Annotated in this window: 296 protein-coding genes, 2 tRNA genes, 8 pseudogenes and 2 riboswitches; of the genes and pseudogenes, 194 read left to right on the forward strand and 112 right to left on the reverse strand. The window is 72.7% G+C overall.

The window, feature by feature from the left end:
• From ACZ4V6_RS16250 to ACZ4V6_RS16260, 3 genes are all read right to left on the reverse strand, one after another.
• On the reverse strand, nucleotides 1-514 hold a 514-nt coding region (locus ACZ4V6_RS16250; RefSeq protein WP_467827410.1), incomplete at its 3' end, for a biotin/lipoyl-containing protein.
• Between the two features lie 64 nt (nucleotides 515-578).
• Nucleotides 579-1,967 carry a dihydrolipoyl dehydrogenase gene (gene lpdA, locus ACZ4V6_RS16255; protein WP_467827413.1) on the reverse strand — a complete coding sequence of 463 codons (1,389 nt, stop codon included), beginning with the start codon at nucleotides 1,965-1,967 and terminating at the stop codon, nucleotides 579-581.
• 304 nt (nucleotides 1,968-2,271) lie between these two features.
• Nucleotides 2,272-3,810: a leucyl aminopeptidase gene (locus tag ACZ4V6_RS16260; protein ID WP_467827415.1), complete on the reverse strand. Its 1,539-nt coding sequence runs from the start codon at nucleotides 3,808-3,810 to the stop codon at nucleotides 2,272-2,274.
• A gap of 241 nt (nucleotides 3,811-4,051) precedes the next feature.
• Here ACZ4V6_RS16260 and ACZ4V6_RS16265 point away from each other — a divergent pair, with 241 nt between their 5' ends.
• Nucleotides 4,052-4,837 carry an endo alpha-1,4 polygalactosaminidase gene (locus ACZ4V6_RS16265; protein WP_467827418.1) on the forward strand — a complete coding sequence of 262 codons (786 nt, stop codon included), beginning with the start codon at nucleotides 4,052-4,054 and terminating at the stop codon, nucleotides 4,835-4,837.
• Between the two features lie 3 nt (nucleotides 4,838-4,840).
• On the opposite strand, the gene ACZ4V6_RS16270 is transcribed toward ACZ4V6_RS16265, so the two are convergent.
• Nucleotides 4,841-5,623, reverse strand: a complete 783-nt coding sequence (locus ACZ4V6_RS16270) for an adenosylcobinamide-GDP ribazoletransferase (RefSeq protein ID WP_467827421.1) — start codon at nucleotides 5,621-5,623, stop codon at nucleotides 4,841-4,843.
• A gap of 60 nt (nucleotides 5,624-5,683) precedes the next feature.
• Here ACZ4V6_RS16270 and ACZ4V6_RS16275 point away from each other — a divergent pair, with 60 nt between their 5' ends.
• Entirely contained in the window at nucleotides 5,684-6,430 is a 747-nt protein-coding gene (locus ACZ4V6_RS16275) for a hypothetical protein (protein ID WP_467827424.1), read from the forward strand.
• A gap of 602 nt (nucleotides 6,431-7,032) precedes the next feature.
• Here the strand turns inward: ACZ4V6_RS16275 and cobT are convergent.
• Entirely contained in the window at nucleotides 7,033-8,091 is a 1,059-nt protein-coding gene (cobT, locus tag ACZ4V6_RS16280; RefSeq protein WP_467827427.1) for a nicotinate-nucleotide--dimethylbenzimidazole phosphoribosyltransferase, read from the reverse strand.
• 150 nt (nucleotides 8,092-8,241) lie between these two features.
• On the opposite strand from cobT, the gene ACZ4V6_RS16285 reads away from it, so the two are divergent.
• Complete coding sequence (locus tag ACZ4V6_RS16285; protein WP_467827429.1) at nucleotides 8,242-8,997, forward strand: class I SAM-dependent methyltransferase; 756 nt, start codon at nucleotides 8,242-8,244, stop codon at nucleotides 8,995-8,997.
• On the opposite strand, the gene ACZ4V6_RS16290 is transcribed toward ACZ4V6_RS16285, so the two are convergent.
• A complete protein-coding gene (locus tag ACZ4V6_RS16290) occupies nucleotides 8,986-10,185 on the reverse strand; it encodes a bifunctional adenosylcobinamide kinase/adenosylcobinamide-phosphate guanylyltransferase (protein ID WP_467827432.1) in 1,200 nt (399 codons plus the stop codon). The two genes, ACZ4V6_RS16285 and ACZ4V6_RS16290, sit on opposite strands and share 12 nt — an antisense overlap.
• 181 nt (nucleotides 10,186-10,366) lie before the next feature.
• Here ACZ4V6_RS16290 and ACZ4V6_RS16295 point away from each other — a divergent pair, with 181 nt between their 5' ends.
• Entirely contained in the window at nucleotides 10,367-10,579 is a 213-nt protein-coding gene (locus ACZ4V6_RS16295) for a hypothetical protein (protein WP_467827434.1), read from the forward strand.
• 49 nt (nucleotides 10,580-10,628) lie between these two features.
• On the opposite strand, the gene ACZ4V6_RS16300 is transcribed toward ACZ4V6_RS16295, so the two are convergent.
• The 3 genes from ACZ4V6_RS16300 to ACZ4V6_RS16310 form a co-directional block, all read right to left on the reverse strand.
• Nucleotides 10,629-11,723, reverse strand: coding sequence for a S1C family serine protease (locus ACZ4V6_RS16300; RefSeq protein WP_467827436.1), 1,095 nt, complete (start codon nucleotides 11,721-11,723; stop codon nucleotides 10,629-10,631).
• A gap of 69 nt (nucleotides 11,724-11,792) precedes the next feature.
• Nucleotides 11,793-12,494 carry a class I SAM-dependent methyltransferase gene (locus tag ACZ4V6_RS16305; protein ID WP_467827439.1) on the reverse strand — a complete coding sequence of 234 codons (702 nt, stop codon included), beginning with the start codon at nucleotides 12,492-12,494 and terminating at the stop codon, nucleotides 11,793-11,795.
• Between the two features lie 83 nt (nucleotides 12,495-12,577).
• Nucleotides 12,578-13,252, reverse strand: coding sequence for a DUF3043 domain-containing protein (locus tag ACZ4V6_RS16310; RefSeq protein ID WP_467828238.1), 675 nt, complete (start codon nucleotides 13,250-13,252; stop codon nucleotides 12,578-12,580).
• Between the two features lie 235 nt (nucleotides 13,253-13,487).
• On the opposite strand from ACZ4V6_RS16310, the gene ACZ4V6_RS16315 reads away from it, so the two are divergent.
• The 5 genes from ACZ4V6_RS16315 to ACZ4V6_RS16335 all read left to right on the forward strand — a co-directional run bounded on the left by ACZ4V6_RS16315 (nucleotide 13,488) and on the right by ACZ4V6_RS16335 (nucleotide 19,950).
• Nucleotides 13,488-14,273: a PspA/IM30 family protein gene (locus ACZ4V6_RS16315; protein ID WP_467827441.1), complete on the forward strand. Its 786-nt coding sequence runs from the start codon at nucleotides 13,488-13,490 to the stop codon at nucleotides 14,271-14,273.
• Between the two features lie 20 nt (nucleotides 14,274-14,293).
• On the forward strand, nucleotides 14,294-14,578 hold the full coding sequence (gene pspAA, locus ACZ4V6_RS16320) for a PspA-associated protein PspAA (RefSeq protein WP_467827444.1): 285 nt from the start codon (nucleotides 14,294-14,296) through the stop codon (nucleotides 14,576-14,578).
• 196 nt (nucleotides 14,579-14,774) lie between these two features.
• Complete coding sequence (locus tag ACZ4V6_RS16325; RefSeq protein WP_467827446.1) at nucleotides 14,775-15,995, forward strand: sensor histidine kinase; 1,221 nt, start codon at nucleotides 14,775-14,777, stop codon at nucleotides 15,993-15,995.
• The gene (locus ACZ4V6_RS16330) at nucleotides 15,992-16,678 is read left to right on the forward strand and encodes a response regulator (RefSeq protein WP_467827449.1); all 687 of its coding nucleotides are present in this window, start codon (nucleotides 15,992-15,994) and stop codon (nucleotides 16,676-16,678) included. The genes ACZ4V6_RS16325 and ACZ4V6_RS16330 overlap by 4 nt, the downstream gene beginning before the upstream one ends.
• A gap of 152 nt (nucleotides 16,679-16,830) precedes the next feature.
• Nucleotides 16,831-19,950 carry an efflux RND transporter permease subunit gene (locus ACZ4V6_RS16335; RefSeq protein WP_467827452.1) on the forward strand — a complete coding sequence of 1,040 codons (3,120 nt, stop codon included), beginning with the start codon at nucleotides 16,831-16,833 and terminating at the stop codon, nucleotides 19,948-19,950.
• A 95-nt stretch (nucleotides 19,951-20,045) separates the two neighbouring features.
• On the opposite strand, the gene nadA is transcribed toward ACZ4V6_RS16335, so the two are convergent.
• On the reverse strand, nucleotides 20,046-21,230 hold the full coding sequence (gene nadA / locus ACZ4V6_RS16340) for a quinolinate synthase NadA (RefSeq protein WP_467827454.1): 1,185 nt from the start codon (nucleotides 21,228-21,230) through the stop codon (nucleotides 20,046-20,048).
• Between the two features lie 252 nt (nucleotides 21,231-21,482).
• On the opposite strand from nadA, the gene ACZ4V6_RS16345 reads away from it, so the two are divergent.
• Nucleotides 21,483-21,839, forward strand: coding sequence for an iron-sulfur cluster assembly accessory protein (locus ACZ4V6_RS16345; protein WP_030405042.1), 357 nt, complete (start codon nucleotides 21,483-21,485; stop codon nucleotides 21,837-21,839).
• Nucleotides 21,840-21,969: 130 nt separating this feature from the next.
• Here ACZ4V6_RS16345 and ACZ4V6_RS16350 read toward each other — a convergent pair whose 3' ends face one another.
• Together ACZ4V6_RS16350 and ACZ4V6_RS16355 are read right to left on the reverse strand one after the other, a co-directional pair.
• Nucleotides 21,970-23,502: a hypothetical protein gene (locus ACZ4V6_RS16350; protein ID WP_467827457.1), complete on the reverse strand. Its 1,533-nt coding sequence runs from the start codon at nucleotides 23,500-23,502 to the stop codon at nucleotides 21,970-21,972.
• Between the two features lie 117 nt (nucleotides 23,503-23,619).
• Nucleotides 23,620-23,829 (reverse strand): hypothetical protein, encoded by a 210-nt coding sequence (locus ACZ4V6_RS16355; RefSeq protein ID WP_467827460.1) that lies wholly within the window; start codon nucleotides 23,827-23,829, stop codon nucleotides 23,620-23,622.
• A 133-nt stretch (nucleotides 23,830-23,962) separates the two neighbouring features.
• On the opposite strand from ACZ4V6_RS16355, the gene ACZ4V6_RS16360 reads away from it, so the two are divergent.
• Nucleotides 23,963-24,937: a carbohydrate kinase family protein gene (locus tag ACZ4V6_RS16360; RefSeq protein ID WP_467827461.1), complete on the forward strand. Its 975-nt coding sequence runs from the start codon at nucleotides 23,963-23,965 to the stop codon at nucleotides 24,935-24,937.
• Between the two features lie 28 nt (nucleotides 24,938-24,965).
• Here ACZ4V6_RS16360 and ACZ4V6_RS16365 read toward each other — a convergent pair whose 3' ends face one another.
• On the reverse strand, nucleotides 24,966-26,348 hold the full coding sequence (locus ACZ4V6_RS16365; RefSeq protein ID WP_467827463.1) for an aminotransferase class V-fold PLP-dependent enzyme: 1,383 nt from the start codon (nucleotides 26,346-26,348) through the stop codon (nucleotides 24,966-24,968).
• A gap of 314 nt (nucleotides 26,349-26,662) precedes the next feature.
• Between ACZ4V6_RS16365 and ctaC the strand changes: the two genes are divergently transcribed.
• From ctaC to ACZ4V6_RS16385, 4 genes are all read left to right on the forward strand, one after another.
• Nucleotides 26,663-27,622 (forward strand): aa3-type cytochrome oxidase subunit II, encoded by a 960-nt coding sequence (gene ctaC, locus ACZ4V6_RS16370; RefSeq protein WP_467827466.1) that lies wholly within the window; start codon nucleotides 26,663-26,665, stop codon nucleotides 27,620-27,622.
• Nucleotides 27,619-29,352 carry an aa3-type cytochrome oxidase subunit I gene (ctaD, locus tag ACZ4V6_RS16375; protein WP_467827468.1) on the forward strand — a complete coding sequence of 578 codons (1,734 nt, stop codon included), beginning with the start codon at nucleotides 27,619-27,621 and terminating at the stop codon, nucleotides 29,350-29,352. Before ctaC ends, ctaD begins: the two co-directional genes overlap by 4 nt.
• Nucleotides 29,349-29,747, forward strand: a complete 399-nt coding sequence (locus ACZ4V6_RS16380) for a cytochrome c oxidase subunit 4 (RefSeq protein WP_359243718.1) — start codon at nucleotides 29,349-29,351, stop codon at nucleotides 29,745-29,747. Before ctaD ends, ACZ4V6_RS16380 begins: the two co-directional genes overlap by 4 nt.
• A gap of 131 nt (nucleotides 29,748-29,878) precedes the next feature.
• Nucleotides 29,879-31,153 (forward strand): L,D-transpeptidase, encoded by a 1,275-nt coding sequence (locus tag ACZ4V6_RS16385; protein ID WP_467827471.1) that lies wholly within the window; start codon nucleotides 29,879-29,881, stop codon nucleotides 31,151-31,153.
• 46 nt (nucleotides 31,154-31,199) lie between these two features.
• On the opposite strand, the gene ACZ4V6_RS16390 is transcribed toward ACZ4V6_RS16385, so the two are convergent.
• A complete protein-coding gene (locus ACZ4V6_RS16390; protein WP_467827473.1) occupies nucleotides 31,200-31,601 on the reverse strand; it encodes a response regulator in 402 nt (133 codons plus the stop codon).
• Nucleotides 31,602-31,789: 188 nt separating this feature from the next.
• Here ACZ4V6_RS16390 and ctaE point away from each other — a divergent pair, with 188 nt between their 5' ends.
• The 6 genes from ctaE to ACZ4V6_RS16420 all read left to right on the forward strand — a co-directional run bounded on the left by ctaE (nucleotide 31,790) and on the right by ACZ4V6_RS16420 (nucleotide 38,913).
• On the forward strand, nucleotides 31,790-32,410 hold the full coding sequence (gene ctaE, locus ACZ4V6_RS16395; protein WP_029393865.1) for an aa3-type cytochrome oxidase subunit III: 621 nt from the start codon (nucleotides 31,790-31,792) through the stop codon (nucleotides 32,408-32,410).
• A 65-nt stretch (nucleotides 32,411-32,475) separates the two neighbouring features.
• Nucleotides 32,476-33,285 carry a cytochrome bc1 complex diheme cytochrome c subunit gene (gene qcrC, locus ACZ4V6_RS16400; protein ID WP_467827475.1) on the forward strand — a complete coding sequence of 270 codons (810 nt, stop codon included), beginning with the start codon at nucleotides 32,476-32,478 and terminating at the stop codon, nucleotides 33,283-33,285.
• A complete protein-coding gene (gene qcrA / locus ACZ4V6_RS16405; RefSeq protein WP_467827478.1) occupies nucleotides 33,282-34,340 on the forward strand; it encodes a cytochrome bc1 complex Rieske iron-sulfur subunit in 1,059 nt (352 codons plus the stop codon). Before qcrC ends, qcrA begins: the two co-directional genes overlap by 4 nt.
• Nucleotides 34,337-35,974 carry a cytochrome bc1 complex cytochrome b subunit gene (gene qcrB, locus ACZ4V6_RS16410; RefSeq protein ID WP_467827480.1) on the forward strand — a complete coding sequence of 546 codons (1,638 nt, stop codon included), beginning with the start codon at nucleotides 34,337-34,339 and terminating at the stop codon, nucleotides 35,972-35,974. The genes qcrA and qcrB overlap by 4 nt, the downstream gene beginning before the upstream one ends.
• A gap of 131 nt (nucleotides 35,975-36,105) precedes the next feature.
• Nucleotides 36,106-37,170 (forward strand): anthranilate phosphoribosyltransferase, encoded by a 1,065-nt coding sequence (gene trpD, locus ACZ4V6_RS16415; RefSeq protein ID WP_467827482.1) that lies wholly within the window; start codon nucleotides 36,106-36,108, stop codon nucleotides 37,168-37,170.
• Between the two features lie 84 nt (nucleotides 37,171-37,254).
• A riboswitch (SAM riboswitch) is annotated at nucleotides 37,255-37,371 on the forward strand.
• Between the two features lie 165 nt (nucleotides 37,372-37,536).
• Nucleotides 37,537-38,913 carry an aminotransferase class V-fold PLP-dependent enzyme gene (locus tag ACZ4V6_RS16420; protein ID WP_467827484.1) on the forward strand — a complete coding sequence of 459 codons (1,377 nt, stop codon included), beginning with the start codon at nucleotides 37,537-37,539 and terminating at the stop codon, nucleotides 38,911-38,913.
• 70 nt (nucleotides 38,914-38,983) lie between these two features.
• On the opposite strand, the gene ACZ4V6_RS16425 is transcribed toward ACZ4V6_RS16420, so the two are convergent.
• Nucleotides 38,984-39,265 (reverse strand): Lrp/AsnC family transcriptional regulator, encoded by a 282-nt coding sequence (locus ACZ4V6_RS16425; protein WP_077797603.1) that lies wholly within the window; start codon nucleotides 39,263-39,265, stop codon nucleotides 38,984-38,986.
• The gene (locus tag ACZ4V6_RS16430) at nucleotides 39,262-40,023 is read right to left on the reverse strand and encodes a rhomboid family intramembrane serine protease (RefSeq protein ID WP_467827486.1); all 762 of its coding nucleotides are present in this window, start codon (nucleotides 40,021-40,023) and stop codon (nucleotides 39,262-39,264) included. Before ACZ4V6_RS16430 ends, ACZ4V6_RS16425 begins: the two co-directional genes overlap by 4 nt.
• 157 nt (nucleotides 40,024-40,180) lie before the next feature.
• Here ACZ4V6_RS16430 and ACZ4V6_RS16435 point away from each other — a divergent pair, with 157 nt between their 5' ends.
• The 5 genes from ACZ4V6_RS16435 to ACZ4V6_RS16455 all read left to right on the forward strand — a co-directional run bounded on the left by ACZ4V6_RS16435 (nucleotide 40,181) and on the right by ACZ4V6_RS16455 (nucleotide 45,637).
• Nucleotides 40,181-40,420: a hypothetical protein gene (locus ACZ4V6_RS16435; protein WP_077797604.1), complete on the forward strand. Its 240-nt coding sequence runs from the start codon at nucleotides 40,181-40,183 to the stop codon at nucleotides 40,418-40,420.
• A gap of 82 nt (nucleotides 40,421-40,502) precedes the next feature.
• The gene (locus ACZ4V6_RS16440) at nucleotides 40,503-41,852 is read left to right on the forward strand and encodes an NYN domain-containing protein (RefSeq protein WP_467827489.1); all 1,350 of its coding nucleotides are present in this window, start codon (nucleotides 40,503-40,505) and stop codon (nucleotides 41,850-41,852) included.
• 266 nt (nucleotides 41,853-42,118) lie between these two features.
• A complete protein-coding gene (locus ACZ4V6_RS16445) occupies nucleotides 42,119-43,159 on the forward strand; it encodes a C40 family peptidase (RefSeq protein WP_467827491.1) in 1,041 nt (346 codons plus the stop codon).
• A 212-nt stretch (nucleotides 43,160-43,371) separates the two neighbouring features.
• Nucleotides 43,372-44,388: a C40 family peptidase gene (locus tag ACZ4V6_RS16450; protein ID WP_467827493.1), complete on the forward strand. Its 1,017-nt coding sequence runs from the start codon at nucleotides 43,372-43,374 to the stop codon at nucleotides 44,386-44,388.
• Between the two features lie 49 nt (nucleotides 44,389-44,437).
• Nucleotides 44,438-45,637: a hypothetical protein gene (locus tag ACZ4V6_RS16455; RefSeq protein ID WP_467827495.1), complete on the forward strand. Its 1,200-nt coding sequence runs from the start codon at nucleotides 44,438-44,440 to the stop codon at nucleotides 45,635-45,637.
• On the opposite strand, the gene ACZ4V6_RS16460 is transcribed toward ACZ4V6_RS16455, so the two are convergent.
• Entirely contained in the window at nucleotides 45,594-46,844 is a 1,251-nt protein-coding gene (locus ACZ4V6_RS16460) for a glycosyltransferase 87 family protein (protein WP_467827497.1), read from the reverse strand. The genes ACZ4V6_RS16455 and ACZ4V6_RS16460 overlap by 44 nt on opposite strands.
• 121 nt (nucleotides 46,845-46,965) lie before the next feature.
• On the opposite strand from ACZ4V6_RS16460, the gene ACZ4V6_RS16465 reads away from it, so the two are divergent.
• Nucleotides 46,966-48,108 (forward strand): glycosyltransferase family 4 protein, encoded by a 1,143-nt coding sequence (locus tag ACZ4V6_RS16465; protein ID WP_467827498.1) that lies wholly within the window; start codon nucleotides 46,966-46,968, stop codon nucleotides 48,106-48,108.
• 121 nt (nucleotides 48,109-48,229) lie between these two features.
• Here ACZ4V6_RS16465 and ACZ4V6_RS16470 read toward each other — a convergent pair whose 3' ends face one another.
• On the reverse strand, nucleotides 48,230-50,065 hold the full coding sequence (locus ACZ4V6_RS16470) for an AMP-dependent synthetase/ligase (RefSeq protein WP_467827499.1): 1,836 nt from the start codon (nucleotides 50,063-50,065) through the stop codon (nucleotides 48,230-48,232).
• Between the two features lie 310 nt (nucleotides 50,066-50,375).
• Here ACZ4V6_RS16470 and ACZ4V6_RS16475 point away from each other — a divergent pair, with 310 nt between their 5' ends.
• The 6 genes from ACZ4V6_RS16475 to ACZ4V6_RS16500 all read left to right on the forward strand — a co-directional run bounded on the left by ACZ4V6_RS16475 (nucleotide 50,376) and on the right by ACZ4V6_RS16500 (nucleotide 55,643).
• Nucleotides 50,376-51,173 carry a metallophosphoesterase family protein gene (locus ACZ4V6_RS16475; RefSeq protein WP_467827502.1) on the forward strand — a complete coding sequence of 266 codons (798 nt, stop codon included), beginning with the start codon at nucleotides 50,376-50,378 and terminating at the stop codon, nucleotides 51,171-51,173.
• Between the two features lie 138 nt (nucleotides 51,174-51,311).
• A complete protein-coding gene (locus ACZ4V6_RS16480; RefSeq protein ID WP_467827504.1) occupies nucleotides 51,312-51,752 on the forward strand; it encodes an SRPBCC family protein in 441 nt (146 codons plus the stop codon).
• 231 nt (nucleotides 51,753-51,983) lie between these two features.
• Nucleotides 51,984-53,165 (forward strand): ArsA family ATPase, encoded by a 1,182-nt coding sequence (locus ACZ4V6_RS16485; protein ID WP_467827506.1) that lies wholly within the window; start codon nucleotides 51,984-51,986, stop codon nucleotides 53,163-53,165.
• A gap of 57 nt (nucleotides 53,166-53,222) precedes the next feature.
• The gene (locus tag ACZ4V6_RS16490) at nucleotides 53,223-53,756 is read left to right on the forward strand and encodes a DUF5304 domain-containing protein (RefSeq protein WP_467827509.1); all 534 of its coding nucleotides are present in this window, start codon (nucleotides 53,223-53,225) and stop codon (nucleotides 53,754-53,756) included.
• 55 nt (nucleotides 53,757-53,811) lie between these two features.
• Complete coding sequence (locus ACZ4V6_RS16495) at nucleotides 53,812-54,765, forward strand: ROK family glucokinase (RefSeq protein WP_467827511.1); 954 nt, start codon at nucleotides 53,812-53,814, stop codon at nucleotides 54,763-54,765.
• Between the two features lie 131 nt (nucleotides 54,766-54,896).
• A complete protein-coding gene (locus ACZ4V6_RS16500; RefSeq protein ID WP_467827513.1) occupies nucleotides 54,897-55,643 on the forward strand; it encodes an endonuclease/exonuclease/phosphatase family protein in 747 nt (248 codons plus the stop codon).
• A gap of 29 nt (nucleotides 55,644-55,672) precedes the next feature.
• Here the strand turns inward: ACZ4V6_RS16500 and ACZ4V6_RS16505 are convergent, their stop codons facing one another.
• Nucleotides 55,673-56,335 carry a hypothetical protein gene (locus tag ACZ4V6_RS16505; RefSeq protein WP_467827515.1) on the reverse strand — a complete coding sequence of 221 codons (663 nt, stop codon included), beginning with the start codon at nucleotides 56,333-56,335 and terminating at the stop codon, nucleotides 55,673-55,675.
• Nucleotides 56,328-57,131 (reverse strand): alpha/beta hydrolase, encoded by an 804-nt coding sequence (locus ACZ4V6_RS16510; protein ID WP_467827517.1) that lies wholly within the window; start codon nucleotides 57,129-57,131, stop codon nucleotides 56,328-56,330. Before ACZ4V6_RS16510 ends, ACZ4V6_RS16505 begins: the two co-directional genes overlap by 8 nt.
• Nucleotides 57,132-57,309: 178 nt before the next feature.
• Here ACZ4V6_RS16510 and ACZ4V6_RS16515 point away from each other — a divergent pair, with 178 nt between their 5' ends.
• The 4 genes from ACZ4V6_RS16515 to ACZ4V6_RS16530 all read left to right on the forward strand — a co-directional run bounded on the left by ACZ4V6_RS16515 (nucleotide 57,310) and on the right by ACZ4V6_RS16530 (nucleotide 61,138).
• Nucleotides 57,310-58,104, forward strand: a complete 795-nt coding sequence (locus tag ACZ4V6_RS16515; RefSeq protein WP_467828241.1) for a lysophospholipid acyltransferase family protein — start codon at nucleotides 57,310-57,312, stop codon at nucleotides 58,102-58,104.
• Nucleotides 58,105-58,129: 25 nt separating this feature from the next.
• Nucleotides 58,130-59,380 carry a MacS family sensor histidine kinase gene (gene macS, locus ACZ4V6_RS16520; RefSeq protein ID WP_467827519.1) on the forward strand — a complete coding sequence of 417 codons (1,251 nt, stop codon included), beginning with the start codon at nucleotides 58,130-58,132 and terminating at the stop codon, nucleotides 59,378-59,380.
• Complete coding sequence (locus ACZ4V6_RS16525) at nucleotides 59,377-60,054, forward strand: response regulator (RefSeq protein WP_467827522.1); 678 nt, start codon at nucleotides 59,377-59,379, stop codon at nucleotides 60,052-60,054. The genes macS and ACZ4V6_RS16525 overlap by 4 nt, the downstream gene beginning before the upstream one ends.
• Nucleotides 60,055-60,142: 88 nt before the next feature.
• Nucleotides 60,143-61,138 (forward strand): 2-hydroxyacid dehydrogenase, encoded by a 996-nt coding sequence (locus ACZ4V6_RS16530; protein ID WP_467827525.1) that lies wholly within the window; start codon nucleotides 60,143-60,145, stop codon nucleotides 61,136-61,138.
• On the opposite strand, the gene ACZ4V6_RS16535 is transcribed toward ACZ4V6_RS16530, so the two are convergent.
• Nucleotides 61,090-63,072 (reverse strand): anthranilate synthase family protein, encoded by a 1,983-nt coding sequence (locus tag ACZ4V6_RS16535; RefSeq protein WP_467827527.1) that lies wholly within the window; start codon nucleotides 63,070-63,072, stop codon nucleotides 61,090-61,092. The genes ACZ4V6_RS16530 and ACZ4V6_RS16535 overlap by 49 nt on opposite strands.
• Before the next feature lie 105 nt (nucleotides 63,073-63,177).
• Nucleotides 63,178-63,234: a trp operon leader peptide gene (locus ACZ4V6_RS16540; RefSeq protein WP_215167924.1), complete on the reverse strand. Its 57-nt coding sequence runs from the start codon at nucleotides 63,232-63,234 to the stop codon at nucleotides 63,178-63,180.
• Between the two features lie 104 nt (nucleotides 63,235-63,338).
• Here ACZ4V6_RS16540 and ACZ4V6_RS16545 point away from each other — a divergent pair, with 104 nt between their 5' ends.
• Both ACZ4V6_RS16545 and ACZ4V6_RS16550 read left to right on the forward strand, forming a co-directional pair.
• Entirely contained in the window at nucleotides 63,339-64,691 is a 1,353-nt protein-coding gene (locus ACZ4V6_RS16545; protein WP_467827529.1) for a class II 3-deoxy-7-phosphoheptulonate synthase, read from the forward strand.
• Nucleotides 64,692-64,864: 173 nt separating this feature from the next.
• Nucleotides 64,865-65,098, forward strand: a complete 234-nt coding sequence (locus ACZ4V6_RS16550; RefSeq protein WP_171990815.1) for a (2Fe-2S)-binding protein — start codon at nucleotides 64,865-64,867, stop codon at nucleotides 65,096-65,098.
• 2 nt (nucleotides 65,099-65,100) lie between these two features.
• Here ACZ4V6_RS16550 and bfr read toward each other — a convergent pair whose 3' ends face one another.
• Nucleotides 65,101-65,604: a bacterioferritin gene (gene bfr / locus ACZ4V6_RS16555; RefSeq protein WP_467827531.1), complete on the reverse strand. Its 504-nt coding sequence runs from the start codon at nucleotides 65,602-65,604 to the stop codon at nucleotides 65,101-65,103.
• 182 nt (nucleotides 65,605-65,786) lie between these two features.
• Between bfr and ACZ4V6_RS16560 the strand changes: the two genes are divergently transcribed.
• A complete protein-coding gene (locus tag ACZ4V6_RS16560) occupies nucleotides 65,787-66,434 on the forward strand; it encodes a sulfite oxidase-like oxidoreductase (RefSeq protein ID WP_467827534.1) in 648 nt (215 codons plus the stop codon).
• 22 nt (nucleotides 66,435-66,456) lie between these two features.
• Here the strand turns inward: ACZ4V6_RS16560 and ACZ4V6_RS16565 are convergent, their stop codons facing one another.
• The 5 genes and pseudogenes from ACZ4V6_RS16565 to thiO all read right to left on the reverse strand — a co-directional run bounded on the left by ACZ4V6_RS16565 (nucleotide 66,457) and on the right by thiO (nucleotide 71,689).
• Nucleotides 66,457-67,335, reverse strand: a complete 879-nt coding sequence (locus ACZ4V6_RS16565; protein WP_467827535.1) for a deoxyribonuclease IV — start codon at nucleotides 67,333-67,335, stop codon at nucleotides 66,457-66,459.
• Between the two features lie 47 nt (nucleotides 67,336-67,382).
• Entirely contained in the window at nucleotides 67,383-69,335 is a 1,953-nt protein-coding gene (gene pknB, locus ACZ4V6_RS16570) for a Stk1 family PASTA domain-containing Ser/Thr kinase (protein WP_467827537.1), read from the reverse strand.
• 138 nt (nucleotides 69,336-69,473) lie between these two features.
• Nucleotides 69,474-70,265 (reverse strand): annotated as a pseudogene (locus ACZ4V6_RS16575) (thiazole synthase); the annotation flags it as partial.
• Between the two features lie 3 nt (nucleotides 70,266-70,268).
• Entirely contained in the window at nucleotides 70,269-70,469 is a 201-nt protein-coding gene (gene thiS, locus ACZ4V6_RS16580) for a sulfur carrier protein ThiS (RefSeq protein WP_030402143.1), read from the reverse strand.
• Nucleotides 70,466-71,689 (reverse strand): glycine oxidase ThiO, encoded by a 1,224-nt coding sequence (gene thiO / locus ACZ4V6_RS16585; RefSeq protein WP_467827539.1) that lies wholly within the window; start codon nucleotides 71,687-71,689, stop codon nucleotides 70,466-70,468. The genes thiS and thiO overlap by 4 nt, the downstream gene beginning before the upstream one ends.
• Nucleotides 71,687-71,798: riboswitch (TPP riboswitch) on the reverse strand. (Overlaps the previous gene by 3 nt.)
• Before the next feature lie 52 nt (nucleotides 71,799-71,850).
• Between thiO and ACZ4V6_RS16590 the strand changes: the two genes are divergently transcribed.
• The 6 genes from ACZ4V6_RS16590 to ACZ4V6_RS16615 all read left to right on the forward strand — a co-directional run bounded on the left by ACZ4V6_RS16590 (nucleotide 71,851) and on the right by ACZ4V6_RS16615 (nucleotide 76,708).
• Nucleotides 71,851-72,201 (forward strand): avidin-fold protein, encoded by a 351-nt coding sequence (locus ACZ4V6_RS16590; RefSeq protein ID WP_467827542.1) that lies wholly within the window; start codon nucleotides 71,851-71,853, stop codon nucleotides 72,199-72,201.
• A 32-nt stretch (nucleotides 72,202-72,233) separates the two neighbouring features.
• Nucleotides 72,234-73,484: an NAD(P)/FAD-dependent oxidoreductase gene (locus ACZ4V6_RS16595; protein WP_467827545.1), complete on the forward strand. Its 1,251-nt coding sequence runs from the start codon at nucleotides 72,234-72,236 to the stop codon at nucleotides 73,482-73,484.
• Nucleotides 73,485-73,550: 66 nt separating this feature from the next.
• Nucleotides 73,551-73,916, forward strand: coding sequence for an Rv2175c family DNA-binding protein (locus ACZ4V6_RS16600; RefSeq protein ID WP_077797631.1), 366 nt, complete (start codon nucleotides 73,551-73,553; stop codon nucleotides 73,914-73,916).
• Nucleotides 73,917-74,002: 86 nt separating this feature from the next.
• Nucleotides 74,003-74,659 (forward strand): thiamine phosphate synthase, encoded by a 657-nt coding sequence (thiE, locus tag ACZ4V6_RS16605; RefSeq protein ID WP_467827547.1) that lies wholly within the window; start codon nucleotides 74,003-74,005, stop codon nucleotides 74,657-74,659.
• Between the two features lie 124 nt (nucleotides 74,660-74,783).
• Nucleotides 74,784-75,707 (forward strand): methylenetetrahydrofolate reductase [NAD(P)H], encoded by a 924-nt coding sequence (metF, locus tag ACZ4V6_RS16610; protein ID WP_467827549.1) that lies wholly within the window; start codon nucleotides 74,784-74,786, stop codon nucleotides 75,705-75,707.
• A gap of 56 nt (nucleotides 75,708-75,763) precedes the next feature.
• Complete coding sequence (locus ACZ4V6_RS16615; protein ID WP_467827552.1) at nucleotides 75,764-76,708, forward strand: SCO2102 family sporulation regulator; 945 nt, start codon at nucleotides 75,764-75,766, stop codon at nucleotides 76,706-76,708.
• Between the two features lie 31 nt (nucleotides 76,709-76,739).
• On the opposite strand, the gene ACZ4V6_RS16620 is transcribed toward ACZ4V6_RS16615, so the two are convergent.
• Together ACZ4V6_RS16620 and ACZ4V6_RS16625 are read right to left on the reverse strand one after the other, a co-directional pair.
• Entirely contained in the window at nucleotides 76,740-78,230 is a 1,491-nt protein-coding gene (locus tag ACZ4V6_RS16620; RefSeq protein WP_467827554.1) for a phytoene desaturase family protein, read from the reverse strand.
• A gap of 474 nt (nucleotides 78,231-78,704) precedes the next feature.
• A complete protein-coding gene (locus ACZ4V6_RS16625; RefSeq protein ID WP_467827557.1) occupies nucleotides 78,705-79,334 on the reverse strand; it encodes a TetR/AcrR family transcriptional regulator in 630 nt (209 codons plus the stop codon).
• Between the two features lie 186 nt (nucleotides 79,335-79,520).
• On the opposite strand from ACZ4V6_RS16625, the gene ACZ4V6_RS16630 reads away from it, so the two are divergent.
• The 3 genes from ACZ4V6_RS16630 (at nucleotide 79,521) to ACZ4V6_RS16640 (ending at nucleotide 81,839) form a co-directional block, all read left to right on the forward strand.
• Complete coding sequence (locus tag ACZ4V6_RS16630) at nucleotides 79,521-80,150, forward strand: SAV_6107 family HEPN domain-containing protein (protein ID WP_467827560.1); 630 nt, start codon at nucleotides 79,521-79,523, stop codon at nucleotides 80,148-80,150.
• Between the two features lie 171 nt (nucleotides 80,151-80,321).
• Nucleotides 80,322-81,149, forward strand: a complete 828-nt coding sequence (locus tag ACZ4V6_RS16635; protein WP_467827562.1) for a class I SAM-dependent methyltransferase — start codon at nucleotides 80,322-80,324, stop codon at nucleotides 81,147-81,149.
• Nucleotides 81,150-81,428: 279 nt separating this feature from the next.
• Nucleotides 81,429-81,839 (forward strand): DUF3040 domain-containing protein, encoded by a 411-nt coding sequence (locus tag ACZ4V6_RS16640; RefSeq protein ID WP_467827565.1) that lies wholly within the window; start codon nucleotides 81,429-81,431, stop codon nucleotides 81,837-81,839.
• A gap of 220 nt (nucleotides 81,840-82,059) precedes the next feature.
• Here the strand turns inward: ACZ4V6_RS16640 and ACZ4V6_RS16645 are convergent, their stop codons facing one another.
• The 4 genes from ACZ4V6_RS16645 to ACZ4V6_RS16660 form a co-directional block, all read right to left on the reverse strand.
• The gene (locus ACZ4V6_RS16645; RefSeq protein ID WP_467828244.1) at nucleotides 82,060-84,402 is read right to left on the reverse strand and encodes a transglutaminase TgpA family protein; all 2,343 of its coding nucleotides are present in this window, start codon (nucleotides 84,400-84,402) and stop codon (nucleotides 82,060-82,062) included.
• 139 nt (nucleotides 84,403-84,541) lie between these two features.
• On the reverse strand, nucleotides 84,542-85,906 hold the full coding sequence (locus tag ACZ4V6_RS16650; protein WP_467827567.1) for a DUF58 domain-containing protein: 1,365 nt from the start codon (nucleotides 85,904-85,906) through the stop codon (nucleotides 84,542-84,544).
• A complete protein-coding gene (locus ACZ4V6_RS16655) occupies nucleotides 85,906-86,979 on the reverse strand; it encodes an AAA family ATPase (RefSeq protein ID WP_467827570.1) in 1,074 nt (357 codons plus the stop codon). The genes ACZ4V6_RS16650 and ACZ4V6_RS16655 overlap by 1 nt, the downstream gene beginning before the upstream one ends.
• A gap of 272 nt (nucleotides 86,980-87,251) precedes the next feature.
• Nucleotides 87,252-87,800 (reverse strand): beta-class carbonic anhydrase, encoded by a 549-nt coding sequence (locus tag ACZ4V6_RS16660; RefSeq protein ID WP_467827572.1) that lies wholly within the window; start codon nucleotides 87,798-87,800, stop codon nucleotides 87,252-87,254.
• Nucleotides 87,801-88,228: 428 nt separating this feature from the next.
• On the opposite strand from ACZ4V6_RS16660, the gene rsmH reads away from it, so the two are divergent.
• From rsmH to divIVA, 16 genes are all read left to right on the forward strand, one after another.
• The gene (gene rsmH, locus ACZ4V6_RS16665) at nucleotides 88,229-89,185 is read left to right on the forward strand and encodes a 16S rRNA (cytosine(1402)-N(4))-methyltransferase RsmH (protein WP_467827575.1); all 957 of its coding nucleotides are present in this window, start codon (nucleotides 88,229-88,231) and stop codon (nucleotides 89,183-89,185) included.
• 58 nt (nucleotides 89,186-89,243) lie between these two features.
• Nucleotides 89,244-89,699, forward strand: a complete 456-nt coding sequence (gene ftsL, locus ACZ4V6_RS16670) for a cell division protein FtsL (protein ID WP_467827577.1) — start codon at nucleotides 89,244-89,246, stop codon at nucleotides 89,697-89,699.
• Entirely contained in the window at nucleotides 89,696-91,663 is a 1,968-nt protein-coding gene (locus ACZ4V6_RS16675) for a peptidoglycan D,D-transpeptidase FtsI family protein (RefSeq protein ID WP_467827579.1), read from the forward strand. The genes ftsL and ACZ4V6_RS16675 overlap by 4 nt, the downstream gene beginning before the upstream one ends.
• A 187-nt stretch (nucleotides 91,664-91,850) precedes the next feature.
• Entirely contained in the window at nucleotides 91,851-93,371 is a 1,521-nt protein-coding gene (locus ACZ4V6_RS16680; RefSeq protein ID WP_467827582.1) for a UDP-N-acetylmuramoyl-L-alanyl-D-glutamate--2,6-diaminopimelate ligase, read from the forward strand.
• Between the two features lie 28 nt (nucleotides 93,372-93,399).
• On the forward strand, nucleotides 93,400-94,830 hold the full coding sequence (locus tag ACZ4V6_RS16685; protein ID WP_467827584.1) for a UDP-N-acetylmuramoyl-tripeptide--D-alanyl-D-alanine ligase: 1,431 nt from the start codon (nucleotides 93,400-93,402) through the stop codon (nucleotides 94,828-94,830).
• Nucleotides 94,830-95,921 carry a phospho-N-acetylmuramoyl-pentapeptide-transferase gene (gene mraY, locus ACZ4V6_RS16690; RefSeq protein WP_189228554.1) on the forward strand — a complete coding sequence of 364 codons (1,092 nt, stop codon included), beginning with the start codon at nucleotides 94,830-94,832 and terminating at the stop codon, nucleotides 95,919-95,921. Before ACZ4V6_RS16685 ends, mraY begins: the two co-directional genes overlap by 1 nt.
• An 8-nt stretch (nucleotides 95,922-95,929) precedes the next feature.
• A complete protein-coding gene (murD, locus tag ACZ4V6_RS16695; RefSeq protein ID WP_467827587.1) occupies nucleotides 95,930-97,336 on the forward strand; it encodes a UDP-N-acetylmuramoyl-L-alanine--D-glutamate ligase in 1,407 nt (468 codons plus the stop codon).
• Between the two features lie 75 nt (nucleotides 97,337-97,411).
• Nucleotides 97,412-98,782, forward strand: coding sequence for a putative lipid II flippase FtsW (gene ftsW / locus ACZ4V6_RS16700; protein ID WP_467827589.1), 1,371 nt, complete (start codon nucleotides 97,412-97,414; stop codon nucleotides 98,780-98,782).
• Nucleotides 98,783-98,788: 6 nt separating this feature from the next.
• Complete coding sequence (gene murG, locus ACZ4V6_RS16705; RefSeq protein WP_403520360.1) at nucleotides 98,789-99,883, forward strand: undecaprenyldiphospho-muramoylpentapeptide beta-N-acetylglucosaminyltransferase; 1,095 nt, start codon at nucleotides 98,789-98,791, stop codon at nucleotides 99,881-99,883.
• A gap of 142 nt (nucleotides 99,884-100,025) precedes the next feature.
• Nucleotides 100,026-100,820, forward strand: coding sequence for a cell division protein FtsQ (gene ftsQ, locus ACZ4V6_RS16710; RefSeq protein WP_467827592.1), 795 nt, complete (start codon nucleotides 100,026-100,028; stop codon nucleotides 100,818-100,820).
• A 287-nt stretch (nucleotides 100,821-101,107) separates the two neighbouring features.
• Nucleotides 101,108-102,316: a cell division protein FtsZ gene (gene ftsZ, locus ACZ4V6_RS16715; protein WP_467827595.1), complete on the forward strand. Its 1,209-nt coding sequence runs from the start codon at nucleotides 101,108-101,110 to the stop codon at nucleotides 102,314-102,316.
• Nucleotides 102,313-103,041: a peptidoglycan editing factor PgeF gene (gene pgeF / locus ACZ4V6_RS16720; RefSeq protein WP_467827598.1), complete on the forward strand. Its 729-nt coding sequence runs from the start codon at nucleotides 102,313-102,315 to the stop codon at nucleotides 103,039-103,041. Before ftsZ ends, pgeF begins: the two co-directional genes overlap by 4 nt.
• 6 nt (nucleotides 103,042-103,047) lie before the next feature.
• Nucleotides 103,048-103,767: a YggS family pyridoxal phosphate-dependent enzyme gene (locus ACZ4V6_RS16725; RefSeq protein WP_467827600.1), complete on the forward strand. Its 720-nt coding sequence runs from the start codon at nucleotides 103,048-103,050 to the stop codon at nucleotides 103,765-103,767.
• Nucleotides 103,768-103,896: 129 nt separating this feature from the next.
• Nucleotides 103,897-104,538 carry a cell division protein SepF gene (locus tag ACZ4V6_RS16730; protein WP_467827603.1) on the forward strand — a complete coding sequence of 214 codons (642 nt, stop codon included), beginning with the start codon at nucleotides 103,897-103,899 and terminating at the stop codon, nucleotides 104,536-104,538.
• An 80-nt stretch (nucleotides 104,539-104,618) separates the two neighbouring features.
• Nucleotides 104,619-104,903 (forward strand): YggT family protein, encoded by a 285-nt coding sequence (locus ACZ4V6_RS16735; protein WP_007448661.1) that lies wholly within the window; start codon nucleotides 104,619-104,621, stop codon nucleotides 104,901-104,903.
• A gap of 55 nt (nucleotides 104,904-104,958) precedes the next feature.
• Nucleotides 104,959-106,128, forward strand: coding sequence for an apical growth/hyphal branching protein DivIVA (gene divIVA, locus ACZ4V6_RS16740; protein WP_467827605.1), 1,170 nt, complete (start codon nucleotides 104,959-104,961; stop codon nucleotides 106,126-106,128).
• A 284-nt stretch (nucleotides 106,129-106,412) separates the two neighbouring features.
• Here the strand turns inward: divIVA and ileS are convergent, their stop codons facing one another.
• A complete protein-coding gene (gene ileS / locus ACZ4V6_RS16745; RefSeq protein WP_467827608.1) occupies nucleotides 106,413-109,562 on the reverse strand; it encodes an isoleucine--tRNA ligase in 3,150 nt (1,049 codons plus the stop codon).
• 611 nt (nucleotides 109,563-110,173) lie between these two features.
• On the opposite strand from ileS, the gene ACZ4V6_RS16750 reads away from it, so the two are divergent.
• The 5 genes from ACZ4V6_RS16750 (at nucleotide 110,174) to ACZ4V6_RS16770 (ending at nucleotide 114,757) form a co-directional block, all read left to right on the forward strand.
• Complete coding sequence (locus ACZ4V6_RS16750) at nucleotides 110,174-110,896, forward strand: TraR/DksA family transcriptional regulator (protein ID WP_467827610.1); 723 nt, start codon at nucleotides 110,174-110,176, stop codon at nucleotides 110,894-110,896.
• Between the two features lie 120 nt (nucleotides 110,897-111,016).
• Nucleotides 111,017-111,610, forward strand: a complete 594-nt coding sequence (gene lspA, locus ACZ4V6_RS16755; RefSeq protein ID WP_467827613.1) for a signal peptidase II — start codon at nucleotides 111,017-111,019, stop codon at nucleotides 111,608-111,610.
• 56 nt (nucleotides 111,611-111,666) lie between these two features.
• Nucleotides 111,667-112,611 (forward strand): RluA family pseudouridine synthase, encoded by a 945-nt coding sequence (locus tag ACZ4V6_RS16760; RefSeq protein WP_467827615.1) that lies wholly within the window; start codon nucleotides 111,667-111,669, stop codon nucleotides 112,609-112,611.
• Nucleotides 112,608-113,081 (forward strand): GNAT family N-acetyltransferase, encoded by a 474-nt coding sequence (locus ACZ4V6_RS16765; RefSeq protein WP_467827617.1) that lies wholly within the window; start codon nucleotides 112,608-112,610, stop codon nucleotides 113,079-113,081. Before ACZ4V6_RS16760 ends, ACZ4V6_RS16765 begins: the two co-directional genes overlap by 4 nt.
• A gap of 89 nt (nucleotides 113,082-113,170) precedes the next feature.
• A complete protein-coding gene (locus ACZ4V6_RS16770) occupies nucleotides 113,171-114,757 on the forward strand; it encodes a Na+/H+ antiporter (protein WP_467827620.1) in 1,587 nt (528 codons plus the stop codon).
• 27 nt (nucleotides 114,758-114,784) lie between these two features.
• Here the strand turns inward: ACZ4V6_RS16770 and ACZ4V6_RS16775 are convergent, their stop codons facing one another.
• The gene (locus ACZ4V6_RS16775) at nucleotides 114,785-115,918 is read right to left on the reverse strand and encodes a mechanosensitive ion channel family protein (RefSeq protein ID WP_467827622.1); all 1,134 of its coding nucleotides are present in this window, start codon (nucleotides 115,916-115,918) and stop codon (nucleotides 114,785-114,787) included.
• Between the two features lie 104 nt (nucleotides 115,919-116,022).
• Here ACZ4V6_RS16775 and ACZ4V6_RS16780 point away from each other — a divergent pair, with 104 nt between their 5' ends.
• Nucleotides 116,023-116,613, forward strand: a complete 591-nt coding sequence (locus ACZ4V6_RS16780) for a dienelactone hydrolase family protein (protein ID WP_467827625.1) — start codon at nucleotides 116,023-116,025, stop codon at nucleotides 116,611-116,613.
• Here the strand turns inward: ACZ4V6_RS16780 and ACZ4V6_RS16785 are convergent.
• The 5 genes from ACZ4V6_RS16785 to ACZ4V6_RS16805 form a co-directional block, all read right to left on the reverse strand.
• On the reverse strand, nucleotides 116,598-117,578 hold the full coding sequence (locus ACZ4V6_RS16785; protein ID WP_467827628.1) for a zinc metalloprotease: 981 nt from the start codon (nucleotides 117,576-117,578) through the stop codon (nucleotides 116,598-116,600). The genes ACZ4V6_RS16780 and ACZ4V6_RS16785 overlap by 16 nt on opposite strands.
• Nucleotides 117,579-117,910: 332 nt before the next feature.
• A complete protein-coding gene (locus ACZ4V6_RS16790; RefSeq protein ID WP_467827631.1) occupies nucleotides 117,911-119,596 on the reverse strand; it encodes an alkaline phosphatase D family protein in 1,686 nt (561 codons plus the stop codon).
• Nucleotides 119,597-119,681: 85 nt separating this feature from the next.
• Nucleotides 119,682-120,482, reverse strand: coding sequence for a DsbA family protein (locus ACZ4V6_RS16795; protein WP_467827633.1), 801 nt, complete (start codon nucleotides 120,480-120,482; stop codon nucleotides 119,682-119,684).
• 84 nt (nucleotides 120,483-120,566) lie between these two features.
• The gene (locus tag ACZ4V6_RS16800) at nucleotides 120,567-121,274 is read right to left on the reverse strand and encodes a hypothetical protein (protein ID WP_467827635.1); all 708 of its coding nucleotides are present in this window, start codon (nucleotides 121,272-121,274) and stop codon (nucleotides 120,567-120,569) included.
• A 69-nt stretch (nucleotides 121,275-121,343) separates the two neighbouring features.
• Nucleotides 121,344-122,705 (reverse strand): DUF2252 domain-containing protein, encoded by a 1,362-nt coding sequence (locus ACZ4V6_RS16805; protein ID WP_467827637.1) that lies wholly within the window; start codon nucleotides 122,703-122,705, stop codon nucleotides 121,344-121,346.
• Between the two features lie 234 nt (nucleotides 122,706-122,939).
• Here ACZ4V6_RS16805 and dnaE point away from each other — a divergent pair, with 234 nt between their 5' ends.
• Complete coding sequence (gene dnaE / locus ACZ4V6_RS16810) at nucleotides 122,940-126,479, forward strand: DNA polymerase III subunit alpha (protein ID WP_467827639.1); 3,540 nt, start codon at nucleotides 122,940-122,942, stop codon at nucleotides 126,477-126,479.
• An 84-nt stretch (nucleotides 126,480-126,563) separates the two neighbouring features.
• Here the strand turns inward: dnaE and ACZ4V6_RS16815 are convergent, their stop codons facing one another.
• A complete protein-coding gene (locus tag ACZ4V6_RS16815) occupies nucleotides 126,564-126,728 on the reverse strand; it encodes a hypothetical protein (RefSeq protein ID WP_225633780.1) in 165 nt (54 codons plus the stop codon).
• A 225-nt stretch (nucleotides 126,729-126,953) separates the two neighbouring features.
• On the opposite strand from ACZ4V6_RS16815, the gene ACZ4V6_RS16820 reads away from it, so the two are divergent.
• The 4 genes from ACZ4V6_RS16820 to ACZ4V6_RS16835 all read left to right on the forward strand — a co-directional run bounded on the left by ACZ4V6_RS16820 (nucleotide 126,954) and on the right by ACZ4V6_RS16835 (nucleotide 130,937).
• A complete protein-coding gene (locus ACZ4V6_RS16820) occupies nucleotides 126,954-128,168 on the forward strand; it encodes an NYN domain-containing protein (protein ID WP_467827642.1) in 1,215 nt (404 codons plus the stop codon).
• Between the two features lie 120 nt (nucleotides 128,169-128,288).
• On the forward strand, nucleotides 128,289-129,263 hold the full coding sequence (locus ACZ4V6_RS16825; protein WP_467827644.1) for an ABC transporter ATP-binding protein: 975 nt from the start codon (nucleotides 128,289-128,291) through the stop codon (nucleotides 129,261-129,263).
• A gap of 119 nt (nucleotides 129,264-129,382) precedes the next feature.
• Nucleotides 129,383-130,198, forward strand: coding sequence for an ABC transporter permease (locus ACZ4V6_RS16830; RefSeq protein WP_467827647.1), 816 nt, complete (start codon nucleotides 129,383-129,385; stop codon nucleotides 130,196-130,198).
• 34 nt (nucleotides 130,199-130,232) lie between these two features.
• Nucleotides 130,233-130,937, forward strand: coding sequence for an AAA family ATPase (locus ACZ4V6_RS16835; RefSeq protein ID WP_467827649.1), 705 nt, complete (start codon nucleotides 130,233-130,235; stop codon nucleotides 130,935-130,937).
• 1 nt (nucleotide 130,938) lies between these two features.
• Here ACZ4V6_RS16835 and ybaK read toward each other — a convergent pair whose 3' ends face one another.
• From ybaK to ACZ4V6_RS16855, 4 genes and pseudogenes are all read right to left on the reverse strand, one after another.
• Nucleotides 130,939-131,442 carry a Cys-tRNA(Pro) deacylase gene (gene ybaK / locus ACZ4V6_RS16840; RefSeq protein WP_467827652.1) on the reverse strand — a complete coding sequence of 168 codons (504 nt, stop codon included), beginning with the start codon at nucleotides 131,440-131,442 and terminating at the stop codon, nucleotides 130,939-130,941.
• A gap of 13 nt (nucleotides 131,443-131,455) precedes the next feature.
• Nucleotides 131,456-132,196 (reverse strand): LON peptidase substrate-binding domain-containing protein, encoded by a 741-nt coding sequence (locus tag ACZ4V6_RS16845; RefSeq protein ID WP_467827654.1) that lies wholly within the window; start codon nucleotides 132,194-132,196, stop codon nucleotides 131,456-131,458.
• 11 nt (nucleotides 132,197-132,207) lie between these two features.
• Nucleotides 132,208-133,220: pseudogene (locus ACZ4V6_RS16850) on the reverse strand (hypothetical protein).
• A 120-nt stretch (nucleotides 133,221-133,340) separates the two neighbouring features.
• Nucleotides 133,341-134,918 (reverse strand): oxidoreductase, encoded by a 1,578-nt coding sequence (locus tag ACZ4V6_RS16855; protein WP_467827656.1) that lies wholly within the window; start codon nucleotides 134,916-134,918, stop codon nucleotides 133,341-133,343.
• A gap of 200 nt (nucleotides 134,919-135,118) precedes the next feature.
• Between ACZ4V6_RS16855 and hisD the strand changes: the two genes are divergently transcribed.
• From hisD to ACZ4V6_RS16900, 9 genes are all read left to right on the forward strand, one after another.
• Entirely contained in the window at nucleotides 135,119-136,444 is a 1,326-nt protein-coding gene (gene hisD / locus ACZ4V6_RS16860) for a histidinol dehydrogenase (protein WP_467827659.1), read from the forward strand.
• The gene (locus ACZ4V6_RS16865; RefSeq protein ID WP_467827662.1) at nucleotides 136,441-137,556 is read left to right on the forward strand and encodes a histidinol-phosphate transaminase; all 1,116 of its coding nucleotides are present in this window, start codon (nucleotides 136,441-136,443) and stop codon (nucleotides 137,554-137,556) included. Before hisD ends, ACZ4V6_RS16865 begins: the two co-directional genes overlap by 4 nt.
• Nucleotides 137,553-138,146 (forward strand): imidazoleglycerol-phosphate dehydratase HisB, encoded by a 594-nt coding sequence (gene hisB / locus ACZ4V6_RS16870; RefSeq protein ID WP_189228283.1) that lies wholly within the window; start codon nucleotides 137,553-137,555, stop codon nucleotides 138,144-138,146. Before ACZ4V6_RS16865 ends, hisB begins: the two co-directional genes overlap by 4 nt.
• Nucleotides 138,143-138,307, forward strand: coding sequence for a hypothetical protein (locus ACZ4V6_RS16875; RefSeq protein ID WP_467827665.1), 165 nt, complete (start codon nucleotides 138,143-138,145; stop codon nucleotides 138,305-138,307). Before hisB ends, ACZ4V6_RS16875 begins: the two co-directional genes overlap by 4 nt.
• Complete coding sequence (gene hisH, locus ACZ4V6_RS16880) at nucleotides 138,298-138,948, forward strand: imidazole glycerol phosphate synthase subunit HisH (protein ID WP_467827668.1); 651 nt, start codon at nucleotides 138,298-138,300, stop codon at nucleotides 138,946-138,948. Before ACZ4V6_RS16875 ends, hisH begins: the two co-directional genes overlap by 10 nt.
• Nucleotides 138,949-138,950: 2 nt before the next feature.
• Nucleotides 138,951-139,676, forward strand: a complete 726-nt coding sequence (gene priA / locus ACZ4V6_RS16885) for a bifunctional 1-(5-phosphoribosyl)-5-((5-phosphoribosylamino)methylideneamino)imidazole-4-carboxamide isomerase/phosphoribosylanthranilate isomerase PriA (RefSeq protein ID WP_467827670.1) — start codon at nucleotides 138,951-138,953, stop codon at nucleotides 139,674-139,676.
• Nucleotides 139,673-140,095 (forward strand): RidA family protein, encoded by a 423-nt coding sequence (locus tag ACZ4V6_RS16890; RefSeq protein WP_467827673.1) that lies wholly within the window; start codon nucleotides 139,673-139,675, stop codon nucleotides 140,093-140,095. The genes priA and ACZ4V6_RS16890 overlap by 4 nt, the downstream gene beginning before the upstream one ends.
• Nucleotides 140,092-140,847: an imidazole glycerol phosphate synthase subunit HisF gene (hisF, locus tag ACZ4V6_RS16895; protein WP_467827675.1), complete on the forward strand. Its 756-nt coding sequence runs from the start codon at nucleotides 140,092-140,094 to the stop codon at nucleotides 140,845-140,847. Before ACZ4V6_RS16890 ends, hisF begins: the two co-directional genes overlap by 4 nt.
• 97 nt (nucleotides 140,848-140,944) lie before the next feature.
• Complete coding sequence (locus tag ACZ4V6_RS16900) at nucleotides 140,945-142,189, forward strand: MFS transporter (RefSeq protein ID WP_467827677.1); 1,245 nt, start codon at nucleotides 140,945-140,947, stop codon at nucleotides 142,187-142,189.
• Nucleotides 142,190-142,252: 63 nt separating this feature from the next.
• On the opposite strand, the gene ACZ4V6_RS16905 is transcribed toward ACZ4V6_RS16900, so the two are convergent.
• Complete coding sequence (locus tag ACZ4V6_RS16905; protein WP_467827679.1) at nucleotides 142,253-142,888, reverse strand: TIGR03085 family metal-binding protein; 636 nt, start codon at nucleotides 142,886-142,888, stop codon at nucleotides 142,253-142,255.
• Between the two features lie 83 nt (nucleotides 142,889-142,971).
• Between ACZ4V6_RS16905 and hisI the strand changes: the two genes are divergently transcribed.
• The 11 genes from hisI (at nucleotide 142,972) to lgt (ending at nucleotide 151,879) form a co-directional block, all read left to right on the forward strand.
• Nucleotides 142,972-143,373 (forward strand): phosphoribosyl-AMP cyclohydrolase, encoded by a 402-nt coding sequence (gene hisI, locus ACZ4V6_RS16910; RefSeq protein ID WP_467827682.1) that lies wholly within the window; start codon nucleotides 142,972-142,974, stop codon nucleotides 143,371-143,373.
• Nucleotides 143,374-143,402: 29 nt separating this feature from the next.
• Nucleotides 143,403-144,893, forward strand: coding sequence for an anthranilate synthase component I (locus ACZ4V6_RS16915; RefSeq protein ID WP_467828247.1), 1,491 nt, complete (start codon nucleotides 143,403-143,405; stop codon nucleotides 144,891-144,893).
• A gap of 62 nt (nucleotides 144,894-144,955) precedes the next feature.
• Nucleotides 144,956-145,597 (forward strand): TIGR02234 family membrane protein, encoded by a 642-nt coding sequence (locus tag ACZ4V6_RS16920; RefSeq protein ID WP_467827684.1) that lies wholly within the window; start codon nucleotides 144,956-144,958, stop codon nucleotides 145,595-145,597.
• A gap of 197 nt (nucleotides 145,598-145,794) precedes the next feature.
• Nucleotides 145,795-146,046 (forward strand): HGxxPAAW family protein, encoded by a 252-nt coding sequence (locus tag ACZ4V6_RS16925; protein WP_467827686.1) that lies wholly within the window; start codon nucleotides 145,795-145,797, stop codon nucleotides 146,044-146,046.
• Between the two features lie 95 nt (nucleotides 146,047-146,141).
• A complete protein-coding gene (locus ACZ4V6_RS16930; RefSeq protein WP_467828250.1) occupies nucleotides 146,142-146,606 on the forward strand; it encodes a DUF2752 domain-containing protein in 465 nt (154 codons plus the stop codon).
• A gap of 125 nt (nucleotides 146,607-146,731) precedes the next feature.
• Nucleotides 146,732-147,541, forward strand: a complete 810-nt coding sequence (gene trpC, locus ACZ4V6_RS16935; protein ID WP_467827688.1) for an indole-3-glycerol phosphate synthase TrpC — start codon at nucleotides 146,732-146,734, stop codon at nucleotides 147,539-147,541.
• Between the two features lie 21 nt (nucleotides 147,542-147,562).
• Nucleotides 147,563-147,751 carry a tryptophan biosynthesis modulator TrpM gene (gene trpM / locus ACZ4V6_RS16940; RefSeq protein WP_467827691.1) on the forward strand — a complete coding sequence of 63 codons (189 nt, stop codon included), beginning with the start codon at nucleotides 147,563-147,565 and terminating at the stop codon, nucleotides 147,749-147,751.
• 114 nt (nucleotides 147,752-147,865) lie between these two features.
• The gene (gene trpB / locus ACZ4V6_RS16945; protein WP_467827693.1) at nucleotides 147,866-149,149 is read left to right on the forward strand and encodes a tryptophan synthase subunit beta; all 1,284 of its coding nucleotides are present in this window, start codon (nucleotides 147,866-147,868) and stop codon (nucleotides 149,147-149,149) included.
• Nucleotides 149,146-149,961, forward strand: a complete 816-nt coding sequence (gene trpA, locus ACZ4V6_RS16950) for a tryptophan synthase subunit alpha (protein ID WP_467827695.1) — start codon at nucleotides 149,146-149,148, stop codon at nucleotides 149,959-149,961. The genes trpB and trpA overlap by 4 nt, the downstream gene beginning before the upstream one ends.
• A gap of 87 nt (nucleotides 149,962-150,048) precedes the next feature.
• A complete protein-coding gene (locus ACZ4V6_RS16955; protein WP_467827697.1) occupies nucleotides 150,049-150,822 on the forward strand; it encodes a DsbA family protein in 774 nt (257 codons plus the stop codon).
• Between the two features lie 82 nt (nucleotides 150,823-150,904).
• Nucleotides 150,905-151,879, forward strand: coding sequence for a prolipoprotein diacylglyceryl transferase (lgt, locus tag ACZ4V6_RS16960; RefSeq protein WP_467827699.1), 975 nt, complete (start codon nucleotides 150,905-150,907; stop codon nucleotides 151,877-151,879).
• Between the two features lie 58 nt (nucleotides 151,880-151,937).
• Here lgt and ACZ4V6_RS16965 read toward each other — a convergent pair whose 3' ends face one another.
• Genes ACZ4V6_RS16965 through ACZ4V6_RS16990 form a run of 6 tightly spaced genes read right to left on the reverse strand, consistent with a single transcriptional unit; the run spans nucleotide 151,938 to nucleotide 158,967 of the window.
• Nucleotides 151,938-152,762, reverse strand: coding sequence for an HpcH/HpaI aldolase/citrate lyase family protein (locus ACZ4V6_RS16965; RefSeq protein ID WP_467827702.1), 825 nt, complete (start codon nucleotides 152,760-152,762; stop codon nucleotides 151,938-151,940).
• Complete coding sequence (locus ACZ4V6_RS16970) at nucleotides 152,759-153,985, reverse strand: CaiB/BaiF CoA transferase family protein (protein ID WP_467827705.1); 1,227 nt, start codon at nucleotides 153,983-153,985, stop codon at nucleotides 152,759-152,761. Before ACZ4V6_RS16970 ends, ACZ4V6_RS16965 begins: the two co-directional genes overlap by 4 nt.
• A complete protein-coding gene (locus ACZ4V6_RS16975) occupies nucleotides 153,967-155,349 on the reverse strand; it encodes an ADP-ribosylglycohydrolase family protein (protein WP_467827706.1) in 1,383 nt (460 codons plus the stop codon). Before ACZ4V6_RS16975 ends, ACZ4V6_RS16970 begins: the two co-directional genes overlap by 19 nt.
• Nucleotides 155,337-156,512 (reverse strand): ADP-ribosylglycohydrolase family protein, encoded by a 1,176-nt coding sequence (locus ACZ4V6_RS16980; RefSeq protein WP_467827709.1) that lies wholly within the window; start codon nucleotides 156,510-156,512, stop codon nucleotides 155,337-155,339. Before ACZ4V6_RS16980 ends, ACZ4V6_RS16975 begins: the two co-directional genes overlap by 13 nt.
• Nucleotides 156,509-157,849: an ADP-ribosylglycohydrolase family protein gene (locus ACZ4V6_RS16985; protein WP_467827711.1), complete on the reverse strand. Its 1,341-nt coding sequence runs from the start codon at nucleotides 157,847-157,849 to the stop codon at nucleotides 156,509-156,511. The genes ACZ4V6_RS16980 and ACZ4V6_RS16985 overlap by 4 nt, the downstream gene beginning before the upstream one ends.
• Nucleotides 157,846-158,967 carry an ADP-ribosylglycohydrolase family protein gene (locus ACZ4V6_RS16990; RefSeq protein WP_467827714.1) on the reverse strand — a complete coding sequence of 374 codons (1,122 nt, stop codon included), beginning with the start codon at nucleotides 158,965-158,967 and terminating at the stop codon, nucleotides 157,846-157,848. Before ACZ4V6_RS16990 ends, ACZ4V6_RS16985 begins: the two co-directional genes overlap by 4 nt.
• Nucleotides 158,968-159,224: 257 nt before the next feature.
• On the opposite strand from ACZ4V6_RS16990, the gene ACZ4V6_RS16995 reads away from it, so the two are divergent.
• From ACZ4V6_RS16995 to ACZ4V6_RS17005, 3 genes are all read left to right on the forward strand, one after another.
• A complete protein-coding gene (locus ACZ4V6_RS16995; protein WP_467827716.1) occupies nucleotides 159,225-159,956 on the forward strand; it encodes a VIT1/CCC1 transporter family protein in 732 nt (243 codons plus the stop codon).
• A gap of 430 nt (nucleotides 159,957-160,386) precedes the next feature.
• Nucleotides 160,387-164,925: a glutamate synthase large subunit gene (gltB, locus tag ACZ4V6_RS17000; RefSeq protein ID WP_467828253.1), complete on the forward strand. Its 4,539-nt coding sequence runs from the start codon at nucleotides 160,387-160,389 to the stop codon at nucleotides 164,923-164,925.
• Nucleotides 164,918-166,381: a glutamate synthase subunit beta gene (locus tag ACZ4V6_RS17005; RefSeq protein WP_467827718.1), complete on the forward strand. Its 1,464-nt coding sequence runs from the start codon at nucleotides 164,918-164,920 to the stop codon at nucleotides 166,379-166,381. The genes gltB and ACZ4V6_RS17005 overlap by 8 nt, the downstream gene beginning before the upstream one ends.
• Nucleotides 166,382-166,483: 102 nt before the next feature.
• Here ACZ4V6_RS17005 and ACZ4V6_RS17010 read toward each other — a convergent pair whose 3' ends face one another.
• The gene (locus tag ACZ4V6_RS17010) at nucleotides 166,484-167,386 is read right to left on the reverse strand and encodes a chitosanase (protein WP_467827721.1); all 903 of its coding nucleotides are present in this window, start codon (nucleotides 167,384-167,386) and stop codon (nucleotides 166,484-166,486) included.
• Nucleotides 167,383-168,312, reverse strand: coding sequence for a rhomboid family intramembrane serine protease (locus ACZ4V6_RS17015; RefSeq protein WP_467827723.1), 930 nt, complete (start codon nucleotides 168,310-168,312; stop codon nucleotides 167,383-167,385). The genes ACZ4V6_RS17010 and ACZ4V6_RS17015 overlap by 4 nt, the downstream gene beginning before the upstream one ends.
• Before the next feature lie 143 nt (nucleotides 168,313-168,455).
• Here ACZ4V6_RS17015 and ACZ4V6_RS17020 point away from each other — a divergent pair, with 143 nt between their 5' ends.
• Nucleotides 168,456-169,184, forward strand: a complete 729-nt coding sequence (locus ACZ4V6_RS17020; RefSeq protein WP_467827726.1) for a vWA domain-containing protein — start codon at nucleotides 168,456-168,458, stop codon at nucleotides 169,182-169,184.
• A gap of 132 nt (nucleotides 169,185-169,316) precedes the next feature.
• On the opposite strand, the gene ACZ4V6_RS17025 is transcribed toward ACZ4V6_RS17020, so the two are convergent.
• Nucleotides 169,317-170,210: a hypothetical protein gene (locus tag ACZ4V6_RS17025; RefSeq protein ID WP_467827728.1), complete on the reverse strand. Its 894-nt coding sequence runs from the start codon at nucleotides 170,208-170,210 to the stop codon at nucleotides 169,317-169,319.
• A gap of 120 nt (nucleotides 170,211-170,330) precedes the next feature.
• On the opposite strand from ACZ4V6_RS17025, the gene ACZ4V6_RS17030 reads away from it, so the two are divergent.
• The 4 genes from ACZ4V6_RS17030 (at nucleotide 170,331) to ACZ4V6_RS17045 (ending at nucleotide 176,341) form a co-directional block, all read left to right on the forward strand.
• Nucleotides 170,331-170,669, forward strand: coding sequence for a chorismate mutase (locus ACZ4V6_RS17030; RefSeq protein ID WP_467827730.1), 339 nt, complete (start codon nucleotides 170,331-170,333; stop codon nucleotides 170,667-170,669).
• A gap of 231 nt (nucleotides 170,670-170,900) precedes the next feature.
• The gene (pepN, locus tag ACZ4V6_RS17035) at nucleotides 170,901-173,399 is read left to right on the forward strand and encodes an aminopeptidase N (protein WP_467827732.1); all 2,499 of its coding nucleotides are present in this window, start codon (nucleotides 170,901-170,903) and stop codon (nucleotides 173,397-173,399) included.
• Nucleotides 173,400-173,582: 183 nt separating this feature from the next.
• Nucleotides 173,583-174,941 (forward strand): pyridoxal phosphate-dependent decarboxylase family protein, encoded by a 1,359-nt coding sequence (locus ACZ4V6_RS17040; RefSeq protein ID WP_467827735.1) that lies wholly within the window; start codon nucleotides 173,583-173,585, stop codon nucleotides 174,939-174,941.
• Nucleotides 174,938-176,341, forward strand: coding sequence for a lysine N(6)-hydroxylase/L-ornithine N(5)-oxygenase family protein (locus ACZ4V6_RS17045; RefSeq protein WP_467827737.1), 1,404 nt, complete (start codon nucleotides 174,938-174,940; stop codon nucleotides 176,339-176,341). Before ACZ4V6_RS17040 ends, ACZ4V6_RS17045 begins: the two co-directional genes overlap by 4 nt.
• A gap of 22 nt (nucleotides 176,342-176,363) precedes the next feature.
• On the opposite strand, the gene ACZ4V6_RS17050 is transcribed toward ACZ4V6_RS17045, so the two are convergent.
• Nucleotides 176,364-178,169: a bifunctional metallophosphatase/5'-nucleotidase gene (locus ACZ4V6_RS17050; RefSeq protein WP_467827740.1), complete on the reverse strand. Its 1,806-nt coding sequence runs from the start codon at nucleotides 178,167-178,169 to the stop codon at nucleotides 176,364-176,366.
• 260 nt (nucleotides 178,170-178,429) lie between these two features.
• Here ACZ4V6_RS17050 and pyk point away from each other — a divergent pair, with 260 nt between their 5' ends.
• The gene (gene pyk, locus ACZ4V6_RS17055) at nucleotides 178,430-179,866 is read left to right on the forward strand and encodes a pyruvate kinase (RefSeq protein ID WP_467827743.1); all 1,437 of its coding nucleotides are present in this window, start codon (nucleotides 178,430-178,432) and stop codon (nucleotides 179,864-179,866) included.
• Nucleotides 179,867-179,874: 8 nt separating this feature from the next.
• Here pyk and ACZ4V6_RS17060 read toward each other — a convergent pair whose 3' ends face one another.
• Nucleotides 179,875-180,630: a helix-turn-helix domain-containing protein gene (locus ACZ4V6_RS17060; protein WP_467827745.1), complete on the reverse strand. Its 756-nt coding sequence runs from the start codon at nucleotides 180,628-180,630 to the stop codon at nucleotides 179,875-179,877.
• 106 nt (nucleotides 180,631-180,736) lie between these two features.
• Nucleotides 180,737-180,811 (reverse strand) — tRNA-Leu (locus ACZ4V6_RS17065).
• Between the two features lie 104 nt (nucleotides 180,812-180,915).
• Between ACZ4V6_RS17065 and ACZ4V6_RS17070 the strand changes: the two genes are divergently transcribed.
• The gene (locus ACZ4V6_RS17070) at nucleotides 180,916-181,572 is read left to right on the forward strand and encodes an ANTAR domain-containing response regulator (RefSeq protein ID WP_467827748.1); all 657 of its coding nucleotides are present in this window, start codon (nucleotides 180,916-180,918) and stop codon (nucleotides 181,570-181,572) included.
• A 176-nt stretch (nucleotides 181,573-181,748) separates the two neighbouring features.
• Here the strand turns inward: ACZ4V6_RS17070 and ACZ4V6_RS17075 are convergent, their stop codons facing one another.
• From ACZ4V6_RS17075 to ACZ4V6_RS17105, 7 genes are all read right to left on the reverse strand, one after another.
• Complete coding sequence (locus ACZ4V6_RS17075) at nucleotides 181,749-182,465, reverse strand: ABC transporter ATP-binding protein (RefSeq protein ID WP_077798741.1); 717 nt, start codon at nucleotides 182,463-182,465, stop codon at nucleotides 181,749-181,751.
• Complete coding sequence (locus ACZ4V6_RS17080) at nucleotides 182,462-183,334, reverse strand: ABC transporter ATP-binding protein (RefSeq protein WP_467827750.1); 873 nt, start codon at nucleotides 183,332-183,334, stop codon at nucleotides 182,462-182,464. Before ACZ4V6_RS17080 ends, ACZ4V6_RS17075 begins: the two co-directional genes overlap by 4 nt.
• Nucleotides 183,331-185,157, reverse strand: coding sequence for a branched-chain amino acid ABC transporter permease (locus ACZ4V6_RS17085; protein ID WP_467827752.1), 1,827 nt, complete (start codon nucleotides 185,155-185,157; stop codon nucleotides 183,331-183,333). The genes ACZ4V6_RS17080 and ACZ4V6_RS17085 overlap by 4 nt, the downstream gene beginning before the upstream one ends.
• Before the next feature lie 5 nt (nucleotides 185,158-185,162).
• The gene (locus tag ACZ4V6_RS17090) at nucleotides 185,163-186,092 is read right to left on the reverse strand and encodes a branched-chain amino acid ABC transporter permease (RefSeq protein ID WP_467827755.1); all 930 of its coding nucleotides are present in this window, start codon (nucleotides 186,090-186,092) and stop codon (nucleotides 185,163-185,165) included.
• A 112-nt stretch (nucleotides 186,093-186,204) separates the two neighbouring features.
• Complete coding sequence (locus ACZ4V6_RS17095) at nucleotides 186,205-187,440, reverse strand: branched-chain amino acid ABC transporter substrate-binding protein (RefSeq protein ID WP_467827758.1); 1,236 nt, start codon at nucleotides 187,438-187,440, stop codon at nucleotides 186,205-186,207.
• 859 nt (nucleotides 187,441-188,299) lie between these two features.
• Nucleotides 188,300-188,788 carry a PaaI family thioesterase gene (locus ACZ4V6_RS17100; protein ID WP_467827761.1) on the reverse strand — a complete coding sequence of 163 codons (489 nt, stop codon included), beginning with the start codon at nucleotides 188,786-188,788 and terminating at the stop codon, nucleotides 188,300-188,302.
• Between the two features lie 101 nt (nucleotides 188,789-188,889).
• On the reverse strand, nucleotides 188,890-191,169 hold the full coding sequence (locus ACZ4V6_RS17105) for an FdhF/YdeP family oxidoreductase (RefSeq protein WP_467827763.1): 2,280 nt from the start codon (nucleotides 191,167-191,169) through the stop codon (nucleotides 188,890-188,892).
• Nucleotides 191,170-191,431: 262 nt separating this feature from the next.
• Between ACZ4V6_RS17105 and polA the strand changes: the two genes are divergently transcribed.
• Nucleotides 191,432-194,158: a DNA polymerase I gene (gene polA, locus ACZ4V6_RS17110; protein ID WP_467827766.1), complete on the forward strand. Its 2,727-nt coding sequence runs from the start codon at nucleotides 191,432-191,434 to the stop codon at nucleotides 194,156-194,158.
• A gap of 555 nt (nucleotides 194,159-194,713) precedes the next feature.
• On the forward strand, nucleotides 194,714-195,127 hold the full coding sequence (locus tag ACZ4V6_RS17115) for a hypothetical protein (protein WP_467827768.1): 414 nt from the start codon (nucleotides 194,714-194,716) through the stop codon (nucleotides 195,125-195,127).
• Here the strand turns inward: ACZ4V6_RS17115 and ACZ4V6_RS17120 are convergent.
• Entirely contained in the window at nucleotides 195,048-195,902 is an 855-nt protein-coding gene (locus ACZ4V6_RS17120) for a DUF4184 family protein (protein WP_467827771.1), read from the reverse strand. The genes ACZ4V6_RS17115 and ACZ4V6_RS17120 overlap by 80 nt on opposite strands.
• A gap of 265 nt (nucleotides 195,903-196,167) precedes the next feature.
• Here ACZ4V6_RS17120 and ACZ4V6_RS17125 point away from each other — a divergent pair, with 265 nt between their 5' ends.
• Complete coding sequence (locus ACZ4V6_RS17125; RefSeq protein WP_467827774.1) at nucleotides 196,168-198,003, forward strand: lytic transglycosylase domain-containing protein; 1,836 nt, start codon at nucleotides 196,168-196,170, stop codon at nucleotides 198,001-198,003.
• A gap of 88 nt (nucleotides 198,004-198,091) precedes the next feature.
• Here ACZ4V6_RS17125 and hrpB read toward each other — a convergent pair whose 3' ends face one another.
• Both hrpB and ACZ4V6_RS17135 read right to left on the reverse strand, forming a co-directional pair.
• Nucleotides 198,092-200,647 (reverse strand): ATP-dependent helicase HrpB, encoded by a 2,556-nt coding sequence (hrpB, locus tag ACZ4V6_RS17130; protein ID WP_467827776.1) that lies wholly within the window; start codon nucleotides 200,645-200,647, stop codon nucleotides 198,092-198,094.
• 61 nt (nucleotides 200,648-200,708) lie between these two features.
• Nucleotides 200,709-201,518 carry a class I SAM-dependent methyltransferase gene (locus ACZ4V6_RS17135; protein WP_467827779.1) on the reverse strand — a complete coding sequence of 270 codons (810 nt, stop codon included), beginning with the start codon at nucleotides 201,516-201,518 and terminating at the stop codon, nucleotides 200,709-200,711.
• Between the two features lie 390 nt (nucleotides 201,519-201,908).
• Between ACZ4V6_RS17135 and rpsA the strand changes: the two genes are divergently transcribed.
• From rpsA to ACZ4V6_RS17155, 4 genes are all read left to right on the forward strand, one after another.
• Nucleotides 201,909-203,408 carry a 30S ribosomal protein S1 gene (rpsA, locus tag ACZ4V6_RS17140; RefSeq protein ID WP_077798730.1) on the forward strand — a complete coding sequence of 500 codons (1,500 nt, stop codon included), beginning with the start codon at nucleotides 201,909-201,911 and terminating at the stop codon, nucleotides 203,406-203,408.
• 176 nt (nucleotides 203,409-203,584) lie between these two features.
• Nucleotides 203,585-204,523 (forward strand): PAC2 family protein, encoded by a 939-nt coding sequence (locus ACZ4V6_RS17145; protein WP_467827782.1) that lies wholly within the window; start codon nucleotides 203,585-203,587, stop codon nucleotides 204,521-204,523.
• A gap of 56 nt (nucleotides 204,524-204,579) precedes the next feature.
• Nucleotides 204,580-205,230, forward strand: coding sequence for a dephospho-CoA kinase (gene coaE, locus ACZ4V6_RS17150; protein ID WP_467827785.1), 651 nt, complete (start codon nucleotides 204,580-204,582; stop codon nucleotides 205,228-205,230).
• Between the two features lie 49 nt (nucleotides 205,231-205,279).
• Nucleotides 205,280-205,660 (forward strand): tetratricopeptide repeat protein, encoded by a 381-nt coding sequence (locus ACZ4V6_RS17155; RefSeq protein WP_403520212.1) that lies wholly within the window; start codon nucleotides 205,280-205,282, stop codon nucleotides 205,658-205,660.
• Between the two features lie 52 nt (nucleotides 205,661-205,712).
• Here the strand turns inward: ACZ4V6_RS17155 and ACZ4V6_RS17160 are convergent, their stop codons facing one another.
• Entirely contained in the window at nucleotides 205,713-206,039 is a 327-nt protein-coding gene (locus ACZ4V6_RS17160; RefSeq protein WP_467827788.1) for a DUF6343 family protein, read from the reverse strand.
• 136 nt (nucleotides 206,040-206,175) lie between these two features.
• On the opposite strand from ACZ4V6_RS17160, the gene ACZ4V6_RS17165 reads away from it, so the two are divergent.
• Nucleotides 206,176-206,868, forward strand: coding sequence for a class I SAM-dependent methyltransferase (locus ACZ4V6_RS17165; RefSeq protein ID WP_467827791.1), 693 nt, complete (start codon nucleotides 206,176-206,178; stop codon nucleotides 206,866-206,868).
• A 125-nt stretch (nucleotides 206,869-206,993) separates the two neighbouring features.
• The gene (locus ACZ4V6_RS17170; protein WP_467827793.1) at nucleotides 206,994-207,431 is read left to right on the forward strand and encodes a DoxX family protein; all 438 of its coding nucleotides are present in this window, start codon (nucleotides 206,994-206,996) and stop codon (nucleotides 207,429-207,431) included.
• A 65-nt stretch (nucleotides 207,432-207,496) separates the two neighbouring features.
• Here the strand turns inward: ACZ4V6_RS17170 and ACZ4V6_RS17175 are convergent, their stop codons facing one another.
• Complete coding sequence (locus ACZ4V6_RS17175) at nucleotides 207,497-208,027, reverse strand: RNA-binding S4 domain-containing protein (RefSeq protein ID WP_467827795.1); 531 nt, start codon at nucleotides 208,025-208,027, stop codon at nucleotides 207,497-207,499.
• 118 nt (nucleotides 208,028-208,145) lie between these two features.
• On the opposite strand from ACZ4V6_RS17175, the gene ACZ4V6_RS17180 reads away from it, so the two are divergent.
• Both ACZ4V6_RS17180 and pip read left to right on the forward strand, forming a co-directional pair.
• Nucleotides 208,146-208,868, forward strand: coding sequence for a uracil-DNA glycosylase (locus ACZ4V6_RS17180; RefSeq protein WP_467827797.1), 723 nt, complete (start codon nucleotides 208,146-208,148; stop codon nucleotides 208,866-208,868).
• Between the two features lie 32 nt (nucleotides 208,869-208,900).
• Nucleotides 208,901-209,866, forward strand: a complete 966-nt coding sequence (pip, locus tag ACZ4V6_RS17185) for a prolyl aminopeptidase (protein ID WP_467827800.1) — start codon at nucleotides 208,901-208,903, stop codon at nucleotides 209,864-209,866.
• A 255-nt stretch (nucleotides 209,867-210,121) separates the two neighbouring features.
• On the opposite strand, the gene ACZ4V6_RS17190 is transcribed toward pip, so the two are convergent.
• Nucleotides 210,122-210,535, reverse strand: coding sequence for a RidA family protein (locus tag ACZ4V6_RS17190; protein ID WP_467827803.1), 414 nt, complete (start codon nucleotides 210,533-210,535; stop codon nucleotides 210,122-210,124).
• 140 nt (nucleotides 210,536-210,675) lie between these two features.
• Between ACZ4V6_RS17190 and ACZ4V6_RS17195 the strand changes: the two are divergent.
• The 4 genes and pseudogenes from ACZ4V6_RS17195 (at nucleotide 210,676) to ACZ4V6_RS17210 (ending at nucleotide 214,778) form a co-directional block, all read left to right on the forward strand.
• Nucleotides 210,676-211,454: pseudogene (locus tag ACZ4V6_RS17195) on the forward strand (nucleotidyltransferase domain-containing protein).
• A gap of 238 nt (nucleotides 211,455-211,692) precedes the next feature.
• The gene (locus ACZ4V6_RS17200; protein WP_467827806.1) at nucleotides 211,693-213,570 is read left to right on the forward strand and encodes an FUSC family protein; all 1,878 of its coding nucleotides are present in this window, start codon (nucleotides 211,693-211,695) and stop codon (nucleotides 213,568-213,570) included.
• Between the two features lie 177 nt (nucleotides 213,571-213,747).
• The gene (locus tag ACZ4V6_RS17205; RefSeq protein WP_467827809.1) at nucleotides 213,748-214,437 is read left to right on the forward strand and encodes a DUF899 domain-containing protein; all 690 of its coding nucleotides are present in this window, start codon (nucleotides 213,748-213,750) and stop codon (nucleotides 214,435-214,437) included.
• Between the two features lie 155 nt (nucleotides 214,438-214,592).
• The gene (locus ACZ4V6_RS17210; protein ID WP_467827812.1) at nucleotides 214,593-214,778 is read left to right on the forward strand and encodes a hypothetical protein; all 186 of its coding nucleotides are present in this window, start codon (nucleotides 214,593-214,595) and stop codon (nucleotides 214,776-214,778) included.
• Nucleotides 214,779-214,835: 57 nt separating this feature from the next.
• On the opposite strand, the gene ACZ4V6_RS17215 is transcribed toward ACZ4V6_RS17210, so the two are convergent.
• Nucleotides 214,836-215,270 carry a hypothetical protein gene (locus ACZ4V6_RS17215; RefSeq protein WP_467827815.1) on the reverse strand — a complete coding sequence of 145 codons (435 nt, stop codon included), beginning with the start codon at nucleotides 215,268-215,270 and terminating at the stop codon, nucleotides 214,836-214,838.
• Nucleotides 215,267-215,908 carry an ATP-binding protein gene (locus tag ACZ4V6_RS17220; protein ID WP_467827818.1) on the reverse strand — a complete coding sequence of 214 codons (642 nt, stop codon included), beginning with the start codon at nucleotides 215,906-215,908 and terminating at the stop codon, nucleotides 215,267-215,269. Before ACZ4V6_RS17220 ends, ACZ4V6_RS17215 begins: the two co-directional genes overlap by 4 nt.
• A 276-nt stretch (nucleotides 215,909-216,184) precedes the next feature.
• Here ACZ4V6_RS17220 and ACZ4V6_RS17225 point away from each other — a divergent pair, with 276 nt between their 5' ends.
• The 3 genes from ACZ4V6_RS17225 (at nucleotide 216,185) to ACZ4V6_RS17235 (ending at nucleotide 218,216) form a co-directional block, all read left to right on the forward strand.
• Nucleotides 216,185-217,045 (forward strand): helix-turn-helix domain-containing protein, encoded by an 861-nt coding sequence (locus ACZ4V6_RS17225; RefSeq protein WP_467827820.1) that lies wholly within the window; start codon nucleotides 216,185-216,187, stop codon nucleotides 217,043-217,045.
• Complete coding sequence (locus tag ACZ4V6_RS17230; protein ID WP_467827823.1) at nucleotides 217,046-217,321, forward strand: DUF397 domain-containing protein; 276 nt, start codon at nucleotides 217,046-217,048, stop codon at nucleotides 217,319-217,321.
• A gap of 91 nt (nucleotides 217,322-217,412) precedes the next feature.
• Nucleotides 217,413-218,216, forward strand: a complete 804-nt coding sequence (locus ACZ4V6_RS17235) for an SAM-dependent methyltransferase (protein ID WP_467827825.1) — start codon at nucleotides 217,413-217,415, stop codon at nucleotides 218,214-218,216.
• 44 nt (nucleotides 218,217-218,260) lie between these two features.
• Here the strand turns inward: ACZ4V6_RS17235 and ACZ4V6_RS17240 are convergent, their stop codons facing one another.
• The gene (locus tag ACZ4V6_RS17240; protein WP_467827828.1) at nucleotides 218,261-219,751 is read right to left on the reverse strand and encodes a glutamate synthase subunit beta; all 1,491 of its coding nucleotides are present in this window, start codon (nucleotides 219,749-219,751) and stop codon (nucleotides 218,261-218,263) included.
• A 99-nt stretch (nucleotides 219,752-219,850) separates the two neighbouring features.
• On the reverse strand, nucleotides 219,851-220,330 hold the full coding sequence (locus ACZ4V6_RS17245; protein ID WP_467827831.1) for an anthrone oxygenase family protein: 480 nt from the start codon (nucleotides 220,328-220,330) through the stop codon (nucleotides 219,851-219,853).
• Between the two features lie 175 nt (nucleotides 220,331-220,505).
• On the opposite strand from ACZ4V6_RS17245, the gene ACZ4V6_RS17250 reads away from it, so the two are divergent.
• Nucleotides 220,506-221,138 carry a nucleoside/nucleotide kinase family protein gene (locus ACZ4V6_RS17250; RefSeq protein WP_467827834.1) on the forward strand — a complete coding sequence of 211 codons (633 nt, stop codon included), beginning with the start codon at nucleotides 220,506-220,508 and terminating at the stop codon, nucleotides 221,136-221,138.
• A gap of 16 nt (nucleotides 221,139-221,154) precedes the next feature.
• Here the strand turns inward: ACZ4V6_RS17250 and ACZ4V6_RS17255 are convergent.
• Nucleotides 221,155-221,481: pseudogene (locus tag ACZ4V6_RS17255) on the reverse strand (CorA family divalent cation transporter); the annotation flags it as partial.
• Between ACZ4V6_RS17255 and ACZ4V6_RS17260 the strand changes: the two are divergent.
• Nucleotides 221,464-221,736 (forward strand): annotated as a pseudogene (locus ACZ4V6_RS17260) (SAM-dependent methyltransferase); the annotation flags it as partial. The pseudogenes ACZ4V6_RS17255 and ACZ4V6_RS17260 sit on opposite strands and share 18 nt — an antisense overlap.
• 141 nt (nucleotides 221,737-221,877) lie before the next feature.
• On the opposite strand, the gene ACZ4V6_RS17265 reads toward ACZ4V6_RS17260, so the two are convergent.
• The 4 genes from ACZ4V6_RS17265 to ACZ4V6_RS17280 all read right to left on the reverse strand — a co-directional run bounded on the left by ACZ4V6_RS17265 (nucleotide 221,878) and on the right by ACZ4V6_RS17280 (nucleotide 225,306).
• Complete coding sequence (locus tag ACZ4V6_RS17265; RefSeq protein ID WP_467827836.1) at nucleotides 221,878-222,801, reverse strand: carbohydrate kinase family protein; 924 nt, start codon at nucleotides 222,799-222,801, stop codon at nucleotides 221,878-221,880.
• Nucleotides 222,798-223,706 carry a pseudouridine-5'-phosphate glycosidase gene (locus ACZ4V6_RS17270; protein WP_467827838.1) on the reverse strand — a complete coding sequence of 303 codons (909 nt, stop codon included), beginning with the start codon at nucleotides 223,704-223,706 and terminating at the stop codon, nucleotides 222,798-222,800. The genes ACZ4V6_RS17265 and ACZ4V6_RS17270 overlap by 4 nt, the downstream gene beginning before the upstream one ends.
• A gap of 82 nt (nucleotides 223,707-223,788) precedes the next feature.
• The gene (locus ACZ4V6_RS17275) at nucleotides 223,789-224,343 is read right to left on the reverse strand and encodes a methylated-DNA--[protein]-cysteine S-methyltransferase (RefSeq protein ID WP_467827841.1); all 555 of its coding nucleotides are present in this window, start codon (nucleotides 224,341-224,343) and stop codon (nucleotides 223,789-223,791) included.
• A gap of 78 nt (nucleotides 224,344-224,421) precedes the next feature.
• A complete protein-coding gene (locus ACZ4V6_RS17280) occupies nucleotides 224,422-225,306 on the reverse strand; it encodes a glycerophosphodiester phosphodiesterase (RefSeq protein WP_467827843.1) in 885 nt (294 codons plus the stop codon).
• A 277-nt stretch (nucleotides 225,307-225,583) separates the two neighbouring features.
• Between ACZ4V6_RS17280 and ACZ4V6_RS17285 the strand changes: the two genes are divergently transcribed.
• The 6 genes from ACZ4V6_RS17285 (at nucleotide 225,584) to ACZ4V6_RS17310 (ending at nucleotide 234,032) form a co-directional block, all read left to right on the forward strand.
• On the forward strand, nucleotides 225,584-226,462 hold the full coding sequence (locus ACZ4V6_RS17285; protein ID WP_467827845.1) for an MHYT domain-containing protein: 879 nt from the start codon (nucleotides 225,584-225,586) through the stop codon (nucleotides 226,460-226,462).
• A 40-nt stretch (nucleotides 226,463-226,502) separates the two neighbouring features.
• Nucleotides 226,503-228,641, forward strand: coding sequence for an excinuclease ABC subunit UvrB (gene uvrB / locus ACZ4V6_RS17290; RefSeq protein ID WP_467827847.1), 2,139 nt, complete (start codon nucleotides 226,503-226,505; stop codon nucleotides 228,639-228,641).
• 142 nt (nucleotides 228,642-228,783) lie between these two features.
• Nucleotides 228,784-229,362 carry a TerD family protein gene (locus ACZ4V6_RS17295; protein ID WP_077798703.1) on the forward strand — a complete coding sequence of 193 codons (579 nt, stop codon included), beginning with the start codon at nucleotides 228,784-228,786 and terminating at the stop codon, nucleotides 229,360-229,362.
• A gap of 98 nt (nucleotides 229,363-229,460) precedes the next feature.
• Nucleotides 229,461-231,461, forward strand: coding sequence for a TerD family protein (locus ACZ4V6_RS17300; RefSeq protein ID WP_467827850.1), 2,001 nt, complete (start codon nucleotides 229,461-229,463; stop codon nucleotides 231,459-231,461).
• A 284-nt stretch (nucleotides 231,462-231,745) separates the two neighbouring features.
• Nucleotides 231,746-232,735 (forward strand): TerC family protein, encoded by a 990-nt coding sequence (locus ACZ4V6_RS17305; RefSeq protein WP_467827852.1) that lies wholly within the window; start codon nucleotides 231,746-231,748, stop codon nucleotides 232,733-232,735.
• Between the two features lie 196 nt (nucleotides 232,736-232,931).
• On the forward strand, nucleotides 232,932-234,032 hold the full coding sequence (locus ACZ4V6_RS17310) for a calcium:cation antiporter (RefSeq protein ID WP_467827854.1): 1,101 nt from the start codon (nucleotides 232,932-232,934) through the stop codon (nucleotides 234,030-234,032).
• Nucleotides 234,033-234,057: 25 nt separating this feature from the next.
• Here the strand turns inward: ACZ4V6_RS17310 and ACZ4V6_RS17315 are convergent, their stop codons facing one another.
• On the reverse strand, nucleotides 234,058-235,104 hold the full coding sequence (locus ACZ4V6_RS17315; protein WP_467827857.1) for a S66 family peptidase: 1,047 nt from the start codon (nucleotides 235,102-235,104) through the stop codon (nucleotides 234,058-234,060).
• Nucleotides 235,105-235,207: 103 nt separating this feature from the next.
• Here ACZ4V6_RS17315 and aroQ point away from each other — a divergent pair, with 103 nt between their 5' ends.
• Nucleotides 235,208-235,681 (forward strand): type II 3-dehydroquinate dehydratase, encoded by a 474-nt coding sequence (gene aroQ / locus ACZ4V6_RS17320; protein ID WP_467827860.1) that lies wholly within the window; start codon nucleotides 235,208-235,210, stop codon nucleotides 235,679-235,681.
• A gap of 188 nt (nucleotides 235,682-235,869) precedes the next feature.
• Here the strand turns inward: aroQ and ACZ4V6_RS17325 are convergent, their stop codons facing one another.
• Nucleotides 235,870-236,526, reverse strand: a complete 657-nt coding sequence (locus ACZ4V6_RS17325) for an MBL fold metallo-hydrolase (protein WP_467827861.1) — start codon at nucleotides 236,524-236,526, stop codon at nucleotides 235,870-235,872.
• A gap of 66 nt (nucleotides 236,527-236,592) precedes the next feature.
• Complete coding sequence (locus ACZ4V6_RS17330) at nucleotides 236,593-237,279, reverse strand: maleylpyruvate isomerase family mycothiol-dependent enzyme (RefSeq protein ID WP_467827864.1); 687 nt, start codon at nucleotides 237,277-237,279, stop codon at nucleotides 236,593-236,595.
• Nucleotides 237,280-237,502: 223 nt separating this feature from the next.
• On the opposite strand from ACZ4V6_RS17330, the gene uvrA reads away from it, so the two are divergent.
• Nucleotides 237,503-240,514 carry an excinuclease ABC subunit UvrA gene (uvrA, locus tag ACZ4V6_RS17335; RefSeq protein WP_467827867.1) on the forward strand — a complete coding sequence of 1,004 codons (3,012 nt, stop codon included), beginning with the start codon at nucleotides 237,503-237,505 and terminating at the stop codon, nucleotides 240,512-240,514.
• A gap of 194 nt (nucleotides 240,515-240,708) precedes the next feature.
• Here uvrA and ACZ4V6_RS17340 read toward each other — a convergent pair whose 3' ends face one another.
• Together ACZ4V6_RS17340 and ACZ4V6_RS17345 are read right to left on the reverse strand one after the other, a co-directional pair.
• Nucleotides 240,709-241,617 carry a carbohydrate kinase family protein gene (locus tag ACZ4V6_RS17340; protein ID WP_467827869.1) on the reverse strand — a complete coding sequence of 303 codons (909 nt, stop codon included), beginning with the start codon at nucleotides 241,615-241,617 and terminating at the stop codon, nucleotides 240,709-240,711.
• Complete coding sequence (locus ACZ4V6_RS17345) at nucleotides 241,614-242,693, reverse strand: LacI family DNA-binding transcriptional regulator (RefSeq protein WP_467827872.1); 1,080 nt, start codon at nucleotides 242,691-242,693, stop codon at nucleotides 241,614-241,616. Before ACZ4V6_RS17345 ends, ACZ4V6_RS17340 begins: the two co-directional genes overlap by 4 nt.
• Nucleotides 242,694-242,923: 230 nt before the next feature.
• Here ACZ4V6_RS17345 and ACZ4V6_RS17350 point away from each other — a divergent pair, with 230 nt between their 5' ends.
• Entirely contained in the window at nucleotides 242,924-243,346 is a 423-nt protein-coding gene (locus tag ACZ4V6_RS17350; protein ID WP_467827874.1) for a Rieske (2Fe-2S) protein, read from the forward strand.
• Nucleotides 243,347-243,371: 25 nt separating this feature from the next.
• On the opposite strand, the gene ACZ4V6_RS17355 is transcribed toward ACZ4V6_RS17350, so the two are convergent.
• A complete protein-coding gene (locus ACZ4V6_RS17355) occupies nucleotides 243,372-244,337 on the reverse strand; it encodes a hypothetical protein (protein WP_467827876.1) in 966 nt (321 codons plus the stop codon).
• Nucleotides 244,338-244,700: 363 nt separating this feature from the next.
• Between ACZ4V6_RS17355 and uvrC the strand changes: the two genes are divergently transcribed.
• The 12 genes from uvrC (at nucleotide 244,701) to ACZ4V6_RS17415 (ending at nucleotide 260,172) form a co-directional block, all read left to right on the forward strand.
• A complete protein-coding gene (gene uvrC / locus ACZ4V6_RS17360) occupies nucleotides 244,701-246,767 on the forward strand; it encodes an excinuclease ABC subunit UvrC (protein ID WP_467827879.1) in 2,067 nt (688 codons plus the stop codon).
• Nucleotides 246,764-247,780 carry an RNase adapter RapZ gene (gene rapZ / locus ACZ4V6_RS17365; protein WP_467827881.1) on the forward strand — a complete coding sequence of 339 codons (1,017 nt, stop codon included), beginning with the start codon at nucleotides 246,764-246,766 and terminating at the stop codon, nucleotides 247,778-247,780. Before uvrC ends, rapZ begins: the two co-directional genes overlap by 4 nt.
• Nucleotides 247,777-248,868 (forward strand): gluconeogenesis factor YvcK family protein, encoded by a 1,092-nt coding sequence (locus ACZ4V6_RS17370; protein ID WP_467827883.1) that lies wholly within the window; start codon nucleotides 247,777-247,779, stop codon nucleotides 248,866-248,868. The genes rapZ and ACZ4V6_RS17370 overlap by 4 nt, the downstream gene beginning before the upstream one ends.
• Nucleotides 248,859-249,848, forward strand: coding sequence for a DNA-binding protein WhiA (gene whiA, locus ACZ4V6_RS17375; RefSeq protein WP_467827885.1), 990 nt, complete (start codon nucleotides 248,859-248,861; stop codon nucleotides 249,846-249,848). The genes ACZ4V6_RS17370 and whiA overlap by 10 nt, the downstream gene beginning before the upstream one ends.
• Before the next feature lie 211 nt (nucleotides 249,849-250,059).
• Nucleotides 250,060-253,014, forward strand: coding sequence for a M14 family metallopeptidase (locus ACZ4V6_RS17380; protein ID WP_467827887.1), 2,955 nt, complete (start codon nucleotides 250,060-250,062; stop codon nucleotides 253,012-253,014).
• 225 nt (nucleotides 253,015-253,239) lie between these two features.
• Entirely contained in the window at nucleotides 253,240-254,247 is a 1,008-nt protein-coding gene (gene gap / locus ACZ4V6_RS17385; protein WP_467827890.1) for a type I glyceraldehyde-3-phosphate dehydrogenase, read from the forward strand.
• 144 nt (nucleotides 254,248-254,391) lie between these two features.
• Nucleotides 254,392-255,603, forward strand: a complete 1,212-nt coding sequence (locus tag ACZ4V6_RS17390) for a phosphoglycerate kinase (RefSeq protein WP_467827893.1) — start codon at nucleotides 254,392-254,394, stop codon at nucleotides 255,601-255,603.
• Between the two features lie 5 nt (nucleotides 255,604-255,608).
• Complete coding sequence (tpiA, locus tag ACZ4V6_RS17395; RefSeq protein WP_467827896.1) at nucleotides 255,609-256,385, forward strand: triose-phosphate isomerase; 777 nt, start codon at nucleotides 255,609-255,611, stop codon at nucleotides 256,383-256,385.
• A gap of 113 nt (nucleotides 256,386-256,498) precedes the next feature.
• Entirely contained in the window at nucleotides 256,499-256,735 is a 237-nt protein-coding gene (gene secG / locus ACZ4V6_RS17400) for a preprotein translocase subunit SecG (RefSeq protein ID WP_361565570.1), read from the forward strand.
• Between the two features lie 199 nt (nucleotides 256,736-256,934).
• Nucleotides 256,935-257,270, forward strand: a complete 336-nt coding sequence (locus tag ACZ4V6_RS17405) for an RNA polymerase-binding protein RbpA (RefSeq protein WP_003976875.1) — start codon at nucleotides 256,935-256,937, stop codon at nucleotides 257,268-257,270.
• Nucleotides 257,271-257,444: 174 nt separating this feature from the next.
• Nucleotides 257,445-259,100 (forward strand): glucose-6-phosphate isomerase, encoded by a 1,656-nt coding sequence (pgi, locus tag ACZ4V6_RS17410; RefSeq protein WP_467827899.1) that lies wholly within the window; start codon nucleotides 257,445-257,447, stop codon nucleotides 259,098-259,100.
• An 88-nt stretch (nucleotides 259,101-259,188) separates the two neighbouring features.
• A complete protein-coding gene (locus tag ACZ4V6_RS17415) occupies nucleotides 259,189-260,172 on the forward strand; it encodes a hypothetical protein (protein ID WP_467827902.1) in 984 nt (327 codons plus the stop codon).
• 109 nt (nucleotides 260,173-260,281) lie between these two features.
• Here the strand turns inward: ACZ4V6_RS17415 and pgl are convergent, their stop codons facing one another.
• From pgl to tkt, 5 genes are read right to left on the reverse strand one after another with little or no spacing between them, the layout of a single operon-like run.
• Nucleotides 260,282-261,067, reverse strand: a complete 786-nt coding sequence (gene pgl, locus ACZ4V6_RS17420; RefSeq protein ID WP_467827904.1) for a 6-phosphogluconolactonase — start codon at nucleotides 261,065-261,067, stop codon at nucleotides 260,282-260,284.
• A complete protein-coding gene (gene opcA / locus ACZ4V6_RS17425; RefSeq protein WP_467827906.1) occupies nucleotides 261,064-262,119 on the reverse strand; it encodes a glucose-6-phosphate dehydrogenase assembly protein OpcA in 1,056 nt (351 codons plus the stop codon). The genes pgl and opcA overlap by 4 nt, the downstream gene beginning before the upstream one ends.
• Nucleotides 262,116-263,639, reverse strand: a complete 1,524-nt coding sequence (zwf, locus tag ACZ4V6_RS17430; protein WP_467827908.1) for a glucose-6-phosphate dehydrogenase — start codon at nucleotides 263,637-263,639, stop codon at nucleotides 262,116-262,118. Before zwf ends, opcA begins: the two co-directional genes overlap by 4 nt.
• A gap of 3 nt (nucleotides 263,640-263,642) precedes the next feature.
• Nucleotides 263,643-264,761: a transaldolase gene (tal, locus tag ACZ4V6_RS17435; RefSeq protein ID WP_467827911.1), complete on the reverse strand. Its 1,119-nt coding sequence runs from the start codon at nucleotides 264,759-264,761 to the stop codon at nucleotides 263,643-263,645.
• A gap of 34 nt (nucleotides 264,762-264,795) precedes the next feature.
• Nucleotides 264,796-266,883 (reverse strand): transketolase, encoded by a 2,088-nt coding sequence (gene tkt, locus ACZ4V6_RS17440; protein ID WP_467827913.1) that lies wholly within the window; start codon nucleotides 266,881-266,883, stop codon nucleotides 264,796-264,798.
• Nucleotides 266,884-267,256: 373 nt separating this feature from the next.
• Between tkt and ACZ4V6_RS17445 the strand changes: the two genes are divergently transcribed.
• From ACZ4V6_RS17445 to ACZ4V6_RS17460, 4 genes are all read left to right on the forward strand, one after another.
• Nucleotides 267,257-268,210 carry a heme o synthase gene (locus ACZ4V6_RS17445; RefSeq protein WP_467827915.1) on the forward strand — a complete coding sequence of 318 codons (954 nt, stop codon included), beginning with the start codon at nucleotides 267,257-267,259 and terminating at the stop codon, nucleotides 268,208-268,210.
• Between the two features lie 94 nt (nucleotides 268,211-268,304).
• Nucleotides 268,305-268,637 carry a hypothetical protein gene (locus tag ACZ4V6_RS17450; RefSeq protein WP_467827917.1) on the forward strand — a complete coding sequence of 111 codons (333 nt, stop codon included), beginning with the start codon at nucleotides 268,305-268,307 and terminating at the stop codon, nucleotides 268,635-268,637.
• A gap of 66 nt (nucleotides 268,638-268,703) precedes the next feature.
• Nucleotides 268,704-269,810, forward strand: a complete 1,107-nt coding sequence (locus ACZ4V6_RS17455) for an amidohydrolase family protein (RefSeq protein WP_467827920.1) — start codon at nucleotides 268,704-268,706, stop codon at nucleotides 269,808-269,810.
• A gap of 18 nt (nucleotides 269,811-269,828) precedes the next feature.
• On the forward strand, nucleotides 269,829-270,566 hold the full coding sequence (locus ACZ4V6_RS17460; RefSeq protein ID WP_467827923.1) for a nucleotidyltransferase: 738 nt from the start codon (nucleotides 269,829-269,831) through the stop codon (nucleotides 270,564-270,566).
• Here the strand turns inward: ACZ4V6_RS17460 and ACZ4V6_RS17465 are convergent.
• The 4 genes from ACZ4V6_RS17465 to ACZ4V6_RS17480 form a co-directional block, all read right to left on the reverse strand.
• The gene (locus tag ACZ4V6_RS17465) at nucleotides 270,521-271,543 is read right to left on the reverse strand and encodes a COX15/CtaA family protein (protein ID WP_467827926.1); all 1,023 of its coding nucleotides are present in this window, start codon (nucleotides 271,541-271,543) and stop codon (nucleotides 270,521-270,523) included. The two genes, ACZ4V6_RS17460 and ACZ4V6_RS17465, sit on opposite strands and share 46 nt — an antisense overlap.
• A gap of 63 nt (nucleotides 271,544-271,606) precedes the next feature.
• Nucleotides 271,607-272,386, reverse strand: coding sequence for an ABC transporter permease (locus ACZ4V6_RS17470; protein WP_467827928.1), 780 nt, complete (start codon nucleotides 272,384-272,386; stop codon nucleotides 271,607-271,609).
• Between the two features lie 88 nt (nucleotides 272,387-272,474).
• Nucleotides 272,475-273,398, reverse strand: a complete 924-nt coding sequence (locus tag ACZ4V6_RS17475; protein WP_467827931.1) for an ABC transporter ATP-binding protein — start codon at nucleotides 273,396-273,398, stop codon at nucleotides 272,475-272,477.
• A gap of 31 nt (nucleotides 273,399-273,429) precedes the next feature.
• Nucleotides 273,430-274,242, reverse strand: a complete 813-nt coding sequence (locus ACZ4V6_RS17480; protein WP_467827934.1) for an AAC(3) family N-acetyltransferase — start codon at nucleotides 274,240-274,242, stop codon at nucleotides 273,430-273,432.
• A 160-nt stretch (nucleotides 274,243-274,402) separates the two neighbouring features.
• Between ACZ4V6_RS17480 and ACZ4V6_RS17485 the strand changes: the two genes are divergently transcribed.
• From ACZ4V6_RS17485 to dapD, 10 genes are all read left to right on the forward strand, one after another.
• Entirely contained in the window at nucleotides 274,403-275,134 is a 732-nt protein-coding gene (locus tag ACZ4V6_RS17485) for a helix-turn-helix transcriptional regulator (RefSeq protein ID WP_467827937.1), read from the forward strand.
• Entirely contained in the window at nucleotides 275,131-276,552 is a 1,422-nt protein-coding gene (gene sufB / locus ACZ4V6_RS17490) for a Fe-S cluster assembly protein SufB (RefSeq protein WP_467827940.1), read from the forward strand. Before ACZ4V6_RS17485 ends, sufB begins: the two co-directional genes overlap by 4 nt.
• 56 nt (nucleotides 276,553-276,608) lie before the next feature.
• Complete coding sequence (gene sufD, locus ACZ4V6_RS17495) at nucleotides 276,609-277,799, forward strand: Fe-S cluster assembly protein SufD (protein ID WP_467827943.1); 1,191 nt, start codon at nucleotides 276,609-276,611, stop codon at nucleotides 277,797-277,799.
• A complete protein-coding gene (locus ACZ4V6_RS17500; protein ID WP_351140629.1) occupies nucleotides 277,796-278,113 on the forward strand; it encodes a non-heme iron oxygenase ferredoxin subunit in 318 nt (105 codons plus the stop codon). Before sufD ends, ACZ4V6_RS17500 begins: the two co-directional genes overlap by 4 nt.
• A gap of 7 nt (nucleotides 278,114-278,120) precedes the next feature.
• Nucleotides 278,121-278,885 carry a Fe-S cluster assembly ATPase SufC gene (gene sufC, locus ACZ4V6_RS17505; protein ID WP_403189474.1) on the forward strand — a complete coding sequence of 255 codons (765 nt, stop codon included), beginning with the start codon at nucleotides 278,121-278,123 and terminating at the stop codon, nucleotides 278,883-278,885.
• Nucleotides 278,882-280,138: a cysteine desulfurase gene (locus ACZ4V6_RS17510; RefSeq protein ID WP_467827947.1), complete on the forward strand. Its 1,257-nt coding sequence runs from the start codon at nucleotides 278,882-278,884 to the stop codon at nucleotides 280,136-280,138. Before sufC ends, ACZ4V6_RS17510 begins: the two co-directional genes overlap by 4 nt.
• A gap of 17 nt (nucleotides 280,139-280,155) precedes the next feature.
• A complete protein-coding gene (gene sufU / locus ACZ4V6_RS17515) occupies nucleotides 280,156-280,626 on the forward strand; it encodes a Fe-S cluster assembly sulfur transfer protein SufU (protein WP_467827950.1) in 471 nt (156 codons plus the stop codon).
• Nucleotides 280,623-280,955, forward strand: a complete 333-nt coding sequence (locus ACZ4V6_RS17520) for a metal-sulfur cluster assembly factor (RefSeq protein ID WP_030403776.1) — start codon at nucleotides 280,623-280,625, stop codon at nucleotides 280,953-280,955. Before sufU ends, ACZ4V6_RS17520 begins: the two co-directional genes overlap by 4 nt.
• Before the next feature lie 85 nt (nucleotides 280,956-281,040).
• Complete coding sequence (locus ACZ4V6_RS17525; protein ID WP_225636000.1) at nucleotides 281,041-281,361, forward strand: DMT family transporter; 321 nt, start codon at nucleotides 281,041-281,043, stop codon at nucleotides 281,359-281,361.
• A gap of 154 nt (nucleotides 281,362-281,515) precedes the next feature.
• On the forward strand, nucleotides 281,516-282,505 hold the full coding sequence (dapD, locus tag ACZ4V6_RS17530) for a 2,3,4,5-tetrahydropyridine-2,6-dicarboxylate N-succinyltransferase (RefSeq protein ID WP_467827954.1): 990 nt from the start codon (nucleotides 281,516-281,518) through the stop codon (nucleotides 282,503-282,505).
• Between the two features lie 127 nt (nucleotides 282,506-282,632).
• Here dapD and dapA read toward each other — a convergent pair whose 3' ends face one another.
• The gene (gene dapA / locus ACZ4V6_RS17535) at nucleotides 282,633-283,565 is read right to left on the reverse strand and encodes a 4-hydroxy-tetrahydrodipicolinate synthase (protein WP_467827957.1); all 933 of its coding nucleotides are present in this window, start codon (nucleotides 283,563-283,565) and stop codon (nucleotides 282,633-282,635) included.
• Between the two features lie 155 nt (nucleotides 283,566-283,720).
• On the opposite strand from dapA, the gene ACZ4V6_RS17540 reads away from it, so the two are divergent.
• From ACZ4V6_RS17540 to ACZ4V6_RS17550, 3 genes and pseudogenes are all read left to right on the forward strand, one after another.
• The gene (locus ACZ4V6_RS17540) at nucleotides 283,721-284,128 is read left to right on the forward strand and encodes a phage holin family protein (RefSeq protein ID WP_467828256.1); all 408 of its coding nucleotides are present in this window, start codon (nucleotides 283,721-283,723) and stop codon (nucleotides 284,126-284,128) included.
• Nucleotides 284,125-284,565 carry a DUF3618 domain-containing protein gene (locus tag ACZ4V6_RS17545; RefSeq protein ID WP_467827960.1) on the forward strand — a complete coding sequence of 147 codons (441 nt, stop codon included), beginning with the start codon at nucleotides 284,125-284,127 and terminating at the stop codon, nucleotides 284,563-284,565. Before ACZ4V6_RS17540 ends, ACZ4V6_RS17545 begins: the two co-directional genes overlap by 4 nt.
• Nucleotides 284,566-284,708: 143 nt before the next feature.
• A pseudogene (locus ACZ4V6_RS17550) lies at nucleotides 284,709-285,413 on the forward strand (antibiotic biosynthesis monooxygenase).
• Nucleotides 285,414-285,424: 11 nt separating this feature from the next.
• Here the strand turns inward: ACZ4V6_RS17550 and ACZ4V6_RS17555 are convergent.
• The gene (locus ACZ4V6_RS17555) at nucleotides 285,425-287,251 is read right to left on the reverse strand and encodes an endonuclease/exonuclease/phosphatase family protein (RefSeq protein ID WP_467827963.1); all 1,827 of its coding nucleotides are present in this window, start codon (nucleotides 287,249-287,251) and stop codon (nucleotides 285,425-285,427) included.
• 278 nt (nucleotides 287,252-287,529) lie between these two features.
• On the opposite strand from ACZ4V6_RS17555, the gene ACZ4V6_RS17560 reads away from it, so the two are divergent.
• The 7 genes from ACZ4V6_RS17560 to ACZ4V6_RS17590 all read left to right on the forward strand — a co-directional run bounded on the left by ACZ4V6_RS17560 (nucleotide 287,530) and on the right by ACZ4V6_RS17590 (nucleotide 295,265).
• Nucleotides 287,530-288,957: a hypothetical protein gene (locus ACZ4V6_RS17560; protein ID WP_467827966.1), complete on the forward strand. Its 1,428-nt coding sequence runs from the start codon at nucleotides 287,530-287,532 to the stop codon at nucleotides 288,955-288,957.
• A 346-nt stretch (nucleotides 288,958-289,303) separates the two neighbouring features.
• Nucleotides 289,304-290,758, forward strand: coding sequence for an alkaline phosphatase PhoX (locus ACZ4V6_RS17565; protein ID WP_467827968.1), 1,455 nt, complete (start codon nucleotides 289,304-289,306; stop codon nucleotides 290,756-290,758).
• A gap of 31 nt (nucleotides 290,759-290,789) precedes the next feature.
• A tRNA-Met gene (locus ACZ4V6_RS17570) sits at nucleotides 290,790-290,869 on the forward strand.
• Nucleotides 290,870-291,228: 359 nt separating this feature from the next.
• Nucleotides 291,229-292,815, forward strand: coding sequence for a TROVE domain-containing protein (locus tag ACZ4V6_RS17575; RefSeq protein ID WP_467827971.1), 1,587 nt, complete (start codon nucleotides 291,229-291,231; stop codon nucleotides 292,813-292,815).
• Between the two features lie 67 nt (nucleotides 292,816-292,882).
• A complete protein-coding gene (locus ACZ4V6_RS17580; protein ID WP_467827973.1) occupies nucleotides 292,883-293,530 on the forward strand; it encodes a GntR family transcriptional regulator in 648 nt (215 codons plus the stop codon).
• Nucleotides 293,531-293,543: 13 nt separating this feature from the next.
• The gene (locus ACZ4V6_RS17585) at nucleotides 293,544-294,560 is read left to right on the forward strand and encodes a 1-aminocyclopropane-1-carboxylate deaminase (protein WP_467827975.1); all 1,017 of its coding nucleotides are present in this window, start codon (nucleotides 293,544-293,546) and stop codon (nucleotides 294,558-294,560) included.
• 81 nt (nucleotides 294,561-294,641) lie between these two features.
• Nucleotides 294,642-295,265 carry a TetR/AcrR family transcriptional regulator gene (locus tag ACZ4V6_RS17590; RefSeq protein ID WP_467827977.1) on the forward strand — a complete coding sequence of 208 codons (624 nt, stop codon included), beginning with the start codon at nucleotides 294,642-294,644 and terminating at the stop codon, nucleotides 295,263-295,265.
• On the opposite strand, the gene ACZ4V6_RS17595 is transcribed toward ACZ4V6_RS17590, so the two are convergent.
• The 7 genes from ACZ4V6_RS17595 to ACZ4V6_RS17625 form a co-directional block, all read right to left on the reverse strand.
• Nucleotides 295,253-296,467, reverse strand: a complete 1,215-nt coding sequence (locus tag ACZ4V6_RS17595) for a TerD family protein (RefSeq protein ID WP_467828258.1) — start codon at nucleotides 296,465-296,467, stop codon at nucleotides 295,253-295,255. The genes ACZ4V6_RS17590 and ACZ4V6_RS17595 overlap by 13 nt on opposite strands.
• Before the next feature lie 161 nt (nucleotides 296,468-296,628).
• A complete protein-coding gene (locus tag ACZ4V6_RS17600; protein ID WP_467827979.1) occupies nucleotides 296,629-297,618 on the reverse strand; it encodes a zinc-dependent alcohol dehydrogenase family protein in 990 nt (329 codons plus the stop codon).
• Nucleotides 297,615-298,463, reverse strand: coding sequence for a carbohydrate ABC transporter permease (locus ACZ4V6_RS17605; protein ID WP_467827981.1), 849 nt, complete (start codon nucleotides 298,461-298,463; stop codon nucleotides 297,615-297,617). Before ACZ4V6_RS17605 ends, ACZ4V6_RS17600 begins: the two co-directional genes overlap by 4 nt.
• On the reverse strand, nucleotides 298,460-299,404 hold the full coding sequence (locus ACZ4V6_RS17610) for a carbohydrate ABC transporter permease (protein ID WP_467827984.1): 945 nt from the start codon (nucleotides 299,402-299,404) through the stop codon (nucleotides 298,460-298,462). Before ACZ4V6_RS17610 ends, ACZ4V6_RS17605 begins: the two co-directional genes overlap by 4 nt.
• Nucleotides 299,401-300,771, reverse strand: coding sequence for an ABC transporter substrate-binding protein (locus tag ACZ4V6_RS17615; RefSeq protein WP_467827986.1), 1,371 nt, complete (start codon nucleotides 300,769-300,771; stop codon nucleotides 299,401-299,403). The genes ACZ4V6_RS17610 and ACZ4V6_RS17615 overlap by 4 nt, the downstream gene beginning before the upstream one ends.
• A gap of 78 nt (nucleotides 300,772-300,849) precedes the next feature.
• Nucleotides 300,850-301,620 carry a DeoR/GlpR family DNA-binding transcription regulator gene (locus ACZ4V6_RS17620; RefSeq protein WP_467827988.1) on the reverse strand — a complete coding sequence of 257 codons (771 nt, stop codon included), beginning with the start codon at nucleotides 301,618-301,620 and terminating at the stop codon, nucleotides 300,850-300,852.
• 273 nt (nucleotides 301,621-301,893) lie between these two features.
• On the reverse strand, nucleotides 301,894-302,703 hold the full coding sequence (locus tag ACZ4V6_RS17625) for an NAD-dependent epimerase/dehydratase family protein (protein WP_467827990.1): 810 nt from the start codon (nucleotides 302,701-302,703) through the stop codon (nucleotides 301,894-301,896).
• A gap of 246 nt (nucleotides 302,704-302,949) precedes the next feature.
• Here ACZ4V6_RS17625 and ACZ4V6_RS17630 point away from each other — a divergent pair, with 246 nt between their 5' ends.
• Nucleotides 302,950-303,921, forward strand: a complete 972-nt coding sequence (locus ACZ4V6_RS17630; RefSeq protein WP_467827992.1) for a 5-dehydro-4-deoxyglucarate dehydratase — start codon at nucleotides 302,950-302,952, stop codon at nucleotides 303,919-303,921.
• On the forward strand, nucleotides 303,918-305,087 hold the full coding sequence (locus ACZ4V6_RS17635; protein WP_467827995.1) for a hypothetical protein: 1,170 nt from the start codon (nucleotides 303,918-303,920) through the stop codon (nucleotides 305,085-305,087). Before ACZ4V6_RS17630 ends, ACZ4V6_RS17635 begins: the two co-directional genes overlap by 4 nt.
• Before the next feature lie 55 nt (nucleotides 305,088-305,142).
• Here ACZ4V6_RS17635 and ACZ4V6_RS17640 read toward each other — a convergent pair whose 3' ends face one another.
• Nucleotides 305,143-306,402 carry an MFS transporter gene (locus ACZ4V6_RS17640; protein ID WP_467827997.1) on the reverse strand — a complete coding sequence of 420 codons (1,260 nt, stop codon included), beginning with the start codon at nucleotides 306,400-306,402 and terminating at the stop codon, nucleotides 305,143-305,145.
• A gap of 138 nt (nucleotides 306,403-306,540) precedes the next feature.
• Between ACZ4V6_RS17640 and ACZ4V6_RS17645 the strand changes: the two genes are divergently transcribed.
• From ACZ4V6_RS17645 to ACZ4V6_RS17720, 16 genes and pseudogenes are all read left to right on the forward strand, one after another.
• The gene (locus ACZ4V6_RS17645; RefSeq protein WP_467828000.1) at nucleotides 306,541-307,167 is read left to right on the forward strand and encodes a TIGR03086 family metal-binding protein; all 627 of its coding nucleotides are present in this window, start codon (nucleotides 306,541-306,543) and stop codon (nucleotides 307,165-307,167) included.
• Between the two features lie 47 nt (nucleotides 307,168-307,214).
• Nucleotides 307,215-308,004, forward strand: a pseudogene (locus tag ACZ4V6_RS17650) (MBL fold metallo-hydrolase); the annotation flags it as partial.
• A 138-nt stretch (nucleotides 308,005-308,142) separates the two neighbouring features.
• On the forward strand, nucleotides 308,143-308,811 hold the full coding sequence (locus ACZ4V6_RS17655) for a GntR family transcriptional regulator (protein WP_467828002.1): 669 nt from the start codon (nucleotides 308,143-308,145) through the stop codon (nucleotides 308,809-308,811).
• Nucleotides 308,808-309,716, forward strand: a complete 909-nt coding sequence (locus ACZ4V6_RS17660) for a dihydrodipicolinate synthase family protein (protein ID WP_467828005.1) — start codon at nucleotides 308,808-308,810, stop codon at nucleotides 309,714-309,716. Before ACZ4V6_RS17655 ends, ACZ4V6_RS17660 begins: the two co-directional genes overlap by 4 nt.
• Entirely contained in the window at nucleotides 309,713-311,452 is a 1,740-nt protein-coding gene (gene araD / locus ACZ4V6_RS17665; protein ID WP_467828008.1) for an L-arabinonate dehydratase, read from the forward strand. Before ACZ4V6_RS17660 ends, araD begins: the two co-directional genes overlap by 4 nt.
• Nucleotides 311,453-311,573: 121 nt before the next feature.
• On the forward strand, nucleotides 311,574-312,509 hold the full coding sequence (locus ACZ4V6_RS17670; protein ID WP_467828010.1) for a carbohydrate ABC transporter permease: 936 nt from the start codon (nucleotides 311,574-311,576) through the stop codon (nucleotides 312,507-312,509).
• Complete coding sequence (locus ACZ4V6_RS17675; RefSeq protein ID WP_467828013.1) at nucleotides 312,506-313,402, forward strand: carbohydrate ABC transporter permease; 897 nt, start codon at nucleotides 312,506-312,508, stop codon at nucleotides 313,400-313,402. The genes ACZ4V6_RS17670 and ACZ4V6_RS17675 overlap by 4 nt, the downstream gene beginning before the upstream one ends.
• On the forward strand, nucleotides 313,399-314,556 hold the full coding sequence (locus ACZ4V6_RS17680; protein ID WP_467828016.1) for a Gfo/Idh/MocA family protein: 1,158 nt from the start codon (nucleotides 313,399-313,401) through the stop codon (nucleotides 314,554-314,556). Before ACZ4V6_RS17675 ends, ACZ4V6_RS17680 begins: the two co-directional genes overlap by 4 nt.
• On the forward strand, nucleotides 314,553-315,398 hold the full coding sequence (locus ACZ4V6_RS17685) for a DUF6807 domain-containing protein (RefSeq protein ID WP_467828019.1): 846 nt from the start codon (nucleotides 314,553-314,555) through the stop codon (nucleotides 315,396-315,398). Before ACZ4V6_RS17680 ends, ACZ4V6_RS17685 begins: the two co-directional genes overlap by 4 nt.
• Nucleotides 315,395-316,948, forward strand: coding sequence for a glycoside hydrolase family 43 protein (locus ACZ4V6_RS17690; RefSeq protein ID WP_467828022.1), 1,554 nt, complete (start codon nucleotides 315,395-315,397; stop codon nucleotides 316,946-316,948). Before ACZ4V6_RS17685 ends, ACZ4V6_RS17690 begins: the two co-directional genes overlap by 4 nt.
• A 33-nt stretch (nucleotides 316,949-316,981) precedes the next feature.
• A pseudogene (locus ACZ4V6_RS17695) lies at nucleotides 316,982-318,034 on the forward strand (pectate lyase family protein); the annotation flags it as partial.
• A gap of 83 nt (nucleotides 318,035-318,117) precedes the next feature.
• Nucleotides 318,118-319,482, forward strand: coding sequence for an ABC transporter substrate-binding protein (locus tag ACZ4V6_RS17700; RefSeq protein WP_467828025.1), 1,365 nt, complete (start codon nucleotides 318,118-318,120; stop codon nucleotides 319,480-319,482).
• 153 nt (nucleotides 319,483-319,635) lie between these two features.
• On the forward strand, nucleotides 319,636-320,433 hold the full coding sequence (locus ACZ4V6_RS17705) for a rhamnogalacturonan acetylesterase (protein ID WP_467828028.1): 798 nt from the start codon (nucleotides 319,636-319,638) through the stop codon (nucleotides 320,431-320,433).
• Between the two features lie 33 nt (nucleotides 320,434-320,466).
• Nucleotides 320,467-321,801, forward strand: coding sequence for a pectate lyase family protein (locus ACZ4V6_RS17710; protein WP_467828031.1), 1,335 nt, complete (start codon nucleotides 320,467-320,469; stop codon nucleotides 321,799-321,801).
• A gap of 78 nt (nucleotides 321,802-321,879) precedes the next feature.
• The gene (locus tag ACZ4V6_RS17715) at nucleotides 321,880-323,001 is read left to right on the forward strand and encodes a pectinesterase family protein (RefSeq protein ID WP_467828033.1); all 1,122 of its coding nucleotides are present in this window, start codon (nucleotides 321,880-321,882) and stop codon (nucleotides 322,999-323,001) included.
• A complete protein-coding gene (locus tag ACZ4V6_RS17720) occupies nucleotides 322,985-324,055 on the forward strand; it encodes a dienelactone hydrolase family protein (RefSeq protein WP_467828035.1) in 1,071 nt (356 codons plus the stop codon). Before ACZ4V6_RS17715 ends, ACZ4V6_RS17720 begins: the two co-directional genes overlap by 17 nt.
• A 215-nt stretch (nucleotides 324,056-324,270) precedes the next feature.
• On the opposite strand, the gene ACZ4V6_RS17725 is transcribed toward ACZ4V6_RS17720, so the two are convergent.
• From ACZ4V6_RS17725 to ACZ4V6_RS17750, 6 genes are all read right to left on the reverse strand, one after another.
• Nucleotides 324,271-325,104: a pectate lyase gene (locus tag ACZ4V6_RS17725; RefSeq protein WP_467828037.1), complete on the reverse strand. Its 834-nt coding sequence runs from the start codon at nucleotides 325,102-325,104 to the stop codon at nucleotides 324,271-324,273.
• A gap of 85 nt (nucleotides 325,105-325,189) precedes the next feature.
• Nucleotides 325,190-326,053, reverse strand: coding sequence for a hypothetical protein (locus tag ACZ4V6_RS17730; protein WP_467828039.1), 864 nt, complete (start codon nucleotides 326,051-326,053; stop codon nucleotides 325,190-325,192).
• The gene (locus tag ACZ4V6_RS17735; RefSeq protein ID WP_467828041.1) at nucleotides 326,050-326,616 is read right to left on the reverse strand and encodes a SigE family RNA polymerase sigma factor; all 567 of its coding nucleotides are present in this window, start codon (nucleotides 326,614-326,616) and stop codon (nucleotides 326,050-326,052) included. Before ACZ4V6_RS17735 ends, ACZ4V6_RS17730 begins: the two co-directional genes overlap by 4 nt.
• Nucleotides 326,617-326,780: 164 nt before the next feature.
• Nucleotides 326,781-328,238 (reverse strand): peptidoglycan D,D-transpeptidase FtsI family protein, encoded by a 1,458-nt coding sequence (locus ACZ4V6_RS17740; protein WP_467828043.1) that lies wholly within the window; start codon nucleotides 328,236-328,238, stop codon nucleotides 326,781-326,783.
• A gap of 373 nt (nucleotides 328,239-328,611) precedes the next feature.
• Nucleotides 328,612-329,082: a GNAT family N-acetyltransferase gene (locus ACZ4V6_RS17745; RefSeq protein ID WP_467828045.1), complete on the reverse strand. Its 471-nt coding sequence runs from the start codon at nucleotides 329,080-329,082 to the stop codon at nucleotides 328,612-328,614.
• Between the two features lie 3 nt (nucleotides 329,083-329,085).
• Complete coding sequence (locus ACZ4V6_RS17750; RefSeq protein WP_077798530.1) at nucleotides 329,086-329,859, reverse strand: IclR family transcriptional regulator; 774 nt, start codon at nucleotides 329,857-329,859, stop codon at nucleotides 329,086-329,088.
• Nucleotides 329,860-329,978: 119 nt separating this feature from the next.
• On the opposite strand from ACZ4V6_RS17750, the gene ACZ4V6_RS17755 reads away from it, so the two are divergent.
• From ACZ4V6_RS17755 to ACZ4V6_RS17775, 5 genes are all read left to right on the forward strand, one after another.
• On the forward strand, nucleotides 329,979-331,508 hold the full coding sequence (locus ACZ4V6_RS17755; RefSeq protein ID WP_467828048.1) for an aldehyde dehydrogenase (NADP(+)): 1,530 nt from the start codon (nucleotides 329,979-329,981) through the stop codon (nucleotides 331,506-331,508).
• Between the two features lie 139 nt (nucleotides 331,509-331,647).
• On the forward strand, nucleotides 331,648-332,256 hold the full coding sequence (locus ACZ4V6_RS17760; protein ID WP_467828051.1) for a DUF1349 domain-containing protein: 609 nt from the start codon (nucleotides 331,648-331,650) through the stop codon (nucleotides 332,254-332,256).
• A 46-nt stretch (nucleotides 332,257-332,302) separates the two neighbouring features.
• Nucleotides 332,303-332,806: a GNAT family N-acetyltransferase gene (locus ACZ4V6_RS17765; protein ID WP_467828053.1), complete on the forward strand. Its 504-nt coding sequence runs from the start codon at nucleotides 332,303-332,305 to the stop codon at nucleotides 332,804-332,806.
• Between the two features lie 77 nt (nucleotides 332,807-332,883).
• Nucleotides 332,884-333,603 (forward strand): DsbA family oxidoreductase, encoded by a 720-nt coding sequence (locus tag ACZ4V6_RS17770; protein WP_467828056.1) that lies wholly within the window; start codon nucleotides 332,884-332,886, stop codon nucleotides 333,601-333,603.
• 60 nt (nucleotides 333,604-333,663) lie between these two features.
• Nucleotides 333,664-334,758, forward strand: a complete 1,095-nt coding sequence (locus tag ACZ4V6_RS17775) for an aminotransferase class V-fold PLP-dependent enzyme (RefSeq protein ID WP_467828058.1) — start codon at nucleotides 333,664-333,666, stop codon at nucleotides 334,756-334,758.
• Nucleotides 334,759-334,930: the final 172 nt, after the last annotated feature.

Genomic DNA, 334,930 nt, shown 5'->3' on the forward strand with positions numbered 1-334,930 from the left:
CGAGCAGCGGCTCGTCGGCCTCGACGCTGTCGCCGACCGACTTCAGCCAGCGGGTGACGGTGCCCTCGGTGACGGACTCGCCGAGCGCGGGCAGGACCACGTCGGTGCCCTCGGCGGAGCCGCCGCCCGAGGTGGCCTCGGCCGTCGGAGCCGGGGCCGGGGCGGCCTGCTCGGTGGAGGGGGCGGCCGGCGCGGGCTCGGGGGCCGGCTCGGCGACCTGCTGGGCCTGCGGGGCGGCCTCGGCGGCCGGGGCGGCCTCGGCGGCCGGGGCGCCGGAGCCGTCGTCGATCAGGGCCAGCTCGGCACCGACCTCGACCGTCTCGTCCTCGGCGACCTTGATGGAGGACAGCACGCCGGAGGCGGGGGCCGGGATCTCGGTGTCGACCTTGTCGGTCGAGACCTCGAGCAGCGGCTCGTCGGCCTCGACGCGCTCACCCTCGGCCTTGAGCCAACGGGTGACGGTGCCCTCGGTGACGCTCTCGCCGAGCGCCGGAAGGGTTACGGAAACCGCCATGGTTTCGGTTGCTCCTTACGAATTGCGGAAGTCTGTGTCGTCGCGCCCAGTGACCGAGGGAAGGTCAGTCGTGGGAGTGCAGCGGCTTGCCGGCCAGCGCCAGGTGGGCCTCGCCGAGCGCCTCGTTCTGCGTCGGGTGGGCGTGGATGAGCTGGGCCACCTCGGCGGGCAGAGCCTCCCAGTTGTAGATCAGCTGGGCCTCGCCGACCTGCTCGCCCATACGGTCGCCGACCATGTGGACGCCGACCACGGCACCGTCCTTGACCTGGACGAGCTTGATCTCGCCCGCGGTCTTCAGGATCTTGCTCCTGCCGTTGCCGGCCAGGTTGTACTTCAGGGCGACGACCTTGTCCGCGCCGTAGATCTCCTTGGCCTTGGCCTCGGTGATGCCGACGGAGGCGACCTCGGGGTGGCAGTACGTCACCCGCGGGACACCGTCGTAGTCGATCGGGACGGTCTTCAGACCGGCCAGCCGCTCCGCCACCAGGATGCCCTCGGCGAAGCCGACGTGCGCGAGCTGGAGGGTCGGGACCAGGTCACCGACGGCCGAGATGGTCGGCACGTTGGTGCGCATGTACTCGTCGACCAGGACGTAGCCGCGGTCCATGGCGACCCCGGCCTCCTCGTAGCCCAGGCCCTGCGAGACCGGGCCGCGGCCGATGGCGACGAGCAGGATCTCGGCCTCGAACTCCTTGCCGTCGGCGAGGGTGACCTTCACGCCGTCCTGGGTGTACTCGGCCTTCTCGAAGAAGGTGCCCAGGTTGAACTTGATGCCCCGCTTGCGGAAGGCGCGCTCCAGCAGCTTGGAGCTGTTCTCGTCCTCGACCGGCACGAGGTGCTTGAGGCCCTCGATGATCGTGACGTCGGTGCCGAAGGACTTCCACGCCGAGGCGAACTCGACGCCGATGACGCCGCCGCCCAGGATGATCGCGGACTTCGGCACGCGGTCCAGGACGAGGGCGTGGTCGGAGGAGATGATCCGGTTGCCGTCGATGTCCAGGCCCGGCAGCGACTTCGGCACGGAGCCGGTCGCCAGCAGGACGTGACGGCCCTGGATGCGCTGACCGTTGACGTCCACCGAGGTCGGGGAGGACAGCCGGCCCTCACCCTCGATGTAGGTCACCTTGCGCGAGGCGATCAGACCCTGCAGGCCCTTGTACAGCCCCGAGATCACCTCGTCCTTGTACTTCTGGACGGCCGGTACGTCGATGCCCTCGAAGGTGGCCTTCACGCCGAACTGCTCGCTCTCGCGGGCCTGGTCGGCGATCTCGCCCGCGTGCAGCAGGGCCTTGGTGGGGATGCAACCCTTGTGCAGGCAGGTGCCGCCGACCTTGTCCTTCTCGATCAGGGCGACGTCCAGACCCAGCTGCGCCCCGCGCAGGGCCGCGGCGTAACCACCGCTGCCACCGCCGAGGATCACTAGGTCGAAAACGGTGCTGGCGTCGTTCGCCACGTCACGTCCTCCATGCATGTGCGCCACCGGTCGTCGGTGACCGGCTGGCGGCTGGTGTCCGGCCGCTCGTTCTTCGGCCCTTGGTCGGGGCCCTGTCCTGCCGAGCCCCATCTTCGCACCTGTGCGGGGCGAACGAGACGTGGGGCCGGGGTGTGAGACGCCCCACGTTCCTTCGAGGGGGACGGCGGGCCGACGCCGTCGGGGCGCGGGGCCGTGCCGATCCGCGGCTTCGCCGCGTGGGCGCGACGGGCCACGACGGACCCGCGCGCGCACGGTCACCCGCGCCCCGGACTCGTGGGCGCCCCTAGCCCAGGTCGCCCGCGGCCGCCAGCTCGGCGACCCGCACCAGCGTCCGCACCGCCGTACCCGTGCCGCCCTTCGGCGTGTACCCGAACGGACCGCCCTCGTTGAAGGCCGGACCCGCGATGTCCAGGTGCGCCCAGGTGATGCCCTCGCCGACGAACTCGCGCAGGAACAGGCCGGCCACCAGCCCGCCGCCCATCCGCTCGCCCATGTTGGCGATGTCGGCGGTCGCCGAGTCCATGCCCTTGCGCAGGTGCTCCGGCAGCGGCATCGGCCACGCCGGCTCGCCGACCTCCTCCGCCGCCTCGTGCACCGCGGCCCGGAACGCGTCGTCGTTCGCCATGATCCCGTACGTACGGCTGCCCAGCGCGAGCATCATCGCGCCGGTCAGGGTCGCCACGTCGATGATCGCGTCGGGCTTCTCCTGCGAGGCCGCCCACAGGGCGTCGGCGAGGACGAGACGGCCCTCGGCGTCGGTGTTGAGGACCTCCACCGTCTTGCCGCTGTACATGCGCAGCACGTCACCCGGGCGGGTGGCGGAGCCGGACGGCATGTTCTCGGCCAGCGCCAGCCAGCCGGTGACGTTGACGTCGAGGCCGAGACGCGCGGCGGCGACGACCGCGGCGAACACGGCGGCGGCACCGGCCATGTCGCACTTCATCGTCTCGTTGTGCCCGGCCGGCTTCAGCGAGATGCCGCCCGAGTCGTAGGTGATGCCCTTGCCGACGAAGGCGAGGGACTTCGTCGCCTTGGACGAGGTGTACGACAGCTTCACCAGCCGGGGCCCCGACGCCGAGCCGGCGCCGACGCCGAGGATGCCGCCGTAGCCGCCCTTGGCCAGCGCCTTCTCGTCGAGCACCTGCACCTTGATGCCGTGCTCCTTGGCGGCTGCCTGCGCGATCGCCGCGAACGCCTCAGGGTTCAGGTCGTTCGGCGGGGTGTTGACCAGGTCGCGGGCGCGGTTCAGCTCCTCGGCGACGGCGGCGGCGCGCTCGATCGCCGCCTTGTACGCCTTGTCGCGGGGCTTGCCGCCGAGCAGCGCGGCCTCGGCGAGCGGCGCCTTGCCGTTCTTCGCCTTCGCGGAGCCCTGCGCCTGACGGCCGTTCTCCTTGTACGCGTCGAAGGAGTACGCGCCGAGCAGCACGCCCTCACCGACGACGCCGGCGTCGGCGGCCTCGGTCAGCGGCAGCGCGAAGACGGCCTTCTTGGCGCCGGCGAGCGCGCGGGCGGCCGCACCGGCGGCACGGCGCAGCGCCTCGGCGTCGAAACCGGCGTCCTTCTCGGGCTCGGCGCCCAGGCCCACCGCCACCACGACGGGGGTCTTGAAGCCGGACGGCGCGGGCAGCTTCGTCACCTCGCCCTCGGCACCGGAGGCACCGAGGGTCTCCAGCACGTCGGCGAGCCTGCCGTCGTACGCGTTGTCCACGGCCTCGGCGCCCGGTGCGACGACGGGGCCGCGGGCGCCCTTGGCGACACCGATCACGATGGCGTCGGCCCGCAGGCCGGGCACCGCTGCGGTGGAGAGAGTGAGAGCAGTCACGGTGGTGAAATCTCGCTTCCGTACGAATTCCTGTATGGCCGAATGCGGGTGGGTCGACCGGGCCCGACAACCGACCCTAGATCCCTCCTGCGATGCGGTCTTCACCCGGGCAGGCAAACACCCGGCACGAGCCTACGCTCGCGTACCCGTCCGCTTCCTCCCGTGCCCCGCGTTTCCCCCACCTCCGGGGGCGCACGAGATCATTGCGGGGCACATCGTCCCCACCCCTGGAGCACGCCCCATGAGACGCCCCGCCCTGCTGACCGCCCTGCTCCTGCTGCTCGCGGGCTGCTCGTCGTCGTCCCCCGACAACGGGCGGGGCGCCGCGGAACCCTGGCGGCCGCGCCCCGGCACCGCCTGGCAGTGGCAGCTCAGCGGCAGGCTCGACACCACCGTCGACGTGCCGGTCTACGACATCGACGGCTTCGACCACACCGCGGCCACGGTGGCCTCCCTGCACGACGACGGCCGCAAGGTCGTCTGCTACGTGTCCACCGGCGCCTGGGAGGACTTCCGCCCCGACGCGGCGGACTTCCCCGAGTCGGTGCTGGGCGAGGGCAACGGCTGGGAGGGCGAACGCTGGCTGGACATCCGGGCGACGGACGTCCTGGAGCCCCTGATGGCGGAACGACTCGACATGTGCCGCGACAAGGGCTTCGACGCCGTCGAGCCGGACAACATGGACGGCTACGAGAACGAGACCGGTTTCCCGCTCACCGCCGGCGACCAGCTCCGCTACAACCGGCTGATCGCGAAGCTCGCCCACGACCGGGGCATGGCCGTCGGCCTGAAGAACGACCTCGACCAGATCCCGGAGCTGGTGGACGACTTCGACTTCGCGGTCAACGAGCAGTGCGCCCAGTACGGCGAGTGCGCCGACAACGAGCCGTTCATCGACGCGGACAAGGCCGTCTTCCACGTCGAGTACGAGCTGCCGACCGACCGTTTCTGCGCCGACTCCCGTGAGCTGCGGCTGAGTTCGATGCTGAAGAGGTACGAACTGGGGGCGTGGCGCGAGGCCTGCTGAGCGTCAGCCCAGCGCCGAGACGACCAGCGCGGCCGTGGCCGCCGCCTCCGCGACCCCGCCGAAGACGTCACCGGTGACCCCGCCGAAGCGGCGGAGGCAGTGCCGCAGCAGCAGTTCGGCGACGGCGACGGCGCACAGCACGGCGAGCGCCGTCCGGAGCGCGTCGTGCGTCCCGAGGGCCGCGCCCACCGCCGCCCCGGCCGCCGTGACGGCGACGGCCGCGCCCAGTGCCCCGCCCACCGGGACCACCCCGGCGACCGCGGCGCCCAGCCCCTCCGGGCGCGCGGCAGGGACCCCGGCCCGGGCGGCCAGGGTGAGCGCCAGCCGGGCGGCGGTCGCCGAGACCACGGCGGCGAGCGCGCCCCGCGCCCAGGAGCCGTCGTACGCCTGCGCCAGCGCGGCCACCTGGGCCAGCAGCACGAGGACGAGGGTGATCACGCCGAACGGACCGATGTCCGACTGCTTCATGATGCGCAGCGCGTCCTCGGCGGGCTTCCCGCTGCCCAGCCCGTCCGCGGTGTCGGCCAGCCCGTCCAGGTGCAGCCCCCGGGTGAGGACGGCGGGCACGGCGACGGTGGCGACCGCGGCGAGCAGGCCGCCGGCGCCGAGGAACAGCAGCACGAGTCCGGTGGCGGCGGCAGCGGCCCCTACGACCAGACCGGCCAGCGGGGCGCACAGCATGCCGCCGCGCGCCGCCCCGCGGTCCCAGCGGGTCACCCGGACCGGGAGCACGGTGAGGGTGCCGAACGCGAACCGGAGGCCGTGGAGGGAGGGGGTCCTGAGCACCGGCGCAGACTACCCGGCGGTCACCGGGGCGCTTCCGGGGCTCGGGGATAAAGTTCACATATGGGAGATTGGTGGCAGCGGAACATCGTCGAACCGGGCAAGCTGCCGCTGCTCCTCGCCCTCGGCGCCTTCGTGCTGACGTTCGTGATCACCCGGATCGTGACCCGCCTGATCCGGGCGGGCAAGGGTCCGTTCGGGAACGTCGAGGCGGGCGGGGTCCACATCCACCACGTGGTTCCCGGGATCGTCCTCACCGTCGTCGGCGGCTTCGGCGCGGTCGCCGGCGGCGGGCACGGGTTCGGATCCGCCCTCGCGGCGGTGCTCTTCGGCGTCGGGGCGGGGCTCGTCCTGGACGAGTTCGCGCTGATCCTGCACCTCGACGACGTCTACTGGACCGAGGCCGGCCGCAAGAGCGTGGAGGTCGTGGTGATCACCGCGGCCCTGGTCGGCCTGGTCCTCGCCGGGTTCACGCCGTTCGGCGTCGACAACCTGTCCCAGGACGAGCTGCAGGACCGCGCCAACGTCATCGCGACCGTGGCGGGCAACTTCCTCTTCTCCCTCCTCGCCCTGGCCAAGGGCAAGACCCGCCTCGCGGTCTTCGGCGTGATCGTCCCGCTCGTCGCCCTGGTCGGCGCCGTCCGCCTGGCCCGTCCCGGCTCCTTCTGGGCCCGCCGCTTCTACGGCCGCCGCCCGCGCGCCCGCGCCAAGTCCCGCCTGCGCGCCTACCACCACGACCGCCGCTGGTCCGGCCCGCGCCGCACCCTCCAGGACTGGATCGGCGGCCGCCCGGACCCGCCGCGGCCCTGAGCGGGCGCGGGGTGCCTGCGGCGGCCTGTGCGGGTGTGGTGGGGGTGCGGGGTGCCTGCGGCGCCTGTGCGGCTCCGGTGGTGGTGCGGGGTGCCTGCGGCGGCCCGTGCGGCTTTGGTGGGGGTGCGCGTAGCGCGGTGCGTGGTCTGTGGGTCGGGGCCGCGTCGGGGGGTGTCCGTCCTCGGAACGGCGCGGAATCGGGTACTGACCAGCAGGCGGGGCGTTGACGCGCCAACCGCTGCGGGCGGACACCCCCCGACACGTCCCCTTCCCGCCGTACGCGACTGACCCGCCGTCGCACCACGCCGCCCGGCTGCGGGCAGCCGCCATACGCTGCCGTCCTAGCTGGGGGCAGTCGCCGTGCCGCCGCCGCTGCGGGCAGTCGTGCCTCCCCCGCCGCCCCGGCTGCGGGCAGTCGCCGTGCCGTCGTAGCTGCGGGCAGTCGTGCCGCTGGGGCGGCACGGGTGGGCGCAGCGGCACCCCGGCAGCGCCGGGCCGCGCGACCCACCCCGCATCCACCCCCACGCCGGGCACCCCGGCAGCGCCGGGCCACGCGACCCACCCCGCTCCACACCCCGCAGCGCCGGACCGCACCGGCCCGTTCACTCGCCCCCGTCGGAGACCTCCGGCAGCTCCGCCGCCAGCGCCGCCGCGGCCTGCACCAGTGGCAGCGCCAGCAGACCCCCCGCGCCCTCGCCCACCGTCACGCCCTGCGCGAGCAGCGGCTCCAGCGCCATCCGGTCCAGCGCCTTCGCCTGCCCCGGCTCCCCGCTGTCGTGCGCCGCCAGCCACCAGTCCGGCGCCCGGAACGCCACCCGCTGGCCCACCAGCGCGCACGCCGCGGCCACCACGCCGTCCAGGATCACCGGCACCTTCCGCACCGCACTCTGCAGCAGGAAGCCCGTCATCGCGGTGAGGTCGGCGCCGCCCACCGTCGCCAGCAGCTGCAACTGGTCCCCGAGCACCGGCCGCGCCCGCCGCAGCGCGTCCCGGATCGCCGCGCACTTGCGCATCCACGCCAGGTCGTCGATGGCCAGCCCGCCCCGGCCGGTGACGACCGACGCGTCCGTCCCGCACAGCGCCGCGACCAGTACGCCCGCCGCCGTCGTCCCGCCCACGCTCACATCGCCGAGCACCACCAGGTCCGTACCGGAGTCGGCCTCCTCGTCGGCCACCGCCACCCCGGCCCGGAAGGCGGCCTCGGCCTCCTCCGGGGTCAGCGCGTCCTCGATGTCGATGCGTCCGCCGCCGCGCCGCACCCGGTGCTTCACGACCTCCGCCGGCAGCGTCTCCGGGTCGCAGTCCAGCGCCATGTCGACGATGCGCACGGGCACGCCCAGGCGCCGCGCGAGCACGGACACGGGCCGCCCGCCCTCCAGCACCTCGCGCACCAGGTCGGCCGCGCCGCCCGCGGGCCGTGCCGACACGCCCAGCTCGGCGACCTTGTGGTCACCGGCGAAGAGCACCACCCGGGGCCGTTCGACCGGCCGCACCGGCACGGCGGACTGCGCCGCGGCCAGCCACTCACCCAGGTCGTCCAGCCGGCCCAGCGCCCCGGGCGGCACGACCTGACGCTCCCGGCGTGCCTCGGCGTCGCGGCGCACCCCGCCGTCGGGGCGCTCGATCAGATCGGTGAAGTCGTCGAGATTCAGCGAGCTCATTCGCCGAACAGTACCGGCCCCGGCCGAACGCCACGGAGGTCACATCCGCACCGCGCCGGACCGGCGGCGTTGCCCTCCGGATCGCCATCCCCTACGTAACGTTTTGCGATGGATTGTCGTACGTCCTCCTCCACCTGTCGGGAGCCGCCCATGTCCGCGCACTCCGCCTCCTCGGTGCCGTCTCCCGTACCGCCGGTGCCTCCCGTCCCCCTCTACGGCCCGCACCGCGCGGACTGTCCCTGGTGCGGCTCCCGGCGGCTGCGCTCCCGGCCCGGCCGTGGGAACCCGCGGCAGGGCGCGCCCGCCCGCTCCGTCCTCGACCGGTGCCGGGACTGCCGGCACACCTTCCGCAACCCCCTGCTCGCGCCCCGGCCCGGCCACCCGGCCGTCCGGGCCGGGGTCCGCCTCAGACACGCCCTGGCCGCCCGCGCGGTGCTCCGCCACTGCCCCGAACCCGAGAGCTGGCTGGACGTGGGCACCGGCGACGCCGGCTTCCCCCGGGCGGCGCGGAAGTACTTCCCGTACACCTCGTTCGACGGCGTGGACCCCACGCACCGCGTCCTGCGGGCCCGCGCGGCCGACCGCGTCGAGGAGGCGTACGTCGGCCGGCTGACGGACCGGCACATCGCCGCCCGCCTCCGTGCCCGCTACGACGTCGTCAGCCTCTTCCAGCACCTGGAACGCGTCCCCGACCCGCGCGCCGAACTGCGCGCCGCCCTCCACGTGCTGCGCCCCGGCGGCCATCTGCTCCTCGACGTCGCCGACCCGCGCCGCCTGTTCGCCCTGCCGCCGGGCACGTCGCAGCCGGTGGGCCTGCGCGCCGAGCTGGAGGCCCGCGGCTGCACGGTCCTCACCGGCGAGCGCGCCCCCCGTCTCGTCGCCCGCAAAGGGCCGTCAGCCCCGTAGCACCAGCGCCTGGCCCGCCACCACCAGCAGCACCTGTTCGCACTCGTCGGCGAACGCCGCGTTCAGCCGCCCGAGTTCGTCCCGGTAGCGGCGGCCCGACGCGGTGGCCGGCACGATGCCCGACCCCACCTCGTTCGACACGGCGACGACGGTGCGCCGGGTGGCGCGCACCGCCTCCGTCAGCTGCCGCACCCGGTCCCTCAGAGCCCGTTCCCCGCCGTCGGCCCACTCCGCGTCGTCCCACGCGCCGACGGCGTCCATCGCGTCCGTCAGCCACAGCGACAGGCAGTCGACGAGCAGCGGCGGTCCGTCGTCCTTGAGCAGCGGGACCAGGTCGCAGGTCTCGACGGTGCGCCACGAGCCCGGCCGCCGCTCGCGGTGCGCCGAGACCCGCGCCGCCCACTCGGTGTCCCCGCCCCGGGAGCCGCCGGTGGCCACGTACAGCACGTCCGGGAAGGACGCCAGCCGGCGCTCGGCCTCCACCGACTTCCCCGACCGGGCCCCGCCCAGCACCAGCGTGCGCCGCGGCACGTCGGGCACGTCCTCGTACACCCCCGCCACCAGCGTCGTCCCGTCCGGCACCGCCCGCGCCCCCGCCGCCGACAGCCGCCGCGCCAGCTCCCGGCCCGGCGGCACGTCGTGGCCGAGGTGGACGGCGACGACATCGGTCGTCGGCCCCGCCGCGCCCACCGCCCGCAGTCTCGCCAGCGCGTCCGGGCGCCCCATGACGTCCGCGAGGACCAGGTCGTAGGGCTCGGCGGGCTCCTCCAGTCCGGCCGGGGCCCCGCCCGGCGGCAGGTACAGCAGCCGCTGTCCGTCCGGCCCGGTCACGGCGTACCCGGTGCCCGGCGCGTCCATCGCCACCGCCCGCACCCGGTGCCCCGTCAGCAACGCCAGTTCCCGCCCGTCCGGCACCCGCCCCGGCTGCGGCAGCCCGGCCGGCACCTCCACGGCGGGGCCGTCGTGCGGGTGGGACAGCAGCACCTGCCGCACACCGCCCAGGGAGTGCCCGGCGCGCGCGGCGGCGAACGCGGCACCGGGCGTCAGGTCGAGGAGCAGCGCCCCGTCCACCAGCAGCGCGGTCGCCGCGCGCGCGTTCTCGCCCTGCGCCGCGGCACACGCCGCGCAGGGACAGTCGGGGCGGGGGAGTCCCGCGGGGGCACCGGTGCCGAGCAGAGTCACGTCCACGCCCCGATTTTCGCCGGTCACCCCCCGGCGTGCGCGCCCGAGGCCCCCGAGGGGCGCGGCCGGCCCCCGGAGACCTCCCCGGGCCTTCTACGACACGCCCGGTTCACCGCATAGGCTGCCACCGGGCGCCGGACCAAGATCCGGCTTCCGCTCTGCATGTGCTCACATCTTGGAGGCGTACATGGCGGCATGGACGTGGCGGTTCGAGACGACCGGCGGGACGGAGGTCCAGCCCGCGGTGCAGCCCGAGGAGTTCACCACGCAAGGGGACGCCGAGTCCTGGATCGGGGAGCACTGGAAGGACCTCAAGGAGGGCGGCACGGACCAGGTCCGGCTGTTCGAGGACTCCACGGAGATCTACGGGCCGATGAGCCTGCACGCCGAGGACGCCTGACCGGGCGCCGGGGGAGGGGGCGGCCACGACGGGGCCGCCCCCTCCCGCGTCACTGCTCGCCCAGCGTCACCTCGACGGTGCGCTCGTCGCCGTCGCGGGTGTACGTCACCTTCGTGCGGTCGCCCGGCCGCATCGACGCCAGGGCCTCGGAGAGCGAGGTGATCGTGGTGATCCCCGAGTCGCCCAGCCCGGTGATGACGTCCCCGACGCGCAGGCCCGCCCGGTCCGCGGCGCCCCCCTCGACGACGCTGACGACCGCCGCACCGGCGGGACGGTAGGAGTCGTCGACGACCGTGCGCGCGGTGATGCCGAGCGCGGCCCGTCCCGAGTCGGTGACCTTGCCGTCCCGGACGATCTGGCCGGCGATCGTCTTCACCGTCGACGACGGGATCGCGAACCCGATGCCGGGCGCCGCGCTGTCGCCGAGGCCGGGGTCGGTCGCGGCGAGCGTCGGGATGCCGATGACCCGGCCGTCGAGGTTGACCAGGGCGCCGCCGCTGTTGCCGGGGTTGATGGCCGCCGAGGTCTGCACCATGCCGGCGATGGTCGCACCCGTGCCGCCTCCGCCGCGGCCCTCGGTGACGGTCCGTCCGGTCGCCGACACGATGCCCTGCGTCACGCTGGACGACAGCCCGAGCGGCGAGCCCATCGCCAGCACGATCTGTCCGACCTGGACCTTCGAGGAGTCCTCGAACCCGGCCGCCTTCACCCCGGCGGGCACCTCGTCCAGCTTGACGACCGCGAGGTCCTGCTCGGGGTAGGAGGAGACGAGCCGCGCGGTCAGCGGGTCCTCGCTGTGGGCGGTGGTGACCCGGAAGGCCGTCCGGTCCCCGACGACGTGGGCGTTGGTGACGACGTGGCCCCGGTCGTCGTACACGACCCCCGAGCCCAGGTCGTCCCCCGCCTGGATCTGCACGACCGAGGGCAGGACGTCCTTGATCACCCGCTGGTAGTCGGCCTGCAGGTCGTCGAGCGCGGCCGGTGCGACGGCCCGGGCCGTGGCGGCCTTTCGCCCGCTGCCGGCACCGGTCTCCGACCCGGCGTCCGGACCGGCAGCGGAACAGCCGGTGACGAGCAGCAGGGAAGACGCCAGCGCGGCGACGGGGGCACGGGACCGGGGCGCACGGGCAGGGGAGACGTCCATGCCCCGAGTCTCACGGCGGCTTCGACGTCCTGCTTCCGCACCGCACCCGAACGAGCGCCGCCGGAGGGACTACCCCCGCACCCCGCACAGGTGCAGCAGTGCCGCGACCCCGCGGTACGGGTCCGTCCGTCCGGCCCGTTCCTCGACGGCCAGCAGCGTCTCGGGGTCGTCCGGGGGCGCCGCCCCGTCGGCCGCCGTGTCCGTGAAGACCCGGACGCCGTACCAGGCGTGCAGCGGGGCGCCGATGCCCGCGAGCCTGGCCGTCAGCGTCGCCAGCCGGTCCGCGCGGACGTCCAGGCCGAGACGGTTCCTGTAGGCCGTGGTGTCGAACGCCGCGAGCGCGCCGGCCCAGTCGCCGTGCAGGCCCGGGCGCATGGCGAGCGCGTCCCCGTTGCGCACGAGCAGCGACAGCAGGCCGCCCGGGGCGAGCATGCGGGCCAGCCCGGCCAGGAGCGGGTCGGGCTCCTCGACGTACATCAGCACGCCGTGGCACAGCACCACGTCGAAGCTGCCCGGCAGGAAGTGCACGCCGGTGTCCCGGCCGTCGCCCTCGATGATCCGCATCCGCTCCCGGATGCCCTCCGGCTGGCCCGCCAGGGCCTCACGCGCCGCCGCGATCATCGTGGCGTCCCGCTCCAGGCCGGTCACCTGGTGCCCGGCCCGTGCCAGCCGCAGCGCCTGGGTGCCCTGCCCCATGCCGACGTCGAGCACCCGCAGCCGCCTGCCGACCGGGAAGCGGCCGACTATCTGCTCGTCGAGCTGCCGGGCCACCAGCTCCTGCCGTACGACGTCCCGCAGACCGCCCAGCCCGTCCAGCCAGGCATCGGCCGCGCCCCCGGTGAACGGCGTGGTGCTCAGGGCCGCTCCCCGCGCTTGACCTGCGGCTTGGGCAGCCGGAGCCGGCGCATCTGCAGGGAGCGCATCAGCGCGTAGGCGACCGCGCCGCGCCGGCGGTCGTCGGGGAAGCGCTCGGCGAGGCGCTTCTTCAGCCGGAAGCCGGTGACGAGCGAGTCGAGCACGATCAGCACGATCACGATCAGCCACAGCAGCAGCGCGATGTTCTGCAGCGACGCCACGCGGACCATGCTCAGCACGAGGATGACCACGGCCATGGGCAGGAAGTACTCGGCGATGTTGAACCGCGAGTCGATGAAGTCGCGCGCGAACTTGCGGACCGGGCCCTTGTCGCGGGCCGGCAGGTACCGCTCGTCACCGCTCGCCAGCGCCTGGCGCTGCCGCTCCAGCGCGGAGCGGCGCTCCTCGCGCTGACGCTTGGCGGCCTCCTTGCGCGTCATCTGGGTGTTGGCGACGCTGCGGCGCTGGGACTGGGCCTGGCTGCGCTTGGGCGTGGGCCTGCCCTTCGGGGCCTGGGGGTCGCGGGGCTGCTTGGAGACGGTCACCGGCGCCTTGACGGCGTTCGGGGCCTTCTCTTCCTTGGCACGGCTACGGAACACAAAACCCAAGGGTACGGGGTGGGGGAGTGTGGACCCAGGCCCGGTGGGGAACGATCCGGCAACGCCAGTCGTCAGTAAGGGGACAGAGGGGACGTCGCGTACGGCCCGGGGCCCGGGCGCCGGGACGTCCCCCCGGGGGAGCACCTACTCCCTACGCCGGACCGGGGGAGCGGGCAGTCGTCCTTGGGGATGAGCGCATCCGCCCCCGGACAGTGCGGTAATGGATGCAGGGCCCGTACTGTGGGTTCTGTTGCAGTCGCTGGAGCTGGAGTCGGCCAGAAGGGGGCGCGCGAAGCCCATGAGCGGTGTCATGAAGCGTATGGGGATGATCTTCCGCGCGAAGGCCAACAAGGCCCTTGACCGGGCCGAGGACCCGCGCGAGACCCTCGATTACTCGTACCAGAAACAGCTTGAGCTGCTGCAGAAGGTGCGCCGCGGCGTCGCCGACGTGGCGACCAGCCGCAAGCGCCTGGAGCTCCAGCTCAACCAGCTCCAGTCCCAGTCGTCCAAGCTGGAGGACCAGGGCCGCAAGGCGCTCGCGCTGGGCCGCGAGGACCTGGCCCGCGAGGCGCTGTCCCGCCGCGCCGCGCTCCAGCAGCAGGTGACGGACCTGGAGACGCAGCACGCCACCCTCCAGGGCGAGGAGGAGAAGCTCACCCTCGCGGCCCAGCGCCTCCAGGCCAAGGTGGACGCCTTCCGCACGAAGAAGGAGACCATCAAGGCCACCTACACGGCGGCCCAGGCGCAGACCCGCATCGGGGAGGCGTTCTCCGGCATCTCCGAGGAGATGGGCGACGTGGGCCTGGCGATCCAGCGGGCCGAGGACAAGACCGCCCAGCTCCAGGCGCGGGCCGGTGCCATCGACGAGCTGCTCGCCTCCGGCGCCCTGGACGACCAGTCCGGCATGCACAAGGACGACATCCAGGCCGAGCTGGACCGGCTCTCCGGTGGTACGGATGTGGAGCTGGAACTGCAGCGCATGAAGGCCGAGCTGGCCGGCGGCAGCGCCGCCGACCGCCAGGCCATCGAGGGCGGCCAGGGCCAGTCGCAGCCGCAGCAGCAGCCGCAGGACACCCCGCGTTTCGACAAGCAGTAGCCCACGCCGAGGAGGGCGTCATGATCGTGAGGATCATGGGGGAGGGGCAGGTGACGCTGGCCGACGGCCGCCTCGCCGAGCTGAACAAGCTGGACGACGAACTCCTCGCCGAGATGGAGAACGGCGACGGCCCCGGTTTCCGCGCGACCCTCCAGGCCCTGCTGGCCAGGGTCCGCGAGCTGGGCGAGCCGCTGCCGGACGACTCCCTGGAGCCGTCGGACCTGATCCTCCCCTCCCCGGACGCCACCCTGGAGGAGGTCCGCGGACTCCTGAGCGACGACGGCCTGATCCCGGACGGTTCCTGACGGCACCCGCGCGGAACGCCGGGCACCGTCACGCCGTCCGGCACCCTGGCGAGGCCGGGCACCGTCAGCCCGTCCGGCGTTCGAGGACGAGGCCCGTCCAGGGCCGGAGCGGGGTCCGGGGGCGCAGCCCCCGCGTCGCCCGGCGGATCGCCGGGTGCCGCACGCGCCGGCGCCCGCCCCGCTACCGTGAACACGCGTGAGCACCCTCGCCCGCGCCCGCTGCCGCCTGGGCGCACACCCCTCGGCCCTGGACGCGGCCCTCGCGGCGGCCGTCCTCGTGTGCATGGTGGCCGGCTCCTTCGCCGACCCGCACGGCCCCGACGGCGTCACCTGGGGCGTACGCGCCCCCGACCCGTTCAGCCTGCTGCTCATGGTCCTCGGCGCCGCCGCGCTCGTCCTGCGCCGCCGTGCCCCGCTGGCGGTCCTCGCGTTCACCGGCTGCCTCTCGGTCGTCGAGTGCGTCACCGGCGACCCCCGCGCCCCCGTCGTCATGTCCGCCGTCGTCGCCCTCTACACCGTCGCCGCCACCACCGACCGCACCACCACCTGGCGGGTCGGCCTGCTCACCACGACCGTGCTGACCGGCGCCGCCATGCTGGCCGGCCCCCTGCCCTGGTACGCGCAGGACAACCTCGCCGTCTTCGCCTGGACCGGCATCGGCGCCACCGCCGGGGACGCCGTCCGCAGCCGCCGCGCCTTCGTCCGGGCCATCCGGGAGCGCGCCGAGAAGGCCGAGCGGACCCGCGAGGAGGAGGCCCGCCGCCGCGTCGCCGAGGAACGGCTGCGCATCGCCCGCGACCTGCACGACGTCGTCGCCCACCACATCGCCCTCGTCAACGTCCAGGCCGGCGTCGCCGCCCACGTCATGGACAAGCGGCCCGACCAGGCCAAGGAGGCCCTCGCCCACGTACGGGAGGCCAGCCGGTCCGCGCTGGACGAACTGCGCGCCACCGTCGGCCTGCTCCGCCAGTCCGACGACCCCAGGGCCCCCACCGAACCCGCCCCAGGCCTGGACCGCCTCGACGAACTCGTCGCCACCTTCCGCCACGCGGGCCTGCGCGTCGAGGTGGCCCGCGCCGACCAGGGCACCACCCTGCCCACCGCCGTCGGCCTGGCCGCCTACCGGATCATCCAGGAGGCCCTGACCAACGTGCAGAAGCACGCCGGGCCGCGGGCGAAGGCCGAGGTCAGCATCGTCCGGGTGGGACCCGACATCGAGATCACCGTCCTCGACGACGGCGCCGGCGAGACGGCGGCCCCCGCCGCCGGAGGCGGACACGGGCTGCTCGGCATGCGCGAGCGCGTCACCGCCGTACGCGGCGCCCTCACCACCGGCCCCCGCTACGGAGGCGGCTTCCGGGTGCATGCGATCCTTCCCGTCAAAAGCCGTGACGACGCCGCGAAGGATGCCGTATGACGATCCGTGTCCTGCTCGCCGACGACCAGGCGCTGCTGCGCAGCGCCTTCCGGGTGCTCGTCGACTCCGAGCCCGACATGGAGGTGGTGGGGGAGGCGTCCGACGGCGCCGAGGCGGCCCGGCTGGCCGCCGAGCACCGGCCCGACGTGGTGCTGATGGACATCCGGATGCCCGGCACGGACGGTCTCGCCGCCACCCGCGCGATCAGCGCCGACCCCGCCCTCGCCCATGTCCGCGTGGTCATACTGACCACCTTCGAGGTCGACGACTACGTGGTGCAGTCGCTGCGCGCCGGCGCCTCCGGCTTCCTCGGCAAGGGCTCGGAGCCGGAGGAGCTGCTGAGCGCGATCCGCGTCGCGGCCGGCGGCGAGGCACTGCTGTCCCCGACCGCCACCAAGGGGCTCATCGCCCGCTTCCTCGCCCAGGAGGGCAGCGCGGACGACGCGGTCCGCGACCCCGCCCGCGCCCGGAAGCTGGACTCGCTGACCGTGCGGGAGCGCGAGGTGCTGGTGCAGGTGGCCGGCGGGCACTCCAACGACGAGATCGCCGAGCGGCTGGAGGTCAGCCCGCTCACGGTGAAGACGCACGTCAACCGGGCGATGGCCAAGCTGGGCGCCCGCGACCGGGCTCAGCTGGTGGTCATCGCGTACGAGTCCGGGCTGGTACGTCCGAGGGTGGAGTGATCCCCGCCCGGCCGTACTGCGGCGGGAGTATGCGCCGGATAAGGAAATGGACCTGGGGCCTAGGGAACCGGGGCCGTCCATGGCCCAGGGTGTGAGGTGGGCGCTCAGGTGTGCCCTTCCTCCGCTCGGCCACAGAAGAGAGACCCTGATCCATGTCCTGGCTGTCGAGATTCAGCCTCGCGCAACGGGCCCTGATAGGCCTGATGTCGATCGTCGCGCTCGTCTTCGGCGCGATCGCCGTCCCCCAGCTCAAGCAGCAGCTGCTGCCCACCATCGAACTGCCCATGGTGTCCGTGCTGGCGCCGTACCAGGGCGCTTCGCCCGACGTGGTCGAGAAGCAGGTCGTCGAACCGATCGAGGACAGCCTCGAAGCGGTCGACGGCGTCTCGGGCATCACCTCCACGGCCAGCGAGGGCAACGCCGTGATCATGGCGTCCTTCGACTACGGCAACGGCACGCAGCAGCTCGTCGCCGACGTGCAGCAGGCCGTCAACCGGGCCCGCGCCCAGCTCCCGGACGGCGTGGACCCGCAGGTCATCTCCGGCTCGACGGACGACATCCCCACCGTCGTCCTCGCCGTCACCTCGGACAAGGACCAGCAGGCCCTGGCCGACCAGCTCGACAAGACGGTCGTGACGGAGCTGAAGGACATCGACGGGGTCGCCCAGGTCGTGGTCGACGGCGTGCGGGACCTCCAGGTCACCGTCACCCCCGACCGGGCGAGGCTCGCCGAGGCCGGCGTGAGCCCGATGGCGCTCACCCAGTCCCTCCAGGCGGGCGGCGCGACCGTCCCGGCCGGCTCGTTCGACGAGGGCGGCGCCAACCGCACCGTCCAGGTCGGCGGCGGCTTCACCTCGCTGGAGCAGATCCAGGACCTGATGGTCACCGGTGAGGGCGTGAAGAAGCCGGTGCGCCTCGGTGACGTGGCCACCGTCGAGGAGGAGGAGGCCAGGGCCGACTCCCTCACCCGCACCAACGGCAGGCCGAGCCTCGCCGTCGCCGTCACCATGGACCACGACGGCAGCGCGGTCGCCATCTCCGACGCGGTCGAGGACAAGCTGCCCGAACTGCGCGAGCAGCTCGGCTCCGGCGCGACCCTGACCGTCGTCAGCGACCAGGGCCCGGCGGTCTCCAAGGCCATCTCGGGCCTCACCACGGAGGGCGGGCTCGGTCTGCTCTTCGCCGTCCTCGTCATCCTGGTGTTCCTGGCGTCGATCCGCTCCACCCTGGTCACCGCGGTCTCCATCCCGCTGTCGGTGGTGCTGGCGCTGATCGTGCTGTGGACGCGCGACCTGTCGCTGAACATGCTCACGCTGGGCGCGCTCACCATCGCCATCGGCCGCGTCGTCGACGACTCGATCGTGGTCCTGGAGAACATCAAGCGGCACCTCGGCTACGGCGAGGAGCGCCAGGAGGCCATCCTCCGGGCCGTCCGCGAGGTCGCCGGAGCGGTCACCTCCTCCACCCTCACCACCGTCGCCGTGTTCCTGCCGATCGGTCTGGTCGGCGGCATGGTCGGCGAGCTGTTCGGCTCCTTCAGCCTGACCGTCACCGCCGCGCTGCTGGCGTCCCTGCTGGTGTCGCTGACGGTCGTGCCGGTGCTGTCGTACTGGTTCCTGCGCCCGCCGAAGGACACCCCCGAGGACCCCGAGGAGGCCCGCCGCCTGGCCGAGGAGAAGGAGGCGAAGAGCCGCCTCCAGCGTTTCTACGTCCCGGTCCTGCGCTTCGCCACCCGCCGCCGCCTGACCAGCGTGGCCATCGCGGTCGTCGTGCTGATCGGCACGTTCGGCATGGCGCCCCTGCTGAAGACGAACTTCTTCGACCAGGGCGAGCAGAAGGTCCTCAGCATCAAGCAGGAGCTGAAGCCGGGCACCAGCCTCGGCGCGACCGACGCCCAGGCCCGGAAGGTCGAGAAGCTGCTCGGCGGGACCGAGGGCGTCAAGGACTTCCAGGTCACCGTCGGCTCGTCCGGCTTCATGGCGGCCTTCGGCGGCGGCACGGACACCAACCAGGCCTCGTACCAGCTGATGCTGGAGGACTCGGCGGACGCCGAGGACGTCCGGGACCGCATCGAGGAGGGGCTCGCGAAGCTCGACGGCATCGGCACCACCACGGTCGCCGCCGGCGACGGTTTCGGCAGCCAGGACCTGAGCGTCGTCGTGAAGGCGGCCGACGCGCAGGTGCTGCGCGAGGCCGCGGAGGAGGTCCGCAAGGCGGTCGCCGGGCTCGACGACGTCACCGACGTCACCAGCGACCTGGCGCAGAGCGTGCCGCGCATCTCGGTCAAGGCGAACGCGAAGGCCGCCGAGGCCGGGTTCACCGACCAGACGCTCGGCGCGGCCGTCGCCCAGGCGGTGCGCGGCACCCCGGTCGCCAAGGCGGTCCTCGGCGACACCGAGCGCGACGTCGTCGTCAGGTCGGCCCAGCCGGCCGCGACGATGGCCCAGCTGAGGGCCCTGGACCTCGGCGCGGTCGAGCTGGGCGACATCGCGACCGTGCGGCTGGTGGACGGCCCGGTGTCGATGACCCGGATCGACGGTCAGCGGGCGGCGACCATCACCGCCAAGCCGACCGGCGACAACACCGGCGCGGTGGGCACGGCGCTCCAGTCGAAGATCGACGGTCTCGACCTGCCGGCCGGCGCCACGGCCGAGATCGGCGGCGTCACCGCCGACCAGGACGACGCGTTCAAGAACCTGGGCCTGGCCATGCTCGCGGCGATCGCGATCGTGTTCATGCTGCTGGTCGGCACCTTCCGGTCGCTGGCCCAGCCGCTGATCCTGCTGGTGTCGATCCCGTTCGCGGCGACCGGCGCGATCGGCCTGCTGATCGCCACGGGCACCCCGATGGGCGTCCCGGCGATGATCGGCATGCTGATGCTGATCGGCATCGTGGTCACCAACGCGATCGTGCTGATCGACCTGATCAACCAGTACCGCAGGCAGGGGCACGGCGTCGTCGAAGCGGTGATCGAGGGTGGCCGGCACCGTCTGCGGCCCATCCTGATGACGGCCCTGGCGACGATCTTCGCCCTGCTGCCGATGGCGCTGGGCGTCACCGGTGAGGGCGGCTTCATCGCCCAGCCGCTGGCGGTGGTCGTGATCGGCGGTCTGATCACCTCGACGCTGCTGACCCTGCTGCTGGTCCCGACGCTCTACGCGATGCTGGAGCTGCGCAAGGAACGGCGCGCGAAGAAGCGGGCGGCGAAGAAGGGCGGCGGCGTGCCGCCGGAGGCGGCGGCCTCGGACGAGCCGGAGCCGGCGAAGGTCTGAGGCGTCCGGAAACGGCTGGGGCCCTGCCCGACACCGAAGGTGGTCGGGCAGGGCCCCAGCCGTGGGAGGCGGCGCGGGCGGGTGGGAGACGCCCTTTACGGCAGCGCCAGCATCCGCTCCAGCGCCAGCTTCGCGAACGCCTCGGTCTCCTTGTCGACCTCGATCCGGTTGACCAGGGTGCCCTCGGCGAGGGACTCCAGCGCCCACACCAGGTGCGGCAGGTCGATGCGGTTCATCGTCGAGCAGAAGCAGACCGTCTTGTCGAGGAAGACGATCTCCTTGCCCTCGGGAGCGAAACGGTTCGCCAGCCGCCGGACCAGGTTCAGCTCGGTGCCGATCGCCCACTTGGAGCCGGCCGGGGCCGCCTCCAGGGTCTTGATGATGTACTCGGTCGAGCCGACGTAGTCCGCCGCGGCCACGACCTCGTGCCGGCACTCGGGGTGGACCAGGACGTTCACGCCCGGGATGCGCTCGCGCACGTCGTTCACCGAGTCGAGGCTGAAGCGGCCGTGCACCGAGCAGTGCCCGCGCCACAGGATCATCTTCGCGGCGCGCAGCTCCTCGGCGGTCAGCCCGCCGTTCGGCCGGTGCGGGTTGTAGACGACGCAGTCCTCCAGGGACATGCCCATGTCGCGCACCGCCGTGTTGCGGCCCAGGTGCTGGTCGGGCAGGAACAGCACCTTCTCGCCCTGCTCGAAGGCCCAGTCCAGGGCCCGCTCGGCGTTGGAGGACGTGCAGATGGTGCCGCCGTGCTTGCCGGTGAACGCCTTGATGTCCGCGGAGGAGTTCATGTACGAGACGGGCACGACCTGCTCGGCGATCCCGGCCTCGGTCAGCACGTCCCAGCACTCGGCGACCTGCTCGGCGGTGGCCATGTCCGCCATGGAGCAGCCGGCCGCGAGGTCGGGCAGGACCACCTTCTGGTCGTCGGAGGTCAGGATGTCCGCCGACTCCGCCATGAAGTGCACGCCGCAGAAGACGATGTACTCGGCCTCGGGGCGCGCGGCCGCGTCCCGGGCCAGCTTGAAGGAGTCGCCCGTGACGTCCGCGAACTGGATGACCTCGTCGCGCTGGTAGTGGTGCCCGAGGACGAAGACCTTGTCGCCGAGCTTCTCCTTGGCCGCACGGGCGCGCGCGACCAGGTCCGGGTCGGAGGGCGAGGGCAGGTCGCCGGGGCACTCCACGCCGCGCTCGCTCCTCGGGTCGGCCTCGCGGCCGAGCAGCAGCAGGGCGAGGGGCGTCGGCTGCACGTCGAGCTCCTGGGGTTGGGCGGTGGTCACGACACGCACCCTTTCTACTTTTCGTCGAACTGACGCTATATATCATAACCGCTTCACGTCACTTTGACGATGCCCATCGTGTCGATGTGACGTGAATCCCGGTCCCCGGGCCGCTGTCCGCGCCGACGGGCATGTGCGAGCATGAGGAGAAGGCCGAGGAACACACCCGGGGATCCGTCCCGGAATGAATCCGCGGCCCCGCCGGTTGGAACCGTCGGCAAGCAGTCTCCGTACAACCCGGGAGAGATGTAGATGTCCGTATCGGACGAGACCACCACCGTCACCGACGGCATCATCCTGACCGACGCCGCCGCGGCCAAGGTCAAGGCCCTGCTCGACCAGGAAGGCCGTGACGACCTGGCGCTGCGCGTCGCCGTCCAGCCCGGCGGCTGCTCCGGCCTGCGCTACCAGCTCTTCTTCGACGAGCGTTCGCTCGACGGCGACGTCGTGAAGGACTTCGGCGGGGTCAAGGTCACCACCGACCGCATGAGCGCCCCGTACCTGGGCGGCGCCACCATCGACTTCGTGGACACGATCGAGAAGCAGGGCTTCACGATCGACAACCCGAACGCGACGGGCTCCTGCGCCTGCGGCGACTCCTTCAGCTGAGCCGCGGATCATCGTGCGAAGGGCGGCGGCCCGGGGTTCCTCCCCGGGCCGCCGCCCTTTTCCGCCGTTCTTCTCCGTCTTCCCCGCCCCTCCGTCTTCTCCGTCCTTCCGCCGTCCGCGCCGGTGGGCGTCAGCGGCCGCCGGACGGCGCCGGGAGCCGCGCGCCCGGCCTGAACGCCGGGATCTCCTTGCCGTCCGTCCCCACGACCTCACGGTCGCCGAGCGGCTTGCCGAGCGTCACCGTCCGCTCGTACTCCTCGGCGATCAGGATGCAGACCCGGTCCGGATGCGGGGTCTCGGTCACCGCGACCGTCACCCGCCCCGCGTCCTCCCTCGCCGTCGCGTCGTAGTCGGAGCACACCCCGCCGGTGAAGTGCACGGTCAGCTCGGTGCCCTCGGCCGTCCAGCCGCTCACCCGCACGTCGCGGGGCGACGCCGGGGCCGAGGCCGACGCGCCGGACGGGGACGGGGCGGTGGGGGCCAGGTACTTCGGGTCGACCGCCGGATACGTCACCGTGAAGGTGTCCTCGGCGCCCGGCGCGCGCACCTCGAACAGCCAGGACGGCACCAGCGCCTGCCGCCCCCGCACCGGGTGCGCGGCCAGTCCGAACACCGCTTCGCGGACCGTGAGCGTCTGCCGGTCCGACGACCGCGGCCCGTCCGGCTTCCCGGGCGCGCCCGTCGCCGTCGAGGGCTCGCAGGGCCCCTGCTCCGTGCCCTCCTCCAGCGGTACCGGACCCGTGCAGCCGCCGATGCCGGCCCGGGGGCCGCCGCCCGGCGAGTTCAGCAGCGCCAGCGTCTCCTTCGCGTCCAGGACCGGGTACGTGTCCCCCTTGACCGGCTCCTTCAGCTGTCCGCTGCCGCCGACCACCTCGCCCCGCGCGCCGACGACCACGCCGGTCGTCCAGCCGTAGGTCGGCAGCCCGCCGACCTCGGGTTCGGCGTTCACGGCCCGCCGGGCCCCCATGACCTGGCTCGCGTCCAGCTCGGCGTCGTCCTGGCCCAGCGCCTTCAGCACCGGCGCCGCCGCCTTCTTCGCGGTCGCCTCGTCCACCGGTGCCCCGTCGGCGGACGGGGCCTCGCACACGGCGCCCTTCCGGCAGTTGTCGGTGCCGGGCGTGTAGCGCTGGAACGTCCAGGTCCCCGGCGCCTGCCGGCCCACCGTGAGCAGCGGGCCCGCGCCGTCCCCGGCGTTGCCGGCCTTCCAGGCCCCGCCCTGGAGCCGCGGTGCCCCGTCGATGCCGAGGGCCTTCGCCAGGCGGGCCACCTCCGCCTCGCCGACCTCGCCCTCCGCCCGGTACACGGGCGCCGAGCCGGGTCCTCCGGGGAGCGGGCCGTCGGCGCGGTAGACGACCCCGTACGGGTCGGGCTCGCCGGGCGCGATGCCGTTCGTGCCGCCGCCGTCCGGGCCGCCCGGGGACGGTGTCCCGTGGTCGTCGAGGGCGAGCGGCGGGGGAGTGCCGCCGCCCGGCGCCCCCGACGACGTACCGCCGTCCGAGCCGCCGGAGGCGGACGCGGCCAGGTACGCCCCGCCGGCCCCCATGAGCAGCACGGCGGTGACGGAGGCGACGACGGCCGCCCGGGGACGTCGCCGCGCGGAACGCCCGGTGCCCGCCTCGCCGGCGGCGGGGGCGTCGTCGTTGTCGGGTCGCTCGGTGTTCACCGCATCGCTCCTTCGGCTGTTGCTGGGGACAGCGATGGGACGCGGTGGGGGAGGATCCGGTTCCCGTCGGCGGCACGGGTCACCCGAACGGCCGCGGGAGCACCGGACGGGTGGGTCCTAGTCGCCGTAGTCCGACATCGCCTCCAGCAACCGGGCCGACGTCCCCGGCACCCGTACGCCGTGGATCAGCGACAGGGGGACGGGACGGGCCGGGTCCCGTGCGGGCGGCGACCAGCGCGGAACCATCCGGGCGCAGTCGCCGCGCAGCGACGCCAGATCGCCCTCCAGGTCGGCCGGGGCGGGTGCGACGGTCCTCGGGTTCGTCATAACGGAACCGTAGGCACGTTCCGGACGGCGTAGGAAGTTCTACTATCGGGTAGTTTTGCCCGCTTCGGAGTCGGGGTGCCGCCGGGTAGCGTGAACTGTCAACCCCGCCTCCCCTCAGGAGAGAGTCCACGCCGTGCGCATCGCAGTCACCGGCTCCATCGCCACCGACCACCTCATGACCTTCCCCGGCCGCTTCTCCGACCAGCTCGTCGCGGACCAGCTGCACACGGTCTCGCTCTCCTTCCTGGTCGACCAGCTCGACGTGCGCCGGGGCGGCGTCGCGGCGAACATCGCCTTCGGCATGGGCCAGCTCGGCACCCGGCCGATCCTGGTCGGCGCGGCCGGCTCGGACTTCGACGAGTACCGGGCCTGGCTGGAGCGGCACGGCGTCGACACCGACTCGGTGCGCATCTCCGAGACCCTGCACACCGCCCGCTTCGTCTGCACGACCGACGCCGACCACAACCAGATCGGCTCCTTCTACACGGGCGCGATGAGCGAGGCCCGCCTGATCGAGCTGAAGACCGTCGCCGACCGCGTGGGCGGCCTCGACCTGGTCTCCATCGGCGCCGACGACCCGGAGGCGATGCTCCGCCACACCGAGGAGTGCCGCGCGCGGAACATCCCCTTCGCCGCCGACTTCTCCCAGCAGATCGCCCGGATGAACGGCGACGAGATCCGGATACTGCTGGACGGGGCGACCTACCTCTTCTCCAACGAGTACGAGAAGGGACTCATCGAGACCAAGACCGGCTGGACGGACGAGGAGATCCTCGCCCGCGTCGGCCACCGGGTCACCACCCTCGGCGCGCGGGGCGTGCGGATCGAGCGGGCCGGCGAGGAGACCGTCGAGGTCGGCGTCCCGGACGAGGAGCGCAAGGCCGACCCGACGGGCGTCGGCGACGCCTTCCGGGCGGGCTTCCTGTCGGGACTGGCCTGGGGAGTGACCCTGGAACGGGCGGCGCAGGTCGGCTGCATGCTGGCGACCCTCGTCATCGAGACGGTCGGCACGCAGGAGTACCAGCTGCGGCGGGGGCACTTCATGGAACGGTTCACCAAGGCGTACGGGGACGAGGCGGCCGCCGAGGTCCAGGCGCACCTGGGCTGATCCCCGGACGGCCTCCGCCCCGGGCGGGTCACCTGGTCCGGCGGACCAGGTGACCCGTTCCCCTCTCCGCCCGCTCCTCGCCCACGTACTCCTGCCCCCGCATCTCGCACCACGCCGGGATGTCCAGGCGGGCCGCCTCGTCGTCGGAGAGGACGAGGACCGTGCCGCCGACGGGGACGTCGCCGATGACCTTGGCCAGTTCGATCACCGGAACGGGGCAGCGCCGGCCGATCGCGTCCACGACGAGGCCGGCCCCCGCCTCCCGCACGGGCTCCGTCCCCGTCGGCGCCCCCAGCTTCTCGCGCACCGCGGCCACCGTGCCCGGCAGCACCTCCAGGAACCGCTCGACGTCCTCGGCGGACGTCCCCGGCGGCAGCGACACCCGGACGTTGCCCTCGCTGAGCACGCCCATCGCCTTCAGGACGTGGCTCGGCGTCAGGGTGCTGCTCGTGCAGGACGAGCCGGACGAGACCGAGAAACCCGCGCGGTCCAGCTCGTGCAGCAGGGTCTCGCCGTCGACGTAGAGACACGAGAAGGTGACGACACCGGGCAGCCGGCGCACCGGATCGCCGACCACCTCCACGTCCGGCACCAGTGCCGGCACCCGCGCCCGGATCCGCTCCGTCAGCTCCCGCAGCCGGGCCGCCTCCTCGGCCGCCTCGGCCCGCACCGCCCGCAGGGACGCCGCCGCGGCCACGATCGCCGGGAGGTTCTCGAACCCGGGCGCCCGGCCCGACTCCCGTTCGTCCCCGGGTCCTTGGGGCGCGAACCGGACACCCTTGCGCACCACGAGCAGCCCCACTCCCGAGGGTCCGCCCCACTTATGGGCGCTCGCCGCCAGCAGCGACCAGTCGCCGGCCACCCGTCCCCAGCCCAGCGACTGGGCCGCGTCCACCAGCAGCGGCACCCCCGCCGCCCGGCAGGCCTCCGCCACCCGGGCCACCGGCTGCTCGGTGCCCACCTCGTGGTTGGCCGACTGGAGACAGGCCAGCGCGGTGCCGGAGTCCAGGGCCGCCGCGTACGCCGCCGGGTCCACCGCCCCCGTCCGGTCCACGGGGACCCGGGTGACGGTCCCGCCGTTCCTCTCGTGCGCCTCGGCCGCGTGCAGTACGGAGGAGTGTTCGACCGCCGACACGATCAGGTGGTGTCCGACGCGCCGCCGCCCCGCCAGCGCTCCGGCCACCCCTGAATGCACCGCCCGCGTCCCCGAAGGAGTGAACACCAGCTCGTCCGGCCGGCACCCCACCGCCTCGGCCGCGGCCTCCCGGGCCGCGTCGAGCAGCAGGCGCGCCCGGCGCCCTTCCCGGTACAGCCGCGCGGGATCGGCCCACCCCTCGTCGAGCGAGGCCGACAGGGCCTGCCGGGCGACGGGATGGAGAGGAGCAGCGGAAGCAGCATCGAAGTAGGCCACAGGACAACGCTAGAACGTCCGGTGCGGGAGCGCCCCGAAGGGGCGCGGGGCCGCGTCCGGCGTGCGGCTCCGGGGCTGTTCGGCGACGGACCGTCAGTCGCCGAACAGCCCCGGAGCCGCCCTCCGTAGGCACCCCGCCCCACCCTTCGGAGTGACCGGCGGCGCGTATGCCACCCTCCCCGCGACCCCCCGGAGGGCGTCGGCTAGGGTTTGGTCCGCATAAACATCAAACCCCTGCCCGACGCAGGGCGGCGACCGACCAGCGAGAAGGCCGCAGCCGAACAGCGCGGGCGAGACTCTCGGGAAGGCGCTACGTGAGTCCCAACGGCTCCGACCGCTCGCCGCGGCGCCCGATGCGGCGGAAGCTGCTGCAGGCACTGACCGCGGGCCTGGTCCTGGCGACCGCCACCGGTTGCACATACAAGGACTTCCCCCGCCTTGGCATGCCCACCCCGACCACGGAAGAGGCTCCGCGGATCCTCTCCCTGTGGCAGGGGTCCTGGGCTGCCGCGCTCGCCGTCGGCGTGCTGGTGTGGGGCCTGATCCTGTGGTGTGCATTCTTCTACCGGCGCAGCCGCACCAAGGTCGAAGTTCCTCCGCAGACCAGGTACAACATGCCCATCGAGGCGCTGTACACCATGGTTCCGCTCATCATCGTCTCGGTGCTCTTCTACTTCACCGCCCGTGACGAGTCCGAGCTCCTGAGCCTCAAGAAGAAGCCCGACGTCACAGTGAACGTCGTCGGCTTCCAGTGGAGCTGGTGCTTCAACTACGTCGAGGACGTCCCCGGTTCCACCGGGAACGCCAAGACCTCCAAGGAACTGGCCGCCATCCCGGACCGGTACACGGAGGACTTCCCGGCGAACGCCGGCGGCGTCTACGACTGCGGTGTCCCCGGCACCCGGAACCCGCAGACCAACAACCCGGGCCCGACCCTCTGGCTTCCCAAGGGCAAGACGGTCCGCTTCGTGCTGACCTCGCGCGACGTCATCCACTCGTTCTGGGTGGTGCCGTTCCTGATGAAGCAGGACGTCATCCCGGGCCACACCAACGCCTTCGAGGTGACCCCCAACAAGGAGGGCACCTTCCTGGGCAAGTGCGCCGAGCTGTGCGGCGTGGACCACTCCCGGATGCTGTTCAACGTGAAGGTCGTCTCCCCCGAGCGCTATGAGCAGCACCTCAAGGACCTCGTGAAGAAGGGGCAGACCGGTTACGTTCCCGCCGGCATCGAGCAGGCGGGTCACGAGAAGAACCGGGAGTCGAACATCCTGTGAGCATCCTCAACGAACCCCAGGGTGCCGCGGCAGGGTCCCACTATGAGGACGAGCTGCCGGTCCGGCGCCAGAGGCGTGGTGAAGTGGTCGTCAAGTGGCTGACCACCACGGACCACAAGACGATCGGTACGCTGTACCTGGTCACGTCGTTCGCGTTCTTCTGCATCGGCGGTGTGATGGCGCTCGTCATGCGCGCCGAGCTGGCCCGCCCGGGTCTGCAGATCATGTCGAACGAGCAGTTCAACCAGGCGTTCACGATGCACGGCACGATCATGCTGCTGATGTTCGCGACGCCGCTGTTCTCCGGCTTCGCGAACTGGATCATGCCGCTGCAGATCGGCGCGCCGGACGTGGCCTTCCCCCGGCTGAACATGTTCGCCTACTGGCTCTACCTGTTCGGCTCGCTGATGGCGGTGGGCGGCTTCCTCACCCCGCAGGGCGCGGCCGACTTCGGCTGGTTCGCCTACTCGCCGCTGTCCGACGCGGTGCACTCGCCGGGCATCGGCGGTGACCTGTGGATCATGGGTCTGGCCTTCTCCGGCTTCGGCACCATCCTCGGCTCGGTCAACTTCATCACCACGATCATCTGCATGCGTGCCCCCGGCATGACCATGTTCCGCATGCCGATCTTCACCTGGAACGTCCTGCTGACCGGTGTGCTGGTCCTGCTGGCCTTCCCGGTGCTGGCCGCGGCCCTGTTCGCCCTGGAGGCGGACCGCAAGTTCGGTGCGCACGTCTTCGACCCGGCCAACGGCGGAGCGCTGCTGTGGCAGCACCTGTTCTGGTTCTTCGGACACCCAGAGGTGTACATCATCGCGCTGCCGTTCTTCGGCATCGTCAGTGAGATCATCCCGGTCTTCAGCCGCCGTCCGATGTTCGGTTACATGAACCTGATCGCGGCGACCATCGCGATCGCGGGTCTGTCGGTGACGGTGTGGGCCCACCACATGTACGTGACCGGTGGTGTGCTGCTGCCCTTCTTCTCCTTCATGACGTTCCTGATCGCGGTCCCGACCGGCGTGAAGATCTTCAACTGGATCGGCACCATGTGGAAGGGCTCCCTGTCCTTCGAGACGCCGATGCTGTGGACGATGGGCTTCCTGATCACCTTCACCTTCGGTGGTCTGACCGGTGTCATCCTGGCCTCGCCGCCGATGGACTTCCACGTCTCCGACTCGTACTTCGTGGTGGCGCACTTCCACTACGTCGTCTTCGGCACCGTGGTGTTCGCGATGTTCGCCGGCTTCCACTTCTGGTGGCCGAAGTTCACCGGCAAGCTGCTCGACGAGCGCCTGGGCAAGATCACCTTCTGGACGCTGTTCGCCGGCTTCCACGGCACCTTCCTGGTCCAGCACTGGCTGGGCGCCGAGGGCATGCCGCGTCGCTACGCCGACTACCTGGCGGCCGACGGCTTCACCTTCCTGAACACGGTCTCGACGATCGCCTCGTTCCTGCTCGGCATGTCGATCCTGCCGTTCTTCTACAACATCTGGAAGACGGCCAAGTACGGCAAGCCGGTCGGCGTGGACGACCCGTGGGGCTACGGCCGCTCGCTGGAGTGGGCGACCTCCTGCCCGCCGCCGCGGCACAACTTCCTCACCCTGCCGCGCATCCGCAGCGAGGCCCCGGCGTTCGACCTGCACCACCCGGAGATCTCCGCGCTCGACCAGCTCGAGAACGTCGGTCACGGTGAAAAGACCCTCGCTGGCGGCAAGGAGGCCGGCAAGTGAAGATCCAGGGCAAGATTTTCCTCTGGCTGAGCCTCTTCATCCTCGCCGTGGCGGTCACGTACGGCGTGTGGGCGAAGGAGCCGGCCGGTGCCACGGCCCTCTTCCTGGCCTTCGCCCTGTGCCTCATGATCGGCTTCTACCTGGCCTTCACGGCCAAGCGGGTGGACGCCGGGGCACAGGACAACAAGGAAGCGGACGTCGCCGACGACGCCGGCGAGGTCGGGTTCTTCAGCCCGCACAGCTGGCAGCCGCTGGCCCTCGGCATCGGCGGAGCCCTCGCCTTCCTGGGCGTGGCCGTCGGCTGGTGGGTCATGTACTTCTCGCTGCCGGTCATCCTGGTCGGCCTGTGGGGCTGGGTCTTCGAGTACTACCGCGGTGAGAACCGCACCCAGTGACACGCGTTGAGCACGCAGGGGCCCGGACACTCCGTCAGGAGTGTCCGGGCCCCTGCGCGTGCCGCGCGCCCGTGTCACCCGTCCGGATTACCCGCCGTGCCACCCTTGACGTCACTCCCTAGCGTGAGGCCATGAGCAATACGGTTCACTTCCAGGCGCGGGGGCGTACGGTCGTCGGCTGCACCCTGCTGGTGATCGCTCTCGGCGCGAGTGTCACGGCCTGCCTGGGCGATGACGACAACCCGCTGTCGGCCACGCCCTACGACGCGGCCGGCCAGATCTCCTTCAACGGTCCCACGGACGCCGGGAAGAAGGCCGACCCGGACAAGCCCCTGGAGATCGTCTCAGAGGGCGCCGACGGGCGCATCACGGACGTGACGGCGGTGGACGCCTCGGGTCGCTACGTGGCGGGCGAACTCTCCGCCGACGGGACCCGCTGGCACAGCACCTCACCGCTGGCCGCGAGCGCCCGCTACACGGTGCGCGTGAGCACCGAGGACGGCGACGGCGCACCCGGCCGCAAGGTCCTCACCTTCGAGACGGACAAGCCCGGCGCCAGGAAGACCCTGGAGGTCTCCTTCGGCCCCGAGGCGGGCTCGTACGGCGTCGGCCAGCCCATCACGGCGGAACTGAGCCGCCCGATCGCGGACAAGGCCCAGCGGGCCGTGGTGGAGAGCGCCCTGCAGGTGCAGTCGACGCCCGCGGTGCAGGGCGCCTGGTACTGGGTGGACGACAAGAAGCTCCACTACCGGCCCCGGGAGTACTGGCCCGCCCACGCCACCGTCCAGGTCCGCAGCAACCTCGAGGGCATCAAGATCGGCGACCGGTTGTGGGGCGGCAGGGCCACGTCCCTGAAGATCACCACGGACGACCACGTCGTCGCCGTCACCGACGCCGCCACGCACACCCTGACGGTCTACCGGGACGGCCGGGAGGTCCGGCGGCTGCCCGTCACCACGGGCAAGCCCGGCTTCGAGACCCGCAACGGCGTCAAGGTCGTGCTGGGCAAGGAGCCCTTCGTACGCATGCGCAGCAGCACCGTCGGCATCGCCGAGGGCTCGTCGGATTCGTACGACCTGCCGGTGCACTGGGCCACGCGGGTCACCTGGAGCGGCGAGTACGTGCACGCCGCGCCCTGGTCCGTCGGCTCCCAGGGCTCCGCCAACGTCAGCCACGGCTGCGTCGGGATGAGCACCGAGAACGCGAAGTGGTTCTTCGGCCAGGTCCAGGAGGGCGACGTCGTCCAGGTGATCAACTCCGGCGGCAAGACCATGGAGCCCTTCGACAACGGCTTCGGTGACTGGAACCTGGACTGGGCCAAGTGGCGCCAGGGCAGCGCCCTGACGGGTGGCACCGACGTCACGGGCTCGCAGGAGGCGGCACGGCTGAGGCCGACGGTCGTGTGATGCGCCCGCGCGAGGGGGCGGGGCCGCGTCCCGCCCCCGGGCGTCCCTAGACGCCCTGCAGTCTCTTCTGCCGCAGCAGGGAAGCGAGCGCGCCCGCGAACTCCACCGGCTCCACCGGTGACGTCACAGCGGCCTCCGCACGGCTCCAGGTGGCCAGCCAGGCGTCCTGCGGCCGGGCGATGAGCAGCAGCACCGGTGGGCACTGGAAGACCTCGTCCTTGATCTGCCGGCACAGGCCCATGCCGCCCATGGGCACGGCCTCGCCGTCCAGGACGCAGACGTCGATCCCGCCCTTGTCCAACTCCCTGACGACGGCGGCCGGCGTCGCGCACTCCACGAACTCGACCACGGGCACGTCCGGAGCCGGCCGCCGGCCCGTCGCGAGCCGCACCTGTTCGCGGGTGTTGGAGTCGTCGCTGTAGACCAGCACCGTGGCGGTCGCCTGCATGCTTCCTCCGATACGCGGTGGAGACTGTCGTGCCCGTTGCGGCGGATGCTACTCCCTCGGACAGCCCGTCAACACCGGTTCGACCCCGGCTTCGACGGCCCGTTCGATGGGCCATACGGGCACTACGGAGGGGGTGAACACACCGAACGGCACCCCCCGGGGTGAGGGCGGGATAAGCGACCGACATAATGTCGGTCGTGGCGACAGCAACGACAGTAGAAACCGGGCACGCGCACCCGTCGGTCAACCGGCCGAACCTCACCAGCGTCGGAACCATCATCTGGTTGAGTTCCGAGCTGATGTTCTTCGCGGCCCTCTTCGCGATGTACTTCACCCTGCGATCGGTGACCGGCCCGGACTTCTGGTCCGAGAAGGCCGACGCGCTGAACTTCCCGTTCTCCGCGACGAACACCACGATCCTGGTGCTCTCCTCCCTCACCTGTCAGCTCGGCGTGTTCGCGGCCGAACGCGGTGACGTGAAGAAGCTCCGGATGTGGTTCATCGTCACCTTCGTGATGGGTGCGATCTTCATCGGCGGTCAGGTGTTCGAGTACACCGAGCTGGTCAAGCACGAGGGCCTCTCGCTCTCGTCGGACCCGTACGGTTCGGTGTTCTACCTGACCACCGGCTTCCACGGACTGCACGTGACGGGCGGCCTCATCGCCTTCCTGCTGGTCCTCGGCCGCACCTACGCGGCCCGGAGGTTCACCCACGAGCAGGCGACCGCCGCCATCGTCGTGTCCTACTACTGGCACTTCGTCGATGTCGTCTGGATCGGCCTCTTCGCCACGATCTACATGATCAAGTAGTCGCGGCACGCACCCGCGCAATACCAGAAGCATCGACGCAGAAGATCCTGACACCGGGGTAATCCGTGAAAAAGCTCTCCGCACGACGACGCCATCCGCTGGCGGCGCTCGTCGTCCTACTCCTCGCGCTGGCATGCACCGGGGGGCTGTACGCCGCGTTCGCGCCCGCGAGCAAGGCGCAGGCCGATGAATCCGCCCAGTCCCTCGCCATCGACGAGGGCAAGAAGCTCTACGCCGTCGGCTGCGCCAGCTGCCACGGCACCGGGGGTCAGGGCACCACCGACGGCCCGAGCCTGGTCGGCGTCGGCGCCGCCGCCGTCGACTTCCAGGTGGGCACCGGCCGCATGCCGGCCCAGCAGCCGGGCGCGCAGATCCCGCGCAAGAAGGTGATCTACTCCCAGGCCGAGATCGACCAGCTGGCGGCCTACGTCGCCTCGCTGGGCGCCGGTCCGGCCATCCCGTCGGACGAGAAGTACGGCCCGGAGGGCGCGGACACCGCCAAGGGCGGTGAGCTGTTCCGCACCAACTGCGCCCAGTGCCACAACTTCACCGGCAAGGGTGGCGCGCTGACCCACGGCAAGTACGCGCCCAGCCTCGAGGATGTCAACCCGAAGCACATCTACGAGGCCATGCAGACCGGCCCGCAGAACATGCCCTCCTTCCCCGACACGACGCTGTCGGAGCAGAACAAGAAGGACATCATCGCCTACCTGAACGCGGTCAACGGTGACGAGACCGTCAGCCCCGGCGGTCTGTCGCTGGGCGGCCTCGGGCCGGTCAGCGAGGGCCTCTTCGGCTGGATCTTCGGCCTCGGTGCCTGCATCGCCGTCGCCGTGTGGGTCGCCGCCCGGACCGCAAAGGCCAAGAAGTCATGAGTAGCCAAGACATTCCAGAAGAGAACCTGCCGGCTGAGCAGGGCACCACGCACGGTGCGGTGAAGGTCGCGGACGAGGACCACCCGTTCGCCGACCCGGGGCTGCCGCCCCACGAGCACCGGATCCAGGACATCGACGAGCGGGCCGCCAAGCGGTCCGAGCGCGCGGTCGCGTTCCTGTTCACCTTGTCGATGCTGGCCACCATCGGCTTCATCGCCTCGTTCGTGACCATCCCGCACGACAAGTCGATCTACCTCTTCCCGCTCGGGCACGTGAACGCGATGAACTTCGCGCTCGGCCTGACGCTGGGCGTGGCGCTGTTCACGATCGGCGCGGGCGCCGTCCACTGGGCGCGCACCCTGATGTCCGACGAGGAGGTCGCCGACGAGCGTCACCCGATCGAGGCGCCCCCCGAGATCCGCGCCAAGGTCCACGCGGACTTCAAGCAGGGTGCCAAGGAGTCCGCGATCGGCCGGCGCAAGCTGATCCGCAACACGATGCTGGGCGCGCTCACGCTGGTGCCGCTCTCCGGTGTCGTCCTGCTGCGTGACCTCGGCCCGCTGCCCGGCACCAAGCTCCGCCACACCCTGTGGTCCAAGGGCAAGCTGCTCGTCAACATGAACACCAACGAGCCGATGCGTCCCTCCGACGTCGCGGTCGGCTCGCTCACCTTCGCCAAGCCCGAGGGCCTGGAGGAGCACGACGAGGAATTCCAGAACGAGATCGCCAAGGCCGCCCTGATGATCGTCCGGATCCAGCCGGAGAACATCAAGGACAAGCGCGAGCTCGAGTGGTCGCACGAGGGCATCGTGGCGTACTCGAAGATCTGCACCCACGTGGGCTGCCCGATCTCCCTGTACGAACAGCAGACGCACCACGTGCTGTGCCCCTGCCACCAGTCCACCTTCGACCTCTCCGACGGTGCCCGGGTGATCTTCGGTCCCGCCGGTCACGCCCTGCCGCAGCTGCGCATCGGTGTGAACGACGAGGGCTATCTCGAGGCGCTCAGCGACTTCGAAGAGCCCGTCGGTCCTGCATTCTGGGAGCGCGGATGAGCACGACAGCGACCAACGATTCCCGCTCACGCGGGAAGGCACCGGCCGGCGAACGCGTCGCCGACTGGGCCGACGGCCGGCTCGGGATCTACGCCCTGGCCAAGGCCAACATGCGCAAGATCTTCCCCGACCACTGGTCGTTCATGCTCGGGGAAGTGTGCCTGTACAGCTTCATCATCATCATCCTCACGGGTGTGTACCTGACGCTGTTCTTCCACCCGTCGATGAACGAGGTCACGTACCACGGTTCGTACGTGCCGCTGCAGGGTCAGCTGATGAGCGAGGCGTACGCCTCGACGATGAACATCAGCTTCGACATCCGGGGCGGTCTGCTCATCCGGCAGATCCACCACTGGGCGGCGATCATCTTCCTCGCCGGCATGTTCGTGCACATGATGCGCGTCTTCTTCACCGGCGCGTTCCGCAAGCCGCGCGAGATCAACTGGCTGTTCGGCTTCCTGCTGTTCGTCCTCGGCATGTTCACCGGTTTCACCGGCTACTCGCTCCCGGACGACCTGCTCTCCGGCACCGGTGTCCGCTTCACGCAGGGCGCGATCCTGTCCGTGCCGATCGTCGGCACGTACCTCTCGATGTTCCTGTTCGGCGGGGAGTTCCCCGGCCACGACTTCGTGGCCCGGTTCTACTCGATCCACATCCTGCTGCTGCCGGGCATCATGCTCGGCCTGATGGTGGGCCACCTGATCCTGGTCTTCTACCACAAGCACACGCAGTTCGCGGGTCCCGGCAAGACCAACAACAACGTCGTCGGCATGCCGCTGCTGCCGGTGTACATGGCGAAGGCCGGAGGCTTCTTCTTCCTGGTCTTCGGTGTGATCGCGGCCGTGGCCGGCCTCGTGTCGGTCAACCCGATCTGGAGCATCGGCCCGTACCGGCCCGACCAGGTGTCGACCGGTGCCCAGCCCGACTGGTACATGGGCTTCGCCGAGGGTCTCGTCCGCGCCATGCCCGGCTGGGAGATCAACTTCTGGGGTCACACGCTCGTCCTGGGCGTGTTCATCCCGCTGGTGATCTTCGGGATCTTCCTCGCGGTCATCGCCGTCTACCCCTTCATCGAGTCGTGGGTGACCGGCGACAAGCGCGAGCACCACATCCTGGACCGGCCGCGCAACGCCCCGACCCGTACGGCCCTCGGCGTCGCCTGGGTCACGGCGTACATCATCATGCTGATCGGCGGTGGCAACGACATCGTCGCCACGCACTTCCACCTGTCGATCAACGCGGTCACCTGGTTCGTCCGGATCGGCTTCTTCGTCGGCCCGGTCATCGCCTTCGTGGTCACCAAGCGGATCTGCCTCGGCCTCCAGCGCCGCGACAAGGACAAGGTGCTGCACGGACGCGAGTCCGGCATCATCAAGCGCCTGCCGCACGGTGAGTTCATCGAGGTCCACGAGCCGCTCAGCCAGGGGGCGCTGCACACCCTCACGTCGCACGAGCAGTACAAGCCGGCCGAGATCGGGCCGGCGGTCGACGAGAACGGTGTCGAGCGCAAGGCCACGGGCTCGGAGAAGCTGCGCGTCAAGCTCAGCAAGGCGTACTACGGCGAGGGGTCGCAGATCCCGAAGCCGACTGTCGAGGAGTACAAGGAGATCACGAGCGGCCACGGCCACCACTGACCTCCGAGGTCGCCACACCACGGTCGAAGGGCCCCGTCCGGTCTGCGGACGGGGCCCTTCGCCGTGCCCGGAGGCTGGATAGGGTGGGGACCGCACCCCCTTTCCACGACGCACACGATCAGGAGCGGCTCATGAGCGCTGTGACCCCCGCTGGAGGCGACAACGCGGCGGGCCGCTCCTGGCCCGCCCTGCTGAACGGACTGCTGGACGGCCGCGACCTGTCCGCCGACGACACCGCCTGGGCGATGGACCTGATCATGCGCGGCGAGGCGACCGACGTGCAGATCGCGGGCTTCGCGACGGCGCTGCGGGCCAAGGGCGAGACCGTCGACGAGATCTCCGGCTGCGTGCGCTCGATGTACGGGCACGCGCACGTCATCGAGGTGCCCGGCGAGACCGTCGACATCGTCGGCACCGGTGGCGACGGGGCCAGGACCGTCAACATCTCCACCATGTCGGCCGTCGTCATCGCCGGCACCGGCGCGAAGGTCGTCAAGCACGGCAGCCGCGCCGCCTCCTCCGCCTCCGGCGCGTCCGACGTGCTGGAGAAGCTCGGGGTCAATCTGGAACTGACGCCGAAGCGGGTGGCCGAGGTCGCCGAGGAGGCCGGGATCACCTTCTGCTTCGCGGTCAAGTTCCACCCCGCGCTGCGCCACGTGGCGACCGCGCGCGGCCAGCTGGGCGTGCGGACCGTGTTCAACTTCCTCGGACCGCTGACCAATCCGGCGAAGGTGAAGGCCCAGGCGGTCGGGGTCGCCGACCCCCGGATGGCCCCGATCATCGCCGGGGTGTTCGCCGAGCGCGGCAACTCCTCCCTGGTCTTCCGCGGCGACGACGGCCTCGACGAGCTGACCACCACCTCCACCTCGCGGGTCTGGGTCGTCCGGGACGGCACGGTGACCGAGGAGGCCTTCGACCCGCGGGACGTCGGCCTCGAACTGGTGCCGGTCGAGGCGCTGCGCGGCGCCGACGCCTCGTACAACGCCGACGTCGCCCGCCGTCTGCTGGCCGGTGAGCCCGGCCCCGTCCGGGACGCGGTGCTGCTGAACTCCGCGGCGGCCCTGGTGGCCCTGAAGCCCGGCGACGGCCCGCTGACCGAGCGGATCCGGGCCGGCATGGAACAGGCCGCCGAATCCATCGACTCCGGCGCGGCCAGGCGGACCCTGGAGCGCTGGGTGGCCGCCAGCAACGCGTAGGGCGCCGCCCCGGACGGTGACGTCCGTCCCGCGATCCGGACTCGGGTTGCGGGGCGGCGATCACTTCACGTACGTTCCTTCCCAGGTCATGAGTGACAGTCATGAGGCCCCGGCCGACTGTCCGGCAACCCTCCGTCCGTGGCGGGGTGCCCCGGGTGAAGACCAGGCCGTGGACAGCAAGGTCCACGGCAAGCGCGGACCCCTCGCGGAACCAGGGGTCCTGGGTCGTCCGAGGGAGTCTCCCGTGAATCAGCGAATGCGATAGGGCCGCAGAGCCCCGCCTCCGCATCCCCTTTTCCTTTCCGTCCCGCGTTCGAGCCGTGCGCGCTCGCGTGGCGATGCCCCCTGCCTTCACGGGAGTACCCCATGTCCGTCCCCGCCGTCTCCGCCGACCAGTCCGTCCGTGCCCCGCTGCCCGTCCTGGGCCGGGACGTCACCGTTCCGCTCGTCACCGGCGGCGAGGTCACCTACGCCGCTCTCGACTACGCCGCCAGCGCCCCCGCGCTCCAGCGGGTCTGGGACGACGTCGCCGCCTACGCCCCGTACTACGGCAGCGTGCACCGCGGCGCCGGGTACCTCTCGCAGCTGTCGACCGACCTGTTCGAGAACGCCCGGAAGACCGTCGCCGGGTTCCTCGGCTGCCGGGACGCCGACCAGGTGGTGTTCACCCGGTCCACCACCGACTCCCTGAACCTGCTCGCCGCCGCCCTCCCGGCCGGCTGCCGGGTCTTCGTCTTCGAGACCGAGCACCACGCCTCGCTGCTGCCCTGGCGGGACGCGGAGGTGACCTACCTCGACGCCCCGGGCAGCCCCGCCGAGGCCGTCGGGACCCTGGAGCGCGCGCTCGCCGCCCGCGAGCCGTACGGGCCCGCCCTGGTCTGCGTCACCGGCGCCTCCAACGTCACCGGCGAGCTGTGGCCGGTGCGCGAACTGGCCGCCGCCGCGCACGCCCACGGGGCCCGGATCGTGCTGGACGCCGCCCAGCTCGCCCCGCACCACCCGGTCGACGTCCGTGACCTCGACGTCGACTGGGTCGCCTTCTCCGGGCACAAGCTGTACGCCCCCTTCGGCTCCGGCGTCCTCGCGGGCCGCGCCGACTGGCTGCGCGAGGCGGAGCCGTACCTCGCGGGCGGCGGGGCCAGCCGCAGCGTCAGCCGGCGCGCGGACGGCGGCGTGGACGTGCAGTGGCACGACAGCGCCGCCCGCCACGAGGCCGGGTCGCCCAACGTCATCGGCGCCTACGCCATCGCCTCCGCCTGCAAGGCGCTCACCGAGGCCGGGTTCGACACGCTGGTAGCCCGCGAGGAGCACCTGATCCGCACGGTCCGCGAAGGGCTCGCCGAGGTGCCGCAGGTGCGGATCCTCTCCCTCTTCGGCGACGACGCCCCCCGCGTCGGCGTCCTCTCCTTCGTCGTCGAGGGCTGGAACAGCTCCCACTTCGCCGCCGCCCTCTCCGCCGAGTACGGCATCGGCGTGCGCGACGGCCTGTTCTGCGCCCACCCGCTGGTGCGCACCCTGCTCGGCAGCGACCCGCAGACGCAGGGCGAGTGCGGCGCCCCCGAGGCGGCGCCGGGGGAGAAGTCCCTCAACGCCATCCGGGTCAGCTTCGGCGCGGGCACCCCGGACGAGCACGTCGAGCGGTTCGTGAACGCCGTCAGGGAACTGGTGAGCGACGGCGCCCGGTGGAGCTACCGCACCGAGGACGGACGCTGCGTACCGGACACGTCCGGCGCCGCCGCCTGAGCCCGTGTGCCGGCGCCCTCCCCGGAGGGCGCCGGCACACGGGGCGGCACGGTCTTCGGGCCCTGGTTCCCTAGTTGTCCAGGCCGATGGCGAAGGCCGCCTCCAGGTCGTGCTGCGAGTACGTGCGGAACGCCACGTGGGTGTCCGTGCCCTCCACGCCCGGGATCTTGCTGATCCGGCCGGGGATGACCTCCGCCAGGTCCTCGTGCTGGTTGACCCGCACCATCGCGATCAGGTCGTAGGTGCCGGTGACGGAGAAGACCTCGCTGACGTTCTCCAGCGAGGCGATCTGCTCCGCGATCTCGGGGATCCGGTCCACGCTGGTCTTGATGAGGACGATCGCGCTGATCACGGCTGGTTCTCTCCCTCGGGGGCCGTCGCTGGAACGTCCCCAACTGTAGTCCCACCGCCGAACCGCACCCAGGCGAAGACGAAGCCCAGTCCGAAGCCCACCAGGTGCGCGAGGTAGGCCACCCCCGGCCCGCCACCGGCCCGCCCCGCCGCCATCCACTGCAGGGACGCCCAGAACGGGAGCACCACCCACGCGGGCAGGCGCAGCGGCAGGAAGAGGAGGAAGGGCAGGAGGCTGGTCACCCGGGCCCGCGGGAACAGGAAGAGGAACGCGCCGAGGACCGCGGAGATCGCCCCCGAGGCCCCGACCAGGGACTCCTGGGAGTGGGCGTTGGCCCCCGCGTAGCCCAGCAGCGCCAGGTAGCCGCAGCCGAGGTAGAACAGCAGGAACTGGAGCCGGCCCATCCGCGCCTCGGTCATCGCGCCGAAGACGTAGAGGAAGAGCATGTTGCCGAGCAGGTGCACCCAGCTGCCGTGGACGAACAGCGCCGTCGCGGGGGTGAGGACGGCTCCGGGGGAGTCCTCGAACAGTTCTGCGGGGATCACGCCCCAGCGGCGGAACCAGGCGCGCTGCGCGGCGAGCTGTTCCTCCCCGGAGCCGTAGGCCGGATCGAGCCCCGCCGCCGGGCTGATCAGGAACAGCGCGCAGCACAGGACGATCAGCGCGTACGTCACCGGCGCCGTGCGCTCCCGCGGGGCGCGGGCCGTGCCGAGCGTCCTGATCTTCCCGAGGGCCGCCGTGCTCCAGTTGCGGATCATGGATACAGAGCATGGCGCAACCGGACGCAACCGCCCATACCGCCTCGCCGCCGTGGACGCGCGGGCGGCGGGTACCCGCCAGGCCGTAGGGTTACGAGCCATACGCACCGGGGAGGCCGGCGCGTCACGGACACTGGATAGAGAGCGAACAGCCACGATGACGGTTCCCCTGCCGACCGACACGACGCGGTGGCGCTGCACCCTCTGCGGCAACCTCACCCGGTTCGACGTGACCCGCGCCTCGAAGGTCGTCGAGTACGTGCACCTCGATCTGGCCGGTGAGCCGTCGGTCGAGGAGCGCGAGGTGCTCAGTGAGACCATCGAGTCGGTGCGGTGCCGCTGGTGCAACGCCGTGGACCAGGTGGAACTGGTGGACAGGCCGGGCGCCGGTTCCTGACGGGAGCGGGCTTCGCGGGCCGTGGTCCCCTACCGGGACCGGGCACAGGCATGTGCGGACAGCAGAGGCATTGGGGTGACGGATGGTGGAGACACACGGCGGGGGGCCGGGCGACGGCGCCGCTGAGGTGCTCGACCGTCCGCTGCCCGACGGAGTGCGCCGCAGGGTCGTGCAGATCGTGTCCGACGGCTTCGGCTCGCTCACCCTCGGCGAACTGCCCGCGCAGCTGAGACAGTACGCCCGTTTCGCTCCCAACCGCCGGGCTAAGTTCGCCGGCAACGCCATGGCCGCCGCCGTGGAGAGCGACCCCCTGTTCCGGCAGCGGATAGGCGAGAAGTTCCGGCAGGCCCAGCCGGAGCTGGCCGGCGCCCTCGACTCAGGGTCCCCGCCCCCGGCCGCGGACCCCCTCGACGTGGCGGCCGCGGCCTACGTGCTGCGCCCGCACGGCTGGGTGAAGCTGGTGACCGCCGCCGGCGAGGAGGCGCAGCGCGCGGACGCCGAGCGCGCCGACGAGGAGAGCCGCGCGGAGCTGGAACGGCTGCGGGCGGAGCTGGTCCGGGTCCGGGAGCACGCCAGGACCGAGACGGAGCGGCTGCGCGGCGAGCTGGACGCGGCGAAGAAGGAGGCCGATTCGCTGCACCGCAAGCTGCGCTCGGCCCTCAGCGATGTCAAGCGCGGCGAGGCGGCCCTGCGCAAGGTGCGGGACGAGATAGACACCGTCCGCGGTGAGGCGAACGCCCAGGTGTCCGCCGCCGAGAGCGAGAGCCGGCGGCTCAAGGCCCGCCTCGGCGAGACGGAGGCCGCCCTGGAGGCCAGCCGCCGGGCGGCCCGCGAAGGACGCAGCGTCGAGGACATGCGCGTACGGCTGCTCCTCGACACCCTGCTGGACGCCACGCAGGGGCTGCGCCGGGAGCTCGCGCTCCCCCCGGTGTCGGCGCGGCCCGCGGAGACCGTGGACGCCGTCGAGCCCGGCCGGATGACCCCGAAGGACATCGCCGCCCGCGCCCTGTCCGAGCACGACCCCGCCATCCTCGACCAGTTGCTCGCGCTGCCCCAGGCGCATCTGGTCGTCGACGGCTACAACGTCACCAAGACCGGCTACCCGCAGATGCCGCTGGAGAAGCAGCGGCTGCGCCTGCTCGGGCAGCTCTCCCAGCTCGCCGCCCAGACCGGAGCCGAGACGACCTGCGTCTTCGACGGGGCCGAACTGGCGGCGCCGGTGCTGCTGGCGCCGCCGCGCGGGGTGCGCGTGCTGTTCTCCAAGCCCGGGATCACCGCCGACGAGCTGATCCGCCAGCTGGTGCGGGCCGAGCCGCCGGGCCGGCCGGTCATCGTCGTCTCCACCGACCGCGAGGTCGCCGACGGGGTGGCGAAGGCGGGGGCGCGGCCGGTGGCCTCGGTGGTCCTCCTCAAGCGGTTCTCGCACGGCTGATCCCCGAACCGTATGTCCCCGGGGTGCGGTCCGCCCCAAGCGCAACATACGGGCCGCTTGCCCGAATTGAGGGCCGCTCGGCGCGACGCACGGTCAAGGGCGGTTCACCGCACGTGAGTTCACGGCAAAATATGCCTCCCTGGTCTCACTATTTTCACCTGAGGATTTGAACTCATCACGACTTGGTCACTAGGGTCTGGCTTCGAACCCGCCCGCGCCTTCGAACCCGCGATCGGGTGATCCCTCTCCAGAAGGAGCTCGACTCCGTGGCGTCCCACCGTCGTCCCAAGCAGCCGAGCCGCACGCGTGTGACCGTGCTCACCACCGCAGCGGCAGCCGCAGTCGCTCTCAGTTCGCAGGCGGCCAACGCCGCGCCGACCGAGAAGCCGAGCAAGGACGAGGTCAAGGCCAAGGTCGACAAGCTCTACGAAGAGGCCGAGCAGGCCACCGAGAAGTACAACGGGGCCAAGGAGAAGCAGGAGAAGCTCCAGAAGGAGATCTCCACCGTCCAGGACAACGTCGCGCGCGGCCAGGAGGAGCTCAACGAGCTGCGCGACGGCCTCGGTTCGATGGCCAGCGCCCAGTACCGCTCCGGCGGCATCGACCCCTCCCTCCAGCTCTTCCTGTCCGCCGACCCGGACGACTACCTGGACAAGGCCTCCACGCTCGACCAGCTCAGCGGTCAGCAGGTCGAGGCGCTGAAGAAGATCCAGGAGAAGCAGCGCGACCTCGCCCAGCAGCGCGCCGAGGCCTCCAAGAAGCTCAAGGACCTCTCCGCCACCCGCACCGAACTGGGCAAGAAGAAGAAGGAGGTCCAGGGCAAGCTCTCCTCGGCCCAGAAGCTCCTCAACACGCTCACCGCCGCCGAGAAGGCCGCCCTCACCGCCGAGCAGGACCGCGCCACCCGCAGCAGCGAGCGCCAGGCCCTGTCCGGCTCCACGGCCTCCGCCTCCGGCCGGGCCGGCGCGGCGTTCTCCGCCGCCCAGAGCAAGATCGGCACCCCGTACGTCTACGGCGCCACCGGTCCCTCCTCCTTCGACTGCTCGGGCCTGACCTCCTGGGCCTACGCCCAGGCCGGCGTCGACATACCCCGCACCTCCGAGGCCCAGGCCAACTACGGCACCCGCATCAGCTCCATGAGCGACCTGCAGGTCGGCGACCTCGTCTTCTTCTTCAACGACCTGCACCACGTCGGCCTCTACGCCGGCAACGGCCAGGTCCTGCACGCGCCGCGCACCGGCACGTTCGTCCGCTACGAGTCGATGAACACCATCGGCGGCCCGTTCATGTGGGGCGTCCGCGTCTGATCCCCGCTCCGGGAACTTCCGGGAACGCCTCGGCCGTGCCGTCCGTTCGGGCGAATCACGGCACGGCGTTCCGACCCCCCGCCCCGCCGGTGACCTGCGTCAGCGGCGGGGCGTCGTGTCGCGCACCCTCCCCAGGTCGTTGGTCGCCGCCCCGCAGCGGGGCTACTGTCTGCCGCGTTTCCCGTCCGTCAGCGGAAGGAGCGCGGCTTCCCGTGGGGTCCCATCGCCGCCTTGCACCGTCCGGGCTCGATCGCGGCGCCACCGCCGCCATCGGCCTCCTCTCCGTCGCCACCGCCGTCCTGGGCGCCGTACCGGCGGCCGTGGCCGCGCCGCACGACGACACGCGTGCCGAGGTGGACCGCCTCCACACGGAGGCCGAGAAGGCGACCGAGGCCTACAACAAGGCCGACGAGCGCGTCGACGTCCTGCGCGAGCAGGTCGACGCCGCGCAGGACGAGATCGCCCGCAAGCAGGAGCGGATCAACACCGTGCGGGACGGGCTCGGCTCGCTCGCCGGGGCCCAGTACCGCTCGGGCGGCGTCGACCCGGCCCTCGTCCTGCTGCTCTCCGCCGACCCGGACGACTACCTCGACAAGGCCTCCGTGCTCGACCGGATCAGCACGCACGAGGCCGGCGAGCTCAGGGAGCTCCAGGGGGTCCTGCGCGAAATCGCCCAGGACCGTGCCGAGGCCGCGCGCAAGCTCGCCGAGCTGGAGAAGGGCCGCAAGGCCGTCGCCGCCCACAAGAAGACCGTCGAGCGCAAGCTCGCCGAGGCCCGGCGGCTGCTCGGCACCCTGCCGGCCGGCGAACGCGCCGCCTACGGCCGCGCCTCCCGCTCCGGTCGCGCCGACCTGGCCGCCCTCGGCGGCGCCGTGCCCGCCTCCGGCCGGGCGGCGGCCGCCTTCGCCGCCGCCCGCTCCGCGCTCGGCAGGCCCTACGTCTGGGGCGCCAACGGCCCCTCCGGCTTCGACTGCTCGGGGCTCATCCAGTGGGCGTACGCCCAGGCCGGGGTCGGCCTGCCGCGCACCTCGCAGGCGCAGCGGTACGCGGGCCGGCGGATCCCGCTCTCCGAGGCGCGGCCCGGCGACCTGGTCGCCTACCGGGACGACGCCAGCCACATCGGCATGTACGCCGGCAACGGCCAGGTGATCCACGCGCCGCACCCCGGCGCCCCGGTGCGCTACGACCCGGTCGGCATGATGCCGGTCTCCTCGGTCACCAGGGTCTGACCTCCCCGAACCCCGGCCCCTGCGGCCCGGCGCCCGTACGATCGGAGGGGTGGCTGGTCGAAGGCGGGTGTCGGGTTCCTCGGTGGTGGCGCTGTGCCTGCTGCTGGTCTCCCTCGTGGCCTGCGGCGGCCGGACCGCGGCCGACCCCGTCCGGGCCGAGGTCCAGCAGGTCCTGGACCGGCGCGCCCGGGCCGTCCTCGCCCACGACGAGGCCGCCTGGGCCCGCACCGGCGCCGGGAGCGGCTTCGGGAACCTGAGCGCGGTCCCGCTGGCCGCCTGGTCGTACCGCGTGACCGGCGTGCACCGCACCGGTGACACCGTCACCGCCGACGCGGACCTCAGCTACCGCGTCGAGGGCTACGACCGGGGCGCCCTGACGACCGCCCGCACCGTGCGGCTGAGCCGGGACGGGGACGGACGGTGGTCCGTCGACTCCGACCGGCCCGCGAAGCAGTCCGGCCAGCAGCCGTGGGACCAGGGCCCGGTACGGGTGGTGCGGGGCGAGCACAGCCTCGTCCTCGGCGTCGGGCAGTCCGCCGGGACGCTGGGCGACTACGCGGACCTGGCCGACCGCGCCGTGCCGGCGGTGTCCGACGCCTGGGACGGCGACTGGGCCCGCCGGATCGTCGTCCTGGTGCCCCGGTCGCTGGAGGGGATGGCGGGGCTGCTCGGCTCGCCCGCCTCCTCCTACCGGGGCATCGCCGCGGTCACCACCGGCGAGACGGGCGGCCGGGAACGCGCGCCCGCCGACCGGATCGTCGTCAACCCCGACGCGTACGGACTGCTCGGCACCCTCGGCAGACGGGTCGTGCTCACCCACGAGACCACCCACGTCGCCACGCGCGTCCACACCACCGCCGCCACGCCCCTGTGGCTGTCCGAGGGCTATGCCGACTGGGTCGGCTACCGCGCCGACGGACGCGTGCCGTCCCGGGCCGCCTCCGAACTGGCCCGCGCGGTGTCCGAGGGCCGGGTGCCCGGCGGGCTGCCCACGGACGAGGACTTCGGCTTCACCGGCGAGGCGGACGAACTCGCCCGCGCCTACGAGGGCGGCTGGCTGGCCTGCCGGATGATCGCCGACCGGTGGGGCGAGGACCGGCTGAACGCCTTCTACCGCGCGGTGGGCGCCCACGACGCCCACGACGGGCGCGCGGGCGCGGTCGAGGACGCGATGCGGGACGTGCTCGGGACGACGGAGGGGGAGTTCACGGCGCGGTGGCGGGAGTATCTGCGGACCGAGCTCGGCTGAGCCGCCCGGACCCGGCGGACCGCCGCGGTCCCCCGCGCGGCACGGTGTCGCGCCACAGGGCGCGGGCCGCGACGAGCGCGGCCGCCACCAGCAGGCCGTTGCGGACGAACAGGAGCGTGACGCCCAGCGGGTCGCTCGCCACCACGTGCGCGAACCAGACGGGGAACTCCAGCACCGTCACCGCGCTCGCCGCCAGCACCAGCGCGGCCGGCACCCGCATCCGGCTCGCCGGGAAGCACCCGCAGACCGCGGCGAGGCCGACCAGCCAGACCATGTACTGGGGGCTGATCACCCTGCTGGTCACCGTGAACACCAGCACCGCCGTGAGGGCCGCGTCCGCCGCGGTGTGCGCCGCGAACCGCGTGGCCGCGAGCCGCCACAGCAGCAGCCAGCCGAACGCCGTCGCCGTCAGCGCGAGGGCGACCGTGCTCACCGTGCCCACGTGAGGGCCGAGGAACTCGACGGAGCCGTAGTTGAGCAGCACCGCTCCGTCCCAGCCGTGGTGTCGGGCGATGTGCAGGACCAGCGAGCCCAGCGACTCCACCTCGGTGCCCCGCTCGCGCTGGAACGTCAGGAACGCGAACGCGCCGGGCACGGCCACGGCGGACAGCGCGGCCAGGCCGGCGCCGACCAGAGCCGCCGCCGTCCAGGCGCCGCGCCCCCGCACGCCGGCGAGCACCAGGGCCGGCCACACCTTCAGCAGCGCGCCGAGCGCCGCCAGGACGCCCGCCGTCCGCGGGTGCCGCCCGGCGGCGAGCAGCGCGGCCACCGCGACCGCGGTGACCATCACGTCGTACCGGGCGTACACCGTCGGCCCGAGCAGCGGGACGCCCGCCACCCACACCCAGACGCCGAGCCGGGACCGGCCGCGTCCCCGTCCGGCCCGCAGCAGCAGCGTAAGGACCGTCAGGTCCGCGACGCAGGCCAGCGCGAAGAAGGCGGTGGGGTAGTCCAGGAAGGGCAGCAGGCCGGGGGAGAGGACCGCGAGCGCCGCGGCGGGCGGGTACTGCCAGGTGACGTCGTCCAGCGGAAACGTTCCGGTGCGCAGGACGTCGTACCAGCCCCGGTAGATGACCGACACGTCGCCGGTGACGTCGGGGCCCGGGAAGACCAGCACCTTCAGCACGAACAGCAGCAGCACCAGCCGCGTGACGCCCCAGGCCGTCAGCGGCCGCACCGGGGACCGTCCCGCGTCCGTCGTCTCCACGTGCTCCCTGCCCGTCCGCGTGTGCCGTGCCGGTGTCCCATGATGTCCCCGCCCCGCGCGGGTGGGCCGCAGACACGGCCGGGCCCCGCCCCGGACGGCGGGTTCGGTAGGGTCGGCGGCGATGCGCAAGACCCTGATCGTGACGAACGACTTCCCGCCCCGCCCGGGCGGCATCCAGGCCTTCCTGCACAACATGGCGCTGCGCCTGGACCCCGAACGGCTGGTCGTCTACGCCTCCACCTGGAAGCGGAGCCGGGAGGGCGTCGAGGCGACCGCCGCCTTCGACGCCGAGCAGCCCTTCACCGTCGTGCGCGACCGTACGACGATGCTGCTGCCGACGCCGGGCGCGACCCGGCGGGCGGTCGGGCTGCTGCGCGAGCACGGGTGCACGTCGGTGTGGTTCGGGGCGGCGGCGCCCCTCGGACTGATGGCGCCCGCCCTGCGCCGGGCGGGCGCCGAGCGGATCGTCGCCACCACCCACGGGCACGAGGCCGGCTGGGCCCAGCTGCCCGCCGCCCGGCAGCTGCTGCGCCGGATCGGGGAGTCGACGGACACGATCACCTACCTCGGCGAGTACACGCGCTCGCGGATCGCGGGCGCGCTGACCCCGCAGGCCGCCGCGCGGATGGTGCAGCTGCCGCCGGGCGTGGACGAGAAGACCTTCCACCCGGACAGCGGCGGCGACGAGGTGCGGGCCCGGCTCGGGCTGACCGACCGGCCCGTGGTGGTGTGCGTCTCCCGGCTGGTGCCGCGCAAGGGCCAGGACACGCTGATCCGGGCCATGCCGCGCATCCTCGCCGCCGAGCCCGCAGCCGTCCTGCTGATCGTCGGCGGCGGCCCCTACGAGAAGGACCTGCGCGGCCTCGCCCGGGACACCGGCGTCGCCGCCTCCGTCCGCTTCACCGGCGCCGTGCCGTGGGCCGAGCTGCCCGCGCACTACGGCGCCGGGGACGTCTTCGCCATGCCGTGCCGCACCCGGCGGGGCGGACTGGACGTGGAGGGACTCGGCATCGTCTACCTGGAGGCCTCCGCGACCGGCCTGCCCGTCGTCGCAGGCGACTCCGGCGGCGCGCCGGACGCGGTGCTCGACGGTGAGACGGGGTGGGTCGTACGGGGCGGCGACGCCGACCAGGCGGCCGACCGGATCGTCACCCTCCTCGGCGACCCGGAACTGCGCCGGAGGATGGGCGAACGGGGCAGGACCTGGGTCGAGGAGAAGTGGCGCTGGGACCTCCTGGCGGAACACCTGAAGGCGTTGCTGTGACACGGGGAGCCCTTCGGCCGCGGAGCGCGGCACGCCGCCCCGGGGCGCGGGCAACCGCGCGCCCGGCCGCGGTGCGCCGGGAGCCGCCGGCCCACCGCGCCCACCGCCCCGGAAGGCGGCCCTACTTGGCGTAGAGCGCCTCGATCTCGTCCGCGTAGTCCTTCGCCACCACGTTCCGCTTCAGCTTCAGCGACGGCGTCAAGTGCCCCGACTCCTCCGTGAACTGAGCCCCCAGCACACGGAACTTCCGCACCGACTCCGCCTTCGACACCGCCGCGTTGCCGTCGTCGACCGCCGACTGGATCGCGGCGAGCAGGTCCGGGTCCTCCCGCAGCGACGCCACCGTGGAGCCGGCCGGCTTGCCGTGGTCCGCGCACCAGCGGCCGAGGAACTCCTCGTCCACGGTGACCAGCGCCCCCACGAAGGGCCGCCCGTCGCCGACCACCATGCACTCCGCGACCAGAGCGTGCGCCCGGATGCGGTCCTCGATCACGGCCGGGGCGACGTTCTTGCCGCCGGCGGTGACGATGATCTCCTTCTTGCGGCCGGTGATGCGCAGGTAGCCGTCCTCGTCGAGGGTGCCGATGTCACCGGTGTGGAACCAGCCGTCGGCCAGCGCCTCCGCGGTCGCGCCCGGGTTGTTCCAGTACTCCTTGAACAGGTGCTCGCCGTGCAGCAGCACCTCCCCGTCGTCCGCGATGCGCACCACCGAGCCGGGCAGCGGCTGGCCCACCGTGCCGATCTTCTGCCGGTCCCAGGGGTTGAAGGCGGTGGCCGCACAGGACTCGGTCAGGCCGTAGCCCTCCAGGACCGTGAAGCCGATGCCGCGGAAGAAGTGGCCGAGCCGCTCGCCGAGGGGCGCGCCGCCGGAGATGGCGTACTCGCCGCGTCCGCCGAGGACCGTGCGGAGCTTGCTGTAGACGAGCTTGTCGAAGACCTTGTGCTTGACCCTCAGGCCGAGGGACGGGCCCGACGGGGCGTCCAGGGCCTTGCTGTACGCGATCGCCGTGTCGGCGGCCTTGTCGAAGATCTTGCCCTTGCCGTCGGCCTGCGCCTTGGCGCGCGCCGAGTTGTAGACCTTCTCGAAGACGCGCGGCACGCCCAGGATCAGCGTGGGCCGGAACGCGGCCAGTTCGTCGGTGAGGTTCTTGATGTCCGGGACGCAGCCCAGCTTGATCGGCGCGATCATCGGCGCGACCTGAACGAGGCGGCCGAAGACGTGGGCCAGCGGGAGGAAGAGCAGGACGGAGCACTCGCCCGTGCGGAACAGGGGGCGCAGGCGCTCGACGACGTTGCCGCACTCGGCGAAGAAGCTGCGGTGGGTGAGCACGCAGCCCTTGGGGCGGCCGGTGGTGCCCGAGGTGTAGACGATGGTCGCCGGGTCGTCGGCCTTCGCGATCGAGCTGCGCTCCTCGACCGCCTCGTCCGTGACGTCCCCGCCGAGGCGCCCCAGCTCCTCCACGGCCCCGGCGTCGATCTGCCAGACGTTCTTGAGGGCGGGCAGCTGCTCGCGCACCGACTCCACGGCGGCGGCGTGCCCGGCCGACTCCACGACGCACGCCGTGGCGCCCGAGTCGCCGAGGATCCACTGCACCTGCTCCGGCGAGCTGGTCTCGTACACCGGCACGGTGATCGCGCCCGCGCTCCAGATCGCGAAGTCCAGCAGGGTCCACTCGTAGCGCGTGCGGGACATCAGCCCGACCCGGTCGCCCGGCTGGACACCGGAGGCGATGAGCCCCTTGGCGGCGGCGTGCACCTCGGCGCGGAAGTCGCGGGCGCTCACGTCCTGCCAGGTACCTCCCCCGGACTCCGTCCGGGGGGACCCCCATTTCGCTTCGCTCACCTTGCGGGCGATGACGGCGACGTCGGGGTGCTGCGCGGCGTTTCTGCGGATGATGTCGGTCAGATTTCCGTCCGCAGGGACCTCGTACAAAGCCGGAAGGCTGAACTCGCGCAAGACTGCTGCTCCTCATAGGGCGCCGGCGCCACGACGTTGTGCGATGCGACGGTGCGGTCCAAGGCTCGGGCAAGTGCTCGTGGACGACACATGTTCCGTTCACATGGTGGAATCCTGAGCACGACTGGACTGCCCGGACGTTACCCGCCGGTATGGCGTCTCCGACAGGGGGTCCCCGCGAGATGTTCGCTGCGTCACACGGGCGGGGTTTCCATGGCGCAGAGTAGTCGACGTCTTCACCGACCAGCCAGTAACCGCAGGTCCGGCCGCCACTGTTCACGTATGCCGCACACGCCTACGCTTGATCGTCATGTCACCCGCACCGGCCCGTAACACGACGACGCGCGTCCACGTGGTGAGCGACGTGCACGGCAACGCGCGCGACCTGGCCAGGGCCGGCGACGGCGCCGACGCCCTGATCTGCCTGGGGGACCTGGTCCTCTTCCTCGACTACGCCGACCACTCGCGCGGCATCTTCCCCGAGCTGTTCGGCGAGGCCAACGCCGACCGCATCGTCGAGCTGCGCACCGCCCGCCGCTTCGCCGAGGCGCGGGAGTTCGGGCAGCGCCTGTGGGCGGGCGTCGGCGAGGAGCGGGCCACGCTGATCGAGCGGGCGGTGCGGGGGCAGTACACCGAGCTGTTCGCCGCGTTCCCCACTCCCACGTACGCCACCTACGGCAACGTCGACATGCCGTCCCTGTGGCCGGAGTACGCCGGACCGGGCACGACCGTGCTGGACGGGGAGCGCGTCGAGATCGGCGGCCGGGTCTTCGGCTTCGTCGGCGGCGGCCTGCGCACCCCGATGCGCACGCCGTACGAGATCGGGGACGAGGAGTACGCCGCGAAGATCGAGGCCGTCGGCGAGGTGGACGTGCTGTGCACGCACATCCCGCCCGAGGTGCCGGAGCTGGTCTACGACACGGTGGCGCGGCGCTTCGAGCGGGGCAGCCGTGCGCTGCTGGACGCGATCCGGCGGACCCGGCCCCGCTACGCCCTGTTCGGCCACGTGCACCAGCCGCTGGCGCGGCGGATGCGGATCGGGGCCACCGAGTGCGTGAACGTCGGCCACTTCGCGTCGACGGGGAGGCCGTGGGCGCTGGAGTGGTGAGCCCGGACGGCCGGACTGTCGCGGACGGGTGGTGACATCCGCTTTGCCCGTGCGCGATAGCCTTCACGCGGCACACACGTGCGCGCTCCGCGCACGACGACCCTCAGTACCCGGCCCGCATCTGGAGGAGCCACGGCGATGGCGGAACACACCAGCTCGAGCATCACGATCGAGGCGGCACCGGCCGACGTCATGGAGGTGATCGCCGACTTCGCCCGCTACCCGGACTGGACCGGTGAGGTGAAGGAGGCGCAGGTCCTCGCGACCGACGCCCAGGGGCGTGCCGAGCAGGTCCGACTCGTCATGGACGCCGGGGCGATCAAGGACGACCAGACGCTGGCGTACACCTGGACCGGCGACCACGAGGTGTCCTGGACGCTGGTCAAGTCCCAGATGCTGCGCTCGCTCGACGGCTCCTACCTGCTCCGGCCGGCCGGAGCGGGCACGGAGGTCACCTACCGGCTCACGGTCGACGTCAAGATCCCGATGCTCGGCATGATCAAGCGCAAGGCCGAGAAGGTCATCATCGACCGGGCGCTGGCGGGCTTGAAGAAGCGCGTGGAGACGTCCCCGAAGTAGCGGGTCCGGGCCGGCGGACAGGTCGCGCACGGGACGCGCGCCGACCGCGGCCGGCCCGGCGACGGCCCGGCGGCACGGACGGCTCCGCCCGGCAGCGGACGCCCGCGTCGTGAGCCGCGGCCGCGGGCGTTCCCCGTGGCCGCGCGCCGCTGCCGGGGCGGTGCGCGGCGGGCGAGGGCGCGGTGGGCGGTGCGGTCGCCGGGGGCGGGGGCGAAGGTACCGTTCAGCCTCATGCGCACCATCCTGATCACGGGCCCGGGCGGCAGCGGTCGTACGACCGTCGCGGCCGCCACCGCGCTCGCCGCAGCCCGTGCCGGCACCCGCACCCTTCTGCTCGGCGCCGACCGCGAGGACACCCTCGGTGCCGCGCTCGGGGTGCGCACCGGCCCAGAACCGGCTCGTGTCGAACCCGGCCTCACCGTCCGGCGGCCCGACGCCGCCCAGGGCTTCCGGGACGGTCTCGCCGCCCTCCAGGACCGCGCCGCCTCCGCCCTCGATCTGCTCGGTGCCGCCCGCCTGGACGCCGAGGAGCTCACCCCCCTGCCCGGCGCCGACGAACTCGCGCTGCTGCGCGCCCTGCGCGACGCCGCCCTCGCCGAGGGCGCCGGCTCCCACGAGCTCGTCGTCGTCGACCTCCCGGCCGCCCCGCGCGCCCTCGCCCTGCTCGCCCTGCCCGAGGAACTGCGCCGCTACCTGCGCCGCCTGCTCCCGCCCGAGCGGCAGGCCGCCCGCGCCCTGCGTCCCGTCCTGGGCCGGCTCGCGGGCGTCCCCGTGCCCGCCGAGTCGCTGTACGAGGCCGCCGCCCGCTGGGACCTGGAACTGGCCGCCACCGAGGCCGTCCTCGCCGACCGGAACACCGTCGTGCGGCTCGTCGCCGAACCCGGCCCCGCCGGCGCGGAGGCGCTCCGCACCGCCCGCCTCGGCCTCGCCCTGCGCGGCCTGCGCACCGACCTGCTGGTCGCCAACCGCGTCCTGCCCGAGGACGCCCCCGCGGACAGCTGGCTCGCCGGTCCCCTCGCCCAGCAGCGCAAGGCGCTGGAGGAGTGGCAGGGGACGTACGACGTCCGCACCGTCGCCCACCTCGGCCGGGACCCGCGGGGCACGGACGACCTGGCCGCCCTCGACACGCCGGGCGTCAACCGGGACGCCACCCCGGTCGAGTGGCCCGTCACCGACCGGCTGGCCGACGACGGCGTCCTCGTCTGGCACCTCCCGCTGCCCGGCGCCATACGCGAGGAACTCGACCTCGTCCGGCGCGGCGACGAACTGGTCGTCACCGCCGGTCCGTTCCGCCGGATCGTGCCGCTGCCGTCCGCGCTGCGCCGCTGCGCCGTCGACGGGGCCGCCCTGCGGGAGGACACCCTCGCCGTCCGCTTCGCGCCGGACCCCCGGCTGTGGCCGCGGGGACGCTGATCCCGCCACGCCCGTTCGGGTAACGTCGTAAGGACGAACCGTAGTCAGGAGTCCGTCATGAGCGAAGATCTCCCCCCGTCCGAGGCCGCTCGCCACGACGAGGCCGACGCGGTCGGGCCGGCCGGACCGGCCGACGGGGCGCGGGCGACCGACGCCGACGCCTGGGCGACGGCGTGCGCCGAGGACCTGGAGGCCGAGAAGGCCCGCCGCCGTGCCGAGCAGGGGCCGCCGCCGGGCTCGGCCGCCGAGGAGCTGCGCAGGCTCGTCGACGCGGTCGCGGAGAAGCTGTCCGGCCTCCAGTCCCCGCTGCTCGGCCAGGTCGCCGGACCCGCCGCCCAGCAGGTGGTCCGGCAGGTCGTCCAGCAGGCCAAGGCCGCCGTCGAACCGGTCATCGAGCGCAATCCGGATGTTTTCGACCACCTCGCGGCCGCCGGCGGTGAACTCCTCGCCGCCTACCGCTCCGCCGTCCAGAACCAGGAACGCCGCTGGACCACCGGGACGACCGGCCCCGAGGACCCCCGTGACCTGGACGAACCCCGCGACGACGGCGACGAGGGCACCGGCCCCGGCCAGCGTATCGACTTGGACTGAGGCCCCCCTCGGGTACGGTTGGCCGTAGCGGGGCTCGACCGAAACTGAGGGATTCATGGGACTCACCATCGGCGTCGACATCGGCGGCACGAAGATCGCGGCCGGCGTGGTCGACGAGGAAGGCAACATCCTCTCGACCTTCAAGGTGCCGACCCCCACCACAGCCGAGGCCATCGTGGACGCCATCGCCTCGGCGGTGGAGGGAGCGCGCGCGGGGCACGAGATCGTCGGCGTGGGCATCGGCGCCGCCGGCTACGTCAACCGCCAGCGCTCGACGGTCTACTTCGCGCCGAACATCGACTGGCGCAACGAGCCGCTCAAGGAGAAGGTCGAGGCCCGCGTCGGCCTGCCGGTCGTCGTGGAGAACGACGCCAACGCCGCGGCCTGGGGCGAGTACAAGTTCGGCGCCGGCAAGGGCCACCGCAACGTCATCTGCATCACGCTCGGCACCGGCCTCGGTGGCGGCATCATCATCGGCAACAAGCTGCGCCGCGGCCACTTCGGCGTGGCCGCCGAGTTCGGCCACATCCGCATGGTGCCGGACGGTCTGCTGTGCGGCTGCGGCTCGCAGGGCTGCTGGGAGCAGTACGCCTCCGGCCGCGCCCTCGTGCGCTACGCCAAGCAGCGCGCCAACGCCACCCCCGAGCGCGCCGAGGTGCTGCTCGCGCTCGGCGACGGCACCCCCGACGGCATCGAGGGCAAGCACATCTCGGTCGCCGCCCGGCAGGGCTGCCCGGTCGCGGTCGACTCCTACCGCGAGCTGGCCCGCTGGGCCGGCGCCGGCCTCGCCGACCTGGCCTCGCTCTTCGACCCGTCCGCCTTCATCGTCGGCGGCGGCCTCTCCGACGAGGGCGACCTGGTCCTCGACCCGATCCGCAAGTCGTACAAGCGGTGGCTGGTCGGCGGCAACTGGCGTCCGGTCGCCGACGTGATCGCCGCCCAGCTCGGCAACAAGGCGGGCCTGGTGGGCGCGGCCGACCTGGCCCGCGAGCCCGACCCGATCATGTAACAGCCGTTCGGCGCACGTCCTCAGGGGCGCGGGGCGGAGTCCGTCAGGGGCTCCGCCCCGCGGGCGCGACAGGCCACGACGTACCGGCGGTCGCCCGCGAACCCCGAGCCGTCGGGCGTACTGTGATCCACATGGAGCCGCTCCCCAACTCCCGCACCGAACCCGACGGTTCCGCCGTCATCCGGGTCCTCGTCTACAACATCCGCTCGATGCGCGACGACACCGACGCCCTCGCCCGCGTGATCGCCGCCTGCGCCCCGGACCTCGTCCTCCTCCAGGAGGCCCCCCGCTTCTTCCGCTGGCGCAAGAAGCTCGCCCGGCTCGCCGCGGCCTCCGGGCTGGTGATCCTCTCCGGGGGAGCCCCGGCCGCCGGACCGGCGCTGCTGTGCTCCCTGCGGGCCACCGTGGAGCGCACCGAGGACGTCCTGCTCCCGCTCACCCCCGGCCTGCACCGCCGGGGCTTCGCCACCGCCGTGGTCCGCTTCGGCGGGGCCCGGCTCGGCGTCGTGAGCTGTCACCTGTCGCTGCAGAAGGACGAGCGGTACGCGCAGGCCGGCCTGCTCCTCGAGCAGGTCGCCACGATGGGCGTGGAGCACGTGGTGGCGGGCGGCGACCTGAACGAACGCCCCGGCGGGCGCACCTTCCGGCGGCTCGGCGACGGGCTGCGGGACTGCTGGACCGCCGCGCCCCGGGGCGGCGAGTACACCTCCACCGCCGCCGACCCCCACCAGCGCATCGACGCGCTCTTCGCCACCGAGGGCGTCGAGGTGCTGGGCTGCGGGGTGCCGACGGGGCTGCCCGGGGTGGCCGAGGACGACCTGAGGGCGGCCACGGACCACCTCCCGGTCCTGGCCGCCCTCCGCGTGCCCGCGGCCTGAGACCGGCCGGCGGCCGGGGGCCACCGGCCTCAGACCACCGCGCCCCGCCCCGGGTCGTCGTCCTCGTCGTCCGTCCGCATCCGCATGACCAGCGTGGCGAAGCCGCCGAGGAAGCCGCCGATGCTCAGGGTCGTCAGCCACCAGGTCATGTCCCAGCCGAGCACCACCGCCAGCAGGAGCAGCACCGGGCCGCCGAGCACGCCCAGCCAGGCGAACTTCGCCGTGGTGTCGCCCTCGGGCAGCGGCGGCGGCTCGGGCGGCACGAAGTGGCCCTCGTCGTCCTCGCCGAGATCGTCGTCGGAGGGCTCGGCCAGGCTGTGGTCGCGCGGTCCGACGCCCGGGGCGAAGGCGACGGAGCTGCCCAGCGGCCGGGCCGGGGCGGGCCGTTCCGGCTCGGGCTCGTCGTCGTTCGTCTCCGGCTCCGGCAGAGCCAGGTCCTCCACCGACCTGAACGGCCTGGAGCCCGGCGGATCCGGCGGCTCCTCCCCGTACCCGGCGACGATCGCCGCCCAGACCGCGTCCTCGTCGAGGGGCGCGGACTGCTCCTGGGGCACACGCTCCTCCCCGGGCTCCCGGCCCCCGGGGCGCTCCCGCCCGGCCTCCCGCTCCAGCTCCCGGTCCCGGTCCACGTTCCGCTCCTCCCGCTTCTCCCGCTTCTCCCGGCCCTCGCGGTCGGAGTCGTGCTCAGCCACTTGCGGTCGTCCCTTCCTCACCGAGACCGGGCCCGGGCTCCTTGACGGAACCGGGCGCGAGCCGGCCGATGAACGCGACGCTCTCCGCGAAGATCCGGTCCGCGTCGTGGTCCAACGTCGCCACGTGGTAGCTCTGTTCCAGCAGGACCTCCGTGACGTCCGTCGACGACACCCGGCCGAGGATCCGCGCCGAGTCGGCCGGCGGCACCACGTGGTCCTGCGGGCTGCGCAGCAACAGCAGCGGCTGCGTGACCTGCGGCAGATCGCCGTCCGCGAGCCGGAAGAACCCACGCAGCGAGTGGGCCGCGTGCAGCGGCACCCTGTCGTACCCCAGCTCCGTGCCGAGCGGCTTGGCGATGTCGCTGGCGATGCCCTTCGTCGCGGGCAGCAGGTGGCGCAGGACCGGCAGGGCGTGCTGGGCCACGCCGTGCATCCGGTTCGCCGGGTTGACGACCACGACGCCCGACACCGCGTCCCCGTGCTTCGCGGCGAGCCGCAGCGCCAGGGCCCCGCCCATCGACAGGCCGGCCACGAACACGCGCGCGCAGCGTTCCCGCAGGGCGCGCAGCTCGCGGTCCACCTCCGCGTACCAGTCCTGCCAGCCGGTGACCTGCAGGTCCTGCCAGCGCGTGCCGTGCCCGGGCAGCAGCGGCAGCGCGACGGTCAGATCGCGCTCCGCGAGATGACGGGCCCACGGGCGCAGCGACTGCGGGGATCCGGTGAAACCGTGGCAGAGGAGGACGCCGGTCTCCCCGCCCTCGTGGCGGAACGGCTCGGCTCCGGGCAGGACCGGCACGTCTCGGTCTCCTGTCGTCAGGGGGCCGGCACAGCCGGCACGTCGTGTGCGGTACTTGCGGGTACCTCACCGTACGCGACCGCACGGGCACCGACCAGGGCCGTCGGAGCCATCGGCGGCGCCCCGGGATAGGGTCTGACCCACAGACTCAGGAGGCACTCGGTTGTTGTACGGCGCGATGAAGGTCACCGTCGGGGGTTCGCTGAAGCTCGCCTTCCGGCCCTGGGTGGAAGGTCTGGAGCACATTCCGGCCGACGGCCCCGCCATTCTGGCGAGCAACCACCTGTCGTTCTCCGACTCCTTCTTCCTGCCGGCCGTCCTCGACCGCAAGGTGACCTTCATCGCCAAGGCCGAGTACTTCAACACCCCCGGGGTCAAGGGCCGGCTGACGGCCGCGTTCTTCAAGGGCGTCGGCCAGCTCCCCGTGGACCGCTCCGGCGCGCGCGGCGCCGGCGAGGCCGCGATCAAGAGCGGCATAGAGGTCCTGGAGCGCGGCGAGCTGTTCGGCATCTACCCCGAGGGCACGCGCTCCCCGGACGGCAGGCTCTACCGCGGCAAGCCCGGCGGCCTCGCCCGCGTGACGCTCGCCACCGGCGCCCCCGTCATTCCGGTCGCCATGATCGACACCGAGAAGATCCAGCCGCCCGGCAAGGTGGTGCCGAAGCTGATGCGTCCCGGCATCCGCATCGGCAAGCCCCTGGACTTCAGCCGCTACCAGGGCATGGAGCACGACCGCTTCGTGCTCCGCGCGGTGACCGACGAGGTCATGTACGAGATCATGAAGCTCTCCGGCCAGGAGTACGTCGACATGTACGCGACCGCCATGAAGCGGCAGCTCGCGGAGGCGGCGAAGGCCGAGAAGGAGGCGGGCAAGGCGGCGAAGGCCGCGCTCGCCCGGGCGGAGAAGGAACAGAGCGCGAAGGAGAAGGCGGCCGGACGGGACGGGGCCGCCGAGCGGGGGACCGAGCCCTAGCCGGGCCGGTACCGGGGGTGGGGACATGGCCAGGCGCGAGAAAGTCATGAAGATGTCGGTCGAGCAGCCGCTGTGGCGCGCGCTCGCCGGCTACCGCGTGCTCACCATGCTGTACGCGATCGGTTTCTTCACCACGGCCTGGTCCGGCTTCACCCGGCCCTGGCTCGCCGTCGCCTACTACGCCGTCCTCTTCGTCTGGACCCTGGCGACCCTCCCCAAGGTCTCGGGCGCGGTCAGCTGCACCAAGGGCTTCCTCGCCGCCGACCTCGCGGTCGCGCTCACCGGCGTCCTGCTCACCCCGTTCGCCGACGCGCACGAGCGGGTCATGGACGGCGGGCCGACCCTGCCGTCGATATGGACCGCCGGCTCCGTCCTGGCCTTCGCCATCAAGGGCGGCTGGCGCTGGGCGGCCGTGGCCTCCACCCTCGTCGCCGTCGCCAACCTCGTCGAGCGCGGCACCCCGGCCCGCGACACCGTCCACAACGTGATCCTCGTCTGGGTCGCCTCCATCGCCATCGGCTACGTCGTCGAGGTCGCCCGCGCCTCCGAGCGCACCCTCGCCCGCGCCCTGGAGATCGAGGCGGCGACCAGGGAACGCGAGCGGCTCGCCCGCGACATCCACGACAGCGTCCTCCAGGTGCTGGCGATGGTGCAGCGGCGCGGCGCCGTCATCGGCGGCGAGGCGGCCGAGCTGGGCCGCATGGCCGGCGAACAGGAGGTCGCGCTGCGCACCCTGGTCTCCGGCGGCCTGGTCCCCGTCTCCCGGGCGTCGGAGGACACCGCCGAGGGCGCCGTCGTCCGGCTGGTCGAGGAACCGGAGGGCGAGGCCCCGGACGGACCCGTCGACCTGCTCGCCCTGCTCGCCCCGTACGCCGGCTCGCGGGTGAACCTCGCCGGGCCCGGGGCCCCGGTGCGGCTGGCCCCCGCCGCGGCACGCGAGCTCGCCGCGGCCGTCGGCGCCGCCCTGGACAACGTCCGCAAGCACGTCGGCGAGGACGCGCGCGCGTGGATCCTCGTCGAGGACGAGCCGGACGAGGTGATCGTCACCGTCCGCGACGAGGGACCCGGCATCCCCGAGGGACGGCTCGCCGAGGCCGAGGGCGAGGGGCGGCTCGGCGTCGCCCTGTCCATCCGGGGCCGGCTGCGCGACCTCGGCGGCACGGCCGAGCTGATCTCGGTGCCCGGACAGGGCACCGAGGTCGAACTCAGGGCGCCGAAGGCGCCCGGTACTTCCATGGACACCAGCAGCACCGCACGGGGGAAGGCGGACCGATGACCGAGCGACAGGATCCGATCAAGGTCATGGTGGTCGACGACCACCCGATGTGGCGCGACGCCGTGGCCCGGGACCTCGCCGAGTCCGGCTTCGAGGTGGTCGCCACCGCCGGCGACGGCGACCAGGCGGTGCGCCGCGCCCGGGCCGCCGCCCCCGACGTCCTCGTGCTCGACCTGAACCTGCCCGGCAAGCCCGGCGCCCAGGTCTGCAAGGAGGTCGTCGGTGCCGACCCGACGCTGCGCGTCCTCGTGCTGTCCGCGAGCGGGGAGCACGCCGACGTGCTGGAGGCGGTGAAGTCCGGCGCCACCGGGTACCTGCTCAAGTCGGCCTCCACCGAGGAGCTGCGGGACGCGGTGCGCCGCACCGCCGTCGGCGACGCCGTCTTCACCCCGGGACTGGCCGGACTGGTCCTCGGCGAGTACCGCCGCCTCGCCTCCGAACCGGCCCCCGCGGCCGGGACCGGTGAGCCGGGGGCGCCCCGGCTCACCGACCGCGAGACCGAGGTGCTGCGCCTGGTCGCCAAGGGCCTGAGCTACAAGCAGATCGCCGAACGCCTCGTCATCTCCCACCGCACCGTGCAGAACCACGTCCAGAACACCCTGGGCAAGCTCCAGCTGCACAACCGGGTGGAGCTCGTGCGGTACGCGATAGAACGGGGTCTGGACGACGCCTGACCCGAGCCCGGGGTCTCTCCCCGTAAACCGGCGCCCGCGGGCCCGGCGCCGTATATTCGGCCCGGAGCCCAGCGGAACGGGAGCGGTCATGGAGATCCTGGCCTTCGGCGTCCAGGCCGACGAGAGGCCCCTGATCGAGGAGGCCTTCCACGGCCGCCACGACGTCCACTGCCTGGACGTCTTCCTCACCGAGGACACCGCCCCCATCGCGGCCGGCCGCGAGATCGTCTCCACCTCCGTCAACGCCGACCTGGGCGCCCGCGTCCTGGAGACCCTCGCGGCCGGCGGCACCCGGATGGTCGCCCAGCGCTCCACCGGCTTCAACAACGTCGACCTCGACACGGCCGAACGGCTCGGCATCACCGTCGCCCGGGTCTCGTCCTACTCGCCGTACTCGGTCGCCGAGTTCGCCTGGACCCTCGCCATGGCCGTCAACCGCCGCGTGGTGCGGGCCTCCACCCGCACCCGCGACTTCGACTTCCGCCTGCACGGCCTGATGGGCCGCGACCTGCACGGCCGCACCGCCGGCGTGCTCGGCACCGGCAGGATCGGCGAGGCCTTCACCCGCATCGCCCACGGCTTCGGCATGCGGCTGCTCGGCTGGGACGTCGCCGAGAACCCCGCCTGCCTGGAGCTGGGCATGCGCTACGTCCCGAAGGACGAGCTGCTCGCCGAGTCCGACCTGGTCAGCCTGCACGTCCCGCTGATGGCCGAGACCCAGCACCTGATCGACGCGAACGCCCTGAAGGCGATGAGGGACGACGCGATCCTGGTCAACTCCAGCCGGGGCGGGCTGATCGACACCGCGGCCCTGGTCGGCGAACTGCGCGCGGGCCGCTTCACCGGCGTGGGCCTGGACGTGTACGAGGCGGAGGCGGGCCTGTTCTTCCTCGACAAGTCCCTGGAGGCCATCGCCGACGACACCCTGGCCCGCCTCGTCACCTTCCCGAACGTCCTGGTCACCTCCCACCAGGCGTACTACACCGAGGACGCCGTCCGGCAGATCGTCGACGCCACGGTGAAGAACGTCCTCGACTACCGGGCCGGCCGCCGTTCGGAGAACGTGCTCGTGCCGCGCAGCTGACCGGCCAGCTCCCGCACGATCGCCGCGCCGTTCAGCGACAGCACCGACTCCGGATGGAACTGCACGCCGGCGAAGCCCGGGCCGCGCAGCGCGTGCACCTCGTGCGCGGCGCTCCGGCTCACCTCGATGCCGTGCGCCGCCAGCTCGGCGGCCGCCTCGTCGTCGCAACGGGCGGTGAAGCTGTTGTAGAAGCCGACCGTCTCCCGCCGCCCGAACAGGTCGATCTCCGTCTGCGCCCCCTGGTACGGCACCTCCTTGCGGACGATGTCCAGCCCCAACTCGGCCGCGATCAGCTCGTGCCCGAGGCAGACCCCGAGGACGCCGTGCCGGCCGGTGGGGGTCCCCCCGCGCGAGCGGAGCCGGGCGTGGGGGAGGAGCACGTCGGCGGTCAGCGTGCGCAGGAAGCGCATCTTGGGATCGGCGGTGTCGGAGGGGTCGCCGGGGCCGGGGCCCAGCACCACCGGGCCGTCGTGCCCGAGCACCGCCTCGCGCAGCCCCGGCTCGTCGTAGCGCCGCACGGTGACGCCGAGCCCGGCCGAGCGCAGCACATGGGCGAGCATCGCGGTGAAGGTGTCCTCCGCGTCGACGACCAGGGCGTGCCCCGTGAGCGCGTCCGACGCCTCCTGCATCCGCAGCCAGAAAGGCGCCAGCGAGGCCCGGCGCCCGTCCAGCGCCGCCCGCACCCGGGGATCGTCGGCCAGTTTCGGCCGCTCCGCCTCCGCACGCGGCCGGGCGGGACGCACCCCCAGCGCCTCCAGCACCCCGGCCGCCTTGGCGTGCGTCTCCGCGACCTCGCCCGCCGGGTCCGAGCCCCGCACCAGCGTGGCGCCGACCGGCACCCGCAGCCGCCCGTCGGCGTCGATGTCGGCGGTGCGGATGAGGATGGGGGAGTCGAGGGTCTGCGCACCGCCCGCGTCCCGGCCGAGCAGTGCCAGCGCGCCCGCGTAGTAGCGCCGTCCCCCGACCTCGTGCCGCTCGATGACCCGGCAGGCATTCTGCACCGGCGAGCCGGTCACCGTCGCCGCGAACATCGTCTCCCGCAGCACCTCCCGCACGTCCAGCGAGGAACGGCCGCGCAGCTCGTACTCGGTGTGCGCGAGGTGCGCCATCTCCTTCAGCCGGGGCCCGACGACGACGCCGCCCATGTCGCCGACGGTGCACATCATCTTGAGCTCCTCGTCGACCACCATCGACAGCTCCTCGATCTCCTTGCCGTCGGCGAGGAAGTCCAGCAGGTGCCCGGGGGTCGGCCCCCCGGCGGGGTAGCGGTACGTCCCGCTGATCGGGTTCATGACGACGGTGCCGCCCGCCCGCCTCCCCCCACCGCCCCCGGCCGAGAGCGCTTCGCGCTCGCTCCTCCCGCCGGACATCCGCACGTGCACCTCGGGGCTGGCGCCCACCAGCGTCCGGTCCCCGGTGTGCACCACGAAGGTCCAGTACGCTCCCCGCTCGCCCACCAGCAGCCGCCGGAACAGGGCGAGCGCGTCGGCGCGCCCGAACCCGGGGACGCGCCCCTCGTACGTCCGCCGGATGACGAAGTTGGCGCCCTCGCCCCGCCCGATCTCCTCGTCCAGCACCCGCCCGACGATCCGCGCGTACTCCTCGTCGTCCACGTCGAAGCCGCCGCCCTCGACGCGGACGTCGTGGGCGGGCAGTTGCTCCAGGGCGTCGGCGAGCGGGATGCCGTACCGCTCCTCGGGGGTCAGCACCAGCAGCGGTGTGCCGTCGTCGCGCACGTCGAAGCCGCGCTCGCGGATCTGCCGGAAGGGCACCAGCGCCAGCCCCTCGTCGGGCAGGCCGGCGAGCCGGTCGTGTTCCGTCACCGGGCCGAGCAGCAGTTCCACGGTGTCGTGGTCGTGGCCCGGGGTGCGACGGCGGAGCAGGGCGAACGGGCGGTCGTCGGCGGTCAGGGCGCGCAGGTCGAACTGTGGCATGGGTCCGTGTCCTTCTCGTTCTCTCGGTGAGAGGAACGGCCCCGGTCGCGAAAACACCGAAGGCCGCCTCTCGGGCGGCCTTCGCGAAGTCTTGGGTACGCGCAGTCAGCGGGCCGCCGGAGGAGCGGTCCACCACCAGTTCTGGGTCGAGTGCGCGAACATACGGCGCAGCGTACCCCACCCCGGCCCGTCCGCAGGGCGTTCTCCGTGTCTCACTCCCTGGGCACGGGGCGGGAGCGGCCGTCCGACCCCTTAGTGTTGAGTTCGTGACCGTGAACGCTAAGACCAGCGCGAGTGCTGGCAACACCTGGCGAGACCTGCCCGCGGCGCAGCAGCCCGAGTACCCCGACCCCGAGGCTCTGCGCGCAGTGATCGCGGACCTCGAGTCGTATCCGCCGCTCGTCTTCGCGGGCGAGTGCGACCAGCTGCGCGCCCGGATGGCGGCCGTCGCCGAGGGAGAGGCGTTCCTCCTCCAGGGCGGCGACTGCGCCGAGGCCTTCGACGCGGTGTCCGCGGACCACATCCGCAACAAGCTCAAGACCCTGCTCCAGATGGGCGCCGTGCTCACGTACGCCGCCTCCGTGCCGGTCGTGAAGGTCGGCCGGATCGCCGGCCAGTACTCCAAGCCGCGCTCCAAGCCGACCGAGACCCGCGACGGCGTCACCCTGCCGACCTACCGCGGCGACTCCGTCAACGGCTTCGACTTCACCGAAGAGGCCCGGGTCCCCGACCCCGAGCGGCTCAAGCGCATGTACCACGCGTCGGCGTCCACGCTGAACCTGGTGCGCGCCTTCACCACCGGCGGCTACGCCGACCTGCGCCAGGTGCACGCCTGGAACCAGGACTTCGTGAAGTCGTCCCCGTCCGGCCAGCGCTACGAGCAGCTCGCCCGCGAGATCGACAACGCGCTGAACTTCATGCGGGCCTGCGGCACGGACCCGGAGGAGTTCAAGACCGTCGAGTTCTACTCGTCGCACGAGGCGCTGCTGCTCGACTACGAGTCGGCCCTCACCCGCGTCGACTCCCGCACCGGGCAGCTGTACGACGTCTCCGGGCACATGGTGTGGATCGGTGAGCGCACGCGCCAGCTGGACCACGCGCACATCGAGTTCGCCTCGAAGATCCGCAACCCGATCGGCATCAAGCTCGGCCCGACGACGACGGCCGAGGAGGCGCTGCAGTACATCGAGCGCCTGGACCCGGAGCGCGAGCCCGGCCGGCTGACCTTCATCGTCCGCATGGGCGCGGACAAGATCCGCGACAAGCTCCCCGAGCTGGTCGAGAAGGTCACCGCCTCCGGTGCCACCGTCGCCTGGATCACCGACCCGATGCACGGCAACACCTACGAGGCGGCCTCCGGCCACAAGACCCGCCGCTTCGACGACGTGCTCGACGAGGTCAAGGGCTTCTTCGAGGTCCACAAGTCGCTCGGCACCCACCCGGGCGGCATCCACGTGGAGCTCACCGGCGACGACGTCACCGAGTGCGTGGGCGGCGGCGACGAGATCTTCGTCGACGACCTGCACCAGCGCTACGAGACGGCCTGCGACCCGCGGCTGAACCGCAGCCAGTCGCTCGACCTGGCGTTCCTGGTGGCGGAGATGTACCGGGACCAGTGACGGTCCGCCCCCGGACCGGGCGGCGGGCACACGGAATGGGGCGCGGGTCACACACGATCCGCGCCCCCTCCGCTTTTGCCGCCCCTGCGCGATGGGTAAGGTTAGGTTTGCCTCACCGGCCAGTCGGTCCCTCCGGTCGTCGGTACGGCGCGACCTTGTACCCCGCTCGGGAGGTGAACCGCGTGTTCGTCTGCAGCTGCTTCGGTGTCACCGAGGAACAGGTGAGGAGCCACGCGGAGGCCGGTGCCTGCACGCCCCGGCAGATCGCCTCCGCCTGCAAGGCCGGCACCGACTGCGGCGGCTGCGTACGGCGCATCCAGGCGCTGCTCGGCCGCGGCGCCTGCCCCCGTCGGCAACTGGCCGACCAGGGCGAACCGGTTCTCTCGGAGCTTCCGGAAGCCGCCTAGTCCTAGATCAGCTTCGGCCCCGAGGGGTCGGGCTGGGACTGCTCGACCACCGTCGACAGGTAGAGCGACTCGCCCAGCTTGTCGATCAGCTCCAGCTGGGTGTCCAGGTAGTCGATGTGGTGCTCCTCGTCGGCGAGGATCGCCTCGAAGACGTTGGCCGACGTGATGTCGTTCTTGGCCCGCATCACCTCGACGCCCCGGCGCAGCCGGTCGATGGCCTCGACCTCGATCTCCCGGTCGGCCTGGAACATCTCCGTCACGCTCTGGCCGACCCGTACGTGGAAGAGGCGCTGGTAGTTCGGCAGGCCGTCGAGGAGCAGGATGCGGTCGGTGAGCAGCTCGGCGTGGCGCATCTCGTCGAAGGACTCGTCCCGCGTGTACTTCGCGAGCTTGGTCCAGCCCTTGTGGTCCTGCAGCTTCGAGTGCAGGAAGTACTGGTTGATCGCGGTGAGCTCGGCGGTCAGCTGCTCGTTGAGGAACTCGATGACCTCGGGGTCGCCCTGCATCGCGTAAGGCTCCTTCCACACGGGGACTGGCGGGTTGCGCCGCATGATTGCACCGGCGTCGGAGATCGTCCAGTAAGTATCGACTTAGTAAGTACGAGCGAACTCGGCCATGTTTGCCCCTTTTGGCCAGATGTAAGGGGGCCGTGTCAGGGGCATCGGTCCGGGTCTGTCAGGATGGAGGCATGGGTCAGCCGGTGGAACACGGGTCGGGAGAGGGCGGTTCGGGAGAGGCGCCGCGGTTCGAGCTTCCGCCGGGACAGCGGCTCCAGCGGGGCTGGCCGGTCACGCACTACGGACCGGTCCCGAAGTTCCGGCCCGAACGGTGGGAGTTCCGGGTCTTCGGCGTCACCGCCGACGGCGACAAGCACTGCTGGAGCCACGACGACTTCACCGCCCTGCCGTACACCACGGTCGTGGCCGACCTGCACTGCGTGACGAAGTTCAGCATGCTCGGCTCCGAGTGGGGCGGCGTCCCGGCCCGCACCATCCTCGACCTCGCGCCGCCCGCGCCCGCCGTCACCCATGTGATGGTGTGGGCGGAGTACGGGTTCAGCTCCAACCTCCGCCTGTCCGACTTCGCCGCCGAGCGCACCCTCTTCGCCACCCACAAGGACGGCGAGCTGTTGACCGCGGAGCACGGCTTCCCGCTCCGCCTGGTCGTCCCCCACCTGTACGCCTGGAAGGGCCCGAAGTGGGTCCGCGGCATCGAGTACATGACCGCCGACCGCCGCGGCTTCTGGGAGGAGCGCGGCTACCACAACATCGGCGACCCGTGGCGGGAGCAGCGCTACTCCTACCAGGAGGAGCCCGGGGACGGCCCCGAACTCTGACCCGCCGGCCGGCCCCTCGCGGTCAGCCGTCGCGCAGCTTCTTCAGCCGCTCCACGTCCGCGGCGTGCCCCTCCTTGCCGCCCGGCGTCTCGATGACCAGCGGCACGCCCTCGGTCGCGGGGTGCGTCATCAGTGCCCGGAAGGGGTCCTCGCCGATGTGGCCGGCGCCGATGTTCTCGTGCCGGTCCTTGTGCGCGCCCGCCACGTCCTTGGAGTCGTTGGCGTGGATCAGCTTCAGCCGGCCCTCGCCGACCGTGTCCACCAGCAGGTCCAGGGTCCGGTGCATGCCGGCCGGACCGGTCAGGTCGTGCCCCGCCGCGAAGATGTGGCAGGTGTCCAGGCACACGCCCAGCTTCGGATGGGCGTCCAGCGCATCGAAGTACGGCCCGAAGTCCCACGTCCGCGAGCACAGGGAGGCACCCTGGCCGGCGGTCGACTCCAGCAGCAGGTACGGGTCGTCGTCGTGGGTCAGCTCGTCCAGCAGCGGCAGCAGGAACTCCCGCACCTGCCTCAGCGCCACCGCGCGGTCCCGGCCGCCGGTCGCGCTGCCGGTGTGCACGACCACGCCGAGCGCCCCGATCGCGCGGCCCCGCCGCAGCGAGTGCCGCAGCGACTCGACCGACCGCTCCACCGTCGCCTCGGTGTGCGAACCGAAGTTGATCAGGTACGGGGCGTGCACGTACGCCGGGATCGACTCGGCGGCGCAGGCCTCCCGGAACGCCTCGTCCTGCTTCGGGTCGCCGGTCGGGGTGGCCCAGCCGCGCGGGTTGGCGACGAAGACCTGTACGGCCTCCGCCCGCAGGTCACGGGCGTAGGACAGGCCCACGGAGTGCAGGCCGCCGGCGACGGGCACGTGACCGCCGACGGGGTTGCGCGGGAGGGCGGACTGGTGACTGTTCACCCGTTCAGGGTGTCATGCCAGGCCACGCCTCCGGAGCGTGAGAGCCGTCACCTGATGGTGATCTTGATGGTGGATCCCTTGGGCGCCGTGTCCCCGCCGTCGACGGACTGCTCCTTCACGGTGTCGCCGAACAGCCCGAGCAGACCGCGGTCCTCCTTCACCTCGAACCCGGCGTCCTCCAGCTTCCGCTTCGCGTCGTCCACGCTGTCGCCGGTCACGTCCGGGACCTCGATCATCTCGGGGCCCTTGGAGACCGTCAGCGTCACCGTGTCGCCCTCGGCGGCCCGGCTGCCGGCGTCCGGCGTCTGCCGGGCGACCTGGCCCTTGTCGTACTCGGAGGTGACCTGCTCGGCGGCGACCTTCACCTTCAGGCCGGCGTCCGTCAGCTCCGCCCTCGCGTCCGCCAGGTCGGTGCCGGTGACGTCCGGCACGTCGATCGGGCTGCCCTTGCTGACGACGAGCGCGACCGCCGAGCCCGCGCGCACATCGGTGCCCGTCCTCGGGTCGGTGGAGATCACGAACCCCTTGGGGACGTCCTGGCTGAACGCCCGGGTCACCATGCCCGGCTCCAGCCCCTCGTCCTCGAGGAGGGACCGCGCCCGGTCCAGCTTGTATCCCTGCACGTCCGGCAGCTCCACCGTGTCGGGGCCGTCGGAGATCGTGAACGACACCGAGTCGTTCCTGCGGATCCGGGTGCCGGCTTCCGGGTCGGTGCTGATGACGGTGCCGCGCTCGACCGTGTCGCTGTAGGCGTGCCGGACCGTGCCGACGTCCAGCCCGGCCTGCTCCAGCCGGTCCTCGGCCTGAGCCTCGGTCTTCGACAGCAGCGGCGGCACCTTGGTGAACTGACCGGAGTTGATGTACCAGACGCCCGTGCCGACGCCGAGGACCAGCAGTACGGCGACGACGACCGCCAGCGGTCCCCGTCCCAGCCGCAGGCGGCGGCGCCGGGGCGGCAGCGGCGGGGGAGCCGCGAACCGGCTGGTGCGGTGGACCCCGTCCGCCGGGGCCCCGCCGCCGGGGACGACGTCCTCGTCCTCGTCCACCGGCAGCGGCCGGGGCATGGTGAGCGCGCGCGGGATCACGCTCGTGCGGTCCTCGGCGTTGTCGTGGTCCGCGGCGAGGGCCTGCGGCGGCACGGCGTCCAGCTGCTCGGCGCTCAGCGCCGCACGCGCCCGGCGGGCCCCGGCCAGCAGCGCCACGGCGTCGTGCGGGCGGACCTCCGGGGTGCGCGCGGTCGCCGACGCGACCAGGTCGTCCAGCGCGGCCGCCATCCCCGGGACGGCGGCCGACGGCGGCGGCACGTCCTCGTGGAGGTGCTTGTAGAGGATCTGGGCGGGGGAGTCCCCCTCGTGCGGCTTGCCGCCGGTCAGCATCTCGTACAGCACGACACCGCACGCGTAGACGTCGACCCTCGGGTCGGCGGCGCCGTGCTCGATCTGCTCGGGCGCCAGGTAGGAGACCGTGCCCAGGACCGACCCGGTGGTGCTGGTGACCGTGTCCACGGCCCGCACCAGCCCGAAGTCGGCGACCTTGACCCGGCCGTCGTCCCCTATCAGCACGTTCTCCGGCTTCATGTCGCGGTGCACGAACCCGGCCCGGTGGGCGGCGCCCAGCGCGGCCAGCATCGGCTCCAGGATGTCCAGCGCGGCCCGCGGCTGGAGCGCCCCGCGTTCGCGCAGCACGTCGCGCAGGGTGCAGCCGGCGATGTACTCCATGGCCAGGTAGACGTACGCCCCCTCGGCCCCCTGGTCGAAGACCTGGACGACGTTGGGGTGGTCGAGCCGGGCCACCGACTTGGCCTCGCGGATGAACCGCTCGACGAAGGCGGCGTCGGTGGCGAGCGTCGGGTGCATCACCTTCAGCGCGAGCACGCGGTCCAGGCGGGTGTCCACGGCCCGGTAGACCGTGGCCATCCCGCCGACCGCGATCCGCGCCTCGACGCGGTACCGGCCGTCGAGCACCTGCCCGACCAGAGGGTCCTGAAGGGTCGTGTCCACGCAGGCGAGTGTACGAGCCGGCGCGGACACCCCGCCGCCACGCCCGAGATCGCAGCGCTACTGCAGCGGACCTGTGACGTCCGTGTCCGCGGGAGCCGCGGGCGGCCGCGCCTCCACCGGCCCGGCGCCCGGCGCCTGGAAGGCGGGCCGCTCCGGGTCCAGCACCGCCAAGCCCTCCGCCGGGGACGACGCCTCCGCGAAGTGCCGCCGCGGGATCCGCCCCGCCCGCCGGGCCAGCCGCCCCGCCTCCACCGCGGAGCGCATCGCCGCGGCCATCAGCACCGGCTCCTGCGCCCGCGTCACCGCCGAGGCCAGCATCACACCCGCGCACCCCAGCTCCATCGCCAGCGCCACGTCGGAGGCCGTACCGGCCCCCGCGTCCAGGATCACCGGCACGCGCGCGTGCTCCACGATCAGCTGGAAGTTGTGCGGGTTGCGGATGCCGAGCCCGGAGCCGATCGGCGATCCGAGCGGCATGATCGCCGCGCACCCGACGTCCTCCAGCTTCCGGGCGAGGACCGGGTCGTCGTTGGTGTACGGCAGCACCGTGAAGCCGTCGTCCACCAGCGTCTCGGCCGCGTCCAGCAGCTCGATCGGGTCCGGCAGCAGGGTGCGCTCGTCGGCGATGACCTCCAGCTTGACCAGGTCCGTGCCGAGGGCCTCGCGCGCGAGGCGGGCGGTGAGGACGGCCTCCCCGGCGGTGAAGCAGCCGGCCGTGTTCGGCAGCACCCGGATGCCGAGCTTCTCCAGGACCGACAGCACGGAGCCGTGCACGGACGGGTTCACCCTGCGCATCGCGACGGTCGTCAGCTCCGTCCCGGACGCCACCAGCGCGTGCTCCAGCACGTCCAGGCTGGGCGCGCCGCCGGTGCCCATGATCAGGCGGGACGTGTAGGCCGTACCGCCGAGGAGGAAGGGGTCGTCGGCCATGGGTCAGCCTCCTTGGACGGCGGTGAGGACCTCGACGCGGTCGCCGTCGGCCAGGGCGGTGGCGGACCACTGCGCGCGCGGGACGACGGTCTCGTTCAGGGCGGCGGCCACTCCGGAGGGGGCCGCGGTGAGCGTGCCCACCAGGGCGTCCAGGGCCGTGCCGGGAGCCACCTCGCGCGGCTCCCCGTTGACGGAGATGTTCATGCGGTCTGCTCCGTGAGTACGGTCTGCTCCGGGGTCTGCTCCGGGAGCGCGGGGGCGGCGCCGAAGCGCCGGGGGGTGAAGGGGCGGGCCTCCTCGGGGAGCTCCCCGGTGGTCAGGACGTGGGCCATCGCGTCGCCGGTGACCGGCGTCAGCAGCACGCCGTTGCGGTGGTGCCCGGTGGCCAGCAGCAGCCCCTCCAGCCCGGCCGGGCCGAGCAGCGGGGCGTTGTCGGGGGAGCCGGGGCGCAGACCCGCGCGGGTCTCCGTGAGGGGCAGCTCGGTGATTCCCGGGACCAGCTCGTGGGCGTCGCGCAGCAGCTCGTAGACGCCGCCCGCGGTCACCGTCGTGTCCCAGCCCTGCTCCTCGCTGGTGGCGCCGACGACCAGCTCGCCGTTCTCCCGGGGCACCAGGTAGAGGGGGTTGCCGCGCACCACGGCACGCACCGTCCGGTTCAGCAGCGGTCCGTGCGTCCGCGGCATGGTCAGGCGCAGCACCTGCCCCTTCACCGGCCGCACCGGCGGCAGCACGGCCTCCGGCACGCCCGCGAGGCGCCCGCTCAGGCTGCCCCCGGCCAGCACCACCTGCCCGGCCGCCAGCGCCGTGCCGTCGGCCGTGACCACGCCGGTCGCCCGGTCGCCCGCGACGGTGAGCCGCTCGGCCCACGCCCGGTGCAGGACCACACCCGCGCGTTCGCAGGCGGCCACCAGCGCGCCGGCCAGACGCCGGGGGTCGATCTGGTGGTCGCCGTCCACCCGCAGGCCCCCGCGCACGCCCGGCGCGAGCATCGGCTCCAGTCGCCGGCACTCGCGCCCCGACAGCCACTCCGACTCCAGGCCCGAGCGCTCCTGCAGCGCGTGCAGTTCCCGCAGGTGGGCGCGGTCGTCGGCGTCCAGCGCGACGGCCAGGGTGCCGCAGCGGCGGTACCCGAGGTCGTGGCCCGTGAGGTCGGTCAGCTCGGCGGCGAACTCCGGATAGCGGCGGGCCGAGGCGAGGTTGAGCGCGAGCAGCGTCTGCTCGCCGTAGTGCAGTTCCGTGACGGCGGCCAGCATCCCGGCCGCCACCTGGGCGGCGCCGCCGCCCGGCTCGGGGTCCACGAGCGCCGTGGCGAGCCCGCGCTGCGCGGACCGCCAGGCCGTGACCAGGCCGATGATCCCGCCGCCCACGACGAGGACGTCGGACGCGCGGGGTGGTACGGACGGTGCGATCGGTGAGGACGACATGGGCGTCCAGCCCCTCCCTTCGCCGGCATGACCCGGATCAGGTTCGTACGGTCGGAGGCCGCCAGCCTCCCTCTCAGCCCGGTGCGTCCGGGCTCCCGCGAGTGCCTTACGTTGGCCACCCTAGCCCGCAGCGCGCCGAACTCGTAAGGGAGCCCTCCACCATGGCCCGTTCGCTCGACGGTCTCGTCCTCGCCCCGGTCGCCGACCAGGCCCCCGGCCAGGTGGGCACCCGCACCCGGTTCACCTACCACGAGGAGGACGGCGAGGTCTGGGCCGAGTACGCGGGCGGCGACGTCGTCCGCGGCCGGCTGGTGGGCACCCGCGCGGGCGACCGGCTCGACTTCCGGTACGTGCAGCTCAGGACCGACGGCAGCACGTCGTCGGGCCACTGCGTGTCGACGGTCGTCGACCTGCCCGACGGGCGGGTGCGCCTGGAGGAGACCTGGGAGTGGGAGTCGCGGCGGGGCAGCGGGACGAGCGTTGTGGAGGAGATCACCGCGCACGAGGACTGACCGGTGATCCGCCGGGTGTCTAAGGTGATCAGGTGAACGAGCAGACGCAGGAGCGGGGAGCGGACGCGGAGCGTCGCGTGGTCGTCGTCGGCGCGGGCATGGCGGGCGTGCAGACCGCGGTCGCCCTGCGCGAACAGGGTTTCACCGGCGCCGTGACACTGATCGGCGCCGAGCCCCACCAGCCCTACGACCGCCCCCCGCTGTCCAAGGCCGTCCTGCTCGGCACGGCCGAGGGGTCCGCCTTCGACGTCGACTTCGAGGCGCTCGGCATCGAGCTGCGGCTCGGCTGCGAGGCACTGGGCCTGCGCCCCGCCGCGCACCTCCTGGACACCTCCGCCGGGCCCGTGCCGTACGACGCCCTCGTCGTCGCGACCGGCGCCGAACCGGTCCGGCTGCCCGGTGCCGAGGGCGTCCCCGGCGTGCATCTGCTGCGCACCCTCGACGACGCCGAGCGGCTGCGCCCGGTGCTCGCCCGGCAGCACGACATCGTGGTCGTCGGCGCGGGCTGGATCGGCGCCGAGTTCGCCACCGCCGCGCGCGAGGCGGGCTGCGCGGTGACCGTCGTGGAGGCCGCCGACCGGCCCCTCGCCGGCGCGCTGCCCGCCGAGGTCGCCGCCCCCATGACCGCCTGGTACGCCGACGCGGGCGCCGTACTGCGCACCCACGCGCGCGTGGAGCGCGTCGAACCCGGCGAGCCGGGCCACGTCGTCCTCGACGACGGTTCGCGGCTGCCCGCCGGCGCCGTCGTCGTCGGCGTCGGCGCCCGTCCCGCCACCGCCTGGCTCGCCGGCTCCGGCATCGAGCTCGGCCCGCACGGCGAGATCCTGGCCGACGACCGCCTGCGCACCTCCGTGCCGGACGTCCACGCGGTCGGCGACTGCGCGTCCTTCCCCTCCGGCCGCTACGGGGAGCGGCTGCTCGTCCACCACTGGGACAACGCCCTCCAGGGCCCGCGCACGGTCGCCGCCGACCTCGTCGGCGCCGCCGCCGGCGAGGCCCCGGCGCCCTACGACCCGGTGCCGTACTTCTGGTCCGAGCAGTTCGGCCGGTTCGTCCAGTACGCGGGTCATCACGCGTCCGCCGACACCACCCTGTGGCGGGGGGACCCCTCCGGTCCCGCCTGGACGGTCTGCTGGCTGCGCGACGAGCGGCTGGTCGCCCTGCTGGCGGTGGGCCGCCCCCGGGACCTGGCCCAGGGCAGACGCCTGATCGAGGCGGGCGCCAGGATGGATCCGCGGCTGCTCGCCGACCCCGCGAGGCCGCTGAAGGCGGCGACGGCGTAGTCCGCCGTCGGCGGGTTGGACCGGGTCCGGCTTCCGACTGTCGGTGCCAGATGGCAGGCTGGAGGCGTGACCGAGATTGACGCAAAGATCGATGCTCTCGTACCCGCCTGGCTCACCGTCCCCGACATCGCCGAGATGCTCGGTGTCGAGGTGACCCGCGTGCGGCAGCTGATCAAGGAAGGCCAGCTCATCGCCGTACGCCGTGGCGAGAACCGCGCGCTGCACGTCCCGGCGGCCTTCATCGACGGGGACAAGGTCGTCAAGGGCCTGGTCGGGACCCTGACCCTGCTGCGGGACGACGGCTTCACGGTCGAGGAGATGCTCGAGTGGCTCTTCACGCCCGACCCGACCCTGCCCGGCACCCCCGCGCAGGCGCTGAGCGAGAATCGCGGCACGGAGGTGAAGCGCCGCGCCCAGGCGCTCGCCGTCTGACCCGACACGCCGCCCGCCGTACGGGCCGCGACCCTCGCGGCCCGTACGGCACGGCCCGTACGTCATCGACCTGGGGGGACACACCCATGCCCGAGACCGCCGCCACCGCACGCGCCCGGCTCGCCGACGCCCGGCTCTACCTGTGCACGGACGCCCGCAGGACCCAGGGCGACCTGCCCGCCTTCCTGGACGCGGTGCTGGCCGGCGGCGTCGACATCGTGCAGCTGCGCGACAAGGGCATGGAGGCCGCCGAGGAGCTGGAGCACCTCGAGGTCTTCGCCGACGCCTGCGCCCGCCACGGCAAGCTCCTCGCGGTCAACGACCGGGCGGACGTCGCCCACGCCGCCGGCGCCGACGTGCTGCACCTCGGCCAGGGCGACCTCCCGGTGCCGGCCGCCCGGGCGATCCTCGGCGACGACGTCCTCGTGGGCCGCTCCACGCACGCCGAGGCCGAGGCCGCCGCGGCCGCCGTCCAGGAGGGCGTGGACTACTTCTGCACCGGCCCGTGCTGGCCGACCCCCACCAAGCCCGGCCGCCACGCGCCCGGCCTCGGCCTGGTCCGGTACACCGCGTCCCTGGGCACCGACCGCCCCTGGTTCGCCATCGGCGGCATCGACCTCGGCAACCTCGACGAGGTGCTGGACGCCGGCGCCCGCCGGGTCGTCGTCGTCCGCGCCATCACCGCGGCGGACGACCCCGGAGCGGCGGCGGCCGAGTTCGCGAAGCGCCTGCGGCAGGCGTAGGACGGGAGCGCGTCCGGCGCGGTTGCCGGGGGCACGTGTCCAAGGGATGGACAACAAACCGGCAATACGGACAAATGTCCCGCATCCGGTTGGGGGGCCGCCGCTCCCTGGCTAACCTGCCCGTATGGCCCTCGGAACCGCATCCACCAGGACGGATCGCGCACGCACCGTGCGGGACATCCTCGCCGCCGGCAAGACGACGTACTCGTTCGAGTTCTCCGCGCCGAAGACGCCCAAGGGCGAGAGGAACCTGTGGAGCGCGCTCAGGAGGGTGGAGGCGGTCGCCCCCGACTTCGTCTCCGTGACCTACGGCGCGGGCGGCTCCACCCGCGCGGGCACGGTCAAGGAGACCGAGCAGATCGTCGCCGACACGACCCTGACCCCGGTCGCCCACCTCACCGCGGTCGACCACTCCGTCGCGGAACTGCGCAACATCATCGGCCAGTACGCCGACGCGGGGATCCGCAACATGCTGGCCGTGCGCGGCGACCCGCCCGGCGACCCGACGGCCGAGTGGGTCCCGCACCCCCGGGGCCTCACCTACGCCGCCGAGCTGGTGCGCCTCATCAAGGAGTCGGGCGACTTCTGCGTCGGCGTCGCGGCCTTCCCGGAGATGCACCCGCGCTCCGCCGACTGGGACACGGACGTCGCGCACTTCGTCGACAAGTGCCGGGCCGGCGCCGACTACGCGATCACGCAGATGTTCTTCCAGCCCGAGTCGTACCTGCGCCTGCGCGACCGGGTCGCCGCGGCCGGCTGCGAGACCCCGGTCATCCCCGAGGTCATGCCGGTGACCAGTGTGAAGATGCTGGAGAGACTGCCGAAACTCAGCAACGCCTCGTTCCCGGCCGAGCTGAAAGAGCGGATCCTCTCGGCACAGGACGATCCGGCGGCTGTACGCTCCATTGGCATCGAGTTCGCCACGGAGTTCTGCGCGCGGCTGCTGGCCGAGGGTGTGCCCGGACTGCACTTCATCACGCTCAACAACTCCACGGCGACACTGGAAATCTACGAGAACCTGGGCCTGCACCACCCCCCGCGGGCCTAGACCGGCCGCACGTATTTGCGACACACTGCGTAACGGCCACTGGGAGAGGGGCGTACATGGGCTGGACGGTCCTCTACATCGCGTTCGGCGTCGTCGCGCTGTGGCTGCTCGGTGAGGTGCTGCTGCAGTACAAGGCGCGGCTGCGCTGGCGGCTGCTCGCCTTCGGCGGGTTCACCGGCGTGGTGGCCGGCGTGCTGATGTCGAACGTGCTCGTCATCGGGGTGGGCGCCGCCGCCTTCGCGGTCGGCCAGACCTACGTCACCCTGTCGTTCCGTCGCGGCTTCGAGGCCGGATGGGCGGTCAACGCCCCTCAGGGCCTGGTGGGCAGCAAGCGCCGCCGCCCCGAACGGAGCCGCCGGGAACCGACGTTGGAGGTCTCCGGCCTGGAGGCGGGCGACGCCGCCACCGCCCCCCACGAGGAAGGCGCACCGGGCCACGACGGCCTCTCCTACGGCCACGACGACTACGACCGGGACGACGTCTTCACCCCGGTCCGCCCCGCCGAGACCACCGCCGTCTACGCGCCGCAGCCCATGCCGGACGACAGCGGCTCGTACGGCGTGTACGGCGCCGACTCCGGTTACGGCCAGGACCAGCAGACGCCGGCCGCGCAGAGCCCCGGCCAGGCCTACGCCCACGACCACTCCGGCTACGGCGGGCAGGACTACGGCTACGACACCGGCGGGCAGCAGTACGCCGCCTACTCCGACCCCTACATCGGCACCCACACCTACGGCGGCGGGGCGTACGACACCGGCGGCTACGACGCCACCGGCGGGGCGCAGTACGGCCAGCAGGGCTACGGCCAGGGCCAGTTCCCCGCCGGGACGCCCGGCGGCCACGCCGGCGAGACCCCGCCCGGCGGGGTGTGGGTGCCGCAGCAGCGCACCGCCGACGATCCGTACGGCGCCGAGCTCCCGCCGGAGCAGGCGTACCCGTACCAGGGCGACGGCCAGGCACAGGGCCCGAGCCAGGGATACGACGAGCAGTACCGCTACTGACGGCACCCGGGCCCGGTGACGGGCCCGCCGGTCACTGCGAGCCCCGGAAGTCCGGTCCCTCCACGACGAGTCCGGCGACCAGCGCGCCCGACATGCCCGCGTGCGGCAGCCCGCCGCCGGGGTGCGACCAGCCGCCCGCCGTGAACAGCCCCGTGAGACGCGTGCTGTTGGACGCGTGCAGCAGCCGCCCGTCCGCCGCCGCCAGCGCCGGAGCCGGAACCGCGCCGCCCGCCGCCCCGGTCTCCGCCGCGATGTCGGCCGGGGTGCGCACCTCCTGCCACAGGAGACGGTCGCGCAGCCCCGGCACGGCCCGCTCGGCGACGGCGACGAGACGCTCGGCACGGCCCGCCGCGTCGGCGCCCGCGGGCACCACCGAGGTGAGCGTGACCGCCTCGTGGTCCGGGCCGGGGACCAGCCCCGGGTCGTCGGGCCGCAGGACCGTGACGGTCGGCTCCGCGGGCGCGCCGGGCGCGGCACCGAACAGCGAGTCCAGCTCGCCCGCCCGGTCCCGGGCGTGCACCACCGTCCGGTGCGCCGTGCCCCCGGGGCGGCCGCCCCGCAGCGCCAGCAGCACCGTGAGCCGGCTCGCCGCCCCGCGCTGCGGCGGAACCTCGCCCGCGCCGCGCACCACCGTGTCCCCGGCGAGGCGGTCCAGCACGGCGGGCGCCACACCGGCGACCACGTACTCGGCCTCGGCCGTCCCACCGCCGGCCAGCTCCACGCCCGCCACCCGGCCGTCCTTCTCGACGATCCTGGTGACCTCGGTGCCGAAGCGGAACTCGACCCGGCGGGCCCGGCACCGCTCGTACACCGCCCGCGCCAGCTCCCGCAGACCGCCGCGCACGTACCACATGCCGAAGGCGTGCTCCATGTACGGCAGCACGGCCGCGTTCGCCGGGACGGTCCGCGGATCGAGGCCGTACGCGAGCGCGTGGCCCTCCAGCAGGGCGGTGAGCCGGGGGTCCCGCAGCTCCCAGGCGGCGACCTCGGCGAGCGTGCCGGCCCGGCGGGTGCGCAGCAGCCGCTTGTGGGGGACCGCGGGGTAGGGCTCGCGTTCGGCCAGCACCTGCCAGTCGGGCCACAGGGGTTCCTCGAGCAGTGGCCGGCGGGTGCGGTCCCAGGCCTCCCGGGCCCGCACCAGCAGATCACCCCAGCGCTGCCCGGCGGGCGGGCCGAGCGCCTCGTCCAGGGCGGCGACCACGCCCGCCCGCGAGGCGTTCGGCAGGGAGACCTCCGTGCCGTCCGCGAACACGTGCCGTGACGAGGGGTCGACCTGGACCAGCTCGACGCAGGACTCCAGCGGCTCCCTGCCGGTCTTGACGAACAGATCGCGCCAGACCGCGGGCAGGGGCAGCAGCCCGGGACCGGTGTCGAAGGAGAAGCCGTCCCGCTCGAAGCGGCGCACCGCTCCGCCGTACGTCCCGGTCCGCTCGTACACCACCACCCGGTGGCCCGCGACGGCCAGCCGGGCGGCGGCCGCCATCGCGCCCATCCCGGCGCCGATCACCGCAATCCGTGCCATGCCAGGGACTTTATCCGCCCCCGGCGGCAGCCCGGACCGAGGGGCCGTGAGGGGCCCGGGCGGCCACGGCGCACGCCGGCCGCACCGCGGCGGGACCCGCCGAGCGCTCCGACGGGCGTACCGGTGACCGGCCGGTGCCGCGCCCCGGTGGGCTCTCGTGCGCAGGACTGAGTACCCGTACCTAGCCGAGGAGATGAGTACGCACGCGGATGGGCCCCGGCCCGCGTCGACGAGAGAGTGGGGGCACGGAGACGGGCACGGCTCCGGCACCGGCGGCACGGGGCGCCGGAACGGAGCCGGGCCCGCGATCCGCTCCTTCCGCCGGCCGTGGCCGGCGGGAGCGAGGCACGGGGGATCCCGGGGGACGACCGAGAACGGGGGTCTACGGGGGAGCAGGAGAAGGCGCCGGTCCGACGGTGGCCCGCGGGGGACGCGGCCACCGCGGGCCGGCGTCCTTCGTGTCCGGACCGCGTCTCAGGGGCGGCCGCTCACCCGCCCCTGGAGCAGCCGGGACAGGGCCGCGTGCACGTCGTCGAGGGTCCGCTCCGGCTGGAACGACTTCCAGTCCAGCGCGGCCACCAGGACCATGCCGACCAGCGCGGCGGCGGTCAGCGGCACGTCGATCTCCTCGCTGAACTCGCCGCTCTCCACCCCGTCGCGCAGCACGCCCTCCACCACCGCCACGGCCTGCTGCCGGACCACCAGCAGCGTGGACTGCCAGGCCCGGTTGGTCCGCCACAGCTCGGCCACGTACAGCTGGGTGAAGGCGGGGTAGCGGTCGATGAAGAACAGCCCCGCGCGGATCATCGCGTCCAGGGCGTCCACCCGGCCCCGGCCCTCCCGCGCCGTCCGCTCCGCCGCCTCCCGCAGCGAAGCCGTCAGTAGCCCGACACCGTGCCGCAGCAGCTCCTCGAAGAGGACGGACTTGCTGGCGAAGTTGTAGTAGACCGTGCCCTTCGCGACACCGGCGCGCTCGGCGATCTCTTCCACGGTGGTGGCGGAGAAGCCCTGCTCGGCGATGAGGGTGACGGCCGCCTCGTAGAGCTTCTGCCGGGTGGCCTCGCGCCGGCTGCTGCCCTGCGAGGCGGTGCTGCTGCTTTCCATGGTCCCGATTCTCACAGCACCCCGTCCAAGGCCGGCACCGCAGGGCTCGGCGGCACAACGGGACCCGAACGCGTGAACGCATCGAAGGACCAGGTCAGAACGGATTGTCAGTGGCATACCGCACGATGGGCGCATACGGCACCTCGTCACAGTGCGTGCCGTCACGGAGACGACAGGAGGATCGTCATGGCCCACTCGTCCGCAGCCGCCGCCCGGCGGCCCCGCGCAGCCGGCCCTGCCCCCTCACTGAACGGTCCCGCGAGCGACGTGCACCCCGTGCTCCGCCGGGCCTCCGCCCCACCCGCCGCCCTCGACCTCCTCGCCCAGGCCCGCGCCGGCCTGGAAGAGGCCACCACCCTCGAAACGCCGAACGAGCGGTACGCGACGGCCCACCTCGCCGCCCTGCGCACCGCCGCCGCCGTGCTCGCGGCGCGCGGCCGGCCCGAGACCACCCCGCGGGCCCGGGCCCGCATCCGGAGCGCCTGGGAGGTGCTTCCCGAGATCGCGCCCGAGCTCGCCGACTGGAGCGCGCTGTTCGCCTCGGGCGCCCGGCGCCGCGCCCGCGCCGAGGCGGGCATCCAGGGAGCGGCCGGCAACCGGGACGCCGACGACCTGATACGCGACGTGGCGATGTTCCTGCGCATCGTGGAGCGGATGCTCGCCCTCCAGCCGGTCCTGCCCCCGCCCCGCCCCGACACGGAGAAGCCGGACCCGGCCCGGCCGGACCCGGAGCGTCCGGACCCGGAGCGTCCGGACCCGGAGCGTCCGGACCCGGATCCGGACGGAGCGGGGCGCGAGCTGCCCGACGTGGGATGAACGCGCCGGTCCGCCGGGTCCACCGGCGGTACCCGGAGTGACCGGCCGGCGCACCGGAGGCAATAGGGTGGGAGACGCCTGAAGCCTGCCCCTTCCCGCACCCGGGCCGGGGAGGCAGCCCGTTCGCTCCGCCCCTGCCAGAGGCGGTGCCGCGCCGAGGAGTCAACTGCCGTGTCGGACCCGATGCGCCCGCCCGCCTCCCCCCACCGCCACCAGGCGGAGTCGCTGCGCCCCGACCCCTCCCGGTCCCGCGCCGCCCTGCGCACCGCCGTGGTCCGGGAGGTCCTCCAGGACGCCCTCGACCGCCGGGTCAAGGCCACGGGCCGCCAGGTGCTGGACGTCCTGGACACCGGGGGCGGCAGCGGCAACTTCGCGGTGCCCCTGGCCCGCCTCGGGCACCGCGTCACCGTCGTCGACCCCAGCCCCAACGCGCTCTTCGCCCTGGAGCGCCGGGCGGCCGAGGCCGACGTCGCCGACCGGGTCCGGGGCGTCCAGGGCGACGTCCACGGCCTCTTCGACGTCGTCGAGCGCGGCGGCCACGACGTGGTGCTGTGCCACGGCGTCCTGGAGTACGTGGACGACCCCGCGGAGGGCGTCCGCAACGCGGTGGCCGCCCTGCGCTCCGAGGGCGTGCTCAGCCTGCTCGCCGCCGGCCTCGGCGGCGCCGTGCTCGCGCGGGCCCTCGCCGGCCACTTCACGGAGGCCCGGCAGGCGCTCGGAGACCCGGACGGCCGCTGGGGCGCGGGGGACCCGATGCCCCGCAGGTTCACCGCGGAGCAGCTCACCGGCCTGGTCGAGGACGCGGGGCTCCGGGTCGGCGCCGTGCACGGCGTGCGGGTCTTCGCCGATCTCGTCCCCGGCGCGCTCGTGGACACCGAGCCCGGAGCCCTGGACGCACTGCTCAAGCTCGAGGCCGCGGCGGCCGAGCTCGCCGCCTTCCACTCCGTGGCCACGCAACTCCACGTGCTCGGTGAGACCCGGGGGACCGAGGAGGCCTGAGTGCCGTCTCACGAGGCAGCCCCCTGATCAGGGTCGCGGCGGCAGATGGAGTACGCCACAGGCCACCCGAACGGGGGCCCGGAGCCGTATGATCGAGGGAGACCGCCCGGCATGACGGGTCGGCCGCTGGGGAAAGGAAACTTCAGCGAGCCGGCGCGGCCATGACGGACTCCGGTTGGCCAATTGGCGTAGAGGGGCGGGTTTCACGGGGGCGATTCCCTGCCTATCCTGAAGGGACCCCCCGGGTCGCCCCGGCGACTGCACGATGAGGAGGACTCCGTGCCGCTCTCGGAGCACGAGCAGCGCATGCTCGAGCAGATGGAGCGAGCGCTGTACGCCGAAGATCCCAAGTTCGCGTCGGCGCTCGAGGGAAGCGGGCTGCGTACGTACACCCGGCGGCGGGTCTACCAGGCGGTCGCGGGCTTCCTCGTGGGAATTGCGCTCCTCATGGCCGGTATGGTCGCCAAGCAGGTCTGGCTCAGCGTGGTGGGTTTCCTCGTCATGCTGGGCTGCGCGGTCCTCGCCGTGACCGGCTGGCGCAAGGCTCCCAAGCCTGGCGAGCAGCCCGCCGCGGGCGTCGCGGGCGCCGGACCGCAGGGACGCCATCAGGTGCGGCAGAGACGCTCCGTGATGGACCGCATCGAGGAGCGCTGGCAGCGCCGCCGGGACGAACAGCAGGGCGGCCAGTAGCCGCCCGCCGCCCACCACGACAGTCCGTGTGAGGGGGTGACCACCGATCGGTGGTCACCCCCTCACCCGTGTCCGCGCGCTCCCCGCGCGCCTCGGCACACCCCTCCGCGGGACCCGCCACCGGCCCCGGACCCCTTGCGAACCCGCCACCGTCACTGCCGCCGGCACCGGGCCCCGCCGCGTGAACGGCGGGCCCGGTGCTCCTTGGGGCTCGTGGGCGTCAGCCCTGTTGTCCCGAGGTCTTCCGCAGCGCCGGCCGGACCGCCGGGAACCGCCGCCTGAGCGCCGTCCACCGGGCCGACGCCGCCCACACCACCCGGACGGCGGAACGCGGGGCGAACCGCGCGCGCAGTGCCGTGCCACGGCCGACCGTGGCCCGCAGCCCCGCACTCACGCGGTGCACGTCCTCGGTGAGACCCGCGGCCGGGCGAGGGCGGGAGGCGTAGAGAACCTGTTCCACGGCGTCCGCCACCCGGTGCACCGAGGCCGCCGCGGCCGCGTCGAGCTGCCCGAGCCGGACGATCCGGTCCGCCGCCCTGCGCGGCGTCCGCGACTCCTCGGGCGGGATGCCGAAGTCCCACGCCGTGTCGGACAGCTCCTCCCAGACCGCCAGGACGTGCGGCGCCGCGTCCGCCTCGCCACGCCCGTGCGCCCCCAGCCGGACCGACCGGACCCGCATCCGCCAGAGCATCGGTGCCAGCGGGAGCACCAGGACCGCGAGGCCGCCCAGCGACCAGGCCAGGACCGCGTACCACGTCGGTCCGCCGCCGCTCGTGACCGCCACCGCCGCCGCCGACTCGCTCGGGCAGGCCTCCAGCTTCCTCAGCCGGGCCGAGCAGCTCTCGCTCGCCGAGGGCGCCGCCGACGGCTCCGACGTCGTGTTCCGGGACGGCAGCGCGGGGTCGGGCACCGTGTTGCCCGGCGTGTTCTCCACCGTGTAGGAGGGGACCGAGCCCCGCGTCGGCGTGGGCTCGAACCGGGTCCAGCCCACGCCCTCGAAGTACAGCTCCGGCCAGGCGTGCGCGTCCCGCAGCGTCACCGACACCGAACCGTCCGCCTGCGGGGAGCCCGGCGCGAACCCGACCGCGACCCGCGCCGGTATGTCCAGGGACCGGGCCATCGCCGCCATGGCGAAGGAGAAGTGGACGCAGAAGCCCTGCCTGTCCTTCAGGAAGCGGGCGATCGCCTGCGAACCGCTGCCGACCTGCACCTCGGTGTCGTACTCGAAACCGCCGGTGACCGCGAAGTACTCCTGGAGCGCGACCGCCCGTTCATAGGCGTTCGACGTCCCCTCGGTCACCTCCCGGGCGGTCCGCGCCACCACCGGCGGCAGCGAGTCCGGCAGCTCGGTGTACTCCCGCCTCAGGGCCGCCGGCGGCTGCGGTGCCGCGGCGAGCTGTTCCGCCGTCGGCCGCACGTCCAGGCTCCGCACCTCGTACGTCAGCCCGCGCGTGTTCTGGCCGTGGTCGCCGACCAGCGTCATGCCGACGGGCTCGTAGCGCCAGTTGCCGTCGATCCGGACGCCGCTCGGCGGGTACGGCATCGGCAGCCAGTCCTGGGCGTACCAGTCCGCGGCCGAGACCGTGGTCTCGGTCTGCACCCGCTCGATGTCGGGGCCGAGGCCGGCCGGGGTGGGGAACGTGCCCTCCGGCACGGCGGTGATGCGCCGCTTGGACGGCTTCCAGGTGCTGCCGTCGAAGTCGTCCAGGGACACGATCCGCAGGTACAGGTCGGAAAGGGCGTTCGAGTCGGTCCTGACGGACAGGACCTGGCGGTCCTCGTCGACGTTGAGACTGTCGCGCAGGGAGACCAGCGGGTTCACCGCGGAGATCGTGCCGCCGCCCCCGGTCCCGGAGCCGACGCCCGTACCGGTGCCGTCGAGCAGCCCGCCGTCCATCGCGGGCAGCGCGAGCGGCACCGCGAGGGCCACGCCCAGCGCCAACGCGCCGATGCGGCGCCCGGTGCGGACCGGGGCCGCCGGACCGCCGCGGCCGCCGCCCGGGAAGCGCGGTGTGCCGCCGAAGACCCGGCCCCACTGCGCGAGCCGCTCGCGGCCCTCGGCCAGCAGCAGCATCAGGTAGCCGGCCGCCGCGACCAGGAACCACAGCCAGTCGGCGCCGCCGTCGGACAGCCCCGCGGCCACCGAGTACAGGGCCAGCAACGGCAGTCCGGCCGGGGCCGCGCTGCGGAAGGTCACGGCGAGGGTGTCCACCAGCAGGCCGATCACCAGCACGCCGCCGACCAGCATCAGACGGATGCCGTCGGACCCGAGCGGCGCGGGGACCGCGTACCGCGCGATGTCGTCGCCGCCCTGCCGCAACAGCTCGGCGAAGTGCCGGAAGGCCTCCGGACCGGGGATCAGCCCGGCGAGGGCCTGCCGACGGGCGAAGTCCAGGGTCAGCAGCACCAGGCCGGCCACGGCCTGCGCGGCGATCGTCAGCGGCCGGGCCAGTGACACCCGGCGGGCCGCCGCGCCCACCCCCGACTGGACCGCCAGCAGGACCGCCGCCTCGACGATCCAGAAGACCGGGTCGACCAGGGGCAGCAGCGCGCACGCCGCCATCAGCGTGGCCGCCCAGGCCCACAGCGCCAGCCGCGCCCGCCCGCTCACCGCGCCCCCTCCTCACGACGCGCCGCCGCAGGACCGCCGAGCCGGTGGTCCGGGGCCGCCGGGGCGCACGGCGCCGATCGTGCCCGTCCGCTCATCGTGCGCCCTCCCCGCCGCTCGCCGCCGCGAGTCCCGTGCGCTCCCGGTCCGCCAGCCGCCACAGCTCCTCCAGACCGGCGCCCCGCGGCACACCCACGGCGCTCCAGCCCGCCTCGCGCAGCATCCGCAGCCGTTCCCCGCTCCCCTCCGAGGGGCCGGGCCCGCCGGACGCCTCCCGCCGCCACGTCCCACCGTCCAGCACGAAGGCGACCGCGCCGCCGCTGCGCCGCCGCATCCGGGCGGCCACGGCGGCCTGCTCCTCGTCCAGATCGCCGAAGAACGCCACCAGCAGCCCCTCGCTCCCGCCGCGCAGCACGTCGTGGCCCCGGGACAGGTCCGTGCCGTCGGAGTGGCCGATCACGGCGAGGGTGTCCATCATCAGCCCGGCCGCCTCGGCCGTCCCCTGGCTCATGCCCGCGAACCCGTCGGTGCCCTCACCGGGCACCGAGTGCCCGGTGTCGGTGAGCAGCCGGACGGAGTACCCCCGCTCCAGCATGTGCACCAGCACCGACGCCGCGCCCGACACGGCCCACTCGAAGGCCGAGTCGGGGCCCGCGCCCTCGAAGGCCGCGCCCCGGGTGTCCAGGAACACCGTGCACCGGGCGCGCTGCGGCTGCTCCTCGCGGCGCACCATCAGCTCCCCGTGGCGCGCGGTGGAGCGCCAGTGCACGCGGCGCAGGTCGTCGCCGTAGCGGTACCCGCGGGGAATCACGTCGTCCTCGCCCGCCAGTGCCGGCGAGCGCCGGCGTCCGTCGCCGTGCCCCTTCGCCTCGCCGCTCAGCCGTACCGGCGGCAGCGGCTCCACGCGCGGGGTCACGGTCAGGTCGTCGTACGTGGAGAAGGACCGGGTCAGCTCGCACATGCCGAACGGGTCGGTCAGCCGCAGCTGGAGCGGGCCCAGCGGATAGCGGCCGCGCAGGTCGGAGCGGACCCGGTAGGACACCTCCCGGCGGCCGCCCGGCTCCACCCGGTCGAGCACGAAGCGGGGGCGCGGTCCGAGCACGTAGGGCACCCGGTCCTGGAGCATCAGCAGACCGGTGGGCAGCCGAGAGACGTTGTCGATGCGCAGGTGGACCCGCGCCTCGCTGCCCGCGGGCACCCGTCCGGGGGAGAGGCGGCGGCTGCCCGCGACCCGGTAGCGCGTGCGGTACAGCACCGTCGCGCACACCAGCGGCAGCACGCCCAGCAGCAGCCCGACCCGCAGCAGGTCGCTCTGCCCGAGGACGAAGGCGCAGATCGCGGCGGCGATGCCGGCGGCCAGGAAGGAGCGCCCGCGGGTGGTCAGGCCCGCCAGGGCGGTGCGGACACCGCCGGCCTCCCCGCGGCCGTCCCCCGTCCGCCCCGTCCCCCCGGCGTCCATCACAGCCTCCGCGGCGGCTGCTGGCCGTACGCCGGCTCGCCCCGGCCCATGCCGTAGCCGGTCTGCTGCTGGGACGCCGCGGGCACCGGGGTGCGCTGCAGGATCTCCTGGACGACCTGCTCGGCGGTACGGCGGTTGAGCTGGGCCTGGGCGGTGGGCAGCAGGCGGTGCGCCAGGACGGCGACGGCGAGGGCCTGCACGTCGTCCGGCAGCGCGTACTCCCGGCCGCTCAGGGCCGCGGACGCCTTCGCCGCGCGCAGCAGATGCAGCGTCGCGCGCGGTGAGGCGCCGAGTCTCAGCTCCGGGTGGGTCCGCGTGGCGGCGACCAGGTCCACCACGTACCGCCGGACCGGGTCCGCGACGTGGACGCTGCGGACCGCCTCGATCAGCTTCAGGATCTCGTGCGCGTGCGCCACCGGCTGGAGGTCGTCCAACGGGCTCACCCCGCCGTGCACGTCCAGCATCTGCAGCTCGGCGTCCGGGCTGGGGTAGCCGATGGAGACGCGGGCCATGAAGCGGTCCCGCTGGGCCTCGGGCAGCGGGTAGGTGCCCTCCATCTCGACCGGGTTCTGCGTCGCCACCACCATGAAGGGGCTGGGCAGCTCGTAGGTCTGGCCGTCGATGGTGACCTGGCGCTCCTCCATCGACTCCAGCAGCGCGGACTGCGTCTTCGGCGAGGCGCGGTTGATCTCGTCGCCGATCACCACCTGGGCGAAGATCGCGCCCGGCTTGAACTCGAAGTCCCGGCGCTGCTGGTCCCAGATGGACACCCCGGTGATGTCCGAGGGCAGCAGGTCCGGCGTGAACTGGATCCGCCGCACGGAGCAGTCGATCGACCGCGCCAGCGCCTTGGCCAGCATGGTCTTGCCGACCCCGGGGACGTCCTCGATCAGCAGGTGCCCCTCGGCGAGCAGCACGGTCAGCGAGAGCCGTACGACCTCCGGCTTGCCCTCGATCACGCCTTCCACCGAAGCGCGCACCCGCTCGACCACGGCGGTCGGATCGTCCCCCACCCTCGGACCTACTCCGGTGGGGGGACCCCCATGGCTCGCACGATCGTCATAGGTCGTCACCCGGCCCTCCTCGGCCTTGCCCCGCGCTTCCTCGGAAGCCCGGGGTACCCCAGCATTCCGGACCGGCTCCGTGCGGCCGGCCGGCCCACCCCGCATCACGGACGCCGTGCGGAAACAGTTCCGCGCGGCACCACTTCCCCGCATTCTTGCCGCCGTTACCGATTCGTGTCACTCGCCTGTGGACAACTGGCCGCGTTATGTCGGGCCTTACGGCCTTTGCGGGTCCTGCGCGGCGGGGGACCGCGGGCGCGGGGCGGCAGGGGCGGTGAGGATCAGGCGGGCGTGACCTCGTCCAGCCGGCCCGTCTTCACGTCGAAGACGAAACCGCGCACGTCCTCGGTGTGCAGCAGGAACGGCGAGGTGCGCACCCGCTCGATCGACTGGCGGACGTCCTGCTCGACGTCCCGGAAGGACTCCACCGCCCACACGGGACGCTGGCCGACCTCCAGTTCCAGGTCGTGCCGGAAGTCCTCGGTGATGGACTCCATGCCGCAGCCGGTGTGGTGGATGAGGACCACGCTGCGGGTGCCCAGCGCCCGCTGGCTGATGGTGAGGGAGCGGATCACGTCGTCGGTGACGACACCGCCCGCGTTGCGGATGGTGTGACAGTCGCCGAGGCTGAGGCCGAGCGCGGCGTGCAGGTCGAGCCGTGCGTCCATGCAGGCCACGACCGCGACGCGCTGGACCGGCCGGGCGTCCATCCCGGGATCGGTGAACGCGGCGGCGTAGCGCGCGTTCGCCTCGACGAGCCGGTCGGTGACGCTGCTGTCGCCGGCTATGGCGGATTCCGGGCCTGCGGGAACCGATGCGGAAGTCGTCATAACCATGACGTTACTGGTCGCGTGTGCCCAAAGCCCGCTGCGAAGAGGGACAAAGAACGCCATCACGGCTTGTTGTGAGCCAATCCACAGGGCGTGAGAATGCGTCCGGACGGGTGAAAAGCCCCGGCGCACCGGTTTGCGGACGCCGGCGTCCGCGACGCGCAGGCCGGTTGATTGACCGGGCGACAGGGTGGACTAAAGTGGCGCGAAGCGGGAGGCCAAGCTCTCCCTGCTGGACTGAACACCCCGGAGACCTGGGCGATGTCCCACCAGGTCTCCCCACGTGCGCGGCGCGTACGTACGGCTCGGCCTCCTCCCGCTCCCGGCCGGCCGACGCTTTTGGCGCCGGCAGGCCTCCCCTTCACGAGCGAGCGGGAGGGGACCCGGCGGTGCGTGACGCCGTGCCGGATCCCGAGAGGCCGTCCCAGTTGAGCCAGAGTCGACACGTCCCGGTGATGCTCCAGCGGTGCCTGGACCTGCTGGCACCCGCCCTCCAGGAGCCCGGAGCCGTAGTGGTGGACTGCACGCTCGGGCTCGGCGGGCACAGCCAGGCACTGCTCGACCGTTTCCCCGAGGCCCGTCTCGTCGCCCTCGACCGGGACAAGGAGGCCCTGCGCCTGTCCGGCGAGCGGCTCGCCCCGTACGGGGAGCGCGCCACCCTCGTCCACGCCGTCTACGACGAGCTGCCCGACGTCCTCGACCGGCTCGGCCTCCCGCGCGTCCAGGGCGTGCTGTTCGACCTCGGCGTCTCCTCCATGCAGCTCGACGAGGCCGACCGGGGCTTCGCCTACGCCCAGGACGCCCCGCTCGACATGCGCATGGACCAGACGACCGGCATGAGCGCCGCCGAGGTCCTCAACACCTACCCCCCGGGCGAACTCGTCCGCATCCTGCGGGCCTACGGCGAGGAGAAGCAGGCCAAGCGGATCGTCTCCGCGATCGTGCGGGAGCGCGAGAAGGAGCCGTTCGCCAACAGCGCCCGGCTGGTGGAGCTGATCCGCGCCGCGCTGCCGCAGGCGGCCAAGCGCACCGGCGGCAACCCGGCCAAGCGCACCTTCCAGGCCCTGCGCATCGAGGTCAACGGTGAGCTGTCCGTGCTGGAACGGGCGGTCCCGGCCGCCGTCGAGGCGCTCGCCGTGGGCGGGCGGATCGCCGTGCTGTCGTACCACTCCCTGGAGGACCGGCTGGTCAAGCAGGTGTTCGCGGCCGGTGCCGCCAACACCGCGCCGCCCGGACTGCCGGTGGTCCCCGAACGCTACGCGCCCCGGCTCAAGCTGCTCACGCGCGGTGCCGAACTTCCCACCGAGGAGGAGATCGCCGAGAACCGGCGGGCGGCACCGGCACGGCTGCGCGGAGCCGAACGCATCAGGGAGTCCGTCGGGTGAAACGAGTGAGGCAGGCCAGGCGGGTGCGGGTGTGCCACCCGGGCCGAGGGGAGGGCGAGTGAGCGGGAGACCTCAGCTGAAGGGGAGGGCTGCCCGGCTCGCCCGGCTCCTCCCGCCCGGCAGCGTACGCGGCAGGGCCGCCCGGGCGCCCTTCGTGCTCCTCGTCGTCCTCCTGCTGGGCGGCGGGCTCATCGGGCTGCTCGTGCTGAACTCCGCCCTGAGCGAGGGCTCGTTCCAGCTGGACGACCTCGAACAGGAGACGAAGAGCCTCACCGACGAGGAACAGGCGCTGCAGCGGGACATCGACGCCTACTCCGCCCCGCAGGCCCTGCAGCACCGTGCCCGCGAACTCGGCATGGTGCCCGGCGGAAGCCCCGTCTTCCTCGCCCCCGACGGCACCGTCAAGGGCTCGCCCGCCCCGGCGGCGGCCACCGCCGCTCCGCTCGTCCTCGCCCCGGAGGCACTGACCGGGCTGTCCGCCCCAGCCACCCCGACCCCGACCTCCGGCAGGTGACGGAAGTGTCCGACAGGCAACCGCCGCGCCGCCGTGTGCCCGGACCCGCGAGGCCCGTCGGCCCCGGCGGCCGGCGGCAGCCCGGACCCGGCGCCCGCCCGGCGCGCCGGCCCGGCCCGCCCCGGCCCGGAGCGCCCCGCACCATCCGGCTGGGCAGCCCCCGGCCCCGGCTGCGCATGATCGGCCTCGCGCTGACCCTCGTCATGGCCGCCTTCGTCGTACGGCTGCTCCAGGTGCAGGCCGTCGACGCCGGCACCTACGCCGCCAAGGCCGAGCAGAACCGCTACGTCGTGCACACCCTGACCGCCGACCGCGGCGGCATCACCGACCGCAACGGCGTGGCCCTCGCCACCACCGTGGACGCCTACGACATCACGGCCGACCCCACGATGTTCACCCGCGAGGCGCTGAAGGTCGACGACGGCCCCGAACAGGCGGCGGCGCTCCTCGCGCCGATCCTCGGCACGGACCAGCAGGAACTCGTCGACCGGCTCCGTCCGGCGAACAAGAAGCTGCGGTACGTCCGGCTCGCCCAGCGGCAGACCCCGCAGGTCTGGAACCAGATCAAGGACCTGAAGACCGCGCTCGGCAAGAAGGCCGAGACGGACAGGTCCGCCGTCAACGTCCTCGCGGGTGTCCTGGCCGACCCGAGCAGCAAACGCGTGTACCCGGGCGGCGACCTCGCCGCCGGCATCCTGGGCTGGGTCAGCGCCGACGGCAAGGGCGGCGGCGGCCTCGAACGACAGCTCGACAAGACGCTGGCGGGCAAGGACGGCGAGATCCGCTACGTGCAGTCCGGCGGACGCCAGGTGCCCACCGCCGGCGCCAGCGAGACGCGCGCCGTGCCCGGCAGCGACGTCGAGCTCACCATCGACCGCGACATCCAGTGGGCCGCGCAGCACGCCATCAGCGAGCAGGTGGAGAAGTCCAGGGCGGACGGCGGCTACGTCATCGTCCAGGACACCCGCACCGGCGAGATCCTGGCCATGGCCAACTCGCCCGGCTTCGACCCGGGCGACCTGGCCCACGCCGACCCCGAAGCGCTCGGCAACGGGGCCCTCCAGGACGCCTTCGAGCCCGGCTCCACCGCCAAGGTGCTGTCGATGGCGGCCGTGCTGGAGGAGAACGTCGCCACGCCGACGACCCACATCACCGTCCCCAACCGGCTCAAGCGCGGCGACCGGCTCTTCAAGGACGACGTCGACCACCGCACCTGGTACCTCACGCTCAACGGCGTGCTCGCCAGGTCCAGCAACATCGGCACGATCATGGCCACCGGCGAGCTGGGCAAGACCCAGCAGGAGGCCAACAAGGTGCTCTACTCCTACCTGCGCAAGTTCGGCCTCGGCGAGTACAGCGGGCTCGGCTTCCCCGGCGAGACCAAGGGCATCCTCGCACCGCCGGACCAGTGGTCGACCTCGCAGCAGTACACGATTCCTTTCGGCCAGGGCGTCTCCGTGACCGCGCTCCAGGCGGCCTCCGTGTACTCGACGATCGCCAACGGCGGCGTGCGCGTCGAACCCACGCTCGTGCGCGGCACCAAGGGGGACGACGGGCGCTTCACCCCGGCCCCCGAACCCGAGAAGACCCGTGTGGTCAGCGAGAAGACCGCCAAGACCCTCGCCCGGATGCTGGAGTCCGTCGTCGACGACGAGGACGGCACCGGCACCAAGGCGCGCATCCCCGGCTACCGCGTGGCGGGCAAGACGGGCACGGCCAACCGAGTGGATCCGGCCACCGGCAAGTATCACGGCTACACCTCGTCGTTCGCCGGGTTCGCCCCCGCCGACAAGCCCCGCGTCACCGTCTACTGCGCCATCCAGAACGCCACCGAGGGCAACTACTTCGGCGGCCAGATCTGCGGACCCATCTACAAGCAGGTCATGGAGTTCGCCCTGAAGACCCTCCAGGTCCCGCCGACCGGGGCCGCACCCGCCAACCTTCCGGTCGAGTTCGCGCCCTGACCGGCCGAGAGTCCCCCGCACTGAGCCAGCACCGAGCCACCAGGAACCATCCGTGACAACGATCACCCCGGATCCCGGGAACCAGAGCAGCCCCCGCCCCTCGCTTCGCCCGGAGGCGGGTGGGCCCGGTACGCTCACCGCCGTGCCACACGCTGATCAGTCCCAATCCACCCAGAAGGGCCACCCCGTGACATATCCGGGACCGCCCCGGCCGGTGCAGGTCTCCGCCACACCCCTCGCGGAACTCGCCGATCAGCTGGGTGTCGCCGCGCCGGACAGCACCGCCGGGGTCACGGGCATCACCCACGACTCCCGCGCCGTCCGCCCCGGTGACCTGTACGCCGCCCTCCCCGGAGCCCGCGCCCACGGCGCCGACTTCGTCACCCAGGCCGCCGGTCTCGGCGCCGCCGCCGTGCTGACCGACCCGGCCGGCGCGGAGCGCGTCGCCGCCACCGGGCTGCCGGCGCTCGTCGTCGACGACCCGCGCGCGCGGATGGGCGAACTGGCGGCCACGATCTACGGCCACCCCGGCCGCGATCTCCTCCAGATCGGCATCACCGGCACCTCCGGCAAGACCACCACCGCCTACCTCGTCGAGGGCGGCCTGCGCACCGCGCGGACCACCGGGCTCATCGGCACGGTCGAGATGCGCATCGGCGACGAACGCATCAAGTCCGAGCGCACCACGCCCGAGGCCACCGACCTCCAGGCCCTGTTCGCGGTCATGCGCGAGCGCGGCACCGAGGCGGTCGCCATGGAGGTCTCCAGCCACGCCCTGGTGCTCGGCCGGGTCGACGCCTGCGTCTTCGACGTCGCGGTGTTCACCAACCTGAGCCCGGAGCACATGGAGTTCCACTCCGACATGGAGGACTACTTCCAGGCCAAGGCGCAGCTGTTCACGCCGGAGCGCAGCAGGCTCGGGGTCGTCAACACCGACGACGAGTACGGCCGCCGGCTCGCGAACGAGGCCACGGTCCCCGTCGTCACCTACTCCGCCGAGGGCCACCCCGACGCCGACTGGCGCGCCGAGGACGTCCGGGTCGGACCGATGGACTCGACGTTCACCGCGGTCGGCCCCAAGGACGAGCGGATCACCGCCAGGTCGCCCCTGGCCGGTCCCTTCAACGTGGCCAACACCCTCGCCGCGATCGCCGCCCTGGCCGCCGCCGGCCTCGACCCGCAGACCGCGGCCGACGGCATCGCCGCCGTGCCGGGCGTGCCGGGCCGGCTGGAGCGGGTGGACGAGGGTCAGCCCTACCTCGCGGTGGTCGACTACGCCCACAAGACCGACGCGGTCGAGTCCGTCCTGCGGGCCCTGCGCAAGGTGACCGAGGGGAAGCTGCACGCCGTGCTCGGCTGCGGCGGCGACCGGGACACCACCAAGCGGGAGCCGATGGGCGCCGCCGTGGCCCGGTTCGCCGACACGGCCGTGCTGACCTCCGACAACCCCCGCTCCGAGGACCCCCTGGCCATCCTCGCCGCCATGCTCCGGGGCGCGGCGTCCGTGCCCGCGCACGAGCGCGGCGAGGTCCAGGTCTTCGAGGACCGGGCCGCCGCGATCGCCGCCGCCGTCGCCCGGGCCGAGCCCGGCGACACCGTGCTGGTGGCGGGCAAGGGCCACGAGCAGGGCCAGGACATCGCCGGAGTGGTCCGCCCCTTCGACGACCGCCAGGTGCTTCGCGAAGCCATCCGGAAGACCCAGGGATGAAGATCCTGAAGAACCAGGGGATGAACTTGTGATCGCCCTCTCCCTCGCCGAGATCGCAGAAGTCGTCGGCGGGCAGATGCACGACATACCGGACGCGTCCGTCGAGGTCACCGGGCCGGTGGTCCGGGACTCCCGGGAGGCGGGGCCCGGCAGCCTCTTCGTCGCCTTCGTCGGCGAGCGCGTGGACGGCCACGACTTCGCGTCGGCGGTCGTGGAGGCGGGCTCGGTGGCCGTGCTCGGCTCCCGTCCCGTCGGCGTGCCCGCGATCGTCGTGGACGACGTCCAGGCCGCCCTCGGCGCCCTCGCCCGCCACGTCGTACGGCGCCTCGGCGCCACCCTCGTCGCCCTCACCGGATCCGCCGGCAAGACCAGCACCAAGGACCTCATCGCGCAGGTCCTGCAGCGCCAGGCGCCGACGGTGTTCACACCGGGCTCGCACAACAACGAGATCGGGCTGCCGCTCACCGCCCTGACCGCCACCGAGGAGACCAGGTACCTCGTGCTGGAGATGGGCGCCCGCGGCATCGGCCACATCCGGTACCTCACCGGACTCACCCCGCCGAGGATCGGCCTCGTCCTCAACGTCGGCAGCGCCCACATCGGCGAGTTCGGCGGCCGGGAGCAGATCGCCCAGGCCAAGGGCGAACTCGTCGAGGCGCTTCCGCCGGCCGAGGAGGGCGGCGTCGCGATCCTCAACGCGGACGACGCCCTCGTACGCGCCATGTCCTCCCGTACGAAGGCGAAGGTGGTCCTTTTCGGAGAGTCCGACGAAGCGGACGTGTCCGCCGAGAACGTGCGACTCACGGACAGCGGACAGCCCTCCTTCAGGCTTCACACACCCTCCGGTGCAAGTGATGTGACCATGCGCCTGTACGGTGAGCATCACGTGTCGAACGCGCTCGCCGCGGCCGCCGTCGCCCACGAGTTGGGCATGTCCGCAGACGAGATCGCCACCGCGCTCTCCGAGGCGGGCTCCCTCTCCCGCTGGCGGATGGAGGTCACCGAGCGCCCGGACGGCGTGACGGTCGTCAACGACGCCTACAACGCGAACCCCGAGTCCATGAAGGCCGCGCTGCGTGCGCTGGTCGCCATGGGCGGAGCCTCACGGGCGAGAGGGGGTCGGACGTGGGCGGTGCTCGGCAAGATGGCCGAGCTCGGGGACGAGGCGCTCGCCGAGCACGACGCGGTCGGACGGCTCGCCGTCCGGCTCAACGTCAGCAAGCTCGTCGCGGTCGGGGGCACAGAAGCCCGATGGCTGCAACTGGGCGCATACAACGAGGGTTCGTGGGGTGAGGAGTCGGTGCACGTGTCCGACGCACAGGCGGCGATCGACCTGTTGCGCAGCGAGTTGCGCCCGGGGGACGTCGTACTCGTGAAGGCGTCCCGTTCGGTGGGTCTGGAGGCGGTCGCCGCGGCGCTGCTCGAGACCGGCGCCGAGGGTGAGGTCGCCGCCCGATGATGAAGCAGATCCTGTTCGCGGGAGTCATCGGCCTCTTCCTGACCTTGGTCGGCACCCCGCTGCTGATCAAGCTGCTGGCCCGCAAGGGCTACGGCCAGTACATCCGCGACGACGGTCCGCGCGAGCACGCCAGCAAGCGCGGTACGCCGACCATGGGCGGTATCGCCTTCATCCTGGCGACGGTCATCGCCTACTTCCTGGCCAAGGTGATCACGGGCTACCTGGACGAGGAGGCCGACGCGGGGCCGACCTTCTCGGGCCTGCTGGTGCTGGGCCTCATGGTCGGCATGGGCCTGGTCGGCTTCCTCGACGACTACATCAAGATCGTCAAGCGGCGTTCGCTGGGCCTGCGGGCCAAGGCGAAGATGGCCGGCCAGCTCATCGTCGGCATCGCCTTCGCGGTCCTCGCGCTCCAGTTCGCGGACAACCGCGGCAACACCCCGGCCTCCACCAAGCTGTCGTTCATCACCGACTTCGGCTGGACCATCGGGCCGGTGCTGTTCGTGGTCTGGGCGCTGTTCATGATCCTCGCCATGTCGAACGGCGTGAACCTCACCGACGGCCTCGACGGCCTGGCCACCGGCGCCTCCGTCCTGGTCTTCGGCGCCTACACCTTCATCGGCGTCTGGCAGTTCCAGGAGTCCTGCGCCAACGCGCTGACCCTGACCAACCCGGGCGCCTGCTACGAGGTGCGCGACCCGCTCGACCTGGCGGTGGTCGCCTCCGCGCTGATGGGTTCCTGCCTCGGCTTCCTGTGGTGGAACACCTCGCCGGCCAAGATCTTCATGGGCGACACCGGTTCGCTCGCACTCGGCGGTGTGCTCGCGGGTCTCGCGATCTGCTCGCGCACCGAACTGCTGATGGCCATCCTCGGCGGCCTGTTCGTCCTGATCACCATGTCGGTGGTCATCCAGGTCGGCTCCTTCCGCCTCACCGGCAAGCGCGTCTTCCGGATGGCGCCACTTCAGCACCACTTCGAACTCAAAGGCTGGTCCGAGGTCCTCGTCGTGGTCCGCTTCTGGATCATCCAGGGCATCTGCGTGATCGTCGGACTCGGCCTCTTCTACGCGGGATGGGCAGCGGACAAGTGACCTCCTCGGTGCCTTCGGAATTCACGGGCAAGCACGTCACCGTCGCCGGACTGGGCGTCTCCGGCGTCCCGGCGGCCAAGGTCCTGCACGGCCTCGGCGCGCACGTCACCGTCGTCAACGACGGCGACGACGAGCGCGCGCGGGCGCAGGCGGCCGAACTCGAGGCGCTCGGCGTCACCGTGCGCCTCGGCGACGGCAACACCCTCCCCGAAGGCACCGAGCTGATCGTCACCGCGCCCGGCTGGAAGCCGGACAAGCCGCTGTTCGCGGCGGCGGACCGGGCGGGCGTACCGGTCTGGGGCGACGTCGAACTGGCCTGGCGCCTGCGCGGCCCGGACGCCGCGCCCTGGCTGGCCGTCACCGGCACCAACGGCAAGACGACCACCGTCCAGATGCTGGCGTCCATCCTGAAGGCGGCCGGCCTGCGCACGGCCGCCGTCGGCAACATCGGCGTCTCGCTGCTGGACGCGGTCACCGGCGAGGAGGAGTACGACGTCCTCGCCGTGGAGCTGTCCAGCTACCAGCTCCACTGGGCGCCCTCCCTGCGCGCCCACTCGGCCGCGGTGCTCAACCTCGCCCCCGACCACCTCGACTGGCACGGTTCCATGGAGGCGTACGCCGCCGACAAGGGCCGCGTCTACGAGGGCAATCGCGTGGCCTGCGTCTACAACGTCGCCGACAAGGCGACCGAGGACCTCGTCCGCGAGGCCGACGTCGAAGAGGGCTGCCGGGCCGTCGGGTTCACCCTGGGCACCCCCGGTCCCTCCCAACTCGGCGTCGTGGAAGGCATCCTGGTCGACCGCGCCTTCGTGGAGAACCGGCAGAAGAACGCCCAGGAGCTCGCCGAGGTCTCCGACGTCCACCCGCCGGCCCCGCACAACATCGCCAACGCCCTTGCCGCGGCGGCCCTCGCCCGCGCCTTCGGCGTCTCCGCCGCCGCCGTACGGGACGGGCTGCGGGCCTTCACGCCCGACGCCCACCGCATCGCGCACGTCGCCGACGTCGACGGGGTCGCCTACGTCGACGACTCCAAGGCCACCAACACCCATGCCGCGCAGGCCTCGTTGGCGGCGTACGAGTCGATCGTGTGGATCGCGGGCGGACTGGCGAAGGGCGCCACCTTCGACGAGCTGGTCGCCGGGGCGGCGAAGCGGCTGCGCGGCGTCGTCCTCTTCGGCGCCGACCGCGCGCTGATCCGCGAAGCCCTGGCGCGACACGCCCCGGAAGTACCCGTGGTCGACCTCGACCGGACCGACACTGGGGCGATGCTCCAGGCCGTCCAGGAGGCCCGGCGGCTCGCACGGCCCGGCGACACGGTCCTGCTCGCCCCGGCCTGCGCCTCCATGGACATGTTCACCAACTACAACAAGCGTGGTGACGCGTTCGCGGCGGCCGTTCGCGAACTCGGCGCCTGACCCGGACGCTCCCGCGCCGGGTGAACTCGGGAGGACGCGTGGCACGGTCCAGGCCGATCGACAGCGGAGGCCACGATGCCCGGTAGCCGTACCGGACGTCCGCCCGTGCAGCGGAGCGTCAAGCGGCCGGCCGCGTCGGGGCCGCCGCACGAGAACCCGGTCCTCGGTCTCTACCTCCGTCTGCGCCGCGCCTGGGACCGGCCGCTGACCGCGTACTACCTGATCTTCGGCGGCAGTCTGCTGATCACCGTGCTCGGCCTGGTGATGGTCTACTCGGCCTCCCAGATCACCGCGCTCCAGCTCTCCCTGCCCGGCTCCTACTTCTTCCGCAAGCAGTTCCTGGCCGCGCTGATCGGCGCCGGGCTGCTGGTGGCCGCCATGCGGATGCCGGTGAAACTCCACCGGGCGCTGGCCTACCCCATCCTCGCCGGGGCCGTCTGCCTGATGATCCTCGTGCAGGTGCCGGGGATAGGGATGTCGGTCAACGGCAACCAGAACTGGATCTCCCTGGGCGGCTCCTTCCAGATCCAGCCCAGCGAGTTCGGCAAGCTCGCCCTGGTGCTGTGGGGCGCCGACCTGCTCGCGCGCAAGCAGGACAAGAAGCTGCTGACCCAGTGGAAGCACATGCTCGTCCCCCTGGTGCCGGCCGCGTTCATGCTGCTGGGGCTGATCATGATCGGCGGCGACATGGGGACGGCGATCATCCTCACGGCGATCCTCTTCGGTCTGCTGTGGCTCGCGGGCGCGCCCACCCGGCTGTTCGCCGGGGTGCTCTCGGTCGCCGTGCTGCTCGGTGTGATCCTCATCAAGACCAGCCCCAACCGCATGGCCCGGCTGAACTGCATCGGCGCCACCGACCCCGGCCCCGGCGACGCCTGCTGGCAGGCGGTGCACGGCATCTACGCCCTCGCCTCGGGCGGGCTGTTCGGATCCGGGATCGGTGCCAGTGTGGAGAAATGGGGCGAACTCCCCGAAGCGCACACCGACTTCATCTTCGCCGTCACCGGTGAGGAACTGGGCCTGGCGGGGACGCTGTCGGTGCTCGCCCTGTTCGCGGCTCTAGGCTATGCGGGTATCCGCGTGGCCGGACGCACGGAGGACCCCTTCGTCAGGTATGCCGCGGGAGGCGTGACCACCTGGATCACGGCCCAGGCCGTGATCAACGTCGGTGCGGTCCTCGGGCTGCTGCCGATCGCCGGTGTGCCCCTCCCGCTGTTCTCCTACGGAGGATCCGCCCTGCTGCCGACCATGTTCGCCATCGGTCTGCTCATCGCCTTCGCCCGCGACGAGCCCGGTGCGCGGGCGGCGCTTGCGCTGCGGCAACCTCGCTTTGGTAGAAAGCGGGGAACGGGGGGAACCGGGGGCTCCGGGGCCAAACGGGCCCCCCGGAGTCGGAACACGATGCGACGACGCGCCTCGGCGGCGCGCTCGTCCGGAGAGCGGTGAATTTCGGTGCATGTCGTACTCGCCGGCGGAGGAACCGCGGGCCACATCGAGCCCGCGCTCGCCCTCGCGGACGCCCTGCGCAGGCAGGATCCGACCGTGGGCATCACGGCCCTGGGCACGGAGCGCGGACTGGAGACCCGGCTGGTGCCCGAGCGCGGTTACGAGCTGGCGCTGATCCCCGCCGTCCCGCTGCCGCGCAAGCCCACGCCGGAACTGATCACCGTCCCGGGCCGGCTGCGCGGCACCATCAAGGCGACCGAGCAGATCCTGGAGCGCACCAAGGCGGACTGCGTGGTGGGCTTCGGCGGTTACGTCGCGCTGCCCGGCTACCTCGCGGCCAAGCGGCTCGGTGTGCCGATCGTCATCCACGAGGCCAACGCCCGCCCCGGCCTGGCCAACAAGATCGGCTCGCGGTACGCCGCCCAGGTCGCCGTCTCCACGCCCGACAGCAAGCTGCGCAACGCCCGTTACATCGGTATCCCGCTGCGCCGTTCCATCGCTACCCTCGACCGCGCCGCCGCGCGTCCCGAGGCCCGCGCGGCGTTCGGGCTCGACCCCAACCTGCCGACGCTGCTGGTCACCGGTGGCTCGCAGGGCGCCCGGCGCCTCAACGAGGTGGTCCAGCAGGTCGCGCCGTGGCTCCAGCAGGCCGGTATCCAGATCCTGCACGCGGTCGGTCCGAAGAACGAACTGCCGCAGGTGCACCAGATGCCGGGGATGCCCCCGTACATCCCGGTAAGTTACCTGGACCGGATGGACCTCGCGTACGCCGCGGCCGACATGATGCTCTGCCGCGCGGGTGCGATGACCGTCGCCGAACTCTCCGCCGTCGGGCTCCCGGCCGCCTACGTCCCGCTGCCCATCGGCAACGGCGAACAGCGGCTCAACGCCCAGCCGGTGGTGAAGGCCGGCGGCGGTCTGCTGGTCGACGACGCGGAGCTGACGCCCGAGTGGGTGCAGCAGAACGTCCTGCCCGTGCTCGCCGATCCGCACCGGCTGTACGAGATGTCCCGCGCCGCCGCCGAGTTCGGCCGCCGGGACGCCGACGACCTCCTCGTCGGCATGGTGTACGAGGCGATCGCCGGCCGCGCACACCGCTAGGTAACGCATCGGCGAGCGAGCCGAAGGGGCGCGTCGGTGTCGACGGGCCGGGCGCGCGGAGCCCGAAGGGCCGGGCGCGGCCGGGCTGTCGGCACCGGCCGAGGCGCCCCGGAGGTGAACCGAGCCAGGAAAGGGAGTGCGCGTGGCCGGACCGACCACCGCCGAACGCGGTGAACGCCAGCAGGAGTCGTCCGGCCCGCCCGGTGCGGGGCGGTTCCGGCTGCCCCGCCTTCGTATGATCATCATCCTGGCCATCGCGCTCGTGCTCGCCGGGGGCGTGACGCTCTGGGTGCTGTACGGGTCGAACTGGCTCCGCGTGGAACGGGTGTCGGTCTCCGGAACCCGCGTCCTGACGCCGGCCCAGGTCCGCGAGGCCGCCGACGTGCCCGTCGGGGACGCGCTGGCCTCCGTCGACACCGGGGCGATCGCGGCACGGCTGAGCCGGAAACTGCCCCGTGTCGACGAGGTCGACGTGGTCCGTTCCTGGCCGCACGGAATCACGTTGAAAGTGACTGAGCGCACTCCGGTTCTGGTGGTGCAAAAAGGCCGGAACTTCGTCGAAGTGGACGACGAAGGCGTCCGTTTCGCCACGGTTTCCCGGGCCCCGAAAGGCGTGCCCGCGCTGGAATGGGAACCCGCCCGCTCGGGCCCGGCCGCGGCGAGCCTGCGCCGTTTCGGCGAGGACCGCCTGATGCGCGAGGCGGTGCGGGTCGCCGGAAGCGTCCCGGACGCGGTCGCGCGGCGGACCCGCCAGGTCAAGGTCCGTTCCTACGACGACATCTCGCTGCGGCTGAGCGACGGCCGGACCGTGGCCTGGGGGAGCGGTGAGCAGGGCGAACGGAAGGCCCGGGCGCTCACCGCGTTGATGAAAGCGACGCCCGACGCGCGGCACTTCGACGTGAGCGTTCCCACCGCCCCGGCGTCGTCGGGGAGTTGACGGGTATACGTGCAGGCCAGCACCCTGGTTGGGCAGCGCTACGGCTGATCACATAGGGTGAAAAGAAAAACGGGAGGTTCGGCGTGTTCGTTGAACGCGCGCCACGTGTCGACTTAGTGTCCTGTTCGGAAGACTTCAAGGAACAGGCACACTGGTAACCCTAAACTTCAGCGTTAGGGTTCGGGTCGGCGCTACGGACCGTCCCATTCGGCATCAGTCGTCGGGTCGCGGGGCATCAGTGCCCCGGTGATCCGACGACACGTAACTCGAGGCGAGAGGCCTTCGACGTGGCAGCACCGCAGAACTACCTCGCAGTCATCAAAGTCATCGGTGTCGGCGGCGGTGGTGTCAATGCCATCAACCGGATGATCGAGGTCGGTCTCAAGGGCGTCGAGTTCATCGCCATCAACACCGACGCGCAAGCTCTGTTGATGAGCGACGCCGACGTCAAGCTGGACGTCGGCCGCGAACTCACCCGCGGACTCGGCGCCGGAGCCAACCCGGCCGTCGGCCGCAAGGCCGCCGAGGACCACCGCGAGGAGATCGAGGAGGTCCTCAAGGGGGCCGACATGGTCTTCGTGACGGCCGGTGAAGGCGGCGGCACCGGTACCGGCGGGGCGCCCGTCGTGGCCAACATCGCCCGCTCGCTGGGCGCCCTCACCATCGGTGTGGTCACGCGCCCGTTCACCTTCGAGGGACGGCGCCGCGCCAACCAGGCCGAGGACGGCATCGCCGAGCTGCGCGAAGAGGTCGACACCCTCATCGTCATCCCCAACGACCGGCTGCTGTCCATCTCGGACCGCCAGGTCAGCGTGCTCGACGCCTTCAAGTCCGCCGACCAGGTGCTGCTGTCCGGTGTGCAGGGCATCACCGACCTCATCACCACGCCCGGTCTGATCAACCTGGACTTCGCCGACGTCAAGTCGGTCATGTCGGAGGCCGGTTCGGCCCTCATGGGCATCGGCTCGGCCCGCGGCGACGACCGCGCGGTGGCCGCGGCCGAGATGGCGATCTCCTCGCCGCTCCTGGAGGCGTCCATCGACGGCGCCCGCGGCGTGCTGCTCTCCATCTCCGGCGGCTCCGACCTCGGTCTGTTCGAGATCAACGAGGCCGCCCAGCTGGTCAGTGAGGCCGCGCACCCCGAGGCCAACATCATCTTCGGCGCGGTCATCGACGACGCCCTCGGCGACGAGGTACGGGTCACCGTGATCGCGGCCGGCTTCGACGGGGGCCAGCCGCCGGCCAAGCGGGACAACGTCCTCGGCTCGGCCTCGGCCCCGGCCAAGCGCGAGGAGCCCGCCCCGGCCCGGCAGCCCGAGAGCCGCCCGTCCTTCGGTTCGCTCGGCAGCGTCAAGCCGAAGGAGGAGCCGGAGCCGGTCCCGGCACCGGAGCCGGTCAGCGACCTGCCGCCGGTCGCCCCGCCGCCGGTCCCGCCGTCGCGGACCTACTCGGACAGCGCGGCCGAGGAACTGGACGTGCCGGACTTCCTGAAGTGATAGGACAGCGCGACACCGTGAACGGCGCGCACTTCGGCTTCACCGACCGGTGGGGCGGGGTGAGCGCCGTTCCGTACGAGGAGCTCAACCTCGGCGGCGCGGTCGGCGACGACCCGGCCGCCGTGACGGCCAACCGCGAACTGGCCGCGAAGTCGCTGGGCGTCGACCCGGCCCGTGTGGTCTGGATGAACCAGGTGCACGGGGCCGACGTCGCCGTGGTCGACGCGCCCTGGGGGGACCGCCCGGCCCCGCGGGTCGACGCGGTCGTCACCGCCGAACGCGGTCTCGCCCTCGCCGTCCTCACCGCCGACTGCGTACCCGTCCTCCTCGCCGACCCCGTCGCCGGCGTCGCCGCCGCGGCGCACGCGGGCCGGCCCGGCCTGGTCGCCGGGGTCGTCCCCGCCGCCGTACGGGCCATGACCGGGCTCGGCGCCGACCCCGCCCGCATCGTCGCCCGCACCGGACCCGCCGTGTGCGGCCGGTGCTACGAGGTGCCGGAGGAGATGCGCGCCGAGGTCGGCGCCGTCGAACCGGCGGCGCACGCCGTGACGAGCTGGGGCACTCCGTCCCTCGACGTGAGCGCCGGAGTGCGCGCGCAGCTCGAGCGGCTCGGGGTGTGCGACCTGGCGCAGTCGCCGGTGTGCACCCGGGAGTCGAAGGACCACTTCTCGTACCGACGCGACCGCACCACAGGGCGGCTCGCGGGCTATGTCTGGCTGGACTGATGGGGCATGACGGACCGTAAGGACGAACTCGCCGGGAACCTGGCGAAGGTGGAAGAGCGCATCGCCGCCGCGTGCGAGGCCGCGGGACGCCGCCGCGAGGAGGTGACCCTGATCGTGGTCACCAAGACCTACCCGGCCGACGACGTGCGCGTCCTCTCCGGACTCGGCGTGCGCCACGTCGCCGAGAACCGCGACCAGGACGCGGCGCCCAAGGCCGCAGCCTGCTCGGATCTGCCGCTTTCGTGGCATTTCGTCGGTCAGTTGCAGACCAACAAGGTGCGTTCGGTGGTCGGTTACGCCGATGTCGTGCAGTCCGTCGACCGGGCCAAGCTCGTCACGGTCCTGTCGAGGGAAGCGGTGCGCGCCGGCCGCGAGGTGGGCGTGCTCCTCCAGGTCGCACTCGACGCGGGGGAGAGCGCGCGCGGAGAGCGCGGCGGCGTCGCGCCCGCGGGAATCGAAGAGTTGGCCGACCTGGTCGCCGGATCGGCCGGACTGCGGCTCGACGGGCTGATGACCGTGGCACCGCTCACCGGCGAGTACGCCGGACGTCAACAGGCGGCGTTCGAGCACCTCATGGATTTGTCGACCCGCCTGCGCCGGACCCATCCGGCTGCGAACATGGTTTCCGCAGGGATGAGTGCGGACCTCGAACAGGCCGTGGCCGCCGGAGCGACACATGTACGCGTCGGCACCGCGGTACTCGGAGTCCGACCCAGGCTCGGGTAACGTCGCCAAGAAGTCGGACCACAGCAGAAAATATGGTCATTACCGCCGAAAGGCGGAGGCAACGACCTAGTGGATCGCGGGCATTTGGCAGTCGTCAGCCGATCCACCACAGAGCGGAGGACTCAGAGCATGGCCGGCGCGATGCGCAAGATGGCGGTCTACCTCGGCCTCGTGGAGGACGATGGGTACGACGGCCGGGGGTTCGACCCCGACGACGACTTCGAACCCGAACTGGACCCGGAGCCCGAGCGGGACCACCGGAGGCACGAACCGGCACACCAGCCGCATGGTTCACATCAGCCTCAAAGGGAAGAAGAGGTGCGAATCGTCCAGCCACCCGCGCAGCGCGAGCCGGTGGCCCGGTCCGCTTCGCTCGGGGCGGAATCGAGCCGCCCGGCGCGCATCGCGCCCGTGGCGTCCATCACACAAGAACGCGCAAGCCTGGAAAAGAGCGCACCGGTCATCATGCCCAAGGTCGTGTCCGAACGAGAGCCCTACCGGATCACCACACTTCACCCCCGGACCTACAACGAGGCCCGTACCATCGGGGAACACTTCCGTGAGGGCACGCCGGTGATCATGAATCTCACTGAGATGGATGACACAGATGCGAAGCGACTTGTCGACTTTGCGGCCGGTTTGGTGTTTGGTCTTCACGGCAGTATCGAGCGGGTGACACAGAAGGTGTTCCTGCTGTCTCCTGCTAACGTCGATGTCACGGCGGAGGACAAGGCCCGCATCGCAGAGGGCGGGTTCTTCAACCAGAGCTGAGACGCACGACCGGTTAGAGCAAGACCACGGATCCGAGGGCGGGTCCGAGAGATGGTTCAGGGGAGAGGGAAGCACAGGTAATGAGCGTGGTCCTGGATGTGGTCTACATCGCGCTGATGTGCTTCCTCATCGTGCTCATCTTCCGGTTGGTCATGGACTACGTCTTCCAGTTCGCCCGCTCGTGGCAACCCGGCAAGGCGATGGTGGTCGTTCTGGAGGCCACCTACACTGTCACCGATCCACCGTTGAAGCTTCTGCGGCGGTTCATCCCGCCGCTGCGTCTCGGGGGCGTGGCGCTCGACCTGTCCTTCTTCGTACTGATGATCATCGTCTACATCCTGATCTCGATCGTGAGCCGGCTGTGAGCGATGAGAGAGATACGGGCTTGCCGAATGCCGACGACAACGTTGAGGTGAAGAGATGCCGTTGACCCCCGAGGACGTGCGGAACAAGCAGTTCACGACCGTCCGCCTCCGAGAAGGCTATGACGAGGACGAGGTCGATGCCTTCCTCGACGAGGTCGAAGCCGAACTGACCCGGCTGCTCCGCGAGAACGAGGACCTGCGCGCCAAACTGGCCGCGGCGACGCGCGCGGCTGCGCAGAACCAGCAGAACATGCGCAAGCCCCCGGAACCGCCCCAGGACCAGCAGCAGCATCCACAGCATCCACAGCAGCAGGGCGGCATGCCGCAGCAGGGCATGCGAGGTCCCGGCGCTCCGGTGCCCGCCGGCATATCGGGCCCGCCGCAGCAGCAGATGGGTGGCCCCATGGGTGGTCCGCCCCAGCTGCCGAGCGGTGCCCCGCAGCTGCCCGCCGGCCCCGGCGGTCAGGGTGGCCCGCAGGGTCCCGGTCCGATGGGCCAGGGTCCGGGGCCGATGGGCCAGGGCCCGGGTCCGATGCAGGGCCAGATGGGTCCCGGTCCGATGGGCGGCCCCATGGGCGGTCCGCAGGGCCCCGGTGGCCCCGGCCTGCCCGGTCAGGGCGGTCCCGGCGGCGACAGCGCCGCCCGTGTCCTCTCGCTCGCCCAGCAGACCGCCGACCAGGCGATCGCCGAGGCGCGTTCCGAGGCCAACAAGATCGTCGGTGAGGCGCGTTCGCGTGCCGAGGGTCTGGAGCGGGACGCCCGTGCCAAGGCCGACGCCCTGGAGCGGGACGCGCAGGAGAAGCACCGCGTCGCGATGGGCTCCCTGGAGTCCGCCCGCGCCACGCTGGAGCGCAAGGTCGAGGACCTGCGCGGCTTCGAGCGCGAGTACCGGACGCGGCTGAAGTCCTACCTGGAGTCGCAGCTGCGTCAGCTGGAGACCCAGGCGGACGACTCGCTCGCCCCGCCGCGTACGCCCGCGACGGCCTCGCTGCCGCCGTCCCCGGCGCCCTCGATGGCTCCGGCCGGCGCGAGTGCCCCGTCCTACGGCGGCAACCAGTCGATGGGCGGCGGGCCGAGCCAGTCCGGTCCGTCCTACGGCGGTCAGCAGCAGATGTCGCCGGCGATGACCCAGCCGATGGCACCGGTGCGGCCGCAGGGGCCGTCGCCGATGGGACAGGCGCCTTCGCCGATGCGCGGGTTCCTGATCGACGAGGACGACAACTGATCCGTAGTACGGCGTAGCCTTCGGCGGCGTTCAGGGCGGGCCCCGGGTTTCTGACCCGGGGCCCGCCCTCGTGTGTGGTGCGGGGTGTCGGCGCCGGGCGGGGTGGGGCCGGTGGCCAGGCGTTGCGGGGTGCCTCCCCCGGAGGGGCCCCACCGCCCTCGGGATACCTCCCGGGCCGTCCAGACCCTGGGGAGGGCACGACTGCCCGCAGCTGCCGCGAGCGGTATGACGAAAGGCCCGGCCCCTCGGTGCGAATTCCAGGGGCCGGGCCTTCGCTGTGGCCGTTACCGCTGCTTGCGCAGCCGGAACGTCAGGGACAGGCCCTCGTCCGTGAACGCGTCCCCGTAGCCGTCGTCCGCCTCGCCCTGGGCGAAGTCCGTCGCGAGGACCTCGTCGGAGATCAGCGCGGCGTGCTCGGTCAGGGCGGCGATCGTCGCCGGGTCCGTGGCCGTCCAGCGCAGGGCGATGCGGTCGGCGACGTCGAGACCGCTGTTCTTGCGGGCCTCCTGGATCAGGCGGATGGCGTCGCGGGCGAGGCCCGCACGGCGCAGCTCCTCCGTGATCTCCAGGTCGAGGGCGACCGTCGCGCCCGAGTCCGAGGCGACCGACCAGCCCTCACGCGGCGTCTCGGTGATGATCACCTCGTCGGGAGCGAGGGTGATCGTCTCACCGTCGACCTCCACCGACGCCGTGCCCTCGCGCAGCGCCAGGGAGAGGGCGGCGGCGTCCGCGGCCGCGACGGCCTTGGCGACGTCCTGGACGCGCTTGCCGAACCGCTTGCCCAGCGCACGGAAGTTGGCCTTCGCCGTCGTGTCGACCAGGGAACCGCCGACCTCGCTCAGCGACGCGAGGGACTCGACGTTCAGCTCCTCCGTGATCTGCGTGTGCAGCTCGGGGGAGAGCGCGTCGAAGCCCGTCGCGGCGATCAGCGCGCGGCGCAGCGGCTGCCGGGTCTTGACGCCCGACTCCGCGCGCGTGGCGCGGCCCAGTTCGACCAGGCGGCGCACCAGCACCATCTGCTTCGACAGCTCGGGGTCGATCGCCGTCAGGTCGGCCTCGGGCCAGGAGGCCAGGTGGACCGACTCCGGGGCACCCGGGGTGACCGGGACGATCAGGTCCTGCCAGACCCGCTCGGTGATGAACGGGGTCAGCGGGGCCATGAGCTTGGTGACCGTCTCGACGACCTCGTGCAGCGTGCGCAGCGCGGCCTTGTCGCCCTGCCAGAAGCGGCGGCGCGAGCGGCGGACGTACCAGTTGGACAGGTCGTCGACGAACGCGGACAGCAGCTTGCCGGCGCGCTGGGTGTCGTAGCTCTCCAGCGCCTGGGTCACCTGGTCGGTGAGCGCGTGCAGCTCGGACAGCAGCCAGCGGTCCAGCACCGGACGCTCGGCCGGGGCCGGGTCGGCCCCGCTGGGCGCCCAGCCGCTGGTGCGGGCGTACAGGGCCTGGAAGGCGACCGTGTTCCAGTAGGTGAGGAGCGTCTTGCGGACGACCTCCTGGATGGTGCCGTGGCCGACGCGGCGGGCCGCCCACGGGGAGCCGCCGGCCGCCATGAACCAGCGCACCGCGTCGGCGCCGTGCTGGTCCATCAGCGGGATCGGCTGCAGGATGTTGCCCAGGTGCTTGGACATCTTGCGGCCGTCCTCGGCGAGGATGTGGCCGAGGCAGACGACGTTCTCGTACGAGGACTTGTCGAAGACCAGGGTGCCGACGGCCATCAGCGTGTAGAACCAGCCGCGGGTCTGGTCGATGGCCTCGGAGATGAACTGCGCCGGGTAGCGGGACTCGAACAGTTCCTTGTTCTTGTACGGGTAGCCCCACTGCGCGAACGGCATCGAGCCCGAGTCGTACCAGGCGTCGATGACCTCCGGCACGCGCGTGGCCGTCCTGCCGCAGCCGTCCTGCGGGCAGGCGAAGGTGACCTCGTCGATGTACGGGCGGTGGGGGTCGAGCGCGGACTGGTCGGTGCCGGTCAGCTCGGACAGCTCCGCGCGGGAGCCGACGGCGGTGAGGTGATCGTCCTCGCAGCGCCAGATCGGCAGCGGGGTGCCCCAGTAGCGGTTGCGGGAGAGCGCCCAGTCGATGTTGTTGTTCAGCCAGTCGCCGTACCGGCCGTGCTTGACCGAGTCGGGGAACCAGTTGGTCTTCTCGTTCTCCTGGAGGAGACGGTCCTTGATCGCCGTGGTGCGGATGTACCAGGACGGCTGCGCGTAGTACAGCAGCGCGGTGTGGCAGCGCCAGCAGTGCGGGTAGCTGTGCTCGTACGGGATGTGCTTGAACAGCAGGCCCCGGGCGTCCAGGTCCTCCGTGAGCTGCTCGTCGGCCTTCTTGAAGAAGACGCCGCCGACCAGGGGGAGGCCCTCCTCGAAGGTGCCGTCGGGGCGGACCGGGTTGACGACCGGCAGGCCGTAGGAGCGGCAGACCCTGAGGTCGTCCTCGCCGAAGGCGGGGGACTGGTGGACCAGGCCGGTGCCGTCCTCGGTGGTGACGTACTCGGCGTTGACCACGTAGTGCGCGGGCTCGGGGAACTCCACCAGCTCGAACGGGCGCCGGTAGGCCCAGCGCTCCATCTCGGCGCCGGTGAAGGACTGCCCGGTGGTCTCCCAGCCCTCGCCGAGGGCCTTCTCGACGAGCTGCTCGGCGACGACCAGCTTCTCCTCACCGTTCGTCGCGACGACGTACGTCACGTCGGGGTGCGCGGCGACGGCGGTGTTGGAGACCAGCGTCCAGGGGGTGGTCGTCCAGATCAGGAGCGCCGCCTCGCCGGCCAGGGGACCGGAGGTCAGCGGGAAGCGGACGTAGACGGAGGGGTCGACGACCGTCTCGTAGCCCTGGGCCAGCTCGTGGTCGGACAGGCCGGTGCCGCAGCGCGGGCACCAGGGCGCGACGCGGTGGTCCTGGACCAGCAGGCCCTTGCCGAAGATCTCCTTCAGCGACCACCAGACCGACTCGACGTACTCCGGGTCCATGGTCCGGTAGGCGTCGTCGAGGTCGACCCAGTAGCCCATGCGGGTGGTCAGCTCGGCGAAGGCGTCGGTGTGCCGGGTCACGGACTCGCGGCACTTGGCGTTGAACTCGGCGATGCCGTACGCCTCGATGTCCTTCTTGCCGTTGAAGCCGAGCTCCTTCTCCACCGCGAGCTCGACCGGGAGGCCGTGGCAGTCCCAGCCGGCCTTGCGGGCCACGTGGTAGCCGCGCATAGTGCGGAAGCGGGGGAAGACGTCCTTGAAGACGCGCGCCTCGATGTGGTGGGCGCCCGGCATGCCGTTGGCGGTGGGCGGGCCCTCGTAGAACACCCACTCGGGGCGGCCCTCGGACTGCTCCAGGCTCTTGGCGAAGATCTTCTGCTCGCGCCAGAAGTCGAGCACCGCGTGTTCGAGCGCGGGCAGGTCGACCTGGGCGGGCACCTGACGGTACTGCGGCTGCGTATTCAACGAGCTTCCTCCGGCGGACGTACTGCCTTCCGTCGGAGGGACGAGAGCCGTAAAGGCTACGTACGCCGCTGTGTGCGGCGCGCTCCCGCGGTACCACCCTCCTTGGCCCCCCGGTGCGTCGTGTGCGCCGGTGAGCCCCCTCATTGGGGCAGCGAGGCCGGTTCTACTCGCCCGTCCCTCGGGTCGGGCTTTCCTCCGGCGGCTCCGGGGTGATCTTCACGTCGCGCTCGCCCCCGGGCTCACACCGTCCCCGGGTCGCTCTGGGCTGCGTACGCCGCTACTCGTCCCCATCCACGCTTTTCGCTCCGCCCAGTGTACGGCGCCGCGCGGACAGCGGCCGACCGGTTTCGGCGCCGGGCGGGGAGGGGGCGTCGGGCGGCCCCCGGTGACCCGAATGCCGGGCCCGGGGCCCGGATCCCGGCGGGTCCGGCCGGGAACCGGGCCGGCGGATTACCGGGCGGGGAGCTGGGCACAACGCATGCATGCTCGCCGCGCGGCGCGCGGTGGGCGGGCGAATCGGGCGGCGTGCCCCGTTGCCGCGGGGCCCGAGTCGATTTATCGTCCCAGCACGATTCGCGAGCAAGATCACAATATGTGAAGGGGCCGCGGCCATGGTGGCGAAGAAGACCGCCGTAGAGCAGTCGGAGGCGACTGCGAAGAAGTCCGCTGCCAGGAAGACGACGGCCGCGAAGAGGACCACGGCGAAGAAGGCCGCCGCGGCGGAGCGCGCCGTGGACGGGACCGCGGCGGAGAAGGCCGCGGCCAAGAGGACCGCGGACAAGAGGACCGCGGCCAAGAAGAGCACGGCGAAGAAGGCGGGCGCGGCCGAGGCCGCGGAGCAGACGGGAGCCACGACGGTGGTTGCGAAGAAGACTCCTGGCACGGCCACGGCGGCCAAGTCCGCGGTTCCGAAGGCACGCGGCACCGCCGCGGTCCCCGGCGACCTCGCGGTACGCCCCGGCGAGGACCCCTGGACCCCGGCGGAGGTCGAGGAGGCCCGCGGGGAGCTCCAGTCCGAGGCGGACCGGCTGCGCACCGAGATCGACCAGTCGGAGCGGTCGCTGCAGGGCCTGATGCGGGACTCCGGGGACGGCGCCGGCGACGACGAGGCGGACACCGGCACCAAGAACATCACGCGCGAGCACGAACTGGCGCTGGCCGCCAACGCGCGCGAGATGCTCACCCAGACCGAGCGCGCCCTGGAACGCCTGGACGCGGGCACCTACGGCCTGTGCGAGAACTGCGGCGACCCCATCGGCAAGGCGCGCATGCAGGCCTTCCCGCGGGCCACCCTGTGCGTCGAGTGCAAGCAGAAGCAGGAACGCCGCTACTGAGCCGGCACCGGTCGCGCCGTTCCGCCTCCGTGCACGTCCCGAGCACGTCCTGAGCACGTCCGGGACGGGAGGCGTGCCGTACCCTCGTCCTCAGTCAGGTACCTAGGCTGAGGGACTCACGTGGCAGAGGCGGAGCGCATCATCGGTACGCCGGACACCCCGGACGCGGCGGGGGACGGGCAGGAGCGGCCCGAAGCCGAGCAGGAGCGGGCGCCGGAGCGCCCCCGGGGCAAGCGGCGGATCGCCGTGCTGTTCGCGGTCGCCGCGTTCGCCTACCTCCTCGACCTGGTCAGCAAGATGATCGTGGTCGCCGAGCTGGAGCACCACGAGCCGATCGAGATCGTCGGTGACTGGCTGAGGCTCGCCGCGATCCGCAACGCGGGCGCGGCCTTCGGCTTCGGCGAGGCCTTCACGGTCATCTTCACGGTGATCGCCGCGGCCGTGATCGTCGTGATCGCCCGCCTCGCGCGCAAGCTGCACAGCCTGCCGTGGGCGATCGCGCTCGGCCTGCTGCTCGGCGGCGCGCTCGGCAACCTCACCGACCGGATCTTCCGCTCGCCCGGCGTCTTCGAGGGCGCGGTCGTCGACTTCATCGCGCCCAAGCACTTCGCCGTCTTCAACCTCGCCGACTCGGCGATCGTCTGCGGCGGCATCCTGATCGTGATCCTCTCCTTCCGCGGCCTGGACCCGGACGGGACCGTCCACCGGGACTGAGGCCCCGTGCCGGACGGGCGTGCGGGACCGTCCGGGCCGTCCGGCATACTCGACGGGTGAGCACGCTTCCCGAGATCCGTACCCTGCCCGTGCCCGACGGCCTGGAGGGCGAGCGCGTCGACGCCGCCATCTCCCGCATGTTCGGCTTCTCCCGTACCAAGGCCGCGGAGCTCGCCGCGGCGGGCAAGGTGCAGGTCGACGGATCGGTGGTCGGCAAGTCCGAGCGGGTCCGCGGCGGCGCCTGGCTCGAGGTCGAGATGCCCCAGGCGCCCGCGCCGGTGCAGGTGGTCGCCGAGCCCGTCGAGGGCATGGAGATCGTGCACGACGACGAGGACGTGGTCGTCATCGTCAAGCCCGTCGGCGTCGCCGCCCACCCGTCGCCCGGCTGGACCGGCCCCACGGTCATCGGGGGACTGGCCGCCGCCGGGTACCGCATCTCCACCTCCGGCGCCGCCGAGCGGCAGGGCATCGTGCACCGCCTCGACGTGGGCACCTCCGGTCTGATGGTGGTGGCGAAGTCGGAGCGGGCGTACACCTCGCTCAAGCGCCAGTTCAAGGAGCGCACCGTCGACAAGCGCTACCACACGCTCGTGCAGGGCCACCCCGATCCCACCAGCGGCACCATCGACGCCCCCATCGGCCGTCACCCCCAGCACGACTACAAGTGGGCCGTCACCGCCGAGGGCAAGCCCTCCGTCACGCACTACGACCTCATCGAGGCGTTCCGCGCGGCCTCCCTGCTCGACGTGAAGCTGGAGACCGGCCGCACCCACCAGATCCGCGTCCACATGGCCGCCCACCGCCACCCCTGCGTCGGCGACCTCACCTACGGCGCCGACCCGACGCTGGCCAAGCGGCTGCGCCTGACCCGCCAGTGGCTGCACGCCGTACGGCTCGGCTTCGAGCACCCCGGCGACGGACAGTGGGTCGAGTACGCCAGCGACTACCCCGAGGACCTCCAGCTGGCCCTGGACCGGGTCCGCGAGGAGACCTACGCATGAGCACCCCGGCCTACGAGGTGCGCGTCGTGGAGGACCTCGCCGACCGGGAGGCGTGCTTCGCGGTGCGCAAGGAGGTCTTCGTCGCCGAGCAGAACGTCCCGGAGGACATCGAGTACGACGCGTACGACGCCGGCGCCGTGCACGTCCTCGCGGTCCGGGAGGACGGCGTACCGCTCGGCACCTCGCGGCTGCTGCACGGCGCGGCCGCCGCGGCGAGGAACGGCGACGGGGACCCGGCCGTCGGCTCCCTCGGACGGCTCGCCGTCGTCCGGGACGCCCGCGGACTGGGCGTCGGGGCCGCGCTGGTGCGCGCCGTCGAGGACGCGGCACGCGCGCGCGGGCTCACCGCGGTCGACCTGCACGCGCAGACGCACGCCCTGGGTTTCTACGAGCGACTGGGGTACCAGGCCTACGGACCGGAGTTCCCCGACGCGGGGATACCCCACCGCGCGATGCGGCGCTTTCTGTAGGAGCCGAGCCGGACCGGCTGGTGGGGCCGGTGACATGGCAGGCTGGAAACCCGCCGTGTGCACGCCGAGACCCCACCGGAGCGGTGACCGTGGATCAGTTGGCCCTGTTGTTCATGCTGCTGCTCGGGGCCCTGCTGAGCGTCCCGGTCGGGGACCGGCTCGGGCTGCCGGCGCCCGTGCTGATGACGGTCCTCGGGATCGTCCTGGCCCTGCTCGACTTCGTGCCCAACGTCGACATCCCGCCCGAACTCATCCTGCCCGCCCTGCTGCCGCCGCTGCTGTACGCGGCCGTGCGGCGCACCTCCTGGCGGCAGTTCGCGGCCAACAGACGCCCGATCTTCCTGCTGGCGGTCGCGCTGGTGTTCGTCACCACGGCGTGCGTGGCCACCGTGGCCCACGCGATCGTGCCGGGTCTGCCGATCGCCGCCGCCTTCGCGCTCGGCGCGCTGGTGGCGCCGCCCGACCCGGTCGCGGCGACCGCCGTCGCCGGCCAGCTGGGACTGCCGCGCCGCCTGGTGTCCATCCTCGAGGGCGAGGGCCTCTTCAACGACGTGACGGCCATCGTGCTCTACCACGTGGCCATCGCCGCGGCCGTCAGCGGTTCCTTCTCGCCGTGGACGGCCGGCCTCGACCTGGTGCTGTCCGCCGTCGTCGCCGTCGCGGTGGGCCTGGCGCTGGGCTGGGGCGCCAACAAGCTGCTGGACCTGCTGGGGGACGCCACCCTGCAGATCGGACTGACGCTGCTCGTGCCCTACGTCTCGTACGTGCTGGCCGAGGAGCTCCACGGCTCCGGGGTGCTCGCCGTGCTGACCACCGCCATGTTCCTCGCCGAGTACGCGGTCGGCGCCGACGACGTGATGACCCGGCTGGCCGGGCACACGGTCTGGGACGTCGTCGACACCCTCGTCACGGGCGTCGCCTTCGGGCTGATCGGACTGGAGCTGCACAACGCCGTCCGCACGGCCTCCGGACGGTGGACCGAGCTGCTGGGCTGGGCCGGGGCGATCGTCGGCGTGGTGATCCTCGTCCGGCTGGTGTGGCTGCTGCCGGCCACCTGGCTGACCCAGCGGCTGCACGCCCGGCGCGACCACGACGAGGACATCCCGACGAGCTGGCGGGAGACCGTCGTCATGTGGTGGTCGGGGATGCGGGGCGTCGCCTCGGTGGCGCTGGCGCTCGCGATCCCGCTGAAGACGGAGGACGGCTCCCCCTTCCCGAACCGGGAGGAGATCGTCTTCATCGCCTTCGGGGTGATCATGGTGACGCTGCTGCTCCAGGGCCTGACGCTGCCGTGGCTGGTGAACCGGCTCGGGGTGCGGTCGGACACCGAGCGCGAGAAGGACTACGAGAAGGCGCTCGCCGTGCGCGCGGCGAAGGCGGCGAAGCAGCGGCTCAAGGAGATCGAGGCGGTCGAGGAACTCCCGGAGGAGCTGTCCGAGCAGATGCTGCGGCGGGCCTTCGACATCGGCATCAGGATCAGCCCGGACATCGGGGACGAGGAGCGGCGCGAGGCACAGCTCCAGCGCGCCCGGCGGCTGAAGCGGATCCGCCGGATCCAGGGCGAGATGCTCAGCGCCGCGCGCCACGAGGTGCTGGCGGCACGCAGCGAACCCGGGGCCGACCCGGAGATCGTCGACCGGGTGCTGCGCCACCTGGACGTCCGCAGCCTGCGCTGACCGTGCCGCCGGGCCCGTGCGCCCCGGTCACAGGGTCTTGCGCGACTGGTGCGGGAAACGGCGCGCCTCCCCGTCCGCCGGGCGCCGGGAGCGGGGGAAGCCGCCGAGGTCGGGGCGCCGGTCCGCGTCCGCCGTGTTGACGCGGGGCAGGGCGTACGGGTGCTCGTCGGCCAGCCAGCGGATCATCTGCTCGCGCACCTCGACCCGTACCGTCCAGATGTCGTCCGCGTCCTTCGCCGTCACCAGGGCCCGTACCTGCATGGTGTTCGGGGTGGTGTCCGTGACGGTCAGGTTGTAGGCCCGTCCGTCCCAGGCCGGGCAGCCGCGCAGGATGTCCCGCAGCCGCTCGCGCATCGCGTCCAGCGGGGCCGTGTGGTCGAGGTGCCAGTAGACGACGCCGGTCATCTGCGGGGTGCCCCGCGACCAGTTCTCGAACGGCTGGGACGTGAAGTACGACACCGGCATCGTGATCCGGCGCTCGTCCCAGGTGCGCACGGTCAGGAAGGTCAGCGTGATCTCCTCGACGGTGCCCCACTCGCCGTTCACCACGACCGTGTCGCCGAGGCGCACCATGTCGCCGAAGGCGATCTGCAGCCCCGCGAACAGGTTGCCCAGCGTGGACTGCGCGGCGATGCCGGCCACGATGCCGAGGACACCGGCCGAGGCCAGCAGCGAGGTGCCCGCCGTGCGCATCGCCGGGAACGTCAGCAGCATCGACGACACGGCGACGACGCCGACGACCGCGGAGACCACCCGCATGATCAGCGACACCTGGGTGCGCACCCGCCGCACCCGGGCCGGGTCGCGCTGGGCATGGGCGTGGGCGTAGCGGGAGTACGACGTCTCGACGACGGCCGCGGCGATCCGGATCACCAGCCAGGCCGCCGAGCCGATCAGCACCAGCGTCAGCGTCCGGCCGACGCCCACCCGGTGCTCCGGGAACACCCCTGCCTCGACGTAGGTCCCTCTCAGCAGCGCCGCGCACAGCACGAGCTGGTAGGGGACGCGGGCACGGCGCAGCAGCCCCCACAGGGGTGTCTCGGCGTGCCGTCCGTCGGCCTTGCGCAGCAGCAGGTCGGTGGCCCACCCGATGACCAGGGTCAGCAGGACGGAGCCGCCGACCACGAGCAGCGGACGGAGTATGTTCTCCGGGTTCTCCATCCCTCGAACGTAACCGGCCCGGCCCGGCGCGAACCTGTGACGTGCGTCCCCCGCCGGACGCCGCCGCCCGTCGCGTTGTCGCACCCGGCTGGCACCATGGCCCCATGAACATCGTGCTCTTTCACTCGACCCATGGCCCGAGGCCCGCGGTGCGGCAGGCCGCCGACCGGCTGCGCGACGCCGGGCACCAGGTCTGGACCCCGGACCTCTTCGAGGGGCGGACGTTCGACACGGTCGAGGAGGGCATGGCGTACCAGGACGAGACCGGCAGGGAGGAGCTGCTGAAGCGGGCCGTGCTGGCCGCCGCGCCCTATTCCGAGCGCGGGCTGGTGTACGCCGGGTTCTCGCTCGGCGCCTCCATCGCCCAGACCCTCGCCCTCGGTGATCACCGGGCGCGCGGACTGCTGCTCCTGCACGGCACCTCGGACATCGCCGCCAACGCCTCGGTGGACGACCTGCCGGTGCAGCTGCACGTCGCCGAGCCCGACCCGTTCGAGACGGACGACTGGCTCAGCGCCTGGTACCTCCAGATGGGCCGGGCCGGCGCCGACGTGGAGGTGTACCGGTACGCCGGGGCGGGGCACCTCTACACCGACCCCGGGCTGCCGGACTACGACGAGGAGGCGGCCGAGGCCACCTGGCGGGTGGCGCTCGGCTTCCTCGACTCGCTGGAGCGGGATCAGCCGGCCCGGTAGGCCGCCCAGCTGTCCTGCATGCGCTGCACCTGGCCCGTGGTGAACCGGTCCATGCACGCGTCGTACGTGTAGTCCATGAAGTTGTGGATCGGGTCGGCTCCCGCCTGGCGGGCGCAGGTGTCGCGGCCCTCGGGGCACTGGTAGGCGGGGCTCTTCTCGGCCGGGGTGTCCGCGACGTAGTCGCCCTGGCCGTTGCAGCCGCCCTGGAAGGTGTGGTACAGCCCCAGCCAGTGGCCGACCTCGTGGGTGGCGGTGTCGCCCTGGTCGTAGTTGGCGGCGGAGCCGCCCGGCAGCGAGGCGTCGAGGATGACGACGCCGTCCATGGAGGGGCTCGACCGGTAGGAGCTGGGGAAGGTGGCCCAGCCCAGGAGCCCGCCTCCGATGTCGGCCGTGTAGACGTTGAGCGCGTTCGCGCCGCCCTGGCGCAGGGCGGACTTCATCGCCTTCTCCTCCGGCGAGCCGGAGCCGACGGTGTACCAGGCGGCGTTGTCGGTGTAGTCGGTGCCGGCCAGGGTGAACCGGAAGCCCGAGTCGGTGTTGCCGGTGCCGCCGCCCGCGTAGGCCGCGTTCAGGACGTTCATCTGGGCGGCGACGGCGGCGGAGTCGAGCTTGCCGGCGTCACCGTCGTGGATGACGTGGAAGTAGACCGGGACGGTGGCCGAGGTGACGGCCGCCGTGCCGCGGCCGTTCGCGCGGAGCTTGTCGAGCTTGGTGCGCAGGTCGGCGTCCATGGCCCGGGCGTCGGCCTCGCTGACCTCGTTCGGTTCGGCGGCGTGGTCGCCGTGGCCGGGGCGGGCCTGGCGGGCCGTGGCGTGGGTGTCGTCGGCGCAGTCGGCGGCCGGGGTGCCGGCGGCGGCGACGCCGGTGGGCGCGGACAGCGGGGAGAGCAGCAGGGTTCCGGCCACGACGGCCGGGCCGAGAAGGCGTCTGGGGGTCAGGGACGGTATCCGGGCAAGCGCACGCATGCGGGCTCCTGGCGGGTGCGGTGGGGATGGGGCGCAGGGATCTTCCTGGCCGCCGCCCGGAGATTACGTGTACATGCCGACGCGGACAGAGCAATGATCAGGCCCAATCAAATACCCGGCGAAAGCGAGCAATTGGGGAGGAGTTCCGGAGGGGTCCGGCTCGCCGCCCGGCGTTTGGGATCGCAGCGTGACGGGTGCGGAGCCCGGCGGGTGGCGTGTCCCGGTTCGGTCGACCGTTCACACCACCCGCCGTAGTCGCACGGTTTCCCCGCGGTGGTCCGCTCGTCGTGCCGGACTGGCCGAAAATCGCCGGTGCGAGCGGGGTTGCGGGATCAGACGGGGGAGTAGACCCGCTCGACGCGCTGCGTGCCGCTGCGCGTGCGGTACGAACGCGTCCACTTGGAGCCCGCGTCCGGGTCGGTGCGGTCGGAGACGACGTAGTAGTCCATCTGCGCCCGCTCGGCGGTGACGTCCAGCACGCCGTAGCCGTGCCGGTCGGTGTCGACCCAGTGGACGTGCCGGTTGGCCGCCCGGATGACCGGCGCGGCGACCGCGGACACCGTGCCCTCGGGGACCTTCAGGATGTCGTCCAGGTTGTCGGAGGTCACCGAGGTGACGACGAACTCCGTGGCCGCCGAGCCGGACAGCGGGTACGTGGCGGCGTTGTACGGCACGTCGTTGGCCCACGCCATGTGGATGTCGCCGGTCAGGAACACGGTGTTGCGGATGGCGTTGGCGCGCAGGTGGGCCAGCAGCTCACGGCGGTCGTCGGTGTAGCCGTCCCACTGGTCGGTGTTGAGCGCGAGCCCCTCCTTCGGCAGGCCGAGGAGTTCGGCGAGCGGCTTCAGCAGCTCGGCGGGGAGCGAGCCGACCGCGAACGGCGACATCATCACCGGGTTGCCGACCAGCCGCCATGCGGTGTCGGAGGACTTCAGGCCGGACTTGAGCCAGTCGAGCTGGGCGCGGCCGGTGAGGGTGCGGTCCGGGTCGTCGACTTCGCCGTTGCCCAGGGCGGCCTGCTGCGAGCGGAACGAGCGCAGGTCGAGGAGCGACAGGTCGACGAGCTTGCCGAAGCGCAGCCGGCGGTAGGTGGTGCCGGCGATCGCCGGGCGTACCGGCATCCACTCGAAGTAGGCCTGCTTCGCGGCGGCCTGACGCGCCGTCCAGGTGCCCTCCGCGCCCTCGGTGTGGTTCTCGGCGCCGCCCGACCAGGTGTCGTTGGCGAACTCGTGGTCGTCCCAGATGGCCACCACCGGGGCCGAGGCGTGCAGCGCCCGCAGGTCAGGGTCCGTCTTGTACCGGGCGTGCCGCGTGCGGTAGTCGGCGAGGGTGACGATCTCGTGGGCGGGCGCGTGCTGCCGTACGACGGTGTCGCGGGTGCCGTACTCGCCGGTGCCGTACTCGTAGATGTAGTCGCCCAGGTGCAGCCAGGCGTCCAGGTCTCCGCGCGCCGCGAGATGGCGGTACGCGGAGAAGTGGCCGGCCTCCCAGTTGGCGCAGGAGACCACGCCGAAGCGCAGGCCCGTGACGGCCGCGTCGGCCGCGGGGGCGGTGCGGGTGCGGGCGACGGGGGAGTCGGTGGGGCCCGCGGAGAAGCGGTACCAGTAGTCCGTGGCGGGGGCGAGGCCGCGGATGTCCGCCTTGACCGTGTGGTCGGAGGCGGCGGTCGCGGTGAGGGACCCCTCGGCGACGATGTCCGTGAGCGCCTTGTCGGTGGCGACGACCCAGCTCACCTCGGTGTCCGGGCCGATGCCGGAACCGGGTACGGCCTCGGGCACCGGCGTCACCCGGGTCCACAGCAGGACGCCGTCGGGCAGCGGGTCGCCGGAGGCGACGCCGTGCAGGAAGGCGGGGGCGGCACCGGCGGCACCGGCGGGCAGTGCCGCGGCGAGCGGAGCCGCGAGGACGGCTCCGGCCGCCGCGGCCTTGACGACCGTACGGCGGCTGGGCGCGCGGGAGCCGGCGCGCTCGGCGGACGACGGGACGGCCTCTTCGGTTGTTCTGTGTCGACTGGTCACGGCCGAACAGGTTACTGATCGGTATGCGCGCGAGCGGGCGAACTCGCAAAAGTTCGCCCGCTCGTCGACTGCCCGCCGGCCCGGGTTACTTGGTGACGCCCGCGTCCTTGAGCGCCTTCTGCCAGTCGGCGGCCGTGCTCGGGTTCTCGATCACCTTGTCGTTGATCTTGATGGTCGGGGTCGACCGGACGCCCTCGGAGTCGTCGAAGGACTTGCTCATGCGCATCGCCCACGCGTCATAGGTGCCGTTCTTCACGTCGTCCTGGAACTTCTTGTTGTTCTTCAGGGCGTCGACCGTGTCGGCCACCTTGATCAGGTAGTCGTCCTCGGCGAACTCGTCGGTCGTCTCCGCGGGGTGGTACTCGGACGAGTACAGGGCGGTCTTGTAGTCGATGAACGCGTCCGTGCTGACGTTCAGCGCGGCACCGAGCGCGCTCAGCGCGTTCTTCGAGCCCTCGCCGCTGAGGTTGCCGTCGAGGAAGGTGCCGATGGTGAAGGAGAGCTTGTAGTCGCCGTCCTCCATGCCCTTGTTGATGGTCTCGCCGAGGTTCTGCTCGAGGGAGGCGCAGGCCGGGCAGCGCGGGTCCTCGTAGAGGTGGACCACGTTGTCGGACTTGGAGTCGCCGGCCACGACCGTGGTGCCGTCCTTGCCGGAGGTGTTGGCCGGTGCCACCACCTTCGCCTCGGCGGCCTTCTCCCACCCGGTGGGCTTGTTCATCTGCACGACGGCGTAGCTGATGCCGCCGGCTATCGCCAGCACGCCGACGATGGAGCAGGCCACGATGACCTGCCGCTTGACCTTGTCGCGCTTGACCTGGCGCTCGCGCTCCTGGCGCAGGCGCTCACGGGCCGCCGTCTTCGCCGCCTGGCTGTTCCGCTTGCTCATGGTGATGTTCTCTCCGGGGACGCGCACACGGGCGTGTGCGGAATGGGTACGGGGGCTGACTGTCGGCGCTCGGTGACCGAGGGGTCACACGAGGGCGAGCGAGACCGGCGGCCCGCGCCGTCCCAGGGAGTGCGTGAGGATCCGCTCGCGGGCGCCGGCGGCGCGGCGGACCGCCGGGACCGGGCGGCGCGCCGCCGGGGCCCGGCGGACGGTCACGGCCGCGACGGCGAGCAGGAGCGGCCGGAAGGTCGTCGCGGCCACCGCGCCCAGCAACCGGCCCAGCGCGCGCTCGCCGCGCCGCAGCCAGGCCGCCGCGAGCAGCCCGACGCCGATGTGCGCGCCGAGCAGCAGCCAGGCGGTCGCGGGGTCGGCGTGGGCGAGCAGGGCCGCGAGCCGGTCGGTGTCGGCGCCGGTCACCCGGGTCAGCGGCGCGCCGACGCCGGCGCCCACCCCCGTGCCGTCGCCGCACAGCACGTCGAAGCCGACGGAGCGCAGGGGGCCCGTGACCGGGCCGCCCGCCCTGCCGTAGCAGACGTGCTGGCCGGTGGTGAGGACGGTGTCGGCGGCCAGCTCGAGAGGGATCAGCAGGGCGGCGATCCGCCCGAAGCCGCGCTCGCGCCGCCCGGCCAGGGCGTACGCGATCAGGAACACGGCGGCGGCGACCGCGGCCACCGTGCTCAGCGGCAGCGGGACCCCGGACAGCAGCACGTGCGACGCGGTGCTGAGCGTCACGACGAGTGCCGTGAACAGCGCCGCGCGTACGGCTCTGAGCGGGGTTCCGGATATGTCCATAGCGAATCAAGAGTGTGTCATGGGGGCCGGTAAGAGGCTCCTAAAGGGTCCCTGTGAGAGCGCCGGCGGTCACAGACCCGGGATCCGGCCGTTGCGGAAGAGGTCGACGAAGATCTGGTGGTCGGCACGCGCGCGTGCCCCGTAGGTGTGGGCGAAGTCGACCAGCAGGGGCGCGAAGCCCTCCTCGTCGGCCGCGATCGCCGCGTCGATGGCCCGCTCGGTGGAGAACGGCACCAGGGACTCGCCGGACTGGTCGTCCGCCGCCGCGTGCATCGCGGCCGTGGCCCGTCCCAGGTCGGCGACGACCTCGGCGATCTCCTCGGGGTCGTCGATGTCGTCCCAGTCCAGGTCCACCGCGTACGGCGAGACCTCGGCGACCAGCTGGCCCGCGCCGTCCAGCTCGGTCCAGCCCAGCCACGGGTCGGCGTACGCCTGCAGGGCGCGCTGGGAGATCACCGTGCGGTGGCCCTCGTGCCGGAAGTAGTCCCGGATCGCCCGGTCGGTGATGTGCCGGGAGACCGCCGGGGTCTGGGCCTGCTTGACGTAGATCACGACGTCGTTCTCCAGGGCGTCGCTGTTGCCCTCCAGGAGGATGTTGTACGACGGCAGCCCGGCGGAGCCGATGCCGATGCCCCGGCGGCCGACGACGTCCTTGACGCGGTAGGAGTCCGGGCGGGTCAGCGACGACTCGGGGAGCGTCTCCAGATAGCCGTCGAAGGCGGCCAGCACCTTGTAGCGCGTGGCCGCGTCCAGCTCGACGGAGCCGCCGCCGGCGGCGAAGCGGCGCTCGAAGTCGCGGATCTCCGTCATCGAGTCCAGCAGCCCGAACCGGGTCAGGGAACGGGCCACGCGCAGCGCGCCCAGCAGCGGGCCCTGGGCGGTGTCCAGCGTGAACGGCGGCACCTCGTCGCTCTTGGCGCCCGTGGCCAGCGAGCGGATCCGCTCGCGGTACGCGCCCGCGTACACCCGCACCAGCTCGGTGATCTGCTCGTCGCCGAGCGCCTTCGCGTACCCGATCAGCGCGATGGAGGCCGCGAAGCGCTCGAGGTCCCACGTGAAGGGGCCGACGTAGGCCTCGTCGAAGTCGTTGACGTTGAAGATCAGGCGGCCGGTGGAGTCCATGTACGTGCCGAAGTTCTCCGCGTGCAGATCGCCGTGGATCCACACCCGGGAGGTCCGCTCGTCCAGGTACGGGCCGCTGTACGTCCTCCCGCCGTCCCGCGCCGCGTCCCCTCCGCCGCTCTCCGCGTCCAGGTCGTGGTAGAAGAGGCACGCCGTGCCCCGGTAGAAGGCGAAGGCCGAGGCCGCCATCTTCCGGAACTTCACGCGGAACGCGGCCGGGTCGGCGGCCAGGAGCTCGCCGAACGCGGTGTCGAAGACGGCGAGGATTTCCTCGCCGCGGTGCTCGTCGCTGAGCTGCGGAACCGACATCGCTGGGTGCCTCCTGGTACGGGTGGTGCGTGGGTGAGTGGAGCGGAAACCGCACTCGGACCAACGTTCGGGGGCGCACGGGAGTGCCCGCGGCCCGGTGCCGGCCCGACGCGCCGGGCCCCGCACGAAGGTACGCGGCCGGAGCCCCGGAGTGTCAGTGCCGGGGCATAGACTTCGACGCTGACCCCGGACTGACCGCAGCCCGTCACCCATAGTTTTCCCAGGAGGCCGCACGTGTCCAAGCCGCCGTTCACGCACCTGCACGTCCACACCCAGTACTCGCTGCTGGACGGTGCCGCGCGGCTCAAGGACATGTTCGACGCGTGCAACGAGATGGGCATGACGCACATCGCCATGTCCGACCACGGCAACCTGCACGGGGCGTACGACTTCTTCCACTCCGCGAAGAAGGCCGGGATCACCCCGATCATCGGGATCGAGGCCTACGTCGCTCCCGAGTCGCGCCGCAACAAGCGCAAGATCCAGTGGGGTCAGCCGCACCAGAAGCGGGACGACGTCTCCGGTTCGGGCGGTTACACCCACAAGACGATGTGGGCCGTGAACAAGACGGGCCTGCACAACCTCTTCCGCCTCTCCTCCGACGCGTACGCCGAGGGCTGGCTCCAGAAGTGGCCCCGGATGGACAAGGAGACCATCTCCCAGTGGTCGGAGGGCATCGTCGCCTCCACCGGCTGCCCCTCCGGAGAGGTGCAGACCCGGCTGCGCCTCGGCCACTTCGACGAGGCCCTGAAGGCCGCCGCCGACTACCAGGACATCTTCGGCAAGGACCGCTACTTCCTGGAGCTGATGGACCACGGCATCGACATCGAGCACCGGGTCCGCGACGGCCTGCTGGAGATCGGGAAGAAGCTCGGCATCCCGCCGCTGGTGACGAACGACTCGCACTACACCTACGCGCACGAGGCGACCGCCCACGACGCCCTGCTGTGCATCCAGACCGGCAAGAACCTCTCCGACCCGGACCGCTTCCGCTTCGACGGCACCGGCTACTACCTGAAGTCCACGGACGAGATGTACGCCATCGACTCCTCGGACGCCTGGCAGGAGGGGTGCGCCAACACGCTCCTGGTCGCCGAGATGGTCGACACCGACGGCATGTTCGTCAAGCGCGACCTCATGCCGAAGTTCGACATCCCCGAGGGGTACACCGAGGTCACCTGGTTCCAGGAGGAGGTCCGCCGCGGCATGGAGCGCCGCTTCCCCGGCGGCGTCCCCGAGGACCGCCGGAAGCAGGCCGAGTACGAGATGGACGTCATCATCCAGATGGGGTTCCCGGGCTACTTCCTCGTCGTCGCCGACTTCATCATGTGGGCCAAGAAGCAGGGCATCGCCGTCGGCCCCGGCCGAGGCTCCGCGGCCGGCTCGATCGTGGCGTACGCGATGGGCATCACCGACCTCGACCCGATCCCGCACGGGCTGATCTTCGAGCGGTTCCTCAACCCCGAGCGCGTCTCCATGCCCGACGTCGACATCGACTTCGACGAGCGCAGGCGCGTCGAGGTGATCAGGTACGTGACGGAGAAGTACGGCGCCGACAAGGTCGCCATGATCGGCACGTACGGCAAGATCAAGGCGAAGAACGCCATCAAGGACTCCGCGCGCGTGCTGGGCTACCCGTACGCGATGGGCGACCGGCTCACCAAGGCCATGCCCGCCGACGTCCTCGGCAAGGGCATCGACCTCGACGGCATCACCAACCCGGAGCACCCCCGCTACAGCGAGGCCGGCGAGATCCGCTCGATGTACGAGAACGAGCCGGACGTCAAGAAGGTCATCGACACCGCCAAGGGCGTCGAGGGCCTGGTCCGGCAGATGGGCGTGCACGCCGCCGGCGTGATCATGTCCAGCGAGCCCATCGTCGACCACGCCCCCATCTGGGTGCGGCACACCGACGGCGTCACCATCACGCAGTGGGACTATCCGCAGTGCGAGTCGCTCGGCCTGCTGAAGATGGACTTCCTCGGCCTGCGCAACCTCACGATCATGGACGACGCCGTCAAGATGGTGAAGTCCAACAAGGGCATCGACCTCGACCTGCTGTCGCTGCCGCTGGACGACCCCACGACCTTCGAACTGCTCCAGCGCGGCGACACGCTCGGCGTCTTCCAGTTCGACGGCGGACCCATGCGCTCGCTGCTGCGGCTGATGAAGCCCGACAACTTCGAGGACATCTCCGCCGTCTCCGCGCTCTACCGGCCCGGCCCCATGGGCATGGACTCGCACACCAACTACGCGCTGCGCAAGAACGGCCTCCAGGAGATCACGCCGATCCACAAGGAACTGGAGGAGCCCCTCCAGGAGGTCCTGGCGGTCACCTACGGCCTGATCGTCTACCAGGAGCAGGTGCAGAAGGCCGCCCAGATCATCGCGGGCTACTCGCTCGGCGAGGCCGACATCCTGCGCCGCGTGATGGGCAAGAAGAAGCCCGAGGAGCTGGCGAAGAACTTCACCATCTTCCAGGCCGGCGCCCGCAAGAACGGCTACAGCGACGAGGCCATCCAGGCGCTGTGGGACGTGCTGGTCCCCTTCGCCGGATACGCGTTCAACAAGGCGCACTCGGCCGCCTACGGACTGGTCTCGTACTGGACGGCGTACCTCAAGGCCAACCACCCCGCCGAGTACATGGCCGCGCTGCTCACCTCGGTCAAGGACGACAAGGACAAGTCGGCGGTCTACCTCAACGAGTGCCGCCGCATGGGCATCCGGGTGCTGCCGCCCAACGTCAACGAGTCCGAGGCGAACTTCGCCGCGCAGGGCGACGACGTGATCCTCTTCGGCCTCTCCGCCGTCCGCAACGTGGGCACCAACGTCGTCGACTCGATCATCAGGTGCCGCAAGGCCAAGGGGAAGTACACCTCCTTCCCCGACTACCTGGACAAGGTGGAGGCGGTCGTCTGCAACAAGCGGACGACGGAGTCGCTGATCAAGGCCGGCGCCTTCGACGAGATGGGGCACACCCGCAAGGGCCTCACCGCGCAGTACGAACCGATGATCGACAACGTGGTCGCGGTCAAGCGCAAGGAGGCCGAGGGCCAGTTCGACCTCTTCGGCGGCATGGGCGAGGAGGAGAGCGCCGAGCCCGGCTTCGGACTCGACGTCACCTTCAGCGACGAGGAGTGGGACAAGACCTATCTGCTCGCCCAGGAGCGGGAGATGCTCGGTCTGTACGTCTCCGACCACCCGCTCTTCGGCCTGGAGCACGTGCTGTCCGACAAGGCCGACGCGGGCATCTCCCAGCTCACCGGCGGGGACTTCGGCGACGGCGCGGTCGTCACCATCGGCGGCATCATCTCCGGCCTGCAGCGCAAGATGACCAAGCAGGGCAACGCCTGGGCCATCGCCACCGTCGAGGACCTGGCCGGTTCCATCGAGTGCATGTTCTTCCCCGCGACCTACCAGCTGGTGTCCACCCAACTCGTCGAGGACGCCGTGGTGTTCGTCAAGGGCCGCCTCGACAAGCGCGAGGACGTGCCGCGGCTGGTCGCGATGGAGCTGATGATCCCCGACCTGTCCAACGCGGGCGCCAACGCGCCCGTGGTCCTCACCATCCCGGCGACCCGGGTCACCCCGCCGATGGTCAGCCGCCTCGGCGAGATCCTCACGCACCACAAGGGCGACAGCGAGGTGCGGATCAAGCTCCAGGGGCCGACGAAGACGACGGTGCTGCGTCTGGACCGGCACCGGGTGAAGCCCGATCCGGCCCTGTTCGGCGACCTGAAGGTACTGCTCGGCCCGTCCTGCCTGGCGGGCTGAACGGCCGACGCGGCGAAGGGGCGCACCCGGCACCGGGTGCGCCCCTTCGTGTCACGGCGGACGCGACGGCCCGTGTGCCGGACGTCAGTTGTGGCCGAAGCGCTTCTGCCGCTTGCGGGAAGCCGCGTCACCGGGCGACAGCGGCGGGGCGTGCTGCTCCTCGCGGTCCAGCACGGCCGACTCGGCGGCCTGCGGGGCACGGGCGGACGGGGACTGCTTACGGTCACGGTTGTTCTTGTTCTTGGCCATGGTGATCTACCTCCTGAGGGGGATCTGTCGGGCCAGGTACCGCATCAGAGTCACATAGACTGAAAAAGAACGCATATCGGGTAATTACCGTGCGTGACACGGCTGGTCGGGCCGCGGGCCGCCGAAACGCCACGCCGAAGATCGAGTTCGGCCCGTTAACCTCCGCGCCGTCGGGCAGACTCGAAGGAAGCCCGAAGCAAACCTCCCGGAAAGAGGGTGGACCGCGTGGACCGCTGCATCGTCCTGGTGGACGCCGGGTATCTGCTGGGGGCCGCCGCCAGTCTCCTCGCCGGGGAGCCCTCGCGCTCGCGCATCACCGTCGACCACGCCGCCCTCGTCCAGGGGTTGCGCGATCGCGCCGAGTCCGACACGCAGCAGCCCCTGCTGCGCATCTACTGGTTCGACGGCGCCCCCGACCGCGTCCCGCAGCCCGAACACCGCCGGCTGCGCGTGATGCCCCGGGTCACCGTCCGGCTCGGCGCCCTCACGCGCAGCGACGGACGCTGGGCGCAGAAGGGCGTGGACGCGGCCATGCACGCCGAGCTGACCGAGCTGGCCCGCAACCGGGCCTGTTCCGACGTCGTCCTGGTGACCGGCGACGGCGACCTGCTGCCCGGCATGATGGCCGCCAAGGAGCACGGCGTCGCCGTCCACCTGTGGGCCGTGCAGGCCGCCGACGGCGACTACAACCAGTCCGAGGACCTGGTCGCCGAGGCCGACGAGCGCCGCGTGCTGGACCGCGCCTGGATCACCAAGGCGGTACGGGCCAAGGAGACCGGCGGCATCTGCGCACCGCCCCCCGCGCCCCGGCCCGAGATCGCCGCGATCCTGTCCGCGCCGCTGCCCGAGTCCGCCCTGTCCACCGCGGCCGAACGGCCCGCCCGGGAACCCGCGCACCCCGTCGTGGACACCGCCGTGCGCAACGGCGCCGAGGAGCGCGCGACACCCGCCAGGGGCGTCCCCACCCCCAAGGACCTGGCCGCCCTGCGCGCCCCCGGCGCCCACCCCGCCACGCACCCGCCGAACGCCACCCTGCGCTGGTCCTCCGACAAGGGCTGGGTCGACCGGACCGCCGGCGAGCCGGCCGAGGCCGTCACGCTGCCGACGCTGGCCCAGCTCACCACGGCCGAGCAGCGCTGGGCCGACCGCGAGGAGGACATCACCACGGTCGGCGGCGACCCCTACGAGGTCGGGCAGGTCTTCGCCCGCCGCTGGGTGGAGCGCCTCGGCGACCACGTCCACCTGCAGAGGCTGTCGGGCATGTACCCCCGCATCCCGCACCGCGTCGACGGTGAGCTGCTGCGGTACGCCGCCCGGTTCGGGCTGCTGGCCCACAAGGACGACCAGATCGACGAGCACGACCGGTACGCGATCAGGGCCGGGTTCTGGCGGGAGATCGACGTGCGGACCGCCACCGAGCGGACCCCCGCCGGGGAGTGAGGCCCCGGACGAATTGATGCTTATGGGCGGACCCCGGGGTGGGGCGGGGGCGGCGACCACGTACTCTCGTCCCTTGTGAATACGCGCGCGACACAGGCACTTCGACCCGGTGGCGATGCCGTGTGCGTGGTGCGCGGACTGATCAAGACCTATGCGGCGGTACGCGGCCGGCGCGGCGTTCCCGCCGCCCCCGAGGTCCGGGCCACCGACGACGTGACGCTGGAGATCCGCCGCGGTGAGATCTTCGGACTGCTCGGGCCGAACGGCGCGGGGAAGTCCACCCTCGTCCGCCAGCTGACCGGCCTGATGCGACCCGACAGCGGAAGCGTGGAGATCCTCGGCCACGACATCGTGCGCCACCCCGAGCGGGCCGCACGGATCCTCGCCTATCTCGGCCAGGAATCCAGCGCCCTCGACGAGCTGACCGTCTCGCTCGCCGCCGAGACCACCGGACGGCTGCGCGGCCTGCACGCCCGGGACGCCCGCGCCGAGCGGGACGCCGTCCTCGACGAACTGGGCCTGACCCCCCTCGCCTCGCGCCCGCTCAAGAAGCTCTCCGGCGGACAGCGGCGCCTGGCCTGCTTCGCCGCCGCACTGGTAGGGGAGCGCCCGCTGCTCGTCCTGGACGAGCCGACCACCGGCATGGACCCGGTGGCCCGGCGCGCGGTCTGGGCCGCCGTCGACCGCCGGCGGGCCGAGCGCGGCACCACCGTGCTGCTCGTCACCCACAACGTCATCGAGGCCGAGACCGTCCTCGACCGGGTCGCCGTCCTCGACCGCGGCCGCGTGATCGCCTGCGACACCCCGGCCGGGCTCAAGGAGCGGGTCGCCGGCGAGGTCCGCGTCGACCTGGTGTGGCGCGAGAGCGCACCGCTGGGCGTGCCCGAGGTCGCCGCCCTGCGCGACCGGGCCGCGGAGTCGGGCCGCCGCTGGACGCTGCGGCTCGCCCCGGAGGAGGCCCGCACGGTCGTCGCCACCGTCACCGGCGGGGCCGCCTTCGCCGCGCTGGACGACTTCACCCTGGCCACGCCCAGCCTGGAGGACGTGTACCTGGCGCTGGGCGGCGCCGCGCGGCAGGGACTGGTCAGGGCGTGAGCGGGCGAGCGGTGAGAACGCGCGGCGCCGCGTCCGTACCGGACGGGACGAGTGTCCCCGTGAGGACTGGATCAGTGCAGACCGGCTCAGCGACCAATGGTGAAGGGGAACAGCGCGACGTGAGTGTCGTACCCGCCGAAGCCCTGTCCGACGGCGCCCCGGCCGCCCGGGAGCGGGGCGCCGCCGCGCTCGGGCCCCGGGCGCGGCTGTGGCCCTCCCTGGTGGCCGTGTACCGGGCGCAGCTGTCCCGGGCGAGGGTCGCGCGGATCCCGCTGCTGTTCGTGGCGACGTTCCAGTCGATCGGCATCATGATCCTGATGCGCGGCGTCGTGGACGGCGGCGGCGAGGCCCAGGCCGTGGTCGCCGGGTCGGCGGTGCTCGTCGTGGCCTTCGTCGCGCTGAACCTCCTCGCCCAGTACTTCGGCCAGCTGCGCGCGAGCGGCGGCCTCGACCACTACGCGACCCTGCCGGTGCCGCCCGCCGCGGTGGTGCTGGGCGCGGCGGGCGCGTACGCGTCCTTCACCGTGCCGGGGACCGTGGTGACGGCGGTGTTCGGCTGCCTGCTGTTCGGGCTGCCGATGACGCACCTGTGGGTGCTGGCGGCCGTGATCCCGCTGGCGGGCGCCGCGCTCGCCGGACTGGGAGCGGCGCTGGGGCTGCTCGCGCCCCGGCCGGAGCTCGCCACCCTGCTGGGCCAGCTGGGCATGTCGGCGGCGCTGCTGCTGGGCGTGCTGCCCGCCGAGCGGATGCCGGAGGCGGTACGGCTGGCCCGCGACCTGCTGCCCTCGACGTACGGCGTGGAGGCCTTCGCGCGCACCTTCGGAACGAGCCCCGACTGGGCCTTCGTCCTCGGTGACCTCGCCGTGTGCGCGGCGGTCGGCGTGATCTCCCTGGCCGTCGCCACCTGGGCGTACCGCCGGGCCGCCGTCCGGTGACGCGCCGCACAGGCGGGTTTGGCACGATGGCGGGGTGACCGCACCTCTGACTCCCCCTCCGCCGCCGAACGAGCACTCGTCGTCCCACGGCGGGCCGGTGCCGCCGCCCGTGGGCGCTCATGCGGTGGGCACCGCGCACCACTCCCACGGCGAACAGGACGGCCCCGGGATGCTGACCGAAACGCGGCAGGCGGCCGTGATCCTGGTGGCGGTGGCCCTCTCCGGCACCCTGCTGGGCGTGCTGTGGTGGTGGCTGGCGCCGAGCGTGCCGCTCGTCGGTGACGTGGTGGACGGCAGCTGGGTGGTCTACCTGAAGGACTCCGAGGGCGAGCAGGCCGTCGGGGTCGACGGGACCTTCACGCTGCTCGCGCTCGGGTTCGGGGCGCTCAGCGCGCTGGCCGTCTTCCTGCTGCGGCGGCGCGGGGGTGTGCCGCTGGTGGTGGCGCTGGGCGTCGGCGCCTTCCTCGGGTCGCTGCTGGCGTGGCGGGTCGGGGTGTGGCTGGGGCCCGGACAGGACGTGATCGCCCACGCGCGGGAGGTGGGCAAGGGGACGACGTTCTCCGCGCCGCTGAAGCTGGGCGCGAAGGGGGCGTGGCTGGCCTGGCCGTTCGCCGCGCTCGTGGTGCACCTGGGGCTGACGGGCCTGTTCGGTCCCCGGGACCCGGATCCGTACGCCCAGCACCAGCCGTACCACCCGCCGCAGTTCCCGCAGGGGCCCCACGGCGGGAAGTCCGCGTAGGTCAGGCGCGGCCGATGGGGGCGAGGACCGCGGCCGTCAGCTTCGCCAGGTCGTCGGGGGACAGCTCGACCTCCAGGCCGCGGCGGCCCGCCGAGACGCAGATCGTGGCGTGCCCGGAGGCCGACGCGTCCAGCACCGTCGGGAGCCGCTTGCGCTGGCCGAGGGGGGAGATGCCGCCCCGCACGTACCCCGTGGTGCGCTCCGCCAGGGCCGGGTCGGCCATCGCCGCCCGCTTGCCGCCGACCGCGGACGCCAGCGCCTTCAGGTCCAGCTGGCCCGCCACCGGGACCACCGCGACCGTCAGCGCGCCGTCGACGTCCGCCACCAGCGTCTTGAAGACGCGCTCCGGCGACACCCCCATCGCCTCGGCCGCCTCCTCGCCGTAGGACGGGTGGGCCGGGTCGTGGTCGTAGGCGTGGACCGTGTACGCCACCCCGGCCGCCGCGAGGGCCACCGTCGCGGGCGTTCCCCCCGGCTGCTGCTGCTTCTTCGACTTCTTCGCCATCCGGACCGGCACCTCAGTTGAAACTCGTCGGGCCGCGCGTCAGGTCGGACGCCGGCAAGGACGGCAGCGTACGGATGATGGCGGTCTCGGTGCGAAGGAGTTTCAGCTCGTCGCGCAGCCGGGACGCGGTGTCCGGGGCCTGGAGCAGGCGCTGCTTGGTCGGTGTGTCCAGCGTCATCGCGGCGGCGACCAGGTAGGAGACCACGCCCGGTTCGTCCGGCAGCTCCGCACCGGTCGACAGCGAGCGCTCCCGGGCCCCCGCCAGGCGTTTCTGGTACTGCCGGAACGACCGCAGCACCCCCTCGGCCAGCGCTCCCGCCTCGTCTCCGGGTTCCTCGGCCAGTGGTTCGAGCTCGGCCGTCAGGAACGGCCCCGAGGCGTCCACCGACAGCACGCGCACCCGGTTCGTCCCGGTCGCCAGCACCTCGAAGGTGCCGTCGGCCCGCTCGCGGATCGTGGCGGCGTCCGCGATGCAGGCCACCTTGTGGAAGGCCTTGGCCGGGGCCGGGCCGAACCCGGCCGCGGGCCCGCGCTCGGGCAGGGCCGTCGGGTCGGGCATGCCGGGGGCGCTGGGGGCGACCTCGTGGCCGTCGCGGATCGCCACGACGGCGAACCGGCGCGGTTCTTCCTCGGGGGTCTTCAGCAACTCGCGCATCATGGCGCGATAGCGCTCCTCGAAGACGTTCAGCGGGAGCACCAGACCCGGGAACAGCACCGAGTTCAGCGGGAAGAGGGGGAGCCGGACGGTGGTCACGACGCAGAAGCCTAATGGTCGCCGGGACGGAGGGGACCGTCGTGCCCACTTCGTGGATGGCGCGGACCCCCCGTCACCCCCGTGGCCGCACCGCCGCACGGACGTCCCCGCGCACCTGGAGGAACCGGCCGAGCGGGTCGTCCGTGTCCCGGTCCCACGGGAAGGACGTGACGTACGGGCCGGTCAGCCGCAGCTGTTCCGCCGCGTCCCGCGGGCGCTCCAGGCGGACCAGGACGTACGTCAGCAGGTTGCGCAGCTCCGCCGGCCAGGGGTCGGCCGCCGGGTACGCGGCCGACCACGCGATCGCGCGGTCGGCCGCCGCGTCCAGCCGGGCCCGGACCACGCCGGACGCCTGGCCGCCGCGGGTCAGACAGGCGAAGACCGCCCGCACCGGCAGCGCGCGCACGAACGCGTCCTCGGGGGCGTCCTGCGCGGCCGTCTCGGCGAAGTCGAGGCACTCGCGGTGGGCCCGGGGGGAGGCGGCCGCCAGGTACTCCAGGGCGGCGACGTGGCAGCCGTAGTGGTGCGGGGAGCGACGGACCGCCTGCTCCCACAGCCGCTCGAACTCGGCGTGCCCCGCGTGCGCGCCCCGGGCGGTGTCCAGCGCGACGCGCCACGGCACCGGGTCGGGCCCGCCGGCCTCGGTGGCGGCGGTGACCGCCGGGCCCACCTGGCGCAGGAGTTCGGCGCGGGCCGGTGAGTCCCAGCAGCGGTCTACGGCCAGCCGGGCCCGGACCAGCAGGGCGCCGGGGTCGTCCGGGGCGGTGGTGTGCCAGTGCTCGAGCCATTCGGAGCGGGAGCGGGCGAAGGCGGCCAGGCGGGTCGCGTAGCGGTCGCGGTGCTCCCACTCGGCGTTCTCGCGGGTGCCGGCGAGCAGGCCGGCCGCGGGCCCGTACTCGCCGCGGGCCGCGGCGACCAGGGCGGGGGCGAGGCGGTCGTCGGGGGCGTCGAGGAGCAGGTCGGCCCCGTCGTCGGCGGTCGGCGCGGCGGCGGGCCGCGACGTACGGAGGAACGCGCGCAGCATGGCCAGTACGACGGCCGACGGTGCGGGATGGTTGTGCGGTCGCCCGCGGGGCGTGCTCGCCGTCGGCGGTCGCGGTGCGGGAGCGGCGGGGAGCCCGGCGCGTCCCGTGCGCCGTCGGGGTCAGTTGCGGCGCAGGAGTCTCGTCGCACCGGCCGCGACCGTCGTGGCGAGGATCCAGCCGAGCAGGATCATCGCCGCCGCCAGCCACTGCCAGCCGCCGCGCAGCTGCCAGAAGCCCACCTGGCCCAGGTCGATGACCGGCAGCAGCAGGTCGAGGGCGAACAGGGCCGGGTTCCGGTCCGGGTGTCCGCCGTTCTCGAGCGGCGGGTGGTCGGCGCGCGAGAAGGCGAACGAGCCCGCCGCCCACAGCACCGCCATCCACACCGCGGCCCGCCCCGGCCGGTAGCCGTAGGCGACCGTCCAGTCCTGCGCGTACCCCACCAGCTTCGCGGCGAGCGGCAAGCTCTCGCGGCGCCGCCGGTGCTTGGCGAGCAGCACCTCGCGGGCGTCCTCGTCCTCGCCGCAGGCCCGCAGCACGGCGGCGAGGCGCTCGTACGGCTCCGGGTGGTACTCGGCGGTCGCGGCGCCCACCCACCGCAGCCGCTTCGCCAGCGGGAACGGCCCCCGCGGCACCAGGTTCTCGTAGGAGAAGCCGCCCATCTGCAGCCGGCCCGGGCCCGGCCAGCTGTCCGCCCGGTCGATCAGGTTGACCACCCGCGCCCCCGACAGCACCACCCGTCCGCGCGCCGGCCGCTCGCCCAGGAAGCGCAGCTCGGGCGTCTGCACCCGGCGCAGCGACAGCTCCTGGTCGTCGGTGAAGGTGAACCGGGCGTGCTCGAAGTCGACCGCGTCGCCGAACCGCCCGTCGTCCAGCCGCACCCCGCCCTCGCACTCGAAGACCTGGATCCGCGTCCCCTGTGCCGGAGTGATGCCCCGCAGCATCGGGCTGCCCAGACCCGCCGGCGTCAGGTACAGGGTGCGCTCCACCGCCAGCCGCGGGGCGTTCAGCGCGTGCCGCGTGTACGGGTTGAGCAGCCGGGCGCCGCGCAGGCTCAGGGAGACGCCGACCTGGGCGCTGCGCAGGCTCACCTCGCCGTACGACTCCAGCATCTCGGCCTGGAGGTCCTGGCCGACGGTCATGCCGTCCGCGGCGATGGAGCGGCCGCTGCGGTCCCGGTGCACGACCGCCTGGTTGAGCAGCAGGTCGGTGCCTATCTGGGCGTCGGTGAGCCGGACCCCGCCGGGGAACCGGCAGCGCGGCAGGTGCAGATCGCCCTCGGTGTGCAACCGGGCCGCCTCCAGCCGCGGCACCGAGCAGTCCACCAGCCGCAGGGTCGTGAAGCGGGTCTCGGGCAGCAGGACCTCCCGCTCGAAGCGGCAGCCCCGCAGTTCCACGTACGGCACCACCGTGCCGCCCGCGAGGTCCATCGTGTCGCTGATCTGCACGCCCACGAGCTGCAGCGAGGACACGCGGCCCGCGAGCGCGGGCGGGCCGTCGAGCAGCAGCCAGCACACGATGCGGGCCCGCACGGTCCGCTCGGGTCCCCACGGCTGCCCGCCGTGCGGATCGTCGACGAACGCGTCCCCGCTGCTCAGGTCGTACACGCTGCCGTTGCGGAAGGCCTGCCACATGCCCGCCTCCGCGACGGTCAGATCGTCCGGCAGCTCTCCGTCACGGCGGTCGTCCCCCTCGGTCACGGCGCTTCACCCCCTTCCCGGCTACTCGCGAGTCACTCACGCTTCGTACAACCGTTCATGCCCGCTGGGTGACGCGCCGAACACCGCAAGTGAGGGTGATTCGCCGGATTCCGCGGCCGGCCGTGACGAGCCGTCGCTTTCCGTATCAGCCACTGATACGCGCGAACGGTCTGCGACGCGGGTCTGAGAGAATTGGTTCCGTGATCTCCCGAATCGATCTGCGCGGCGACGCCCTCCCCGAGGGCCCCGCCCTGCGCGACCTGCTGCCCCGAGCCGACTTCGACGTCTCGGCCGCCCTGGAGAAGGTGCGTCCGATCTGCGAGGCCGTGCATCATCGTGGTGACGCGGCGCTGATCGACTTCGCCGAGCAGTTCGACGGCGTCAAGCTCGACCAGGTGCGTGTTCCGGCCGCCGCGCTCACGCGCGCGCTGGAGGAGCTCGACCCGGCCGTGCGCGCGGCCCTGGAGGAGTCCATCCGCCGCGCCCGCCTCGTCCACCGCGAGCAGCGCCGCACGACCCACACCACCCAGGTGGTGCCCGGCGGCTCGGTCACCGAGAAGTGGGTGCCGGTCGAGCGGGTCGGCCTGTACGCGCCCGGCGGCCGGTCGGTGTACCCGTCGTCCGTGGTGATGAACGTCGTCCCGGCCCAGGAGGCCGGCGTCGAGTCGATCGCGCTCGCCTCCCCCGCCCAGGCCGAGTTCGGCGGGCTGCCGCACCCGACGATCCTCGCCGCCTGCGCCCTGCTCGGCGTCGACGAGGTGTACGCGGCCGGCGGCGCCACCGCCGTCGCCATGTTCGCGTACGGCACCGAGTCCTGCCCGCCCGCCGTCATGGTCACCGGCCCCGGCAACATCTGGGTCGCCGCCGCCAAGCGGTACTTCACCGGCAGGATCGGCATCGACGCCGAGGCCGGCCCGACCGAGATCGCGGTCCTCGCCGACTCGACGGCCGACCCGGCGCACGTCGCCTCCGACCTGATCAGCCAGGCCGAGCACGACCCGCTGGCCGCCGCCGTCCTGGTCACCGACTCCGTGGAGCTGGCCGACGCGGTCGAGCGCGAGCTGGAGCCGCAGGTCGCGGCCACCAAGCACGTCGACGACCGGATCGTGCCCGCGCTCAAGGGGCGGCAGTCCGCGATCGTGCTGGTCGACGGGGTCGAGGAGGGGCTGCGCGTGGTCGACGCGTACGGCGCCGAGCACCTGGAGATCCAGACCGCCGACGCCGCCGCCGTCGCCGAGCGCGTGAAGAACGCCGGCGCGATCTTCGTCGGCCCCTGGGCGCCCGTCTCCCTCGGCGACTACGCGGCCGGGTCCAACCACGTCCTGCCCACCGGTGGCTGCGCCTGCCACTCCTCGGGCCTGTCGGTCCAGTCCTTCCTGCGCGGCATCCACATCGTCGACTACACGCGGGACGCGCTGGCCGAGGTCGCGCACCACGTGGTGACGCTGGCCGAGGCGGAGGACCTGCCCGCGCACGGCGCGGCGATCAAGGCGCGGTTCGAGTGGAAGGTGCCCGAGAGCAAGTGACGTTCGGAATCGACGATCTGCCCGTACGGGACGAGCTGCGCGGCAAGTCCCCCTACGGCGCGCCCCAGCTGGACGTGCCCGTACGGCTGAACACCAACGAGAACCCCTACCCGCTGCCCGAGGCGCTGGTCGAGCGGATCACCGAGCGGGTCCGCGAGGCCGCCCGCCACCTCAACCGCTACCCGGACCGGGACGCGGTCGAACTGCGCACCGAGCTCGCCGGGTACCTGACGAAGACCTCCGGGCATCCCCTGGACACGAGCAACGTCTGGGCGGCCAACGGCTCCAACGAGGTCATCCAGCAGCTGCTGCAGACCTTCGGCGGCCCGGGCCGCACCGCGATCGGCTTCGAGCCGTCGTACTCGATGCACGGCCTCATCGCGCGCGGCACCGGCACGGGCTGGATCTCCGGTCCGCGCCGCGACGACTTCACCATCGACGTGGACGCCGCCGCGCGGGCCGTCGCCGAGCACCGCCCGGACGTCGTGTTCATCACGACCCCCAACAACCCCACGGGCAACGCGGTCCCGCCCGAGACGGTCCTCGCCCTGTACGAGGCCGCACAGGCGGCGAAGCCGTCCATGGTGGTCGTGGACGAGGCCTACGTCGAGTTCAGCCACGGAGCCTCGCTGCTGCCGCTGCTCGACGGACGGCCGAACCTCGTCGTCTCCCGCACGATGTCGAAGGCGTTCGGCGCGGCGGGCCTGCGCCTGGGCTACCTCGCCGCGCACCCGGCCGTCGTCGACGCCGTGCAGCTCGTCCGGCTGCCCTACCACCTGTCGGCCGTGACCCAGGCGACCGCGCTGGCCGCCCTGGAGCACACGGACACGCTGCTGAAGTACGTCGAGCAGCTGAAGGCCGAGCGGGACCGGCTGGTGGCCGAACTGCGCGCCCTCGGCTACGAGGTCACCGAGTCCGACGCCAACTTCGTCCAGTTCGGGCGGTTCGCGGACGCGCACGCCACCTGGCGGAAGATCCTCGACCGGGGCGTCCTGGTGCGGGACAACGGCGTACCGGGATGGCTGCGGGTGACCGCCGGCACCCCTCAGGAGAACGACGCGTTCCTCGATGCGGTACGCGAACTGAAGAAGGAACAGGAGCAGAGCGGATGAGCCGCGTCGGGCGCGTGGAGCGCACCACCAAGGAGACCTCGGTCCTCGTCGAGATCGATCTCGACGGCACCGGCAAGACCGACATCGCCACCGGCGTCGGTTTCTACGACCACATGCTCGACCAGCTCGGCCGGCACGGTCTGTTCGACCTGACCGTGAAGACCGACGGCGACCTGCACATCGACTCCCACCACACCATCGAGGACACCGCCCTCGCCCTGGGCGCCGCCTTCAAGCAGGCCCTCGGCGACAAGGTGGGCATCTACCGCTTCGGCAACTGCACGGTCCCGCTGGACGAGTCCCTCGCCCAGGTCACCGTCGACCTGTCCGGCCGCCCCTACCTCGTGCACACCGAGCCCGAGAAGATGGCGCCGATGATCGGCGAGTACGACACCACGATGACCCGCCACATCCTGGAGTCCTTCGTCGCGCAGGCGCAGATCGCGCTGCACGTGCACGTGCCGTACGGGCGCAACGCGCACCACATCGTGGAGTGCCAGTTCAAGGCGCTCGCCCGGGCCCTGCGCTACGCCTCGGAGCGCGACGCGCGCGCCGCCGGCATCCTGCCCTCCACGAAGGGCGCGCTGTGAACGGCTCCTCGACCGCGCTGATCTTCGTCGGCCTGCTCCTCGTCGGCGGGATCATCTCCTTCGTCAAGCAGAAGATGCCCACGCAGCTCATCGTCCTGCTCTCCATCGGCGCCGCGATGTGTCTCGTCGCGGGTGTCCTGAGGCTGGAGGTGTGGAATTGACCTCCCCCGCCAAGCGGGTCGTCGTCTTCGACTACGGCTTCGGCAACGTCCGCTCCGCCGAGCGTGCCCTCGCGCGCGCGGGAGCCGACGTCGAGATCACCCGTGACTACGACAAGGCCATGGACGCCGACGGGCTGCTGGTCCCCGGCGTCGGCGCCTTCGCCGCCTGCATGGAGGGCCTGAAGGCCGCCCGCGGCGACTGGGTCGTCGAGCGCCGGCTGGCCGGCGGACGCCCCGTGATGGGCATCTGCGTCGGCATGCAGATCCTCTTCGCCCGCGGCATCGAGCACGGCGTGGAGGCCGAGGGCCTGGACGAGTGGCCCGGCACGGTCGGTCCCCTCCAGGCCGACGTCGTGCCCCACATGGGCTGGAACACGGTCGAGGCACCGGCCGGCTCCCAGCTCTTCGCCGGCCTCGACGCGGACGCCCGCTTCTACTTCGTGCACTCCTACGCCGTGCACGACTGGTCGCTGGAGACGCACAACCCGCTGATCGCCGCGCCCAAGGTCACCTGGTCCACGCACGGCAGGCCCTTCGTGGCGGCCGTGGAGAACGGCGCCCTGTGGGCCACCCAGTTCCACCCCGAGAAGTCCGGCGACGCCGGAGCCCAGCTCCTCACCAACTGGATCGAGACCCTGTAGAGATGAGCAAGCTCGAACTCCTCCCCGCCGTCGACGTCCGCGACGGCCAGGCCGTCCGCCTCGTGCACGGCGAGTCCGGCACCGAGACCTCCTACGGCTCCCCGCTGGAGGCCGCCCTCGCCTGGCAGCGCTCCGGCGCCGAGTGGCTGCACCTCGTCGACCTGGACGCCGCGTTCGGCACCGGGGACAACCGCGAGCTGATCGCCGAGGTCGCGAAGGCCATGGACATCAAGGTCGAGCTGTCGGGCGGCATCCGCGACGACGACACCCTCGCCGCCGCGCTCGCCACCGGCTGCACCCGCGTCAACCTCGGCACGGCCGCCCTGGAGACCCCCGAGTGGGTCGCCAAGGTCATCGCCGAGCACGGCGACAAGATCGCGGTCGGTCTGGACGTACGGGGCACCACCCTGCGCGGCCGCGGCTGGACCCGCGACGGCGGTGACCTCTACGAGACGCTGGACCGCCTGGACAAGGAGGGCTGCGCCCGGTATGTCGTCACCGACATCGCCAAGGACGGCACCCTCCAGGGCCCCAACCTGGACCTCCTGAAGAACGTCTGCGCGGTCACCGACCGCCCGGTCGTGGCCTCCGGCGGCGTGTCCTCCCTGGACGACCTGCGCGCGATCGCCGGTCTCGTCCCCGCCGGTGTCGAGGGCGCCATCGTCGGGAAGGCCCTGTACGCGAAGGCGTTCACCCTGGAAGAGGCCTTGGAGGCTGTGTCGACATGACGTCCGAAGCCGTACGGCGCGTGCAGAGCGGAAGTCCCTGGGAAGAGTCCTTCGGTTTCGCACGGGCCGTCGCGGCGGGCGACCGTGTCGTCGTGGCGGGCACGACCGCCTTCAAGGGCGACGTGCTGTACGGCGAGGGCGACCCCTACGAACAGACGAAGGTGGCCTTCGCCACCGCCCTCGAGGCGATCGGCGAGTTCGGGCTGGGCATCGAGTCCGTGATCCGGACCCGGGTGTACCTGGCCCACTCGCGCGACGTCGACGAGGTGGGCCGGGCCCACAAGGAGCTGTTCGCCTCCGTGCGCCCGGCCACGACCCTGCTGGTCGTGGAGGGCTTCATCGACTCGCGGGTCCTGGTGTCGGTGGAGCTGGAAGCATTCAGAGAGCAGCAAGAGGCTAGAGGAGCCGTGGATTCATGACCCTGGCGGTCCGAGTCATCCCCTGCCTGGACGTGGACAACGGCCGGGTCGTCAAGGGCGTCAACTTCCAGAACCTGCGCGACGCGGGCGACCCCGTCGAGATGGCCAAGGTGTACGACGCCGAGGGCGCCGACGAGCTGACGTTCCTGGACATCACCGCCTCGTCGGGCAACCGCGAGACGACCTACGACGTGGTGCGCCGCACCGCCGAGCAGGTGTTCATCCCGCTGACCGTCGGCGGCGGCGTGCGCACCGCCGAGGACGTCGACAAGCTGCTGCGGGCCGGCGCGGACAAGGTGGGTGTCAACACCGCCGCCATCGCCCGCCCGGACCTGATCCGCGAGATCGCCGAGCGCTTCGGCCGCCAGGTCCTGGTGCTGTCGGTGGACGCGCGCCGCACCGAGGCGGGCTCCTTCGAGGTGACCACCCACGGCGGCCGGCGCGGCACCGGCATCGACGCGGTCGAGTGGGCGCACCGGGCCGCCGAGCTGGGCGCGGGGGAGATCCTGCTCAACTCGATGGACGCGGACGGCACGAAGGACGGCTACGACCTGGAGATGATCGCGGCGGTCCGCAAGCACGTCACGGTCCCGGTGATCGCCTCCGGCGGCGCCGGCCGCCTCGCCGACTTCCCGCCGGCCGTCACCGCGGGCGCGGACGCGGTGCTGGCGGCGTCCGTCTTCCACTTCGGCGACCTGCGCATCGGCCAGGTGAAGGACACGCTGCGGGAGGCGGGCCACCCCGTCCGCTGACACCCCGTACGACAGCCCCGGCCGCCGGACGGCCGGGGCTTTCCCGTTCCGCGTCCGAGGGGACCGAAGAGGACCGCCTCCGAGAGGACCACCGTCCGTGCCGAACACGCTGACACCGCGGGCCGCCGCCACCCCGCTCCCGGCCCACCGCGACGCCAACGTGCTGCGCTGGGTCGCCGCCTACACCGCCTCCATGCTCGGCGACACCGTCTTCTTCCTGGCCCTGTCCTGGGCCGCCGTGCGCGGCGGCACCCCCGCCCAGGCCGGGATCGTCACCGCCGTGAGCGCGGTGCCCCGGGCGCTGCTCATGCTCGGCGGCGGTGTGGTCGCCGACCGGCTGGGTCCGCGCCGGGTCGTCATCGGCAGCGACGCCGTACGGTGCGTCACCGTCCTGACGGTCGCCGCGGTGCTCTTCGCGGCCGACCCCGGGCTGTGGCTGCTGGTGCTGCTCGCCGTCGTCTTCGGCACCGTCGACGCCGTGTTCATGCCCGCCGTCGGAGCGCTGCCCGCCCGCATCACCGCCGGGGACCAGCTCGCCCGCGTCCAGGGCATGCGCGGTCTCGCCGTCCGCTTCGCCGCCGTCGTCGGCGCCCCGCTCGGCGGGCTCGGCGTGGCCGTCGGCGGTTCGGCCGCCGCCTTCGCCCTGGCCGGGCTGCTGATCGCCGTGTCGGTTCCGCTGCTGGTGTCCGTGCGCATGCGGGAACTGCCCGCCGACGACGCGGCGTCCGGCACCACGGCGTGGCGGGACCTGCTGGCCGGGCTCCGGTACATCCGCCGGCACCGCGTCCTCGGCCCGCTGATGGTGACCATCGCGCTGGGCGACCTCGGTTTCGTCGGCCCCCTCAACGTGGGGCTGACCCTGCTCGCCGACGAACGCGGCTGGGGCGCCTCCGGGATGGGCTGGGTGCTCGCGGGGTTCGGCGTCGGCGCCGGCACGGCGGCCCTGCTGCTGACCGTACGGGGGCACCTGCCGCGCGCCGGGTGGGTCGCCGCCGGCGCCATCGTCCCCGGCGCCGCCGCGATCGGCGCCCTGCCGCACGCCCCCGGTCTCGCCGTCGCCGTCGGCACCGCGGTGGCCGTCGGGCTGCTCACGGGACTCAGCGGCGCCGTGTGCGGGGCCCTGCTGCAGACCCAGTCCGACCCCGCCTTCCTGGGGCGCGTCACGGCGGTCGCCGGCATCGTCAGCCTGGGCGTGGCACCGCTCAGCATGCCGCTCTCCGCGGCGGCCATCGGTGCCTGGGGCACCGGCCCGGTCTTCGCGACGAGCGCCGCGGTCTGCGCCCTCGGCGGGCTGGTCGCCCTGTGCGCCCCCGGGGTACGCCGGGCCGAGCTGCCGGCGTGAACGCGCGGGGCGGGGCGGGCCGACCGCGCCGCCCCCCGGACGCCCCGCGCGGCGCCCCGGCCCTCAGATACCGAGCCGCCTGGACTCGCTCAGCCTGGCGATCGCCTCCTTCTCGCCCTCCAGCTCCACCCTCGCCGCGCTCTGCCGGCCGTACGCGAACAGCAGCAGCTCGGACGGCTCGCCCGTCGCCGTCACCACCGGCGTACCGCGGCGGGCGACCGCCGTCTGGCCGTTCGGGCGGCGCAGCACCAGGCCCGTCGGGATGCCCCGGCCCATCAGGCGGGCGGCGCGCTCCAGCCGGGACCACAGGGCGTCCTGGAAGACCGGGTCCAGCTCGCGCGGCGACCAGTCCGGCTGGGCGCGGCGGACGTCCTCGGCGTGGACGTAGAACTCCACCGTGTTCGCCGCCTCGTCGACCTGCTTGAGCTGGAACGGCGAGAACCGGGGAGGGCCGGTGCGGATCAGCCGGATCAGCTCCTCGTACGGCTTCGCCCCGTACTCCTCCATCACCCGGTCCAGACGGGACGCCAGCTGCTTGACCAGGGCGCCGCCGGCGGCGTCCGGCCGGCGCTCGCGGATCACCACGTGCGCGGCCAGGTCCCGGGTCCGCCACCCCTCGCAGAGGGTGGGGGCGTCCGGGCCCGCCGTCTCCAACAGGTCGGCCAGCAGAAGTCGTTCACGCTTCGCGAATGTCGACATGGCAGCCAGCCTACGGCCGCGCTCCGGGTCCGCCCAGTGGACGGCGCCGGGGCGTGTCCCGCGCGCGCGGCACAATGGGCGTCATGACCAGCAGCTCCCCCCGGCGCCCCAGCCCGCTCGACCCGCGGATCGCGGCGCGCCTCAAGCGCAGCGCCGACGGCCTCCTGCCCGCCATCGCCCAGCAGTACGACACCGGGGAGGTGCTGATGCTCGGCTGGATGGACGACGAGGCGCTGCACCGCACGCTCACCACCGGCCGCTGCACCTACTGGTCGCGCAGCCGCCGGGAGTACTGGGTCAAGGGCGACACCTCCGGGCACTTCCAGTGGGTGAAGTCCGTCGCCCTGGACTGCGACGCCGACACCGTCCTGGTCAAGGTCGACCAGGTCGGCGCCGCCTGCCACACCGGCGCCCGCACCTGCTTCGACGCGGACGTGCTGCTCGGGGACGGCACGGGTGCCGACGCGCCCGGCGCGGATCAGTAGGGTCTGCCCACATGGACGACATGGACGTCATGGACCTCGACACCTTCCGCAAGCTGGCCGCCGACCGCCGGGTGATCCCGGTCAGCCGCAAGCTCCTCGCCGACGGCGACACCCCGGTCGCCCTGTACCGCAAGCTCGCCGCAGAGCGCCCCGGCACGTTCCTGCTGGAGTCCGCGGAGAACGGCCGCTCCTGGTCCCGGTACTCCTTCGTCGGCGTCCGCAGCGCCGCCACCCTCACCGAGCGGGACGGCGAGGCCCACTGGCAGGGCACCCCGCCCGTCGGCGTCCCCACCGACGGCGACCCGCTCGCCGCCCTGCGCGCCACCGTCGAGGCCCTGCACACCCCCCGCGACCTCGCCCACGACCTGGGCCTGCCGCCCTTCACCGGCGGCATGGTCGGCTACCTCGGCTACGACATCGTGCGCCGCCTGGAGAAGGTCGGCCCCGGGGAGCGCGACGACCTGAAGCTCCCCGAGCTGACCATGCTGCTCACCAGCGACCTCGCCGTCATGGACCACTGGGAGGGCTCGGTCCTGCTGATCGCCAACGCGATCAACCACAACGACCTGGAGACCGGCGTCGACGAGGCCTACGCCGACGCGATCGCCCGCCTGGACGTCATGGAGGCCGACCTCACGCGCGCGGTCGCCCAGCCCCCGGCCGCCCTGCCGCCCTCCGAGCTGCCCGAGTACACCGCACTGTGGGGCGGCCCCGACTTCCAGGAGGCCGTCGAGGACATCAAGGAGCGCATCCGCGCGGGCGAGGCCTTCCAGGTCGTCCCCTCGCAGCGCTTCGAGACGCCGTGCACGGCGAGCGCCCTGGACGTCTACCGGGTGCTGCGCGCCACCAACCCGTCCCCGTACATGTACCTGCTGCGCCTCGACGGCTTCGACGTCGTCGGGTCGTCACCGGAGGCGCTGGTCAAGGTCGAGGACGGGCGCGCCATGGTCCACCCCATCGCCGGGACCCGCCACCGGGGCGCCACCCCCCAGGAGGACCAGGCCCTCGCCGAGGAGCTGCTCGCCGACCCCAAGGAGCGCGCCGAGCACCTGATGCTGGTCGACCTCGGCCGCAACGACCTCGGACGCGTCTGCGAACCCGGCTCGGTCGAGGTGGTGGACTTCATGTCCGTCGAGCGCTACTCGCACGTCATGCACATCGTCTCGACGGTCACCGGACGGATCGCCCCGGGCCGCACCGCCTTCGACGTCCTCACCGCCTGCTTCCCGGCCGGCACCCTCTCCGGCGCCCCCAAGCCGCGCGCCCTGCAGATCATCGACGAACTCGAACCGTCCCGGCGCGGCCTGTACGGCGGCTGCGTCGGCTACCTCGACTTCGCGGGCGACTCCGACACCGCCATCGCCATCCGCACGGCCCTGCTGCGCGACGGCACGGCCTACGTGCAGGCGGGCGCCGGGATCGTCGCCGACTCCGACCCGGTCGCCGAGGACACCGAGTGCCGCAACAAGGCGGCGGCGGTGCTGCGAGCGGTGCACACCGCCAACCGGCTGGGGCGATAGGGCCATTCTCACGCCGCGGATTCCGGGCCCCGGGTGACGAATCGCCCGGGGTCCGGGCGATAGTGGAGTACGTGACAGCTGTTCCTCACCCCCGTATCCCCGCCGCAGGACCCGCCCGGGCCGGCCGCCGGAGCCTCGCCGCCGCCCTGCTGTGCGGTGCGCTCGGCGCGGCCGTCGCCCTGCTCGCCACCCGGCAGGAGTGGTCGGAGGGCACCGCGACGGTGGCCGGCGGCGCGTTCCCCCTGTCCGCCAAGGGCAGCGACGTCACGGGCGTCCCCGCGGCGCTCGCGATAGTGGGTCTCGCCGCGCTCGTCGCCGTCTTCGCCGTCCGCCGCGCCGGCCGGTTCGCCGTCGCCGTCCTGCTCGCGCTGAGCGGCGCGGGCACCGTCGCCGCGGCGCTGGCCGGTGCCTCCGACAGCTCCGCGCTGGACGACAAGGCAGCCAAGGCCGCCGGCGACACCTCGGCCACCGTGGACGCCCTCTCCCACACCGCCTGGCCCTACGCCGCGGCCGCGGGCGGCGTCCTGCTCCTGCTGGCCGGGCTGCTCGCCCTGCGCTACGGCCGGCTGTGGCCCGCGATGTCCGGCCGCTACGAACGCGACGGCACCCCGCGCCCGCGCCGCAGGCCGCAGGCCGTGGACCCCGACCGTCCCGAGGACCTGTGGAAGGCCCTGGACCGCGGCGAGGACCCGACCGGCGCCTGACCCGCCGCGACCGGGCACGGACCCGCGGTTCGGCCGCGCACGCGGGGGCACCCGTACACGCGCCACGCGCGCCCGGGGCGTCCGGCGGCCGTCACGCGTGCGTGGAGGAGCACCCCCGGTCACGACGCGCGCGCCCGTGCGGGACAATGGGCGCGAGCGTCCTGCTCAGACACGTACACAGCAACGAGGAGCAAGCAATGGCGGGCAGCAGCCACGGTCACACCCCGGCCGCCTGGGCGGGTGTCATCATCACCTTCATCGGTTTCTGCATCGCGGGCGTGTTCATGGTGGCGGCCCAGCCGGCGGGCTTCTGGGCCGGCATGGCGGTCGTGCTCCTCGGTGGCATCGTGGGCTTCATCATGCGCATGATGGGCCTCGGCCAGCCGAAGGAGAACCACCCGGTGCACCGGGTCGCCGGTGAGCGCGAGCCGGTCGGCGCCAAGGGCTGACCCGGCCGCGGTCGCGCAGTACTCCCTGAGGGGTGGACCGGCACCTGGGTGCCGGGGCCGCCCCTCACGTGCGCGTACGGCCCGTGCCGGGCAGAATGCGGGGCGTGGACGCCGAGAGCCGGAAACCGATCCCGAGCAGCGCCCCGCCCCGCTCGGGCGCGGCGGCCGTCGCGGCCCGCGCCGCCGTCCCGGCCGGGGTGCTGGCGGCCGTCGTCGGCGCCTTCGCCTACGTGGGCGGCGTGGACCCCGGTGAACCCGGTCACTACCCCGTCTGCCCGCTGCTGCGCTTCACCGGCGTCTACTGCCCCGGCTGCGGCGGTCTGCGCAGCGCCCACGCGTTCGTCCACGGGGACGTCCTGGCCGCGCTGCACGCCAACGCCCCGGCCGTCCTCGGCTACCTGGGCTTCGCCGCGCTGTGGACCGTCTGGATGATCCGCGCGGTGCGCGGCCGGCCCGTCAGGGTCGACCTGGGTCCGGTGCACCTGTGGACGCTGGGCACGTTGTTGCTGGTCTTCACGGTTGTCCGGAACCTGCCGTTCGGCGGCTGGCTCCGTCCCTGAACACGCGCCGGGCGTCCAGGTGCCGGGACCGCCGGCCACCGGATGCGAGGCCTGCTCGTCCCTCCGGATACCATCGGAGGGACCACAGGTTTCGCCGTCCGAAAGTCTGAAAGGGGGCCGCTCGCGTGAGTGTGCTCGACGAGATCATCGACGGAGTCCGTGCCGACCTCGCGGAACGGCAGGCACGCGTCAGCCTCGACGAGCTCAAGGACCGCGCGGCCAAGGCCCGCCCCGCCAAGGACGGCGTGAGCGCCCTGCGGGGCGACGGCGTCAAGGTCATCTGCGAGGTCAAGCGCTCCAGCCCGTCCAAGGGCGCGCTGGCCGCCATCGCCGACCCGGCCGGACTCGCCGCGGACTACGAGGCGGGCGGCGCGGCCGTCATCTCCGTCCTCACCGAACAGCGCCGCTTCGGCGGCTCGCTGGCCGACCTGGACGCCGTCCGCGCGCGCGTGGACATCCCCGTGCTGCGCAAGGACTTCATCGTCACGTCGTACCAGCTGTGGGAGGCCCGGGCGCACGGCGCCGACCTCGCGCTGCTGATCGTCGCCGCCCTCGACCAGCCGGCCCTGGAGTCGCTGATCGAGCGCGCCGAGTCCATCGGACTCACCCCGCTCGTCGAGGTGCACGACGAGGACGAGGTCGAGCGCGCGGTGGACGCCGGCGCCAAGGTCATCGGTGTCAACGCGCGCAACCTGAAGACGCTCGAGGTCGACCGCGGCACGTTCGAGCGGGTCGCCCCGGAGATCCCCGCACACATCGTCAAGGTCGCCGAATCCGGCGTCCGCGGCCCGCACGACCTCATCGCCTACGCCAACGAGGGCGCGGACGCGGTCCTGGTCGGCGAGTCCCTGGTCACCGGCCGCGACCCCAGGACCGCCGTCTCCGACCTGGTGGCCGCGGGCGAGCACCCGGCACTGCGGCACGGCCGCGGCTGACACACCGGTAGGCTGACCCCGATGACGCCCCCGCTCGCCCCGGCCCCCCGGGACCCGTACGCCCGCCTCGCGCGCGGCTGCCGGCCCCGGGGCTGCCGCGCGCCCGCCCGCCGGGTGCACGGCCGCCGGGTGCGGTACGTCATCGGTGACGAACCCGGGCAGGTCAACGGCATGCGATGGCACCGGCCCCCCAGGGGCGCGGGGCGGTAGCGCCCATGCGACCGCGTCGCATGGGCGCTACCGGCCGCATCGGGCCGGTAGCCGACCGACACCCCGCCCCCACGGCGATCAGTCCCCACCAGACACTCACCGTGAGGTCCACGCATGCCCAGCAACTTCTTCATCCCCGATCCGGAGGGTGAGATCCCCAGCGCCGAAGGCTACTTCGGCGCCTTCGGCGGCAAGTTCATCCCCGAGGCCCTCGTCGCGGCGGTCGACGAGGTGGCCGTCGAGTACGACAAGGCCAAGTCCGACCCGGAGTTCGCCCGGGAGCTGGACGACCTCCTCGTCCACTACACCGGCCGCCCCTCGGCGCTCACCGAGGTCCCCCGTTTCGCCGCGGAGGCGGGCGGCGCCCGTGTCTTCCTCAAGCGCGAGGACCTGAACCACACCGGCTCGCACAAGATCAACAACGTGCTCGGCCAGGCCCTGCTCACCAAGCGCATGGGCAAGACCCGCGTGATCGCCGAGACCGGCGCCGGCCAGCACGGCGTGGCGACGGCGACCGCCTGCGCGCTGTTCGGCCTCGACTGCACCATCTACATGGGCGAGATCGACACCCGGCGCCAGGCCCTCAACGTGGCCCGCATGCGCATGCTCGGCGCCGAGGTCATCGCCGTGAAGTCCGGCAGCCGCACGCTGAAGGACGCCATCAACGAGGCGTTCCGCGACTGGGTCGCCAACGTCGACCGCACCCACTACTTGTTCGGCACGGTCGCCGGCCCCCACCCCTTCCCGGCGATGGTGCGCGACTTCCACCGCGTCATCGGCGTCGAGGCCCGCCGCCAGATCCTGGAGCAGGCCGGACGCCTCCCCGACGCCGCGATCGCCTGCGTCGGCGGCGGCTCCAACGCCATCGGCCTCTTCCACGCCTTCATCCCCGACGCGGACGTCCGCCTCATCGGCTGCGAGCCCGCCGGGCACGGCATCGAGACCGGCGAGCACGCGGCCACCCTGACCGCGGGCGAGCCCGGCATCCTGCACGGCTCCCGGTCCTACGTCCTCCAGGACGACGAGGGCCAGATCACCGAGCCGTACTCGATCTCGGCCGGCCTGGACTACCCGGGCATCGGGCCCGAGCACGCCTACCTCAAGGACTCCGGCCGCGGCGAGTACCGCGCGGTCACCGACGACGCCGCCATGCAGGCGCTGCGCCTGCTGTCCCGCACCGAGGGCATCATCCCGGCCATCGAGTCCGCCCACGCCCTCGCCGGCGCGCTGGAGGTCGGCAGGGAGCTGGGCACGGACGGGCTGATCGTGGTCAACCTGTCCGGCCGCGGCGACAAGGACATGGACACCGCCGCCCGCTACTTCGGGCTGTACGACACCGACGCCGAGGTCGCCGAGGACGCCTCCGGCACCGCCGAGATCGAGGGGGACGCCAAGTGAGCGGGAACGTGCAGCTGCTGAACGACACCCTCGCCGCGGCGAGGTCCGAGGGCCGCGCCGCCCTCATCGCCTACCTCCCGGCCGGGTTCCCGACCGTGGACGGCGGCATCGCGGCGATCAAGGCCGTCATCGAGGGCGGCGCCGACGTCGTCGAGGTCGGCCTGCCGCACAGCGACCCCGTCCTGGACGGCCCGGTCATCCAGACCGCCGACGACATCGCGCTGCGCGGCGGCGTGCGGATCGCCGACGTGATGCGCACCGTCCGCGAGGCGCACGAGGCCACCGGCAAGCCGATCCTCGTCATGACCTACTGGAACCCCATCGACCGCTACGGCGTCGAGCGCTTCACCGCCGAGCTCGCCGAGGCGGGCGGCGCCGGGTGCATCCTGCCCGACCTGCCCGTGCAGGAGTCGGCGCTGTGGCGGGAGCACGCGGACAAGCACGGCCTCGCCACGGTCTTCGTGGTCGCGCCCAGCAGCAAGGACGCGCGGCTCGCCGAGATCACCGCGGCCGGCAGCGGCTTCGTCTACGCCGCCTCCCTCATGGGCGTCACCGGCACCCGCGAGTCGGTCGGCGCGCAGGCCGAGGAGCTGGTGCGGCGCACCCGCGCCACCACCGACACCCCGGTCTGCGTCGGACTCGGCGTCTCCAACGCGGCCCAGGCCGCCGAGGTCGCCGGCTTCGCCGACGGCGTGATCGTCGGCTCCGCCTTCGTCAAGCGGATGCTGGACGCCCCCGACGAGCGGGCCGGCCTGGAGGGCGTCCGCGCGCTCGCCGCCGACCTGGCGAAGGGCGTGCGCCGGCAGGCGTGACGGCAAGCACGTGAACAGGGGTCCCCCGTACGGGTGGACCTGGGACCGGGGAGGCGCTGGGCGCCTCCCCGGTTCGTTCTGCGGGGTGTGAGCGACAAGAACCGAGAGGGACAGCGCACCGCCCGTCAGAAGCTGGCGGCCCAGCGCGAGAAGCAGAAGTCCAGGGACAAGCGCCGGCGCGCGCTGATCGTGGGCGCGTCCGTGGTCTGCGTCCTGGGACTGGCCGCGGTGGTCGGCGTGGTCGCCGCGAACGCCGGCAAGGACGACGGCAGCGAGTCGGCCGGTCCGGTCGTGGTGCCCTCGGGGGCCCAGGGCAAGGACAGCCTGGCCATCCCCGTCGGCAAGGAGAGCGCCAGGTCGACGCTCACCGTCTGGGAGGACTTCCGCTGCCCGGCCTGCAAGGCCTTCGAGCTGGCGTACCGCGACACGATCCACGAGCTCGTCGGCGCCGGACAGCTCAAGGTCGAGTACCACCTGGCGACGATCATCGACGGCAACATGGGCGGCAGCGGTTCCCGCAGGGCGGCCAACGCCGCCGCCTGCTCCCAGGACGCCGGCACGTTCCCGGCCTACCACGACGTGCTGTACAGCAACCAGCCCGAGGAGACCGACGACGCCTTCGCCGACAACGGCAAGCTGATCGAGCTGGCCGGCAAGGTGGACGGCCTGGACACGCCCGCCTTCCGGAAGTGCGTGAAGGACGGCACGCACGACAGCTGGGTCGAGAAGTCCAACAAGGCCTTCCTGAGCGCCGGCTTCAGCGGCACGCCGACCGTGCTGCTGGACGGCAGGAACATCTACAAGGAGGAGTCCATGACCCCGGCCAAGCTGAAGCAGCTCGTGCAGGACGCCGACAAGTAGGCCACCTCGGCCCGCCCGTTACGGACCCGTAGCCGGGCTGCCCGCCGTGCTGCCCGTCCCACACGGTAGCGTCGACCCTGCCATGGAACTTGCCTTCATTCCCAGCCCGTCGCGCGGGGTGCTGCACCTCGGTCCCATCCCGCTGCGCGGCTACGCGTTCTGCATCATCATCGGCGTCTTCGTTGCCGTCTGGCTCGGCAACAAGCGCTGGATCGCCCGGGGCGGGCGGGCCGGCACGGTGGCCGACATCGCGGTCTGGGCCGTTCCGTTCGGCCTGGTCGGAGGCCGGCTCTACCACGTGATCACGGACTACGAGCTGTACTTCAGCGAGGGCCGCGACTGGGTGGACGCCTTCAAGATCTGGGAGGGCGGCCTCGGCATCTGGGGCGCGATCGCGCTCGGCGCGCTCGGTGCCTGGATCGGCGCCCGGCGCCGGGGCGTCCCGATGCCCGCGTACGCCGACGCCGTCGCCCCGGGCATCGCCCTCGCCCAGGCCCTCGGCCGCTGGGGCAACTGGTTCAACCAGGAGCTGTACGGCAGGCCCACCGACCTGCCCTGGGCGCTGAAGATCACGTCGTCGGCCGACGGGCGGGTGCCGGGCACGTACCACCCGACGTTCCTGTACGAGTCGCTGTGGTGCATCGGCGTCGCCCTGCTCGTCATCTGGGCCGACCGCCGCTTCAGGCTCGGCCACGGGCGGGCGTTCGCGCTGTACGTCGCCGCGTACTGCGCGGGCCGCTTCTGGATCGAGTACATGCGCGTCGACGACGCCCACCACATCCTGGGCCTCAGGCTGAACAACTGGACCGCGCTCTTCGTGTTCCTGCTCGCCGTCGTCTACATGGTGCTCTCGGCGCGGATGCGGCCGGGCCGGGAGGCCGTGGTGGAGCCGGGCGCGGAGGGTTCCGACGCGGACGCCGGCGACGGGGACGCGGAGGCGAACGCCGACACGCCCGGGGACGCCGAGACCCCTGAGGACGCCGGGGACGACCGGGGCGGCGAGGACTCCGGGGGCCGCACCGTGAAGGACGGGCCCGGCGCGGCCAAGAAGGGCTGACGGCCCCCCGTACGCGGCCGAGGGCGCCCGGAGCGGATCCGGGCGCCCTCGGCGTGTGTCAGGCGAGGACGGGCCGCCGGGCCAGCGACAGGGTGCGCCGGGCCGTCGCCACCACCGCCGCGTCGATGAACCGCCCGTCCGGCAGTGCCTGGGCGCCCGGCTGCGCGGTGGCCGCCTCGACGATCGTCTCCGCCTCCTCCAGCTCCCGCTCGGTGGGCAGGTACGCCCGCTCGATGATCGGCAGCTGGCGGGGGTGGATGGCGGCGCGGCCCAGGAAGCCCAGGGCGCGGCCGTGGGCGCAGGACGCCGCCAGGCCCTCCAGGTCCCGGATGTCCGGGTGCACCGTCTGCGACGGCGGTGCCAGTCCCGCCGCCCGCGCGGCGACCACCACGCGCGCCCGCGACCAGTCCAGGCCCGCGTCTCCTCGCACGCCCAGGTCGGCGCGGAGGTCCGCCTCACCGAGGGCGATGCCGCGCAGCGACGGGTGGGCGGCGGCGATCGCGTACGCCCGTTCCACGGCCAGGGCCGTCTCCAGCAGCGCGTACAGGGGCGGCCCGCCGGTGGCCCCGGCGACGGCGGCGACCTGCCCGGAGGACGTCACCTTGGGCAGGCGCAGCCCGGACAGCCCCGGCAGCGCGGCCACCGCCGCCAGGTCCGCCGCGGCCAGCGGCCCGTCCAGGGCGTTCACCCGCACGTGCACCGGCACCGGCTGCGGGTCGGTGAGCAGCTCCGCGGTGCAGGCGCGGGCGTACTCCTTGCGGTCCGGGGCGACCGCGTCCTCCAGGTCGATCACGACCACGTCGGCCCCGGCGGCCAGTGCCTTGGCCACCACCCGGGGCCGGTCCCCGGGGGCGTACAGCCACGTCAGCGGGGGCACCGTCATACGACCCCCTCCTCGCGCAGCTCCTTCACGTCCGCCGGGGTCAGGCCCAGCTCGGTCAGTACCTCCTCGGTGTCCGCGCCGTGCGGCCGGCCGGCCCAGCGGATCGCGCCGGGCGTGGCGGAGAGCCGGAACAGGACGTTCTGCATGCGCAGCGGGCCCAGCTCCGGATCGTCGACCGTGGTGACGGTGCCGAGGGCCTGGTACTGGGGGTCGGCCATCACGTCCCGCACGTCCTGGACCGGGGCGACGGCCGCCTCCGCCTCCTCGAAGGCGGCGAGCACGTCGGCGCGGGTGTGGCGGGCGATCCAGTCGCCGACCGCCGCGTCCAGCACGTCGGCGTGCCGCGCCCGGTCGGCGCCCGTGGCGAACCACGGCTCGTCGATCAGCTCCGGGCGGCCCACCAGGCGCATCACGCGCTCGGCGACCGACTGGGCGGAGGTGGAGACGGCGACCCAGGTGCCGTCGGCGGTGCGGTAGGTGTTGCGCGGGGCGTTGTTCTGGGAGCGGTTGCCGGTGCGCGGCTGGACGTGACCGAGCTGGTCGTACCAGATCGGCTGCGGGCCCAGCACGGTCAGGATGGGCTCGATGATCGCCATGTCCACGACCTGGCCCTCGCCGGTGAGGTCGCGGGCGGACAGGGCCGTCATCACGGCGTACGCCGTCGCCAGCGCGGCGATGGAGTCGGCCAGCCCGAACGGCGGCAGCGTCGGGGGCGCGTCCGGCTCGCCGGTCATCGCGGCGAAGCCGCTCATGGCCTCGGCGAGGGTGCCGAAGCCGGGGCGGCGCGCGTACGGGCCGAACTGGCCGAAGGCGGTGACCCGGGCGAGGACCAGGCGCGGGTTGACCGCGGACAGCTCGTCCCAGCCCAGGTCCCACTTCTCCAGGGTGCCCGGGCGGAAGTTCTCGACGACGACGTCCGCGGTCGCGGCGAGGCGGAGCAGGGTGGCGCGGCCGGCGGGTTTCGACAGGTCGAGGGTGATCGTGCGCTTGTTGCGGCCCAGCAGTTTCCACCACAGGCCGATGCCGTCCTTCGACGGTCCGTGGCCCCGGGAGGGGTCGGGGCGGGTGGGGTGTTCGACCTTGACGACCTCGGCGCCGAAGTCGCCGAGCAGGGTGGCGGCGAGCGGGCCCGCGAAGAGGGTGGCGAGGTCGAGGACGCGCAGGCCGGCCAGGGGGGCCGGGACGGGCAGGGGCGCGGGGGGAGTCACGACGGGCCGGGGCATGAGCGGGTGGCCTCCGTGTGGGTGAGGTGGGCGAGGGTGTCGAAGCCGATGCCGTCGAAGCCGCCGACCGAGGTGGCCAGGCGGTTCTTCAGCGGGGCCGTCCAGTGCTCGGGCAGGGCGGCCGGGGAGCCGGCGAGCAGGCCGGCGACGCCGCCGGCGGTGGCTCCGTTGGAGTCGGTGTCCCAGCCTCCCGACACGGCCCGGCAGACCGAGCCGGTGAAGTCGCCGTCCGCGTGGGTGAGGGCGGCGGCGATCAGGGCGGTGTTGGGGACGGCGTGGACCCAGTGGTGGGCGGGGGAGTGGGTGGCGTGGAGCTCGTCCACGACCGCGTCGAAGTCGTCGTGCGTCTCGGCGAGGCGGACGGCGTGGCGGACGGCCCCGGCGAGGCGTGAACCGGGCGGGACGACCGTGAGGCCGGTGCGCAGGCAGGCGTGGACGTCGTGGGCGCCGGTGGCGGCGTCGGCGATGACCGCCGCCGCGAACATCGCCGCGTGGACGCCGCTCGCGGTGTGGGTGAGGGCGGCGTCGCGGTGCGCCTGCGCGGCGGCGCCGGCCGGGTCGCCGGGGTTGGTCCAGCCGTGCACGTCGGCGCGGATCAGGGCGCCGATCCACTCGCGGAACGGGTTGCGGTGGCTCGCCGTGTGCGGGGGTTCGAGACCGGCGAGCAGGTTGCGGTAGGCGACGCGTTCGGCGGTGAAGGCGCGCCCGGCGGGGAGTTCGCCGAGCCAGACGCGGGCGACGTCGGCCGTGGTGAAGGCACGGCCGTGGCGCTGGAGGAGCAGGAGGTTCAGGAGGGGGTAGTCGAGGTCGTCGTCCTCCGGCATGCCGTCGATGTTCTCGGCGAGGGAGGTGGGCGCGGAGCGGCGGTTCCAGGGGTGGGCGCGCAGAAGCTCCTCGGGGACGCCCCGGGCCGTGAAGTACGTGGTCAGGGGCCAGTTGCCGGCGGCCCGCGCGAGGCGGCGGATGCCGGTCAGGGGGAGTTTTTCGACGGGCTTGCCGAGGAGGCAGCCGACCGCCCGGCCCAGCCAGGCGGCCTCCAGCCGGCCGGGGGACACGGCCGGGGCAGTGGCGGGGCGCGCTGCGGGCCAGTCCGGGCACCCGGCCCTGATCTCGTCCAGATCCGTCGGCTCCGCCGCCGCCGACGGGTTCGGCAGGCCGGCCAGCTCGTCCAGCAGCTCTTCCGCCAGCAGCCGCAGGTAGGGGGAGACCGGCTCGGGGGACGCGCCCGCCCGGGCGGGCGCGTCGCAGCCGCCCGCCGCGCGCCAGCGGGCGGCGATCGCCGACGCGTCGCGGCCGTCCAGCGCGGCCTGGCGGAGTTCGTGGCCGATCAGGTCCTCCGGCTGGACCCAGGTCAGTCGGAGCATCCCGCGCCTCCGATCGCGGCGAACGCCCGCTCGTGGGCGCGGCGCCGCAGGACGTCCCGCCCGAAGACCTCCCGGGCCACCTCGGCGAGCGTCGTCGCGGGCTGCCACAGGTCCAGGCGGCTCGCCTCCGCGACCGTCTTCGCCCACTCCTCCGGGACCGGCGAGCCCAGCGCCCCGGCCAGCGCGCCCGCCATCGTGGCGATGGAGTCGCAGTCGCGGCCGTAGTTGACCGCGCCGAGGACCGCGTGGCGGTAGTCGCCGCCGGACACCAGCAGCATGCCCAGGGCGACGGGGAGTTCCTCGATCGCGTGCAGCCGGGACGGGCGCCGGGCGCCCAGGGAGGGGGCGCGGTAGTCGGGGCCGACCGTGTCGTACGGCGCGACCGCCTCCCGCAGCGGCGCGAGCGCCGACTCGAAGTCCGAGTGGCGCGAGGCCACGTCGCCGGCCGCCTCGATCGCCGCCCGGGTGCCGTCCTTCGCCAGGGACAGACAGGCCGACAGCACCGTCTCCGGCGTCGCGCCGGGGGCGCAGGCCGCCGCGACCGCCGCCGCGAAGACGCCGGCCGCCTCCCGGCCGTACGACGACTGGTGCGCGCCCGCGACGTCCAGCGCCTCGGCGTACGCGCCCGCCGGGTTCGCCGCGTTGACCAGGCCGACCGGGGCCATGTACATCGCCGCGCCGCAGTTGACGATGTTGCCGGTGCCGGCCTCGCGCGGGTCGACGTGGCCGTAGTGGATCCTGGCCACCAGCCACTTCTCCGCGAGGAAGATCCGCTGGAGCGGGAGGGCGTCCGCCTCCAGCTCCGGGATCCAGCGGGGCGTCGTCATCAGGTCCGGGACGAGGTGCTCGGCGACCGCGTAGGCGTCGAGGTGGTCGCGGACGGCGGCGTAGACCCGGACCAGCGCGTGGGTCATCAGGGTGTCGTCGGTGACGTGGCCGTCGCCCTTGTGGTACGGGGCGACGGGGCGGGCGGTGCGCCAGGCGTCGCCGTTCCAGGGGCCGACGACGCCGTGGATCCGGCCGCCGTGGCGCTGGAGGATCTGCTCGGGGGAGTAGCCCTCGACCGGGCCGCCGAGGGCGTCGCCGACGGCCGCGCCGACGAGGGCGCCGGTGACGCGCTCCTCCAGGCTCGCCGTGCCGTTGCGGGATGTGCGGGCTGTCATGGCGTGCGTCCTCCTTCGGGTCGGGGCGGTTGCGTGGCGTGCAGGAGCCCGGCGAGTTCCACCAGGTCCGTACCGGTGAGCCGGGGCAGGACGCAGCCGGGGAGCGTGCGGCAGGCGTCGCGCCAGGGCGCGGGGACCGACGCGCCGCCGCCCAGCGCGCCGGTGAGGGCGCCCGCCAGCGCCGGGGCGGAGTCCGCGACGCGGGAGAGGCAGGCCGCCGCCGGCACGGCCTCGGCGATCCGGCCCCGGGCGGCGCGGGCCAGGGCGAGGGCGACCGGGACGGTCTCGGCGGCGGCGACGCCGTAGCTGTAGACGTGGTCGACGATCTGGTGCTCCAGCAACGGGACCAGGGCGAACGCGCTCTCCGCCTCCGCCGCCAGGACGAGCGCCCGCCGGGTGTTGCGGCCGATCTCCGTCTCCTCGGGCAGCTCGGCGAGCGCGGCCGTGACGCAGGTGTCCACGCCGGCGCCGTCGAGGGCGCACGCCAGTGCCGCCGCCATGGCGCGGGCACCGTGCACGCCGTCGCCGTCCTGGGTGTAGCGGGCGTCGAACTCGGCGAGGTCGGCGGCGAGCCGGGGGGCGCCGGGGTGGGCGGTGGCCAGGACGCAGGCCCGGACGCAGGCGGCGTCGTCGAAGTAGTGCGGGTTGTCGTGGCCGGTGGCGGGCGGGCGCAGGCCGGTGGCGAGGTTGCCGAGCCCGGCCCGTACCGAGATGCGGGCGCGCAGCGGCAGTACCGCCGACTCGACCTCGGGGGCGCGGTCCGCCGCGGCGGCCACCTCGCTGGCGACGGCGTTCCAGGTGAGGTCGATCGCGGCGCGTGTCCGGCGCTCCCGGCTCAGGTCGCCGAGCGCGCCGTCGTCCCCGGCGCGCAGCAGGGCCTCCGCCGCGAACGCCGCCCATTCGGCGTCGTCCGACGGGCCGAGGCGCAGGGGCTCCGGGGGCTGGTTGAGGGCGATGGGGACGGGGAGGGTGGTGGTCGCGTTCTGCTCGGCGAACGTGTCCAGCTCGCGGGTGAGCCGGCGGGTCCACTCCGGCATCCGCGCCGCCCGGTGCCGGGCGGCGGGCCACCCGGCCGCGTCCCCGGCGGCGAGCCCGAGCAGGAGCCCCTCGATCCGCCGGGGCTCGGTGCACGGCGCCGGCCCGGGGGAGGGGGCGGTGCGGGGGCGGTCGGGTGCCTGGGCGCCGGGGCCGTCGGTGGGGGCGGGCACCGGGGCGCCGGTGTCGGGCTGGGGGCCGGGGCGGTGGGGGGTTCCGGCGGTGGGCTGGTCCACGTCGCCGGGGGCGGCGACGTACGCCGTGGTGGCCGGTTCCTCGCCGGCGGGGCGGGAGCGGGTCATGTCCGCACCCCCGCCGCTCCGGCGTCCGGCACGGGTACGGCGTCGCACCGCGCGTGCCCGCCGGGCGCCCGGGCGCAGTGGTCCGCGGGGCCCGGCCCGGCGGCGTCGCCTCCGGTGGGCCGGCCGCCCGGCACCAGCAGGTCCGCGACCTCCAGCACGTGGTGTCCGGCCATCGCCGGCAGGCAGGTGCCGCGGGCCGGGCCGATGGCCGAGGCCCACTCGGCCGGGATGGCGCGGACCCCCCGGCCCGCTCCGGCCAGGGCACCGGCCACCGCCGCCGTGGTGTCGGCGTCGCGGCCCATGTTCACGGCCGTGAGCACCGCGTCCGTGAAGTCCCCGTCGGCCGCCGCGTACGCACCGAAGGCGAGGGCGACCGCCTCGGGAGCGAGGTCGGTCCAGGGGTAGCCGCCGATGACCACCGCGGAGCGGACCGCGCGTTCGCCGAGGTGGGCCGCCGTCATCGCGCGGCGCAGACAGCGTGCCGTCCAGGAGTCCTCCGGGACGACGGCCAGGGCCGAGGCCACGACCGCGACGGCCGGCGCCCCCGTCATCGCCGCCGCGACACCCGCGGCCACCGCCTGGCCGCCGTAGATGCCCTCGCCGTCGTGGCTGACCGAGCCGTCGACCGCCACCAGCCGGGCCGCCTCGGCGGGACGGCCGGCCGCGAACACACCGTGGGGCGCGGCCCGCATGGCCAGCCCGTCGCTCCAGGCGTGGCGGTGCTGGGCGGAGATGGGGGCGGCGAGGCCCCGGCGCAGGTTCTCCAGGGTGCCGCGCTCGCTGAAGCCCGCGCCCCGGAAGGGGCCCTCCTCCCGGTCCGCGATCCACTCGTGCCAGGCCGCCTCCACGTGGGCCGGGGTGAGCGCGGAGCCGTGCCGGGCCAGCAGCAGCCCCGAGAAGATCGCGTACTCCGTGTCGTCCGTGCCGGACGGCCGCTCCGTCACGTACCCCGTGATGCGGCCCCAGCGGGCGCGGATCTCGGAGGGCTTCATGTTCTCGGCCGGCGCCCCGAGGGCGTCCCCGACGGCCAGGCCGAGCAGGGCGCCGCGCGCCCGTTCGCGGAGCCCGGCGGCGTCCCCCGGAGCGGGGGCCGAGGGAATGCAGGCGGTGGATGCCATGCGGCCTCTCCTCTCAGGCGGCGCCCGAAGAGGCGCACAGCCCTTTGCGGAACTGTCCCCGGTGCGGCTCGCCGCGCAGCCTCACCCGGCCCAGCGTCACCCGGTCGACATATGTGCAGTCATGATCACGGATGAGCACCGAAGCGTAAAAGCGCAGGTAAGCCCAGCCTTTCCTTGCTGGCGAGGCGGAAATGACCGGCGTACATTCGGTGTTGTCGAAAAGTAGAACTCGTCCAAAAAGACCTTCTGGGGGACCCGTGGCCATCATCGAGACTGAGGCGTCGCTGCACGAGGCGCACCGCGACAACCACACGCACCGCGACGTGAACGGCGGCTGGCTGCGCCCCGCCGTCTTCGGCGCCATGGACGGCCTGGTCTCCAACCTCGCCCTGATGACCGGTGTCGCCGGCGGGGCGGCCGGCCAGCAGACCGTCGTGCTCAGCGGCCTCGCCGGCCTCGCCGCCGGCGCCTTCTCCATGGCCGCCGGCGAGTACACCTCCGTCGCCTCGCAGCGCGAACTCGTCGAGGCCGAGCTGGACGTGGAACGCCGGGAGCTGAAGAAGCACCCGAAGGACGAGGAGGCCGAGCTGGCCGCCCTCTACGAGGCGCGGGGCGTCGAGCCCGACCTCGCCCGCGAGGTCGCCCGGCAGCTGTCCCGCGACCCCGAGCAGGCACTGGAGATACACGCCCGCGAGGAGCTGGGCATCGACCCCGGCGACCTGCCGTCGCCGCTGGTCGCGGCCGTGTCGTCGTTCGGTTCGTTCGCCCTGGGCGCCCTCCTGCCCGTCCTGCCCTTCCTGCTCGGCGCCGGTGCGCTGTGGCCCGCCGTGCTGGTGGCGCTGGCCGGTCTGTTCCTGTGCGGCGCGGTGGTGGCCAAGGTGACGGCGCGCAGCTGGTGGTACAGCGGACTGCGGCAGCTCGTGCTCGGTGGTGCGGCGGCCGGTGTGACGTACGTCCTGGGCAGCCTGTTCGGAACGGCCGTAGGATGACCCGGCTCGAACTTATGCGTCGGACCGCATAAGTAGTCGTTACTCACTGGTTTCGGGTGTGTGACCACCGGGCATGAGCCGTAAGCGCTGCGGGCAAAGACGCCCGGCGTGCACGCGCGGAGCGGGCGACGACGCCCCCTCCGCCCCTCGGGCCGGCGGGCAACGATCTGTTCGCCGCAGCCCCCACAGCCTTCCGTCGCTGGGCTCCGGTACCCCCGCCGAGACCCTTCGATGTCCGCATGGTGGAACGGAGTGTCCCGGTTACCGAGAACCGTTCCATCATGTAACCTGCATCAACTTTCGCACTCACGCAGAGGGCCAACGTCGTCCCTCGGCACTTGCCACATGCCACCTGACGACGACGGGAGAGCCGATGCGTACGCCGCGCCAGCCGTCCCAGCACTCCGCGAATGGCCAGAACTGGTCCTTCATGGATGCTCGCCCTGCTGCGCAGGGTATGTACGACCCCCGCAACGAGCACGACGCCTGCGGCGTCGGCTTCGTCGCCACCCTCACGGGCGAGGCCTCCCACACCCTGGTCGACCAGGCCCTCACCGTGCTGCGCAACCTCGAGCACCGCGGTGCCACCGGCTCCGAACCCGACTCGGGCGACGGCGCGGGCATCCTCTCGCAGGTGCCGGACGCCTTCTTCCGCGAGGTGGCCGGATTCGACCTGCCCGAGGCCGGCGCGTACGCCGTCGGCATCGCCTTCCTGCCGGTGGACGGGACGGAGGACGCCGCCACGCGGATCGAGACGATCGCGGCCGAGGAGGGCCTCACCGTCCTCGGCTGGCGCGAGGTCCCGGTCGCCCCGCAGATGCTCGGCGCCACCGCCCGCTCGACCATGCCGGTCTTCCGCCAGGTCTTCGTCACCGACGGCGCCTCGCGGGACATCGCCCTGGACCGCCGCGCCTTCGCGCTGCGCAAGCGCGCCGAGCGCGAGGTCGGCGTCTACTTCCCGTCGCTGTCCGCGCGGACCATCGTCTACAAGGGCATGCTGACCACGGGCCAGCTGGAGCCCTTCTTCCCGGACCTGTCCGACCGCCGCTTCGCGTCCGCGATCGCGCTCGTGCACTCCCGGTTCTCCACGAACACCTTCCCGTCGTGGCCGCTCGCCCACCCGTACCGCTTCGTCGCGCACAACGGCGAGATCAACACGGTCAAGGGCAACCGCAACTGGATGGTCGCCCGCGAGTCCCAGCTCGTCTCCGACGTGTTCGGCTCGTCCTCGGACCTGGAGCGGCTCTTCCCGATCTGTACGCCGGACGCCTCGGACTCCGCCTCCTTCGACGAGGTCCTGGAGCTGCTGCACCTGGGCGGGCGTTCGCTGCCGCACTCCGTGCTGATGATGATCCCGGAGGCGTGGGAGAACCACGACTCCATGGAGCCGGCCCGGCGCGCCTTCTACCAGTTCCACTCCACGATGATGGAGCCCTGGGACGGACCCGCCTGCGTCACCTTCACCGACGGCACCCAGGTCGGCGCCGTCCTCGACCGCAACGGTCTGCGCCCCGGCCGCTACTGGGTCACCGACGACGGCCTCGTCGTCCTCGGCTCCGAGGTCGGCGTCCTCGACATCGACCCGGCGAAGGTCGTCCGCAAGGGCCGCCTCCAGCCCGGCCGCATGTTCCTCGTGGACACCGCCGAGCACCGCATCATCGAGGACGACGAGATCAAGTCCGCGCTCGCCGCGGAGAAGCCGTACGCCGAGTGGCTCGAGGCCGGCGAGATCGAGCTGTCCGACCTGCCCGAGCGCGAGCACATCGTGCACACCCACGCCTCGGTCACCCGCCGCCAGCAGACCTTCGGGTACACCGAGGAGGAGCTGCGCGTCATCCTCGCGCCGATGGCCAAGGCCGGCGCCGAGCCGATCGGCTCCATGGGCACCGACTCGCCCATCGCCGCGCTGTCCGAGCGCCCCCGGCTGCTCTTCGACTACTTCACCCAGCTGTTCGCGCAGGTCACCAACCCGCCGCTGGACGCGATCCGCGAGGAACTGGTCACCTCCCTGCGCAGCTCGCTCGGCCCGCAGGGCAACCTGCTGGACCCGACGGCCGCCTCCTGCCGCAGCGTGTCCCTGCCCTTCCCGGTCATCGACAACGACGAGCTGGCCAAGCTCATCCACATCAACGCCGACGGCGACATGCCCGGCTTCAAGGCCGCGACCCTCTCCGGCCTGTACCGGGTGCACGGCGGCGGCGACGCGCTGGCCGCGCGCATCGAGGAGATCTGCGCCGAGGCCGACGCCGCCATCGGCAACGGCGCCCGGCTGATCGTCCTGTCGGACCGCCACTCGGACGCCGAGCACGCCCCGATCCCGTCGCTGCTGCTCACCGCGGCCGTCCACCACCACCTCATCCGCACCAAGCAGCGCACCCAGGTGGGCCTGCTGGTCGAGGCCGGCGACGTCCGCGAGGTCCACCACGTCGCCCTGCTCATCGGCTACGGCGCCGCCGCCGTCAACCCGTACCTGGCGATGGAGTCCGTCGAGGACCTGGTCCGCGCCGGCACCTTCCTGCCCGGCATCGAGCCCGAGAAGGCCATCAAGAACCTGATCTACGCCCTCGGCAAGGGCGTGCTGAAGGTCATGTCCAAGATGGGCATCTCCACCGTCGCCTCCTACCGCGGCGCCCAGGTCTTCGAGGCCGTCGGCCTCGACGAGGGCTTCGTGGAGAAGTACTTCAACGGCACCGCCACCAAGATCGGCGGCGTCGGCATCGACGTGATCGCCCAGGAGGTCGCCGCCCGCCACGCGAAGGCCTACCCGGCCAGCGGCATCGCGCCCGCCCACCGGGCGCTGGAGATCGGCGGCGAGTACCAGTGGCGCCGCGAGGGCGAGCCGCACCTGTTCGACCCGGAGACGGTCTTCCGCCTCCAGCACTCCACGCGCTCGGGCAAGTACGACATCTTCAAGAAGTACACCGACCGCGTCAACGAGCAGTCCGAGCGCCTGATGACGCTGCGCGGCCTGTTCGGGTTCAAGTCCGGCCGGCAGCCGGTCCCCCTCGACGAGGTCGAGCCGGTCAGCGAGATCGTCAAGCGGTTCTCCACCGGCGCCATGTCGTACGGCTCCATCTCCCAGGAGGCGCACGAGACGCTCGCCATCGCCATGAACCAGCTGGGCGGCAAGTCCAACACCGGTGAGGGCGGCGAGGACCCGGAGCGCCTGTACGACCCGGCCCGCCGCTCGTCGATCAAGCAGGTCGCCTCCGGTCGCTTCGGCGTCACCAGCGAGTACCTGGTCAACGCGGACGACATCCAGATCAAGATGGCCCAGGGCGCCAAGCCCGGCGAGGGCGGCCAGCTGCCCGGCCACAAGGTGTACCCCTGGGTCGCCAGGACCCGGCACAGCACCCCCGGCGTCGGCCTGATCTCCCCGCCGCCGCACCACGACATCTACTCCATCGAGGACCTCGCCCAGCTCATCCACGACCTGAAGAACGCCAACCCCCAGGCGCGGATCCACGTCAAGCTGGTCTCCGAGGTCGGCGTCGGCACGGTCGCGGCGGGTGTGTCCAAGGCCCACGCGGACGTCGTGCTCATCTCCGGCCACGACGGCGGCACCGGCGCCTCCCCGCTCACGTCGCTCAAGCACGCGGGCGGCCCCTGGGAGCTCGGCCTCGCCGAGACCCAGCAGACCCTGCTGCTCAACGGCCTGCGCGACCGGATCGTCGTCCAGACCGACGGCCAGCTCAAGACCGGCCGCGACGTCGTCATCGCCGCGCTGCTCGGCGCCGAGGAGTTCGGTTTCGCGACCGCGCCGCTCGTCGTCTCCGGCTGCGTCATGATGCGCGTCTGCCACCTGGACACCTGCCCCGTCGGCATCGCCACCCAGAACCCGGTGCTGCGCGACCGGTTCTCCGGCAAGGCCGAGTACATCGTCAACTTCTTCAGGTTCATCGCCGAAGAGGTCCGCGAGATCCTCGCCGAGCTGGGCTTCCGCTCCATCGAGGAGGCCGTCGGCCACGCCGAGGCCCTCGACGTCACCCGCGCCGTGGACCACTGGAAGGCGCAGGGCCTGGACCTGGCCCCCCTCTTCCACGTGCCCGAGCTGCCCGAGGGCGCCGTGCGCCACCAGGCCGTCGGCCAGGACCACGGTCTGGAGAAGGCCCTGGACAACGAGCTGATCAAGCTCGCCTCGGACGCGCTGGGCGCCACGGACGCCACCGACGCCGTGCCGGTGCGCGCCCAGGTCGCCATCCGCAACATCAACCGCACGGTCGGCACCATGCTCGGCCACGAGGTGACCAAGAAGTTCGGCGGCGCGGGCCTGCCCGACGACACCGTCGACATCACCTTCACCGGCTCCGCCGGCCAGTCCTTCGGCGCCTTCGTCCCCCGCGGCGTCACGCTGCGCCTGGAGGGCGACGCCAACGACTACGTCGGCAAGGGCCTGTCCGGCGGCCGGATCGTCGTCCGCCCCGACCGGGGCGCCGACCACCTCGCCGAGTACAGCGTCATCGCCGGCAACACCATCGGCTACGGCGCCACCGGCGGCGAGATGTTCCTGCGCGGCAAGGTCGGCGAGCGCTTCTGCGTCCGCAACTCCGGCGCGCTCGTCGTCTCCGAGGGCGTCGGCGACCACGGCTGCGAGTACATGACCGGCGGCCACGCGGTCGTCCTCGGCGAGACCGGGCGCAACTTCGCGGCCGGCATGTCCGGCGGCGTCGCCTACGTCGTCGACCTCGACCGGGACAACGTCAACGCCGGCAACCTCGACGCCGTCGAGGCGCCGGACGACGCGGACAAGGAGTGGCTGCACGACGTGGTGCGCCGTCACGCCGAGGAGACCGGGTCCACGGTCGCCCAGAAGCTGCTCGCCGACTGGCCGGCCGCCGCGGAGCGCTTCAGCAAGATCATTCCCCGTACGTACAAGGCAGTGCTCGCCGCCAAGGACGCCGCCGAGCGAGCCGGTCTCTCCGAGACCGAGATCACCGAGAAGATGATGGAGGCGGCGACCAATGGCTGATCCCAAGGGCTTCCTGAACCACGGCCGCGAGGTCGCCAAGACCCGGCCCGTCGAGGAGCGCGTCAAGGACTGGAACGAGGTCTACGTCCCCGGCTCCCTGCTGCCGATCATCAGCAAGCAGGCCAGCCGGTGCATGGACTGCGGCATCCCGTTCTGCCACAACGGCTGTCCGCTCGGGAACCTGATCCCCGAGTGGAACGACTACGCCTACCGCGAGGACTGGTCGGCCGCGCAGGAGCGCCTGCACGCCACCAACAACTTCCCGGAGTTCACCGGCCGCCTGTGCCCGGCTCCGTGCGAGTCGGCGTGCGTGCTCGGCATCAACCAGCCGCCGGTCACCATCAAGAACGTCGAGGTCTCGATCATCGACAAGGCGTGGGAGACCGGGGACGTCGCCCCGCAGATCCCCGAGCGCCTGTCCGGCAAGACCGTCGCCGTCATCGGCTCGGGCCCCGCGGGCCTGGCCGCCGCCCAGCAGCTCACCCGGGCCGGCCACACCGTCGCCGTCTACGAGCGCGCGGACCGCATCGGCGGCCTGCTGCGCTACGGCATCCCCGAGTTCAAGATGGAGAAGCGGCACATCAACCGCCGCATCGAGCAGATGCGCGCGGAGGGCACCCGCTTCCGCACCGGCGTCGAGATCGGCCGCGACCTCAAGGCCACCGACCTGAAGAAGCGGTACGACGCCGTCGTCATCGCCGCCGGTGCCACCACCGCCCGCGACCTGCCGGTCCCCGGCCGGGAGCTCAAGGGCATCCACCAGGCCATGGAGTACCTGCCGCTGTCCAACAAGGTCCAGGAGGGCGACTTCGTGACGCCCCCGATCACGGCCGAGGGCAAGCACGTCGTCGTCATCGGCGGCGGCGACACCGGCGCCGACTGCGTGGGCACCGCCCACCGCCAGGGCGCGGCCTCCGTCACCCAGCTGGAGATCATGCCCCGGCCGGGCGAGGAGCGGAACCCGGTCTCGCAGCCGTGGCCGACCTTCCCGATGCTCTACAAGGTGACGAGCGCCCACGAGGAGGGCGGCGAGCGGGTCTACTCCGTCTCCACCACCCACTTCGAGGGCGACGAGGACGGCAACGTCCAGTGGCTCCACATGAGCGAGGTGGAGTTCGTCGAGGGCAGGCTCACCCCGAAGCCGGGCACCGAGCGCAAGATCCCCGCCCAGCTGGTCACCCTCGCCATGGGATTCACCGGCACCGACCGGGAGAACGGCCTGGTCGACCAGTTCGGCCTGGAGCTCGACGAACGGGGTAACATCGCCCGGGACGCCGACTTCCAGACCAACGTGCCGGGTGTGTTCGTCGCCGGTGACGCCGGCCGCGGCCAGTCGCTCATCGTCTGGGCGATCGCCGAGGGCCGCTCCGCCGCACGCGGCGCGGACCGCTTCCTGACCGGAGCCAGCGACCTGCCGGCCCCGATCCGCCCGACGGACCGCGCACTGACGGTCTGACGGCCGGAACAGCCTCACAGTCGTCCCGCACAAAGGCGTGCGGAACACTGACGGCGCCCGCCCTGTCCCCGACCGGACACATGGGCGGGCGCCGTCGCATGCTCAGGGCAGCTTGTAGGTGTCCCCGTACATCTCCCACACCAGCGGCGTCCTCAGGTCCAGGTTCCCGGCCTCCAGGAACCGGCGCTGGGCCGTGTCGACGCGGGAGGTGTCGATGCCGGGCCGCTTGGCCAGCATCGCCTCGCGGCGGACGTCGAGGAACGCGTCCAGGTAGGTCTTCTCGGACCCGCCCTCGGCCGGCGTCTTCGCCTTCTTCATCGCACGCTCGCGCAGGCTGTAGAAGCCGTCCGCGTCGCTGTCGGGGCCGTGGAAGACCATCGCGTCGAAGTAGACGAACTGGCCCAGCGTGCCGAGCCCGTCCAGCTTGGCCAGGCGCACCGACGGCTGGAAGTAGACCCGGTCGCGCTCCTCCTCCTGCGCCTTGCGGAACGCGGGGAGCTTCGCCTCCGCCTCCCAGGCGGCCGTGAAACCGGGGTCGAGACCCTCGTGGGAGTCGGTGCCGTCGACCTCGCGCAGGGCCGGCAGGTACTTCGCCAGACCGTTGTCCGGGTGGTCCTCGGTGTAGTGCTCGACCAGGGTGAGCAGATCGTGGGTGCCGGTGCAGAAACCGATGATCCCCGCGGTGTAGCCGTCGCCCTGCCCGAGATCCTCGATGGTGCCGTAGGCGCTGCGCCAGTCGGTCGTCGAGTTCTCGGCGCTGGACACCAGCTGCTGCGCCAGCTCCTTCTTCGCCGGGGCGGCCAGCCCCGGCGGCAGGTCGGCGATCAGCTCGTCGTCCGCCTCCCGCTCCTGCTCGGCCCGGCTCTTGGCGTCCTCGCGGGCCGACTGGGCGGCGGCCACCGGCGGAGCGACCGGGGCGTCGGCCGAGTCCGTCGGCATGAGGAAGTACACCCCCGTGGCGACCACGGGGACGGCCGCGAGAAGCAGCACACCGGCACGTTTCACTGGGGAATACCTCCACCTGTCATTTCCGACACCTTGAGCGCCGCCGACACCGCCAGCAGCACCACCACACCCGCGCACGCGCCCGCCTGCACCGGCACCCGGCGTCCGTCGCGGGGCGCGTACGCGTACGCCACGGCCACCGCCCCGCCCGCCAGCAGACCGCCCAGATGGCCCTGCCACGAGGTCAGCCCGGCGGAGATCAGCAGCCACAGCAGCAGGAACGCCATGAAACGGTTGACCGGCGCCATGTCGGCGCCCAGCCGCCGCGCCAGGACGTAGTACGCGGCCCCCAGGCCGAAGACCGCGCCCGACGCGCCGACCGAGGACCGGGCGGGGTCGGCGAGGAGCAGCACCAGGACGGAACCGCCGAGCGCCGACAGCAGGTACAGGACGGCGTACCGGACCCGGCCGAGCATCGGCTCCACCACCCGCCCCAGCTGCCACAGCGCGGCCATGTTCATCACGATGTGCAGAAAGCCGAACGTGCCCTCGGTGGGCTCCAGGTGCAGGAAGGCGCTGGTGAGCATCCGCTCCCACTCGCCGGCGACGACGCCCTCGGCGTGGAAGTCCCCGGGGAAGACGCTCTGGTAGACGTAACGGCCCCCGTCCGGCCCGGCCAGGCGCGCGCCGACCATCGAGAACCGGTCCACGATCCCCGGCCGCACCAGCTCACCCAGGTAGGCGAGGACGTTCAGCCCGATCAGGACGTACGTCACGACGGGCGTCGCCGAGACCCGGCCGCCGACGACCGTCCGGGCCTGCCGGACCGACCGCGCGCCCTCCTTCACGCACTCCGGGCAGTGGTGGCCCACCGCCGCCTCGCGCATGCAGTCGGGGCAGACGAAACGGTCGCAGCGGGTGCAGCGGACATGACACTCCACCGCGGGATGGCGGTAGCAGGTGGTGACGGTGGATTCGGGATCCACGGCCGGCTCCTCGGGACGGGCGGACGGTGAGCCGGTGGGGGCGGCGGCGAACAAAATATCGAAACGCTGTGGGCGGGCTGAGAGGCGGGGTCCGCACTGGCGTACGCTCGGCAGCCAGTCGCCGCCGCACCAGGGGGGTCAGCATGGCCGCGATCAGTCTCACCAAGGTGCAGGAGACCGCGCCCGCGCTGGTCGGCCTGTACAAGAGCGCCGGTGCGTCCCTGACGGAACACGGGCTCGACGGGACCCGGGCCGCCGTGTACCTCGTCGTCGATCACTCGGGCTCGATGAAGCCCTACTACCGGGACGGCACCGTGCAGGCGCTCGCCGACCGGGTGCTCGGGCTGTCCGCGCACCTCGACGACGACGGCACCGTGCCGGTGGTGTTCTTCTCCACCGACGTCGACGCCGTCACCGAGATCGCCCTCGCCGACCACCGGGGCCGCATCGAGCGGATCGTGGCTGGCCTCGGGCACATGGGCAGGACCAGCTACCACCTGGCCATGGACGCCGTGATCGACCACTACCTCGACAGCGGCGCGCGCCACCCCGCCCTGGTCGTCTTCCAGACCGACGGCGGCCCGATCGACCGGCTCGCCGCCGAGCGCCACCTCTGCAAGGCGGCGCGGCTCCCGCTGTTCTGGCAGTTCGTCGGCTTCGGCGACCCGGACAGCCGCCAGTTCGAGTACCTGCGCAAGCTCGACGAGCTGGCCGTGCCGGACAAGCGGGCCGTCGACAACGCCGGGTTCTTCCACGCGGGCCGCGACCCGCGGGAGATGAGCGACGCCGAGCTGTACGACCGGCTGGTGGGGGAGTTCCCCAAGTGGCTGGCGGCCGCACGCGCCCAGGGCATCGTGCGCCCGCTCCGCTGACGGGCCGCACCGGCCACCACACGGTCCAGCGCCTCGGCGAGGACCCCGGCGCCACACCCGTCGGCGCCTCCCCCCCCGGCGCCGGACCACCGGCCGACCCCGCGCGCCCGCGCCGGACACCCCCACGCCCGCCTACGTGTCGCACTCCAGCACCGTCCGGCACAACCCGCACCGCGCTCGCACCCGCCCCCGCACCGGCACCCCGATCCGCTGGTGGCACGTCGGGCAGGGGAACGACACCCGCAGCGGCCCGCGCGCATCCGGCAGGAAGGAGTACGGGGCGTCCGTCACGGGAGCGGCGTGCGGATCCAGCGCGTGCCGCCGGTCCCGGGCGTAACGGCGGCGCCCCGCCCACCCGGCCGCCGTCAGCGGCGGCTGCTGCTCGTCCCGGCGGGCCCGCGCCATGCCCTTGACGTACGCCGTGCAGGCCTGCGGACTGGTGAACCACACCGCCGGATCCTCCCCGAACAACAGCGCCCGCTTCGCGAGCACGTACCCGAACTCCTCCGGCGTCAGGTACCCCAGCTTCTGCGACGACGCCGCGTCCTCCCGGTACGCGTCCAGCAGCAGCCACCCCGCGCCCAGATACGCCGCCGCCGTGTCCGTGAGGATCTCGTTGTCCCGCGTCCCCGGGAAGGACAGGTCCAGACGGTGCAGGTACACGTGCATCACCTCGTGGGCGAGGGCCGCGCCGATGTCCCGGCGATGGGTACGGAAGCGGTCGTTCAGCTCCACGAAGTACTCCGGGCCCGCCGCCAGCTCGACACTGGCCGCATGCGTCATCTCCCGGAAGGAGACGACCATCCGGGCGTCCGGCAGACGGTAGTGACGCACCAGCTCGTGGGCCACCCGCTGCGCCCCCAGATACAGGTCGTCCGTGTCGCAGAACGCCACGTCGGCCGGGGCCACGCTGGCCGAGAACGTCTGGACGGTGCCGTACGACAGGCGCCTGTACAGCGCCGTGATGGCGGCCCGTACCGTCTCCAGGTGCGGAAAGCCGTGCTCGACCGGTCCGCCGTTCGCCACGTCCGCACCCCCAAGACGCCTGACCCTGACTCCACTGTACGAGCCGCGCCGCGGCGCCGGGCCGCTCACGGCCTGAGACGGTGTGCGGCGGCCGGCCGGTCGCCCGTAGGGTGATCGGCCATGACCACCAGCAACACCGGTACCGGTGCCGCCGACCACGCCGTCCGCGAGGAGCTGGCCCGGCTGCGGGACAGCATCGACAACATCGACGCGGCCGTCGTCCACATGCTCGCCGAGCGCTTCAAATGCACCCAGCAGGTCGGCCACCTCAAGGCCCGCCACCAGCTGCCGCCCGCCGACCCCGCCCGCGAGGCCCAGCAGATCGCCCGGCTGCGGGCCCTCGCCGAGAGCGCCAAGCTGGACCCGGCGTTCGCCGAGAAGTTCCTGAACTTCATCATCGCCGAGGTCATCCACCACCACGAGCGCATCGCGGAGGACACGGACAACGGGGCCGGCTGAGCCGCCGCACCCGGCTGCGGGCGGTCGTGCCTCCCCCGGCGCCCGGAACGGCCCGGGAGGCACCCCCACGGGCGGCACGGGCGGCGCCGGCGGGCGGTGGGGGAGACGCCCCGGCCGCGCCGGGCCACACGATCCGCCCCCGCCCCCCACGCACGCCGGCGCGGACCGGACAAACCCCGCGTACCGGTCCGCCCCTGTGCCCCGCCCACCGCATCAGGCAGCATGGCCTGCATGTCCGTACTGACGCGCGACGAAGCGCAGACCCGTGCCCAGCTCCTCGACGTCCACCACTACGCGATCGACCTCGATCTGACCCGTGGCGACGAGACCTTCGACTCCCGCACCGTCATCCGGTTCGCCGTCCGCGCCGAGACGGGCACCACGGACACCTTCGTCGAGCTCAAGCCCGCCGAACTGCGCGGCGTCACCCTCGACGGGCACCCCCTCGACCCGGACGCCCTGGACGGCAACCGCCTGCCGCTGGAGGGCCTCGCCCCCGGCGAGCACGAACTGCGCGTCGACGCGGCCATGCGCTACTCCCGCACCGGCGAGGGCATGCACCGCTTCACCGACCCCACCGACGGCGAGACCTACGTCTACACCCAGCTGTTCATGGACGACGTGCAGCGCGTCTTCGCCGCCTTCGACCAGCCCGACCTCAAGGCCGTCTTCGACCTCACCGTCACCGCGCCCGAAGGCTGGACCGTCCTCGCCAACGGCATCACCGAACACACCGGCGACGGCCGCTGGAAGGCCGCCACCACCCCCCTGATCTCCACCTACCTCGTCGCCGTCGCCGCCGGCCCCTGGCACTCCGTGCGCACCGAACACCGCGGCCTGCCCTTCGGCCTGCACTGCCGCCGCTCCCTCGCCCCCCACCTCGACGCCGACACCGACGAACTCCTCGAGGTCACCCGGCAGTGCTTCGACCGCTACCACGAGAAGTTCGCCGAGCCCTACCCCTTCGACTCCTACGACCAGGCGTTCGTCCCCGAGTTCAACGCCGGCGCCATGGAGAACCCGGGCCTGGTCACCTTCCGCGACGAGTTCGTCTACCGCTCCGCCGTCACCGACACCGAACGCCAGACCCGCGCCATGGTCATCGCCCACGAGATGGCCCACATGTGGTTCGGCGACCTCGTCACCCTCAAGTGGTGGGACGACATCTGGCTCAACGAGTCCTTCGCCGAGTACATGGGCTACCAGACCTGCGCCGAGGCCACCCGCTTCACCGGCACCTGGACCGACTTCGGCGTCACCCGCAAGCCCTGGGGCTACGACGCCGACCAGCGCCCCTCCACCCACCCCGTCGCCCCCGAGAACGTCGAGGACACCGCCTCCGCGCTCCTCAACTTCGACGGCATCTCCTACGCCAAGGGCGCCTCCGCCCTGCGCCAGCTCGTCACCTGGCTCGGCGAGAAGGACTTCCTCGCCGGCATCAACACCCACTTCGCCCGGCACAGGTTCGCCAACGCCACCCTCGCCGACTTCATCGACTCCCTCGCCTCCGCCACCGAACGCGACGTCCACGCCTGGGCCGACGCCTGGCTGCGCACCACCGGCGTCGACACCCTCACCCCACACGTCACCGGCGACAACGGCACCCGCGCGCTCACCGTCGACCGCGACGGCACCCGCCCCCACCGCGTCGCCGTCGGCCTCTACGACCAGGACCTCACCGACGAGGGCCGGCTCACCCTGCGCGAACGCCTCGACCTCGACGTCCCCCAGAGCGAACCGCGGCCCATCGGCAAGCTCCCCGCCCTGATCGTCCTCAACGACGGCGACCTGAGCTACGCCAAGATCCGCTTCGACGCCGAGTCCTCCAAGACCCTGCGCGAAGGCCTCTCCGGCCTCCCCGACCCCCTCACCCGCGCCGTCGTCTGGAACGCCCTGCGCGACGCCGTCCGCGACGGCGAACTCCCCGCCACCGCCTACCTCGACACCGCCCGCGCCCACCTCCCGCACGAGACCGACCTCGCCCTCGTCTCCGGCGTCCTCACCTTCGCCGCCACCCAGATCACCGACCGCTACCTCACCCCCGGACAGCGGCCCGCCGCCCTGGCCACCCTCTCCGCCCTGTGCCGCGACCTCATCCGCCGCACCGAGGACGGCGACCACCCCGGCCTGCGCCTGATCGCCGTACGCCACTACATCGACGCCGCCGCCCACCCCGACACCATCGCCGCCTGGCTCGCCGACGGCACCGTCCCCGGCGGCCCCGAACTCGACCCCGAACTGCGCTGGCGCATCCTCACCCGCCTCGCCGTCCTCGGCGCCACCGACGAGACCGCCATCGCCGCCGAACTCGAACGCGACCCCAGCGCCACCGGCCAGGAGGGCGCCGCCCGCTGCCGCGCCGCACTGCCCGACCCCGAGGCCAAGAGCCGCGCCTGGGCCGCCATGTTCGCCTCCGACGACCTGTCCAACTACCTCTTCACCGCCACCGCCCAGGGCTTCTGGCAGCCCGAACAGGCCGGCCTCGTCGCCGACTACGTCCCCCGCTACTACGCCGAGGCCGTCGCCGTCGCCGCCCGCCGCGGCCCCGCCATCGCCGAAGCCGCCGGCCGCTGGGCCTTCCCCGCCCACGCCGTCGACGCCGACACCCTGCGCCTCGGCCGGGAATGCCTCGCCGCCGCCGACCCGATCCCCGCCCTGCGCCGCAAGCTCGTCGACCAGCTCGACGACCTCGCCCGCGCCCTGCGCGTCCGCGGGCCCCAGGCAGGCTGACCCCCGGCACGCGGCCGGCCCCCGGACACCACCGAGGCCGGCCGCACAGCCGCCCCGACACGCCATACCCCACGAAAGTACCCCCTTTCGGGTTCTGATCGTCGGGCTTTCCGGGCGCAGGCACGCATCCGCGTACACCCTGTCATTCCGTGTGATTCCGTCCCCGCGCCCGGAGGACAGCCCATGGGCATGCCGCCCCTCGCCTCGGGCCCGCACGGCCCCGACGCCCTGCGACCCCTGTGCGACACCGTTCTCGACGCACTGCGCGCCGGCGCCACCGCACGCGGCGGACCACTGCCCGCCGGCGGACCCGACGCCGTCGCCGCAAGAGTCCGGGACGCACTCGGTGAGGTCCTGCCCGAGCAGGGCGACCCCGAGGCACTCCGCGTCCTCGTCACCGCGCTCGCCGAAGGCGCCGCCGACCCCGCCCACCCCCTGTGCGCCGCCCACCTGCACGGCCCGCCCCTCGCCGTCGCCACCGCCGCCGACCTCGCCGCGAGCGCCCTCAACCCCTCCCTCGACTCCTGGGACCAGGCACCCGCCGCCACCGCCCTGGAGACCCTCGTCACCCGCGCCCTCGCCCAGCAGGCCGGCGCCGCCGACGCCCTCGTCACCACCGGCGGCACCGAATCCAACCAACTCGCCGTCCTCCTGGCCCGCGAGGCCCACGGCGCCGGCCTCCGGCTCCTCCACGGCGCCAACGCCCACCACTCCCTGCCCCGCGCCGCCTGGCTCCTCGGCCTGCCCGAACCCGTCACCGTCCCCGCCCCCGCCGGCACCCTCGACCCCGCCGCCCTCGACGAGGCCCTCACCACCCTCCCCGGCCCCCACCTCGTCGCCGCCACCGCCGGCACCACCGACGCCGGCCTCATCGACCCCCTGCCCGACATCGCCGACCGCTGCGCCGCCCACGGCGCCCGCCTGCACATCGACGCCGCCTACGGCGCGGGCCTCCTCTTCAGCGACCGGCACCGCGACCGCCTCACCGGCCTCGACGCCGCCGACACCCTCACCCTCGACCTGCACAAACTCGGCTGGCAGCCCATCGCCGCCGGCCTCCTCGCCGTCAAGGACCCCGACGACCTCGCCGCCCTCCGGCAGCGCGCCGACTACCTCAACGCCGACGACGACACCGACGCCGGACTCCCCGACCTCCTCGGCCGCTCCCCGCGCACCAGCCGCCGACCCGACATCCTCAAGACCGCCGTCACCCTCAAGACCCTCGGCCGCACCGGCCTCGGCGCCCTCGTCGACGAAGTCTGCGCCCACGCCCACCGGTTCGCCGCCCTCGTCGACGACCACCCGGGCTTCACCCTCCACGCCCCGCCCACCATCAGCACGGTCCTGTTCCGGCCCGCCCACGCCACCGACACCGCCGTCGCCGCCGTACGCCGGGACCTGCTCACCACCGGCCGCGCCGTCCTCGGCCGCGCCCGCGCCGACGGCCGGCTCTGGCTCAAGGCGACCTTCCTCAACCCCCACACCCGGGCCGACGACCTGGCCCGCCTCCTCACCCTGGTGGAAGGACACACCCCACGATGAACAGCGGCACCCCCGACACACCCCGCGACCTCGTAGGCATCGGCATCGGCCCCTTCAACCTCTCCCTCGCCGCGCTCGCCGACCCGCTCACCGCACTCGACGCCGTCTTCTACGACCGGCGCCCCGCCTTCCACTGGCACCCCGGCCAGCTCATCGACGGCGCCCGCATCCAGGTCCCCTTCCTCGCCGACCTCGTCACCCTGGTCGACCCCGCCAGCCCCTGGACCTTCCTCAACCACCTCCGGGCCCGCGAACGCCTCTTCCCCTTCTACTTCGCCGAACGCTTCCACATCCAGCGCGCCGAGTACGACGCCTACTGCCGCTGGGTCGCCGAACACCTCCCCGCCCTCCGCTTCCGCCACCGGGTCGACGCCGTGCGCTGGGACCCCGAACGGAAACTCTTCGAAGTCGACCACACCCGACTCGACGCCGACGGAGAAGCCGAAGCCCTCAGCCGCACCCACACCCGCAACGTCGTCCTCGGCATCGGCACCGAACCCCACGTCCCCGACCCGCTCAAACCCCTCGCCGACGCCCCCGACGCCCCCGTGATCCACTCCGCCGACTACCTGGACCACCGCGACGCGCTCCTCGCCGCCGAACACGTCACCGTCATCGGCACCGGCCAGTCCGGCGCGGAGATCTTCCTCGACCTGCTCCGCCACCGCCCCGCCGGCCGCGAACGCCTCCACTGGCTCGGCCGCACCGACGCCTTCGCCCCCATGGAGTACTCCAAGCTCGGCCTGGAACACTTCACCCCCGACCACACCCGCTACTTCCACACCCTGCCCGAAGCCGTCCGCGACCGACTCGTCGCCGCACAATGGCAGCTCCACAGAGGCATCGACGCCGACACCAGCGCCGCCATCCACGACGAGCTCTACCGCCGCACCCTCGACGGCGGCTGGCCCGACGCCGTCCTCACCCCCGGCGTCCGCGTCCGCACCGCCGGCCGCCTCGGCGCCACCCGGGTCGAACTCCACCTCGAACACACCCGGCAGAACACCCGCACCCGCCTCACCACCAGCGCCGTCGTCCTCGCCACCGGCTACCGCGACCGCCCCCTCGGCCACCTCCTCGCCGGCCTCGACCCCTACATGCGCCGCGACGACCGCGAACGCCCCCGCATCGACGAGCGCTTCCGCATCCTCCTCGACCCCACCGTCACCGGCGCCGTCTACGTCCAGAACGCCGAGACCCACACCCACGGCGTCGGCGCACCCGACCTCGGCCTCGCCGCCTGGCGCAGCGCCACCATCCTCAACGACCTCACGGGCGAGCAGCCCTACCCCCTGCCGGCCCGGACCGCGTTCACCACCTTCGGCCTGGAACGGCAACGACCCCAGATCCCGTCCGCACGCCACCACCGGGAACTCATCCCACTGGCGGACGGAACCTGAGGCCGCGAACACCGTCAGCGCGTCAGAACACCGGCGTGCCGTCCCGCGTCAGCGACCAGTCCACCGACGCGAAGTCCCTCGGGTCCAGCACACCCCTCGCCGTCACCCACTCGGCGATCCGCGTACGGATCTCCGTCGACTCCGACCACACCTCCTTCGCCGACGCCACGTGCGGGAACGCGCCCCCGCCGTTGGCCCGGTAGTTGTTCACCGCCAGCACGAACTGCTGCGCGTCGTCCAGCGGAGCACCCCGGTAGGACAGGTTCCTGATCCGCGAACCGGCCGCCTGCGCGATGTCGATCTCGTACGTCAGCCCCGACACGTAGTCGTAGTTGTAGTCGGGGCGGCCGTTCGCGTTCGTCAGCCTCTCCACGTCCACCGGCACACCCGCCGCCGTCCGCACGTAGTACTCCGCCGAGAACTCCAGGTACGCCCGCAGCTGCGCACCCGTCAGCAGCTTCGCCACCAGCGTGTTGTCGTACACGTACAGGCTCGACAGGTCCCGGATCGTCACGTCGCCGGCCGGGATCTGCGAGGTCCGCGAGAACGGCGACGCCTGCGCCAGCACCGGCAACGACGCGTACTGCGTACCCGCCAGCGCCTCCCTGACCACGTCCTCCTGCACCTTGGTGATCAGGTCGATGATCGGCGCGTCCTTGTACCGCGCCTCCACCGTCGTCAGCGTCTCGGTGGCCGTCCCCACGACCTGGTTGACGTACGCCACCACCCGCGCGTGCTCGTCCGCCAGCAGCCTGCCGATGCGCGGGTCGTCCTCCACCGTGCTCGAGTCGCGCAGCGACGCCCGCACCGACTCGACGTGCCACCGGCCGCGCTCGAAGACCAGGTCGAAGTCGAAGACGGTGAGCCGCTCGGCGAAGCACAGCGGCTCCGACAGCACGACCGTCTTCCCCGTCGCCTCGTTGACGACCTTCAGCTCCGGGATCTCCACGTGCGCGTGCCCCACGAGGATCGCGTCGATGCCCGGCACCTGCCGGGCCACGTTCGCCGCCGCGTTCTCCACGTACGGCACCTGGTCACCGTAGGACGACGTGCCCGACGAACCGGAGTGCGCCGACACCACCACCACGTCCGCGCCCATCGAACGCAGCTTCGGCACCCACTTCGCCGCCTGCTCCTCCAGCCCCGGGAACGCCAGCTTCCCCTGCACGTACGCCTTGTCCCAGATCGCGATGCCCGGGTTGGTCAGCCCCAGCACCGCCACCTTCACCGGCGGCGCGCCCTTCACCCGGAACGTCTTCATGAAGTACGGCGGGAAAGCGGGCTTCAGCGTCTTCGCGTCCACCGCGTTCGCACCCAGCAGCGGGAAGTCGCACTGCTCCTCGAACTTCCGCAGCGTCTCGATGCCGTAGTTGAACTCGTGGTTGCCCAGCGCCACCGCGTCGTACCCGATCGCGTTCATCGCCTGCGCCATCGGGTGCACCGGGCCGCCCTCGGCGGTGATCGGGTCCACCTTCGCGTAGTAGTACGTCAGCGGCGTGCCCTGGATGGTGTCGCCCGCGTCCAGCAGCAGCGTGTTGTGGCGGCCCCGCTCCTCACGGATCCGGTTCACCAGCGTCGAGATCCGGGCCAGGCCCTGGGCGTTGCCCGCCGCGTCCGCGTACTCCGCGTCCTTGAAGTAGTCCCAGTTGAAGACGTGCCCGTGCAGGTCGGTCGTGCCGAGCACCGTCAGCGCGTACCGCTTCGGCTTCTTGCGGCCCCGCTGCGTCCCGGCGGCCCCGGCGGCCGGGACAGCCGTCGCACCGGCCAGCGCGACACCCGCCCCCGTCACGGCGGATCTGCTGAGGAACTTCCGGCGGTTCAACGACATGCTGGCTCTCCTTGCGGACGTCACGACGCACCATCGACAACGCGCGTAGATTCTGTCCTGGACACGTCGCCTGTCAACAGTGACCGACGGGGAGGCGGCCGCACGCACGCCCGAAAAGCGAAAGAAGGAACGATGGCGGAATGCTCATCGGAGCACCCCGCCGCACAATTCAACACTTGTCAATAACCCTTCACCCAAAGGTGGTTGGACAGTCATGTGCGTCCAATTCGCTACCGATCGGTAAGTCATAGGCTCGCCCCATGCGCCGAGCGAAAATCGTCTGCACACTAGGGCCCGCCACCGACTCCTACGACCAGATCAAAGGCCTCGTCGACGCCGGAATGGACGTCGCCCGCTTCAACTTCAGCCACGGCACCCACGCCGAGCACGAGGAGCGGTACCACCACGTCCGAAAGGCCTCCGACGAGACCGGCCACAGCGTCGGCACCCTCGCCGACCTCCAGGGCCCGAAGATCCGGCTCGGCCACTTCACCGAAGGCCCCGTACTCCTCGAACGCGGCGACACCTTCACCATCACCGTCGAAGAGGGCGTCGGCGGCGACCGCCACACCTGCGGCACCACCTACGCCGGCCTCGCCACCGACGTCACCCCCGGCGAACGCATCCTCGTCGACGACGGCAAGGTCTGCCTCGAGGTCACCGACGTCGACGGCCCCCGCGTCCGCACCACGGTGATCGAGGGCGGCATGGTCTCCGACCACAAGGGCCTCAACCTCCCCGGCGTCGCCGTCTCCGTCCCCGCCCTCTCCAAGAAGGACGAGGACGACCTCCGCTGGGCCCTGCGCACCGGCTTCGACGTCATCGCCCTCTCCTTCGTCCGCGGCGGACGCGACATCACCGACGTCCACCGCATCATGGACGAAGAAGGCCGCCGCCTCCCCGTCATCGCCAAGATCGAGAAACCCCAGGCCGTCGAGAACATCGAGGACATCGTCGCCGCCTTCGACGGCATCATGGTCGCCCGAGGCGACCTCGGCGTCGAAATGCCCCTCGAACAGGTCCCGATCGTCCAGAAGCGCGCGATCAAACTCGCCAAGCGCAACGCCAAGCCGGTCATCGTCGCCACCCAGATGCTCGACTCCATGATCGACAACGCCCGCCCGACCCGCGCCGAGGCCTCCGACGTCGCCAACGCCGTCATCGACGGCACCGACGCCGTGATGCTCTCCGGCGAGACCAGCGTCGGCAAGCACGCCACCGACACGGTGCGCACGATGGCCCGCATCGTCGAGGCCGCGGAGGAGGACGTCCTCGCCAAGGGGCTGCCCCCGCTCACCGACCGCAACAAGCCCCGCACCCAGGGCGGCGCCGTCGCCCGCGCGGCCGCGGAGATCGGCGACTTCCTCGGCGCGAAGTTCCTCGTCGCCTTCACCCAGTCGGGCGACACCGCCCGCCGCCTCTCCCGCTACCGCTCGCCCATCCCGCTCCTCGCCTTCACCCCGGAACCGGCGACCCGCTCCCAGCTGAACCTGACCTGGGGCGTGGAGACGTTCCTCGGTCCGCACGTGGACTCCACGGACGCGATGGTCGACCAGGTGGACGAGCTCCTGACCGAGTACGGCCGCTGCCGGAAGGGCGACGTGGTGATCATCACGGCCGGCTCCCCGCCGGGGGTGTCGGGCACGACGAACCTGGTCCGGGTGCACCACATCGGCGAGGACGACAGCCCCCGGTAGACCGGACGTCAGTGCTTGGGCCCGACGTGGACGTCCATGAGGGCGACGGAGGCCCTGCGGGCGACGGAGATCGTCACGGCGGCGCGGCTCTGGTGGAGTGATTTCCACTCGACGCCCACCCGGTCGAGGGCGGCGGTGAAGAGCCGGACGATGTCGGTCGACGTGTTGGTGAAGAAGTACCGCGGGTATTCGTAGCGCTTGCGTTCGCCATCGACCGTCCGGGTCGTCCAGTTGGTGATGCGGCAGCCGTCGGAGTGGACGAGCCCGCGGATGAACTCCCAGGGGTGGGCGTCGACGATCGCCTGTTGCCAGGGCTCCAGGGCGATCTCACGCTCGTGCTTCCTGCCCGGGCCGTGCTGGGGGAAGACGGCCGGCCAGTGCCAGGAGTAGCTGGTCACGGCCACGCACCCCTGTCTTTGGACGCGGTGCACGCGGACGCCGGGGCGCACCTTGACGATGGCATCAGCGCACTCCTGGATCAGCCCCGGCCACGCGTCCGCACACGCGATCCGGAGGTAATGGCCGCTGCGGGGGTGGGCGCTGATGCACCCGTCTCCGAGGTAGAGGCCCAGGAGGTAGGCGTAGGCCTCGTTGTCGGCAGGTGGCCCCGGGTCCCGAGGGGCGATGCGGGGCAAGGGCACCAGGCGCTCCTGCCAGGAGCGGATGGCGGAACGCGAGATGCCCGTCTCCCGGCTCACCGAGTTGAGGCTGCGCCCTTGCGCCACCGAGGCCAATGCCCGCCTGCGCGTGCTGATGTCGTACATGCGGCCACTATGGAAGCGCCGTGCAGGCGACACGCAGCAAAAAGCGGATGTTCACGAGAACGTGGACATCCGCTATGCGATAGCGACCTTGGAAAGTAAGGAAAAGTGCCCCGGGTCGGACTCGAACCGACACTGTATGGGTTTTGAATCCATTGCCTGCTGCCAATTGGGCTACCGGGGCTCGCAGAATCGAAGGTTTCCCCCGACCCTCCGCGCGTCCACCTTACCGCAGCTAGGTAGGCTCTTGTCAGCAGTACCGCCCGCCCCGGAACAAGGAGCGCCCACGTGACCGCCCCCGAGTCGCCCCAGCCCGCTGACGTGCCCGAAGACGAAAAGTCGCACGTGCCTCCGCTGACGACCCGTGTCGTCATCGCCGAGGACGAGGCGCTCATCCGGCTGGATCTCAAAGAGATGCTGGAGGAGGAGGGGTACTCCGTCGTCGGTGAGGCCGGTGACGGGGAGCGGGCCGTGGAGCTGGCCCGGGAGCACAAGCCCGACCTCGTGATCCTCGACGTGAAGATGCCCAAGCTGGACGGCATCTCCGCGGCCGAGAAGATCGCCGAGGAGAGCATCGCGCCGGTGCTGATGCTGACCGCGTTCTCGCAGCGCGACCTCGTGGAGCGGGCGCGGGACGCCGGGGCGATGGCGTATCTGGTGAAGCCGTTCAGCAAGAGCGACGTCGTTCCGGCGATCGAGATGGCCGTCTCGCGGTTCACGGAGCTGAAGACGCTGGAGAAGGAGGTCGCGGACCTCTCGCAGCGGCTGGAGACGCGGAAGCTGGTGGACAGGGCGAAGTCGGTGCTGCAGACGCAGTACGGGCTGACGGAGCCGGCGGCGTTCCGGTGGATCCAGAAGACGTCGATGGACCGGCGGATGTCGATGCAGCAGGTGGCCGAGGCGGTCATCCAGGACGCCGAGGAGAAGAAGGCGTCCAAGGGCTGACGCCCGGGCCGCTCCGTGGGGCCCGTGTGCTCGGCGGGGTCGTCCCGTCGGGGTGCGTCGTGCTGGGCCGGGTGTTCCGCGGGGGCGTCGACGGCGTCGCGGTGCCGGGCCGGCTCGGGTACGGCGAGACCGCCGCCTCTCGTGAGGCGGCGGTCTCGCCGCGTTGTGCTCTCGGTTCAGTCCTCGCCGAGGTAGGCCTTGCGGACCGACTCGTCGTGGAGGAGGTCCTGTCCGGTGCCGGAGAGGACGATCTTGCCGACCTCCATGACGTGGGCGTGGTCCGCGAGGGACAGGGCGGCCTGCGCGTTCTGCTCGATGAGCAGGATGGTGGTGCCCTGGGACTTCAGTTCGGCGATGGTCGCCATGATCTTCTGCATCATGATCGGCGAGAGGCCCATGGAGGGTTCGTCGAGCATGAGCAGTTTGGGCCGGGACATCAGTGCCCGTCCCATGGCGAGCATCTGCTGTTCGCCGCCGGAGAGGGTGCCCGCGGCCTGCTTGTGGCGTTCTCCGAGGATGGGGAAGAGGTCGTAGGCGCGCTGGATGTCCTTCTCGATGCCCTCCTTGTCGTTGCGGAGGTAGGCGCCGAGGCGGAGGTTGTCCTCGATGGTCATGCGGGGGAAGATGTGCCGTCCCTCGGGGGAGTGGGCGAGTCCCAGCGAGACGATCTTGTGGGCGGGGATCTTCCGCAGTGACCGGCCGTCGAACCTGATGTGGCCGGAGACCGGCTGGAGCAGTCCGGACAGTGTCCTGAGGGTGGTGGTCTTGCCGGCGCCGTTGGTGCCGATGAGGGTGACGACCTGGCCCGCGTCGACCGTGAACGAGATGCCCTTGACGGCCTCGATCTTGCCGTAGGCGACCCTGAGGTCCTCGACCTCCAGCAGTGCGGTCACTTGTCGTCCCCTTCTGTGGTGCTGTGCGCCTCGGCGGCCTCGACCTCGGCGGCCTCGTCCTGGCCGGGTGCGCCTTCGAAGGGGGTGCCGAGGTAGGCGGCGATGACGCGTTCGTCGGCCTGGACGACTTCGGCGGGTCCTTCGACGATCTTCTCGCCCTGGACGAGCACGGCGACCCGGTCGCAGAGGTTCATGATGAATCGGATGTCGTGCTCGATGACGAGGATGGCGATGCCCTTGTCCCGGATGGCGAAGATGAGTTCTTCGGCGGCGCGGGTCTCCTGGGGGTTCATGCCCGCGGTGGGCTCGTCGAGGAGGAGCAGGCCGGGCTCGCTGGCGAGGGCCCGGGCGATCTCGAGCTTGCGCTGTTCGCCGTAGGGCAGGTTGCGGGCGAGGTGGTCGGCCTTGGCGGCGAGTCCGGTGAACTCCAGGAGTTCCATGGCGCGTTCGCGGGAGGCCTCTTCGGCCTTCTTGAAGCCGGGCAGGCGCAGCAGGGCCGACCAGAGGCCTTCCTTGGTGCGGGTGTGCCGTCCGACGAGCACGTTCTCCAGGACGGTCATGTTGGCGAAGAGCCGGATGTTCTGGAAGGTGCGGGCGATGCCGGCCTGGGTGACCAGGTGCGGTTTGGGCGGCAGGACGGTGCCCTTGTACTCGACCTTGCCCTCGGTGGGGACGTACAGGCCGGTGAGGCAGTTGAAGAAGGTGGTCTTGCCGGCGCCGTTGGGTCCGATGAGGCCGACGATCTCGCCGCTGTTGACGGTGAGGTCGACGGAGCGTACGGCGGTGAGGCCGCCGAAGCGCATGGTGACGCCGCTGGCGTCGAGGACCGTGGTGGCGGTGGGTGCGGTGGTGGTGGTCATGGTGGTCACGCCCCTGCCTTCGCGACGCCGGTCGCGCCGTCGGGGAGCGGCTTGTCGTCCGGTACGTCGAGCTGTCCGGTGTCGTGGAACTCGAGCTGCTTCCTGCGGTCGGCGACCAGTCCTTCGGGGCGGAAGCGCATGAGGAGCATGAGCGCGGCGCCGAAGAGGAGCAGCTGGTATTCCGCCATGAACTGGAGTTTGGCCGGGATCAGGTAGAGGAGTGCGGCGCCGATGAGCGGGCCGCTGATGGTGCCCATGCCGCCGAGGATGACGGCGGCGAGCAGGAAGGCCGAGTTGGGCGGTACGGAGCCGGCGAACTGGTACTGCTCGGGGGTGACGCTGTAGGACACGTGGGCCTGTACGGTGCCGGCGAGGCCGGCCAGGCAGGCGCCGAGGGCGAAGGCGAGGAGCTTGAGGCGGAAGCCGTTGATGCCCATGGCGGTGGCGGCGGTCTCGTCCTCGCGGATGGCGACCCAGGCGCGTCCGATGCGGGATTCCGCGGAGCGGCGGAAGACGAGGACGACGACGGCCGTGAACAGCAGCATCAGCAGGTAGTAGTTGCCGGAGCGGGTGAGCTGGTGGCCGAGGACGTCGTGCGGCACTCCGAGGTTGAAGCCGAAGATCTCCAGGTCGGGGATGTTCGGGATGCCGTTGGAGCCGTTGGTGACGTCGGGTCCGCTGTTGCCGTTCAGGTTGTTCATGGTGATGCGGAAGATCTCACCGAAGCCGAGCGTCACGATGGCGAGGTAGTCGCCGCGCAGGCGCAGGGTGGGGGCGCCGATCACCACGCCGAAGACCAGCGAGGCGAGGGCGCCGGTGAGGACGGCGGCCCAGAACGGGAAGTGCAGGCCGATGCTGGACTGCGGCGATCCGGAGACCAGGGCGGCGGCGTAGGCGCCGACGCCGAGGAAGGCGACGTAGCCGAGGTCGAGGAGGCCGGCGAGGCCGACCACGACGTTGAGGCCCAGGGCGACGGTGGCGAAGATGAGGATGTTCGCGCCGATGAGGGCGAACTGTTCGTTGCTCTGGGTGAAGGGGAAGCAGATCGCCGTGGCGAAGGCGGCCGCGAGGGTGACGTTGCGGTGCTTGGCGGTGAGGGCCGAGAGCCGCTTGAGGAGTCCTGCGCGGGTGACGGCGGTGAAGCCGAACGCGGCGATGACGAGGAAGCCGATGAAGAGTTCGGAGTACTCGGTGCCGATGCCGTAGGCGAAGACGTACAGGCCGGCGCCGAAGCCGGCGGCGATGATCAGGATCTCGGCCCAGGAGGGGAGTTCCTCTGCGCGGCGGGGTTCGGGGGCGGTGAGGGCGTGGCGGATCCGGCTCCAGAGGCCCGGGGCCGGTTCGTCCTCGTCGTAGGGCTGGTCGGCCGGGAGGCCGAGGGCGCCGATGACGGCGACGAGGGCTCCGCCGCCGGAGATCCATGCGCCGGGTTCGAGGTTGACGAGGCCGCCGAGTTCCTGGCTGATGGCGCCCAGGGCGTATCCGGTGGTGCCGAGGACGCCGAGGGCGCTCAGCAGGACGGGGCTGTTGGTGCCGCCGGGGGTGAGCCAGCCGAGGCCGCGGACACCGTATCCGGAGAGGACGAACAGCAGGGTGAGGGCGGATCCGACGAGGGTGAGGACCTGCAGGCCGCCGGGGTAGCCGGTGACGGTCAGGTCGCCGGGGAACTCGTCGGTCCAGGTCCAGGCGAGGAAGGTGCCGGCGAGGGCGACGGCCGAGCCGGCGAGGGTGGTCGCGCGGGCTGCGGCGGGGGCCAGCGGGACGACCGGGGTGGGGGTGGTGGTCACCTTGGTGGTGTCCGTGGTCTTGTCGGTGGGAGTCTTGGTGGTCATGGGTATCACGCCCGATCCGCGACGCGTTCGCCGAGCAGGCCCTGTGGCCTGAAGAGCAGGACGAGGATGAGCAGGCTGAACGCCCATACGTCCTTCCAGGCGCCGCCGCCGAAGAGGTCCATGCCGGGGACGTTGGCGATGTAGCCGGTGGCGAGGGCTTCGGCGACGCCGAGGACGATGCCGCCGAGCATGGCGCCGTAGATGTTGCCGATGCCGCCGAGCACGGCGGCGGTGAAGGCCTTGAGGCCCATCAGGAAGCCCATGCGGAAGCCGACCTGACCGTTCTTCAGGCCGTAGGCGACGGCGGCGATCGCGGCGAAGGCGGCGCCGATGGCGAAGGCCATGACGATGATGCGGTCGGTGTTGACGCCCATGAGTCTGGCCGTGTCGGGGTCCTGGGCGGTGGCCTGCATGCCGCGGCCGGAGCGGGTCTTGGACACGAAGAGGCCTAGGGCGACCATGCAGAGGGGGGCGGCGATGAGGACGAACAGGTCACCGCGCTGGATGGTGGCGCCGAAGAGGTCGAGGGGTTCGCCCTGGAACTGCGGGAAGGAACGGTCCTTCTTGGCTTCGGGGTACCACATCCACACGATCTGCTGGAGGACGATGGACAGGCCGATGGCGGTGATCAGCGGTGCCAGCCGTGGTGCGCCGCGCAGGGGCCGGTAGGCGAAGCGTTCCGCCGCGGTGGCGAAGGCGACCGAGACGACGACGCCGCCGAGGATCATGAGGGGGACGGCGGCGCCGAGGGCGAAGCCGTCGGGGAGTATGAGGAAGACGGTGAGGGCCCCGAAGCCCCCGACCATGAAGATCTCGCCGTGGGCGAAGTTGATGAGCTGGACGATGCCGTAGACCATCGTGTAGCCGATCGCGATGAGTCCGTACATCGCGCCGAGGATGAGTCCATTGGCCAGCTGTTGCGGCAGTTCGTTCACCGCAGGGCCTCCGTGGAGTGGTTCGGATACGGCGCCGCGCGGGAGCGCTGGTGGGCGCTCCCGCGCGGCCTGGATCAATGTGTGAGGGGTGTCCTGTCGTCCGTCCCCTGGCTCAGTCCAACTTGGGGGAGGCGCTGTACTCGGGCGTCCACGCCTTGCCCTTGACCTTGTACGCGGTCATCAGGGTGTTCGTGGTGTCACCGAACTCGTCGAAGGAGATGGTGCCGGTGACGCCGTCGAACTTGACCTTGCTCATGGCGTCCAGGACGTCCTTGCGGGCGTCGGAGGAGACCTTGCCGTCGTTGCCGTCGACCGCGAGCTTGACGGCCTCGATGATGGACCAGGTGGCGTCGTAGGTGAGGCCGCCGTAGGCCTCGTACGCGTCCTCGAAGCCCTCGGCCTTGTAGTTCTCGATGAACTCCTTGGCGGAGGGGAGCTGCTCGACGGGCTTGCCGACGGAGGTGGCGAGGTCGCCCTCGGCCTTCTTGTTCAGCTTCGGGAACTCGGCGGAGTAGATGCCGTCGCCGCCCATGAGGGGGATGTTCTGGCCGCTGTCCTTGAGCTGCTGGCTCAGGGGGCCGGCGGCGGGGTACTCGCCGCCGTAGTAGAGGGCTTCGGCGCCGGTCTTCCTGATCTTGGCGACGACGGCGTTGAAGTCGCGGTCCTCGGGGTTGATGTGGTCGGCGCCGACGATCTTGCCGCCGAGCTTGGTGAAGTTCGTCTTGAAGGAGGCGGCGAGGCCGGCGCCGTAGGTCTTCTGGTCGTCGATCAGGTAGACCTTCTTCTTGCCGGCCTTGTTGTAGAGGTAGTCGGCGGCGAAGGCGCCCTGGACCTCGTCGGTGGTGGCGGTGCGGAAGAAGGTCTTGAACTGGCGGACCGAGTTGCCCGTCTTCCAGCCGTCGCCCTGGGTCAGTTCGGTGCCGGTGTTGGCCGGGGAGACCTGGACCAGGCCGGCGTCGTTGAACGGCTTCTGCATCTGCTGGGAGACGCTGGAGTTCAGCGGTCCGACGACGCCCAGGACCTTCTTGTCGCTGATGAACTTCTGGGCGTTCTGCTGGCCGACGGAGGGCTGGGCCTGGTCGTCGAGGGGCTCGAGCTCGAACTCGACGCCCTTGACGTACTCCTTCTTGTTGGCGGTCTTCACCGCCAGCTCGGCGGAGTTGCGCATGCCGAGGCCGAGGGCCGAGAGGTCGCCGGTCAGCGGAGCGTCGATGCCGATCACGACAGTGGTCTTGTCGCCGCCGCCACTGCCGTTGCTGCTGTCGTCGTCGCGCGAGCCGCATGCGGTGAGCGTGAGCGATCCCGCCGCGAGTGCCGCGGTGAGGGCGATGAGCGAACGTTGACGCACGATCCAGTCCTTTCCCCTGACGGTCGCTCCCGGGTGGAAACGGCCGAGTCGAGCGCTGGGCCGAAATGAGAATCGGGCGGCGCGGTGACTGGCCGTGACTCTAAGCGTGTGTGGGGAACGTGGAGGAGGGTCTGGCCAAGGCTGTGACTCTCTTGTTATGACACGACGTATTGCAGAGCGGTACCGAGTGGGGGGAAGGACGGAATTCTCGCCGTTTTGCCCTGTCCGGATGGTGAGAAACCGCAGGACCCGACGGGGTGTGTTCAGGTGTATCAGAGGGTTTTGGTGATGACCTGATTTTGTTGCCGAGGGCGACGGGCGCGGCCCGGGAGGGGAGGGCGTGTCCGCCGTGCCGCAAGGGGGAACCGGGCGTCGGCATTGCGTGCGTATTACGTAGAGTTACATCCGGGAAAGAGGTTCGGCGTATCCGTCGATTTCCCGTGAACCGCCTCGTGCGGGGGTTGAATGATCTTGTGGTGGAGCCGGCGGCGGGGACTTCTTTTGTCCGGAAAGAGGTGTGTGGGGCGGGGCGGCGGATAGGGCCGCGCGAGGCCGATTTATTCGTGTAATAGCCAACGGAATAGAGGGTTCCGGTAAACCTGATCCTGAATCCCGAGTTCCGGATTGTTGATCCAGGGGCTGTGGCCTGCGGTTTCAAAGAAGTGGATCAAGGGGGTTCGGCCGGACCGCCGCGGCGGTCCGGCCGACGGGCCGTCATGCGCACGGCCACCGTGGACGGGCCGGACCCGGCTGCCTCGTCCGGTGGTCGCCCTGCCCGCCCCTCGCGCGGCGGGGCGTCCGTCGGCCGGAGGGTGCGGTGCGGGGCCGTCGTGCGCCCCGTACCGCACCGCCCGGGGGATCAGCCCGCGCCGCCCGCGCCCTCCGCGTCCTTCGGGGTCACGTCGCGCAGCAGACAGGTCAGCCGCGCGGTGCACACCCGCCGGTCCGCCTCGTCGGTGATGACGACCTCGTACGTCGCCGTGGACCGCCCCCGGTGCACCGGCGTGGCCACCCCGGTGACCAGCCCGGAACGCACGCCGCGGTGGTGGGTGCAGTTGAGGTCGACGCCGACCGCGATCTTGGAGGTGCCGCCGTGCAGCATCGACCCCACCGATCCCAGCGTCTCGGCCAGCACGGCCGAGGCGCCGCCGTGCAGCAGCCCGTAGGGCTGGGTGTTGCCCTCCACCGGCATCGTCCCGACGACCCGCTCGGCCGAGGCCTCCAGGATCTGCACGCCCATGCGCGTGCCCAGGTGGCCCGCGGAGAACAGTGCCTGCAGGTCCACTCCGAGAGCGGCGTACTCGTCGATGACCTCTTGCGGGAACTTCACGTGGTGCTGCTCTCCCATGGGGCCCTGCTCCGTTCGTCGTGATCACTACGGCAGACCTCGCGGGGCGCGCCGCCGCCCGGGCGGCGGCGCGCCGTGCCGCGCAGTCGCTGAGCGAACGCTCAGTCGGCAGCGGATTGTTCCAGACGCACCACGACGGACTTGCTGGCCGGGGTGTTGCTGGTGTCCGCGGTGGCGTCCAGCGGCACCAGGACGTTGGTCTCCGGGTAGTAGGCGGCGGCGCAGCCCCGGGCCGTCGGGTAGTGCACGACGCGGAAACCGGGCGCCCGGCGCTCCACCCCGTCCGTCCACTCGCTGACGAGGTCGACGTAGGAGCCGTCCCGCACGTCCAGCCCCGCGGCGTCCTCGGGGTTGACCAGGACGACCCGGCGGCCGTTCCTGATGCCCCGGTAGCGGTCGTCCAGGCCGTAGATCGTGGTGTTGTACTGGTCGTGCGAGCGCAGCGTCTGCAGCAGCAGCCGGCCCTCGGGCAGTTCGGGGTACTCGACCGGCGCGGCGGTGAAGTTGGCCTTCCCGGTGGCCGTCGGGAAGCGGCGCTCGTCGCGCGGGGCGTGGGGGAGGGCGAAACCGCCGGGGCGGGCCACGCGCGCGTTGAAGTCCTCGAAACCGGGGATCACGCGCCCGATGCGGTCGCGGATCGCCGCGTAGTCCTTCTCGAACTCCTCCCACGGCACCTTGCTGCCGGCGCCGAGCACCCGGCGCGCCAGCCGGCACACGATGGCCGGCTCGGACAGCAGGTGCCGGCTCGCGGGCTCGAGCCGGCCCCGCGAGGCGTGCACCATGCCCATCGAGTCCTCGACGGTGACGAACTGCTCGCCACTGTCCTGGAGATCGCGCTCGGTGCGGCCCAGCGTCGGCAGGATCAGGGCCCGCGCGCCCGTGACGGCGTGCGAGCGGTTCAGCTTCGTCGACACGTGCACGGTGAGGCGGGCGCGGCGCATCGCCGCCTCGGTGACCTCGGTGTCGGGGGACGCGGAGACGAAGTTGCCGCCCATCGCGAAGAAGACCTTCGCCTCGCCGTCGCGCAGCGCGCGGATGGCCCGTACGACGTCGTAGCCGTGCTCGCGGGGTGGGGCGAAGCCGAACTCCTTCTCCAGGGCGTCCAGGAACGCGGGCGCGGGGCGCTCGAAGATGCCCATCGTGCGGTCGCCCTGCACGTTGGAGTGGCCGCGCACCGGGCAGACGCCCGCGCCCGGACGGCCGATGTTGCCGCGCAGGAGGAGGAAGTTCACGACCTCGCGGATGGTGGGCACCGAGTGCTTGTGCTGGGTCAGGCCCATCGCCCAGCACACGATGGTGCGCTCCGAGGCGAGGACCAGGCGCAGCGCCTCCTCGATCTGCGCGCGGGACAGACCGGTCGCCGCGAGCGTCTCCTCCCAGTCGGCGCCGCGCGCGGCCGCGGCGAACTCCTCGAAGCCGTGCGTGTGTTCCCGGACGAACGCCTCGTCGACCGCCCCCTCGGTCTCGAGGATCAGCCTGTTGAGGAGGCGGAACAGGGCCTGGTCGCCGCCGAGGCGGATCTGCAGGAACAGGTCGGTGAGGGCGGCTCCGGTGGTGAGCCCCTTCGGCGTCTGCGGGTTCTTGAAGCGCTCCAGACCCGCCTCGGGCAGCGGGTTGACGCTGATGATCCTCGCGCCGTTCGCCTTGGCCTTCTCCAGCGCGGAGAGCATGCGCGGGTGGTTGGTGCCCGGGTTCTGCCCGGCCACGATGATCAGGTCGGACTTGTGGAGGTCCTCCAGCAGGACGCTGCCCTTGCCGATGCCGATGGTCTCGGACAGGGCCGAACCGGACGACTCGTGGCACATGTTGGAGCAGTCCGGCAGGTTGTTGGTGCCCAGCTCGCGCGCGAAGAGCTGGTAGAGGAACGCCGCCTCGTTGCTGGTGCGCCCGGAGGTGTAGAAGACCGCCTCGTCGGGCGAGTCCAGGGCGGCGATCTCCTCCGCGACGATGTCGAACGCGCGCTCCCAGGTGACCGGCTCGTAGTGGTCGCCGCCCTCCGGGAGGTACACGGGGTGCGTGAGCCGCCCCTGCTGGCCCAGCCAGTAGCCGCTGCGGGTCGCGAGGTCGGCCACGGAGTGCGCGGCGAAGAACTCCGGGGTGACCCGGCGCAGGGTGGCCTCCTCGGCCACGGCCTTCGCGCCGTTCTCGCAGAATTCCGCCTTGTGCCGGTGGTCCGGCTCCGGCCAGGCGCAGCCCGGGCAGTCGAAGCCGTCCTTCTGGTTGACGCTCAGCAGCGTCAGGGCGGTCCGCCGCACGCCCATCTGCCGCTGCGCGACGCGCAGGGTGTGGCCGATGGCCGGGATGCCCGCCGCCGCGTGCTGGACCTCGGTGACCCGCGGCGCGTCCTGGACCGGATCACCCTTGGGCGGCTTCGTGGCCATCGCGCGCTCCTTCGCATGCACGTGTGAGGTACGTCTCCGATCCTCGCACGCGCCGCCGACACCGACGGAGACCGGGCGGGAAGCGGGGGCGGGAGCAAGGGGCGCGGCGGGGTGGGGTCCCTCCGCCGCCGGGCGGTGACGCGTCCGTGGGGCGCGGGCCCGCGCGAGCGGCCGCGACGGGCCCGCGCCCCACGACGGCGGATGCCGGCGGCGCGGACGCGGGCGGGACCGAGTGTCGGTGGGCCGTGGCAGGATCGGGGATGTGGCAGACACAGCATCGAAGAAGACCGAGACCCCCACCGGCGGCAGCCGCCCGCGCCTGATGCTCATGGACGGGCACTCGCTGGCGTACCGCGCGTTCTTCGCGCTGCCCGCGGAGAACTTCACGACCGCGACGGGCCAGCCGACCAACGCGATCTACGGTTTCGCGTCGATGCTGGCGAACACGCTGCGCGACGAGGCGCCCACGCACTTCGCGGTGGCGTTCGACGTCTCCCGCAAGACCTGGCGCTCCGAGGAGTTCACGGAGTACAAGGCGAACCGCTCCAAGACGCCGGACGAGTTCAAGGGCCAGGTCGAGCTGATCGGCGAGCTGCTCGACGCGATGCGCGTGCCCCGCTTCGCCGTCGAGGGATTCGAGGCGGACGACGTCATCGCCACGCTCGCCACCGAGGCCGAGGCCGAGGGCTTCGAGGTGCTGATCGTCACCGGCGACCGGGACTCGTTCCAGCTGGTCAGCGAGCACACCACGGTGCTGTATCCGACCAAGGGCGTCTCCGAGCTCACCCGGTTCACCCCGGAGAAGGTCGTCGAGAAGTACGGACTGACGCCCGCCCAGTACCCCGACTTCGCCGCCCTGCGCGGCGACCCGTCGGACAACCTGCCGGGCATCCCGGGCGTCGGCGAGAAGACGGCCGCGAAGTGGATCAACCAGTTCGGGTCCTTCGCGGAGCTGGTCGAGCGCGTCGACGAGGTCAAGGGCAAGGCCGGGCAGAACCTGCGCGACCACCTGGAGTCCGTGAAGCTCAACCGCCGGCTCACCGAGCTGGAGCGGCGGGTCGAGCTGCCGAAGGCGGTCACCGACCTGGAGCGGCCGGCGTACGACCGCAAGGGCGTCGCGATGATCCTGGACACCCTGGAGATCCGCAACCCCTCGCTGCGCGAGCGGCTCTTCGCCGTCGACCCGGGCGGCGAGGAGGCCGAGGCGACTCCGGTCGTGGCGGACGGCGTGGAGCTGGACGGCACGGTGCTGGGCACCGGGGAGCTGGCCGGCTGGCTCGGCGAGCACGGCACGCGGCCCCTGGGCGTCGCCACGGTCGACAGCTGGGCGCTGGGCACCGGCTCGGTCGCCGAGGTCGCGCTGGCCGCGTCCGACGGGAAGGCCGCCTGGTTCGACCCGTCCGAGCTGGACGAGGCCGACGAGAGGGCGTTCGCGCAATGGCTGTCCGACGCGGACCGGCCGAAGGTCTTCCACAACGCCAAGGGCGCGATGCGCGTCTTCGCCGAGCACGGCTGGAGCGTCGCCGGCGTCTCCATGGACACCGCGCTCGCCGCCTACCTGGTCAAGCCGGGCCGCCGGTCCTTCGACCTGGACGCGCTCTCCCTGGAGTACCTGCACCGCGAGCTGACGCCGGCCGCCGCGGCCGACGGCCAGCTGGCCTTCGGCGCGGACGAGGCCGCCGAGGCCGAGGCGCTCATGGTGCAGGCCCGCGCCGTCCTCGACCTGGGCGAGGCCTTCGAGGACCGCCTGGCGGAGGTCGGCGCCGCGGACCTGCTGCGCGACATGGAACTGCCGACGTCCGCCCTGCTGGCCCGCATGGAGCGGCACGGCATCGCCGCCGACCGGGAGCACCTGCGGGCCATGGAGCAGATGTTCGCGGGCGCGGTCCAGCAGGCGGTGAAGGAGGCCCACGCGGCGGCCGGTCGCGAGTTCAACCTGGGCTCGCCCAAGCAGCTCCAGGAAGTCCTCTTCGGCGAGCTGAACCTGCCGAAGACGAAGAGGACCAAGACCGGCTACACGACGGACGCCGACGCCCTGGCGTGGCTGGCGACGCAGACGGACAACGAACTGCCGGTGATCATGCTCCGGCACCGTGAGCAGGCCAAGCTGCGCGTCACCGTCGAGGGCCTGATCAAGACGATCGCCGCGGACGGCCGCATCCACACCACGTTCAACCAGACGGTCGCCGCGACGGGCCGTCTCTCCTCGACCGACCCGAACCTGCAGAACATCCCGGTCCGCACCGACGAGGGCCGGGCGATCCGCCGCGGCTTCGTCGTCGGCGAGGGCTTCGAGTCCCTGATGACGGCGGACTACAGCCAGATCGAGCTGCGCGTGATGGCCCACCTGTCCGAGGACGCGGGCCTGATCGAGGCGTTCACCTCCGGTGAGGACCTGCACACCACGGCCGCCGCGCAGGTGTTCTCCGTCGAGCGCTCCGCGGTGGACGCGGAGATGCGCCGCAAGATCAAGGCGATGTCCTACGGCCTGGCGTACGGCCTGTCGGCCTTCGGCCTCTCCCAGCAGCTGAACATCGAGGCGGCCGAGGCCCGGGGCCTGATGGACGCCTACTTCGAGCGGTTCGGCGGAGTCCGGGACTACCTGCGCCGGGTCGTCGACGAGGCCAGGGCCACCGGCTACACGGCGACGCTCTTCGGCCGCCGCCGCTACCTGCCCGACCTCAACAGCGACAACCGCCAGCGCCGCGAGGCGGCCGAGCGGATGGCGCTGAACGCCCCGATCCAGGGCACGGCGGCCGACATCGTCAAGATCGCCATGCTCAACGTGGACAAGGCGCTGCGCGAGGCCGGGCTCGCCTCCCGCATGCTGCTGCAGGTCCACGACGAAATCGTCCTGGAGATCGCCCCCGGCGAGCGGGCGGCGGTGGAGGAGCTGGTCCGCCGCGAAATGGCCGACGCCGTCGACCTCAGGGTCCCCCTGGGCGTCTCGGTGGGCTCGGGGCCGGACTGGGAGTCGGCGGCGCACTAGTCTCCGGCGGTGCCCAGGGCCCGGGGAGCAGGCGTCCGCCCTGCTCTCCCGGCCCTGGGTGCGCCCACCCCGGGACGTCTGCCGCGGCGGCCCCGTCACGGCGCGTCATGGGCACGCCGACTCCACCGGAGGCGGCCCGGCCCCGTCGGACGCCTGCCGCCGCCGGCGTCCTGCCGACGTCCGGTGCCCGACACCGCCGGTGGCGGGCACCGGACGTCGGTGCCGGCCCGTGCCCGGCTCTCCCGCCGCACAGGGACGCTCCACCGTCCGCGGACGCCCGGCCTCTTCCGCCGGGCCGGCGACGGCCCACGGCGTCCCGTGCCCGCGTGCCTCCCGGCGCCCCGGCGGCGTACGCGCCCAGCCGGGCGGCGCCCGCGCCACCCGGCTGGGCGCACGCACCCGCCCGCACGGCCGGACCCACCACGCCCCCCGTCCCGGCGCCGTCGGTGCCCAGGGAGCGCCTGCTCACACGGCCCCGCCGGCCCCGGCGGGCACGTCACTCAGGTGGCCCCCGCGGAAAAGCCCCCGCCACCTGTCTCCCCCGAGGATGCGGGCATGGGTATACGCATGCTCCACCACCGGACGACACCGGCACGGGCAGGCACAGACGGACCCGCCCGCGTGCCGCTCCTCCCGGTCCCGGTCTTCGCGCCGGGCGCAAGCACCGGCCGCATCCCCACCACCGCCGCGACGGCCCTGCGCCGCACGGCGACAGGCCTCCGCCGCGGACTCGCCCACCGGGACCCCACCGCCGCGACACCGCGCGAGACCCCCGCCTGGCGCCTGTGGGCCGACCTGGCCCGCGGCTACCTGGCGCTCGCCCTCACCCTGCTGCCGCGGCCGCGCCCCGCCCACACCTTCACCGTGTTCGTCGCGACCGCCGACACCCTCAGCGCGCGACCCGGCGGCCCGGCTCCGTACCGGCGTCTGCCGGGCTTCGGGGAACCGGGACCGGACGCCACACCCTGACCCCCACGGCACACAGCAGCAGCCCCGGCACGATCCCCGCGCCCGCCCCGAAGCACACCGTCGGGACGATCTCCCAGGGCTCGGCCACGGACCCCCAGTACTCCCACCACCGGGCCGTCCGCTGCACCATCCCGGCCAGCACACAGCCGCCGAGCACCGCCACGGCCCACCACCGGTCCCGCGCCGAGAGCGCCGGGACGCCCGGCGGCTCGGCCGGGGCCCGCCGGCGCAGTGCCCGCGCCACGAACACGGCGATCACCACCGCGGCCACCGCGGAACCGCCGTACTGCAGGTACCAGTACAGCGGTGAGCCCGCGACCTTCTGCCCCAGCACGGGAAACACCCGCATCCCCCACCGGTCGGGGTGCGTGAACGCGTCCCACACCACGTGCGTCAGCGCGCCCAGCACCGCCGACACGTACCACCGCACCACCAGGGACGGCCGCACGCGCGCGCGTGGCGCCCCGCAGCGCAGCAGGACGGCGACGCGTCCCTGCCGGGCCCGCGGCAGCAGCGCCACCGACGGCTCGCGCACCAGCAGCCACAGCCCCACCAGCGCCCAGGCGATGAGCACATCGACCGAGAAGACCCCTGCGAACGAGTGCGTCACGTCCCCGAACTCCATCGCCCCGGACACCACACTCGCCGCGTAATAGGTCATGTCGGGCGAGAACGACCCCGCGACCAGCACGGCCGGCACCAGGCGCCCCCGCCCGGATCCGTCGCCGCGCACGGCGGGCAGCACGGCCGCCGCATGACTGAGGGTGAAAGGCAACGCGTCTCCTCATATGGTCAACCGGTGAATATCGGGCACGAACGGGTGCCCGCGCAAAGCAAGTTGTCGTAGGGTCACCTGCGGTGCCGTACTGGTCGAACAGACGGCCGTCGTGCCCGGAAAGTTGTGGCGCAACCCCCGGCCCGGGCCGAGCGTCACCACAGGGCGGGCACGGCGCGCGAGCACCACAGCCGAAGACAGCCGAAGACAGACGGAGACGGACGACGCAGACGGACGCGCGGGCGTCCACGGGAGGGGCCACTCTATGGCGGCGCAGTTCGACAGGAGACTCCGCAAAGCGGCGGTCACCACCACCGTCGCGGCGGTCGCGGTCGCGGCCCTGTCCGCGTCCCAGGCTCCTGACGTGACGGCGGACGGCAACGGCAGACGGACCACCGCCGACAGCGTGCCGTCGCCCTCCGCGGCCTCCGACGACAGCGCCACCGGCAACTCGCCGTACTACACGGACCTGCCGCCGCTCAACAGCCCGAGCCCCGCACCCACCGTCGGCACCCCCGTCTTCCGGGGCCCCGCCGAGGCGGGCATCCCCGCGACCGTCCTCGACGCCTACAAGAAGGCCGAGTCAGCGCTGCGCGAGGCCAAGCCCGGCTGCAACCTCCCGTGGCAACTGCTCGCCGCCATCGGCAAGGTGGAGTCCGGCCAGGCCCGCGGCGGCCGTGTCGACGCGAACGGCACCACCATCGGCCGGATCATCGGCCCGCAGCTCGACGGAAACGGCTTCGCGCTCATCAAGGACACCGACGGCGGCGTCCACGACGGCAACAGCAGCTACGACAACGCCGTCGGCCCCATGCAGTTCATCCCGTCCACCTGGGCCTGGGCGGGCCGCGACGGCAACGGTGACGGCACGAAGGACCCCAACAACGTCTACGACGCCGCCCTCGCCGCCGGCCACTACCTGTGCCGCAACGGCTGGGACCTGTCCGTCCAGGCGGACCTCAACCGCGCGATCCTCAGCTACAACAACTCGCAGGACTACCTGCACACGGTCCTGTCCTGGCTGGAGTACTACCGCAAGGGCACCCACGAGGTCCCGGACGGCACCGGCACCCTGCCGGTCGGCCGCAGCGACGACGACTCCGCCGCGACCGGACCGAGTCCGTCGCCCGGAGTCACCGGCACCCCCGGCCCGTCCACCACGCCCCGGGCCCCCGGCACCTCGACGCCGGCTCCGGGCAACCCCACCGGCCCCACCGGCCCCACCGGCCCCGCCGAGCCCACGCAGCCGGCCACCGGTTCACCGGACCCCACCCCTGCCGACCCGGAGAGCCCGCCGCAGACGCAGACGCCCACCGACACGGTGGACCACCTGCAGAACGCCGGCGCCTTCGGCCTCACCGCCACCGCGGGCGACACGTTCGCCAGGCGGATCAGCACCCGGGCCGAGACGAAGAGCGGCGAGGCCGTCGCCAAGGTCCGGATCCGCTTCACGATCCTCGGGGACACGGACGCCGCCTTCGACGGCGGCGAGAAGGTCGCCACCGTCATCACCGGCAGCAACGGAGTGGCCGTGGCGCCCGCGCTCCGGGCGGGCGAGAAGACCGGCGCGTTCACGGTCCGGGCCACCGTCGTCGGCCGCACGGTCGCCGGCCTCGACTACCGGGCCACCGTCACCGAACGCGTCGCCGACGCCCTCGCCCGCACCGGCGGGACGGCGCTCACCTGCACCGCGGGCGGCGAGTTCGCGGACCGGGTCGAGGTGAAGGCGACGTACAAGGGCGCCGTCGCGGACAAGGTCGCCGTCACCGCCACGCTCGTCACGTCGGCGGCCGACCCGGCCGAGAACGACAAGGGCCCCTACTTCAAGGACGCCGACGGCAAGGCCGTCCGTACCCTGAGCGGCCTGACGACCGACGCCGAGGGCCTGCTGACGCTGCCGAAGCTGTACGCGGACGACACCGCCGGCACGTTCGTGCTGCGCCTCACCACCGCGGGCGGCGCCACGCTCGACGTCCGGCTGACGGTGGCGAAGGCCGAGGCCGAGCCGTCACCGGACCCGTCCACCGAGCCGTCCACCGAGCCGTCCTCCGACGCCTCGCCGGGCCCCTCCGCCGAACCGTCGACCGAGCCCACCGCGTAGGCATCCGCGGGACCGGGCACCGAGGGCGCCCCGCCGCCATCCGCGGCGGGGCGCCCTCGGCCCGTCGGCCGTGCGGCGGCGGGAGCCGTCACGACCCGGACGCGGACTCCCGCGCGAGCCGCGCCTTCGTGTGCCGCGTCGGCTCGGCCGCGGCCGGGTCCTCGGGCCACGGGTGCTTCGGGTACCGGCCGCGCAGCTCCGCCCGTACGCCCTTGTAGCCGTCCCTCCAGAAGGAGGCCAGGTCGGCCGTGACCGCGGCCGGCCGTCCGGCGGGGGAGAGGAGGTGGACGAGCAACGGCACCCCGGCGATCTCCGGCGACCGCTCCAGCCCGAACATCTCCTGCACCTTCACCGCGAGGACGGGCTGCCCGGGATCGCCGTAGTCGATCCGGATCCTGGAACCGCTGGGCACGGTGATCCGCTCCGGGGCGAGTTCGTCCAGCCGCGCCGCCTCGCCCGACGCCCAGGGCAGCAGCCGCGCCAGCGCCTGCCCGGCGTCGATCCGCGCCAGGTCGGCCCGCCGCCGGGCCCGCCCGAGCTCCGGCTCCAGCCACTCGTCCACGCGCGCGTGGAGGGCGTCGTCCGAGACGTCCGGCCAGGGATCGCCCAGGTGCCGCCGCAGGAACGCGAGCCGCTGCCGCAGCACCCGCGCATCGGCCGACCAGCGCAGCAGCCCGAACCCTTCCCGCCGCAGCCCCTCCAGCAGCGCGTCCCGTACGAGACCGGGTACGGCGCCGGCGGGCGGCCCCACCGACAGTTCGACGGCGCCGAGCCGCTCGACCCGCCGGGCCACCACGTCACCGTCGGCCCAGTGGACCTCGTCCCGCTCCGTCAGCAGGGCGCCCGCCGCCAGCCGCGCCGTCGCCTCGTCGACGACCGCGCCGAGCTGCACGCGCGCGTGCCCCCTGCCCACCGGCCGGTCGGCCACGGCCACGGCGATCCACGGCTCCCCGCGCAGTCCGGACCCCTCCGGCAGCTCCGCGCGCGTCCCGGACGCCATCAGATACGAACCGCCGTCCTTCCTGGCCACCCGCTCGGGAAACGCCAGTGCGGCCACGAGCCCCACGATCCCGTCCTCCGCCCCGCCGGGGGCCGCGTCCCCCCTGCCCACGACGGCGCCGGCCCGGCGGCGGCCGGCGGGCCCGGCGTCCTCCGCCGCGGCGGCCCGCAGGCGTCGTACCTCCGTCCGCCACCGCGCCCCGTAGGCGTCGCCCCCGCGCCGGGCCGCCCGCAGCGCGGACGCCAGGTCGTCCCCGTACTCCCGCGGCGGCTCCTCGCCGAGCAGCGCGACCACCTCCGCCACCGCGTCCGAGGGGCCCGCGTCGAGCAGGGCCCGTCCCAGGCGGGGATGCACCCCCAGCCGCGACAGCCGTACGCCCCGCTCCGTGGCCCGCCCGGCCGCGTCCACCGCGCCCACGGCCGTCAGCACCGACCGCGCCGCCGCCATCGCCCCGCCCGGAGGCGGATCCAGCAGCGCCAGTCCGGACGCGTCCGGATCGCCCCAGCACGCCGCCTGCAGGGCGAACGCGGTCAGGTCGGCCACCTTGATCTCCGGCGCCGGGAAGCCCGGCAGCCTGGCGTCCTCCGCCTCCGTCCAGCAGCGGTACACCGCGCCCGGCGCCTCACGCCCCGCCCGCCCGGCCCGCTGCCGCGCCGCCGCCCGCGAGGCCCGTACCGTCGTCAGCGCGCTCAGCCCGCGCGCGTGGTCCACACGCGGCTCGCGCGCCAGCCCCGCGTCCACCACCACCCGCACGCCCGGCACGGTCAGCGACGACTCCGCCACCGAGGTCGCCAGCACCACACGGCGCCGCGGGCCCGGGGACAGCACCGCGTCCTGCACGGCGGCCGGCGCCCGCCCGTGCACCTGGAGCACCTCCACGTCCCCGAGCCCGGACAGCTGCCCCGCGACCCGGGCGATCTCCCCGACACCCGGCAGGAAGCACAGCACGTCCCCGGCCCGCTCGGTCAGCGCGCGCCGCACCACCGAGGCCACGTGGGCGAGCAGCGCCGGGTCGACCCGCATCCCGTGCGGCGGCCGGACCGGGCGGGCGGGCGGCGCCCACACCACCTCCACGGGGTGCGACACGCCCCGCGCCTCGACGACCGGCGCACCGCCCAGCAGCCGGGCCCAGCCCTCCGCGTCGGTCGTCGCGGACGCGGCCACCAGCCGCAGCTCCGGCCGCAACGCCTGCCGCACGTCCCACAGGAACGCCGCCGTCGTGTCCGCGTCCAGGTGCCGTTCGTGGCACTCGTCGAGCACGACCACGTCGACACCGGTCAGCTCCTGGTCCCGCTGGAGCCGCTGCAACAGGACACCGGTCGTGACGACCTCCACGCGCGTGTGCCGCCCGACCGCCCGCTCGCCGCGCACGGTGTACCCCACGCTCGCGCCGGGCTCCTCGCCCAGCAGCCACGCCATCCGCCGGGCCGCCGCCCGCGCCGCGATCCGGCGGGGCTCGGCCACGACCACGCGCCGCGCGGGCCCCCCGTCGAGCAGACCGGCCAGCGCGAGCGGCACCAGCGTCGTCTTGCCGGTGCCGGGCGGCGCGACCAGCACCGCGGTGCCGTGTCCCTCCAGGGCGTCGTGCAGAGCGGGCAGGGCACCACGTACGGGCAGCGCGTCCAGGGCGTCGTAACGGATCACGCCCCCAGTGTCGTACGCCGGCGAAAGCGTCCTCCACGCGCGCGGGGACGACGAAGGACGGTCAGTCGCGCTCGCACACGAAGATCGCCGTGCCGGGGATCAGGTGCCCGCGCAGCGGCGACCAGCCTCCCCACTCCGAGGTGTTCCAGTCAGGCCACTCCGGCTCCACCAGGTCCACCAGCCGGAACCCCGACGTGACGACGTCCCGGACCCGGTCGCCGAGCGTCCTGTGGTGCTCGACGTACACCGCGACGCCCTCGTCGTCCTGCTCGACGTACGGCGTCCGGTCGAAGTACGAGGCGGACACCGACAGGCCCTCGGGGCCCGGCTCGTCCGGGAAGGCCCAGCGCAGCGGGTGCGTGACGGAGAAGACGAAGCGGCCCCCGGGCCGCAGCACCCGGCGCACCTCCCGCAGCACCAGCCGCGGGTCGGCGACGAACGGCAGCGCCCCGTACGCCGAACAGGCCAGGTCGAAGGAGCCGTCCGCGAAGGGCAGCACGGCCGCGTCCGCCTGCACCAGGGGGAAGGCGGCGCCGATGCGCAGCGCGTGCTGGAGCTGGCGGTGGGAGAGGTCCAGGGCCACCGGACGCGCGCCCTGGCCGGCCAGCCAGCGCGCGCACTGTGCGGCGCCGGCGCCGATCTCCAGGACGTCCTTGCCCTTCAGCTCCTCCGTCGGACCGAGCAGTTCGGCCTCCACCTCGTCCAGGCCCTCGGGACACCACACGAAGCGGTCGTCGCCGAGGAAGGTGCCGTGCTCGATCTGGTACTCGTCCGCGTTCCGGTCCCACCAGCCGCGGTTGGCGCGGGCGCTCTCCGTGACACCGGCGGCACGCCGGGTGGCCTCGGGTTCGGTCTCTCCGGCTTCGGACACTACGGGCTCTTGGATGACCGGCTCCCTCGTACTAGTCTGCGGCTCTTCCGGCAGGGCCTGTCCCGGACGTCACGCACGGGACTCCGCGGGTCCCGGGCGGCCTCGGGAGGCGGCTCCTGCGCCGGGTATGGAGCGATCCGCCCCGGGTGGGCGGCTTCGCGCATTGACCATGCCCGGCCGCCCCCGTATGCTACAAGTTGCGCTGCGGGCCTGCGCACCTCAGACGTAGCAGGTCGCGCTCGCATCTGTTGTATGTCCCCTCGGTTCTCGAGGCGTCGCCAGTGTTTTTCGGTGACGCTTACTTGGCTGTCCGGCTTCTGCAGAGCGAAACGGGCTCCCGGCGTAAGCAGTACCTACGACTTCAATGTCCGTACCGGAGCCCTTTCCCACATGACGAGCAGCACCGAGACCACCGCCACCACCCCGCAGGTTGCGGTCAACGACATCGGTAACGAGGAAGCCTTCCTCGCCGCGATCGACGAGACGATCAAGTACTTCAACGACGGCGACATCGTCGACGGCGTCATCGTGAAGGTCGACCGGGACGAGGTCCTGCTCGACATCGGTTACAAGACCGAAGGTGTCATCCCGAGCCGCGAGCTCTCGATCAAGCACGACGTCGACCCCAACGAGGTCGTCGCCGTCGGTGACGAGATCGAGGCCCTGGTCCTCCAGAAGGAGGACAAGGAAGGCCGCCTGATCCTCTCGAAGAAGCGCGCCCAGTACGAGCGTGCCTGGGGCACCATCGAGAAGATCAAGGAAGAGGACGGCATCGTCACCGGTACCGTCATCGAGGTCGTCAAGGGTGGTCTCATCCTCGACATCGGCCTCCGCGGCTTCCTCCCGGCCTCCCTGGTCGAGATGCGCCGTGTCCGCGACCTCCAGCCCTACGTGGGCAAGGAGCTCGAGGCGAAGATCATCGAGCTGGACAAGAACCGCAACAACGTGGTCCTGTCCCGCCGTGCCTGGCTGGAGCAGACCCAGTCCGAGGTGCGCCAGACGTTCCTCACCACCCTCCAGAAGGGTCAGGTCCGTTCCGGCGTCGTCTCCTCGATCGTCAACTTCGGTGCCTTCGTGGACCTGGGTGGCGTCGACGGTCTGGTCCACGTCTCCGAGCTGTCCTGGAAGCACATCGACCACCCGTCCGAGGTCGTCGAGGTCGGCCAGGAGGTCACCGTCGAGGTCCTCGACGTCGACATGGACCGCGAGCGCGTCTCCCTGTCGCTGAAGGCGACCCAGGAAGACCCGTGGCAGCAGTTCGCCCGCACCCACCAGATCGGCCAGGTCGTGCCCGGCAAGGTCACGAAGCTGGTTCCGTTCGGTGCGTTCGTCCGCGTCGACGAGGGCATCGAGGGTCTGGTCCACATCTCCGAGCTGGCCGAGCGCCACGTGGAGATCCCGGAGCAGGTCGTCCAGGTCAACGACGAGATCTTCGTCAAGGTCATCGACATCGACCTCGAGCGTCGCCGCATCAGCCTCTCGCTGAAGCAGGCCAACGAGGCCTTCGGCGCCGACCCGTCGGCGGTCGAGTTCGACCCGACCCTGTACGGCATGGCCGCGTCCTACGACGACCAGGGCAACTACATCTACCCCGAGGGCTTCGACCCCGAGACCAACGACTGGCTCGAGGGCTACGAGGCTCAGCGCGAGGCCTGGGAGACCCAGTACGCCGAGGCGCAGCAGCGCTTCGAGCAGCACCAGGCGCAGGTCATCAAGTCCCGCGAGGCGGACGAGAAGGCCGCTGCCGAGGGTGGCGACACCGCGGGTGCGGCTCCGGCCGCGTCCGGTGGCGGCTCGTACTCCTCCGAGGGTGGCGACAACTCCGGCGCCCTGGCGTCGGACGAGGCGCTTGCCGCGCTCCGCGAGAAGCTGGCCGGCGGCCAGAGCTGAAACGCGGGCCGCTGAGGCCTGACCGTTGACCCCGAGGGGCCGTACCTTCCGAGGTACGGCCCCTCGGCGTTGCCCCGGTGACGCCCCCGCCGTCAAGATCACGATGCCCCGCACCGGGAATGCCCGTCCCCGCGGGGGCGTTATGACGTACGGACACGAGGAGGGGAGCGGTCACTGTGCTTGATCCGCAGGGTTTGTACGCGTGGGAGCCGAAGGGCCTGGCCGTGGTCGACACGGCACTCGCCCAGGAGTCGGCCGGGCTGGTCATGCTCTACCACTTCGACGGATACATCGACGCCGGCGAGACCGGCGACCAGATCGTCGACCAGGTGCTCGACTCGCTTCCCCACCAGGTCGTCGCCCGCTTCGACCACGACCGGCTCGTGGACTACCGGGCCCGCCGCCCGCTGCTGACCTTCAAGCGCGACACCTGGACCGACTACGAGGAGCCCACCATCGAGGTGCGGCTCGTCCAGGACGCCACCGGAGCACCCTTCCTGCTGCTGTCGGGTCCCGAACCGGACGTCGAGTGGGAGCGCTTCGCCGCCGCCGTGCGGCAGATCGTCGAGCGGCTCGGCGTCCGCCTCTCGGTCAACTTCCACGGCATCCCCATGGGCGTCCCGCACACCCGTCCCGTCGGCATCACCCCGCACGGCAACCGCACCGACCTCGTCCCGGGCCACCGCAGTCCCTTCGAGGAGGCGCAGGTCCCCGGCAGCGCCGAGGCGCTCGTCGAGTACCGGCTCATGCAGGCCGGCCACGAGGTCCTGGGCGTCGCCGCGCACGTGCCGCACTACATCGCCCGGTCCGCCTATCCGGACGCGGCACTGACCGTCCTGGAGGCCATCACGGCGGCGACCGGACTGGTCCTGCCCGGCGTCGCGCACTCCCTGCGCACGGAGGCGCACCGCACCCAGACCGAGATCGACCGGCAGATCCAGGAGGGCGACGAGGAACTCACCGCGCTCGTCCAGGGCCTGGAGCACCAGTACGACGCCGCCGCGGGCGCCCAGACCCGGGGCAACATGCTCGCCGAGCCGGTCGAGATCCCGTCGGCGGACGAGATCGGCCGCGAGTTCGAACGGTTCCTGGCCGAGCGGGAGGGCGACGGCTGACGTCCGGCGGCGCCCCGTCCGAGGCGCCGTCACCGGCAGGCCCTAAGCTTCCGCCCATGCTGACAGTGGGCCTGACCGGCGGGATCGGCGCCGGCAAGAGCGAGGTGTCGCGGCTGCTCGTCGAACGCGGGGCCGTCCTGATCGACGCCGACCGGATCGCGCGCGAGGTCGTCGCACCGGGCACCCCGGGGCTCGCGGCGGTCGTGGAGGCGTTCGGCGACGACGTGCTCGCCGACGACGGCGGCCTGGACCGGCCCCGGCTGGGCTCGATCGTGTTCGCCGACCCGGAGAAGCTGGCCGCGCTCAACGCGATCGTGCACCCCCTGGTCGGCGCCCGTTCCCACGAACTCGAACGGTCCGCGGCCGAGGACGCCGTCGTCGTCCACGACGTCCCGCTGCTCACCGAGAACGGCCTGGCGCCGCTGTACGACGTCGTGATCGTCGTCGACGCCGACCCGGCCACCCAGCTCGACCGGCTGGTGCGGCTGCGGGGCATGACCGAGCAGGACGCACGCGCGCGCATGGCCGCCCAGGCGACGCGCGAACAGCGCCGGGAGATCGCCGACATCGTCGTCGACAACGACGTACCGCTGGAGGAGCTCCGGCACCGCGTGGATGAGGTGTGGGCGGAACTGACCCGCAGGGCGCACGCGAAGCGGACCGGTGGCCCGGCGAGTGCCCCGCCGCCCCGGCCGGCCCAGGAATAGCGGCCCGTGCGCGGGCGTTGACCCCTTCCAGCGAGGGAAGGACTCTGCCGTGCCCGAGACCAGCGGTTCGACCGGACGGACTCCGGAGACGGACGTCATCGACTTCCGCGCCGCCGAGCAACTGCTCGCCGCGCGGGATCCGCGGGGCGCGGTGAAGCTCCTCGACCAAGTCATCGCCGCGCACCCCGAGAGCACCGCGGCACGACTGCTGCGCGCCCGTGCCTTCTTCGCCGCGGCGCAGCTCAGACCGGCCGAGCTGGAGTTCACCATCGTCCTGGAACGCGAGCCGGACAACGCGTTCGCGCATTTCGCGCTGGCCCGCACCTTCGAGCGCCGGGGCTGTCCCGACCAGGCCAGACGCCACTTCCGGCTGGCGGCGGCCCTGGACCCGAACCCGGAGTACCTGCAGCAGGCACGGTTCGACGCCTGACCCACCGGCGGGTGTCCGGTGTCTCCGGGCTTCGGACGCACGGCCTTCGGGTCTACGGGCTCCCGGGCGACCCGGGCGTGCCCGGCGTTCTGGGGGGCCGCGTCGGCGGGCCGGTCCGTGGGCCGTGCTCCGGCGGCCGGTAGGGCGGGACGTCCGGGCCGGGCTGGTAGTGCGGGCCCTGACGGATGTGCCGGACGATCACAGTCAGGTCGACCGTGACGACCAGCCACAGGACCCCGAAGGCCGCGGCCCAGCCGGGCCGCCCGACGAGCGCGAAGAGGACCGTCCCGAAGATCGTCCAGACCAGTCCCCACAGGCTCAGCCAGAAACGCGCCCGCAGGGCGCTGCGCGCGGTTGCCGGTTCACTGCCCGTACGCATGGGACGACCACTCCTGTGAAGAACGTACTCCCGGAACGCCGGGGAGGAAACCGAGCCGTCACGCCGCACGGCCGGACGCCGCAGAAGCCGGACGGCGAAGGGGGAACGGCTCACGGGTGCGGCCCGTTGGACGGGCATGGAGCGCAGAACGCGAGACGGACACCGGGGGACGGGACCCGGGGCCATCACCCCGGACGGCTGCGCGGTCGAGCTCTACTCCCGGCTGCCCGTCGGCGCCGAACCGGACGTCGTCGCCTCCGCCCTGCCCGCGGGCGCACGCATCCTGGAGCTGGGCAGCGGGGTGGGCCGCGTGACCCGGCCGCTGCTGGAGCGCGGGTTCGCCGTCACGGCGGTCGACGAGTCGGCCGAGATGCTGGAGCACGTGCGCGGGGCACGGACGATATGCAGCCCGATCGAACACCTCGACCTGGGCGAGACGTTCGACGCGGTGATGCTGGCGTCGTTCCTCGTCCACACCGGGGACGTCGGGGTGAGAAGAGGTCTGCTGAGCGCCTGCGCCCGGCACGTCACGGCGGACGGCTGCGTGCTGATCCAGCGGGAGGGCGAGGACTACCACACGAACGTGCCGCGCGAACGGGTGGACCCCGGCGGCTTCACCGTGCGGATCGTGTCGGCGGAGCCGGTCGGGGAGGGTGTCAACGCGGTACACGTGGAGTACGAGTTCCCGGACGCGGTCTGGACGCAGACCTTCCGCGCGCGGCCGCTGACCGAGGCGCAGTTCGAGGAGGCGCTCGCGGAGGCGGGACTGAGGGTGGAGCGGTATCTCACCGAGGACAGGACATGGGTGCGGGCGGTCCTCGCCGGCTAGGGGACCGACGGGGGAGGGCAGGAGGGAAAGAGGGCGGTCGCCGGGACGGAGCGCGATGAGTTCCGGGACGAGGAGCGGTCTACCTCCCCGACAGCAGCACGGCCCGCTCAGCCCAGGAGATCCCCATGTCCGAGACCGCCGCCTCCGCCCCCGTCGCCTCCCCGGCCCCCGTCCCGGTCCTCCGCGGGCGGGGCGCCCGGGTCGCCCTGCGCGGGGTGCAGGTGGCCCTCGCGCTGTTCTTCGCCGCCGCGAGCGCCCTGCCGAAGCTGATCGCGCACGCGTCGGCGGCCGAGGCGTTCGACGAGATGGGCTGGGGCACCGCCGGCATGTACACCATCGGCATCCTCGAACTGGCCGGGGCGGTCGCCCTGCTGATCCCGGTGCTCCAGTCGGTGGCGGCCGCGGCGCTGAGCGCGCTGATGGTGGGCGCGTTCGTCGTCCAGCTCACCAGCTTCGGCGGCGAGAACGCGGCGACGCCGCTCATCCTGATGGTCCCCCTGGTGCTCGTCGCCTGGGCCCGCCGAGGGCACAACGCGGAGCTGATCCGACTGGTCCGCCGGTGACCGGCCCGCACACGGCCGCCACCGGCCCCGCTCCCGGATCCGGTCCGGGGGCGGGGCCCGCCGTCTCAGCGGCCTTCCGGGCGCCCGAAGCCCTCCAGGCCGCGCAGGCGTTCCAGCTCGCGCCGGTCCCGCTTGGTCGGGCGTCCCGCGCCCCGGTCGCGGATGCCGGCCGGGGCGACGGCCTCACGGGGCGGGGGCGGCGGGGAGTTGTCGATGTAGCACTGGGCGGCGACCGGCGCTCCGACCCGCTTGCGGATCAGCCGCTTCACGACGACGACCCGCTCCCTGCCCTCGTGCCGCAGGCGCACCTCGTCGCCGACGCGCAGGGAGTACGCGGGCTTCACACGCTCGCCGTTCACCCGGACGTGACCGCCCCGGCAGGCGGTCGCACCGAGGGAGCGGGTCTTGATCAGACGGACCGCCCAGATCCAGCTGTCGACCCGGACGCTCTCACCGTTCTGCGGCCCGGCGGCCTCGGCGGCGGCGATCGCGGCGGCGGTCTTCGGGTCCGGGGTCCGATCGGGGGACTCCGCCCCGGCGGAGTCCTGCACGGCGGTCACCTCGCCGTTCCTGCCTTCGTCATGCTCGGAAGCCATGCCCCGACCTTAGCCGTCCGGCCCCGTGCGGGGGATCGGATATCGGCTGGGGCGGGTGGGCCGGGGCCGGCTTCACGGTGCCCAGCACCCTGGTGACCGGGGGTCCTACGGTGGGGGCATGGACAGCAGCGCCCTCACCGAACTCGACCGGCGGATCTCGGGATGCACGGCCTGTCCGCGGCTGGTCGCCTGGCGGGAGGAGGTGGCCCGCACCAAACGGGCGGCCTTCGCCGACTGGACGTACTGGGGCCGCCCGGTGCCCGGCTTCGGGCCGCCGGACGCGCGCCTGCTGATCGTCGGGCTCGCCCCCGCGGCCCACGGCGGCAACCGCACCGGCCGGATGTTCACCGGCGACCGCTCCGGTGACGTGCTCTACCGGGCGCTGTACGACGTGGGGCTGGCGTCCCGGCCCACCGCGGTCCACGCCGACGACGGCCTGGAACTCCACGGCGTGCGCATCACCTCCCCGGTGCACTGCGCCCCGCCCGCCAACAAACCCACCCCCACCGAGCGCGACACCTGCCGCCCGTGGCTCGTCCAGGAGCTGGGCCTGCTGCGGCCGACCCTGCGCGCCGTGGTCGTGCTCGGCGCCTTCGGATGGCAGGCGGCGCTGCCCGCGTTCGCCGCGGCGGGCTGGACCGTTCCCCGGCCCCGCCCCGCCTTCGCGCACGGCGCCCACGTCACGCTGCCCGCCCCCGACGGACCCGGCCTGCACCTCTTCGGCTGCTTCCACGTCAGCCAGCGCAACACCTTCACCGGCCGGCTCACCCCCGAGATGCTGCGGGACGTGCTGTGCGCCGCGGCCGGGGCGGCGGGGCTGCCCACGGCGGAAAGGACGTGAACGGCCGTGGTCGTCGGCGCTACGGTGCCCCGATGGGCCTGTATCCGAAAACCGAACCGTACGACCACGGCATGCTCGACGTCGGGGACGGCAACCACGTCTACTGGGAGACCTCCGGGAACCCGCACGGCAAGCCCGCACTGGTACTGCACGGCGGGCCCGGGTCCCGCACGAGCCCGAACCTCAGACGCTACTTCGACCCGGCCGCGTACCGGATCGTGCTGCTCGACCAGCGCGGCGCCGGACGGTCGGTTCCCCCCGCGAGCGACCACGCCACCGACATGAGCGTGAACACGACCGCCCACGTCATGGCGGACCTGGAGCGGCTGCGCGCCCACCTGGGGATCGACCGGTGGCTGGTGTGGGGCGTGTCGTGGGGGTCGGTCCTGGGACTGCGGTACGCACAGACCCACCCCGGTGTGGTGTCCGAGCTCGTCCTGACCGGAGTCGCGACCGGCTCGAACCCCGAGGTCCGCCTCCTGACCCGCGGGCTGGGGAAGATCTTCCCGGAGGCCCACGAGCGGTTCCTCGCCGAGCTGCCCGCCGACGAGCGCGACGGCAACCTGGCCGCCGCGTACAACCGGCTGCTGGAGTCACCCGACCCGGCCGTCCGGGAACGGGCCGCGCGGGCCTGGACCGACTGGGAGACGGCGATCATCCCCGCGCCCCCCGGCTCGGTCGCGCGTTTCCAGGACCCGGTGTTCCGGCTGGGCTTCGCCCGCACCGTCACGCACTACTGGGGCAACGACCACTTCCTCGGCGACGGCAACGACGAGGGCGTGGTCCTGCGCGACGCGCACCTGCTGAAGGGCATCCCCGGCACCCTGGTGCAGGGCAGCCTCGACTTCGGCAACCTCCTCGGCGTCGTCTGGCGGCTCCACCGCGCCTGGCCGGACAGCGAGCTGGTCGTCGTGGACGAGGCGGGACACGACGCCGGGGCGGTCGGGGACGACGCGCTGGTGGCGGCGACGGACGGGTACGCGCGCGGCCGCGCGTGACCGGTCCGTCCTACGGCCCCCACATACCGCACACCGGGCTCCCGCTCCTCGTTCCGGGCACCGTCCGCCCACTCCACGGCCCTGGACCCGGGCCGCTCGCACAAGCGCCGCGCGGGTGCGCCGGCCCCCGCTCCCGGGCTGGTCGAGGAGCGGGGGCCGGCTGTGCGGGTTCGGTCTCCTCCCGCACCGCCACTCCGACGGCGTCGGCGGCCGCCGCCCGCCGCGGCAGGACCGGTGACGAGGTGTCCACGGAGGTCACGGCCGTGTCCGCTCCGGTACGACGGCCGTCGCCGTGATCTCCACCAGCTGGCCCGTGTAGCCGAGACAGCCGACCCCGATCAGCGTCGAGGAGTGCGGCCCAGCACTGAGACCGGACGCCTCGACGACGTCCCAGACGGCGGACAGGACGGCGGTCCGGCCGCTCACGACGTACACGTCGGTGGAGACGACGTGCTCCGGACCGCTGCCGACGGCACGCAACTGCTCGGTGAGGTTGGCGATCACCTGCTCGGCCTGGCGGACCGGATCGCCCTCCCCGACCAGGTTCCCCTCCGCGTCGAGCGGAACGGACCCGGCCAGGAAGGCGAGCTTCGTCCCGGCCTCGACGACGGAGGCGTGCGAGTAGCGGGGCGGCGGGAACAGACCGGGCACGGTGACGCGCTGGATCACGTGGGCTCCTGACGAGGCGGACGGACGATCTTTTGATGGTCCGTTCCCCGGTCCGCCGCCGCACCCGATTTTCCCTCGCGGCCCCCGCCCCCGCCCGCCTAGGCGTCCGCCGTCCGCCCCATCACCAGGAGCCCTCAGCAGTGCCCTCTCCCACGGACCAGGCCTTCCTCGACACCACCGCCGGCCGGCTCGCCGACCTGCCCGCCGTCCGGGCCGTCGCCCTCGGCGGCTCCCGGGCCCAGGGCACCCACCGGCCCGACAGCGACTGGGACCTGGCGGTCCACTACCGGGGGGCCTTCGACCCGGACGACCTCCGCGCCCTCGGCCGGCCGGGAGAGGTCTCCGGCATCGGGGCGTGGGGCGGCGGAGTCTTCAACGGCGGCGCCTGGCTGACCGTCGACGGGCGACGGGGCGACCTCCACCACCGCGACCTCGACGTGGTCGAGCACGAGGTGGCACAGGCGGAGACCGGCCGCTTCCGCGTGGAGCCGCTGATGTTCCACCTGGCCGGCATCCCGACGTACCCGGTGGTCGCGGAGCTGGCCGTCAACGAGGTGCTGCGCGGCGAACTGCCCCGCCCCGCCTACCCGGAGGCCCTCCGCGCCACCGCCCCCGAGCACTGGTACGGCGCGGCCACGGCCACCCTCGCCTACGCCGAGGCCGGCCACGCCCCCAGGGAGCGCTGACCCAGGTCGCCGGCGCGATCGCCCTCGCCGCGACACAGACGGCGCACGCGGTGCCGGCGGCACGCGGGGAATGGGTCACCAACGAGAAGGGGCTGGTCGAACGGGCGGGACTGGGCGGGACCGGCTTGCTCCTGACGCGTCTGACGAAGGACCCGCGGTCCCTGACAGGGGCGGTCACGCGGGCCGGGGAACTGCTGAGCGGGGCCGTGGAGGCGGCCCGGCGCGGTCGGTGACCACTCCCGACGGCGGAGGGAACCCCTCGGCTTCCCGCGGAGCCGCGTCCGCGGCGTCGACGAGCCGTCGAGGGGGGCTTCGCCGCGCCGCCGGCCGGCACCGCCACATCCCCGAAACCCGGCCGTTTCCGCCCCGACAAGAAGCGCCCGTACCCTTGACAGCGCACGTCACAGCCCGGCCACCGTCGCCCGAAGGCTCACACCCGCCCTCGACCAGCCGACAGGAGCCCCGCGTCCCGTGCCCCGCACCGTCCGCCCCGCCGCCCTCGCGCTCCCGCCCTGGCTCGCCCACGCCCTGAGTGCCCAGCGGGGTCCCGTGCCCTGGAGCGCGGTCACGCGGGGTGCGCTGGCCGGCGGGCCGCTGCTGCTCGCCGCCCTGTTCGCCGGGCGGACCTCCCTCGGTGTCGTCGCCGCCATCGCCGCCATGCTGGCCGGCATCAACGACCGGCCGGGCAGCCGCCGCACGTCCGTCCGCCGGATCGGCGTGCCGGCGCTCGCGGGGGCGGCCGGGCTGCTGGCCGGCACCGTTGCGGGGCAGCACCTCGGCCCCGTCCCGCTCACCCTGGCGCTGACCGTGCTCGGGCTGGTCGCCGGAGGCATCAGCGCCGTCGGGACCGTCGCGTCCGGGACCGGGACGCAGGTGCTGGTGACCACCGCCGTGGGGGCCGGCATGCCGCTGCCCGACCCCGGGTGGCAGAGCGTCCTCGCCTTCCTCGCCGGCGCCGGATGGCTGCTCACCCTGCGGCTGCTCCTGCCCACACCCGGCGCCCTCGCCGGCGAGGTGCGCCTCGACTTCCGCTTCGACGGGGAGCGCGCGGCCGTCGCCGCCGTGTACGACGCCGTCGCCGCACTGCTGGAGGCGGCCGGCACCGAACACGCCGGCGCCCGCCGGGCCGCGCTCACCGCCGCCCTCGACCAAGCACAGGACGCGCTCGCCGGGCCCCGGCTGCGACGCCACGCCTCCTCCTCGGCCGAACGGCGGCTGCACGCGCAGTACGCCGCCGCGCTGCCCCTCGGCGAGGCCGCCACCGCGCTCGCCTGGGCGGGGCGCCCCGTGCCCGCGCGGGCCGCCGAAGGACCCCGGCGACTCGCCGCGGCCGTCCGCGGCAACACCCACACCGGGCCGCTGCCCGCCCCCACCCGCACCGAACCCGCCCTGCGCGCCCTCGACGACGCCCTCCTGCACGCCGCGGAGGCCTTCGACCGGGGCAGGGGCCGGGACCTGCACACCCGCAGGCGGCCGCTCGGCTCCGTGGCGCGCACCGTGCTCGGCGCCGGCGGCCGGGAGTACGGACTGCGCGTCGGCCTCTGCTTCGGAGCCAGCGTGGCCGTCGCCCAGGTCCTGCACCACGGCCACTGGTACGGGTCGCACCAGCACTGGTACTGGCTGCCCGCCACCGCCGTCTTCCTGGTCAAGCCCGACCTCGGGCCGCTCGCGTCCCGGGTGCTGTGCCGGGCGGCCGGGACCGTCCTCGGGGCGCTCGTCTTCGCCGGGTTCGCCGCCGTGCTGCCCCGGCCGGAGGGGCTCGTCGCACTCGTCGCCGTCAGCGGCGCACTCGTGCCCGTCGCCGCCCGGCACTTCGCCGCCCAGACCGCCGTCGTCACCGTCCTCGTCCTCGCCCTGGTCATGACCGGCGGCGAGCCCCAGGCCGCGCTCAGCCGCATCGGGGAGACCCTGCTGGCCTGCGCGATCGTGCTGATCGTCGGGCACCTGCCGATGCCGGGACAGCGCGGCGGCACGGTCCGCGCCCGGCTGGAGGCGGCGGACGGCGCCGCGCACGCCTACCTCGCCCACGTCCTGAGCGGGTCCGACGACCGCGCCGCCCGGTGGAGACTGCGCCGGGAGGCCTACCGCACGCTCGCCGAGGCCCGTACCGCCGTGGCCCTCGCCGCCGCCGAGCTGCCGGCGCTCGCCCGGCACTCCGCCGGCGCCGACGAGGTCGCCGCCGTGCTGGAACGGCTCGTCGACACCACCACCGCGTGCGCCGTGCACCTCGACGACAGCGGCCGTCTCGCGCCCCGGCACACCGAACGGCTCGCCGAGCTGCGGGACGAGCTGACCGAGCGGCGCGAACGCGCGGGACTGCGCCTGCCGGAGCTGCCGCTCGCCGGGTAGCGCTCGTGCCGGACCGCCGGACCGCCGGGCCGCCGGACCGCCGGGCCGCCGGGCCGCCGGGCCTTCGCGGGTCCGCGGCGCCGGTCCGGAAAAGAATCCTGTCCTGCCGCGATGAGTTCCGCCCCCGCCACCGGTCAGCACCCCCGACGGACCGTTGCACAGGAGGAGCTGGAGCCCATGTCGCTTCCCGAGATCGTCTCGCGCGAGGACTGGCGCGCGGCGCGCGCGGCCTTGCTGGCCAAGGAGAAGGCGGCCACACGCGCCCGGGACGCGCTCAACGCCGAGCGGCGCGGCCTGCCGATGGTGGAGGTCGACAAGGAGTACGTCTTCGAGGGCGGCGACGGCAAGGCCTCCCTGCTCGACCTCTTCGAGGGGCGCGACCAGCTCATCGTCTACCACTTCATGTTCGCCCCCGAGTGGGACGCCGGCTGCCGCAGCTGCTCCGCGTTCCTGGACCAGATCGGGCACCTCGCGCACCTGCGCGCACGCGGTACGTCCTTCGCGGCCGTGTCCCGGGCGCCGTACCCGAAGATCCTGCCGTTCAAGGCGCGGATGGGCTGGACGCTGCCCTGGTACTCGTCCTACGTCAGCGACTTCAACACCGACTTCGAGGTGACCCTCGCACACGAGGGCGAACTCACCGAGCGGCCGGGACTCAGCTGCTTCCTGCGGGACCACGACCGGGTCTTCCACACCTACTCGACGTACGAGCGCGGCCTCGACGGGCTCGGGTCGGTCACCAGCCTCCTCGACCTCACCGCGCTGGGCCGGCGGGAGCGGTGGGAACGACCGGAGGGACGGGCGTCGGCTCTCGGGGCGCCTGCGGGCAGTGAGGCGATCCGCTACCACGACGAGTACGAGGACTGACACGCACCGTAGCGGAAAAATCCGAACGGCTGAGACGGCGCTCACACTTTGCGGTGAACGAATGCCGACTTGGTCTCAGTACCGTCACTTCACGAGGTGTTCACTCCATGGTTGGCGTTTAACTCTACGAGTACAGCGCTACATGGAGGTGCGGGGTGAACGGGCGAACGGTGCTCGAACGTTTTCCCGCCGGCGGCCCGCGCGGGTCCTGGCCGGCGGAGGAGTTCGCGCAGGCGCGGCGTCTGGAGGGCCTGCCCGCCGAGGTCGTCATGGACCTCGCCACGGACATGTTCCTGGTCGTCGTCCGCAGCGGCGAGACCGCCGGTGACGCGGTCGCGTGACACGGCCCGCGCGCCCCGGGCGAACGGGCTCCGGGGCGTGAGGGGAGGGCGTCGGGGCTACGCGGTCACCGGGCGCGACCACGTCGGTGTCGTGCCCGTCAGGCGGCACAGGGCCAGGTAGAGCGGGATGGGCGGGGTGTAGGGGACGGTGCCGTCCGGCCGGTGTATCAGGCCGGGGACGCCCGGGGCGTCGGGGACGACCGCGCCGGTGGCGTACCGGGCCGGGGCGGGCCACTCCAGGGCGTAGTCGGAGTCGGACGGGACGATCCACCACCAGTGCGCCTCGTCGGCGTAGACGCACCCCACGCGTGGCAGCCGGGGCATCACCAGCGGGCCGAAGCGCGCGGGCGCCACCACCGCGTCGCAGCCGAGCGGGGCCGTCATGCCGTCCGGCACGGGCAGCCGCCGGGGCGTTCCGGGCTCGTGCAGCGCGCGCTGCAGACGGACCAGGGTGTCCAGGTCGAGCGGGCGGACGCCGGACGGAGCCCTCATAGCCATGCGGTCCCCGTTCCGCGGTGTGCTTCTCGGCGGTGTTCCTCCGTCTCGCCCGCGTCGCCGGCGGTGTCGGCGGAGCCGGGCTTGGGGCGGGCGCCCCAGCCCAGGTCGTCGCGGGGGCCGGACGGGTCGCGCGGCGCGTCGGCCCCGCGCGGCAGTTCGGCCCAGACCAGCAGTCCGGGCCCGTGCTCGTGGGCGCCCCAGGCGTCGCACAGGGCGTCGACGAGGAGGAGCCCCCTGCCGTGCTCGTCGTCGGGCCGCTGCCCGTCCGACGGGTGCGGCTGGCCGGGCGCGCATCCCTCGTCGCGTACGGCTATGCGCACCAGCTCGTCGCCGTCGTGCAGCTCGCAGACGATGTGCCGGCTCGCGGTGTGCACGATCGCGTTGGTCACCAGTTCGGAGACCACCAGGGCCGCGGTGTCACAGGTGTCCTCGCACACCGACCAGCCGTTCAGCCGGGCGCGCGTCAGGCGTCTGGCCTGCGCGGGAGAGCCCGGGTGTGCGGCCAGCTCGAAACGGAACCGGCGCTCGGCAGCGACGGCCCCCGCGGGGCCGGCTCCCATGGTGGCGCCGAGGCCCGCGGGGGCCGCGACGGCGTCTGTTCCTAAGGGCGCGGACGGAATCACGCTTGCCACTATCGCCCCGCCGTGAACACTTGGCAAGTGTCACTCTGAAAAATGCAGAGTGCTGTGTGACGGTCAGGGCCGGCGTGGCACACTGCTTCGCAACAGCACGTCGAGCGGCGCCACTTCAGATCACCGAAGGTCTGCCCGGACTTTCGAATAGATCTTCGAATGGCGCCGCCGGGCTGTCCGCGCGCATCGCGGCCGGCTCGTCGATGATCGCGGGGTCCCCGGTCCGGGGATCACGCGATCACGGGACTGTTCAGGACTCTTCGTGGAGGTGGGGCGGTGAGCGAGCCGCGGTCCGCGCCGACGGTCGGCCAGGTCGTCCTCGGCCGGCGCCTGCTGGACCTGCGCGAACGCGCGGGGCTCAAGCGCGAGGAGGCCGCCCGCGTCCTGCGCGTGGCCCCCGCGACCGTGCGCCGCATGGAGACGGCCGAGGTCGCCCTCAAGATCCCGTACCTCCAGCTGCTGCTGAAGGCCTACGGCGTCGGGGACGAGGAGGCCGAGGTCTTCGTCCAGCTGGCCGAGGACGCCAACAAGCCCGGATGGTGGCAGCGCTTCCACGACATCCTCCCGGGCTGGTTCTCCATGTACGTCAGCCTGGAGGGCGCGGCCTCGCTGATCCGCTCCTACGAGCCGCACTTCGTCCCCGGACTGCTGCAGACCGAGGACTACGCGCGCGGGGTGCTCCGCTCGGGCGCCATCGGCCAGACCCGGCCCGACGACATCGAGCGCCATGTCGCCCTGCGCATGCAACGCCAGGAACTGCTCACCCGCGAGGACGCGCCCCGGCTGTGGGTCGTCATGGACGAGACCGCGCTGCGGCGCCCCGTCGGCGGCCCGGAGGTGATGCGTGCCCAGATCGACAGGCTGCTCGACGCCGCGAAGCTGCCCAACGTGACGCTGCAGATCGCCCCGTTCGCGAACGGGCCGCACCCCGGCACGTACGGGCCCTTCGTGCTGTTCCGATTCGCCGTGCCGGAACTTCCCGACATGGTCTACAGCGAGTACCTGACCGGCGCCGTCTACCTCGACGCGCGCGCCGAGGTGGCGACCCATCTCGAGGTCATGGACCGCATGGCGGCGCAGGCCGCCACGGCACATCGCACGAAGGAGATCCTCCGGGATCTCCGCAAGGAGCTGTGAATGAACCGCACCAAGCCCCAGCCATCGCCACGCGGCCGCGCCGAGCGCGTCTACAACGGCATGCCCGCCCGCGAGCTGGGCAGCGAGGGCTGGCACAAACCGTGGAGCGGGGGCAACGGCGGCAACTGCCTGGAGGCGATGAAGCTGGCCGACGGCCGGATCGCCGTACGCCAGTCCACCGACCCCGACGGGCCGGCGCTGATCTACACCTCCGCCGAGATGACGGCCTTCATCGAAGGGGCGAAGGCGGGAGAGGCGGACTTCCTGCTGTCCTGAAGCACGTGTTGTCGTTGATGTTTGTTCTTAAGCTGTTTGGCATTGAGCCGATCACCGATCGCTGTGAAAACTTCACACCTTGGAGCGCGCCATGACCGGGCAGCACCATGCCGGCATCGACACGAGCAGACCGCACCCCGCGCGGATGTACGACTGGTACCTCGGCGGCAAGGACAACTACCCGGTCGACGAGGAGATGGGCCGGCAGATGCTCGCCCTGGACCCGAGGGTGCCGGTGATGGCGCGGGTCAACCGCGCCTTCATGCAGCGGGCCACGCGCTGGCTGGCCGGCCACGGAGTACGGCAGTTCCTGGACGTCGGCACCGGCATCCCCACCGAGCCCAACCTCCACCAGGTCGCGCAGGAGACCGCGCCCGACTCCCGGGTCGTCTACTGCGACAACGACCCGATCGTGCTGGCCCACGCGGCGGCCCTGCTGCGCGGCACGCCCGAGGGCGCGACCGAGTACCTCCAGGCCGACGTACGGGACCCCGGCGCCGTCCTGGACGGCGCCGGGAAGATCCTGGACCTCGACCGGCCCGTGGCGCTGTCACTGGTCGCGCTGCTGCACTTCGTCTCCGACGAGGACGGCGCGCACGACCTGGTGGGCCGGCTGCTGGCCGCGCTGCCCTCGGGCAGCTACCTGGTGATGACCCACGCGACCGCGGACTTCACGCCCGAGGAGTCGCGGGCGGCCACCGAGAAGCTCAGGGCCGCCGGCGTCACCCTGGCCCTGCGCTCCCGCGCGGAGTTCGCCCGCTTCTTCGACGGCCTGGAGCTGGTCGAGCCGGGCATCGAGGTGCCCCACCTGTGGCACCCGGAGCTGGGCGAGCCGGTCGCCGGGCAGGACGACGGGGTCATCCCGGGCTACGGCGCGGTGGCCCGCAAGCCGTGACCGCGGGCAGGGGCGGCCCGCCGGGGGAGTAGGGGGATCGCGGTTCAGACCGTCATCGGACGGTCGTACGGGCCGATCGGCGCCGGCAGGCGCGTGCTGCCGCCCGACAGGAGGCGGTCGACGGCGGCCGCCACCGCCCGCCCCTCGGCGATCGCCCACACGACGAGCGACTGCCCGCGGGCGGCGTCCCCCGCGGCGAACACCCCGGGGACGTTGGTGGCGAAGTCCCGGCCGCGGGCGATCGTGCCCCGTGGGTCCAGCTCCAGCCCCAGCCCGTCGACGAGCCCGTCCGTTAGGTCGGGGCCCGAGAAGCCGAGGGCGAGCAGCACCAGGTCGGCGGGGAGCGCCCGCTCGGTGCCGGGCAGCGGCCGGCGCCCGGCGTCCACCCCGACCAGGTGCAGCCGGCGCACGCGGCCCTGCGCGTCGCCGGTGAGGCGGAGCGTGGAGGCCGCGAACAGCCGTGCGTCCGCGTCGGCCGCCGGCGCCGAGCGCAGGTGGCGCGCCTCCTCGTGCGCGACCGACAGCCGGTAGAGCTTCGGGTACGTCGGCCAGGGCTCGGCCTCCTCGTCGCGTGCCGTGCCCGGCTGGGCGTAGATGTCCAACTGGGTCACGGACGCGGCCCCTTCCCGTACCGCCGTGCCGAGGCAGTCGGCGCCGGTGTCACCGCCGCCGACGATGACGACGTGCTTGCCGGCGGCGGACAGGGGGGAGGTCTCCAGGTCTCCCTCGCACACCCGGTTGGCCATCGGCAGGTACTCCATCGCCTGGTGCACCCCGGCCAGCTCCCGGCCCGGCACGGGCAGTTCACGCCAGGCGGTCGCCCCGGTGGCGATCACGACCGCGTCGTAGCGGGTCCGCAGCTCCGCGGCGTCGGCGTCCCGCCCGACCGCCGTCGACGTACGGAACCTGGTCCCCTCGGCCCGCATCTGGTCGATGCGGCGCTCCAGGTGACGCTTCTCCATCTTGAACGCGGGGATGCCGTACCGCAGGAGACCGCCGATCCGGTCGTCCCGCTCGTAGACGGCGACCGTGTGCCCGGCCCGGGTCAGCTGCTGGGCGGCCGCGAGGCCGGCGGGGCCCGACCCGACCACCGCCACGGTCCGCCCGGACAACCGGTCCGGCGGGCGCGGAGGGGTGAAGCCCTCCTCCCAGGCCCTGTCGGCGATGGCGCACTCGACGTTCTTGATGGTGACCGCCGGCTGGTCGATGGCGAGCACGCACCCCGCCTCGCACGGTGCCGGACACAACCGCCCCGTGAACTCGGGGAAGTTGTTCGTGGCGTGCAGCCGGTCGCTCGCCGCCCGCCAGTCCGCGCGGGCGACCAGGTCGTTCCACTCGGGGATCAGGTTGCCGAGCGGGCAGGCGTCGTGACAGAAGGGGACACCGCAGTCCATGCACCGGTCGGCCTGCGGACCGATCAGGGGGAGCAGCGCGCCCGGAACGTACACCTCGTCCCAGTCCCGCACCCGTTCCCCGACCGGCCTGCGGGGCCAGTCCTCGCGGGGCGTGGTCAGGAATCCCTTGGGATCGGCCATGGCCGTCTCCCTCGCGTGCGGGTGGCGGACCGGCGTCGCCGGGCAACGCCCTTCCGGTCACGATACGTCCCCCCGCAGCCGCCCGCAGAACGCCGGCCGTCAGGCGAGGGCCAGCACGTACGCCACCGCCGCCGCGGCCGAGGCGCCCGTACGGACGTGGTTCCACGCGGTCCACTCGCGCACGTACGAGGGCCAGCGGCCGGCCGCCTCCGCCGAGTCCGGCTCCAGTCGGAGCAGCGCCGTGTTGCGCGGCACGTTGGCGGCCACGGTGACCCCGAACGCCCCGGACAGGTACAGCGCGCTGCCCAGCAGCAGCTCCACCGCGCCCTCGTCCGGCCACTGCGCGAACGTCACCACCGCGATCACCGCGGAGACCACCGTCGTCCCGAGGAGGACGAGCATGAACGCCGGGCGCACCGCGGCCGTGTTGATCGCGTTCATCGCCGCGACGCCCTGCGCGGGCGGCAGCGCGGCGAGACCCCGCATGACGAACGTCGAGAAGGCGCAGAAGACCCCGGCCGTCAGGCCGGTCCCGAGCACGCCCAGCACCGCCAGCACGAAGTACGCCCCGTCGATCATGTCGTGTCCACCCCCACCCGTCGGGCCGGTGCCCCTGCGGCACCGGCTGCCGTCGGTCACCCCCAGTCAACCCCCGCACGGGCCCCGTGACCACCGCCGAGCGGCGCGGGGCCGTACGCGGGCGTCCAGAAGGGCCCCCACGCGTGCGGGACGGCCGACGGCGCATCATGGGCACGTGCGACTGGAAGCGATCACCTGGGACCGGCTCGGCGACCGGCTCGCCGAGCGTCTGCTCGACCTGACGCCGGCCGACGGCAGCCCCTGGCCGCGCGTCGCCTTCGACGGTGCGCCGGCCGCCCGTCCCGGCGACCTCGCCGAACGGGTCGGCGAGGCGCTGCGCCTGCGCGGCCGCCCCTCCCTCGTCGTCGGGACGGAGGGCTTCCTGCGCCCCGCCTCCCTCCGCCTGGAGTACGGGCGCCAGGACGTCGAGGCCTACTACAACGGCTGGCACGACACCGGTGCCCTGTGGCGTGAGGTCTTCGATCCCCTCGGCCCCGGCGGTGACGGGCGGGTGCTGCCCGACCTGTGGGACCCGGTGACCGACCGGGCCACCCGCAGCCCCTACGTCCACCTCCCGGCCGGCGGCGTGCTGCTGCTGCACGGTCCCTTTCTGCTGCGTCACTGGTTCCCCCTCGATCTCAGCGTCCACCTCGTCCTCACCCCGGGCGCCCTGCGCCGCCGTACCCCCGGGACCGACCACTGGACCCTCCCGGCCTTCGACCGCTACGCCGAGGAGGCCGACCCCGCCGGCACCGCCGACGTCCTGGTGCGCGCCGACGACCCGCGCCACCCGGCATGGAGCGGCTGACCGGCCGGCTCCGTCGTCAGAGCCGACCGTTGCGCCGGAGGCCGCGGTACAGCACCGGGCAGGCGACGGAGATGACGCCCAGCACCATGCCGTGGCCGTACCGCCAGCCCGGTTCCGGCATGTGGTCGAAGTTCATGCCGTACACCCCGCAGACCATCGTGGGCACGGCGACGACGGCGGCCCAGGCGGTGATCTTCCGCATGTCCTCGTTCTGGGCGACCGTCACCTGGGCGAGGTGCGCCTGCAGGATGGAGTCGAGGAGTTCGCCGAACGCGGCGATCTGCTCCGCGGCCCGCTGCAGGTGGTCGGACGCGTCACGGAAGTAGGCCTGTATCTCCAAGTCGGCCGCCCGGGCCGGCTGCCGCGCCTGCTGCGGGAGAACGGTCTGCGCCGCGTGGAGGCCGACGCCTACTTCCCGGTCACCTCATCCGCGTGCGCCGCCCTGGAGTCCGCGACGGTCCGGCAGGTCCGCGAGCGGCTGGTCGCCGCCGGCGTGGCCACGGACGAGGACATCGACCAGCACCTCGCCAACGTCGCGTCCGGCAGCATGGACCTGGCGACGGCGCCGATGATCTCGGCGTGGGGGCACAAGGCGTAGGTGCGGCGGCACGTTCACGCCGCCGCCCGCACCCGTCGGCAGGGTGTGCCGCGTGCGCCGCGGGCCGCTCGGACGGACGGCACGACACGCACAACGGCGCGTCCGGGCGCGGTGCGCCTGTTGCGGCGGCGGGCCCGCCGGTCAGCCGTCGCCCCCGGCCCGCGGAGGCCTTCCGCCCACCCGCCCGACCGCCACCGCTCCCGCCCGGCACCCCTCCGCCGCCGCGTCCTCGGGCGGCGCACCCACGATCATCGCGGCGAGGAACGCGCCCGTGAAGGCGTCCCCGGCGCCCGTACTGTCCCGCGCGGACGCCGGGACCGCGGGGACACGCGCGCACACGGCGCCGGACCGGGCCACCAGGGCCCCCTCGGCACCCTGCTTGGCGATCACCAGCGGAACGTGCCGGCTCAGCTCGGCCGCGGCGTCCGCGGTGTCGGACAGCCCGGTGAGCAGGCAGGCCTCGTCACGGCTGGGCAGCAGGACGTCCACCCCCTCGACCAGGCCCAGGAAACGGTCGACGCCCAGGTCCGTCAGGAAGCCCGTCGACGCCGGGTCCAGGCTCACCGGCACGCCCCGCGCGCGTGCCGCTGCCAGCGCGACCGCCACCAGGGCGCGGCTCGGCTCCGAGAAGAGGAGGTAACCCGACAGGTGCAGTCGTGCGACCCCGTCGAGCAGCGTGTCCGACCAGTCACCGGGCCCCAGCCGCAGCGACGCCCCGCTGTCCGTCAGGAACGTCCGTTCGGCCGAGGCGCCCGTGTCGACCAGGCAGACCACCGTCCCCGTCGGTGCCGACCGGTCGACGACCAGAAGGGGCCGCACCCCGTGCGCCAGCAGCTCCCGCTCGTGCCAGGCCGCCTCGTCCGTGCCCACCCGTCCCAGCAGCCGTACGTCCCCGCACCCCCCGTACGCGGCCCAGCAGGCCACGTTGGCCCCCGCCCCGCCGGGCAGCCGCCGGATCGAGGCGGCCGTGTCCGTGCCGGTGGCCAGCGGGTCCCGGTGCCGGGCGACGACGTCCGTGACGACGTCACCGACGACCAGCAGCGTGCCGCCCGCCGCGGCGCTCATGCCCCGGCCCACGCCGCCGCGACACGTGCCGCCAGCCGCACGTTGCCGCGCACCGCCGCCAGATTCGCGCTCAGCGACGCCCCGTCGGTGTGCCGTACCAGGTGGTCCAGCAGGAACGGGGTGACCGCCTGGCCCGTGACTCCCTCCTCCTCGCACGCGTGCAGCGCGTCCGCGAGCACCCGCGCGTGCAGCCCGGGGTCGAGCTGCTCCTCCCGGGGGACGGGATTGGCGACGACGAGCGCCGACTCCGGCCCGCCGAGCGCATCCTGCGCCCGCATGACCGCCGCCACCTGTTCCGGGGTGCGCAGCGTCCAGTCCACCGGATGCCCCGAGTCGGACAGGTAGAAGCCGGGGAAGCGGTCCGTGCCGTACCCGGCCACCGCGACGCCCAGCGTCTCCAGCCGCTGCAGGGTCGCGGGCACGTCGAGGATGGACTTCACGCCCGCGCACACCACCGTGATCCGGGTGCGCGCCAGCAGCCCGAGGTCGGCCGACTCGTCCTGCGTCACGGTCCACTCCCGGTGCACGCCGCCCAGCCCGCCGGTCGCGAAGACGCGCACCCCCGCCCGGGCGGCCAGCAGGGCGGTCGCCGACACCGTGGTCGCCCCGCTCGCCCCTGCCGCCAGCGCGAGCGGCAGATCGCGGTGGCCCAGTTTGCGGATGCCGTCCTCGTTCGCGATCCGCTCCAGCTGGCCCTTGTCCAGGCCGACACGGGGCCGCCCGTCCAGCACGGCGATCGTCGCCGGTACGGCGCCCTCCTGGCGTACGGCCTCCTCCAGCTCCCGGGCCACCGGCAGATTCCGCGGGCGCGGCAGTCCGTGCGCGATGATCGTGGACTCCAGGGCCACCACGGGGCGGTGCGCGTCGAGCGCCTCCCGTACCTCTTCCGACACCAGCAGCGTCACGGGCCTGCCTCCCAGTCCGTCGCTTTTCCCTCATCTCTGGCGGCCGGGAGACCGGGTCAAACCACGGAGGACAGCGGCGGGGTCAGAACAGCGGCTCGGGCAGCACGCCCTCCAGCGCGAGCAGCCGGCGTTTGGTGTCCACGCCGCCGCCGAACCCGCCGATGCCGCCGTCGCTCCCCACGACCCGGTGGCACGGCACGACGACCGGCAGTGGGTTGGCCCCCATCGCCGTGCCCACCGCCTGGGCGGCCCCGGGCTGTCCCACGCGCCCGGCCAGCTCGCCGTAACCGACGACCGAGCCGTAGGGCACGCCGGTCGCCAGTTCCCGCAGCACCTGCCGGTTGAAGCCCGATGTCAACGACCAGTCCAGCGGCAGGTCGAAGTCGTGCCGGTCACCCGCGAAGTACGCCCGCACCTGCCGTATCGCCTCGGCCGGCAGCGGGGCGCCGGGGGCCTCGACGGGCCGGGTGTCCAGTCGGGACGCGAGCCGCTCGAGCGCCCGGTCACGCACGGTGTCCGTGGCGTGGAACACGACGTTGACCAGACCGTCGCCGGTCGCGGCCAGAAGCAACGGACCGACAACGGTGTCGACGACGGTCCACAGCACGCGCTGTTCGTACCGCCCATGGCTGTCCATGCGCCCACCGTACGGCCCGCCACCGACAACGCCCGGGGCGGCGGCGTGGACGCCCTCCCCGCCCCGGGCGTGGCGGGATCACAGACCGGCGGAGTCCTCCTCCACCGCGTCCCGGACCACGTCGGGCTTGTTGGTGATGATGCCGTCCACCTCGTACCCGGCGACCCGCCGGGCGACGGCCGGGTCGTCGACCGTCCAGGTGAAGACCTCCATGGCCCTGCCGTGCGGTCCGGTGAGGGCGTGGACGGAGGCGACATAGCTCTGCGAGACCGAGCCGTGGGACGGGTTGATCTGGTCGGTGAACTTCGCGTACTCGGGCAGGTCCGCCACGGCCGGAGTGCCGAGGAGACCCGTCTTGACGGCCGGTTCGAGGTCGTGGACGGTCCGGACGCTGTCCGCGTCGAAGCTCTGCACGATCAGCCGGCCGGCCACGTGGCGCCGGTCGAGCCAGCCCTCGTTGGCGAGGACCTTGAGGGTCTGCCGCTCGATCCCCGGGTAGAGCCCCGGGCTCTTGAGCTCCAGCAGCAGCTTCTGGTGGTGGAGGTCCACACGGTGCACGTACTGCTCCAGGGTCGGCACGCGCGCGCCCGCGTACTCGGCGCCGAACCAGCTTCCCGCGTCCAGCCGGGCGATCTCGGCGGCGGTGAAGTCCTTCACCTTCCAGGGCGCGCGGTCGGGGAAGACCTCCTCGACGTCGGTGGTGCGCTGCAGGCTGTCGTCGTGGATGACGACGAGCTCGCCGTCCTTGGTGCGCTGGACGTCGTTCTCCACCCAGCGGACGCCCAGCTCGGCCGCCTTGTCGACGGCGGCCAGCGTGTTCTCCGGCGCGTAGGCGGAGGCGCCCCGGTGGGCGACGACCGTGGGCGCGTCGCCACCGCCCCGGGTGTCTGCGTGAGAACCGGGAGCCATGAGGGCGACCCCCACGAGCGCGGTGATCAGGACGGCGGCTGCGCGCGCGTGCATGCGTACTCCTCGCGTCGAGCGTTCACGGACAGCACCACTGTGACAGCAGAGGGTCAACGGGGGGCGGGTGCGGAATGGCCACAGGGTGAACGAAGTCGCTCGGCTCCGCTCACCGGGGCCGCACATCTGGGGCAGGGCCGTGTTTCTTTGCGGGAGAATCGTTCGACCATTCCGGTGGGGGTCATACTCTCTGCCTCGGCCCTGACCGTTCGCACGGTCCTGGGAGGGGCGTACATCGGGGCATTCCAGGACGTAGAAGGCGGAAGGGCAGCCGCGCATGCAAGGCACGGTCGACGGATTCAGTTACGGACTCGTCACACCGCTGGTGGCCTACCTCATGGCCTGCCTCGGCGGCGCCCTCGGCCTGCGCTGCACCACCAGATCCATGCTGGTCAACCGGTCGTGGCGCCCCGGATGGCTCGCCCTCGGCTCAGCGGCGATCGGCTCCGGGATCTGGACCATGCACTTCGTGGCGATGATGGGCTTCACGATCGAACACACACCCATCCGCTACGACTGGGGGATGACGTTCGCGAGCCTGGCCGTGGCCATCGTCATGGTGGGCGTGGGGATCTTCATCGTCGGCTACCGGGGCGCGCGGGGAACGGCCCTGTTCACCGGGGGCACCATCACCGGCCTGGGCATCGCCTCGATGCACTACCTGGGAATGGCCGGTATGCGGCTGGACGGACAACTGGAGTACAACACGCTCACCGTGGCCGCGTCCGTCGCCATCGCGATGGCCGCCGCCACCGCGGCCCTCTGGGCGGCCGGGCAGGTCCGGGGGCTGCTCTGGAGCGTGGGCGCGAGCCTCGTGATGGGCCTCGCCGTCACCGGCATGCACTACACCGGCATGGCGGCGCTCGACGTCCATCTGCACGGCACGTCCGACCCCTCCTCCGGCGGCTCGCCGGCCGAACTGCTCGGCCCCATGCTGATCGGCCCCCTCGCCTTCCTCGTCCTCGCCGGCGCCGTGGTGCTGTTCGACCCGCTGATGGTCATGGGGAAGCCGACCGGGGCGCCCGTCGAGCACAAACCGGGTGTCCCCGCGCACGCCGTACCCCCGCCGCGGGCCCACCGCCCGGTGCGCCACCCCGCGCGTCCCACGCGCCGCCACCTCGACCAACGGTGCCCCCGCACCCCGCAGAACCGCTGATCCGGACCGGTTGTCAGTGCAGGGTCGTACGGTGGATCCCATGCGGCCCGTTTCCCACATCGAACGCACGGTGGCGCCCTTCGAGGTCGTCAGCCCCTATCAGCCGAGCGGTGACCAGCCGGCGGCCATCGCCGATCTCGCCCGGCGCATCGAAGCAGGCGAGAAGGACGTCGTGCTGCTCGGTGCGACCGGCACCGGCAAGTCCGCCACCACCGCGTGGATGATCGAGAAGCTCCAGCGCCCCACCCTCGTGATGGCGCCGAACAAGACACTCGCCGCCCAGCTGGCGAACGAGTTCCGCGAGCTGCTGCCGAACAACGCCGTCGAGTACTTCGTCTCGTACTACGACTACTACCAGCCCGAGGCGTACGTCCCGCAGTCGGACACCTACATCGAGAAGGACTCCTCGATCAACGAGGAGGTGGAGCGCCTGCGCCACTCCGCGACCAACTCGCTGCTCACCCGGCGCGACGTCGTCGTGGTCGCCTCCGTCTCCTGCATCTACGGCCTCGGCACCCCGCAGGAGTACGTCGACCGCATGGTCCCCCTGCGCGTCGGCGAAGAGCACGACCGGGACGAGCTGCTGCGCCGCTTCGTGGACATCCAGTACACGCGCAACGACATGGCCTTCACCCGCGGCACCTTCCGCGTGCGCGGCGACACCATCGAGATCTTCCCGGTCTACGAGGAGCTCGCCGTCCGCATCGAGATGTTCGGCGACGAGATCGAGGCACTGTCCACCCTCCACCCGGTCACCGGCGAGATCATCAGCGACGACCAGCAGCTGTACGTCTTCCCGGCCTCCCACTACGTCGCGGGCCCCGAGCGCATGGAGCGTGCGGTCAACGGCATCGAGAAGGAGCTGGCCGAGCGCCTCTCCGAGCTGGAGAAGCAGGGCAAGCTCCTGGAGGCCCAGCGGCTGCGGATGCGCACGACGTACGACCTCGAGATGCTCCGCCAGATCGGCAGCTGCTCCGGTGTCGAGAACTACTCGCTGCACTTCGACGGCCGCTCGCCCGGTTCGCCGCCCAACACCCTGCTGGACTACTTCCCGGACGACTTCCTGCTCGTCATCGACGAGTCGCACGTCACCGTGCCGCAGATCGGCGCCATGTACGAGGGTGACGCCTCCCGCAAGAGGACCCTGGTCGACCACGGTTTCCGGCTGCCCTCCGCGCTCGACAACCGTCCGCTGAAGTGGGAGGAGTTCCAGGAGCGCATCGGGCAGGCCGTGTACCTGTCGGCGACCCCCGGCGCCTATGAACTCTCCCGCTCGGACGGCGCCGTCGAACAGATCATCCGCCCCACCGGCCTCATCGACCCGGAGGTCGTCGTCAAGCCCACCGAGGGCCAGATCGACGACCTGGTGCACGAGATCCGCAAGCGGACCGAGAAGGACGAGCGCGTCCTCGTCACCACGCTCACCAAGAAGATGGCCGAGGACCTCACCGACTACTTCCTGGAGCTCGGCATCCAGGTCCGCTACCTGCACAGCGACGTGGACACGCTGCGCCGCGTGGAACTGCTGCGCGAGCTGCGTGCCGGCGAGTACGACGTCCTGGTCGGCATCAACCTCCTGCGCGAGGGCCTGGACCTGCCCGAGGTCTCCCTGGTGGCGATCCTCGACGCCGACAAGGAGGGCTTCCTGCGCTCCGGCACCTCCCTGATCCAGACCATCGGCCGCGCGGCGCGCAATGTCTCCGGCCAGGTCCACATGTACGCCGACAAGATCACCCCGGCGATGGAGAAGGCCATCGACGAGACCAACCGCCGCCGGGAGAAGCAGATCGCCTACAACAAGGCGAACGGCATCGATCCGCAGCCCCTCCGCAAGAAGATCAACGACATCGTCGCGCAGATCGCCCGCGAGGACGTCGACACCGAGCAGCTCCTCGGCTCGGGCTACCGCCAGTCGAAGGACGGCAAGGGCGCCAAGGCCCCCGTGCCCTCCCTCGGCGGCAAGACGGCGGCCGCTGCCAGGACGGCCAAGGGCGGGAAGACCGAGACGGTGCCCACCGACCGTCCCGCGGCGGAGCTCGCCGAGCAGATCGAGGACCTCACCACCCGTATGCGGGCCGCCGCCGCGGACCTGCAGTTCGAGATCGCCGCCCGGCTGCGTGACGAGGTCTCCGAGATGAAGAAGGAACTGCGCCAGATGAAGGAGGCCGGCCTGGCCTGACAGCCCGTCCGGCACGCGGTGTGTTGCAAGACCGACACAAAGTGCGGACCGGGGTACGGCACTGTCAGCGGCTCTGCGTAGGGTTCTGGTCAACCGCGGGCGCCGCGGCAACAGGGGACAGTTCGTAGAGGGGAATCAGCGCGTGACCGTCAACATGACCAAGGGTCAGGCCATCAGTCTGCAGAAGAACGACGGCGGCAGCCTGACGTCGGTGCGCATGGGTCTCGGCTGGCAGGCGGCTCCCCGGCGCGGGCTGTTCGGCTCCCGCACCCGGGAGATCGACCTCGACGCCTCCGCCGTCCTGTTCGCGGACAAGCAGCCGGTCGACGTCGTCTTCTTCCGTCACCTGGTGAGCGACGACGGATCGGTGCGCCACACCGGGGACAACCTGGTCGGCGGTGTCGGCCAGGGCGGCGACGACGAGGCGATCCTCGTCGACCTGCAGCGCGTCCCGGTCCACATCGACCAGATCGTCTTCACCGTGAACTCCTTCACGGGCCAGACGTTCCAGGAGGTGCAGAACGCGTTCTGCCGCCTGGTGGACGAGACCAACGGCCAGGAACTCGCCCGTTACACGCTGGCCGGCGGCGGTGCCTTCACCGCGCAGATCATGGCCAAGGTGCACCGGGCGGGACAGGGCTGGTCGATGACCGCCCTCGGCTCCCCGGCCAACGGCCGCACCTTCCAGGACCTGATGCCGGCGATCCTGCCCGTCCTGTAGGGGACACCGGTCCCGCCTCCCGCCCGTTCCGTCGGGGAACGGGCGGGCGGTGCAGCGCGCATCACGAGTCGCACACGAGTGACACAGGGGGAGAGGCGATGACGGCCGAGCTGGTGCGGGGGCAGAACCACCCGCTTCCCCAGGCCCGTCTGGAGATCCGGGTCTCGGCCGGCACGCCGCTGGTGGCCGCGGCCACGCTCGGCGACGAGAACGGGACGGTCCACGGCGCCGAGCGGGTGGCCCATCCGGGCACGCCCACCCTGCCCGGACTGGAGGTCTCCCGGCAGGCGGCCGCCGACCACCGCCTCGCGGTGGACCTGGACGCCGTGCCGGACGCCGTGCACCGGGTCAGTGTGCTGCTCGCGCTGGCCGCGGCCGACGGGGCGGGCCCGTCCCGCTTCGCCGCCGTCGCCGCTCCCTTCGTCGCCGTCACCGGCCTCGACGGCACCGAGATCGCCAGCTACACCATCACCGGCCTGGAGGCCGAGTCGGCCGTCGTCGCGCTGGAGCTCTACCGCAGGCAGGGTGCCTGGAAGGTACGGGCCGTCGGCCAGGGCTACGCGGGCGGTCTCGCCGAGCTCTTCGCCGACCAGGGCCTGCCGCAGGCCCACCGGCTCGCGGGCGTGGTCCAGGAGGCGGTGGCGAGCGGCCTGGCCCGCTCGGTGCCGGCCCCCTCGCCGCGTCCGGCGGAAGGCGACCGCGCCCGGCGGACCGCCGCCCCGGTGCTCGGTCCGGACCACGGAGCGGCCGCGTCCCCGTACGACCCCCGGAGCGCCGACGGCCCGGGCCGGTCCGCACCGCGGCCCCCGTACCCGGGTGGGGTCACGGCGGGGGATCCCGCCGGTGCCACCGAGCCGCCCGCCCCCGCGGGAGGCGGGCCGATCGACTACAGCCACCCGCGCCGGCAGCACGCGGCCCCGCCCGCGCCCGCACCCGCCGCGCCCCCGGCCGCACCCGGGCAGCCCGCACAGCCCGTCGCGGGCGACGCCACCGGCTGGTCCATGGACGAGCGGCTCTACAACCAGGTGTGGGGCATGTTCGAGGACCTGGCCCGCACCGCGGCCGCGTACCGCAGCGCCGTCGACTTCGCCGAGTCGCGCATGGAGAAGGAGATCGACCAGGCCCTGTCCGACCCGCGCAGCCGGATCGGAGGGCAGGGCGACGCCGCACGCGAGGCCGCCCGGGCCCGGCACGGTCAGCTCGTGGCCCGGGCCAGGGAGGCCCTCGACCGGGACCTCGCCCAGCTCGCCGCCGAGGCCGACGTCGTCGAGCCCGCCCTCCCGGCGGCCTACGCGCGCTGGGACAACCCCGTCTGGCACGCCTACCGCGTGCCCATGGAGATCCCCATGGCCGTGCGCCTGGGCGACCTCCGCCTGCCCGAGGCCGACCGGATACGCATCCCGATGCTCGTCCGGCTGCCGCTGGAGCGCGGCCTGTGGATCGACAGCGGGCGTTCCGGCTCGCTTGACGGTGCGTTCACCGGCTCCCACGAACTGGGACGCCTGGCCCTGGAGACGGCGGTCGCGCACGCGGCCCGGCTGCTCGCCGTCTACCCGCCGGGCGAGTTCACCGTCCACGTCATCGATCCGGCCGGAGCGGGGACGCAGGCCCTGGCGCCGCTGGTGCGGAGCGGAGTGCTCGCCGCCCCGCCCGCCCCGGGCGCCGCGGGGACGGCGGACGTGCTCGCCCGGCTCACCCAGCGCGTCGACCTGGTGCAGATGGCGCTGCGCGGAGGTGCCGCCGACGCGCTGCCACCCGGTCTCGACACGTCCCAGCAGCTCCTGATCGTCAACGACTTCCCGCACGGCTTCGACGACCGGGCCGTGAACCAGCTGCGCTACCTCGCGGACGAGGGCCCGGCCGTCGGCGTGCACCTGATGATGGTCGCCGACCGCGAGGAGTCCGCGGGGTACGGACCGCTGCTCGACCCGCTGTGGCGGTCGCTGCTGCGTCTGACCCCGGTCGCCGACGACCATCTGGCCGACCCGTGGGTTGGCCATGCCTGGACGTACGAGCCCCCGCTCGTGCCGCCCGGCAGCCAGGTGCTCCAGCAGGTGCTCACCGCGGTCGCCACGGCCCGTCACTCGTGGGACCGGTGAGCCCCAGCCCGTACCAAGTGTTCGTAAAGCCGCACTGACCTGCCAACTTGGGTTTTCCTTTACTTCTCCCTTTACCTTCCCTTGGTGATTGGGGTACTGTTTTTCCCACGGAGGGGAGTACTCCCTGCCAGCTGCGGCGTACCCGTCAATACGGATCAGGCCAGATCCCGGGGCGTCGGCCCGTGGGCTCCGCGCGCGCCTCGCGCACCGGACGCCCGGGTGGAAGAGACCTCCGGCAGCGACGACGCTGACATCTGCCGTGTGACGTACTGCCGGAGGCGCAAGTGGAAGTTTCCATGGCCCTGTGGGTCCTGACCATCGTGGGCCTCGCCGCCCTCATCGCGGTCGATTTCTTCATCGGCCGCAAGCCGCACGACGTGTCGATCAAGGAAGCCGGGATCTGGACGGTCGTCTGGATCGCGCTGGCGGGTCTCTTCGGACTCGGGCTCCTCGTCTTCGGCGGTGGCCAGCCCGCCGGCGAGTTCTTCGCGGGCTTCATCACCGAGAAGTCCCTGAGCGTCGACAACCTCTTCGTCTTCGTCCTGATCATGGCGAAGTTCGCGGTGCCCTCGCAGTACCAGCAGCGAGTGCTCCTCGTCGGCGTCCTCATAGCCCTGGTCCTCAGGGCCGTCTTCATCGCCGCCGGAGCCGCGATCCTCGCCAGCTTCTCCTGGGTGTTCTACCTCTTCGGCGCCTTCCTGATCTGGACCGCCTGGAAGCTCATCCAGGAGGCCCGGGCCGATGAGGAGGACGAGGAGTTCGAGGAGAACAAGCTGCTCAAGGCCGCCGAGCGACGGTTCGGCGTCGCCGACCGGTACCACGGCACCAAGCTGTGGATCGAGGAGAACGGCAAGCGCGTCATGACCCCGATGCTGGTCGTGATGCTCGCGATCGGCACCACCGACGTCCTGTTCGCGCTCGACTCCATCCCGGCGATCTTCGGCCTGACCCAGGACCCGTACATCGTGTTCACGGCCAACGCGTTCGCCCTGATGGGTCTGCGCCAGCTGTACTTCCTCATCGGCGGCCTGCTGAAGAAGCTGGTCCACCTCTCGTACGGCCTGTCGATCATCCTGGGCTTCATCGGTGTGAAGCTGGTGCTGCACGCCCTGCACGAGTCCGGGGTCCACGTCCCCGAGATCAGCATTCCGGTCTCGCTCGGTGTGATCTGCTCGGTCCTGATCGTCACCACGATCACCAGCCTCCGGTCCTCCCGGAAACAGGCGGAAGCGGCGGCTGCCCGGGACGAGTCGAAGCACGACGTCGGGGCCTGACCCGCGCAGGGCGGGCCGTGGGGCGGCGCGGGACCCCACCGGGAGCGGCGAGCGGCGCGGAGCCGTCCGCCGCTCCCGGCGCCGGTCGGGAGGGGGAGGCTCCGAGAGGGGCCCCGAGCGCGGGCGCCGACCGAAGACGTTCCCCGTCCGTGTGACCGGGCGTGCGGGGTCCGTTCACCTCTGCGACGATCGTTGCATGCTCACTCGGCCGAGGGCGCTGCTCGCACAGTGGACGACCGTCGTGCCCGTGGTCGGGGTCGTGCTGCTGGTCCTCACCTGGGGGCGCGACCTGCCCGGTGTGGTCGTGGCGCTGCTGACCGTCGTCCTCGCGCTGGCCGTCCTGGCCGCCGTGCACCACGCGGAGGTGGTCGCCCACCGGGTCGGCGAGCCCTTCGGCTCCCTCGTCCTCGCCGTCGCCGTCACCGTCATCGAGGTCGCCCTCATCGTGACCCTGATGGCCGACGGCGGGGACAAGAGCGCGACCCTCGCCAGGGACACCGTCTTCGCGGCCGTCATGATCACCTGCAACGGCGTCGTCGGGCTCAGCCTGCTCGTCGCCTCCCTGCGCCACGGCACGGCGGTGTTCAACCCGGAGGGCACCGGCGCCGCCCTCGCCACGGTGGCGACCCTGGCCACGCTCAGCCTGGTGCTGCCGACGTTCACGACCAGCGCGCCGGGCCCGGAGTTCTCCACCGTCCAGCTGACCTTCGCGGCACTGTCCTCGTTGGTCCTCTACGGGCTGTTCATCACGACCCTGACCGTGCGGCACCGCGACTACTTCCTCCCCATCACCCGGCAGGGCGAGGTGATCACCGTCGAGGACCACGCCCACGCGCCGTCGAGCCGTACCGCGCTGGTCAGCCTGGGACTGCTGGCCCTGGCACTGATCGGCGTGGTCGGGCTGGCGAAAGGGGTGTCACCCACCATCGAGGACGGGGTGGACGCCGCGGGACTCCATCACGCCGTCGTCGGCGTGATCATCGCCCTGCTGGTCCTCCTCCCCGAGACCATCGCCGCCCTGCGCACCGCCCGCCGCGACCGGGTGCAGACCAGCCTGAACCTCGCCCTCGGATCCGCGATGGCCAGCATCGGACTGACCATCCCGGCGGTCGCCCTGGCCTCCGTCTGGCTCCCCGGGCCGCTGGTCCTGGGCCTCGGCCCCACCCACATGGTGCTGCTCGCGCTGACCGTGGTGGTGGCCTCCCTGACGGTCGTGCCGGGACGTGCCACACCCCTGCAGGGAGGCGTCCACCTGGTGCTGTTCGCCGCCTATCTGGAACTCGCGGTCAACCCGTAGCGGACGCGGCGCCCCGCCCGGCGGGTCAGTACGTGACGACGATCCGCCGGGCGGGACCGTCGACGCGGACGATCCCGCCGTAGGGGACGACGAGCTGCGGATCGGTGTGACCGAAGTCCACGTCGAAGACGATCGTGGCGTCGGGAGCGTAGGTCCGCATCGCGCGCAGTACCGCCTCCCGCTGCTCCGCCGCGTAGCGGGCGGCCTCCTCGGGGCTGTTGGGCCGGTCGAAGGACCACGTCTTCGGGCGGCCCATCAGCAGCGCGGAGAAGGGACGGAGCAGGCCGCGCTCGCCCATGTTGCGCAGGATCCGGAAGACCTCCTCGGCACGCGGCATCTCCTCGGAGGTCTCCAGGAGCAGCACGCCCCCCTCGTACTCGGCCGGGTCGCGCGCGACCTCGCGGTCGGCCATCAGCAGCCAGGAGAGGATCTCCAGGCAGCCGCCCCAGCTGCGTCCCTCGACCACCCGGTCGGCGTTGACCCAGGACCAGCCCGACCCGGGCCGGGTCTGCGGTTCGCTCTCGAAGGTCGCGGGATCGGCCCAGTCCCGGTTCACGTCGTTCCAGCGCTCGGCGGGCCGCAGTTCGTACGGGCCGGACGTGAACAGCGCGGCCCGCAGGGAGGCGGCGGTCTGCGGGTGCATGGCACCGGGGCGTCCCAGCTCGCACATGACGCCGGCGCCGTGGTAGGCGACGATCCCGGTGTTGCGCAGGTAGGCGAGCAGGTTCGTGTTGTCGCTCATGCCGAAGAACGGCTTCGGACAGGCCCGCAGCAACTCCCGGTCCAGGTGCGGCAGGACGGTGATCTGGTCGTCGCCGCCGATCGACGCGAACACGGCCTTGACGCCCGGGTCGGCGAAGGCCGCGTGGATGTCGTCGGCCCGTTCCCGCGGTGTCGAGCCCATCTTCCGGGTGGCCGGATACTCGACCGGATCCAGACCGAACTCCTCGCGCAGCCGCTCCAGGCCCAGCTCGTAGGGGCGCGGGAACAGCCCGGGCAGTCCCGACGCGGGCGATATCACCGCGACGCGGTCTCCGGGCGAGGGCTTGGGCGGGTACGTGATCGTCGGCATGCGCGGAGGATATGGCCGGCCGTGCCGCCGGCGCACCGTGATAAACCGGGTCCGAGCGCCGGTCGGTCGAGGACCGCCGCACCCCGAACGGACCGGAGGAACCGTGCCCCGCACCCTGGCCAACGCCCCGATCATGATCCTCAACGGGCCCAATCTGAACCTGCTCGGCCAGCGTCAGCCGGAGATCTACGGCTCCGACACCCTCGCCGACGTCGAGACCCTGTGCGTCAAGGCCGCCGCGGCACACGGCGGCACGGTCGACTTCCGCCAGTCCAACCACGAGGGGGAACTGGTCGACTGGATCCACGAGGCACGGCTGAACCACTGCGGGATCGTGATCAATCCCGCCGCCTACTCGCACACGTCCGTCGCGATCCTGGACGCGCTCAACACCTGCGACGGGCTGCCGGTGGTGGAGGTCCACATCTCCAACATCCACCAGCGCGAGCCGTTCCGGCACCACTCCTACGTGTCGCAGCGGGCCGACGGCGTGATCGCGGGATGCGGTGTGCAGGGATACGTGTTCGGCGTGGAGCGGATCGCGGCCCTGGCCGGGGAGGGGCGGGCCGCCACCTGACGAGCCGGGGCCGCCGGCCGAGGGCGGGGAACGGAAGGCCGGCGGCCCGCGCCGCCCGGGAGCCGTCGTCCCGGGCGGGGCTGCCTCCAGTGGACCGCCCCGTCCCCGCGGTACGACAGCGCGCACGGGGGGTCGTCGCGGGCGAACGCGTCACACGGGGCGTGCACGGGGGGCGCACACGGAGGTGTTCACCATCCGCGCGCGCGCCACTCCGGCAGATGCGGACGCTCCGCGCCCAGGGTGGTGTCGTTGCCGTGCCCCGGGTAGACCCACGTCTCGTCCGGGAGGACGCCGAAGACCTTGGTCTCGACGTCGTGGATCAGGCTCGCGAACGCCTTCGGGTCCTTGAAGGTGTTGCCCACACCGCCGGGGAAGAGACAGTCCCCGGTGAACACGTGCGGATGCCCGTGCGGGTCGTCGTAGACGAGGACGATCGAGCCCGGTGTGTGCCCGACCACGTGGCGCGCGGTGAGTTCCACCTGTCCCACCCGGATGGTGTCGCCGTCGTCGACCAGCACGTCGGTGGGCACGGGAATGCCCTCGGCGTCGTACCGGCCCGCGTGGGTGCGGGCGCCGGTGGCGGCGACGACCTCGGCCAGCGCCTGCCAGTGGTCGCCGTGCCGGTGGGTGGTGACGACGGAGGCGATGCCGTCGTCACCGATCGTGCCGAGCAACGCGTGCGCGTCGTTCGCGGCGTCGATCAGCAATTGCTCGTCGGTGGCCCGGCAGCGCAGCAGATAGGCGTTGTTGTCCATCGGGCCGACCGCGAGCTTGGTGATCATCAGGTCCTTGAGCTCGTGCACGTCGGCGGGGCCGCCGACCCTCACCTCTCCGCTGTAGGTCATGTCGGCCAGCCTAGCGCCGGGAGGCGGTCCGCAACCGCCTCCACGACCGGGCTCCCGCCTCCCCGGCTACAGCGGCGGCAGCGCGGGGAGCGTGCCCCCGTCCACGGTCAGCGCGGATCCGTCGCGCCGTCCGGCGAGCCAGCCCAGCAGGCCGGCGGGGGCGCCGGTGACGGTCACCTCCTGTCCGCCCTCCTCGCGGCCCGTGCGCCACGCGCGCGTGCCGTCCGTGAGGCGCACGGGCGGCACGTCCGGGTGCCCGGTGAAGCGGGCCGCCAGGAACGCGATCTCGCGCTCGGTGAACTCCTCCGGGAGGTCCTCCAGCTCGTAGCCGATCCCGAGGTCCACGTGGTGCAGCTCCACCTCGGCCCAGCGCCGGAACGGCACCCGGGACGCCGAGTCGGTGACCCCGTTGCGCAGCGCGACCGTGCGCGACCAGTCGGCGGGGGCGGCGCCCGCCTCCTGGAAGCGGGCCGCACTCTCGCGCAGGTCCGTGAGCTGCGCGTCCAGGGGGCGCGGGGCGTCCCGCTCGATGTCGGCGTCGCGGGCCTCGGCGGAGAGGTACATGGGGCGGCCCTCGAGGACGTTCACGAGGGCGTCCGCGTTGCGGGCGAGGTGGGCGAGGACGTGGCCGCGGGTCCAGCCGGGAAGCCGTGACTGGTCCGTCACGCCCGCGTTGTCCAGTTCGCCGACCGCGAGCAGCAGTCGCTCGGTGGCGTCCTGTACAGACGCCAGGTCACGCGCGTGATCAATCATGCCGCCGACCTTAGACCGCACCACTCCTTCGGGTGAAGGAGGCGGACGATCCCCGTAAATCGAATACGCGTGCTATATGGTCGAGTGCGGCGTCGGGCATGCTGGAAAGTCGGGGTTTGTTGACAACCGGTGAATCCGACCGGCGTTGTCAGTGGCTCCCCCTAGTCTGAGGAAGACGGGGGCCCCGCCCCTGTCACTTCTCTCAAGAAAGGTGCGGACCGGCGTGGCCGACCGTCTCATCGTCCGTGGCGCGCGCGAGCACAATCTGAAGAACGTCTCGCTCGACCTGCCTCGCGACTCGCTCATCGTCTTCACGGGCCTGTCCGGGTCGGGCAAGTCCTCCCTGGCCTTCGACACGATCTTCGCGGAGGGCCAGCGGCGCTACGTGGAGTCGCTCTCCTCGTACGCCCGGCAGTTCCTCGGCCAGATGGACAAGCCGGACGTCGACTTCATCGAAGGCCTCTCCCCGGCGGTCTCCATCGACCAGAAGTCGACCTCGCGCAACCCGCGCTCCACGGTCGGCACCATCACCGAGGTCTACGACTACCTGCGCCTGCTCTTCGCCCGCATCGGCAAGCCGCACTGTCCCGAGTGCGGCCGGCCCATCTCGCGCCAGTCGCCGCAGGCCATCGTCGACAAGGTCCTGGAGCTGCCGGAGGGCAGCCGCTTCCAGGTGCTGTCGCCGCTGGTGCGCGAGCGCAAGGGCGAGTTCGTCGACCTCTTCGCCGACCTGCAGACCAAGGGCTACTCCCGCGCGCGGGTGGACGGCGAGACCGTCCAGCTCTCCAGCCCGCCCACGCTGAAGAAGCAGGAGAAGCACACCATCGAGGTGGTCGTCGACCGCCTCACCGTGAAGGACTCCGCCAAGCGCCGCCTCACCGACTCCGTGGAGACCGCGCTCGGCCTGTCCGGCGGCATGGTCGTGCTCGACTTCGTCGACCTCCCCGAGGACGACCCCGAGCGCGAGCGCATGTACTCGGAGCACCTGTACTGCCCGTACGACGACCTGTCGTTCGAGGAGCTGGAGCCCCGCTCCTTCTCCTTCAACTCGCCCTTCGGCGCCTGCCCCGACTGCTCGGGCATCGGCACGCGCATGGAGGTCGACCCGGAGCTGATCGTCCCGGACCCGGACAAGTCCCTGGACGAGGGCGCCATCCACCCCTGGTCGCACGGGCACACCAAGGACTACTTCGCCCGCCTGATCGGCGCCCTCGCCGAGGCGCTGGGCTTCCGTACGGACATCCCGTTCGCGGGACTGCCGCTGCGTGCCCGCAAGGCCCTGCTGAACGGGCACAAGACACAGGTCGAGGTCCGTTACCGCAACCGGTACGGGCGCGAACGCCGCTACACCACGGCCTTCGAGGGCGCCGTCCCCTTCGTCAAGCGCCGGCACAGCGAGTCCGAGAGCGACGCCAGCCGCGAGCGCTTCGAGGGCTACATGCGCGAGGTGCCCTGCCCCACCTGTGAGGGCACCCGCCTGAAGCCGCTCGTCCTCGCGGTCACCGTCATGGGCAAGTCGATCGCCGAGGTCTCGGCGATGTCCATCAGCGACTGCGCCGACTTCCTGGGCGAACTGAAGCTCAGCGACCGGGACAAGAAGATCGCCGAGCGCGTGCTGAAGGAGGTCAACGAGCGGCTGCGCTTCCTGGTCGACGTCGGCCTGGACTACCTCTCGCTGAACCGGGCGGCCGGCACGCTCTCCGGCGGCGAGGCCCAGCGCATCCGCCTGGCCACCCAGATCGGCTCCGGGCTCGTCGGCGTGCTGTACGTCCTCGACGAACCGTCCATCGGCCTGCACCAGCGCGACAACCACCGGTTGATCGAGACCCTCGTCCGGCTCCGCGACATGGGCAACACGCTCATCGTCGTCGAGCACGACGAGGACACCATCAAGGTCGCCGACTGGATCGTCGACATCGGTCCCGGCGCCGGTGAGCACGGCGGCAAGGTGGTGCACAGCGGCTCCGTCAAGGAGCTGCTCGACAACGCCGAGTCGCAGACCGGCCTGTACCTGTCGGGCAGGAAGGCCATCCCGCTGCCCGAGGTGCGGCGTCCGCGCGACCCGTCCCGGCAGCTCACCGTGCACGGCGCCCGTGAGAACAACCTGCAGGACATCGACGTGTCCTTCCCGCTGGGTGTCTTCACCGCGGTGACGGGCGTCTCCGGCTCCGGCAAGTCGACGCTGGTCAACGACATCCTCTACACGCACCTCGCGCGGGAACTGAACGGCGCCCGCAACGTGCCCGGGCGGCACACGCGCGTGGACGGCGACGACCTCGTCGACAAGGTCGTCCACGTCGACCAGTCGCCCATCGGCCGCACCCCGCGGTCCAACCCGGCGACGTACACCGGCGTCTTCGACCACATCCGCAAGCTGTTCGCCGAGACGACGGAGGCGAAGGTCCGCGGCTACATGCCCGGCCGGTTCTCCTTCAACGTCAAGGGAGGCCGCTGCGAGAACTGCGCGGGCGACGGCACGATCAAGATCGAGATGAACTTCCTCCCGGACGTCTACGTCCCGTGCGAGGTCTGCCACGGCGCCCGGTACAACCGGGAGACCCTGGAGGTCCACTACAAGGGCAAGTCCATCGCCGACGTCCTGAACATGCCGATCGAGGAGGCGACCGACTTCTTCGAGGCGGTCCCCGCGATCGCCCGGCACATGAGGACGCTCAAGGACGTCGGCCTCGGCTACGTCCGGCTCGGCCAGTCCGCGACCACCCTGTCCGGCGGTGAGGCGCAGCGCGTGAAGCTCGCCAGCGAGCTGCAACGCCGCTCCACCGGCCGTACGGTCTACGTCCTGGACGAGCCGACCACCGGCCTGCACTTCGAGGACATCAGCAAGCTGCTCACCGTCCTGTCCGGCCTGGTCGACAAGGGCAACACGGTCATTGTCATCGAGCACAACCTCGACGTGATCAAGACCGCCGACTGGGTCGTCGACATGGGTCCCGAAGGCGGCGCCGGCGGTGGCCTGGTGGTCGCCGAAGGCACGCCCGAGCAGATCGCCGCCGTTCCGGCCAGCCACACCGGCAAGTTCCTCAGGGACATCCTCGGTGCCGACCGGGTCAGCGACGCGATCCCGGCGCAGGCCACGCGCAAGGCGGCGAAGACGGTGGCGGCCAAGGCCACCGCCAGGAAGACGGCCACCGAGAAGATCGGCACCGCCGCGGCGAAGAAGGCCGAGACCACCAAGCCCGCCGCGAAGAAGACGACGCGGTCGAGCAAGGCCTGACGGGCCCGGCGGGCGTCCGGCGCCCATGCGCAGGACCCCGGCACACGGACGCGCCGTGCCCCACGGAAGGAACCGTCGGACACGGCGCGTCCGTGCGTCCGGAGCTCAGGCGCCCGCCGCGGCACCGCACCGGACCGCCTGACGGGCGCGGCCCGGTGCCCCGCGGGGCCCGTACGGCCGGGGCCCGCTGGTCCTCAGAGAGCCACCTCGTGGGCGTACGGAGGCTCCGCGCCCGCGCGCGAACAGGTGACCGCCGCCGCGCGGGCGGCGAAACCGAGCAGGCCGGTCCAGCCGTCGGGCCCCAGCGAGGCCACCGCGCGCTCGGCGAGCGCGTCCCGCACCGCGAGGCCGTGCAGCAGGGCCGCGTTCACCGTGTCGCCCGCGCCGATGGTGTCCACCACCTCGACCCGTTCGCCCGGCACCGTGTACTCGCCCCCGTCACGGGTGAACGCCGTCAGCCCCTCACCGCCGCGGGTGATCACCACCGCCGCCGGACCGGCCGCCAGCCACTCCCGGGGGGTGCCGCCGAGCCACTCGGCGTCCTCCGCGGACAGCTTCAGCAGCGACACCGACGGCAGCCAGCTCTTGAACCGGGCCCGGTAGGCGTCCGGATCCGGGATCAGTCCCGCCCGGATGTTCGGGTCGAGCGCGGTGAACACGCCCCGCGCGGCCGACTCGCGCAGCAGTTCCTCGTACGCGCTCGCCCCGGGCTCCAGCACCAGCGAACAGGTGCCGAAGGACACCGCCCGGGTGCCCGGGGGCAGCGTGGAGGGCACCGTGAACAGCCGGTCCGCGGTGCCCTCCACGTAGAAGGAGTACGCGGCCGAGCCGTCCGCGCCGACCGTGGCCACGGCGAGCGTCGTCGGCTCGGCCCCGCGCTGCACCGGCGACACGTCCACGCCGGTCTCGCGGAGCCGGTCCAGCAGCGCCTCGCCGAAGGCGTCGTACGACACCCGGGAGCAGAAGGCGGCGGGGGAACCGAGGCGGCCCAGCGCGACGGCGGTGTTGTACGGGCCGCCGCCGAGCGCCGGGCGCAGCGCGGCGAGGGCGCCCGTGCCCTGCGGTACCAGGTCGATCAGTGCCTCACCGGCGACGACGATCACGGGAGGGTCCTTTCGTGGGCCTGTTCGGACTCGTGGGCCTGTTCGGAGGCTTGCCGGGGCTGCTCGGGGCAGCCGCACGAGGTGCGGTGGACGAAGGCGCAGGGCAGTCGCACGGTCCTGGCCGGCCGGTCCGGCGCGGCGAGGCGCTCCAGCAGCAGCCGGACGGCTCGGGCGCCGATCTCCTTGCCCGGCTGCGCGACGGCGGTCAGACGCGGTGCGAACAGGTCCGCCCAGGCGAAGTCGTCGAAGCAGCACAGAGCGAGGTCGCCGGGCACGGACAGACCGCGGTCCCGCAGGGCGCGCAGCGCGCCGAGGGTCATCGCGTCGTTGGCGGTGACCAGCGCGGTGGGCGGCGTCGGGAGGGACAGCAGGGCCGCCGTGGCCCGTTCGCCCCCGGCCCCGTCGGAGTCACCGTGCACCACCAGCCGCTCGTCGTACGGCAGCCCGGCGGCGGTGAGGCCGTCCCGGTACCCGGCGATCCGCTCGCGCGTCGTGCTCCACCCCGGCCGGCCCGCGACCAGGCCGATGCGGCGGTGGCCGAGCCCGGCGAGGTGGCCGACCAGCCCGCTGGTGGGCCCGGCGCTCTCCGCGCACACCTGGTCGAAGCGGAGGCCGCTGCTCTCCGGCACGTCGACGACCCGGTCGAGGAGCACGGCGGGCACCCGGTGGCGTGCCAGGTAGGCGAGGAGTGCGCCCGGATCGGCGGAGGGCGCGACGATCACGCCGTCCACGCGCCGTTCGTGCAGCAGCCGCACGACCGCGAGTTCGTGCCCCGGGTCGTCGTGCGGGTCGGCGACGAGCAGGCTGTAGCCGTGCTCCAGGGCCCGGGCCTCGACGCCCTGGAGGATCTCCGTGAAGCAGGGATTGCCGATCGCCGACACCGCGAGCCCGAGGGAACGGGTCCGGGAGGTCACCAGGGACCGGGCGAGGGTGTTGGGGGTGTAGCCGAGCTCCTCGACGGCGTCCAGCACCGCCTGGCGGGTGTGCGGCAGCACGGGACGGGTGCTGTTGAGGACGTGCGAGACCGTCGCCACGGAGACCCCGGCGCTCCGCGCGACGTCGGCCATGGTCGCCATCCGAGCGTCCCCTTCCTCCGTATGTCCCTCGTGCGTCCCTCGCACCGCCTGGCGTGCTCCCCGCCGCCGTGCTGCCGGGGAGCGTAACCCGTCCCGCAGTCGGCGTAAACGCTTGCGCAAGCGTTTACGCCGGTCGGTGCGGTGCCTTCCCTCACGGCGACCCACCCGGACGGGCGCCCGGCACCGCCGGATATCGTCGCCCTGCACACCCCCGACCAGTGGAGATCCCCATGCCCGGCCGCCCCGTCCCGAGCCGTCGTACCGTCCTGCGCTCGGCGGCCCTCACGCCCGTCGCCGGGCTCGGCCTGGCCGCCTGCTCACCGGGTGACGACGGCGCGGCCGCACAGCCGACCGCGCCCGTCGACCTCGGTACGGACGGCGAGGTGGCCAAGGGCGCCGTCAAGCTCTACCGGGACCAGAACGTGGTGGTGAGCCGCGCGGACGACGGCTCCCTGAAGGCCTACAGCACGGTCTGCACGCACGCGGGGTGCCCCATCAGGAAGCTGGAGGGGACCAAGCTCGTCTGCCCCTGCCACGGCAGCGAGTTCGACGCCCGCACCGGCGAGGTGCTGCACGCCCCGGCGACCGTGGCGCTCATGGAACTGCGCGTCGACGTGCGGCAGGGCCGGATCGTCGCGAGCCCCGAGACCTGACCGCGCACGGGCCGGCCGCGCCCGCTCACTCCCAGTCCCACGCGATCCCCAGCATGCCCGGCCGCACCCGCGCCTCGACGAGGTGCACCGAGTGGTGCGGCCCGCTCATGGCCAGCTCCCGTCGGCCGCCGCGCGGCGCCGCCGCCGAGTGCTGCGTGAACCGCCGGCAGCGCACGGGCGTGGCCGCCGCGTCGAACCCCACCTGGAGCGCGTACTGCCCGCCCGCCGCGCCGAACGCGCGGACGTACTCGTGCGACACGCCCGCGGTGCCGTCCTCGACGCCGTAGCGGAAGAGATAGGTGTCCCCGGCCCGCAGGCGGGTGCCGAAGAGCAGCTCCGCCACCAGCACACCGGTGTCGTGGTGGGCGCGGACGCGCCCCGTACGGCAGTTCTCCAGTGCGTGGACGGCCATCCGCGCGGGAGCGCACCCCGGGTCGCCGTGGTGGACGGCGACGAAGCGGTCGACGCCGTCCCGGTGGGCGCGGACGATGTGGTGCGACTCGCGCCCCGCCAGCTCGCGCCGAGCTCCGATCCGGACCCGTTCGTGGTGCCCGAGGGTGTGCAGCCCGTCGTCCGTGGACGGGTGGCCGAGTTCGCCCAGCAGCCGGCGCAGGACGCCCGAGGCCTCCACCCGGGCCCGGTAGGAACGCACCGGGCGTCGCTGGGCCGACGCCTGCTCGCCGGTCTCGGCGAGCAGGCGTATCAGCGACTCCTCGGGCAGCCGGAGTATCTCCTCCAGGGCTCGCACGGCCCGCAGCGACTCCGGACGCTGCGGACGCCGGGCGCCCTGCTGCCAGTAGCTCAGGCTCGTGACGCCCACGGTCACCCCGTACCGCGACAGATGGTGCCGGACGCGCTGCAGAGGCATTCCGCGAGCGGCGATCGCGGCGCGCAGGGCGACGTGGAACGGGCCACCGCGCAGCACCGAGTCGAGTTCCGCGGTGTCGGCGTCCGCGGTGGCGGCGTCCGCGTGCTGTGTGGCGTGCGGCATGCAGGGGCCTTTCTGTGAATGTTCACAACGGCTGGTCGGACCGTTCGGCGTGGATCCGCCGGGGCCCGCCCCCGGTCGCGGCGCGGGGGAGGTCCTCACATCCGTACGCCGCGCTTCAGGGCCCCGAGTTCCCCCGCATTGAAGCGTGTCGGCCCAGCCCCGACAACACCCGAAGCCGGACCGCGGCGCACACCTGGCCGAGAACGCACCGGCCCGCCTCCCCGGGGCACCGAGCGTGACCGGCCGGCCCCGGACGGTCCCCGGACGGCCTCCCACGGGGTTCGGCCGCGGGTCTTCCACAGGGGCCGTGTCCGTCGTCCACAGCCCGCCGGACTGTCGGTCCCCGCCAGTAGGGTGTGAGTCATGGCCGACCCCTCCAGCTACCGCCCCAGGCCGGGAGAGATCCCGGACTCCCCGGGGGTGTACAGGTTCCGTGACGAGCACCGCCGGGTGATCTACGTCGGAAAGGCGAAGAGCCTGCGCCAGCGCCTGGCGAACTACTTCCAGGACCTGGCGAACCTCCACCCCCGCACCCGCAGCATGGTCACCACCGCCGAGTCCGTGGAGTGGACGGTGGTGTCCACGGAGGTCGAGGCCCTGCAGCTGGAGTACTCCTGGATCAAGGAGTACGACCCCCGGTTCAACGTCAAGTACCGCGACGACAAGAGCTACCCCTACCTCGCGGTGACGATGAACGAGCAGTTCCCGCGCGTGCAGGTGATGCGCGGCCACAAGAAGAAGGGCGTGCGCTACTTCGGGCCGTACACGCACGCATGGGCGATCCGCGACACAGTCGACCTCCTGCTGCGCGTCTTCCCGGTGCGCACCTGCTCGGCCGGTGTCTTCAAGAACGCCGCCCGCACCGGCCGCCCCTGCCTGCTCGGCTACATCGGCAAGTGCTCCGCGCCGTGCGTCGAGCGGATCTCCGCCGAGGACCACCGGGAGCTCGCGGAGGAGTTCTGCGACTTCATGGCCGGCCGCACGGGCACGTATCTGCGCCGCCTGGAGAAGCAGATGGCCGAGGCGGCACAGGACATGGAGTACGAGCGGGCGGCCCGTCTGAGGGACGACATCGGGGCCCTGAAGAAGGCCATGGAGAAGAGCGCGGTCGTCCTCGCCGACGCGACCGACGCCGACCTGATCGCCGTCGCCGAGGACGAGCTGGAGGCGGCCGTCCAGATCTTCCACGTCCGCGGCGGGCGCGTGCGCGGACAGCGCGGCTGGGTCACCGACAAGGTGGAGGACATCACCACCGGCGCCCTCGTCGAGCACGCCCTCCAGCAGCTCTACGGCGAGGAGAAGGGCGACGCCGTCCCCAAGGAGGTCCTGGTCCCGGCCCTGCCCGACCCCGTCGAGCCGGTGCAGCAGTGGCTCACCGACCGCCGCGGCTCGGGCGTGTCGCTGCGCATCCCGCAGCGCGGCGACAAGAAGGCGCTCATGGAGACCGTCCGGCGCAACGCCCAGCAGGCGCTCGTGCTGCACAAGACCAAGCGCGCCTCCGACCTGACCACGCGCTCGCGCGCCCTGGAGGAGATCGCCGAGGCCCTCGGTCTGGACAGCGCCCCGCTCCGGATCGAGTGCTACGACATCTCCCACCTCCAGGGCGACGACGTGGTGGCCTCCATGGTCGTCTTCGAGGACGGACTGGCCCGCAAGAGCGAATACCGCCGCTTCCAGATCAAGGGGTTCAGCGGTCAGGACGACGTCCGTTCCATGCACGAGGTCATCACCCGCCGCTTCCGGCGCTACCTCGCCGAGAAGGAGCGGACCGGCGAGTGGACGGACGCGGACGGCGGCGAGGAGCTTCCCGACGGCGAGGCCCTCAAGGACGAGGAAGGCCGCCCCAAGCGCTTCGCCTACCCGCCCCAGCTCGTCGTCGTCGACGGCGGACAGCCGCAGGTCGCGGCGGCCCGGCGGGCCCTGGACGAGCTGGGCATCGACGACATCGCCGTGTGCGGCCTCGCCAAGCGGCTGGAGGAGGTCTGGCTGCCCCGCGAGGACGATCCGGTCGTGCTGCCGCGCACCAGCGAGGGCCTGTACCTGCTCCAGCGGGTCCGCGACGAGGCCCACCGTTTCGCGATCACCTATCAGCGCGTCAAGCGCGCCAAGCGCTTCCGGTCCAGCCCCCTGGACGACGTGCCCGGCCTGGGGGAGACCCGCAAGCAGGCGCTGATCAAGCACTTCGGTTCGGTGAAGAAGCTCCGGTCGGCGACGATCGACCAGATCTGCGAGGTGCCCGGCATAGGCCGCAAGACGGCCGAGACGGTCGCCGTGGCCCTCGCCCGGGCGACCCCGGCCGCGCCCGCCGTGAACACGGCGACCGGAGAGATCATGGATGACGAGGACGGGGCACCCGGGACGACGGAGGATGCCCCGGGGGAGCCCGTGCCCGCGGGCACCCCGGATGAAAGACGGGGGCAGGAGAGATGACCGAGCACGACGCACAGCCCGCAACGGGACGAGAACAGACCCACGCCACGGCCGGAGAGGGAGCGGGCCCGCAGACGGCCCGTCCCGACGGACGCCAGGACAACGGAGCACAGGTGAGTACGGCCAAGGAAACAGCCGGGGCGCAAGAGGCGGCCATCCCCGAGCTGGTGATCATCTCCGGCATGTCCGGGGCCGGCCGCTCGACGGCCGCCAAGTGCCTGGAGGACCTGGGCTGGTTCGTCGTCGACAACCTGCCGCCGGCGCTGATCCCCACCATGGTGGAGCTGGGCGCCCGCTCGCAGGGCAACGTGGCGCGGATCGCGGTCGTCGTGGACGTCCGCGGCCGGCGCTTCTTCGACAACCTGCGCGAGTCCCTCGCCGACCTCGACGCCCGGGGCGTCACCCGGCGGATCGTCTTCCTGGAGTCCTCCGAGGAGGCGCTGGTGCGCCGCTTCGAGTCGGTGCGCCGCCCGCACCCCCTCCAGGGCGACGGCCGCATCGTCGACGGCATCGCCGCCGAGCGGGAACTGCTGCGCGAGCTGCGCGGCGACGCCGACCTGGTGATCGACACCTCCAGCCTCAACGTGCACGAGCTGCGCGCCAAGATGGACGCCCAGTTCGCCGGCGAGGAGGAGCCCGAGCTGCGGGCCACCGTCATGTCCTTCGGCTTCAAGTACGGCCTGCCGGTCGACGCCGACCTGGTCGTGGACATGCGCTTCCTGCCCAACCCGCACTGGGTCCCGGAGCTGCGCCCGTTCACCGGCCTGAACGAGGAGGTGTCGTCGTACGTCCTCAACCAGCCCGGGGCCAAGGAGTTCCTCGACCGCTACGCCGAGCTGCTCCAGCTGATCGCCGCGGGCTACCGTCGTGAGGGCAAGCGCTATGTGACCGTCGCCGTCGGCTGCACCGGCGGCAAGCACCGGTCCGTGGCCATGTCGGAGAAGCTCGCCGCCCGGCTCGCCGCCGAGGGCGTGGAGACGGTGGTCGTCCACCGGGACATGGGACGGGAATGACACGACGTACTCCGCGGCTGAGCAGGCTGCGCCGGGTGGTGCCCGAGGGGCGCGGCGGCAGACCCGCCGACGCCCGCGCCGCCCGGCCCGAGCAGGGGCGCGGCGGCAGGCCGCGCCGCCGGGGCACCCAGCCCAAGGTCGTCGCCCTCGGCGGCGGCATGGGCCTGTCCGCCTCGCTCGCCGCACTGCGCCGGATCACCGGCGACCTCACCGCCGTCGTCACCGTGGCCGACGACGGCGGCTCCAGCGGGCGGCTCCGCGACGAGCTGGGCGTCCTGCCGCCCGGCGACCTGCGCAAGGCGCTGGCCGCGCTGTGCGGGGACGACGACTGGGGCCAGACCTGGGCCCGCGTCATCCAGCACCGCTTCCAGTCCCAGGGCGACCTGCACGAACACGCGGTCGGCAATCTGCTGATCGTCGCCCTGTGGGAGCAGCTCGGCGACCACGTCCAGGCCCTCGACCTGGTCGGCAAGCTGCTCGGCGCGCACGGGCGCGTGCTGCCCATGTCCGCCGTCCCGCTGGAGCTCCAGGCCCTGGTCAAGGGCCACGACCCGGACCGGCCGGAGGACGTCGACACCGTACGGGGACAGGCCACCGTCGCCCTGACCCCCGGTGAGGTGCAGTCCGTGCACCTGGTGCCGAACGACCCGCCCGCCGTCCCCGAGGCGGTCGATGCCGTCCTGGACGCGGACTGGGTGGTGCTCGGCCCCGGCTCCTGGTTCTCCTCGGTCATCCCGCACCTGCTCGTGCCCGACCTGCTGGACGCGCTGGTCGAGACGAAGGCGCGCCGGGTGCTCTCCTTGAACCTCGCCCCGCAGCCCGGAGAAACCGAGGGCTTCTCCCCGCAGCGTCATTTGGAGGTTTTGGGACGACACGCCCCTAAACTCGCCCTGGACGTGGTGCTGGCCGACGAGGCCGCCGTGCCCGACCGTGACTCGCTCACCGAGGCCGCGAAACGGTTCGGCGCCGCGGTCGAACTGGCTCCGGTCGCCCGGACCGACGGGACCCCGAGGCACGACCCGGAGCTGCTGGCCGCCGCGTACGACCGTATTTTTCGGATGCATGGAAGGATCGGCCCATGGCGATGACGGCAGCGGTGAAGGACGAGATCTCCCGGCTCCCCGTCACCCGGACCTGCTGCAGGAAGGCGGAGGTCTCCGCCGTTCTGCGGTTCGCCGGCGGCCTTCACCTGGTGAGCGGGCGCATCGTGATCGAGGCGGAGCTGGACACCGCGATGGCGGCCCGCCGGCTCAAGCGGGACGTCCTGGAGATCTTCGGGCACAGTTCCGAGCTGATCGTGATGGCGCCGGGCGGGCTGCGCCGCGGCTCGCGTTACGTCGTACGGGTGGTCGCCGGCGGTGACCAGCTGGCCCGGCAGACCGGCCTGGTGGACGGCCGGGGCCGGCCGATCCGCGGCCTGCCGCCGCAGGTGGTCTCGGGGGCCACCTGCGACGCCGAGGCCGCCTGGCGCGGGGCGTTCCTCGCGCACGGCTCGCTCACCGAGCCCGGCCGTTCCTCCTCCCTGGAGGTGACCTGCCCGGGTCCCGAGGCCGCCCTCGCCCTGGTCGGCGCCGCCCGCCGGCTGTCGATCGCCGCCAAGGCCCGTGAGGTGCGCGGCGTGGACCGGGTCGTCGTCCGCGACGGCGACGCGATCGGCGCCCTGCTCACCCGGCTGGGCGCCCACGAGTCGGTGCTGGCCTGGGAGGAGCGGCGGATGCGCCGCGAGGTGCGGGCCACCGCCAACCGCCTCGCCAACTTCGACGACGCCAACCTGCGCCGTTCGGCCCGCGCGGCCGTCGCCGCCGGCGCCCGGGTCCAGCGGGCCCTGGAGATCCTCGCCGACGACGTGCCCGAGCACCTCGCCGCCGCCGGCCGGCTGCGCATGGAGCACAAGCAGGCCTCCCTGGAGGAGCTGGGGGCCCTCGCCGACCCCCCGCTGACCAAGGACGCCGTCGCCGGCCGCATCCGCCGCCTGCTGGCCATGGCCGACAAGCGGGCCTCGGACCTCGGCATCCCGGGCACGGAGGCCAACCTCGGCGAGGAGCTCGCCGACAACCTCGTCGGCTGACGGGAGCCGGTGCGCCGGCCCCGTACCGCACCGGCCGCCCGCACACGTACGGGACCTTCCGCACACGGCCCGTCAAACAGCCGGTGCCGGCGCCCACTTGGGTGACCGGCACCGGCTTCCGCGTGTCCTTGCCGCGCTCTTGACTCGATCATGAGGTGTCATGAGCCTGGCATCTGTTCGCTGCTGTGGCGGACCCACGCTAGGGGGGTTCATGAGACGAAGAGCGAGATCGATCCTCGCCGTCGGCGCACTCCTGATCGGCGGAGTGAGCTTCGCACCCATCGCCCAGGCACGACCCGCGGATCCGGGAACCCCGGACGCGGACGAAGTGAAGGTCTTCCGCGCCGACGTCACCCGGGAGCAGGTGCCCCTGCTGCTGGCCGCCGGGCAGGACGGCCACGAACTCGGCGAGCAGGTTCCCGACAAGGGAACGGCCGCCGTCGAGGTCTACCTCACCGACCGGCAGGCGAAGGCGCTGGAGAAGAAGGGCGTCGGCCTCACCGAGCACACCCTCTCCACCCGGGCCGCGCAACGCGTCGAGGGCGCGGCCGACGGCGTCTTCCGGCCGTACAGCGGCAGCGGCGGCCTCCGGGAGGAGATCCTCCGCACCGCCCGGCAGAACCCCGGCCTCACCAAGGTCGTCTCCATCGGCAGGACGGTCAGGGGCCAGGACATCCTGGCGCTCAAGCTCACCAAGAACGCGAAGAAGTCGAAGGACGGCTCCAAGCCCTCCGTCCTCTACATGTCCAACCAGCACGCGCGCGAGTGGATCACCCCGGAGATGACCCGGCGGCTGATGCACCACTACCTGGACAACTACGGCAAGGACCGGCGGATCAGGAACGTCGTCGACTCCACCGAACTGTGGTTCGTCCTGTCGGCCAACCCCGACGGCTACGATTACACCTTCCAGGACCCCGCCAACCGCCTGTGGCGCAAGAACCTGCGCGACGTCAACGGCGACGGCGTCATCAGCACCGGCGACGGCGTCGACCTCAACCGCAACTTCGCCTACAAGTGGGGCTACGACGACGAGGGCTCGTCCCCCAACCCCACCAGCGAGACCTACCGGGGCGCGAGCCCGGGCTCGGAGCCCGAGACCAAGGCGCTGGACGCCTTCCAGAAACGCATCGGCTTCACCTACGGCATCAACTACCACTCCGCCGCCGAACTCCTCCTCTACGGCGTCGGCTGGCAGGTGGCCACGAACACCCCGGACGACGTCCTCTACAAGGCGCTCGCGGGCACGCCGGACAACTCCGCGATCCCCGGCTACCACCCGCAGGTCTCCTCGGAGCTGTACACCACCAACGGCGAGGCGGACGGCCACGCGGCCAACGTCAACGGCATGGCGATGTTCACCCCGGAGATGTCGACCTGTCAGACGGCCTCCGACGTGGACCCCGACGACCAGTGGAACGCGCGGGACTGCCGGTCGGGCTTCAACTTCCCCGACGACGAGAAACTGATCCAGCAGGAGTTCGCCAAGAACGTCCCCTTCGCGCTCTCCGTCGCCGAGTCCGCCGCCCACCCCGACCGGCCGTCCTCCGCGGTCGGCCTGGACGCCGCCGACTTCACCCCGGCCCCCTTCGCCACGTCGTACTCGCGCGGCGCCGACCAGGAGGTCTCGGTCGTCGTCCGCAAGGCGGTGCGCGACAAGGAGCTGAAGTACCGCGTCAACGGCGGCCGCGTCCACGACATGGCGCTCAGGCCGTGGCAGGGCGGCGAGACGTACGGCGGTGACGACAACCTCTACTTCGACGAGTACCGGGCCGAGGTCAAGGACGGCGTCCCGGGCGACAAGGTCGAGGTCTGGTTCACCGGCGAGACGCGTCAGGGCAAGAAGGTCTCCAGCGAGCACTTCACGTACACGATCGCCGAGCGGCCCCGCGCGGACGTGCTCGTCGTCGCCGAGGAGGGCGCGAAGGCCACGCAGACCCGGACGTACGTGGACGCGCTCGAGGCGGCCGGCGAGCGGGCGGCCGTCTGGGACGTCGCCACCCAGGGCGCTCCCGACGCGCTCGGCGTCCTCGGCCACTTCGGCACCGTCGTCCACTACACCGGCGCGGCGGTCCCGGGCAACGCCACCCAGCTCCAGCTGCGGGCCTTCCTCAACGAGGGCGGCCGGCTGATCGAGGCGGGCGAGCGGGCCGGCGGCAGCGTCGACCTCGGCGACGGCACCCCGTCCGACGACTTCAGCCAGTACTACCTGGGCGCCTACACCCGCACGTCGACCTCCGGAGCCACCGGATTCACCGGCACCGGCAAGCTCGCCGGAACCGCCGGCGCGCTCGGCGGAGCCCCCGGCAACCCGCTGGACACCGCCGGGACCTACAGCGTGACCTCGGACGAGCTGGACCCCGCGGCCCACCCGCAGTTCGCGAGCGCGGGCGCCGGCAGGTTCGCCGGCACGGTGAACCCGTACGGGCCCTACGCGGGAGACTGGATGGTCGCCGCCGTCCACACCGACGACGCCTACAAGCGCCTCACCCGCACCGTCGACCTCACCGGTGTCACCGCCGCCGACCGGCCCACGCTGCGCACCCAGCTGCTGTGGGACACCGAGCGCGGCTACGACCACGCCCTGGTCGAGGCCCACGTCACCGGCGCCGACGACTGGACCACGCTGCCCGAGAACGGCGGCGCCACCGGCACCGCCGTGCCCGCCGAGTGCGCGGCCGGCTTCTACATCGCCGACCACCCCTGGCTGGAGCACTACCTGACCCAGACCGACGAGGGCTGCACCGCGGCCGGCACGACCGGGCGGTGGAACAGCCTCACCGGCTCCTCCGGCGGCTGGAAGCAGGTCGAGTTCGACCTGAGCGCCTACGCCGGGAAGTCCGTCGAGCTGTCCCTCGCCTACGTCACCGACCCCGGCAGCGGCGGACGCGGCGTCCTCGCCGACGAGGCCTCGCTGGTCGTCGGCTCCACGGCGACCGGGACCGAGGGCTTCGAGACCTCGCTCGGCGCCTGGCGGGTCTCCGGGCCGCCCGCGGGCAGCCCCGCCGTCCTGAAGGACTGGACCCGCACCGGCACCCTGTTCCAGACGTACGGCGCCGTCACCACCGACGACACCGTGCTGCTGGGCTTCGGTCTGGAACACCTCACCGCGCCGGCCGACCGGGCCGCGCTCGTCCGGCAGGCGCTGCGTGCCCTGGACGAGTGACGACGCGGTACCTGGGAACTGACAGGTGTAGCGAAATCGGGTGATCGGTCCCCGGGGCCCGGGCGGTCCGTACCCTTACTGGCGGGTACGGACCGTCGTGCCGGGTATGGGACGTCTCGATGTCACCCCGGCCGCCTCGGAGAGGTAGGGTCGGAGGTGGTCGGGGACATCCCAAATACAGCTCGCCGGCACATCGGGCCGGCGTACCAACGAGGAGATCGGTTCGTGACGATCCGCGTAGGCATCAACGGCTTTGGCCGCATCGGTCGTAACTACTTCCGCGCGCTGCTGGAGCAGGGTGCAGACATCGAGATCGTGGCTGTCAACGACCTGGGTGACACCGCGACCACCGCCCACCTGCTGAAGTACGACACCATCCTCGGGCGCCTCCCGTACGAGGTCTCGCACACCGAGGACACCATCACCGTCGGCGACAAGACCATCAAGGTCCTCGCCGAGCGCAACCCCGCCGACATCCCGTGGGGCGAGCTGGGCGTCGACATCGTCATCGAGTCGACCGGCATCTTCACGAAGAAGGCCGACGCCGAGAAGCACCTCGCGGGCGGCGCGAAGAAGGTCCTCATCTCGGCCCCGGCCAAGGACGAGGACGTCACCATCGTGATGGGCGTCAACCAGGACAAGTACGACCCGGCGCAGCACCACGTCATCTCCAACGCCTCCTGCACCACCAACTGCGTGGCGCCGATGGCCAAGGTCCTCGACGAGAACTTCGGCATCGTCAAGGGCCTGATGACGACGGTCCACGCGTACACGAACGACCAGCGCATCCTGGACTTCCCGCACAAGGACCTGCGCCGCGCCCGCGCCGCCGCGGAGAACATCATCCCGACCACCACGGGCGCCGCCAAGGCCACCGCGCTGGTCCTCCCGCAGCTCAAGGGCAAGCTGGACGGCATCGCGATGCGCGTCCCGGTCCCCACCGGCTCGGTCACCGACCTGGTCCTCGAGCTCTCCCGCGAGGTCACCAAGGAAGAGATCAACGCCGCCTTCCAGAAGGCCGCCGAGGGCGAGCTGAAGGGCATCATCGAGTACACCGAGGACCCGATCGTCTCCTCGGACATCGTCAACGCCCCGGCGTCCTGCACCTTCGACTCGTCCCTGACCATGGTCCAGGACGGCAAGAACGTGAAGGTCATCGGCTGGTACGACAACGAGTGGGGCTACTCCAACCGCCTCGTCGACCTCACGGTCTTCGTCGGCAACCAGCTCTGATCGACTCAGACCCCAAGCGGCACCTCGAATGCGGTAGCAGGGCTCGGGCAGCGCAAGGTCGCGCTGCCCGGGCCCTGCGTCGCGTCCGCAGCGACCAGCCCTCGTAGGATCACGAGCGAGCACGAGAACCCAGGAGCCCTCTGCATGAAGACGATCGACGAACTGCTCTCCGAAGGCGTCGCGGGCAAGCGCGTCTTCGTCCGCGCCGACCTCAACGTGCCGCTGGACGGCACCACCATCACCGACGACGGCCGCATCCGCGCCGTGCTGCCCACCGTCAAGGCCCTGGCCGACGCCGGCGCGCGCGTGATCGTCGCCTCGCACCTGGGCCGCCCCAAGGGCGCCCCGGACCCGGCCTTCTCCCTGGCCCCGGCCGCCGCCCGTCTCGGTGAACTGCTCGGCGCCGACGTCGCCTTCGCCGAGGACACGGTCGGCCCCTCCGCCGAGTCCACGGTGGCCGGCCTCGCCGACGGCCAGGTGGCCGTCATCGAGAACCTGCGCTTCAACGCCGGGGAGACCAGCAAGGACGACTCCGAGCGCGCCGCCTTCGCCGGCAAGCTGGCCGGTCTCGCGGACGTGTACGTCGGCGACGGCTTCGGCGCCGTGCACCGCAAGCACGCCTCGGTCTTCGACCTGCCCAAGCGGCTGCCGCACTACGCCGGCCACCTCATCGCCACCGAGGTCGGCGTCCTGAAGAAGCTCACCGACGACGTCCGGCGCCCCTACGTGGTCGCGCTCGGCGGTGCCAAGGTCTCCGACAAGCTCGCCGTCATCGACCAGCTGCTCGGCAAGGCCGACCGGCTCCTCATCGGCGGCGGCATGGCGTACACCTTCCTCAAGGCCAAGGGCCACGAGGTCGGCATCTCGCTCCTCCAGGAGGACCAGATCCCGGCCGTCAAGGAGTACATCGAGCGCGCGGAGAAGAACGGCGTCGAGCTGCTCCTCCCCGTCGACGTACTGGTCTCGCCGGAGTTCCCGGACCTGAAGACGAAGGCTCCGGCCAACCCCACCACCGTCGCCGCGGACGCCATCCCGGCCGACCAGGAGGGTCTGGACATCGGTCCCGAGACCCGCAAGCTCTACGCCTCGAAGCTCGCCGACGCGGCCACCGTCTTCTGGAACGGTCCCATGGGCGTCTTCGAGCACCCCGACTACGCCGAGGGCACCAAGGCGGTCGCCCAGGCCCTCGTCGACGCCCCGGGCTTCACCGTGGTCGGCGGCGGCGACTCCGCCGCGGCCGTGCGTACGCTCGGCTTCGACGAGAAGGCATTCGGCCACATCTCTACCGGCGGCGGCGCCTCCCTCGAATACCTCGAGGGCAAGACGCTCCCCGGCCTCGCCGCACTGGAGGACTGACCCCGATGACCACCCGCACGCCGCTGATGGCGGGCAACTGGAAGATGAACCTCAACCACCTCGAGGCCATCGCCCACGTCCAGAAGCTCGCCTTCGCCCTCGCGGACAAGGACTACGACGCCGTCGAGGTCGCCGTCCTGGTTCCCTTCACCGACCTGCGCTCGGTGCAGACCCTGGTCGAGCACGACAAGCTCAAGATCAAGTACGGCGCCCAGGACGTCTCCGCCCACGACGGCGGCGCCTACACCGGCGAGATCTCCGGCCCGATGCTGGCCAAGCTGCGCTGCACCTACGTCGCCATCGGCCACTCCGAGCGCCGGCAGTACCACGCGGAGTCGGACGAGCTGGTGAACGCCAAGGTCAAGGCCGCCTACAAGCACGGCCTGACCCCGATCCTGTGCGTCGGCGAGGAGCTGGACGTCCGTGAGGCGGGCGACCACGTCGCCCACACCCTCGCCCAGGTCGAGGGCGGCCTGAAGGACCTCACCGCCGAGCAGGCCGAGACGATCGTGATCGCCTACGAGCCGGTGTGGGCCATCGGCACCGGCAAGGTCTGCGGCGCCGAGGACGCCCAGGAGGTCTGCGCGGCGATCCGCGGCAAGATCGCCGAGCTGTACTCCCAGGAGCTGGCCGACAAGGTCCGCATCCAGTACGGCGGCTCGGTCAAGTCCGGCAACGTCGCCGAGATCATGGCGCAGCCCGACATCGACGGTGCCCTGGTCGGCGGCGCCTCGCTGGACGCCGACGAGTTCGTCAAGATCGTGCGCTTCCGCGACCAGTAGGCAGGCCGGTGAGTAGGCGGTAGCGGCGATACGTCGTACCCTTGCGGGGGCATGGTGGCCTGTGGCCTCCGTGCCCCCGTCGTCCGTCAGAATCCGAGGAAGTTGGTCCAGCCGTGGTTTTGGGGTTCTCGATCGCCCTGATCGTCTTCAGCCTGCTGCTGATGCTGCTGGTGCTGATGCACAAGGGAAAGGGCGGCGGCCTCTCCGACATGTTCGGTGGCGGCATGCAGTCGTCCGTCGGCGGCTCCTCGGTCGCCGAGCGCAACCTCGACCGGATCACCGTGGTGGTCGGTCTGCTGTGGTTCGCGTGCATCATCGTGCTCGGCCTGCTGATGAAGGCGAACAACTGACCCGGCACGCACTGCGTACGTAAGGCCCCATGTCCGGTACGCGCCCCGTGGCGCGGCCTATCATGGGGCTTGCGTCTGTGTGCGGGAGCTTGTAACTCCAACCACTGGACGCGCGTTGGGCCTTACGTAGACTGAGGCGCTCGCAGCGAAGCGAAACGCCGACTCGCTTTGCGGCACCATCACGCAGGGAGTTACGACCGTGGCAAGTGGCAACGCGATCCGGGGAAGCCGGGTCGGGGCGGGGCCGATGGGCGAGGCCGAGCGCGGCGAGTCCGCGCCGCGTCTGCGCATCTCCTTCTGGTGCTCCAACGGACACGAGACGCAGCCGAGCTTCGCGAGCGACGCACAGGTTCCCGAGACCTGGGACTGCCCGCGCTGCGGCTTCCCCGCCGGACAGGACCGGGACAACCCGCCGGACCCGCCGCGCACCGAGCCCTACAAGACGCACCTGGCGTACGTGCGCGAACGCCGCAGCGACGCGGACGGCGAGGCGATCCTCGCCGAGGCGCTCGCCAAGCTGCGGGGCGAGATCTAGCACAGCGGTACGGCGGTCCGTCGTCGTCCGCCTCCCGTCCCCTTTCCGTCCTCTGCCCCTTCGGCCTTCCGCCTCTCCGGCTTTCCGTCTCCTTCGGCCGTCCTCACCGCTGATCAATTAGGTTGGAAACAGCCGGGGCAGCTGGGACACCAAGGAAGAAGGCTGAAGTCCGACATGAACGCAGACGGCCGTACCAGGCTCGACCGGACACCCGAATGGACCGCACTGGCGGCGCACCGCGAGGAACTCGGCGAGGTGCGGCTGCGCGAGCTGTTCGCCGCCGATCCCGGGCGCGGCACCGGATACGTCGTGCGCGTCGGTGACCTGCGCATCGACTACTCCAAGCACCTGGTCACCGACGAGACGCTGGGCCTGCTGCGGGAACTGGCGGCCGCGACCGACGTGTTCGGGCTGCGTGACGCCATGTTCCGCGGCGAGCGCATCAACATCACCGAGGACCGCGCCGTGCTGCACACCGCGCTGCGCGCCCCGCGGGAGGCGGTGATCGAGGTCGACGGCGAGAACGTCGTCCCCAAGGTCCACGCCGTGCTGGACAAGATGGCCGGCTTCGCGGACCGGGTCCGCTCCGGCGAGTGGACCGGTCACACCGGCAGGCGCATCCGCAACGTCGTCAACATCGGCATCGGCGGCTCCGACCTCGGCCCGGCGATGGCCTACGAGGCGCTGCGCGCCTTCACCGACCGCTCGCTCACCGTCCGGTTCGTCTCCAACGTCGACGGCTCCGACCTGCACGAGGCGGTCCGGGACCTGGACCCGGCCGAGACGCTGTTCATCGTGGCGTCCAAGACGTTCACCACCATCGAGACCATCACCAACGCCACCTCGGCGCGCTCCTGGCTGCTGGCGGGGCTGGGCGGCGACGAGAAGGCGGTCGCGCAGCACTTCGTCGCGCTGTCGACCAACGCCGAGAAGGTTGCCGGCTTCGGCATCGACACGGCCAACATGTTCGAGTTCTGGGACTGGGTCGGCGGACGCTACTCCTACGACTCCGCCATCGGCCTGTCCCTGATGATCGCCATCGGCCCGGACCGCTTCCGGGAGATGCTCGACGGCTTCCGCATCGTCGACGAGCACTTCCGCAACGCCGAGGCCGAGCACAACGCCCCGCTGATCCTGGGTCTGCTGGGCATCTGGTACGGCAACTTCCACGGCGCCCAGTCGCACGCGGTCCTGCCCTACAGCCACTACCTGTCGAAGTTCACCGCCTACCTCCAGCAGCTCGACATGGAGTCCAACGGCAAGTCGACGGACCGCGAGGGCCGCCCGGTGGACTGGCAGACCGGACCGGTGGTGTGGGGCACGCCCGGCACCAACGGACAGCACGCCTACTACCAGCTCATCCACCAGGGCACCGAGCTGATCCCGGCGGACTTCATCGGCTTCGCCCGGCCCGTGGCCGAACTGAGCGACGAACTGAAGGCCCAGCACGACCTGCTGATGGCCAACTTCTTCGCCCAGACCCAGGCCCTCGCCTTCGGCAAGAGCGCCGAAGAGGTCCGGGCGGAGGGCGTACCGGAGGAACTGGTCCCGCACAAGACGTTCCGCGGCGACCACCCGACGACCACGATCCTCGCCCGCGAGCTGACCCCTTCGGTGCTCGGCCAGCTGATCGCGCTGTACGAGCACAAGGTGTTCGTGCAGGGCGCGGTGTGGAACATCGACTCCTTCGACCAGTGGGGCGTCGAACTCGGCAAGGTCCTCGCCAAGCGCGTCGAACCGGCCCTGACCGAGGGCGCCGACGTGCCCGGTCTCGACCCCTCCACGAAGGCGCTGGTCGGGGCCTACCGGGAGCTGCGCGGCCGGCGGTGAGTCCGGCGCGGGCGGGCGGGCGGCGGCACCCCGCCCGTCTGCCGTAGAATCCCCGGCGATCATCACGGCGAGTGCTCGGGGGAGCAAGGTGGCACGCACGCACGGAAGTTGGACAGGCGGCAGGCTGACGGCCCGGTCCCTCCTCAACCCCAAGCAGGCGGCGACCGCCGTGTTCCACCCCGCGTGGATCCCGCCCTCGGTCGATCCCTCGATCGAGCAGCTCAAACGCCTCCGGGTCATCGCGGGCGCGGTCGCCTCGCTCGGCGTCTACACCCTGTTCGAGGGCGGCTTCAGCGTCACCCAGCTGCTGGAGAACACGCTGACGGCCTCCGTCGTCCTGCTGTTCATCACCCCGCTGGCGGTCGGTGCGATGCTCTTCGTCTGGCGGCGCACCGGCACCGTCGGCCAGTTGCGGGGGCCGCTGTTCAACGCGCTCAAGCTGCTGCTGCTGTTCGTGGGCTGTGTCGCCGCCCTGGCGGTACTCGTCACCACGATCAACACCTCGGCCAACCCGATGGTGATCATCTTCGGCGGCATGACGATGCTGTGGATGATCGGATTCGTGGTCTGGGGGGCCATCCGGGTCTCCGGGAACTTCTTCGGCACCGCCGCCGTCCACCGCTGCCTCCCGGCGCTGCTGGCCACCGTGACGAGCTGGCTGATGGCCGTCCCGGACCTGGTCACCGGCGACCTGCACGGGCTCAGCCTCACCCTGGGCATCGTCTTCATCCTGGGCGCGCCCGTGACGGTCACCGCGATCGCGCTGCTGGAGACGGGCCGGCTGAGGCGGCGCTACGGCATCCGGCTGAAGGCCCACCCGGCGACCCTCCCGCCGATCCCCGGACATCTCCCGCCGACCGGACCGCCGCACGTGCCGCCGCAGGGCAATCCTTTCGCCCCTCCGTATCCGCCCGCGGGAGCCGGCCACCCGTACGCCCCCGGACCGCGGAACCCGTACGTGCCGCCGCAGCCGCCGTACGCACCACCGCCGCAACCGCCGTACGCGCCGCACCCGAACGGCTACGGAAACCCCTACGGCAACCCCTACTCCCCGGGGCCGAACGGATCCTGACGGACCGTCCGCAGGCGACGGGACACGACAGCACCTCCCGGCGGCCGCGCAAGGAGAACGCCGGGCCCCCATCGGTGGGGACCCGGCGTTCCGGTGCGCGGGGGAGCGGTTACGCCGAGGCCGGCGGGTACATCGTCCGCGGCAGCCGGGAGGCCGCCGCCGCGTCCAGCAGCCACAGGGTGCGGGCGCGGCCCCGCGCCCCGGCCGCCGGAGCCTGGATCTCGCCGGCGCCCGACAGGGCCATCGCCACGGCGTTCGCCTTGTCCTCGCCCGCGGCGAGCAGCCACACCTCACGGGCCGTGCGGATCGCGGGCAGGGTCAGGGACACGCGGGTGGGCGGCGGCTTCGGGGAGCCGTGGACGCCGATCACCGTGCGCTCCGTCTCCCGCACCCCCGGATGCTCCGGGAACAGCGAGGCCACGTGCGTGTCCGGGCCGACACCGAGCAGCAGGACGTCGAAGGACGGCACCGCCGCGTGGTTCTCCGGCACGGCCGCCTTCGCCAGCTCCCCGGCGTACGCCGCCGCGGCGGCCTCCACGTCGGTTCCGTACGGGCCGTCCGAGGCCGGCATCGCGTGCACCCGCTCCGGGTCCAGCGGCACCGCGTCCAGCAGGGCCTCGCGGGCCTGCGTGACGTTGCGCTCCGGGTCGCCCTCCGGCAGGAAGCGCTCGTCGCCCCACCACAGGTCGAGGCGGGACCAGTCGACCGCGTCGCGGGCCGGGGACGCCGCCAGCGCGGCCAGCAGGCCGTTGCCGTTGCGGCCGCCGGTCAGCACCACGGACGCAGAGCCGCGGGAGGACTGGGCGTCCACGATCTTCGTGATCAGCCGGGCCGCCGCGGCCTCGGCCATCAGCTCCTTGTCCCGGTGCACCACCAGCTGGGGTGTGCCGCTCACTTCGCCGCCGCCTTCCGCACCGGTGCCTTCTTCCGCGCCGCGTCCTTCGCGGGCGCCTTCGCGGCCGTCTCGACGGGAGCGGGGACCGCGACGGGCCCTTCGTCCGTCTCCGCCTCGGCCGCGGCCGGCGCGTCGAGCCGGTCCACCCCGAAGCGCAGCGCGGAGGCGTACGTGTCGTCCGGGTCGAGGCGCCGCAGCTCCTCCGCGATCAGCTCGGCCGTCTCGCGCCGCTTGAGCGCCACCGCGCGGGCCGGTTGCCCCGGGATCGACAACGTCGCGAGCGAGCCGTCCGCCCGGTCCAGGACGACCGGACCGCAGTCGGTGTCCATGCGGACCGCGGTCAGACCCGGTCCGCTCGACGTGGTGCGCCGCACCGGAACGTGCAGCCGGTCCGCGAGCCACATCGCCAGCAGCTCGCAGCTCGGGTTGTCCGCCTCGCCCTCCACCTCGACGCCCTGCACCCGGCAGTCGACCTGGTCCAGGGCCGCCGCGAGCATCGACCGCCACGGGGTGATGCGGGTCCAGGACAGGTCGGTGTCGCCCGGCCGGTAGGCGTCGGCGCGGGCCGCCAGCTCCCGCACCGGCTCCTCGCAGGCGTAGGTGTCGGTGACCCGGCGCTGGGCCAGCGCGCCCAGGGGGTCCCCGGCCGGGTCCAGCGGCGCGTTCACCGGCCACCACACCACGACCGGCGCGTCCGGCAGCAGCAGCGGCAGGACGACCGACTGGGCCTGGTCGACGACGTCGCCGTACAGCCGCAGCACCACCGTCTCGCCGGTGCCCGCGTCGGCGCCGAGGCGGACCTCGGCGTCCAGCCGGGACCGGGTGCGGTCCCGGGGCGAACGCGAGACGCGCTTGATGACGACGAGCGTGCGCGAGGGGTGCTCGTGCGCGGCGTCGCTCGCGGCCTTCAGCGCGTCGTAGGCGTTCTCCTCGTCGGTGACGATGACCAGGGTGAGCACCATGCCGACGGCCGGCGTGCCGATCGCCCGGCGGCCCAGCACCAACGCCTTGTTGATCTTGCTGGACGTGGTGTCCGTGAGGTCTGTCTTCATGGCCGGCGCCAGCTCCGTCCGTCTCGCTCGAGCATCTCGTCCGCCTCGACGGGCCCCCACGTACCGGACGGGTACTGCGCGGGCGTGCCGTGCTCGTCCCAGTACTCCTCGATCGGGTCGAGGATCTTCCAGGACAGCTCGACCTCCTCGGTGCGCGGGAAGAGGTTGGCGTCGCCGAGCAGCACGTCCAGGATCAGCCGCTCGTACGCCTCCGGGCTGGACTCGGTGAAGGACTCGCCGTAGGCGAAGTCCATGGACACGTCCCGGATCTCCATCGACGTGCCCGGCACCTTGGAACCGAAGCGGACGGTGACGCCCTCGTCGGGCTGGACGCGGATGACGATCGCGTTCTGGCCCAGTTCCTCGGTGGCCGTGGTGTCGAAGGGGGAGTGCGGCGCCCGCTGGAAGACCACCGCGATCTCGGTGACCCGGCGGCCCAGGCGTTTGCCGGTGCGCAGGTAGAAGGGGACGCCCGCCCAGCGGCGGTTGTCGATCCCGACCTTGATCGCGGCGTAGGTGTCGGTCTTCGACTTCGGGTCGATGCCCTCTTCCTCCAGGTAGCCGACGGCCTTCGCGCCGCCCTGCCACCCGGCCGCGTACTGGCCGCGCACCGTGTCCCGCCCCAGGTCCTTCGGCAGCCGGACCGCGCCGAGCACCTTGGTCTTCTCCGCCGCCAGCGCGTCCGCGTCGAAGGAGGCGGGCTCCTCCATCGCGGTCAGGGCGAGCAGCTGGAGCAGGTGGTTCTGGATGACGTCGCGGGCGGCGCCGATGCCGTCGTAGTAGCCGGCCCGGCCGCCGATGCCGATGTCCTCGGCCATGGTGATCTGCACGTGGTCCACGTAGGACCGGTTCCAGATCGGCTCGAACATCGTGTTGGCGAAACGCAGCGCCAGGATGTTCTGGACGGTCTCCTTGCCCAGGTAGTGGTCGATGCGGAAGACCTGGTCCGGGGCGAAGACCTCGTGGACGATGGCGTTGAGCTCCTCGGCCGACTTGAGGTCGTGGCCGAACGGCTTCTCGATGACCGCGCGCCGCCAGGAGCCGCCCGTCTGGTCGGCGAGGCCGTGCTTCTTCAGCTGCTGGATGACCACCGGGAAGGACTTCGGCGGCACCGACAGGTAGAAGGCGAAGTTGCCGCCCGTGCCCTGCGCCTTGTCCAGCTCCTCGATGGTGGCGCGCAGCCGCTCGAAGGCCTCGTCGTCGTCGAAGGTGCCCTGGACGAAGCGCATCCCCTGGATGAGCTGCTGCCAGACCTCCTCGCGGAACGGGGTGCGGGAGTGCTCCTTGACGGCGTCGTGCACGACCTGGGCGAAGTCCTCGTGCTCCCAGTCGCGGCGGGCGAACCCGACGAGCGAGAAGCCCGGCGGCAGCAGACCCCGGTTGGCGAGGTCGTACACGGCGGGCATGAGCTTCTTGCGGGACAGATCACCGGTGACGCCGAAAATGACCAGACCCGACGGCCCCGCGATACGCGGGAGCCGTCGGTCTGCGGGGTCACGCAGCGGGTTGCTGCTCGACAATTCTTAGCCCTCCGAGGGAGCGAGGCGCTTGAGCTCTGCCTCCGTCGACTTCAGCAGGTCGTTCCAGGCGTCCTCGAACTTCTCGACGCCCTCCTTCTCCAGGAGCTGGACCACCTCGTCGTAGGAGATCCCGAGCTTCTCGACCGCGTCGAGGTCGGCGCGGGCCTGCTCGTAGGTGCCGGCGACGGTGTCGCCGGTGATCTCGCCGTGGTCCTCGGTGGCGAACAGCGTCGCCTCCGGCATGGTGTTCACCGTGTTGGGCGCGACCAGGTCGGTGACGTACATGGTGTCGGCGTACGCCTTGTCCTTCACGCCGGTCGACGCCCACAGCGGACGCTGCTTGTTGGCGCCGGCCTTCTCCAGGGCGTTCCAGCGGTCGGAGGAGAAGACCTCCTCGTACGCCTGGTAGGCCAGACGGGCGTTGGCGACGGCGGCCTTGCCGCGCAGCGCCTTGGCCTCGTCGGTGCCCAGCGCGTCGATCCGCTTGTCGATCTCGGTGTCCACGCGGGACACGAAGAAGGACGCCACGGAGTGGATCTGCGACAGGTCCAGGCCGCGCTCCTTGGCCTTCTCCAGGCCGGTCAGGAAGGCGTCCATGACCTTGCGGTAGCGCTCCAGCGAGAAGATCAGCGTGACGTTGACGCTGATGCCCAGGCCGATGGTCTCGGCGATCGCCGGGATGCCCGCCTCGGTCGCCGGGATCTTGATCAGCGTGTTGGGCCGGTCCACCAGCCAGGCGAGCTGCTTGGCCTCGGCGACCGTCGCCCGGGTGTTGTGCGCGAGGCGCGGGTCGACCTCGATGGAGACCCGGCCGTCCTTGCCCCCGGTGTTGTCGAAGACCGGGCGCAGGATGTCGGCGGCGTCGCGGACGTCCGCCGTGGTGATCATGCGGATGGCCTCTTCGACGGTGACCTCGCGGGCGGCGAGGTCGGTGAGCTGCGTGTCGTAGCCGTCGCCCTGCGAGATCGCCTTCTGGAAGATCGACGGGTTGGTGGTGACGCCCACGACGTGCTGCTGGTCGATCAGCTCGGCGAGGTTGCCGGACGTGATCCGCTTGCGCGACAGGTCGTCCAGCCAGATCGCGACGCCTTCATCGGAGAGGCGCTTGAGTGCGTCTGTCATGGAAAATGCATCTCCTACGTGTCGTATACGAGCGTCAGCGCTGGGCTGCGGCGATCGATTCCCTCGCCTTGGCGGCCACGTTCTCGGCAGTGAAGCCGAACTCCTGGAAGAGCAGCTTGCCGTCGGCCGAAGCACCGAAGTGCTCCAGGGAAACGATGCGGCCGGCGTCCCCGACGTACTTGTGCCAGGTGAGACCGATCCCGGCCTCGACCGCGACACGGGCCCTCACGGACGGGGGCAGGACGCTGTCCCGGTACCCCTGGTCCTGCTGCTCGAACCACTCGACGGACGGCATCGACACCACGCGGGTCGGCACACCGTCGGCCTGGAGCGCCTCACGGGCCTCCACCGCCACGTGCACCTCGGAGCCGGTGGCGATCAGGATGACCTCGGGTTCGCCGCCGTCGGCCTCGAACAGGACGTAGCCGCCCTTGGCCGCGTCGTCGTTGGCCTCGTACGTCGGCACGCCCTGGCGGGTGAGCGCCAGACCGTGCGGCTGGCCCTTGCCGAACTCCTTCGTCCAGCGGCGCAGGATCTCGCGCCAGGCGATGGCGGTCTCGTTGGCGTCGGCCGGGCGGACCAGGTTCAGGCCGGGGATGGCGCGCAGCGAGGCCAGGTGCTCGACCGGCTGGTGGGTCGGGCCGTCCTCGCCCAGGCCGATGGAGTCGTGCGTCCACACGTAGGTCACCGGCAGGTGCATCAGCGCGGACAGGCGCACGGCGTTGCGCATGTAGTCGGAGAACACCAGGAAGGTGCCGCCGTAGATGCGGGTGTTGCCGTGCAGGGCGATGCCGTTCATCTCCGCGGCCATCGCGTGCTCGCGGATGCCGAAGTGGACGGTGCGGCCGTAGGGGTCCGCCTCGGGCAGCGGGTTGCCCGCCGGGAGGAAGGACGACGTCTTGTCGATCGTGGTGTTGTTCGAGCCGGCGAGGTCGGCCGAGCCGCCCCACAGCTCGGGGATCACCGCGCCGAGCGCCTGGAGGACCTTGCCGGAGGCGGCGCGCGTGGCGACGCCCTTGCCGGTCTCGAAGACCGGGATCTTCTCCTCCCAGCCCTGGGGGAGCTCGCCCTTGGCGATCCGGTCGTACTCGGCGGCGCGCTCGGGGTTGTTGTCCCGCCACTGCTGGTAGGACTTCTCCCACACGGCGCGGGCGGCCTCGCCGCGATCCAGGGCCTTGCGGGTGTGCGCGATGACCTCGTCGGAGACCTCGAAGGTCTTCTCCGGGTCGAAGCCCAGGACGCGCTTGGTGGCCGCGACCTCCTCGTCGCCGAGGGCCGAGCCGTGCGCCGCCTCGGTGTTCTGCGCATTCGGCGCGGGCCAGGCGATGATCGAGCGCATCGCGATGAAGGACGGCCGGTCGGTGACCTGCTTCGCCGCCTCGATCGCCTCGAAGAGCGCGTGCGGGTCCAGGTCGCCGTCCGCCTTCGGCTCCACGCGCTGCACGTGCCAGCCGTAGGCCTCGTAGCGCAGAGCGGTGTCCTCGGAGACGGCGGTCTCGGTGTCGCCCTCGATCGAGATGTGGTTGTCGTCCCACAGCAGGATCAGGTTGCCGAGCTTCTGGTGGCCCGCCAGGGAGGAGGCCTCGGCGGAGATGCCCTCCTGGAGGCAGCCGTCACCGGCGATGCAGTAGACGAAGTGGTCGAACGGGGACTCGCCCTCGGGAGCCTCCGGGTCGAACAGGCCGCGCTCGTAGCGGGCGGCCATCGCCATGCCCACCGCGTTGGCGACGCCCTGGCCCAGCGGGCCGGTCGTCGTCTCCACGCCCGTGGTGTGGCCGTACTCCGGGTGACCCGGGGTCTTGGAGCCCCACGTCCGGAAGGACTTCAGGTCGTCCAGCTCCAGGCCGAAGCCGGCCAGGTACAGCTGGGTGTAGAGGGTCAGGGACGAGTGGCCGGCGGACAGCACGAAACGGTCGCGTCCGACCCAGTTCGCGTCGGCCGGGTCGTGCCGCATCACCTTCTGGAAGAGGGTGTAGGCGGCGGGCGCCAGGCTCATCGCCGTACCCGGATGGCCGTTGCCAACCTTCTGTACGGCATCGGCGGCCAGGACACGGGCGGTGTCCACGGCCCGCTGGTCCAGCTCGGTCCACTCGAGGTCTGTGGTGGTCGGCTTGGTGCTCACCCTGAGTCAGGGCTCCTCTCCACATGATCGGATGCCGGTGCACGTGGCGCCCACCGGCTGCCGGCGCCTTCGTGCGTCGGCCGGCCGCTGTCGAGCCTACCCCCGTAAGTACGTGCGTTTTTCCGTTGGAAACCAGACTGCCGGGACTCTCACGGGTCCGCCTGCCGACTGGCCGAAACCGCATTCGGCAAGTGAATGCGCGGCCGCTCATCTGACCGCTCGATCGATCCTCCGCATGCACGTCGGAGCGCCCTCCACAACACGAACGCACCCCCGCGAATGCCGGGGTCTGGGCAACGTCTAAAGTGGCGTGGTACGCGCGAGCCTTTACCGCCGCTTCACGGGGCGGGCTCGCTGGGAGTCTCTGTCAGGGGTGTGCGTGACGGCCGTTGAATCCCGTCCTGCGGGGGTAATCGGGACGAGCCAGAGCCCGAGTCACCGGCCGTTCGGGGCCCGTGTCAAGGCGTTCGTGGCGCTGACCAAGCCGCGGATCATCGAGCTTCTGCTGATCACCACCGTTCCGGTGATGTTCCTGGCCGAGCAGGGCGTGCCGAACCTGCGGCTGGTGCTGCTCACCTGCGTCGGCGGTTACCTGTCCGCGGGCGGCGCCAACGCGCTGAACATGTACATCGACCGCGACATCGACGCGCTGATGGACCGCACCTCGCAGCGCCCGCTGGTCACCGGCATGGTCAGCCCGCGCGAGTGCCTCGCCTTCGGCATCACCCTCGCGGTGGTCTCGACGCTGCTGTTCGGCCTCACCGTCAACTGGCTGTCGGCGTGGCTGTCGCTGGGCGCGCTCCTGTTCTACGTCGTGGTCTACACGATGATCCTCAAGCGCCGCACCTCGCAGAACATCGTCTGGGGCGGCATCGCGGGCTGTCTGCCGGTGCTGATCGGCTGGTCCGCCGTGACCAACTCGATGTCGTGGGCGCCGGTCATCCTCTTCCTGGTCATGTTCTTCTGGACGCCGCCGCACTACTGGCCGCTGTCCATGAAGGTCAAGGAGGACTACGCCCGCGTCGGCGTCCCGATGCTGCCCGTCATCGCCTCCAACAAGGTCGTCGCCCGGCAGATCGTGATCTACAGCTGGGTCATGGTCGCGGTGTCCCTGCTGCTGACCCCGCTGGGCTACACCGGCTGGTTCTACACGGCCGTCGCCCTGCTGGCCGGCGGCATGTGGCTGTGGGAGGCCCACGGGCTGCAGAACCGGGCCAAGGCCGAGGTCACGGGCGCCAAGCTCAAGGAGATGCGGCTGTTCCACTGGTCCATCACCTATGTGTCGGTGCTGTTCCTGGCGATCGCGGTGGACCCCTTCCTGCGCTGACGCCTCACCGGTCCGGACGACGGGCGGGGTGCGTGGTCAAGGCCACGCACCCCGCCCGTCGCCGTTCGGTCTACCCGTCGGTAGCATCCTGGGCATGGCAGACACGCAGCAGGTTGACGCGAAGGCCGAGCGCCGGGTGACCCGGCTGGCCCGGCGGATCGACTCCTTCTCCAAGGCGCACGGCGGAGCCGAGGGCCAGGTGGCCCACCTCGGCGAGCGCGGCGCCCGCATCGTCCTCGTCGGCGGGGACGGCGGCTGGGGCGACCTGGTCGCCCCCTCCTGCGAGATCGCGCGGAAGGCCGTGGAGAAGTCCGGGATCACCGTCCACGAGGACTTCGACGGCGAGTTCGCGGCCAAGGTCACGACCGGCCCGTACGAGTGGTCGCGCATGGCGGGCATCCAGGTCGGCGGGCCGAGCAACACCTGACGCCGGGTTCACCCGTTAGGACCGTAGGAAGCCGCACAGCGCACGGTCCCGACGCGGGGAGTCCGGATGATCGAAACGCCGTCCCTGGTGGACCAGTACTGCCACGGCGTACTGAGGACGGAGCTGGGCCTCGGCACCTTCGAGGCCCAGCTGGCCCGCACCGAGGGACCGCCCGCGCCGGGCACCACCCTCTTCGACACCCAGACCGGCTTCGCGGTGCGCCGCTGGTGCCCGCCCCTGCTCGGCCTGGAACCGCACTGCGCGCCCGCCCGCTACCTCGCCCGTCGCCGTGAGCTCGGCGTCCTGGAGGCGGACCGCAGGCTGCTGCGCGGCAGCGGCATCACCACGTACCTGGTCGACGCGGACCTGCCCGGTGACCTCACCGGTCCCGCCGAGCTGGCCGGCGCGGCGGGCGCCGACGCCCACGAGATCGTGCGCCTGGAGCCGCTGGCCGAGCAGGTCGCCGACACCTCCGGCACCGTCGAGTCCTTCCTCGCCAACCTCGCCGAGGCCGTCCACGGCGCCGCCGCGCACGCGGTCGCCTTCACCTCGGTCGCCGGTGCGCGCCACGGTCTGGCGCTCGCCCCGGAGCCGCCGGGACCCGGCGAGGTGCGCGGCGCCGCCGCCCGCTGGCTGGCCGGGCGCGAGGTGGGCGGTGAGCTGAGCGACCCCGTCCTGCTGCGCCACCTGCTGTGGACCGCCGTCGATTCCGGGCTGCCGCTCCAGCTGCACGCGGGGCTCGGCGAACCGGGCCTGCGCGTCGACCGCACCGACCCCGCGCTGCTGACCGGCTTCGTGCGGGCCACCGCCGGCCTCGGCACCGACCTGGTCCTGCTGCACGGCTACCCGTACCACCGCCACGCCGCCCACCTCGCCGGAGCCTTCCCGCACGTCTACGCCGACTCCGGCGCCGCCCTGGTGCGCACCGGCGCCCGTGCCGCGACCGTGCTCGCGGAGACCCTGGAGCTGGCCCCCTTCGGCAAGATCCTGTTCTCCAGCGGCGCCCAGGGCCTGCCCGAGCTGCACGTCGTGGGCGCCCGCCTGTTCCGCGAGGCCCTCGACCGGGTGCTCGGCACCTGGGTGGCCGAAGGCGCGTGGGCGCGGGCGGACGCACAGCGGGTGGCCGGGATGATCGCGTCGGGCAACGCGCACCGGGTGTACGGGCTGGAGTGAGCCGGACATACTGATCCGATGTTGACCGACGCGCTGATCGACCGCTTACTCACCGGCCTGATGCCCCTCGGCCCGCTCGCCGTCTGGGCCCACGGCTCACTGGGCGGGGGCGACTACCAGGAGGGCCGCAGCGACCTCGACCTGATCGCCGTCCTGCCCCGGCCGGCCACGGCCCGCACGGCCTGGCGGCTGGGGCTGCTCCACGCCCGCCTGCGCGACCGGCCCCTGGCCGGGCAGCTGCACTGCACCTATCTGTCGCCCGGCACCGCCGCGGACCCCGAGCAGCGGCACCTGACCTGGGCCCACCGGCAGCTGTTCAGACGGACGGTCACCCCGGTCACCCGGCGGGAGCTGCACAGCTTCGGGCGCGTCCTGTACGGCGAGTCGCCGGATCTCCTGCTGCCGCCGGTGCCGGACGCGGAACTGGCCGGGCACGTCCTCCGCGACCAGCGGGACTACTGGCGGCCGGCCCTGCGCAAGGCGGAGCTGTGGCGGGAGGACGTCTGGGTCGACCTGGGCCTGCTCACCTTCGCCCGCGCCACCGTCACGCTGCGGGACGGCCGCCTGATCACCAAGCGGGAGGCCCTGGACGAGCTGCCCGGCCTCGGCGCGCCCGGCGAGGTCGTCGAGGACATCGCGCGGCGGCGCTACGGGACCCCCGCGCCGCCCGCGACGGAGTGGACCGCCCGCCGAGCCGAGCTGACCCGGGGCTACCTCGGGCCGGCCATCGACGCGTTGGTGGCCGCGTACTCCTGAACCGGCAGCCCGGGCGCCGCGTCCTCGGGGCGTTCGCGCAGCGACAGCAGCACCCGCAGCACCCCGATCCACACCAGGCACGAGCCGAACATGTGCAGGCCGACCAGGACCTCGGGAAGGTCGGTGAAGTACTGCACGTAGCCGATGACGCCCTGGGCGAGCAGGATCAGGAACAGGTCGCGGGTGCGGGCCAGCGGTCCCTCGGGCGCGTCGACCGCCTTCAGCACGAACCACAGCGCGAACGTCAGCGTCACCACGATCCACGCCAGAACGGCGTGACCCTTGCTGATCGTCTCCCAGTCGACCGGCATCCGCGGGACGTCGCTGGAGTCGCCCGCGTGCGGGCCCGCGCCGGTGACCACCGTGCCGACCAGGATCAGCAGCGCGGAGACGACGACCATCACCCACACCAGCTGCTGCACGGACCTGCCGACCAGCGGGCGCGGTGCCGTGTCGCCCTCCCGGGTGCGCTGCCACATCACCGTGGCCAGGGTGATCAGTGCCGTCGTGGCGACGAAGTGGGCCGCGACGGTGTACGGGTTGAGACCGACGAGCACGACGATCCCGCCGAGGACGGCGTTGCTCATCACGACCCAGAACTGCGCCCACCCCAGCAGGAGGAGGCTGCGCCGGCGCGGCTTCTGCGAGCGGGCGGCGATGATCGCCCAGCCGACCGCGGCGCACAGCACGTAGGTCAGCATGCGGTTGCCGAACTCGATGACGCCGTGGAAGCCCATCTCGCTCGTGGTGGTGAGCGAGTCGTCGGTGCACTTGGGCCAGGTCGGGCAGCCGAGCCCGGAGCCGGTGAGCCGGACGGCGCCACCGGTGATGACGATGATCACCGACATCACGAGAGGTGCGAGGGCCGCCCGCTGGACCGTCCGGGGCTCCGGGGTCCAGCGCGCGGCGATGAAGGCGAGCGGGTTGCGCATCGCGGCTGCGGCGTCGGCGCGGGTCACGTTTGGCACGCCGTCCATCGTAGGCGGCCGCTTGTGCACGCGTTCACGAGGGTCGCCCATCGGGCGCACCCCTCCTCCCGGTCACTCCCACCGGAAGAACCTCCCGGCGGCCGCGAGCCCCACGACCGCCCACACGGCGAGGATCCCGAGGTCGCCCCACGGCATCCCGGCCCCGTGCTGCAGCACGTCCCGCAGCCCGTCCGACAGGGCGGAGACCGGCAGCAGGCCGAGCACGTCCCGCGCCGCGTCCGGGAACTTGTCCAGCGGCACGATCACCCCGCCGCCCACCAGCAGCAGCAGGAAGACCAGGTTGGCGGCGGCGAGCGTGGCCTCCGCCTTGAGCGTGCCCGCCATGAGCAGCCCGAGCCCGGAGAAGGCCGCCGTGCCGAGCACCATGAGCACCAGCACGGCGAACGGGCTGCCGTGCGGCGACCAGCCCAGCGCGAAGGCGATCACGGTCAGCAGGACCACCTGGAGGACCTCGGTGACCAGCACGGACACCGTCTTCGCGGTCATCAGGCCCCAGCGCGGCAGCGGGGAGGCGGCGAGCCGCTTCAGCACCCCGTAGCGGCGCTCGAAGCCGGTGGCGATGGCCTGCCCGGTGAACGCCGTCGACAGCACGGCCAGCGCCAGGACGCCGGGAGCGAGGAAGTCCACGGCCTCGCCCTCGCCGGTGTCGACGATGTCGACCGAGCTGAACAGCACCAGCAGCAGCGTCGGGATGATCACCGTCAGCAGCAGCTGCTCGCCGTTGCGCAGCAGCATCTTCGTCTCGAGCGCGGCCTGCGTCGCGATCATGCGGCCGAGCGGCGCGGCGCCGGGCCGGGGGGTGTAGGTGCCCGTGGGCGTGGTCGTCGTCATGCGCGCGGTTCCTTGCCCGTGAGCTCCAGGCTGTGTCTTCCCGGGGGGCGACCCCGGGACCCCCGGCCGATCTCGGTCCCGAACGGAATCATGCCCGCAACTCCTTGCCCGTCAGCTCCAGAAAGACGTCCTCCAGGGTGTGCCGCTCCACCGAGATGCGGTCCGGCATCACCCCGTGCTGGGCGCACCAGGAGGTCACCGTGGCCAGCAGTTGCGGGTCGACCTTGCCGACGACGCGGTAGGAGCCCGGGGTCAGCTCGGCGGCGGAGGAGTCCGCGGGGAGGGCCTTGAGCAGCGAGGCCACGTCGAGCCCGGGACGGCCGGTGAAGCGCAGCGTGTTCTCGGCACCGCCGCGGCACAGCTCCTCGGGCGCGCCCTGGGCGACGACCCGGCCGGCGTCGATGATCGCCACGTCGTCGGCCAGCTGCTCGGCCTCGTCCATGTAGTGCGTGGTGAGGATCACCGAGACGCCGTCGGCGCGCAGGTCCCGCACGAGGTCCCAGGTGGCGCGGCGGGCCTGCGGGTCGAGGCCCGCGGTCGGCTCGTCCAGGAACACCAGCTCGGGGCGGCCGACCACGGCCATCGCGAGCGCGAGCCGCTGCTGCTGGCCTCCGGAGAGCCTGCGGTACGTCGTCCGGCCGCAGGAGCCCAGCCCCAGCCGCTCGATCAGGGCGCCGACGTCCAGGGGATGGGCGTGCAGCTTCGCGACGTGGCGCAGCATCTCGTCCGCGCGGGCGCCGGAGTAGACGCCGCCGGACTGGAGCATCACGCCGATCCGGGGACGCAGCTCGGGACCCTGGCGCACCGGGTCCAGGCCCAGGACGCGCACCGTGCCGGAGTCCGGCCTGCGGTATCCCTCGCAGGTCTCCACGGTGGTCGTCTTGCCGGCCCCGTTGGGGCCGAGTACGGCGGTGACACCCGCCCGGGCCACCAGGTCGAGGCCGTCCACCGCGGTCTTCGTGCCGTACCGCTTCACCAGGGCCTGGACCTGGACCACGGGCTCGCTTCGCATGGGTCACGAGTCTAGGTAGGCCGACGGGGGCTCAGGCGCGGGGGTGCGCGATGTCCTCCGCACGGGGACGGTGCAGCGGCAGCCACCGCTCGGCGTAGGCGACCGCGTCCGCCAGCGGGAACAGCCGTACGTCGGCCGCGCCGACCTTCCCGCGGACGACGGGCCGGTCCCGCTCGAAGTCGTGGCCCAGCTCGTCGAACCGTTCCGAGGTGATCGAGACCTCGGTCACACGCTCCCAGCCCACCGGCCCCGGCCGGCCCACCTCGACCAGCGGGGAGGGGATCCGGTACTCGGCGAGGTGGAAGCCGGTGCAGGCGCCGTAGCCCGCCCCCAGCAGGAGTATCCGCGCGCCCATCCGCTCCAGGGTCGCCAGCGGGCTGCGCTCGCCCAGCCGGCAGTCGGTGGCGTGCCCCGCGACCACCTCGGCGGCGCGCGGGCCGAGGGCCGCGAAGGACGTCTGCGGGTGCGCGCTGCGCAGGGCGCCCGGCCAGGTGCGCACGGTCTCGGGCACCACCCCGACCCCGCGCGAGGGCGTGATCAGCGGGTCGTAGGCGGGCATCGCGGCGCGGACGGCGTCCCACCACTCCTCGGGCACCGGCGGGTCGCTCCACAGGGCCGGGTCGGAGAGGTCGCCGGTCTGGGTGGGGACCACCAGGGTGCCGTCCGGGCCGAGCGCGTCGAGGAGTCCCTGGACGACCGCGACGGGTCCTCCGCAGACCCAGCCGAGCGAGCTGAGGGAGGAGTGCACGAGGAGGACGTCGTCGGTCCGGACACCCAGGTCGCGCAGTCCGGCGGCGATCGTGCCGCGGGTGACGAGTGGGCCGGTCGGAGCGGGTGCGGGCATGCGGGTGAGTCTTGCCGAAGCGGGCCCAGGACGCCACCGTCCTGATCGATCGGAGATCGTTTCCGCAGGTCACGTTAGGTATGCCTAAGTGACGCAGGGCACCTTCCGGCCGTCCGGACGCGGCTTGCCCGCCCTCGAGGAATTACGCAACAATGGCGTTGTGAAAAACGTTGGCGAGGCTCCGCAGGAGGAACTCGCGACCGGTGAGCGGTCCACCCGCAACCGCGTCGCGCGCTCCATCCTGGACCACGGGCCGTCCACCGTCGCCGAGCTCGCCGGGCGCCTGGGCCTGACCCAGGCCGCCGTCCGGCGCCACCTCGACGCCCTGGTCGCCGACGACGTGGTCGAAGCCCGTGAACAGCGGGTCTACGGCACGCGCACGCGCGGGCGCCCGGCCAAGGTCTTCGCGCTCACCGACTGCGGGCGCGACGCCTTCGACCAGTCGTACGACAAGCTCGCCGCGGACGCCCTGCGCTGGATCGCCGAGCAGGAGGGCGGGGAGCAGGCGATCGCCGCCTTCGCCCGGGCCCGGATCGCCGCCCAGGCGGGCGCGTACCGCAAGGCGGTCGAGGGCGTCGCCCCCGAGCAGCGGACACAAGCCCTGGCCAAGGCCCTGAGTGCGGACGGGTACGCTGCTACCGCGCGCAGCGCGCCCCGGCCCCAGCAGGGCGAGCAGCTCTGCCAGCACCACTGCCCGGTCGCCCACGTCGCCGAGCAGTTCCCGCAGCTGTGCGAGGCGGAGACGGAATTTTTCGCCGAGCTGCTCGGTACGCATGTGCAGCGGCTCGCGACCATCGCGCACGGCGACGGCGTCTGCACCACGTACGTCCCCAAGACTTCCAAGACCAACGACAACGCATCCGCAAGCACGGCCGGGAGGAACCCCGCATGACTCTCCCCACGGAGACTGCTCACCCTGAGCTCGAGGGCCTGGGCAAGTACGAGTACGGCTGGGCCGACTCCGACACGGCCGGCGCCTCCGCCAGGCGCGGCATCGACGAGGACGTCGTCCGGGACATCTCCGACAAGAAGTCCGAGCCGGAGTGGATGACCAAGCTCCGCCTCAAGGGCCTGAAGCTGTTCGAGAAGAAGCCCATGCCGAACTGGGGCTCGGACCTGTCGGGCATCGACTTCGACAACATCAAGTACTTCGTGCGCTCCACGGAGAAGCAGGCGGAGTCCTGGGAGGACCTGCCCGAGGACATCAAGAACACGTACGACAAGCTCGGCATCCCCGAGGCGGAGAAGCAGCGCCTCGTCGCCGGTGTCGCGGCCCAGTACGAGTCCGAGGTCGTCTACCACCAGATCCGCGAGGACCTGGAGGAGCAGGGCGTCATCTTCCTCGACACCGACACCGCGCTGAAGGAGCACCCGGAGCTCTTCAAGGAGTACTTCGGCACGGTCATCCCGGCCGGCGACAACAAGTTCGCCGCGCTGAACACCGCCGTGTGGTCCGGCGGCTCCTTCATCTACGTCCCGCCGGGCGTCCACGTCGAGATCCCGCTCCAGGCCTACTTCCGCATCAACACGGAGAACATGGGCCAGTTCGAGCGGACCCTGATCATCGTCGACGAGGGTGCCTACGTGCACTACGTCGAGGGCTGCACGGCTCCGATCTACAAGTCGGACTCCCTGCACAGCGCCGTGGTCGAGATCATCGTCAAGAAGAACGCCCGCTGCCGCTACACGACCATCCAGAACTGGTCGAACAACGTCTACAACCTGGTCACCAAGCGCGCCGTGGCGTACGAGGGCGCGACCATGGAGTGGATCGACGGCAACATCGGCTCCAAGGTGACGATGAAGTACCCGGCCGTCTACCTGATGGGCGAGCACGCCAAGGGCGAGACCCTGTCCATCGCCTTCGCGGGCGAGGGCCAGCACCAGGACGCCGGCGCCAAGATGGTCCACATGGCCCCGAACACGTCCTCCAACATCGTCTCCAAGTCGGTGGCGCGCGGCGGCGGCCGCACCTCCTACCGCGGTCTGATCGAGATCGGCGAGGGCGCCCCGGGCTCCAAGTCCAACGTCCTGTGCGACGCGCTGCTCGTGGACACCATCTCCCGCTCGGACACCTACCCCTACGTGGACGTCCGCGAGGACGACGTGTCCATGGGCCACGAGGCGACCGTCTCCAAGGTCTCCGAGGACCAGCTCTTCTACCTGATGAGCCGCGGCCTGTCCGAGGACGAGGCGATGGCGATGATCGTGCGCGGCTTCGTCGAGCCGATCGCCAAGGAGCTGCCGATGGAGTACGCCCTCGAACTCAACCGGCTGATCGAGCTGCAGATGGAAGGCGCGGTCGGCTGACCCCCGCGCCGTCCCGCAAGCCCCTTACGTAACGGAAAGCGAGCACTACGACAGCCATGGCTGAGGCTCAGAACATCCCGGTGGGCTCGACCACCGCCGGTGCGATCGCGGTGGCCGCCGAGGCCGACTCGACCGTCGCCACGCGCATGAGCGCGCCCCCCTCCTTCGACGTGGCGGACTTCCCGGTCCCGCACGGCCGCGAGGAGGAGTGGCGGTTCACCCCGCTGGAGCGGCTGCGCGGCCTGCACGACGGCACCGCCACCGCCACCGGCGAGGGCGTGAAGATCGCCGTCGAGGCCCCCGAGGGCGTCACCGTCGAGACCGTCGGCCGCGACGACGCGCGGCTCGGCCGCGCGGGCACCCCGGTGGACCGCGTCGCCGCCCAGGCGTACTCCGCCTTCGAGCAGGCCGGCGTGGTCACCGTCCCCAAAGAGACGGTGCTCACCGAGCCGATCCGCATCGCCGTGCACGGCGAGGGCGGGGTCGCCTACGGCCACCAGCTCGTCGAGCTCGGGGCCTTCGCCGAGGCCGTCGTGGTCATCGACCACACCGGTGACGCGGTGCTCGCCGCCAACGTCGACTTCGTGCTCGGCGACGGCGCCAAGCTGACCGTCGTCTCCGTCCAGGACTGGGACGCCAAGGCCGTCCACGTCGGCCAGCACAACGCGCTGGTCGGCCGCGACGCCTCCTTCAAGTCCGTCGTCGTCACCTTCGGCGGCGACGTGGTCCGCCTGCACCCGCGCGTGCAGTACGCCGGCCCCGGCGGCGAGGCCGAGCTGTTCGGCCTGTACTTCACCGACAAGGGCCAGCACCAGGAGCACCGCCTCCTGGTCGACCACAACGTCCCGCACTGCAAGTCGAACGTCGTCTACAAGGGCGCCCTCCAGGGCGACGACGCGCACGCGGTGTGGATCGGCGACGTGCTCATCGAGGCCAAGGCCGAGGGCACCGACACCTACGAGATGAACCGCAACCTCGTCCTCACCGACGGCGCGCGGGTCGACTCCGTGCCGAACCTGGAGATCGAGACCGGCGAGATCGTCGGCGCCGGCCACGCCTCCGCCACCGGCCGCTTCGACGACGAGCAGCTCTTCTACCTGATGGCGCGCGGCATCCCCGAGATCGACGCCCGCCGCCTGGTGGTGCGCGGCTTCTTCGCCGAACTCGTCCAGCAGATCGGTGTCCCGGACATCGAGGAACGCCTCCTCGCCAAGATCGAAGAGGAGCTGGAGGCGTCGGTCGCATGACCTTCGTACGCGTCTGTGGAGCGGACGAGCTGGAGGAGGACACCCCGAAGCGGGTGGAGCTCGACGGCACGCCGATCTCCGTCGTGCGGACCGAGGGCGAGGTCTTCGCGATCCACGACATCTGCTCGCACGCGAACGTCTCGCTGTCCGAGGGCGAGGTCGACGACTGCCACATCGAGTGCTGGCTGCACGGCTCGCGCTTCGACCTCCGCTCGGGCAAGCCCGACAGTCTGCCGGCGACGCGCCCCGTCCCCGTATACCCCGTAAAGATCGAAGGGGACGACGTGCTCGTCTCCCTCACCCAGGAGTCCTGAGGCACCCATGGCAACGCTTGAAATCCGAGACCTGCACGTCACCGTCGAGGCCGACAACGCCACGAAGGAGATCCTCAAGGGCGTCGACCTGACCGTGAAGCAGGGCGAGACGCACGCCATCATGGGCCCCAACGGCTCCGGCAAGTCGACCCTCGCCTACTCCCTCGCGGGTCACCCCAAGTACACGATCACCGGCGGCACCGTCACCCTCGACGGCGAGGACGTCCTGGAGATGTCCGTCGACGAGCGCGCCCGCGCCGGCCTGTTCCTCGCCATGCAGTACCCGGTCGAGGTCCCCGGCGTCTCGGTCTCCAACTTCCTGCGCACCTCCGCCACCGCCGTCCGCGGCGAGGCCCCGAAGCTGCGCACCTGGGTGAAGGAGGTCAAGGAGGCCATGCAGCGTCTCAACATGGACCCCGCCTTCGCCGAGCGCAACGTGAACGAGGGCTTCTCCGGCGGTGAGAAGAAGCGCCACGAGATCCTCCAGCTCGAGCTGCTCAAGCCGAAGGTCGCGATCCTCGACGAGACCGACTCCGGCCTGGACGTCGACGCCCTGCGCGTCGTCTCCGAGGGCGTCAACCGCGTCCGCGAGACCGGTGAGGTCGGCACCCTGCTGATCACCCACTACACGCGCATCCTGCGCTACATCAAGCCCGACCACGTCCACGTCTTCTCGGCCGGCCGCATCGTCGAGTCCGGCGGCGCCGAGCTCGCCGACAAGCTGGAGGAAGAGGGCTACGAGGCATACACGAAGGGTGGCGCATCCGCGTGACACAGCTGCCGGGCCTCCTCGACACCGAGGCGATCCGCAAGGACTTCCCGATCCTGGACCGCGTGATCCACGACGGGAGGAAGCTCGTCTACCTCGACAACGCCGCGACCTCGCAGACCCCGCGCCAGGTCATCGACGTGCTCGACGAGTACTACGAGCAGCACAACGCCAACGTCCACCGTGGCGTGCACGTCCTCGCCGAGGAGGCCACGGCACTGTACGAGGGTGCGCGGGACAAGGTCGCGGAGTTCATCAACGCGCCCTCCCGCGACGAGGTGATCTTCACCAAGAACGCCTCGGAGTCCCTCAACCTCGTGGCGAACATGCTGGGCTGGGCCGACGAGCCCTACCGAGTGGACCACGAGACCGAGATCGTCATCACGGAGATGGAGCACCACTCCAACATCGTGCCGTGGCAGCTGCTCGCGCAGCGCACGGGCGCGAAGCTCCGCTGGTTCGGTCTCACGGACGACGGCCGCCTGGACCTGTCGAACATCGACGAGGTCATCACGGAGAAGACCAAGATCGTCTCCTTCGTGCTGGTCTCCAACATCCTGGGCACCCAGAACCCGGTCGAGGCGATCGTGCGCCGCGCCCAGGAGGTCGGGGCGCTGGTGTGCGTCGACGCCTCCCAGGCCGCACCGCACATGCCGCTAGACGTGCAGGCCCTCCAGGCCGACTTCGTGGCCTTCACCGGTCACAAGATGTGCGGCCCGACCGGCATCGGCGTCCTGTGGGGCCGCCAGGAACTGCTGGAGGACCTCCCGCCGTTCCTCGGCGGCGGCGAGATGATCGAGACCGTCTCGATGCACTCGTCGACGTACGCCCCGGCGCCGCACAAGTTCGAGGCGGGCACGCCCCCGATCGCGCAGGCGGTCGGTCTCGGCGCGGCGATCGACTACCTCAACTCGATCGGCATGGACAAGATCCTCGCCCACGAGCACGCGCTGACCGAGTACGCGGTCAAGCGGCTGCTGGAGGTCCCCGACCTGCGCATCATCGGCCCCACCACGGCCGAGGAGCGCGGCGCCGCGATCTCCTTCACCCTGGGTGACATCCACCCGCACGACGTGGGCCAGGTCCTGGACGAGCAGGGCATCGCGGTCCGGGTCGGCCACCACTGCGCGCGGCCGGTCTGCCTGCGGTACGGAATTCCTGCGACCACGCGGGCGTCGTTCTATCTGTACTCCACGCCGGCCGAGATCGACGCGCTGGTCGACGGCCTGGAGCACGTACGGAACTTCTTCGGCTGACGGGACGAGCGAATCGCATGAAGATGGACTCCATGTACCAGGAAGTCATCCTGGACCACTACAAGAACCCGCACGGGCGTGGTCTGAGGGATGGCGACGCCGAGGTGCACCACGTCAACCCGACGTGCGGTGACGAGATCACACTGCGCGTGAAGTACGACGGCACGACGATCAGCGACGTCTCGTACGAGGGGCAGGGCTGCTCGATCAGCCAGGCCTCCGCCTCCGTGCTGAACGACCTGCTGGTCGGCAAGGACCTCGCCCAGGCGCAGCGGATCCAGGAGACCTTCCTGGAGCTGATGCAGTCCAAGGGGAAGATCGAGCCCGACGACGCCATGGAGGACGTCCTGGAGGACGCGGTCGCGTTCGCCGGGGTGTCGAAGTACCCGGCCCGGGTCAAGTGCGCCCTGCTGAGCTGGATGGCCTGGAAGGACGCGACCGCCCAGGCACTGGACGGAGCCGACGCCGAGAAGGAGACGACGGCATGAGCGAGACCGTGGAGATGAAGCCGGCCTCGGAGGAGGAGCTCCGCGAGGCCCTGATGGACGTCGTCGACCCCGAACTGGGCATCGACGTCGTCAACCTGGGCCTGATCTACGGCATCCACGTCGACGACGCGAACATCGCGACCGTCGACATGACCCTGACGTCGGCGGCCTGCCCGCTGACGGACGTGATCGAGGACCAGGCCAAGTCCGCCACGGACGGTCTCGTCAGCGAGCTGCGCATCAACTGGGTCTGGATGCCGCCGTGGGGTCCGGACAAGATCACGGACGACGGCCGCGAGCAGCTGCGCGCGCTCGGGTTCAACGTCTGAGACCCACCGCTTCCAGGGAACGGCGACGCCTTCGGGCGTCGCCGTTCCGGCGTTTCCCGGCGACCCGTTGCGTACGCTCGTACACATGGGATACCTGCTCCTGGCCGGAGCCATCGCCGCCGAGGTCGCCGGGACCACCGCCATGAAGTACAGCGAGGGCTTCAGCCGTCCGGTCCCGTCCGTGCTGACCGCCCTCGGGTACCTGATCTCCTTCGCGCTGCTGGCGCAGACCCTGAAGACCCTCTCCGTCGGCACGGCGTACGCCATCTGGTCCGGGGTGGGCACCGCGGCCATCGCCACGATCGGGGTGGCGTTCATGGGGGAGGGGATGACCCTCACCAAGGCGGCCGGGATCGCGCTGATCATCGTCGGCGTGGTGGTGCTGAACCTGGGCGGGGCGCACTGAGGGCCCGCCGCCCCGGCCCCGGCACCGGCGCAGGCCGCTTCCGACCTCGGTACGGTCCCGTCCCGGTACCGCGGACGTCTCCGTACCGCCCGGCACGCGAGACGGCCGCGGGGTCGGCTCGCCTCCACGGGCGGCGGCCGGTTAGGTTGCCCTCATGACCGACACGACTGCTCCTCGCACCACCGGCGCCGTGGCCGCCGGCCTCGCCACGATCGCCGCCGACGGCACCGTCCTCGACACCTGGTTCCCCGCCCCCGAACTGACCGCCGAGCCCGGCCCGGCCGGCACCGAGCGGCTCTCCGCCGAGCAGGCCGCCCAGCTGCTCGGCGGCGGCGCGACCGCGGCGGTCGGTCCCGACGCCCGCCGCGGCGTCGAGGTGGTCGCGGTCCGCACGGTCATCGCCTCGCTCGACGACAAGCCGATCGACGCCCACGACGTCTACCTGCGCCTCCACCTGCTCTCGCACCGTCTGGTCAAGCCGCACGGCCAGAACCTGGAGGGCATCTTCGGCCACCTCGCCAACGTCGCCTGGACCTCCCTCGGTCCGGTCGCCGTCGACGACGTCGAGAAGGTCCGCCTCAACGCCCGCGCCGAGGGCCTGCACCTCCAGGTGACCTCGATCGACAAGTTCCCGCGCATGACGGACTACGTCGCCCCCAAGGGCGTCCGCATCGCCGACGCCGACCGCGTCCGCCTCGGCGCGCACCTCTCCGAGGGCACCACGGTCATGCACGAGGGCTTCGTCAACTTCAACGCCGGCACGCTCGGCACGTCGATGGTCGAGGGCCGCATCTCCGCGGGCGTCGTCGTCGGCGACGGCTCGGACATCGGCGGCGGCGCCTCCACCATGGGCACGCTGTCCGGCGGCGGCAACGTGATCATCTCCATCGGCGAGCGGTGCCTGGTCGGCGCCGAGGCGGGCGTCGGCATCGCGCTCGGCGACGAGTGCGTGGTCGAGGCCGGCCTCTACGTCACCGCCGGCACCCGCGTCACGATGCCCGACGGCCAGATCGTCAAGGCCCGCGAACTCTCCGGCGCCTCCAACATCCTCTTCCGCCGCAACTCGGTCACGGGCGCGGTCGAGGCCCGCCCGAACAACGCGGTGTGGGGCGGCCTGAACGACGTGCTGCACAGCCACAACTGACGACCCGACCGGTCGGCGTGTTCCCGAAGTGCCCTTCCGGCGGCCCCCGCGGGCCTGTCCGGGAGGGCACTTTCCGCAGGGGTGGCTCCGCGCGGCCCCCGTGCCCGGCTCCCGCGGGCAGCCGGCCTCAGCGGGGCCGGGCGGCGTCGGCGGTCAGGTGGCCGTGTGCCGCCAGCAGGCGGGCGGTCGTCCCGGGGTCCGCGGGGCGCAGCGGTGGGCGGACCGGGCCCGCGGGCAGGCCCAGCGCGTTCAGGAGGGCCTTGGCGGTGACCGTGCCGGGCAGGTCCGATGCCGTCATCAGCTCGGTGAGGGGGATCGTCCGCCGCTGGAGCCGGGCCGCCTCCCGGGTGTCGCCCGCGTCGAAGGCGTCCAGGACGGCGCGGAACGGCTCCGGTGCGACGTTCGCGGCCGTGCTGACGTACCCGGCGGCGCCGAGCGCGTACAGGGCGAGGACCTGCTCGTCGCAGCCCGCGTAGTACGCCAGGTCCGTCCGGGAGAGCACCCTCTGGACGCCCAGGAGGTCGTAGGAGCAGTCCTTGACCGCCACGACGCGGGGGTGTCCGGCGAGCCGGACGATCGTGTCGGGCTCGACGCGGGTGCCGGTGCGGCCCGGGATGTCGTAGAGCATGACGGGCAGCCCGCAGGCGTCCGCGATCTCCCGGAAGTGGGCCTCCAGCGCGTCCTGCGGGGGCCTGCTGTAGTACGGCGCGACCACCAGCAGGCCGTCCGCGCCGGCCTTCTCGGCGGCCCGCGCCAGCTCCACCGTGTGCCGGGTGTCGGCGGTGCCCACCCCGGCGACCAGCGCCGCCCGGTCCCCGACCGCCTCGCGCACCGCCGTGACCAGCGCCGCCTTCTCCGCGTCCGTGGTGGTCGGCGACTCGCCCGTCGTACCGGACAGCACCAGGCCGTCGCAGCCCCGCGACACCAGCCCGTCCGCGAGCCGCTGGGCGCCGTCGAGGTCGAGCGCCCCCGCCCCGGTGAAGGGGGTGACCATGGCGCACAGGGTGCGGCCGAAGGGGCGGGGAGGGGGCGTGGGGGCGGTGCGGTCGTCGGTCGTCATGGGAGGAGTGTCGGCGGACCGATCGCGTAGCTCCACTTAAATTTCCTACGAGGCACGGGTAAGGGTTGCTGAGAGGTGGGGGCGGGGGTAGCGGCCGTCGAGCGGGGGTACCCGGATCCCTCCGAACCGAGAGGAGGCGGAACGCCGTGACCACCATGCACACCAGGCCGGTGCACGACGAGCACCACTCCGTGGGTGAACTCGTCGGTCAGGCCACCGAACAGCTCTCCCGGCTCGTGCGCCAGGAAGTGGCCCTCGCCAAGATGGAGCTGGCCGAGAAGGGCAAGCGCGCCGGGCGCGGCGGCGGAATGCTCGGCGCCGCGGGCGCCATCGCCTATGTCGGCCTGTTCGCCCTGGCCGGCACGGCCGTCGCCGCACTCTCGCTGGCGCTGCCCGTCTGGGCCGCGGCGCTCATCGTGACGGCGCTGCTCTTCGTGATCGCAGGTGTCCTGGCCATGACCGGCCGCGCCCAGCTCCGCCGGGCCGCACCCCCCAAGCCCGAGCGGACCCTCGGCAGCGTCAGGGCCGACGTGGAGGAGATCAGGGAAAGGGCGCACCGATGACCGACGCGACGAGCGGAGACGGCGCGAGGACCGGCTCCACCGCGCAGCCGACCGGCGGGGCCAAGGGGCCCGACGAGCTGCGGCGGCAGATCGAACAGACCCGCAGCCAGCTCGGTGAGACCGTGGAGGAGCTGGCGGGGAAGGCGGACGTGAAGGGGCGCGCCAAGGCCCGGGCCGCCGACCTCAGGGACAAGGCCGGTGCCATGACCGTGCAGTTGCGCAGTTCCGCCGCTGAGGCCGGTCACACCGTGCAGGAGAAGGCGAACCGTGCCGGTCACACCGCCCAGTACCAGACCCGGCAGCGCGTGCCGGAACGGGTGCGCGGCGTGGTCCGGAGCGGGATGCGGCATCCGCGTCCGGTGCTCGTCGCCGGCGCGGCGGCCGGCGCGGTGGTCGCGGCGGCCGTGCTGGTGCGCAGGCGGCACGGGCACTGCTGACCCCAAAGCGGCGCGTCGGGGCCCCGGGAGAGGGGTCCCTCGACGCGCCGCCGCGATGCCCGCGGCCGGCGCTTGACCTCGACCATGGTCGAGGTCGGAGGGTGGTGCGTGCACCCGACGACCACCGACCAGTGGAGGCCGGCATGACCCGCCGTACCGACGCACACCCCGAACTCGCCCGCCCCGACGTGCGGGCCCCCTTCTTCAGCACCTGGCGCGTCGGCACCCCCGAGCGGCAGCGCCGGACCGTCGACGCCGTCGCCCGCACCTGGGAGCGCCGTCCCTGGCCCGCCGACGGCCTGATGAGCTACCACGTCTACACCGGCCACGACGGCAGCACGCTCCTGCACCACTCCCAGTGGTCGGACGAGTAGGCGTACGAGGCCTTCGTGAAGACCCGGCGGCAGGAGCGCGTCGACGAGATCGACACCGCCGTGCCCGGCATCGAACGGCTGGCGCTCGGCCGGTACCGGCGTCACGCCGGCCGGGAGCGCCGGGCCGGGGACACCCGCGTCCCCGGCCTGGTCGTGACCGTCCGGATCGACTTCGCCCCGGACGCCGCCGAGCGCCGCGGCGGCTGGATCGACCTCGTGCTCGAGGCGCTCGCCGACGACCCGGTGGGCCACCGCGGCCTGATCTCGGCCCACTTCCACCTCAGCACCGACGGCACCCACGTGCTGAACTACGCCGAGTGGGAGAGCGCCCGCGCCTACGACGCCGTCCTGGCCGCGCCGGGCCAGGGCATCGGCGCGCCCACCGACCGGTGGGACCGGGTGCGCACCCACCCGGACGTGCGCGGCTTCACCGGCAGCCGGTACGACCACGCCCTCGGCCTGGTGCCCGGGTAGGCGCCCCGCCGCTACGGACGGAACCGCAGCACCTGCGGGTCGTGGTCGCTGATCTGGTCGGGGAACTCGGCGTTGATGTGCACGCTGTCGTAGGACAGGTGCCCGCCGCGCCGGACCGACGGGCTGACCAGGATCTGGTCGAGGACCTGGCTGTTGCCCTGGTAGACGTACGAGTAACGCTCGCTCGGCGGCAGCGTCTTGACCGCCGACCACAGCGCGCCGCCGTCCTCGAGGATCCTCGCCGTCCCGGAGAACTCGAAGTCGTTGATGTCGCCGAGGGCGATGACGTCCGCGTTCTTCTGGACGGCCAGGATCTCCTTGACGAAGGTGTTCACGACCTTCGCCTGGGCGTGGCGCTGGGTCTCCGAGCTGCGCGCCGGCGGCTGGTACCGCGCGGTCAGGCCCTGGTCGCCGCCCTTGGAGTTGAAGTGGTTGGCGATGACGAAGACCGTCCGGCCGCGGAAGACGAACTCGCCGGCCAGCGGCTTGCGGCTGTCCTCCCAGGCGGGGTTCGCCGGGTCGACGCGGCCGGGGGAGTGGGTGAGCACCGCCTTGCCGCGCACCTTCGTCACCCCGGTCGCGGTGGTCGCGTCGCCGGCCGCGCGGTCGGCGAAGGAGACCCGCTGGGGGTTGAACAGGAACGCCTGGCGGATGTTGCCGCCGGGCTGGCCGCCGTCCTCGCCGTCGACCGGGTCGATGCCGCGCCACTCGTAGCGCGGGCCGCCCGCCGCGACGATCGCGTCGATCAGCTTGCCGACGGTCGCGCCGGCGGTCACCGTGCCGTCGTCCACGACGCCGTTGTCGTCCTGGATCTCCTCCAGGGACACGATGTCGGGCGACTTCAGGCGGTGCACGATCGCGTCGGCGTGCGCGGCGAAGGTGGCGTCGGACGGGTCGAGGTTCTCGACGTTGTACGTCGCCACCGCCAGCTCGCGGTCGCCCTGCGCGCGCGTCGACTCGCGCTCGGTGCCCCCGCTCTCCAGGGCGCCGATCTCGCTCGCGACCAGCGTGTAGCCGCCGAACTGGTTGTAGTCCAGCGGTCCCGCGGTCGTTCCGGCGAGGGTGTCGCCCACGGTGGCGTCGGGGAAGTCGGCCGGCTTGCCCAGGGACTGGATCTGGAGCCGGCCGGTGTTCTGGGAGTCGTAGGAGCCGTAGACCGTGCCGCCGCGCCGGTTGGCGTTCTCCCACGGCTTCACCGTGACCCACAGCTCGGTGTACGGGTCCGAGGCGCCGACCACGCGGGCGTCGGCGACCCGGACGTTCATGCCCTCCAGGGACTCGTAGTAGTCCAGGGCGTACGCCGCCGGGCGCAACGGCAGGGTGTCGACCGAGCCGTTCGCGGCCGGGTCGCCCTCGGGGGCGTAGGCGCGCGGCACGGACCGGGCGGAGACGGTCGTCGCGGCCGGGACCGCGTTGCCGCTCGAGACGACGGTGACCGTGGGGCGGGTGATCTCGGTCAGCGACTGGTTGCCGGACGAGGTGCCGCCCGGGACGAACTCCGTGACCGTGCCGGAGACGGTGACCGCGTCACCGACGGCGACCTTCGGCGTGGAGCTCGTGAAGACGAAGACGCCCTCGCTGGTGGCCGGGTCCGCGTCCGGCCGCGGGTCCTGCATCCAAAAACCCCTGGAGGAGCCGTAGCCGCGGACGCCGGTGACGATTCCGGCCACGTCCGTGACCTGCTTGCCGGCGTACGGCGACACCCGGGTGCTGCCCTGGATGTCGTGGACGCGCACCGAGTCGGCGTGCGCGGGCGAGGTGAGGACGACGGTGGACGCCGCCGAGCAGACGGCGGCGACGGTGAGCGCGGCGAGGCGCGCGGAGGACATGCTGGCCAACGGGATCCCTCCGGGGACGTGACAGAGCGCCGGGACGAGGGTGGGACGCGAGGGGCCAAAGGGTCCGCACGGACCTGGGTGAACACTTGTCCCCCGCTTTCTACGCGCGTCAATCTCCTGCCTGCTCAGGTCGGTTGTCAAGGTTTCGGCCATGTACGGTGCCCGGCGGGGAGATGAACCGGGCGGCATCGGTGGAAACCCGTCTAGGCTGAGCGGTTGAGCCGTACGGCAGCAAGGACGGCCGTACGGTGGTCGAGGCGCGCGAGGAGAAACAGCCGATGTCAGACAGCTCCACCCTGCCGCCCGCACGGCTGCGACCCGAAGCGGAGCTGGCCCGCGACGCGTTGTCCACGCCGGTGCTCTCCCGGGCCGCCCGGCTCGCACGCTGGGCCGGGCCGGACACCCGCGTCGACGCCGGGGGCGGACTCGTCGAGGAGCAGTTGCCGGCGGCCGCCGAGCTGCTCGGGCTGACCGGGGACGACGCCGCCGCGTACGCGAGCGAGGCGTGGCGGATCGCGGTGGACGCCGGGCTGGTGGAGATCACCGACGAGGAGGAGGGCACCGTCACGACGGGCGAGGACCTCGCCCTGCTCACGGGCGGCTCCCCGCAGGACGTGCTCGGCGTGTGGCTCACCGCGCTGGAGGCCGTGCTCGCCGACGCGAGCGTGCCCGACCTGGACGACCTGGTCGACGCGATGGCCGAGGGCGGTGAGGTCGACCTGTCGTCCCTCGGCTGGGACCCGGAGTCCGAGGCCGAGCTCCTCGACGGCGTGCTCGGCAACCTCTACCTGCTCACCGTCGGCGAGGACGGGCCCGACGACACGGCGGTGCCGCTGCCCGCGCTGGCCGCGTCCGTCATCGTCCCCGGCGACATGACCGAGCCCACCAACGACGTGCTGGAGCAGGTCTCCGACGCGATGATGCGGCTGGACGACCAGTTCCGGCTGCTGGAGCCCATCGGCCTCGTCACGTACCGGCCGGTGGACGAGGCCCTGATGGCCGACGCGGACGAGGAGCCCGCGGCGCCCGTCGACGAGACCGACGTCGCCCGCTACGGCATGGTCCGGCTCACCCCGCTCGGACTGTACGGACTGCGCACCCGGCTGCTGGAGGCCGGTTTCGAGGCGCCCGTCGTCGGAGACCTCGCCGACAAGGGTGCCGACGCGCTCCTGGACGGCACGGCGTCCTTCCCGCCGGCGTCGGCCCACGCCGAGACCGAACTGTGGCTGGCCCACCGCGAGCCCCTCGCCGCGGCGCGCGAACTGCTGGCCGCGGCCCGCGGCTCGGACCCCGGCGCGCCCCTGCGCCGGCTGCGCTGCCAGCAGGCGCTGTCCCTGGTCGGCGCCGGGGCCGAACCCGCGCTGCGGGAGGTCCTCGACGACGCGGAACTCGGGGGCCTGGCCCGGGTCTGGCTGACCGAGCACGGGGGGCGGGACGTGCCCGCGCCGTCGCAGGAGATGGTCTTCTGGCTGACCATCGACACGGTGGCCGCGCAGCTCGCCGCCGAGGGCAACTCCGAGGAACTGCGGGCCCTCGTGCAGGGGCTGGCCATGCAGCACAGCGGGTTCTTCGACACCGCGTGGCGGGTCGAGCACCCGGCCACGGCGGACGTCCTGGAGGCGATGGGGCGGCTGCACCCGGACAAGAAGGTCGCGAAAGAGGCGCGCAAGGCGGCGTTCAAGGCGAGGTCGCAGCACGGGAGCTGAGCGGGTCCGCACGTTCGGGGCCGGTTTTTGCGGTCCCGGCGTCGCACCTGGCCGGGGGTGGACGACGCGGCCCGGCGCCGGCGGGGTGCCTCCCCCCGAGGGGCACCTCCAGCGCCCACCCGTGCCGCCTCCGGGGGTGCCTCCCGGGCCGTTCGGGCACCGGGGGAGGCGCGATCGCCCGCGGTCCCGACACGGCTGTCCGCGGGACGACGCCCCGCGCGGTTTCACGGAAGTGGGCAGGAGGTGGCCGCATTCAGTTCAGGTGTTGTTCAGGCACGGGCGACAGCGTGACGCCGAACCGAGGTCCGCCACCCTCCACGGCACGCTCATCGTCACAGGAGACACCATGTCGCTCACCCGCAGGGACTTCGCCAGCAGATCCGCGCTCACCGGTGCCGGAGTCGTGCTGGCGGGCAGCGTCGGCGCCCTCGCCACCGCCCCGCAGGCCCTCGCGTCCACCGACACCGAGAGCGTGGGAGAGGCGCACGGCCACGGCCACGTCGGGGTCGGCTACGGTCCGCTGGTCCCCGACCCGGACGGCATCCTCGCCCTGCCCGCCGGTTTCCGGTACGAGATCGTCACCTACTGCGGCCGGACCGAGCTGGAGACGGGCGAGTACACGCCCTCCCACCACGACGGCACCGCCGCCTTCGAGGGCCCGCGCGGCACCACCCTCCTCGTCAACAACCACGAACTCGGCGGCCCCCGCGCCAAGTGGGAGCACCCCGTCCCGCTCACCGAGGGACTCGTCTACGACCCCGCCGCCGCCGGCGGCTGCACGGTCGTCGAGGTCCGCCGCGGCGGCCACGTCGCCGAATGGGTCGGCATCGCCGGCACCGCCACCAACTGCGCGGGCGGCAGCACCCCGTGGGGCACCTGGCTGACCTGCGAGGAGACCGAGGACAAGGCCGGCCGGAACGGCATGACCAAGGACCACGGCTACGTCTTCGAGGTCGACCCCGCCGACCGCCGCGCCAACCGCGACCCCAAGCCGGTCAAGGCGCTCGGCCGCTACGCCCACGAGGCCGTCGTCGTCGACCCCAAGCGCGGCCACCTCTACCTCACCGAGGACGCGTCCGGCCCCAACGGCCTGTTCTACCGCTGGACACCGCCGGAGGGCTTCCGGCACGGCCGGGGCCGGCTGCGCACCCTCGCCGACGACGCCGGCGTCCTCGAGGCGTTCAGGTGCTTCGACTCCGGCGGCAAGTTCGTCGACGACCTCTCCCGCGCCACGAAGACCGGCACCGTCTACGGCGTCGACTGGGCCGAGGTCCCCGACCGGGACGCGAGGACCACGTCCGTGCGCAAGCAGTTCACCGACGGCCAGGTCACCCGCGCCCGCAAGCTGGAGGGCATGTGGTGGGCCGACGGCGGCGCCTACGTCGTCTCCTCCTTCGCCCGTGACGAGAGCCCCGGCCGGCCGCACGACGGCCAGGTCTGGTTCTACGACCCCAAGCGCCGCACCCTCACCCTGAAGGTCCTCCTCGGCGTCAACCCCGACCCCTCCGCCGACGGCGCCTTCGACGGCCCCGACAACATCACCGTCTCGCCCTACGGCGGCCTCGTCATCGCCGAGGACGGCGACGGCGTCCAGCACCTGTTCGGCGCCACCGACAGCGGGCGCACCTACCCCATCGCCCGCAACGAGCTGAACATCGGATCCGAGGAGGAGCCCGAGTACAGCGAGTTCACCGGCGTCACCTTCTCGCCCGACGGCCGGACCCTGTACGCCAACATCCAGACGCCCGGCATCATGCTCGCCATCACCGGGCCGTGGAAGCGGCAGAAGCGCGGCGATTAATTCGCTCGCCCGACCGGTGGCCGCCCTCTTAGAGTGATGAACGTCCAGGTGCGAAGGCAGGACCTACTTCCACTCATAATGGGGCGGTCACGGGTTCGAGTCCCGTCTCCGGCACAACGCGCCGGTGTAGCTCAGGGGCAGAGCACCTTGTCGGTTCCGCCGACCTGAACTCTGGACACCGAAGACTTCACGCACCTCCCGGTGCGCGGGCCGCGGCTACTTCTTCTCGAAAAAGAACCCGATGCCGCGGCCCACTTGACCTCGGGAGGCGCAGCGAACGGCAGGGTGCCCGGTGCGCAGGCAGCGGATACTTCCTCGACCGGAATGTTGCGGGGTTCGAATCCTCGTCACCGACTTCGGGTCGGTGTAGCTCAATGGACAGAGCGTCCGGATGTTCCCGTCGCCGATTCCGACCTCGGGCACCCTCCACTCGCCACGCCTCCCTCCGGACGAATTCGGGGGAATTCACCATGGCGCGCTTCAACACCAAGGCGGCGAAGGCGCAGCCCACCTCGCGTGTGACGTCGACGGGCCGCGTCCTCACCACCCACCAGGGCGGCCGGGGCCGTGAGCGCGACCCGCGTTCCGAGCTCTTCCTGCTCGCGGTCGGCAACTTCGTGTCCCAGCAGACCTTCTACGAGTCCGGCGCCGACCGCGACGACCGGTTCGCCGCGCTCGTGCGCGAACTCGCCCTCACCGACCCGTCCTGGACGGCCGGCCTGCTCGGCTGGCTGCGCGGCGAGGGCAACCTGCGCACCGCCTCGATCGTCGGCGCCGCCGAGTACGTCAAGGCCCGCCTCGACGCCGGCGCCGGCGAGGGTCCCGCCAACCGGCAGGTCGTCGCCTCCGTGCTCCAGCGGCCCGACGAGCCCGGCGAGCTGCTGGCCTACTGGACGGCGACGTACGGCCGCGCGGTGCCCAAGCCGGTCAAGCGGGGGATCGCCGACGCCGTACGGCGCCTCTACCACGGCAGGTCGCTGCTGAAGTACGACACCGCGTCCAAGGGGTACCGCTTCGGCGACATCCTCAACCTGGTGCACGCGGCGCCGGACCCGGACAAGCCGTGGCAGGGCGAGCTGTTCCAGTACGCGCTGGACCGCCGGCACAACCCCGACACCGCGGTGCCGCCCGCGTCGAACCGCGTCCTGGTCGCGCACCGCGAGCTGATGGCGCTGCCCGTCGAGCGGCGGCGGGCGGTCGTCACCGCACCCGACGGTGCCGAGCGGCTCGCGGCGGCGGGCATCACCTGGGAGATGCTGGCCGGCTGGCTCCAGGGACCGATGGACAGGGCGGCGTGGGAAGCCGTGATCCCGTCCATGGGTGCCATGGCGCTCGTCCGCAACCTGCGCAACTTCGACGAGGCCGGCGTGTCCGACGAGGTCGCCGCACAGGTCGCGGCGCGGATCAGCGACCCGGAGCAGGTGGCGCGCTCGCGGCAGTTCCCCTTCCGCTACCTCGCCGCGTACCGGCACGCGCCGTCGCTGCGCTGGTCGTACCCGCTGGAGCGGGCGCTCGGCCACTCGCTGGCCAACGTGCCCGCGCTGCCCGGCCGGACCCTGGTCCTCGTGGACCGCTCGGGCTCGATGTTCTACGACCGGCTCTCGGACCGCTCGGAGCTCACCCGGGCCGACGCGGCGGCGGTCTTCGGCACGGCGCTCGCCCTGCGCGCGGCGGACGCGGACCTCGTCGAGTTCGGGACCTCGAGCAACCGCGTGGCGTTCCGCCGGGGCGAGTCGGTGCTGAAGGTCCTGGACCGCTTCGGCGACCTGGGCGGCACCGACACGACCGAGGCCGTCCGGCGGCACTACAGGAAGCACGACCGGGTGCTGATCGTCACCGACGAGCAGTACGCGCACAGCCGGTACGGCGACCCGACCGAGCAGGTCCCGGCGCACGTGCCGGTCTACACCTGGAACCTCGCCGGGTACCGGGCGGGCCACGGCCCGTCGGGGCAGGCGAACAGGCACACCTTCGGGGGCCTGTCGGACGCGGCCTTCCGGATGGTCCCGCTGCTCGAGGCGGCACGGGACGCCGACTGGCCCTGGGCGGTGGCCTGAGGCCCGCCGGGCCGCGCCCGTGTCCGCACCCTTGTCCGCCGGACCACTGGTATCTAACATTTCAGTCGTGGAAGCCATGCGACCCGTGCCCCGCGTCCTGCTCAGGGACCGTGCCCACGAGGCGATCAGGGACGCCATCGTGGCCGGGGAGATCGAACCCGGTGCCGTGGTGCGCGACGTCGACCTCGCCGAGCGGCTGGGCCTGTCCCGCGCGCCGGTGCGCGAGGCGTTCTCCCGGCTCGTGGACGAGGGGCTGCTGGAGAGCAAGCCGCAGAGTCACACCCGGGTCACCCCGGTCGTGGCCGCCGACGTGCGGGACGCCGCGGCCGTCGTCGGCGCCATGCACGAACTGGTCACCCGCGTCGCCGTACCCGGGCTGGGCGCCGCGGACCTGGACGAGATGCGCGCCGCCAACGAGCGGTTCGCCACGGCGGTCCGGACGGGCGACGTCGACGGCGCCCTGCGCGCCGACGACGACCTGCACCACGTCCTCGTCCGCGCCGCCGGCAACCGCGCCGCCGCGGCCACCGTCGCCCGCTACACCCCCCTCATCCGCCGGCTGGAGCGCCGCCGCTTCGGCGAGGGCGGCGCCTGCCGTTCGGCCGGGCTGCACGACCGGCTGATCGAGGCCTGCGCGGCCGGTGACACGGAGACGGCACTCCGCGTCACGGCGGACATCTGGCGGGGCCTCGAAGCGCTCGCCGACCCCGACTGAACCGGGAGGACCCATGTCCCTTTCCTCGTACGAGCGTTACCCGCTGCTCCTCGGGCCCTCACCGGTGCACCGGCTGGAACGCCTCACCGAACACCTCGGCGGGGCCGCGCTGTGGGCCAAGCGGGAGGACCTGAACTCCGGCATCGCCTACGGCGGCAACAAGACCCGCAAGCTGGAGTACCTGGTCGCGGACGCCCTCGCCCAGGGCTGCGACACCCTCGTCTCGATCGGCGGGGTGCAGTCCAACCACACCCGCCAGGTCGCGGCCGTCGCCGCCCGGGCCGGGCTGAAGTGCGTGCTGGTGCAGGAGAGCTGGGTCGACTGGCCCGACGCCGTGTACGACAAGGTCGGCAACATCCTGATCTCCCGGCTGGCCGGCGCCGACGTGCGCCTCGTCAGGGCCGGCTTCGGCATCGGCTTCAAGGAGAGCTGGGAACTGGCCCTGAAGGAGGTCGAGGACGCGGGCGGCAAGCCCTACGCCGTCCCCGCCGGTGCCTCCGACCACCCGCTCGGCGGCCTGGGATTCGCCGGCTGGGCGTACGAGGTGGCCGAGCAGGAACGGGAGCTGGGCGTCTTCTTCGACACCGTCGTCGTCTGCTCGGTCACCGGATCCACCCAGGCCGGCATGATCGCCGGCTTCCGTGCCCTGGAGGAGGCGGGCGGCCGGCCCCGCCGGGTCGTCGGCGTCGACGCCTCCGCCGAGCCCGCCCGCACCCGGGAGCAGATCGCCCGCATCGCCGACCGCACGGGGCGGCTCATCGGCGTGACGAAGGAGCTGACGGAGGCGGACGTCGAGCTGGACGAGCGGTACCACGCGGGCACCTACGGCGTCCCCGACGACACGACGCTCGCGGCGATGCGGCTCGCGGCCCGCACCGAGGGCATGGTCACCGACCCCGTGTACGAGGGGAAGTCGATGGCCGGGCTGGTGGACCTCGTCATCCGCGGCGAGATCGGGCGCGACGCCACCGTCCTCTACGCCCACCTGGGCGGGCAGCCGGCGCTGAACGCCTACAGCGCGCTGTTCTGACGCCCGGACCGCCCGCCGGGCCGCGACCACCTTGCGCGGTAGGCTGCCGGGGAGGTTCTCCGGCGGGCAGGGAGTAGTGGGATGGCGCAGGTCAGGCCCATGCGCGCGGATGCCCGGCGCAACCGTGAACGGCTGCTCGCGGTGGCGGCCCAGGCCTTCGCCGAGCGCGGTGAGGGCGCCTCGCTGGACGACATCGCCAAGCGCGCGGGGGTCGGCGTCGGCACCCTGTACCGGCATTTCCCGACGCGCCGGGCGTTGCTGGAGGCCGCCTATCTGGAGCGGATCGAGGCGATCGCCGCCCGCGCCGACACGATCGCGGCCGGGCGGCCGGCGGGCGAGGCGCTCGTCGCGTGGCTCGACGAACTCGCCGTCGGGATGCTCCAGGTGCGCGGGCTGAAGGCGCTGCTGGGCACGGCCGTCACCGACGGCGGGGCCGCCGCGGGCGCGGCGTGCGGTGACTGCGTGCGGGGTGCGGCGACGCGGCTGGTCCGGGCGGCGCAGGACGAGGGCGCGCTGCGAGCGGACGTCGAGCCCGTCGAGGTGCTGCGGCTGGTGCACGGGGTGGTGACGGCGTCCGAGATGACCGGCGCGCAGGACGGGACGTCCGTACGGCGGTACCTGTCGCTGGTGGTGGACGGGCTGCGGGCACGGGGCCGCGCCGGGGATCCGGGCGGCGGCCCCGTGCCCGGTCCCTACAGCGCCTGACCCGCCGGCTTCACCATGCCCCGGACGGTGCGGGACTTGACGAAGTCGCCCATGGCGGTCATCTCCCACTCGCCGGAGAACTGACGGATCAGCTTCGCCATCATCACGCCGGTCTGCGGCTCGGCACCGGTGAGGTCGAAGCGGACCAGTTCCTCGCCGGTCGCGGCGTCGATGAGGCGGCAGTAGGCCTTGGCGACCTCCGTGAACTTCTGCCCGGAGAAGGAGTTGACCGTGAAGACCAGGCCGGTGACCTCCTGCGGGAGCCGGCCGAGGTCGACGGTGATCACCTCGTCGTCCCCGCCGCCCTCACCGGTGAGGTTGTCACCGGAGTGGCGGATCGCGCCGTTCACGATCTGGAGCTTGCCGAAGTAGCAGCTGTCGATGTGGTTGCGCTGCGGGCCGTAGGCGATGACCGACGCGTCCAGGTCGATGTCCTTGCCGCGGTAGGCGGGCTCCCAGCCGAGGCCCATCCTGACCTGGGTGAGGACCGGCCGGCCGCCCTTGACGAGGGAGACGGTCTGGTTCTTCTGGAGGCTGACCCGGCCCTTGTCCAGGTTGATCTTCCCGGTGCCCGGAGCGGGCGCGGGCGGGGCGGCCGGCGGGGCCGGGGGAGCGGCGGGCATCGTGGGCGCGGCGGCGGCGGCGGCGGCGGGCGGGGCCGGGGGCGGGGTGACCGCCTGCGGCGGGGCCGGCCGGGTGGGGGCTGCCGGTTCCTCCACCGTGACGCCGAAGTCGGTCGCGATGCCCGCCAGGCCGTTGGCGTAGCCCTGGCCGACCGCGCGGGCCTTCCAGGCGCCGTTGCGCAGGTAGACCTCCATGATCACGAGTGCCGTCTCGGCGCCGAGCTGCGGGGGGGTGAAGGTGGCGAGGACGGAGCCGTCGTCCGCGTCGCGGACGGTGGCGGTCGGTTCGATGCCCTGGAAGGTCTGGCCGGCGGCGTCCGGGCTGGCGGTGACGACGATCTTCTCGATGCCCGGCGGGACGGCGGCGGTGTCGACCGTGATCGCGTCCGGGGCGGTGCCGCCGCCGGAGCGGTAGGTCACGCCCGGGCCGGAGGGCTGGTTGTAGAAGATGAAGTCCTCGTCCGAGCGCACCTTGCCGTCGGCGGTGAGCAGCAGGCCCGATACGTCGAGCCGCACGGGCGCGGTGACGTCCACCGTCACGCGGGCGGCGGAGAGGGGGATGTTCGAGCCGGGGGTCATAGCTGTCATGCCGGGTGAACGAGCGAGGGCGTTTTACCGTTCCCTTACCCGGGGCCGAACGGGTCGGAGGGCGCCGGTGGGGCGCCGGTGGGTTTCTTCGCCCTGCCGCCCCTCACCGTTCCCGGACCTGGGGCCGCCCCCGGGCCCTCGCTCCGGAGGACTCACGGCACCACCACGATCTTGCGCCCCACCCCCGCCGCGAACTGCTCCAGGGCCTGCGGGTAGCGCTCCAGCGGGACGCGGTCGCTGATGAAGAGGTCCGGGTCCAGGACGCCGTTCGCGAACAGTTCCGCGGCGCGTTCGTAGCTGTGCAGGACCGCCATCGAACCGGTGATGGTGATCTCCTGGTTGTAGATGCGGTACGGGTCGATCCGCACCCGCGTCGCGTAGTCGGCCACGCCGAACTGGAGGAACGTGCCGGCCTTGGCGACCCGGTCCAGGCCGTCCTGGATCGCAGCCGCGTTGCCCGTCGCGTCGATGACCAGGTCCCAGCCCTGGGGGCGGTCCAGCTCGTCCGGGGTCGCGGCCGACGCCGAGACACCGAGGCTCCGGGCCGTCTCCAGACGGGCCGGGTTGAGGTCCACCACGTCCACGCTCGCCGCGCCGGTCCGCTTGGCCAGCTCCAGCATCATCAGGCCCATCGTGCCCGAGCCGTAGATCAGGACGTGGGCGCCGAGGCGGGCCCGCAGGACGTCGTAGCCGCGGACGGCGCAGGACAGGGGCTCGATCAGGGCCGCGTCCTCGGTGCGGACGTGCTCGGGGAGCTTCACGCAGTTCGCCACCGGTGCCACCGCGTACTGCGCCGCGCCGCCCGCCGTCGTGACGCCGATGGCCGCCCAGCGTTCGCAGAGGTTGTTGTGGCCGGTGCGGCAGTAGCGGCACTCGTGGCAGTAGAGGGACGGGTCCACCGCGACCCGGTCGCCGGCCGACACCTCGGTGACCTGGCTCCCGACGCCGACCACCGTGCCGGCGAACTCGTGGCCCGGCACGATCGGCAGTTTCGGCGCGAACTCGCCCTGGAGGATGTGCAGGTCGGTGCCGCACAGGCCGCAGGCCGCGACCTCGACGACGACCTCGCGCGGTCCTGGCGCCGGGTCGGGGACCTCGCCGACGACGGCGCGGCCCACGGACTCGATGACGGCGGCCTTCATTTCACGGCTCCCAACGACAGGCCCTGGACCAGTTTGTCCTGGGCGGCGAACCCCGCGGCGAGCACCGGCAGGGAGATGACGAGCGACGCGGCGCACACCTTCGCCAGGAACAGGCCCTGGCTGGTGATGAAGCCGGTCAGGAAGACGGGGGCGGTCTCGGCGACCACGCCCGTCAGCACCCGGGCGAAGAGCAGTTCGTTCCAGCTGAAGATGAAGCAGATCAGCGAGGTCGCGGCGATGCCGGGGAGGGCGATCGGGGCGACCACCCGGGCCAGGACCGTCGGCAGCCTCGCGCCGTCCACCCGGGCCGCCTCGATGATCGCGACCGGGACCTCGGCCAGGAAGGACTGCATCATCCACACCGCGATCGGCAGGTTCATGGAGGTGTGGAGGACGACCAGCAGCCAGATGTTGTCCAGCAGGTCCGTGTTCTTGGCGAACAGGTAGATCGGCAGCAGGCCCGCCACCACCGGCAGCATCTTGGTGGAAAGGAAGAAGAACAGGACGTCCGTCCACTTCTTCACCGGGCGGATGGAGAGCGCGTACGCGGCCGGCAGGGCCAGGACCAGGACGAGCAGGGTCGAGGCGACCGACGCCACCGCCGAGTTGACCAGCGCCGGCCAGGGACTCGCGCCGCCGCCCGCGCCGAAGAACTCGCGGTAGCCGTCCAGGGTCAGCGAGGCGGCGAAGGACGGCGGGTTGGTGGCCGCGTCCTCCTCCGAGTGGAAGGAGGTCAGGGCCATCCACGCGATGGGCAGGAAGAAGACGGTCCCGGCCAGCCAGGCGACCAGGCCCAGGCCGGCACCGCCCCTGCGGCGGACTCGTACAGCGGCCGCGGTGCTCATGCGCGCGACACCTCCTCGTGGAACAGGGACGACACCACGCGCAGCGCGAAGGTGGCGATGACGATCGAGCCGATGACGACCAGGACGCCCGCGGCCGAGGCGAGCCCGTTCTCGTGGGCCTGGTAGAAGCTCTGGTAGACGGTGTAGGGCAGGTTGGCCGTGCCCAGGCCGCCGGACGTGAGGGTGAAGACCGCGTCGAAGTTCTGGACGATGTAGATCGAGCCGAGCAGGGCGCCCAGTTCGAGGTAGCGGCGCAGGTGGGGCAGGGTGAGGTGGACGAAGATCTGCCAGTCGCCCGCGCCGTCCACCCGGGCGGCCTCGATCTGCTGCTGGTCCCGGCTCTGCAGTCCGGCCAGCAGGATCAGCATCATGAACGGCGTCCACTGCCACACCAGCGAGGCCTCGACGGCGAGCAGCGGGGTGTTCGAGATCCAGTCCGGCTGCGGGCCGCCGACGTAGTGCAACAGGCCGTTGAGCAGGCCGTACTCGGGGTTGTACAGGACGTGCTTCCACAGCAGCGCCGCCGCCACCGGGACGACCAGGAACGGCGCGATCAGCAGGGTGCGGACCACGCCCCGGCCCTTGAAGCGGCGGTCCAGGAGCAGGGCGAGGACCAGGCCGAGGACCAGGCTGGCCAGGACCACCGCGACCGTCAGCAGGATCGTCGTCCACACCGACTTGCGCAGGTCGGGGTCGGTGAGGACGTCGCCGTAGTTGGCGAGGCCGGTGAAGCGGCGGGCGTCCGGGTAGAGGGAGTTCCAGTCGAAGAGGGAGATCACCAGGGTCGCCACGAACGGCAGCTGGGTGACCGCGATCATGAAGATCAGGGCGGGGAGGAGAGGGGCCCGGGTGGCCCAGGCCCTCAGCCGGGAGGACGGCGGGCGGACGGCGGTGCGGACGTGGTCGGGCGCGGCCGCGGGGGCCGAGGTCGTGGCGGTCATCGTCCCTCGTACTCCTCTTCGATCTCCTCGGCGAGTTGCTGGGACTTCTCCAGGGCCTCCTCGACGGACTGGCGTCCGGCGATGGCCGCGCTGATCTCCCGGGAGACCTTGGTGCCGAGGTCGGTGAACTCGGGGATGCCGACGAACTGGATGCCGGGCGCGGGGCGCGGCTGCACGCCGGGGTCGTTCGGCCTGGCGCCCTCGATGGCCTCCCGGGTCATCTCCTGGAAGGCGGCGGCCTCGGCGCGGTAGGCCGGGTTCTCGTACGTCGAGGCCCGCTTGCCGGCCGGGACGTCGGACCAGCCGACCTTGTCGCCGACGAGCTGCTCGTACTCCTTGCCGGAGGCCCAGGAGACGAACTTCCAGGCCTTGTCGGGGTTGCGGGAGGCCTTCTGGATGCCCCAGGCCCAGGTGTAGAGCCAGCCGGAGGAGCCGGTCCTCTCGACGGGGGCCGGGGCGTAACCGATCTTCCCCTTGACCGGGGAGCCGGCCGACTCCAGGGAGCCCGCCGCCGAGGTGGCGTCGTACCACATGGCGACCTTGCCCTGGGTCAGGTTGTTCAGGCACTCGGCGAAGCCGGACTGGGCGGCGCCGGACTCGCCGTGCTCGCGGACGAGGCCGACGTAGAACTTCGTCGCCTCCTCCCACTCGGGCGAGTCGAGGCGGGCCTGCCAGTCCTCGTCGAACCAGGTGCCGCCGAAGGTGTTGACGACCGTCGTCAGCGGGGCCATCAGCTCGCCCCAGCCGGGCAGCCCGCGCAGGCAGATGCCCTTCATGCCCGGCTCGGCCCCGTCCAGTTCGGCGGCGAGGTCCGCCACCTGGGTCCAGGTGGGGCGGGCGGGCATCGTCAGGCCCTTGGCGGCGAGCAGGTCCTTGCGGTACATGAGGAAGGACGACTCGCCGTAGAAGGGCTGGCCGTAGAGCCTGCCGTCGTCGCCGGTGAGGGACTCGCGCATCGGCCCCAGGACGTCCTCCTCGTCGTACGCCGGGTCCTTCGCGACGTAGGGGTCCATCTCGCGGAGCCAGTCGTTGCGGGCGTAGATCGGTATCTCGTAGTTGGAGAGGGTGGCGACGTCGTACTGGCCGGCCTGGTTGGCGAAGTCCTGGCTGATCTTGTCGCGGACGTCGTTCTCCGGCAGGACGGTGAAGTTCACCTCGATGCCGGTCTCCTTCGTGAAGTGGTCGGCGGTGAGCTTCTGCAACTCGGTCATCTGCGGGTTGTTGACCATCAGGACGTTGATGGCGTCGCCGCCCGACCCCGCTCCGCCCGCCCCGGCCCAGCAGCCGGAGAGCAGTGGGGCGAGCAGCGTCCCTGCGGCGGCCGCGACGAGCAGGGCTCGCGGCCTGTGTCGGCTCCGGGTTCGCATGGATCGCTCCTGAACATATAGGGATGTATGGGGCGGTCGAGGGCGTGGGGATGCCCTGCGGGGACGTGCGGGTGGTGCTCAGACGCGGATGACCTGGGGGCCGAGCAGTGAGTAGCGGTGGGCCTCGGCCGCGGGCAGGAGGGTGCTGGTGACGATGGCCTCCAGCGCGCCGACCTCCGCGAAGCGGCAGAAGCTGACCGCGCCGAACTTGGTGTGGGTGCCGGCGAACACGGTGCGGCGGGCGGCGCGGACGGCCTGCGCCTTGACCTCGCTGACGGCGGGGTCGGGGGTGGTCAGGCCGTGCTCGCGGGAGATGCCGTTGGCGCCGATGTAGGCCAGGTCGACGACGAACCCGGCGAGCATCTTGGTCGTCCAGTGGTCGACGGTGGCGAGCGTGCCGGGGCGGACCCGGCCGCCGAGCAGCAGCACGGAGGTGTCGCCGGCCTCGGCGAGGGCGCCCGCGACCGGAAGGGAGGCGGTGACCACGGTCAGCGGGCGGTCGCGGGGGAGGGCCTCGGCGATGAGCTGGGGGGTGAAGCCCTCGTCGACGAAGACCGTCTCGGCGTCGCCGAGCAGCTCGGCGGCGGCGGAGGCGATGCGGCGCTTCTCGGGGACGTGGCTGGTGGCGCGGAAGGCGAGCGTGGTCTCGAAGCCGGCGCTCTCCACGGGGTAGGCGCCGCCGTGGGTGCGGCGCACCAGGCCGTGGTCCTCCAGGGCGCGCAGGTCGCGCCGTACGGTCTCCTTGGCCACGCCCAGTCCGGCCGCGAGCGCGGTGACGTCGACCGAGCCGGTGGCGCGGGCGATCCGTACGATCTCGCGCTGCCGTTCCTCCGCCGTCCTCGCGCTCATGCCGAGCACCCGCCCCACCGCCTCGTCGCCGTGTCCTTGCCCGTTCGGGCCCTGTGCGGCCCCTGGGTGAAGTTCTACAGCGGCCCCGCGGCACTGACCAGGCCTGTTGCGGGCCCGATGCTGCCCGGTTGTGCCCGCTTCGGCCGCCGGGCGACCGTCGCGGACCTGGGAGGCAGCGGTGCGCGGGGTGGAATCGGGCAGCGCGGATGCCCGCATGCGGGGGCGGGCGGGCCCGTTCGGTGCCCGCCCGCCCGTCGTGGCGCCGTGTTCCGGTCAGTACGGCCAGATCGGGGGGTCGGTCACGAAGTGGCCGCCGAGGCACGCGTGCGCCGGGTCGCCCGGGTCGAGCTCGCCCTGTTCGGCGATGAGCTTCTCGGCGTACGGCTCGGAGTCGTCCCGGGGTTCGTAGCCGAGGGCCCGCGCGGAGGTGAGGTCCCACCACAGCCGGGTGTTGGCGGAGGAGCCGTGCACGACGGTGTGGCCGACGTTCTCGGCGGTGAGCGCGGCGTGCAGGAGGCGGGCGCCGTCGGCGGGGCTCATCCACACCGAGAGCATGCGCACGCTGGTCGGCTCGGGGAAGCAGGAGCCGATGCGGACGGAGACGGTCTCCAGGCCGTGCTTGTCCCAGTAGAGCTGGGCGAGGTCCTCGCCGAAGCACTTGGACAGGCCGTAGAAGGTGTCCGGGCGGCGAGGGGTGTCGACCGGGATGAGGGGGTCGTCGCCCTGCGGGCGCGGGGTGTAGCCGACGGCGTGGTTGGAGGAGGCGAAGACGATGCGCCCGACGCCCTCCTCCCGGGCGGCCTCGTACAGGTGGTACGTGCCCTCGATGTTCGCCTTGAGGATCTTCTCGAACGGGGCTTCCAGGGAGATGCCCGCGAGGTGGATGATCGCGTCGACGCCCCGGACCGCCTCGCGGACGGCGTCCTTGTCGGCGAGGTCGGCGACGATCGCGTCCGGCTCGCCCTCGACGGGGCGCAGGTCGAGCAGGCGCAGCTCGTAGCCGTAGCCGGGGAGCAGGTCCCGCATCAGGGTGCCGAGGCCGCCGGCGGCGCCGGTGAGCAGGACGGTGCGGGGAGCGGGCATCCTCGGGGTCTCCTGGGGTCTCCTCGAAGCGGCCGCCGTACGCATGGACGCACGGCGTTCATATGCGTGGACACGCTAAGGAGGGGAGGCGCGGCCCGTCAAGTGGTCCGGGCGAGGCGGTGCGGAACGGAAGACTCCGCTGGTGTGTCGGCCGTTGGCGCGCTTGACCGGCCTTCGGGGGGCGGCTTACCGTGGCTTCGTTCAGAAATATAGACACCGATCACGCATATGGAATGGGGAGCGCCCGTGACCTCAGCCCCTCTCGCCACCCGGCTCGCTGTCCCCAGCGGGCCGCTGTTCTTCCCCGTCACGGCGTACGGCCCCTCCGGCGAGATCGACCTCGACGTCTACCGCGCCCATGTGCGCCGCGGTGTCGAGGCCGGGGCCGCCGCCGTGTTCGCCTGCTGCGGCACCGGGGAGTTCCACGCGCTCACGCCCGAGGAGTTCCAGGTCTGCGTGCGGGCGGCCGTGGAGGAGACGGCCGGGCGGGTGCCCGTCGTCGCCGGCGCGGGCTACGGCACCGCGCTCGCCGTGCGCTACGCCCGCCTCGCCGAGGAGGCGGGGGCCGACGGGCTGCTCGCCATGCCGCCGTACCTGGTCGTCGCCGGCCAGGAGGGGCTGCTGCGGCACTACCGGGAGGTGGCGGCCGCGACCCCCCTCCCGGTGATCGTCTACCAGCGGGACAACGCCGTGTTCACCCCGGAGAGCGTGGCCGAACTGGCCCGCACGGACGGCGTCATCGGCCTCAAGGACGGGCTCGGCGACCTCGACCTGATGCAGCGCACCGTCAGCGCCGTGCGCACCCAGGTCCCCGGCGGCGACTTCCTCTACTTCAACGGCCTGCCGACCGCCGAGCAGACCCAGCTCGCCTACCGCGCGCTCGGCATCACCCTCTACTCGTCGGCCGTGTTCTGCTTCGCCCCCGAGATCGCCCTCGCCTTCCACCGGGCGCTGCGCGAGGGCGACGACACGACCGTGCACCGCCTGCTGGACGGCTTCTACCGGCCGTTCGTCGAACTGCGCGCCCAGGGCCGCGGATACGCCGTCGCCCTGGTCAAGGCGGGCGTACGGCTGCGCGGACTGGACGTGGGCGAGGTGCGGGCGCCGCTGCACGAGCCGAGCGAGGACCACGTGAAGCAGCTCGCCCGGCTGATCGAGCGGGGACAGGCCCTGCTCGACGGCGAGGGCGCGGACGGGAACGAGGGGGAGGGCGAGTGAAGACGTCGGCGTTCGTCTACCCGTGGGACGTCAACGGCGACCCCGGGGCGGCCGGGTTCGTCGCGGGCGTCGGCGTGGAACAGGTGACGCTCGCCGCCGCCTACCACTCCACCCGCGCCCTCACCCCCCGCCACCCGCGCCACCGCGTCGTCACCGCCGAGTACGCCGCCGTCCTCTACCCGCCGGACGCCGCCCGCTGGGAGGGCCGCCAGTTGCGTCCGTACGAGGCCGGCGACTGGGCGCCCGGCGACGCCTGGGGCGAGGCCGCCGCCGCGCTCGCGGACGCGGGCCTCGAGGTGCACACCTGGGTCGTCCTCGCCCACAGCTCCCGCCTCGGCGCCGAGCAGCCGCACACCTCCGTCGTCAACGCCTACGGCGACCGCTACCCCTGGGCGCCCTGCATCGCGCAGCCCGCCACGCGCGCGTACCTCACCGATCTGGCCGTCGAGGCGGCGGTGCGGCCGGGGGCACGCGGCACCGAACTGGAGTCCCTCGGCTGGTACGGGCTGGCGCACCTGCACGCCCACGACAAGACCGGCGGAGTGGGGCTGGGGGACGCCGGCCAGTACCTGATGTCGCTGTGCTTCTGCCCGCACTGCCGCGAGGGGTACGGCGCCCGGGGCACGGACCCCGGTGAACTGGCCGCCGCCGTCCGGACCGCGCTGGAGCCGGTGTGGCGGGGGGCGGCGCCCTCGGACGGGGGCTGGGTCGGCGTGGAGAAGCTGCTCGGCGAGGCGCCGGCGAACGCCACGCGCGCGTGGCGGGACGACACCGCGCGCACGCTCCAGGAGACGGCGGTCGCGGCCGTCCGGGCCGCCGCGCCCGACGGCTTCCAGGTACTGCTGCACGCCGACCCGGTGTCGTACCACTGCGGCGCCAACGCCGGCGTCGACCCCGCGCACGTCCTGTCCGTCGCGGACGGCGTCGTCGTGCCCTGCACGGGCGGTGCGGACCCGCTGACCCCCTTCGCCGAGCAGGGACGCGCCGGGGCCGTGCTCGCCGCCAACCTCACCGTGGTCTCCGGCATGGGCGGCAGCCCGCGCACCCTCACCGCGGACGCGGCACGCGCGCGCGAGCTGGGCGCGACGGAACTGCGGCTGTACCACGCCGGGCTGGCGTCGGACGGGGACCTGGAGGCGGTGCGCTCGGCGCTCGCGGCGAGGTGATCGGGGGCGGGCCGGCGCGGCCGCGCCCCCTCGCGCGTGCGGTGGGCCCGGCGCGTCACTCCGGGGCGGACGGCGAGGGCGGGGCGGCGCACCCGGCGTCCGCCGGCCGCCGGGCGAGGGGTGCCGCCGTCACCAGCAGCACGGCCCCCGCGGCGGGCAGCAGCAGCCGGAGGCCGACCGCTTCCACCAGCGCCGCGCCCAGGGCCAGTCCGAGCACGTTCGGGGTGAAGAGCAGGGAGTTGGCCGTCGCGGTGACCCGGCCCAGCAGCGGCCCCGGTGTCTCGTGCTGGACGGCGGTCAGGGCGGCGATCAGCACCGCCGGCATGCCCGCGCCGGCCGCCGCGAAGGACACCAGGGCCACCGCGTCGTACGGGACGGCCCGCACCGCCACCGCCACCGCCAGCAGCGCGATCCCGGCCGCCGCGAACCGCCGCTCGCCCAGTCGCCGCAGGGCGGGCCCGGCGGACAGCCCGACCGCCACCGAGCCGGCGCCCTGGACGGCGTACAGCACGCCCGCGTAGGAGGGGGAGCGCCCCAGGGAGTCGACGACGGCGTACGCCGTCGCTCCGCAGACGCCCGCGCACAGCATCATGACGCCTCCCGCGAGGACGAGCGGGCGCAGCCGCGGGTTCCCCCACAGGTACCGGGCGCCGTCGGCCGTCTGCCGCCGCCAGGTCACGGCGGGCGGCTCCGGCGGCGCCTCCCGCACCCGCAGGGCGGTGTACACCCCCGCGGCCAGCACGAACGTCGCCGCGTCCAGCACCGCCACGCTCGCGCCGCCGTACACCGCGTAGACGCCCGCCCCCGCCAGGGGCGCCACGAGCTTCATGCCCTCGGTGGCGGTCATGCGCAGCCCGTTGAAGTCGCCGAGCAGCCGGGGACCGACGGCGGCGGCGACGAGCGCGGACTCGGCGGCGTCATGGACGACGCCCATCGCGCCGTACACGAACAGCACCGCGAACAGCAGCCACACCGTGTCCGGCGAGTCGACGGCGAAGAGCGTGAGCAGGAGGCCGGCGAGCAGCAGGTTCCCGGTGATCAGCAGCGGCTTGCGGCGGACGCGGTCGGCGAGGGTGCCCAGCGCCGGGCCCGCCAGGGCCGGCGCCCACATCGCGAGCATGCACAGCGCCGCGAGCCCGTCCGATCCGGTGAGCTCCTTCACCCACACGCCGGACGCCAGCCACAGCGCCGAGGTGCCGAAGCCGGACACCACCACGCCCGCGAGGTACAGGCCCGCGTCGCGGTCGCGCAGCACGCGGACCACGGGCCAGGCCCCCCGCGCCGTCTTCCCCTTGTGTCCCGTCCGTGACGTCATGCCCGCAAGCGTGGACCTGAGGCGGGCCGGCCGGCATCGGGCAGATGCCCCGGAAGCCGGCCGCGCGACCGATGAGTTCCCCGGCCGGGATCGGTCCACCTCCCTAGAAGGCCGGCCGTGCGGACCGAGGAGCAGCTCATGACCCAGGACACCACCGCCCCCACGCCCACGCTCGACCTCGGGCCGCAGACGCGGATCGTGGCGCGCCTCGCCGAGGGCGTGGGCGACGCGAGCCTCGGCGACCCGACGCCGTGCCCGGACCTGGCCGTGCGCCACCTGCTCGGCCACCTGACCGGCCTGGCCGCCGCCTTCCTCGACGCGGCCCGCAAGGACCTGGGCGCCCGCACCGACACCAGCCCCGGCGCGAGCGTGCCCGACATCGGCCCCGGCTGGCGCGAGGAGCTGCCCGAGGTGCTCGGCGAACTCGCCGAGGCCTGGCGGGCCCCGGAGGCCTGGGCCGGCATGACCCGGGCCGGCGGCGTCGATCTGCCCGGCGCGGTCGCCGGTGCCGTGGTGGCCGACGAGCTGGTGGTCCACGCCTGGGACCTGGCCCGTGCCACCGGCCAGGAGTACGCGCCCGACCCGGCCGCGCTCCAGGTCTCGCACGGCTTCCTCGCCGCCGCGGAGGAGTCCGACGGTGGCGCAGGCGTCTTCGGCCCCGTCGTCCCCGTCCCGGCCGGCGCCCCGCTGCTGGACCGCACGGTGGGTCTCAGCGGCCGCGACCCGGGCTGGACCCGCCCCGCGGCACCGCGGCCCGCCCCGTAGGGGCGTGGAGGGGCGGGCGCGCGCGGGGACGGAAGACCCACCGTCGCGTGGGGTCGCGCGCCGGCAGGCCCCGCGAGCGTGGCGGGGCCGCACACGTTCCCCGCACGGCGCTCTCCCTCACCGTCCTCGGCACCGCCTCCCCGCACCCCGCCCCGGACCGCCCCTGCTCCGGCCACCTGCTGCGCGGCGGGGCGCCGAGGTGTGGGTGGACGCCGGGCCCGGCACGTTCGCGGAGTTGCAGCGGCACACCGATCCGGCGCGGCTCGGTGCGATACGGATCCCGCACCTGCACGCGGACCACGGCGCCGGCCTGCTGTCGGCGGTGTACGCCTTCGCCCACGGCGGCGCGACCCCGCCCGCGCCCGTCCCCGTGTACGTCCCGCAGGGCTGCGCCGAGCGCCTGGCAGGGTTCCTCGGGCGGCCGGACACCGCGTTCCTCGACGCGGTCCTCGACTTCAGGCCGCTGTAGACGGCCACGCCGTGCGCCACGGCGGCCTGCGCCTCACCGCCCGCGCCGTGGCGCACGACGTCGAGGCGTACGCGCTGCGGGCCGAGTGCGCCGGCCGGGTCCTCGCCTGCTCGGGGGACGGCGGACCGTGCGCCGCGCTCACCGGACCCGCCCGCGACGCCGACCTCTTCCTGTGCGAGGCGGACATCGACGCGCATCGCGAAGGCGAACAGGTGCACCTGACACCCGAGGGCGCGGGGAACGCCGCCCGCGAGGCCGGTGCCCGGCGCCTGCTCGTGACGCACGCCGGACCCACGCCCACCCCCAGGACGGCGACCGCACGGGCCGCCGCGGCCTCCGGCGGGCCGACCGCCGCCGCACGCGAGGGCCTCGGCACGCCCGTACGAGCACCGTCCGAACTTTCTTCGTCAGAAGCATTGACGCGGCCCGGTGCCCCTCCTACCTTCAACGCGTCGTACTCCGTACGTCATATATGAGACGCGATATGTGAGATCCGAGAGGCGCGCATGACCTCTGTGCCCACGCCGATCCCCTCCCGCACGCAGTACGTGCTGGAGGAGATCAAACGCCGCATCCTCACCGGACGCCTGACGCCCGGTCAGGCCCTGGTCGAGACCGACCTCGCCGCGCAGTTCGGGGTGTCCAAGACACCGGTGCGCGAGGCGCTCAAGACCCTGGCCGGCACCGGACTGGTCGTGATGAGCCAGTACAAGGGCGTCACCGTGCGCATGGTGGACGCGGACATGGCGCGCGAGGTCTACGACGTGCGGCTGCTCCTGGAGCCGGAGGCACTCAAGCGCGCGGTCCGCCGCGGCGCCTCCCTGGAAGCGGCCCGCGACGCGCTGGCCCGGGCCGACCAGGCCACGGACACGGCCGAACGGTCGCTCGCCAACCGCGAGTTCCACCGCGCCCTGTACGTTCCGTGCGGCAACCCGCTGCTCGGCCGGATGCTCGACGAGGTCCGCGACCAGGCGGCCCTCGTCTCGGCCGTCGCCTGGGCCGCCGACCCCTCCTGGGAACGGGAGGCGGACGAGCACCAGGAGATCCTGCGCCTCGCCCTCGCGGGCGACGCGGACGGCGCGGCGAGCGCCCTCCACGCCCACATCGCGTCGTTCGTCGAACGGGCCTTCCCGCACGCGGGTCCCGAGGCCCAGGAAGAGGTCGGTCAGGCATGACAACGACGTTCGAGACCCAGCGGGCGGCCCTGGCCGACGTGGTGGCGATCCCGGTGACCCCGTTCGCCGAGGACGGCTCCGTCGACCCGGCCGGCTACCGGGCCCTGCTGCGTCGTCTCCTCGACGCCGGCATCACGACCCTCACCCCCAACGGCAACACCGGCGAGTTCTACGCCCTCTCCCCGGCCGAGCGCCGCCTCGTCACCGAGCTGACCGTCGAGGAGGCCGGCGACGGGGCCGCCGTCCTGGTCGGCGTCGGCCACGACGTGCCGACCGCGGTGGCCTCCGCGCGGCACGCCCGCGAACTGGGCGCCCAGATGGTGATGGTCCACCAGCCCGTCCACCCCTACGTCTCCCAGGGCGGCTGGGTCGACTACCACCGCGCGATCGCCGAGGCCGTGCCCGAACTGGGCGTCGTGCCCTACCTGCGCAACCCCCAGCTCCCCGGCTCCCGCCTCGCCGAACTCGCCGACCACTGCCCCAACGTCCTGGGCGTGAAGTACGCCGTCCCGGACGCGGCCCGGTTCGCCGCCTTCGCCCGCGACGCCGGCCTCGAACGCTTCGTGTGGGTGGCGGGGCTCGCCGAGCCGTACGCCCCCTCCTACTTCTCCGCCGGCGCCACCGGCTTCACCTCGGGTCTGGTGAACGTCGCCCCGGCCGTCTCGCTGAACATGATCGAAGCGCTTCGAGCGGGCGACTACCCGGCCGCCATGAAGGTCTGGGAGCAGATCCGCCGCTTCGAGGAACTGCGCGCCGCCAACGGCTCCGCCAACAACGTCACGGTCGTCAAGGAGGCCCTCGCCTCCCTCGGCCTGTGCCGCCGCGAGGTCCGCCCGCCCAGCAAGCCGCTGCCGGAGGACGAGCGCGCCGAGGTCGCCGCCATCGCCGCGGGGTGGGCGATATGAGGCCCCGGAAGTCCCCCGAGCAGCTCCGCAGCCACCAGTGGTACGGCAGCGGCGTCTCGTCGGGCCTGCGCTCCTTCAGCCACCGCGCCCGCACCCGCCAGCTCGGCTACCTGCCCGAGGAGCACCTCGGCAAGCCGGTCATCGCGATCCTCAACACCTGGTCCGACATCAACCCCTGCCACGTCCACCTCCGCGACCGCGCCCAGGCCGTGAAGCGCGGCGTGTGGCAGGCGGGCGGCTTCCCGCTGGAGTTCCCGGTCTCCACGCTCAGCGAGACCTTCCAGAAGCCGACCCCGATGCTCTACCGCAACCTGCTCGCGATGGAGACCGAGGAGCTGCTGCGCTCCTACCCGGTCGACGGCGCCGTCCTGATGGGCGGCTGCGACAAGTCCACGCCCGCCCTGCTCATGGGCGCCGCCAGCGTCGACCTGCCCGCCGTCTTCGTGCCCGCCGGACCCATGCTCCCCGGGCACTGGCGCGGCCAGACCCTCGGTTCCGGCACCGACATGTGGAAGTACTGGGACGACAAGCGGGCCGGCCTCATCGGCGACTGCGAGATGCAGGAACTGGAGAGCGGCCTGGCCCGCTCGCCCGGCCACTGCATGACCATGGGCACCGCCTCCACGCTCACCGCCGCCGCCGAGGCCCTCGGCGTCACCGTCCCGGGCGCCTCCAGCATCCCGGCCGTCGACTCCGGGCACGACCGGATGGCCGCCGCGGCCGGGATGCGCATCGTCGAGCTGGTCCACAGGGACCGGAAGCTGAGCGACATCCTCACGGCCGACGCCTTCGAGGACGCCGTCACCACGGTCCTGGGTCTCGGCGGCTCCACCAACGCCGTGATCCACCTGATCGCCATGGCGGGCCGCGCCGGCGTCAAGCTGACCCTCGACGACTTCGACCGCATCGCCCGCACCGTCCCGGTGCTCGCCAACGTCCGCCCCGGCGGACAGACGTACCTGATGGAGGACTTCCACTTCGCGGGCGGCCTGCCCGGGTTCCTGTCCCGGATCCCGGACCTGCTCCACCTGGACCGCCCCACCGTCTCCCACGACACCCTGCGCGAGCAGATCGCCGGTGCGCGGGTGCACGACGACGACGTCATCCGGCCCCGCGACAACCCGGTCGCGAGCGAGGGCGGGGTCGCCGTCCTGCGCGGCAACCTCTGCCCGGACGGCGCCGTCATCAAGCACATCGCCGCCGAACCGCACCTGCTCAGGCACACCGGCCCCGCGGTCGTCTTCGACGACTACAGGACCATGCAGCGCACCATCAACGACCCCTCCCTGGACATCACCGCCGACAGCGTGCTGGTGCTGCGGGGAGCCGGGCCCAAGGGCGGACCGGGCATGCCCGAGTACGGCATGCTGCCCATCCCCGACCACCTGCTCAAGCAGGGCGTGCGCGACATGGTCCGGATCTCCGACGCCCGGATGAGCGGCACGAGTTACGGCGCGTGCGTGCTGCACGTGGCACCCGAGTCGTACGTCGGCGGACCGCTCGCGCTGGTGCGCACCGGCGACACGATCGTCCTCGACGTCGAGGCGCGCACCCTCCGCCTGGACGTGGACGACGAGGAACTGGAGCGCCGCAGGGCCGCGTGGACGCCGCCGCCCGCCCGCTACGAACGCGGCTACGGCGCGCTCTACAACGAACAGATCACCCAGGCCGACACCGGCTGCGACTTCGAGTTCCTGGCCCGCCCGGGCACGGTGCAGGACCCGTACGCCGGCTGACCCCGCGGCAGCGGGACACCGCACACCCACGCACCCGGAGAAAGCGCTTCCCGCGCCGCCGCGCCGCAGGCGCACCGCACGCGCACCACCCACGCACGACGTACCAGAACGGAGAACTGTCATGGCCCAAGCCGCAGCCGTGGCGAAACCGCCCGCGCCACCGAGGCGGCGCCGTGCCTCCGCCACGCCGCGCAGGCTCCCGTACCTGCTGATCGGCCCGGCGGCCCTGCTGATGCTGGGCTTCATCGCCTACCCGGTCATCAGCGTCTTCTACTACAGCCTGCAGAACTACAACCCCACCAAGCCGTGGCGGAACGGCTTCGCGGGCCTCGACAACTTCGTCAAGATCTTCACCGACGACCCGCAGTTCTGGGACACCCTCGTCTTCAGCGCCAAGTGGGTCTTCGTCGAGGTCGGGCTCCAGCTGCTCCTCGGCCTGGCGCTGGCGCTCATCGTCAACCAGACCTTCGTGGGCCGGGGGATCGGGCGCGCCCTGGTCTTCTCCCCGTGGGCCGTCTCCGGCGTGCTGACCTCCGCGATCTGGGTGCTGCTCTACAACTCCCAGACCGGCATCACCCGTTACCTCGCCGACATGGGCATCGGCTCGTACGGCACCAGCTGGCTGTCGGACACCTCGACCGTGTTCTCCGCGGCGGTGGTCGCCGATCTGTGGCGCGGTGTCCCCTTCTTCGCCATCCTCATCCTCGCCGACCTCCAGTCCGTCTCGAAGGACCTCTACGAGGCCGCCGAGGTCGACGGGGCCAGCCGCGTCAAGCAGTTCTGGCACATCACGCTGCCCCACCTGAAGGACGCCATCATCCTGTCCACCCTGCTGCGCGCGGTGTGGGAGTTCAACAACGTGGACCTGCTCTACACCCTGACCGGCGGCGGACCCGCGGGCGAGACCACGACCCTGCCCCTCTACATCGCCAACACCAGCGTCGACGCGCACAACTTCGGCTACGCGTCGGCCCTCACCACGGTCGCGTTCGTGATCCTGCTCTTCTGCTCGATCGTCTACCTGCGGCTGAGCAAGTTCGGAGGCGAGAACAAGTGATCACCAAGGAGGCCCCCGCGCCCGCCCCCGCGCCCGTGCGGGCCGGCCACGAACCGACGCGGCCGGCGAAGAAGCGCCCCGCCTGGGACGAGGTCCCCCGCTGGCAGATCTACCTGCCGCTCGGCGTCTACCTCGTCTTCACCCTGGTCCCGTTCTACTGGATCCTGCTCTTCGCGCTCCGCCCGGCCGGCTCGACCTCGCTCGTGCCCTGGCCGGTCACCTTCGAGCACTTCGAGAAGGTGTGGACCGACCGCGCCTTCGGCACCTTCTTCCAGAACAGCGTGCTGGTCGGCCTCGCCACCCTGGTCATGACGACGCTCGTCGCCCTGGCCGGCGGCTACGCCCTCGCCCGGTTCGACTTCAAGGTCAAGCGGGGCTTCATGCTCGCCCTGCTCTGCTCCCAGTTCGTGCCCGGCGCGCTGCTGCTGGTCCCGCTGTTCGAGATCTTCGCCGAGCTGAAGATGATCAACTCGCTCGGCAGCGTCATCATCGCCGAGACGGTCTTCCAGCTGCCGCTGTCGATGATCCTGATCAGCAACTTCATCAAGAACGTGCCGTACTCCCTGGAGGAGGCCGCCTGGGTCGACGGCTGCGGACGGTTCCGGGCCTTCCGGATCGTCGTGCTGCCGCTGCTGCGCCCCGGCCTGATCGCCGTCGGCTCCTTCGCCTTCGTGCACTCCTGGAACCACTTCCTGTTCGCCCTGATGTTCCTCAACGACCAGGGCAAGCAGACCATCCCGGTCGGCCTCAACACCCTGATGAGCGCGGACAGCGTCGACCTCGGCGCACTCGCCGCCGGCGGCATCATCGCCGCCGTGCCCGTCGTGATCGTCTTCGCCTTCATCCAGAAGTGGCTGATCACCGGCTTCAGCGCGGGGGCGGTGAAGGGATGAGCCGGGTTCCCGTCGTCCTCGCCGGCGCCCGCGGCCACGGCCGCTGGCACGTCGCCAACATCCGCCGTCTGGAGCGGGCGGGCCTGGTCCGCCTGGCCGGCATCTGCGAGCTGTCCCCGCTGACCGAGGAGGAGGCCGGCGGTGAACTCCCCGAGCAGTCCACCGACTTCGGTGCCCTGCTGGACTCCACCGGCGCCCGGGTCGCCGTGATCTGCACGCCGATCCCCACCCACACCGATCTCGCGCTGACCGCCGCCCGCCGGGGTGTGCACCTGCTGCTCGAGAAGCCCCCGGCACCGTCGTACGCCGAGTTCCGGCGGATGGCCGACGGGATCGCCGCGGCCGGCGTCGCCTGCCAGGTCGGCTTCCAGTCGCTGGGCTCGCACGCCGTGCCCGCGGTCCGCGCGCTGATCGCCGAGGGCGCGATCGGCGAGGTGACGGGCGTCGGCGGAGCCGGGGCCTGGGTGCGCGACGAGGCCTACTTCCGCCGGGCGCCCTGGGCGGGCCGGCGGCGGCTGGACGGCGCCGACGTGATCGACGGCGCGCTGACCAACCCCCTCGCGCACGCCGTCGCCACCGCCCTCGCGCTGGGCGGCACCGACCGTGCCGAGGACGTCGCCGGCATCGAGACCGAGCTGAGCCGCGCCAACGACATCGAGGCCGACGACACCTCCTGCGTACGGATCACCACCACGCGGGGCCACCGCGTCACCGTCGCCGCGACCCTGTGCGCGGAGCGGGCCGGCGAGCCGTACGTCCTGGTGCACGGCAGCAGCGGCCGGATCACCTTCTGGTACAAGCAGGACCGCGTCCTGCTCCAGCGCGCGGGCCACGGCCCCGAGGAGCACGACCACGGCCGCACCGACCTGCTGGAGAACCTGGTCGCCCACCTCACCACCGGCGCCGCGCTGCTGGTGCCGCCGGACGGGACCGGCGCGTTCATGAAGGTCGTCGAGGCGATCCGCCGGGCCCCCGACCCCGAGCCGCTGCCCGAGGGCGCCTGGCACCGCGTCCCCGGCGAGGACCGCCGCGTGGTCCCCGGCGTCGACGGACTCGTGGCCGCCGCCGCCGACACCCTCTCCCTGTACTCCGAACTCGGCGCCCCGTGGGCACCGCGCACGGAGCACCCGCTGAAAGAGGTGAGCACCCGATGACCGGTACCGACTCCCCGGTGCTGCGCGTGGCGGGCCGTCCCGTCGGCCGGTACGTCGTCCGGCCCGAACTGCCCGCCCGCCTCTCCCCGCGCCCCCACCTGCACCCCGTCACCACCCTGGCCGGCACCGTGGTCACCGAGTTCGGCCCCGCCGACCACCTCCATCACCTCGGCGTCGGTGTCGCCGTTCCCGACGTCGAGGGCCACAACTTCTGGGGCGGACGCACCTACGTCCGCGACCGGGGGCCGACCGAGCTCGACAACCACGGCGCCCAGCGGCACACCGCCTTCCAGCTCCGCGACCCCGACGGCTTCGTCGAGGAGCTGCGCTGGGTCGCCGCCGGCACCGAACTGCTGCGCGAGCGCCGCACCGTCGCCGCCACCGGACTCACGGACACCGCCTGGGCGCTGGACTTCACCTTCTCCCTCACCAACGTCACCCCCGGCCCCCTCACCATCGGCAGCCCCGCCACCAACGGGCGCCCCGGCGCGGCCTACGGCGGCTTCTTCTGGCGGGCCCGCAAGGAGAGCACGGCCCCGCACGTCTTCACCGCCGACCGCGAGGGCGAGAAGGACGTCCACGGCACCGCCGCCGACTGGCTCGCCCTCACCGGCGGCACCTGGTCGCTGGTGTTCGCCGGCGCCACCGACCGGACCCGGCGCGACCCGTGGTTCGTGCGCACGGAGGAGTACCCGGGCGTCGGATCCTCCCTGGCCCACGACCAACGGCTGGCGGTCGCCCCCGGCGACACCCTCGTCCGCCGGATCGTCACCGTCGTCGCCGACGGCCGCCTCGACGCCGACGGCGCGGCGGCCCTCGTACGGAAGGCGGTGTGCCCATGACCCCCGAGTCCGCGGACACCTACACCAACCCCGTCCTGAACGCCGACTGGTCCGACCCGGACGTCGTCCGCGCCGGCGACGACTTCTACCTGACCGCCTCCAGCTTCGGCCGCGTCCCCGGTCTGCCGCTGCTGCACTCCCGGGACCTGGTCAACTGGACCCTGGTCGGCCACGCCCTGGACCGCCTGGAACCGGCGGACGTCTTCGCCGGGCCCCGGCACGACTGCGGCGTCTGGGCCCCGTCCCTGCGCCACCACGCCGGCCGCTTCTGGATCTTCTGGGGCGACCCCGACCAGGGCGTCTTCCAGGTCAACGCCCCCGAGATCCGGGGCCCGTGGACCGAGCCGCACCTGGTCAAGGCCGGCAAGGGCCTGATCGACGCCTGTCCCCTGTGGGACGAGGAGACCGGCGAGGCCTACCTCGTGCACGCCTGGGCCCGTTCCCGCTCCGGCATCAAGAACCGCCTCACCGGCCACCGCATGAGCCCCGACGGCACCGAGCTCCTCGACGAGGGCAAGGTGATCGTCGACGCCGACCGCATCCCCGGCTGGTTCACCCTGGAGGGCCCCAAGCTCTACCGGCACGACGGCTGGTTCTGGATCCTGGCGCCCGCCGGGGGAGTGGAGACCGGCTGGCAGGGCGCCTTCCGCTCCCGCGACTTCTTCGGACCCTACGAGGAGAGGGTCGTCCTGGAGCAGAAGGACACCGACGTCAACGGCCCCCACCAGGGCGGCTGGGTGCGCACCGCGGCCGGCGAGGACTGGTTCCTGCACTTCCAGCAGCGCGGCGCGTACGGCAGGGTGGTCCACCTCCAGCCGATGACCTGGGGCGCGGACGGCTGGCCCGTGCTCGGCGACGACGGCGCCCCGGTGACCGTCCACCGGCGTCCCGCGCTGCCGCCGCAGCCGCCCGCCGCGCCCGCGACCGACGACGACTTCCCCGGCGGACGGTACGGACACCAGTGGTCGTGGACGGCCAACCCTCCCCCACTCTCGGCTTCGCTCGAGCGGGGGGACCCCCATGAGGGGTGGGCCGCCCGGCACTCCGGGGACGGGCTCAGGCTCGCCTGCGTCCGCACGGCCGACGCGCACGACCTGCGCAAGCTGCCGAACGTCCTCACCCAGCGGCTGCCCGGCCTGCCGTCGGCCGTCGAGGTGGAGCTGCGCCTGGACAGCACGGAGCCGGGCGCCCGCGCCGGGCTCGCGGTGCTCGGCGACGCCTACCGCTGGATCGGGCTCCAGCGGGGCGCGGACGGGGCGGTGCACCTGGTGCACCGGTTCGCCGAGTCGGTGGCCGAGGCCGAGCGGGACGCCGACCACCCCCGCGTCGCACCCGGGGCACGGGCACGGCTGCGGATCGAGACGGCACCGGGGGCGCGCTGCCGCTTCTCCTGCGACCTCGGCGACGGCTTCCGGCCCACGGGCCAGGTCTTCGCCGCCACGCCGTGGCGCTGGGTCGGCGCCCTGCTCGGCCTGTTCGCGCTCGCGCCCGCCGGCCGGGGACACGCCGGTGCCGCCGAGTTCACGCACTTCCGGATCACCCCCCAGTAACAGACCTCACCCGTACGCCTGTTGGGAGCCGCAATGACGCATCCCCGGAGCAAGCGCTTGCCGGGAACCGGCAGAACCCTCGCCGCCGTCCTGGGCCTGGCCACCACCCTCGCCCTCGGCACGGCCGGGCAGACGCACGCCGCAGCACCACCGGCAGAACGGGCGGCGGACGACCCGCACCTGGCCGACCGTCCCCACGGCTTCGCCGCCCTCGCCGGCGGCACCACCGGCGGCGAGGGCGGCGAGGTGGTCACCGTCACCGACCAGGCCGCGCTGGTGAAGTACGCGACGGCCCAGGAGCCGTACGTCATCCGGGTGGCGGGCACGATCGAGGCCGAGCCCTTCGGCGCGCAGATCGACGTCGGCTCGGACAAGACGATCGTCGGCGTGGGCGACACCGGCGAGATCGTCCACGGCGAGCTGCACCTGAAACCGGGCACGCACAACGTGATCATCCGCAACCTGACGATCCGCGACTCGGCGATCGCCGGGAACTGGGACTGCAAGGACACCGACTTCGACGGCATCCAGATGGACACCGCCCACCACGTGTGGGTCGACCACAACCGCTTCTCGAACATCTGCGACGGTCAGCTGGACGTCCGCAAGGACAGCGAGTACGTGACCGTGTCGTACAACCGCTTCGAGAACAACAACAAGACGTTCGGGCTCGGCTGGACGACGAACGTCAGGACGCAGATCACCATCGACCACAACTGGTTCTCGAACACCAAGCAGCGCAACCCCTCGGTGGACAACGCCGCCTACGCGCACCTCTACAACAACTACCTGACGGCGCAGGCCGACCCGGGCGACCCCGTGTGGACGTACGGGAACTGGTCGCGCGGCGCCACGAAGATGGTCATCGAGAACAGCTACTACCAGGACGTCCAGCACCCCTACCAGGCCGACGCCACCGCGGAACTGGTGCAGCGCGGATCGATCCTGCGCAACACGACGGGCCGCCACGACGAGTGGGGCACCGCCTTCGAACCGCGCGACCTCTACGCCTACCGGCTCGACCCGGCGGCGGCCGTACCCGCGCTGGTGAAGCGCTTCTCGGGGCCGCAGAAGCGGATCGGCACCCACTGAGCCGCCCGCAGCACCACCGATCGCCCCCCACGTCGTTCAGCACCGCACCGTTGGATCCAGAAGAAGAGAGCCGACCAATGAAGATCAGCATGCGCAGCAGCAGAAGCACGACCGGACGCCGGACGACCGCCGCCGTCGCCCTGGGGGCCGTGCTCGCGCTGACCGCCACCGCCTGCGGTGACGACGGCAGCGGGGCGGGCGGCGACAAGGGCGCCGAGGGCAGCGGCAAGGGGAAGATCGTCTTCTGGGACAACAACGGCGGTATCCGCACGGCCGTGTGGAAGGAGATCATCGCCGACTTCGAGAAGGCGAACCCGGACATCGACGTCGAGTACGTCGGCATCGCCGCCACCGAGTACCAGTCCAAGGTCGACACGGCCATCCAGGGCGGTGGCCTGCCCGACGTCGGCGGCGTCGGCGCGGCGATGCTCGCCGGGTTCTCCGCCCAGAACGCGCTGGAGCCGCTGGACAACCGGCTCACCGGATCGTCCCTGAACGGCAAGGTCAACAAGGACATGATCGAGTCCCTGCGGGCCGCCGGCGGCGGTGACGGCCGCCTCTACTCGGTGCCGACCTCGGCCAACAACGGCGTCCTCTACTACCGCACCGACCTGTTCGACAAGGCGGGCCTCGAGGCGCCGACGACCTGGGACGCTTTCTACACGGCGGCCGAGAAGCTCACCGACGCGGGCAAGAACGAGTTCGGCTACACCATCCGCGGCGGTTCGGGCTCCATCGCCCAGGCCCTCGACGCGATGTACGGGCAGTCCGGCATCACCTCGTTCTGGGACGGCGAGAAGAAGAAGACCACCGTCAACGACCCGAAGAACGTCGAGGCGCTGGAGAAGTACGCGGGCCTCTACAAGAAGGTCACGCCGGCCGCCGACGTCAACAACGACTTCGCCAAGATGGTCGCCCAGTGGGACTCGGGCACGATCGGCATGCTCAACCACAACCTCGGCTCCTACCAGGACCACGTGAAGGCGCTCGGCGTCGACAAGTTCCGCGGCATCCCGCAGCCGGTCGGCGCCTCCGGCAAGCGCGTCCAGGTGTCCAACCCGGTCGACGGGCTCGGGCTGTTCAAGAGCTCCAAGAACAAGGAAGCCGCCTGGAAGTTCATCGAGTTCGCCACCTCGAAGGAGCAGAACTCGAAGTTCAACGAGTCGGCCGGGCAGGTGCCGGCGAACACCGAGGCGGCGAAGGACGCCTGGATCTCCAAGGCCGAGCCGACGAAGCTGGCCGCCGAGGCGCTGAACGACGGGTCGACGACCATCGTCCAGCTGCCGTACTACCTGCCGGACTGGAACACGATCTCCAAGGCCGACAACGAGCCGAACCTCCAGAAGGTGCTGCTCGGGAAGATGAGCGCGAAGGACTTCCTGGACACGATGGCGGAGCAGCTCAACGAGGCGCAGGCCGAGTGGAACGAGCAGAAGGGCTGACCGCCCGAGCCGGACATCGCCGTGGGACGGTCCGTGGTTCGCGGACCGCCGGCCGTCCCCGGCTCGTCGTACCCGCGCGACGGAGCCGCATGTCGATACGGCCCCGCGCCCTCGGGGCGAGCACCCCTCCCCCTTCACGAAAGGACGACCGGCGTGTCACTCAGCCGAAGGCAAGTCACCGCGGCCGCCGCCGCTGTTCCGCTGGCGTTCGCCGGCGTCGGCACCGCGCGGGCCGGCGGGCGCGGTTCCCGCACCCTCCACATCGCCGGCGACTCCACCGCCGCGCAGAAGTACGCCGACGCCGCGCCCGAGACCGGGTGGGGCATGGCGCTGCCGTTCTTCCTCCGCAAGGACCTCCCCGTCGCCAACCACGCCGTGAACGGGCGCAGTTCCAAGAGCTTCGTGGACGAGGGGCGGCTGGACGCGGTCCTCGGCGTCGTCCGGCCCGGCGATCTGCTCCTCGTCCAGTTCGCGCACAACGACGAGAAGCGCGAGGACCCCGCCCGCCACACCGAGCCCTGGACGACGTACCAGGACCACCTGCGCCTGTTCGTCGACGGCGCCCGGGCCCGCGGGGCGCGGCCGGTGCTGGCCACACCCGTCGAGCGGCGCCGGTTCGACGCCGCCGGGAACGCGGTGCCCAGCCACGGCGAGTACCCGGCGGCGATGCGGGCGCTGGCCGCCGAGGAGGGCGTGGCCCTGCTCGACGCGCAGGCGCTGTCGCTCGCGCTGTGGCAGCGGCTCGGCGTCGAGGAGACCAGGACGTACTTCAACTGGACCGCCACCGAGCAGGACAACACCCACTTCAACCCGCCGGGCGCGATCGAGGTGGCCCGGCTGGTCGCGCGGGAGCTGCTGCGCACCCGGGTGCTGGCGCACCGGGACGTGCGCCGGCTGGACGAGGAGATCCCCGCGTCCTGGATCAGCTGGCCGCAGCCGGCCACCGCGTAACCCCCCCCCGTACCGGAAGAGGAGATCCGCACCATGAGCACACAGAAATGGCATGGGCATGCCAGTAAGAGAGCGGTCGCGCTGGTGGGCTGCACCGCCCTCGTGCTGGGCCTGACCGCCGCCGGCGCCCAGGCCCGCCCCGGCCACCACCGCTCCCACGACGTCGCCCGGCAGACGCTGCCGGCGAAGGACGGCTGGGCCTCCCAGGGCACCGGCACCACCGGCGGCGCCGCCGCCGACGCCGAGCACGTGTACACGGTCACCACCTGGGCCGAGTTCAAGGCCGCCCTCGCCGCCGCCGGCGACGCGCCCAGCATCATCAAGGTGAAGGGCACCATCGACGCCGTCTCCGAGGGCTGCGACGCCTTCGCCGTCCCCGGCTACGACTTCGACGCCTACCTGGAGAAGTACGCGCCCGAGAAGTGGGGCCTGGAGACGGACCTCGGCGCCGAGCCCGACGACAGCCCCGAGGGCCTGCGCCGCGCCTCCGCCGCCCGGCAGGACCGGTCGATCAAGGCGAACGTCCCCGCCAACACCACGGTCATCGGCGTCGGCCGCGACGCCGGGTTCAAGGGCGCCAGCCTGCAGATCAAGGGCGTGGACAACGTCATCGTCCGCAACCTCACCCTCGAGAGCCCCGTGGACTGCTTCCCGCAGTGGGACCCCACCGACGGCGACAGGGGCAACTGGAACTCCGAGTACGACAGCGCCGTCGTCCACGGCTCGACCCACGTCTGGCTGGACCACAACACCTTCACCGACGGCGAGCACCCCGACAGCGCGGCCCCGACCTACTTCGGCATGCTCTACCAGCAGCACGACGGGCAGCTGGACGTCGTCAAGGGCGCCGACCACGTCACCGCCTCCTGGAACGTCTTCGGCGAGCACGACAAGACGATCCTCATCGGCAACAGCGACAGCGAGTCCACCGCCGCCGGCGACCGCGGCCACCTCAAGGTGACCTTCCACCACAACCTGTTCAAGAACCTCGTCGAGCGCGCGCCCCGCGTCCGCTTCGGCCAGGTCGACGTCTACAACAACCACTTCGTGGCCTCGGACGACTACGCCTACAGCTTCGGCGTCGGCAAGGAGTCCGCGCTCGTCGCCGAGCACAACGCCTTCACGCTCCCGAAGGGCGTCAGCGCCGCCAAGGTCCTCAAGCGGTGGAGCGACGCCCCGGTCACCGCCGCGCACAACCGGGTCAACGGCCGCACGGTCGACCTGATCGCCGTGCACAACGCGGAGGTCCCCGCCGAGACCCTGCGGTCCGGCGCGGGCTGGACACCCACCCTGCGCACCCAGGTCCTCCCGGCCGCGGCGGTCCCCCACGTCGTCGACCGCGGCGCGGGCGCCGGCCGCCTGCGCTGACGCGCACCCGAACCGGGCCGGGGCGCCCGCACCGCCCCGGCCCACCCCGGTCCCGCCATCCCCCGAAGGAGCACGCGCATGCCCCGTCCCGCCCCGTCCCGCAGAGGCTTCCTGCTGGCGGCCGCCGCCGCGGGCGCCGCCGTCGGTCTCACCGCCGGCCCGGCCCTCGCCGGCGGCCGCCCCCGTCCGTTCGGCCGCCACGGCTCGCCCTCGGCCCGCCGCACGCCGAAGACCCTGTATGTCGACCCGCACGGCCGCGGCGACTTCACCTCCGTCCGGGCCGCCGTGACCGCGGCCACCGGCAGCGGCTGGACGCTCGTCCTCGCGCCCGGCACCTACCGCGAGACGGTCGCCGTCGACGCCACCCGCACCGACACCACCTGGATCGGCGCCTCCGAGGACCCGCGCGACACCGTCATCGTGTACGACAACGCGGCCGGCACCCCCAAGCCGGACGGCTCCGGCACCTACGGCACCAGCGGCTCGGCCACCGTCACCGTGCAGGCCGACGGCTTCACCGCCCGCCGGATCACCTTCGCCAACGACTGGCTGCGCGCCGACCACCCCGGCTGGACCGGCACCCAGGCCGTCGCCCTCAAGGCCCAGGGCGACCGCGCGGCGTTCCACCACTGCCGCTTCCTCGGCCACCAGGACACCCTCTACGCCGACACCCGCGCCCTCGACCACTTCGCCCGCCAGTACTACGCCCACTGCTACGTCGAGGGGGACGTCGACTTCGTCTTCGGCCGGGCGACCGCCGTGTACGAGAACTGCCACTTCCGCACCCTGGCCCGCACCGACCTCGCCGCCGCCCCCTACGGCTTCGTGTTCGCGCCGTCCACGGCGGGCGCCAACCCGCGCGGCTACCTGGTGACCCGGGGCCACGTCACCAGCGAGGCGCCCGACGGCTACTACAAGCTGGCCCGCCCCTGGGTGCCCAGCTCCGACACCACCGCCCGCCCGATGCTCACCGTGCGCGAGACCCACCTCGGCGCGGGCATCGACGCCCTCGCGCCCTACACCGACATGCGGGACACGTACCCGTGGCAGGAGCAGCGGTTCCGCGAGTACCGCAACACCGGCCCCGGCGCCGCGATCACCGCCCCGGACAGCCGGCCGCAGCTGACCCGCGCCGAGGCCGCGGCGCACACCAGGGAGGCGTACCTCGGCGACTGGCGTCCGTATGCCGGCCACCGGTGACCTGCCCGGCTTCCACCGGGCGCTCAAGGACGAGCTGACCTTCCCGCTCGCCTGGGGCACCTCGCCGGTCCGCGACTTCGCGCAGTGGCGGCGCACGGCCCGCGCCACGGTCGAGGCACACCTCCTCGTCGACCGGCAGGACGGCACGCCGTACGCCCCCGAGTTCGCCGACCGCTCGGACGGCGACGGATACACGCGCGAGACGGTCACCCTCTCCCTCACGCGTTACGCCCGGGTCCGCGGCGCCCTGCTCACCCCGCGGGGCGCCGGTCCCTTCCCGGCCGTCCTCCTCCTGCACGACCACGGCTCCCGGTTCGACATCGGCAAGGAGAAACTGGTCCGGCCCTGGTACGACGACACCCGCCTGCCCGCCGCCCGGGACTGGACGGACCGGCACTTCGGCGGGCGGTTCCCCGGCGACGAACTGGCCCGGCGCGGCTATGTGGTGCTGTGCCTGGACGCCCTCGGCTGGGGCGACCGCGACCCGCTCGCCTACGAGGGTCAGCAGGCCCTCGCGAGCACCCTCTTCCACCTGGGCAGCTCCCTCGCCGGGCTGATGGCCCGCGAGGACGAGCGGGCCGCCGGCTTCCTGGCCCGCCTGGACCGGGTGGACGCCCGGCGGGTGGCGGCCCTGGGTTTCTCCCTGGGCGGCTACCGCGCCTGGCAGACGGCCGCGCTCAGCGACGACGTCGCCGCCGCCGTGAGCGTGTGCTGGATGACCGGGCTGAAGGAGATGATGGTCCCCGGCAACAACACCCTGCGCGGACAGTCGGCCTTCCACATGCTGCACCCCGGGCTCGCCCGGCACCTCGACCTGCCCGACGTGGCGAGCCTCGCCGCACCGAAGCCGATGCTGTTCCTGAGCGGTGAGCACGACCCGCTCTTCGCACCCGGGGGAGTCCGGGCCGCCCACGCCCGGCTCCGCGCGGTCTGGGAGTCGCTGGGCGCCGGCGGCCGGCTGCGCACCGAGGTCGTGCCCGGCGTCGGGCACGCCTTCACCGGTGCCATGCAGGACGACGCGACCGGCTGGCTCGACGCGGTCCTCGCCGGCTAGCGGGGCACCGGTCCGGCCGGGGCCGGGGCCGGTACCACCGGTCCGGCCGCGCAGGCCACGTGGCGGTCCTCGCCGCGGGTGATGTCCTCCACCTGTGCGGCGTGGCCGGGAGAACGCCCCCGCCGGTCGTCACCGGCGGGGGCGTTCGGCGTGCCGGCCGAGTGGGGGCTCGGACGGCACGCACCGGCCCGGGGGGCGGGCCGGTGCGCAGGGGGTCACTCGTAGGTGATGTCCGAGGCCGTGAAGTCGCAGACCTTGCCGTACGGGCCGGCCGGCGTGAGCTCCTTGGGCTCCTTGCCGGTGTTGTTGCCCTGGAAGCGGACGCAGGTCTTGATCTTCTTCTTGCTGTCGCCGTGGATGCGGACGTCGCGCAGCGTCGCGGTGTCGCCGTAGTTCTCGTTGATGCCGACGATCGCCTTGCCGGGCGCGGTGACGTCCACGCCGTCGATGACGATCGTGCGCTTGTACTGCTTCTTGCAGTTGCCGCAGGAGCGGACCAGCTTGCCGAAGTTCTCGACCTGGAAGTCGCTGACCACGAGCTTGCCCGCGCCGTTGAACTGGAGCACCTTGTCGTCGGCGTTCTTCGCGCCGCCCCCCTGCACCGTGTACACCGCCGACGACGAGGTGCCCTTGAAGCTGGCGGCGTCCTCGCCGACGTCCAGCCACCACACGTTCTGCAGCGTGCAGGAGCCCTTGCAGTGGACGCCGTCCGCGGCCGGGGTGCCGATGACGACGTTCTTCAGCACGGCGCCGTCCGCCAGCTCGAAGATCGGGCCCTGGTCCTCGTCCTGGCCGGAGGTGCCGAGGTCGCCGGTGCCGTAGAACTTCTTCATCTTGCCGTCGTAGGTGCCGGAGACCGGGATCGTCGACGAGACGGGCTTGCTGCCGGTGTCCGACGGCCAGGACGACGCGGCGCCGGCCGTGGACAGCATCGTCGTCGTGACGATCGCCGCGCCGGTGAGGCCGAAGGCGGCCGCTCCGGCGATCACCGCCCGGCGCTTGGTGACCCGGCGGCGGTGACGGACCCGCTGTGCAGCTCCTGCAGTCATGCTCGTGTCCTTGCGTGGGGAGGGGAACCTTTCGCCCTCTCGTCGCCACGCGCGGGGAATGGGTTGCCGTGTCTCCCGGTTTTTTTCACGAACCGCTGTCGCGCGGCGCGAAGTCCCCCCGGACCGTCAGCCGTTCGGTGCCGGCGACGGCCGTCGCCCCGTAGCTGTCGCCGTACGCGTCCCGGCCGCCGCGCGCGTGGTCGTACTGGCCGGCGAACACCCACTCGCCCGCCGGGACCGTACGGCCCTCCTTGAGCGTCCACCGGTGGACGAGGAAACCGTCCCGCTCCTCGAGCGTGAACGTGAAGTCGTCCTCGGGCAGCGACCGCCAGGCGCCGGTGGAGGCGACCGAGCCGGTCTGCGCCACCCTCAGTTCGACGGTGAGCGCGGTCAGCGGGACGCGCGTCTTCAGGGTGACGTTGCTCTGCGCCCAGAAGTCGTTGCTGTGCGGGTCCACCGAGCCGTCCGACCACAGCGGGCCGTCCTCGACGCCGGCGGCCGGCGGCCGGGCGGTGGCGGTCGCGGTGCCGGCGGGCGTCCGCGAGGGCGGGGGCGGGGCCGGGGCCGAGGTCGCCGGCCCGGTCTCCGTCGAGGTGCTCGGCGCCGGGGCGGCGGGCGGCGGCGCGGGCGCGCGTTCGGTGGGGCCGGCCGCCGACGGGGTGGGCGTGGGGGAGGCGGCGACCGAACGCTGCGGGGGAGGGTCGTCCTTCACCGCGGACGCCACCGCGTACCCGCCGACCGCGAGAACCCCCGCGACCGCCGCCGACGCGCCGGCCACCCGGGCCCAGCCCAGCAGCGGCGGCCGCGCCGCCCGGTGCCCGGCGCGCTCCGGGCCGGCCATGCCGCGCTCGACCCGGGCCAGGATGCGCGCACGGTCGGGCTCGTGCGCCGCGGCCGCCTCGTGCAGCCGGGCGCGCAGCTCCTCGTCCACGTTCCGCCGCCCGGTCATCGTTTCCTTCCCGTGGTCTCGCCGGTGCGCGCGATCGCCGCGCGCACCCGCTGCGGCGCGCCCCGTGTGCCCAGCACCCGCTGCAGTTCGGCCACCCCCTTCGACGTCTGGCTCTTCACCGTACCCACCGAGACGCCCAGGGCGAGCGCGGTGTCCTTCTCGGAGAGGTCGAACGCGTGCCGCAGCACCACGCACGCCCGCTTGCGGAACGGCAGGGCGCGCAACGCCTCCTGCACGTCCACCACGCCCGCCACGTCCGGGTTCTCCGTCCCCTCCTCGCGCTGCGGCCAGAACAGGGCGACGCGCCGGCGCTCGCGCACCGCGCTGCGTATCCGGCTGCGGGCCAGGTTGGCGACGACACCGCGCGCGTACGCCACCGGGTGGTCGGCCGAGCGCACCCGGTCCCAGCGGTGCCACAGCGCGAGCAGGGCGTCCGCCGCCAGGTCGTCGGCGGCGTCCGGCTCGCCCGTCAGCAGACGGGCGAGCCGGGACAGTTCGGCGTAGTGGCGCTCGAAGAAGGCGTGGAACTCCTCGGAGGCGGCGTCGTCGACGACTGTGCCCACGGGCGGACCCTCCTCGCAGCGGCTTTCCCGGCGTCGAACAGCCGTGCGCCGGGCCGGAATCCGGAACTGTAGCAGCGTCGGCCGCGCCGACCGTACGGTGCGCCGAACACCGTATGGCCGACCGAACCGGAAGGGGAGGGGAGTTCAGGCCGGGTGAGGGGGCTCTAGCCCTTGAGGGCCGCCTCCATCATCGCCTTGGCCACCGGGGCCGCCAGCCCGTTGCCGCTGACCTCGGAGCGGGCCGCGTCGGACTGCTCGACGAGGACGGCCACGGCGACCTCCTGGTCCGAGGAGGCGGACTTGGCGTAGGACGTGAACCAGGCGTACGGCGTCTTGCTGTTGTTCTCGCCGTGCTGGGCCGTGCCCGTCTTGCCGCCCACGGTCGCGCCGGGGATCTGCGCGTTCGACCCCGTGCCCTCCTCGACGACCGTCCGCATGGCCGACTCCAGCTGCTCGGCGGTGGAGGAGCTGACGATCTGCTTCGTCTCCGCCGAGTCGTCGTAGTCCTCCAGCACGTCGCCGTCACTACCGGTGATCTGCGCCACCATGTGCGGCGAGACCAGCTTGCCGCCGTTGGCAATGGCCGCGGACACCATGGCCATCTGGAGGGGGGTCGCCGTCACGTCGAACTGGCCGATGCCCGTCAGGGCGGTCGACGGCCGGTTCATGTCCTTCGGGTACACGCTCGTGTAGGCCCGCACCGGCACGTCCTGCGTCTCGTCGTTGAACCCGAACTTCTCGGCCATCGTCCGGAGCTTGTCCTGTCCCAGGTCGACGGCCATCTTGGCGAAGACGTTGTTGCACGAGTACTGCAGGGCGGTGCGGATCGTGGCGTTCTCGCAGGGGGCGTTCGGGTTCTCGTTCGACAGGTCCTTCGTGGTGTCCGGCAGCCGGTACGGGTCCGGGCTGTCGGTCGGCTCGTCCACCGACCCGTACAGCCCGTCCTCCAGCGCGGCCGCCGCGACCACGAGCTTGAACGTCGAGCCGGGCGGCAGCGGCTGGCGCAGCGCCCGGTTGGTCAGCGGCTTGTCCGGGTCGCCGGTGAGCTCCTTCCAGGCCTCACCCGCGGTGTTGGCGTCGGTCAGCGACGACGGGTCGTACGACGGGGTGGACACGACCGCGAGGATCCGGCCCGTCCTCGGGTCGATCGCGACGGCGGCGCCCTTCTTGTCGCCCAGCGCCTTAAGCCCGGCCTTCTGCACGGCCGGGTCGATCGTCGTGATCACGTTGCCCGGATCGGACCGCCTCCCGGTGACCGTGTCCATCACCGTCTTCAGCCGGGGGTCGGTGCCGTTGAGCAGGTCCTGGTAGATGCCCTCCAACTGCGTGGGCGCGTAGGCCTGCGAGGCGTAGCCCGTCACCGCCGCGTACAGCTTCCCGTCCGTGTACGTGCGTTTGTACGTGAGGTCGCCGCCCTCCGTCCGTGCCGAGCCGGTGACCGACCGTCCGGCCACGACGATGTTCCCGAGCGGCTCCGCGTACGTCTCGATCGCGTTGCGCCGGTTGTCCTTGTCGTCCGCGAGCGCCCGGCCGTCGTAGAACTGCACCCAGGTCGCCCGCACCAGCAGAGCGAACACCAGGAGCAGCGTGAAGACCGATGCGCGCCTGATCGTCTTGTTCATCCCGACCACAGGACGAACGGGCGGGGGCGGATCGTTCCCCTGCGCCCGTTTTCTCATCATCCGTTCATGAAGCCGGTTCCGTGGGACCGGGCGAGCGCGCCCACGACCGGGCGCGGGCCGCGGCCGACCGCGGGGCGAGGAAGCGGGCGCCGACGGTGGCGGGGAGAAGGCCGTCGGCCGTCCGGGCAGCGCAGGCGAGAAGCGTCGGCCGCGTCGGGCCGTCGGCCGCGTCGGGCCGTCGGCCGCGTCGGGCGGGGGTGAGCGTCTGCGTCATGGCTCCACGCCCCCGCGCACACCCGCCGGAACGTCCTGCGCGCCGGCGATCCGTCGCCGCACGGGGGAGGACGGGTCAGTCCGCGAAGTGGAGGACGGGTCAGTCCGCGAGGTGGAGGACGACCTCGTCGATCACCTCGCCCCGCGCCGGAGCGAAGCCCCGGGCCCGGGCGCTCGTCTCGAAGCCGCACTTCTCCAGCACGCGCCGCGACCCGGTGTTGTCCGCCGCGGCCCGCGCGTACAGCGGGCGGTCCGGCACCTCCGCCAGCAGCGCCCGCAGCGCGGCCGTCGCCACGCCCCGGCCCCAGTACGCCCGGTCCACCCAGTACGTCACCTCGCGCTCGCCCGGCTCCCCGTACACCGCGGCGCTGCCGATGACGTCACCGTCGCCCAGGATGGTCCGCACGACGTCGCGCGATGCCCGGACCGTGTTCCAGTGCGCCGTGAACGCGTCCCAGTCGGCCGGGTCGGGCGGGGTGAAGGCCGCCATGCGCAGGGCCTCGGGATCGTTCATCTGCCGGAAGAAGACGGGCAGATCGCTGTCGTGGACCTCGCGCAGTGCGATGTGCATGGATCAGAGCCTACGCGTCGCCAGCGCCAGCCGGTCGCGCGCGTCGAACAGCGCGTCCTTCACCGTCTGTTCGTGCGCCGGCGTCAGCCGCGCCACCGGCACCGAGCAGCTGATCGCGTCCCGCGCGGGGGTGCGGTAGGGGATCGCCACGCCGAAGCAGCGCAGCCCCAGCGTGTTCTCCTCGCGGTCCACCGCGAAGCCCTGCTCCCGCACCTGGTGCAGCTCCTCGATGAGCTTCTCCCGGTCGGTGATGGTGTGTTCGGTCAGCGCCGGCAGGGTCTCGGGCAGCATCTTGCGGACCTGCTCGTCGCTGTAGGTGCTCAGCAGTGCCTTGCCCAGCGACGTCGAGTGCGCGGGCAGCCGGCGGCCGACCCGGGTGAAGGGCCGCAGGTAGTGCTGGGACTGGCGGGTGGCCAGGTAGACGACGTTCGTGCCGTCCAGCCGGGCGAGGTGGATGGTCTCCGTGGTGTCGTCGGAGAGCCGGTCCAGCGTCGGCCGGGCCGCCGCGACCACCTCGTCGCCGTCGATGTACGACGTGCCGACCAGCAGCGCCCGCACCCCGATGCCGTACCGCGTGCCCGTCGCGTCGGTCTCCACCCAGCCCAGCTCGACCAGCGTGCGCAGCAGCATGTACAGGCTCGACTTGGGGTAGCCGACGGCCTCCTGGACCGACGCGAGGGAGTGCATGCCGGGGCGTCCGGCGAAGTACTCGAGCAGTTCCACCGTCCGCACGGCGGACTTGACCTGCGCTCCGCCCCCCGTCTCGCCAGCCGACATCGCCCTTGACCCCTTCGTTCGACGGGAAATAATGTCCACCGTATTCATCATCGGAGACAGCGTTCAGTATATCGAACGACCCCGTTGCCGAGAACGCAGAGCACGTGGAGGGACCCGCGGTGGCAGCAGCACCAGTCTGGAGTGTCGACCCCCGTACCGGGAAGCAGCGTGAACAGGTCGCGGTGGAGGCCACGGCCCAGGAGGTGGACGCCGCCGTCCGCGCCGCCCACGCGGCGCGCGGGGCCCTCGCCGACCGCGCCGTCCGCGCGGCCTTCCTGCGCACCGCCGCCGACGAGCTGAAGGCGGCCGAGAACACCCTCGTCGAGGTGGCCGACGCCGAGACCGCGCTCGGCCCGGTCCGGCTCACCGGCGAACTCGCCCGCACCTGCTACCAGCTGCGGGCCTTCGCCGACATCGTCGACGAGGGCGAGTTCCTCGGCGTCGTCATCGACCACCCCGACGACACCGCCACCCCGCCCGTCCCCGACCTGCGCCGCTACAAGGTGCCGCTCGGCGTCGTCGCCGTCTACTCGGCCTCCAACTTCCCCTTCGCCTTCTCCGTGCCCGGCGGTGACACCGCCAGCGCGCTGGCGGCCGGCTGCCCGGTCGTCGTCAAGGCCCACCCCGACCACCCGGCCCTGTCCGAGCTGGTCGCGAGCGTGCTGCGCCGGGCCGCCGCCCGGCACGACATCCCCGAGGGCGTCCTCGGCCTGGTGCACGGCTTCGACGCCGGCATCGAGCTGATCAGGCACCCGCTGGTCGCCGCGGCCGGCTTCACGGGGTCGGTCCGCGGTGGCCGCGCCCTGTTCGACGCGGCGGCGGCGCGGCCCGTGCCGATCCCCTTCCACGGCGAACTGGGCTCGCTGAACCCGGTCGTCGTCACCGAGGCCGCGGCGGCCGAGCGGGCCGAGGCCATCGGCGCCGGGCTCGCCGGCTCGATGACCCTGGGCGTCGGCCAGTTCTGCGTGAAGCCGGGCCTGGTCCTGGTGCCCTCCGGCGCCGCGGGCGACGGCCTGGTCAAGACCCTCACGGACGCCGTCAGCGACACCGACGCCGGAGTGCTGCTCGACCACCGCATGCGGGACAACTTCGTCGCCGGGGTCGCCGAGCGCGCCGCCCTGCCCGACGTGGAGTCCCCGGTGACGCCGGGCTCGGGCGGCGAGCACACCGTCAGCCCCGGCTTCCTGACCGTGCCGGCCGGACGGCTGACCGCCGAGGGCGAGCACGACCTGCTCCTGGAGGAGTGCTTCGGGCCGGTCACCGTGGTGGCCCGCTACGACGACGAGGCCGAGGTGCGGGGCGTGCTCTCCCGGCTGCCGGGCAACCTCACGGCGACCGTGCAGCTCTCCGCCGAGGAGGCGGCCGGGCAGGGACGCGGGGCGGAGATCCTCGCGGAGCTGACGCCGCTCGCGGGGCGGGTGCTGGTCAACGGCTGGCCGACGGGGGTCGCGGTCGCCGCGGCCCAGCACCACGGGGGGCCGTACCCGGCGACGACGTCGACGTCCACGTCGGTGGGCGGCACGGCGATCGAGCGGTGGCTGCGGCCCGTCGCGTACCAGGGGACGCCGGAGGCGCTGCTGCCGCCGGAGCTGCGGGACGACAACCCGCTGGGGCTTCCCCGCCGGTTCAACGGGGTCCTGGAGCGGTAGCGCCGTGGCGCGTGCTGACGCGTGCTGACGCGTGCGGGGGCCGCGCCGCCGTGGCCGCCCGCGCCCACGCGGCGGAGCCGCGTACCGATACACCCCCGCGCCCACGGGGCGCGTACACCGAACCGGAGAGAACGAGCAGATGGACATGGAACTCCCCGAACTCCCCTTCCCGCTCCGTACCCACGGGCCCGACGGCGGCTGGTCCTACGAGGACGGTGTGCTCACCGGCGCGGCCGGGGCGCGGCAGGACCGGTTCGTGCCGCCGGGCGGGGAGGCGCTGGAGCCCGCCTCCGACGCGCCACGGCTGCTCGGGGCGCCCGAGGGGGACTTCCAGCTCATCGCCCGCGTCACGGTCGGCTTCGAGGCCGCCTTCGACGCCGGGGTGCTCTACGTCCACGTCGGCGAGCGGGCCTGGGCCAAGCTGTGCCTGGAGTACTCCCCGGACGTGGCCACCGTCTGCACGGTGGTCACCCGGGGGCACTCCGACGACTGCAACTCCTTCACCGTGCGGGGGGACTCGGTGTGGCTGCGCGTCAGCCGCACCGGACGGGCCTTCGCGTTCCACGCCTCCCTCGACGGCGAGCGCTGGACCTTCGTCCGCGTGTTCGCCCTCGGCGACGAGAAGGAGACGGGCGCGGCCCTGACCGGCTTCATGGCCCAGTCGCCGACGGGCGAGGGCTGCGTCGTGAGGTACGACCGCCTGGAGTTCCGGCCGTACCCGCCGGCGGACCTGCGCGACGGCAGCTGACGCGGGCTGACGCAACCGGAAGCCCGGTCCACGCGTCCTGCGGTGCATGATCGACGAACGCGGGACCGGGAACCGGGTGATCCGCACCGCCCTGCCCGCCGAGACGGAGGCCGTGGCCGCGCTGCACGTCCGCGCCCGGGCGACGTACTACCCGGACGGGCTCCCCGACGACGGCCACGACTGGGCCGCCGCCTGGCGCACCGCCGTCGAACGGCCCGACGGACACGTGCTGTGCGCCGTGGAGCGGGGAGGCATCGTGGCCGTCGCCTCCTTCCGCGTCCCGGAGGACGCCCCGGCCGGCACGGTCAAGCTGTACCAGTTCCACGTCGACCCCGGCCACTGGCGCTCCGGCATCGGCACCGCCCTGCACGCGGCCTGCGTCGAGCAGTGGCGGGCCGACGGCAGGCGCACGGCCGTCCTCGACGTCCACGCCGGCAACCGGCGCGCCCAGGCCTTCTACGCCCGCCGGGGCTGGTTCCCCGACCCGGACCACCCGCCCGCCGAGGGGGACCACCACCTGCGCCTGTGCTTCGACGTGCCCGGGGAATGAGACGCGACGCTTGAACGTTCACGTACGCGGCGGAGGGGAGGCCTCCGCACCCGTACGACCTGGAGAAGAGCCGACACATGCGCGTCGAGATCTGGAGCGACATCGCCTGCCCCTGGTGCTACGTGGGCAAGGCCCGCTTCGAGAAGGCGCTCGCGGCCTTCGAGCACCGGGACGGTGTCGAGGTGGTGCACCGGTCCTTCGAGCTGGACCCCGGGCGCGCCAAGGACGACGTCCAGCCCGTGCTGACGATGCTCACCGCGAAGTACGGCATGAGCGAGGCCCAGGCACAGGCAGGTGAGGACAACCTCGGCGCGCAGGCCGCCGCCGAGGGGCTGGACTACCGCACCCGCGGCCGTGACCACGGCAGCACCTTCGACATGCACCGGCTGCTGCACCTCGCCAAGGAGGAGGGGCGCCAGGACGCGCTGCTGGACGCGCTCTACCGGGGCAACTTCGCCGAGGAACGCTCCGTGTTCGCCGACGACGAGCGGCTCGTGGAGCTGGCCGTCGGCGCCGGGCTGGAGGCGGACACCGTCCGCGGGGTGCTCGCCGACCCCACCGCCTACGCCGACGAGGTCCGCGCCGACGAACGCGAGGCCGCGCAGCTCGGGGCCACCGGGGTGCCCTTCTTCGTGCTCGACCGGACCTACGGCGTCTCCGGCGCCCAGCCCGCTGAGGTCTTCGCCCGGGCGCTGACGCAGGCCTGGGGCGAGCGCGCGCCGCTGAAGCCCGTCGACGCCGCGGACGGGACCGCGGAGGCGTGCGGCCCGGACGGCTGCGCGGTCCCGCAGAGCTGAAACGCCCAGGTCACAGGGATCGCATAAGCAGTCCTTGGGGACATCGCGCAGAAATACGCGATGGACGGAGAGGTCCCGGGGCCGCACAGTGGTGCCATGGAGAGCTTCGAGACCCTCGTCCGTGCCGAGTTCGACCCGAAGACCACGTACCTGAACACCGCCAGCACCGGCCTGCTGCCCGCCCGGACCCTCGCCGCGATGCGTGACGCGGCCGAGGCCGCGGCGGCCGGGCAGCCCCTCGACATGTTCGCCGACGTCGAGGCGAGCCGCTCCGCCTTCGCCCGCCTCCTCAAGGTCCCCGCCTCCCGGGTGGCGGCCGGGGCGTCGGTCGCCACCTTCAGCGGGCTCGTCGCGGCCTCACTGCCCGCGGGCTCCGAAGTCCTCACCGCGGAGGCCGACTTCAGCTCCCTGGTGAACCCGCTGCACATGCGCGGCGACCTGAAGGTGCGCAGTGTGCCGCTGGAGCGGCTCGCCGAGTCGGTGGGCCCGGACACCGCGCTCGTCGCGGTCAGCTCCGTGCAGTCCGCCGACGGGCGGATCGCCGACCTCGCGGCGCTGCGGGACGCCGCCCGGGCGCACGGCGCGCGGACGCTGGTCGACACCTCCCAGTCCAACGGGTGGCTGCCACTGGCCGCCGACGACTTCGACTACGTGGCCGCCGTCGCCTACAAGTGGACGCTGTGCCCGCGCGGCGTCGCCTTCCTCGTCGTCCCGGAGGACCTGGGAGAGGCGGCCGGGCTGACGCCGCTGTTCGCCGGCTGGGCGTCGGGCGAGCACCCCTGGGACAGCTGCTACGGCCCCGTCGAGGAACTCGCCCACTCCGCGCGGCGCTTCGACGAGAGCCCCGCCCTCTTCTCCTACACGGGCGCCCGGCACTCCCTCGCGCTGATCGAGGAACTCGGCGTGGACGCCGTGCACGCCCACGACACGGCCCTCGCCGACCGGTTCCGCGAGGGCCTGGGCTCCCTGGGCCACGAGGCGGTCCCCGCGCCGGGCTCGGCGATCGTGTCGGTGCCCGGACTCGGCCACCGGCAGGGCGACCTGGGCCGGGCGGGCGTCCAGGTCTCGGACCGGGCGGGCAACCTGCGGGCCGCGTTCCACCTCTACAACACGGCGGCGGACGTCGACCGGCTGCTGGACGTCCTGGCCGGCTGAGACGACACCGGGCAGGGGCCTCCCGTCCCACACGAAGAGGCCCCTGCCCGGTTCCCGCACGCGGTTCACTTCACCGGCGTGAAGTCCCGCGCCCCGATGCGGTGTTCTCCGGGGGGCGACCCCCGGGCCCCCGGCCGGTTCGATTCACCGTACGGGCGTGAAGTCCCGCGCC

The sequence above is a fragment of the Streptomyces sp. NPDC029152 genome (assembly GCF_055564355.1).

Coding starts and splice junctions, on each gene's coding strand:
- ACZ4V6_RS16265 (WP_467827418.1), top strand. CDS start 4,052: ATGAGACGCCCCGCCCTGCTGACCGCCCTGCTCCTGCTGCTCGCGGGC.
- ACZ4V6_RS16275 (WP_467827424.1), top strand. CDS start 5,684: ATGGGAGATTGGTGGCAGCGGAACATCGTCGAACCGGGCAAGCTGCCG.
- cobT (WP_467827427.1), bottom strand. CDS start 8,091: ATGAGCTCGCTGAATCTCGACGACTTCACCGATCTGATCGAGCGCCCC.
- ACZ4V6_RS16285 (WP_467827429.1), top strand. CDS start 8,242: ATGTCCGCGCACTCCGCCTCCTCGGTGCCGTCTCCCGTACCGCCGGTG.
- ACZ4V6_RS16295 (WP_467827434.1), top strand. CDS start 10,367: ATGGCGGCATGGACGTGGCGGTTCGAGACGACCGGCGGGACGGAGGTC.
- ACZ4V6_RS16300 (WP_467827436.1), bottom strand. CDS start 11,723: ATGGACGTCTCCCCTGCCCGTGCGCCCCGGTCCCGTGCCCCCGTCGCC.
- ACZ4V6_RS16315 (WP_467827441.1), top strand. CDS start 13,488: ATGAAGCGTATGGGGATGATCTTCCGCGCGAAGGCCAACAAGGCCCTT.
- pspAA (WP_467827444.1), top strand. CDS start 14,294: ATGATCGTGAGGATCATGGGGGAGGGGCAGGTGACGCTGGCCGACGGC.
- ACZ4V6_RS16330 (WP_467827449.1), top strand. CDS start 15,992: ATGACGATCCGTGTCCTGCTCGCCGACGACCAGGCGCTGCTGCGCAGC.
- ACZ4V6_RS16335 (WP_467827452.1), top strand. CDS start 16,831: ATGTCCTGGCTGTCGAGATTCAGCCTCGCGCAACGGGCCCTGATAGGC.
- ACZ4V6_RS16345 (WP_030405042.1), top strand. CDS start 21,483: ATGTCCGTATCGGACGAGACCACCACCGTCACCGACGGCATCATCCTG.
- ACZ4V6_RS16355 (WP_467827460.1), bottom strand. CDS start 23,829: ATGACGAACCCGAGGACCGTCGCACCCGCCCCGGCCGACCTGGAGGGC.
- ACZ4V6_RS16385 (WP_467827471.1), top strand. CDS start 29,879: ATGAGCAATACGGTTCACTTCCAGGCGCGGGGGCGTACGGTCGTCGGC.
- ACZ4V6_RS16390 (WP_467827473.1), bottom strand. CDS start 31,601: ATGCAGGCGACCGCCACGGTGCTGGTCTACAGCGACGACTCCAACACC.
- ctaE (WP_029393865.1), top strand. CDS start 31,790: ATGTCGGTCGTGGCGACAGCAACGACAGTAGAAACCGGGCACGCGCAC.
- qcrA (WP_467827478.1), top strand. CDS start 33,282: ATGAGTAGCCAAGACATTCCAGAAGAGAACCTGCCGGCTGAGCAGGGC.
- qcrB (WP_467827480.1), top strand. CDS start 34,337: ATGAGCACGACAGCGACCAACGATTCCCGCTCACGCGGGAAGGCACCG.
- trpD (WP_467827482.1), top strand. CDS start 36,106: ATGAGCGCTGTGACCCCCGCTGGAGGCGACAACGCGGCGGGCCGCTCC.
- ACZ4V6_RS16420 (WP_467827484.1), top strand. CDS start 37,537: ATGTCCGTCCCCGCCGTCTCCGCCGACCAGTCCGTCCGTGCCCCGCTG.
- ACZ4V6_RS16430 (WP_467827486.1), bottom strand. CDS start 40,023: ATGATCCGCAACTGGAGCACGGCGGCCCTCGGGAAGATCAGGACGCTC.
- ACZ4V6_RS16435 (WP_077797604.1), top strand. CDS start 40,181: ATGACGGTTCCCCTGCCGACCGACACGACGCGGTGGCGCTGCACCCTC.
- ACZ4V6_RS16440 (WP_467827489.1), top strand. CDS start 40,503: ATGGTGGAGACACACGGCGGGGGGCCGGGCGACGGCGCCGCTGAGGTG.
- ACZ4V6_RS16465 (WP_467827498.1), top strand. CDS start 46,966: ATGCGCAAGACCCTGATCGTGACGAACGACTTCCCGCCCCGCCCGGGC.
- ACZ4V6_RS16475 (WP_467827502.1), top strand. CDS start 50,376: ATGTCACCCGCACCGGCCCGTAACACGACGACGCGCGTCCACGTGGTG.
- ACZ4V6_RS16480 (WP_467827504.1), top strand. CDS start 51,312: ATGGCGGAACACACCAGCTCGAGCATCACGATCGAGGCGGCACCGGCC.
- ACZ4V6_RS16485 (WP_467827506.1), top strand. CDS start 51,984: ATGCGCACCATCCTGATCACGGGCCCGGGCGGCAGCGGTCGTACGACC.
- ACZ4V6_RS16490 (WP_467827509.1), top strand. CDS start 53,223: ATGAGCGAAGATCTCCCCCCGTCCGAGGCCGCTCGCCACGACGAGGCC.
- ACZ4V6_RS16495 (WP_467827511.1), top strand. CDS start 53,812: ATGGGACTCACCATCGGCGTCGACATCGGCGGCACGAAGATCGCGGCC.
- ACZ4V6_RS16500 (WP_467827513.1), top strand. CDS start 54,897: ATGGAGCCGCTCCCCAACTCCCGCACCGAACCCGACGGTTCCGCCGTC.
- ACZ4V6_RS16515 (WP_467828241.1), top strand. CDS start 57,310: ATGAAGGTCACCGTCGGGGGTTCGCTGAAGCTCGCCTTCCGGCCCTGG.
- macS (WP_467827519.1), top strand. CDS start 58,130: ATGGCCAGGCGCGAGAAAGTCATGAAGATGTCGGTCGAGCAGCCGCTG.
- ACZ4V6_RS16525 (WP_467827522.1), top strand. CDS start 59,377: ATGACCGAGCGACAGGATCCGATCAAGGTCATGGTGGTCGACGACCAC.
- ACZ4V6_RS16530 (WP_467827525.1), top strand. CDS start 60,143: ATGGAGATCCTGGCCTTCGGCGTCCAGGCCGACGAGAGGCCCCTGATC.
- ACZ4V6_RS16535 (WP_467827527.1), bottom strand. CDS start 63,072: ATGCCACAGTTCGACCTGCGCGCCCTGACCGCCGACGACCGCCCGTTC.
- bfr (WP_467827531.1), bottom strand. CDS start 65,604: ATGCAGGGCGACCCCGAGGTCATCGAGTTCCTCAACGAGCAGCTGACC.
- ACZ4V6_RS16560 (WP_467827534.1), top strand. CDS start 65,787: ATGGGTCAGCCGGTGGAACACGGGTCGGGAGAGGGCGGTTCGGGAGAG.
- thiS (WP_030402143.1), bottom strand. CDS start 70,469: ATGAACATCTCCGTCAACGGGGAGCCGCGCGAGGTGGCTCCCGGCACG.
- thiO (WP_467827539.1), bottom strand. CDS start 71,689: ATGTCGTCCTCACCGATCGCACCGTCCGTACCACCCCGCGCGTCCGAC.
- ACZ4V6_RS16590 (WP_467827542.1), top strand. CDS start 71,851: ATGGCCCGTTCGCTCGACGGTCTCGTCCTCGCCCCGGTCGCCGACCAG.
- thiE (WP_467827547.1), top strand. CDS start 74,003: ATGCCCGAGACCGCCGCCACCGCACGCGCCCGGCTCGCCGACGCCCGG.
- metF (WP_467827549.1), top strand. CDS start 74,784: ATGGCCCTCGGAACCGCATCCACCAGGACGGATCGCGCACGCACCGTG.
- ACZ4V6_RS16615 (WP_467827552.1), top strand. CDS start 75,764: ATGGGCTGGACGGTCCTCTACATCGCGTTCGGCGTCGTCGCGCTGTGG.
- ACZ4V6_RS16620 (WP_467827554.1), bottom strand. CDS start 78,230: ATGGCACGGATTGCGGTGATCGGCGCCGGGATGGGCGCGATGGCGGCC.
- ACZ4V6_RS16625 (WP_467827557.1), bottom strand. CDS start 79,334: ATGGAAAGCAGCAGCACCGCCTCGCAGGGCAGCAGCCGGCGCGAGGCC.
- ACZ4V6_RS16630 (WP_467827560.1), top strand. CDS start 79,521: ATGGCCCACTCGTCCGCAGCCGCCGCCCGGCGGCCCCGCGCAGCCGGC.
- ACZ4V6_RS16645 (WP_467828244.1), bottom strand. CDS start 84,402: ATGGCGGCGTGCGCGCTGCTGCCCCTGGTCGACCCGGTCTTCTGGATC.
- ACZ4V6_RS16650 (WP_467827567.1), bottom strand. CDS start 85,906: ATGGACGCCGGGGGGACGGGGCGGACGGGGGACGGCCGCGGGGAGGCC.
- ACZ4V6_RS16660 (WP_467827572.1), bottom strand. CDS start 87,800: ATGACGACTTCCGCATCGGTTCCCGCAGGCCCGGAATCCGCCATAGCC.
- mraY (WP_189228554.1), top strand. CDS start 94,830: ATGAAGCAGATCCTGTTCGCGGGAGTCATCGGCCTCTTCCTGACCTTG.
- ftsW (WP_467827589.1), top strand. CDS start 97,412: ATGCCCGGTAGCCGTACCGGACGTCCGCCCGTGCAGCGGAGCGTCAAG.
- ACZ4V6_RS16725 (WP_467827600.1), top strand. CDS start 103,048: ATGACGGACCGTAAGGACGAACTCGCCGGGAACCTGGCGAAGGTGGAA.
- ACZ4V6_RS16730 (WP_467827603.1), top strand. CDS start 103,897: ATGGCCGGCGCGATGCGCAAGATGGCGGTCTACCTCGGCCTCGTGGAG.
- ACZ4V6_RS16735 (WP_007448661.1), top strand. CDS start 104,619: ATGAGCGTGGTCCTGGATGTGGTCTACATCGCGCTGATGTGCTTCCTC.
- divIVA (WP_467827605.1), top strand. CDS start 104,959: ATGCCGTTGACCCCCGAGGACGTGCGGAACAAGCAGTTCACGACCGTC.
- ACZ4V6_RS16750 (WP_467827610.1), top strand. CDS start 110,174: ATGGTGGCGAAGAAGACCGCCGTAGAGCAGTCGGAGGCGACTGCGAAG.
- ACZ4V6_RS16765 (WP_467827617.1), top strand. CDS start 112,608: ATGAGCACCCCGGCCTACGAGGTGCGCGTCGTGGAGGACCTCGCCGAC.
- ACZ4V6_RS16775 (WP_467827622.1), bottom strand. CDS start 115,918: ATGGAGAACCCGGAGAACATACTCCGTCCGCTGCTCGTGGTCGGCGGC.
- ACZ4V6_RS16780 (WP_467827625.1), top strand. CDS start 116,023: ATGAACATCGTGCTCTTTCACTCGACCCATGGCCCGAGGCCCGCGGTG.
- ACZ4V6_RS16785 (WP_467827628.1), bottom strand. CDS start 117,578: ATGCGTGCGCTTGCCCGGATACCGTCCCTGACCCCCAGACGCCTTCTC.
- ACZ4V6_RS16795 (WP_467827633.1), bottom strand. CDS start 120,482: ATGAGCAAGCGGAACAGCCAGGCGGCGAAGACGGCGGCCCGTGAGCGC.
- ACZ4V6_RS16800 (WP_467827635.1), bottom strand. CDS start 121,274: ATGGACATATCCGGAACCCCGCTCAGAGCCGTACGCGCGGCGCTGTTC.
- ACZ4V6_RS16805 (WP_467827637.1), bottom strand. CDS start 122,705: ATGTCGGTTCCGCAGCTCAGCGACGAGCACCGCGGCGAGGAAATCCTC.
- ACZ4V6_RS16815 (WP_225633780.1), bottom strand. CDS start 126,728: ATGGCCAAGAACAAGAACAACCGTGACCGTAAGCAGTCCCCGTCCGCC.
- ybaK (WP_467827652.1), bottom strand. CDS start 131,442: ATGGCGAAGAAGTCGAAGAAGCAGCAGCAGCCGGGGGGAACGCCCGCG.
- hisB (WP_189228283.1), top strand. CDS start 137,553: ATGAGCCGCGTCGGGCGCGTGGAGCGCACCACCAAGGAGACCTCGGTC.
- priA (WP_467827670.1), top strand. CDS start 138,951: ATGAGCAAGCTCGAACTCCTCCCCGCCGTCGACGTCCGCGACGGCCAG.
- ACZ4V6_RS16890 (WP_467827673.1), top strand. CDS start 139,673: ATGACGTCCGAAGCCGTACGGCGCGTGCAGAGCGGAAGTCCCTGGGAA.
- hisF (WP_467827675.1), top strand. CDS start 140,092: ATGACCCTGGCGGTCCGAGTCATCCCCTGCCTGGACGTGGACAACGGC.
- ACZ4V6_RS16905 (WP_467827679.1), bottom strand. CDS start 142,888: ATGTCGACATTCGCGAAGCGTGAACGACTTCTGCTGGCCGACCTGTTG.
- hisI (WP_467827682.1), top strand. CDS start 142,972: ATGACCAGCAGCTCCCCCCGGCGCCCCAGCCCGCTCGACCCGCGGATC.
- ACZ4V6_RS16915 (WP_467828247.1), top strand. CDS start 143,403: ATGGACCTCGACACCTTCCGCAAGCTGGCCGCCGACCGCCGGGTGATC.
- ACZ4V6_RS16925 (WP_467827686.1), top strand. CDS start 145,795: ATGGCGGGCAGCAGCCACGGTCACACCCCGGCCGCCTGGGCGGGTGTC.
- ACZ4V6_RS16930 (WP_467828250.1), top strand. CDS start 146,142: ATGCGGGGCGTGGACGCCGAGAGCCGGAAACCGATCCCGAGCAGCGCC.
- trpM (WP_467827691.1), top strand. CDS start 147,563: ATGACGCCCCCGCTCGCCCCGGCCCCCCGGGACCCGTACGCCCGCCTC.
- trpB (WP_467827693.1), top strand. CDS start 147,866: ATGCCCAGCAACTTCTTCATCCCCGATCCGGAGGGTGAGATCCCCAGC.
- lgt (WP_467827699.1), top strand. CDS start 150,905: ATGGAACTTGCCTTCATTCCCAGCCCGTCGCGCGGGGTGCTGCACCTC.
- ACZ4V6_RS16965 (WP_467827702.1), bottom strand. CDS start 152,762: ATGACGGTGCCCCCGCTGACGTGGCTGTACGCCCCCGGGGACCGGCCC.
- ACZ4V6_RS16970 (WP_467827705.1), bottom strand. CDS start 153,985: ATGCCCCGGCCCGTCGTGACTCCCCCCGCGCCCCTGCCCGTCCCGGCC.
- ACZ4V6_RS16975 (WP_467827706.1), bottom strand. CDS start 155,349: ATGCTCCGACTGACCTGGGTCCAGCCGGAGGACCTGATCGGCCACGAA.
- ACZ4V6_RS16980 (WP_467827709.1), bottom strand. CDS start 156,512: ATGACAGCCCGCACATCCCGCAACGGCACGGCGAGCCTGGAGGAGCGC.
- ACZ4V6_RS16985 (WP_467827711.1), bottom strand. CDS start 157,849: ATGACCCGCTCCCGCCCCGCCGGCGAGGAACCGGCCACCACGGCGTAC.
- ACZ4V6_RS16990 (WP_467827714.1), bottom strand. CDS start 158,967: ATGGCATCCACCGCCTGCATTCCCTCGGCCCCCGCTCCGGGGGACGCC.
- gltB (WP_467828253.1), top strand. CDS start 160,387: ATGGATGCTCGCCCTGCTGCGCAGGGTATGTACGACCCCCGCAACGAG.
- ACZ4V6_RS17005 (WP_467827718.1), top strand. CDS start 164,918: ATGGCTGATCCCAAGGGCTTCCTGAACCACGGCCGCGAGGTCGCCAAG.
- ACZ4V6_RS17020 (WP_467827726.1), top strand. CDS start 168,456: ATGGCCGCGATCAGTCTCACCAAGGTGCAGGAGACCGCGCCCGCGCTG.
- ACZ4V6_RS17030 (WP_467827730.1), top strand. CDS start 170,331: ATGACCACCAGCAACACCGGTACCGGTGCCGCCGACCACGCCGTCCGC.
- pepN (WP_467827732.1), top strand. CDS start 170,901: ATGTCCGTACTGACGCGCGACGAAGCGCAGACCCGTGCCCAGCTCCTC.
- ACZ4V6_RS17040 (WP_467827735.1), top strand. CDS start 173,583: ATGGGCATGCCGCCCCTCGCCTCGGGCCCGCACGGCCCCGACGCCCTG.
- ACZ4V6_RS17045 (WP_467827737.1), top strand. CDS start 174,938: ATGAACAGCGGCACCCCCGACACACCCCGCGACCTCGTAGGCATCGGC.
- ACZ4V6_RS17050 (WP_467827740.1), bottom strand. CDS start 178,169: ATGTCGTTGAACCGCCGGAAGTTCCTCAGCAGATCCGCCGTGACGGGG.
- pyk (WP_467827743.1), top strand. CDS start 178,430: ATGCGCCGAGCGAAAATCGTCTGCACACTAGGGCCCGCCACCGACTCC.
- ACZ4V6_RS17060 (WP_467827745.1), bottom strand. CDS start 180,630: ATGTACGACATCAGCACGCGCAGGCGGGCATTGGCCTCGGTGGCGCAA.
- ACZ4V6_RS17085 (WP_467827752.1), bottom strand. CDS start 185,157: ATGACCACCAAGACTCCCACCGACAAGACCACGGACACCACCAAGGTG.
- ACZ4V6_RS17100 (WP_467827761.1), bottom strand. CDS start 188,788: ATGGGAGAGCAGCACCACGTGAAGTTCCCGCAAGAGGTCATCGACGAG.
- ACZ4V6_RS17105 (WP_467827763.1), bottom strand. CDS start 191,169: ATGGCCACGAAGCCGCCCAAGGGTGATCCGGTCCAGGACGCGCCGCGG.
- ACZ4V6_RS17115 (WP_467827768.1), top strand. CDS start 194,714: ATGGGTATACGCATGCTCCACCACCGGACGACACCGGCACGGGCAGGC.
- ACZ4V6_RS17125 (WP_467827774.1), top strand. CDS start 196,168: ATGGCGGCGCAGTTCGACAGGAGACTCCGCAAAGCGGCGGTCACCACC.
- rpsA (WP_077798730.1), top strand. CDS start 201,909: ATGACGAGCAGCACCGAGACCACCGCCACCACCCCGCAGGTTGCGGTC.
- coaE (WP_467827785.1), top strand. CDS start 204,580: ATGCTGACAGTGGGCCTGACCGGCGGGATCGGCGCCGGCAAGAGCGAG.
- ACZ4V6_RS17160 (WP_467827788.1), bottom strand. CDS start 206,039: ATGCGTACGGGCAGTGAACCGGCAACCGCGCGCAGCGCCCTGCGGGCG.
- ACZ4V6_RS17165 (WP_467827791.1), top strand. CDS start 206,176: ATGGAGCGCAGAACGCGAGACGGACACCGGGGGACGGGACCCGGGGCC.
- ACZ4V6_RS17170 (WP_467827793.1), top strand. CDS start 206,994: ATGTCCGAGACCGCCGCCTCCGCCCCCGTCGCCTCCCCGGCCCCCGTC.
- ACZ4V6_RS17175 (WP_467827795.1), bottom strand. CDS start 208,027: ATGGCTTCCGAGCATGACGAAGGCAGGAACGGCGAGGTGACCGCCGTG.
- ACZ4V6_RS17180 (WP_467827797.1), top strand. CDS start 208,146: ATGGACAGCAGCGCCCTCACCGAACTCGACCGGCGGATCTCGGGATGC.
- pip (WP_467827800.1), top strand. CDS start 208,901: ATGGGCCTGTATCCGAAAACCGAACCGTACGACCACGGCATGCTCGAC.
- ACZ4V6_RS17205 (WP_467827809.1), top strand. CDS start 213,748: ATGTCGCTTCCCGAGATCGTCTCGCGCGAGGACTGGCGCGCGGCGCGC.
- ACZ4V6_RS17215 (WP_467827815.1), bottom strand. CDS start 215,270: ATGAGGGCTCCGTCCGGCGTCCGCCCGCTCGACCTGGACACCCTGGTC.
- ACZ4V6_RS17230 (WP_467827823.1), top strand. CDS start 217,046: ATGAACCGCACCAAGCCCCAGCCATCGCCACGCGGCCGCGCCGAGCGC.
- ACZ4V6_RS17235 (WP_467827825.1), top strand. CDS start 217,413: ATGACCGGGCAGCACCATGCCGGCATCGACACGAGCAGACCGCACCCC.
- ACZ4V6_RS17240 (WP_467827828.1), bottom strand. CDS start 219,751: ATGGCCGATCCCAAGGGATTCCTGACCACGCCCCGCGAGGACTGGCCC.
- ACZ4V6_RS17245 (WP_467827831.1), bottom strand. CDS start 220,330: ATGATCGACGGGGCGTACTTCGTGCTGGCGGTGCTGGGCGTGCTCGGG.
- ACZ4V6_RS17265 (WP_467827836.1), bottom strand. CDS start 222,801: ATGAGCGCCGCGGCGGGCGGCACGCTGCTGGTCGTCGGTGACGTCGTC.
- ACZ4V6_RS17275 (WP_467827841.1), bottom strand. CDS start 224,343: ATGGACAGCCATGGGCGGTACGAACAGCGCGTGCTGTGGACCGTCGTC.
- ACZ4V6_RS17280 (WP_467827843.1), bottom strand. CDS start 225,306: ATGCACGCGCGCGCAGCCGCCGTCCTGATCACCGCGCTCGTGGGGGTC.
- ACZ4V6_RS17285 (WP_467827845.1), top strand. CDS start 225,584: ATGCAAGGCACGGTCGACGGATTCAGTTACGGACTCGTCACACCGCTG.
- uvrB (WP_467827847.1), top strand. CDS start 226,503: ATGCGGCCCGTTTCCCACATCGAACGCACGGTGGCGCCCTTCGAGGTC.
- ACZ4V6_RS17300 (WP_467827850.1), top strand. CDS start 229,461: ATGACGGCCGAGCTGGTGCGGGGGCAGAACCACCCGCTTCCCCAGGCC.
- ACZ4V6_RS17310 (WP_467827854.1), top strand. CDS start 232,932: ATGCTCACTCGGCCGAGGGCGCTGCTCGCACAGTGGACGACCGTCGTG.
- ACZ4V6_RS17315 (WP_467827857.1), bottom strand. CDS start 235,104: ATGCCGACGATCACGTACCCGCCCAAGCCCTCGCCCGGAGACCGCGTC.
- ACZ4V6_RS17325 (WP_467827861.1), bottom strand. CDS start 236,526: ATGACCTACAGCGGAGAGGTGAGGGTCGGCGGCCCCGCCGACGTGCAC.
- ACZ4V6_RS17330 (WP_467827864.1), bottom strand. CDS start 237,279: ATGATTGATCACGCGCGTGACCTGGCGTCTGTACAGGACGCCACCGAG.
- ACZ4V6_RS17345 (WP_467827872.1), bottom strand. CDS start 242,693: ATGGCGACCATGGCCGACGTCGCGCGGAGCGCCGGGGTCTCCGTGGCG.
- ACZ4V6_RS17350 (WP_467827874.1), top strand. CDS start 242,924: ATGCCCGGCCGCCCCGTCCCGAGCCGTCGTACCGTCCTGCGCTCGGCG.
- ACZ4V6_RS17355 (WP_467827876.1), bottom strand. CDS start 244,337: ATGCCGCACGCCACACAGCACGCGGACGCCGCCACCGCGGACGCCGAC.
- uvrC (WP_467827879.1), top strand. CDS start 244,701: ATGGCCGACCCCTCCAGCTACCGCCCCAGGCCGGGAGAGATCCCGGAC.
- rapZ (WP_467827881.1), top strand. CDS start 246,764: ATGACCGAGCACGACGCACAGCCCGCAACGGGACGAGAACAGACCCAC.
- ACZ4V6_RS17370 (WP_467827883.1), top strand. CDS start 247,777: ATGACACGACGTACTCCGCGGCTGAGCAGGCTGCGCCGGGTGGTGCCC.
- whiA (WP_467827885.1), top strand. CDS start 248,859: ATGGCGATGACGGCAGCGGTGAAGGACGAGATCTCCCGGCTCCCCGTC.
- ACZ4V6_RS17380 (WP_467827887.1), top strand. CDS start 250,060: ATGAGACGAAGAGCGAGATCGATCCTCGCCGTCGGCGCACTCCTGATC.
- ACZ4V6_RS17390 (WP_467827893.1), top strand. CDS start 254,392: ATGAAGACGATCGACGAACTGCTCTCCGAAGGCGTCGCGGGCAAGCGC.
- tpiA (WP_467827896.1), top strand. CDS start 255,609: ATGACCACCCGCACGCCGCTGATGGCGGGCAACTGGAAGATGAACCTC.
- pgi (WP_467827899.1), top strand. CDS start 257,445: ATGAACGCAGACGGCCGTACCAGGCTCGACCGGACACCCGAATGGACC.
- opcA (WP_467827906.1), bottom strand. CDS start 262,119: ATGAAGACAGACCTCACGGACACCACGTCCAGCAAGATCAACAAGGCG.
- tal (WP_467827911.1), bottom strand. CDS start 264,761: ATGACAGACGCACTCAAGCGCCTCTCCGATGAAGGCGTCGCGATCTGG.
- ACZ4V6_RS17450 (WP_467827917.1), top strand. CDS start 268,305: ATGGCAGACACGCAGCAGGTTGACGCGAAGGCCGAGCGCCGGGTGACC.
- ACZ4V6_RS17455 (WP_467827920.1), top strand. CDS start 268,704: ATGATCGAAACGCCGTCCCTGGTGGACCAGTACTGCCACGGCGTACTG.
- ACZ4V6_RS17460 (WP_467827923.1), top strand. CDS start 269,829: ATGTTGACCGACGCGCTGATCGACCGCTTACTCACCGGCCTGATGCCC.
- ACZ4V6_RS17465 (WP_467827926.1), bottom strand. CDS start 271,543: ATGGACGGCGTGCCAAACGTGACCCGCGCCGACGCCGCAGCCGCGATG.
- ACZ4V6_RS17470 (WP_467827928.1), bottom strand. CDS start 272,386: ATGACGACGACCACGCCCACGGGCACCTACACCCCCCGGCCCGGCGCC.
- ACZ4V6_RS17475 (WP_467827931.1), bottom strand. CDS start 273,398: ATGCGAAGCGAGCCCGTGGTCCAGGTCCAGGCCCTGGTGAAGCGGTAC.
- ACZ4V6_RS17480 (WP_467827934.1), bottom strand. CDS start 274,242: ATGCCCGCACCCGCTCCGACCGGCCCACTCGTCACCCGCGGCACGATC.
- sufB (WP_467827940.1), top strand. CDS start 275,131: ATGACTCTCCCCACGGAGACTGCTCACCCTGAGCTCGAGGGCCTGGGC.
- sufD (WP_467827943.1), top strand. CDS start 276,609: ATGGCTGAGGCTCAGAACATCCCGGTGGGCTCGACCACCGCCGGTGCG.
- ACZ4V6_RS17500 (WP_351140629.1), top strand. CDS start 277,796: ATGACCTTCGTACGCGTCTGTGGAGCGGACGAGCTGGAGGAGGACACC.
- sufC (WP_403189474.1), top strand. CDS start 278,121: ATGGCAACGCTTGAAATCCGAGACCTGCACGTCACCGTCGAGGCCGAC.
- sufU (WP_467827950.1), top strand. CDS start 280,156: ATGAAGATGGACTCCATGTACCAGGAAGTCATCCTGGACCACTACAAG.
- ACZ4V6_RS17520 (WP_030403776.1), top strand. CDS start 280,623: ATGAGCGAGACCGTGGAGATGAAGCCGGCCTCGGAGGAGGAGCTCCGC.
- ACZ4V6_RS17525 (WP_225636000.1), top strand. CDS start 281,041: ATGGGATACCTGCTCCTGGCCGGAGCCATCGCCGCCGAGGTCGCCGGG.
- dapD (WP_467827954.1), top strand. CDS start 281,516: ATGACCGACACGACTGCTCCTCGCACCACCGGCGCCGTGGCCGCCGGC.
- dapA (WP_467827957.1), bottom strand. CDS start 283,565: ATGACGACCGACGACCGCACCGCCCCCACGCCCCCTCCCCGCCCCTTC.
- ACZ4V6_RS17540 (WP_467828256.1), top strand. CDS start 283,721: ATGCACACCAGGCCGGTGCACGACGAGCACCACTCCGTGGGTGAACTC.
- ACZ4V6_RS17545 (WP_467827960.1), top strand. CDS start 284,125: ATGACCGACGCGACGAGCGGAGACGGCGCGAGGACCGGCTCCACCGCG.
- ACZ4V6_RS17560 (WP_467827966.1), top strand. CDS start 287,530: ATGTCAGACAGCTCCACCCTGCCGCCCGCACGGCTGCGACCCGAAGCG.
- ACZ4V6_RS17565 (WP_467827968.1), top strand. CDS start 289,304: ATGTCGCTCACCCGCAGGGACTTCGCCAGCAGATCCGCGCTCACCGGT.
- ACZ4V6_RS17575 (WP_467827971.1), top strand. CDS start 291,229: ATGGCGCGCTTCAACACCAAGGCGGCGAAGGCGCAGCCCACCTCGCGT.
- ACZ4V6_RS17585 (WP_467827975.1), top strand. CDS start 293,544: ATGTCCCTTTCCTCGTACGAGCGTTACCCGCTGCTCCTCGGGCCCTCA.
- ACZ4V6_RS17590 (WP_467827977.1), top strand. CDS start 294,642: ATGGCGCAGGTCAGGCCCATGCGCGCGGATGCCCGGCGCAACCGTGAA.
- ACZ4V6_RS17595 (WP_467828258.1), bottom strand. CDS start 296,467: ATGACCCCCGGCTCGAACATCCCCCTCTCCGCCGCCCGCGTGACGGTG.
- ACZ4V6_RS17600 (WP_467827979.1), bottom strand. CDS start 297,618: ATGAAGGCCGCCGTCATCGAGTCCGTGGGCCGCGCCGTCGTCGGCGAG.
- ACZ4V6_RS17605 (WP_467827981.1), bottom strand. CDS start 298,463: ATGAGCACCGCGGCCGCTGTACGAGTCCGCCGCAGGGGCGGTGCCGGC.
- ACZ4V6_RS17610 (WP_467827984.1), bottom strand. CDS start 299,404: ATGACCGCCACGACCTCGGCCCCCGCGGCCGCGCCCGACCACGTCCGC.
- ACZ4V6_RS17615 (WP_467827986.1), bottom strand. CDS start 300,771: ATGCGAACCCGGAGCCGACACAGGCCGCGAGCCCTGCTCGTCGCGGCC.
- ACZ4V6_RS17620 (WP_467827988.1), bottom strand. CDS start 301,620: ATGAGCGCGAGGACGGCGGAGGAACGGCAGCGCGAGATCGTACGGATC.
- ACZ4V6_RS17625 (WP_467827990.1), bottom strand. CDS start 302,703: ATGCCCGCTCCCCGCACCGTCCTGCTCACCGGCGCCGCCGGCGGCCTC.
- ACZ4V6_RS17640 (WP_467827997.1), bottom strand. CDS start 306,402: ATGACGTCACGGACGGGACACAAGGGGAAGACGGCGCGGGGGGCCTGG.
- ACZ4V6_RS17645 (WP_467828000.1), top strand. CDS start 306,541: ATGACCCAGGACACCACCGCCCCCACGCCCACGCTCGACCTCGGGCCG.
- ACZ4V6_RS17655 (WP_467828002.1), top strand. CDS start 308,143: ATGACCTCTGTGCCCACGCCGATCCCCTCCCGCACGCAGTACGTGCTG.
- ACZ4V6_RS17660 (WP_467828005.1), top strand. CDS start 308,808: ATGACAACGACGTTCGAGACCCAGCGGGCGGCCCTGGCCGACGTGGTG.
- araD (WP_467828008.1), top strand. CDS start 309,713: ATGAGGCCCCGGAAGTCCCCCGAGCAGCTCCGCAGCCACCAGTGGTAC.
- ACZ4V6_RS17670 (WP_467828010.1), top strand. CDS start 311,574: ATGGCCCAAGCCGCAGCCGTGGCGAAACCGCCCGCGCCACCGAGGCGG.
- ACZ4V6_RS17680 (WP_467828016.1), top strand. CDS start 313,399: ATGAGCCGGGTTCCCGTCGTCCTCGCCGGCGCCCGCGGCCACGGCCGC.
- ACZ4V6_RS17685 (WP_467828019.1), top strand. CDS start 314,553: ATGACCGGTACCGACTCCCCGGTGCTGCGCGTGGCGGGCCGTCCCGTC.
- ACZ4V6_RS17690 (WP_467828022.1), top strand. CDS start 315,395: ATGACCCCCGAGTCCGCGGACACCTACACCAACCCCGTCCTGAACGCC.
- ACZ4V6_RS17700 (WP_467828025.1), top strand. CDS start 318,118: ATGAAGATCAGCATGCGCAGCAGCAGAAGCACGACCGGACGCCGGACG.
- ACZ4V6_RS17710 (WP_467828031.1), top strand. CDS start 320,467: ATGAGCACACAGAAATGGCATGGGCATGCCAGTAAGAGAGCGGTCGCG.
- ACZ4V6_RS17715 (WP_467828033.1), top strand. CDS start 321,880: ATGCCCCGTCCCGCCCCGTCCCGCAGAGGCTTCCTGCTGGCGGCCGCC.
- ACZ4V6_RS17720 (WP_467828035.1), top strand. CDS start 322,985: ATGCCGGCCACCGGTGACCTGCCCGGCTTCCACCGGGCGCTCAAGGAC.
- ACZ4V6_RS17725 (WP_467828037.1), bottom strand. CDS start 325,104: ATGACTGCAGGAGCTGCACAGCGGGTCCGTCACCGCCGCCGGGTCACC.
- ACZ4V6_RS17730 (WP_467828039.1), bottom strand. CDS start 326,053: ATGACCGGGCGGCGGAACGTGGACGAGGAGCTGCGCGCCCGGCTGCAC.
- ACZ4V6_RS17740 (WP_467828043.1), bottom strand. CDS start 328,238: ATGAACAAGACGATCAGGCGCGCATCGGTCTTCACGCTGCTCCTGGTG.
- ACZ4V6_RS17745 (WP_467828045.1), bottom strand. CDS start 329,082: ATGCACATCGCACTGCGCGAGGTCCACGACAGCGATCTGCCCGTCTTC.
- ACZ4V6_RS17750 (WP_077798530.1), bottom strand. CDS start 329,859: ATGTCGGCTGGCGAGACGGGGGGCGGAGCGCAGGTCAAGTCCGCCGTG.
- ACZ4V6_RS17760 (WP_467828051.1), top strand. CDS start 331,648: ATGGACATGGAACTCCCCGAACTCCCCTTCCCGCTCCGTACCCACGGG.
- ACZ4V6_RS17765 (WP_467828053.1), top strand. CDS start 332,303: ATGATCGACGAACGCGGGACCGGGAACCGGGTGATCCGCACCGCCCTG.
- ACZ4V6_RS17770 (WP_467828056.1), top strand. CDS start 332,884: ATGCGCGTCGAGATCTGGAGCGACATCGCCTGCCCCTGGTGCTACGTG.
- ACZ4V6_RS17775 (WP_467828058.1), top strand. CDS start 333,664: ATGGACGGAGAGGTCCCGGGGCCGCACAGTGGTGCCATGGAGAGCTTC.